The 461373-nt window shown below is 45.2% G+C and carries 401 protein-coding genes, 14 tRNA genes, 3 rRNA genes, 2 other RNA genes, 2 pseudogenes and 2 other annotated features (2 of these 424 only partly in view); of the genes and pseudogenes, 166 read left to right on the top strand and 256 right to left on the bottom strand.

All coding sequences use genetic code 11. From position 1 onward, the window contains the following. Positions 1 to 183: the 3' end of an endonuclease SmrB gene (smrB, locus tag CTT30_RS03960; protein WP_252036091.1), read on the top strand. Its footprint begins 348 nt before the window's first position; the window shows 183 of its 531 coding nt (coding positions 349-531); the start codon falls outside the window, past its left edge; it ends in the stop codon at positions 181 to 183. A 12-nt stretch (positions 184 to 195) separates the two neighbouring features. On the opposite strand, the gene flhB is transcribed toward smrB, so the two are convergent. The 26 genes from flhB to shyC all read right to left on the bottom strand — a co-directional run bounded on the left by flhB (position 196) and on the right by shyC (position 26619). Next, complete coding sequence (gene flhB / locus CTT30_RS03955; protein ID WP_252036090.1) at positions 196 to 1326, bottom strand: flagellar biosynthesis protein FlhB; 1131 nt, start codon at positions 1324 to 1326, stop codon at positions 196 to 198. 9 nt (positions 1327 to 1335) lie between these two features. Continuing rightward, on the bottom strand, positions 1336 to 2118 hold the full coding sequence (gene fliR / locus CTT30_RS03950) for a flagellar biosynthetic protein FliR (protein ID WP_239837628.1): 783 nt from the start codon (positions 2116 to 2118) through the stop codon (positions 1336 to 1338). 9 nt (positions 2119 to 2127) lie between these two features. Next, on the bottom strand, positions 2128 to 2397 hold the full coding sequence (fliQ, locus tag CTT30_RS03945) for a flagellar biosynthesis protein FliQ (RefSeq protein WP_019274559.1): 270 nt from the start codon (positions 2395 to 2397) through the stop codon (positions 2128 to 2130). Between the two features lie 12 nt (positions 2398 to 2409). Continuing rightward, on the bottom strand, positions 2410 to 3285 hold the full coding sequence (gene fliP, locus CTT30_RS03940) for a flagellar type III secretion system pore protein FliP (RefSeq protein ID WP_252036089.1): 876 nt from the start codon (positions 3283 to 3285) through the stop codon (positions 2410 to 2412). Next, positions 3272 to 3691: a flagellar biosynthetic protein FliO gene (gene fliO, locus CTT30_RS03935; RefSeq protein WP_239867582.1), complete on the bottom strand. Its 420-nt coding sequence runs from the start codon at positions 3689 to 3691 to the stop codon at positions 3272 to 3274. Before fliO ends, fliP begins: the two co-directional genes overlap by 14 nt. 3 nt (positions 3692 to 3694) lie before the next feature. Further along, the gene (gene fliN / locus CTT30_RS03930; protein WP_006959499.1) at positions 3695 to 4105 is read right to left on the bottom strand and encodes a flagellar motor switch protein FliN; all 411 of its coding nucleotides are present in this window, start codon (positions 4103 to 4105) and stop codon (positions 3695 to 3697) included. Positions 4106 to 4126: 21 nt separating this feature from the next. After that, positions 4127 to 5182: a flagellar motor switch protein FliM gene (gene fliM, locus CTT30_RS03925; protein WP_239867579.1), complete on the bottom strand. Its 1056-nt coding sequence runs from the start codon at positions 5180 to 5182 to the stop codon at positions 4127 to 4129. 7 nt (positions 5183 to 5189) lie between these two features. Further along, positions 5190 to 5687, bottom strand: coding sequence for a flagellar basal body-associated protein FliL (gene fliL / locus CTT30_RS03920; RefSeq protein WP_239837624.1), 498 nt, complete (start codon positions 5685 to 5687; stop codon positions 5190 to 5192). A gap of 37 nt (positions 5688 to 5724) precedes the next feature. After that, positions 5725 to 7764 (bottom strand): flagellar hook-length control protein FliK, encoded by a 2040-nt coding sequence (locus CTT30_RS03915; RefSeq protein ID WP_252036088.1) that lies wholly within the window; start codon positions 7762 to 7764, stop codon positions 5725 to 5727. Between the two features lie 139 nt (positions 7765 to 7903). After that, complete coding sequence (gene fliJ, locus CTT30_RS03910; RefSeq protein WP_252036087.1) at positions 7904 to 8344, bottom strand: flagellar export protein FliJ; 441 nt, start codon at positions 8342 to 8344, stop codon at positions 7904 to 7906. Positions 8345 to 8347: 3 nt separating this feature from the next. Next, positions 8348 to 9673, bottom strand: coding sequence for a flagellar protein export ATPase FliI (gene fliI, locus CTT30_RS03905; protein ID WP_252036086.1), 1326 nt, complete (start codon positions 9671 to 9673; stop codon positions 8348 to 8350). After that, positions 9673 to 10473, bottom strand: coding sequence for a flagellar assembly protein FliH (fliH, locus tag CTT30_RS03900; protein WP_239867568.1), 801 nt, complete (start codon positions 10471 to 10473; stop codon positions 9673 to 9675). The genes fliI and fliH overlap by 1 nt, the downstream gene beginning before the upstream one ends. Before the next feature lie 21 nt (positions 10474 to 10494). Continuing rightward, positions 10495 to 11553 carry a flagellar motor switch protein FliG gene (gene fliG, locus CTT30_RS03895; protein ID WP_239837619.1) on the bottom strand — a complete coding sequence of 353 codons (1059 nt, stop codon included), beginning with the start codon at positions 11551 to 11553 and terminating at the stop codon, positions 10495 to 10497. Then, positions 11546 to 13234 (bottom strand): flagellar basal-body MS-ring/collar protein FliF, encoded by a 1689-nt coding sequence (fliF, locus tag CTT30_RS03890; protein WP_275658410.1) that lies wholly within the window; start codon positions 13232 to 13234, stop codon positions 11546 to 11548. The genes fliG and fliF overlap by 8 nt, the downstream gene beginning before the upstream one ends. Before the next feature lie 76 nt (positions 13235 to 13310). Beyond that, positions 13311 to 13622 (bottom strand): flagellar hook-basal body complex protein FliE, encoded by a 312-nt coding sequence (gene fliE, locus CTT30_RS03885; RefSeq protein ID WP_252036085.1) that lies wholly within the window; start codon positions 13620 to 13622, stop codon positions 13311 to 13313. A gap of 98 nt (positions 13623 to 13720) precedes the next feature. Beyond that, positions 13721 to 15121 (bottom strand): sigma-54-dependent transcriptional regulator, encoded by a 1401-nt coding sequence (locus tag CTT30_RS03880; protein WP_239837616.1) that lies wholly within the window; start codon positions 15119 to 15121, stop codon positions 13721 to 13723. Beyond that, complete coding sequence (locus CTT30_RS03875) at positions 15121 to 16182, bottom strand: sensor histidine kinase (RefSeq protein ID WP_239867562.1); 1062 nt, start codon at positions 16180 to 16182, stop codon at positions 15121 to 15123. The genes CTT30_RS03880 and CTT30_RS03875 overlap by 1 nt, the downstream gene beginning before the upstream one ends. A gap of 122 nt (positions 16183 to 16304) precedes the next feature. Further along, positions 16305 to 17768, bottom strand: coding sequence for a sigma-54 dependent transcriptional regulator (locus CTT30_RS03870; RefSeq protein ID WP_239837614.1), 1464 nt, complete (start codon positions 17766 to 17768; stop codon positions 16305 to 16307). A gap of 256 nt (positions 17769 to 18024) precedes the next feature. Continuing rightward, positions 18025 to 18435 (bottom strand): flagellar export chaperone FliS, encoded by a 411-nt coding sequence (gene fliS / locus CTT30_RS03865; protein ID WP_239837613.1) that lies wholly within the window; start codon positions 18433 to 18435, stop codon positions 18025 to 18027. 12 nt (positions 18436 to 18447) lie between these two features. Then, complete coding sequence (locus CTT30_RS03860) at positions 18448 to 18771, bottom strand: flagellar protein FliT (RefSeq protein WP_239867559.1); 324 nt, start codon at positions 18769 to 18771, stop codon at positions 18448 to 18450. After that, positions 18755 to 20779, bottom strand: a complete 2025-nt coding sequence (gene fliD / locus CTT30_RS03855; protein WP_239837611.1) for a flagellar filament capping protein FliD — start codon at positions 20777 to 20779, stop codon at positions 18755 to 18757. The genes CTT30_RS03860 and fliD overlap by 17 nt, the downstream gene beginning before the upstream one ends. Before the next feature lie 20 nt (positions 20780 to 20799). Beyond that, positions 20800 to 21228 (bottom strand): flagellar protein FlaG, encoded by a 429-nt coding sequence (flaG, locus tag CTT30_RS03850; RefSeq protein WP_239837610.1) that lies wholly within the window; start codon positions 21226 to 21228, stop codon positions 20800 to 20802. A gap of 70 nt (positions 21229 to 21298) precedes the next feature. Further along, positions 21299 to 22432 carry a flagellin gene (locus tag CTT30_RS03845; protein ID WP_239837609.1) on the bottom strand — a complete coding sequence of 378 codons (1134 nt, stop codon included), beginning with the start codon at positions 22430 to 22432 and terminating at the stop codon, positions 21299 to 21301. 228 nt (positions 22433 to 22660) lie between these two features. Then, the gene (locus CTT30_RS03840) at positions 22661 to 23794 is read right to left on the bottom strand and encodes a flagellin (RefSeq protein ID WP_239867556.1); all 1134 of its coding nucleotides are present in this window, start codon (positions 23792 to 23794) and stop codon (positions 22661 to 22663) included. A gap of 247 nt (positions 23795 to 24041) precedes the next feature. Continuing rightward, positions 24042 to 25175 carry a flagellin gene (locus CTT30_RS03835; RefSeq protein ID WP_252036084.1) on the bottom strand — a complete coding sequence of 378 codons (1134 nt, stop codon included), beginning with the start codon at positions 25173 to 25175 and terminating at the stop codon, positions 24042 to 24044. 157 nt (positions 25176 to 25332) lie between these two features. Then, positions 25333 to 26619 (bottom strand): peptidoglycan DD-endopeptidase ShyC, encoded by a 1287-nt coding sequence (gene shyC / locus CTT30_RS03830; protein ID WP_252036083.1) that lies wholly within the window; start codon positions 26617 to 26619, stop codon positions 25333 to 25335. A 128-nt stretch (positions 26620 to 26747) separates the two neighbouring features. Between shyC and tyrS the strand changes: the two genes are divergently transcribed. Together tyrS and CTT30_RS03820 are read left to right on the top strand one after the other, a co-directional pair. Continuing rightward, the gene (tyrS, locus tag CTT30_RS03825) at positions 26748 to 27935 is read left to right on the top strand and encodes a tyrosine--tRNA ligase (protein WP_239837605.1); all 1188 of its coding nucleotides are present in this window, start codon (positions 26748 to 26750) and stop codon (positions 27933 to 27935) included. A gap of 390 nt (positions 27936 to 28325) precedes the next feature. Then, positions 28326 to 29171 carry a magnesium transporter gene (locus CTT30_RS03820; RefSeq protein WP_239837604.1) on the top strand — a complete coding sequence of 282 codons (846 nt, stop codon included), beginning with the start codon at positions 28326 to 28328 and terminating at the stop codon, positions 29169 to 29171. On the opposite strand, the gene dacB is transcribed toward CTT30_RS03820, so the two are convergent. From dacB to nrfB, 9 genes are all read right to left on the bottom strand, one after another. Beyond that, positions 29150 to 30580, bottom strand: a complete 1431-nt coding sequence (gene dacB, locus CTT30_RS03815) for a serine-type D-Ala-D-Ala carboxypeptidase (RefSeq protein ID WP_239876350.1) — start codon at positions 30578 to 30580, stop codon at positions 29150 to 29152. The two genes, CTT30_RS03820 and dacB, sit on opposite strands and share 22 nt — an antisense overlap. Before the next feature lie 158 nt (positions 30581 to 30738). Then, positions 30739 to 31641 (bottom strand): Dyp-type peroxidase, encoded by a 903-nt coding sequence (locus tag CTT30_RS03810; protein WP_252036082.1) that lies wholly within the window; start codon positions 31639 to 31641, stop codon positions 30739 to 30741. 78 nt (positions 31642 to 31719) lie between these two features. Next, positions 31720 to 32178 carry a DUF2919 domain-containing protein gene (locus CTT30_RS03805; RefSeq protein WP_239876348.1) on the bottom strand — a complete coding sequence of 153 codons (459 nt, stop codon included), beginning with the start codon at positions 32176 to 32178 and terminating at the stop codon, positions 31720 to 31722. A gap of 106 nt (positions 32179 to 32284) precedes the next feature. After that, positions 32285 to 32713 carry a cytochrome c-type biogenesis protein CcmH gene (locus tag CTT30_RS03800; protein WP_252036081.1) on the bottom strand — a complete coding sequence of 143 codons (429 nt, stop codon included), beginning with the start codon at positions 32711 to 32713 and terminating at the stop codon, positions 32285 to 32287. Next, positions 32710 to 33189 (bottom strand): DsbE family thiol:disulfide interchange protein, encoded by a 480-nt coding sequence (locus CTT30_RS03795; protein WP_252036080.1) that lies wholly within the window; start codon positions 33187 to 33189, stop codon positions 32710 to 32712. The genes CTT30_RS03800 and CTT30_RS03795 overlap by 4 nt, the downstream gene beginning before the upstream one ends. Positions 33190 to 33223: 34 nt before the next feature. Beyond that, positions 33224 to 35134 (bottom strand): heme lyase CcmF/NrfE family subunit, encoded by a 1911-nt coding sequence (locus CTT30_RS03790; RefSeq protein WP_252036079.1) that lies wholly within the window; start codon positions 35132 to 35134, stop codon positions 33224 to 33226. Between the two features lie 2 nt (positions 35135 to 35136). Continuing rightward, positions 35137 to 36108 carry a cytochrome c nitrite reductase subunit NrfD gene (gene nrfD, locus CTT30_RS03785; RefSeq protein ID WP_252036598.1) on the bottom strand — a complete coding sequence of 324 codons (972 nt, stop codon included), beginning with the start codon at positions 36106 to 36108 and terminating at the stop codon, positions 35137 to 35139. Further along, the gene (nrfC, locus tag CTT30_RS03780) at positions 36108 to 36797 is read right to left on the bottom strand and encodes a cytochrome c nitrite reductase Fe-S protein (RefSeq protein ID WP_252036078.1); all 690 of its coding nucleotides are present in this window, start codon (positions 36795 to 36797) and stop codon (positions 36108 to 36110) included. Before nrfC ends, nrfD begins: the two co-directional genes overlap by 1 nt. Further along, positions 36797 to 37390, bottom strand: coding sequence for a cytochrome c nitrite reductase pentaheme subunit (gene nrfB, locus CTT30_RS03775; protein ID WP_252036077.1), 594 nt, complete (start codon positions 37388 to 37390; stop codon positions 36797 to 36799). Before nrfB ends, nrfC begins: the two co-directional genes overlap by 1 nt. Positions 37391 to 37905: 515 nt before the next feature. Between nrfB and nrfA the strand changes: the two genes are divergently transcribed. Beyond that, positions 37906 to 39294 (top strand): ammonia-forming nitrite reductase cytochrome c552 subunit, encoded by a 1389-nt coding sequence (nrfA, locus tag CTT30_RS03770; RefSeq protein WP_239868538.1) that lies wholly within the window; start codon positions 37906 to 37908, stop codon positions 39292 to 39294. Between the two features lie 68 nt (positions 39295 to 39362). Here nrfA and CTT30_RS03765 read toward each other — a convergent pair whose 3' ends face one another. After that, entirely contained in the window at positions 39363 to 39893 is a 531-nt protein-coding gene (locus CTT30_RS03765; protein ID WP_252036076.1) for a TPR domain-containing protein, read from the bottom strand. Between the two features lie 94 nt (positions 39894 to 39987). On the opposite strand from CTT30_RS03765, the gene CTT30_RS03760 reads away from it, so the two are divergent. Next, positions 39988 to 40332 (top strand): DUF2956 domain-containing protein, encoded by a 345-nt coding sequence (locus CTT30_RS03760; protein WP_252036075.1) that lies wholly within the window; start codon positions 39988 to 39990, stop codon positions 40330 to 40332. Beyond that, positions 40316 to 40669 carry a DUF4156 domain-containing protein gene (locus tag CTT30_RS03755; protein WP_252036074.1) on the top strand — a complete coding sequence of 118 codons (354 nt, stop codon included), beginning with the start codon at positions 40316 to 40318 and terminating at the stop codon, positions 40667 to 40669. Before CTT30_RS03760 ends, CTT30_RS03755 begins: the two co-directional genes overlap by 17 nt. On the opposite strand, the gene CTT30_RS03750 is transcribed toward CTT30_RS03755, so the two are convergent. Further along, entirely contained in the window at positions 40666 to 40953 is a 288-nt protein-coding gene (locus CTT30_RS03750) for a winged helix-turn-helix domain-containing protein (RefSeq protein ID WP_239837592.1), read from the bottom strand. The genes CTT30_RS03755 and CTT30_RS03750 overlap by 4 nt on opposite strands. 213 nt (positions 40954 to 41166) lie before the next feature. On the opposite strand from CTT30_RS03750, the gene CTT30_RS03745 reads away from it, so the two are divergent. The 4 genes from CTT30_RS03745 to CTT30_RS03730 are packed head-to-tail and all read left to right on the top strand — an operon-like array spanning position 41167 to position 43524. Further along, positions 41167 to 41514 carry an ArsC family reductase gene (locus tag CTT30_RS03745; RefSeq protein WP_239867512.1) on the top strand — a complete coding sequence of 116 codons (348 nt, stop codon included), beginning with the start codon at positions 41167 to 41169 and terminating at the stop codon, positions 41512 to 41514. A 17-nt stretch (positions 41515 to 41531) separates the two neighbouring features. Next, entirely contained in the window at positions 41532 to 42665 is a 1134-nt protein-coding gene (dapE, locus tag CTT30_RS03740) for a succinyl-diaminopimelate desuccinylase (RefSeq protein WP_252036073.1), read from the top strand. Between the two features lie 2 nt (positions 42666 to 42667). Beyond that, positions 42668 to 43351, top strand: a complete 684-nt coding sequence (locus CTT30_RS03735) for a M15 family metallopeptidase (protein ID WP_252036597.1) — start codon at positions 42668 to 42670, stop codon at positions 43349 to 43351. Beyond that, the gene (locus CTT30_RS03730) at positions 43351 to 43524 is read left to right on the top strand and encodes a DUF2897 family protein (protein ID WP_252036072.1); all 174 of its coding nucleotides are present in this window, start codon (positions 43351 to 43353) and stop codon (positions 43522 to 43524) included. The genes CTT30_RS03735 and CTT30_RS03730 overlap by 1 nt, the downstream gene beginning before the upstream one ends. Positions 43525 to 43550: 26 nt before the next feature. On the opposite strand, the gene CTT30_RS03725 is transcribed toward CTT30_RS03730, so the two are convergent. Next, the gene (locus CTT30_RS03725; protein ID WP_252036071.1) at positions 43551 to 44327 is read right to left on the bottom strand and encodes a Zn-ribbon-containing protein; all 777 of its coding nucleotides are present in this window, start codon (positions 44325 to 44327) and stop codon (positions 43551 to 43553) included. Positions 44328 to 44329: 2 nt separating this feature from the next. After that, positions 44330 to 44875, bottom strand: a complete 546-nt coding sequence (gene syd / locus CTT30_RS03720) for a SecY-interacting protein (protein WP_252036596.1) — start codon at positions 44873 to 44875, stop codon at positions 44330 to 44332. Between the two features lie 89 nt (positions 44876 to 44964). Here syd and queF point away from each other — a divergent pair, with 89 nt between their 5' ends. The 6 genes from queF (at position 44965) to CTT30_RS03690 (ending at position 53129) form a co-directional block, all read left to right on the top strand. After that, entirely contained in the window at positions 44965 to 45810 is an 846-nt protein-coding gene (gene queF, locus CTT30_RS03715; protein ID WP_252036070.1) for an NADPH-dependent 7-cyano-7-deazaguanine reductase QueF, read from the top strand. Between the two features lie 15 nt (positions 45811 to 45825). Next, a complete protein-coding gene (locus CTT30_RS03710; protein ID WP_252036069.1) occupies positions 45826 to 48096 on the top strand; it encodes a tetratricopeptide repeat protein in 2271 nt (756 codons plus the stop codon). Positions 48097 to 48206: 110 nt separating this feature from the next. Beyond that, complete coding sequence (locus CTT30_RS03705; RefSeq protein WP_239837567.1) at positions 48207 to 49772, top strand: GGDEF domain-containing protein; 1566 nt, start codon at positions 48207 to 48209, stop codon at positions 49770 to 49772. Positions 49773 to 49978: 206 nt separating this feature from the next. Beyond that, positions 49979 to 51340 (top strand): nucleotide 5'-monophosphate nucleosidase PpnN, encoded by a 1362-nt coding sequence (gene ppnN, locus CTT30_RS03700; RefSeq protein WP_239867489.1) that lies wholly within the window; start codon positions 49979 to 49981, stop codon positions 51338 to 51340. A 66-nt stretch (positions 51341 to 51406) separates the two neighbouring features. Further along, entirely contained in the window at positions 51407 to 52198 is a 792-nt protein-coding gene (xni, locus tag CTT30_RS03695) for a flap endonuclease Xni (RefSeq protein ID WP_252036068.1), read from the top strand. A 181-nt stretch (positions 52199 to 52379) separates the two neighbouring features. After that, the gene (locus CTT30_RS03690) at positions 52380 to 53129 is read left to right on the top strand and encodes a DNA/RNA non-specific endonuclease (protein WP_252036067.1); all 750 of its coding nucleotides are present in this window, start codon (positions 52380 to 52382) and stop codon (positions 53127 to 53129) included. Between the two features lie 74 nt (positions 53130 to 53203). Here the strand turns inward: CTT30_RS03690 and hemH are convergent, their stop codons facing one another. From hemH to htpG, 3 genes are all read right to left on the bottom strand, one after another. Beyond that, positions 53204 to 54163, bottom strand: coding sequence for a ferrochelatase (hemH, locus tag CTT30_RS03685; protein WP_239867478.1), 960 nt, complete (start codon positions 54161 to 54163; stop codon positions 53204 to 53206). Between the two features lie 133 nt (positions 54164 to 54296). Beyond that, positions 54297 to 54941 carry an adenylate kinase gene (gene adk, locus CTT30_RS03680; RefSeq protein ID WP_239867474.1) on the bottom strand — a complete coding sequence of 215 codons (645 nt, stop codon included), beginning with the start codon at positions 54939 to 54941 and terminating at the stop codon, positions 54297 to 54299. A gap of 317 nt (positions 54942 to 55258) precedes the next feature. Next, positions 55259 to 57163: a molecular chaperone HtpG gene (htpG, locus tag CTT30_RS03675; protein ID WP_252036066.1), complete on the bottom strand. Its 1905-nt coding sequence runs from the start codon at positions 57161 to 57163 to the stop codon at positions 55259 to 55261. A 251-nt stretch (positions 57164 to 57414) separates the two neighbouring features. Here htpG and CTT30_RS03670 point away from each other — a divergent pair, with 251 nt between their 5' ends. From CTT30_RS03670 to CTT30_RS03655, 4 genes are read left to right on the top strand one after another with little or no spacing between them, the layout of a single operon-like run. Further along, on the top strand, positions 57415 to 58269 hold the full coding sequence (locus tag CTT30_RS03670) for a winged helix-turn-helix domain-containing protein (RefSeq protein WP_252036065.1): 855 nt from the start codon (positions 57415 to 57417) through the stop codon (positions 58267 to 58269). Between the two features lie 10 nt (positions 58270 to 58279). Continuing rightward, the gene (locus CTT30_RS03665) at positions 58280 to 58795 is read left to right on the top strand and encodes a regulatory protein ToxS (RefSeq protein WP_239837559.1); all 516 of its coding nucleotides are present in this window, start codon (positions 58280 to 58282) and stop codon (positions 58793 to 58795) included. Positions 58796 to 58843: 48 nt separating this feature from the next. After that, a complete protein-coding gene (locus CTT30_RS03660; RefSeq protein ID WP_239837558.1) occupies positions 58844 to 59599 on the top strand; it encodes a sulfite exporter TauE/SafE family protein in 756 nt (251 codons plus the stop codon). 6 nt (positions 59600 to 59605) lie between these two features. Next, positions 59606 to 59884 carry an Rdx family protein gene (locus CTT30_RS03655; protein WP_252036064.1) on the top strand — a complete coding sequence of 93 codons (279 nt, stop codon included), beginning with the start codon at positions 59606 to 59608 and terminating at the stop codon, positions 59882 to 59884. 26 nt (positions 59885 to 59910) lie between these two features. Here the strand turns inward: CTT30_RS03655 and yfcE are convergent, their stop codons facing one another. From yfcE to CTT30_RS03630, 5 genes are read right to left on the bottom strand one after another with little or no spacing between them, the layout of a single operon-like run. Next, entirely contained in the window at positions 59911 to 60456 is a 546-nt protein-coding gene (gene yfcE, locus CTT30_RS03650; protein WP_239867460.1) for a phosphodiesterase, read from the bottom strand. Between the two features lie 50 nt (positions 60457 to 60506). Next, positions 60507 to 60911 carry a CBS domain-containing protein gene (locus tag CTT30_RS03645; RefSeq protein ID WP_239837555.1) on the bottom strand — a complete coding sequence of 135 codons (405 nt, stop codon included), beginning with the start codon at positions 60909 to 60911 and terminating at the stop codon, positions 60507 to 60509. Further along, entirely contained in the window at positions 60908 to 61258 is a 351-nt protein-coding gene (locus CTT30_RS03640) for a P-II family nitrogen regulator (protein ID WP_239837554.1), read from the bottom strand. Before CTT30_RS03640 ends, CTT30_RS03645 begins: the two co-directional genes overlap by 4 nt. Further along, positions 61248 to 62042 carry a DUF1538 domain-containing protein gene (locus tag CTT30_RS03635; RefSeq protein WP_239837553.1) on the bottom strand — a complete coding sequence of 265 codons (795 nt, stop codon included), beginning with the start codon at positions 62040 to 62042 and terminating at the stop codon, positions 61248 to 61250. Before CTT30_RS03635 ends, CTT30_RS03640 begins: the two co-directional genes overlap by 11 nt. After that, the gene (locus CTT30_RS03630) at positions 62039 to 62773 is read right to left on the bottom strand and encodes a DUF1538 domain-containing protein (RefSeq protein ID WP_239837552.1); all 735 of its coding nucleotides are present in this window, start codon (positions 62771 to 62773) and stop codon (positions 62039 to 62041) included. Before CTT30_RS03630 ends, CTT30_RS03635 begins: the two co-directional genes overlap by 4 nt. Before the next feature lie 230 nt (positions 62774 to 63003). Between CTT30_RS03630 and CTT30_RS03625 the strand changes: the two genes are divergently transcribed. From CTT30_RS03625 to CTT30_RS03605, 5 genes are all read left to right on the top strand, one after another. Continuing rightward, complete coding sequence (locus CTT30_RS03625; RefSeq protein ID WP_239867458.1) at positions 63004 to 63918, top strand: TIGR01777 family oxidoreductase; 915 nt, start codon at positions 63004 to 63006, stop codon at positions 63916 to 63918. Between the two features lie 44 nt (positions 63919 to 63962). Then, the gene (locus CTT30_RS03620; RefSeq protein ID WP_252036063.1) at positions 63963 to 64790 is read left to right on the top strand and encodes an SDR family oxidoreductase; all 828 of its coding nucleotides are present in this window, start codon (positions 63963 to 63965) and stop codon (positions 64788 to 64790) included. A gap of 303 nt (positions 64791 to 65093) precedes the next feature. Further along, complete coding sequence (locus CTT30_RS03615; protein WP_252036062.1) at positions 65094 to 65948, top strand: co-chaperone YbbN; 855 nt, start codon at positions 65094 to 65096, stop codon at positions 65946 to 65948. A 138-nt stretch (positions 65949 to 66086) separates the two neighbouring features. Continuing rightward, positions 66087 to 67010, top strand: coding sequence for an SPFH domain-containing protein (locus CTT30_RS03610; protein WP_239837548.1), 924 nt, complete (start codon positions 66087 to 66089; stop codon positions 67008 to 67010). 8 nt (positions 67011 to 67018) lie between these two features. Further along, entirely contained in the window at positions 67019 to 67471 is a 453-nt protein-coding gene (locus CTT30_RS03605) for an NfeD family protein (RefSeq protein ID WP_239867450.1), read from the top strand. 541 nt (positions 67472 to 68012) lie between these two features. On the opposite strand, the gene CTT30_RS03600 is transcribed toward CTT30_RS03605, so the two are convergent. From CTT30_RS03600 to CTT30_RS03590, 3 genes are all read right to left on the bottom strand, one after another. Beyond that, complete coding sequence (locus CTT30_RS03600; RefSeq protein WP_252036061.1) at positions 68013 to 68822, bottom strand: DUF2057 domain-containing protein; 810 nt, start codon at positions 68820 to 68822, stop codon at positions 68013 to 68015. Between the two features lie 132 nt (positions 68823 to 68954). Then, positions 68955 to 70124: a porin gene (locus CTT30_RS03595; protein ID WP_252036060.1), complete on the bottom strand. Its 1170-nt coding sequence runs from the start codon at positions 70122 to 70124 to the stop codon at positions 68955 to 68957. A gap of 656 nt (positions 70125 to 70780) precedes the next feature. Next, positions 70781 to 71284 (bottom strand): DUF4442 domain-containing protein, encoded by a 504-nt coding sequence (locus CTT30_RS03590; RefSeq protein ID WP_239837544.1) that lies wholly within the window; start codon positions 71282 to 71284, stop codon positions 70781 to 70783. 206 nt (positions 71285 to 71490) lie between these two features. Here CTT30_RS03590 and fcrX point away from each other — a divergent pair, with 206 nt between their 5' ends. Further along, positions 71491 to 71940 (top strand): ferric iron uptake transcriptional regulator FcrX, encoded by a 450-nt coding sequence (fcrX, locus tag CTT30_RS03585; protein WP_239837543.1) that lies wholly within the window; start codon positions 71491 to 71493, stop codon positions 71938 to 71940. 86 nt (positions 71941 to 72026) lie between these two features. Here fcrX and glnS read toward each other — a convergent pair whose 3' ends face one another. Both glnS and nagE read right to left on the bottom strand, forming a co-directional pair. Beyond that, entirely contained in the window at positions 72027 to 73697 is a 1671-nt protein-coding gene (gene glnS / locus CTT30_RS03580) for a glutamine--tRNA ligase (RefSeq protein ID WP_252036059.1), read from the bottom strand. A 317-nt stretch (positions 73698 to 74014) separates the two neighbouring features. After that, positions 74015 to 75553 (bottom strand): N-acetylglucosamine-specific PTS transporter subunit IIBC, encoded by a 1539-nt coding sequence (gene nagE / locus CTT30_RS03575; protein ID WP_252036058.1) that lies wholly within the window; start codon positions 75551 to 75553, stop codon positions 74015 to 74017. Between the two features lie 481 nt (positions 75554 to 76034). Between nagE and nagA the strand changes: the two genes are divergently transcribed. The 5 genes from nagA (at position 76035) to CTT30_RS03550 (ending at position 83685) form a co-directional block, all read left to right on the top strand. Next, a complete protein-coding gene (nagA, locus tag CTT30_RS03570; RefSeq protein WP_239876443.1) occupies positions 76035 to 77171 on the top strand; it encodes an N-acetylglucosamine-6-phosphate deacetylase in 1137 nt (378 codons plus the stop codon). Positions 77172 to 77173: 2 nt separating this feature from the next. Continuing rightward, complete coding sequence (nagC, locus tag CTT30_RS03565; protein ID WP_239837539.1) at positions 77174 to 78388, top strand: DNA-binding transcriptional regulator NagC; 1215 nt, start codon at positions 77174 to 77176, stop codon at positions 78386 to 78388. Between the two features lie 80 nt (positions 78389 to 78468). Next, on the top strand, positions 78469 to 80058 hold the full coding sequence (locus CTT30_RS03560; protein ID WP_239876442.1) for a cation:proton antiporter domain-containing protein: 1590 nt from the start codon (positions 78469 to 78471) through the stop codon (positions 80056 to 80058). 223 nt (positions 80059 to 80281) lie between these two features. Further along, positions 80282 to 81946 (top strand): asparagine synthase B, encoded by a 1665-nt coding sequence (asnB, locus tag CTT30_RS03555; protein ID WP_252036057.1) that lies wholly within the window; start codon positions 80282 to 80284, stop codon positions 81944 to 81946. A gap of 347 nt (positions 81947 to 82293) precedes the next feature. Further along, positions 82294 to 83685, top strand: a complete 1392-nt coding sequence (locus tag CTT30_RS03550; protein ID WP_239867426.1) for a peptide MFS transporter — start codon at positions 82294 to 82296, stop codon at positions 83683 to 83685. Between the two features lie 84 nt (positions 83686 to 83769). Here CTT30_RS03550 and CTT30_RS03545 read toward each other — a convergent pair whose 3' ends face one another. After that, complete coding sequence (locus CTT30_RS03545; RefSeq protein WP_252036056.1) at positions 83770 to 86421, bottom strand: beta-N-acetylhexosaminidase; 2652 nt, start codon at positions 86419 to 86421, stop codon at positions 83770 to 83772. 401 nt (positions 86422 to 86822) lie between these two features. Here CTT30_RS03545 and CTT30_RS03540 point away from each other — a divergent pair, with 401 nt between their 5' ends. After that, positions 86823 to 87692, top strand: coding sequence for a TraB/GumN family protein (locus CTT30_RS03540; RefSeq protein WP_252036055.1), 870 nt, complete (start codon positions 86823 to 86825; stop codon positions 87690 to 87692). Between the two features lie 135 nt (positions 87693 to 87827). On the opposite strand, the gene CTT30_RS03535 is transcribed toward CTT30_RS03540, so the two are convergent. Further along, positions 87828 to 87904: transfer RNA gene (locus CTT30_RS03535), tRNA-Pro, on the bottom strand. A gap of 357 nt (positions 87905 to 88261) precedes the next feature. Between CTT30_RS03535 and CTT30_RS03530 the strand changes: the two genes are divergently transcribed. The 3 genes from CTT30_RS03530 (at position 88262) to rluF (ending at position 90302) form a co-directional block, all read left to right on the top strand. Further along, positions 88262 to 88402 (top strand): DUF3149 domain-containing protein, encoded by a 141-nt coding sequence (locus CTT30_RS03530; protein ID WP_006959603.1) that lies wholly within the window; start codon positions 88262 to 88264, stop codon positions 88400 to 88402. Between the two features lie 156 nt (positions 88403 to 88558). Further along, positions 88559 to 89140, top strand: a complete 582-nt coding sequence (gene smrA, locus CTT30_RS03525) for a DNA endonuclease SmrA (protein WP_252036054.1) — start codon at positions 88559 to 88561, stop codon at positions 89138 to 89140. Between the two features lie 127 nt (positions 89141 to 89267). Then, positions 89268 to 90302, top strand: a complete 1035-nt coding sequence (gene rluF / locus CTT30_RS03520) for a 23S rRNA pseudouridine(2604) synthase RluF (protein ID WP_252036053.1) — start codon at positions 89268 to 89270, stop codon at positions 90300 to 90302. A 60-nt stretch (positions 90303 to 90362) separates the two neighbouring features. Here rluF and upp read toward each other — a convergent pair whose 3' ends face one another. Then, positions 90363 to 90989: a uracil phosphoribosyltransferase gene (upp, locus tag CTT30_RS03515; protein ID WP_239837531.1), complete on the bottom strand. Its 627-nt coding sequence runs from the start codon at positions 90987 to 90989 to the stop codon at positions 90363 to 90365. A 178-nt stretch (positions 90990 to 91167) separates the two neighbouring features. On the opposite strand from upp, the gene purM reads away from it, so the two are divergent. From purM to CTT30_RS03490, 5 genes are all read left to right on the top strand, one after another. Further along, positions 91168 to 92208: a phosphoribosylformylglycinamidine cyclo-ligase gene (purM, locus tag CTT30_RS03510; protein ID WP_239837530.1), complete on the top strand. Its 1041-nt coding sequence runs from the start codon at positions 91168 to 91170 to the stop codon at positions 92206 to 92208. Between the two features lie 3 nt (positions 92209 to 92211). Next, positions 92212 to 92853, top strand: a complete 642-nt coding sequence (purN, locus tag CTT30_RS03505) for a phosphoribosylglycinamide formyltransferase (RefSeq protein ID WP_239867412.1) — start codon at positions 92212 to 92214, stop codon at positions 92851 to 92853. Positions 92854 to 92968: 115 nt separating this feature from the next. Next, positions 92969 to 93619: a tellurite resistance TerB family protein gene (locus CTT30_RS03500; RefSeq protein ID WP_252036052.1), complete on the top strand. Its 651-nt coding sequence runs from the start codon at positions 92969 to 92971 to the stop codon at positions 93617 to 93619. Positions 93620 to 93745: 126 nt separating this feature from the next. After that, entirely contained in the window at positions 93746 to 93952 is a 207-nt protein-coding gene (locus tag CTT30_RS03495; RefSeq protein ID WP_252036051.1) for a YaeP family protein, read from the top strand. Continuing rightward, on the top strand, positions 93952 to 94143 hold the full coding sequence (locus CTT30_RS03490; RefSeq protein WP_006959611.1) for a DUF4250 domain-containing protein: 192 nt from the start codon (positions 93952 to 93954) through the stop codon (positions 94141 to 94143). The genes CTT30_RS03495 and CTT30_RS03490 overlap by 1 nt, the downstream gene beginning before the upstream one ends. A 57-nt stretch (positions 94144 to 94200) precedes the next feature. Here the strand turns inward: CTT30_RS03490 and CTT30_RS03485 are convergent, their stop codons facing one another. Both CTT30_RS03485 and purL read right to left on the bottom strand, forming a co-directional pair. Further along, positions 94201 to 94551 carry a DUF3622 domain-containing protein gene (locus tag CTT30_RS03485; RefSeq protein ID WP_239867408.1) on the bottom strand — a complete coding sequence of 117 codons (351 nt, stop codon included), beginning with the start codon at positions 94549 to 94551 and terminating at the stop codon, positions 94201 to 94203. A 166-nt stretch (positions 94552 to 94717) separates the two neighbouring features. Beyond that, on the bottom strand, positions 94718 to 98614 hold the full coding sequence (gene purL / locus CTT30_RS03480) for a phosphoribosylformylglycinamidine synthase (RefSeq protein WP_252036050.1): 3897 nt from the start codon (positions 98612 to 98614) through the stop codon (positions 94718 to 94720). A 329-nt stretch (positions 98615 to 98943) separates the two neighbouring features. Between purL and mltF the strand changes: the two genes are divergently transcribed. Together mltF and CTT30_RS03470 are read left to right on the top strand one after the other, a co-directional pair. After that, complete coding sequence (gene mltF, locus CTT30_RS03475; protein WP_252036049.1) at positions 98944 to 100464, top strand: membrane-bound lytic murein transglycosylase MltF; 1521 nt, start codon at positions 98944 to 98946, stop codon at positions 100462 to 100464. 211 nt (positions 100465 to 100675) lie between these two features. Then, on the top strand, positions 100676 to 100810 hold the full coding sequence (locus tag CTT30_RS03470) for a hypothetical protein (protein ID WP_255906193.1): 135 nt from the start codon (positions 100676 to 100678) through the stop codon (positions 100808 to 100810). Between the two features lie 45 nt (positions 100811 to 100855). On the opposite strand, the gene tadA is transcribed toward CTT30_RS03470, so the two are convergent. From tadA to CTT30_RS03440, 6 genes are all read right to left on the bottom strand, one after another. After that, on the bottom strand, positions 100856 to 101362 hold the full coding sequence (gene tadA / locus CTT30_RS03465; protein WP_252036048.1) for a tRNA adenosine(34) deaminase TadA: 507 nt from the start codon (positions 101360 to 101362) through the stop codon (positions 100856 to 100858). Positions 101363 to 101507: 145 nt separating this feature from the next. Beyond that, positions 101508 to 103067 (bottom strand): AbgT family transporter, encoded by a 1560-nt coding sequence (locus CTT30_RS03460; RefSeq protein WP_252036047.1) that lies wholly within the window; start codon positions 103065 to 103067, stop codon positions 101508 to 101510. 276 nt (positions 103068 to 103343) lie between these two features. Next, the gene (locus CTT30_RS03455; protein WP_239876433.1) at positions 103344 to 103775 is read right to left on the bottom strand and encodes a type IV pilus modification PilV family protein; all 432 of its coding nucleotides are present in this window, start codon (positions 103773 to 103775) and stop codon (positions 103344 to 103346) included. Next, positions 103765 to 105057 (bottom strand): hypothetical protein, encoded by a 1293-nt coding sequence (locus CTT30_RS03450; RefSeq protein ID WP_252036046.1) that lies wholly within the window; start codon positions 105055 to 105057, stop codon positions 103765 to 103767. Before CTT30_RS03450 ends, CTT30_RS03455 begins: the two co-directional genes overlap by 11 nt. Position 105058: 1 nt before the next feature. Next, on the bottom strand, positions 105059 to 105610 hold the full coding sequence (locus CTT30_RS03445) for a pilus assembly protein PilW (RefSeq protein ID WP_252036045.1): 552 nt from the start codon (positions 105608 to 105610) through the stop codon (positions 105059 to 105061). A 77-nt stretch (positions 105611 to 105687) separates the two neighbouring features. Next, positions 105688 to 106194, bottom strand: a complete 507-nt coding sequence (locus tag CTT30_RS03440; RefSeq protein ID WP_252036044.1) for a GspH/FimT family pseudopilin — start codon at positions 106192 to 106194, stop codon at positions 105688 to 105690. A gap of 88 nt (positions 106195 to 106282) precedes the next feature. On the opposite strand from CTT30_RS03440, the gene CTT30_RS03435 reads away from it, so the two are divergent. Then, entirely contained in the window at positions 106283 to 106720 is a 438-nt protein-coding gene (locus tag CTT30_RS03435) for a type IV pilin protein (protein ID WP_252036043.1), read from the top strand. 47 nt (positions 106721 to 106767) lie between these two features. On the opposite strand, the gene dnaJ is transcribed toward CTT30_RS03435, so the two are convergent. The 4 genes from dnaJ to grpE all read right to left on the bottom strand — a co-directional run bounded on the left by dnaJ (position 106768) and on the right by grpE (position 112402). Continuing rightward, a complete protein-coding gene (gene dnaJ / locus CTT30_RS03430; RefSeq protein WP_252036042.1) occupies positions 106768 to 107910 on the bottom strand; it encodes a molecular chaperone DnaJ in 1143 nt (380 codons plus the stop codon). A gap of 179 nt (positions 107911 to 108089) precedes the next feature. Further along, positions 108090 to 110003 carry a molecular chaperone DnaK gene (dnaK, locus tag CTT30_RS03425; RefSeq protein WP_239837514.1) on the bottom strand — a complete coding sequence of 638 codons (1914 nt, stop codon included), beginning with the start codon at positions 110001 to 110003 and terminating at the stop codon, positions 108090 to 108092. A gap of 239 nt (positions 110004 to 110242) precedes the next feature. Further along, positions 110243 to 111520 (bottom strand): dicarboxylate/amino acid:cation symporter, encoded by a 1278-nt coding sequence (locus CTT30_RS03420; RefSeq protein WP_239837646.1) that lies wholly within the window; start codon positions 111518 to 111520, stop codon positions 110243 to 110245. A gap of 285 nt (positions 111521 to 111805) precedes the next feature. After that, positions 111806 to 112402: a nucleotide exchange factor GrpE gene (gene grpE / locus CTT30_RS03415; RefSeq protein ID WP_239867380.1), complete on the bottom strand. Its 597-nt coding sequence runs from the start codon at positions 112400 to 112402 to the stop codon at positions 111806 to 111808. Between the two features lie 144 nt (positions 112403 to 112546). Here grpE and nadK point away from each other — a divergent pair, with 144 nt between their 5' ends. The 3 genes from nadK (at position 112547) to bamE (ending at position 115886) form a co-directional block, all read left to right on the top strand. Next, on the top strand, positions 112547 to 113431 hold the full coding sequence (gene nadK / locus CTT30_RS03410; protein ID WP_252036041.1) for an NAD(+) kinase: 885 nt from the start codon (positions 112547 to 112549) through the stop codon (positions 113429 to 113431). A gap of 241 nt (positions 113432 to 113672) precedes the next feature. Beyond that, positions 113673 to 115337 carry a DNA repair protein RecN gene (recN, locus tag CTT30_RS03405; protein WP_252036040.1) on the top strand — a complete coding sequence of 555 codons (1665 nt, stop codon included), beginning with the start codon at positions 113673 to 113675 and terminating at the stop codon, positions 115335 to 115337. A gap of 189 nt (positions 115338 to 115526) precedes the next feature. Next, positions 115527 to 115886 carry an outer membrane protein assembly factor BamE gene (bamE, locus tag CTT30_RS03400; RefSeq protein ID WP_239837510.1) on the top strand — a complete coding sequence of 120 codons (360 nt, stop codon included), beginning with the start codon at positions 115527 to 115529 and terminating at the stop codon, positions 115884 to 115886. A 110-nt stretch (positions 115887 to 115996) separates the two neighbouring features. On the opposite strand, the gene CTT30_RS03395 is transcribed toward bamE, so the two are convergent. After that, entirely contained in the window at positions 115997 to 116350 is a 354-nt protein-coding gene (locus CTT30_RS03395; RefSeq protein WP_252036039.1) for an RnfH family protein, read from the bottom strand. Further along, positions 116340 to 116783, bottom strand: coding sequence for an SRPBCC family protein (locus CTT30_RS03390; RefSeq protein WP_252036038.1), 444 nt, complete (start codon positions 116781 to 116783; stop codon positions 116340 to 116342). The genes CTT30_RS03395 and CTT30_RS03390 overlap by 11 nt, the downstream gene beginning before the upstream one ends. 118 nt (positions 116784 to 116901) lie before the next feature. Here CTT30_RS03390 and smpB point away from each other — a divergent pair, with 118 nt between their 5' ends. Continuing rightward, a complete protein-coding gene (smpB, locus tag CTT30_RS03385; protein ID WP_008081122.1) occupies positions 116902 to 117387 on the top strand; it encodes an SsrA-binding protein SmpB in 486 nt (161 codons plus the stop codon). A 66-nt stretch (positions 117388 to 117453) separates the two neighbouring features. Beyond that, positions 117454 to 117820, top strand: a transfer-messenger RNA (tmRNA) gene (gene ssrA / locus CTT30_RS03380). 151 nt (positions 117821 to 117971) lie between these two features. Here ssrA and CTT30_RS03375 read toward each other — a convergent pair. The 4 genes from CTT30_RS03375 to CTT30_RS03360 form a co-directional block, all read right to left on the bottom strand. Continuing rightward, positions 117972 to 119033: a succinylglutamate desuccinylase/aspartoacylase family protein gene (locus tag CTT30_RS03375; protein ID WP_370689707.1), complete on the bottom strand. Its 1062-nt coding sequence runs from the start codon at positions 119031 to 119033 to the stop codon at positions 117972 to 117974. After that, complete coding sequence (gene rimK / locus CTT30_RS03370) at positions 119020 to 119925, bottom strand: 30S ribosomal protein S6--L-glutamate ligase (protein ID WP_239837489.1); 906 nt, start codon at positions 119923 to 119925, stop codon at positions 119020 to 119022. Before rimK ends, CTT30_RS03375 begins: the two co-directional genes overlap by 14 nt. Before the next feature lie 6 nt (positions 119926 to 119931). Further along, positions 119932 to 120366: an ATP-dependent zinc protease family protein gene (locus CTT30_RS03365; protein ID WP_252036037.1), complete on the bottom strand. Its 435-nt coding sequence runs from the start codon at positions 120364 to 120366 to the stop codon at positions 119932 to 119934. Positions 120367 to 120518: 152 nt separating this feature from the next. Continuing rightward, on the bottom strand, positions 120519 to 121862 hold the full coding sequence (locus tag CTT30_RS03360) for a magnesium transporter (RefSeq protein WP_239867361.1): 1344 nt from the start codon (positions 121860 to 121862) through the stop codon (positions 120519 to 120521). A 96-nt stretch (positions 121863 to 121958) separates the two neighbouring features. On the opposite strand from CTT30_RS03360, the gene CTT30_RS03355 reads away from it, so the two are divergent. Beyond that, positions 121959 to 122825 carry a universal stress protein gene (locus CTT30_RS03355; RefSeq protein ID WP_252036036.1) on the top strand — a complete coding sequence of 289 codons (867 nt, stop codon included), beginning with the start codon at positions 121959 to 121961 and terminating at the stop codon, positions 122823 to 122825. Positions 122826 to 123173: 348 nt separating this feature from the next. On the opposite strand, the gene CTT30_RS03350 is transcribed toward CTT30_RS03355, so the two are convergent. Then, complete coding sequence (locus CTT30_RS03350; protein WP_252036035.1) at positions 123174 to 124277, bottom strand: GGDEF domain-containing protein; 1104 nt, start codon at positions 124275 to 124277, stop codon at positions 123174 to 123176. A gap of 291 nt (positions 124278 to 124568) precedes the next feature. Between CTT30_RS03350 and CTT30_RS03345 the strand changes: the two genes are divergently transcribed. Then, positions 124569 to 126290 (top strand): sensor domain-containing diguanylate cyclase, encoded by a 1722-nt coding sequence (locus tag CTT30_RS03345; protein ID WP_252036034.1) that lies wholly within the window; start codon positions 124569 to 124571, stop codon positions 126288 to 126290. A 21-nt stretch (positions 126291 to 126311) separates the two neighbouring features. On the opposite strand, the gene CTT30_RS03340 is transcribed toward CTT30_RS03345, so the two are convergent. The 3 genes from CTT30_RS03340 to CTT30_RS03330 all read right to left on the bottom strand — a co-directional run bounded on the left by CTT30_RS03340 (position 126312) and on the right by CTT30_RS03330 (position 130801). After that, on the bottom strand, positions 126312 to 127721 hold the full coding sequence (locus CTT30_RS03340; RefSeq protein WP_252036033.1) for an amino acid kinase family protein: 1410 nt from the start codon (positions 127719 to 127721) through the stop codon (positions 126312 to 126314). A 374-nt stretch (positions 127722 to 128095) separates the two neighbouring features. Beyond that, positions 128096 to 128440, bottom strand: coding sequence for an ATPase (locus CTT30_RS03335; RefSeq protein ID WP_239867349.1), 345 nt, complete (start codon positions 128438 to 128440; stop codon positions 128096 to 128098). A gap of 9 nt (positions 128441 to 128449) precedes the next feature. After that, positions 128450 to 130801 (bottom strand): S8 family serine peptidase, encoded by a 2352-nt coding sequence (locus tag CTT30_RS03330; RefSeq protein ID WP_252036032.1) that lies wholly within the window; start codon positions 130799 to 130801, stop codon positions 128450 to 128452. A gap of 549 nt (positions 130802 to 131350) precedes the next feature. Between CTT30_RS03330 and CTT30_RS03325 the strand changes: the two genes are divergently transcribed. Further along, complete coding sequence (locus tag CTT30_RS03325; protein WP_252036031.1) at positions 131351 to 132115, top strand: 1-acylglycerol-3-phosphate O-acyltransferase; 765 nt, start codon at positions 131351 to 131353, stop codon at positions 132113 to 132115. Here CTT30_RS03325 and CTT30_RS03320 read toward each other — a convergent pair. Next, the gene (locus CTT30_RS03320) at positions 132112 to 133083 is read right to left on the bottom strand and encodes a chemotaxis protein CheV (protein ID WP_252036030.1); all 972 of its coding nucleotides are present in this window, start codon (positions 133081 to 133083) and stop codon (positions 132112 to 132114) included. The two genes, CTT30_RS03325 and CTT30_RS03320, sit on opposite strands and share 4 nt — an antisense overlap. A 594-nt stretch (positions 133084 to 133677) precedes the next feature. Here CTT30_RS03320 and CTT30_RS03315 point away from each other — a divergent pair. Further along, positions 133678 to 134229: a hypothetical protein gene (locus tag CTT30_RS03315; RefSeq protein WP_252036029.1), complete on the top strand. Its 552-nt coding sequence runs from the start codon at positions 133678 to 133680 to the stop codon at positions 134227 to 134229. Here CTT30_RS03315 and CTT30_RS03310 read toward each other — a convergent pair. Both CTT30_RS03310 and CTT30_RS03305 read right to left on the bottom strand, forming a co-directional pair. Continuing rightward, entirely contained in the window at positions 134226 to 135203 is a 978-nt protein-coding gene (locus CTT30_RS03310; RefSeq protein ID WP_239837477.1) for an ion channel, read from the bottom strand. The two genes, CTT30_RS03315 and CTT30_RS03310, sit on opposite strands and share 4 nt — an antisense overlap. A gap of 93 nt (positions 135204 to 135296) precedes the next feature. Continuing rightward, positions 135297 to 136193: a LysR substrate-binding domain-containing protein gene (locus CTT30_RS03305; RefSeq protein ID WP_252036028.1), complete on the bottom strand. Its 897-nt coding sequence runs from the start codon at positions 136191 to 136193 to the stop codon at positions 135297 to 135299. A 43-nt stretch (positions 136194 to 136236) separates the two neighbouring features. On the opposite strand from CTT30_RS03305, the gene CTT30_RS03300 reads away from it, so the two are divergent. Both CTT30_RS03300 and CTT30_RS03295 read left to right on the top strand, forming a co-directional pair. Next, positions 136237 to 137550, top strand: a complete 1314-nt coding sequence (locus CTT30_RS03300; protein WP_275658417.1) for a D-amino acid dehydrogenase — start codon at positions 136237 to 136239, stop codon at positions 137548 to 137550. Between the two features lie 282 nt (positions 137551 to 137832). After that, positions 137833 to 139371, top strand: a complete 1539-nt coding sequence (locus CTT30_RS03295) for an alanine/glycine:cation symporter family protein (RefSeq protein WP_239867328.1) — start codon at positions 137833 to 137835, stop codon at positions 139369 to 139371. Between the two features lie 119 nt (positions 139372 to 139490). On the opposite strand, the gene CTT30_RS03290 is transcribed toward CTT30_RS03295, so the two are convergent. From CTT30_RS03290 to guaB, 4 genes are all read right to left on the bottom strand, one after another. Then, positions 139491 to 140081 (bottom strand): acetate uptake transporter, encoded by a 591-nt coding sequence (locus tag CTT30_RS03290; protein ID WP_252036027.1) that lies wholly within the window; start codon positions 140079 to 140081, stop codon positions 139491 to 139493. Positions 140082 to 140261: 180 nt separating this feature from the next. After that, positions 140262 to 141917 (bottom strand): chitinase, encoded by a 1656-nt coding sequence (locus CTT30_RS03285; RefSeq protein ID WP_252036026.1) that lies wholly within the window; start codon positions 141915 to 141917, stop codon positions 140262 to 140264. Between the two features lie 188 nt (positions 141918 to 142105). Next, complete coding sequence (guaA, locus tag CTT30_RS03280; RefSeq protein ID WP_038513204.1) at positions 142106 to 143659, bottom strand: glutamine-hydrolyzing GMP synthase; 1554 nt, start codon at positions 143657 to 143659, stop codon at positions 142106 to 142108. A gap of 126 nt (positions 143660 to 143785) precedes the next feature. Then, on the bottom strand, positions 143786 to 145249 hold the full coding sequence (guaB, locus tag CTT30_RS03275) for an IMP dehydrogenase (protein WP_252036025.1): 1464 nt from the start codon (positions 145247 to 145249) through the stop codon (positions 143786 to 143788). A gap of 232 nt (positions 145250 to 145481) precedes the next feature. Here guaB and xseA point away from each other — a divergent pair, with 232 nt between their 5' ends. Then, positions 145482 to 146813, top strand: coding sequence for an exodeoxyribonuclease VII large subunit (gene xseA, locus CTT30_RS03270; RefSeq protein ID WP_252036024.1), 1332 nt, complete (start codon positions 145482 to 145484; stop codon positions 146811 to 146813). A gap of 1 nt (position 146814) precedes the next feature. Here the strand turns inward: xseA and CTT30_RS03265 are convergent, their stop codons facing one another. From CTT30_RS03265 to CTT30_RS03200, 14 genes are all read right to left on the bottom strand, one after another. Beyond that, entirely contained in the window at positions 146815 to 147003 is a 189-nt protein-coding gene (locus CTT30_RS03265) for a zinc ribbon domain-containing protein (protein ID WP_252036595.1), read from the bottom strand. Continuing rightward, entirely contained in the window at positions 146916 to 147179 is a 264-nt protein-coding gene (locus CTT30_RS03260) for a hypothetical protein (protein WP_239868579.1), read from the bottom strand. The genes CTT30_RS03265 and CTT30_RS03260 overlap by 88 nt, the downstream gene beginning before the upstream one ends. A 156-nt stretch (positions 147180 to 147335) precedes the next feature. Continuing rightward, the gene (locus CTT30_RS03255) at positions 147336 to 148202 is read right to left on the bottom strand and encodes an alanyl-tRNA editing protein (RefSeq protein ID WP_252036023.1); all 867 of its coding nucleotides are present in this window, start codon (positions 148200 to 148202) and stop codon (positions 147336 to 147338) included. Between the two features lie 58 nt (positions 148203 to 148260). Beyond that, the gene (gene der / locus CTT30_RS03250; RefSeq protein ID WP_239837469.1) at positions 148261 to 149745 is read right to left on the bottom strand and encodes a ribosome biogenesis GTPase Der; all 1485 of its coding nucleotides are present in this window, start codon (positions 149743 to 149745) and stop codon (positions 148261 to 148263) included. A 165-nt stretch (positions 149746 to 149910) separates the two neighbouring features. Beyond that, complete coding sequence (gene bamB, locus CTT30_RS03245) at positions 149911 to 151071, bottom strand: outer membrane protein assembly factor BamB (RefSeq protein WP_252036022.1); 1161 nt, start codon at positions 151069 to 151071, stop codon at positions 149911 to 149913. Positions 151072 to 151082: 11 nt separating this feature from the next. Beyond that, positions 151083 to 151697: a YfgM family protein gene (locus CTT30_RS03240; RefSeq protein ID WP_252036021.1), complete on the bottom strand. Its 615-nt coding sequence runs from the start codon at positions 151695 to 151697 to the stop codon at positions 151083 to 151085. Positions 151698 to 151758: 61 nt separating this feature from the next. Next, entirely contained in the window at positions 151759 to 153027 is a 1269-nt protein-coding gene (gene hisS, locus CTT30_RS03235) for a histidine--tRNA ligase (protein WP_252036020.1), read from the bottom strand. A 47-nt stretch (positions 153028 to 153074) separates the two neighbouring features. Beyond that, positions 153075 to 154193 (bottom strand): flavodoxin-dependent (E)-4-hydroxy-3-methylbut-2-enyl-diphosphate synthase, encoded by a 1119-nt coding sequence (gene ispG, locus CTT30_RS03230; RefSeq protein WP_252036019.1) that lies wholly within the window; start codon positions 154191 to 154193, stop codon positions 153075 to 153077. 8 nt (positions 154194 to 154201) lie between these two features. Further along, complete coding sequence (gene rodZ, locus CTT30_RS03225; protein WP_252036018.1) at positions 154202 to 155188, bottom strand: cytoskeleton protein RodZ; 987 nt, start codon at positions 155186 to 155188, stop codon at positions 154202 to 154204. Positions 155189 to 155510: 322 nt separating this feature from the next. Continuing rightward, entirely contained in the window at positions 155511 to 156635 is a 1125-nt protein-coding gene (gene rlmN, locus CTT30_RS03220) for a dual-specificity RNA methyltransferase RlmN (protein WP_239837463.1), read from the bottom strand. A 162-nt stretch (positions 156636 to 156797) separates the two neighbouring features. Next, the gene (csdE, locus tag CTT30_RS03215; RefSeq protein WP_239867304.1) at positions 156798 to 157226 is read right to left on the bottom strand and encodes a cysteine desulfurase sulfur acceptor subunit CsdE; all 429 of its coding nucleotides are present in this window, start codon (positions 157224 to 157226) and stop codon (positions 156798 to 156800) included. 17 nt (positions 157227 to 157243) lie between these two features. Next, positions 157244 to 158053, bottom strand: a complete 810-nt coding sequence (gene tcdA / locus CTT30_RS03210) for a tRNA cyclic N6-threonylcarbamoyladenosine(37) synthase TcdA (RefSeq protein WP_239867299.1) — start codon at positions 158051 to 158053, stop codon at positions 157244 to 157246. Positions 158054 to 158146: 93 nt separating this feature from the next. Further along, positions 158147 to 159250 (bottom strand): murein transglycosylase A, encoded by a 1104-nt coding sequence (mltA, locus tag CTT30_RS03205; protein WP_239867296.1) that lies wholly within the window; start codon positions 159248 to 159250, stop codon positions 158147 to 158149. Between the two features lie 79 nt (positions 159251 to 159329). Beyond that, a complete protein-coding gene (locus tag CTT30_RS03200; protein ID WP_239876413.1) occupies positions 159330 to 159710 on the bottom strand; it encodes a DUF2850 domain-containing protein in 381 nt (126 codons plus the stop codon). Positions 159711 to 159954: 244 nt separating this feature from the next. Here CTT30_RS03200 and argA point away from each other — a divergent pair, with 244 nt between their 5' ends. Both argA and CTT30_RS03190 read left to right on the top strand, forming a co-directional pair. Next, a complete protein-coding gene (argA, locus tag CTT30_RS03195) occupies positions 159955 to 161292 on the top strand; it encodes an amino-acid N-acetyltransferase (RefSeq protein WP_239837458.1) in 1338 nt (445 codons plus the stop codon). A 250-nt stretch (positions 161293 to 161542) separates the two neighbouring features. Further along, entirely contained in the window at positions 161543 to 161722 is a 180-nt protein-coding gene (locus CTT30_RS03190) for a hypothetical protein (protein ID WP_239837457.1), read from the top strand. Between the two features lie 23 nt (positions 161723 to 161745). Here the strand turns inward: CTT30_RS03190 and recD are convergent, their stop codons facing one another. From recD to CTT30_RS03170, 4 genes are all read right to left on the bottom strand, one after another. Next, on the bottom strand, positions 161746 to 163851 hold the full coding sequence (gene recD, locus CTT30_RS03185) for an exodeoxyribonuclease V subunit alpha (RefSeq protein WP_252036017.1): 2106 nt from the start codon (positions 163849 to 163851) through the stop codon (positions 161746 to 161748). 2 nt (positions 163852 to 163853) lie between these two features. Next, positions 163854 to 167474: an exodeoxyribonuclease V subunit beta gene (gene recB / locus CTT30_RS03180; protein ID WP_252036016.1), complete on the bottom strand. Its 3621-nt coding sequence runs from the start codon at positions 167472 to 167474 to the stop codon at positions 163854 to 163856. A 255-nt stretch (positions 167475 to 167729) separates the two neighbouring features. Beyond that, positions 167730 to 171191 carry an exodeoxyribonuclease V subunit gamma gene (gene recC, locus CTT30_RS03175; RefSeq protein ID WP_252036015.1) on the bottom strand — a complete coding sequence of 1154 codons (3462 nt, stop codon included), beginning with the start codon at positions 171189 to 171191 and terminating at the stop codon, positions 167730 to 167732. A 94-nt stretch (positions 171192 to 171285) separates the two neighbouring features. Beyond that, positions 171286 to 172254, bottom strand: a complete 969-nt coding sequence (locus CTT30_RS03170; RefSeq protein ID WP_252036014.1) for a TDT family transporter — start codon at positions 172252 to 172254, stop codon at positions 171286 to 171288. A 107-nt stretch (positions 172255 to 172361) separates the two neighbouring features. On the opposite strand from CTT30_RS03170, the gene CTT30_RS03165 reads away from it, so the two are divergent. Beyond that, positions 172362 to 173276 (top strand): LysR substrate-binding domain-containing protein, encoded by a 915-nt coding sequence (locus CTT30_RS03165; RefSeq protein WP_252036013.1) that lies wholly within the window; start codon positions 172362 to 172364, stop codon positions 173274 to 173276. Positions 173277 to 173447: 171 nt separating this feature from the next. Next, complete coding sequence (locus CTT30_RS03160) at positions 173448 to 173753, top strand: YebG family protein (protein ID WP_006959731.1); 306 nt, start codon at positions 173448 to 173450, stop codon at positions 173751 to 173753. A gap of 48 nt (positions 173754 to 173801) precedes the next feature. Here CTT30_RS03160 and CTT30_RS03155 read toward each other — a convergent pair whose 3' ends face one another. After that, on the bottom strand, positions 173802 to 175139 hold the full coding sequence (locus CTT30_RS03155; protein WP_252036957.1) for an IS4 family transposase: 1338 nt from the start codon (positions 175137 to 175139) through the stop codon (positions 173802 to 173804). 201 nt (positions 175140 to 175340) lie between these two features. Between CTT30_RS03155 and CTT30_RS03150 the strand changes: the two genes are divergently transcribed. Continuing rightward, positions 175341 to 176090 carry a copper homeostasis protein CutC gene (locus CTT30_RS03150; RefSeq protein ID WP_252036011.1) on the top strand — a complete coding sequence of 250 codons (750 nt, stop codon included), beginning with the start codon at positions 175341 to 175343 and terminating at the stop codon, positions 176088 to 176090. 57 nt (positions 176091 to 176147) lie between these two features. Continuing rightward, on the top strand, positions 176148 to 176930 hold the full coding sequence (gene ppk2 / locus CTT30_RS03145; protein WP_239837447.1) for a polyphosphate kinase 2: 783 nt from the start codon (positions 176148 to 176150) through the stop codon (positions 176928 to 176930). 33 nt (positions 176931 to 176963) lie between these two features. On the opposite strand, the gene phoU is transcribed toward ppk2, so the two are convergent. Genes phoU through CTT30_RS03125 form a run of 4 tightly spaced genes read right to left on the bottom strand, consistent with a single transcriptional unit; the run spans position 176964 to position 182368 of the window. Further along, positions 176964 to 177662 (bottom strand): phosphate signaling complex protein PhoU, encoded by a 699-nt coding sequence (gene phoU / locus CTT30_RS03140; RefSeq protein ID WP_045976565.1) that lies wholly within the window; start codon positions 177660 to 177662, stop codon positions 176964 to 176966. Between the two features lie 21 nt (positions 177663 to 177683). After that, complete coding sequence (gene pstB / locus CTT30_RS03135) at positions 177684 to 178502, bottom strand: phosphate ABC transporter ATP-binding protein PstB (protein ID WP_239837446.1); 819 nt, start codon at positions 178500 to 178502, stop codon at positions 177684 to 177686. A 3-nt stretch (positions 178503 to 178505) separates the two neighbouring features. Further along, the gene (gene pstA / locus CTT30_RS03130; protein ID WP_252036010.1) at positions 178506 to 180152 is read right to left on the bottom strand and encodes a phosphate ABC transporter permease PstA; all 1647 of its coding nucleotides are present in this window, start codon (positions 180150 to 180152) and stop codon (positions 178506 to 178508) included. A 26-nt stretch (positions 180153 to 180178) separates the two neighbouring features. After that, a complete protein-coding gene (locus tag CTT30_RS03125; RefSeq protein WP_252036009.1) occupies positions 180179 to 182368 on the bottom strand; it encodes an ABC transporter permease subunit in 2190 nt (729 codons plus the stop codon). 195 nt (positions 182369 to 182563) lie between these two features. Between CTT30_RS03125 and ppk1 the strand changes: the two genes are divergently transcribed. Both ppk1 and ppx read left to right on the top strand, forming a co-directional pair. Beyond that, positions 182564 to 184675 carry a polyphosphate kinase 1 gene (gene ppk1 / locus CTT30_RS03120; protein ID WP_252036008.1) on the top strand — a complete coding sequence of 704 codons (2112 nt, stop codon included), beginning with the start codon at positions 182564 to 182566 and terminating at the stop codon, positions 184673 to 184675. Continuing rightward, positions 184650 to 186149, top strand: a complete 1500-nt coding sequence (gene ppx / locus CTT30_RS03115; RefSeq protein ID WP_252036007.1) for an exopolyphosphatase — start codon at positions 184650 to 184652, stop codon at positions 186147 to 186149. Before ppk1 ends, ppx begins: the two co-directional genes overlap by 26 nt. 60 nt (positions 186150 to 186209) lie before the next feature. Here the strand turns inward: ppx and CTT30_RS03110 are convergent, their stop codons facing one another. The 3 genes from CTT30_RS03110 to phoB are packed head-to-tail and all read right to left on the bottom strand — an operon-like array spanning position 186210 to position 189183. Beyond that, the gene (locus CTT30_RS03110; RefSeq protein ID WP_252036006.1) at positions 186210 to 187169 is read right to left on the bottom strand and encodes a PstS family phosphate ABC transporter substrate-binding protein; all 960 of its coding nucleotides are present in this window, start codon (positions 187167 to 187169) and stop codon (positions 186210 to 186212) included. Further along, a complete protein-coding gene (phoR, locus tag CTT30_RS03105; protein ID WP_006959747.1) occupies positions 187169 to 188467 on the bottom strand; it encodes a phosphate regulon sensor histidine kinase PhoR in 1299 nt (432 codons plus the stop codon). The genes CTT30_RS03110 and phoR overlap by 1 nt, the downstream gene beginning before the upstream one ends. Before the next feature lie 26 nt (positions 188468 to 188493). Then, positions 188494 to 189183: a phosphate regulon transcriptional regulator PhoB gene (gene phoB / locus CTT30_RS03100; RefSeq protein ID WP_006959748.1), complete on the bottom strand. Its 690-nt coding sequence runs from the start codon at positions 189181 to 189183 to the stop codon at positions 188494 to 188496. 207 nt (positions 189184 to 189390) lie between these two features. Between phoB and rdgC the strand changes: the two genes are divergently transcribed. From rdgC to CTT30_RS03085, 3 genes are all read left to right on the top strand, one after another. After that, positions 189391 to 190305, top strand: a complete 915-nt coding sequence (gene rdgC, locus CTT30_RS03095; RefSeq protein WP_252036005.1) for a recombination-associated protein RdgC — start codon at positions 189391 to 189393, stop codon at positions 190303 to 190305. Between the two features lie 163 nt (positions 190306 to 190468). Then, complete coding sequence (gene trhP / locus CTT30_RS03090; RefSeq protein ID WP_171341252.1) at positions 190469 to 191869, top strand: prephenate-dependent tRNA uridine(34) hydroxylase TrhP; 1401 nt, start codon at positions 190469 to 190471, stop codon at positions 191867 to 191869. 2 nt (positions 191870 to 191871) lie between these two features. Further along, complete coding sequence (locus tag CTT30_RS03085; protein WP_006959752.1) at positions 191872 to 192126, top strand: YfhL family 4Fe-4S dicluster ferredoxin; 255 nt, start codon at positions 191872 to 191874, stop codon at positions 192124 to 192126. Between the two features lie 34 nt (positions 192127 to 192160). Here the strand turns inward: CTT30_RS03085 and CTT30_RS03080 are convergent, their stop codons facing one another. The 8 genes from CTT30_RS03080 to queA all read right to left on the bottom strand — a co-directional run bounded on the left by CTT30_RS03080 (position 192161) and on the right by queA (position 200641). Continuing rightward, the gene (locus CTT30_RS03080; protein ID WP_252036004.1) at positions 192161 to 193498 is read right to left on the bottom strand and encodes an IS4 family transposase; all 1338 of its coding nucleotides are present in this window, start codon (positions 193496 to 193498) and stop codon (positions 192161 to 192163) included. A gap of 125 nt (positions 193499 to 193623) precedes the next feature. Then, complete coding sequence (gene mepA, locus CTT30_RS03075; protein WP_252036003.1) at positions 193624 to 194478, bottom strand: penicillin-insensitive murein endopeptidase; 855 nt, start codon at positions 194476 to 194478, stop codon at positions 193624 to 193626. Between the two features lie 23 nt (positions 194479 to 194501). After that, complete coding sequence (locus CTT30_RS03070; protein WP_252036002.1) at positions 194502 to 194834, bottom strand: tautomerase family protein; 333 nt, start codon at positions 194832 to 194834, stop codon at positions 194502 to 194504. Between the two features lie 141 nt (positions 194835 to 194975). After that, positions 194976 to 195923, bottom strand: a complete 948-nt coding sequence (gene secF / locus CTT30_RS03065; RefSeq protein WP_239867247.1) for a protein translocase subunit SecF — start codon at positions 195921 to 195923, stop codon at positions 194976 to 194978. 14 nt (positions 195924 to 195937) lie between these two features. Beyond that, entirely contained in the window at positions 195938 to 197794 is a 1857-nt protein-coding gene (gene secD, locus CTT30_RS03060) for a protein translocase subunit SecD (RefSeq protein WP_255906172.1), read from the bottom strand. Between the two features lie 21 nt (positions 197795 to 197815). Further along, the gene (gene yajC / locus CTT30_RS03055; RefSeq protein WP_239867245.1) at positions 197816 to 198142 is read right to left on the bottom strand and encodes a preprotein translocase subunit YajC; all 327 of its coding nucleotides are present in this window, start codon (positions 198140 to 198142) and stop codon (positions 197816 to 197818) included. Positions 198143 to 198306: 164 nt separating this feature from the next. After that, positions 198307 to 199455, bottom strand: coding sequence for a tRNA guanosine(34) transglycosylase Tgt (gene tgt / locus CTT30_RS03050; protein WP_239867241.1), 1149 nt, complete (start codon positions 199453 to 199455; stop codon positions 198307 to 198309). Positions 199456 to 199588: 133 nt separating this feature from the next. After that, complete coding sequence (gene queA / locus CTT30_RS03045) at positions 199589 to 200641, bottom strand: tRNA preQ1(34) S-adenosylmethionine ribosyltransferase-isomerase QueA (RefSeq protein ID WP_252036001.1); 1053 nt, start codon at positions 200639 to 200641, stop codon at positions 199589 to 199591. 319 nt (positions 200642 to 200960) lie between these two features. On the opposite strand from queA, the gene CTT30_RS03040 reads away from it, so the two are divergent. Continuing rightward, positions 200961 to 201401, top strand: coding sequence for a CBS domain-containing protein (locus CTT30_RS03040; protein WP_239876750.1), 441 nt, complete (start codon positions 200961 to 200963; stop codon positions 201399 to 201401). Between the two features lie 49 nt (positions 201402 to 201450). Here the strand turns inward: CTT30_RS03040 and CTT30_RS03035 are convergent, their stop codons facing one another. The 6 genes from CTT30_RS03035 to CTT30_RS03010 all read right to left on the bottom strand — a co-directional run bounded on the left by CTT30_RS03035 (position 201451) and on the right by CTT30_RS03010 (position 216409). Beyond that, positions 201451 to 205008, bottom strand: a complete 3558-nt coding sequence (locus CTT30_RS03035) for a hypothetical protein (protein WP_252036000.1) — start codon at positions 205006 to 205008, stop codon at positions 201451 to 201453. 38 nt (positions 205009 to 205046) lie between these two features. Next, complete coding sequence (locus CTT30_RS03030; protein WP_252035999.1) at positions 205047 to 205574, bottom strand: hypothetical protein; 528 nt, start codon at positions 205572 to 205574, stop codon at positions 205047 to 205049. Continuing rightward, entirely contained in the window at positions 205574 to 211447 is a 5874-nt protein-coding gene (locus tag CTT30_RS03025) for a toxin TcdB middle/N-terminal domain-containing protein (protein WP_252035998.1), read from the bottom strand. The genes CTT30_RS03030 and CTT30_RS03025 overlap by 1 nt, the downstream gene beginning before the upstream one ends. A 328-nt stretch (positions 211448 to 211775) precedes the next feature. Continuing rightward, the gene (gene aceA, locus CTT30_RS03020) at positions 211776 to 213089 is read right to left on the bottom strand and encodes an isocitrate lyase (protein ID WP_239867231.1); all 1314 of its coding nucleotides are present in this window, start codon (positions 213087 to 213089) and stop codon (positions 211776 to 211778) included. A gap of 126 nt (positions 213090 to 213215) precedes the next feature. Beyond that, complete coding sequence (aceB, locus tag CTT30_RS03015) at positions 213216 to 214862, bottom strand: malate synthase A (protein WP_252035997.1); 1647 nt, start codon at positions 214860 to 214862, stop codon at positions 213216 to 213218. 641 nt (positions 214863 to 215503) lie between these two features. After that, positions 215504 to 216409, bottom strand: a complete 906-nt coding sequence (locus CTT30_RS03010) for a hydrogen peroxide-inducible genes activator (protein ID WP_029235947.1) — start codon at positions 216407 to 216409, stop codon at positions 215504 to 215506. Positions 216410 to 216607: 198 nt separating this feature from the next. On the opposite strand from CTT30_RS03010, the gene CTT30_RS03005 reads away from it, so the two are divergent. Together CTT30_RS03005 and dapD are read left to right on the top strand one after the other, a co-directional pair. Continuing rightward, the gene (locus tag CTT30_RS03005; RefSeq protein ID WP_239837429.1) at positions 216608 to 217216 is read left to right on the top strand and encodes a peroxiredoxin; all 609 of its coding nucleotides are present in this window, start codon (positions 216608 to 216610) and stop codon (positions 217214 to 217216) included. 340 nt (positions 217217 to 217556) lie between these two features. Continuing rightward, positions 217557 to 218588 carry a 2,3,4,5-tetrahydropyridine-2,6-dicarboxylate N-succinyltransferase gene (gene dapD / locus CTT30_RS03000; protein ID WP_252035996.1) on the top strand — a complete coding sequence of 344 codons (1032 nt, stop codon included), beginning with the start codon at positions 217557 to 217559 and terminating at the stop codon, positions 218586 to 218588. Positions 218589 to 218688: 100 nt separating this feature from the next. Here the strand turns inward: dapD and CTT30_RS02995 are convergent, their stop codons facing one another. Further along, positions 218689 to 219873, bottom strand: a complete 1185-nt coding sequence (locus CTT30_RS02995; RefSeq protein WP_252035995.1) for an NnrS family protein — start codon at positions 219871 to 219873, stop codon at positions 218689 to 218691. A 490-nt stretch (positions 219874 to 220363) separates the two neighbouring features. Here CTT30_RS02995 and CTT30_RS02990 point away from each other — a divergent pair, with 490 nt between their 5' ends. Then, positions 220364 to 222259 carry a PTS fructose transporter subunit IIABC gene (locus CTT30_RS02990; protein ID WP_252035994.1) on the top strand — a complete coding sequence of 632 codons (1896 nt, stop codon included), beginning with the start codon at positions 220364 to 220366 and terminating at the stop codon, positions 222257 to 222259. A gap of 113 nt (positions 222260 to 222372) precedes the next feature. Next, on the top strand, positions 222373 to 222927 hold the full coding sequence (locus CTT30_RS02985) for a gamma-glutamylcyclotransferase family protein (RefSeq protein WP_252035993.1): 555 nt from the start codon (positions 222373 to 222375) through the stop codon (positions 222925 to 222927). 31 nt (positions 222928 to 222958) lie between these two features. Here the strand turns inward: CTT30_RS02985 and CTT30_RS02980 are convergent, their stop codons facing one another. Continuing rightward, on the bottom strand, positions 222959 to 223576 hold the full coding sequence (locus CTT30_RS02980; protein WP_252035992.1) for a porin family protein: 618 nt from the start codon (positions 223574 to 223576) through the stop codon (positions 222959 to 222961). 609 nt (positions 223577 to 224185) lie between these two features. Between CTT30_RS02980 and CTT30_RS02975 the strand changes: the two genes are divergently transcribed. Together CTT30_RS02975 and CTT30_RS02970 are read left to right on the top strand one after the other, a co-directional pair. Beyond that, a complete protein-coding gene (locus tag CTT30_RS02975) occupies positions 224186 to 225187 on the top strand; it encodes a substrate-binding domain-containing protein (protein WP_239876741.1) in 1002 nt (333 codons plus the stop codon). A 107-nt stretch (positions 225188 to 225294) separates the two neighbouring features. After that, positions 225295 to 228261 carry an EAL domain-containing protein gene (locus CTT30_RS02970; RefSeq protein WP_252035991.1) on the top strand — a complete coding sequence of 989 codons (2967 nt, stop codon included), beginning with the start codon at positions 225295 to 225297 and terminating at the stop codon, positions 228259 to 228261. A gap of 147 nt (positions 228262 to 228408) precedes the next feature. Here CTT30_RS02970 and CTT30_RS02965 read toward each other — a convergent pair whose 3' ends face one another. Next, positions 228409 to 229797 carry an MFS transporter gene (locus CTT30_RS02965; protein WP_252035990.1) on the bottom strand — a complete coding sequence of 463 codons (1389 nt, stop codon included), beginning with the start codon at positions 229795 to 229797 and terminating at the stop codon, positions 228409 to 228411. A 70-nt stretch (positions 229798 to 229867) separates the two neighbouring features. After that, entirely contained in the window at positions 229868 to 230938 is a 1071-nt protein-coding gene (locus CTT30_RS02960; protein ID WP_252035989.1) for a cellulase family glycosylhydrolase, read from the bottom strand. Between the two features lie 214 nt (positions 230939 to 231152). On the opposite strand from CTT30_RS02960, the gene CTT30_RS02955 reads away from it, so the two are divergent. Then, entirely contained in the window at positions 231153 to 232160 is a 1008-nt protein-coding gene (locus tag CTT30_RS02955; RefSeq protein WP_239871516.1) for a LacI family DNA-binding transcriptional regulator, read from the top strand. A 34-nt stretch (positions 232161 to 232194) separates the two neighbouring features. On the opposite strand, the gene galM is transcribed toward CTT30_RS02955, so the two are convergent. From galM to galE, 4 genes are all read right to left on the bottom strand, one after another. Continuing rightward, positions 232195 to 233259, bottom strand: coding sequence for a galactose-1-epimerase (gene galM / locus CTT30_RS02950; protein ID WP_252035988.1), 1065 nt, complete (start codon positions 233257 to 233259; stop codon positions 232195 to 232197). A gap of 8 nt (positions 233260 to 233267) precedes the next feature. Beyond that, positions 233268 to 234428 (bottom strand): galactokinase, encoded by a 1161-nt coding sequence (galK, locus tag CTT30_RS02945; protein ID WP_252035987.1) that lies wholly within the window; start codon positions 234426 to 234428, stop codon positions 233268 to 233270. A 69-nt stretch (positions 234429 to 234497) separates the two neighbouring features. Then, positions 234498 to 235553 carry a UDP-glucose--hexose-1-phosphate uridylyltransferase gene (locus CTT30_RS02940; protein WP_252035986.1) on the bottom strand — a complete coding sequence of 352 codons (1056 nt, stop codon included), beginning with the start codon at positions 235551 to 235553 and terminating at the stop codon, positions 234498 to 234500. A 62-nt stretch (positions 235554 to 235615) separates the two neighbouring features. Next, the gene (galE, locus tag CTT30_RS02935; RefSeq protein ID WP_252035985.1) at positions 235616 to 236638 is read right to left on the bottom strand and encodes a UDP-glucose 4-epimerase GalE; all 1023 of its coding nucleotides are present in this window, start codon (positions 236636 to 236638) and stop codon (positions 235616 to 235618) included. A gap of 377 nt (positions 236639 to 237015) precedes the next feature. Between galE and CTT30_RS02930 the strand changes: the two are divergent. Beyond that, a pseudogene (locus CTT30_RS02930) lies at positions 237016 to 237206 on the top strand (helix-turn-helix domain-containing protein); the annotation flags it as partial. Between the two features lie 174 nt (positions 237207 to 237380). Here the strand turns inward: CTT30_RS02930 and CTT30_RS02925 are convergent. The 3 genes from CTT30_RS02925 to CTT30_RS02915 form a co-directional block, all read right to left on the bottom strand. Further along, positions 237381 to 239624, bottom strand: a complete 2244-nt coding sequence (locus CTT30_RS02925) for an SGBP N-terminal domain-containing protein (RefSeq protein ID WP_252035984.1) — start codon at positions 239622 to 239624, stop codon at positions 237381 to 237383. 74 nt (positions 239625 to 239698) lie between these two features. Continuing rightward, complete coding sequence (gene melB, locus CTT30_RS02920) at positions 239699 to 241129, bottom strand: melibiose:sodium transporter MelB (protein ID WP_252035983.1); 1431 nt, start codon at positions 241127 to 241129, stop codon at positions 239699 to 239701. Positions 241130 to 241199: 70 nt separating this feature from the next. Further along, positions 241200 to 242552, bottom strand: a complete 1353-nt coding sequence (locus CTT30_RS02915; protein ID WP_252035982.1) for an alpha-glucosidase/alpha-galactosidase — start codon at positions 242550 to 242552, stop codon at positions 241200 to 241202. Positions 242553 to 242883: 331 nt separating this feature from the next. On the opposite strand from CTT30_RS02915, the gene melR reads away from it, so the two are divergent. Both melR and CTT30_RS02905 read left to right on the top strand, forming a co-directional pair. Beyond that, entirely contained in the window at positions 242884 to 243894 is a 1011-nt protein-coding gene (melR, locus tag CTT30_RS02910; RefSeq protein WP_252035981.1) for a transcriptional regulator MelR, read from the top strand. A gap of 78 nt (positions 243895 to 243972) precedes the next feature. Then, positions 243973 to 245076: a phosphatase PAP2 family protein gene (locus CTT30_RS02905; protein WP_252035980.1), complete on the top strand. Its 1104-nt coding sequence runs from the start codon at positions 243973 to 243975 to the stop codon at positions 245074 to 245076. Here CTT30_RS02905 and CTT30_RS02900 read toward each other — a convergent pair. Continuing rightward, entirely contained in the window at positions 245057 to 245965 is a 909-nt protein-coding gene (locus tag CTT30_RS02900) for a LysR family transcriptional regulator (protein WP_252035979.1), read from the bottom strand. The genes CTT30_RS02905 and CTT30_RS02900 overlap by 20 nt on opposite strands. A gap of 105 nt (positions 245966 to 246070) precedes the next feature. On the opposite strand from CTT30_RS02900, the gene chrA reads away from it, so the two are divergent. Continuing rightward, positions 246071 to 247216, top strand: coding sequence for a chromate efflux transporter (gene chrA / locus CTT30_RS02895; protein ID WP_252035978.1), 1146 nt, complete (start codon positions 246071 to 246073; stop codon positions 247214 to 247216). Positions 247217 to 247264: 48 nt separating this feature from the next. Here chrA and CTT30_RS02890 read toward each other — a convergent pair whose 3' ends face one another. The 15 genes from CTT30_RS02890 to CTT30_RS02820 all read right to left on the bottom strand — a co-directional run bounded on the left by CTT30_RS02890 (position 247265) and on the right by CTT30_RS02820 (position 259974). Further along, positions 247265 to 248284, bottom strand: a complete 1020-nt coding sequence (locus CTT30_RS02890) for a tetratricopeptide repeat protein (protein WP_252035977.1) — start codon at positions 248282 to 248284, stop codon at positions 247265 to 247267. A 14-nt stretch (positions 248285 to 248298) separates the two neighbouring features. Next, entirely contained in the window at positions 248299 to 249246 is a 948-nt protein-coding gene (locus CTT30_RS02885) for a type II secretion system F family protein (protein ID WP_252035976.1), read from the bottom strand. 1 nt (position 249247) lies between these two features. Continuing rightward, a complete protein-coding gene (locus CTT30_RS02880; RefSeq protein ID WP_252035975.1) occupies positions 249248 to 250216 on the bottom strand; it encodes a type II secretion system F family protein in 969 nt (322 codons plus the stop codon). 11 nt (positions 250217 to 250227) lie between these two features. Then, positions 250228 to 251706, bottom strand: coding sequence for an ATPase, T2SS/T4P/T4SS family (locus tag CTT30_RS02875; RefSeq protein ID WP_239876725.1), 1479 nt, complete (start codon positions 251704 to 251706; stop codon positions 250228 to 250230). A gap of 28 nt (positions 251707 to 251734) precedes the next feature. After that, complete coding sequence (locus tag CTT30_RS02870; protein ID WP_239876724.1) at positions 251735 to 252958, bottom strand: CpaE/TadZ family protein; 1224 nt, start codon at positions 252956 to 252958, stop codon at positions 251735 to 251737. A gap of 11 nt (positions 252959 to 252969) precedes the next feature. Next, positions 252970 to 253455: a TadE/TadG family type IV pilus assembly protein gene (locus CTT30_RS02865; RefSeq protein WP_239876723.1), complete on the bottom strand. Its 486-nt coding sequence runs from the start codon at positions 253453 to 253455 to the stop codon at positions 252970 to 252972. Further along, the gene (locus CTT30_RS02860; RefSeq protein ID WP_239876722.1) at positions 253452 to 253895 is read right to left on the bottom strand and encodes a TadE/TadG family type IV pilus assembly protein; all 444 of its coding nucleotides are present in this window, start codon (positions 253893 to 253895) and stop codon (positions 253452 to 253454) included. Before CTT30_RS02860 ends, CTT30_RS02865 begins: the two co-directional genes overlap by 4 nt. After that, the gene (locus CTT30_RS02855) at positions 253892 to 255121 is read right to left on the bottom strand and encodes a pilus assembly protein TadG-related protein (protein ID WP_252035974.1); all 1230 of its coding nucleotides are present in this window, start codon (positions 255119 to 255121) and stop codon (positions 253892 to 253894) included. Before CTT30_RS02855 ends, CTT30_RS02860 begins: the two co-directional genes overlap by 4 nt. A 17-nt stretch (positions 255122 to 255138) precedes the next feature. Then, positions 255139 to 255408, bottom strand: a complete 270-nt coding sequence (locus tag CTT30_RS02850; RefSeq protein ID WP_239837408.1) for a hypothetical protein — start codon at positions 255406 to 255408, stop codon at positions 255139 to 255141. Between the two features lie 11 nt (positions 255409 to 255419). Continuing rightward, positions 255420 to 256886: a type II and III secretion system protein family protein gene (locus CTT30_RS02845; protein WP_239837407.1), complete on the bottom strand. Its 1467-nt coding sequence runs from the start codon at positions 256884 to 256886 to the stop codon at positions 255420 to 255422. An 8-nt stretch (positions 256887 to 256894) separates the two neighbouring features. Then, on the bottom strand, positions 256895 to 257638 hold the full coding sequence (cpaB, locus tag CTT30_RS02840) for a Flp pilus assembly protein CpaB (protein WP_239837406.1): 744 nt from the start codon (positions 257636 to 257638) through the stop codon (positions 256895 to 256897). After that, entirely contained in the window at positions 257635 to 258981 is a 1347-nt protein-coding gene (locus CTT30_RS02835) for a DUF8689 domain-containing protein (RefSeq protein ID WP_239876719.1), read from the bottom strand. Before CTT30_RS02835 ends, cpaB begins: the two co-directional genes overlap by 4 nt. Before the next feature lie 15 nt (positions 258982 to 258996). Continuing rightward, positions 258997 to 259521 (bottom strand): A24 family peptidase, encoded by a 525-nt coding sequence (locus CTT30_RS02830; RefSeq protein WP_252035973.1) that lies wholly within the window; start codon positions 259519 to 259521, stop codon positions 258997 to 258999. Positions 259522 to 259546: 25 nt separating this feature from the next. Beyond that, entirely contained in the window at positions 259547 to 259699 is a 153-nt protein-coding gene (locus tag CTT30_RS02825) for a Flp family type IVb pilin (RefSeq protein ID WP_252036662.1), read from the bottom strand. A gap of 110 nt (positions 259700 to 259809) precedes the next feature. Next, positions 259810 to 259974 carry a Flp family type IVb pilin gene (locus tag CTT30_RS02820; protein WP_252035972.1) on the bottom strand — a complete coding sequence of 55 codons (165 nt, stop codon included), beginning with the start codon at positions 259972 to 259974 and terminating at the stop codon, positions 259810 to 259812. A 499-nt stretch (positions 259975 to 260473) separates the two neighbouring features. On the opposite strand from CTT30_RS02820, the gene CTT30_RS02815 reads away from it, so the two are divergent. The 3 genes from CTT30_RS02815 (at position 260474) to CTT30_RS02805 (ending at position 264020) form a co-directional block, all read left to right on the top strand. Then, entirely contained in the window at positions 260474 to 261211 is a 738-nt protein-coding gene (locus CTT30_RS02815; RefSeq protein ID WP_239837401.1) for a helix-turn-helix domain-containing protein, read from the top strand. A gap of 133 nt (positions 261212 to 261344) precedes the next feature. Beyond that, positions 261345 to 263030 (top strand): AMP-binding protein, encoded by a 1686-nt coding sequence (locus tag CTT30_RS02810; protein ID WP_239876716.1) that lies wholly within the window; start codon positions 261345 to 261347, stop codon positions 263028 to 263030. Between the two features lie 90 nt (positions 263031 to 263120). Beyond that, positions 263121 to 264020: a LysR substrate-binding domain-containing protein gene (locus tag CTT30_RS02805; protein WP_239837399.1), complete on the top strand. Its 900-nt coding sequence runs from the start codon at positions 263121 to 263123 to the stop codon at positions 264018 to 264020. A 12-nt stretch (positions 264021 to 264032) separates the two neighbouring features. On the opposite strand, the gene CTT30_RS02800 is transcribed toward CTT30_RS02805, so the two are convergent. After that, on the bottom strand, positions 264033 to 264239 hold the full coding sequence (locus CTT30_RS02800; protein WP_239837398.1) for a DUF1127 domain-containing protein: 207 nt from the start codon (positions 264237 to 264239) through the stop codon (positions 264033 to 264035). Between the two features lie 97 nt (positions 264240 to 264336). Between CTT30_RS02800 and CTT30_RS02795 the strand changes: the two genes are divergently transcribed. Beyond that, positions 264337 to 265275, top strand: a complete 939-nt coding sequence (locus CTT30_RS02795) for a LysR substrate-binding domain-containing protein (protein WP_252035971.1) — start codon at positions 264337 to 264339, stop codon at positions 265273 to 265275. Positions 265276 to 265405: 130 nt separating this feature from the next. Here CTT30_RS02795 and fusA read toward each other — a convergent pair whose 3' ends face one another. From fusA to trmJ, 12 genes are all read right to left on the bottom strand, one after another. Further along, positions 265406 to 267493, bottom strand: coding sequence for an elongation factor G (gene fusA, locus CTT30_RS02790; protein ID WP_252035970.1), 2088 nt, complete (start codon positions 267491 to 267493; stop codon positions 265406 to 265408). A gap of 226 nt (positions 267494 to 267719) precedes the next feature. Next, positions 267720 to 268148 (bottom strand): nucleoside-diphosphate kinase, encoded by a 429-nt coding sequence (ndk, locus tag CTT30_RS02785; protein ID WP_239871451.1) that lies wholly within the window; start codon positions 268146 to 268148, stop codon positions 267720 to 267722. Between the two features lie 58 nt (positions 268149 to 268206). Then, positions 268207 to 269505, bottom strand: coding sequence for an aminopeptidase PepB (gene pepB / locus CTT30_RS02780; protein ID WP_252035969.1), 1299 nt, complete (start codon positions 269503 to 269505; stop codon positions 268207 to 268209). 161 nt (positions 269506 to 269666) lie between these two features. Next, the gene (gene iscX / locus CTT30_RS02775; RefSeq protein ID WP_239837393.1) at positions 269667 to 269861 is read right to left on the bottom strand and encodes a Fe-S cluster assembly protein IscX; all 195 of its coding nucleotides are present in this window, start codon (positions 269859 to 269861) and stop codon (positions 269667 to 269669) included. A 30-nt stretch (positions 269862 to 269891) separates the two neighbouring features. Beyond that, a complete protein-coding gene (gene fdx / locus CTT30_RS02770) occupies positions 269892 to 270230 on the bottom strand; it encodes an ISC system 2Fe-2S type ferredoxin (RefSeq protein WP_239837392.1) in 339 nt (112 codons plus the stop codon). A 13-nt stretch (positions 270231 to 270243) separates the two neighbouring features. Continuing rightward, positions 270244 to 272097, bottom strand: coding sequence for a Fe-S protein assembly chaperone HscA (gene hscA, locus CTT30_RS02765; protein WP_252035968.1), 1854 nt, complete (start codon positions 272095 to 272097; stop codon positions 270244 to 270246). A 19-nt stretch (positions 272098 to 272116) separates the two neighbouring features. Beyond that, complete coding sequence (gene hscB, locus CTT30_RS02760; protein WP_252035967.1) at positions 272117 to 272632, bottom strand: co-chaperone HscB; 516 nt, start codon at positions 272630 to 272632, stop codon at positions 272117 to 272119. A 55-nt stretch (positions 272633 to 272687) separates the two neighbouring features. Continuing rightward, positions 272688 to 273011: an iron-sulfur cluster assembly protein IscA gene (gene iscA / locus CTT30_RS02755; RefSeq protein WP_004747799.1), complete on the bottom strand. Its 324-nt coding sequence runs from the start codon at positions 273009 to 273011 to the stop codon at positions 272688 to 272690. Positions 273012 to 273077: 66 nt separating this feature from the next. After that, positions 273078 to 273461, bottom strand: a complete 384-nt coding sequence (iscU, locus tag CTT30_RS02750) for a Fe-S cluster assembly scaffold IscU (RefSeq protein WP_239837389.1) — start codon at positions 273459 to 273461, stop codon at positions 273078 to 273080. 50 nt (positions 273462 to 273511) lie between these two features. Beyond that, positions 273512 to 274726, bottom strand: a complete 1215-nt coding sequence (locus CTT30_RS02745) for an IscS subfamily cysteine desulfurase (protein ID WP_239837388.1) — start codon at positions 274724 to 274726, stop codon at positions 273512 to 273514. Between the two features lie 29 nt (positions 274727 to 274755). Next, entirely contained in the window at positions 274756 to 275262 is a 507-nt protein-coding gene (gene iscR / locus CTT30_RS02740) for a Fe-S cluster assembly transcriptional regulator IscR (RefSeq protein ID WP_239837387.1), read from the bottom strand. A gap of 118 nt (positions 275263 to 275380) precedes the next feature. Then, entirely contained in the window at positions 275381 to 276106 is a 726-nt protein-coding gene (gene trmJ, locus CTT30_RS02735) for a tRNA (cytosine(32)/uridine(32)-2'-O)-methyltransferase TrmJ (protein ID WP_239871439.1), read from the bottom strand. Positions 276107 to 276284: 178 nt separating this feature from the next. On the opposite strand from trmJ, the gene suhB reads away from it, so the two are divergent. After that, positions 276285 to 277088, top strand: coding sequence for an inositol-1-monophosphatase (suhB, locus tag CTT30_RS02730; RefSeq protein WP_252035966.1), 804 nt, complete (start codon positions 276285 to 276287; stop codon positions 277086 to 277088). A 63-nt stretch (positions 277089 to 277151) separates the two neighbouring features. On the opposite strand, the gene CTT30_RS02725 is transcribed toward suhB, so the two are convergent. The 11 genes from CTT30_RS02725 to rluD all read right to left on the bottom strand — a co-directional run bounded on the left by CTT30_RS02725 (position 277152) and on the right by rluD (position 288148). Further along, positions 277152 to 277403, bottom strand: a complete 252-nt coding sequence (locus CTT30_RS02725; RefSeq protein WP_252035965.1) for a GyrI-like domain-containing protein — start codon at positions 277401 to 277403, stop codon at positions 277152 to 277154. Positions 277404 to 277733: 330 nt separating this feature from the next. Then, positions 277734 to 277810: transfer RNA gene (locus tag CTT30_RS02720), tRNA-Trp, on the bottom strand. A gap of 33 nt (positions 277811 to 277843) precedes the next feature. Next, positions 277844 to 277920: transfer RNA gene (locus CTT30_RS02715), tRNA-Asp, on the bottom strand. A 41-nt stretch (positions 277921 to 277961) separates the two neighbouring features. Continuing rightward, positions 277962 to 278077 (bottom strand): 5S ribosomal RNA (gene rrf, locus CTT30_RS02710). 161 nt (positions 278078 to 278238) lie between these two features. Further along, positions 278239 to 281127 (bottom strand): 23S ribosomal RNA (locus tag CTT30_RS02705). A 316-nt stretch (positions 281128 to 281443) separates the two neighbouring features. Beyond that, a tRNA-Glu gene (locus CTT30_RS02700) sits at positions 281444 to 281519 on the bottom strand. Between the two features lie 26 nt (positions 281520 to 281545). Then, positions 281546 to 281621 (bottom strand) — tRNA-Ala (locus CTT30_RS02695). 58 nt (positions 281622 to 281679) lie between these two features. Continuing rightward, a 16S ribosomal RNA gene (locus CTT30_RS02690) occupies positions 281680 to 283231 on the bottom strand. Together the 16S, 23S and 5S rRNA genes with 4 tRNA genes alongside form the textbook arrangement of a ribosomal RNA operon. Positions 283232 to 283754: 523 nt before the next feature. Continuing rightward, a complete protein-coding gene (clpB, locus tag CTT30_RS02685) occupies positions 283755 to 286328 on the bottom strand; it encodes an ATP-dependent chaperone ClpB (protein ID WP_252035964.1) in 2574 nt (857 codons plus the stop codon). Between the two features lie 112 nt (positions 286329 to 286440). After that, positions 286441 to 287169, bottom strand: coding sequence for a peptidoglycan editing factor PgeF (pgeF, locus tag CTT30_RS02680; RefSeq protein ID WP_252035963.1), 729 nt, complete (start codon positions 287167 to 287169; stop codon positions 286441 to 286443). Between the two features lies 1 nt (position 287170). After that, positions 287171 to 288148, bottom strand: coding sequence for a 23S rRNA pseudouridine(1911/1915/1917) synthase RluD (rluD, locus tag CTT30_RS02675; protein WP_239838458.1), 978 nt, complete (start codon positions 288146 to 288148; stop codon positions 287171 to 287173). Positions 288149 to 288278: 130 nt separating this feature from the next. On the opposite strand from rluD, the gene bamD reads away from it, so the two are divergent. From bamD to yjjX, 7 genes are all read left to right on the top strand, one after another. Continuing rightward, positions 288279 to 289004, top strand: coding sequence for an outer membrane protein assembly factor BamD (gene bamD / locus CTT30_RS02670; RefSeq protein WP_252035962.1), 726 nt, complete (start codon positions 288279 to 288281; stop codon positions 289002 to 289004). 112 nt (positions 289005 to 289116) lie between these two features. Then, entirely contained in the window at positions 289117 to 290559 is a 1443-nt protein-coding gene (locus CTT30_RS02665) for an MltF family protein (RefSeq protein ID WP_252035961.1), read from the top strand. Positions 290560 to 290902: 343 nt separating this feature from the next. Beyond that, positions 290903 to 291232: a ribosome hibernation-promoting factor, HPF/YfiA family gene (hpf, locus tag CTT30_RS02660; protein ID WP_239838460.1), complete on the top strand. Its 330-nt coding sequence runs from the start codon at positions 290903 to 290905 to the stop codon at positions 291230 to 291232. Between the two features lie 128 nt (positions 291233 to 291360). Further along, positions 291361 to 291482, top strand: a sequence feature (Phe leader region). A gap of 13 nt (positions 291483 to 291495) precedes the next feature. Next, positions 291496 to 292674: a prephenate dehydratase gene (gene pheA / locus CTT30_RS02655; RefSeq protein ID WP_239838461.1), complete on the top strand. Its 1179-nt coding sequence runs from the start codon at positions 291496 to 291498 to the stop codon at positions 292672 to 292674. Positions 292675 to 292832: 158 nt separating this feature from the next. After that, the gene (locus CTT30_RS02650; RefSeq protein ID WP_252036593.1) at positions 292833 to 293873 is read left to right on the top strand and encodes a polyamine ABC transporter substrate-binding protein; all 1041 of its coding nucleotides are present in this window, start codon (positions 292833 to 292835) and stop codon (positions 293871 to 293873) included. Beyond that, a complete protein-coding gene (locus tag CTT30_RS02645) occupies positions 293857 to 296202 on the top strand; it encodes a putative bifunctional diguanylate cyclase/phosphodiesterase (RefSeq protein WP_252035960.1) in 2346 nt (781 codons plus the stop codon). The genes CTT30_RS02650 and CTT30_RS02645 overlap by 17 nt, the downstream gene beginning before the upstream one ends. Next, positions 296168 to 296701: an inosine/xanthosine triphosphatase gene (gene yjjX / locus CTT30_RS02640; protein ID WP_239876492.1), complete on the top strand. Its 534-nt coding sequence runs from the start codon at positions 296168 to 296170 to the stop codon at positions 296699 to 296701. The genes CTT30_RS02645 and yjjX overlap by 35 nt, the downstream gene beginning before the upstream one ends. A 25-nt stretch (positions 296702 to 296726) precedes the next feature. Here the strand turns inward: yjjX and trpR are convergent, their stop codons facing one another. Together trpR and sltY are read right to left on the bottom strand one after the other, a co-directional pair. After that, positions 296727 to 297023, bottom strand: a complete 297-nt coding sequence (trpR, locus tag CTT30_RS02635) for a trp operon repressor (RefSeq protein WP_252035959.1) — start codon at positions 297021 to 297023, stop codon at positions 296727 to 296729. Between the two features lie 30 nt (positions 297024 to 297053). Then, positions 297054 to 299009, bottom strand: coding sequence for a murein transglycosylase (gene sltY / locus CTT30_RS02630; protein ID WP_252035958.1), 1956 nt, complete (start codon positions 299007 to 299009; stop codon positions 297054 to 297056). 259 nt (positions 299010 to 299268) lie between these two features. Here sltY and ettA point away from each other — a divergent pair, with 259 nt between their 5' ends. The 3 genes from ettA (at position 299269) to CTT30_RS02615 (ending at position 302444) form a co-directional block, all read left to right on the top strand. Next, positions 299269 to 300936, top strand: coding sequence for an energy-dependent translational throttle protein EttA (ettA, locus tag CTT30_RS02625; RefSeq protein ID WP_252035957.1), 1668 nt, complete (start codon positions 299269 to 299271; stop codon positions 300934 to 300936). A 167-nt stretch (positions 300937 to 301103) separates the two neighbouring features. Next, positions 301104 to 301475, top strand: coding sequence for a PilZ domain-containing protein (locus CTT30_RS02620; protein WP_239838468.1), 372 nt, complete (start codon positions 301104 to 301106; stop codon positions 301473 to 301475). Between the two features lie 9 nt (positions 301476 to 301484). Beyond that, a complete protein-coding gene (locus tag CTT30_RS02615; protein WP_252035956.1) occupies positions 301485 to 302444 on the top strand; it encodes a M23 family metallopeptidase in 960 nt (319 codons plus the stop codon). A gap of 69 nt (positions 302445 to 302513) precedes the next feature. On the opposite strand, the gene tyrA is transcribed toward CTT30_RS02615, so the two are convergent. Continuing rightward, positions 302514 to 303641, bottom strand: a complete 1128-nt coding sequence (tyrA, locus tag CTT30_RS02610) for a bifunctional chorismate mutase/prephenate dehydrogenase (protein WP_252035955.1) — start codon at positions 303639 to 303641, stop codon at positions 302514 to 302516. A 24-nt stretch (positions 303642 to 303665) separates the two neighbouring features. Beyond that, positions 303666 to 304739 carry a 3-deoxy-7-phosphoheptulonate synthase gene (locus CTT30_RS02605; protein ID WP_252035954.1) on the bottom strand — a complete coding sequence of 358 codons (1074 nt, stop codon included), beginning with the start codon at positions 304737 to 304739 and terminating at the stop codon, positions 303666 to 303668. Positions 304740 to 304979: 240 nt separating this feature from the next. On the opposite strand from CTT30_RS02605, the gene CTT30_RS02600 reads away from it, so the two are divergent. Next, positions 304980 to 306656 carry a sensor histidine kinase gene (locus tag CTT30_RS02600; RefSeq protein WP_252035953.1) on the top strand — a complete coding sequence of 559 codons (1677 nt, stop codon included), beginning with the start codon at positions 304980 to 304982 and terminating at the stop codon, positions 306654 to 306656. A 9-nt stretch (positions 306657 to 306665) separates the two neighbouring features. Further along, positions 306666 to 307388 carry a two-component system response regulator BtsR gene (btsR, locus tag CTT30_RS02595; protein WP_239838473.1) on the top strand — a complete coding sequence of 241 codons (723 nt, stop codon included), beginning with the start codon at positions 306666 to 306668 and terminating at the stop codon, positions 307386 to 307388. 43 nt (positions 307389 to 307431) lie between these two features. Here btsR and nagZ read toward each other — a convergent pair whose 3' ends face one another. Further along, complete coding sequence (nagZ, locus tag CTT30_RS02590; protein WP_252035952.1) at positions 307432 to 308415, bottom strand: beta-N-acetylhexosaminidase; 984 nt, start codon at positions 308413 to 308415, stop codon at positions 307432 to 307434. Positions 308416 to 308424: 9 nt separating this feature from the next. Continuing rightward, on the bottom strand, positions 308425 to 309273 hold the full coding sequence (locus CTT30_RS02585; RefSeq protein ID WP_239838475.1) for a MurR/RpiR family transcriptional regulator: 849 nt from the start codon (positions 309271 to 309273) through the stop codon (positions 308425 to 308427). Positions 309274 to 309509: 236 nt separating this feature from the next. Here CTT30_RS02585 and CTT30_RS02580 point away from each other — a divergent pair, with 236 nt between their 5' ends. The 4 genes from CTT30_RS02580 to murQ are packed head-to-tail and all read left to right on the top strand — an operon-like array spanning position 309510 to position 314015. Continuing rightward, positions 309510 to 311102, top strand: a complete 1593-nt coding sequence (locus CTT30_RS02580) for a sodium:solute symporter (protein ID WP_252035951.1) — start codon at positions 309510 to 309512, stop codon at positions 311100 to 311102. Beyond that, positions 311099 to 311977: a glucosamine kinase nucleotide-binding domain-containing protein gene (locus CTT30_RS02575; protein ID WP_252035950.1), complete on the top strand. Its 879-nt coding sequence runs from the start codon at positions 311099 to 311101 to the stop codon at positions 311975 to 311977. The genes CTT30_RS02580 and CTT30_RS02575 overlap by 4 nt, the downstream gene beginning before the upstream one ends. Continuing rightward, positions 311970 to 313079: an anhydro-N-acetylmuramic acid kinase gene (locus CTT30_RS02570; RefSeq protein WP_239838478.1), complete on the top strand. Its 1110-nt coding sequence runs from the start codon at positions 311970 to 311972 to the stop codon at positions 313077 to 313079. The genes CTT30_RS02575 and CTT30_RS02570 overlap by 8 nt, the downstream gene beginning before the upstream one ends. A 12-nt stretch (positions 313080 to 313091) precedes the next feature. Continuing rightward, entirely contained in the window at positions 313092 to 314015 is a 924-nt protein-coding gene (murQ, locus tag CTT30_RS02565) for an N-acetylmuramic acid 6-phosphate etherase (protein ID WP_239868654.1), read from the top strand. Between the two features lie 52 nt (positions 314016 to 314067). Here murQ and CTT30_RS02560 read toward each other — a convergent pair whose 3' ends face one another. Further along, complete coding sequence (locus CTT30_RS02560; protein ID WP_239838480.1) at positions 314068 to 314418, bottom strand: DUF2799 domain-containing protein; 351 nt, start codon at positions 314416 to 314418, stop codon at positions 314068 to 314070. Between the two features lie 207 nt (positions 314419 to 314625). On the opposite strand from CTT30_RS02560, the gene CTT30_RS02555 reads away from it, so the two are divergent. Beyond that, positions 314626 to 316110, top strand: coding sequence for a carbon starvation CstA family protein (locus CTT30_RS02555; RefSeq protein ID WP_252035949.1), 1485 nt, complete (start codon positions 314626 to 314628; stop codon positions 316108 to 316110). A 131-nt stretch (positions 316111 to 316241) separates the two neighbouring features. Here CTT30_RS02555 and ispH read toward each other — a convergent pair whose 3' ends face one another. The 6 genes from ispH to murJ form a co-directional block, all read right to left on the bottom strand. Then, the gene (gene ispH, locus CTT30_RS02550; RefSeq protein WP_239838482.1) at positions 316242 to 317207 is read right to left on the bottom strand and encodes a 4-hydroxy-3-methylbut-2-enyl diphosphate reductase; all 966 of its coding nucleotides are present in this window, start codon (positions 317205 to 317207) and stop codon (positions 316242 to 316244) included. A 26-nt stretch (positions 317208 to 317233) separates the two neighbouring features. Continuing rightward, positions 317234 to 317665, bottom strand: a complete 432-nt coding sequence (gene fkpB, locus CTT30_RS02545; RefSeq protein WP_252035948.1) for an FKBP-type peptidyl-prolyl cis-trans isomerase — start codon at positions 317663 to 317665, stop codon at positions 317234 to 317236. A 116-nt stretch (positions 317666 to 317781) separates the two neighbouring features. Then, positions 317782 to 318294, bottom strand: coding sequence for a signal peptidase II (gene lspA, locus CTT30_RS02540; RefSeq protein ID WP_006957711.1), 513 nt, complete (start codon positions 318292 to 318294; stop codon positions 317782 to 317784). Positions 318295 to 318370: 76 nt separating this feature from the next. Beyond that, positions 318371 to 321217: an isoleucine--tRNA ligase gene (gene ileS / locus CTT30_RS02535; protein ID WP_252035947.1), complete on the bottom strand. Its 2847-nt coding sequence runs from the start codon at positions 321215 to 321217 to the stop codon at positions 318371 to 318373. Positions 321218 to 321281: 64 nt separating this feature from the next. Next, entirely contained in the window at positions 321282 to 322217 is a 936-nt protein-coding gene (gene ribF, locus CTT30_RS02530; protein ID WP_252035946.1) for a bifunctional riboflavin kinase/FAD synthetase, read from the bottom strand. A gap of 72 nt (positions 322218 to 322289) precedes the next feature. Further along, positions 322290 to 323852 (bottom strand): murein biosynthesis integral membrane protein MurJ, encoded by a 1563-nt coding sequence (gene murJ / locus CTT30_RS02525; RefSeq protein ID WP_252035945.1) that lies wholly within the window; start codon positions 323850 to 323852, stop codon positions 322290 to 322292. Positions 323853 to 324112: 260 nt separating this feature from the next. Between murJ and rpsT the strand changes: the two genes are divergently transcribed. After that, positions 324113 to 324373: a 30S ribosomal protein S20 gene (rpsT, locus tag CTT30_RS02520; protein WP_004410238.1), complete on the top strand. Its 261-nt coding sequence runs from the start codon at positions 324113 to 324115 to the stop codon at positions 324371 to 324373. Between the two features lie 97 nt (positions 324374 to 324470). On the opposite strand, the gene CTT30_RS02515 is transcribed toward rpsT, so the two are convergent. Both CTT30_RS02515 and nhaR read right to left on the bottom strand, forming a co-directional pair. Then, positions 324471 to 324776 carry an ArsR/SmtB family transcription factor gene (locus CTT30_RS02515; RefSeq protein WP_239838488.1) on the bottom strand — a complete coding sequence of 102 codons (306 nt, stop codon included), beginning with the start codon at positions 324774 to 324776 and terminating at the stop codon, positions 324471 to 324473. Between the two features lie 127 nt (positions 324777 to 324903). Beyond that, entirely contained in the window at positions 324904 to 325794 is an 891-nt protein-coding gene (gene nhaR / locus CTT30_RS02510; protein ID WP_239838489.1) for a transcriptional activator NhaR, read from the bottom strand. Positions 325795 to 326200: 406 nt separating this feature from the next. Between nhaR and CTT30_RS02505 the strand changes: the two genes are divergently transcribed. Then, entirely contained in the window at positions 326201 to 327346 is a 1146-nt protein-coding gene (locus CTT30_RS02505; RefSeq protein WP_239876479.1) for a Na/Pi symporter, read from the top strand. A gap of 271 nt (positions 327347 to 327617) precedes the next feature. Here the strand turns inward: CTT30_RS02505 and CTT30_RS02500 are convergent, their stop codons facing one another. From CTT30_RS02500 to rppH, 5 genes are all read right to left on the bottom strand, one after another. Then, complete coding sequence (locus tag CTT30_RS02500; protein ID WP_252035944.1) at positions 327618 to 328469, bottom strand: thymidylate synthase; 852 nt, start codon at positions 328467 to 328469, stop codon at positions 327618 to 327620. A 9-nt stretch (positions 328470 to 328478) separates the two neighbouring features. Continuing rightward, the gene (gene lgt / locus CTT30_RS02495) at positions 328479 to 329300 is read right to left on the bottom strand and encodes a prolipoprotein diacylglyceryl transferase (protein ID WP_239838492.1); all 822 of its coding nucleotides are present in this window, start codon (positions 329298 to 329300) and stop codon (positions 328479 to 328481) included. A 44-nt stretch (positions 329301 to 329344) separates the two neighbouring features. After that, entirely contained in the window at positions 329345 to 330082 is a 738-nt protein-coding gene (locus tag CTT30_RS02490; protein ID WP_239838574.1) for a sulfite exporter TauE/SafE family protein, read from the bottom strand. 62 nt (positions 330083 to 330144) lie between these two features. After that, positions 330145 to 332391 (bottom strand): phosphoenolpyruvate--protein phosphotransferase, encoded by a 2247-nt coding sequence (gene ptsP / locus CTT30_RS02485; RefSeq protein WP_239868677.1) that lies wholly within the window; start codon positions 332389 to 332391, stop codon positions 330145 to 330147. Positions 332392 to 332393: 2 nt separating this feature from the next. Continuing rightward, the gene (gene rppH / locus CTT30_RS02480) at positions 332394 to 332912 is read right to left on the bottom strand and encodes an RNA pyrophosphohydrolase (RefSeq protein ID WP_239838494.1); all 519 of its coding nucleotides are present in this window, start codon (positions 332910 to 332912) and stop codon (positions 332394 to 332396) included. Positions 332913 to 333533: 621 nt separating this feature from the next. Here rppH and mutH point away from each other — a divergent pair. Beyond that, on the top strand, positions 333534 to 334199 hold the full coding sequence (gene mutH, locus CTT30_RS02475; protein ID WP_239868680.1) for a DNA mismatch repair endonuclease MutH: 666 nt from the start codon (positions 333534 to 333536) through the stop codon (positions 334197 to 334199). 1 nt (position 334200) lies between these two features. Here mutH and CTT30_RS02470 read toward each other — a convergent pair whose 3' ends face one another. Further along, entirely contained in the window at positions 334201 to 334512 is a 312-nt protein-coding gene (locus CTT30_RS02470; protein WP_239868683.1) for a DUF6482 family protein, read from the bottom strand. Between the two features lie 127 nt (positions 334513 to 334639). Between CTT30_RS02470 and CTT30_RS02465 the strand changes: the two genes are divergently transcribed. Beyond that, positions 334640 to 335674, top strand: coding sequence for an NADP(H)-dependent aldo-keto reductase (locus tag CTT30_RS02465; RefSeq protein WP_239876475.1), 1035 nt, complete (start codon positions 334640 to 334642; stop codon positions 335672 to 335674). 71 nt (positions 335675 to 335745) lie between these two features. Here the strand turns inward: CTT30_RS02465 and CTT30_RS02460 are convergent, their stop codons facing one another. The 7 genes from CTT30_RS02460 to rpsO all read right to left on the bottom strand — a co-directional run bounded on the left by CTT30_RS02460 (position 335746) and on the right by rpsO (position 343838). After that, a complete protein-coding gene (locus tag CTT30_RS02460; protein ID WP_239838498.1) occupies positions 335746 to 335997 on the bottom strand; it encodes a DUF1127 domain-containing protein in 252 nt (83 codons plus the stop codon). Positions 335998 to 336511: 514 nt separating this feature from the next. Then, positions 336512 to 337846 (bottom strand): cyclic-di-GMP-binding transcriptional regulator VpsR, encoded by a 1335-nt coding sequence (vpsR, locus tag CTT30_RS02455; protein WP_239868689.1) that lies wholly within the window; start codon positions 337844 to 337846, stop codon positions 336512 to 336514. A gap of 297 nt (positions 337847 to 338143) precedes the next feature. Next, positions 338144 to 339481: an MATE family efflux transporter gene (locus CTT30_RS02450; protein ID WP_252035943.1), complete on the bottom strand. Its 1338-nt coding sequence runs from the start codon at positions 339479 to 339481 to the stop codon at positions 338144 to 338146. Positions 339482 to 339540: 59 nt separating this feature from the next. Next, positions 339541 to 339954, bottom strand: a complete 414-nt coding sequence (locus tag CTT30_RS02445; protein WP_252035942.1) for a MarR family winged helix-turn-helix transcriptional regulator — start codon at positions 339952 to 339954, stop codon at positions 339541 to 339543. A gap of 108 nt (positions 339955 to 340062) precedes the next feature. Beyond that, complete coding sequence (gene nlpI / locus CTT30_RS02440) at positions 340063 to 340986, bottom strand: lipoprotein NlpI (protein ID WP_252035941.1); 924 nt, start codon at positions 340984 to 340986, stop codon at positions 340063 to 340065. A gap of 121 nt (positions 340987 to 341107) precedes the next feature. After that, complete coding sequence (pnp, locus tag CTT30_RS02435; protein ID WP_239868699.1) at positions 341108 to 343237, bottom strand: polyribonucleotide nucleotidyltransferase; 2130 nt, start codon at positions 343235 to 343237, stop codon at positions 341108 to 341110. A gap of 331 nt (positions 343238 to 343568) precedes the next feature. Beyond that, positions 343569 to 343838 carry a 30S ribosomal protein S15 gene (gene rpsO, locus CTT30_RS02430; RefSeq protein WP_006957756.1) on the bottom strand — a complete coding sequence of 90 codons (270 nt, stop codon included), beginning with the start codon at positions 343836 to 343838 and terminating at the stop codon, positions 343569 to 343571. Positions 343839 to 344137: 299 nt separating this feature from the next. On the opposite strand from rpsO, the gene mtnN reads away from it, so the two are divergent. The 4 genes from mtnN (at position 344138) to CTT30_RS02410 (ending at position 347341) form a co-directional block, all read left to right on the top strand. Beyond that, positions 344138 to 344836, top strand: a complete 699-nt coding sequence (gene mtnN / locus CTT30_RS02425; protein WP_239876470.1) for a 5'-methylthioadenosine/S-adenosylhomocysteine nucleosidase — start codon at positions 344138 to 344140, stop codon at positions 344834 to 344836. A 24-nt stretch (positions 344837 to 344860) separates the two neighbouring features. Beyond that, positions 344861 to 345814, top strand: coding sequence for a cobalamin biosynthesis family protein (locus CTT30_RS02420; protein WP_239868702.1), 954 nt, complete (start codon positions 344861 to 344863; stop codon positions 345812 to 345814). 3 nt (positions 345815 to 345817) lie between these two features. Next, positions 345818 to 346639, top strand: a complete 822-nt coding sequence (btuF, locus tag CTT30_RS02415) for a vitamin B12 ABC transporter substrate-binding protein BtuF (RefSeq protein ID WP_252035940.1) — start codon at positions 345818 to 345820, stop codon at positions 346637 to 346639. A gap of 81 nt (positions 346640 to 346720) precedes the next feature. Then, positions 346721 to 347341 carry a TRIC cation channel family protein gene (locus CTT30_RS02410; RefSeq protein ID WP_239838507.1) on the top strand — a complete coding sequence of 207 codons (621 nt, stop codon included), beginning with the start codon at positions 346721 to 346723 and terminating at the stop codon, positions 347339 to 347341. 59 nt (positions 347342 to 347400) lie between these two features. Here CTT30_RS02410 and thrC read toward each other — a convergent pair whose 3' ends face one another. The 3 genes from thrC to thrA are packed head-to-tail and all read right to left on the bottom strand — an operon-like array spanning position 347401 to position 352114. Continuing rightward, the gene (gene thrC, locus CTT30_RS02405) at positions 347401 to 348684 is read right to left on the bottom strand and encodes a threonine synthase (RefSeq protein ID WP_252035939.1); all 1284 of its coding nucleotides are present in this window, start codon (positions 348682 to 348684) and stop codon (positions 347401 to 347403) included. Beyond that, on the bottom strand, positions 348681 to 349637 hold the full coding sequence (thrB, locus tag CTT30_RS02400; RefSeq protein ID WP_252036592.1) for a homoserine kinase: 957 nt from the start codon (positions 349635 to 349637) through the stop codon (positions 348681 to 348683). The genes thrC and thrB overlap by 4 nt, the downstream gene beginning before the upstream one ends. A 17-nt stretch (positions 349638 to 349654) precedes the next feature. After that, the gene (thrA, locus tag CTT30_RS02395) at positions 349655 to 352114 is read right to left on the bottom strand and encodes a bifunctional aspartate kinase/homoserine dehydrogenase I (protein ID WP_252035938.1); all 2460 of its coding nucleotides are present in this window, start codon (positions 352112 to 352114) and stop codon (positions 349655 to 349657) included. A 29-nt stretch (positions 352115 to 352143) separates the two neighbouring features. Further along, positions 352144 to 352263: a sequence feature (Thr leader region), on the bottom strand. Between the two features lie 283 nt (positions 352264 to 352546). On the opposite strand from thrA, the gene CTT30_RS02390 reads away from it, so the two are divergent. Next, positions 352547 to 353008, top strand: a complete 462-nt coding sequence (locus tag CTT30_RS02390) for a hypothetical protein (protein ID WP_239838510.1) — start codon at positions 352547 to 352549, stop codon at positions 353006 to 353008. Here CTT30_RS02390 and CTT30_RS02385 read toward each other — a convergent pair. Together CTT30_RS02385 and CTT30_RS02380 are read right to left on the bottom strand one after the other, a co-directional pair. Further along, a complete protein-coding gene (locus CTT30_RS02385) occupies positions 353005 to 353490 on the bottom strand; it encodes a putative 4-hydroxy-4-methyl-2-oxoglutarate aldolase (protein ID WP_239868718.1) in 486 nt (161 codons plus the stop codon). The genes CTT30_RS02390 and CTT30_RS02385 overlap by 4 nt on opposite strands. Before the next feature lie 29 nt (positions 353491 to 353519). Then, positions 353520 to 353909, bottom strand: a complete 390-nt coding sequence (locus CTT30_RS02380; RefSeq protein ID WP_239868721.1) for a DUF3293 domain-containing protein — start codon at positions 353907 to 353909, stop codon at positions 353520 to 353522. Positions 353910 to 354234: 325 nt separating this feature from the next. Here CTT30_RS02380 and arcA point away from each other — a divergent pair, with 325 nt between their 5' ends. Then, a complete protein-coding gene (arcA, locus tag CTT30_RS02375) occupies positions 354235 to 354951 on the top strand; it encodes a two-component system response regulator ArcA (protein WP_252035937.1) in 717 nt (238 codons plus the stop codon). A 140-nt stretch (positions 354952 to 355091) separates the two neighbouring features. On the opposite strand, the gene hldE is transcribed toward arcA, so the two are convergent. The 3 genes from hldE to CTT30_RS02360 form a co-directional block, all read right to left on the bottom strand. After that, on the bottom strand, positions 355092 to 356522 hold the full coding sequence (gene hldE / locus CTT30_RS02370) for a bifunctional D-glycero-beta-D-manno-heptose-7-phosphate kinase/D-glycero-beta-D-manno-heptose 1-phosphate adenylyltransferase HldE (protein WP_239838514.1): 1431 nt from the start codon (positions 356520 to 356522) through the stop codon (positions 355092 to 355094). Between the two features lie 60 nt (positions 356523 to 356582). Continuing rightward, complete coding sequence (glnE, locus tag CTT30_RS02365) at positions 356583 to 359423, bottom strand: bifunctional [glutamate--ammonia ligase]-adenylyl-L-tyrosine phosphorylase/[glutamate--ammonia-ligase] adenylyltransferase (RefSeq protein ID WP_252035936.1); 2841 nt, start codon at positions 359421 to 359423, stop codon at positions 356583 to 356585. 99 nt (positions 359424 to 359522) lie between these two features. Then, entirely contained in the window at positions 359523 to 360779 is a 1257-nt protein-coding gene (locus CTT30_RS02360) for a methyl-accepting chemotaxis protein (protein ID WP_239838516.1), read from the bottom strand. Between the two features lie 116 nt (positions 360780 to 360895). Between CTT30_RS02360 and CTT30_RS02355 the strand changes: the two genes are divergently transcribed. Then, complete coding sequence (locus CTT30_RS02355; protein WP_239868731.1) at positions 360896 to 361660, top strand: potassium channel family protein; 765 nt, start codon at positions 360896 to 360898, stop codon at positions 361658 to 361660. Between the two features lie 28 nt (positions 361661 to 361688). Here CTT30_RS02355 and CTT30_RS02350 read toward each other — a convergent pair whose 3' ends face one another. Next, complete coding sequence (locus CTT30_RS02350; protein WP_239876465.1) at positions 361689 to 363206, bottom strand: CYTH and CHAD domain-containing protein; 1518 nt, start codon at positions 363204 to 363206, stop codon at positions 361689 to 361691. Positions 363207 to 363410: 204 nt separating this feature from the next. Between CTT30_RS02350 and CTT30_RS02345 the strand changes: the two genes are divergently transcribed. The 3 genes from CTT30_RS02345 (at position 363411) to CTT30_RS02335 (ending at position 366247) form a co-directional block, all read left to right on the top strand. After that, a complete protein-coding gene (locus tag CTT30_RS02345; protein WP_239838519.1) occupies positions 363411 to 364091 on the top strand; it encodes a TIGR00153 family protein in 681 nt (226 codons plus the stop codon). A 130-nt stretch (positions 364092 to 364221) separates the two neighbouring features. Beyond that, on the top strand, positions 364222 to 365481 hold the full coding sequence (locus CTT30_RS02340; RefSeq protein WP_239838520.1) for an inorganic phosphate transporter: 1260 nt from the start codon (positions 364222 to 364224) through the stop codon (positions 365479 to 365481). 154 nt (positions 365482 to 365635) lie between these two features. After that, entirely contained in the window at positions 365636 to 366247 is a 612-nt protein-coding gene (locus tag CTT30_RS02335) for a TIGR04211 family SH3 domain-containing protein (protein WP_239876464.1), read from the top strand. A 40-nt stretch (positions 366248 to 366287) separates the two neighbouring features. On the opposite strand, the gene CTT30_RS02330 is transcribed toward CTT30_RS02335, so the two are convergent. Both CTT30_RS02330 and CTT30_RS02325 read right to left on the bottom strand, forming a co-directional pair. Further along, positions 366288 to 367055 (bottom strand): general secretion pathway protein GspB, encoded by a 768-nt coding sequence (locus CTT30_RS02330; RefSeq protein ID WP_252035935.1) that lies wholly within the window; start codon positions 367053 to 367055, stop codon positions 366288 to 366290. Further along, positions 367055 to 368662, bottom strand: coding sequence for an ExeA family protein (locus CTT30_RS02325; RefSeq protein ID WP_252035934.1), 1608 nt, complete (start codon positions 368660 to 368662; stop codon positions 367055 to 367057). The genes CTT30_RS02330 and CTT30_RS02325 overlap by 1 nt, the downstream gene beginning before the upstream one ends. A gap of 90 nt (positions 368663 to 368752) precedes the next feature. Between CTT30_RS02325 and CTT30_RS02320 the strand changes: the two genes are divergently transcribed. After that, positions 368753 to 369970 (top strand): multifunctional CCA addition/repair protein, encoded by a 1218-nt coding sequence (locus CTT30_RS02320; protein ID WP_252035933.1) that lies wholly within the window; start codon positions 368753 to 368755, stop codon positions 369968 to 369970. A 591-nt stretch (positions 369971 to 370561) separates the two neighbouring features. On the opposite strand, the gene eno is transcribed toward CTT30_RS02320, so the two are convergent. From eno to rlmD, 5 genes are all read right to left on the bottom strand, one after another. Beyond that, entirely contained in the window at positions 370562 to 371860 is a 1299-nt protein-coding gene (gene eno, locus CTT30_RS02315; protein WP_252035932.1) for a phosphopyruvate hydratase, read from the bottom strand. Between the two features lie 78 nt (positions 371861 to 371938). Continuing rightward, a complete protein-coding gene (pyrG, locus tag CTT30_RS02310; protein WP_021458603.1) occupies positions 371939 to 373579 on the bottom strand; it encodes a CTP synthase in 1641 nt (546 codons plus the stop codon). A gap of 156 nt (positions 373580 to 373735) precedes the next feature. Beyond that, on the bottom strand, positions 373736 to 374536 hold the full coding sequence (gene mazG, locus CTT30_RS02305) for a nucleoside triphosphate pyrophosphohydrolase (protein WP_239868745.1): 801 nt from the start codon (positions 374534 to 374536) through the stop codon (positions 373736 to 373738). A gap of 206 nt (positions 374537 to 374742) precedes the next feature. Beyond that, a complete protein-coding gene (gene relA / locus CTT30_RS02300) occupies positions 374743 to 376962 on the bottom strand; it encodes a GTP diphosphokinase (RefSeq protein WP_252035931.1) in 2220 nt (739 codons plus the stop codon). 73 nt (positions 376963 to 377035) lie between these two features. Beyond that, a complete protein-coding gene (rlmD, locus tag CTT30_RS02295) occupies positions 377036 to 378355 on the bottom strand; it encodes a 23S rRNA (uracil(1939)-C(5))-methyltransferase RlmD (RefSeq protein ID WP_252035930.1) in 1320 nt (439 codons plus the stop codon). A 169-nt stretch (positions 378356 to 378524) separates the two neighbouring features. Between rlmD and barA the strand changes: the two genes are divergently transcribed. After that, positions 378525 to 381308 (top strand): two-component sensor histidine kinase BarA, encoded by a 2784-nt coding sequence (gene barA, locus CTT30_RS02290; RefSeq protein ID WP_252035929.1) that lies wholly within the window; start codon positions 378525 to 378527, stop codon positions 381306 to 381308. On the opposite strand, the gene acpS is transcribed toward barA, so the two are convergent. The 11 genes from acpS to rpoE form a co-directional block, all read right to left on the bottom strand. Continuing rightward, entirely contained in the window at positions 381293 to 381676 is a 384-nt protein-coding gene (acpS, locus tag CTT30_RS02285; RefSeq protein WP_239838530.1) for a holo-ACP synthase, read from the bottom strand. The two genes, barA and acpS, sit on opposite strands and share 16 nt — an antisense overlap. Positions 381677 to 381681: 5 nt before the next feature. Further along, positions 381682 to 382413, bottom strand: a complete 732-nt coding sequence (pdxJ, locus tag CTT30_RS02280; RefSeq protein WP_252035928.1) for a pyridoxine 5'-phosphate synthase — start codon at positions 382411 to 382413, stop codon at positions 381682 to 381684. Further along, positions 382410 to 383138, bottom strand: a complete 729-nt coding sequence (recO, locus tag CTT30_RS02275; protein WP_252035927.1) for a DNA repair protein RecO — start codon at positions 383136 to 383138, stop codon at positions 382410 to 382412. Before recO ends, pdxJ begins: the two co-directional genes overlap by 4 nt. A gap of 93 nt (positions 383139 to 383231) precedes the next feature. Further along, the gene (gene era, locus CTT30_RS02270; protein ID WP_239868799.1) at positions 383232 to 384206 is read right to left on the bottom strand and encodes a GTPase Era; all 975 of its coding nucleotides are present in this window, start codon (positions 384204 to 384206) and stop codon (positions 383232 to 383234) included. After that, complete coding sequence (gene rnc / locus CTT30_RS02265) at positions 384199 to 384876, bottom strand: ribonuclease III (protein ID WP_006957792.1); 678 nt, start codon at positions 384874 to 384876, stop codon at positions 384199 to 384201. The genes era and rnc overlap by 8 nt, the downstream gene beginning before the upstream one ends. Positions 384877 to 384952: 76 nt before the next feature. After that, positions 384953 to 385849: a signal peptidase I gene (gene lepB / locus CTT30_RS02260; protein WP_252035926.1), complete on the bottom strand. Its 897-nt coding sequence runs from the start codon at positions 385847 to 385849 to the stop codon at positions 384953 to 384955. 88 nt (positions 385850 to 385937) lie between these two features. Beyond that, positions 385938 to 387731, bottom strand: coding sequence for a translation elongation factor 4 (lepA, locus tag CTT30_RS02255; RefSeq protein ID WP_043006850.1), 1794 nt, complete (start codon positions 387729 to 387731; stop codon positions 385938 to 385940). Positions 387732 to 387836: 105 nt separating this feature from the next. Beyond that, positions 387837 to 388307: a SoxR reducing system RseC family protein gene (locus CTT30_RS02250; protein ID WP_239876455.1), complete on the bottom strand. Its 471-nt coding sequence runs from the start codon at positions 388305 to 388307 to the stop codon at positions 387837 to 387839. Continuing rightward, complete coding sequence (rseB, locus tag CTT30_RS02245; RefSeq protein ID WP_239868808.1) at positions 388304 to 389269, bottom strand: sigma-E factor regulatory protein RseB; 966 nt, start codon at positions 389267 to 389269, stop codon at positions 388304 to 388306. The genes CTT30_RS02250 and rseB overlap by 4 nt, the downstream gene beginning before the upstream one ends. Next, positions 389266 to 389895, bottom strand: a complete 630-nt coding sequence (locus CTT30_RS02240; protein WP_239876454.1) for an RseA family anti-sigma factor — start codon at positions 389893 to 389895, stop codon at positions 389266 to 389268. The genes rseB and CTT30_RS02240 overlap by 4 nt, the downstream gene beginning before the upstream one ends. Positions 389896 to 389921: 26 nt before the next feature. Continuing rightward, positions 389922 to 390500: an RNA polymerase sigma factor RpoE gene (rpoE, locus tag CTT30_RS02235; protein ID WP_006957798.1), complete on the bottom strand. Its 579-nt coding sequence runs from the start codon at positions 390498 to 390500 to the stop codon at positions 389922 to 389924. A gap of 385 nt (positions 390501 to 390885) precedes the next feature. Here rpoE and nadB point away from each other — a divergent pair, with 385 nt between their 5' ends. After that, complete coding sequence (gene nadB, locus CTT30_RS02230; RefSeq protein WP_252035925.1) at positions 390886 to 392502, top strand: L-aspartate oxidase; 1617 nt, start codon at positions 390886 to 390888, stop codon at positions 392500 to 392502. 381 nt (positions 392503 to 392883) lie between these two features. Here nadB and CTT30_RS02225 read toward each other — a convergent pair whose 3' ends face one another. Then, the gene (locus CTT30_RS02225) at positions 392884 to 393144 is read right to left on the bottom strand and encodes an FAD assembly factor SdhE (RefSeq protein WP_239838539.1); all 261 of its coding nucleotides are present in this window, start codon (positions 393142 to 393144) and stop codon (positions 392884 to 392886) included. A 188-nt stretch (positions 393145 to 393332) separates the two neighbouring features. On the opposite strand from CTT30_RS02225, the gene ygfZ reads away from it, so the two are divergent. The 3 genes from ygfZ to ytfK all read left to right on the top strand — a co-directional run bounded on the left by ygfZ (position 393333) and on the right by ytfK (position 395597). Beyond that, positions 393333 to 394301: a tRNA-modifying protein YgfZ gene (gene ygfZ, locus CTT30_RS02220; protein WP_252035924.1), complete on the top strand. Its 969-nt coding sequence runs from the start codon at positions 393333 to 393335 to the stop codon at positions 394299 to 394301. Beyond that, on the top strand, positions 394291 to 394764 hold the full coding sequence (locus CTT30_RS02215) for an aminoacyl-tRNA deacylase (protein WP_252035923.1): 474 nt from the start codon (positions 394291 to 394293) through the stop codon (positions 394762 to 394764). Before ygfZ ends, CTT30_RS02215 begins: the two co-directional genes overlap by 11 nt. A 626-nt stretch (positions 394765 to 395390) precedes the next feature. Then, on the top strand, positions 395391 to 395597 hold the full coding sequence (gene ytfK, locus CTT30_RS02210) for a stringent response modulator YtfK (protein WP_239838542.1): 207 nt from the start codon (positions 395391 to 395393) through the stop codon (positions 395595 to 395597). A gap of 54 nt (positions 395598 to 395651) precedes the next feature. On the opposite strand, the gene CTT30_RS02205 is transcribed toward ytfK, so the two are convergent. The 3 genes from CTT30_RS02205 to CTT30_RS02195 are packed head-to-tail and all read right to left on the bottom strand — an operon-like array spanning position 395652 to position 398670. Then, positions 395652 to 396878, bottom strand: coding sequence for an FAD-dependent 2-octaprenylphenol hydroxylase (locus CTT30_RS02205; protein ID WP_239868854.1), 1227 nt, complete (start codon positions 396876 to 396878; stop codon positions 395652 to 395654). A gap of 25 nt (positions 396879 to 396903) precedes the next feature. Continuing rightward, positions 396904 to 398082, bottom strand: coding sequence for a 2-octaprenyl-6-methoxyphenyl hydroxylase (gene ubiH, locus CTT30_RS02200; RefSeq protein ID WP_252035922.1), 1179 nt, complete (start codon positions 398080 to 398082; stop codon positions 396904 to 396906). Between the two features lie 12 nt (positions 398083 to 398094). Then, positions 398095 to 398670 (bottom strand): YecA/YgfB family protein, encoded by a 576-nt coding sequence (locus CTT30_RS02195; RefSeq protein WP_252035921.1) that lies wholly within the window; start codon positions 398668 to 398670, stop codon positions 398095 to 398097. 235 nt (positions 398671 to 398905) lie between these two features. Between CTT30_RS02195 and CTT30_RS02190 the strand changes: the two genes are divergently transcribed. The 7 genes from CTT30_RS02190 to glpQ all read left to right on the top strand — a co-directional run bounded on the left by CTT30_RS02190 (position 398906) and on the right by glpQ (position 405053). After that, positions 398906 to 399214, top strand: a complete 309-nt coding sequence (locus tag CTT30_RS02190; RefSeq protein ID WP_239838546.1) for a cell division protein ZapA — start codon at positions 398906 to 398908, stop codon at positions 399212 to 399214. Between the two features lie 21 nt (positions 399215 to 399235). Next, positions 399236 to 399418, top strand: a non-coding RNA gene (ssrS, locus tag CTT30_RS02185) — 6S RNA. 31 nt (positions 399419 to 399449) lie between these two features. Next, positions 399450 to 400037: a 5-formyltetrahydrofolate cyclo-ligase gene (locus CTT30_RS02180; RefSeq protein ID WP_252035920.1), complete on the top strand. Its 588-nt coding sequence runs from the start codon at positions 399450 to 399452 to the stop codon at positions 400035 to 400037. A 63-nt stretch (positions 400038 to 400100) separates the two neighbouring features. After that, positions 400101 to 400757 (top strand): ribose-5-phosphate isomerase RpiA, encoded by a 657-nt coding sequence (rpiA, locus tag CTT30_RS02175; RefSeq protein WP_252035919.1) that lies wholly within the window; start codon positions 400101 to 400103, stop codon positions 400755 to 400757. Positions 400758 to 401010: 253 nt separating this feature from the next. Further along, the gene (serA, locus tag CTT30_RS02170) at positions 401011 to 402240 is read left to right on the top strand and encodes a phosphoglycerate dehydrogenase (RefSeq protein WP_239838549.1); all 1230 of its coding nucleotides are present in this window, start codon (positions 401011 to 401013) and stop codon (positions 402238 to 402240) included. Positions 402241 to 402580: 340 nt separating this feature from the next. Further along, positions 402581 to 403945 (top strand): glycerol-3-phosphate transporter, encoded by a 1365-nt coding sequence (gene glpT, locus CTT30_RS02165; protein WP_239838550.1) that lies wholly within the window; start codon positions 402581 to 402583, stop codon positions 403943 to 403945. 52 nt (positions 403946 to 403997) lie between these two features. Further along, entirely contained in the window at positions 403998 to 405053 is a 1056-nt protein-coding gene (gene glpQ, locus CTT30_RS02160) for a glycerophosphodiester phosphodiesterase (protein ID WP_252035918.1), read from the top strand. 60 nt (positions 405054 to 405113) lie between these two features. Here the strand turns inward: glpQ and ilvN are convergent, their stop codons facing one another. The 6 genes from ilvN to CTT30_RS02130 all read right to left on the bottom strand — a co-directional run bounded on the left by ilvN (position 405114) and on the right by CTT30_RS02130 (position 412677). Then, positions 405114 to 405608: an acetolactate synthase small subunit gene (ilvN, locus tag CTT30_RS02155; RefSeq protein ID WP_006957816.1), complete on the bottom strand. Its 495-nt coding sequence runs from the start codon at positions 405606 to 405608 to the stop codon at positions 405114 to 405116. 1 nt (position 405609) lies between these two features. Further along, complete coding sequence (locus CTT30_RS02150) at positions 405610 to 407334, bottom strand: acetolactate synthase 3 large subunit (RefSeq protein WP_239876899.1); 1725 nt, start codon at positions 407332 to 407334, stop codon at positions 405610 to 405612. Positions 407335 to 407770: 436 nt separating this feature from the next. After that, positions 407771 to 409579 (bottom strand): AMP-dependent synthetase/ligase, encoded by a 1809-nt coding sequence (locus CTT30_RS02145; RefSeq protein WP_252035917.1) that lies wholly within the window; start codon positions 409577 to 409579, stop codon positions 407771 to 407773. 165 nt (positions 409580 to 409744) lie between these two features. After that, positions 409745 to 410704 (bottom strand): transcriptional regulator LeuO, encoded by a 960-nt coding sequence (gene leuO / locus CTT30_RS02140; RefSeq protein WP_239868901.1) that lies wholly within the window; start codon positions 410702 to 410704, stop codon positions 409745 to 409747. 392 nt (positions 410705 to 411096) lie between these two features. Next, positions 411097 to 412143, bottom strand: coding sequence for an MJ1255/VC2487 family glycosyltransferase (locus tag CTT30_RS02135; RefSeq protein WP_252035916.1), 1047 nt, complete (start codon positions 412141 to 412143; stop codon positions 411097 to 411099). A 3-nt stretch (positions 412144 to 412146) separates the two neighbouring features. Beyond that, positions 412147 to 412677 carry a phosphatase PAP2 family protein gene (locus tag CTT30_RS02130; protein WP_239868917.1) on the bottom strand — a complete coding sequence of 177 codons (531 nt, stop codon included), beginning with the start codon at positions 412675 to 412677 and terminating at the stop codon, positions 412147 to 412149. A 595-nt stretch (positions 412678 to 413272) separates the two neighbouring features. Between CTT30_RS02130 and leuA the strand changes: the two genes are divergently transcribed. From leuA to leuD, 4 genes are read left to right on the top strand one after another with little or no spacing between them, the layout of a single operon-like run. Next, positions 413273 to 414820, top strand: a complete 1548-nt coding sequence (gene leuA / locus CTT30_RS02125) for a 2-isopropylmalate synthase (RefSeq protein ID WP_239876896.1) — start codon at positions 413273 to 413275, stop codon at positions 414818 to 414820. Positions 414821 to 414878: 58 nt separating this feature from the next. After that, the gene (gene leuB / locus CTT30_RS02120; RefSeq protein WP_252035915.1) at positions 414879 to 415970 is read left to right on the top strand and encodes a 3-isopropylmalate dehydrogenase; all 1092 of its coding nucleotides are present in this window, start codon (positions 414879 to 414881) and stop codon (positions 415968 to 415970) included. 54 nt (positions 415971 to 416024) lie between these two features. Beyond that, complete coding sequence (gene leuC, locus CTT30_RS02115; protein WP_252035914.1) at positions 416025 to 417425, top strand: 3-isopropylmalate dehydratase large subunit; 1401 nt, start codon at positions 416025 to 416027, stop codon at positions 417423 to 417425. Between the two features lie 11 nt (positions 417426 to 417436). Then, positions 417437 to 418039: a 3-isopropylmalate dehydratase small subunit gene (gene leuD, locus CTT30_RS02110; RefSeq protein ID WP_239838560.1), complete on the top strand. Its 603-nt coding sequence runs from the start codon at positions 417437 to 417439 to the stop codon at positions 418037 to 418039. A 195-nt stretch (positions 418040 to 418234) separates the two neighbouring features. Here the strand turns inward: leuD and glmS are convergent, their stop codons facing one another. After that, on the bottom strand, positions 418235 to 420067 hold the full coding sequence (gene glmS / locus CTT30_RS02105; RefSeq protein ID WP_239868923.1) for a glutamine--fructose-6-phosphate transaminase (isomerizing): 1833 nt from the start codon (positions 420065 to 420067) through the stop codon (positions 418235 to 418237). An 82-nt stretch (positions 420068 to 420149) separates the two neighbouring features. Continuing rightward, entirely contained in the window at positions 420150 to 420911 is a 762-nt protein-coding gene (locus CTT30_RS02100; RefSeq protein ID WP_239868925.1) for a DeoR/GlpR family DNA-binding transcription regulator, read from the bottom strand. Positions 420912 to 421342: 431 nt separating this feature from the next. Between CTT30_RS02100 and pykF the strand changes: the two genes are divergently transcribed. Then, a complete protein-coding gene (gene pykF, locus CTT30_RS02095) occupies positions 421343 to 422755 on the top strand; it encodes a pyruvate kinase PykF (RefSeq protein WP_229630117.1) in 1413 nt (470 codons plus the stop codon). Between the two features lie 168 nt (positions 422756 to 422923). Next, positions 422924 to 423583: a GntR family transcriptional regulator gene (locus CTT30_RS02090; protein ID WP_239838564.1), complete on the top strand. Its 660-nt coding sequence runs from the start codon at positions 422924 to 422926 to the stop codon at positions 423581 to 423583. A 35-nt stretch (positions 423584 to 423618) separates the two neighbouring features. Here CTT30_RS02090 and CTT30_RS02085 read toward each other — a convergent pair whose 3' ends face one another. The 3 genes from CTT30_RS02085 to CTT30_RS02075 all read right to left on the bottom strand — a co-directional run bounded on the left by CTT30_RS02085 (position 423619) and on the right by CTT30_RS02075 (position 427320). Next, entirely contained in the window at positions 423619 to 425505 is a 1887-nt protein-coding gene (locus tag CTT30_RS02085; protein WP_252035913.1) for a sensor domain-containing diguanylate cyclase, read from the bottom strand. A gap of 129 nt (positions 425506 to 425634) precedes the next feature. After that, positions 425635 to 426327 carry an oxidative stress defense protein gene (locus tag CTT30_RS02080; protein WP_239838566.1) on the bottom strand — a complete coding sequence of 231 codons (693 nt, stop codon included), beginning with the start codon at positions 426325 to 426327 and terminating at the stop codon, positions 425635 to 425637. Between the two features lie 96 nt (positions 426328 to 426423). Then, positions 426424 to 427320 (bottom strand): LysR family transcriptional regulator ArgP, encoded by an 897-nt coding sequence (locus CTT30_RS02075; RefSeq protein ID WP_252035912.1) that lies wholly within the window; start codon positions 427318 to 427320, stop codon positions 426424 to 426426. 112 nt (positions 427321 to 427432) lie between these two features. On the opposite strand from CTT30_RS02075, the gene CTT30_RS02070 reads away from it, so the two are divergent. Together CTT30_RS02070 and CTT30_RS02065 are read left to right on the top strand one after the other, a co-directional pair. After that, complete coding sequence (locus tag CTT30_RS02070; RefSeq protein WP_252035911.1) at positions 427433 to 428062, top strand: LysE/ArgO family amino acid transporter; 630 nt, start codon at positions 427433 to 427435, stop codon at positions 428060 to 428062. Between the two features lie 4 nt (positions 428063 to 428066). Further along, positions 428067 to 428549: a YbaK/EbsC family protein gene (locus CTT30_RS02065; RefSeq protein WP_252035910.1), complete on the top strand. Its 483-nt coding sequence runs from the start codon at positions 428067 to 428069 to the stop codon at positions 428547 to 428549. Between the two features lie 42 nt (positions 428550 to 428591). Here the strand turns inward: CTT30_RS02065 and CTT30_RS02060 are convergent, their stop codons facing one another. From CTT30_RS02060 to tkt, 5 genes are all read right to left on the bottom strand, one after another. Then, on the bottom strand, positions 428592 to 429458 hold the full coding sequence (locus tag CTT30_RS02060; RefSeq protein ID WP_239868939.1) for a small-conductance mechanosensitive channel MscS: 867 nt from the start codon (positions 429456 to 429458) through the stop codon (positions 428592 to 428594). Between the two features lie 334 nt (positions 429459 to 429792). Next, positions 429793 to 430869: a class II fructose-bisphosphate aldolase gene (gene fbaA, locus CTT30_RS02055; RefSeq protein ID WP_239868941.1), complete on the bottom strand. Its 1077-nt coding sequence runs from the start codon at positions 430867 to 430869 to the stop codon at positions 429793 to 429795. A gap of 153 nt (positions 430870 to 431022) precedes the next feature. Then, on the bottom strand, positions 431023 to 432183 hold the full coding sequence (locus CTT30_RS02050; RefSeq protein WP_239838571.1) for a phosphoglycerate kinase: 1161 nt from the start codon (positions 432181 to 432183) through the stop codon (positions 431023 to 431025). Positions 432184 to 432365: 182 nt separating this feature from the next. Next, entirely contained in the window at positions 432366 to 433400 is a 1035-nt protein-coding gene (epd, locus tag CTT30_RS02045; protein ID WP_239868945.1) for an erythrose-4-phosphate dehydrogenase, read from the bottom strand. 133 nt (positions 433401 to 433533) lie between these two features. Then, positions 433534 to 435528, bottom strand: a complete 1995-nt coding sequence (gene tkt, locus CTT30_RS02040) for a transketolase (protein WP_252046627.1) — start codon at positions 435526 to 435528, stop codon at positions 433534 to 433536. A 322-nt stretch (positions 435529 to 435850) separates the two neighbouring features. Between tkt and metK the strand changes: the two genes are divergently transcribed. From metK to ruvX, 8 genes are all read left to right on the top strand, one after another. After that, positions 435851 to 437005, top strand: a complete 1155-nt coding sequence (metK, locus tag CTT30_RS02035; protein WP_239876889.1) for a methionine adenosyltransferase — start codon at positions 435851 to 435853, stop codon at positions 437003 to 437005. Between the two features lie 276 nt (positions 437006 to 437281). After that, positions 437282 to 438076, top strand: a complete 795-nt coding sequence (locus CTT30_RS02030) for a DUF2189 domain-containing protein (RefSeq protein WP_252035909.1) — start codon at positions 437282 to 437284, stop codon at positions 438074 to 438076. A gap of 67 nt (positions 438077 to 438143) precedes the next feature. Beyond that, positions 438144 to 438641 carry a SprT family zinc-dependent metalloprotease gene (locus tag CTT30_RS02025; RefSeq protein ID WP_239876888.1) on the top strand — a complete coding sequence of 166 codons (498 nt, stop codon included), beginning with the start codon at positions 438144 to 438146 and terminating at the stop codon, positions 438639 to 438641. A 78-nt stretch (positions 438642 to 438719) separates the two neighbouring features. After that, the gene (endA, locus tag CTT30_RS02020) at positions 438720 to 439424 is read left to right on the top strand and encodes a deoxyribonuclease I (protein ID WP_252035908.1); all 705 of its coding nucleotides are present in this window, start codon (positions 438720 to 438722) and stop codon (positions 439422 to 439424) included. 96 nt (positions 439425 to 439520) lie between these two features. Next, complete coding sequence (gene rsmE / locus CTT30_RS02015) at positions 439521 to 440252, top strand: 16S rRNA (uracil(1498)-N(3))-methyltransferase (RefSeq protein ID WP_252035907.1); 732 nt, start codon at positions 439521 to 439523, stop codon at positions 440250 to 440252. A gap of 13 nt (positions 440253 to 440265) precedes the next feature. Then, positions 440266 to 441216, top strand: coding sequence for a glutathione synthase (gshB, locus tag CTT30_RS02010; RefSeq protein WP_252035906.1), 951 nt, complete (start codon positions 440266 to 440268; stop codon positions 441214 to 441216). 56 nt (positions 441217 to 441272) lie between these two features. Further along, positions 441273 to 441836, top strand: a complete 564-nt coding sequence (locus CTT30_RS02005; protein WP_239876885.1) for a YqgE/AlgH family protein — start codon at positions 441273 to 441275, stop codon at positions 441834 to 441836. 17 nt (positions 441837 to 441853) lie between these two features. Continuing rightward, entirely contained in the window at positions 441854 to 442276 is a 423-nt protein-coding gene (gene ruvX / locus CTT30_RS02000; protein WP_239868972.1) for a Holliday junction resolvase RuvX, read from the top strand. Between the two features lie 109 nt (positions 442277 to 442385). Here ruvX and CTT30_RS01995 read toward each other — a convergent pair whose 3' ends face one another. Further along, positions 442386 to 443492 (bottom strand): PilT/PilU family type 4a pilus ATPase, encoded by a 1107-nt coding sequence (locus tag CTT30_RS01995; protein ID WP_252036591.1) that lies wholly within the window; start codon positions 443490 to 443492, stop codon positions 442386 to 442388. Positions 443493 to 443503: 11 nt separating this feature from the next. Continuing rightward, on the bottom strand, positions 443504 to 444541 hold the full coding sequence (locus CTT30_RS01990) for a type IV pilus twitching motility protein PilT (RefSeq protein WP_252035905.1): 1038 nt from the start codon (positions 444539 to 444541) through the stop codon (positions 443504 to 443506). A 24-nt stretch (positions 444542 to 444565) separates the two neighbouring features. Between CTT30_RS01990 and CTT30_RS01985 the strand changes: the two genes are divergently transcribed. The 8 genes from CTT30_RS01985 to CTT30_RS01950 all read left to right on the top strand — a co-directional run bounded on the left by CTT30_RS01985 (position 444566) and on the right by CTT30_RS01950 (position 450774). Next, positions 444566 to 445282: a YggS family pyridoxal phosphate-dependent enzyme gene (locus CTT30_RS01985; RefSeq protein ID WP_252035904.1), complete on the top strand. Its 717-nt coding sequence runs from the start codon at positions 444566 to 444568 to the stop codon at positions 445280 to 445282. A gap of 26 nt (positions 445283 to 445308) precedes the next feature. Then, positions 445309 to 446127, top strand: a complete 819-nt coding sequence (proC, locus tag CTT30_RS01980) for a pyrroline-5-carboxylate reductase (protein WP_239876883.1) — start codon at positions 445309 to 445311, stop codon at positions 446125 to 446127. A 38-nt stretch (positions 446128 to 446165) separates the two neighbouring features. Next, positions 446166 to 446723: a YggT family protein gene (locus CTT30_RS01975; protein ID WP_239868989.1), complete on the top strand. Its 558-nt coding sequence runs from the start codon at positions 446166 to 446168 to the stop codon at positions 446721 to 446723. Beyond that, positions 446723 to 447013: a DUF167 family protein YggU gene (gene yggU / locus CTT30_RS01970; protein WP_252035903.1), complete on the top strand. Its 291-nt coding sequence runs from the start codon at positions 446723 to 446725 to the stop codon at positions 447011 to 447013. Before CTT30_RS01975 ends, yggU begins: the two co-directional genes overlap by 1 nt. Before the next feature lie 382 nt (positions 447014 to 447395). Beyond that, complete coding sequence (locus CTT30_RS01965; protein WP_252035902.1) at positions 447396 to 448346, top strand: hypothetical protein; 951 nt, start codon at positions 447396 to 447398, stop codon at positions 448344 to 448346. 10 nt (positions 448347 to 448356) lie between these two features. Beyond that, positions 448357 to 448767, top strand: coding sequence for a hypothetical protein (locus tag CTT30_RS01960; protein ID WP_252035901.1), 411 nt, complete (start codon positions 448357 to 448359; stop codon positions 448765 to 448767). Positions 448768 to 448882: 115 nt separating this feature from the next. Then, positions 448883 to 450220 (top strand): IS4 family transposase, encoded by a 1338-nt coding sequence (locus tag CTT30_RS01955; protein WP_252046623.1) that lies wholly within the window; start codon positions 448883 to 448885, stop codon positions 450218 to 450220. A gap of 149 nt (positions 450221 to 450369) precedes the next feature. Next, positions 450370 to 450774: a hypothetical protein gene (locus CTT30_RS01950; RefSeq protein WP_252035899.1), complete on the top strand. Its 405-nt coding sequence runs from the start codon at positions 450370 to 450372 to the stop codon at positions 450772 to 450774. Between the two features lie 598 nt (positions 450775 to 451372). Here CTT30_RS01950 and CTT30_RS01945 read toward each other — a convergent pair. Beyond that, positions 451373 to 451564, bottom strand: a pseudogene (locus CTT30_RS01945) (hypothetical protein). Between the two features lie 117 nt (positions 451565 to 451681). On the opposite strand from CTT30_RS01945, the gene CTT30_RS01940 reads away from it, so the two are divergent. The 3 genes from CTT30_RS01940 to hemW are packed head-to-tail and all read left to right on the top strand — an operon-like array spanning position 451682 to position 453934. Beyond that, positions 451682 to 452113 (top strand): DUF4426 domain-containing protein, encoded by a 432-nt coding sequence (locus CTT30_RS01940; protein WP_252035898.1) that lies wholly within the window; start codon positions 451682 to 451684, stop codon positions 452111 to 452113. A gap of 39 nt (positions 452114 to 452152) precedes the next feature. Beyond that, entirely contained in the window at positions 452153 to 452755 is a 603-nt protein-coding gene (locus CTT30_RS01935; RefSeq protein WP_006958269.1) for an XTP/dITP diphosphatase, read from the top strand. Continuing rightward, positions 452756 to 453934 (top strand): radical SAM family heme chaperone HemW, encoded by a 1179-nt coding sequence (gene hemW, locus CTT30_RS01930; RefSeq protein WP_252035897.1) that lies wholly within the window; start codon positions 452756 to 452758, stop codon positions 453932 to 453934. It begins immediately after the preceding gene. 92 nt (positions 453935 to 454026) lie between these two features. Here hemW and glsB read toward each other — a convergent pair whose 3' ends face one another. Beyond that, complete coding sequence (gene glsB, locus CTT30_RS01925) at positions 454027 to 454947, bottom strand: glutaminase B (protein WP_019277252.1); 921 nt, start codon at positions 454945 to 454947, stop codon at positions 454027 to 454029. Positions 454948 to 455046: 99 nt separating this feature from the next. Next, on the bottom strand, positions 455047 to 455766 hold the full coding sequence (gene trmB, locus CTT30_RS01920) for a tRNA (guanosine(46)-N7)-methyltransferase TrmB (protein WP_252035896.1): 720 nt from the start codon (positions 455764 to 455766) through the stop codon (positions 455047 to 455049). A 187-nt stretch (positions 455767 to 455953) separates the two neighbouring features. Between trmB and mutY the strand changes: the two genes are divergently transcribed. The 12 genes from mutY (at position 455954) to CTT30_RS01860 (ending at position 459901) form a co-directional block, all read left to right on the top strand. Then, positions 455954 to 457009: an A/G-specific adenine glycosylase gene (gene mutY, locus CTT30_RS01915; RefSeq protein WP_252035895.1), complete on the top strand. Its 1056-nt coding sequence runs from the start codon at positions 455954 to 455956 to the stop codon at positions 457007 to 457009. A 19-nt stretch (positions 457010 to 457028) separates the two neighbouring features. After that, the gene (locus CTT30_RS01910) at positions 457029 to 457301 is read left to right on the top strand and encodes an oxidative damage protection protein (RefSeq protein ID WP_006958274.1); all 273 of its coding nucleotides are present in this window, start codon (positions 457029 to 457031) and stop codon (positions 457299 to 457301) included. Positions 457302 to 457375: 74 nt separating this feature from the next. After that, positions 457376 to 458512, top strand: coding sequence for a membrane-bound lytic murein transglycosylase MltC (gene mltC / locus CTT30_RS01905; RefSeq protein WP_252035894.1), 1137 nt, complete (start codon positions 457376 to 457378; stop codon positions 458510 to 458512). A gap of 103 nt (positions 458513 to 458615) precedes the next feature. After that, positions 458616 to 458691: transfer RNA gene (locus CTT30_RS01900), tRNA-Phe, on the top strand. 54 nt (positions 458692 to 458745) lie between these two features. Next, positions 458746 to 458821: transfer RNA gene (locus CTT30_RS01895), tRNA-Thr, on the top strand. A 7-nt stretch (positions 458822 to 458828) separates the two neighbouring features. Further along, positions 458829 to 458904 (top strand) — tRNA-Phe (locus CTT30_RS01890). 37 nt (positions 458905 to 458941) lie between these two features. Beyond that, positions 458942 to 459017 (top strand) — tRNA-Asn (locus tag CTT30_RS01885). 375 nt (positions 459018 to 459392) lie between these two features. Then, a tRNA-Phe gene (locus CTT30_RS01880) sits at positions 459393 to 459468 on the top strand. 53 nt (positions 459469 to 459521) lie between these two features. After that, a tRNA-Thr gene (locus CTT30_RS01875) sits at positions 459522 to 459597 on the top strand. An 18-nt stretch (positions 459598 to 459615) separates the two neighbouring features. After that, positions 459616 to 459691: transfer RNA gene (locus CTT30_RS01870), tRNA-Asn, on the top strand. A gap of 40 nt (positions 459692 to 459731) precedes the next feature. After that, positions 459732 to 459807, top strand: a tRNA-Thr gene (locus tag CTT30_RS01865). Between the two features lie 18 nt (positions 459808 to 459825). Beyond that, positions 459826 to 459901 (top strand) — tRNA-Asn (locus CTT30_RS01860). Between the two features lie 313 nt (positions 459902 to 460214). Here the strand turns inward: CTT30_RS01860 and tldD are convergent. Further along, positions 460215 to 461373, bottom strand: the 3' portion of a protein-coding gene (gene tldD, locus CTT30_RS01855) for a metalloprotease TldD (protein ID WP_252035893.1). Its footprint extends 287 nt past the window's final position; the window shows 1159 of its 1446 coding nt (coding positions 288-1446); its start codon lies off the right edge, out of view; the stop codon is at positions 460215 to 460217.

Here is a 461373-nt window from a genome sequence, read left to right as displayed (position 1 = left end):
TACTGCATCAAAAATGAGATTTCATGTGCGTGTGTCCAACACGGCATTGGTAAGCATATCCTCAAGCAAAAAACACCGCTTTGGTTGGCGCAACATCCTGATGTGATGGCATTTCATCAAGCGCCATTAGAATTTGGTGGTGACGGCGCTTTGCTGGTTCTGTTATCGATACCAGAGAAATAGGAAAACGGTGCTTTACTGCCTCAAGTCAGGGGGAATGGGAAGATCTGAGGCTTTAAAGTTTGGCCTCTGCCCTCCACGCTTGCGGAACTGCTTTAACTGGAAAACATATGCCAGAACCTGTGCTACTGCGGTAAACAGACCATCTGGGATTTCTTGTTCAAGCTCGGTGGAGTGATACAATGCACGTGCAAGCGGCGGCGCTGGAATAACATAAATGTCGTGCTCACGCGCGATTTCTCGTATTTTGAGCGCCATATGGTCAATCCCTTTGGCAACCACAATCGGCGCTTTATCGGTATCTTGTTTATAGCGCAGAGCCACAGAGAAATGCTCCGGGTTGATGACAATTACATCAGCCTGTGGCACTTCTGACATCATACGGCGCTGAGCGGCCTCCCGCTGCAACATACGGATCCGCCCTTTGACTTCCGGCTTACCTTCCGTCTCTTTGTACTCATCCTTCACTTCCTGTTTAGTCATCTTTAATTGATCAGCGTGCTGCCAGATCTGGAAAGGAATATCAATCGCAACAACTATCAGCAGTGAACAACTGATCAACAACACGAAGTTCAGTAAGATATCTAACGCGTGGAAAATATTCTGCGGATAAACATCCATACTCAGTTGAAACAGATCTTCCTGAGCCGCATCGATCAGATAAAAAGCGACTCCAGAGACAAGTGCAACTTTCAGAATCGACTTGATCAACTCAACCCAACTTTGTAAGCCAACCATTCGCTTCAAGCCACTGAGTGGGTTCATCTTCGACCATTTCGGCATAGCGGCTTCCACTGAGAAGCTGACCCCGCCAATACCTGCAGCCCCCGCAAACGCAGCAATAAAAAGCACCACAAGAATAAGCAATAGCGGTCCAAGCAAATTCCCCATCGACCCCAGCGCAATATCAAACAGCTTAGGGAGATCAAAAATTTCATCACGAGAGAGGTCAAATAGACGCCCCATGAGAGTGTATAAGGCGCGCGCAAGCGATTCGCCAAACCACATCAGGGCAATGGCTCCGATTATAAGAACAGAAACTGACGCTAATTCTTTTGACCTTGCAACCTGCCCCTTCTCTCGAGCCTGTTGCAAGCGCCTGGGCGTGGCGTCTTCGGTGCGTTCTTGACCATCTGATTCTGCCAATTCAGCCCCCTAACAATTCAAACGAATAAAGCTGCAAATTTGTTGCTCCCCTTGCAACCAGAATAGTTCATAGTGGCTAAACAGGCCGGCAATGATATACCAACAAATAAGCAAACCAACAATCAGGGCAAAGGCAAAACCCAACGAGAAGATGTTCAGCTGAGGGGCGGCACGAGTCATCACACCAAACGACAAGTTAATCGTTAACAACGCAATGATGCCAGATAAGGACATACTCAACGCGACTTTAAACATGATCCCTAACCAAAGTGCGAGCTCCCTAAAATCAACGGTATTCAGCGAGCCACTACCAATCGGCAATGACTTAAAACTCATCACAACCAGCATGATCATTTTCAAGTGACCATCGGTCGCGAGAAAAAACATCGTTGCGAGAAACATAAACAGCTGACCAAGTAGCGGCGTGTTCTGACCATTGGCAGGATCGACCATAGAAGCGAAACCCAAACTCGCCTGCATACCCAGAATCTGGCCAAGAATAACAAAGGTCTGGATCATGAACTGAGTGATGGTTCCCATCGCAACACCTATGATGATCTGCTCTAAGAGGGTCATGAAGCCTTGGAAAGAGAGCAACTCTATAGTGTCAGGAACAGCAGGAATGACGGGCATCACAGCAAACGTAATGGCCAGGCCAAGGTAGAGCCTTACACGGGTAGAAACAAAGCGAGCCCCCGTCACCGACATCACCATCAGCATCGCAGCAATACGGGTGTAAGGCCAGAAGTAGTTAGCTATCCAGTCGAGTATAACGCTCGTTGGGAACTCCACATCACCCCCTTAATAGAGAACCTGAGGCAGACGTTCAACGATAGAGAAGAAGTATTCCATCATCATTTGCGTCATCCAGTGAGCAAACAACATCAACGCCAGTAAAGTCACCACAAGACGAGGTAAGAAACTTAACGTCTGTTCGTTAATCGACGTGGCGGCCTGAAAAATCGCGACAATCAAACCAATAAGTAGGCTGGGAATGATAATGGCACATACCATCAGCAATACCATCCACAATGCGCCTCTAAATAGCTCGACAAAGACTTCAGGCGTCATGCTTTCCTCCCGCTATAAAGCAAAGCTGCCAGCCAGGGTTGACAGGATTAAGTTCCAACCATCGACTAGAACAAAGAGCATCAGTTTAAAAGGTAAGGATACAATCATCGGCGATAGCATCATCATACCCATTGCCATCAGAACAGAAGCTACCACTAAGTCAATAATTAGGAATGGTAAGAAGAGCATAAAGCCTATCTGGAAGGCCGTCTTGAGCTCGGATGTAATGAATGCAGGGATCAACACAGCCATAGAGACATCTTCAGGCGCCGTGGCACTCGAACCAGAAATATTGACGAAGGTTTCAAGATCCTTTACTCGTGTTTGCTTGAGCATGAAGTCCTTCATGGGGACTTGTGCTAAATCAAAGGCTTCGCGTGCCGTTATCTGCTCATTGATGTATGGCTGAATTGCTTCGTCATTAATTTTACTCAGTACCGGAGACATAATAAAAAATGTCAGGAAAATCGCGATACCTATGATGACTTGATTCGATGGTGTCTGTTGCAGTCCCATCGCCTGACGGAGGATCGACATCACAACAACAATACGCGTGAATGACGTCATCAAAATGACCATGGCAGGAAGGAAGCCCAACATCGTCATCAGAGCAAGGATCTGCAGATTTATTGAGTAATCTTCACTGCCATCTGAGTTGGTCGTCATAGTAAAAGCGGGGATACCTCCACCGCCGCCAGTAAAACTACCCGTTGAAATTGTCCTCGCCGCACCCTGCTCTTTTTCCATTGCAGATACAGTGACTGATTCTGAGGGAGCAGCATTGGCAGGCACTGACGTGGCGAGCTGCTCTTCAGCAGAGGAAAACGCCGAGAAGAGAGTTAAGCATAGTGTCAGTATCAGCGGGGCAATTCGGCTAGTGTTTATCATTCTTTTTCAACAGCTGAGTCAGTTGAGTAGCAAAAGGGCTTGCCGCTAAAGCAGACTTATTCAGCTCCTCCTGGGTCAAGGGGGTATCCAGTTTTGAAATCAGTTGTATTGACTGGGCGGTCACCCCAACCAGAAACTGTTCTTCGCCAGCCTGCACAATCATGATTCGCTCACGAGTACCGACTGGGATTTGACGAACAACACTCAAGCCACTCTGGTTAATCATTGCAGGTACACGCATGCGTTTCAGCAACCAAGCCAGAAACAGAATAAACGCAACAACGAACAAGAGCGACCCAAACGTGGTCGCCCAATCTAACTGATTACTGGTTACGGTTTCAGCCCAAGCATAAGGAGAGAGTAGAGTAAGGATACACAGAAAAACGCCTTTTAACTGTTCTCTCATAACCTACCTTAGCTTCTTAATTCGCTCAGTTTGGCTAATAACGTCGGTCAGACGAATACCAAACTTGTCGTTGACCACCACCACCTCACCATGAGCAATCAAGGTGCCATTAACCAAGACATCCAATGATTCACCTGCAAGGCGTTCCAGTTCAACTACCGAACCTTGGTTTAGCTGGAGTAAGTTACGAATGCTGATTTGTGAGCGCCCCACCTCCATGGAAATGGTCACCGGAATATCGAGAATAGTATCGAGTTTACGGCGTTCATCTTCAGAAATAGGCGAGCCAGTGTCTTGCAACTCGTCGAGTTGAGCGGCCATAACCTCATCTACATCTACCTCTGGCGCATCAGGGTCTTCACCTAATGCCGCAGCCCATTCGTCCGCCAGTTTTTGATCGTCGCTCGGTTCCATACCTGTTACCTATTTACTCTATTAATCTTCAATTTCACCGTCATCTTCTTCTAATTCAGAAATGACGTCTTTGCCTAGAAATGCAATATCGGTTTTCACTACATCTGGGCGCTTAATTTTCTCTGATACCTGAACCGCAAGTTGTTCACCCGAACGACCCATCTTCACTCGGAATGTGGGCAGCTCTTCAACAAACATTGTGGCATGCTCGGGCATAGAAATAGGGATGATGTCTCCGGGTTGAAGCTCCATCAGATCTCTTAGTGAAATATCTTGTTCTAGTAAATTCACGCGAAAGTTGACTGGAACATCCATAATTTCTTCACGAAGTGCGGTACTCCAACGAACGTCCGTTTCCATTTTATCGGACTGAACACCAGCATCGAGAAGTTCGCGAATCGGTTCCACCATTGAGTATGGCATGACCACATGGAAATCACCGCCACCGCCATCCACTTCAATATGGAAAGAACTGACAACAATCACTTCCGTTGGGCTAACAATGTTCGCCATACTTGGGTTTACTTCAGAATCGAGATATTCAAACTCGACCCCCATCACCGGAGACCAAGCTTCCTTGTAGTCTTCGAAGACAATTTTAAGTAGCAACTGAACGATGCGACGTTCCGTTGGCGTAAATTCACGACCTTCGATACGCGCATGGAAGCGCCCATCCCCACCAAAGAAGTTCTCAACCAAAATGAAAACTAAGCGCGCCTCCATAGTGATCAGTGCGGTCCCTTTTAACGGTCTGAAACGCACCATGTTCAAACTGGTCGGGACGTACAAGGTGTTTTGGTATTCACCAAACTTCATCATTTGTACGCCATTTATCGACACTTCTGCGGTTTTTCGCAGCATGTTAAATAAGCTGATCCGCAAATGACGCGCAAAACGCTCATTGATCAACTCCAGCGTTGGCATTCGACCACGGACGATGCGGTCTTGAGAGGAGAAGTCGAATTCTACAGCACTAGCATCGCTCTCGGCGCCACCGCCTTCATCTTCTGCCTCATCAACATCGTCAACACCATGGAGTAGCGCATCAATCTCGTCTTGGCTTAATAGATCGGTCACTCTTCACCTACTGTATTACAAAGTCAGTAAATAACACACGTTCAATCACAGGTTGCCCTACTGCACGATTTAAACTCGCTTTGATGTCTTCTGTAGCTCTGTCTCGCAGCTCCACACGTCCGTTAGCGCTGCGAAGTTGATCGACGGTCGCTGAGGCAAAAGTTCCGAGTAACGAACTTTCAATCAGAGGTGAGTGGTAACGTGCCAAGTTCTCATTATCAATACCGCGCACCATTAACTGTACTTTGATTTGCACAAGACGATCCTTTTTATCGCCAGTGACATTAAACAGGAATGGTTGCGCAATATTAACGTAAGAGACAGGTTCAGCAGCGACCGCTACGGCTTGCTGGGTCGTTTGTTCTACTTCTTCAGGTTCACTCGAGCCCATGAGAAAGAAAGCCGCACCTCCGCCACCAACCAGTAAAACAACAACAGCGATGATGATAATTAACAGCTTGCTTTTTCCCTTAGGTGCTTCTGCTTCTATTCCTTCGTCTGCCATATCCGATGTTTCTCTATTTTTCTTACTTTTCTACAGTTTAAGCGTAATAACTAATTCCATCACGCTTTGTTGCGACATTCAAATCAAGATTGACGTCTAGTTCAAGGTTTTCTTCACCAATAAAGGCTTGATTGCTGCTACCTTGACCATTTCCAGCTCCACTTCCAGCCGCATAACGATTTTGTTGTTGACCAGCGGATTGCTGCTGAACTGATGAGTCACCCAATTGAACGCCTTGTTGAGCTAACATTTCACGTAAACGGGGCATAGATTGTTCAATGACATCCCGAGCCTGCTGATTCGCCACCGTAAAGTGAACTGTCGCTCCCTCTCCTGTCATATTCATGCGGATCTGTAATCGACCTAACTCCGGCGGATCCAAGCGAATATCGATGTTTTTTAGATTCTTCGACATCATCATTTGGACTCTTTCCGCTACCTGATCACCGGCCATTTCTCGATTAAGCTGCAATGGAGCTTGAGCAGCAGCTTGCTCAGTACGAGTTGGGTTCTGTGCCGTCAAACCTTGTTGACTTGCGGCCTGTGATAGTTGCTGAGCAAACCCTGTATCACTGCTTTGACTCGCCCCCTGCTTCCCGTCTGTTGCGGCTAATTTGCCTACAGCACCCGCCGCTTTCGCTCCCATTACCGCTTTTAGCATAGCTTGTTCACTAACTATTGGTGTAGAAGCGACTTGCTGAAGTTGACTCGCAGCCAGCTCATTGGGCAAAGGCACTGCCGCAGCCTGTTGCGTAGCTTGAAGATGGTGCTGAGCCGCCGTGACTTGAGCACTTGATGTATGTAATGCTTGCTGAACCGATTGTGCCACTGCAGCTTGCTGTGCTTTAGGTTTTGCATCCGGTTGAATCTGTAACTCATCAACACCCACATCCGCCGCTGAGACCGCCCATGGGATTGCCGAAGAACCAGAAACTGCTGTGGCTGCAACCGTTGGTTCAATAGCACTTTCTGTTACAACTTCACTGCCAGCCAATTGTGATGGCGAAGCATTCGACTGTAGTTTTTTTTCAGCATTAGGCTTTACTGGCTCTGTCTGATTGGTTTCATTACCTTGAACCACGGTAATTTGTGCCTGTGCTTCGGCTCTTGCCGCTTCAACAATCTGCTCGATCTCTTTATCAGACAAGCCTTGGGTTTTCAGTTCATGTTTTAGCTGTTCAATTTCAGGACTGGTTAACTGAGCTTTATCGCTATTCCTCTCAGTCACTCCAGCCATAAGAGCCACCGCGCCTGCTGCAGCCACGACCAGCTCATCATCACCTGGATTATCGGAAGCTGTCACAGCTTCCTGACCATCTTCAGATTCAATAAAGCGCTTCGCACTTTCAGGAACCATCACTTGCTGCTCCACAGATTGCTCAGCCATCAAGTGTTCTTGTGCTTTGATGCTTTTCTTATTCTCAGTGTCAGTAACATCCACATCCGTCTGTGTTTCACCTTGAGTCTGCCTTTGCACAGCAGAAGCGGCTGTGTTTAACGTTTCCGCCTGCTCTTCTTCGCTAACGTTGTGAGCCTTCTGTTGCTGTGAAGAGCTTACTTCTTGTGTCGCCAACTCAGGTTGTTGTGGCAACTCATTGCCGTCCTTAGGTTGAAGGACTTTACTGGCTTTGTTTAAACGACCAAGCAACTCCCCATTTTCAGACACAATCTTCTCAGCATCACCTTCTGTTGAGTCATTAGACTGGCTTTTCGTTGATGCCTCAGTTTCTACTTTAACTTTAGAGGCTGGTTTATTCTGCTCTTGATCTATCGCTAACAATTCATCAGTTGAAGAGCCCTTGGTCCCCTTAGTGATCACTTCCCCAGACTCTAACACCTCGTCTTCATCGGCACTGACACTCTTACCATCACCCGCCTCTTCCTCTCCGACTGCAGATTCAACTGTCATTGATTCTGCGTCTGAAACCTTTTCTCCACCGGATTCACCTTTAATAAAAGCGGCCAACTTAGAAAAAAAACCTTCAGACGGTTTCGCCTCTTCACTCGAACCAACGGACTGAGAGGATGCGGTCGACATTTTCGGGGTGTCAGAAGCCGGAGTTAGGTTTATATTCATAAATAGATACTCGCGCGTAATTGAGGGAGCAGTCGCGGCCTGTTACTTAGAATGCTTTGAAGCGGCAACTCATCATTTAACGAAACAGAACTGCAAGAAGTGCGCCAATCGAATAGATAATAAGAATAAGTATGTGAAGTTAGTTCGAAGTCCGGCGGGAGTATTGCAGAGTAGAAAACTCGTCCATTTGTTTTTGCTCACGAACATTTTGTAAACGCTCTTTTTCTGACTGTTTTTTATCTATCAGCCACTCATAAGAACGCCTTTGTTTACGACATTCCAACCAGTTTTGCTCACAACTTTCCACTTGGGACTTAAAGTGCTCTTCTGCTTGTTTCTGCTTGGCCAGAGTTTCATCTAAGGTCGTCAAAAAACGATTAAGATGAGAGTATTGACTAGCCGTTAACCCTTGTTTGCCTCGTTCTACCAATTGATTGCAGTAGTCCAATCGGTATTTTTCTATCTGCTCTAACTGCTGATAATAGCCATCCAGTTCAACCCGCGCCTGACCAAGCGCGAGTACCGCTTGGTTTTCTCGTTCCTGAGCCTGACTCAATAAAAAATCCAGCGCATTGTCCATGGATTACGAGTCTCCTTGTAGCAGGTTACGCAGCATGTTGACACACATATCGTACGGTACCGTCTCTTTCATCGCTTGCTGTAAGTAACCATCCAGTCGAGGTTTTAATGTGAATGCACTATCAATGGCTGGGTCAGCTCCCGGCTTATAAGCACCAATCGATACCAAATCTTGATTTTTTCGACAAACTGACAGAACTTGACGCACCGCTTTGGACATCAGTATCTGCTCTTCTGAGGTAATTTGTGGCATGACACGACTGACTGACTTCTCAACATCAATAGCAGGATAATGACCAGCATCAGCCATTTCACGCGATAGCACGATATGACCATCTAGAATGGCTCGTGATGCATCGGCGATTGGGTCTTGAAGATCATCACCCTCCGTCAGAACGGTAAAGAATGCCGTGATGGAACCTTGCTCTTGACCACCATTACCCGCACGCTCAACCAAAGCAGGCAATTTTGCAAACACAGACGGTGGATAACCTTTAGTCGCAGGCGGCTCACCTACAGAGAGAGCAATTTCACGCTGAGCTTGAGCAAATCGAGTCAATGAGTCCATGAGGAGAAGCACATCTAAGCCTTGATCGCGAAAATACTCTGCAATCGTCAGGGCTGTCTGACAGCCTTTTAATCGCATCAGTGGCGACGAATCCGCTGGTGCCGCCACGACAACCGAACGCTGACGACCATCTACTCCAAGGATTTCTTCGATAAACTCTTTTACCTCACGACCACGCTCACCAATTAAGCCTACCACGACCACTTGAGCAGTGGTGCCTCGAGTCATCATCCCCAAAGTAACCGACTTACCCACACCTGAGCCGGCAAATAAACCGATACGCTGACCTTTACCAACCGTTAGCAAACCATTAATTGCCTTGATACCCACATCAAGTGGTTCTGAAATCGGCTTTCTCGCTAGAGGGTTAATGGGCTCCGCGTTAAATGCAGCCCGTTTCTCCGTATAAATAGGCCCAAGGCCATCAAGTGGATTCCCCACCCCGTCAATCACACGACCAAGCAGTTCCATCCCCACAGGTAAACCCACTTCGCTAGTTAAAGGGGTGACTTTCGCGCCCGGTAGGACACCTGTGATCTGTTCACTGGGCATTAGGTAGAGGTTATCTCCCGAAAAACCCACCACCTCAGCCTCCATCTCACCATGCATCGTTTCCACTTTGCACAGGCTACCGATAGGCGCTCGACATCCAGTCGCTTCCAATGTTAGCCCAACGACTCGAACCAGTTTTCCAGAGGCAACAGGCCGACAAGTTAGCCCTTGTGTTTGATATTGAGAAAGGCGTTCTGCCAGCGCCAACATTACTCACCACCTTGATGACGATTCACGCCACAAAAGCTCTGTAGCACACTGCGAATTCTGTCTTCAAGTCGATAATTGACGCTCGACTCACCTGCTTCAATCTGCACATCACCCCGATTGAGCGCAGGTTCAGCCATGAGTGTCCAATTACGAAATTCCAGCTCAGCTTCACCATATGAAGAGCGAATAATCTCCACATCTTCAGGATGAAGCTTCAAAGTGATCGCATGCCCTGAGATGGGTAGGGATTCAACCGACTGCTTGATAGTATCCAATACGACTTGAGGATTGGTCTGTACTTCAACATGCACAACTTCTTTAACCAGAGTCAGTACCATGTCAACCAGCTGTTTCTCAACCTGCGCATTCATCAGTTCCAAAGGCTGAGCAAACTGATTAGCCAGGTCAACGAAAGTTTGTACCTGTTGCTGAATCAGCTCCTGACCCGCTTCTATGCCTTCCGCTTTCCCTGCTTCCAAGCCTTGCAGATGACCTTCTTCGTGACCTTGCTCTTTTCCTTTGTCATAACCTTGTTTGAAGCCGGCCTCTTGACCTTGATGTAAACCGTCTTGATAAGCCTGCTGTTTGATCTGTTCAATGTCTTCTTCGGTCAGCTCTTTAGGGGCTTCATCCTCAGGTTCAGAAAAGGTAGGCATCCAGCTAGGGTCATAGTTCATTGCCGTTTCTTTCGCCTGTTTATGAGTTTCCGGCGTATAATCCGGCATTCCCCATTTCTCAGGCTTTTGGACTTGATCGTCATTATCTAAGCGCAAAAAGCCGCGCTTTCTTTCCCCAGACATAGACCTATTACCTACTTCAAATTACAAGAATTCGTCTGCGCCGCCGCCCAACATAATCTCACCAGAGTCTGCCATACGACGGGCCACAGCCAATACTTCTTTCTGTGCCGCTTCCACATCAGAGACTTTAATTGGTGGCATAGCTTCAAGATCATCACGCATCATCTCAGCGGCACGTTTAGACATGTTCTTAAAGATCTTCTCACGCAGAGCATCATCGGCACCTTTAAGTGCGCGCTGCAACGCATCTTGTGGAACATCACGCAGTAGTTTCTGAATACCTTGATCGTCGACTTCGATGAGGTTCTCGAATACGAACATAAGGTCTTGGATCTGCGTGGCCATGTCTTCATCTTGATCGCGAATTTGCTCCATCAGGATGCCTTCTACATTATTGTCCATGTAGTTCATGATTTCCGCAGCAGCCTTCAGACCACCAATCTTGGCAGCTTGAGCACCTGCTTGACCCGCAAACTGTTTCTCCATGATTTCATTCAATTCCGCCAAAGCCGATGGTTGAACTTCTTCTAGATTGGCAATTCTCATCATCAGATCAAGACGGTCACGCTCAGCAAACTGAGACAAGATTTCCGCAGACTGATCCGGCTCTAGATAAGACAGTACGATAGTTTGAATCTGAGGGTGTTCGTTGATAATGATGCTGGCAACCTGACGCGGGTCCATCCACTTAAGTGAATCCAAGCCCTTCGAGCCTGTTCCAAGCAGTATTTGGTCAACAAGATTATTGGCTTTATCTTCACCAAGGGCAGCAACCAAGGCATTACGCATAAAGTCTTCACTGCCCATACCAATATTGGTGTATTTTTGAATGTCTTCCAAGAAAGCACGGTGTACCGCACCGACCTTATCTTGGCTTAGGTCAGCAGCGCGAGCCATAGCACTACCAACGCGTTGTACTTGTTTCGGTTCCAAGTGACGAATGATACCGGCAGCGTCTTCCTCATTTAAACTCAATAAGAGGATCGCCGCGCGCTCTTCGCCCGGTATACTTTCTATATCCACGGTGTTGTCTACAACTTCGCCACCGCCTTCTCCCTGTGGTACGACTTCGTTAGGCATCTTCCATCCAGTTCTTCACTACTTGTGCCGCCAGTTCTGGCTCGTTAGCAACCAGCGCACGAACTGCTTTCAACACATCTTCATCTTTATGGAGGTTAGGCAAGTCAATGCTAGAGCCGAACTCAAACAGCTCGCCACCATCCATATCTCCACCAATCAGGCTGGTTTCTCCATCAGCACCAATTGGCAACCCATCTGGTCCGTATAGTTGGTCATCATCGTCATCCGAAGCAGGGTTGAGCAATTTCTTCATGGCTGGGCGAACTAGAACCAACACAACGACTATGATAACCAACGCACTTGCAAACCAACGCACCCAATCGTTGAAGTTAGGGTGCTCCCAGAGAGGGACATCCGTTAGCACTTCAATTTCAGGTTCAGCAAACTGCATACTCAACACATTAAGTAAATCACCACGACTTTCATCAAAACCAACCGCACCAATCAGCACTTGGCGAATTGACTGTAACTCAGCATCCGACAGAGGTTGATAAGTCGTCTCACCACTCTCTGGATTAACAGATGCACGGTTTTTTATCGCGACAGCGACCGTTTGGCGATTAACAATCCCCGACTGACGACGTTCGTGACTGATTGTTGTATCCAGTTCAAAGTTACGTGTGGCTTCTTTATGCACAGAACCCTGGCCCATTAAAGAGCCATCTTTCATTTGAGCTACGTCTTGCGGAATGGACGCATCCGCCGGAGGTTGGTTACTCAGCGCACCCGGTACACCCGCCACCACGTTACCATTATTATAGTCTTCCAGTGTGTATTCACTTCGAGTCGAAGGGGTGTTCGGGTCGAAGCTCTTACGCGTTTGCTCTATCGCACTGAAATCCAGCTGAATATCTACTTGTGCGGTGTAGTTTCCAAACCCAAGAATCGGGATAAGGACAGAATCAATTTTATCGCGCAGTGCTTGTTCTTGCTTACGCTCGAGCTCATGCTCTTTACGGCGTGCAGCCGAAGCTGGGTCTTGCGAACCAGAGCTGAGCAATCGACCATGTTGGTCAGTGACGGTAATTCGAGTGGGTTTCATACCTGGAACAGCACTAGCCACCATATCAACCACAGAGTCGACCTCTTCCTGTTTAAGCGAGGTTCCAGTACGCAAGGTTAAAAATACCGACGCCGAAGCTTCTTGGTTGTGACGAACAAAGACACTTTGTTTTGGTAATGCCAGTAACACTCGTGCTTTGCGTACTTGTGTCATCTCTTCAATGGCTTTGGCTAACTGGCGCTCACGGCTTAACTTGAGCCGTTCTTGCTCTAGACGTTGGGAAACACCAAATCCCATATCTTGCATCAGTATTTCGTCGCCAGCTTGCTTTTCATTGTTTAAGCCGGCACGAACCATATTTAACTTGAGGGAGTTGTATTCACTGGATGGAACAGAGATGGTATTACCGTCCAGTTTATAGTTGACCTTCTGCTGGTCTAGATAATCGAGAACGGGAATCAGCTCTTCCGTCTCATAAGCACCAAGCGGACGCATTTCCGGCTCTCTTACCCAGAAAAACAACATCACAATCAAGGCAACACAGATTGAAATAGAAAGAACTAGGACAACCTGTCGAAGGAGATCCAGATCCCCCACTGCCATATCAAATTTGGATGTACTTTGCTCGTCCAAATCTGGGTTCTGAACATCAGTATCCATCTCTGATGTTGCAACCATCGCGGTATCAGGACCACCATCCGATACTGCAAGATCCGTTGATTGATTTTGCTCTGCCACAGACTATACCTATCACTTAAACTGGCATGTTCATCAATTCTTTGTACGCTTCAACAAGCTTGTTACGTACCTGAATCGTTGCCTCAAAGGCCACACTGGATTTATTGCGGGCAATCATCACATCAGAAAGAGACACATCCTGATCACCACGATCAAATCGCATTTGTAAATTGCCTGACGTTTTTGATAATCCATTCACGTTATTGATGGCATTGTTGAGCAAGTCACCAAAATCCGCTCCCACTGTATGACCAGTTGCGGCAGGTTTAGTGTTCGCTGCTTCGAACATCATTGCTTGCATTTCGCTTTGAAAACCATCAACTCTCATTGAACACCTCGGACGTCAACTCTTTGACTACAATTATTGCTATAACTATGACGCTGCAATCTACATGCCATATCAATGTGAGCGCCGAAAATAACACGTTAGTTTGGAATATCAATCCCCGCATCACGCATTTTGGCTAACTTGTAGCGCAATGTACGTGGGCTAATACCTAGCTTTTCAGCCATTTCTTTTCGACGACCGTTACACTCAGCCAAAGTCTCGAGAATAATGGCATATTCTTGCTCTCGCAGTTCACCACCAAGGCCTGCACTAGAGGCAAACGCATTGTCAGGCTCAGCGATTGGCTTAATATTGGGCGCAGTGATTTCACCTGTTTCAACAACATGCTGTAAGCTACCCGCATCTTGCCAATCTAAGCCTTCAAGTAAAATATGGTCACTCCCTACGTTACCATTTTCACTAAGAATCAATGCACGCTGAACGACATTATCAAGCTCACGGACATTTCCTGGCCAAGAGTAAGCCAGTAACTTATTCATTGCACTCGCTGAAAGGGTTGGGACAGGTAGACCAAGCTTCTTGCAATGACGCTCTATAAGGTGATTAGCTAGAGGCTCGATATCGCCTTTGCGTTCACAAAGCGCTGGCCACGCTAACGGGAATACATTCAGGCGATAGTATAAATCTTCTCGGAAGTTGCCTTCCTGAACATACAACTTTAGGTCTCGGTTACTGGTGGCCAAAACTCGAACATCAAGCTTGATACTCTTTCGGCTTCCTAAACGCTCAACTTCACGTTCTTGCAAAACACGCAATAACTTAGCTTGAAGGTTTAAATCCATCTCGCTGATTTCATCCAGCAAAATAGTGCCCCCCTGTGCTTGTTCAAACTTACCTGGGCACGCCTGAACAGCGCCTGTAAAAGCGCCTTTTTCATAACCAAAAAGAGTCGCTTCCAGCATATTGTCTGGAATGGCAGCGCAGTTAATCGCCACAAATGGGCCATCTTTACGGTTTGATGCGTTATGAATGTAGCGCGACATCACTTCTTTACCAGAGCCACTCGGCCCCAAGACCATTACACTAGCGTCTGTTTTCGCCACTTTGTCTGCCATTGCTAACAGCTTTAAACTTTTTTCATCGGCAACAACGGCATCGCCATTATCATCAGATTTGATCGGCGCATAACGACTTACCATGTTCAGTAACACTTCCGGCGCAAATGGCTTAGCCATATAGTCTATCGCGCCATCTTTCATAGCTGAGACCGCATCTTCAATGTTGGCGTACGCCGTCATCAGTAATACAGGTAAGTTTGGCCAATGCTGCTTGATATTGCGCAGCAGTGCCAGACCACCCATGCCCGCCATTTGCACATCAGAGACGACAATATCTACCTCATGCGCCTTAAGCTTGACTAAGGCATCTTCAGCGCTATCCGCTTCCAACCACTCATATCCAGCCAGTGCTAGGGTATCGACCAAGGCTTCGCGTAGACCTTCATCATCTTCTACGATTAGTACTTTGCTTTGTGCCATTATCCTTCTCCTGTCATTACATCGTGATCAGCTTGCGGAGTACGCTCTAAAGGAATACAGATGGTAAAACATGCACCATCACCTTCCTCAGAAATCAGTTCTAACCTTCCATCGTGAGCACGACATACCATTTGCACAACTGCCAAACCCAATCCTGTGCCTTGGGAGCGTGTGGTAAAGAAAGGCTCCATTATTTGATTATGTAGTTCCTTCGGTACACCTGGGCCACTGTCCTGTACCGAGATCTTCAATTCGTTGTTTACCGGACGGAAAAAAACATCAACTTGTGATTGTTTACCCGCAATTTGAATTGCGTTCATCACCAAGTTGCTCAGTGCAGATGCCACCGCATTCGCATTGCCAAACAATTGTGTCTCTTCTTTTTCCACTTCAAGATGATAATCAATCTGGCTATTTTTCAGTGCCGTTTCCACCATAGGAGAGAACTCTGAAACCAACTCTGAAATGGTAAAAGGCTTGACCACTTTGTTGTCGCCTCCTTTCGCAAACAACAACATATCGTTGACCTGTTTTTCAAGATCATGCAGACGATCCATCAGCTTACTTTGAAAACGATCTTTGGTTGCGAGAGGTAGATTTGGCGCCCCCAAATTTGAGGCGTACAACATCGCACTGGAAAGAGGTGTTCTGACCTGGTGCGCTAATGAAGCCACCATACGACCTAAGGAAGACAAACGCTGCAAATCACTGATTCGAGATTGTAATAGGCGGGTTTCCGTCAAATCTGTAATCAGGATCAATTGCCCAGTCGTGGAAGCTGAGATCGCCAGCCTCACTTTACGACCGTTGCGAAGCGAGATCTCATGGCCATCATCTTCACGTGGTGCAAAAGCTTGTTGGATAACTTCAAACCATTTCTGTCCAATTAGCGGCATTTCCAATAAACGCTGCGCTTCTGGGTTTGCCTCGTGAACAACACCTTGAGTATCAAGCAAAATCACACCAGCCGGCATCACATCTAATACCTGCTTATAACGTTCAACTTGTTCTTCAAGAGTTCCTAGCGGTTGCTGATTCATGATCGCTTGGGCTGAGTCCATGTCGTATTTCTGCCTTAAAAACTACAATAGCCTGAAATGCAAGAAGCACGCCAGGCTATTTTATATAATTTTCAGACACTTAATGTACAGTCGATATTTTGACAGCGCCGATATTATGCAACTTACCGCTGCACATTATACTTTCTCATCTTCTCCACTAGCGTGGTTCGACGCATACCAAGCATGTCAGCAGCACGAGCAACAACACCACCTTGAGCTTCCAAAGCTTGGTTGATCATATTGATCTCTAACTCTGCCAACATCTCTTTAAGGTTGACCCCTTCAGGAGGCAATTCCTGCGGAGTATTGGAGTTTTCGTGTAAACCATCAGCTTCATCAAGGCTGAAATCTTCAGAGAAAATGTCCTGCAATACATCACGTTCTTGCTCCTCAACTGAAGCAAACACGTTATATTCAGGCTGAAACTCAGGAATATCACTATAGCGATACTTGGTTGGCAAATGGTTAACATCAACCAAGCTATTCGGATAGAGAATAATCATTCTCTCAACAAGGTTGGCTAACTCTCGTACATTTCCCGGCCAGTCATGTTCCATTAATGAATTGATCGCTCGCGGTGTAAAGCAAATTGGCTGAGCGCCCTCGGCTTCCATACGCGTCATCAGCTCTTGCAACAACAATGGAGTATCTTCAATACGATCGCGTAGCGCAGGCATCTCGATTGGGAACACATTTAAGCGATAATAGAGATCCTCACGGAACGACTCATCATCAATCATGGTTTCTAAGTTGCGATGAGTGGCCGCGATGACACGCACATTGACTTTAATCGTAGTATTACCACCAACTCGCTCAAAACATCTTTCTTGAAGTACACGGAGCAACTTAACCTGCATCGGCATTGGCATATCGCCGATTTCATCAAGAAATAGTGTCCCACCTTCCGCAAGTTCGAAGCGCCCTTTACGAGACGTTATCGCTCCAGTAAAAGCACCTTTCTCATGGCCAAACAACTCACTTTCAAGAAGATCCGGTGGGATAGCTCCACAGTTAATTGGTACAAATGGCCCATTTCGACGAGCAGAGTGATAATGAATATTACGAGCAACGACTTCTTTGCCGGTACCGGAATCGCCTAAAATAAGCACATTTGCTTCAGTGGCGGAGACCTGTTCAATCAGGTGGCGAACTTCTTTAATGCCAATACTTTGTCCCACTAGACTGCGAAACAGAGTGTTCTTGCGCGAAGAAGATACATTGACGCCTTTACGGCCTAGAAAGTCCTTGCAATGACGCAGCGCTTCACTTAGCTGGGGATAATTAAGAGGATATTCCAGTTCGCCAACATAATTCGTCATTTCTTCAACTGGATAAGAATGCGTTCCCGCGATAAGTAAAGGAATATGATTTGCCTGAGAGAGCTGAGAACTCAATTGAGTTGAAAAGTGATTATTTTGCAGCGAACCGACAATACATCCAGCCCACACATCTGACCAGTTAACGTCGTTCAGCTGCGCGGAACTTATCGCCTCACATTGCTCTCCGACAAATTCTAATATATTACTCAGATTGATGCGCGCTTGAGCATCATCTTCAATTACGAGCAGCTTTGCTAAACCTTGCATAGGTGAGAATTATTGCCTTTATCTTGAAACGTTGTGGCTGTTATTTCTGTCTCTAACACTAATTTAACTATAGAACAGGATTAGTGATAAACAATTCATAAAATTCAGCAACAAAATAAGCCACTAGGCTACTAAGTGGCTTCTATTCTATTTGATAAAAAAATAAAGGCAACCAAGCAATTAGGTGATGTGACGTTTGCCCAAAAGCTTTTTATGCAAGATATTTCAATACAACCTTATAAGTTTAACTTATCGCTTAAATTCCAACATCGGTTGCAGTCAGGTTATGGTATTCAGGCGGAATCTGTTCCCAAGCGGATTTAATCTCGCGAATGATCTCAATCACATCATCTAGAGGTTGAGGATCGTTCTTGTGATTCGCCTCAGTTATTTGGGTGATCATGAACTCGTATAACTGATCTAGGTTCTGAGCAATATCACCACCATCATCCATAGATAGGCAGCTACGTAGACTAATGATGATGTCTAGGGCTTTACCCAGCCTCTCACCTTTGACAGGTATATTCCCCTGCTCCATTGCCGCTTTGCCCTGAATTAATCGCTCGATAGCCCCTGCCATCAGCATCTGAACAATTTTATGCGGGGAGGCAGCACTGAGCTGGCTATCTACCGATACCTTCTTGTAAGCCTGTAATGAACCACGCATAACAATCCTCTTTTATATAAATTTCTTGTACTGCTGCACCGATTTATTGCCGTAGCGGTACTTCTTCAAATTACTGCCAAGTTGAGTCGTTTTCTTTTGCATCATCTCGACAGTCAACTGAGTGCGTTTAATAGCACTCTGCCATTCTGGCAACTGAGCTAACTCTTGGTGCTCACTAATAGTACTGATCAAGGTTAGCAATATCTGTTCCCTTTTATCGACCAGTTCAACGATTTCTTCAGTATTAATGTCTGCTGATGAAAGACCACTTACAATATCGTGATCAATATCACCTAAAAATGCGACTTGTGCCAAAAAATCATCCACCCAGTGCATTCATCATACCTGCTAATTGGGACTGCATCTTACTCGTTGCATCCTGCATCGCCGTAAATTTGGCGTGTGTACGTTTCTCTAGACTTTCCATACGGCGATCCAAAGACGCCTGATCATCTTCAAGGCGGTAATTTTGTTCCACCATACTACGCTCACGAGTGCGAATTGAGCCAGTCACCCCCGTAATCCCTTGAATCGCATCTTCGACTTTTTTCGCAAAACCTTGGTTCCCACCAAAAAAGTCTTCCAACTTATTAAAGTTATTATTTAACTGACGATCCAACATCTCATAGTTAATCTCCAGCGTTCCCTGACGCGTCGTGGTAATACCAAACTCAGTCAAGGTTTTTAAATCATCAGGAGCTGGCTCCACATCGGATGAAAAAACAGATTTTAAGCGAGAATCCGCGCTGCGCACGACGCTGTCACCCGCTAATGGACCAGCAGCTCCAGTTCTAGGGTCGACTCCAGATAACTCTTGGGAGACCTGATAAAATTGGTTATACGCGGCAACGAATTGCTCAATATCATCACGAACGCCTTGACGATCATATTCAATATCAATTTCCGAAGGTGTTTTTCCTCGCTCTGAGCGGCCTTTAAGGGTCAGATCAACGCCTTCAATAGCATCTTCTATGATGTTGTTATCACTCGATAATTGTGCCACACCATCCAACAACACCTTAGAATCCTGCGCTGCTTGAACTTGAGTCATACCGCGGTAAGCATCAAAAGACTCTTGAGCAGATTTAAGATCCGCTTGTGCTTGATCAATACGCTCTAAATATTCCCTTTCTTCTTTAGGCAGTTTGGCACGTTCAAGCTCTTTCGCTTGTTCTGGAGTCAGTTCGCCCGCTAGTACTTTCGCTTCAAGGGCTGCTTTTTCCTGAGCCAGCTTATTTTCAATCTCTGCTTGTCGAGCATCCAATGCCGCCTGCGCTTCTTTTGGCGTGACATAAGAGTCTGTCAATGTACCTGAAGCCGTGATACTCCAACCAGGGATATCTGGTGCTTTTTCCAGCGCTTTGGCATCAAGTTGAGGTTCTGGCTCCCAGTAAGAATCGAGCAGAGTACCTGAAGCAGTTGCAGTCCACCCAGGAATGCGCTCTTCGGGTTTGAGGTATTTATTGGCTTCCGCACCAGCGGCGGCGGCCGCTGCAGCTGCTGCATCTGAAAGTTCGTTACCAGCACTGGCATCTTTAGCCGCATTCGGATCAGCGGCAATTGCCGCTTGTTTAGAGCTGTCGGCAATCTCTTGATCGACAACCTTTGCCGCTTTGACATTGTTCTCAGCAATGCGGTCAGCAATCTCTTGCTCTTCTGGTGTAAGAGGTTTGAGCAAATCCTGCGCAGCAGCACGGGCTTGCTCAAGATCTTTAACTCGTTGCTCTAGAGTTTTGTATTCAAGCCTTTTCAGAAGGTTGTCTGGCGCTGATTCAACACTCAGTTTGAGAGCGTTTTGCTCACCAGAATTGCTTGACGCAACGATAAGTCGAGGGCCTTCGACATCGTTGATAACCGATGCCCGAACGCCGGGATTGGTTTTGCTACCATTGATACCGCGAACAATATCAATCAGTTTTGAGTTTTCCTGCACCTCTATAGTGAACTTTTTATCACCAAGAGAAATCTGCAGCTTACCCGGGCCAAACTTTGCGTCTTCCGGTAATACATCAGACGCAATCTTATGGCTTTGGGCAAGCTGCAACACATCGATAGCATATCTACCAGCGATAGCTTCAGTGGTTGCCGTCGCAGAAACAACGGTATCATCCGTAGACTCTACCTTTCTTGCGGCGAAAGCTTTCTCCTGACGAAAGCTCGCCATCAAGTTTTTCATCGTATCCAACGACTCTCTGAGCCGCCCGTAGGCACTGATACTGGAATCAATTTTGTCACGCTCATTGTCGATACGTTGCTGCTTAGGCACACGCTCCGAATCGACAATTTTGCTGACCATGGCATTGATATCCATGCCAGAATTCATCCCTACTGGGCCAAAGCTCATTCAATCACCTCAAAATACGATCAAACCGTCTGGTTCAACAGCCCCGATGAATAACGGGCTGTCTGATCCCTCAGGCGTCGCAGTATTTCTAACATTTCCTCATCGGGTATCTGACGAATGATATCGCCAGTATCCGCTTCATAAATAGTCACTACATCCCTTCCCGACTCTTCATCGACTCGAAAAGATAGGCCAGTATTAATGGATGAAATAAACTCATTCATTTGCTGAACCATCCGCTGCCGCTCTTCCCTATTAAGCTTTTCACGTTGCTGAGACGCTTCTATAGCTTGATTAACAGCTTCTGCGGCTTGCTCCCTGACTTCGGACGTAGATACCTGTTCTTTTCGTGAGGAAACTTGCTGTGCACCATCATATTTTGAAGCAAATTTAGTGCCACTTTCTGAGCCGTAAGGCTGGACGTTCGATGTGTAGGATGGTATTTCCATAACAATCTCCCTTCCACCTTATAGGTTGGTAATCCTGTTACCGACCAATAAGCTCGCTCGAACCTATCGATTAACCTAACAAGCTAAGAGCTGCTGATGGTGATTGTTTTGCCTGCGCCAGTACCGAGGTACTTGCTTGTTGCAAAATCTGCGACTTAGTCATCTGAGTCGTTTCTTTTGCATAGTCGGTATCCCGGATACGGCTACGAGACGCATTAACGTTCTCGTTGATGTTATCCAAGTTGCTGATCGCATGGCTAAAACGGTTCTGGAACGCACCCAACTCCGCACGCTGACTGTCTACTGTTTTCAAAGCACCATCAATAACGGAAACCGCCATTTGTGAGCCCGCCACCGTAGATACATCAACATCGGCTACCGTTTTATTCTCAGCGGCACCAAACCCAATGTCACCGCCTAATGCACCACCAATGGTAACGTCAGTTGCTACTTTGTTATTCGCTGCGAACAACTGTAGTTTACCTTCTTCACCGACCGACGCTTTCACGTCTTCACTTTGACCATTGATATAGGTCGCAAGCTGCTCGATGTCGTCACCCACCTTAGCATTTATGGTTAACTGTTTCGCTTCCCCATGTACATCAGTATAGTCCAGAGTCAGATCGGTTGAACCCTGAGAGACGGTCCAATCATTATCTTTACCCTGTTGCGCAATATAAGCTTTACCACCCATTCCTGAAGTATCTGAACGCATATTGCCCATAGTGAGCATCACTGCTTCACCTGAACTCGCACCGATCTGGAATGACTGACTACCAAATGTACCATTAAGCAATTTGTTACCACCAAACGAGGTAGTTTCTGCGATACGGTTTAATTCGTCGTTAAGCGCTGTCACCTCTTCCTGAATCGCAATTCGCTCCGAACGTGAGTTCGAACCATTTGACGATTGCAGCGACAAGTCACGCATACGTTGAAGGATGTTGGTTGTCTCATTCATTGCACCTTCAGCAGTTTGGGCAATGGAGATACCGTCGTTTGCGTTTTTCACCGCCATGTCTAGGCCACGACTTTGCGATGTTAAACGGTTGGAAATTTGCAGGCCTGCAGCGTCATCACGAGCACTGTTTATTTTGTAACCCGATGATAGACGCTCCATCGATCTCTGCATGCCGTCAGCAGCACCATTAAGGTATCGCTGAGCAGTCATCGCAGACACATTGGTGTTTACGTTAATTGCCATATTGATCTCCTTAGGCATTAAGGGTGATGCACTTCAGCGACTCTCACCTCACTTTGGTGCATCTCATTTCTCTCAGTCTTTTAACGGCGGAGAAAATATATCCTTTAGAGATATTTTTAAAAAAATGTCTGTGACAGGCATAATAAAACAACAAAAATGTTTAAAATCAATGAATTATACATACAAAAAAATCCAGCCGAAGCTGGATTTTTTTCAAGGTTTTCAGACTTAGCCAAGAAGGTTTAAAGCTGCATTTGGCGTTTGTTTCGCCTGAGCAAGAATCGAACTTGATGCCTGAGAAAGAATTTGAGACTTAGTCAATGCTGTTGTTTCTTTCGCAAAGTCTGTGTCTTTGATTCGACTCTTAGATGCATTCACATTCTCGTTAATGTTATCTAAGTTGCTGATTGCATGGCTAAAGCGGTTTTGGAACGCGCCCAGTTGAGCACGGTGACTATCTACATATTTCAGTGCCGAGTCAATAATTGCCACAGACTCTTGAGCGCCACCCACTGATGTTACGTCAATGCTATCCACAGTCACTGCTTGACCTTGGCCCATGCTTAGCTCACCAGCCAGACCGCCTCCAAAACTAACTTCACCTTCGACTTTGTCTGTGCCAGCGAAGATTTGCAATTGCCCTTCTTCGTCCACTGATGCTTTAACCATATCAGTTTGACCATTGATGTATGTCGCTAGCTCCTCAATATCATCACCTTCTTTCGCATTGATATTAATAGTTTGCTGTTGACCATCTATATCCGTCAATGTGATAGCGAGGTCGTTTGCACCGGCCTGTACGGTCCAATCTTTATCTTTACCATTTGCAGCTTGGTAGCTTGTACCACCCATGCCAACGTTGTCTGAACGCATGTTGTTCAACGTCAACATAACCGCTTCACCGTTATCGGCACCAATTTGGAAAGATCTCGTCGCATAAGTACCGTTTAGTAGTTTATTACCACCAAAAGAGGTTGTCTCTGCGATACGATTAAGTTCGTCATTTAATGCTGTCACTTCTTCCTGAATCGCAACACGCTCTGATTTAGAGTTAGATCCGTTCGCAGATTGTAGCGAAAGATCACGCATACGTTGCAGGATGTTTGTGGTTTCATTCATCGCACCTTCAGCAGTTTGCGCGATAGAAATACCGTCATTCGCGTTACGTACTGCAACATCTAGACCGCGGCTTTGCGCATTCAAACGATTAGAGATCTGTAGACCTGCGGCGTCATCTTTAGCGCTATTAATTTTAAAGCCAGAAGATAGACGTTCCATTGACGTTTGTTGTGCATTGTTCGCGCTATTTAGGTAACGCTGTGCTGTCATTGCTGCGACGTTAGTGTTTACATTCACTGCCATGGTGATTTCTCCGTTTGATTTTCCGATGTAACCGGTTTCCGACGTCTCGGAAAACCAAAGTAGTTCTCTCAAAGTTACTTTTATTAACGGCTCAATCTCGAAAATCTTGAGCTCTTTCTTTCATTTTTTTTGAAAAAAGTGTGTTAAGAGAGGAAAAATTGACCAAATCAAAGAAACACAAAGAAAACCGTTTATTTTTGCTAAAGCTTTATCTGACTCAGTCGATAGTATTTTCTTTTTTTGATAATTAACCCAATAAAGTAAGGGCAAGGTTGGGCTGCTGTTTAGCCTGTGCCAAAATTGATGTGCTAACTTGCTGTAAAATCTGTTGCTTAATCATTTGGGTGGTTTCCTTGGCATAATCGGTGTCCTTTATACGGCTATTCGATGCAGCCAAGTTTTCATTGATATTCCCAAGGTTATTAATTGCATGATTAAAGCGATTTTGCATTGCTCCCAATTCAGCGCGGTGACCATCGACATACTTAAGTGCAGTATCTATCACAGAGACAGCCCGCTGGGCACCACCCACTTTGGAAATATCTAAGTTATCAACCGCTTCATACCCAACGAGACCAATTTGAAGCTCAGTAGCAAGGCTGCCAGAAAAAGAAAGGGTGCCTGAAGTGTCTTTGCCTGCCATAAAGAGCTGCAACTGCCCCTCTTCATTTACAGACGCCGAGACTTTATCGGTTTGGCCGTTGATATAGGTAGCCAGTTCTTCAATGTCATCACCCACTTTGGCTTCAACTTGAATTAACTCCTGCTGACCTTGGGCGTTAGTGTACTCCATTACCAACATCTGACTGCCTTGAGAAACCTGCCAATTACTGCCTGTTTTTTCCGCGGCTATATAACTAAAACCTCCCATATCCAAGCTATCCGACCGCATGTTTTTCAGTGAGACTTGAACCGCTTCACCGGAGCTAGCACCAATCTGGAAAGATGAACTAGTGAATGAGCCATTGAGCAACTTTCGGCCACCAAAAGAGGTCGTTTCGGCAATTCTGTTCAATTCATCATTCAAAGCGGCCATTTCTTCCTGTAATGCGTCTCTTTCTGCTCGGCTATTTGAACCATTCGCTGATTGTAGTGAAAGATCACGCATACGTTGAAGAAGGTTGGTCGTCTCATTCATGGCGCCTTCAGCGGTCTGCATAATCGAGATGCCGTCGTTGGCATTACGCATCGCCACATCCAAACCACGCATCTGAGACTCAAGTCGATTGGAGATCTGCAACCCTGCTGCATCGTCTTTAGCACTATTAATTCGATTCCCTGAAGATAGCCTCTCCAGAGATTGATTCAACATGTCCGTCGCATTGGTTAAATAACGCTGAGCGGTCATTGCTGATACGTTGGTATTAACAGTGATGGCCATAACAGTAGATAGTCACTCTTTAATAGGATTACTTGTTATATCGGCCTAAGCCCATTTTCTTTAGCCTTTCACAGCCAAAAAAAACGAGCATTTTCTCTTAATTAAACGGATACCATTGCTGTCATAGCATTCAAATAAGGTTCATTTATTGAGTGAATTATCGGGTCGCAAGTAGATCGCCATAACGCTCAAGTTTACTCAGCCTCAAATTAGCATTGGCGATAAAGGTCGTTTTATCTTTTCCAGTCAGAGACTTAGATTGCGGTAATTTAACGGTTCTTGGATTTTTGTGCACGCCGTTGACCAAAAACTCGTAATGCAGGTGTGGACCTGTCACTCGCCCTGTACCACCTAAAGTACCAATTGTTTGACCTTGTTTCACTCTTTGGCCTGTTTTCACCTTACGTTTAGTTAAGTGCAAATACTTGGTGATATAGGTATTGCTGTGTTTGATAAACACATAGTTACCGTTGAATTGGTTGTAACTGGATTTTTGTACGATACCATCGCCTGCCGCCCAAATAGGGGTTCCAACTGGAGCTGCGTAGTCCGTGCCTCTATGTGCGCGCACCTTACCAGTGACAGGATGACGACGACGCGGATTAAAGTTTGACGACACCCGGCGGAAATCGAGGGGCGAGCGCAAAAATGCTTTCTTCATTGCACGGCCATTCTCGTCGTAGTAGTTGCCATTTTTATCGTTGAGAATTGCTTTGAAAGTATCGCCTTGGTTAGTAAAAATCGCCGCAATAATCTTGCCACGTCCAACAACTTCCCCTTCGACCACACGCTCTTGATAAAGAATTTCAAAATGATCTCCTTTGCGGATATCAAGAGCGAAATCAATGTCCCAACCAAAAATACCTGCCAGTTCCATGATCTGGTTGGCCGTCAAACCAGCACCCACACCTGCATTCCAGAAGTTAGACGTAATGTCGGCCTCTGCATAGTTGTATTGGTAATGCACTTCCTTCTTGTCTAGCGATGAAGTAAAGCCTTTATCTGAACGGGTAATCAAAAAGGTTTCGTAGGCACTGAGCTGACGTTGAATTTGAACCAACTGATTATTGGTATCAAAGCCAAATTGAAATGAATCACCAGGTCGGACACGAGTCAGCTGTCGTTTAATTTCATCACTGGTAGTCGTGAGATCATAGAGAAGCCGAGATGACAAACCCGCACGTTGGAAGAGCAATGCCATGCTGTCACCAGAACCTATGGTATGTTTCTCCCAGCGTAACGCTGCTGTCGTATTTTCAGAACGCGAAGAAACCAATGTATCCGCATTGATAGAAATAGGATAGTGCTCTCCGACCTTATATCGTTTTTCGTCCGGTCTGAGATCTTGAGGTGATGGTAGAAACAGCGCGATGACAATCAATGCACTAAATAAGGTGATACAGGCTCGGTGCATCCATGGAAGTCGAGCGAAAATAGACAACATTTATGTTCGTTCTACAAAATTCAGTAAAAATAGTCAGCTGTTTAGTCTAACTGGTTTCAAAAAGCATCGCTATTCAAGTAAGATGGGAAATTACCAAATTTTTGCCAAATCTGTGGGAGTGAACAAGAATGGCGAGCATTGAAGCTGCACTGGCCGAGATTAAACGCGGCGTTGAAGAGCTAATTCCAGAAGAAGAGCTGATTGAAAAGCTAAAAGAAAATCGTCCTCTACGTATCAAATTGGGTGCCGATCCAACTGCTCCGGACATTCACCTAGGCCACACGGTTATTTTCAATAAGCTACGCTTGTTCCAAGAGCTAGGTCATGAAGTTACCTTCCTTATTGGTGACTTTACAGCAATGGTTGGTGATCCAACGGGTAAGAACACCACTCGCCCACCACTAAGCCGTGAAGATGTACTGCGTAATGCTGAAACATACAAAGAGCAGGTATTTAAAATTCTAGACCCTGCGAAAACCAAAATTCAATTTAACTCTGAATGGTTGTCTGAATTAGGTGCCGAAGGCATGATTCGCCTTGCTGCTAACCAGACCGTTGCACGTATGCTGGAACGTGATGATTTCAAAAAGCGTTACGCCGGTGGTCAGCCGATTGCTATTCATGAGTTTATGTATCCATTACTCCAAGGCTGGGACTCCGTTGCAATGGAAACCGACGTTGAACTAGGCGGTACCGACCAGAAATTTAACCTGTTAATGGGTCGCGAACTGCAAAAAGCTAATGGGCAGAAACCGCAAACAGTTCTTATGATGCCATTACTTGTTGGCCTAGACGGTGAAAAGAAAATGTCTAAGTCTGCCAACAACTACATTGGTATCAGCGAAGCGCCAAGTGAAATGTTCGGTAAGATCATGTCAATCTCCGATGATTTGATGTGGAGTTACTACGAGCTTCTGTCTTTCCGTCCTCTTGAAGAGATTCAAGCGCTCAAGGCGGGGGTAGAATCAGGTAAGAATCCACGTGATGTTAAAGTTGCTCTAGCGAAAGAGATTATTGCTCGCTTCCACAGCGAAGCTGATGCAGATGCGGCAGAACAAGAGTTCGTCAATCGTTTTGCTAAGAACCAAATTCCTGATGAAATGCCAGAATTTGCTTTTGATGCCGGTCTTCCTGTGAGTAATATTTTGAAAGAAGCAGGGCTGTGCGCTTCAACTTCAGAGGCGATGCGCATGGTTAAACAAGGGGCTGCAAAGATTGATGGTGAGAAAGTTGCCGATTCTAAGTTTTCCCCAGAAGCTGGGACTTATGTATTCCAAGTTGGTAAGCGTAAATTTGCTCGTATTACCGTGCAATAAGCTCTGATTAAAGCGATGAAAAGCGCCACATTGGCGCTTTTTTTTATACGATAAGTTTGACTAATAACCCGTGTTTTTTTCATTAAATTGACTGTAAAAAATTTTGGGGTTTGTTATCATGCCCGCGCTGCCAAACTGGCAGTTTATTCGGAGATTTTTATGAACAATACCGACCATCCTCCTAGTATGAAGGGAGAAAAATAACCCCACTTCGGTATTGGCGTTCTTCGTCTCTGCCTAAGTGGCAGAGTGACTCTTTTCTAAAGCTATCTCTAATTTTTCTCCTTCCTTTCTAGAACTCAGTTACAGGCTCATACTCAGTATGCGTTTGGCGTGTTGTACGTTCTGTAACTTGATGGTCGTTACCTACTGCCAATCGGGAGATTCGCCATGACGGTAATGAGCAATACATACATTGAAAACACCCCGCACTTTTCATCAGAAGAAATCGGGGCAGCTCGTAATGCATTTCTGCAATACGAACAAAGCCAGCAAGTTCACTTGTTGACGGTAATGTCGATTGAAGAGGCGGTGGCTATCTTGCACCACTGTTCAATTGGTTATGTCCAACAATTAATGTCAGTGCTGGAAAACGAGGGCCATGACAAGCTGGCACGGCATTATGCGCATCGGTTAGGCTTAATTCACTCTGAAGTGGAAACATCCAACAGCTATTTACGGACTTCAGTTTTGGGGCACGTAAAACAGCGTATCGGCTGGATTATTGCTTTAGCGCTACTGGGCATAGTTTCTGGGCTAATCATTGCTCAATATGAAGATACATTAAGTCAACTGGTACTATTAGCAGTTTACATGCCTGTTATTGCAGCGGCAGGAGGCAATACTGGGACTCAAGCAGCGACTTTGGTGATACGGGCTTTAGCAACAGGAGAGTTGAAAAAGCGCCAATGGTTAGCAGTATTCTGGAAAGAAAGCCGCGTGGCGCTCTGTTTGGCTTTAGCAATCGCTTTGGTCATTGTCGGCAGAGTGATGCTCTTTAGTGATGGGGCATCAACGGGAGGTTTTGCACTTACGAGTATCGCATTAGCGATTGCTATCGCGCTGTTTATTCAGGTCACAATGTCGACAACTTTAGGCGGCTTGTTACCCATCCTAGCGAGGGCATTTAAGCTGGACCCTGCTGTGTTGGTGAGCCCAGTGTTAGCATCGATTGTCGATATATCAGGAATGTGGGTTTACTTTACGGTTGTGAATCACTTCTTAGGTATTGCCTGACTGAACTTAACGATGTCTTTATAAAACAGAGTTTCAAATTGAGTGATAGCAGCGATGGTAGGTTTGCCATCGCTCTTTTTCTTTGGTGGCAGGTAGTCTGCTACATATTGTACAAATAACGTCGATGGTTTTCCTGAATGGTCTAAACCGAATCCCGCCATGTTATAACTTCCGTAAAGTGAGCCACTTTTTGCAATAAACGCCCCTTTCACTGGAGCTTTGCGCATACTTCGACGATATTTGAGCGTGCCAGATTCACCAGACTTTGGCATTAATTCGATCAGCTTTAGCTTATCGTTGTTGAGCCAGATATAGCGCAAAATTTTCGCCATGGCATGGCTGGTGAAGCGATTGTTGCGTGACAAGCCAGATCCATCAGCCAAAGGAGTAGACTCAAGATCTACCCCTGTATTGGAGAAGATAATTTGCTTAATGGCTTGAGTCCCATTACTGAAGCTGCCCGGCTGAATATAAAATCTCGCCCCGAGTGTTTTTGTCAGATTATCCGCAATCAAGTTGTCTGATTTTTTCAGCATGGTTTCAAGTAGCTTGGAGAGCGGTAACGAACTGTGGGTAGCGAGTAGAACATCACTTTCAGTATGTTTTGGCATGCCAACACGAACAGAACCTTTAAAAGAGAGATCGAGCTGATTTAACACATTATTTAACATACGTTGAGTGTAAAGCTCTGGGTTTTGTACTGCGAATTTTAACGGTAGAGGTTTGATCCGTTTAGTTAAACAACCTTGCAGCTGATAGTGATTATCTGGGGAGGAAATAAGTTCGAGGTCACACTGAGTACTTTCTTGTTGGTCTTTACTCACACTCAACGCCTGAGTGGTTACGTAGATGGGGAAATGTTCAGGCACATAAACGCGAGTATCGCCATCATCTTGAGTATATATGGAGGCTTGAACACAGTTACCATCAAGAGAAATTGCAGTTGCAGGTGCACTATAGCAAACACCTAAAATATCCCATGGCCAGCCGACAGCGCGATCGTATCCGGTAAAGGCACTGTTATCCAACCATATATCACCTTCAATATGGCGAAGCCCATTTCTTTTCGCGACGACAAACAATTGCTTTAAATCCTCAGTCGTCAGAGTGGGGTCTCCTGAAAAGTGGATGACGATGTCTTTACCCACCCGCTTGAGCTGTGTTTCAAAGCGAAATTGATCCCCTAACTCCAACTTTGCAGCTAAGGCGGTAACAAGCTTCAATGTGCTCGCAGGGGGGAAAAAAAGCTCGCGATTATGCGTATCAATTAACGTGTCTTGTTCAACAAGTGATTCGACAAGCAGAGCCGCTCTGCTGCCCTCAGGTAACTGGGCTACAGGTGTATACGCGAAAGAGGGCAATGAGAACAAAGAGATAAGAACGAACAGAGACCGTTTGAAAAGCTGCATAGCAAGGCGCCGTGAGATAGAAAAGACAGAAAGCAGTATAACCAGTAAAAAAAGCGCCCGCTATAAGCTAGCCTATTACCGCCCAAAAGACACTGGGCTGAAAACCTAACAATCGTTTGATGAGCAGCTTTAAACGGGCTTTATTACCTTTTATCTAGCTACTTAAGTTTGAGGGCCTGCAACAACTCCATTGATGGTGCAAAAAAGTACGCCCCTGTCACTGCTTCTGTAAAGCGCAGCAGCTGATCAGTTTTGCCATCGGTCTCGCCATACATACTGTCTAGCATGACTTTAAAGTTGTGAAGCGTATTGCAATAGGCAATGAAGAGCAGACCATGCTCACCTGACACGCTGCCGTAAGGTAAACTATGGCGCACAATTTTCAAGCCTTTACCTTCTTCTTTAATATCTACACGTCCAACATGGGAAGCGGCCGGTACATCGTCAAGTTCAATCGAGTCTGGCTTAGTTCGCCCAATGACCTTCTCTTGTGCAGATACATTGAGTCGGCTCCAAGAAGGTAAATCATGAACAAAGCGCTGCACCATCACATAACTGCCACCTGCTAGCGCTCCATCAGGGATAATTGCCACTTGCTCACGCTGGGCCTCTTTCGGGTTTTCTGTGCCATCGACAAAATCTGTCAGATCGCGGGAATCTAGGTAGCGGTAGCCATAGGTTTCATCAACGATAGCGACATTGTCCGATGCTTGAGCCAAAAACTGGCGCAACAAATAAAAATGCAAATCATGGCGATTCGAATGGCAGTGAATCAACACATCCACCTCAGAGCTTGGAGCAACCGTCTTACCTGTTCCAAGTTGAGGAAACTCGATCAGCTCACTTGGCATTGCTACATCACACCGTGACCAAAAAGATTGAGTGAAAGCGATAGACAATGTTAACCCCGCCCCCGGCTGTTGTTGGTTAAGTTCGTCAGCCAGCAGTGGTAGTGCTTGGATCTGTTCTAAAACAGCCGCATGGTTTTGGATAACTTTAAACAAAGTATATTGAGCGAAAGGTCCCGATTCAGGAAGAATAGCAGTTTGAGGGGTGGTCATTTTGATGTCCTCACATTGACGTAGTTGCGCTGTGTATAGTGTTTTCTTTTAGGTGCATTGATAACGTTCATCGTCAGATCAATTCGATGGTGGGAGGGAAAAGCAGTCACGTACGCTACGGCTTTTATAGACATACATCGCAAACCACAATAAGAGTAATAAGGTAGCAGCATTAGCCCAATGAAAAGCACCATGTTCAAGATAAACATGATACAGGGTCTGGACAAACTGGCCGCCAATCGCCAATAAGGTGATCCCCTTTCCCCATCCCACCAAATGACTGACCCATTGCCGCTCAGGGCTACGCAAACTGATCATCCACATTAATAAAATGCTGGGCAGCCCCATCGCTAAGCCTAAGTACAGCATCGAATGATCGGGGTAAACAATATTGAGTATTTTGGCGCCGTTTTCTCGGCTCGCACCCGCAACGATAAATACTATCCAAGCTTTAGCCAAGAACATCCAGCCCAGCCAGAGCCATTTAGGTGCGTTGAGGAAACCATGTTTATCATATTGCTCTAAAGCGTATCGCACAAACGAACCACTATGGTTAGAAAAATTACTCTCCACTTTATACCAATTAACGCATTTTTCTATTAGAGATTAACTTTGTGATGTAATGGCAAAAAGTACACACCCTTTAAGCGTTCTTTTGTATCCGCCTTATTGAACTGACCACAAACAGTAAAAGCAGTAATACAGGAGCCAACCAAAGCAGTGCATTAGCAACATTAAACTCAGGTTTGTACAAAACGAATTTACCGTATCGTTCTGTCATGAACGCTTTGACCGATTGCTCACTCTCACCTTGGTTAATCTTTTTGAATACGATCAGGCGTAAATCCTTGGCAATAGGAGAGTTAGATTCAACTAAGTTTTGGTTTTGACACTGAGGGCAGCGCAGAGACTTGGCCAAACGTAATGCCTTATCCTGAAGCTCCGGTGAATGAAACTCAAACAGTTCCACCTGAGACACTTGCTCGTCAGGCACCCCCATAAAGATGTCTTGGCCCGAGGCTGTTACGTTCGGAGAAATCAGAATCAAAAGCAGCCCAAACAACATTCTCATTGCTGTGTCTCCGATTCAAAAAAATGCGCAAACTTTCTCTGCCAGCTACTCGTACTCAACAGCCCAGAATGCTTATACACGATCTCACCGGCTCGATTGACCAAATATGTTTCCGGGGTTCCTACAACGCCCAAATCAATAGAGAGCACCCCTTTAGGATCATAAATCACACTTCGATAGGGGTTACCTAACTGATGTAAGTACTGCTCTGCTGCATTTTTCTGATCTCGATAGTTAAGCCCAATAATGGTAATACCCTGTTGGCTCAGTTGATTTAGAAATGCATGTTCTGAGCGACAAATGCTACACCACGAAGCCCAAACATTAACCAGCTGATACTCGGACTGAAACAAGGCTTTTGTTTCTGCTGGTTCACCACCCATCAACCTCTCCACCTTTTGCTCAGGGAACCCTCGAACCACAGCGTAGCTTTCTCGGTTGGAATCTTCGCTTAATGCCGAACCCAATAACGCCATAAAGCCCACCAGCAAGGTGAACAGAAGTAAGTATTTATGTTTTTTGGATAACATCGTACCGATTTTTACTCACTATCTTATTACCACATATCGAGAACAAAGGGAGCAGTGCCGCAAATATCGCGAGTATGCCACCACCCCATATCCACCAGATATAAGCGTTATACTGAACTTTGACTGCGTAGTTTTCCTTATCCACTTTAGCGGCCAATGTTACATAATAGTCCCCTAGCAAGGTCGATTTAACCGAAGGCTCACTCATGTTCATCACCCGGACAGGATAGTAGCGACGTTCAGGCTTGAACTCATACACCTCTCCCTGCGAGTCAGTAAAACGTAACACGGCTTGTTCTGCGGTATAGTTTTTGTCTACTCGCCAGTTCGTTTCTATATACTCTATCTTCCCGCCATGAAACTCAGCAAGCGTTCCTGGCCCTAGCTTGTGAGTCAATTGAGAAGAATGCTCGGCATTCATCACACACCCTATCGCACTGATGGCTAACCCGATATGGGCAAGCACCATGAAAGCCTGCTTGCGCGAGCGAACCAATAACCAGATATGACCAGAGACTACCCAGAACGCCAACCCCCACACCAGCAAGGCAGGCACGGACAGCCGATCTACTTGGATGAAATACAGACAAGCGCCAAACAACAGAGAAACAACCACGAATGTAATAATACGCCGCCGTGAACTGGCTAATCCACACTGCCATTTTAAAAATGGCACCCAACCCATCGCTGCTAGCGCTAATACTGTGAGCGGCAAGAACAGAGTATTAAAATAGGGGGCTCCAACCGATATTGAACCTCGTTGTATGAATTCATAAATCATCGGATAGAAAGTACCTAGAAAAACGGTAAAAGTTGCTATCACCAGCAGGCCAATGGCTATCAATACCAGATAAGATCGACTGAGAATAGCTGTCAACTTTTCGCTCTGAATGGCATCGCTACGCTCAATCAGCAGAGACAAAGAGGCAAGTAATGTCACTGCCAACATCGCCAAAAGCGCGATTCCTTTTCCCGGATCGACAGCAAAAGCATGGACAGACGTCAATACTCCAGAACGCACCACAAAGGTCCCTAAAATGCTAAGGCTAAAGGTCACTAAAGCCAGCGTCAGTGTCCACACAATTAACTGTTGATGACGTCTAGACGCAAGCATACTGTGCAGCAAAGCCGTGCCCGTTAACCATGGAAGCAATGACGCATTTTCAACCGGGTCCCAGAACCACCATCCCCCCCATCCTAACTCATTGTAAGCCCACCATGAGCCAAGCAATATCCCTAGAGTAAGAAAGATCCAAGCAGAGATCGCCCAAGGTTTACATAGTATGACCCATTGGTTGTCATACGGTTTTTGCATCAACGCTGCCAAGGCAAATGCCAGCACAGTGGAGTAACCAATGTAACCGAGGTACAACAATGGTGGATGAAAAATTAATCCGACATCTTGAAGCATTGGATTAAGATCCCTGCCCTGCTCCAATAAGGTATGCGCATAAGTAAAAGGGTTAGAAGTCAGTAACGTAAACCAAGAAAAAGCGGCAACGAATAGAGTCATCACCCACAGCACATGCTCGAAATATTTAACATGAGAATGTCGAATTAATGAAATTAAGCTGGCCCATAGATTAAGTGTAAACACCCAAAATAGCATTGAGCCTTGATGCCCTCCCCAAACAGCGGCCAACTTGAAAAAGGTGGGTAAATCCGTGTTGGAGTGAGTGGCAACATAATCGAACTCGAATCGATCCGAGACAAATAATATCGCGAGGATCACGAGGCTTAACGAGGCCAATACCCCGTTAAGCCTGACCATTCCGATGAGAGAGAATGGCCGCTCTTGCCCTGAATAGCGACGCCAAGCCCAGCTTGACGCACAAATGGAGCTGGAAACCGCAATCCAGACCAGAGCAAAATGTCCAACCTCACCCAGCATAACTATACAACCGTCATCTGGCCGGCATAGAGAATGAAAGTCCGCAGCATCAATACCCCAACCAAGCTCAGAGTGGTCACAATAAAGATGTAGCCACCATTATGGCGCACTTCTGTTGGGGTAACCGCATTCAATGTCAGCGGTAATAGCATTCCTATCAACACCACACCAAACCAGAACCAGTTGGACCAAAATCCTCCCCCGATGGCATTCCAAGCCGCCACTTCATTCTGACCGCCGCTGAATATCAACCCCGTGAAAAAGGTCACCAAAACAAACAGTTCGAATAACACAACCGGACGTTCAAATCCATGTACCCAACTGACACTCGGACTGTGCGGCGATTCTTTAAATACTAGAATGCCAAACAGTAAGCAAGCCGCAGCACCTGAAGAAAGGCTAGAGAAGAGAAAGAGGATTGGTAAAACCGGATTGTTTAGCATCGGGTATGTTTTAAGGGCTGAGAGTAAAAAACCGGTATAGGCCGCGAGTAATAAAGCAAGCACACCGAGGAACAACTCAACAGGGTTATTCATCTTACCGATTTTGATCAACACGCCATCAACCCAGTCCAATAGACCACCCGGAAGCTTACCTTCACAGAACTGTATGATCTGGTGGCGGAAAATCACACCAATCCAAACGAATAAGACCGCCATATAAACTTGGAAGAGAATCACCCCCATCGACATGACTGAAGATGGATTGAAGTAGATCATAATCTTCCAGAATGACAAAGGTTTGGTGAGGTGGAAAATCAATATGGTCAAACCAGCAATAATGCCAAAGGGAGCCAACCAAGCGACGGCTTTAAGGATGCCATTATTGGCGGGGTCGCCTTCTATTACGCGGCGTTTGAGATACAGGCCAATCATCACAGCCCCAGCAGACATACCCGCAAGAAACAAGTAAATGGCGATAATCCAGTCCCAGACCAATGAATCGAAATGGAAAGCCGTTTCAATACCGTTCATCATGAAACCTCCCCTTTGTTGTGTGGGATTTTGTACAACTTAGGCTTGGTACCTAAGTGCGCTTTATCGCGATAGACCACATGGTTACTTAACACTTGATTGATTTGACTCTGCGGATCATTGAGGTCGCCAAACACCAAGGCTTTGGTCGGACAAGATTCTACACAGGCAGGTAACTTGCCCTCGGCAAGATTGGTATCTCGACAGAAATTGCACTTGTCAGCCGAATGATCTTCGGGGTTGAAGAAGCGCACTTGGTATGGACAAGCCGCAAGGCAGTAACCACAACCAACACACTTTTCTTTATGCACATCAACAATGCCAGTTTGCTCATCTTTATATGCGGCCCCCGTAGGGCAAACGTACACACAAGGTGGGTTTTCACAATGCTGGCAGGACTTACGAGTGAAGCGATAATCTACATCAGGAAACTCTCCCTGCGGTTCACTACGAATGATTTCCAGTCTAGAGACCCCTTCCGGAACCTTGTTAACTTCCCGGCAAGCTTCTGTACACGCGGTACAGCCTATACATGCAGTCTCGTCGTGCACCATGCCATAGAGTTTGTTATCTACCTGCTCGACATTTGCCAGTGTTTTTCGACTGCCAATCATTGCAGTCCCAGCGACGCCAGTGGTCATAATCAGAGCACCAGCACCAGTTAAAAAGCTTCGTCTAGAACAACTCATTATTCTTGCTCCTCTTTCAACTGGTTAAAGTCTGAGTGACAATCAACGCACAACTTGATTGTCTGCTTGCGATCCAAGCTAAGCACTTTCGCCTTGTTGGCATGAACATCATGACAGTTAGAACAAGTCAGATTTTTTGCATGCACATCATGCGTCCAGCTATCCTCTCGTAGGTACTTCGGCTTATGACAGTCAGTACACTGACTGTTTGCCTTCAAAATAGCATCAGGATCGAGATACACCTTCTCTGTACCCGGTTGAGATTGGGCTGATGAGAATTTAATCACTTGCGGTGCACCTTCGCGGTGATCAGGACCGATGGTACTGTGACAGTTCGTACAATTCACTTCACGACCGAGAATCTCATGGGCATTTTCACCATGGGATTGCAGAAGTGATTCCTTGGAATCCTTATGACATTGAATACATTTGTAATCTTTATCACGGATAAGCGTAACTTCATGACGAGTTGAAGCTTCTTCAGCACTGGGGGCAGAAGAATCAGCAGCAATAGCATGAAGAGAATAACCATAGAGGTAGAATGCAAGAAGAGTTTTCAGCATTATGACTATGGCCAACTTTATATTGCCCATTTTATCCTTTCCTTATTCCAGAACAGATTTTAAGCCACACTTAAAATACACAGTCTGGTCAAAACTAATGCCCTTCAGTGGTATTTTTAAAAACCACTAAATGAGATCAATTCTTATTTTGGATAAGCCACAACGCTATCAGTAATAGTCTACTCTCCCTACTCTTTAGTAGTAGCTTTTTTACACTAAAACTCGATCCTTATCACCCTATTATAAGTACGGTTAAGTAGCATAACCCATTGATGATAATGAATTTCATTACCTAAAACGCAGCACTGAACTACCCCTTTAGGGTTATTAAAAATCAACTTTGACTCAGATCACTGCTCTAAATTGATCTAAGGCAATAAAAAGCGATTCGTGCGTTTTAGAAATATTTCCTTTTATTACAATTTATTTCAGTTCTCCGATTCTTAATTTGGAATTAGCCTGTTCACAACGCTGCTAATAAACAGAATTATGGAGATAACACTGTGAAGAAATTGCACTGGATACCAAAATCTGCTGCAGCAATAATGATATTGGCAGGAACCTTAGCCAGTACTCATGGTTTTGCTGCATCTGATGAAAAAGAACTGATCGATCCACGAAATCAGGCCTATGAACAACATCACCCTGATCAGTACCAATCTTGGAAAGAAACCTCTGAAAGCGATCATATTGAAGATGCTCTCGCAGAAGATCCTAATATGGTCATCATGTGGGCAGGCTACGGCTTCGCTAAAGACTACAATAAAGCTCGTGGTCACTTTTATGCCGTGGATGACGTCCGCCAAACTCTAAGAACGGGTGCGCCCAGTGATGAAAAATCGGGCCCAATGCCTATGGCTTGTTGGAGTTGTAAGAGCCCAGATGTCGGGCGGGTCATCGACGAGCGGGGGGAAGACGGCTATTTTGAAGGCAAGTGGGCACGACTTGGCGACCAAATTGTTAACCCCATTGGCTGTGCCGACTGTCATGATACTCGTAGTGACGCCTTCAAAAATGGTCAACCTGCTTTGAAATTAACTAAACCCTATGTTGAGCGCGCTTTCCAAGCTATCGACAAGCCCTTTGAAGAGCAATCTCGCCTCGACCAGCAAGCGTCGGTCTGCGCACAATGTCACGTCGAGTATTACTTCACTGGGCCGAAAAAGTCGGTCAAATTCCCGTGGGATAAAGGCACTAGCGTCACCGCGATGGAAGAATACTATGATGCATTAGGCTTTAAGGACTGGACACATAAAGTGTCGAAAGCTCCGATGCTGAAAGCGCAGCACCCTGGCTACGAAACTTGGCGAGCAGGTATTCATGGTAAGAACAAAGTCGCTTGTGTCGACTGCCACATGCCTAAGGTCACCAAGGAAGACGGTACTGTTTACACAGATCATAAAGTCGGCAATCCATTTGATCGTTTTGAAGACACCTGTGCCAATTGCCATACACAAAGCAAAGATCAATTGAAAAACATCGTCTCTTCACGCAAAGCGCAAGTCCTCAATATGAAACTGACGGCTGAAAAACAAATCGTTGCCGCCCATTTTGAAGCAGGTGAAGCATGGAAGGCAGGTGCAACCGAAGAAGAGATGAAGGACATACTGCAAGATATTCGCCATGCGCAATGGCGCTGGGACTACGCGATTGCCTCCCATGGTGTTCACATGCATGCACCAGAAGTTGCACTAGAAGTACTAGGTACAGCCGTCGATCGCGCAGCTGATGCACGAACTAAACTGGCTCGTTTACTCGCCACCAAAGGCATCACTGAGCCTGTCGAGTTACCCGACATTTCCACCAAAGCCAAAGCTCAGCAAGCACTTGGTATGGACATGGACAAAATGAACAGCGACAAACAGCACTTCCTAAAAACAGTCGTCCCTGAATGGGAAGAATCCGCACAAAAACGTGAAGAGGCGACCTACTAAGATAGAAGAAACCAACAAAAAACCTCCCGAGTTGGGAGGTTTTTTTAATTGAAAGCCTGCCAAAGCAGCTACAACATCGATTTTGCTTGGTTCAACGAATGAATAATCGCCACTCGATCTAAATCTTGACGCTGTGAATCGAGTAACTGTGTCCATGTGTCAATTGCCTCTTGATAGCGAAAGCTAATAAAATGATCATTAGCGATCAAGGTCAAAGCCGTCACATTACGGGCATCCAACTCCAGCGCCTTTGCCAGTAAATGCTTCACCTCTTCAGTCATACGCTGGGAGCGTTCGAAGTAAAGCGCGGTCGCCTTTGCGGCAAATTGATTAGCACTACCTTCCGGGCTTAGGCGAATCGCATAATCGAAACAAGTGAGTGCCGAGGAGAAGTCCTGTTCATTCAGATAACCGTGTCCTAGTTGAAACCATAACTCAGCCTGATTGGGATCCTGCTTAAGCTGATTCTGGATATCTTGCATCCACGCATCATGAGTTTGAGTTGAAAGCACAGATTGTTGAGCTATTGGCGCTTCACCCCGTAGCCATAAAAATACTGGGAGTGATAGAGCTAAGCTGCTCACCAAGATACGTTTCATTTATCCGCTCCCCTACAAAGGAATATCTTCGATGATAGGCGGAATTATATCGTGTTAAGATAAGACTATCTTTGATCTCGCGGTAATAACCTTCATGAAAAACAAAGTCGTTCCTTCTCAGGAAACACAACAAGAAGCGATGAAAATCGCCAAAGCGACACAAAAGCCAGGCCAAACTAAAGAACAGACTAAATTGATTGCTCAGGGAATCGAAAAAGGCATCGCTCTGTACAAAAAGCAGCACAAAGATAAAGCTCGCCAAGCGGATAAAGCCAAGAAAAAAGCACAAAAAGCCAAGCAAGCTCAACACTCTGCTATCGTCCAGCCAGAAGCCGAAACAGTGACAACGGTAGAAGCGCAACCAAAAACCAATATGCTACCATGGGCATTATTAGCCCTCAGTTGGATTGGTTTTATTATTTATGTCACTCACATTTAGCCAGCTGTGCTTCATCGCTCTGTCGATTACTTTACTCGCAGGCTGCACAGCCCCAATCTCTCAACTCAATAAGGATGCCAGCAACGTCCAGATCAGAATGGACAGCAGTTTCAATCCCGCGAACTGTCAGTGGCAGGGCGATCTAACTGGCAGTGAAGGTCACTGGTACACCTACCTGTTCTACCCTAATGATGTCATGGTTCAGGGAGCGGTTAATCAGATAAAAAATCGCGCCAGACAGTTGGGCGCGAATACCGTTTATGTCGTGTCACCACAGGACTTCACGACATCATTTACTTTACTGGGCAGCGCGTATGACTGCGCTGGCGAAGATTAAGCACTGAATCCTAGGCTGGCAGCAATATCAGCCTCTCTGTCTAATACCCATTGGCTGTCAAAAGGCCCCCAGTCCGATAATTGATAATAACCATCGTTGTGCCGACGACCATCTTGGATGAACATCAGTTCAATACCAATACCAGGCAATGCTTTGATGACATCTTGAATCGTCCGGCGAGGCCAGCCCGTTTTCTCGATCAGTTTGGGCACGTTTGGTCGTTCGAGGTTTTGAACCAGTAATGCCAAATATAAGCGTCTTGCAAAAACAGGACTCAATTCCATTGATACCTCCTATAAATTTCTAGAGTCATTATTTCTGTTTTGCTATGCGGTGTGTTGCGTTTGATCAATAACTCATCGATCCTCAACTTTTGAAACACATTTTTTTTGTTAGATGAAATATATCTGAGACACTTTTGTCTCTGATTACAGTTCCTGCTAGGATGCCAAAAAGCTTCTAATAACTTTATATAAGTCACTCTCAAAGGTTTAACTATGACAATCACCATGTACGGAATTCCGAACTGCGACACCATCAAAAAGGCTAAAAAATGGCTGGAAGCAGAAGGCGTGGAGTTCCAATTCCATGATTACCGTAAACAGGGCGTTGATAAGCAAATGGTTGAAACATTTTGCCAGCAACTAGGCTGGGAAAATGTGCTTAACAAACGCGGCACAACTTTTCGTCAGCTAACTCAGGAACAGAAAGACAGTCTGAACGAAACCAACGCCATTGATCTGCTGGTAGAGCAACCGGCAATGATCAAACGCCCAATTTTAGTCTCTGGTGATGACTACCATCTTGGCTTTAAAGCCGATCAATACTCAGCCATTTTCTCTTAAGCAAAAGGAATTCAAGGATGACAGACAGCCCTACTTTGGCACTTGCAAAAGACTTAATTAGCCGCCAATCGGTAACACCTGTGGATGCAGGTTGTCAGGATGTGATGATTGAACGCCTGAAAGCTTTAGGATTTGAAATTGAAGTGATGGTGTTTGAAGACACCACAAATTTCTGGGCACGTCGTGGCACAGAAGCACCGCTGTTTGCGTTTGCCGGCCACACTGATGTCGTGCCAGCGGGTAATGTCGAGCTATGGGATACGCCTCCATTCGAACCAACTATGGTTGACGGCTACCTACACGGTCGCGGAGCCGCCGACATGAAAGGCTCTCTCGCTAGCATGATTGTTGCTGTTGAGCAGTTCATTGCCGAAAACCCTGACCACAAAGGTTCAATTGGCTTTCTGATTACTTCAGACGAAGAAGGCCCGTTCATCAATGGCACAGTCCGTGTTGTCGAAACCCTAATGGCGCGCGGCGAAAACATCGACATGTGTATCGTCGGTGAGCCCTCCAGTACAGAAATAGTGGGCGATGTGGTCAAAAATGGTCGCCGTGGTTCCATCACCGGAGACTTAACTGTTAAAGGCATCCAAGGACACGTCGCTTACCCGCACTTGGCGAAAAACCCAGTGCATCAATCGCTCCTCGCCATTCATGAACTGGCTTCCACTGAATGGGATAAGGGCAATGACTACTTCCCACCAACCAGTTTCCAGATCCCGAATGTGCATGCAGGAACCGGTGCATCTAACGTGATCCCGGGTGAGTTCAATGTTCAGTTTAACCTGCGTTTCAGCACCGAGCTTAACAACAACATGATCGTTAAGCGCGTCACTGACACTCTCGATAAGCACGACTTAGACTACGAGCTTAAATGGACCTTCAACGGCGACCCATTCCTGACAGATACTGGCGCACTTCTCGACGCTGTGGTTGACGCCGTTGATACCGTTAATCAAACCAAACCGGCTCTACTCACCACTGGAGGTACCTCCGATGGCCGCTTTATCGCCCGTATGGGTGGTCAGGTAGTGGAGTTAGGCCCGGTTAACGCAACTATCCATAAAGTGAACGAGTGCGTGAAAGTGGACGACCTTGAAAAGCTGACCAAGATGTATCAGAAAACACTGGAGAATCTTCTGGCGTGAACATAACCCCTGAGCAGCTGACTGGCAAAGTTTCGACTCACCTGACTGACACTATGTTTGGTCATAAGGTTTTCGCCGTTCACCCTAATGTCGAAAGCGATTTACAGGCTTTGCGACAGGCAGCGGTTCAGGCAGGTTTCAATCTCAATATTGCCAGCGGGTTCCGCGATTTTGAGCGCCAGAAAGCCATCTGGAACAGAAAGATGGCTGGTCAAACAGCCATTCTTGATCAAAACAGCCAACCTCTAGATAGCCAAAGACTTTCTGATTCAGAAAAGATTATGGCTATCTTACGTTGGTCTGCACTACCGGGTGCCAGTCGCCATCATTGGGGATGTGACTTCGATGTATTTGATCGCAGCAGTCTACCTCAAGATATCCAGTTGCAGCTTGAGCCTTGGGAATACTTAACGGGCCATCAGGCAGAGTTTTACCGTTGGCTCAAAGAGTCGCTGACTGAATTTGGATTCTTCTTTCCATATGCAAGATATCAGGGCGGTGTCGCAGCAGAGCCATGGCACATTAGTCATGGCGCAACCGCATCGTCTTGTTTATCTCAGCTTAGTCTGGAGACACTTCAAATAGAGCTGATAAACAGCGGTATACTGGGTGAGGAAGTGGTGTTGTCGAATCTCGAAACGATCTACAATCAATTTATCACCAATATCTCCAATGAGGTGGATTAATGGAACTACTCACCAACCCTTGGGTGATCATCTTTATCGTCTTGAGTGTCATCATAGGTAATATTGCCGCGCTGAAATACACAGCCAAAATGAAGTTTGGACAAACGGACAAAAAAACTCGCTCGCAGGACAAAGAGCCCACTGAGCAAAAAGGAAAAAAAGACCCGCAATAATACGGGTCTTGTTTATTTAAGATGCGCTATTTGATGTGATCCCAAGAAATATTGGAGACAATTCGGCATTCATCGCACTTAAAGTGGAAAATGTCATGCAGTGGCTCATCCAATAACCACTCTCCGCCGCACTTAGGGCATTTACGCTGTTTTTCATCTTTCAGACTTTTGCCACCGACTCGGTACTGATAGTAATAGGTCGGAATATCCGTCACATATTCGATCCGACCACGTAAATCCCAGCCACGCTTGAAAAGGACACTGTCGGCATCACAAATTTCATGTAGTGCCGCATGCTCTGCTCGGCAAGCACCAGCCATCTGGATTTCATCGCACGCCTGCCACTCAGTCTGCCATTTGATGACCGCTTTATGGTCGCCATTGAGTGTCGGGCCATTACGATAAAGAGGGATTGGCAGTAAACTTTCACCACTGCGCAAAGGCGAGCAGGTATGCACATAAGTGGTGTAGAGCACCTGCCACTCAGGTGTTGTTTCTTCTGCCGCTTGCTCTGAATTCAAATCTCGTCCAAGTAAACGAGCCTTAGGTGCCAGTAAGCACGCTTCTGCCAAACGTTCGATGCAAACATTAACAAAATCCGAATGGTATTTAGGGTGCAAACTTTCCTGCTCAGGGCACACTACTCGAACAAAAAACTCCCCTTCCCCCATCACGATAGGGAACTCACGCCCAAGTACCTGACCGTTATAACGCAACGCATCCATCAGGCCATTAATCGCTTTATCGACAGCAGAAATTGTGGTGTTATCAAAACACTCAAACTGTAATTCAACAACGTACATGGTTATACCGCAGGCTCTAGGTTAGCCAAAAACTCCGCTACATTCTCGGCAAGCACATCACGCTTATCAGTACCCAAACGTTCGAGAATAACGTTGCCTGTCAGATTACAAATGGAAATCACGTCCAATTCCGCATCAGTTGCTGCGATGAAAACCGTTGGCTTCAGTTTCAGACGACGCTGAGTGACAAGGTGGCCAAGAATGTTTTCCTGCAAACGAACAAAATCTTCATCACTCCATACCTGAAGTAGCGTCAGTTCATTGCCGTTCCAAGTCGCCTCCATATCCGCACTGTACTGCGAACCATAGAAGGTTTTAATGTCTTGATGGAGTGTCAGTTCGATACCGTTTTCAACATTAGTGAAATCCGCTGGATGCTCACGCTCATCTGCCTGCCATTCAACATAGTCAGTCTGCTTTGCTTCAACGCAAGGTGACACGAGATCCACCAGCTCTTCGCTTCTTGGCAAATGTCCATGGGTGTCAAGACAGCTCTGACGGTACTTTTCACTGAACGAGCGCAGCGCTTGCAAGGCAATTTCAGCCATTAGATTCTCCAATTGAGTCTTCGAATGTTCGCTTTTAACGACAGGATTGCGTAAAATTCTCGCCATTCTAATCCAAATCTATGCAAAGTATGAGCAAATATTCTGACGCAAAGGAACTGGCGGGATTAACGCTCGGTCAAAAAACCGAATACGCCAACCAATACGACGCTTCATTACTTCAACCTGTACCTCGTAGCTTAAATCGCGATGATCTTAATCTAGGTAATGCTCTACCATTTCAAGGCTGCGATATCTGGACTCTGTATGAGCTGTCTTGGCTTAATGAAAAAGGCTTACCCCAAGTCGCAATTGGCGAAGTATCGATCCCAGCGACCAGTACCAACTTGATTGAATCCAAGTCTTTTAAATTGTATCTCAACAGCTTTAACCAAACCCGCTTTAGTTCATGGGATCAGGTTGAACAAGCATTAGCAAAGGATCTCTCCCACTGTGCTGGTGAAGAGGTTTCAGTCACTATTCGTTCTGTCGTCGACTATACCGACAGCGTGATCGTGACAATGGACGGCGACTGCATTGATGATCAGGATATTGAGATTGAGAGCTACGAGTTTGATACCAGCTTGCTAGAAGGTTCGGTTGAACAAGAACACGTCTCGGAAAGTCTGCATAGCCACCTTCTCAAATCCAACTGTCTGATCACCAACCAGCCAGATTGGGGAAGCGTTGAGATTCAGTATCAGGGTCAAAAAATCAATCGTGAAGCTCTGTTACGCTACCTAGTGTCATTCCGTGAACACAACGAGTTCCATGAACAGTGCGTTGAGCGTATCTTCACTGACATAATGAAATACTGTCAGCCAGAAAAGCTAACCGTCTACGCTCGTTACACACGACGTGGTGGTCTGGATATCAACCCTTACCGCTCAACGGAACAAGCGCAGCCAACTCATAACCAACGTATGGCTCGCCAATAAGGATTACATTTAAGGATGCAGATTTTGCGCTGGGAACGTTTGTTTGGATTATTGATTTTATTACTGTCATCTCAGGTGATGGCTTCTACTGTCTATTCATCAGCCATGCTTAATGAAGCCAGCTCTCTGGTGGATATCGTACCTAAGCAATCCAAGCAACTTGCAACTAATTATCTCGCCCAGCGCAAGCTGACTAACCAAACCGAGCAGAGCCCGTCCGCCATTTCTCGGGATGATTCCGACAGTCGGGTCAGAACACCTGGTGGTACTATTGACGCACTGAAAATTCTTGCCCGTGCAGAATTCAACTTAGGTAACCCTGATGCTGCACTGAAATACCTCAACGAAGCTCAAGCGCTAACCACCACTTACCTACTCCCCTACTTAAGCCTTGATTTACAATTACTCGAAATCCGCTTGCGCTGGAAGATAGACGGAGATGCGGAAACGGCGAGAAAAAATATCACTGAGGTTGAACAAGCATTTGATGCTATCCAAAATCCAGAACAACTGGCCAAGGGACTCCATTACCAGCTCATTATGCTGAAAGCTGATATTGCATCAGCGGAAGGAGAGATAGAACTTGCGAATCGGTTATACAAGGGTGTGATCCCTTATATTGAGCAGTCCAATAACAAGCATACGGTGATCGCTTATCACATTGCTTTGGGTAAACACTTCCTTACCCACAAACTGTACAACAAAGCCCTTTCTGAATTACTAACCAGTTATTGGAGCGCAATTGAAGATACCTCAGGCATACAACTCGCAGAAGTTAACCGCCTTTTAGGGCAATTGTTCTATGAACGACGCGTATTAGATAAAGCCACCGATCATTTCTCACAGGCTGCAGACTTCTACGACAATTATGAAAATTCGCCTATTTTGCCTCCAATTCTCAAACGTATGGGTGACATTTACTATCATCAAGGCAAATATAACCTCGCTTTAGTACACTACTTCAACGCTATCGATCATGAACGTATCCAGAACAACATAGATAACGTCATCGACATCCGTTTAGCGCTTGCCGCCACCTATTTACAATTAGTAAATTTTCCCCTTGCAGAGCAATACCTTGAGCGTGCCGAGGAGCTGCTGACCTATGTCGATATTCCCAAACTTAAAGCACAAGCTCTATTGTTAGAAGCGGGGCTGGCTTCCCACCAAAGGCACCCGAAAGAAGTGGTCACAAAAGCCACGAAAGCTTTGAACATTGCGATTGAAATCGAAGACCTTTCGATTCAGAAGCATGCCTATCAGATGCTTAATATTGGTAACGAACTACTTGGCAACTACAAAGCGGCATTAACATACCTCCAGCAATACAACGCGTTGTCCAACATTGAACAACAGGAACTGGCGTTGATCAACGAGGATGATTTTAGACAACAGAAAGATGTGGTTGAACAGACACTTCACCTCGTGGAGCAGAAAGAAAAACTGGAACAAACTGAAAACGAATATCGTAAGTTCCAAAAAATTTCCTTTACGCTATTTGTCACCTGCGCGCTGTTATTTATCTTTTTACTGCGCCGCGGTCACATCATGAGTGTGCAAAAAGAGGAGATAGATGAACTCAACGACAATCTCTACACACACTCCCGTTCAGGGCTGAAAAACCTTCGCATGCTCAATGCTAAGCTGCCTGCCTCATTGGAGGCCAGTAGCCATAAGTTTGAGAAATGGCATGTCGGCGAACTGATCCATGAACCCCTAAATGATCGACTGCGCTTTGTCATGGTAGACATCCCTTTTCTGCGCAATATGTATTTGCAACATGGCTATGCAGATGGGCTCAAGCTTGAGAAAGCCCTCGGTCAGTTCCTCCAAGAAAAGGTCCAGCGCCCGGCAAGGATATATCATTTCTCCGATGCAAACTTACTTTACATCGAGCCCAATAGTGACAATACTGCCCAGCCAGAACAAGTATTTGAAAAGGTGCAGAACTGGGTGGATGAATTTGCTCAAAAGTATGCCCTCAATAATATTATTCGTATGGGTATGGCTGATTACCCATTTTTGCCACGTGCTTATACCGCCATCAATGATAAAGAACTACTGGACATTTTACTGATGTCGACCAGTGCCGCCCGCACTTTAAGTATGAAAGAACACTCTAGCCAGTGGGTGTATTTGAAAGCGATAGAGAACGCGCCTGCAGCCAGCCTGGCAACAGGAAATATACGTAAAGCATGTAAGCATTCCATCAGTCAGGGATTGATAAAAGTGCACTCTTCTTACAAGAATGAGGAGAGCATCAAAAAATTATTAAAAGATGAGTAAAAGCTACTCAAACAGCTCGGATTGAGCGTGACGCGGTAATTTTATTTGTTATTATCGTTTGATTAATTAATAAGATTTTTTGGATCTTATCTTCATAAGCATAGATTTTCATGGGCGTCCTCGAGCAAGATATTCAGTCACAGCTGCACAATCTGAAATCTCAATTAGAGCAAGTTCGATTGACACAAAGAGATACCTCGTTCAAATTTAAAAGAGAGCAAAAGGTATTGAAGCGCATCATTGCATCACTCAGTGACGCATGTCGTAGTGAAGATCCAAGACTCAAATCAGGGCTAACAGAACTAAGACAAGCCATAGAGCAACAAAAAGATGTCAGTGCCCTTATCCCGAAGTTGGCAGTGCTTGAGCGTTTACTCAAGCAACAGAGTGTGGCGATGGAAAAACAAACCGAGCATCTGGACTCCCAGATCAAACACAGTGGCGAAACCCTGCTACGAGTGACAGGCCTACCGGCAAAAGTGAAACGTGACCTACGCGATTTGCTCAGCTATTCAAATGGCGTCGAGCGACCAAAAGCCGACTCAGCGATGAAGTTACTCGCGATTTACGAACGCTCCCTAAAAATCATCACATCCAACCCTGATACAGCCATCAATCAGATTACGAATAGTGCTGACAAAGAACTGCTATTGCGCCTTTCTGACGAACTGCAACACGTCATTACCGAGTTAGATTTCGAAGGTGAATCTGGCGACTTGCTCTCGGATATCCGCGCTAAATTACTGCTTGGAGTCAATACCCATGTGTTGATTGAATTAACTTTGCAGGTTCTTAAGTTGGTCATTGACGGAACCAAATATGAGCGCAAAACCTCAGAGCAATTTTTAGAACAAGTGAATGCGTCTCTCTCATCAACACTGAAAAGCTCCTCTCAGAATGTCGATCAAAGCCAAACCTATTTTGAACACCGTCAGGAAATGAATAGTGAGCTAGATGATCTCGTTTCAGAAACCAAAGCAAAAGTGGATGACGCCAGCTCTCTAGACTCGCTGCAAACGCAGCTCAACCCATTGCTTGCTAAACTCAGCTCTCTTTCTGAGCGTCTTCATCACGCCGAACAACGTGAACAAGCGCTGATTGACCGTATGAGTTATGGAAAAAATCAACTGGAAGCCTTGTTCGAAGTCACACAAGACTACCGTCGTCGCCTTGAAGATCAAGCTCAACGAATCCTGCTCGACCCTCTTACCAAAGTATACAACCGTACCGCTTTCAATGATCGCCTAGAACTGGAATATCGACGCTGGATACGGTCACAAAACAACTTACGTATTATCTTGCTCGATATTGATGGTTTTAAGGCGATCAATGATAGCTTTGGCTACACGGCTGGCGACAAAGCACTGAAGATTATTGCTCGCACGATAAAGAAAGAGCTGTCTGATACTGATACTGTCGCGCGCTTTTCAGGTGAAGAGTTTATTGTACTAATGCCAGACGGCTCTGATAATGACTGCTTTAGTACCATCCAGAATATTCAAAACAAAGTTGCCAAGCTGCCGTTCAAATTCAGAGAGCAGAACCTCGTCATCACCATGTCCGCTTCGAGCACAGGCTTTAAAGAATCAGACACTCCTGAAGAAGTGTTAGAACGCCTAAACCGTGTCCTCAACGAAGCCAAGACGATTGGTCCAAGTCAGCTTGTCTGGAAATAACCCTACTCTTCCTTCTTTCAGAAGCCATTCATGTCGTGATTGATGTAGATATATCAATCAGTTAGCCTTTTATATCTGTCAAAGCGTGCTAAGCTTGTTAGTACCTCTCGCTTTTATATTCCCAATTACCCCTAAGGTATATGCAGAGGCACAACAACTATAAGAAAGGTTTTGCAGAGAAGCTTTCTCTCATCAAGGAGGTCACTATGATCACTCATATCAGTCCGGCTGGCAGTATGGATCTGCTTTCTCAACTCGAAGTTGAGCGTCTTAAGAAAACGGCCGCCAGTGATCTGTATCAGCTCTACCGAAATTGTACGCTTGCGGTACTAAATTCTGGTAGCCACACAGATAACTCCAAAGAACTGCTCGATAAATACAAGTCATTTGACGTCAATGTTGTCCGCCGAGAGCGAGGCATTAAACTCGAATTAAGCCATGCCCCAAAACATGCATTTGTTGATGGGCATATTATTAAGAGTATTCAAGAACATCTATTTTCTGTCTTGCGTGACATTGTTTATGTCAACATGCACCTTGCAGACAATCAGCGTTTGAACCTCACCAACCCTAGCCACATTACGAATTTGGTGTTCGGCATTCTGCGTAATGCTGGTGCGCTTACCCCCGGTATAGAGCCTAACCTTGTTGTTTGCTGGGGCGGACACTCAATCAATGCCACTGAGTATCAGTACACCCGAGAAGTGGGTCATGAACTCGGCCTACGTGAACTTAATATCTGCACCGGTTGTGGCCCAGGTGCAATGGAAGGCCCAATGAAGGGGGCGGCGATCGGTCATGCGAAACAACGCTATTACGAGCAACGTTATCTGGGCTTAACAGAGCCTTCGATCATTGCCGCTGAGCCACCAAACCCTATCGTCAATGAATTGGTGATCATGCCCGATATTGAGAAGCGCCTTGAAGCTTTTGTCCGTATGGCGCATGGCATTGTTATCTTTCCAGGTGGGGCAGGAACCGCTGAAGAGCTGCTGTACATTCTCGGCATAATGATGCACCCAGACAACGCTCACCAACCTCTGCCTATCGTTCTCACAGGGCCGAAAGAGAGCGAAGAATATTTCCGCTCCATTGATCGTTTCATCGGGGAAACCTTAGGTGAAGATGCACAGCATCACTATGAGATTGTGGTTGATGACCCAGAAAAAGTGGCTCAAATCATGAAGCGCGGCATGTCAGATGTTCGCCAACACAGAAAAGACACTGGGGACGCTTACAGCTTCAACTGGTCGCTAAAGATTGAACCCGAGTTTCAACTGCCTTTCGACCCAACACACGACAACATGGCAAGCCTTGACCTGCATCTCAATCAACGACCCGAAAACTTGGCAGCTGCTCTTAGACAGGCCTTCTCTGGCATCGTAGCAGGTAATGTAAAGGCAGAAGGTATTCGTGAAATTGAACGTCATGGCCCATTTGTACTCGATGGCGATGCCACTCTGATGAAGAAGATGGACAAATTGCTACGTGACTTTGTTGAGCAGGATCGCATGAAGCTCCCAGGTGGCAGTGCCTACGAACCATGCTATCAGATTAAGACAGCCTGATCGCCGCTGGCAATCTATTTTTCATGCTTTACAATAAGGGCTCTTAGCCCTTATTTTTTGATTTTTATGTCTATTCATCTTGTTATTATCGATGCATTGAACCTCATTCGGCGCGTCCACTCAGCACAGCCCGATCCTAACGATATAACAAGAACTATCACCACAACCACGCGTACGCTGAACCGTATTATCAGCGAATCACAGCCAACACATATCATCGCGGTTTTTGATCATCACCTACAGGAGAGAGGTTGGCGCGCAGAGGTATTACCTGAATACAAACAAAACCGAAAACCTATGCCAGAGCCTTTACTCAATGGATTGGATGCTATTCAGGAAGCTTGGTGGGAACTAGGGATCGATTCATTGTTGTCAGAAGGTGATGAAGCGGATGATCTTGTAGCCACACTCGCAATGAAAGTGGCAAAGCATAACCAAAAAGTGACCATCATTTCGACAGATAAAGGCTACTGCCAGCTACTATCGCCTACCTTACAGATCCGTGATTACTTCCAACATCGCTGGCTTGACGAGCCTTTTATTGAAAAAGAGTTTGGTGTGTCTCCCTCTCAATTGGCCGACTTCTGGGGCTTAACAGGAGTCAGCTCTAGCCAAGTTCCCGGCGTCCCTGGTATTGGACCAAAAGCGGCTAAAGAGATCCTCAATCAATTTGATGACATAGAACAAGCTTATGCCTCTGAGCAACTAGCGACCAAATATCGTAAAAAACTAGAGACACATATCGACTCAGCACGCCGATGTAAACAAGTTGCCGCGTTAAACACGGATATTGAATTGGGTTTTAATCTGCAGGATATTCGCTTCACAGGTCCTACTAACCATGCCCCTAGGGGGTAAACTCAACTTATTGATTACAGAGAATATGTTAATGAAATCTGTTGTGAAATGCTTTTCTTTCACATAGTGAATATTCACATATTCAATACCACACTCAATATTGATTACCTTTCAACCAACATCACAGCACTACTGACAAATTGCTTTATTTTTCATAGCTCCAATAACGAGGAGCATAATAATGAAAAATACTATTTTACTCAGTCTTGCTGTTGTCTTTTCGCTACCAGTTACAGCACAAACCTGCGGACAACACTTAGACGTGGGTTTACCTTCCTATCATTCAGATCAAGTTCTTTGCCGCAGCGGCTACGCTGTAGGTTACAACTATCAGAAAAAAAACGCCGATTGGGTTGCTTATCACATCACAGCAGAGAGTGTGAATGCGAGCTATAAACGCAGTAACAGCTTTAAAGAAGATACTGAGCTACCAGACTATGCACGCTCAACTCTCAACGATTACAGCGCTTCAGGCTATGACAGGGGCCATCTTGCTCCCTCTGCCACCATGGACTTTAGCCAAGAATCCATGACGCAAAGCTTTTTAATGAGTAACATGTCACCTCAACTACCGGGTTTTAATCGTGTTGGCTGGCGAATACTGGAAGAGCATGTACGAGATTTAGCCAATGAGTATAATGAGCTTTATGTGATAACAGGCCCAATTTATCGGGGAAATGAAGCGAGTATTGGTGATAATGTCGTTATTCCAAGTGCTTTTTATAAAGTCATTCTCGACCCATACTTTAATGATGCCATTGCTTTTGTCGTTCCACATCGTGATGTTTCCAGCAGCGAATTAGTCAACTTTGTCACAACTGTTGATGATGTTGAGCAGCAGACTGGCTTGAATTTCTTCTCCTTGATTAGCGATAGTGTTGAGGAAACGATGGAGTCCCAACTCTGGGAAATGTGGCCAACACCAGAATAAACAGTAAAGCAAACGCCCTTGCTTTAAAGCAAGGGCGTTATGCTGACTGACGAGATTCTAGATCGGTTTTCTCTTTAGGTTTGAGTGGTTAACTCAACCATCATCTGAATATGAAGCTCATCATCGTTTAAACATGGAATGAAGTTAAAAACTTCTCCTCCTTCCTCAAAAAATATCTCCTGACACTGCTCTGAGATCTCTTCTAAGGTTTCTAAGCAATCGGCGGAAAAAGCAGGCGTCATAATATCGAGCTTCTTAATCCCTTTTTCAGGCAATTTTTCTAGCGTTTTATCCGTATATGGCTGCAACCATTCCTCTCGGCCAAATCGAGATTGATACGTCATCCCAATCTGGTCTTTACTCAAACCTAACTCTAGTCGTAGCAACTCAGTGGTTGTTTCACAATGCTTTGGATATATATCCCCGTTATCAGCGTAACGTTGCGGGATACCATGATATGAGCACAGTAAATAGTCACCGCGTCCTTTATCTGCCCAAGAGCGTTTCACACTATCAGCCAACGCTTTAATGTAGGTAGGGTGGTTATGATAATCGCGAATAACTTTATAACCAGGCATCACGGGAAGCTGTTTAAAGGCTTTGGTGAGACCATCCGATACGGCAGCCGTGGTTGTGCTTGAATACTGAGGGTACAAAGGGAGGACTATTACCTCTTCTACCCCTTTTTCTATCAGTGATTCAAGCCCTGACTGAAGGCTAGGATTTCCATAAGTCATCCCCAATTCAACAGGAATATCGATAGATCTCGCGAGTTTTTCTGCTTGGCGCTTGGAGTAAACAAGGAGAGGAGATCCCTCTTCCATCCAAACCGTCTCGTACAGTTTGGCAACTTTCGGTGAACGTATTGGTAAAATAACGCCATGGAGAATCGGGCACCACACCCAACGAGTCATATCCACAACCCTTTGGTCATGCAAGAACTGACTGAGAAAACGTTTTACTGCCGGAGCTGTAGGTGCATCTGGTGTACCCAGGTTAACCAATAATACACCTTGTTTTTTATTATTTTGCATAGAACCCTATCGACACTTTAAAAGAGGCTTTACGTTTGAAACTTCTTTATCGATCAATGTGTAGCGATAAAAAAAGCGACCCAGATAGGTCGCTTTCACTATAACAAACTTTTAAATTCTGCCGTTAGAAAAATTAAGCCAGTGCTTTCTCAATATCAGCACTAACTTCAGCAACTTGCTTAGTACCATCGAACTTAAGGTACTTAGTGTTACCAGCGTCAGCTTCTTTACCGTAGTAAGAGATTAGAGGTGCCGTTTGCTCATGGTACACGCCTAGACGTGCACGTACTGTCTCTTCTTTATCGTCATCACGTACAACCAGATCTTCACCGGTAACATCGTCTTTACCTTCAACTTTAGGCGGGTTGTAAACAACGTGGTAAGTACGACCAGAAGGTAGGTGAGCACGACGACCAGCCATGCGCTCGACAATAACGTCATCAGCTACGTCAAACTCAATCACGTAGTCTACATCAACGCCCATCTCTTTAAGGCCATCAGCCTGAGGAATTGTGCGTGGGAAACCATCAAGTAGGAAGCCTTTTTCGCAGTCATCTTGAGCAATACGCTCTTTAATTAGGCCAAGGATGATTTCATCAGAAACTAGCTGACCAGCGTCGATTACAGCTTTCGCTTGTTTACCAAGCTCTGTACCCGCTTTGATAGCAGCACGTAGCATGTCACCAGTAGAGATTTGTGGAATACCGTATTTCTCCATGATGAATTGAGCCTGTGTGCCTTTACCCGCACCTGGAGCACCTAGAAGAATGATGCGCATGTTGAATCCTCTTAAGATAATGATGATTTATACCGAAGCTCACTATGGTGTTCATAACAAACAACAGCCTTAGCTCACGGTAAGTTTCGGTATAACTGTTCTTTCAATTGACAATAAAACGGGCGTGCACATTACACGCCTGCTCACTTTGTTTCAAGATTGCATTCTATCACACAATCTGTTCGCGTCGCTCAGCTTACGACTAAAGAATGCTTAAACACTCACATTAAGCTGCAAACTTACGTTGTTTTATTCACGATTAGCGCAAATAAATCAAAAAGCCCGCATGATGCGAGCTTTTTGTTACCGTTTGACTATTAGCCCTTAGTCAAAAGCGAGTTGATGGCACCTACAAATTGAGATGGATCTTCCATCGAGCCGCGCTCTGCCAGCATCGCTTGCCCAAGAAGCACCTCCACCCAACGACCAAATGCTTCTTCATCAGCTTCATCTGCCATTCGCTTGACCAGCTCATGGTCTGGGTTAATTTCGAAGATGTACTTCACTTCAGGTGCAGCCTGACCAGCGGCTTCAAGCAACTTCGCCATTTGTGTACCCATTTCAAAATCATCGGTCACAACAACCGCTGGTGTTGAAGCTAGCTTGAACGTAGTACGTACTTCTTTTACGCGTTCGCCTAAGTAGTCCTTCGTACGCTCAACAACAGACTTAAACTCTTCTTCCGTCTCTTTCTGCTTTTCTTTTTCTTCTTCGTTCTCAAACTTGCTCAGGTCAAGGCCTGCTTTAGTGATCGACTGGAACTGCTTACCATCAAACTCTGTTAAGTAGTTCATCAACCACTCATCGATACGATCAAACATCAGAATGACTTCGATGCCTTTTGCTTTGAACTGCTCTAAGTGAGGGCTGTTCTTCGCAGCAGCGTAGCTATCTGCTGTCAGGTAGTAAATCTTGTCCTGACCTTCCTTCATACGCTCAACGTAAGAGGCTAAACCGACCGTTTGCTCCGAGGAATCCACTTCTGTAGAAGCAAAACGCAGCAGACCAGCAATTTTTTCTTTATTGCTCATGTCTTCTGCTGGGCCTTCTTTCAATACAAGGCCAAACTCTTTCCAGAACGACTGGTATTTTTCTTCGTCATTTTTTGCCATGCGCTCAAGCATAGTAAGCACACGCTTAGTACATGCGTTTCGCAGAGATTGCGTTACTTTATTATCCTGCAGTATTTCACGCGACACGTTTAGTGGCAGATCATTTGAATCTATTAGCCCTCGAACAAAACGTAAGTATGAAGGCATGAACTGCTCAGCATCATCCATGATAAATACGCGCTGCACATACAGTTTGAGGCCTGATTTATGGTCGCGGTTCATCATATCCCATGGCGCTTTCGATGGGATATACAGCAAGCTGGTGTAGTCGTTCTTACCTTCAACACGGTTATGGCTCCACACAAGTGGGTCAGCGAAGTCGTGTGAAACATGTTTGTAGAACTCTTGGTACTCTTCTTCAGAGATATCAGATTTGTTACGTGTCCAAAGAGCTTGAGCTTTGTTGATTTGCTCCCACTTCTTCTCGCCCGTTTCTTTGCCCTCTTCGTCGCGCTCTGCAGTTTGAATCGCAACAGGGATACCAATATGATCCGAGTACTTGCCGATCACTTCACGTAGACGCCACTCGTTAAGGAACTCTTTGCCTTCATCGCGCATGTGCAGAATGATATCCGTACCACGAGACTCTTTTGAAATAGTCTCAATGGTGTACTCACCTTCGCCTGCCGAATGCCACTGAACCGCTTCCTCCGCAGGTAGATTTGCTGCGCGAGTACGAACGGTTACTGCGTCTGCAACAATAAACGCAGAATAGAAACCGACACCAAACTGGCCAATCAATTGAGAATCTTTAGACTGCTCTTCAGACAGTTTTGAGAAAAACTCAGCGGTACCTGACTTTGCAATCGTACCCAGATGTTCGATGACATCATCACGACTCATCCCAATACCATTATCAGAAATAGTCAGCGTATTTGCTGTTTCATCAAATGACAGCTTTACACCTAATTCAGCATCGCCTTGATATAAATCAGGATTAGATAGTGCCTGAAAACGCAACTTATCTGACGCGTCTGATGCGTTTGAAATCAGTTCACGCAAAAAGATCTCTTTATTGGAATAAAGAGAATGAATCATTAAATGAAGTAGCTGTTTTACTTCAGATTGAAAGCCACGAGTTTCTTTGTTTTGTGTTGCTGTATCGCTCATGCTAACTCCATAACATCTATATTTATCGACCGTCCACATTGTCAACGAGGTCGATACTGATATAACCTGCAAGCTAACATGAGGGTGACAATTGTAAATTCAAGGTCAAAAATCATAAAAACAGTGTTTTTTAGGTATAATCTTGACTATTCTTGCACCTCTAAAAAAATCAAAAAAACTAAACGTTACCTCCCTGCAACAGGGAATTTGCGCATCTGATGAAACTTATACAACAATAATGGCCATATCTAATGAGTAACATAGGCACTAAGTTCAATCTTGCTAACAGATTCACTTTTGACCCCAATACGAATTCTTTGGTGGACAAATTAAACGACAATGAAATCATTCGTCTGGGAAGTAATGAAAGCCGAATTCTGCTTTTACTATCAGAAAAGCCTAATGAAATCGTATCCCGTAATGAGCTGCATGACTTTGTTTGGCGCGAACAAGGCTTCGAAGTGGATGACTCAAGCTTAACTCAAGCCATATCAACTTTGCGTAAACAGCTTCAGGACTCAACTAAATCCCCCCAGTATGTAAAAACGGTGCCAAAGCGCGGCTATCAACTTATCTGTCCTGTTGAGCGTACTACTCCGTTTATGAATAGTGATACATCTTCAGTAGAAGAAAGGATAGAAGAGCCTGAAGAACTGGTGAATGAGTTGACGGCAGAGCCACAGGTAGTTGACATAAATCCCCTCCCGGTAGCAGCTCCAACACCACAGACTGCTACTCAGAATAAAGCAAGACCAAAATGGGCAATACGTATCATGCTGTTTGTGGCGATATTATTGCCTCTCTGTGTGATTTTGTTTACCAACCCCGCTGAATCTAAATTCCGTCAGGTTGCGGTCTACGACAATATCCCAGTCAAAACCCCAATCAGTCATCCTGATCTGAGTCAATGGTACCCATCCATTAAGCAGTGCGTAAAACGCTACAATTCTGCTCATGCGACAGTTGCTCCGGTTGAAGTGATTGCAACGGGTGGTCAAAATAATCAACTAGTGTTGAATTACATTCATTCACTAGACAGTTCAGGTGAAAATATCACGGTTCGTATTTTTGCTGACCAACAAGATCTCAGTAAAGTTTGCCAATAGGAATAATGATATGAATCAGAAAATTGCAGCTGGATTACTTGCTCTATCAGCGCTATTGAGTGGCTGGCTTTACTGGGGAAGTGATCTGAAAGTTGAGCAAGTACTCACAGCGAAAGAATGGCAATCGAAAATGGTGACCGTGATAACAGACAGCCTCCAAGAAGAGTCCGTAGGCCCACTTCGTAAAGTGGATGTGACGTCTAATGTCAAATACCTACCTAATGGTAGCTATATGCGTGTTGCTACTGTTCGCTTATATGCCAACAACACAGAAAGTGAAAACATCATCAACATTTCTGAAACTGGCGAGTGGGATATTAGTGATAACTACTTGCTGGTATCGCCCATCGAGTTCAAAGATGTTTCTTCAGCCCAAAGCAAAGATTTCACTGCAGACCAACTCAAGCTCATCACACAGATCTTTAAAATGGATGCGCAACAGAGTCGTCGTATCGATATTGTCAATGAGAAAACGTTGCTTCTAACTAGCTTAAGTCATGGTTCTACTGTACTTTTCTCTAACTAACTTCGACCAAAGGGGAGCATGACGCTCCCCTAACTTCCTCTAAATCATATGGATTGGATTCACTCAATTGGGCTGTTGATTGGCTCATTTATCTCAAACACGCTTGCTGCTCTGTCTGGCGGTGGGGCCGGACTCCTGCAATTCCCATTGCTCATTTTCTTTGGTTTACCTTTTTCGGTCGCCCTAGCCACTCATAAAGTTGCAAGTGTTGCTCTGGGTATCGGCGCAGCGTTTACTCATATCAAGCAAAGAACCATAGACATCAAAGTCGCTTTCTTTTTAGTTATTGTCGGTAGCGTAGGGGTCATCATCGGTGCGAATATCGTGCTAATGATTCCAGAACCGCTTGCTGAAACTATGCTGGGCCTGATGATTTTAGCGATAGGTATTTACTCTCGCTTCAAAAAGCAACTAGGTCAGCAAGAACTTCCAATCAATCGTCATGCTCGAGGTTGGATATTGGGCGGGTTAGGGCTCATTTTTATTGGGATAATTAATGGCTCCCTCACTGCCGGTTCGGGGCTGTTAGTTACCATATTCTTAGTTCGTTGGTTTGGATACAGCTACAAACAGGCTGTAGCTTTAACCATGATATGCGTCGGCTTGTTTTGGAATGGAATAGGCGGTGCTGCAGTGACCCAAGCTGGTGCCCCCATTTATTGGCCATGGTTGCCTATCTTATTACTCGGTTCTTTCCTTGGTGGCGGACTAGGAGCTTACCTAACCACTCGTTATAGTAATCAAGTAATTAAGGTTTGTTTTGAATTGCTGACCTTCGCGGTTGGCATTAAGTTATTAATGTGAGTGATTATGAACAAAGCCAAAATTGATATTTATTACTGTCGCCAATGTAACTGGATGTTGAGATCCACTTGGTTATCTCAGGAATTGCTGCATACCTTCAGTGAAGAAATCGAAACTGTCTCTCTGCACCCTGATACGGGCGGCCGCTTTGAAATTCACTGTAATGAGCAGCTTATCTGGGAAAGAAAGCAAGATGGGGGCTTCCCAGAAGCGAAAACACTCAAACAAAGAGTCCGAGATATTATTGATCCTGAAAGAGACCTAGGACACTCTGACAGTAAGTAACAAGTGCCCGCTTTCACGGGCAGACTTTATAGTTTTACCGAGGCTAGCAACTGCTCATCGAAGGTGATGACTTTTAACTCCCCTTCTTCATAGAGACCAAAACTAGGCTCAAAGCCGTTACGCGGGAAGGTCACTGAGCCTGGGTTAAAGATTATTTGCTCTCCTTGCCATTCAGAGACAGGAACATGCGTATGGCCATGAACGATTGTATCACCGTGCTGCAGAGTGGGTCTTTTATCCGCATTAAACAAATGGCCATGCGTCAGAAACAAACGCTGACCCGTTTCTAATAAAACCCACGCATAATCCATCATCATTGGAAAAGACAGTAGCATCTGATCGACTTCACTGTCGCAATTGCCTCTAACAGCGATGATTTGCGCAGAATAATGGTTAAGTCGTTGAGCTACTGCCGGAGGGTTATAACCCTCTGGAATGGGGTTCCTCGGTCCATGGTTAAGAAGGTCACCCAATAAAACTAGATGTTGTGCTCCGGAATTTTCGAATTCAGTGAGCACTTTTTCTGTTGCCGGCAAACTTCCGTGCAGGTCTGAGGCAAAAAACAACTTCACGACATTATTTCCTCAATAAAACTGAGGCTATTGTACGGACTCAATATGAGTTAGTCATCTCTCGCCATACCATTAATCACAATATTGTTGTAGCTTACCATTCCTATCACCTGACCATTTTCAATTACTGGCGCTCGACTTATTCCAAAGCGCTCAAATAATCGAGCACAATATTTGACGTTCATTTCGGGATCCACAGACAGTGCGGGTTTAGTCATGATTTCGTAGATATTGATCCGATCTGGTGAACGATTTTTCGCCAGCACTTTTTTCGCAATGTCATTCATTAGTACTAAGCCATATTCATCATCATCGTGACGCTTATTCACCACCAAAGCCTTAACCTCATGACTACGCGCTAACTGAATGCCTTCTCTAACAGTTGTTAGACCATCAATCATGACATAAGTACTGGCCATAACATCCCGCACTCGGATTATTTCCTGAGCTCTCATAGTTCGTCCTCTACTACCTTGGTTAGCTTCTCTACTTGGTGCGCAACACCAACAGCATCCTCAATATCGATCTGCACAGCGATACCTTGTCCGGATTCCAAATCAAATTCACCAACATCACTGATCGTTTCTAGGATATGACGCGACAGGTGTTCCTCTACGACAAACAGCAACACATCTTTTTGAACTTCCAACGTCAGGCCAAAAAAGGTGCGTTTTTTATTCAAACCTTCACCTCTAGCGTTGTTGATCACCGTCGCTCCTGTTGCACCGGCATTTCGGGCCGCATCCAGAACCTTCTCCGTTTTACTGTCTTCAACAAAAGCCAGTATCAATTTAAAGCGCATTTTCACTATCCTCCTGCGCTGAATCTCTATTGAGCCAGCGAGTGATTTGGGCATAGCCCATAACAGAAATCATCGGGAATAAACTGGCAAAGGCAATCAAACCAAAGCCGTCGATCATGGGGTTTCGACCGGGAACAGTAGAAGCAAGCCCTAAACCTAGAGCTGCGACCAAAGGCACAGTAACAGTGGATGTCGTGACACCACCAGAATCATAAGCAAGCGGGACAATTAACTTAGGGGCATAGAAAGTTTGAATAACAACGATAATGTACCCAGCGATAATATAGTAATGGATAGGATCCCCCACTACGATTCTATAGCTACCTAAAGAAATACCAATTGCCACGCCTAAAGCCACTGCGATGCGTAAACCATTCACGCTTATTGAGCCTCCCGATACTTGGTTGGCTTTAATCGCAACGGCAATCAAAGATGGTTCCGCAATCGTGGTACTAAAGCCGATACAGAAAGCAAATAAATATACCCAATAGTAATCCTGCCAACCAATCGATCCCGATATGCTGGTTCTGAATTCTTGCAAAAACGACGGAGCAGTTAACTGTGTAGCCATGGTTTCCCCAAGAGGAAACAGTGCAAGCTCCAATCCAATAAGAAATAGAGATAGCCCCAAAATAACATAACCAAAGCCAAGCAAAACTTTAGGTAGATTGGTCACCGGACGGCGTAATACGACAAACTGAAAGCCGAAAATGATCGATGCAATCGGAATAACGTCACTGATCGTGCCTAAGAAAGTATCAAAGAAATGTGACCACTCAATCATGCCACCACCATCCCATAAACCATGACAAACATCATGGGCAGTAATGAAGCAAAAGCAATTAAGCCAAAACCATCGATCATTGGATTGCGCCCTTTAATCGCCGATGCCAAACCGACCCCCAAAGCGGTTACCAGAGGCACGGTTATGGTTGACGTTGTCACTCCACCAGAATCGTAAGCAACGCCAATAATGCTTTCAGGAGCAAACATAGTCAGCACCACAACTCCAACATAGCCACCAATAATCATGTATTGGATCGACCAGCCTTTTAGGATGCGTAACACGCCGAGCATAATGGCAATCCCAACGGATAAAGCAACGGTATAACGTAGGCCATTTGCGTAATCATCCATTGCTACGGCTTCAGACGCAATCATTCCACCTTCTGCAGCAACTTCTGCAGCCTCGCCCGCCACCGCGGTTAAAGCGGGTTCAGCAACCGTCGTTCCAAAACCTAAACAGAAAGCAAAGATCATCAACCAAAAGACGCTCCCCTTTCGAGCAAACGCTTGAGCCATCGACTCTCCAATCGGAAACAACCCCATCTCGAGCCCAAAGATAAAAAAGGTTAATCCCATCACGACCAACATTAGGCCAAACAATATCGAGAGCATGTTGGGTAGCGGCTCTTGCAGCACAACTAACTGGAAAAAAGCAATTACAGCAACAATGGGCAGTAAGTCTCGTAAACTGCCAAGAAACGCTTTTAACAGCGCGGCAATTGCTTGCATAGACACCTCTTATCCGTGAAGTTCTTGGACATGATGGCAAATGGATCGCGCACTTGATGTGACTCGCATAGCGAGATGACTAAGAAAAGTCACAAAATGTTAATTATGTGATAATCATTAGTTTTGCATAATCAGTGATCCGAATTACAGCTAACTCGCTATAATTATTAGAATTACCGTTTTTGTCTGTTGAGTTATATGGCATTTATGGAGGTTGAAAGGAGATCGGAATGAAAGTACTACTCACTGGTGGCACTGGCTTTATTGGCAAGGAATTACTGAAACACTTCACAACCTACGAAGTGGTTTTACTGACTCGCTCCCCTGCTAAAGCAAAGTCTTTAGTTACTCATGCGGATCTGGGCAATGTCACTTATATTTCCAGCCTAGAACAGTACCGCGATCTCAATGAATTTGATGCTGTTGTCAACCTTGCAGGAGAACCCATTGCAGACAAGCGTTGGAGCAAGCAACAGAAAGAGAAAATCTGTCATAGCCGTTGGAGTATCACCGAAAAGCTCGTTGATTTGATTCACGCCAGCACCTCCCCACCAGCAGTGCTCATCAGCGGTTCTGCGGTGGGTTATTATGGTGATCAACAAGATCATCCATTCGATGAAGCTTTGCATGTTCATCATGAAGGTTTCCCTCATTATGTCTGCGCAAAATGGGAACAAATAGCCAATCGCGCTCGCTCAGAGTCAACCCGAGTCTGTATTTTAAGAACTGGTATTGTACTTGGGCAAGATGGTGGCGCATTAGGCAAAATGTTATTGCCCTACAAGTTGGGCTTAGGGGGGCCGATAGGCAGTGGTCAACAATACATGCCGTGGATACACATGCTGGATATGGTTCGAGGCATCGTTTATTTACTCGAAACCGAACATGCCCACGGCGAGTTTAATCTATGCGCGCCTCACCCAGTGACCAATAAGCAATTTAGCCAAACATTGGCAAAGTCCCTCAATCGACCTCATTTTCTGTTTACCCCTAAATGGGCTCTTCGTTTCGTCATGGGTGAAAGCTCTTCCCTCCTATTTGACAGTATTCGCGCCAAACCCAAAAAGCTTACCGAATTGGGGTTTCGCTTTAGCTACTCCCGAGTAGAGCCTGCGCTAAAAAATCTATTACAACATCACGAGTAATCTTTTACTCTAGCTTATCTCTACGAGCTAAAAGAAAGGAATTCATGTCTCAATCTATTCTCATCACAGGCTGTTCCACGGGGCTCGGCCACGTTTGTGCTCATGCACTGCATCAAAAAGGCTATCAAGTCATCGCATCCTGTCGACACGCCGATGACGTTGATCGCTTACGTAATGAAGGGTTAACCTGCATTCAACTTGACCTTACCGACAGTAACAGCATCTCCAAAGGAGTGAAACAAACGTTAGAGCTAACGAATGGACAGTTGGATGCCTTGTTCAATAATGGCGCATACGGGCAACCTGGAGCCTTAGAAGATCTGCCAACACAAGCTTTACGTGAGCAATTCGAAACCAACTTCTTTGGCTGGCACCAACTGGTTCAAGAAGTCCTGCCTAGTATGCGCCAAAATGGCAAAGGGAGAATTGTCCAGAACAGCTCAGTTTTAGGCTTTGCCGCAATGAAATATCGCGGAGCCTATAATGCATCTAAGTTTGCATTAGAAGGCTGGACTGATACGTTGCGCTTGGAGCTAAAAGGCAGCGGCATAGAGATTTGTTTGATCGAGCCCGGCCCGATAGAAACCCAGTTTAGAAAAAATGCCCTGCGAGCTTTTACCAAATGGATTGATATCAACTCAAGCGTGCATCAAAAGCAATATCAAGAACAGTTAGAGAGGCTAACAAAAGAATCATCGAACAACTCATTTGTCCTACCAGCCGAGTCATGCATCGCCCCTCTCCTACATGCTCTAGAATCAGATAAACCGAAAATTCGCTACCGCGTTACCACTCCAACAAAAGTCTTTGCTGTACTGAAACGGCTACTTCCGAGTCGGCTACTCGATGACATTTTGCGACGAGCTGCTTAAAAATAAATCACCGAGTGTAATTTTTTCGTAATAATAAGACGCTAACTTACACCGTGAAGTTGCTCACTTCATGACCTCCTATAAGCGTTACATTCGGTAAAAAAACATGACATTGAACCAGCTAAACTGGCTAAGTGTGGGTGTTGCGCTAACTTTGTTTATCGTTTTATAAACACCTTCGCTTGCATTAGTCAGCAAAAACACCGCCTTAAACAGCGGTGTTTTTGTATCTGCTACTCCCTTGATATCTATAGTAACTGCCCATATGTTTGATGTATCAAACTCTTTGCAAGGAATCACCAAATGCAATCTCCTTTTATTGTGGAATTGAACGAGCAAAACTTCCGTCAAGTGCTGGAAGGCTCAATGCAAACGCCAGTCCTGATTCATTTTTGGGCGCCAATGAGCCAAGAAAGCGCGCAAGTTATTCCAGAGCTACAAACCCTAGCGCAACAATACAACGGAGCTTTTACACTAGCGCTCTTGAACTGTGAACAAGAACAGATGATCGCTAGCCAGTTTGGTGTCCAGGCACTACCAACCATTGCACTGTTCGTTAATGGTCAACCCGTTGATGGTTTAGGAGGCCCGCAGGACCTTGCTGCAATCCAAGCGATGTTAGCTAAACATTTACCCAGTCAAGACGAACTAAATCTCAAGCAGGCAATGGATTTTGTACAATCGGGTGAACATGCTAAAGCGTTACCTCTACTTCAAGACTTGCCGGAAGAACTAAAGCAAAAAGGTGATGTAAAACTTACCCTTGCCGACTGTTTGCTAGAGATGCAGAAGTTTGACCAAGCCAAGGCACTGCTTAATACCATCCCTCTAGAGTATCAAGATAATTATTACAAAGGATTGATAGCAAAATTAGAATTGCACGACCAAGCAGCGAATAGCCCTGAAATCCAATCGCTTGAGCAAGCGCTACAAGATAACCCTAATGATGCCCAAACAGCAGCCGAACTGGCTCTAAGTTACCATCAAGTTAACCGAGATGAAGAAGCATTAGAGCTACTTTGGAACCTGCTAAGATATGATCTCAATGCACTTGATGGCGATATAAAGAAACACTTTATGGATATTCTCGCTGCTTTAGGGCAAGGAAACCCAATTGCTGGCAAGTATCGACGCCAGCTATACTCTATCCTCTACTAGACACTTCAAATTCATCAATAAAAGCCGGCTTATCCGGCTTTTATTTTTCCTAAATCTAGCTTTGGTTCTCATTATGTCATTGTGCTACCACATGAATTAAGCAACAATCGACATAATAACTTATACAAGGAATCAGATATGGCTATTGACTCTCTCATTACCATCGGCATTTTTCTTATTGTCGTCATCGCATTTATTATCGCAGGTGTTAAAACCGTTCCCCAAGGTAATCACTGGACCGTCGAACGTTTTGGCCGTTATACACACACTTTGAAACCAGGCCTAAATATCATCATTCCCTTTATTGATGGTATTGGTCAAAAGATCAATATGATGGAGCGCGTGCTTGATATACCAGCTCAAGAAGTCATTTCTAAAGATAACGCGAATGTAACGATTGACGCCGTCTGTTTCGTCCAAGTCATCGATGCTGCCCAAGCGGCGTATGAAGTGAACGACCTTGAACACGCTATTCGAAATTTAACCCTCACCAACATCCGTACTGTACTTGGTTCGATGGAGCTTGATGAAATGCTCAGTCAACGCGACATGATCAACAGCAAGTTACTTTCAATTGTCGATGAAGCGACTAATCCTTGGGGGGTAAAAGTTACCCGTATCGAAATTAAAGATGTTCAACCACCGTCAGATCTTACCGCAGCAATGAATGCCCAGATGAAGGCGGAGCGAAACAAGCGTGCAGAAGTACTCGAAGCAGAAGGGGTTCGTCAGGCTGAAATATTAAAGGCCGAGGGTCACAAGCAATCAGAAATATTAAAAGCAGAAGGTGATAAACAAGCCGCTATATTACAAGCCGAAGCTCGTGAGCGTGCTGCGGAAGCCGAAGCGCGTGCTACGGCCATGGTGTCAGAAGCGATCGCTAAGGGTGACATGCAAGCGGTTAATTACTTTATTGCTCAAGGCTACACCGACGCACTTAAGTCAATCGGCCAAGCTGAGAATGGCAAGATCATCATGCTTCCACTTGAAGCTTCGGGGCTAATGGGCTCTGTTGCGGGTATCGCCGAAATGTTTAAGCACTCGAACGAGTCAACTAAGTAGAGGCTAATGTGTTTGAGTTACTAGACAGTATCAATCATTGGCATTGGCTAGCCTTCGGGCTAGCTTTACTTGCTATCGAACTGCTGGGTACCGCTGGCTATTTTTTATGGCTTGGGCTGTCAGCCTTAATTGTGGGTATTTTACTCACATTTATTCCAATGAGTTGGCAGCTACAGTGGAGCGCCTTTAGCATCTTTTCACTGATGACTACTTGGTTATGGTGGAGAAAGCAATTCAAGCAAGATGCTTCTGACGATCAACAACGGGATTTAAACCAAAAGCAGAAGCAAATGATCGGTCAGAAAATCTTGATAGAATCTGATCTCACACCAGGAAAGCACCGAATCAAGGTGGGTGATACAACTTGGTCGGCACAAACTAACCAATCAATTCCAGCAGGAACCATGGTTGAAATCACCCAAGTAAATGGCATTGTTCTTACCATAGAAGCAAAAAATTAACCTCTATTATTAGGCCCTTTGCCTGAACAAAGGGCCTTTTTCATTCTGCAACCACTCAATATCAAGAAAAAACTCAATATATCAATAATTTAAATCATTTCCACCTTGAATTAAGTGACTGTTTTTATATGAAAACAGCCTTAATCAAGCTCAGCCTTTTTACCTAAAAGAAATACCATTCTAAATATATCATCGACTTATTAATTTATTTCTCACAAAAAGTAAGAGTTATTTATTAAAGAAAATTTTTAATAATTAAACTTTTTTTGATCTTTTACCATTAAGCGACATACTGATAAGTATCTCTTTAATGAGATTTTAAATGAGGTGTTTATTATGAAATATTTCTTTGCGTTAGCTTGTAGTCTTATTTTTAGTTTTTCGGTAGCTGCACAATCATCCGTAGGAAGCACTGCTTCTGGCCCAATAGTGAAATGTGAATTAAATTCAGGAGTAGTTGAACGTATGCCGATCGTTATATGTGAAAATAGCAATGGTACGGTAATGAGATAAAAAAGGAGCCTTTCGGCTCCTTCTCTTTTTATAATTCTAGTAATTGTTTAATGAGTGTTTTTCTTTCTTCTTTCGTTGCTTTTCCATACCAGTAACCAAACATTTCTTGTTGCTTGGAAGTGGTTTCAAGCGTCAATTTGGTCGAGTTGCGATTTTCAACCGCCCAGCTCAATAGCTCATCACGTTGTTCTTCTGGCGTTTCCTTAAACCAATACTGCGTCATCTCTATCGCTTTTGAAGACGAGCTTTGAGCCACAGGAGTCACTGTTGCGGCAGTAGCAACAGGAGCAGCTAGCACAGCCGGAGCTACATTAGAATTGGCACTGTTCACAATCGCTTCAATGTAACCTGATGGGATAGAGAACGTAATATTATTAGCATTCGACGCGCTCACATCAAACTTGAGATCTTGGTACGGCTGCTGTGCGAGAAGCTGGCTAGGCACTGGAAATCTGACATACTGAGTTTGAGTACATACATCACTACAGGTTTCCGCTGAGGCTGCATAAGGCTTAAGTGCCACTTCTTGACTACTGCCCTCAACCATCACTGTTTTAAATTCGTTATAATTTTTAAAGTACTGCAGCTCCATTTTAATAAAAGAATCCGGCACATTTTTGCTCTGTGTCGGATCTACGTAATTCAGCTCTAGTGATGACTTAACCAACTGCCCACCATTCACTTCAAGTGTATCCGGTGTTAATGATTTACCAACAATAATTCGATAATTCTGTTTAGATTCAATGCGTTTTACTGAATCAGTAAAGTCACTTGTTGAATCTAATGTAGTACAACCTACCATCAATAAAGGCAATGACGCTAAAATAATTTTCTTCATATAAACCACCCTGGAAATAACTCCGTTATATACTATAGAATTACCTTTATCTTCAGGCTCTACTTCTCAATACAACAAACGCTGGCCAACTAAGGCCAGCGCGTATCATTAAGAATAAAAATAGATAAAGTCTTAGAAACCGTACTCTAGACCAACACGAACAACGAATGTGTCGGTGTCGTATGTTACTTTGTCATCTGTATCGTATGCCTTGATATCACGTTGAGCGATACGTACATACGGTACAAAGCCGTTGTGAACGTACATTAGCTGACCAGAAATGACGCTATCTTCATCGTTTTGTTTAATACCAGCTTTTTCAGACTCCATATTCGCAGCGTAGCCTAGCTTGAAGCCCCATGGACCGTTCCAGTATTGACCAATGATTGAGTATGAAGCCTGCTCTGAAGTCACACCTGCAGATGTTTTAGACTCACCAGTTTTATATGCGGCAGCTAAACCGAAACCAGCTGGGAGTGAAGCCTCAAAACCCATAATATAGCCTAAAGTATCTGTGCTTTCATAAGGAGATGCTGCAGTAGCATATGCTTGACCAAACGTGTATGAAGTACCATCAATCGTACAACCGCCAGCATCAAGACAGGTTGCTGTGCCAGCAGCAACAGCATCAGATATTTTACGATCTTGCTCTGACTCTACCGCAGCATGAATTGTAAAGCTATCAGCCAATTTATAGTGAGCATTAGCACCGTAGAAGTAATTATCTTTTACATCTTTATCACCACGACCGGTCGCTAGTGCGAAGCTAAAGCCATTGTAATCTTTAGAGTCAAAACGAGCCATATCACCGTGGCGGTCACGGTTATACTTTACATCACCACCCCAATCGAAGGCTGCACCTAGACCTGGGTTTGAATATGGCCAATCAATGATTTCGTACATTGGCGTAAGCATACGACCAAAACGAACCTTACCCCAGTCACCTTGCAAGCCTAAGAATGTATCACGATTTCCAAGTGTTGCGCCGTCGCCGTTTTCACCAACATAACCCGATTCAATCTGCATAAAGACATTGAGGTTTTCAAACATATCTTTGCTAGCGCGGAAACCAATACGAGATTCATTTTCATAATCGTAGCCAGTACTAGTATCCTTTACAGTATTATCTGAAAGGTTAGTTTTGTCTGAGTCATAGTTAACAACAGAGATTGCCGCAACACCATAAGCTTGTACGTTGAAGTCAGAGATGATACCAACCTGAGATGATTCAGCTGCCAATGCACCTGTAGAAACCATCGCCACTGTTGCACCTAAAAGTGTGCGTTTGAACATTTTTTCCATGGAAAAACTCCTAAAAATGGATATAGCTGTTTTTGTTGTTCTCACCTTAAGTTGGCCGCCGAAGGGAGAATCATTTCCTATGTCGAAAGTAAAAGATTAATGAATATCGCTCACTTTCTAATTTCTGCATACACCCAGTGTATCCATGACTCTAAGACTAACTTCGCGACAAAAAACATCAATCAGAACTTAATTTCAAGATAAAAAAATATGACCCGCTACAAATTTTTATAAACATAGTGATCGAGGTCTAATTATCAATAACAACACCAAGTTAGAAACAAAAAAGACATTAAAAATCAATCGCTTAAAACAAACAACCAATGAAGCAACTTTGAAGTCACTCGCATAAAAATAATTAAGAAAGGAACTTTCTCAGTTATAAGATCTTGATCATTGCATTATTTTAGGGCTTAAAAACAAACAAAAGCATCAGTATTTTTACATATAAAAAAAAGATTGAATCATGGTTTAACGTCGGTCAATTGGGTGAATATATGATGAGAGGGGGAATGGTAGTCATTACTCTGTGGCAGAAAATGGGGTTACTTTGCAACACTTAAAACAGCGGTAGATATTTAGAAGTGCGCCAGAATAGAAAACAACAATTCAAAGGTATTCCGCATGAACACACTCCATGGTCAGTGAGCATTTACCTATACAGCTTGTTCTTCAGCTTCTTCTTCTCGATATTGAGGCTTTTTGCGCACATAAAGTTTACGCTGCACCTCCGAAACCACATTACCGGTTTCATCTTTTACATAAATCACAAATTCAGGGAAACACTTATCTCCATTCGATGTTTTCAGTAAAATATCATCAAGCAACTCCTGAGAGACAATAAAGTCTGCGTAGAGATCACTTTGCCCTGGCTTTATAAAGTTAATACTCGCTTCTTTATCCCACACATAGTAACGCTCACCTAAAATTCCCATCAGCATTAATGAATAAACAGGGTCAGTCAGAGAAAAAATACTACCGCCATACTGAGTGCGGTTCGCATTTTTATTCCACCAGCGCAGTTTGAGTTTCATTTTGACCTGACGAAAATCTTCGCTTATTGAAATGATCCTGATGCCAGCCCCCCAGAATGGAGGCCAGACATTAAGAGCAAACTTTACGATTCCAGGCTTGTAAATTTTAGCTAGTGATTTATTCATTCTTTCATCCCTGAAATAGAGCCTTCACAACTAGATGTTAAACAATTGTAACTAGTCTGATGTGTATTATCAGTGACGCTACACGTGTTTATAAAAAAATACTAGTAACCCTTTGAACTTCGTGGTTTATTGTTATCTTGTACTACCCTATAATGATAGGAATATTGAATTCTGTTAATTACCGCAGATCATCAACAGGAAAGTTTATGTCAGACAATAACCAAGCTCTTAAGGACGCTGGTCTTAAAGTTACACTTCCGAGACTGAAGATTTTAGAAGTACTCCAACAGCCGGAATGCCAACATATCAGCGCTGAAGAACTGTACAAAAAGCTCATAGATCTTGGAGAAGAGATCGGGCTTGCGACAGTTTATCGAGTTCTGAACCAATTTGATGATGCAGGTATTGTTACTCGACACCATTTTGAAGGTGGCAAATCAGTTTTTGAACTATCTACCCAGCACCACCATGACCATTTAGTATGTCTGGATTGTGGGGAAGTGATCGAATTTGCAGATGACATCATAGAAGAACGTCAGAAAGAGATTGCGGCTCAGTATAATGTCATTCTGACAAACCACAGTTTATACCTTTACGGTAAATGTGCAGATGGCAGCTGCCGCGACAACCCAGATGCACATAAATTGAAAAAATAACGAATTAGACAAGCGTTCCAATCATGAGCGCTTTTCTTTTATCAAATAAAACAGCCAGTCATATGACTGGCTGTTTTATTTAACGCTTATTTTGCTTCAATTTTCGCCCAGGTATCACGTAGACCTACAGTGCGATTGAAGACTAGCTTATCTGCGGAAGAATCTTTTGAGTCTGCGCAGAAATAGCCCATACGCTCAAACTGGTAACCCTTTTCAGCTTCGGCAGTAGCTAGACTTGGTTCTACAACCCCATTCATCACAACAAGTGAGTCAGGGTTGATTGTCTCAGCAAAGTTATCGGCTGCTGCTGGGTTTGGCACTGTGAACAAGCGATCGTATAGGCGAATCTCAGCAGGTAGGCCTTTATCTGCCGATACCCAGTGAATAACACCTTTCACTTTACGGCCATCAGCTGGGTTCTTACCTAAAGTGTCTACATCGTAGCTACAGTAGATGGTGCTAATATTACCCTCTGCATCTTTTTCGATACGCTCTGCTTTGATCACGTAAGCACCACGTAGGCGCACTTCTTTCCCCAGAACCAATCGCTTGTACTTCTTGTTCGCTTCTTCGCGGAAGTCTTCACGTTCAATCCAGAGTTCACGGGTGAATGGTACTTCACGCTCACCCATCTCAGGCTTGTTAGGATGATTAGCAACGCTGAGTATTTCAACCTTACCTTCATCATAGTTTTCGATAACAACCTTAACTGGATCAAGCACAGCCATAGCACGAGGCGCGTTTTCGTTTAGATCATCACGAATACAAGATTCTAGTGAACCAAACTCAATCATATTTTCTTGCTTAGTAACACCAATACGCTTACAAAATTCACGAATCGATGCAGGCGTGAAGCCACGACGACGCAAGCCAGAAATAGTTGGCATACGAGGGTCATCCCACCCGTTAACTAAGTTTTCAGTCACAAGCTGGTTCAACTTACGCTTAGACATCACCGTGTATTCTAGGTTTAGACGGCTGAACTCGTACTGGCGTGGCTGACAATCAATAGAGATGTTCTCTAGTACCCAATCGTATAGGCGACGATTATCTTGGAACTCAAGCGTACATAAAGAGTGAGTAATCCCCTCTAGCGCATCCGAGATACAATGTGTGAAGTCGTACATTGGATAAATGCACCACTTATCACCCGTTTGGTGGTGCTCAGCAAAGCGAACACGGTATAGAACAGGATCACGCAGTACGATGAAAGAAGACGCAAGGTCAATTTTCGCACGCAAGCACGCTTTCCCTTCTTCAAAGCCACCCTTGCGCATTTTTTCAAATAACGCTAAGTTTTCTTCCACACTGCGGTCACGGTATGGGCTTGGTTTACCCGGTGTTGTCAACGTTCCACGGTATTCACGAATCTGCTCAGGACTTAGCTCTTCAACATACGCTAAGCCTTTCTCAATTAATTCAACCGCGTACTCGTAAAGCTTATCGAAGTAGTTTGATGAGTAACAAATCTCACCATCCCACTCAAAGCCTAACCAGCTCACATCATTCTTAATAGACTCAACGTATTCAACGTCTTCTTTTTCAGGGTTCGTGTCATCAAAACGAAGATTACACTGTCCTTGATAGTCCTGAGCAATACCAAAGTTTAAACAAATTGACTTAGCATGACCGATATGCAAGTAACCGTTCGGTTCCGGCGGGAAACGAGTATGCACGCTAGTGTGTTTACCATCCGCTAAATCTTTATCAATGATTTGGCGAATGAAGTTCGATGGACGAGCCTCAGCTTCACTCATCTATAGCACCTCAATTATTTTAGTATTGTCAGAGAAAAATAGTGTTTGTGTTCGTCATTAGCGACGCCAAACATATAACGGCTAATGATCCACAATTCTTCGCAATTACACAACTATAACCAGACTTTTATTGGTAAATAATCCATCGATAGTAGACTGGCACGCTGGCTTTGCTTATGAAATCAGCAAATTTATTGAGTAAATCATATGAAGGGCTCGCTTGATATCTGGTATCCGGCAAGAAGTGAATACAAAAAATCCCCAAGTGTGTACTTGGGGATTTTGTATAAGACTAAAGTTTTTAGCTAGCTAGCAAGCTAAGCTGGTAATTGCACATCTGATAAATCAGCATCCGCTGGGATGTTTTTCATTTCACCCGCAACGATTTCAGCTAAGGGTCCTAGAATAACTTGGACATTGTTAGAACCAAGCTTCACAACTCCCATCGCTCCCAAGTCTTTCAGTGTCTTCTCACTGATTAAGCTAGTGTCTTTGATAGTGAGACGTAGGCGAGTGATACAAGCATCGATATTATCGATGTTGCTGTGACCGCCAAGAGCTTTAAGGTATTGTTTCGCTAGCTCAGAAGAATTTTCAGAGCCTGTCACACCAGACGTTTCAGCGCTTTCGTCGTCTTCGCGACCCGGGGTCTTCAGACCAAACTTCACGATAACAGTACGGAAGATTGTGTAGTACAGAGCGAAGAACACAAAACCTTGAAGGATTAGCATATACCATTGGTTTGACTCAGGTTTCGCTGAAGATAGAATCATATCAACTAAGCCTGCAGAGAAGCCAAAGCCAGCAGTCCAGTTCATTAGGTCAGCAATGTATAGAGAAATCCCTGTTAGAGCCGCGTGTATAACATATAACACAGGCGCTAGGAACATGAATGAAAACTCAAGAGGCTCAGTAACACCAGTAAAGAACGATGCAAAACCAGCAGCAATCATAATAGAAGCAACTTTGGCTTTATTCTCAGGTTTAGCAGTGTGGTAGATAGCAAGTGCAGCACCTGGCAGACCAAACATCATTACAGGAAAGTAACCTCCCATGTAGCGACCTAGCTCACCAATAACACCAATCACTTCACCATCAGAGTTTAATTTAACAAGTTGACCACCTTGCTCGACAACGTTACCTGCCGCCCAGAAGTTACCCAAGTCATTAATGCCAGCCATGTCAAACCAAAATACAGAGTTTAGCGCATGGTGCAGACCTACAGGGATAAGTAGACGGTTGAAGAAGCCGTACAAACCAGAACCAACCTCACCTAGGTTAGTGATGCCTTCACCGAAAGAGACTAGACCCGTAAAGATGACTGGCCACACGTACATAAGCACAAAAGAGAGGATGATACCGGCGAAAGAAGTTAGGATTGGTACTAGGCGCTTGCCTGAGAAGAACGCCAATGCTTTTGGTAGCTCAACTTGGTAATAACGGTTGTAGAGCTCAGCAGCAACAATACCAGAAAGAATACCAATAAACTGGTTACCAACTTTAGCAAAAGCCAATTTAGTTTCTGGGTCATCAAGAGCTACTAGGCCAATTTGCTCCACCGTACCAGGGCTAAGTAAAGTGGTAATGACTGTGTAAGCAACGAAGCCTGCGAGAGCTGCTGCGCCATCTTTGTCTTTTGACATACCGTAAGCAACACCAATTGCAAACAATACAGACATGTTATCAATGATTGCTGCACCAGCTTGGACTAGGAAAGCGGCAACTGCACTGTTACCACCCCAACCTGCTGGGTCTATCCAGTAACCAATACCCATGAGTATTGCTGCAGCAGGAAGAGTAGCTACAGGCACCATAAGCGCCTTACCTACCTTCTGAAAGTATCCGAGAATATTCACCGTATAGTTCCCCCTATAGGATTTTTGTATTTTTGGCTGAGCGACTTTTTTTATTCGCTCAATTTAGTCCTGCTCAGTGTATGCCATTAATTTTGCCCCGCAAATTAAAACCTTATCAATTGTGATCATAATCACCAGAAAATGGCCTAATTCGAGGATTTTGCTAGCGAGATCATAAAACTTATTTTACAATACAAAAAAATAGCAACGCACACCTAATATTCACGGTATTCTGAACTTATTATCATCATGACAATGCTCGTAGTTCAAGAAGTCTATCTGGTATTACCCAGTAAGCTTCTTCATATTCAGCAAGCTTTTAAATGAGACAGAATGTAATTTCAGATAGAATATCTCTTGCTTGCTCAAGATATTTTGCGACCTAATTGAAGCTCACGAATAAAGTATAAAGATACGTAATGAATGTTTCAGTTAGGCGGATAGAAGTATTAAAAATCAAACTTATAAGGATTAGCTAACCATGTATGCGCTAACTAACTGTAAGATCTTCACCGGCAACGACGTTCTTGTCGACCACGCAGTCGTCATTAAAGACCAACTGATAGATTCGCTATGCCCGGTAGCTGACCTTCCTCATGATATTGAAGTTCAGGACTTAAACGGAGCAAATCTTAGTCCCGGATTTATCGATCTGCAGCTAAATGGTTGTGGTGGTGTCATGTTGAATGACGAGATCACTGCTGAAACCATGCAAATCATGCATGAAGCAAATCTTAAGTCTGGCTGTACTAGCTTCCTTCCTACTCTTATCACTTCTTCTGATGAAGATATGCGTCAAGCAGTATCAGCTGCACGTGATTACCATGCTCAATACCAAAACCAATCACTAGGCCTGCACCTTGAGGGGCCGTATTTAAATGTGATGAAAAAAGGCATTCATAGCGTTGATCATATCCGACCATCAGAAGACAACATGATCGATTTCATGTGTGAAAACGCAGATGTCATTGCAAAAGTGACACTCGCACCAGAACATAATGACCCTGCACACATCAAACGCCTAAGAGCTGCGGGGATTGTCGTATCAATCGGTCATACCAATGCGACGTATTCTGAAGCTCGTCAGAGCTTTGACGCTGGTATCACGTTCGCTACTCATCTATTTAATGCAATGACGCCTATGGTGGGGCGTGAGCCTGGGGTAGTTGGAGCAATCTACGATACCTCAGACGTTTACGCGGGCGTCATCGCCGATGGGTTCCATGTCGATTATGCAAACATTCGCATCGCTCACAAAATCAAAGGCGAAAAATTAGTATTAGTGACAGATGCCACAGCTCCTGCAGGCGCTGACATGGATTACTTTATTTTTGTTGGTAAGAAAGTATATTACCGAGATGGTAAGTGTGTTGATGAAAATGGCACACTAGGCGGTTCAGCACTGACAATGATAGAAGCTGTACAAAATACCGTTGAGCACGTCGGTATCGCGCTGGACGAAGCACTTCGCATGGCAACCCTATACCCAGCGAAAGCAATAGGGGTTGATGAGCAACTAGGCCGTATCAAACAAGGCATGGTTGCAAATCTGACAGTCTTCGATCGTGACTTCAAAGTTCAAGCGACGGTTGTTAATGGACAATACGAGCAAAGTTAAGAATGAATGGCGGACAAATAGGTAACGTAGACTTAGTAAAACAGCTAAATAGCGCAGCAGTTTATCGACTGATCGATCAACAAGGGCCGATATCTCGAATCCAAGTCGCGGACGTTAGTCAACTCGCGCCAGCAAGCGTTACAAAGATCACCCGCCAATTACTCGAACGTGGTCTTATCAAAGAAGTCGCACAGCAAGCCTCAACGGGAGGTCGTCGTGCGATTTCACTGACCACCGAAGTCGAGCCTTTCCATTCAGTAGCCGTACGTTTGGGCAGAGATTACATTCAATTCAGCCTCTACAATCTTGGTGGTAAAGAATTGGTTTCTGGATATCAGGAATTCTTCTATACCACTCAAGAAGATTTAGTTGACGGTCTCACCTCTCACCTAAAAAACTTTATTCAATCTAACCACTCGGTCATCAACCAGTTGATCGCCATTGGTGTTTCTCTACCCGGTCTGGTGAACCCTGAAACTGGCGTTGTCGAGTATATGCCTAACATCAGTATCGATAACCTTGCCCTCGCAGAGCTGATCGAAAACACCTTCCATGTTCAATGTTTCGTCGGTAACGATGTGCGAGGTATGGCGCTGGCTGAGCATTACTTTGGTGCCAGCAAAGATTGCCAAGATTCGATTTTAGTCAGTGTTCATCGTGGTACAGGGGCAGGTATTATCGTCAACGGCCAAGTTTTCTTGGGTTTCAATCGCAACGTCGGTGAAATTGGTCATATTCAGATCGATCCCCTAGGGGAACAATGCCAGTGCGGTAACTTTGGTTGCCTCGAAACGGTAGCAGCTAACCCTGCGATCGTTGAGCGAGTAAAAAAATTAATCAAACAAGGTTATGAATCCAGCCTGACAGAACTGGAAACCATTACGATTAAAGAAGTGTGTGATCACGCAAACATGGGTGATGAACTGGCCAAACAAAGTTTGGTTCGAGTAGGTAACCAGTTAGGTAAAGCCATTGCAATTACTATTAACTTGTTTAACCCACAAAAAATCGTTATCGCCGGGGATATTACCCGTTGCGAAGAGATTATTTTCCCTGCAATTCGCCGCAATGTGGAAAACCAGTCTCTCACTACTTTCCACAGTGGACTGCCGATTGTCGCCTCTGAGATCGATAGCCAGCCAACGATTGGGGCATTTGCAATGATAAAACGTGCGATGCTAAACGGCGTTTTGTTACAAAAATTGCTCGAAGATTGATCTAGTAAGCAATCAGTTGAGTTAGAATAACGGGTTACAATTATGTAACCCGTTTTTATTAGGACAAGAATCAGATTCATATGGAACTCATTTTAATCTCTTCCGCCTTTCTGGCTGGGTTCATTACCCTCAAGTGCAACTTGCCCCCTTTGGTCGGTTTCTTACTGGCTGGTTTTGCTTTGCACGCTTTTGGTTTTGAAACGAATGGCACCATAGTCACGCTGGCCGATCTTGGAGTGACCCTCTTGCTGTTCACAATCGGTTTAAAACTGGATATCAAAACACTACTATCCAAAGAAATCTGGGCGGGGGCCACCATACACAATCTGCTATCTACCCTTTTATTTAGTGCTGCCCTACTCTGCTTCAAATTCTTAGGTGTCAGCTCACTAGCGAGCATGTCTGCAGAGCAATTGCTCCTGCTTGGTTTCGCACTCTCTTTCTCTAGTACCGTTTTCGCCGTGAAATCTCTCCAAGAAAAAGGGGAGATGAATGCCACTTACGGCACTATGGCGATTGGTATTCTAGTTATGCAGGACATCTTTGCTGTGGTGTTTCTAACCGCTTCAACGGGCAAACTGCCTGAGTGGTACGCCATTGTACTCTTTGCTCTACCATTATTGCGCCCTGCCTTTTACAAGATGCTCGACTGGGTTGGCCATGGCGAAATGCTGGTACTATTCGGTATTTTCTTTGCGCTAGTCGTCGGTGCTGGGTTATTCGAGCTGGTCGGAATGAAGCCAGATCTTGGCGCTTTGATCCTAGGAATGCTCCTTGCTGGGCACCGCAAGGCATCAGAACTTTCTAAATCACTGTTTAATCTAAAAGAACTTTTTCTCGTTTGTTTTTTCCTCAATATCGGTTTGGCAGCGCAACCTACCATGTCAGGTTTTGCCTTAGCTATTTTGTTCTTACTGCTATTGCCACTGAAAGGGATTCTATATTTTGCCGTACTAAACACCTTTAAGTTCCGTGTACGGACTTCATTACTCACCACACTGAGCCTATTTAACTTTAGTGAATTCGGTCTCATCGTTGGTGGACTCGCCTTTAAAATGGGCTGGATGAGCGGAGATATATTGGTTGCTTTAGCATTGGCAGTCTCCATCTCCTTTGTTCTAGCATCACCACTCAACCGTAAAGGCCACGAGTTATACCGTCGTTCTGGCCGCTGGTTAAAAGAACATGCAGCGGAGAAACTTCACACTCGCGATCAGCTCATTAATCCGGGGAATGCTCAAGTTCTGATCCTTGGTATGGGACGCATAGGCACTGGTGCCTATGATGAGTTACGCTCGCGTTATGGAAAGATTTGCTTAGGTATTGAAGTGAGAGAGGACGCGGCTGTACAGCATCAAGCTGAAGGACGAAATGTGATCGCCGGAGATGCCACTGACCCTGACTTCTGGGAACGTATCCTCGATACGGCCAACGTAAAGTTAGTTCTACTCGCCATGCCTCATCACCAAGGGAACCAAACTGCACTAGAGCAGCTACAGAGCAAAAAATTTCAAGGCCAGATCGCAGCTATCGCAGCATACCCTGATCAGCTTGAAAGCCTGAATGAAGGAGGGGTAGACGCTGCGTTTAACATATATAGCGAAGCAGGGAGTGGCTTCGCTAGGCACGTCTGTGAGCAATTGAAACCGACCTTCAGCACCTCACAATAACGTACGAACAAGGCAGCGACATAGCTGCCTTTTCTTTACTAACACCTTAAATCGTTTAAAAAACGAACTAAACATAGAATCAATTCATCAAATCAAGGCTAATGTTAGATAAAATTTAACAACAACCTTGTTAGTTAAACTTTTTTATCAGTGAGTGTTGATTTTTTTAATCAAAATGGCAAATTGAACTCAGCAGATTAAATAAGGTTTATAAGGAAGTTGTATGTGTTCTATCTTCGGTATTCTAGACATCAAAAGTGATGCTCAGTCCCTTCGCCCTGTAGCGCTAGAAATGTCTAAGAAACTTCGTCATCGTGGCCCTGACTGGTCAGGTATCTATTCTTCAGACAAAGCCATTCTCGCTCATGAGCGTCTTGCTATTGTTGGATTAAATAGTGGAGCACAACCTCTGTATAGCGCTGATAAAAAGCACATCCTTGCGGTAAACGGTGAAATCTACAACCACAAGGAAATCCGTGCACGTTATGAAGGTAAATACGATTTTCAAACCGACTCTGACTGTGAAGTCATCCTAGCGCTTTACCAAGATATGGGCGCTGACCTTCTCGAAGAACTCAACGGTATTTTCGCATTCGTTCTGTATGATGAAGAGAAAGACACCTATCTCGTCGGTCGTGATCACATTGGTATCATTCCGCTTTACCAAGGTTACGATGAACACGGTAACTACTATGTCGCATCTGAAATGAAAGCATTGGTGCCAGTCTGTAAAACCGTCAGCGAGTTCCCTCCTGGTTGTTACTATGGAAGTGGTGATGCAGAGCCTCAACGCTACTACATCCGTGACTGGAATGAGTACGCTGCAGTCCAAGGCAACTCCACCAGCAAAGAAGAGTTGACTGAAGCACTTGAAGCTGCAGTTAAGCGCCAGCTCATGACAGACGTGCCTTACGGTGTGCTTCTCTCTGGCGGCTTGGACTCTTCTATTACTTCAGCGGTAGCAAAACGTTTTGCGGCGATGCGTATTGAAGATGATGAGAAGTCCGAAGCATGGTGGCCACAACTGCACTCATTTGCGGTCGGCTTAGAGGGTGCGCCTGACTTAAAAGCAGCGCGAGAAGTGGCAGACAAAATCGGTACTGTTCACCATGAGATGACTTATACGATTCAAGAAGGTTTAGACGCAATTCGTGACGTTATCTACCATATCGAGACTTATGACGTAACAACCATCCGTGCTTCGACACCTATGTTCCTTATGGGTCGTAAAATTAAAGCAATGGGTATCAAGATGGTGCTTTCTGGTGAAGGTGCCGATGAAATCTTCGGTGGCTACCTCTACTTCCACAAAGCACCAAACGCAAAAGAGTTCCACGAAGAGACGGTTCGTAAGCTGCTTGCTCTCAACATGTTCGACTGTGCACGCGCGAACAAATCACTTGCGGCATGGGGCGTTGAAGGTCGAGTGCCTTTCCTAGACAAAGAATTTATCGATGTGGCAATGCGCCTAAACCCAGAAGATAAGATGTGTGGTAACGGTAAGATGGAGAAACACATCCTGCGTGAGTGTTTCGAACACTACCTACCAGATTCAATCGCATGGCGTCAGAAAGAGCAGTTCTCTGATGGTGTCGGATACAGCTGGATCGATACGCTTAAAGAAGTGGCTGAAGCAAAAGTCTCTGATCAGCAAATGGAAACGGCTGCCTACCGCTTCCCATACAACACGCCGACAACAAAAGAAGGCTATGTATACCGTGAAATCTTTGAAGAACTATTCCCGCTTCCATCGGCGGCAGAATGTGTCCCTGGCGGCCCATCAGTCGCTTGTTCTTCAGCTAAGGCGATTGAATGGGACGAGTCATTCAAGAACATGGCTGACCCATCAGGCCGAGCTGTTCAGAGCGTTCACAACGACTCATACTAACCAAACTTAAAAGAGGCTCATTGAGCCTCTTTCTTATTTCACAACAAACTTCTTCAAATACTGCAAAGCAATCAGTTTGCTCACTTACTAGCCACCCTTTCTCAGCGCAGCCCACTTCTCTTTTTTTCAGATATGACAGCATATTGTAAAAATCATAATCTCGATTTTGCAAACTAAGTTTATGGTACGTTATTTTCAGCAATTAAAAGCCATTATTTCTTTTATTTCAAACGGTTACAACAAAACCATAAGCATGACTAATAAATAGAGCCATTGCAGATAGATCTACTACGGAGTATATGTAGAAAGCAAATAAAATTCTTTAATAACAAACATTAGTAATATTTATGTCAAACCAACATCAACAATTCTTTGGACACCCTCGTGGCTTGTTCCTTTTGTTCGGTACCGAACTTTGGGAACGCTTTTCTTACTACGCAATGCGTGCAATCCTTGTTCTTTACCTTACCGATGCAACACTTGACGGTGGTTTAGGCTGGTCGACTAAAGATGCTTTGGATCTCTACGGCATCTATACTGGACTCGTTTACATCACTCCCCTTATTGGCGGATGGCTAGCCGATAACTACCTCGGACAACGCCGCTCTATTCTTATTGGTGGCGCTTTAATGGCCGTCGGCCAATTCACCTTAGCCATGCCAGCAGATATGTTGGGGCTAGGTACCGTACACACCTTTTACCTTGGCCTTGCGCTTTTAATAGCGGGTAATGGCCTATTTAAGCCAAACATCTCAACCATGGTGGGTGACTTGTATCAGGAAGGCGATAACCGACGCGATGGAGCGTTTACCATTTTTTACATGGGTATCAACATAGGCGCGCTACTAGCAGGAGTTGTCGCGGGCTCTGTTACCAATGAATTTGGCTGGAAGTCTGGCTTTGTTGTCGCGGGTATCGGTATGCTCATCAGCCTGATCATGCAGATGAGCCTCGCTCAGTCATGGCTTGGGGACATTGGCCGCGAGCCTGCAGCCAAGAGAGATTTGGCCCTCAAAAAATCCTCTAAGAAAGAGCCATTAACGAAAGAAGAATTTGACCGCATCAAAGTTATTTTGGTGATGAGCCTGTTCACTATTGTCTTCTGGGCTGGCTTTGAGCAAGCGGGTGGTCTGATGAACATCTACACCCAGCAATATACAGATCGTATGATTGGCGGCTTCGAAGTACCTGCGGCTTGGTTCCAATCACTTAATCCATTCTTCATCATTACACTTGCTCCTTTACTTGCAGTACTTTGGGTCAAGCTTGGGAAACGAGAGCCAAACTCACCCGTCAAATTTGCTCTCGCTATGTTCTTCCTCGCACTTGGTTTCCTATGTATGGTCGGTGCGGTAATTGAACAAGGTGGTGATACCACGGTGAAAACCTCCATGCTATGGCTAGTTGGCGCTTTCTTCTTCCATACCCTCGGTGAGCTTTGCCTGTCTCCAATCGGTTTGTCATTAGTGACTAAGTTAGCCCCGCTCCGCCTCGCTTCTCTGATGATGGGCGCGTGGTTCGGCTGTAATGCGATTGCTAACTATGTCGCTGGCTATGTTGGCTCACATGTTGGCGAACTTGGCGCATTTGCTATCTTTAGTGGCATCGCGGTAACCGCAATCATATCTGGTGTCATTTTGCTCTTGTTCTCAAACACACTGGTTCGTTGGATGCACGGCGCAGAATCTCCAATCAGCAATGCTGAGCAAATCGAAGAGCAGCAAACTCAAATCGCTTAATCGCAGCTTCATATATGAAAACGCCCGACCTATCATAGATCGGGCGTTTTTGTTTGCTTTTCCCTCTATCGGAAAGGGAGAAAATCACTTCACGCTAGTCACGCGGCTTACTCTCTCGCCTGTATCAGACACAGAGCGGATGAAGACTTCACCTTTCACATTTGGACGAGCATTATCTGCGTAAGTTAGCCAGTTCTTGCCGTCTAGAGAGTATTGAAGCTTGACACCAGGGAACTGAACGTTCATTGCAAGCGTTCCATCTTCTACTTTCGCACCAGGTACAGGTAGGCGGTAGTCGATACCTGATTTCTCTAGCTTAGCCAGTTCACGTTGGCCAAGTAAGTTCGCAAAGCGGTTGTAGTCTTGGTTTAACGCAGCTTTGTCTACTAGGTTAGAATTTTGCGAGTATTCAACACCCACTTTGTAGTCGTTTTCCCAATCAGCACGGTGCCATGCACGCTCAGCGGCTGCTAGTACGCGAGGGAATACCATGTACTCGTATTGCTCGTCGTTACGTACTGTCTCAGACCAAAGTTGTGCTGATAGACCGTAGAAAGGTTTCGCTTCTATTTCACCTTTACCAGTAAAGCCATTGCCATCACGGTCTACAGAGGTTTCTGCGTTCTGAGGCATGTTCTCTGGTGCAAAACCAAACATCTTACGAGTATCTGTTGCACGCGTTGCCCAGTAGTAACCACGCTCTTTCGGGTCAACTTCGTATGGCATGTCCATGTAAACGTAGTCTGGGTTAGAAACGATCACGTCGTAACCTTTCTTGGACCACTCGTACACTGATGATGTGCCACCCCAGTAAAGAACGTCCCAGAAGTTAACACGTGTGTTTTCTGTAGCGAACGCTTTCTCACCTTCACTGTACTTAAGGCCATCTTGCCAAGCTTGGAAGTTTGGAATGCCCTTCTCTGCAACAATCTTAGACACTTCTTGTGCAAAGTAGCTTGGTAGATGAGCAAAGTCGCTTACCGTACCGTCTGCAATAAGTGTCTGACATTGTGGAGATTGTGCGAATGGCTTGTCTTGTTTAGACAGGTCAATCGTACCCTTCCAGCTTACTTTGTCTTCAGCGTTCACATCTTGGAAACCAGCGCCTAGCTTGATGTTTTTCGCTTCGTCACCCCCGAAATGCCATGTTGTTAGTGGCGTGCCCGCTTCTTGGTGCATCGCTGCTACTTCTGAAATCACTTTATCAACAAAGCGAGTTGAAGATTCCATACATGGGTTAATGAAGCTTTGCTTGTTGTAGAACTGAACCGTGGTTACGTTCGATGTATCTTGAGGATCCATCAGGCGGTATTCATTCGCTTGTGCTTCTTTACCTTCTTCCATTAGGCGGTCGTAACGTGCTTCCATTGATACCACGGCTGCACGAGCGTGCGCTGGCATATCGATTTCAGGAATCACTTCAATGTTACGCGCTTTCGCGTATTTCAAGATGTCCACGTAATCTGCTTTGCTGAAGTAGCCAGAGCCAAAGTTATCTGATGTTGAACCTGAGCCAAGCTGAGGCAGTAAACAGCTTTTCTCTTCCAAATCGAAACAACGGTTAGCACCCACTTCAGTCAGCTCAGGCAGGCCCGGGATTTCTAAACGCCAGCCTTCATCATCCGTTAGGTGAAGGTGTAGTTTGTTCATCTTGTACGCGGCCATTTGGTCAAGCGTTGCAAGAATTGCGTCTTTAGAGTGGAAGTTACGAGCCACATCCACCATCACACCACGATAATCAAAACGCGGCGCATCTTTAATAGACAGTTGTGGTAGAGAATCAGCATTTTGACTATCTACCAGGCCAAAGAGTGATTGTACTGCGTAGAAAGCACCTGCTTGGTCGAACGCTTTAATCACAATACCGTCGCCTTTGATGCTCATTTCGTAAGCACCAGATTTTGCCAACTCACCGCTGAAGTCTGCAGGAACAACAGTGATACCTACAGGAAGGGAGCCTTGAACGTCCACACCTACCACTTCGCCGCGTGTTTGAATTGCCGCGTATTGAGTCGCATCGAATGCGTCTTTAGGCAGAGCGATACCCGAGGCTATATCTACTGTGCCTTTACCTGCTTCAACAGACAGTGGCGTTGGTAGTAACGTGGTTGATACATCTTGTTTTGCTAGGTCTTGGTTCTTCTCGAAACGAGACACAGCGTTTGCAAATACGTTGTTGTCATCTGGCGTACGTTTTAGGTTGTTACCCTCAAGGCCAGTCACGAAAGAGGCAACGTCTTCTGTGTTAAGAGAAGCGATCATCTTAGGCTCTGCATTTGGTGCAGTAACAAACGCACCTGGCATGAAGTCAGTTTCAAATAGCTGCCAGTATTCAACAACAATAGGAAGCACAACCTCTTCACCCGCAGCAAAACCATCAAACTTATCTGTCGGTTCTAGTTTGTGTAGGTCACCCGTAACGCGAGAGATTTTGAACTGTTCGTTTTCAACATCCAGAATCAGACGAATGCTGTGGAAGTAAATAGCCCAATCTTTAGAGTCAACCGCTTGACCTTGGTTAACTAGCGTCATGTTTACTTTGTTACAAGAAGCCCATTCTGCGCCCAACTCTTGGCATGCAAGGCCTTCATTTGCGCCGTGGTTAGTTAGTATTTCATACTGAATATCAAGGTTATCCGCAAGCGTGTTAACCGTAGATTGCTCCGTTGACGTAAAAGACGAACACCCAGCTAAAGTAGCAACAACAGAGGTTGCTAGAAGATTTTGTTTAAACATCTGACTTACCCCGAAATGTAAATTAAGCCAACATCAGTTGGTTCTTAAACTAAGATGCAAACAACATATCGCGAGTTATTTCCAGCCGTAAAATTAATTGTTTTCTAAAGTGATCTTGTTCAAAGAGAAACAATTGAATAATTTAAAAAAACAATTAAAACAAAGATTTAAATTAGACGTCAAAATCGACATGACTGATTTAACGAAATTACTGAGAATTGGATCACGCCAAACAATAACGCTAACTAATAAATCATGACTCAGCTCACATGACAGTCTTGGTCAGATTACGCTAAGCTTGGAATGAAAATGAAAAAGTGTGATTTTAAGCTCAATTTACTCTCGTTAAATCACGTTAAAAAATCTGGTTTCAACAAATTTTCCGTAAGGTAACTCCCTCCATGCATAAATTGTGGCTACTGTTTTTCACACTGACTATTTCGGCTTCCTCTCAGGCGGAACCACTTTACTGGCAAGCACAGAAAGACAATCTCAATTATCTTATCCTTGGTTCAGTCCATGTCGGGGATGAAAGCATGTACCCACTGCCTCAAACAATCACTGAACGACTAAAGTCAAGTGACGGGTTAATCATGGAAACAGACATACGTAAAACACAGGGGGTCAGCTACCCGCCCGTGACGTTACTAACCCAAGATGTCCTGAGCCCAGCACAGCAAAGCGAGCTTAAAGGGATAGCTAACCTACTTAACATGGATCAACAACAGTTGATGCAGTCCCCGCCATGGGCAACCGCGCTCGCATTACAGATGAAACAAATCGAGTACTTCGGCTACCAAGCCGCTTATGGCATCGATACTCATTTGATGTACAAAGCGACTGTCCAAGACATTCCTGTCATCAGTTTGGAAACGCCACAATTTCAAATCGATCTGTTAACGGGTCAAAAAGAAGCCGGTAAGGAATTGCTGCTCAGTGCAATCGAGGAATTTGACCATTCAGAAGATGCCACTCACTGCCTGATAGAAAGTTGGAAAGCGGGTGATTTGGATAAATTAAACGAATTCGCCAGCCTGACAGAAATGTCTCCAGAATTCGAACAGAGTTTTATGACCCAAAGAAACATCGACTGGGCGGAACAACTATCAGAACCAAGCTGGTCACCTAAACGCAAAGGCTCTTACGTGATGGTTGTCGGTGCATTACATCTAGTTGGTGAGCAGAGTGTTTTGGATTTGCTCAAAGATAGTGGCTTTAAGGTATCACAACTTTCGCAGAGTAAGGCCGCGAACTGTGAGTTTGAATATTAGTCGTTGCAGCAATAAGTTTGCTGTTGAAAAGAGAAAGCTAGATCCTAATATCAGACGAACCCCATTCGGATTCTAACCCTGTTATCCATGCTCTAAAACGACGAAAGCCTGCTTTAGAAGCAAGCTTTCTTAATGTGGTCGGTGAAGAGGGATTCGAACCCCCGACCCTCTGGTCCCAAACCAGATGCGCTACCAAGCTGCGCTATTCACCGAAAATTTTTGCTAGGATTTCGCTGCATCAGAGGGTCGTCCTCTACTCCCGCTATTCCTAACCTCAGGATGCGTTATCAAGCTACGCTAATCACTGAGACGTTTCTTCGAGCTGATTGCCCGTTAACGAAGGCGTATATTACGGATTCTGATCGTTAACGCAAGCCATTTTACTAAGTTTTTTTACATTTAGGCTTGTTTGACTAAAACACCACCAATGGGTGATAAAATGTGAGCACAAACACAGCACAAGAAACAAATACGCAACCAAAACCATACAATTGATCCAGATCAGTGCCGGTATTGTAACCGTCTATTAATTTAATCCATGTCATCACTATTTTGGATTTGGAGGAAACATGGACTTTTGGCTGAATCTCCTGTTTGGTAATGCAGTTGGACTATCTTCAATGCTAGTCATCTTTGGGGCTTTAGGTCTTATGCTTTTTTATGGCGGTTACTTCATATACAAAGTAATGAACGACAAATCTCCTCACTAGATCGCTTAGCCCTATTTTCGAATAGAGTATCGCTATGCACCGAAGTAGATTCTTTGTCTACTTCGGTTTTTTACTTTCAGCATTAGAAATTTCTGCTCTATTATCCGTTGTCATGGGTATAATACAGTTACTCATTCCCTACTCTGAGATGCAGTTATGTCTCACGATGATGATTTCGCCTTATTCCAAGAAATGATGGGAGATGTTAAGCCCATCCAACATGATACAGCCGAACATAAAAAGCACCATCAAGTCACCGAAGCACAACTCGCAAAGCGTGAAGCCGCCATTTGGCTAACCGAAGACGATCCCGAGTATTTGTCTGTTGACCATGCTCCCATGCTTAAACCTGAGGATATTATCGAGTTTAAACGCGATGGAGTGCAAGAAGGTGTGTATCGCAAGTTACGCTTAGGGAAGTATCCTATTCAAGCCCGCTTAGACTTACACCGGCATACGTTAAAACAAGCCCGTGATGAAGTAGTAAAATTCCTCAAGCAATGCATACAAATGGATATTCGCACCGTGGTTATTGTCCATGGCCGCGGTGAGAAATCTAACCCACCAGCATTAATGAAAAGCTATGTCGCACAGTGGTTAGAACAAATTCGTGACGTACAATGCGTTCATAGCACACAGCGCTTTCATGGTGGTACCGGTGCCGTTTATGTCATGCTACGTAAAAGTTCAGAAAAAAAACTCGAAAATCGAGAACGTCATCAAAAGCGTCTTGGTTAACCACTATATCTTCTAGGTAATATTAAACTTACTCAGATGACATAACAGTGCTAAAATGTTCAGGCAGCCTAACGGGCTGCTTTTTCATTTCCAATTAATGCCGTTGTGAAACGTTAGAGAGAACAACATGTCACAAGATGCCAAACGCCTAAACAAATTCATTAGTGAGACCGGTTTTTGCTCACGCCGAGAAGCTGATCGCCTAATCGAACAAGGTCGTGTCACGATTAATGGCAAAATCCCTGAAATGGGGACTAAAGTTCTATCGGGCGACGATGTTCGTGTCGATGACAAGCCAATCAGCGCCGCCACAGACAAGCCTATTTATATCGCTTTGAATAAGCCGACTGGTATCACCTGTACCACTGAACGTGATATTCCCGGCAACATTGTTGATTTCATTGGCCACAAGAAGCGTATCTTTCCTATCGGTCGTCTAGACAAACCATCTGATGGCTTGATCTTTCTGACCAATGACGGTGATATCGTCAATAAGATCCTCCGTGCCGGCAATAATCACGAAAAAGAGTATGTTGTTCGTGTCGATAAACCGATTACCGAACAGTTCATCAAAAAAATGAGCTCAGGTGTCGATATTCTCGATACCAGGACGTTGCCATGTAAGGTCACTAAAGAGACTAAATTCTCTTTTCGTATTGTCCTCACACAAGGCCTTAATCGCCAAATCCGTCGTATGTGTGAAGCACTGGGTTATGAGGTTTTCAAACTTCGCCGAGTTCGTATCATGAATATCACCCTCGATGGAATCCCAAATGGCCAGTGGCGCTACCTCAGCGATGACGAGATCAGAGAAATTCTCGCAATGTGTGAGTCATCGAGTGGAACGGAAGACGCTTCAAAAGTAGATGCACGCGGTCATAACATTCGCAAAGCGACTGACGCCAAGCTATTTGACAGTCGTGAAGAGAATCAGGAATCGAAAGCAAGGCGCAATCAAAAACAGCGCACATTCAAAGGCAAAAATGCCGAAGAATTTCGCCATGCCCCTAATTCGAAAAAAGGGCGGGGAGGAAAATCAGATTCCAAATCTAAGCCAAGCACCAACAAAGGCAAAAGCGTCTACAAACCAAAGTCAGATAAACCCGCTCAGCGACCATCTGACAAGCCTCGCACTGGCGGCACATTAAGTTTAAAGAAATAACTTGTCCTATAAAAACGGGAGCCAGCTGGCTCCCGTTTTTATTTGCTGAGATACTTCAATTTATACCGTACCGAAGATCTTATCGCCTGCATCACCAAGACCAGGAACGATGTAACCTTTGTCATTTAGTTTTTCATCAATGGCGGCAGTAAACAGTTCAACATCTGGGTGAGCTTTCTCTAGCGCTTCAATACCTTCTGGCGCTGCAACTAGAACTAAGACCTTAATCGCTTTACAGCCTTGCTCTTTTAGCAGGTCGATCGTAGCGATCATTGAACCGCCCGTGGCAAGCATTGGGTCTACAACCAGCGCAATACGCTCATCAATATTAGATGTTAGCTTATTAAAGTATGGTACTGGCTCTAGTGTTTCTTCATCGCGGTAGATGCCAACAACACTGATACGCGCACTTGGCATATGTTCAAGCACGCCATCCATCATGCCAAGACCAGCACGTAAGATAGGTACAACCGTCACTTTCTTACCTTTAATCTGGTCTACTTCTACCGGCCCATTCCAACCTTCAATGGTTACTTTCTCTGTTTCAAAGTCTGCAGTTGCTTCGTAAGTCAGTAGGCTACCGACTTCAGTTGCTAGCTCACGAAAGCGCTTAGTGCTGATCTCACCTTCTCTCATTAGACCCAGTTTGTGTTTAACAAGAGGGTGTTTTACTTCAACAACTTTCATTTCCATCTCCGGATACATAGGTGATTTTTAAACAAACCTTCAGATTATAAACGATTTCGTTCTCAAATTCTTGCGCTAGAACAAAAGAAAAAACCAGCGCAAACGTTTGCTATATTGGTTTATCCGCTGTTAGAATAGCGCCGATTTCATATCCAACTTTCAAACTGAGGACTTCCTTGTGAGTGCTGATAACACTTCTCTTAGCTATAAAGACGCTGGCGTAGATATCGATGCAGGTAACGCACTTGTTGATCGCATCAAAGGTGCCGTTAAACGTACTCGCCGCCCTGAAGTAATGGGTGGTATTGGTGGTTTTGGTGCCTTGTGTGAGCTACCAACCAAATATAAGCAGCCGGTACTGGTCTCAGGTACTGACGGGGTTGGAACCAAACTTCGTCTTGCTTTGGATATGAAAAAACACGACACCATAGGCATCGACCTTGTCGCTATGTGCGTAAATGACTTGATTGTGCAAGGTGCTGAGCCACTGTTTTTCCTCGATTACTACGCGACAGGCAAACTGGATGTTGATACTGCGGCAGACGTTGTTTCCGGTATCGCTGACGGCTGTGTACAAGCCGGTTGTGCGCTTATTGGTGGTGAAACTGCTGAAATGCCTGGCATGTACGAAGGGGAAGACTACGATGTAGCGGGCTTCTGTGTTGGCGTCGTAGAAAAAGAAAATGTTATCGACGGCAGCAAAGTCGCGGCAGGCGATGCGCTTATCGCGGTAGGTTCAAGTGGTCCTCACTCAAACGGTTATTCACTCATTCGTAAGATTCTCGAAGTATCGGGCGCAGATAAGAATGAAGAGCTAGCAGGCCGTACTATCGGCGAACATCTGCTGGAACCAACAAAGATTTACATCAAATCGGCGCTAAAAATGATTGAAGCGCACGACATTCATGCAATTTCTCACATTACTGGCGGTGGTTTCTGGGAAAATATTCCTCGCGTACTGCCTGAAGGCACCAAAGCTGTTATCGATGGCAATAGCTGGGAATGGCCTGTGATTTTCAACTGGCTGCAAGAAAAAGGCAATGTGACCACTCACGAAATGTACCGCACATTCAACTGTGGTGTTGGTCTAGTTATTGCGCTGCCAAAAGAACAAGCAAACGCGGCAGTGGCGTTGCTTGAAGCAGAAGGTGAGAAGGCATGGGTTATTGGTGAAATCGCTGATGCCAGTGCTGATGAAGAACAAGTAGAGATCAAATAAATTATGAAGAGTATTGTTGTTTTAGTTTCAGGAAATGGTTCGAACTTACAGGCGATTATTGATGCTTGTGAAACCAAGATCAGTACTGGCCGAGTGACCGCTGTTTTTTCAAACAAAGCAACAGCTTATGGCTTGGAGCGAGCTAAGAAAGCAGGCGCAGCAGCCCACTTTTTGGATCCAAAATCATTCGATACCCGCGACGCGTTTGATCATGAATTGATGAAGCAAATTGATGAATACAAGCCAGATGTCATTGTTCTCGCAGGGTACATGCGCATCTTAAGTGGTGAATTCGTTCGCCACTATAGAGGCCGAATGATCAATATCCACCCTTCTCTACTACCGAAATACCCAGGTCTGAACACCTACCAGCGAGCCATTCATGCTGGTGATGAAGAGCATGGGACAAGCGTTCATTTTGTCACTGAACAACTGGATGGTGGCCCGGTGATCCTACAGGCTAAAGTGCCCATCTTTGATGAAGACACGGTTGAAACACTTACAGAACGAGTACAAACTCAGGAACATAAGATTTATCCTCTGGTCGTGCAATGGCTGGTTGAGGAACGCTTGATCATGAAAGACGAAAAAGAAGCTTACCTTGATGGTAAGTTACTTGGAATTCATGGGTACGCTGAAGAATAGTATCAGCCGTGCAAACTCTGCGATCAAAGGCGAGCTCTGTGCTCGCCTTTTTGCTTCTATTAATCTTCAATTCATATTGACTCAGTTAGTCTGAACAAAACTAAGGAGGTCCAGAATGGATTTAAAAAGTTTATTGAATCAGGCTCTAAACTCAGATCTTGTTCGTCAAGGCCAACAGAAAGTGCAACAGCAATCTAGCTCTGGAGCGCTAAAATCTCTTGGAGCAGGTGCAGTGGGTGGTGGCTTAGTCAACCTACTCATGGGGTCTAAAAAAAGTAAAAAGCTTGGCAAAAAAGTCGGTAAAAATGCACTTAAAATTGGAGGCGCAGCGGCTCTAGGGGCGCTGGCTTATACCGTTTACAATAATTGGCAAGGCAAGCAAAAAACAACCTCAGTACAAGAAGATTTTAATGCCAACGATACTATTCATAACGAGCTCATCATCAAAGCTATGATTGCCGCTGCAAAAGCAGATGGTCATGTCGACGCAGAAGAAATGCAGCGCATAGAGTCCACACTGAAAGAAGCTGGTGCGGATGCTGGGTTACAAACCATGCTCCACAATGAGCTAAACAAACCTCTCGATCCAAGCGAAATTGCTCGACTCGCTCAGTCACCACAACAAGCTTCAGAGATTTATCTCGCGTCTCTAATTGTTGTCGATGAACAGAATTTCATGGAGAAAGCCTATTTGCAGGAGCTAGCCAAACAGTTACAACTGGCGCCGGAGGTAACTTTCCAGCTTGAGCAACAACTGCAAGACTAAGCCAAAGCGAACAAAAATCCAGCATCGCTGCCTTGAGTTTGAGCCAGAACAAACCGTTGCTTTGAGTTTCAATCACAGCCTGTGTATATTTGAGAGCAGTTCTCATTTAATTATTAGGTTAACAACATGAAAATATATGATTGCTGCGACTTGGTTCGCGAGCTCTATGCGCAAATTGGCAGTGGCGATCAGGCCTATGTGCCTAAAGCGATTGCTTGTTCACTACGCGCGTTAAACGATATTGCAGCGGATATCAGCCTCCCGCAACATGTAAGAGACAAAGCGGCATTTGCAGCAGCGAATCTGCTGATTTCAGATTTCGAGGATCAATAATGAACTTAGCGAACTTTGAAACGATGGATCCAATCATGCTGATGAGCATCGTCAACATGAAGCTACGAGATGACTTTGGTGGTGATTTAGATAAGCTGGCTACGTATTTTGATATCGATAAGTCAGCACTAGAGACTAAACTCGCTTCCGCAGGTTTTGATTTCCTCCCAGAAGCAGGACAATTTCGCTAATCAAAGCGTTATCGGATATAAAAACCGCCTAAGTAGGCGGTTTTTTATTAGAATTGATTACTCTTCGTCGAAAAAATCATCTTCATCATCTAATTCAGCTTGCGCTGCCGCTGTGCGCTTCGCTTCTTCGTAACGTGCCTTCTTTTCAGCGGCTTCTTGCGCTAGACGCTCTTCACGCTCAACACGAACTTTACGTGCTTCACCTTTACGTTCGTTACGGGCCGCTTGGTTTTGGATGAAACCCGCTAGCTCTTTCTCCGCCCACTCTTGCGCTAAAGCTTCTGTTTCAAAGCCAGCTTCACGCTTAGACACAGATGTTTTACGTGATGTCACTTGACGAGTGATCTCTGCACACCAACCATTACGCTTTTCAGTCACACGAATGGCAAATTTTTTGTTGTTCGACATATTCATTTCCTAAGGGATTCTAATAGAGTATTGAGGGATTTAGCCATCCCTTGGCAAGCGCGGTATTAGAGCGTAAAAAAGAGCCGTTGGCTATAGATTTTTCAACAAATAAAAAGCGCAGACTTTTCGGTCTGCGCTTTTACTTTTCAATAACAGCTAATACCTGTTAACCGACATTCTTACGTGCGTTTTGGAACATACGCATCCAAGCACCGTTCTCGCCCCAACCTTCTGGAGACCATGAGTTCGCCACAGTGCGGAATACACGCTCTGGGTGAGGCATCATGATAGTTACGCGGCCATCTTGAGTCGTTAGACCTGTGATTGCGTTTGGCGAACCGTTCGGGTTGTTCGGGTATTGCTGTGTTGGGTTACCGTGGTTGTCCACGTAGCGAACGGCCACTGTACCTGATGCTTCAATCGCGGCTAGGTGGTCAGCATCACGCACTTCTACGCGACCTTCACCGTGAGACACTGCGATTGGCATACGAGAACCTGCCATGCCGTCGAAGAATACAGAGTCAGATTTCTGAACTTCCACTAGGCTAAAGCGAGCTTCAAAGCGCTCAGATTCGTTACGAACGAAGCGTGGCCATAGATCTGCACCTGGGATTAGCTCTTTCAGGTTTGATAGCATCTGACAGCCGTTACACACACCTAGAGAGAAGGTATCTTCACGCTGGAAGAAGCCTTGGAACTGGTTACGAGCTTGCTCGTTGAACAAGATAGATTTCGCCCAACCTTCACCTGCGCCTAGTACGTCACCGTAAGAGAAACCACCACAAGCCACTAGGCCTTGGTACTCTTCTAGAACGGCTTGACCAGTTAGGATATCGCTCATGTGAATATCAGTTGCTTCAAAGCCTGCACGGTCAAACGCTGCTGCCATTTCAACGTGAGAGTTAACACCCTGCTCACGCAGAATTGCCATCTTAGGTTTAGCACCTTTAGCAATGTAAGGTGCTGCAATGTCTTCGTTTACATCGAAGCTTAGTTTAACGTTCAGACCTGGGTCAGAATTGTCTTTCTTCGCTTCGTGCTCTTGGTCAGCACATGCTGGGTTATCACGTAGAGCTTGCATCTTATGCGTTGTCTCAGCCCAGATAGTACGTAGTTCAGTACGGTTACGCTCTAGAACCACTGTCTCACCAGAAGTGATCACCAGCTCGTCAGACGCTTCTACAGAACCGATTACGTGTGAACATGCCTCAAGGCCGTTTGCAGCTAGCGTTGAAAGTACAGCATCTAGGTCGTCATTCTTAACCTGAAGCACTGCGCCTAACTCTTCGTTAAATAGAACTGCTAGAGCGTCGTCACCTAGTGCTTCAATATTCGCTTTAACACCACAGTGACCTGCGAATGCCATCTCAGCAAGAGTAACGAATAGACCGCCATCGCCCTTATCGTGGTAAGCCACGACTTGATCGTTCGCAACAAGTGCTTGAACGCCTTCGTAGAAACCTTTTAGCTGGGCTGCGTTATCTACGTCTGCTGGCTTATCACCAAGCTGCTTGTAAACCTGTGCTAGAGCCGTTGCACCTAGACGGTTTTGACCGTTACCTAGGTCGATTAGGACAAGGCTAGTATTGCCTTTATCTGTGCGAAGCTGAGGTGTGATTGTCTTACGAACATCTTCAACACGAGCAAACGCCGTGATGATTAGAGATAGCGGAGACGTTACTTCTTTCTGTTCGCCATTCTCTTCCCACTTGGTCTTCATCGACATTGAGTCTTTACCCACGGGGATAGTCAGACCAAGTGCTGGACATAGCTCTTCACCCACCGCTTTCACCGCTTCGTAAAGACCTGCGTCTTCGCCCGGGTGGCCAGCTGGAGACATCCAGTTTGCAGACAGTTTAATGTGTTTGATATCACCGATGTTAGTCGCTGCGATGTTCGTGATTGCCTCACCCACCGCTAGACGAGCTGAAGCACCGAAATCTAGTAGAGCAACTGGTGTGCGCTCACCCATCGACATCGCTTCACCGTGGTAAGTGTCGTAGCTTGCTGCGGTTACTGCGCAGTTAGCTACTGGAACCTGCCAAGGGCCAACCATTTGGTCACGTGCAACAAGGCCAGTAACGGTGCGGTCACCGATAGTAATAAGGAATGTTTTTTCTGCAACCGTTGGAAGGCGTAGAACGCGATCCACGGCTTCGTTCAGCTCGATGCCGTCACGGTTAACCGCCGGGTTGTTTGCTTTTAGCGTTTTCGCATCACGGTGCATCTTAGGCGTCTTACCAAGAAGCACATCCATTGGCATGTCAATTGGCGTGTTGTCGAAGTGTGAATCTTCAAGTTTCAGTTCACGCTCTTCTGTTGCCACACCTACGACTGCGTATGGTGCACGTTCACGCTTACAGATCGCATCGAATACTTCCATGTTCTCTGGCGCAACTGCCATTACGTAACGCTCTTGAGATTCGTTACACCAGATCTCAAGTGGGCTCATGCCCGGCTCGTCGTTTGGTACGTCACGCAGTTGGAAGATACCACCACGCTCGCCATCGTCTACAAGCTCAGGAAGTGCGTTAGAGATACCGCCCGCACCTACATCGTGGATGAATGCGATTGGGTTCTGTTCACCAAGCTGCCAACAACGGTCGATCACTTCCTGACAGCGACGCTCCATCTCTGGGTTTTCACGCTGTACTGAAGCGAAATCTAGGTCTTCAGCTGATTGACCAGATGCCATTGAAGAAGCAGCACCACCGCCAAGACCGATGTTCATTGCAGGACCGCCAAGAACGATTAGGCTTGCACCGACTGGGATCTCTTTCTTCTGTACGTGCTCGTCACGGATGTTACCCATACCACCAGCAATCATGATTGGTTTGTGGTAACCACGAACCTCTTCACCAGCGTGAGAGTTCACTTTTTCTTCGTAAGTACGGAAGTAACCTAGTAGGTTAGGACGACCAAATTCGTTGTTAAACGCCGCGCCACCCAATGGGCCTTCTAGCATGATATCTAGTGCGTTAACAATGCGGCCAGGCTTACCGAAGTCTGTTTCCCATGGCTGTTCAAAACCAGGAATACGTAGGTTAGAAGTCGTAAATCCAACAAGACCGGCTTTTGGCTTACCGCCAATACCTGTTGCGCCTTCGTCGCGGATTTCACCACCAGAACCTGTAGATGCGCCCGGCCATGGAGAAATAGCCGTTGGGTGGTTGTGCGTTTCCACCTTCATTAGAATATGGGCTTTCTCTTGGTTGTAACCGTACTGGCGAGTTTCTGGATTCGGGAAGAAACGACCAACCTCTGAACCGACCATTACTGCTGCGTTATCTTTGTAAGCGGACAGCACGTTATCTGGTGTCGTTTCGAATGTGTTTTTGATCATCTTGAACAGAGACTTCTCTTGCTTAATGCCGTCGATAGTCCAGTCTGCGTTGAAGATCTTGTGACGACAGTGCTCTGAGTTCGCCTGGGCGAACATCATTAGCTCGATGTCTGTTGGGTTACGATCGAGCTTATTTACGAACGCATCGTAAAGGTATTCAATTTCATCGTCTGCAAGTGCAAGACCTAGGGTAACGTTTGCGTTTTCAAGCGCAGCACGACCACCAGAAAGTAGGTCAACGTCAGCTACAGGTGCTGGCTCTGCCACTTGGAAAAGTGCATTCGCTGAGTCAAAGTCAGCAAAAACCACTTCCATCATGCGATCGTGGATAATTGCTTTTAGCTCAACCAATTGAAGCTCAGTTAGCTCTGCAGATGTTTCAACGTAGTACGCTGTACCACGCTCAAGACGAACCACCTTGTCCAGACCACAGTTATTTGCGATGTCTGTCGATTTTGATGACCAAGGAGAGATAGTGCCTGGACGAGGCGTAACTAGAAGCAGCAGACCAGTTGGCTCATGCTCTTCAATAGTTGGACCGTAAGTCAGTAACTTTTCTAACTTCTCAACTTCAGATGCGTCTAGATCTGCCGTTAGATCAGCAAAGTGGGTAAATTCAGCGTAAATACCTGTTACTGGCAAGCTCAATTCACGACAAAGCTCTAGAAGCTTGTTAACACGAAATTCAGATAGAGCTGGGGAGCCACGAAAAATTCTCATGTACTTAGGTCTCTTATGCAATTGGTTAAGGTCTACTGACCTGAGGTGATATTGGAATAAATTCAGTGGGTTAGGCTGTTTTACTTCGAAGCTATTCCCTAGAATTCTAAAACCTATGCCGATTCCACCTCTCCTTTGCGGGCGCATTATAAAGGATTTATTTTTGTGATGTAACACCAAAAGCAACCGTTTGCGTCATTTTTTTCATCAAATTTGAATTACCGCAAAAATCCTAATTTTAAATCTTTAACCCGAACTCACTCTGATTGTCTTGCCTTGTTATGACACTTTGATATAAATGCCCTACTGGAAGTATGAGAATGATGTGAATGAAGAAGCATTACTTGAACTGTTGGACATCAATTAGCGCCTTGCTGTTTGCTGTATTGATGTTATCCGGCTGTCAAATTGAATCAGAGCCTAAAAGTGATTTAGACCAAATACGCGAGCGTGGCGTATTGCGTGTCGGCACCTTGAACAATCAGTTGTCTTACTATATTGGTCCCGATGGCCCTGCGGGATTGGATTATGAACTGGCTCGTGAGTTTGCCAATGAGCTAGGCGTACAACTGGAAATGAAGCCGGCCTACCGAATCTCATCGCTCTACCCTGCACTGGCCAAAGGCGAAATTGATATTATTGCTGCTGGCTTAACTCAATCTGCTGAGCGTATGGAGCGATTCCGTCCCGGCCCTGCTTATTATTATGTCAGCCAACAAGTGGTCTACAAAAAGGGCCAATGGCGACCACGTAATTTAGAACAGCTTCTCAGTAAACAACCTGATCAAATTGAAGGGGAAGATGATCAACCTACCCTAAAAATCGTTAGTGATTCACATGTGAAGCAGACTCTGAACGCCATAAAGCAAGAAGCCTATCCTGACTTTGCATTTGAAATAGATCCTGAAGCGGAGGTAAGCGATCTCCTTAAACAGGTATCTGATGGTGATCTGATGTTCACTATCGCCGATTCCGTCGAAGTATCCCTATCGCAGCGAATCTACCCTGATATTGCATTAGCCTTTGAACTCACAGAAGATCAACCCATCTCTTGGTTTGTTCGCCGTTCAGAAGATGAAAGCTTATATGCATTGATGATTGAATTCTTTGGTTACACCAAACAATCAGGCCATCTCGCCTCACTTGAAGAAAAATATATTGGTCATATCGGCAGCTTTGATTATGTTGACACACGCGCATTTATCCGTGCCCTTGACTCCAAACTGCCTAAATGGTCACCGTTATTTAAAAAATATTCTGAAGAGTTTGACTGGCGTTTAGTGGCTGCGTTGGCTTATCAAGAGTCACACTGGAATCCCCGAGCTAAGTCCCCAACGGGTGTTCGTGGCATGATGATGCTGACATTACCCACCGCTAAAAGCGTCGGGGTCACAAACCGACTTGACCCTAAGCAATCAGTACGAGGAGGCGTAGACTACTTGCGTCGTATGGTTTCTCGTATACCCGATTCTGTCGATGACCATGAAAAAATCTGGTTTGCTCTCGCTTCTTACAATGTTGGCTACGGTCATATGATGGACGCAAGGAGACTAACCAAAAGACAAGGGGGCAATCCGGATTCATGGGCCGATGTAAAAGATCGCTTGCCATTACTACGCCAGAAAAAATACTACAGCCAGACTCGATATGGCTACGCTCGCGGTGATGAAGCAAGAAACTACGTCGAGAACATTCGCCGTTATTACCAAAGTATTATCGGTCATGTGGAGCAACAAACGGCAGATAATAGCGACATCAGTATAGACGACCTTGCCGTCATCGAAGTGCCGGAAAGTTCAGTCTCTTCAGCTTCAGCCAGCTCAGCGGCAGCACCAACAAATCAAGAGTAAAAGCCAGCTTTCAAGTGTACTATCGCTGTTTAGTGATTATGCACTTGAATTCTTGCGTGCTTACCCACACATAGTCTCGTAAGCTAGCGATCTTGCAAACATTATTAAAACAGTAACAATTGGCTGGTAAAAGACGAGTTACTCAAGGTAATCAGTACCTTCGAATAAGAAAGCCATAATTCAGATATAACTCATAGTAGGAGGTTGTTTTATGAGTAGACGTAAAATGCGGTCAAAACGCCTTAATAAAACGGTGGCAGCAAACCGCCGTAAGAGAATGCTCAGTAACAATAAGAAGAAAGTAATTGCTCGTCATCGAGCCTTCATGCAGCTAATTTGCGCATAATCCTAGCAAGCACCTAGACACAGGTGTTTGCTAGAGTCTTATCCTTCATTCAAAACGCTTTGCCTGTTTCTGCGCTTTGTTCTCTTTACGACGACGCTTAAAGAATGCTTGCAATTGCACTCGACACTCTTCTTCCAATAATCCAGCTTCAATATCCGCGTAGTGATACGCTGCCTGGTGCTCAAACAAATTAAGTACTGTTCCAGCTGCTCCCGCTTTTAAGTCTGGAGCGCCGAACACGATACGTTTGACTCTGCTATGAAGCAAAGCTCCGGCACACATTGGACACGGCTCCAGCGTCACATATAAGGTTGTATCAAGGAGACGATAATTCTCCAAAACTTGGCCTGCTTTACGCAGTACCTGCATTTCTGCATGTGCCGTTGCATCATGATGACCAATAGACTGATTCCAACCTTCAGCAACCACTTCTCCGTCCTTGACCAAGACAGCACCAACAGGTACTTCTCCCTCTAACTCTGCCTGAGCAGCAAGCGCCAGCGCACGTCGCATGAAGAATTCATCTTGAGAGGAAAACTGAGAATCTGACACTTAAGGCTCCAAAATCTAACACAGATGAAGTGGGAGTATGATTCTACCCATAACCCCACGAGAGTAAAAGAGCGCTCAATTACCACTACAAAATAAAAAAGCGCCAGTCTCTCAACCGGCGCTCATCAATCCTCATGCTGTCAACTTACATCGTATATGTGTAAGGAGCTTGAATGCCCAGTGGGATACCCAGTGCCCAGTATGCCACTAGGAAAATAGACCAACCGATCAACATTGCAATTGAGAATGGCATCATTAGAGATGCTAGAGTACCAATACCAGTCGACTTCACGTAGCGCTGACAGTAAACCACGACGAGAGGGAAGAAGACCATCAGAGGTGAGATAATGTTCGATACAGAATCACCAACGCGGTATGCCGCTTGAGAAAGCTCTGGCGAAATACCTACAGCCATTAGCATTGGTACTAGAATTGGACCAATTAAAGCCCATTTGGCAGAAGCAGAACCAATTAGCAGGTTTACAGAAGCCGTCAACAGAATCATGCCGATGATCGTTGCTTCACCCGGAAGGTTCATTGCTTTCAGACCTTCTGCACCGTATAGCGCTAGCATAGTACCAATATTCGACTGTGCAAATGCAGCCAGGAACTGAGCACAGAAGAACGACATAACAATGTACGCACCCATTGTCGACATAGTGTCCGCCATCGCTTTAATGATGTCGTTACTGGTCTTAAATGTCCCCGAGACTTTACCATACACATAGCCTGGAATGATGAATAAAATGAAGATCAATGGAACAATTGACTTCATTAACGGCGCGGTAAACGCTGTAATTTCACCTTCAGGAGAACGTAATGCCGAGTTTTCAGGGATAATAGCTGCGATTAATACAGCAATACCTGCCAGCATCGCCCAACCCGCATAGCGGAATGCTTTTGACTCAAGTTCAGTGAAAGAACCTAGATCTGGTGCTTTTTCTGCATCTTCGTCGATTGGCGTTTTCGCTAGGCGAGGTTCGATGATTTTTTCTGTTACGTACCAACCAATCGCCACAATGATGATTGAAGATAGACCAGTAAAGAAAATATTCGCAAGTGGGTTTACAACGTATTCAGGATCAAGAACCTGTGCTGCAGTTTGTGTGAAACCAGCGAGTAGTGGGTCGATACCCGAAGGGATAAAGTTTGCAGAGAAACCACCCGATACGCCAGCGAATGCTGCAGCGATACCCGCTAATGGGTGACGACCAGCCGCATGGAAAATGATACCACCGAGTGGAATAACAAGAACGTAACCTGCATCCGCCGCGGTGTGCGAAACAATCGCAACCAGAATAAGCATTGGAGTAAGTAGCTTAGCTGGAGTGAAGTTAAGCATCTTCTTGAGGCCTGTGGTAATAAAGCCTGAAGAATCCGCTACCCCTACACCAAGCATCGCAACCAGTACGATACCTAGAGGCGCAAAACCAGTGAATGTTGTCACCATATTCGCGAGGAAGCTTGCTAGAGATTCGCCGGTTAAAAGGTTGTTGATTGCAAGTGCTTCGCCAGTGCGTGGGTTTAACAAATCAAACGAGACGTTTGAAAGGAGAGCAGACGCAGCCCAAGTAATAACTAGAGCCCAGAAAAACAAAATAGCAGGATCTGGGATCTTATTACCCGCGCGTTCAATAAAGTTTAAAAAGCGATCCATACCACTCGGCTTGTTGGATGGCGCTTGATTTACAGCTTGGTTACTCATGGTAACTCCATATGTGATGTTGTTGCCTTAGGTCTGTAATGATTGTTGTAGCGACCTATTATTCAACGACACATTTTATTAAAAGCGCCTCTAAAAAGCACAAGGTTCCACAATTTTTTCCATATTTGGAGACATATTTTGCAAAACTGGCGTTATCACGCAACAAAGTAAAAACAACAATCGCCCATAGATTGAAACAGGTTTGAAACCATTTTGAAAAAAATAGAGAACACTAACAGGTAAACACTCAACAACCAACATTGAATATAAAACAAACTACATAGCAAACTCATTGAACTCAGAGACAAATGTTGTTAACTCAATAGATTGATTTTTCCCATAACGATCTTGCCAACAGACAGCAACGCTAATGAGTTGAGTTTCGATACCATTCAGCACAATAGACTTGGAGTCACACTGTAGTTGAAACTCTTCTTCTAATGAAATCTGGCAACGTTCAAGAGTAAAGCAGGGATCTTGATTTATCGTATCAAACGAATAATTTTGGGGCTCCACAACTGAACTGTGACTGATAAAATACTCAAGCTGTGACTCTGCTAGATAAAGCGCTTTTGTCGCCTGATTAGCCCAATCTGATTTCGTCTCTATATAGGTATGCAGTTTTACTAAACCAATAGCGCTACTACTTACAAGAAATAGCCCAATTAATACTTCAATCAAGCTCACACCTTTTTGATTAGAAATCATACCAACTTCCTCTCACCCATAGCGTTTGATGGTGCTTTCTAGCCGGGCTGGCTGTTATATCTTGATTAAACTCGGTATCCAAAGAAGTATCGATTAACGCATAACGCTCAGGTACATCTAAAATCAAACCACCAATCGGATAAAAACTCCCACTCTGAAAGTAACTTACCCGCTCTTTTTCAATAGCGACAACAGAAGACAGTGCATCTATGGTTTGGGTTAAGTTTACAGATAATTCGTCATTTTCAATCGTTTCCAAACCAGCGTCGTCAAGAGCGGAATCATCAGAGACAAAATGATAAACCAGAGCCTTCAACGCTTGATGGCCTGACACTGCAAACGCTCCGTTATGCAAAACTAAAACCAAGCCTCCGGCCAAGTAGGTGTCGATAGCACCATTGATTGTTTGTAGATCATCTGATGTCAGTTCACAGCTTCCATAGACCCAGATAAATTCATGAGAAGCCTTAATAAGCTCACTGATCTTTTCACCACAGTCTTCTATCACTTGAGGAGCAGGCAAGTCGCTGGCGTTTGCTGGTAAGAAGCTCGCTAAAGACGATGGAACGTAACCAAATAACCCTGTGTCTGACATCACGTCAAACCAGTGATTACGTGAAACGTTAAAGACTTCTTTAAAGGGGTCAAGATTCTCATGCAGGGCGAAATCATCTTGAGTAGAAGAAAGTTGCCAGGCAAACCCAGTATAATTTTTGTCGGCACAATGCTGCTGATTTTCAACCTCTCCCAAAGGAAAATAACGAGGAAGTACAGCCCTTTGTTTGGGTTGTTTAGAGGAGTAACTCTGAGCATAAACCTCGTTTTGATACCGGAGTGATACACATGCCCACTCGTTCTCACTGACTTTATCTCCATGATGCGGGGCAAGGTTTAACGAACCGTATACATATAGATGAGCAGTGGTTGTCATTGCGCTTTTAATTTGTAGCTCTGGCAGGAAAAATGCCTTACTCAAAGTAAGAAAACCACTTGATGAGCGGATCTTATGTGGTGTTCCCGTTTCTATTTCCAGTCCATCCAAACCAAGCCAACCTTGGCAACCATTTAAACTTTCAGGAATCAGACCTTCACTTGATACACTAGCAAATGCACACTCTAAACCTCCTTCAGCAAGCCAGTGAGCTGTGCGGCTGTCGAGCTCATTATTACTCCGCTTTACCTGATAAAATACGCCTTTATAACTCCCCATAATGACCATCAAGGTCACCGAGAGTAACAGGCAGGTCATCACAATCAACGCCGCTCCACTTTGTTTCTTCACCTCACCAGTTCCTCGTTTTGACAGAAAAACCCAGTGATTGCGTAATTTGCGGTTGATCCACTAACTGGGTTGAAAGAACGACACTCACAAGTTCTGAAGAGATAGACAGGCCCACCAAGGGCTCAACATTCAACTCAAATACTTCAATAGCGATACGTCGACTATCAAACAAAGTGTTACAAGTATTGCCAAAATAATTCGTAAAGCTCTCTGCTTCTACGACAGACATAACGCGTGACAATTTCTTCTCACAAACTCTGAGGATCTGCTCAGATTGTCTATCTCTTTGATAAACAACATTTGTGTATGCATCCTCATCGTCAGCATTCCCTGAAAGGTAGGCGTAAGCAATTAGACTCATTTGATTATCATGCCTGATATAATAAGTTTGTGCCGCGCCGGATAGCTTAAGGCTAGAACCCATACCTCCGCTGTAGCCAGCCCGATGTAAGTCCTGCTTCATCATTTGAAGAACACTATTGGTGCTTTGGAGTAGCATAAGTTCGTTAGCTCGATAAACCGCTGTACGCTGATGATGGATCAACATGCTCATCACCACACTTATCACTAGTATGCTAAGCGAGGCAGCAACAAGGAGCTCGAGCAAACTCCCCCCTCTCTGCCGATAAATCAGCATACTTCGTAGCCCAAGTAAGTCTTATTTGGAGAACAAACACGAACAATAGCAGAGCGAAAGTGCGTTCTTAGCTCAAGAACTAGCTCAGGTTGCTGGCCAGGATAGAAAGTAAATCGGCCACTTTTAGGACGGCCATGGGTTGCATCAAAGCTGATTTGATTCGAGCTATACGTTGTGTCTAGTTTAATCCCTGAAAATGAAGCCCCAGACAAACGCATTAATACCACCCCTTGGAACTCCTTTTTGTTATCAGTTAATTCCAGCGCCCATTCTCCGCTAACGGTTAACAAGTGAATCCATAACGGTTGGCGGCGCAAAACAGCTTGAGATTTAGCCATTACGACAAGTCCATTCAACTCTGTCGCTAGCCTAGCCATTTTGGCGGTATTAGAAACGGAAACAAAGCTAGGGAGTGCCCATAGCGCGACCACGCAGACTACCGATAAAACAACCAACACTTCTATCAATGTAAAACCACGAGGCATTTCCCAAACTCTCATGTAACACTCACAAGGTTCAAAACCATACTTGGTTCGATGCTACCACTGAGAAACAATGCCCAGATGCAAAAGAAAAGAGGGATTCGGAGTGTTCGGTGAAAATCGATGTAATCAGAGTAAACAAAGTCCAAATGGAATGACTTTGCTCGAACTGTTGGTGGTAACAGTCGTGATAGTGATTTTATCTGCTATCGCTTACCCAAGTTATTTGGACTTCGTGCGTCAATCTCATCGGACAACGGCCATCTCTGACTTAGCGCGAATCCAACTGGAGTTGGAATCGAACTACAGCGGACAATATCAATGGAGCCACATCGTATCTGAAGGCCAATGCACTCTATGCCTGTCTGACCAAAACCGCTTTATTTTTTCTATCACTAGCGGAGCAAGCACCGCATATACGATCAAGGCTACCGCTCAAACAAGCAGCCAGCAACATCTCGATACCTGCCTAATAGAGAACAACATTGATTACATCAGCTTAGACGCAAAAAACATAGAGTTTCCTGCGTCTTGTTGGGAATAAAAAAGCCTGCACATTTGGCAGGCTCTCTCACAACAATCTTTCGAAGGTTAACTCGTTAGGTCATCGAAAAACTTCTTGACCCCATTGAAGAACCCTTCCGCTTTCGGCTTGTGCTTAGTTGCCGCTTCACCACCGCAAGACTCTTCAAACTCTTTCAATAAATCTTTCTGACGTGAACTTAGATTAACAGGTGTTTCAACTACTAACTTAACAATCAGGTCACCAACACCACCGCCTCGAACACCCTTCACCCCTTTACCGCGCATACGGAACATTCGCCCCGTTTGCGTTTCAGTCGGAACTTTCAGGTTCACACGACCATCCAGTGTTGGTACTTCAACTTCACCACCCAGTGCGGCCATTGCAAAGCTGACAGGCACTTCACAATATAGATTATTACCATCACGCTCAAAGATGTGGTGCTCTTTCACATGGACCTGTACGTACAAGTCACCCGCTGGAGCGCCCATTTCTCCCGCTTCACCTTCACCAGAAAGACGGATACGGTCACCAGTATCAACACCAGCAGGAATCTTAACGTTAAGCGTTTTAGTCTTCTGTTTACGACCCTGACCATGACACGAGTTACATGGATCTTTGATGATCTTGCCTTTACCGTGACAGGTTGGACAGGTTTGCTGAACCGCAAAGAAACCCTGACGCATCTGAACTTGGCCATGACCATGACAGGTTCCACACGTTTCAGGAGACGAGCCTTTCTTCGCGCCGCTGCCATCACAAACGTCACAGTTAACTAGCGTTGGCACTTCAATTTCTTTTGAAACACCGCGAACCGCTTCTTCTAGCGACAGTTCCATGTTATAGCGCAGGTCTGCACCGCGTTGCGCGCGCTGCTGGCCACCGCCACGTCGGCCACCGCCAAAGATATCACCAAACACATCACCAAAAATATCACCGAAATCAGCACCAGCACCACCGCCAAAGCCACCGCCCATGCCGCCTTGTTCGAAGGCTGCATGACCATATTGGTCATAGGCCGCTTTTTTCTGAGGATCCAGTAGGATTTCGTACGCTTCTTTTACTTCTTTAAACTTATCTGCAGCAGACTCATCACCCTGGTTGCGGTCTGGGTGGAATTTCATTGCAAGGCGCTTATACGCCTTTTTAATATCACGTTCTGATGCATCACGGCTTACGCCTAATACTTCGTAAAAATCACGTTTTGACATGTTCTTCGTCACCAATTTAGTACTGCAAACGACCGATTGTCGCTTGGTGTTTGTATCGTTCTAGATAAAGGCTTTGTGCAAAAGTGCTTATCTGGAAAGACAGCGTATTTACAAACAGGCGGGCGTGTGAGTTCCCTCAAACGCCCGCATATTACGTTAAGTTAAGTCAGAATCGAGAATTATTTTTTCTCGTCTTTAACTTCTTCAAACTCAGCGTCTACAACGTCTTCTTCTTGCTTAGGCTGTTCACCAGCTTCTGCGCCAGCCTGTTGTGCCTGAGCTTGTTGCTGAGCGATTTCCATAAGTTTTTGCGCAGCGGTCATAAGAGCTTGTACTTTCGCATCAATCGCTTCTTTGTCTTCACCCTTACGAGCTTCTTCTAGCTCAGAGATAGCAGATTCAATCTTCTCTTTCTCTTCCGCTGGAAGTGCGTCACCCGCTTCTTCAACTTGCTTACGAGTACCGTGGATCATTTGGTCAGCTTGGTTACGTGCAGCCGCTAGCTCTTCGAACTTTTTGTCCGCTTCTTTGTTAGCTTCTGCTTCTTGTACCATTTTTTCGATTTCATCGTCGCTTAGTCCGCCTGAAGCTTGGATAGTGATCTTCTGCTCTTTACCAGTCTGCTTATCTTTCGCTGATACGTGAAGGATACCATCCGCATCTAGGTCGAAAGTTACTTCGATTTGTGGCATACCACGTGGAGCTGGCTGAATGCCTTCTAGGTTGAATTGACCTAGAGACTTGTTGTACATCGCCTGCTTACGCTCACCTTGAAGAACGTGGATAGTTACCGCATTCTGGTTGTCTTCTGCTGTAGAGAAAACTTGGTTCGCTTTGGTTGGGATAGTGGTGTTCTTCTCAACTAGCTTAGTCATTACGCCGCCCATAGTCTCGATACCTAGAGACAGAGGAGTAACGTCTAGTAGAAGTACATCTTTAACATCACCCGCAAGTACACCACCTTGAACTGCAGCACCCATTGCTACTGCTTCGTCAGGGTTCACGTCTTTACGAGCGTCTTTACCGAAGAACTCAGCCACTTTCGCTTGAACCATTGGCATACGAGTCTGACCACCAACAAGGATAACGTCAGTAATGTCGTTCACAGATAGGTCTGCGTCAGCTAGAGCAACTTTTAGCGGCTCAAGAGAACGTTGAACTAGATCTTCAACTAGAGATTCTAGTTTCGCACGAGTCACTTTAACGTTCATGTGCTTAGGACCAGTCGCATCTGCAGTCACGTAAGGTAGGTTTACGTCTGTTTGAGAAGTAGAAGAAAGCTCAATTTTCGCTTTTTCTGCTGCTTCTTTAACACGCTGCATTGCTAGAGGATCGTTCTTAAGATCGATACCTTGCTCTTTCTTGAACTCTTCAACTAGGTAGTTGATCATGCGGTTATCGAAGTCTTCACCACCTAAGTGAGTGTCACCGTTAGTCGCTAGTACTTCGAATGTTTTCTCGCCTTCAACTTCATCAATCTCGATGATAGAGATATCGAATGTACCACCACCAAGATCGTATACAGCGATAGTGCGGTCACCACCTTGCTTGTCTAGGCCGTAAGCTAGAGCTGCTGCAGTAGGCTCGTTGATGATACGCTTAACTTCTAGACCAGCGATACGGCCAGCATCTTTAGTTGCTTGACGCTGAGCATCGTTAAAGTAAGCCGGTACTGTGATAACTGCGCCAGTTACTTCCTCACCAAGGAAGTCTTCTGCCGTTTTCTTCATTTTCTTCAGTACTTCAGCAGAAACCTGAGGAGCCGCCATTTTCTGGCCTTGCGCTTCAACCCAAGCATCACCGTTGTCAGCTTTAACGATTTTGTACGGCATGATTTCGATGTCGCGCTGTACTTCTTCATCTTCGAAACGACGACCAATAAGACGCTTAATTGCAAATAGCGTGTTTTCTGGGTTTGTAACTGCTTGACGTTTTGCTGGTTGACCTACTAGTGTCTCACCGTCTGTGTAAGCAATTACCGATGCAGTAGTACGCTCACCCTCTGCGTTTTCAATTACACGTGGTTTGTCGCCGTCTAGTACCGCAACACATGAGTTAGTAGTACCTAAGTCAATACCAATGATTTTACCCATCAGGCTATCTCCGAATAAATTTCTATTTTCGTTTTGCTATATCCCCTATGTGGGGATGGAGAGTCGGGTTTCAACCCTTGCTCACAAACAAAAATAATGATGTTTGCTTCTCTATGCCCAATAAATAAGGGCGTCAAATGACTTTTCAAGGGAAAAAGTAAAAAAAAGTGAAAAAAATTTAGGTCTTTAACAAGAAAGCGAGCCATATGGCTCGCTTTTAATTTTCAATGCGTTAGAGATTAAGCATTTGCTTGGGCAGGTTTGCCTTCAACTTGTGCTTCTTCTTTACCGATTTCACCTTCAGTTTTTGCAACAATAGTGTTTACCGCGGTATCACCCACTACGTTAGAAGAGGTACAGAACATATCGTTAATACGGTCAACTGCTGCGATGATTGCCAGACCTTCTGGTGGAAGACCCAGTTGGTGAAGAAGAACACCAACCATAACAACACCACCACCAGGAACACCACCAGCACCAATAGATAGAAGCAGGATAGTAAGACCTAGAGTGAACACGTCAGCCGTGTTGATTGGTTGACCAAATGCGTTTGCAACGAAGATAGTTGCCAGTGCGATGTAGATAGACACACCAGACATGTTCATGGTTGCACCCAGTGGTACACCGAAACCTGCAACTGATTTTGAAACTTGTAGTTTCTCCGTCAAAGTACGCATAGTTACAGGAATAGTCGCATTCGAGCTTGCTGTCGATAGAGAGAATAGGATTTGCTCACGAGTAGCACGTAAGAACGTCTTTGGAGAAGTACCTGTCGCAATACCTACTGCCATTGGGTAGAAGAAGAAGATCCAGAACACGAGCATAGCCACAACAAGCGCTACATAGCCTGCTACTGACATGAGCGTGTTAGCATCTAGTGTCGCGCCTAGTTGAATCATCAGCGCAAACACACCATATGGAGCAAGGCTCATAACAAGGCCAACAAGCTTCATCATGATTTCGTTCGCCATCTTGAATGTGCGGATAGCCGGCCCACCGCGTGAATCAAGCGCCTGAATCGCTAGGCCTGTTAGGATTGCCATAAAGATGATTTGTAGCATATCGCCATTAGCAAACGCCTGAACAGGGTTACTTGGTACGATGTTTACCACTAGGGAGAAGATATCAGGCGTTTCCGTTGTCGTTAGTTTTACTGTTTCTGAAATCGTACCAGCTAGGTTAGCGTCAGCACCTGGCTGGAAAATCATACCTACAGTCAGTGCCGCTGTAATCGCGATGATGGTATTAATAATGTATAGGGCGAAGGTTTTACCACCAAGACGACCAAACGCAGTGATGTCTTTCAAATCAACAATGCCACACACGATTGAAACGTATACCAAAGGAACAACAAGTAACTTGATCAGTGATACGAACATGCCACCAGCACCTTCCGCAGCGCCTAGAAGGTAAGTATCAAAAATTGCAATCCCGCTAAATAAGTACTGGATCGCAGTACCGATCAGTAGACCAGCAAACAAGCCTACAAAAATCTTGCTTGAAAGCGATTTATCCATCATCCATCTCCAGAATGTTGTGTTTTTAATTTATGGTTTTATAGTTTATTCCGCCAGTTTTCCCGACAGAGTTCGCACATAATACACACAAAGGTTACAAAATAAAGACTTTGTTTACGATAATGTTACAAGTTTCAAATCAGAAATTAATTTTTTGGTTAAATTTAACACCAAGAATAATTCACCAAATCAACCATTTATTAGAAACAAACACAACCAATCGAATAAGATAAAAAAAGAGAGGCCTAAGCCTCTCTTCCGTTTAAAACACGTTCTGTATCAAGGTTATTTAGCAACCATTACCATAGCAGGTCGAATCACACGGCCATTAAGCTCGTAACCTTTCTGCATGACAAACATCACAGTATTTGATTCATGGTCAGGGCTCTCTTGAATAGACATCGCTTGATGCATTTCAGGGTTAAACGCTTCGCCTTCAGGGTTAATCTCTTTTAGACCAAACTTAGCCACCGTGTCTACAAACGTTTTATGCGTCAATTCTACGCCTTCAAGCAGTGGTTTAACTACTTCCGCTTCAGTATCTGCCGCTTGAATCGCTCGCTCTAGGTTATCGATAACCGGCAGTAACTCTTCGGCAAACTTATTTAACGCGTATTTACGTGCTTTATCGATTTCTTGCTCAGTACGACGACGCATGTTTTCGACTTCGGCTTTTGCACGCAGTACGCTATCTTGCTGTTCTTGAACTTTCGCTTCGCTAGTCAGTAACGCTGCTTCTAGTTGAGCAATCTTAGCGTCTTTCTCATCACCAATTTCTTCTAGCTCAGCTTCAGCCTCTTGCGCTGCGGCTTCCACTTTCTCTGCTTCTTCGATGATTTGATCTAGCTCTTCTTCTGTAACTTTATTTTCTTCGTTGCTCATGATATCTCCAGAATACATACCCATTGGTACCTAACGCTTCACGTTTATTGCGTTTAGATACACAAAAACTCGCATAAATAGCTAACTTGCCATTATTATGGGGATGAAGATTGTCGAATCAAGCCTATTTAGTGCGGAAAACCTATGAAAAAGCCTTTTGAAGTGATCGCCATCATTGGTAAACCTCGGGATCAGCAAGCTATTCAGACTCACAGAGAGCTTTACCTCTGGCTTCAGTCGGAAGGGTATCAGGTTTTTATTGACGATAGGCTAGCGGAAATTTTAGACGATGTCCCGGATGAACATTTTGCGAGTCTAATTCAGCTTGGTAAAACGGCTGACTTGGCAATTGTCGTAGGTGGTGATGGCAACATGTTGGGGGCCGCCAGAGTGCTTTCACGCTTTAATACCTCAGTGATTGGAGTAAACCGAGGAAACCTTGGGTTTCTGACCGATCTCAACCCAGAAGATTTTCAGTCGGCACTTAAAAAAGTGCTTGAAGGTGAGTTCATCGAAGAAGAGCGCTTTTTGCTGGAAGCTGAAGTCCACCGTCATGGACAAGTAAAAAGTCATAATGCCGCACTCAATGAAGCCGTACTTCACCCTGGGCAAGTCGCCCATATGATTGAATTCGAAGTGTATATTGATGACAGCTTCGCCTTTTCTCTGCGTGCAGACGGGCTAATTATCTCTACGCCCACTGGCTCTACAGCCTATTCATTGTCCGGTGGCGGCCCTATCCTATCGCCAAGTCTTAATGCTATTTCGCTTGTACCTATGTTCCCGCATACTTTATCCAGCCGTCCGTTAGTCGTAGACAGTAAACGTCGTATTAAACTGGTGGTATCTCCGGATAACCGAGGGACTCAAGAAGTCGGCTGTGATGGCCAAGTCTCTCTGCCCGTTTCCCCTGGTGACGAAATCCATATTTATCAAAGCCCTAATGTACTCAAACTGATCCACCCCAAGGACTACAGCTACTATCATGTACTGCGCAATAAACTTGGTTGGTCGAGTAAACTGTTCTAGCAAATCAACTGGGGTATCGAAGGGTTGGCGTAATATGCCAACCCTTTTCTTTATCAAATCAAGGCAAAGCTTTAGCAATATAACCTTAACCCCATTCACCAAGACAAAATTCCCCCTCCCGACTGACGTAAATGAAATTCGCGTTCGGTCACAAAAATTTTCACACCCTCCTTTACTGTATAAAGAAACAGTATATACTGTCTTCTTATACAGTATTGTTCATTTAAACAGGTACAACAAAATGCTGGCTCATCTAAGTGTTAATAATTTCGCTATTGTTAAATCTCTACAGCTGGAGCTATCTCATGGCATGACAACAATCACTGGGGAAACGGGGGCAGGTAAGTCTATTGCCATCGATGCCTTAGGCCTTTGCCTCGGTGGGCGCGCAGAAGCCAGCATGGTACGACAAGGAGAAGAAAAGACAGAAGTCAGTGCTGCTTTTTCTCTTGAAAACAATCTTCACGCAACGCGTTGGCTAGAAGATAATGATCTTCTCGAAGGCAGCGACTGTATATTACGTCGCATAATCAACAAAGAAGGCCGTTCAAGAGCCTTTATCAATGGCAGTCCAGTCCCCCTTTCACAACTGAAAGCACTTGGACAACTTCTGATTAATATCCATGGTCAGCATGCACATCACCAATTGATGAAAAGTGACTATCAGATGGCGATGCTGGACCAATATGCTGGCCATACAAACCTTTTAAAAAGCACTCGTAATGCCTATCAAAATTGGCGTCAAGCCGATAACAACCTCAAGCAGTTAAAAGAAAATAGCGCTGCAAATCTCGCGCAAAAACAACTTCTTGAATATCAAATAAAAGAGCTTAATGAGCTTTCTCTTGGCGAGGATGAATATGAAGAACTCGAACAGGAACACAAAAGATTGTCTAACAGCGGAGAACTTGCGGCCACCTGCCAACAAGCCATCGAGCTTATTTACGAAGGTGAAGAAGTTAATGCGCTTGGTATTCTCCAATCAGCCAGTAGCACCTTAACCCAGCTCGCTGAACTGGATGAAGCTCTCTCTGAGTTACCTAACATGTTATCAGAGGCGATTATTCAGATCGAAGAAGCTAATAATGAACTGCGTAGTTATCTTGATAATATCGATGTTGATCCTGCGCGTATGGCTTTTGTCGAGGAACGCTTTTCAAAAGTTATGTCGATGGCGCGTAAACATCATGTCCTTCCGGATGAGCTATATCAGCACCACCAAGATCTTCTCACACAGATCGAAGCTCTCGACTGCTCCGATGAAAAATTGGAAGAATTAGAGCAAGCGGTTGAAGTAAAATATCAATCTTTCTTAACGTCCTCAGAAAAACTACATAAATCTCGTAGCCGCTATGCCAAAGAACTCAATAAATTGATTACCGCCAGCATGCATGAGCTGAGTATGGAAAAGGCCCAATTCAGTATTGAAATAGACAAACAATGCACACACCCATCACCACTCGGCATGGATAATGTCTGCTTTATGGTATCAACCAACCCTGGCCAGCCCATGCAGCCTATTGCAAAAGTCGCCTCTGGTGGTGAGCTTTCTCGTATATCGTTAGCAATACAAGTGATCACAGCTCAGAAAGTCGATACTCCTAGCTTAATCTTCGACGAAGTTGATGTGGGAATCAGCGGGCCAACGGCAGCTGTTGTAGGTAAAATGCTTCGCACGCTTGGCGAGTCGACACAAGTTCTCTGTGTTACTCACTTACCTCAAGTGGCGGGGTGTGGACATCAACAGCTCTTCGTTGCTAAGCAAACCAAAGCCGGCAAAACAGAAACTCAGATGCATTCATTGAATAACGAGCAGCGCGTATCCGAGTTGGCTCGATTGCTTGGTGGAAGTGAAATTACAGAGTCGACCTTGGCGAATGCAAAAGAGTTACTGATTGCAGCTTGATAGACTCTATGGCTGACTTTCAACTTAAAAACAAAGTTCCGACTTAGGGAAATTTTGGTATGAGTTTGCAACTAAATTCAAAAATCGTGGTCTGAAACAGTTCAAAACAAGATGAGTTTTTTACATTAGCGCTCAGCTTGTTTATTATCAGCCCAATTTGAGACATATCCGTTACAAGAATTTATCCGTATGCAATTGAAAAAGTGGCTTATCGCTGTACCACTCTCTATGACACTGTTGACAGGCTGCTCTCTGGTAGAAAAGCTCGTTTACCGAATCGACATCAACCAAGGGAACTATGTTGAGCAGCAAGCCGTCGATCAGCTTAAGTTTGGTATGACCAAAGAACAGGTACGTTTTGTAATGGGCTCACCCATGCTTATTGAAAATGGTTATCCCGATACTTGGTACTACATTTATCATCACACAGAAGGTCACCAAGACTCGATTCAGAAGAACTTGATCGTGAACTTCAATGATAAAGGCCAATTGGTAGATATTAATGGTGACTTCCCACCAAGTTCGGACTTCTTTGAAGGTATCAACTAAAGCAAAGCGTGTATTTGAGGGTTGGCGTTGTTCGTCAACCCTTTTGTTTATCCGCAGTCACAGCCCTGCGCTTATCTTCAGATGACAGGCACAACCTAAGACGATTGAATTTACCCTTCCTTCCTCAACGGATTCTTTTTACCGCCAGTGACTGGGTCAGCTGCCCCTGATTCTTTTGCTTGCTCAGCGCGTTTACGACGAATTTCTTTCGGATCAGCTAAAAGTGGGCGATAAATTTCGATACGGTCTTTATCTCGAACTGTGGTCTCAAGCTTGACGTTACGGCTAAAGACACCAACTTTGTTTTTTGCTAGGTCAATTTCAGGGTACTGTTCTAGAACACCAGATTGTTTAATAATCTCTTCGACTGTCATCGATTTATTCACGACTAGCGTGTAAACACGTTGCTCCTGAGGTAATGCATATACTACCTCTACGTGGATCATATCAGACTCAATACTCATAACACGGATACACCTGCTTAGCGCGCTGAGTGAACGCATTGACCATATTACTGGTCAACTCATTGAAAACTTTGCCGAAGGCAATTTCAATCATCTTGCTAGAAAACTCAAATTCTAGTTTGAGTTCAACCTTGCAAGCTTTCTCATCTAATGCGGTAAAGAACCACCCTCCTTTAAGCGTTTTGAAAGGACCATCCACTAGATTCATGAGAATCGCTTCACCACTCACCAATTCATTCGATGTAGTGAACGTTTTACTGATCCCAGCCTTTGAGACATCAACGGAAGCTACCATTGCAGAATGACTGGACTCAATCACTCTCGACCCGGAACAACCTGGCAAAAACTCAGGATAACTGGCCACGTCATTTACCAGATCAAACATCTGTTCTGCACTGAATGATACCAACGCAGAACGGCTGACTTGCTTCATATAGACTCCTCAAAACACACGCCTAAACGACAGGCACGCACTATTTTTACTTTTATTTGCATTAAGCGCAAATAAAGGGATTTCATAACTAGATTCCTAACCGTATAATGCAACCATTATGGCAAAGAAAAAATCGAAACAAAAAGCGGGTAGCAATACCATCGCTGTCAATAAGAAAGCTCGCCACGAATATTTCATCGATGATGAAATTGAAGCAGGAATGGAGCTTCAAGGCTGGGAAGTTAAAGCCCTACGTCAAGGCAAAGCCAATATCGCAGAAAGCTACGTATTTATGCGAGATGGAGAAGCTTTTGTAAGTGGCATGACCATTACCCCTCTAAACCAAGCATCGACACACGTAGTGGCGAACCCTACTCGTGTGCGTAAACTACTTATGAGCCGCCGTGAGCTTGATAACCTATTAGGTCGAATCAATCGCGAAGGTATGACACTCGCAGCCCTTTCACTCTACTGGTCTCGTTCTTGGGTGAAAATGAAAATTGGCGTCGCGAAAGGTAAGAAGCTGCACGATAAACGTACTGATCTTAAAGAAAAAGATTGGGCTCGAGAAAAAGCACGCGTAATGAAGAGTTCACTGCGCTAATATTGAGCACTTAAACGCACAAGTCTAGACAGGTTATGCTTTTCTGGTACTATGCAAAGAACACTTGGGGCTGATTTAGGATTCGACAGGAATTTTGCAGTCTAAGGTGCATGCCGTGGGGCGGTTGGCCACGTAAAAAGCCGCAAAAAAATAGTCGCAAACGACGAAAACTACGCACTAGCAGCTTAATAACCTGCTCAGAGCTCTCTCGCCCTAGCTTCCGCACGTAAGACGGGGACCAACGAGAGATCAAACCCAAACGCGCTAGCCCGGATTCTCCCGCCTGAGAGATGAACGGCGAATTTTAATTCAGGATAGTCATTTACTGGCGTGTCGGTTCGCAGGTACTTGGTGAATTTAAAGATCGACTAAGCATGTAGTACCAAAGATGAATGGTTTTTGGACGCGGGTTCAACTCCCGCCAGCTCCACCAAACGTTTGGAAAGGCGCTAGCTCAGAGCTAGCGCCTTTTTTATTACCCTCGACGATATCAATGCGAAGCCTAATCGCTCCCCAAAAACAGAGTGAAAGAGATAAATCAAAAGCCATCGTCAACCTAGCTATGTGCAAGGCATGCTAGTCATTCACATTTTTCCAATGCCGTACTTAATTTCATTGCCTAGATCATCAAGCACATCCCCTAGGTAATTTTCCACTTTTTCCTCAACAAGCTCATCTGACTCCTCAAAGTAAGCAAGGTGATAAATTGCATCTCCTTGATTGACGAGAGGTAAGGTTTGTTGACCAATGATTATCCCTCCTTGAGCGGCTTTCACGGCCACTTCATCATTTCCAAGCGGATCACTAATAATGGCTAACACTTGCCCTTTGTCCACTTTTTGCCCAAGTGCGACATGAGAACGTAAGATTCCATCAAATTCAGCTCTCACCCAGCGTGTAGCCCTTGCTACGACAGGGGAGCGCGCGTGAGATAGCTTCCCATGGGGTAACATAGAGAGGTGCCGCATAACTCTCTGTACCCCCCGAATCCCCGCTGTTATCGCAAAAGGTTCAAACCTCAGCGCCTCACCCGCTTCATAAGTAATGACAGAAATACCTGCCTTTTCTGCCTCTGCACGTAAAGAACCATCACGAAGTGAGGCATCTATGACAACCGGCGTACCGAATGCCATCGCCATTTCTGCAGACACAGCATGATTCATGTTGACTCTTATCTGAGGTAAATTTGTTCTATGGATAGCAGCGGTATGTAAATCGATGATGTGAGTAGATTTTTTTACGATATCGTTAAAGAAATAGTGAGCAATCCTTCCCGCAATTGAGCCTCGCGGAGAGCCGGGAAACATCCGATTTAGATCTCTTCTGTCTGGTAAGTATCTCGACTTTTGAACAAACCCAAACACATTGACCACCGGCACCGCGACTAACGTACCTTTCAATTTCTTAGGGTCGGTCTTAGCAATCAGCTGTCTGACAATTTCAACACCGTTGAGTTCATCACCATGAATCGCCGCACTGACCAAGAGCGTAGGGCCTGCAAGGCGACCATTGACGATTTCAACCGTAACAGAGAGAGTGGAATGTGTATATAAACGTGCCACTTCGAAGTCGATAGTTTGAGTTTCGCCGGGCATAACTACAGCATCACCGCAATGAAATGGCTGATTTTTACTAACCTTTGCCACGAGTTTTTGTCCTATGTGGGCTGGCATTTTTCTCAATATACTGAATGATCATCCCCGCAACATCTTTCCCCGTAGCGGTTTCTATACCTTCCAAACCAGGAGAAGAGTTCACTTCCATGACCAGAGGACCACGCTCAGAACGTAAAAGGTCGACACCAGCAACATTGAGCCCCATAACTTTAGCTGCATCAACAGCCGTTTTTCTCTCTGCGGGCGTGATTTTAATGAGGGATGCATTGCCTCCCCGATGTAAATTCGATCTAAACTCTCCGGGTTGGGCTTGACGCTTCATCGCAGCGATCACTTTGTCACCAATCACAAAGCAGCGAATATCTGCTCCTCCGGACTCTTTTATGTACTCTTGTACCATGATATTGGCTTTAAGCCCCATAAAAGCCTCAATGACACTTTCAGCCGCTTTTTGAGTTTCCGCGAGCACAACACCAATCCCTTGTGTCCCTTCTAATAGCTTGATGACAAGTGGCGCGCCTCCAACCATTTTTATTAGATCTTTAATATCGCTTGGTTTACTGGCAAAACCTGTAATAGGCATACCTATATTCTTCCGAGAGAGTAATTGCAACGAACGTAATTTATCCCTTGATCTAGTTATCGCGACAGACTCATTAACGGGAAATACTCCCATCATTTCGAATTGCCGTAGAACCGCACAGCCATAAAAGGTAACAGATGAGCCAATGCGAGGAATAATCGCATCCAAACCGGCTAGCTCTTCTCCTTTGAGGTGGATTGATGGAGAATGAGAATTTATGTTCATGTAACACCTAAGTGCATCAATCACTTTAGGGTCATGGCCTCGTTCTCTACATGCTTCGATTAACCTCTTCGTTGAATAAAGGTTCTTATTCCTAGATAAAATGCCTATTTTCACAATGCACTACTCCTTAGAAAGCAAAAAAGAGCTGGCAGGATCCACAAGTATGTTGGTAGCTAAGGAAGTTCTTCCTAGAAGCATCCTAAATTTCATGTCATCCCTAGGGGTCAGTGTCATTTCAATAGGGAATGAAAGCTCGCCTGCAACCAGTAATGTTTCAATAACATAACGCTGCGTTTGGTGCCCACCAGAGTCTCGGACTAAGCGCTGGTCAACGACTGGCGATTCACACTGCACCACTGTCTGTTCATCAGCTTGATTGGGATGAACCCAGAAACGCACCCAAGCTTGATGACTTTTCCTGAATTCCTCAATCGAAAACGTATGGAGGCAAGATGTACGAGCCCCTGTATCGACTTTGGCTTTGATTCTTTCTATACCTAACTGTGGCAGGCTAACCCATTCTCTCCAGCCCACAACCACCTTGTTCCCATCCAACAAGCCATACTCCTTACCAGTGATTAACCCGCTTTAAAACACTCGATTAAGTATAGTTTACAGATGGAATCCATCTTCTTTACTTTCAATCTATAGTGACGACACTCACCGATAGCCGCTCTGCTGTCAGGCGAGTAGCGAATATCATTTTCTTAAATCAGTAAAAGTGAGCCTAAGCCTAAGAAAACTAAAAAACCTACAACATCGGTAACGGTTGTTAGAATAACGGAACCAGCCACTGCTGGGTCTATGTTTAGCTTTTTGAGTAGAAATGGGATCAGTGTTGCCGAGCCTGCAGCCGCTAGACTATTGACGACAATGGCACAAAAAATAATGATAGCTAAAGCGATACTTGAGAAAACAAAATAAACCACAACAGCAATCAGTACCCCAAGAGCGACACCATTTATAGCGGCGATGCGACACTCTTTATTCAGTAGTAGCTTCAAGTTACTTTGGTGTAGGTGATTTAGAGCGATACCCCTTAGGGCAACCGCTAATGTCTGACTTCCTGCAATCCCCCCCATACTTGCAACAACCGGCATCAATATCGCTAAAGCGACGACTTGCTCAATAACGTTATCAAACAGCCCAATAATGGCAGAAGCAAGAAAGGCCGTTAACAAGTTGATGACCAACCAAAGCGCCCTTAATCTTGCAGCAACTTTCAAGGGGGTAAACAAGTCTTCTTCACTTTTCACATTGTCTGCCACTACCGCCTTTAAGTTCAGTTCCCTTAGCGCGCTCACCAAGTTATACATGGAGAGGACTCCCGTGACTTTTCCATTCGTTAAAACAGGAAACCACTGGAGCGTACCATCAATAGCGAGCTGTTGACTGACCTCATTAATATCCTGATGGCTATCCAATAATGGCGTTGGGGAAACCAGAGCCCCTAACAAAATATGCCCTTCTTGTACCAGTAAACTGTCGGGACTAATCGCACCTAGAATGCCTTTCGAGTCTCTTACAATTATCAGCCGAATCGGGGTCTCAAACTTCTTAACCATTTCTTCCTTTAGAGCTTTTACGCTATTTCGCGCATTAGCCACAAGAAATTGAGGGGTGGTGTAGCGTCCTACTAAATTATCCGAAAATGAAAGCGCCTGCTGCAAATAACTGGCTGTGTCCTCACTCTGATCTAAGAGGAACTCATCAACAAATTCTCGGGGAAGCAGCTCATCAAACGTGAGTACATCTGCTTCCTTCGCCTGAGTAAGACAAGATTGAAGTTGCTCAGGTGAAAGGGACTGGTGAATGTGTTTTGCGGTCTCATATTGTACGAGGTGCAATGTTCCCCAGTATTTTTCAACAGGAATATGAGCAATGATTTTTTTCCTCAAAGCATTGCTCACGGATTCTAAAATGCTGGCAATTTCATCTTCTTGTAAGCTCTCTAGGTAACTCAAGTCCTCATTTGTTTCTATCGTTTTAAGAAACTCAGACAACCTTGCTGTTCTATTTTCAGGAGTTTCCATTTCTTTCACATTGTCCATTTGTCTTAACACCTATACTAGTTGTAGTAGTAACTTCATAGAATTTCTGAAAAATGTCCAGTCGTCTTTGAAATGACGCTATCAAAAGGGTGTGATATGGGCTCAACTTACTTCTTGACACATCAACGCAAAACTCCGTCGAAAAAAGTGCTAGCGAAATTACTAGTGCTTGCTAAAAATCAAAAAATCACTGTGCTGATTCAAGATCACCGTAGAGGGGACGATCATTTATTCTCAGACTTTTTACGCAGTGATCCAGAGCAAATCGAACAGAGAATCAAGGAAGTACAGCTTTGGATTGCTGCCACTAAAGACAAAATTGCCGAATACTGCGCTGATGAAGACATTACGGTACCAGAGATTGAATTTGAGCCTATAGAAGGCAACAACTGGGTAAACTTATTGGTGTCTTTCATTCGTCATCGTACTGATTTACTCATCGTCGATGCCACCATGAATGTTCGCAAGCTCTTACCGGAAATGTCAAAAATCTCGTGCGATATACTCTTGCTCGGCCATCAATACTGGGCAAGCAACATAAAAACCTTGTGCGCCATTGACCCTCTCCATCGAGAAGATCAAGAGTGCGAAATAGATATGGCGGTGACGGCAAGAGGGAATTGGTTGTCAGAACAATATGGCGCGAGAGTATCACTTATTTACTGTTGTTACGTGGCACCATACTTAATGAGGTATAAAGCTCAAATTTTAGCAAATCAAAAGAAAGGGTTGGAAGAGTTCATTGGGAAGAAGCACTTACAGTCCCTGCCCATACATATGCCTGATGGTAACCCGGAGGAAGCACTTCCCAAGGCGATCTCTCAAATGAAGGCCAATATACTCATTATGGGCGCCTGCCAACGTAGCGCGACATCTCGCTTTTGGTCTGGCAGCACAACCGATGCATTACTGGAAAGTCTTCCTTGCGATCTGCTGTTAGTCAATAAAAATAGACATGACTAAATGCACTCATTTCACTGGATAAACTTACGCACACAATATGAGCTTGATTTAATAGAAATACTCACCTAGTGTTGAAGTGAGTAACAAAAAAATAAATGTAAGACACACGAATTTGCTGGTACTAGATTTACTTTCTTACTTCCTCCTTTCTGTAAGAGTGTAAATATGAGTCCCAGCTATTTTTTATTGCGACTCATTAAGCAAAGAACGATATAGGAGAATAAAATGAGCAGGCTAACTTAGCCTATCGTTATACCAAGTGAAGGCCATAAATGTTCTAGGCGAGTGCGATTGCTCACTCGCCGGTGGTCAAAACCAACTTCTATTTAACCAAAAATCAGACAGGCCTCATTTTTTAGCAACCACACACTTCAGTGGCTGTTTTTCCGACTCTTCAGTATGCCTTTTTTTCTTTAAATACATATCTTTATCTGCACGAATAAGTGTATCAGTGTTTGAAGTATAATGTTTGGGACCAGATTGAGCGACCCCAATACTTAAAGAGATATCGTTACGTATGGTGTGCAAGTTTTCCATTAACCTAGGAATATAATTCAGGCTTGCATCATCTTTAGTACAATTAGGCATGACAACAACAAATTCATCTCCCCCCATACGAAAACACAAATCAACGCTCCTTGATACTCCTCGCATACTATCAGATAGTGCGACTAACACACTGTCACCATCTTCATGGCCATGCTCATCATTAAACTCTTTGAAATCATCAACATCAATATAGAGCAGCGAAATCGGCTCATCCCTCTGTTGGGCATCCGAAAACAACCTGCTTGAAAACTCATCAAATGCTCTTTTATTGTACAAGTTGGTTAGAGGGTCTAACCGAGTCATTTTTTTAAGGCTTTTGGTTCTTTCTTGAACCAATGACTCTAGATCATTGACGTACATATTGGATTTGTTCTTTTCAATTTCGATTTCATTCATCATGCTTCGAATGTAAGTATCAAAAACATAAGACACATCAAACTCTATTAATCGCTCTAGAATGTCACTCAGCTCATCAGCGTAGCTTTGATCATTAATGTTCTTTTTAATGGTTTCTGAAAGCGTGACTTTCAAATAATTAACGGCGGATAGATACAGTTTAGGATCGACACCAATTCGCTTGTGCACGAGCCCAATGCGCAAACGATGCTCAACATAGTCTAAGTCGATCTCTTTGTTAAAAAGATCTGTAATATACTGTCTCAGCGCTGACATCAGGCGCTGTAAGGTTCCAGAATCACCAATCAAGTTTTGTACATCTGGCGTGTGCGTTTGATGCTCATAGAATTGGTTCACAATTTTATCCAACTCTCTGCCAATCATGTTTTTTATTGTTCTAATCTCATTGAGATCATCCGAAGTAAGTCGAAAAAGCTGAAGCCTTTGACTGAGCTCTGTTTCAGATATCTTTTGCTGCTCAACTAACGATTTGTCCGTTATTCTCATAGTTCTTCCATTAAATGTTTCACCTAGCCTTTTCAATTATGAGCTCAATTTCACATTTTTTCCTCATATACACCGATCATTTACCATTTACAAAAATGATAGGTATACGGAAGCCACTAGGAGAACGGAAAAAGAAGCATAAAACTTTCTTGAGAGTAACGACTCCCCAAATACGCACCAACTCACTTATTCCATTAAATTCATACACTAACATTTTATTGATTAATTTGTTAATAGCAAACACAACTTCTAAGCTTAATTGATATGCAGTAGAAGCTTGAGAATGACACTATGCCTATCAATAAAACGTATAAGCCCACTGGTATTGGCATCAGGCAAAAAATCACCGTTATTTTACTAAGTATTATTATGCTTTCTTTGATCATTACAGGATCGGTTTATCACTATAAAAGCCAAGAATCGATTGAAATGGTTGTCGTTAACCACCTTAAAACCGTTGCGAATAATAAAAGAAATGCGGTTTTTCAAATTATCAAAAAATACCAAGAACGCATTGCATTAATAAGCTCAAGAACACAATTGAGAATCGCACTAAGTAAATTAAAGCAATCTGAAACAAGTGATGAGAGCACAGCACATGTCCATAAAATATATAAAATAATCACGGATGCTAAAGCATCGATCAAAAGTATTCAGAACATCATAGTGACCAACGCAGATGCTCAAGTAGTCACTTCCTCTGCTAACATCCACGCCAACGGAGAAATCAAACGGCAGTTGCTTCCCGCCAAAGACAAGCGGTACGCCATAGCATTTAATCTAAATAAAGAAACTGATGTGACGACTTTGTTTATTTCACAGAGATTGCAGCTTGATGGGCACCTTATTGGGTACGCCATACTCGAAATGAATTTGAGTGATTTTTCTGTGGTCACAGATACCCAGTTTGGGCTTGGCAACTCAGAAGAGACAACTCTGGTTTATCAAAACCCAAATACGGGTAGTATTACCCCTATTTACCCAGTAGCTCTGACTTTAGGGTATGAGCAGGGTTCGTGGGTTGACCCTTTCGCCCTAGTGAGGCAGAAAGATGATGATATAACCACCTACATCGATCACAAAGGTCATGATGTACTCGCCGTCGCTTATGCATTCAAAGAGCTGAACTTAGGACTTGTGTACAAAATAGATCATGCCGATGCGCTTGGGATAATCAGTGAACAAAGGCAGTTTCTGATCATCTCTTCTCTGGCAACTGCACTCGTAGGGGGCATTGTTGTGCTCATCCTATCTCGAACGATCACTAAACCCATCATTGATTTAACTTACGTGGCATCTATGATTGCCAACGGTGATTTATCCCAAAGAATTCAGTACTTTACGAAAGATGAACTTGGAATGCTTGCTCAAGCTTTTAACCAAATGGCAGACAAACTCATCGATGCTAATCAAGTGCTAGAACAAAGAGTCAGTGAAAAAACCTTAGAACTATTCCAAGCCAATGAAAGCCTAGCCCGACTCAACAGAGATTTAGAATTACTGTCATTAAAAGATGCTTTAACAGGTATTAGTAACCGAAGAGCGTTTGATGATTTACTCGAAGAAGAGTGGAAAAGATGCCATCGAGACGGAACTTCCCTTGGCTTGATCATGATCGATATCGATTTTTTCAAAAAGTACAACGATAGCTTAGGTCATAGTGCTGGTGATGCTTGCCTCAAACAGGTTGCGAATCTCATTGACCAAGCCGTTCATCGAAACAGCGACATGGTCGCTCGGTATGGAGGAGAAGAGTTCGTCGTCTTACTGCCTAACACCCCCCTCGATGATGCGCTCTCTGTGGCACACCGAATTCAAGAAGCGATGGCCAGAGGAAAAATATTACACCCAGACTCACCCATTTCTTCACATGTCACATTAAGTATTGGACTGGGAGCCATCGTCCCTGAAAGAAACACATCACCTCAAGCATTTTTAGAAGCCGTAGACGCGACTCTTTATCTCTCAAAGGACAAAGGACGTAATACGATTTCAACAATACAGGATATCTAATACTGGGGCTGAAGCTAAAAATTAGTGATTGCGATCTGCGGTAGTATTTAAAAATACATCATGCAAAGCACATAGAGCCGCTCTGAACTGAACACTTGCCACCGCAAACTTTACGCTATTATCACCTTCAGTGTAATGAATATTATCAGGTAATATCCCTTGCATCTCTAGTGCTTGGCAGCCTAGGCGTAAAGTCTGCTCACCTGATATTTTCGCCCCCAAAACGGACAGTAAAGCCACTCGTTGAACGGTTAGTTCAGCGTTAGGTAAGCACTTTTTGGCTTGAGTCAATATCTTACCAAAATTAGACACCGAGCAATCAAAGTAATAACAGAGTGTTTCTCTCCGCTCATCATGGTGCAGAAGGTTAACATTGGGTAAGGAGAAAAGCTGATGTTTTAGATCAGCCAAATCCGAATTACCCTCGGTAAGAATTATTTTTAACACACAAACATCGTCTCTCCCTGTCACAACGTCCACTTTCTGCTCTGTTGAGCAATGGTCATGGCTAATAACAGTCCCCGGATGTTCAGGTTCAAAGGTGCATTTCACCTGCAAGTCAATATTCTCTTGGGAAAGCTCTTCAATGGCATCAGGATGAACAAGATCGTGAGACAAGGCTGACAGTTCATTGGCTACTTGATAGCTTGATTGCCCAATCGGGTTTACCAGCTCAGTACCAATTAAATCGGGATCGCCCGAACTCAGATGAGAACATTGATGTATCACCGCCTGTTTAGCTTCAGTTAATGCCGCTATTCTACTCAAGGTTAAATCACCGTAACGGCGATCATCATGACAAGTGTCACTCCTTTCACAAGATGCATAAGCGGTAACAACTGGAAGTTCGCAGTTTAAGTCTACCCCCTCTAAACGATTCCAAACTTGGCTATCAAGAGATTCACGCGGCTCATTAGGAGGGCCAGCTAAGTCGATGAACCGAGTTTGCACACCATGGCGCTTTGCCTTCAAGGCAGTATTGTAAGCACTATGAGCCTCACCTATTGATGCCAGCCGCTCTCGAACCGGCTGCCAATAGTATTGATGAGATGCATCATCTATCGGCTTCCTAGTAGATAAATAGTGGCGGATCCACTGACGAGTACAAGATACACGTTCCAAAATGAATTCATCCGCTTTTCTGCGTAATATGGGATCAGCGAATACACTCTCATTCACTAGTAATAACCTTTGAATAACACTGTCTAACTGACTTTCCCATTCCTCCCCTCCAGACAAAATATACTGATAAACCCCAGGCTCAAACGTACGATGATTTTCTAGAAGGGCGTCTGTAATTCCTTGGTAGGCAGGCACAACAAAAATACGGTTATATCTTGCTCTAGGCTCAGGTTTCAGAATGATATTATCCAAAACTGCATCAAACGCAGACATTGATGAACCACTCACTTTCTCTACCGTGTGGGACATAGTTTTCTCTCTTTATCTAAACCACACCTCAAAAATACTTAGAGGTCTAATTATTTATTATAACCAAAAACCACAAATTAACAAAAAAGCCTATTTTCAACGTAATAAAAGCCGAATTTATAATTTGAGCTATAAACAAAAAAGACAGAAGTTGAAACAGTAAAGCAAGTCAGAGTCACTGACTATCACTCATAGGATATGAAAATTCGATGAATAATAGGATGCGATGGAGAAAGAAGAGCAGCAACTCAGCCACCAAACGGTGAACTGACAAACGCTTCATAAGAATGCCAAGCCAGCTACACAATTGTAACCACTTTATTGTGTAAACAACGCCAGTAAAGCATAAAAAAGCGCCCCTTAGGGCGCATTGATTATTGTGAGTAAAGACGTCGGATAGGCTCTGGCTCTGTATAATCAATCAGCTCATTATCGTTTAGCTCATCGATTTGTTCCTGAGTCGCAGATACCACCAGCACCTGCTGATTATCTAAAACATCAACCACTTCAATATCATGAGAACGAAGAAGCTCTCTGGCCTGCTGCTCTTTGCCTTCATGATACTTCACAAAGAACCTTGGTTGCTCAGCAGCCTGTGCTGGTCTCTTTTCCACTGGGGGAAACGCCGGATTTCCTGCCATTGCATTGGCGGAGAAAGTCGCGACCAGTAGGCTGAGAGCGCCAACATAGGAAAATGATTTTAATCTCTGCTTCTTCATACTCATTCCTTATTGAAAAGATAGAGTCCAGCTGTTGATGCTGCCCGTATCTTGACTGGCATTGTCTACAGCACTCAGCTTCCATGTACCTTTCGACTCATACCCACTAAAGTTAGCCTGATAAGTGTTGGCAATGTTGTTGGCTGAACCACCCGCATTGTCATGCAAAACCACTTCATGGCCCGTTGGAGATGTCAAAGTAACACGCAAATCACCAATGTAAGTATGGCTGATGTCAAGTTCAACAGAAACGGTACCAGCATCACCAGAACGCAGTACGTCGAGTGTGCTCGTTACACCAGCACTGCTGTTATCTGGAATGGCGACTGCATCAGAGTTTGTGTAGCTAGATGGTGCCTGGCTACTAGAATCATTACCATTATGAGAAGCAACGAGTGAAGCGCCTGAGTAAGCGGAATAACCATAAACTAGAACTTCATAAGTACCAGCAGAAGTGACATTGAGAGAACAACTCTCACCGTTACCCTGCTCCCATGAACGGCAATCGTAAACACCGGTGCTAGGTGTACCATTGAAGCGAACATACATATCGGCATCGCCTGTGCCACCACTTAGAGTAAACGTCGCTTGGCTGGCATCGGCAGGAACATCGAAAGTGTAAACCGTGCTTGATTTACTTCCGCCAGACAGTGACGTTTTCGCGACACCATTCTCCAGAACTTTACTAAGGTCAACAGGGCCATTACAGCCTACATCCAAGTATGCCTTCGCAGCATCCGCATTCACTAGACCATAGCCAGTACGGTTATCACGGCCTTCTGAGTCGATGTCAGTTGCTGTCGCGGTCAGTGCCTTACGTACTTGTTGCGCTGTACACGTTGGGTGGTAGCTCCATACTAAGCCTGCAACACCAGTGACATGAGGTGTTGCCATGGAGGTACCATTATAGTACTCGTAATCTTCACCCTTGGTGGTTTTGACTGTGACGGTTTGACCAAGCTGATTCGCCAGTTCTAGGCCGAACTCGCGGTCAACTGTAACGGAAACCATACGATAATCGTTGTTGTCATCCAGTACGAATGGGTTCTGTAAGCCTGACAGCTCCTGATTACTGTATACAATCGCAGCTTTGGCACCTGCGTTGTAACATGCCTTAACTGGGTTGATTTCTGGGCGCACGCCTGTTGCCTGATTATCAATACGCTCAGTCAGACAGATCTTGTCCGACATGTCACCACAGTTATAGCTGCCTGACGAGATATCACAAGCAGCAAGAGGGGCGGTAAACGTACCGGCAATCGGATCTGAGATGTAGTCGCCTGACTGGAGAATTTTACGATTGTGTGGAACGACACCACGATCGAAGTTACTCACTCCGTTAATCGTAATATCGGACAGTACACCCTCACCGACGGTCACAGTTGACAGTACCGCCACACCTGGTGCTGCAATATCTACCTGATCTGTTGCTTGAGAGAAAGCTGCATGATGATTTTTGTTATCCACTGCTGCAACGGACATCACAGCGTCATAAGAGGCAGGATAGCTGTGTGCAGTATTGCCTGAGTTACCTGCCGCAGCAATAAGTAGAACACCATCATCATAAATCGACTGAAGGGCATTTTGCTCAGTTCGGCTCGCTTGGCTACCACCGAGACTCATATTGACTACATCTGCACCGTTATCCGCACAGGTCTGGATCGCCTTCACTAAACTCGATGAATACCCCCACCCTGATTCATTGAACACTTTAACAATATGCAAATTCACGTTCTGGTTTGGCATCACGCCTTTGACGCCTTCGTTGTTAGCAATCGCTGCAATAGTACCCGCAACGTGAGTACCGTGAGCATTATTGTTACCCGGAGAACTCCATGATCCCGTACCACTGTCGTTAGTACCTTGTACACGGTTGCCGCTCAGGTCGTTATGACTGATGTCGTAACCTGAATCAATAATACACACTGTACGGTTGCCCGCATTGGAGTCACTTAATAATTGGGCATTCACCGCATTGAAGCCCCAAGGGGTAGTTTCACTTAATAAGTAACGTGGAGGATCCACCTCGACATATTCAACTTGGCTGTTTTCACGTAGTGCCGACAACTCACTGTCGTCTACTTCCACACTGTAAAGTGCTTGGTTACCCAATTTTTCAACTTTGCGCGCTTTCACTTCATCTAATACCGCTTCACGCGCTTTCGATGGTGCCACTGCTGAGCTCGCCATTGAGAAAGGTGCAGGTGACTCTTCTTTAAACTTGACTATATATTTAGTCGGCAAATCAGCCTCGTTAAAGCCAGTTGGCAACGCTGCGAACGCAGACGTAGCACCAGCCATAGCCACGGTAATTGACGATAGGACGAATATTCCTTTGGTTTTATTTATCATGTTGTGCATTTGCTCTGATCCTTTTTGAGCTATTTTTATTCACTTTATCTCCATGAACAGTCATCTTTTATAACTACTCAAGAGAGCCCTAGCTATAAATCACGCTTATAAAACATCCAACATTTTATAAAACAAAACCTTCATAAACAGGCAACAAATCAATTAAACAACAGTATTAGTAAACATACTTTGGTTAATAAAAAACCTTAAAAAGCAATTAGTTAATAACAAGAAGTGCATTTAAAATTGGTTTTAATGATTGATTATTTACCAACAAGCAGAAGTGATAGTTTTAACATTTGTTAAAAAACAAAACATCAGAAAAACAGACAACTTTAATTTTGATAATTTAATCATTATAAGGAGTTCGGAAATTGGTATCTGGCAACCGTTGTCCACAGGAATGGACTGAGCTTTCAGAGAAGGTAACTTTTACACTTGATAGAAGCTTTTACGTATTTTTTGTTGCAATTGAGTTAAATAGAATGAAGACTCTAGATTAAACTGAATGATTTACATCGGTTTGATAACGCATGTGCATTTAAAGAGGAAAGTATTTTGCTTGGTATTATTCGTCTGACCTTGGCTGCAATTTTTATTGTCTTTACCACACTATTTGCTTTGATCTATTGCTTATTCAGCCCAAGAAACCCAAGGCATGTTTATTTCTTCTGCCGCTGGTTTAATCAGCTACATAAACTTGTCGGCCTCAAACTGATACAACGTGGCTTAGATAGAGCTCCAACACCAGCCAATAGCGTTTATATCTCTAATCATCAAAGTGTGTACGACTTTGTCACAGCGCCGGGGATGCTTCGCCCAAGAACCGTCACTCTTGGCAAAAGAGACTTGCTCTGGCTCCCTTTCTTCGGTCAACTTTACTGGATCACTGGCAACATACTGATTAACCGAGAGAACAAATCTCAAGCACGCGATACGATCAAACAAGTCGCAGAAGCGATTCATCAACGCGATCTGTCTGTTTGGGTTTACCCCGAGGGAACAAGAAGCAAAGGAAGAGGGCTGCTACCGTTTAAAACTGGTGCATTCCGTATGGCCATTGAAGCGGGAGTCCCCATCACGCCAATGTGTGTCAGCACTACCCATAACAAGATTGACTTAAATCGTCGTAACAATGGTGTGGTGATTTCTGAAATGCTCGAGCCCATTGATGTCTCTGGGTATAAAATCGAAGATGCACGAAAGCTGGCGGAGCATTGCCATACATTAATGGCAGCAAAAATAAAAGAGCTGGACAACGAAGTCGCCCAGCTTGAAATACAAAAGAATAAAGCGCTTTCAGAACAACAGCATAGTCATTAGAAAATGTATTGGTCCATCATTGCGACCATACGACCAATCTCTGGCTTAGTAATAGTGTCATTTGCACCTAAAGCCAGAGCTTTGGCACGGTTATCATCACTCATCAGAGAAGAGAACATAACTATCGGTAACTCTTTGTAAGCATCGGATTCACGTAAACGCTTCACCAAGTGCATACCGTCCATACGTGGCATCTCCACATCCGTCACTACCGCATCAACCAGTTCAGTCACAGGTAAATTTTCCTTCTTCGCGACTTCGGCAATTTCCATTAACTTCTCATGTGCCTCACCACCATCTTTACATGCGATGATGTTATAACCCGCCGAGCTTAATGTGTCCTGGATCAAGCTGCGGATAAAGGCCGAATCATCCACCACCATGACAGTCTTCGAATTACGCTTAGAAACCATTTTCTGGTTGAGATCGACACTTTTATCCACTTTGACATCGTATTTTTCCATACTCAGTTCTGGGTTGATGTCAGCGATGATCTTCTCAAAATCAAGGATCATTATCAGATTGCCATCTTTGCGCACGACTGCCACTACACAGTCTTGTTCGCCAGCTTCAAGAAATTGGCTTGGAGATTCGACATCATTCCATGAAATACGATGAATACGGCTAATGCTATCAATCAGAAAGCCGTTAGTCATGCGGTTGAAATCCGTCACAATGACAAACTTCTTATCTAAATCTTTGCTCGTTGGAACACCTAACCAGCCAGCAAGGTCGACCAGAGGAGTAAGAATATCTCGGGAAGAGAATACACCAACCATATGAGGCTGAGCATTGGGATAATCGGTCGTTTCCGGTACCTGAATGACTTCACGTACTTTGGCGACGTTGATGCCGTAATAACAGGTTTTTTTAGAGCCATCGGGCATCTGTTTAACTAAGTGAAATTCAATAATTTCAAGTTCATTTGTGCCACTTTCTGTAAGAATTGTACTGCTTGAAACGCTCATAGTTGATTTTACTCATTCCCGGTATCATTCACACTTACGTAGAGTGTTTCTCATCTACGTAACTACCTAATCTGCCGCCTCGGGATTTGTATTTTTCGTTAACGCGTGAGGCGAAAGTAAAACTATCTCATTTATCAATATAAATGCCAGAAGAATTCATCAATCTCATTGCAAGCTCTTGTGTGGCTCACACTATGATGAAGCATTGGTTACTATCCTAGTATAAGCCCCGAGTGGTGAACTTTCCTTAAACTAGAAAGAATTGCTCTTCTAAGCCTACAGTTACTCAGGCAAAATATTCATAAGCCTCTGTATCGACAGATAAACTCAATGTCTACATCACTATAGCGGCAATGTAATGCCAGAGTTGAATTAAATATCACGAAGGGAACACATTCTTCTACTGGTATATGAAATGTCCAAGATGTAGTGATTGCTCAGTTTTAAAACTAAAGTCAATTGATTAGGTTTCATCTTTCATATACCTTCCTTGAGCTAGTGAATCAATATGGAGTAGTCTTTTATCAAGCGCTCTACTTTGTACTCGATACACCATCAGAATGTAGATGCAATCATATTACCCCCTTAAAAGCGATGAATGATAAAATCTTACTCAATACCCCTCTTTACACTTTCTGCCACCAGCTTGATAGTGCAAACCTAAGTGACCTAGATCTAATAAAGGCCGATGCGAAGCAAACATGGCTAAGGAAAATTTCACTGCTGCAAACCCAGTTGAAAACCTTGCCTCACCTAGCTGGACAAGTGCTACTACGCCTGCCCATGGGAGCAAACCTTGAAGATATAGAGTCAATAGTGCTCTATCGTGGGATCATATTCGTTATTCGGATAGACATGGAAAGCGATAATTACCAGCCAAGCTCTATCGCTCAGGTTCATCTAGCTGCTCGCCAGCTTAAAGACCTCAACCAAGCCAACAAAGACAAGTATATAATTCCTGTATTATTGGCCGCAAAAGCACAGCCACAATCGGGTTCATTAGCGGCAACAGAAGACAGACTGTTTGACACTATGTGTGACAGCGGAGAGTACTTATCTGCAATGATCGAACATTTCGCCAACCAGTTTAAAGCGGATGAGATCGATGCTGAAAACTGGTTAGTACAACATTATCGTAGCCTCTAACGCGTCATTTTCTTCACGAAAACCACCACAAACAGCGCCATGGTAAAGCTGCCGAGGAAAGCTTCGAAGGCAGCAATAAACCTAGCGATTCCGACTGGGGAAATATCCCCGTAACCGAGAGTAGTAAAGGTCACTACGCTAAAGTAAAGCGAGTTAAGAAATTCAAATAGATAGAATTGCCAGCCACTAAGATCTTCATATATCGGGTGTGCGCCCGTAGTATCCAAAAAGAAATACGCCATGGCACAGACTAATATCAGAAAGATAGAAAAGCCGACCACCCGCATCGGATCTTCGCCATAACCGCAGAACAGATCGACCACTTTAGACACCACTCTACGGACACTCAACTTTGGCATTTGATATCGACGAAAACGCATCTCGCGTTTGAAGAAGTCTCCCGCCATCTCGAACAACCCCTGCTTCTCACATTGCTTGCGAATATTTCGACACACTTCCTCGGCTTCCTGATACAAGGATGCAACTTCTTTGTACTGACGCTTCTTGCGTGCCTGCTTAGCTTGTTGTTCTTGCTTGAGGTAGGTTCCCCACTCAACATTTTCCAGCTTCGCTCGACCAAGATCTGCTCCCAGTAAATTGCAGTCATCAAGCTTGGCACAATGCAGATTCGCACCTAACATCTTTGATTTCATTAACGACGAACCACGTAAATCAAGACCGAAAAAGTGCGCATCGGTCAGATCCGCTCGGTAAAAATCCACATTACGACATGAATAGCCTTCTTTACACCCTCGGTTAACCAAATTGATGTCTACCAAGTTTGTTCTTGCCAACTGAAATCCGTCTAAAGGTTTACCCGCTGCGGCCCATTGTTCAACCTTGTCTTTTATATCATCTTTGCTTTTATCGACTTTGGGATCATGCCAGTAACACAGTCCTGACTCACCACACGGTTGATCGCAGCACCAGCCATCAGGATTTTGATAGCTGCATTGGCCTTGTGTCGATTTCATATGCGCTGCCCCGTAAGCACGCCAGCAAGTGGAAACTTGCTGGCATTATTAAGTGTAGTGGGTGCATATACACTCGCAAACGCTATTTACAATTTAACTAATAACACTTTGTTGTTTCAGCCAACTTTTAAACAGCCGAGTATGCGGGTTGTCGACGTGAGTAATAATGAAATACCCCGCTCTGGCACGGATAGCTGGGAATGGCGCCACTAACCTGTGATGTTTTAACTCATCCCCCAATAGTGCCATGCGCGCCAACGCCACACCGACTCCGGCTTCAGCTGCAGACATAGCCATGTCGGTACGATTAAAGAAGTGCCCCTGATGGGTGTCAAACTCAAGCGAGTGCTCTTGGGCCCAAAATTGCCATTCATGATCTTTGGTCGATCCTTTCCATGGCATCGCATCATGGAGCAAGGTCACATGTTGCCAGCTCTGTGCACTCCCTGACACACTAAGATGAGCAAAGTGACGAAAATACCCTGGGCTCATTACTGGCAGCAAAGATTCCTCCATCAATAGCTCAGCGTCAGGCAACTTATAGGGTAATGGCCCGTAATCAATCGCGATATCGTAATCTCGGTTGTCGCTATCAACCAAGGCTCCCTCAGCAAACGTGTGGATCTGTATTTCAGGGTGTTGTTTCTGGAAATCTTCTAAGCGAGGCACCAACCACTTAAAAGCAAGTGAAGGGGTCAGCTTAAGTCGGATCTGCTTACTATCCATCACATGCGTAAGTTGGTAGATAGTATCTTCAATAGCCGCTAAATGCGGTGAAACTGACTCAACTAATTTTTGACCTTGATCTGTCAAGCGAATACCTCTCGCATGACGCTCAAACACGTCAAAACCTAGACGTTCTTCCGCCGACTGAAGCTGTTGGCTGACGGCACCTGTAGTGAGGTTAAGCTCACTGGCCGCACTGGTCAGGCTGTGGTGTCTGGCGACAATGCACACTAGATTGATTCCATTAAGCAGAGCTGATTTCATAAAGCTTTTAGTTTTTCTAAACAGTGATATTAATTCTTATAGATTGTTAACCAGATGTAAATCCAACATTCTTGAAAAAATTCCCCGTTTATGGAGTTGGAGTGTGAAAGTCGTCATTTTAGGCAGCGGAGTGGTCGGATTAACCAGCGCTTGGTATTTACAGCAAGCGGGGTGTCAAGTTACGGTGATTGATCGCCAACCACGCTCCGCAGAAGAAACCAGTTTTGCCAATGCGGGCCAGATCTCTTATGGCTACTCTTCACCATGGGCGGCTCCTGGCGTGCCCATGAAAGCCATAAAATGGTTATTAGAAGAGCATGCACCGCTAAAGATTAAGCCTAGCCTTAGCCCAGAACTCCTCCGTTGGGCTAGCCAAATGTTAAAAAATTGCCAGCTGGACAGGTATCGGATTAACAAAGCCCGTATGTTGGCGATTGCCAATCGTAGCCGAGAGTGTTTAGCGCAGTTAAACCAGCAATACGACCTCAACTACCAAGGGCGTACTCGAGGGACGTTACAAATTTTCCGTAACCGCAAGCAATTACTTGCAGTAGAAAAAGATATTGCACTGCTAGAAGAAAGTGGCACTCGATACCAGTTGCTGAATGCTCAAGAGTGTTTAGTGCAAGAGCCTGGGCTCGCCCACATTCAAGGAACACTTACCGGAGGTCTCTATTTGCCAGATGATGAGACTGGAGACTGCTATTTGTTCTGCCAACAACTGCAAGCAATGGCAGAACAAGCGGGGGTTGAGTTCATCTTCAACACCGAGATACATAGCCTCAACACACAAGGTAATCAGGTACTCTCAGTCAACACATCGCAAGGGGAAATTGCCGCAGACAAAGTTGTGGTAGCCATGGGCAGCTATTCAAAATCGCTTTTAGAGCAAGTTGGTATAGACATCCCACTCTACCCCGTCAAAGGTTACTCACTCACCTTGCCTATCATTGACGAAGCATTCGCACCTCAATCAACCATTATGGATGAGACCTACAAAGTGGCCGTGACTCGCTTCGAAAATCGAATTCGCGTCGCGGGCACCGCCGAGCTGGCTGGTTTTGATCCCGCCCTGCCGGATAAACGACTCGCTACGTTGAATCATGTTGTGTCTAACTTATTTCCGGATGGGACAGATTTATCTCGCGCAGATTATTGGACAGGCTTCCGTCCAATGACCCCCGACGGCACGCCGATCATCGGAAGCACATCAATAAAGAACCTCTTTACTAATACTGGGCACGGCACCTTAGGTTGGACTATGGCCTGTGGCTCAGCAGAGATCCTGACAGAAGTGATTACACAGTCAAATTATCACCAATATAAGGAGCTCAGCACGCATCGATACAACGAATAGTGTAAATACCTACAATCGATGACATTGACAGTACAAAAAACGAGCTACACAACTATAGCGCGCATTGTTAGTGCGCTATGGATTGGGTCATATCAATTCATTTTTCAAGCATTTTGAAACTACTCGCTACGATAACACTACTCGTTAACATTTATTTAGCATTTTGTGCCTAAGCTCACGCAAATAAATTTTAAAGTACAAATCGGTTAACATCAGAGTTACAAAAAGGTTAATATTCTGTTCGCAAAACAACCACTATAAAACTAAACAGGGAAAATACTTATGCAGTCATTAGTTGATTTTCTGAATGGAATCATCTGGAGTCCGGCACTGATTTATTTGTGTCTTGGCGCTGGCTTGTTCTACTCAATCATGACGCGATTCGTGCAGATTCGTCACTTCGGTGAAATGTGGCGTCTGCTTCTTTCAGGTAAAAGCTCGTCCAAAGGCATCTCTTCTTTTCAGGCACTCGCCGTTTCACTTTCAGGACGTGTAGGTACAGGTAACATTGCTGGTGTTGCCGCTGCTATCGGCTTTGGTGGCCCGGGCGCGGTATTTTGGATGTGGGTGGTAGCATTCTTTGGTGCTGCGACAGCCTACGCGGAATCCACGCTTGCACAAATTTACAAAGAAGAAGACAACGGTGAGTTCCGTGGTGGTCCTGCTTACTACATTGAAAAAGCAATGGGTCAGACGTGGTACGCGTGGATCTTCGCTATTGCGACCATTTTTGCATGTGGTTTCCTACTGCCGGGTGTTCAGTCAAACAGTATTGGTAATGCAGTTGAAGCCGCATTTGGCTCAGGCGCTATGATCGAGACAGCGATCGGTACATTCAGCTTTGCGAAAATCTTCACAGGTACTGTTATCTCCGTCATTCTAGCCTTCATCATCTTCGGTGGTGTTAAGCGTATCGCGAACTTCACACAAATCGTGGTTCCTTTTATGGCGCTGGCTTACATCGTAACGGCCTTCATCATCATCCTTCTAAACATCGGTGAAGTACCACGCGTATTCTCAATGATCATTGGTGATGCGTTCACACCTATGGCAGGTGTTGGTGCGGCCATCGGCTGGGGTGTTAAACGTGGTGTTTACTCAAACGAAGCAGGTCAAGGTACAGGTCCTCACGCAGCTGCAGCAGCAAGTGTTGACCACCCAGCTCAGCAAGGTCTGGTACAGTCGTTTTCTATCTACATCGATACGCTGCTAGTATGTTCGGCTACAGCATTTATGATTATCATCACGGGTGCTTACAACGTCCACGGTGCAGAAGGCTTCTTAGTTCAGAATGTAGCAGCAGACATTGCAGCGAACGGCCCTGTCTTCACTCAGATGGCAATTGAAAGTGCATTACCGGGTATTGGTAAGCCGTTCATTGCGATTGCATTGTTCTTCTTTGCTTTCACAACCATCCTTGCTTACTACTACATCGCAGAAACAAATGTGGCCTATATCCGTCGTCACATCAAAGTTAACGGCTTGATGTTCGTACTAAAAGTGGCACTTATTGCGGTTGTGTTCTACGGTACAGTTAAGACTGCAAACCTTGCATGGGCGATGGGTGATGTGGGTGTTGGCCTGATGGCATGGCTCAACATAGTTGGTATTCTGATCATCTTCTTTATGGCGAAGCCAGCACTTAAGGCTCTACATGATTACGAAGAACAGCAGAAGCAAGGCGTCACAGAATACACATTCAACCCTGTTAAACTGGGCATAAAAGGCGCAGATTACTGGGAAGATAAATATCGTCGTAAGACAGGTAAAGAACCTACAGCAGAAGAAGAATCCAAGCCAGTTGAGCAACCTTCAACCTAATTTGGATATCTAAGATAAAAAGCAGTGGTAAAAAAGGGGTTAGCCTATGGCTAACCCCTTTCATCTTATGTTCCCAAATATATTTCTAACACGGCCATTAGCCATGCCAGCAATATTCTTTACGCCGCAACAGCTTCCGTTGCAACTGATGCTTTTTTCTCACCAATAGGCAGAATCGTGCGGCCATATTCGTTGTTCAGTACTTGAGCCATCGCGAAGTAGATTGCACTTGCGCCACAGAAGATGCCTTCAAAACCTGCAATTGTGCCAATCAGCTCATTCCCCGTGAAATCACGTGCGGCAAGTAGGAAAAACAAAATAGTTAGCGAGCCGAAAACCACTTGCTTCGCTGTTGGGTAGCAAAGAGATCCGATAAACATGAAACCCGTGAAGATGCCCCACAGAGCTAGGTACCAACCCATAAAGTGTGCAGGGCTTGCCGGTAAACCCATGTAAGGCATAACAATCAAGCCAACCAGTGTTAGCCAGAACAAGCCATAAGAAGTAAATGCGGTAGTACCAAACGTATCACCACGTTTAAAGCACATCATGCCGACAATCACTTGGCTCAGACCACCATAGAAAATACCCATTGCCAAAATCATTGAATCAATTGGGAAGAAGCCTGCGTTATGAATGTTTAGCAGGATGGTTGTCATACCGAAACCCATCAGACCAAGTGGAGCTGGGTTAGCCAGTTTTGTTGACATTTCGCACACCTTTCAAAAAAATTAATAAAATTTACGCGCGAAGTTTAATTCCGTTCAATAAAAAAGATAGATCTGGAATGTGCAATCTAAGATTACAAAAACCGTCCCATAACGCGAAAGCAAACCAAAAAGCTCCTGCTTATTGCAGGAGCTTAGTTAATGAGTCATGAATCTTTTACATTACTGGCAAGAGATTTCATCCCAGAACCAGTTTGACTGGGTTGGCGTATCCCAAACGCCCGGCCCATTCTTAGCAACAAAGCATTTACCTTCATGGGTGACTTTATCGCCGTTGGCAACTTGAGTTACACCAGCTTGCCACTGAATAAAGGTATCAGGTTCTGGCGTTGGGTCAGGATTCGGGGTTGGATCTGGCGTAGGCTCAGGTGTTGGTTCAGTTGGCGTGCCAGAAATGAGCTCCCACGGCCCACCAGCGTCTGGGGCATCACCCTGTGTCCACCATTTCGCTTTATACGTCACTCCTAGATAGGTAACTTCATCACCCGTGTTGTAGACCTTAGTAGCACTCCAAGCCTTTCCTGTGTCAGGATCAGGGTCAACCGGGTCTAACTGGTCAACAACACGCACTTCAGGCCAACTCGCGTGAGAGCCGTACAAATTAGTCACACATTTTTCGTAGTCACCTGGTACCAGCGCAGAGTAAGCGGTCTGGAATCCAACTAATTCACACTCAAAAGAATAACCACCCGGACGATCAGCATAGTACTTCCAGTTGCCATCCCAGTTGGTGTACAACACATCAGTTGCACCATTTAGGTTAAGGCTACCGTATGGAGTCTGTTGCCAGCAGGTATTCTTTTCATCGGCTTCGATTGGAATCTGGTAATGAGACGACAGTCCTTCCCAATATCTTATGCGGTTGACGGGTTGCCCTTTATTCTTATTCTGTTCTCCACACTCAATGCCCCCATTGATGATGTTAATCGTGGTGCCAAAGCCATAACCAATCCCCGCTTCAGTCTCACGTTGAGAAGGCGACCACGTTTTATCAATCACATGCAACATCGCGGGTTTCGGTGCTTGTGGTGTTAAGAAGAACCAAATGGCAGACGCTAAATTCAGCCAAGAGTCGGCAACTAAGCCTGGGTTGTTGAGCAAAACAGACGCATCACCATCAAACATTGCTTCGGAAAACGCACCGTAATTAAAGTGGTAAGAAAGCTGCTTAGCACCGCGTCCAAAATAGCCCTGCCCTGCCGCACACGGCCATTTTTTGTTTTGCCAATCATTCTGACCACAACCAGTGGTATAGCCCTCCTGACCTTCAGACCAACCCATTTCACGTACATGTACTAACGCCTGTTGCCACTCTTCAAGACCTAATGGATTATCCGACACATTATCTTTGGCAATATGCCCCCCAGTTTCCTGCGCGAAGTGGGCAAATGCCGTTACGATCGAGCGTTTACAGATCGCATCGGAATCTCGCCCATCCGTATACTCGGCACAAAAGGCGGGAAACTTACCAATCGCCCGTAGGAAACGTGTATAAGTGTACTCAGGCGCAGCCATATTGGTCAGAAAATCCCACTCTACCTGAGGAAACACACGCTCAGCGCGCTTAACGTTATCCGGATTAGTGACAAGGCTAGGCTCAATCGCTTCAACAACGCTATTTGGTGCGGTGGTAAGTGCCTGAGACCATATCTGGTACATAGGGTCAGAAGTTTGTGCTTGCTCTGCCGCCTGTATGTCAGCGCGGGCAACCACATAACCGTTAGGATTCTGCGGGTCAGGCTGAATATTAGTCATAGCCCAACTGGACGAAACAACCGCCAAAGATACAGCAGCGGCCAAATAGGTTATTTTTCTCATCACAATTTCCCTTGTTTTATAAAACTTAGGGAATGTTAGAAAAAGACAAATCAAGAATCACGGTGAATGAATGAACCTATTGTTAAGTTGCGAGCCACTTTGGAGTTACAACGCAATAAGGAGTAATTTCGACCAATAAAAAACCAGCCCGGAGGCTGGCTTTCAATTGGGGTACACCTAATGGGAAGTTATTCCCACTCGATGGTCGCTGGTGGCTTACCCGAAATGTCGTAAACCACACGCGAAATACCGTCAACTTCGTTGATAATACGGTTAGATACTTTACCAAGGAAATCGTATGGTAGGTGCGCCCAATGTGCCGTCATAAAGTCGATCGTTTCCACTGCGCGCAGAGAAACCACCCAATCGTATTTACGGCCATCCCCCATTACACCAACAGAGCGTACAGGTAGGAATACCGTGAAGGCTTGCGATACTTTGTTGTAAAGATCCGCTGCATGTAGCTCTTCAATGAAGATAGCATCTGCACGACGTAGCAAGTCACAGTACTCTTTCTTGATTTCGCCAAGAACACGAACCCCTAGACCAGGACCTGGGAATGGATGGCGGTAAAGCATGTTGTAAGGCAAACCTAGCTCTAGGCCAATCTTACGAACTTCATCTTTGAACAGCTCACGCAGTGGCTCAACAAGCCCCATCTCCATATCGTCTGGCAGACCGCCAACATTATGGTGAGATTTGATTACGTGTGCTTTACCTGTCTTAGATGCCGCTGACTCGATGACGTCTGGGTAGATAGTACCCTGAGCAAGCCACTTCGCATTTTTCAGCTTCTTAGATTCTTCATCGAATACGTCGACAAATACGTGACCGATAGTCTTACGCTTCTCTTCTGGATCCGACTTACCTTCAAGAGCTGCAAGGAAACGCTCTTCTGCGTCAACTTTGATGATGTTCAGACCGAATTGATCGCCAAACATATCCATAACTTGCTGACCTTCGTTAAGACGAAGCAGGCCGTTATCAACGAATACACAAGTTAGTTTGTCACCGATTGCACGGTGAACCAGCATCGCAACGACAGATGAATCCACACCGCCCGACAGGCCTAGGATGACTTCATCGTCACCTACCTGCTCTTTGATACGCGCAACGGCATCTTCAATGATCGATTCTGAAGTCCAAAGCCCTTCACAACCACATACGCCAAGAACAAAGTTCTCAAGCATTTGCTTGCCTTGCTTAGTGTGCGTTACTTCAGGGTGGAACTGAACACCGTAGTATTTCTTCTCTTCATTGGCCATTGCCGCATAAGGACAAGTGTCTGTCTCACCGACTTTTACGAAGTCCGCTGGAATTTCTACCACTTTGTCACCGTGGCTCATCCAAACATCTTGAGTTGCTTCAAGATCTTTAAACAGTGCCGATTCACCAGAAACTTTGACTTGTGCATAGCCGAATTCACGCTCTGTTGAACCGGCAACTTTACCACCTAGCTGTTCAGCCATCGTTTGCATGCCGTAACATACACCGAGTACTGGCACACCAGAGTCAAATACATATTGAGGCGCGCGTGGAGAGTTGTCTTCCGTTACGCTTTCTGGACCACCAGATAGGATGATACCGTCTGGATTGAATTCACGAATATCCGCTTCTTCAACGTCCCAGCTCCACAGTTCACAGTAAACACCGATTTCACGTACACGGCGTGCGACTAGCTGAGTGTACTGAGAACCGAAGTCCAAGATCAGAATACGTTGGTCATGAATATTTTTAGTCATTTTGAGCAGTCTTATAAGCTAGGTTATTAAAACGGAGGCGAGTGTACTCGCCTCTTATTAATGCTTCAAGGAAAAAAGCAAACGTTTACGTCAGGTGTATAGGTTTTCTTTTTACAACCGTAAAAATTAACCTAGACGGTAGTTTGGTGCTTCCTTGGTAATTTGAACGTCGTGTACATGAGACTCTTTCATGCCAGCGCCCGAAATACGTACAAATTCAGCTTTGGTGCGCATATCTTCAACGGTTGCACTGCCTGTAAGGCCCATGCTTGAACGTAGACCACCCATTTGTTGGTGAACGATCTCTTTTAAACGACCTTTGTACGCAATACGACCTTCGATACCTTCAGGTACAAGCTTGTCTGCTGCGTTGTCAGATTGGAAGTAACGATCAGATGAGCCTTGAGACATAGCGCCCAGAGAGCCCATACCACGGTAAGCTTTGTAAGAACGGCCGTTGTATAGAATGACTTCACCTGGTGCCTCTTCTGTACCCGCGAACATTGAGCCAACCATCACACATGATGCGCCAGCAACGATAGCTTTACAGATATCACCGGAGAAACGGATACCGCCATCGGCAATAACTGGAATGCCATATTCGTTCGCAACTTCAGCTGCATCTGCAATAGCAGTAACCTGAGGAACACCCACACCTGTTACGATACGAGTGGTACAGATAGAACCAGGGCCGATGCCCACTTTCACCGCACTGACACCTGCTTCGATCAGTGCTTTAGCACCAGCACCGGTTGCAACGTTACCGCCAATGATATCTAGATCTGGGTAAGCCGCACGAGTTTCTCGAATACGGTTTAGTACGCCTTCAGAATGACCATGAGAAGAGTCGATAAGTAGAACGTCAACACCCGCTTCAACCAAGGCTGCAACACGCTCTTCGTTAGCCGCGCCCGCACCAACTGCTGCACCAACACGTAGACGACCTTGCGCATCTTTACATGCGTTTGGTTTACGTTCTGCTTTATGGAAATCTTTTGCTGTAATCATACCGGTTAGTTGGAACTCATCGTTCACGACCAGTACTTTCTCAACACGTGCTTCATGCATTTTCTCTTGCACTTCTTCACGAGTAGCCCCTTCTTTTACTGCTGCTAGACGCTCTTTAGGCGTCATAACCACTTCTACTTTCTTAGAAAGGTCAGTTACGAAACGAACGTCACGGCCAGTGATGATACCCACCAGCTCATTGTTATCAGTTACGACAGGGAAACCTGCAAAACCATGCTTTTCTGTTAGAGCCACAACGTCTGCAATTGTTGCATCAGGGTTTACAGTAACCGGGTGTGAAACCACGCCAGCTTCGTAAATCTTAACCTGATGAACCATCTGAGCTTGTTGCTCAATAGACATATTCTTGTGGATAAAGCCAATGCCACCCTCTTGCGCTAGCGCGATAGCTAGACGAGCTTCAGTAACAGTGTCCATAGACGCTGAAATCATTGGGATGTTTAGAGTGATGTTCTTAGTCAACTGAGTGCGAAGATCAGCTGTGTTTGGGAGAACGGTGGAGTGAGCTGGCACGAGTAGTACATCATCGAATGTCAGCGCTTCTTTGGCAATTCTTAGCATTTGCAATATCTCACAATTAGAGGAGTAAAAAGACAACCCAATCTCATCGTTTCGCGTAATGAGGGTAACCAGTTTTAGGTTGTTGGCTACATTTGGATTAGATATTGCGGAGGGATTATACGGTTAACGCAATCGCTTGACCACAAGTTTTTTTAATTTTTTTCTTGCAATTACCCCCTTGCTATGTATTATATTGCCGCTAATTTCCATACTCACGCCTATGAGATTAGCTGTGTCATCTCTGACCAATCAAAACATCTTCACTGTTTCTCGTCTTAATTCTGAAGTTCGCCTATTACTAGAAAATGAAATGGGTATTGTGTGGTTGGTCGGTGAAATCTCAAACTTCTCTTCGCCAGTTTCAGGCCATTGGTATTTTACCCTCAAAGACTCCCGTGCCCAGGTCAAGTGCGCCATGTTTCGTGGTAACAATCGACGAGTCACATTCAAGCCACAGAGTGGTAATCAAGTCTTAGTCAAAGCTCGTTTATCCTTGTATGAACCGCGCGGCGATTATCAATTGATTGTTGAGAGTATGCAGCCAGAGGGTGATGGCAGGCTTCAGCAACAGTTTGATGAATTGAAGATGAAACTTGCCGGAGAAGGACTATTTGCCCAGAGCAATAAAAAGCCTTTACCTGAGCACCCTAAGTGTGTCGGTGTCATCACATCCAAAACAGGCGCAGCACTATTTGATATTCTAGATGTCCTTAAAAGACGTGATCCTTCATTACCTATCGTGGTTTACCCGACATTGGTGCAAGGAGAAGATGCGGCGATTCAGATCGCACAGGCGATAGGGTGTGCAAATAGCCGAAACGAATGTGACGTGTTGATTGTAGGTCGTGGTGGTGGCTCTTTAGAAGATCTTTGGTGCTTCAACAACGAAATTGTCGCACGTACAATCGCAGCCAGCCAAATACCTATTATCAGTGCTGTTGGTCATGAAATTGATGTGACTATCGCGGATTTTGTTGCGGACATGCGCGCACCAACTCCATCTGCCGCTGCCGAAATAGTCAGTCGAGATAATAGCCACAAAGCAGAGGCCATCAATTCACGTAAACACAAATTGCAAAGTGCGATTCGATACTACTTGACGCAGCAAAAGCAAACGACTGCAACGTTATTGCATAGACTGGAACGTCAGCACCCAACTCACCAGTTACAACGTCAAAGCCAACAGCTTGATGATTTGTCACTGCGCCTTCAACGATCAATGGAAAACTACCTATCCTCACGCAGACAAAATATAGAACGCCAACACTACAAACTACAGCTTCACTCTCCTGTCACAAAACTTCGCGAGCAAAAACTGGCGTTACAAAGGCTTGAACAAAAGCTTACGGATGCCTTGGACAGAAAGCTGTTAAAATCACGTCATCAGCTGGCGCTCGCGGCTGAAAAGCTCGATACCGTCAGTCCACTTGCCACATTAAAACGTGGATACTCTATTACTCAGGATACATCTGGAAAGGTTCTAACCAGCGCCACAGAAACAAGATCGGGCGACACCTTGGTCACCCGTGTATCTGACGGCGAAATACGCTCAACCGTTATCTAAGCTAACTCTGTTTGATAAATTCAATCCGTACTTTTGACTTGGATTTTAATTCATTGCAGGAATGGCAAAAATAGCTCGCTGCTCCACACGCTTGGATTTTCTCTAGTTGCTTATTACAATCTGGACAGTAACCAACTTTGGTGTAATTACTTGCACAATCACTACAGCGATAGTGACCTTGCCATTCCAGTTCTCGTTGACATATTGGGCACTGATCCATTTTGACTCTCGTAATCGTTTTATTTTCTCGACCAACAGCTTATATTTGTTGCTATCGAGAACACAATGATCCACATCACGCCCAATGGCAAGTTTCGCTCGGTATGATGGGCTAAAGATCTTAATAAGATCATCGGCTAAATCCATTTTGATCAGCGATCACCCCCTAAAAGAATATTTATATCACCACACACCGAAAGCATAAGTTACATGTGCTGTTTTTGAACTTTAAGCGACATAAAAAACCAAATTAAGTTAAAAACAACCAATAGATAAAAATTTAATAAAAAGATCCACTCTAGCTCATGCTGCTATTACATTGGTACGCATTTCGATATTTTGTGTATCAAGTTGAGTAAAACTCACCCTAATCGCTTTGTATTCATTAAGACTTTTAGCATGCGTGCCGCCACATGGAATTTCAGCTACGCTCCCTTCACCAAGATCACATTGCCAATAGCGTGAGTCTGTTAAAGACTCTCCGTAGCACTTTATACTGATTTTTGCCTCTAAGGATAACCATTGTTCTATTTGTTGGTTAACCAACACCTGTATCTGTACAAGGTCTTTTAACACATCTGCGCTGTTCAAACCTCGTTTGCGCAAAGTTTTCCCTAAGCGGTAGGTATCGACACACTGATCTTCACTCACATAACTGGTTTCCTGAGCATAGCTATTAAAGTCATAGTTACCGTGAGGGTCCTTGCGATCAGCATCTTTACGCCAATATCCATGCTCTACTAAGACCTTATTGAGCGCCAAAAATGCGATATGTCCTGCGCTATGTCCCCTGCTCAAGGCTTGCTGATAAGCTTTATCTACAACTAATGTGACTTCCTGACCGAGGCGAAGGTTTATTGCAGACTCTTCCAAACAATGCACTACGACAAATACCCAGCCCTGTGTGTCTCGCTTGACTGGAATGTCCTTATCCACGTAGAGCTCACCGCTGCTCAACTCAACCGCTCCCACTACACAATCTTTAACCTCGTACCTCTCTATCCTTCCCTTATCTGCTGGGTGATCAGGCCATATATGACTCACGGGATGAAACGGTGTCACCTCTGTGATGACATAGAGTGCATTTTCTCCCTGCTTAACAAGTTGAATAGAAGATGTAAGTTGCCAGATCTGATGGCAAAAACGTGTAATCGTCGGTGTCACTGACATTTTATGTATCCTATATAAAAAAAGCGCCCTTCTTAGAGGCGCTTTCATACAATCATTATTATTTTTTGCGATTTTTCATCATACTCATTAAGCGCTTACGTTTGCGCTCCTGAGAAAGGGTCATCTTGTTCGATTTACCTTCAAATGGGTTCTCACTACTCTGGAACTGAATACGAATCGGCGTCCCCATGATTTCCAATGACTTACGGTAATAGTTCATCAAGTAACGCTTGTAAGAGTCTGGTAGCTCATTAACTTGGTTGCCATGAATGACTACGATTGGCGGGTTGTAACCACCAGCGTGTGCATACTTAAGTTTCACACGACGACCACGAACCAAAGGCGGCTGGTGATCTTCAGTCGCCATCTTCATTATACGGGTCAGGACAGATGTACCCACTCGGGTTGTCGCCGATTTATAGGCTTCTTGTACTGATTCAAACAAATGACCAACACCTGTACCATGAAGTGCAGAAATAAAGTGGATACGAGCAAAGTCAACAAAGCCAAGACGACGGTCTAACTCTTTCTTCACGTGCTCTTTTACGTCCATATCCAGACCATCCCACTTATTGACCGCAATCACAATCGAACGGCCAGCGTTCAATGCAAAACCAAGCAAGCTTAAGTCTTGATCAGAGATATTTTCACGCGCATCAATCACAAGAAGTACAACATTCGCGTCTTCTACGGCTTTGAGCGTTTTAACAACCGAAAACTTCTCTACTGTTTCGTTGATACGCTTACGGCGACGAACACCTGCGGTATCAATCAGTACGTATTCACGGCCATCACGTTCCATTGGAATATAGATAGAATCACGCGTTGTGCCCGGCATGTCGTACACGACTACGCGCTCTTCACCAAGAATACGGTTTGTTAACGTCGATTTCCCCACATTTGGACGACCGATGATAGCCAGCTTGATAGGTTGATCCTGTAAGCGCTGGAATTCAGCTTCAGCTTCTTCTTCGGTGTAATCGAGCTTCTCTTCTTCATCGATGAAGTCGGTCAGATCTTCAATTTCACCCTGCGCTTCCTCGGCCATTTTCTCTGCAAAAGGATTGAGTGCACGATCAATCAGAGCACCAACACCACGGCCATGCGCTGCAGCGATTTGGTACATGTTTTCCACACCTAGCTGCCAGAAATCAGCCGATGCTGCATCTGCATCAATACCATCAACCTTGTTCACAACCAACATTGAAGGCTTTTCAATTTTGCGCAGGTGGTTAGAAATGGCAATATCAGCAGGAGTCAGGCCGGCACGGCCATCCACCATAAACAGAACTACGTCTGCTTCATCAATCGCGGCCAGTGACTGCTCTGCCATTTTGGTTTCAACGCCTTCTTCAGTACCGTCGATACCGCCAGTGTCAATCACAATAAATTCGTGTTCACCAAGCTTAGCTTGGCCATATTTACGGTCACGAGTTAAGCCAGGGAAGTCCGCGACTAATGCGTCACGCGTGCGAGTCAGTCGATTAAACAACGTTGATTTACCAACGTTTGGACGCCCTACCAGAGCAACAACAGGTACCATAATAACCTCTACAATATGCTTTCTTTATGTAGTTATAGGTAACAACTCAGTAGAGTTCACTAATGAGCGCTTTACCTATAACCACATTACCTATGAGTATCTAAAACAAACAAACGGCTCCCAACTGTTACCAGCTAGGAGCCGAATGTGAATTATATCACACGATCACTTGGTAATGGTCAGTTTCTTTACATCGCCATCACGAGTAACTGTGATGTAGCCCTCTGGGACAAGCACAGGTGACACAGCAAAACCACTGCTGCTGAGTTGCTGCTGAGCAACAAATTCGCCAGTATCACGATCTAACCAGTGAAGATAACCTTCACCGTCACCAACAACCACATAACCATCAATCAGAACGGGCGCTGTCAGCAAGCGGTGTTCAAGCTGTTCATTACTCCACAGCTCTGTGCCACTGCGTGCATCTACCGCAACCAGATAATCTTTATCTGTCACCATATACAAACGACCACCATCGCTGGCAAGATCGGTTGACGAAGAATACTTACGCTTCCAAACCGACTTTCCTGAACGCAAGTCTATTGCTGTTAACTGACCATTGTAGCCAACAATATATAGAGTACTACCTAGAACGAGTGGCGATGCATCAACATCAACCAAGCGATCAATTTCGGTTGCCCCTTGCGGTGTCGCAATCGGCTGTTGCCAGATCAACTGACCACGTTCTGCAATCGCAGCAGCCAAGCGGCCATTTGCCGTTCCCCAGAACACGCCACCCGATACGGTGACGGGTGCACTGTTACCTCGCAAAGTTAGGCTCGGTACTTCGGTACTAATGGTCCACTTACTATCGCCCGTCGCCTGATCCAGCGCAACCAACATACCTGTTGCAGTGTGGACAATAACCAGATTGCTTTCCGTTGCAGGCGCCGCTAACACTTCACCTTCCACATCAACGCGCCAGTTGACCTCACCAGTCTCTTCATTCAGGGCAATAACTTGACCGTTTTCACTACCAATAAAGATTTGGCTGTAACCTGCAGTGATACCGCCAGATAAACGGGCTGAAACATTTTTCTCAAGGTCTTGTTGCCATAATGTATGGCCATTTTCAGGATTAAGCGCCTTAACAACACCATCGCGGCTTGCCACAAAGATTTTGCCGTAAGCGTATTCAGGAGAAAGTTTAGAGAAGTAGTTGGATACCCCATCTCCAACACTGGTACTCCATTCGATAGCCGGCGTAAATTTACTTTCAACCTGAGGTACTGGTGCCATGATAATGGTGTCTTCTTCACTGGCACAGCCAGCTAAAACACCTAATATCGCAGCAGCAGTCAGTGCTTTTTTCAGCATTTTTTTCATGCATCGCACCCTTATTTAGCTAGATCGTCCAGCTTCATTTGTAGAGTCTGGCTCGCATCATCTGCTTGTTGCGCTTCATTATACGCAGCATACGCACCTTCAGTATCTCCCTTACGTAGGAGAATATCACCTTTAAGTTCAGCCACTCGGCCAACCCAACCTTCATCTGTGATCGTTGCTAGCTCAGACACGGCAGAATCAAACTCACCTTGTTCTGCTTTCAAGCGCGCTAGGCGGAAAGCAATCACAGAAGTCAGAGCAGGATCATCCGTCGCTGTTTTCGCCCACTCTAACTGTGCCAGTGCTTCATCTAAGTTGCCTGCTTCAACCTGAGCTTTAGCCAGTTGTAGCGCAGCTAGCACTGCGTATTGCGTCTCTTTGTTAGCATCGATGAAGCTCTGAAGAGCCGCTTCACCTTCGATACCTTTCGCTGCCAATTCCTGAACGGCTTTGGTATAGCTTTCAGATGCGGCTTCTTGAGCTGCTGTCACTGAATCTTGATAATAGCGCCAACCGAATAGACCGCCTAAACCGATAACCGCGCCAAAAATGACGGCCTTACCGTTTTCTTTCCACCAATCTTTGATCGCTTCTACTTGTTGTTCTTCAGTATCGTAGAGTTCCACTTCCTGTCCTCTTAAATCTAAAAAGTGGCGAATAGAATCGCCACTTCAAATTTGAATGCGTTTAAACCAACTCAGCTAGCTTAGCGGCAACATCCGCTTGGCTATAAGTTTCTTGAGTACCACCAACTAGGTCTTTCAGTACTACAGTGTTATCAGCTACCTCGTTCTCACCAAGAACCAGTGCCACTGCAGCTCCTACCTTATCAGCACGCTTGAATTGTTTCTTAAAGTTGCCACCACCAAAGTGGTTCATGACTCGAATCCCCGGAACCTGTTCACGTAATTGTTCAGCCAACTTCAGGCCCGCCATCATGGTACCTTCACCAGCTGTTACCATATAGACATCAACAGAACGACGAACATCCGTCAGCTCTAACGTTTCTAGCATAAGAACTAGACGCTCAAGCCCCATCGCAAAGCCCACAGCAGGTGTCGATTTGCCACCAAGTTGTTCAACCAGGCCATCGTAGCGACCACCACCACATACAGTGCCCTGAGCACCTAAGCTTTCGGTAATCCACTCGAACACAGTGCGATTGTAGTAATCTAGGCCGCGAACCAAACGCTCATTGACTGTGTATTCGATACCTGCGGCGTCAAGAAGTTCACAAAGACCAGCAAAATGTTCTTTGGACTCTTCGCCCAAGTAATCTGATAGACGTGGCGCATCACCTAGAATAGCCTGAACGTCTGGATTTTTAGAATCCAGTACACGCAGTGGATTGGTATGCATGCGGCGTTTACAGTCGTCATCCAATACATCAATATGCTGTTCAAGGAAAGTAATCAACGCGGTGCGATAGTTAGCACGATCTGCCTGTGAACCAATAGAATTCAACTCAAGGCGAACGTGTTTATCAATCCCCAACTCACGCCACAAACGTGCCGTCATCATGATCAGTTCAGCATCTACGTCTGGACCATTAAGCCCGAATACTTCCACACCACATTGGTGAAATTGACGGTAACGGCCTTTTTGCGGACGTTCGTGACGGAACATAGGGCCCATGTACCATAGACGCTGCTCAGAACGATCAATCAGGCTGTTCTCAATACATGAACGAACACAGCCAGCAGTGCCTTCTGGACGAAGAGTTAAACTGTCACCGTTACGATCTGCAAAGGTGTACATTTCCTTTTCAACCACATCAGTCACCTCACCGATAGCACGGCTAAACAGATGGGTCATCTCAACGATTGGCATGCGCACTTCGCTGTAACCGTATGCGCTGATTACATTCTTCACTGCGTTTTCAAGTTTCTGCCACAGTGGTGATTGAGTTGGAAGGCAGTCGTTCATGCCTCGAATTGCTTGGATTTTCTTTGCCACAGTTTTTTACCGTAAGAATGGTTACCGTAATCTAAATTACGTTGAGATTAATCGTTTACTTTTACGTCAATGCGGTTTTGCTTGTCCATCACTGAAGCTTTAGCACGAATTTTGGCTTCCAGCTGGCTAACCAGATCATTATTATCAAAGCGCTCTTTCTGGCGTTTGCCATCTTCATAGAAAGCGCTTTTCTTATTGCTGCCGGCAAGACCAAGATGAGAAACTTCCGCTTCACCTGGGCCATTGACAACACAGCCGATAATGGAGACATCCATTGGAGTGATAATATCTTCTAGACGTTCTTCAAGCGCATTCACTGTTCCAATCACATCAAACTCTTGACGCGAACAGCTTGGACAAGCGATGAAGTTGATACCACGAGAGCGAATACGTAGAGATTTAAGAATATCAAAACCGACTTTGATCTCTTCAACAGGGTTCGCAGCCAATGAAATACGCAGCGTGTCTCCTATACCTTCCGCCAATAGCATTCCCAGACCGACAGAAGACTTCACTGAGCCAGCACGTGCACCGCCTGCTTCTGTAATACCTAAATGAAGCGGCTGATCGATTTTTTTCGCTAGCAAGCGATAGGAGTCAACCGCCAGAAAGACATCTGATGCTTTAACGCTGACCTTAAATTGATCGAAGTTAAGACGATCAAGAATATCAACGTGGCGCATCGCAGATTCGACTAACGCTTCAGGTGTGGGTTCGCCGTACTTCATCTGGATATCTTTTTCCAGAGATCCGCCGTTCACCCCAATACGAATCGGGATGTTTTTATCACGAGCACAATCAACCACCGCACGAATGCGATCTTCTTTACCGATGTTGCCCGGATTGATACGTAAACAATCCACACCGTATTCCGCGACTTTTAACGCAATACGGTAATCAAAGTGAATATCAGCCACTAACGGGATATTTACCTGCTGTTTGATTTGTTTGAATGCTTCAGCCGCATCCATGGTTGGTACAGACACGCGAACGATGTCCGCACCGACATTTTCCAGTGATTTAATTTGTGCAACAGTCGCTTCGACGTCTGTTGTTCTGGTATTCGTCATCGACTGCACAGCAATCGGAGCGCCGTCACCAATGGGCACATCGCCCACGTAAATACGAGTCGATGGGCGACGTTTGATAGGAGATTCGTGTTGCATATTTAATTCTAAGGTAAGGTGAATCTTGCTACTTTGCCTGAAGTATACCCAGAAAGGTCAACAGGTTCACTTGATAATGTCATTGAAACGTTTTCAGGGGCTCCCAAAATCACTTTATAAGGTGTTTCGCCACTGACTTGCAAATCATGACCCGCTTTCTTAATGCCTGTAGCCAGCGTTTTCCCCGTCGCATCTTTTACTTGAATCCAGCAATCATCGCTGAATGACATCTCAAGCAAATTCTGATTGGTAGCGGGTTCTGGGGCAGACGCTTGCAATTTACTTTCTTCTGCCACCGATGGTTCCGGTTCTGCTTCTACAGCTAGAGTTTCTTCAGTCGGATCAGCTGTTTCCGCAGGAGTGCCAGCTTTCGGTGGTTCAATCACTTCAAGCTCATTGTCTTGAGTGGCAACCGAAGTCGTCACCTCTTCCAATGGCTGCTCAACCAATTGCTGATCTTCTGGCGACTCATTGATCAAACTCGGTTCAATAGCAGCAAAGTCGAGTTGGTTATTCTCCGCCAGTTCTTGCTCAATTTTCATTTCCTGCTCAGTTGCCGTCGTCAACTCAACAACGCTGTTTTCCTGGTTCTGCCACCACCACACAGAAGAAATACCCACAATAACGGCAAAAATACCCCAAGTTAGGGTCATAATGCGGCTATCGTGTTTTTCTTTATTGGTCTTCTGCGAGAAGCTCTGCATCTTGTGCTCTTCATGTTGCGCTTCTCCGCAATCATCAAGCGCACACAGCACGACAGATTCTTTAACCCCCACGACACGAGCATAAGAGCGCAAATACCCACGAGTGAAGGTGGCAACCTGCTCACTCTCAAATTGGTTAGATTCGATGTTTTCAATGATGGAACGACGAAGACGCAGCCTATCAGCCACTTGCTGCTGTGTCAGGCCTAGTTCTTCTCGTTTTTGCTTTAAAATCGTACCCGCTTCGATTTTGTTCTCTTCTTGTACCGCAGTTTGCTGTTCTGCACTCATTTTTATAACGTCTCTTTTCAAGGGGATTCCAGCCAATCGCACATTTATTATTTTTCGTTAGTGGTGCTGGTTTTGTTCAGAATCCAGAATTTTTGAGGACATCGCCTCACCAAATTGCTTAAAAGTGCTTCACTAAAATCGCAGAGGAATAACCTCTAAAGCACTAAAGTTTAATTCTAATAGATATCAGAGATGAAACAACATAGAAAAGGCGCATAAATTACAAGCAGCTCAAGGTTTTTCCTGATTTTGACATAATTTAGCAATACCAATTTACAAAAAAGCCAGAGTTCAACTCTGGCTTTTCCATCAAAACTCTCAATTAAACGGCTTTGACTTCAATTGTGTCGCCCTTCGCTGCACGGAGCATCGCTGTACGTTTAGTGCGATCGATAACATCTCCGACCAATTGACCACAAGCAGCATCGATATCATCACCACGCGTTTTACGCACTGTCACTGTATGCTCATATTGCATCAATGTTTTCTGGAACCGGTCAATACGTGAATTGCTTGGCTTCTTGTAAGGTGAACCTGGGTAAGGGTTAAATGGAATCAGGTTGATCTTACATGGTGTGTCTTTGAGTAACTCAGCCAACTCACGGGCATGGTCCATGTCGTCATTGACATGATCCAGCAGCACATACTCTACCGTCACTTTTCCGCGGTTGGCATTTGATGACGCGATGTAACGACGAACTGAAGCGAGGAAGTCTTCGATATCCCAGCGATCATTAATTGGCATAATCTCACTGCGTAGTTTGTCGTTTGGTGCGTGTAGAGAAATTGCCAGCGCGACATCGATCTGCCCGGTCATCTGGTCCAAGCCAGAAACGACCCCTGATGTTGATACGGTTACACGACGCTTTGAAAGACCAAAGCCAAGATCATCCAGCATTAATTCAAGCGCAGGGATCAGGTTTTTCATGTTCAGCAAAGGCTCCCCCATCCCCATCATCACAACATTAGTGATGGGGCGACGCCCTGTCTCTTTTTCCAAACCAATTTCGCGTGCAGCACGCCAAACCTGACCGATAATCTCAGAAACTTTCAAGTTGCGGTTAAAGCCTTGCTGAGCTGTTGAACAGAACTTACATTCCAATGCACAACCAACCTGAGAGGACACACATAACGTCGCGCGATCATCTTCTGGAATATACACCGTTTCGACATCCTGATCGCCAACCTTCATCGCCCACTTAATCGTGCCATCAGAGGAATGCTGAGCCTCAGCAACCACTGGCGCTTTGATTTCACAACGACGCATCAGTTTTTCACGTAGTTTCTTGTTAATGTTGGTCATTTTTTCGAAGTCATCGACACCGAAATGATAGATCCACTTCATTACTTGCTCAGCACGAAATGCTTTTTCACCCAGTTCTTCTGCAAAAAACTGGCGCATCCCTTTGCGATCAAAGTCGAGTAGATTGATTTTTTCAGTGGTCATGTGGCCTCACGAAACGACGTAACATTAATTAAGGGCGCGAATTGTACAGCCTTTATTCAGCGACAACAAGAGGTCTAACACCCTGTATTTTTTAAGGCATTAATATCTCAGTGATTAAATTTTATACAGATATAATCCCCCCGCCAAATCAGAGGAATGCAGTTATCGGGTGACTTGCTTTATTTGCTCAACAATGGCTTTTAGGCCGTTGCCTCTCGACGGGCTGAGGTGGGCAATAAGGCCCAACTTTTCAAAGTACTCATCTATATTAAATGTCTGAATTTCTGTATTGGTTTTGCCGTCATAAGCCGCCATGACCAGTGCAATAAGGCCACGAACAATACGTGCGTCAGAATCAGCACAAAAATGCCACACACCATCTGTATTTTCACTCACCAGCCAAACCTGGCTTTCACAACCTGAAACCGTGACTTGTTCAGACTTCAGCTCTTCAGGCATCATAGGAAGCTTCTTTCCCCACTGAATAACTTGGCGGTAACGATCTTCCCAACCTTTAAAGCCTTGCATAATCGTAACGATGTCTTCTGCTTGAATATCGGTGCCAAAAGGTGACGGTGGGAATGTGGACATAGGAATCTCCAAACGAACTATTTACGGTATTTCTGAATCAGCTTCTCGACAATGCGCGAAACCGCCACAAAGCCGAATGTTGCGGTCACGACAGTTGCCGCTCCAAATCCACTCGCACAGTCCATACGTTTTGGCCCTTCCGCTGTCGACTTCACACCACATACACTGCCATCTGGCTGAGGGTATTTCAGCTGTTCCGTTGAAAATACACACTCAATACCAAACTTACGCTGCGGATTCTTGGGGAAATTGTGATGCCGACGCAAAGTATCTTTGATTTTTTTCGCTAATGGGTCTTGGATGGTTTTGGTCAGGTCAGCAACTTGAATCTGGGTTGGATCGACTTGCCCGCCTGCACCGCCGGTAGTGATCACTTTAATCTTGTTGCTACGACAGTACGCCAGCAATGAAGCTTTCGCTTTCACGCTGTCGATCGCATCAAGCACGTAATCAAACTCTTTTGACAGATATTCATGCTGGTTGTCTGGCGTAATAAAGTCATCAATCAGATTAACTTTGCACTCTGGATTGATAAGCTTGACGCGTTCGGCCATCACTTCAATTTTACTCTGTCCCACCGTACCGTTCATTGCATGGATCTGACGGTTGATGTTAGTGACACACACGTCATCCATATCAATCAAGGTCAACTCACCGATACCTGTACGAGCTAATGCTTCGACTGCCCAAGAGCCCACGCCACCAATACCAATAACACAAACATGTGCCGCACGAAGGATTTCCACTTCGCTATTGCCGTAGAGACGTCGAGTGCCGCCAAAACGTTGGTTGTAGCTGTCTGAAGCCGGAGTATCAAGTTCGCGCATGGTGCTGTTCTTCCGCCGAGTAATGGTACAAAAATAAAGAGTGCGATTTATACGCACTCTTTATTAAAAAGTCTAGGTTGAGTTAAGCTCAAGCTATTTTAACTTCTCCGGCGGCAATGCCCAAGGTGCTTGAGTAGCGGAGTTTTCTAAACCCAATTTCCAAACTCGGCCAAAATGTTTGTAATGGCCAGCTTCTGTCCCTGCCCTTGGTCCCATTCCATGATAGAGATCGAGGTGATTCTGTTTCACCGCCCCGCCAGTATCAAGAACAATCAGTAAACGCAATTGATGCGCACCACTCCATGTACCGTCCGCATTAAGTAAAGGTACCTCAGCGAGAATAGGCGTTCCCATTGGGAAAATAGATCGGTCACCGGCAACAGAAGCCATTGGCAGCAGCGGGATCCCTGCTGTCCCAGTTACAGGCGCATCAGCTCTTGGCTCAAAAAAGACGAATGATGGGTTCTGTTCAAGTAGCTCGCGCACAGTTGCCTCATCATTAGCCAGCACCCACTCTTTGATAGCCTTTAAAGACATTTTTTCCCGCGGTACTTGATCACGTTCAATCAGTATTTTTCCGATACTGATATAAGCCTTGTTATTCTTGCCTCCATAAGCGAAATATTCCAGCGTGTCGTCATCTTCAAAATGGACAAACCCGCTACCCTGAACTTCCATCAAAAATGGGTCTATCATGTTCGCGGCATAGCCAAGTTCTAAGCCCTGACCTTCCAGCGCACCATCATAAATTTGTGCGCGTGTCGGGCAATCAATATCACATTCCGGTTTGCCATAAACCGGATACTTGTACGTTTCATTCGGTTCGTGACGTAATTCCATCACTGGCGAGAAATAACCAGTGAACAAGACGTTACCTTGCTTATCACCACCACCTAGCTGGGCCGTTTGAATGCCAAAGTCGCCTAACTGTGCTGGATCACCACTCTGTAACACCCATTCATTGAGCTTTTCATACAGTGGTTGATAAATGCGTGCCATTGAGGGCGACTTATTGATCACCTGCTGTGACTGTTTGGTGAACTCAGTAAAATCCCGCGGCTTATCTGATTCGACCACAGCTGTTTTATTCAGAATCGAATTAAATTCACCATCAAGATATTGTTGAGCACGATCGTGCGGTTGCGCGCAGCCAAACAAAATGCTAGCCGCCAAAATTGGAAGATATTTTTTGAACACAGGTTTTATTCCTTTCAAGCCCGAAACAAAGGATGACAAACTCAAAGGCTTAGCGCAATCGCATAGACGTTAACGGGTGTTATTTTTGAGCTTTTCTGACAATTGAATAGACAGGCTGGTAGCGAGGCTCGGAAATTAGCCTCATTTGACTGAAATCTTGATTGAGGATCAGATAACGACGCTCTATTTCGCCTACCCGAAACTCAACATAGGTACCGTTGAAACGAAAGCGGGTATCGACAACACCACCATCAATCACCACTCCGGTTTCATTCAATACAAAACGATCCGCTGAGTACGGTGCAACTCCCTGTTCAACCCATGTTCCATATACCATTGAATTGGGGTGCTGAATATCTTGATAGTGCTCATACAATGCCTTCGCCACAAATATCGAAGCAATCGCCAACGCAATAGCAAAGATGATCACCGCTCGCTCTAACAGTTTCTTTTTCGTCAACTTGATACGCCTAATTTGACTTCACGCCACAACAACTGACAAGTGTAATGATTGCATTAAGTGTTAACCTAATTACTTCACTTTGCTAGAAATACTTATTAAGCCAGACCAATCTATAAGCCCTTAAAATAATCCGATTGATTCATCTAATCGAAATTTAGTGCCTATAACCAAAAAAAACTTGCCGACAATGGAATAAAAAAGCAATATATTTACATATAAATTCACACAAATTGGATAAATAGTGAAGATTCGTAATACCGCTTTAGTCAAAGGATTCCGCCAATCCGCGCCCTATGTGAACGCTCACCGCGGTAAAACCATGGTGATCATGCTGGGGGGAGAAGCGGTAGCAGATGGTAATTTTGCTAATATTATTAGCGATCTGGCTCTACTTCACAGCCTGGGCGTAAAAATCGTGCTGGTTCATGGTGCTCGGCCACAAATCAATCGAATTCTTCAACAATGTCAACATGATACACCCTACCACAAAGGTATACGGGTGACCGATGAGGTCAGTCTCGACTTTGTGATGCAAGCAGCTGGACAACTCCAATTAGCCATTACCGCTCAACTTTCGATGAGTCTTGGTAATACACCAATGGCAGGGACTCAGCTTAATGTCGTCAGCGGCAACTTTGTCATCGCACAACCTTTAGGCATCGACGATGGGGTTGATTACTACCACAGTGGTCGCATTCGCCGAATTGATGTGGAGGGTATTAATCGCACACTCGATCAAGGCTCCATCGTTCTACTTGGCCCGATTGCCAGCTCAGTCACAGGCGAATCCTTTAATTTGTTATCAGAAGAAGTTGCCACTCAAGTCGCAATAAAGCTTCGTGCTGATAAGCTGATTGGTTTCTGTTCTGAGCAAGGGGTTATTGATCATAATGGCAATGCTGTTGCAGAGCTCTTTCCTAGAGAAGCGGAACAATTCCTGGAAAAGCTGGAACAAGACAGTGACACTAGTGGCGATAACGCCTCTGGCACACTCAGGTTTCTTCGCGCTGCTACGACCGCTTGTCGCGCTGGCGTACCACGCAGCCATTTAGTGAGTTATAAAGTGGATGGCGCCTTAATTCAGGAGTTGTTCTCCTTAGATGGCATCGGCACCCAAATCGTTAGAGCCAGTGCAGAGCAAGTTCGCCAGGCAAACATTGATGACATTGGGGGCATCTTAGATCTGATTCGCCCACTTGAAGAACAGGGAGTCTTAGTCAGACGCTCCCGAGAGCAACTAGAGCAGGAAATCCATCAGTTCACGATAATCGAGAAAGATGGTTTGATCATTGGCTGCGCTGCGCTTTATCCCTACACACAAGAAAAAATGGCAGAAATGGCATGCGTCGCGATTCACCCTGAATACCGTGATGGCAATCGTGGAGTTCTGCTGCTCAATCACATCAAACTGCAATCAAAATCCCAAGGAATTAAACATATTTTTGTTCTCACAACCCGAAGCTTGCATTGGTTCCGTGAACAGGGGTTTGGTGAAATGTCCGTCGACTTTCTTCCTTCGCAAAAACAAAACCTCTACAACTATCAGAGAAAATCGAAGATCTTAGCTATTGAACTGTAATGCATAGTAATAAGACAAGAAGTTAGTCAGTTTCTCAATCTCGTCTCACAGATGAAACACCTTTCTTTCCATTGTGATCCATTTTTCCACTTTATTTTGTCGCATTAACTGGTTAAAATTCGAGCTCCCTGATTCCCCTTAGCGGGAGAGGGAGCCCTATTGGACATGTCTTCAACTTACAGGTGAATACTCCTGTAAGTCGCACGGATTGCTTGAGGTAGATAACAACGTCACTAAGAGCAAATAACCGATGAAAACCATCATCTGTAACTCCATCCAGAGCTTCTGGGATATGGCTGATAACGAACTTCTGGAAGGGTTGGACGTCCACTGCGTCTTCCCTGTCAGCAAGGGGTTAAAAGCATTCATATTGAATTACCAAGAGAAATACCGTATTCGTAGCATCTCTTTTAGTCGATCCATTCGATAAATTTTATCAATAGCCATGGATGGTCATTGTTGCAAACGACTTACCAAACCACTTGCCCTTTCAGTTCTGATTTTTACCCCTCGCGACATTACCCTTTCATCGGCATACAAACTCAATCTTTGCTTGGCACGCGTAATTCCAGTGTAAATGAGTTCACGTGTCAAAATTGGGGTAAAGTCTGGTGGTAATATCATTAGGGTGTGCTCAAATTCACTGCCCTGAGATTTATGAATCGTCATCGCGTAAGCTGTTTCATGCTCTGGCACTCGGCTTGGAAGCACCGCTTTAACAGAACCATCAGGCAATTCAAAAAACACTTTGAGTCGCTCTCCCCCTTCCGAGTTATCACGCAGGCAAAGGCCGATATCACCATTGTACAAGCCCAACGCATGGTCGTTACGCACCACCATGACAGGTCGGCCGTGATACCAAAGCTCATCCTGAGTTTGGATCAGTTTACGAGCTTTGAGCGCACGTTCTACACGGACGTTAAGCCCGGTAATGCCAAAGTCACCTTCTCGCACAGCACACAACAAACGACATTTAGAGAACAGCTGCAGCGCGGCCTTTGCTCTGTGATGAGTAGTTTCAGCCAGTTCGGTATCGGGATCTATCGCGGTTTGCCCGATGCGCTGCAAATAATGGCTGTATTCCTGCACCAAGGTCTGAATCATCTGGCTGTAGCTCTCGCCATTAATGGGAAATTTAGCAATATCTTTAAAATCTCGCTGCCACACCCAATCAACTTTTTGTGTTGACCCAGAGTTGACCGCTTTCGCTAGTTGGCCGATTCCTGATCTCGCATCGAATCGGTAGCTCTTTTGCAACATACATAAGCTATCAGCAATGCTCACAGCGGTATTCGCTGTGTGAGCTAATGTCTGGTATCCCGTAAGCTGGGCAATCATGTTAGCTTGACTCGCGCTATAGCCTTGCTGGTGAAAAGCGCAAATATCACCCAGCACCGCACCGGCTTCAACAGAAGCAAGTTGGTCTTTATCTCCAAGTAATACCAAACGAGCATGCTTTGGCAAGGCATCCACCAATTTATACATCATAGGCAAATCGACCATGGAAGCTTCATCCACGACTAAGATATCGAGATGAAGTGGGTTGTGCTGGTTGTGACGAAATTCTACGCTATTTGGCACCGCACCGAGTAAACGATGCAAAGTGCTAGCGTCGGTTGGAATTTGATCTTTAAGCGCAGGTTCAACAGGAAGTTCAGCTACGGCTTTACCGATAGACTCCGTCAAACGCGCGGCGGCTTTCCCCGTTGGCGCAACGAGCTTAATCACAGGCTCTTCGCCAGCTTGGTTCGCCTGAGTGATTAACGCAGCAAGCAACTTTGTCACTGTGGTGGTTTTTCCAGTTCCCGGCCCACCAGAAATCACCGCAAAGCGGCGCGTCAACGCTACCGCAGCAGCAACCTTCTGCCAGTTGACGCACACCGACAAAGGCACCAACTGATCCAACACATTCAATTGCTCGATTTTGGTCACATTAAGGAGCTTTTGGTCTATGGTAGGCCAATCGAGCAGCTCACTGCTCACCACATCAAGATGATCGCAGACTAGCTGCTGTCTGAGTACGGGGGTCGAACTCCCTTCAGATTGCGCGGAGGCCAGAGCAGTAAAGAGATAATGATAGTTTCTGGCAAACAGATGATTGAGCAATTCTGTTAGCTTTTGAACCTCTACAGGCTTTAAGATCATTGGTGACCCAAAGCTATTCAAACGACTCGCCAATACGACTTCATAATGCCAGTACCGATGCAGGTAAAGTCGCTCGCCGTCAAAAATCATCGGAGCTGACTGTCCTTGCTTGCCAACTAGGGAGGAAGACTCAAGTCGTGATGGCCAATTCACCTTCTGCAACCATTGATTCAGCTCAATAGCCGCTTCGCCAAACAACCCTAATTTGGCAGCCAAGTCCACAGCCTGCCCATAATTGTCAAACAGTGGTAAGCAAATATGTCCTTTACCTAACTCACAGCTGAGTACCGCTGCCATAAACGCAACATATTCATCGTTACTTTGGGCGAGAACAAAACGAGCAAACTGATAATCAATTTGTCGGATTGAGCCTTTACTCGCCAGAGACTGAAGACACGAAAAGAGAACTTGCATGATTAGAGTAACTCCATCTGACCAGAGCTGGACTGTTTCGGTTCGATAGGACGCCCATCAATCAGGTTGTCCATGTCTTCAAGAAATTCAAGCGTCGGACGCGCTGAGAAAATGCCGTGGCCACTTGCCCCATCCATACCGCGTAAAAACAGGTAATAGACTCCGCCGAAGTGAGTCTGGTAATTATAATTTGGCACACGAGATCGCAGGAAGCGGTGTAAAGCCAACGCATAGATTTGATATTGCAGATCATAGCGGTGGTCCGCCATTGCCGATTTCAGGGCCTCGCCGTGGTAATCTGCGACATCACCTCCAAGGTAATTGGACTTCCAGTCAAGCACGTAATACTTGCCTTGATGTTCAAACACTAAGTCGATAAACCCTTTCAGCATACCCTGTGTGGAATGAAAACCGAGATCGCCCGCTTTAGCAGACAGAGGGTCATGACGCTGAATAACTCGATTCAATGCCGGTGCTGTCAGTATTTCAATCGGCAACAAGAACTCCATTTCCACTAAACGCTGATCCGGCTGCTTTTGATTGAGTTTCAGTTGCTTACCATCCAGAGGGGTAGCCAATACCGTGTCGACAAGCTGCTGCAAAACTGGTAGCCAAGCGGAGTCTAACTGCTCACTCTCCATTAGACTCACAATAATTTCGCTATTATTGTCTGACGTGGCAGGTTCGGTAAATTCTACTTCTTCAAACAGGGTGTGAAGGAAGGTACCGGGTCTAGCGCCTTTGGGGAAAGTGAAAATACTCTTCTCAGGTTCCAGCGCCTCTTCGTTCTGCAGCTCATCAGAGGAATCGACATCCAACAACAGAATGTCCGTCACGGCATCCTCAAAATGGTGACTTGTGCCTTGCTTTACCAAACCTGAATAGCTGGTTATGCGCCAATTACGGTCAATTTCATTGTTCAACTCATTGGCGTGCAGTGCTTGCTGTCCTGCTTCTCGAACCACCAGCTTTTCATTGACGCTTTCCGGTAATCCTTCCACTCGAACACAACTCAGTTGCTGAGCCTGTTGGTGCAGCGCCGCTGTTAAATCTGCGATGCCACCTTGTTCGCCGTTTTGTAATAAGTACCCCATCGCACTGTGATGTACACCTGTCGGCTCTTTGGTCGAGCGTCCATTACGCAACGGAGCCGTACCAATGAAACAACCATAAACAGCTCGGGTAAGAGCAACATAGATCAAGCGCAAATCTTCCGCCAAACGCTCTTTATCGGCTTGCTGTAATGACGCATCCTGCTTAGTGATATCAAGAATGGTTTTGTCCAAAGCACTATCGTAGTACTTGGCTTCACTCGCCTCTCGATAACTGAATACGAACGGCAAGAACACCAACTCGTATTCCAATCCTTTTGATTTGTGAATGGTTACTATCTGGACTAAATTACGCTCCGATTCCAAGCGCTGGATTTGATCGTCACTGCCTCCCAATCCATTACGGGCATCGCTGATCGATTGTGCCAACCAGCGCAACAAGCCGTGATCGCTGTCTAGCTCTTGGCTGGCTTGCTGGAGCAGCTCTCCGATGTGCATAAAGTCAGTCAGAGATCGCTCACCGTTTTCTTCTTCGAGCAATCTCTCAGCGATGTGCCTTTTACTCATTACGCTACGCAGCATCGGCAGTACGCCACGCTGACTCCACAAACGACGATATTCTTTAAACTCATTAATGGCGTTTTCCCATTCGTTTTCATCGTTATTGAGTTTGTCGAGGCTTCCTGCATCAAGGGCAAATAACTCCGACGCGAGGCTAGCCCTTAAAGCTCGATCGTTTTCTGGTGTGAGCACAGCTTGGAGCAAGCGCTGTAAATCTTCGGCCACTTGTGAGACAAACACACTATCTCGATTGGACAGATAGACGCTGGCAATCCCCTTCTCAGCCAAGGCTTGTTTGATCATTCGACCTTCGCTGCCCGTTCGAACTAACACCGCAATGTCTCCAGCCTGAATGGCGTGTTGCGACTTTCCGTCATCAAAACATGCTTGCTCATTCTGCGCGGCCGACAAAATATGATGGATCTTATTCGCACAGGCTTGTGACATGGCTTGGTGATAGTCACCTTTCGCTAAAGGCTTCTCTTCCGCTTCTTGTAACCAGTAAGTCATTGCTGGTTGAGGTTGCCCGTCGATCATCCATCGACGTTTATCTGCATTCGGGCTCGAGTTAACCGGAACAAACGGAATATCCTTATCGTAGATAAAAGGATGATCTGGCGTTTGAAACACCTGATTCACCGCAGCAACCATCTCTGAGCTAGAACGCCAGTTAGTCCCTAGGGTGAAGTGTGAGGAAACCTGATTACGTGCTTTAATGTAAGTAAAAATGTCCGCACCGCGAAAGCCGTAAATGGCCTGTTTGGGATCGCCAATCATAAACAAGCCACATTGAGGGTTATCGAGATAGATACGGCTGAATATGCTGTATTGAAGCGGATCAGTATCCTGGAATTCATCAATCATGGCGACCGGATAGAGAGAGCGAATCCGCTGAGCCAGTTGTCCACTGTCATCTCCATCAATCGCAGCAGAAAGTTGCGTGAGTAGATCATCAAACGACAACCACTGTTTCTGCTGCTTTGCTTTCGCTAACATATCACGGCACTGCTCTATAGCATGTGCCAGCAATGGTGCTTCCAAGCTGATAGGCTGTGCGAGAAACTGCTCAATCGCCAAAAAAGTGGGGTGGCTTGGCGCCTGCCCTTTGGGTGTTTTCTCTTGTAAAACATTCTGGGCAAACTTTTCCAGTTTATCCGGATAGTCATAGCCCGTAGTTTCACTCGCTGCCCACATATCGACCACTTCAAGCCAGGTAGGCAAGGATTTTTTGGTGTAGCTTCGTTTATTGACATCTGATTCACTGATCAGGGCAAGATAGTCTTGCTGACCTTGACGCCAAATCGCTTTGAGATCGTTAATTTGCTTAAGATTCTTGGCATGTAACTCAGCCATACTGCCCTGCATCGCGGGCACTGATAGCTGTAAGGGCGCTCCTGTTAAGTATGGAGAGATCTTTTTCAGTAATGCAGCAGGAGAGTCCCAAATTCGGCGCACTTCACCAGCAAGCTGAAAAGGTAACGGGTAAAAATTGCGTCGCCAGTAATCTGCCACAACCTGAGCTTTGAGGTGACTTTCATCCGTCACGAATTCATTATTAAACCGACAACCTGACTCAAACGCATTTTGAGTCAGCATGCGCTGACAAAAACCATGGATCGTGTATACCGCCGCTTCATCCATCTGCCTTTCGGCTTGGAGTAAAATATCAGCCGCTTGAGAGTGATCGTCAATGTCTTCAAGCAAAGGCTGAATAACAGGATCATGACTTTGCCCACGTGAAAAGGCCAACCTTGCATCATGAATTCGGGCTCGAATTCGGTCTCTCAACTCGGCAGTTGCCGCCTCGGTAAAGGTGACCACCAGTATTTGGTCGACCGTTAATGGCTGTTGATGTTTGCTCTCTGAACAGCCGTGGCCCAGCAATAGCCTAAGGTACAAACCTGCGATAGTGAAGGTTTTACCAGTTCCAGCCGACGCCTCAATTAAGCGCGCGCCATGAAGTGGAAAAGTCATGGTATTCAGTGACGTTACCATTGACGTGGATATCATAAAATTCGAGCCCTTGATGCATTAATTCCAGATCCAAGTGTGACCTAGATTTTAAAATGATATTTATCAATAACAATCCTATTCAAGATAGGATTTTATGAGATCTTTCTCACGGCAAGCGAGTGGACTTACCGATAGTATGCGCAGCACGACTTGCGTTGGCCATGCCTGACGCTAAGCAACCAAATCATGGTCCCTCTGACCTGTGGCCGTACAGAAAACACCCTACACAAATAATGATTTCCTGGCGGCCACCTATTTATCTATCTCTTGATTGTTTTTCACTGTAAGCCTCGGCGCTTGTAATACTAACGTCGTCAAAAGCCTGACTTGCATCGCCAACTCCTCACTCCATTGAGGCCAGATACGGGCAATATAAGAATTCGCACCTTCCCCTGGACTCAAGTAACTGTCGTTAAATGTGTCTGCCATTTTCTTTAGCGCTTTTTCTTCATCATCAACCCAATTGCCACGATTGAAGCCAGCTTCGACACAAGCTAAGGCCGTATTAGGAAAATACGCTAAAGGCGTTGTCATTCCTTGATAGAACAAACGAACCAGCTCTCCCAGTGTCGATTGAGCAACCGCTGCATTCTCTAACGCTGGATAAGTTAGGTGTACAACGCCTTCTTTACGATCATAACCAACCATGTGCGAACATTGATGATGCCCCATCGCATTCATGGCTAAATGATCGATCCAGACAGCAAGGTAATCCTGAGCACGAATACGTCCACTACGAAAGCGGACTAACCCCGATTGATAGCTCTGAGTGAGCCACCCCGTCAACTTAACAGGTTTACCTTCCCCCAATACATCAAAGGCCAGTTTCACTTCAAGATCGTCGTTAGGTGAACCACATAGCCAAGCAAGTTTTTCTACCAGTTCTTCGGCTTGAACCCGATTAGTTTCAAATTCGATATCACCAAATGCGCCTACCGGTAGCTTGCCTTGTGCACGCTGGTGAGCAATGAAATCATTAATAATGGCTTGCTGGTCCCCTTCTCCACTGAGCTGGTGCTCAAGCAACAGTTCCAGCAGGCTATCACGCATTTGATAGCTTTCTAAACCATTCAGCACAAATGGCTCATCATCTTGCATCACAGGTAATGGGGGTTCAAACACCACTTTTAGACGGCGATTAAAGAAATACTGTACAGGTAAACGCCAGAAACGTTGTAACTCAACCAAGTCCAGTTCAAGCGGATACACAGCATCCAACAAATAATCACTTAACTGGCGATTAAACTGCCCACCGACTTGACCTTGTCGACTCGCGGCAGGTAACCATTCTTTGGCGTAACTAGCACTATTTTTAACAAACGCACTTGGACTAAATGGCACCATTGGGTGACTGGCTCGGATACAACTCAGTAAACGCTGACCCGATTCATCCACCGCTAAGTTTTCATCTCCTGCCAAGCAATAATTTTGTTGGCAATACTCCATTAATTCAGACACTAATACCGATGGCACTCGCTCAGTATTGTCCTGAATCGAGCGACCTACATAGCTGATGTAAAGTGTGTGCTGTGCAGATAATAAGGCTTCCAAAAATAGATATCTGTCATCATCCCGACGAGAGCGATCACCGGGCTTCGCTCGGCCATTCATTAGATCAAACCCTTCCGGTGGAACCGTTCGAGGGTAAATACCATCATTCATCCCAAGTAGGCAGACGGTACGAAATGGAATTGAGCGCATCGGCATCAAAGTACAAAAGTTCACTTGGCCAGCGAGGAAGCGCTGGCTGACTCGAGTTCCAGACAGTTTGTTATGCAAATATTGCGAGACTATACTTGGCGTCAACGCCTGTTTATACGCAGCATCTTGAAGCTGATCTTTTAAAGATGTGAGCGTATCTCGAATCGACTTGAGCGCGGCTTCGCCCTCCAAATCAACACGAAAGAAATCATCCAATGCTAGCGTTAATGTTTCACGCCACTGCTCAATAGGCTGGGTTTTGGCTAGTTGGCTGCGGTAATGGCTGACGGTTTCGATAAAGTGGGCCAGTTTCCCCGCTAACTCAGCGCCCATGCCTTGAACCTGATTATAGGGTGACAACAAACCACTTTCGGTTTCGAGTAAACCTGCAGACTCTGGCATCGCATACCCAAGTAACATACGCTGAATACCAAACTGCCAAGTATTTTGCGATATTTCAGGTAAATCAAATTCTTCACCAGTGTGGTGATTAAGTCCCCAACGAATGCCCGACTCTTCAACCCATTGCTTCGCTTGAATGAATTCATCTTCATTTAAACCAAATCGCGCCAAAATAGCAGGTGTTTCTAGCAATTCGAGTAACTCAGAAGCAAGACAGCGAGTATTCGGCAAGTTAACAACCTGCATAAACGCATGCAAAATCGGGCTTTCCTGATCAGCCGTTCGGTCAGAAATAGAATAAGGGATGAAGCGCTCACCCGGTGCATTGCCAAACACAGCCTGAATAGCCGGACTGTAGGCATTAATATCTGCGACCATAACAATGATATCGCGTGGCTTAAGGCTTGGATCTGCATCAAACATCGCCAGCAATTGATCATGCAGTACTTCCACTTCACGCATCGGGCTATGGCAAACATGCAATGTGACCGAGCGATCCTGTACATCGATCACCTGTTTGTGATAGCTATCATCAAGTTTTTTATCATCCTGATGCTCTTCAAGATTAAGAATGTCTGCCTGTAGGTGATGCAGCAAAGAATCACGATCAATATCCACGAACGCTTCTATTTCGTGAGCCTCTAGTTGAGACAGTAAATACATATTATCTCGACCTAACTTGCCCATCGAAGCAAGTAAACTGTTACCGACCACATTGGTATGCAGTTCATCATCAAGGTTTTGCTCGATATCACCTTTCAGTTGCTGAGATTCCCCCTCCAGCTGAGAGTGGTCTTGTTTCCATACCAAATGCTGTCGATGCCGAGCCGCCAAACGGGCAAGGTATTTACGATCGCGCACCTCTCCCCAATAGTAACGACAAGGGTTAGTAAACATCAGATGGACATCAATATGCTCACCGATGGCTTTCAGTGCGTCCATGTAACGAGGGGGTAGCGAAGTGATACCAAAAACAAACAATCGCTTCGGTAAATGTTCAAAGTGACCACTGCTGTTTTCCAGCGTATCAATGAAATGCTCATAAAGGTTGGCGCGATGATAAGGTGACTGCCCAAGCGCCACAGTATGGTCGTATAATGCCTGCCACAAAATAGGCTGCCAGCAATGTTCTTCACCCAGCTCCGCTACCGTTTTCCCAGCTTCCCAGCTGGCAATCCACTCAGGGCGATAAACCAGATAACCATCGAAAATATCAGCGATTTTTTCAGCCAGTTGATAAAGCTTACTCTGATCTTCATCATCCACCAGATAGTGCTTAAGTGCTTCGAACTCGACTTGATCGAGAAGCTCAGGAAGAATAAACATCAACTTCCATGTCATGGCTTCTTTGTTGAATGCACTTCGCTGAGGCACATCTGGTAATACCTGAGTGAACATATTCCAGATGAAAGTAGCAGGGAGTGGGAACTCAATGTTTGCAGCGACACCAAATTCTTTAGCTAACTCGATTTTCAGCCATTGAGACATACCCGGGCTCTGAACCAGAATTTGCTCTTTTTCGAACGGGTTATCCAGTGGCTTAAGCCGAACCAATTCGACGAGTAAAGATTTTAAAACGTCAACTTGGTTGGAATGGTAGACAGTAAACAAAATGCACTCACACTATTCTTGCCACAATTGGGTTGAGATTAGCATAAGTGCATCACTTTCTTGATCATTATACGCCTATCAATGCATCAAAAGGCTACGCATTACGCACTATGACTTTGTGAGGCTGATAGAAACTGAAGTAACGCCATGCGACATATCCCACAACCCCGGTCGCGACTATCAGCTCAAAGCTCGCTAACATTTGCACTTGATCGACATAATGAGCCTCAACACCGATCTGTTGCATCCATCCTGCCAACTTAAATAATGCTGTTGAACCAATGACCATTGGGAAAGTAAACGCGGCGTAACCTGGACTAAACGGTAGCCGTAATAGTCTGAAAAACGAGAGATAAATGATCGCAGTCATCAAAACCCCGATGCCAAACAACAAGCCAACAATCACAGGCGAGGGCTGCGCTGACACCGTCAGATAACCAGCTAAGGATAAACTCGCGGGGGCCGCCATAATCGCCAAGGTTGGTTTCGCCGCATCAGGCACCTGGCGGGTAAACATAAAACGATAAAGCATCATTGGTAGCATAACGGCATACGCCAGCATGCCAAAAACTAATGCACCATGTGCTATCATCGCAAGATCCGGATTACCCGAAAACGACACATCCGCGACAATAATCCCCACTGGCGGCACAAACCAGCTTGGTACCATATGATGAAGTTCAAATTCCTGAGCGCGGTGATAAACAAAGCTAACAAGAAAAATAATATGCAGCCCGACCGCCCCTAACCAAAGCGCATCTCCCATCACTGGGGAAAAATGGCCGAGTGAGTGAGACACCACCATGGTGCCCATTGCAAATGTCGGAACCACACTGCCCACCACAGGATGGGCCAGATCTTGACTCAATAAATGTCGATGAAATAAAAACTTTACTGCCAAAACGATAAGCAACACACTGGCTAGCGCAGCTCCAGCCCATTGGCCGTAACCATGCAAAGACGCAAAGTTCTCCCAACACCAGCCTAAACTGGCAATCCCCAGCGCTAATCCTGCCATAGGTGTCGGTGCACCCATCACTTTTGCTTTTGTCGCTTGAATCATGATTGCCTCACACTCTTTCTTTTACAGAGGCAATATTACGCTTGCTAAACGTTCGTATATATCTAATTATTTAAAACACTTGTTCAAAATAGTTAAACGTTATAATTATGGCTGCCAATATTTCTCTCAAACAGTTAAAAGTGTTCATTGCCATTACTCAGCACGACACGTTGACTGCCGCCTCGGAAGCACTGTTCTTATCCAAAGCCGCGGTTAGCATGGCGTTGTCAGAACTTGAGAGACAGCTTGGTAACTCTTTATTTGATCGAGTTAACAACCGCCTTATTCTCAACCAAGAGGGGCAAAAACTGCTGCCGTTGGCAGATGAACTACTGCATAGAGCTCAAGATATCGACCAACTGTTTGACGGAGACCAACCCCTCAGGGGGCTACTCAGAATCGGTGCTAGTGATACGATCGGTAATCAAGTCGCACCTTACATGCTCAGTAAATTTCGCCAGCAAACCAGTCATAAAGCTCAGAGTTTATTCATTGCGAACTCTGCGTTGATCTGCGAGAAACTGGTCGACTATGAACTCGATCTGGCAATGATTGAGGGGAAAACCTTACACCCTCAGCTAATTTCTACTCAGTTTGGCCAAGATGAAATGTGTGTCATCTGCGCACCGAATTCACCATTTGCTAAGTCACCTCAGCACCCAATTGGTCAACTCGAAAATAGCGAATGGATTCTACGCGAGCCCGGCTCAGGCTCACGTGAGTTTTTCTTACGTGTGATTGCACCACGCCTTGAGCAGTGGCAAGAAGCGTTTCAACTCAACACCACTGAAGCACTAATCAATAGTGTTTCCGCTGGCCTTGGGCTCGGCTGTTTATCTCGCCTATCAGCAGAGCCAGCGATCCGAGATGGTCGAGTCATCGAACTGACTTTGCCTCTAGATATGAAAAGGCGTTTCTGGTTACTAGTGCACAAGGAAAAATATCAGAGCCCATTACTCAAGTCTTTCATCAACTTCTGCCATAACTGGCAATACAAAGAACAGACATCAGGCAAAGGCTAATAACCTGAAAAATCAAGTAAAGATTGCTTAGATAATCAACCATTGCTCACTCTATCAGCTAACACACTTTCCAGCTCTCAGAGTTGGGCTGGCTATCTGGACTTAATCGCTCAAAATCTGTATAAACAGACAGTAATACATTTCATTAATTTTTGAGTTAGAGGACCAACCATGGCTGTAATCGTCAAGTACGTGGTAGAACGCAACGGAGAAGAGAAAATGACTTTTACCTCTAAAGCGGAAGCTGACGCCTATGATAAAATGCTTGATATGGCTGATGAGCTTTTTGAGCTGCTAGGTAAAAGTGAGTTGCTGGAAGATGAAGGCAAGCAAGAAGACTTGGCTATGTTCCTGGCACAAAACAAAGAAGAAGTGCTTTTCGCTTTGGGAGCTAAACGCAAACCAGCACCAAAGAAAAAGAAAATTGAAGCGGTTGAAGACGCTGAAGAAGATTCTGCTCAAGAAGACGCAGCATAACAACACGTTAAAAGATATATGAAACCTCAGCCATTGCTGCAACGTAGTTCACTTAAGAGGAGCTGCGTAGCGATTTACAGGGTATCGGGTCTTTGATATTTTTACCGCCCTAGGCCGATTTGGCTTAGGGCGTTTGTCTATAAAGAGGACAGATAAATCTCCTCGAAGGCTCTTTAAGCGTTTCGGCGTGTTACCTAAAGACACCGCTTTACTCATCATTTTGAGCTGGCTGGCTATAAACTGGCAAGCGTACTTAAAACTGATTTCATTAGGTAATCGTCCGTGCTCTACTGCGGCTTGACTTGCTTCTCGCCTTACCAAGTTATAACCAAGTAGTAGCCCCCAGAGCTCTTGGTAGACAAGTTCGACTGTTTTGCTTCTCAGTACTAAAGCGTTGTGTTGCATCGAACTCTTAATGTCACGATAACCTAGTTCGATCTCCCATCTTTCATGATAAAGCTCTGCCACAGATTGGGCGTCATACTGCTCTCTAGGAAGCGAGGTAAACACCGTTTTGGATTTACCTTGCACCTCATAACTGACGGCTCTGACTGTCCATTTCTCTGGAAGACTAGGGTTCTTTTTACGAGCCTGCGGTGAGACATTCATCTCCACCAGCATGTCACAGCTTTCTTTATCATCCAGTAGAGTATATTTGACTCCTTTCCTTGCAGGGAGAAGCCAGTGTCTATTTATTCCACTGTTTTGCAGAGAAAGGAGTAAATCTGCACCATAAAAACCTTTATCCAGTAACGTCACTGAGTTGTCTGGTAGAGCGTTGATGAAAGGCATCGCTAGAGGAATTTCACCTCGGCGATACGGGCTTATCGCCGCATCAACGATGACATGAGAGCGAACATTCATCATAGTCACAACTCTCAATACTGGATGAGGTGTTTGTCTGTTGCTAGACGTATTTCCAGAGCCAAAATGTTCCCTCAATTCTGGTGTGTCAGCCGTTCTAAAAAGAGCGCCATCGACAGCAAAAACTTGTAAGCCTTGCCATGTATCATCAGGGTATCGCTCAAGTCCCCACGTTTTCCCACATTGCTTAAACAGCCATTCGGGTGCTGCTTTGCCTAAGCGTTGTCTTGCTTGGGTTAAGGCGCTCTTTGCCAATAGCTCTTCATCAGCCAAACCGTCAGCACAGACGTTCATTCTTCGAGCGACTTCGGCAATGGGTTCATTGCGGAAAAAAGCCATACCCACAATCAGCCACAACACCATATCGCTCGGTAATCGGCGTCGACGGATAGTCGCTTTATCGGACAGTGAGGCTGCTTTAGCTACCCACGCATCGGGAATGTGTTCAGAAAAGGTGGTGAGTTGGGCAACATCAACAGGGTTTTCTTCAAGGAAGTCGGCAAAGAAGTTTTGAATAGACATAAAAAATCGGAGACCTATAAACAGATTTCCGATTGTCTCTCATCAGAAGGATCGGTCAACCGATCCTTATCTGATCTACATTGCAGCCATTGCTGAGGTTTTTTGTTTTTTAGGGAAAACAAATCGCCCCACATTTACCTTAATTCTCTACTCACCTCTGAGTTACTATTTCTACTGTCTAGCCGCCATGAGAAAATTGAGATGAATTATATTGTCGAAGTATGTATCGATAACATTGAATCCCTTCACCGTGCGATTGAAGGAGGAGCAAACCGCATTGAACTTTGTTCATCACTATCGCTAGGTGGCCTCACACCAAGCTTTGGTTTGATGAAACAAGCGGGCAAACTCTCATCCATACCTGTGTATGCCATGATTCGTCCTCGTCAGGGCGACTTTCTCTATACTGATGAAGAGATCGAAAGCATGCTGATTGATATCGAAGCGGCGGCAGCGGCTAAGTTACAAGGTGTCGTCATTGGCACTTTGAATGAGGATGGCTATATCGATATGACCAAGGCGACACGGCTGATCAACAAAGCCAAATCGCTCAACCTAGGTGTCACTTTCCATCGCGCGATTGATCAATGCGCCGATTATCAAAGATCTATTGAAGATATTGCTAAACTTGGTTGCGAACGTGTTCTCACATCTGGACTTGCCACTAATGTAGAACATGGCATCGATATTCTTCGTCATATGGTAGAACTGACTAACGATCGTTTCTCAATTATGGCAGGCGCTGGCTTAAATGCAGAAAATGTCTGCAAGATCGTTTCTGAATCTGCTGTTCAGGAAGTGCATTTATCGGGAAAATCCACACGACCAAGCAAAATGAAGCTCATCGCGGAGCAAGCCAAAATGGGCAATCAGAATATTGATGACTTTGTTGTTCCGGTCACGGATCCACAAGCGATTGAAAAGGTAGTAAAAGCTCTCACTTCTTCGTGATACTTCTCTCAAGCTTGGCTTTGAAATGCTAACCTTTTGATAGCAAAAGGAGGGTCTATGAGTAAAGGCAAACTGAATAAGAAGTTTTATGAAAAGGAACTTGCACGGCTGCAGATTGAACTAGTCAAGCTACAACAGTGGGTTAAGCAAGAAGGCCTTAAGGTCGTTGTTATCTTTGAAGGCCGTGATGCTGCCGGAAAAGGTGGTGTGATTAAACGCATCACAGAAAAGCTCAACCCTCGTATCTGTCGCATTGCTGCTCTTCCCGCCCCAACAGAGAAAGAAAAGACCCAATGGTACTTCCAGCGTTACGTTGCACACCTACCTGCCGCTGGTGAAATCGTGCTTTTCGACCGTAGTTGGTATAACCGAGCTGGGGTCGAGAAAGTCATGAACTTCTGCACCCAAGAAGAGTATGATGAATTTCTGCGATCTTGCCCTGAATTTGAGCGTATGTTGCAGCGCTCTGGAATCATCTTGCTCAAATATTGGTTTTCTGTCTCTGATGAAGAGCAAGAAAAGCGCTTCCTAGAGCGAATCAATACACCAATTAAACGTTGGAAGTTTAGCCCAATGGATTTGGAATCACGCAATCGCTGGGCGGAATATTCTGAAGCGAAAGATAAAATGTTTGCCTACACAGACACCAAACAGTGCCCATGGTGGGTCGTGCCCTCAGATGACAAAAAACGCGCCCGCTTAAACTGTATCAGTCACTTACTCGAGCAAATTGATTATCAGGAAATTACTTATCCAGAGATATCGCTGCCTGAACTGAGCAAAGAAGGCTACATCCGAGCTCCAATTGAAGAACAAACGTTTGTCCCTGACAAATACTAAAACCCGCCCAGTAATCTACGCATCACCACAGATTTAACGCAGCGCATCATCTATGCTTTGTTCGCCCAAGTGGCGAACATCTTTGCCTTTAACAAAGTAGATGATGTATTCACAGATATTTTGGCAGCGATCCCCTACTCGCTCAATCGCTCGAGCAGACCACATCACTTGCAGGATATGGGGAATGTTCTTCGGGTCTTCCATCATGTAGGTCATCAACTGGCGGATCACCGCTTCGTATTCTGCATCAATTTTGTCATCCAGCTTGTATACTTCCGCCGCTGAATCGACATCCATACGTGCAAACGCATCTAAAACCTGATGCAACATACCGATTGCCTGACGACAAAGTGGCTCAAGAGAGACTTGGAACATCTGCTCTTTGGATGATGGGCTTTCAATCGCCACATAAGCCATTTTGGTGGCGACATCTCCAATGCGCTCAAGGTCAGTGATGGTCTTAATGATCGCCATGATCAAGCGTAAGTCTTTCGCAGTAGGCTGACGTTTGGCAATGATTCTCGTACAAGCTTCATCGATAGAGACTTCCATCGCATTCACTTTGTGATCGTCACGCACGACTTTACGCGCTAGCTCAATGTCCTCTTTGTGCAGTGCCTGCATAGCAAAAGATAACTGCTGCTCAACCAAGCCTCCCATCGTCAGCACGTGGGTTCGGATGGATTCTAATTCGACATTAAACTGTCCTGATATGTGACGTCCAAAGTTCATGAAATATCTGTATCTCCCTTATTAGCCGTATCTACCTGTGATGTAGTCTTCCGTTTGTTTTTTCATTGGCGAAGTGAAAATCGAATCCGTATCTGAGTATTCGATCAACTTACCCATATGGATAAATGCCGTGTGATCGCTGACCCGTGCAGCCTGCTGCATGTTATGAGTAACAATAACTACAGTATATTTGGTTTTAAGATCATTGATCAGTTCTTCAATGGTCAGAGTGGAAATCGGGTCTAGTGCCGAGGTCGGTTCATCAAGAAGTAATACTTCAGGTTCAATCGCAATCGCACGAGCAATGACCAAACGCTGCTGCTGACCACCAGACAAACCAAACGCATTCTCATGTAGCCTGTCTTTCACCTCTTCCCATAGCGCCGCGGCACGCAGGGAGTGCTCAACAGCATCATCAAGAACTCGGCTGTTGCGAATACCCTGCAAGCGCAGACCATATACGACGTTTTCATAAATTGATTTAGGGAAAGGATTCGGACGCTGAAACACCATCCCGACCCGGCGACGTAGTGTTGCTACATCAACCTGTGGGTGGTAGATATTTTTACTATGCAGTTTGACTTTCCCTTCCACGCGGCACCCTTCCACCAGGTCATTCATTCGGTTGATGCAACGTAAAAGCGTTGATTTACCACACCCTGAAGGCCCGATAAACGCCGTCACCTGACCTTTAGGAATGCGCATGGAAATATCGCTCAGTGCCTGAGTATTCTGGTAGAACAGGTTCAGATCTTCGATTGCAATTGCAGTCTGTTCTTCACTCAGGTTGTTCACATCTAATGGCGCTTGATAGCCTAATGTCTGATTAACTGAAAACATCTCTTAATCTTGCCCCAGAGTCCGATATTTCTCGCGTAGGTTATTGCGAATACTGATCGCCGTCAGGTTCAGTCCGACGATGACACTCACCAGCAAGAACGACGTGGCGTAAACCAACGGCCTTGCACTTTCAATATTAGTGGTTTGGAAACCAACATCATAGATGTGGAAACCTAAATGCATGAATTTTCTATCCAGATGCAAAAATGGGAATTGGCTATCAACCGGCAAGCTAGATGCCAATTTGACTGCCCCCACCAGCATCAAAGGCGCTACTTCGCCTGCAGCACGGGCAACGGCCAGAATCAGTCCGGTAATGATCGCTGGGCTTGCCATTGGCAATACAATTCGCCACATTGTTTCAAACTGAGTTGCTCCGAGCGCCAAAGAACCATGACGGACGGAACTTGGGATGCGGGTCAAACCTTCTTCGGTAGCCACAATTACAACGGGCAGTGTCAGCACCGCCAATGTCAGCGCTGACCAAAGTAAACCCGGCGTACCAAATGTCGGCGTTGGCAACTTCTCCTCATAAAACAAGGCATCAATTGACCCGCCTAAGGTATAGACAAAAAAGCCTAAGCCAAACACACCGTAAACGATCGAAGGGACACCTGCGAGGTTAATAACCGCGACTCGAATCAAACGTGTAAAGGCATTACTTTTGGCATACTCATGGAGATAAATCGCCGCAATCACGCCCAGAGGCATAACGATAATCGACATGATCAGCACCAGTAAAACCGTACCAAACATGGCAGGGAATACACCGCCTTCAGAATTTGATTCTCGCGGATCGTCGGATAAGAACTTCCATGCTTGATGTGCCCACTGAGCGACTTTTTCTAGCAACGTCATTTGGTTTGGATACCAAACATCCAAAATTTGGCTGAGAGGGATTCGGTATTGATTGCCTTTCATATCTTCGACAATCAGGCCCTGCTGAGCCAATTCTAATCTCAGTGCATCCAGCTGTGATTCCATCTCCGCAAGCTGCTGGCTAAACATGCTCGATTGAGCGTCGTAACGTTTGATGAATTCGGCATCTAAGCGACCATTCAGTTCACGTCTTTTCTTCTCTAAACGCAACCTGTCAGCCTGAGCACTGATCACTTTGATCTGCTTCTCTACCAAACGGTCAATTTTAGTACGTTGCTTATCGGCAAATACCAGCGCGCGTTCAACATCGGTTTTAGCCTGCTCGCTTACCTTACCATCAGAGGTAAAATATCCTTTCGGTTGACCGTAAAAATCCCCACCTCGGGTCCGTTCAACCACTGCCCAACCTTCAGGCTTTGAACGTTCAAGCAAGTCGACTTCCAGAATAGAAACAAAGTCAGCAGGGTAAATATCACGATTGGCAATCTTAATACTCAGTCGCTGAACTAAGCCTTTCTCCTCGACTTCAGGAGTGAGGGCAATGTCCATTTCGCGTAAGTGGCTGATCGGCACATATTCTTCGGCGTAAAGCTGTCCAATCAAGACATCACCCTGTTCGGTTTTCCACTGGTAAAGGGGGGCAGGCCAAAAATAGGACAAACCTTTCCAACCGATAAGCAGTAGCAAACCAAGCACTGACAGCAAACTAATGCTGACTGCTCCGCCTGTTAGCCAGACCCATGGTGAACCAGACTTTAGCCACTTAAACACGCTCAATGCCCCTCGGATAACTTCGATTACAGCGCACGATATTTATCCCTTAACCTTTGACGAACCCATTCCGCGAGCGAGTTAACCGCGAAAGTAAACACCAGCAAAATCAGCGCCGCCAAAAATAGAATTCGATAATGAGAGCTGCCCACTTCCGACTCAGGCATTTCAACTGCGATAGTGGCAGACAGGGTGCGCATACCCTCTAGAATATTCCAATCCATGATTGGCGTATTACCTGTAGCCATCAGCACAATCATGGTTTCCCCTACCGCTCGGCCAAGGCCCATCATAATGGCTGAAAAAATACCCGGGCTGGCGGTCAACAACACGACATGAATCAGGGTTTGCCAGGGTGTCGCGCCTAAGGCCAAAGATCCATCAGACAGGTGCTTAGGCACCGAGAAAATCGCATCTTCCGCAATGGTGAAAATGGTTGGGATAACCGCAAACCCCATCGCAAAACCCACCACTAGAGCATTGCGTTGATCAAAGTCAATTCCCTGCTCAGCTAAATACGCTCGAACATCGCCATTGAACAACCATTGTTCAATATTGCCACTCTGGCTCAGAATCACCGCTGTAAATACCACCATTGCAGGCATCAAAATCACCGCATGCAGGCCGTTCGGTAAACGACCACTCCACCGGCGTGGTAATTTGTGCCATATGGCGCCGATGACGATGGTCGAAATGGGTAAAAATAACATCAAAGAAACCACTGCTGCCAAATGGCTTTCCACAAGTGGGGCGAACCATAACCCAGCGAGAAATCCGATAATCACAGTTGGTAATGCTTCCATCAGTTCGATTGAAGGTTTCACCACTCGTCGCATTGATGGCGTCATGAAATAGGCGGTGTAAATAGCGCCAAGAACCGCAATCGGCACGGCAAACATCATGGCAAACGCCGCCGCTTTTAGCGTACCAAACGCAATCGGTACAAGACTAAATTTGGCTTCGAACTGATCATTTGCCGATGTGGTTTGCCAAACAAATTCAGGTTCTGGGTAACTCTCATACCAAACTTTCTGCCAAAGCGACGACAAGGATATTTCTGGGAATGGATTATCCACATAAGCAACACTGAGCTGCGAGTCAGAGAGTGCCAACAAGTATTTTTCATTGTTAGACATTGCCGCCAGTTGCGGTGCTTTGTCGTAGGCACGTTTAAAAATTACCAGCTTTTCACTGGTCGTATAATGACTCTGTACCGTGCCATTAAGATAAAAGCTGTAAAAGCCTTTACGGTAAGTATCAGGCAGTAAGAATTGCAGCTGTGAAGCCAGTTTAAAGTCACGAATTTGAGTGAGGTTTCTTTGCCCATCACTCAACACATCAAACCACTGTGAGACTAGCCCATCTTGGTGACTGACCAATAAAGAGTAGGCTCCAGACAACAGCTTTATGTCCGTGACCGCATGCTTGCTCTCTCCTTGGCTCAAATCAACGACTTCACGGACAACAAAGTTCGCTAAGCCTTTTTGAGCAACCACCAGTTCAGAGCCAGTTCTTAAATAAAGAGTCTTTCCATCAGGCGTGAGAATAATCTGTTCTAAGTCGGGAAAAGGGGTTGCAAACTCAAACTGCTGTAGAGCTTGTTTACCATCACGCCAGCGGATTTGGACAGTATCATCATCGTAATGGCCGACCAAGGTCACCTGTTCAGCTTTAGAAAATGCAAACGATGTTAGCTGTGAACCCGAGTCCGTCTGAAGGTCAAACTCCAATGGCCACTGATTCACTTCTGGAGAGAAAGTACGTTTATCATCTTGTAAAGAGCTCGACATCTCAGGTCGATACAACAGAACCTCACCTGCGGGTGTCGCAGCTCCCAACCAGCCTTGATCTGGACTGCCATTGGTATAAATCGTGTATTGTGAGCCGAGCTCTACCGACAAACTGGATTGTGGAGACTGGTGAGTCAACGACCAAAAATCGACATAACCAGCTTTTGAGACCACATAAGCGTGCTCACCATAGTCATCGATTCCGGCGGCCACTGGAGCGGCCGTCGTAATAGGTTGGATGGCAACATTGGGGGTTAGCTTAGCATCAGAAAAAAGAGGCAGGACCATCATTGCTAGATAAACGAAGATCAATACCAGTGCAGCCAAAACACCGACACCACCTGTCGATACCGCTAGCCGAACTAAACGATCTTTGATTAGTCGCTTTCGATCACGTTCTCGCAATGAAAATTCGGCTTTAGCCATTTCTCTCACTTACCTGCATTTACCCAGATGTATAATATGTCGATTAGGTGACAATTATATTACAGATCGCAATAAACAACTGAAAATAATGCAATAAGAACATGCAATAAAAGTGTCATACAAACCCCTTAATTTCTAAACCAGTTCCATTTTTCCCAGTGCAATTTAGTTAGGTTCGTCAATAAAGGTCAGGGTATGAGTGCAGAAAAGCTTTACATTGAAAAAGAATTAAGTTGGTTGTCTTTCAATGAGCGAGTGCTCCAAGAGGCCGCAGATAAAACAGTGCCACTTATTGAAAGAATTCGATTTTTAGGCATTTTTTCCAACAACTTAGACGAGTTCTACAAAGTACGATTTTCCGATGTGAAACGTCGTATTCTCATCAACCAAGAGCGGGGAGGAAATGATAACTCCAAGCACTTACTGACCAAAATGCAAACCAAAGCACTCAGGCTCAATGAACGGTTTGATGAGCTGTACGCAGAGCTGATCCGTGATATGGCGCGCCGGAGAATTTTTCTGGTGAATGAAACCCAACTCAATGAATCTCAGGAAAAGTGGATCAAAAAATACTTCCACAACCAAGTTTTACCACACGTCACACCTTTATTAATGAGAGACGACATTGATGTTCTGCAGTTTCTCAAAGATGAATACGCCTACATCGCAGTTGAGCTGCGAAAACAAGATCAAAATCAATATGCACTGATCGAGATACCGACTGATCACTTACCTCGCTTCGTGATGGTACCAGAACAAAAAGGCAAGCGACGTAAGACCATTATTCTACTCGACAATATCATTCGTTATTGTCTTGATGAGTTATTCAGTGGTTTTTTCGATTACGACGAACTGAACGGTTACGCGATGAAAATGACTCGCGACGCGGAATATGATCTCAGTCATGAGGTGGAGCATAGCCTACTAGAACAAATGTCCGAGGGGGTGAGTCAGCGCCTGACCGCCATGCCTGTCCGTTTTGTTTATGAGCGTAACATGCCAGAAGAGATGCTGGCATTCCTATGTGACAAGCTGCAAATTTCCAACTATGACAGTCTGATTCCCGGTGGACGCTACCATAACTTCAAAGACTTCATCGGTTTTCCAAATGTCGGCCGAGAATACTTGGAGAACAAACCTCTCCCCCCCATAAAGTGCGCTGACTTTGATGGCTACGCCAACAAATTTGATGCGATCAAGAACCAAGACATTCTACTTTATTACCCTTACCATACTTTTGAGCACATCACAGAGCTGGTTCGTCAGGCATCTTTTGACCCTAAAGTACTGAGTATCAAAATCAATATCTACCGAGTGGCGAAAGACTCACGGTTAATGAATTCATTGATCGATGCTGTTCATAACGGCAAACAAGTTACGGTAGTGGTCGAATTACAAGCACGATTCGATGAAGAAGCCAACATCGAATGGTCAAAGGTGCTCACTGAAGCGGGGGTACAAGTCATCTTTGGCACTCCGGGGCTAAAGATCCACTCTAAGTTGCTGCTAATTAGCCGCCGAGAAGAAGAGGAAATCGTTCGTTACGCCCATATCGGGACTGGGAACTTCCACGAGAAAACAGCTCGTATTTACACCGACTTCTCTCTACTCACTGCAGATCCCGAAATCACTAATGAAGTGCGTAATGTCTTTGGGTACATCGAAAACCCATACCGACCAGCAAGATTTGAGCATCTAATGGTTTCACCGCGTAACTCGCGCAAGCAGCTCTATCGCCTGATAGATGGTGAAATTGCTAATGCGAAGTTGGGCAAAAAAGCCGCCATCACGCTAAAAGTAAACAATTTGGTCGATAAAGGGCTTGTTAACAAGCTTTACGGTGCCAGTACTGCCGGAGTTGAGATCAAAATGATCATTCGTGGTATGTGTTCATTGGTCCCAGGTGTAGAGGGAGTGAGCGACAATATCCAGATCATCAGTATTGTTGATCGCTTCCTTGAGCACCCACGCGTCATCATTACTCATAATGATGGTGATCCTCAAGTGTACATTTCTTCAGCCGACTGGATGACGCGTAACATCGATTATCGTATTGAAGTCACCGCTCCAGTCCGTGACCAACGTCTTAAACAGCGAATTATTGATATCATTAACATCCAGTTTACCGATACAGTAAAAGCCCGTTGGATAGACAAAGAAATGAGCAATACTTATGTTCCGCGAGGTAACCGCAAGAAAGTTCGCTCACAGGTTGCCATTTATGACTATCTTAAACATGTAGAAAAACAAACTAAGAAACGTAAAGAACTGTCCCTAACTCATGACTCAGTCCCCGGAAATTCGTGATGTTGCCGCGATTGATCTTGGCTCTAACAGCTTCCACATGGTGGTCGCACGCGTAGTAGATCAAGATTTGCAACTGGTCAGCCGCCATAAGCAGCGAGTACGTCTTGCTGCTGGTTTAGATGCTCAAAAGAACCTAGATAACGCCTCAATCGAACGAGGGTTAGAATGCTTAGCCATGTTTGCTGAGCGCCTACAAGGTTTTGAAGAAAGCAACGTTCGTATTGCGGCAACGCATACGCTACGTCAAGCAAACAATGCACATATTTTCCTTCAACGCGCGCGAGAAGTGTTGCCATTTCCGATTGAAATCATCCCCGGCGTCGAAGAAGCACGCCTAATTTACCTCGGAGTGGCACACACTCAACCAGAATCAGACTCAAAGTTAGTGGTCGATATTGGTGGTGGTAGTACTGAGATGATCATAGGCAAAGGTTTCGAAGCAGAACTGATCAACAGCAAACAAATGGGCTGCGTCAGCTTCACCAAGCTCTACTTTGCCAACGGTAAACTTTCACGCAAAAACTTTGCTAATGCCACACTCGCCGCCGAACAGCGAATCGAGTCCATCGCACACCGCTATCGAAAGCAAGGTTGGGAAGTTGCATTCGGCTCTTCGGGGACCATCAAAGCTATTCGCGAAGTATTGCTGAGTATGGGGTTTGAAGATTGCATCATCACTGCAAAGCGTCTCGACAAGCTGATCGAGAAACTCTGCGAATGGTCCGTGATTGATGAAATCGAATTGAGTGGCTTAACTCCAGAGAGAAAACCGGTTTTCGCTGCTGGGGTGGCTATTCTGGCTGCCATATTCAAAGATCTTAAAATAGATGAAATGCATTTTTCAGAAGGCGCATTACGTGAAGGCCTGTTGTTTGAGATGGAAGACGGCTTTAAACGCTCTGACATCCGGATGAGAACCACAGAAAACTTGGCGAATAAGCATCTGGTTGATCTTGAACATGCGGCTAAGATTAAACATCAAGCGCAATCTTTCCTACAACAAGTTCATCAACAACTTGGTATCAAAAAAAGCTCTGAGCTGTTTGATCTACTCGACTGGAGTGCTCTACTTCATGAAGTCGGACTCAGTATCAGTTTGCAGGCCTTTCATCGCCACTCTGCTTACATTCTGCGCCACACCTACATGCCTGGTTTTAACCGCGAACAACAAACCGTACTCGCCATGTTGGTTCGCTTTCAACGTAAAGCACTAAAGCTGCACGAAATGGCAGAGTTCGCCTTATTTAAGAAAAAACACATCATAGGTCTGATTCGTATTCTGCGGCTAGCTATTTTACTCAATGGACAACGTAGCGAAGATGCCTTACCAGAATTAGCGCTGACCATTGATGGCGAGAAATGGACATTGAACTCAGATGACGCACAGTGGTTAGAGAACAATAAATTACTTCATGCTGATTTGATCACTGAGCAAGAGTACTGGTTGGCGGCAGGCTGGGAGCTTAGCTTTTAGCTATGACTCCCGCTAGCAATGAGATAACTATTGGGGCGTTCTCAGTTTATCAACATCGACTCAGTCGACGATACCAACCTTGGCTAACTCTTGACGCGCAATGTCGGCGGACATAGGTACATAACCATCTTTCTCAACTAGCTTTTGTCCTTGCTGAGAATAGATAAAGCGAATAAATTCTCTCTCGATTGGAGGAAGGGGCTTATGCGGATTCTTATTCACATAAACGTAAAGGTAGCGTGATAGTGGGTACTTACCTGTAAGAATGTTTTCTTGACTGGCTTCCACATACTTTTCGCCTTGTTTAGCAATAGGCAGCAGTTTCACACCAGAGACCTGGTAGCCAACACCTGAGTACCCAATGGTGTTAATTGCCGACGCTACAGACTGAACGACGGACGCCGAACCCGGCTGTTCATTGACATTACTTTTAAAGTCCCCACCACACAGCGCATTATTCTTAAAGTATCCGTAAGTCCCCGAGACCGAGTTACGACCAAATAGCTGTATACTGCGTTTAGCCCAGTGATAATCGAGCCCTAAATCCGCCCAAGTCAGTACAGGCTGGGTGCTACCGCAACGTAGAGTGGCAGAAAAAATAGCATCAAGTTGGGTGAAGTTGAGCCCTTTAAGTGGGTTATCACGGTGGACAAAGATACCGATCGCGTCAATCGCAATACGTAGCTCAGTGGGTTTGTAGCCATGTTCACGCTCAAAGGCTTCAATTTCCCGATTTCGCATCGGTCGACTCATTGGGCCAAATTGCGCGGTACCTTCGGTTAACGCTGGAGGAGCCGTTGAAGAGCCAGAGGCTTGCACCTGACCATTCACGCTCGGGTAAAGCTGCTTAAACTCTTCTACCCACAAGGTTGTCATGCCGGCTAATGTGTCAGAACCAACACTGGTTAAACTGCCAGTAATACCGGGCACTTTTTGATATTCAGATAGGCTCGTTGAAGCCGCTTGGGCACCAAAGGAGAAGCTGGCAGAAATAATAAGAGTAGTGAGCGCTAACTTCATTAATTCACCACCAAACGAGGTGGTAGCACGAATGAGAATTTACTGCCGACACCGACTTCAGACTGTATTTCTAGATGCGAATCGTGATGCGTCAACGCATGTTTGACGATCGCTAAACCAAGACCACTGCCACCAGTATCTCTTGAACGCGCTTTATCCACTCGATAGAAACGCTCAGTGAGTCGGTGTAAATGTTGAGGCTCAATACCTTCACCGCCATCTTCCACTTCTAAACATGCACCTTGCGCAGTCTGATACCAACGCACTCGGACATCGGCACCTGCTGGTGTGTATTTCACTGCGTTATAAACCAAGTTTGAAATGGCACTGCGTAGTTGGTCTTCATCACCAAGTACACGCAGGCTGTTATCAATATCAAAGTTCAGCTTATGCTGCTGATCGCCACTCAAACTCGCCGCTTCTTTCTCCAACACATCTAGCATTGCTGGGACATTCACTACGTCTTCCAGTTCATGCATTGGCGCCGCTTCAATCTTAGATAATGTGAGCAGTTGATTAACCAAGCTGTTCATACGATTGAGCTGCTCAGTCATTACGCCATGGGCTTTAGTCCACATAGGGCCGACGACCATATCCGGGTCTTCGGTCATTTCCAGATAGCCTTGCAACACCGTCATTGGCGTGCGCAGTTCGTGAGAAACATTGGCAAAGAAATTACGACGCATGCCTTCCAACTGCTTAAGCTGAGACACATCACGCACCACCATCAGATGCTCACCTTCAGTGTACGGCACAATACGCAGCTCAAGCATACGCTCGACATTAAGTGGAGAACGCATCTCTAGAGGCTCTGAGAAATCTTGTTTATTAAGATACTTAATGAAATCTGGAGTGCGGATAAGGTTGGAAATCGGCTGACCTGAATCGTCCGGCCAACGGAAGCCGAGTAAGTGTTGGGCGAGCTTATTACACCAAACGATATTGCCTTCACTGCGGAACACAACAACTGCATCCGGTAAGGATTCAGCACCATTTCGGAATCGGCGAATCAGATTGGTCAACTCTTTGCGCTTTTTGCGCTGGCGCTGCTGCAAGCGATAGATGCCGTTAAATAACGACTCCCAGTTTCCACTTCCCGATGGCGGTGTCAGGCGCTTTTCATCCCACAACCACGCCGAAAGGCGCATCTGATTATGAAGATGCCATACAAGCTGCAAAACCGTGGCCGCTAAAAGCAACCACGGCATATGACCGAAAATCCATCCGACAATCACCCAAGGGGTGTAAAAAAAAGCCAGCTCCCAGGCTAGCTTTTTCCAAGTTAACCGCTCTACCACTTACCTCTCCAGATGGTTAATTTAAATTATGCCTTGGTTGAGAAACGGTAGCCTGCACCACGTACCGTCTGAATCAGCTTGTCATGGCCTGCCGCTTCTAATGCTTTGCGCAGACGACGAATGTGTACATCTACAGTACGGTCTTCAACATACACGTTGGTTCCCCATACGTTGTTCAGCAGTTGCTCTCGGCTGTAAACGCGCTCTTGGTGCGTCATAAAGAAGTGCAGCATCTTGAACTCAGTTGGACCCATATCCAGTGGCTGATCGTTCGCGGTTACGCGGTGCGAAACAGGATCCAGCTTCAAGCCCTGCACATCAATCACATCTTCAAGTGCCGTTGGCGTCACACGGCGAATTACCGCTTTAAGACGCGCCACCAGTTCTTTTGGCGAGAATGGCTTAGTAATGTAGTCATCTGCGCCGACTTCCAGACCACGAACCTTGTCTTCTTCTTCACCACGTGCTGTTAACATCACAACTGGAATGTTGCGTGTCAGCTCTTCACGTTTCATGTGTTTGATGAAGTTGATGCCGCTGCCACCAGGTAGCATCCAATCTAGTAGGACTAGATCTGGGAAGGGTTCAGCTAGCTTAGTCACCGCACTATCGTAGTCTTCAGCTTCGACCGCTTGGTAACCTTTTTGCTCAAGAACAAAGCAAAGCATTTCACGAATTGGTGCTTCGTCTTCAACAACCAGAATCCTTCTAGACATAATTGAATAACCTTTGAGTTAGTTGAATTTAATCGGGCATTTACCCTTTGCAACGATAGGCATTATTACCATCAATTATGACACTTTTGTGACCTTTGAAAACAAATTTTCATATAACTTTCATCCCACTATTGCGCTGTTGCAATAGGACAAGCACGGCAAAAGTCTTTATGATTGGCCCCTTAACTTCAGGTATAGAGAAAGTGTATGTGGTTTAAAAACTGTCTGGTTTACCGTTTTAACCGAGATATTGAATTCAAAGCAGACGAGCTGGAAAAGCAGCTTGAAGAGTTTCGTTTTACGCCTTGTGGCAGTCAGGACAAACAAAAGTTTGGCTGGGTGACAGCAATGGGTAAACATGGCGACATGATGACTCACGTGTCTGAAAACCGCATTCTGATCTGCGCGAAGAAAGAAGAGAAAATGCTGCCAGCGTCTGTGATCAAAGAATCACTCAATGCAAAAGTTGAGGCGATGGAAGCACAAGAAGGCCGACCTCTGAAGAAAAAAGAGAAAGACAACCTCAAAGATGACATTGTCATGGATTTGCTACCGCGCGCATTCAGCCGCAGCAACCATACCTTTGTTCTTATTCTGCCTAAAGAAGGCTTTATTCTGGTCGATGCCAGCAGCTATAAAAAAGCGGAAGATGTGCTCGCCCTTCTTCGTAAAACCATGGGTAGCCTACCTGTCGTGCCAGCCATTCCAGAAAAAGCCGTTGAGACCACATTAACTGAATGGGTCAAAACAGGCGACACTCCGGTTGGGATACAGATGTTGGACGAAGCTGAGCTCAAGTCGGTTCTCGAAGAAGGCGGCGTGATCCGCTGTAAGAAACAAGAACTGACGGCAGACGAAATTCGCAGCCACATCGATGCCGATAAGGTAGTGACTAAACTGGCTCTTTGGTGGCAAGAGCGTATTGAGTTCATTCTGGCAGAAGATGGCAGCATCAAACGCCTTAAATTCTCAGATGAGCTGAAAGATCAGAATGATGACATTCCTCGTGAAGATCAGGCTGCACGATTTGACGCTGACTTCTCACTCATGTGCGGCGAGTTAAGCGCCTTCCTGCCAAACTTATACGAGAGCTTAGGCGGCTTACCTCACCCTAACACTTAACCTCCTCTCTAGGTGCTCGACATGTTCGAGCGCCTACCTGTAATCTCCTCACCTAAGTTATGGACTTTTTTCTAGTCACTGGTCACGTTTTGGCGTAAAATTTGCGCCCCAATTCCATAAGGTGGAATGGACCTGACTTGAGATCAGACTAAGAGAATTACACATGACTACTGAGAAAGCATTCGTACCTGAGCTACTGTCACCAGCGGGTAGCCTGAAAAATATGCGTTACGCCTTTGCCTATGGTGCAGACGCGGTATACGCAGGCCAGCCTCGTTACAGCCTTCGCGTACGTAACAACGAGTTCAACCACGAGAACCTAAAAATTGGTATCGACGAAGCGCACGCCCAAGGCAAGAAGCTTTATGTGGTATGTAACATCCAACCTCACAACTCCAAGCTAAAAACCTTCATCCGTGACCTGAAGCCTGTGGTTGAAATGGGCCCTGATGCGCTCATCATGTCGGATCCAGGTCTGATTATGATGGTTCGTGAAGCATTCCCAGAGATGCCAATTCACCTGTCAGTTCAAGCCAACGCCGTCAACTGGGCAACAGTTAAATTCTGGGCAGCCAATGGCGTTGAACGTGTGATTGTTTCTCGTGAGCTTTCTCTGGAAGAGATCGAAGAAATTCGCGAGCACTGTCCTGAAACCGAACTTGAAGTGTTCGTTCACGGTGCTCTATGTATGGCTTACTCTGGTCGTTGTCTCCTATCTGGATACATCAACAAGCGTGACCCTAACCAAGGTACGTGTACCAATGCATGTCGTTGGGAATACAACGTCGAAAAAGGCAAAGAGAACGACTCTGGCGATATCGTTGAAGCCTTCGACCCTAACGAAGCGCAAGCTGTTGAAGTGCAAGATGAACGCCCTGAGGCAACACTTGGTCTAGGTAAACCAACCGATGAAGTAGTACTGCTTTCTGAAAGCCACCGCCCAGAAGAAAAGATGGCAGCTTTCGAAGATGAGCACGGCACTTACATCATGAACTCGAAAGATCTGCGCGCCATTCAGCACGTTGAGCGTCTGACTAAAATGGGTGTTCACTCACTCAAGATTGAAGGTCGTACCAAGTCATTCTACTACTGTGCGCGTACCGCTCAGGTTTATCGTAAAGCGATCGACGATGCAGTCGCGGGCAAGCCATTCGATGAAAGCCTGATGACCACACTTGAGAGCCTAGCTCACCGTGGCTATACAGAGGGCTTCCTACGTCGTCATACGCACGATACTTACCAAAATTACGACTATGGTTACTCCGTATCTGATGCTCAGCAATTTGTCGGTGAGTTCACGGGTAAACGTCGTGGTGATCTGGCTGAAGTTGAAGTAAAGAACAAATTCGTTGTTGGTGACAGCCTTGAGCTTATGACACCGAAAGGCAACGTTGTCTTTACCCTCGAAGCGATGGAAAACCGTAAATCACAACCCGTTGATGACGCAAAAGGAAACGGCCACTTTGTCTTCATTCCTGTACCTCAGGACATGGACTTAGAATACGGTCTGTTAATGCGCAATCTTAATAATGGTCAGGATACCCGTAACCCAACAGGTAAATAACCATGGCGTTGTTGATCACGGATAAGTGCATTAACTGTGATATGTGTGACCCAGAGTGCCCAAACGGCGCGATTACCATGGGTGACACTATCTTTGAGATCGACCCCGATCTTTGCACTGAATGTAAAGGCCACTATGAGAAGCCGACCTGCCAGTCGGTGTGCCCAATCACCAAGTGCATCATCACTGACCCAAATCATGTCGAGACTGAAGAAGAGTTGTTAGAAAAGTTCGTCATCATCCAAGGGTTAGCCTAAACAGAAAATGCCGCTCCACTGAGCGCAACGTAGTTCACTTAAGAGGAGCTGCGTAGCGATTAACAGGGTATCGGGTCTTTGATATTTTTACCGCCCTAGGCCGATTTGGCTTAGGGCGTTTGTCTATAAAGAGGATAGATAAATCTCCTCGAAGGCTCTTTAAGCGTTTCGGCGTGTTACCTAAAGACACCGCTTTACTCATCATTTTGAGCTGGCTGGCTATAAATTGGCAAGCGTACTTAAAGCTGATTTCATTAGGTAAGCGTCCGTGTTCAACGGCAGCTTGACTAGCCTCTCGTCTCACCAAGTTATAACCAAGTAATAACCCCCACAGCTCTTGATAGACGAGTTCGACTGTTTTGCTTCTCAACACTAAAGCGTTGTGTTGCATTGAGCTCTTGATGTCACGATAACCTAATTCGATTTCCCATCTTTCATGATAAAGCTCTGCCACAGATTGAGCGTCATACTGCTCTCTAGGAAGCGAGGTAAACACCGTTTTGGATTTACCTTGAACCTCATAACTGACGGCTCTGACTGTCCATTTTTCTGGAAGACGAGGATTCTTTTTACGAGCTTGCGGTGAGACCTTCATCTCCACAAGCATGTCACTGCTTTCTTTATCATCCAGTAGAGTATATTTGACTCCTTTCCTTGCAGGGAGAAGCCAGTGTCTATTTATTCCACTGTTTTGCAGAGAAAGGAGTAAATCTGCACCATAAAAACCTTTATCCAGTAACGTCACTGAGTTGTCTGGTAGAGCGTTGATGAAAGGCATCGCTAGAGGAATTTCACCTCGGCGATACGGGCTTATCGCCGCATCAACGATGACATGAGAGCGAACATTCATCATAGTCACAACTCTCAATACTGGATGAGGTGTTTGTCTGTTGCTAGACGTATTTCCAGAGCCAAAATGTTCCCTCAATTCTGGTGTGTCAGCCGTTCTAAAAAGAGCGCCATCGACAGCAAAAACTTGTAAGCCTTGCCATGTATCATCAGGGTATCGCTCAAGTCCCCACGTTTTCCCACATTGCTTAAACAGCCATTCGGGTGCTGCTTTGCCTAAGCGTTGTCTTGCTTGGGTTAAGGCGCTCTTTGCCAATAGCTCTTCATCAGCCAAACCGTCAGCACAGACGTTCATTCTTCGAGCGACTTCGGCAATGGGTTCATTGCGGAAAAAAGCCATACCCACAATCAGCCACAACACCATATCGCTCGGTAATCGGCGTCGACGGATAGTCGCTTTATCGGACAGTGAGGCTGCTTTAGCTACCCACGCATCGGGAATGTGTTCAGAAAAGGTGGTGAGTTGGGCAACATCAACAGGGTTTTCTTCAAGGAAGTCGGCAAAGAAGTGTTGAATAGACATAAAAAATCGGAAACCTATAAACAGATTTCCGATTGTCTCTCATCAGAAGGATCGGTCAACCGATCCTTATCTGATCTACATTGGCTCCACTGAGCGGCATTTTTTATTCAATTGAGCAATCCTGCTTAAATACTTTCCAGCAGTAGCTGGCATTCCATCGGCATCACTTTCATTTTTTTCTTCTTCGGTTTACTTACCGCGACTTTTGGCGCGGCAGGTTTGGGCTGTGGTTTCCAACTGGCCAACTCAGCGCCACATCCGTCGCCTTTCGGCGGCGCAGACTGTGGTTTGCACGCGCTGCTACCCTCAGGGCACTTGAGCCTGACATGCATATGATAATGGTGCCCCCACCATGGTCTGACTTTTCTCAACCAGCCCCGCTCTGCTGGTATTTCCTGTGTACACAGTTTTTCTTTGATGACAGGGTGAACGAAAATGCGTGCAACTTCCTCATCACTTGCCGCCATTTTGATCAATTCGAAGTGGCGCTGGTCCCAGCTTCGTTTGACTAACTGATACTGCTGAAGATTGACCACGCTCATTGGTTCAGGCTTACTCAGTTGTTGAGAAGAAAGCTTGTCATCAGCCAGCTTGAGCCAAATATCAATATCCAAGCCAGTCTGATGGCTCGAATGCCCAGAAGAGAAGCGCCCCCCCTGAGGTAATGAGATATCACCAATCAAAATACGAGTGTTAAGGCGCTGCGCAGCCAGAGCGGCTAAACGCTGAACAAAACTAACAGCCTGCGGGTGAGCATAGTAACGTTGTCGCTGGCTACGTAATACTTGGTAGCCCTCTCCTTGAAGAGGCAGTGCCGCCGCGCCTGCAAGACAACCGTTGGTATAGCTACCAATCGCTTGAGGAGATTGCGTCGAAGGTGATTGGATCTTCTCCCAGGGGCTGGCCTGAAGTGAAGAGGTAAAAAGGAGACATACCGCGAGACCAACATGCTTCAACCATCCTTTGATTGCCAATCCCATGAACTATCTCCTAACGTTTCTGTTTAGTAATGCTCACCATTGTCGTAGTAGGATTTGGCATCCAGAGCGGTAAAAATCACCGCGACATCCACATCTTCGCCAATCATCCCACGCACTTGCTGAGTAATAATCGCAGCGACAGCATCCTGAGTTTGCTGCCCACGATCAAACCACAATACCTCAACAAACGGATAGGCCTGACTCACCTCACCTTCATGATAAAACGTAGTGTAGATGTACTCGAATGTGAAATCTTCACGAGGGCAATCCATGTGTGGCTGTAACTCATCAATCAGAGATTTTGATAAAGTTTGAACCGTTTGCGGCTCGACAGCACGAAAACGTAAATGTGGCATAGCTTGCTTCCTTAATTGTATTTTTATCTATCATAACAACTCCGATGACAATGTCTTGTACCGAACGGGGTCTTAGTATCGCTCTATAAAACAAAAGGCCGCTGAACAATCAGCGGCCTTTCTCATAGCATACGTTTTGCCTTATGGCATTTCGTCAAATTCTGCGCCTTCTTTCTCAACTTGAGGAGGCATCAGGTGTTCTTTGGTGATACCCAGTTTCAATGCCAGTGCCGAAGCCACATAGATTGAAGAGTATGTACCCACAGTGATACCCAATAGAAGTGCGGTAGCGAAGCCATGAATCATAGCACCACCTTGCGTAAACAGGGCAATCACCACAAACAAGGTAGTACCAGATGTAATCAAGGTACGGCTCAATGTTTGCGTGATTGAGCTGTTCATGATTTCAGCAGGTTCGCCTTTGCGCATCTTACGGAAGTTTTCACGGATACGGTCAAATACAACAATGGTATCGTTAAGCGAGTAACCCACTACCGTCAGCAAGGCTGCCACAATCGTCAGGTCAACCTCGATTTGCATCAATGAAAAAACACCTAGCGTAATGATAACGTCGTGCGCCAGAGCAAGCACCGCACCAGCCGCTAAACGCCATTCGAATCGCACCGAAACGTAGATCAAGATACAGATCAGAGAAACTAGGATCGCTAAACCACCGGCTTCCGTTAGCTCGTCACCCACATTCGGGCCAACGAACTCGATACGACGCATTTCTACATTTTCACCCGTACCGTCTTTGATTGCACTTAAGATCTGGTTTCCTAGTGTTTCACCTGCCACATTATCACGAGGGCGCAGGCGAACCATCACATCACGGGCACTACCAAAGTTCTGTACCGTGGCATCGCCAAAGCCTTTCGCATCGAGGGCACTACGGATCTCTTCCAAATCAGCAGGCTGCTCAAAGCCAACTTCAATCAGCGTACCGCCTGTAAAGTCTAACCCCCAGTTCAACCAATTGGTAGACAGAGTAAAAATCGATGCACCAATCATCAGCACCGACAATAGGAACGCAAACTTAGACCAACGCATAAAGTCGATCATTTTGTCTGCTTTTAGAATCTGAAACATAATAATTCCTAGCCTTAGATCGACAGTTTGTTGATGCGCTTACCACCGTACATCAGGTTCACGATACAACGTGTACCAATGATGGCAGTAAACATAGACGTTAAGATACCGATAGACAGTGTCACCGCGAAGCCTTTGATTGCGCCTGTACCTACAGCAAACAGGATTATTGCGGTAATCAAAGTGGTAATGTTGGCATCGGCAATCGTACTGAATGCGTTCGCATAGCCTTGATGGATCGCCTGCTGAGGACTACGTCCGTCACGCAGCTCTTCGCGTATCCGCTCGAAGATCAGCACATTGGCATCGACCGCCATACCGACCGTCAGAACAATACCGGCAATACCAGGCAAGGTCATCGTCGCGCCCGGAATCATCGACATCACACCGATAATCAACACAAGGTTAGCCATTAGCGCTACGTTGGCAATCAAACCAAACTTACGATAGTACATTAGCGTAAACAGCATGACCGCTACCATACCCCAGATCATCGCCTGAATACCCATATCGATATTCTGTTGCCCCATAGAAGGACCAATGGTTCTTTCTTCAACGATAGAAATTGGCGCAATCAGAGCACCTGCGCGAAGCAATAACGCTAAGTTGTGTGCTTCAGCAGCGGAATCAATACCTGTGATACGGAAGTTACGCCCCAAGGCAGATTGAATTGTCGCTTGGTTAATTACTTCTTCATGCTTAGTAAGAATGACTTTGCCTTCTGGAGTACGACGACCACTGTCTTTGTACTCGGCAAATACCGTTGCCATCAACTTGCCAATGTTCTTCTTCGAGAACGCAGACATCTTGTTACCACCTTCGCTATCTAGCGAGATGTTAACTTGAGGGCGGCCATATTCATCCACACTTGAGCTCGCATCTGTGATGCTAGAACCACCTAGGATTACACGTTTTTTAAGCACAACTGGACGACCATCGCGGTCTTGCTTGATTTCACTGCCCGCGGGCGCTCGGCCTCTTGCTGCAGCTGCGAGATCCGCTTTATCATCGACTTCGCGAAATTCAAGTGTTGCTGTCGCACCCAGAATTTCTTTCGCACGTGCCGTATCCTGAACACCTGGCAGTTCAACAACAATACGGCTTGCACCCTGACGCTGAACAAGTGGCTCAGCCACACCCAGTTCGTTTACACGGTTACGCAGAATAGTAATGTTCTGCTCAACAGCGTAGTTACGAATCTCAGTAAGGCGTTGCTCTGTAAAAGTAGCAGTCAAGGTGAAACGGCCATCTGCATCTGAATCAACAAACGTCATATCAGGATGATTTTGTTGCATTATGCGTTTAGCGTCCGCAAGCTGAGTTTCGTTGCGTAAGCGAATTTCCACCGCATCTTTACCCAAAGTGCGAATCGTACGGTAGCGAATATCCGCTTCACGTAGTTCACTACGGAAAGCTTCTTCCTGTTGGCCGACCAGTTTCTCCATCGCAGCGTCCATATCTACTTCCATCAGGAAGTGAACACCACCGCGCAGGTCAAGGCCGAGCTTCATTGGCGCGGCGCCAACCGCTTCTAACCAATCAGGGGTAGCAGGAGCTAGGTTGAGAGCAACAATTTTGTCTTTACCTAGCGCTTCATTGATCACATCACGAGCACTGATCTGAGTGTCGGTATCGTTGAAGCGTACAAGAATGGATCCATTTTCGAGAGCAATGGATTTATGAGATAAGCCTTTTTCATCAAGAGCTTCGGTGACAGAATCCAGCGTTGACATATCTACAGAGGCGCCACGCGCCCCTGTAACTTGAATTGCCGGATCTTCACCGTAGATATTTGGAAGTGCATACAATGCTGCGATAGCGATGGTAAGCACCACCATCAAGTACTTCCATAACGGATAGCGGTTAAGCACAGCGAGGATCCTTTAGCTGTTTTATAGAGACTTCAGCGTACCCTTTGGTAGCACTGCAGTAACGAAATCTTTCTTGATGACAACTTCGTTATTCGTGTTTAGCTCGATTGAGATGTAGTCGTTGTCTTCTGCAATCTTAGTGATTTTACCCACTAGGCCGCCGCTAGTCAGAACTTCATCACCTTTGCCCATGGAAGACATTAGGCTCTTATGCTCTTTTACACGCTTAGCTTGTGGGCGGTAAATCATGAAGTAGAAAATTACCGCGAACATACCAAGCATGATTAGCATTTCGAAACCGCCGCCTGCTGGTGCGCCTTCTGCTGCGTAAGCTGGAGAAATAATCATTAAAACAATCCTCTATTATTTTTTATTAATATTCCAAGTTGGGCTTACGCCGTTGAGTTTCAAGAAAAAGAATGACTATTAGAGATCACTCTCTCAAAAATTCACTGCGTCTGCCTACTTTATTAGCAAAAGCCTCTGGCGAAATGCCAAAGGCTTTAATTCTTTTATTTAGTCAATGACTGCTCTTTCGCCAGTGGTGGCACTTCGCGACCACGACGTTCATAGAACTCTTTGACGAATTCATCAAAGCGATCTTCATCAATCGCCTGACGAATACTTTCCATCACACGCTGGTAGTAACGCAAGTTGTGAATAGTATTCAGGCGAGCACCTAGAATCTCATTACAACGATCTAAGTGATGCAGATACGACTTAGAGTAATTCTGACAAGTGTAACAGTCACACTCTGGATCCAATGGTGTTGTATCCGTTTTATGTTTCGCATTACGGATCTTGATCACACCACCAGTCACAAACAGATGCCCATTACGGGCATTACGCGTTGGCATTACGCAGTCAAACATATCAATACCACGGCGTACACCTTCTACTAAATCTTCTGGTTTGCCAACCCCCATTAAGTAACGAGGTTTGTCTTCAGGAAGCTGTGGACAGGTATGCTCAAGAATACGGTGCATATCTTCTTTGGGTTCACCAACAGCCAAACCACCGACCGCGTAGCCGTCAAAACCGATTTCGGTCAGGCCTTTCACCGAGACATCACGCAAATCTTCGTAAACACCACCCTGAACGATACCAAATAGGTTGTTCTGGTTTTCCAGCTTATCGAAATGGTCGCGTGAGCGCTGAGCCCAACGCAGCGACATTTCCATCGACTTTTTCGCTTCTGCGTGTGTCGCTGGGTATGGGGTACATTCATCAAAGATCATCACAATGTCAGACCCAAGGTCTTTCTGAATTTCCATCGACTTTTCTGCGTCCATGAAAATTTTGTCACCGTTTACAGGGTTACGGAAATGTACGCCTTCTTCAGTGATTTTACGGATATCACCTAAGCTAAATACTTGGAAACCGCCTGAATCTGTCAGGATAGGACCGTGCCAGTTCATAAAATCGTGCAAGTCGCCATGCATTTTCATGACTTCCTGACCCGGGCGTAACCAAAGGTGGAAAGTGTTGCCAAGAAGAATTTCAGCGCCTGTGCCTTTCACTTCTTCAGGCGTCATACCTTTAACAGTGCCGTAAGTACCAACAGGCATAAAAGCAGGTGTCTGAACAGTACCACGCTCAAAGGTCAGCTGACCACGACGTGCAACACCATCTTTCTTCTTAAGATCAAATTTTAACTTCACGAAGCCTCCAATTGTCAGAGAAACAGTCTGACTTTAAGTTCAGAGCTTTAAGCTCTATGAGGAGCGGTCGCCTTCCATGCGAGAAACAAATCACTGCTTCCTAGCTTACTGCTAGCACTCGTAAACAACTAAATTATAAAGTTTTCTTTTTAATAAACATTGAGTCACCATACGAGAAGAAACGGTATTTATTCTCTACGGCGTGTTTATAGGCACCCATGGTATTTTCATAACCTGCAAATGCGCTGACCAACATAATCAGTGTCGATTCTGGCAGGTGGAAGTTAGTGATCAAACAATCCACTAATTGATATTCGTAACCTGGGTAGATAAAAATTTCGGTATCACCAAAAAATGGCGCAAGTTCAGTGCCTTTTTTCAATGCATCCTGCGCAGCACTTTCTAGTGAGCGAACCGATGTTGTACCCACTGCTATTATTCGACCATTACGCGCTTTGGCTGCCTTAATCGCATCGACCACTTCTTGTGGTACTTCCACATACTCTGCGTGCATGTGGTGATCGTTGATGTTGTCGACCTTAACCGGTTGGAATGTACCTGCGCCTACGTGAAGCGTCACATAAGCAAACTCAGCACCTTTCGCTTTCATCTTTTCAAGCAAAGCTTCATCAAAATGCAAACCAGCTGTTGGCGCCGCTACTGCGCCCGGTTTTTCGTTGTAGACCGTTTGATAACGCTCTTTATCTGAGTCTTCATCAGGGCGATCGATATAAGGAGGAAGCGGCATATGGCCAATCTCTTCCAATACCGCTAAAACGTTTTGTTCTGCATTAAATTTCAGTTCAAACAAGGCATCATGGCGGGCAACCATTTGTGCTGAGTACTCGTCGTTCTCACCAATGAAAATGGTTGAGCCCGGTTTAGGGGATTTAGAACAGCGCACATGAGCCAGAATACTTTTTTCATCCAGCACACGCTCCACCAATACTTCCAGCTTACCACCTGACTCTTTACGGCCGAACATACGCGCTGGAATCACACGAGTATTATTGAAAACCACGAGATCGCCCGGCTGTATTTGCTCAAGCACATCGATAAACGTGCCATCGTTAAGTTCACCGCTGTTGCCGTCGAGTTGAAGCAAGCGGCTAGCAGTACGCTCTGGCTGAGGGTAACGAGCAATAAGCTCATCAGGTAAGTCAAAGTGGAAATCGGATACTTGCATGTTACTAATCTTTTGTCGTGATTTCTTAATGTCGTGATGGAAGTCGAACTGATTCTGTCACAAACAGACGACGAGTTTTTCGCAGCCGACTAGTATATTCCCCACCAGCTCAATAGCAAGGATTGAGGTGTGAATTATTGTAATCCGTATTGAATTAATTTGAGTGAGCAAGAAGGCTGTAAATCTGGCTGGATTCTCTGTACACAATTCGCCACATTATTTTCAAGGTTATCGGAATGAAAATCTATCCAGCTCTCATACTGCCGAGCAGAAAGTTACTATATTAAGAGAGAACAAAACAATAACTCAGGAGGCAGCCATGATAAAAGTCGAAGATATGATGACGCGCACCCCTCATACGTTACTGCGCTCGCACCAACTTGCCGACGCAAAACATACCATGGAAGCACTAGATATTCGCCACGTCCCCATCGTCGATGCTAATCAGCAATTACTGGGCGTGGTTTCTCAACGTGACGTGTTGGCCGCACAAGAATCAAGTTTACAAAAAATTCCCGAAAATCAGTCATACACCTTAAACACACCACTGTATGAAGTAATGAAAACCGGTGTCATGACAGTTTCTCCTCAAGCTGGGTTGAAAGAAAGCGCCATCTACATGCAAAAACACAAGGTTGGCTGTTTGCCTGTGGTAGAAAAAGGCCAGTTAGTCGGTATCATCACTGACAGTGACTTTGTTGCCATCGCTATTAATCTGCTTGAGCTGCAAGAAGAAGTTGAACCTGAAGAAGTTGAGTGATGATAAGAAGAGCCTCATAAGTTATTATGAGGCTCTGTGCTTTACCAAATTATTTAAGTAATAGGAGTGGCCCTAGGTCACCACCGCCACAAGTTTCAGCATTGCGTGACTGGAAGCGATGTTTAACACGCATTTCAATATCATCAATACTTTCTAGATCAACAATATCGCCATATCTATCACTTAACTTGACGGAAAGCCTCCACCCTGAAGCAGCTACACTTCTTTCTTTAAACGAATATGTAGGATTTAGCAATTCTGAATTCTTGTCATAGCTAAGCATAATATTTGCTTTCATCTGCTGGCGGTAACTATCTTTTGCGAAAAAGCCACCATTGGATACATCCCAGAAACGAGCAGAATAAGCAATTAACTCATCCTTAACACCATCTTCGTTGTCTGTAAGAGCACCTGGTATACGACTACGCATATAGTTATTCCCGCCGTAGGTTAAATAGGCAGGTGTCGATACTTCTCCTGAAACATCATGGCTTACAACTAGGTTGAGGGAGACTGCATCAATCTTATCCAAATACGTACCAGCATCTAACAAACAAGTCAGATCTCCTTCATCTGCTACAACCGGCCCTTGGAAGAAATTGGTCCTAGGTAGCTCTTTAACTGTACTAAACTCAGCCGTAAACCAATAATCGGTCCCGACTCGTCTAGAAAGCTGCTGTAGTTTAGCTTTAAAAGCCTCGTCAGCAGTAAGCATTTCTCCTGTTCCATCAGGCGATGGGTACCACATTGTCTTTCCTCTCAGAGTATCAACGTACCCAAAGATATGCTTTTTCAACGATACGGTATCGGTCGCTTCTTGAGTTGCTCTAAAATTTCTCACGTCATCGAAGCGCTTCAGAGAAGCAAAGTAATCGACAAGTTGCTGAATATCCTGAATCTCAAACACCGAGTCTTTATCGAACCCCCTAGTTCGATCGTAAAAAGGTTCTTGCCATTTATATTCCAATGCCTGAACGGCATAGAAAAGCCACTCTTGTAGCTCTACAAAGTACAACTCAGCTCGCAGTGTCTCAGCAGTCAGATCACTATAATGAAGTGGGTCTGCATAATACCTTTCAGCTTGGCGCACCTCATTCTGATTCAACTGAGCAATTAAGCGACGAGCTTCAGAGCTAAAACCTATCAATCTTTCTACTTCTTGTTCCAGATAAACAAGAGATTTAGCAATATCTACTTTTGTCGTTTCTAACTCCAAGGTAAGTGCTTTGATTCTAGCTTCAGAATTTAGGTCTAAAAGCCCACGCTCTAAGCCCCTAATCGCAGCACGCTCAAGAACAGCTAAAGTCTGAGTATAATTATCTGATCGATCAGCTGGCATGCTTTTTAGATTTGATTTTAAATCTTCTAGCGCCGCCAGCAAAACAGGCATGTCAATTTGACCTGAGCTATTCACGAATCCTTTTAGAGTCTCTAAAGATTGCTTTGTACTCTCAGAATTAATAACCGCATGCATATTGGTTGCAGATGTTTGACTGTCTTTAATTAATTTACTAAGAAGAAGTTCATTCCTACCAAACAAAACTGCAATTTTTTCTACTGCATTACTAACCTGCTTTTCTTTTTCAATTCTTTCTAATTCAATTGAAATATTCTCAGAGATGGATTTATGCGCCGCTTCGGCTCTCTGCACAGCTAACTTCGCTGCCTCTATGCTCACCTGTTGCTGAGCAATCAAACTACCTTTTCGGTTCGACTGAGATTGCGAATCACACGAACGAGAATCACCTTTTTCTAGAGTACATCCGAGAAGCGCAAACAATCTATCATTCAATACACGTTGTTCTTTAGAAAATGTTTGTCTGAATATATCTCTCTGATATTTGTAGTTAGCACGTGCTTCCTGTGCTTTAATGAGTGCTTGCTGAGCTGTTGTGACTAGCCCATATTGTCCCTCAAGCATCATTTCTATCGCGTCAAATGAATCATGAACAACGCTACCTTGTGGCTTGTACCCCTGTAACAGTAAGACAAAATCATCTGGAAGCCCCAAATAGTTGCCATTACCTCTTAACCATTGAATTATTGCTTTAAGCTGCTGCGAATAACTTTCAAGCTTAGCCTTTTCTGACGACAGCATGAAATGTGTTTGGCTATGATTCTCCAATAGTGCACTTAACTGAGATTCCTTATTTAAAACCAGTTCGAGTACAGTTTGCGCTTCGTTCGCTAATTGGACTTTTTGCTCACTAGAACCCGCATATATAGCTTTAACCTTACTCAAATAAGATTGCTGCTCTAGCAGCTTATTCATCACTTGATAAACAAGAAGCACATCTTTGTAGCCAACTACTAAGGGCTCTCCCTCATAAACTGGCGAGTGTTGGCCTTCCTCATTTAAATAAATCGCACTTTGCAAATCGCGCTCAGGAACTGCGGTGATAAATGCTTGTGTATGATTCTCAACCAGACTCCAGTATTCGACTAATGTTCGCTGAAGAATATCGACCGCTTCTTGGCGGCTCAACTCAATATCAGAAAGACTTGATTGCTCAATCCAACGTATTCTGGATTCATCGATTGAGCGATTCGCGAGAATATAATCAGCCGCAGCTCTATCATAGTAAACATCTATTAGCGCTGATTCTAGGTAAGCCAGATCTGGCCTAAGTGATGAGAAACCTTCTAGAACTTCAATAGCATTATCAGCTTTGTCTTTCTCTACAGCGCCCCACAAATCACTATAACTTGATACCTTCTCATTGTTTGATAAAGCAGAAATAATATCCCCAGTTTCAGGATCTAAGGTATACATTCGTTCTAGATAACGAAATGCTGCTGCACCTTTAACCTCTGGGTTACTAGAATATTCAGGATATAATGTTGACATAACATCCTGAATAGGAGAGTTCTTTTTGGGTGTTTGGGTCAAGTTTATTGTGCAAGTAGTATCATTTTTTATACCTTGTACACAGAACTCAATAGGCTCTTTTGATACCTGCCTAGCACATATACCTCCTTGTTTAGTATAACCACTAGGGCAATGCTCTAAACGAGAAGAATATACAACTTTCGTTCGGATAATCTCATATTGAGGTTTACCCTCGAACCGCTTCATCTCGCGGCCCGCAGTGTACTCCCAACCACCGTGGTTGTGTGGAAGCCCAGCAAGCCCACCACTATAGATGAGACTCCCTTTCCAATATACTTTTTGATATGTCCCATATATATGAACCACTGACGCACGGCCGTTTTTATAATTATACTCAACCCAGTCCCTATTACGACTATTCTGACGTCTAACAAGTGGGGCTCGATAATCCTTTTCTATAGTCAATTTTTTGCAATTATTCTTATTATTTTTAAAACCTGAAGGACAAGAATAACTTAGAGCTTGTGTCACTATTTTGGTACATCTTTGCTTATCAGCACTCAATGAAAAACCATCTTCACATTTTAGTGATATAGGTTCAAATACCTCTCTCTCACAGTTATTTCCTTTTTTATCAAAACCATCAGGGCACGTATAATAAATAAATTCATCACCAAATGGATACGACTCCTCGATAGTGTCAGAAGCATATGACCTGGTAGATAACATTATTAAGAGCATAAAAAGCCCTACCAAACTTTGTTTAGTATAATTCATTTTTTATCTTTTACTTTTGAGTTATAGACAAATTGGCATTATAACCAATCATTCATTCTGTTATGTTTCTTATATTCATATTCATCTTTTAGAGACTTAATAATCCCAACACCAAAAAGTAAATTCAATGCGCAAGAAGAAATTATCAAGTCAAAGTAATCCGCATCCTCACTATTTCTAGAATGCCAAATACTATTGACCTCTCTTAGGTAGACAAATGAGTCATAAATTGAAAATAAAATAAGACTAAGAGATAAAAACACCAAAGCAGCTATGAAAACCATTATTATTTTTGACTTACTGATATCCTTGGGTAAAAAGCAATTGTCATACCAGCCTATGACTAGACACAGTGGAAATACAATAAAACTAGAAATAAAAACTGCCACATGTATTTTTTCTATCGATTGACATAAATGATTTTCAACACTAGCACTAAAATACATCTCATATTTTATTGCCTGACAGTATCCATCTACGTCAAAATAAAATAGGTGCCACAATAAAAACAATAAAAACAATAGCGCACCAAGCCATAGAGTTCTCTGTATAATCAATCTCATCACTACTCTTCCGACTTATTTACTGACGACTCTGTCGCATCACTTTGCACATTTTCAACACCGTTAGAATTTGAGGTACTATGTCCTCTGGCTCTATTATCATTTTTGTCTCCACCAGAGCCTGTACCATTGTTGTCACTGGTTTCATTATTACCACTGGCTACCACTGCAGATAATGTTGTAGAAAGTGTCGTGCTCATTGCTACTTCTTTTACAACAGTATGAGGGTCCTGTTTAGGTACCATTCCTGTCGCTACACGTCCTTGTAGGTTATTAGGCACAGAGCCTTGTGAAAATTGCCCATAAGGCTTAGCGTCATTCCACATTTTTTTTACCGCTTTACTACTAGAAGGGCCGACGGTCACCCCAATTACACAAGCTGTTGCGGCCGATTCTAGAACAAACCCTTTTTTTATCACTGTATCTGCCGCTATCCCAGATATACAACCTGAAAGCATTTTAGCCGCAGCACCACTCCCAAAGCCTATCGCTCCAACCCCCCCAGCTATAGCCCCTGTTGCAAAACTATTCCAGCTAAACTCATTACCTGCGAGCATATCCATAGCCACGTTAACGGTTCCTCCAATAGCAGCCCCCAGAGCCACAGCTCCAAGGTGAACAATAAGCTCACCTTCAGGATCATGGTACGTGATAGGGTTGCCGCGAGCGTAAGCATATGGTGACCATTGCTGAGGATCGGTGAACCGGTCTGAGTGATAAAAAACAGGATCGGGAGTAATAAATTGCCCGTGAGACGTATTCAAATACCTTTGCTCAAAATAGCCGAGGCCAGTCTCAGGATCCCTTTCTTTGTCTGAGTACCGATAATGAACTTCACTACCACGTCCCAATTCAGCACTGGCTTCACCGAAAGGCTGATAACTTAAAGCGCTTAACACGCCACCATTTTGGTCCAATGTCAGTTCAGTCGAATGTTGATGTTGCTTAATAAAATATTTATCCGCAGAAAATGTTCCTGAAGCCTGAGTCGACACAGCAATTCTTTGATTCTCAATACGAGCGTATTTATATATGCGTCCATCTCGAATTTCGACATTGGGAAATAGATAAAACACAATGTGCTCTTTTCCCGACGAATCGGTAAATTTTTTGGCTGTACGCTGATTATGATGATCATAGGAATACTTTGCGCTCATACTTGAGCTAGTCGCAGAGATCATACGGCTAGAATGATCCCATTCCAGAGTATGATCTCCGGAACTGATTCGGTTCCCGATCGCATCATAGCTATACTTTTGGTTACCTGCTTGAGTCAGAGCGTTGGGGCCAGGCCTCTTATCATTGAACTTGATGGACTCTGAGTGAACACCTGGAATCTCTGAGGCCTCTCCTCCATAAAGCATATTGCGAACAACATTTGATCCTGTAGCCTGTTTGGATTCAGATAACTGGATTAAGTTTCCAATAGGGTCAAAGCGATACTGTCTGCTAGAAGTTACATTTCGGTTGCTATAAATTCGATACCAATCGTCATACTCAATCGACTGTGTCTGATCCAGCATCTTCCAGCGAGATGCTTCCCCTAACTCTTTTGCAATAATCGACTTTTCCGACTGACTTCTTTGGTCCTCAATAGACGTGATGTTAGACGCTTCATCGTATTCATAATGTAATGATTGAAGATAAACGGAGTCTTCATCTCTCCACGTTTCAGTTTCAATCAACCGATCTAAATTGTCATAAGAAAAGCTTCTTGTTGTCCCATTCTCTAGCTTCATCGACGTTATTTTTCCGGAAGCTGAATACGTCAATTGAGAAGCGACACCGCCTAACTTTATGAGCTCTCCCCCTTTACCAAAGGCGTAGCTAAGAAAAGTATTATCAGGGAAAATTTCTTTAACTATTTGACCTGCACTATTGAACTCTTTTTGCATTACATGAATATTAGAAGTTGTCCCAAAAGCTTTTACCTCCTTAGCGATATAATTCCTATTTCCATTAGTGTCGTAACCATAAGCAACTGAGCCTGACTCATTGCTTACCGAAGATAAACGTCCAAGTAAGTTGGCCTTTCGGCCGCCGTCACTATCATAACGATACTGAGCAATTTCTTTAGCTCCCATTCGCTCAAAAGACAGCTCTTCGTAAGGGCTACTTGGTACAACCTCGTTCGCACGGTAATATTTAGCGCTTATTCTGTTTGCACCATCATATTGATAGAGCCTTTTAACTCCTCTCGAATCGATTTCAGTAATCAACTTGCTAGCGGAATTATAACGACGCCAAATCTCTCCTCGGTTAGGGTCACTAGCATACACCTCCCGGTTTAACCCGTCATACACCATGTGTCGTTCATTGCCATAAGCATCAATCAAACGAGTAAAGTTGCCTAGCGCGTCAAAATCATATTGAGTGTTCCACTTTTGAAGACCTCCTCTCTCCCCCGACTCATCAACACCAACTATTTCAGAAATCAAGCGCAGCTTCCCTAACCCATCGAAATACATATGCTTTCCAGCCCCTGAGTGCTTTCCTCCAGATAATGTTTGTGCTGTGTCTTGCACCCAAAGTGCCAAGGGGTAATATGTCCTAGACGTATAAGTAGAACTTTGTGTCGCTGTTGCCGGGAGGCTTTGCGTTAATAAGCGGTTAAGCCCATCAAAGCTGCTTTCGATAGGATCTTGATGCTCCCAGTTATGAAAGCTAAGGCTTGAAGAGAAATAAGGAAGGTATTCTTGAACAACATTTCCTCTCGCATCGTAAACATTACGCTTGTTTACCCTAAATCCGTCTTCTGACTCTTCGACCTTCATCAGCAGTTCACCAGAGCCTCCGAAGTAGGATCGACTTCTCTTCGCAACTCCTCCAGCTTCAATTCGCTGCTCTGTTTCAATCCAGTTGACATGTGAGTCTTCAAACTCTGATTGGTATCCGTATTTAAAGGATCGCGTTGGCATGGAGGTGCTATCATTCGGTTTAACAACAGAAATAAGCCGCCCTAAACCATCATAATCGTAAAACGTTGTATTCTGATTAAAATCTGTATAATGACTCACTACTCCGTGCGTCATATCGAAACCAGCGGAAACAGACAGTCCAATGCCCCCTAACTGAATAACCTCAGACACTGGATAGAGGCCATCTTTAAAACGAATGCTCCTATAGTGGCCCGGCTCAATTCCATATAACGGGTCTAATATCTGAATGGTATTTCCATACTGGTCGTGCTTATAACGCGAAGTATAAATCCGTTCACTAGAATAAGCGGGATTAACCCATTGAACATGGGATGTCAGATTACCATTTGTAACTCGTCCTAAATTGCTTAAAGCATGCGTTTCATCGTCAAATAGCCATTGTTGTTTAGAAAGCACCTTTTTAGAGCCATCTTGCACAATTTCTTCAGTTAGGCGATTTAGTTGCCAATTGTCTACTGATTCTGAATTGCTGGAGCTGAATGTACGTAAGGTTTCTTTTTCATCAACAAACTTGTTATCTAATCTTCCCCAAAACATCTCCCTAGTCTGATTTCCATAATTGTCATATTCGTAATCCCATACGAGAGTAACGGGCTCTTTCGAGCCTTTCTCAATAACTTGCTTTTCTAACTTAGATAAATGTGAGTAAGTAACCTGACGTCCATCAAATGTATCACTGAATAGAGTTTTCGTATCCCAGTCAAATTTCTCTTGTGAATAGACTTTGTTATCTGGTGAAGAAACAGTTATTGAAACAGCTTTTCCTATCAAGGATTTTTGTTCTTTACCTGAAAGAAATTCGTATTTAGTAACTAGGCCTTGAGTATTTGGAGTAGATGGTTCTATCACTTCAGTTTTGAGAAACCCTGTAAAACGCCTTTCATCTGGGGAATAAAAACTATCGTAATATCTATAAAGTGTATTAGCTCGGTGTTTTTTCGGGCGGCTTTTATCAATAGTTATAGTGCTATTAACAACAGGAATGGAAATTGGAGATACCACCTTCCATGGGCTTCCCCTCATTTCTTCTTTTTTCATTTGACTCGAGCTAGGCTCATAAGAAATATTCGTTATTAAACCTATACCATTATCTATGCTAGCTAATAAGTTGGCTTGAACTCCATTTGCAAGTGAAATATAAGAAAATGACTTGTCACGTTTTCCCGGACGATACCAAACAATATCGGAAACAGAATCACCATCAATATCAGCAAATTTAACGGCAGTTGGAGCAAATCCTCCGTCATGCTCGATAGTTTGACCTTTTCCATATGTCCACTCGGACGAATCATCCGAATATCCAGTGTTAGGCCACAATGTCACTGTCTTTCCATTTAGGTAAATGAGATCTACCATACCATCATGGTTAACATCGGAGAGTCGTAAGCTCCGGGTATCAAACAATTGCTTTCCTATGGCACTAAAGTCAGCGACATTAATAGCTTCTCCAAAACCATTCACTCCTTTGCCAGGGAAGTAAGTCATTTTGGTTCTACCTATATGAATAAGATCAGAAAGATTGTCCCCATTGATATCTGCGAGAAAAGTATCTGGGCTACCTAATTTGACGCCTTCACTTCCGAAAGGCATCTGCATCGTAGTTGCTATATCCCAACCATTACCATTGTTAATCGAAATGGTATGGGAATAAACGGTGCCCGATGAACTAGAGTTGGTCGTAAAAATGTCCGGGAGTCGATCATTATTTAAATCAACAATTTTTGCTGAATCTGAGTCTGCATTAATCCCTGTTCTGCCGTAGCGCGCAGATACCTCCCAGCTATGAGATGTGTTAAGTGAATAGGACTGTCCGCTAACTGAAGTTAGCGTTAGGATATCGACTCGACCATTACCATCAACATCAGCCCACTTAACACGTTTATCTGACAGCTTTAAACGTGTGTAGGTTCCCATTCTCTCCATCGGAGAAAAAGAAACGTCTTGATTGTCGCCGAGACCTTGATTTAACCAATATGTATGTTTCGATGCGCCAGTATTTATTACATCAGGTAAACCATCAGCATTAATATCAATAAAGTCAGTATCAGGGCTAGATAATGGGATTGTTTTTGCTGATGGTACATACTTGGTTACAGGATTATCTATAGAAAAGCTGGTATAAGTATAACTAGTAGGAGGGCCATAAATAGAGCCATCACCTGCGTTTTTTCTAACTTTTACTAAACGTGAAAGAGAGTTCCAATCAGTTATGCTATCGTATTTAAACTCATAACTAAAAACCTTCTCCCCGTAATTAAAAGTTGATATGTTTTCAATTCTAAACCTTGTTTCTACAGAGAATGTTGATCTATAAGAAAGTAAAATATCAGGCCTAATTTCATACTCAAAAAGTACTTTGCTGATTCCATCGTTATAGCTAATGCTCTCTAAGTAAACGGCCGTCGTTTCGTCAAGCTTTGTATATTTAAACTCTACGAGATTTCCATTTGCATCACGCATGCTTTCAATATACCAACGAAAAGTTTTTTCCCCACTAGAGATAGTGGAGTCTAGCTCTTTACCAAACTTCCACAAAGAACCATCTGGTAGATATACATTCCATTCATTCCCGAACTTTACATAGCGAAGAAATTTCCCTTCGATCTCTGCTCTATACTCGTCCTTAGAAATCGCGACTAAGTCTTCACCATCATTATTTACAAAATAATCATTACCATCAATATAAGAAGGTAAGCCGTCTGTTGTTTTTCTTTGAATAAATGGAAGAGATAATTTCCTTCCAACACCTAAAATACCATTCCCATATCCACTATCGTACTGTATAGATAGCTTTGGCGAGTAATCATTCCTACCTTTAGGTAGTTGAATAGATAATGTATCCGTTGATGAACCTGTATTTAGTCTAGTTTTAAACCCTTCACCTAATCCTTGTATTGTCCCCGGACCACTCGGTAATGAAATAACATTTGATGACACTCCGGACTCCGAAGAAAAAACGGTGATGGAGTAGAACAGAGTACAAATAAAAACAGCAAAACGGCGCATAATATAAGGTTATTAATCATCATCAAGGCCGTGAATTATCAATAATAACAATAACCAAACAACAAAATATTTACAGAACAAATGCCTATTTTGAAGCATGTAAGGAATTTATATAAATTATAATGATACAAATAATAATATCTGAATAAAAAAAGAGCGACTTAATGTCGCTCAAAGCATGTCAAAGTTTATGCCTAAACAGAATATCGATGACCGAAGGCTAGTAAGAGAGAGCCTTGGTCATCATGACAGGGATACTTTAGAACTGGTCCTCTTCTGTTGAGCCAGTCAGAGCCGTGACTGATGAGTTGCCACCTTGGATGGTGTTGGTCATCTTGTCGAAGTAGCCTGTACCCACCTCTTGCTGGTGAGCAACGAAGGTGTAGCCTTTCTCTGCCGCCTGGAATTCAGGGCGCTGTACTTTCTCAACGTAGTGGCGCATACCCTCACCTTGTGCGTAGTCATGCGCCAGTTCGAACATGTTGAACCACATATTATGAATACCCGCTAGTGTGATGAACTGGTACTTGTAGCCCATGTCAGATAGCTCTTGCTGGAATTTAGCAATGGTTTCTGCATCCAAGTTCTTCTCCCAGTTGAAAGAAGGAGAACAGTTGTACGCAAGCAGCTGGTCTGGGTATTCAGCGTGAATCGCTTCTGCGAACTTACGCGCTTCTTCCAGACACGGAGTTGCCGTTTCACACCAGATAAGGTCAGCGTATGGTGCGTAAGCTAGGCCGCGAGAGATAGCTTGGTCAATACCTGCACGTACACGGTAGAACCCTTCTTGAGTACGCTCACCGACAATGAAGTCTTTATCGTACGGATCGCAGTCCGAAGTCAGTAGGTCTGCCGCGTTTGCATCCGTACGAGCAATAACCAGTGTAGTGGTGCCTGCTACGTCAGCTGCTAGACGTGCAGCAACTAACTTCTGCACTGCTTCTTGAGTCGGAACCAGAACCTTACCGCCCATGTGACCACATTTCTTCACGGATGCTAGCTGATCTTCAAAGTGAACACCTGCCGCACCTGCGTCAATCATCGACTTCATTAGCTCGTAAGCATTGAGCACACCACCAAAACCGGCTTCGGCGTCTGCAACAATTGGTAGGAAGTAATCGATACCGCCTTCATCTGCAGGAGACTTACCGCTTGACCATTGAATCTGGTCTGCGCGGCGGAATGAGTTGTTAATGCGCTTAACCACAGAAGGTACTGAGTCAACTGGGTAAAGTGACTGGTCAGGGTACATGGTCGATGCAGTATTGTTGTCAGCCGCTACCTGCCAACCCGATAGGTAAATCGCTTCAATACCCGCTTTCGCTTGCTGCACCGCTTGACCACCTGTCAGTGCACCCAAACAGTTTACGTAGCCTTTCTTAGCATCGCCGTTGACCAAAGACCACAGTTTGTCCGCACCGCGCTGTGCGATTGTGTTGGCTGGCACCATCGAACCGCGCAGTTCTACGACTTCTTCTGCTGTATATGGACGCTTTACATTTTTCCAGCGTGGGTTAGTTGCCCAGTCTTTTTCAAGAGCTTCGATTTGTTGGCGGCGAGTTAAATTAGTCATCGGTCTATCCCTCTTTTGATGTGCGCTGCTATTTGTTGACAATACGGGCGCTGTTTTTATTTTTCTCTGGCGGTACATCCTTCTCCGCCTCGAAATGTTCACGTTACTGATGTTGTTATTGATTCATTAGTCCAAGTAGTCATAACCTGGAATAGTTAAAAAGTTCGTGAGTTCGTCGCTGGTGGTCAATTTGGTCATCAGTTCAGCCGCTTCTTCAAAACGACCCGACTGATAACGCTCATCTCCAACTTCTTTTTTCACGACGTCAATTTCTTCACTAAGGTACTGCTCAAACAAGGCTTTGGTTACCACCTGACCATTGTCGAGCGCTTTTCCATGCTGAATCCATTGCCAGATCGACGCTCGGGAAATTTCTGCTGTTGCGGCGTCTTCCATCAAGCCGTAGATAGGGACACAGCCATTGCCAGAGATCCAAGCTTCAATGTACTGAAGTGCCACTCGAATATTGTGGCGCATGCCCTGCTCTGTTCGTTCTCCTTGGCAAGGCGCGAGCAGATCATTGGCAGTAATTGGCGCATCGTCTGAACGAGAAACATCAAGTTGATTGGTTCTCTCACCCAGAACACTGCCAAACACTTCCATTGCTGTATTGGCCAATCCAGGGTGAGCTACCCAAGTACCGTCATGGCCGTTATTTGCTTCCAGTGATTTATCGTTTTGAATTTTGTCGAGAACCTTTTGATTCTCCTGTGGATCTTTTGCTGGAATGAATGCTGCCATTCCCCCCATTGCAAATGCACCACGACGATGACAAGTACGGATAAGTAAACGCGAATAGGCATTGAGGAACGGCTTATCCATGGTCACAACCTGACGGTCCGGAAGGACACGATCTGGGTGCTTTTTCAGTGTTTTGATGTAGCTAAAGATGTAATCCCAGCGACCGCAGTTAAGGCCAACAATATGCTCTTTAAGCGAAAATAGGATCTCATCCATTTCAAATACGGCTGGCAGTGTTTCAATCAGCACGGTGGCTTTGATAGTGCCTGTGTCTAGGCCAAAGTAATCCTCAGTAAAATGGAACACTTTGCTCCACCACTGCGCTTCTTTATACGATTGCAGTTTTGGTAGGTAGAAGTAAGGGCCGCTGCCCTTTTTCATTAGCGCTTTGTAGTTATTGTAAAAATAAAGCGCAAAGTCGAATAAAGCTCCCGGAATGATCTCACCATTAAACGTCACGTGTTTTTCTTTTAGGTGTAAGCCACGCACTCGGCAGATCAAAACCGCTGGATCATCCTTCAACTCATATTGCTTACCATTAACCGGGTTGGTGTAACTGATGTTGCCCTCTACCGCGTCACGCAGGTTGATTTGACCATCTAACACCTTATCCCATGCGGGGGACATCGAGTCTTCAAAGTCCGCCATGAACACTTTCACGTTCGCATTCAGCGCATTAATCACCATTTTACGGTCAGTAGGACCAGTGATTTCTACGCGGCGGTCTTGCAGATCTTGAGGGATCCCGAGAATTTTCCAGCTACCTTCTCTGATATCTTGTGTATCTTCGAGAAAGTCTGGCAGCTCCCCAGCATCGATACGTGCTTGCTTTTCTTCACGTTGAGAAAGCAAGGTATCGGTCTGGCTGGCAAACTGAGCACACAGAAGAGATAAAAAGGTTTGGGCTTCAACAGGGAAAATCGCCTGATGTTCTGGTGAAAGGGTACCAGTCACTTCAAGCATGCCTTCTTGGTGTAAGGTTTCTTGGGCTTCGGCTGTTGTTTTTTCTCTATCTGGTGTGTTGGCAAGCATATTCTCTTCCTTTAACGCTCCGATACAACGATGACTGTTCTGGGTTGTATCAGTGGTTGCTCTAATTTTCGAAGAGTTACATTTGTAACTATAAAACAACAATCAAACATCCTAATTGATCACTGCTTTCTTCGTTTATTTTGTCTTGTGAGCTCTACCTTGGCTAACTTGGTTTGCCTTTTCAATCTAGACATAAGTCTTACAGAGCCTTCATTTAAACTACACCAACATACGGTAGAGCAAAAGTCCTAAAGTAGCCTATCGACTAAATTCAAAGTTTTATTCCGCTGCCCATAAGTTGTTGATTTTGATCACCAAAATGTAACTAGTTACGTAATTTAATTACAGTAAAATTAGAGCTGTAAAACCGTTTCAAACACGCGTTTAACTTACGAGTAAATCAGGCATCGCTTTATCAGACAGGGGATTTCGTGGCTATTACGGAGGCGGGTCAAACAGAGTGTTTTTAGTGAGCTGTAAAATTGACACTGTGAAATTTCACAATTTAATGAAAGCTTCATCAAGATTTCTTTGTAAAATTTTACAAGTTAAAGTTCACCAACAGAATAAAATGCTAAAAAGCACACTAAAACTAGTGTGCTTTTGGAAGGTATCATCGAGATTTGGTCTAATACTTATCGCTAAAGCAGCTCTGACACGACTTGTGCCAGTTGATTAAAAGTATTCACTCTTGAAGAACTAGGGCGCCAAACTAGCCCAATATGGCGGTGTGCTTGCTGCCCAGGAGCATCAACAACCACTAAGTTCTGGTTATCAATCAACCCGTGATCGATTGCCATCTGGGGGATAAAGGTGGTTCCTAACCCATTGGCAACCATCTGAACTAAGGTATGTAAACTGGTTGCTGAGAATGGGTTAATCTTCTCTTTCTTAGTCAACTGGCAGGCAGAAACAGCATGCTCTGTTAAGCAGTGTTCTTTTTCCAGTAAGAACACAAACTCATCAGGCAGGTCATCGTACTTAATCGGGGTCTGGATCGCGTCGGCCTGATTACGGCTGATGATCATCCGAAATGGATCATTACCGACGATTTTGCTTTCCATGCCATCTATATCAACTGGCAAAGCTAAGATAAGTACATCTAATTCACCGTGGCGCAGCGCCGCCAGTAAATTAGTTGTGGTGTCTTCTCTTAGCAGTAAATTCAGTAAAGGGAAGCGCTGGTTCACTTCCTGCACCAAATCACAGAGTAAAAAAGGCGCAATGGTTGGAATACAGCCAACACGCAATTGCCCTTCCATTTCATCTCCCTGACAAAGACGACCAAGTTCCACCAGATCTTGTCCTTTTGCCAGAAGTTCACGCCCTTGTTGGACAACTTGCTCTCCCGCCAGTGTAAACACTAATGGGCTTTTCTTATCTTTCTTCTCATAAAGAGGGCAACCAATCAGCTCTTCGAGGTTTTGAATACCTTTACTGAGCGTTGACTGACTCACGAAGCACCGTTCCGCCGCCTCACTAAAGTGGCGTGTTTCGTGAAGGGTTATCAAATAATGTAATTGCTTGAGGCTAGGCCACTTATTCATAATTCTATATGTAACTACAGCTCATCCAGTGATCAAGATAATGGTTTAGCATTATCGCTTTTTTCGATTAACTCAATCTATTTATTTCGCTTTTTTCCATACTACAATCTGTACTATAGTTTGTCGCGTACAAACACGGACCAAACCAAAAACGAATCAATTGGTTTGGAACTAACCATATATTTTAGGAGCAAAAAAATGGTACTAGTAGGTCGTCAAGCCCCAGATTTTACTGCTGCAGCTGTTCTAGGTAACGGTGAGATCGTTGATAACTTCAACTTTGCAGAGTTCACTAAAGGTAAGAAAGCGGTTGTTTTCTTCTACCCACTAGATTTCACTTTCGTTTGCCCATCTGAGCTAATCGCTTTCGACAACCGTCTAGCTGATTTCCAAGCTAAAGGTGTTGAAGTAATCGGTGTTTCTATCGATTCTCAGTTCTCTCACAACGCATGGCGTAACACTGCTATCGAAGATGGCGGTATCGGTCAAGTTAAGTACCCACTAGTTGCTGACGTTAAGCACGAAATCTGTAAAGCATACGACGTTGAGCACCCAGAAGCAGGCGTTGCTTTCCGTGGTTCTTTCCTAATCGACGAAGAAGGCGTTGTACGTCACCAAGTTGTTAACGACCTACCACTAGGCCGTAACATCGACGAAATGCTACGCATGGTTGACGCTCTAAACTTCCACCAGAAGAACGGTGAAGTATGTCCTGCACAGTGGGAAGAAGGTAAAGCAGGTATGGACGCATCTCCAAAAGGTGTTGCCGCTTTCCTATCTGAGCACGCAGCAGACCTAAGCAAGTAATTTTGCTTTCGCACCCAAGCTCAACGGGTGTTTTGGTTGGACAATATAAAGCTAAAAAGCAAACGCCAATCAGTTTAAAGTAAAGTCTTATTTAAAGAGCCCGAAACTCAGTTTCGGGCTCTTTTTATTTCGCTTTCACACTCAATGAACATTATCATCCCACAACTTCTCTATATAGATAAAAAGACAAGGTATCGCTAAAGAGACAAAACGTATCGACCTACAGACTTTATCTGTTTCCGCTCTTTAAAGTCGAAAAAGCTCTCTTTATGATGAACTCAACTGATTTGGAGGAAGAGTTCACTCTTCCTGACTGACGATTACTACACGGAGATTCAACATGGCTTACTTTTCTCTAGCCTTCGGTACGGCAACCAAAAACCGCGATGGAAAAATAATTGAAGCATTTTTCCCAAACCCAGTTCTTAACCCGTCGGACGCACTAGTAGACGCTGTCGCAAAAGTAGCGGGTTACGAGCAAGGCAACCAAGCGATCGAAATCTCTGCGGCACAAAGTGCAGAACTTGCTGGTGCATTCGAAGCAAACGGTGATGCTGCAAACGCCTCATTCGCAGCTAAAGCAGCAGAGTCTTCACAACCGCTGGTGCTAGTTATTCTAGCAACTGATGAGAAGCCAGCTTCTGTAGCTGAAGGCTTCCTTAAGCTACAACTGATCTCTAACCGCCTAGTTCAACCTCATGGTACTGTGCTTGACGGTATCTTCGGTCTACTGCACAACATTGCTTGGACCAACGAAGGCCCTATCGATCTGCCAGAGCTGGCTGAACGCCAAATTGAAGCACGCCTAGCAGGCCGCAACCTTTCTGTCGATTGTGTCGACAAATTCCCTAAAATGGTCGATTACGTGGTGCCTGCTGGTGTTCGTATCGCTGATACTTCACGCGTTCGACTTGGCGCTCATGTTGGCGAAGGCACAACCGTTATGCATGAAGGCTTCATCAACTTCAACGCGGGTACAACTGGTGTGAGCATGGTTGAAGGCCGTATATCTGCTGGCGTTGTAGTTGGTAACGGCTCTGATATCGGTGGTGGTGCTTCAATCATGGGTACGCTATCTGGTGGTGGTTCAGTTGTCGTTTCTATCGGTGAAAGTTCACTGCTAGGCGCAAACGCAGGCCTTGGTTTCCCACTGGGCGATCGTTGTACTGTTGAGTCTGGTCTGTATGTCACTGCGGGTGCTAAGGTTCGTATGCTGGATTCAGAAGGCAACGAAGTGGAAGTGGTGAAAGCACGCGACCTAGCTGGCGTGTCTGACTTGCTGTTCCGTCGCAACTCAGTGACTGGTCAGATTGAATGTCTGGCGAACAAAACTGCAGTAGAGCTGAACTCTGAGCTACACAGCAATAACTAAGCAGGTAGCTGAACAGAAGAAGGGTTGATGTGTATGCATCAACCCTTTTTATTTTTCTGCTAAGTGAATCGACCAGCACGCGAATGCAGCCGTTACCTACTTAACCGGGATGACCATCAACTCTCGCTTTTAGCAACATAGGGCCAAACTTAATCACATACAGAGTAAACGCCAGCACCCACAACAACCCGCTGATATCGATCATCAACATCATTTGGGCTGGCCACAGAACTACACCAACACTACGAACTAACGCAGCTGCCGTCAGCATAGCGAATGCTAACGCCATATTTGGCCCCTGATAAATTGCTCGCCCAGTATGCCCCATGGTTACACGAGCTATCATCGCCAGTATCAAACCACCGAGCGCTCCAATCGCAAACAGATGCAACATATTGTGGCCCGCAAATGGGTTATCGAGTAACCCTCTCAATAATAGGCTGACCGGAATACACAAGTAAGCTAAATGTAGTGCCCATACCAGCGGCTCTTTAACGGTGCGCCACGGCTGCCATCTAATCACACGTACTAAATGTGCTAAACCGGAAATGACCATCAGAGAAGGCCCAAGCTGAGCAAAAGTGACAGGGAAAAAGCTCAGAATAAATAAACTGACCAGCGGTAGGTTTGCCGTCCATTCTAGCCAAGTCATCGGCTGTGGTTTATCAAAATTAAATCGCCGAGCTGTGAAGAATGGGATCACTCGCCCGCCCATCACCGACAGTAAAATCGTAAACCACCACAACATTGCCTGCCAGACCGCTGAAGAAGGAAACGGCGGCATCCCCTTAATGGTCGCGTAGCTGGCAAAGTTCGCCGCAATCGCCAAAACAAACAAGGGCACAAAGAACAGATTTTTCCACCCTTTGGCTTTGATCACTCGACTGCCAACTTCATAAGCAGCAAAAGCGATAAACAGAGCCTCTATCGATGAAATCAACCACAAAGGCGTAGGTGTCCAGAACAGCACACGCGGAAGCAACCACAAGCCAACCAGTAGCGCCAATCTATGGTGCTTGGTGCCATTGATTCCCGTCCAGTTTTGGACTGCGGTCAAGACAAACCCCACCACAATCGCCATCGAGAAACCAAACAGCATCTCATGCACATGCCACCACAAAGCAGGTACCTTTAACGCCGCAGGCTGGCCGTTTTGAAACATCCATACCCACAAGGCGATAGCAATAACAGCATAAACGGCCCCAAGCAAAAAGAAGGGCCGGAACCCCAGACGTAAAATCGGCGGAATGGCTTCTTCGACTTTTTTGTCAGTAATATTGAGCACAATGGTCACTCCAAATATTGAATCTAACTATCTAACAGCAATATTCATTCCAGTCTTAAATCAACCATAATTCAACAGATTAAAAATAAAATAGTGTCTTTATGACTCTTTACTAGGGATACAAAAGAAAACGTAGAGGTCATTAAGACACACTTGGTAATTTAAAGGTTTTTGACACGTTTAATGAACCAAAACCACCCCAAAAAATAGAGTTACTAAACTCTAGTTTCTAATATTTTTACTTTAAAACCAAAGAATAAAAACAGAAAATAATAAAAATAAATAACTGATATTAAATAAATTAAATTGAAATAATTCAATTAATCACAGTTAGATCAATTATTGAGTAAGATCACACTCCAAATTCATAGTTACAATAATCCAGTAAATGCATTTCTAATACACTAAAATTTGTTGACCGTTTCCTCCACAATCACCCTCAGATAAAAAACAAGTTCCGCACAGTTCGGAACCAATCGGGGTAAACGAGATGATCACAGATTTAATCAATAAAGAGTTGATTTGCTTAGATCTCCAGGCAACAACCAAACAGGAAGTGTTCGAAGAACTGATCGACCTACTAAGTAGCAACCACCGCATCAGTGACAAAACTCAATTCCTCAACGACATTCTGGCTCGAGAAGATGTTGGTAATACTGGTTTTGAAGACGGCGTCGCACTACCACATGCCAAAAGTGCCGCGGTTTCCAAGCCCGCTGTCGCGATTGGTATTAGCCGCCAAGGGATAGAGTACGGCGCGGAAGACGGTCAGCCGAGTAAACTATTCTTTATGATTGCCTCTCCTGATGGTGGTGCCGATCATCATATCGAGGTGCTGGCTGAACTCTCTTCAAAACTGATCGAAGACGGATTTATCGAGCAATTTATGCAGGCTAGCTCTACTGGAGAGGCATTGGAATTACTGCTCGCCAAACCACGAAGTCAGCAAGATAACCCTGAAACTGATCAAGGCTTTTTAATTGGTGTTACCGGCTGCCCAGCTGGGGTCGCGCACACTTACTTAGCTGCCGAAGCCTTAGAGAAAGGTGCCGCTGAACTTGGCTATAAAATCAAAGTTGAAACCAATGGTTCTATAGGGGTAAAAAACACGCCGAGTGCAGAAGAGATAGCTCAAGCTGATGCTATCATTGTCGCCTGCGATAAACAGGTTGATATGAATCGTTTCACTGGGAAAAAAGTCATCATAACCAACGTCAAAGCCCCAATCAGCGATGCCAAGGGATTGATAGGAAAAGCGCTGCAAGCACCACACTTTACAGCCAAAGAAGAGAGCCAAAGCGTAGAAGCAACAGCTTCGAGTACACGCAGTGATTTATACCGCTACCTGATGAATGGTGTTTCGCACATGATTCCATTTGTGGTCACAGGTGGTCTGCTGATCGCACTTGCACTGGCCATTGGTGGCGAGCCAACATCTGCAGGAATGGCGATTCCTGAAGGCAGCATATGGCAAAAGGTCCTAGATGTCGGTGTGGTTTCATTCACCTTGATGATCCCTATCTTAGCCGGTTATATCGCCTATGCGATTGCAGATCGTCCAGGTCTCGCACCAGGATTAATCGGTGGCTGGATTGCGAACAATGGTTCTTTCTATGGTGCGGAAGCTGGCACAGGCTTTATCGGAGCCATCGTTGCAGGCCTACTGGTTGGCTATTTTGTTAAATGGCTGACGAGCATCAACTACCATAAATTTATTCAGCCATTGGTGCCTATTATGATTGCACCAATCCTAGGCTCTTTGTTTATCTCCAGCCTGTTCATCTTCGTCATTGGTGCCCCCATTGCAAGCTTAATGGACGGCCTGAATGCGATGTTAGTCAGCATGAGTACCGGCAGTGTGATTCTGTTGGGAATTGTCTTAGGTGGTATGGCTGGTTTTGATATGGGTGGGCCGTTCAACAAAGTCGCATTCTTGTTCTCTGTCGGCATGATCGCCAGTGGTCAGACGCAATTTATGGGCGCTATGGCCTGTGCGATTCCTGTAGCACCTCTTGGTATGGGTCTAGCCACTTTCCTTGGTCGTAAATTCAATCTATTTGAAGAATCAGAAATCGAAGCTGGTAAAGCGGCTGGCGCCATGGGCCTAGTCGGTATTTCAGAAGGCGCAATTCCCTTTGCCGCACAAGACCCAATGTCTGTGATTCCTGCTAACGTGCTTGGCTCTATGGTAGCAGCCGTAATGGCATTCTCATTTGGCATCACCAACAGCGTCGCACACGGTGGTCCGGTTGTCGCACTACTTGGCGCTATGAACCTACCATTGATGGCACTGGTTTGTATGGCGGCAGGTACCGTCGTGACCGCCTTAACCTGTATTTCACTTAAGAAAATGCGTAAAGCGAAAGCACAGCTAGCAACCGCTTAATCATTTAAGCGCCATCCCCCTATTTTGCGCGCTATTCAGACCCCGTTTTTACGGGGTCTTTTCTTTTGTGATAAAAACCTTTAGGTTGTTTGTTGAACACAGAGGGAAAATACATGGCAATTTACATCTTTGGCTACGGCAGTTTAATGAACTCCGCATCGAGACAACTGACAGGAAAAACCGCCCAAGCTTTACCTGCCATCGCTCACGGCTTCAAACGCTACTGGGGTAAAGTGGATGACAGTTATATCCTTTCGCCGCTGGTCGTAAATAAAGGCGAAGGTTTAGTTAATGGCGTATTACTCGAAATCAGCGAAGATGAGCTAAATGAATTTGATGTTCGCGAACGAGGCTACCATCGAGTGGAAGTCCCCCATTCACAGCTTGAGTGCGATAACCCATTTCATGCCAATGATCAGGTTTGGGTGTATATCAAAGACAACCCAGAGCCACCATGTAGCCTGAGCCCTATCATGCAAACCTATGTCGATACCGTATTAGCAGGGTGTCTGGAGATTTCCGAACAATTTGCCAAACAATTTATTCAGCACACCATCGGCTGGCACTTCCCACGAGAAGACGACCGGCATGCACCTAAGTATGGCAACCTCGCCGGCGTAGAAGAACACCATTATCCGGTGATTGATAAACTAATAAAGGGAGCGTAATGCTCCCTTTTCAATTCGGTAATAAAAGCGGTTAGAACTTGTAATCAATACCAGCGTAAAGCGTGCTCATTTCAATATCGAAACCATCGATATCGGCAGCCGAAGAACGGTATCCGGCACTTAGAAGCCAGTTGTTGTTTAATGCATAACCCGCCTCTACACCGTAAGTAAAACCGGTATCTGATGCTGAATCGTTAACCTGATCAGTTTCAATTTCAGCATGGTATGTGCCAAAACCTAATGTGCCACCTAGGTAAAAATCAGACCCCGAAACAAAGTACTTTGGTTTCAGGTTAATTGTAAATGCTGAAATATCAGTACTTCTAACTGTAAGACCAGATACCGCTTGCAGAGGGACGTCCACTAGATCGAACTTACCATAGTTAGAGTATTCACCTTCTAATCCTACGACAAACGCCTCTGTTAACTTAAAGTTGTAGCCAACGGATAAAGCAAGGCTAGTACTTGATACTTCCTCAAGAGACTGCCCCCGGAAGTCACTGTCTAGATCAGTACTAATGATATCTGCGCCTAAATACCAGCCATTTGCAAGGTGACCACGTCCAGCTTGCTGTGTCTCTACGCTTTCCGCACCAACTGCCTGAAATGACACGGCCGCTATTAGAGCCGCTAATAATTGTTTATTCATTCTAATTCCTATTTCTGTATACGGCTTGAGAAAAAGCCAGCGGGTGAATATAGGTATATTGCTAAAAAATAAAACCATCAATATTTCATATGGTGACCCAAATCACATCCACCAAATAAATGATAAGACTGGATTTACTCACAAAGTGTAGATGGCAACTCTTGGCTAAATAATACTCGTCACTGGTTTAAGAACACAGCAACAGACATTTAGAGTTTTTACTTCGCCCTTGGCTTAGTGGAATTACATAACCTCACCACATTTTTGCTCATCAGCTCTTGTTCAGAGTAGTAGGCACTAGGCTTGTCACGGCCTACCGTCGCCTTCCCCTACATTGATTTGAACCATGACAGTTTGTCCGCATTCTGATGACGGACAACTTAAATGCTCTTGCCTGTACGCCTCTCCTGTTTTGAAAAATCAGTGTCAGCGATCGCATCCATAATAAAGCCTAAATAAATCTCACTAAAAAGATAACGTTTACACTAAAGCTTAGATCTTACTATTAAAAGTGGTAAAAATTGTATCTATCACAGTAAGAAATGTCTCAAATTGCTTCACTTTCACAAACAGTGTTTAATGTTCAGGTTCAATCTATGAGGTAAAAAGATGGCAACGATCAAGGACGTAGCAAAAGAAGCGGGCGTTTCTGTCGCAACGGTTTCTCGCGTAATCAACAAATCCCCGAAAGCTAGCCAGTCGTCCATTGACTCCGTCACCAAAGCAATGAAAAAGCTTGGCTATCGTCCCAATGCTGCTGCACGCGCATTAGTCAGTCAAAGTACCAATACCATGGGTGTGCTGGTTAGTGATGTCTCCGATCCGTTTTTTGGCACTTTAGTTAAAGCCGTCGACACTGTTGCTCATGAACATGGTAAACATATTTTGATTGGCAATGGTTATCACGACGCGGAGCAAGAGCGAAAAGCGATCGAGCTTCTGATTAACAATCGCTGTGATGCCCTCGTCATCCATGCTAAAGGCCTGTCCGATGAAGAATTGATTGGCTACGCCAAAGAAGTCAAAGGTATGGTCATCATCAATCGTCATATACCTCAGTTGGCGGAACGTTGTATCTCGCTCGACAACCATAAAGGGGCTTACCTAGCAACGGAATACTTGATTCGTCACGGTCATACCAAGATTGCCTGTGTTGCCTCTAACCATGCCATCGAAGACTCACAGCAACGCATTGAAGGATACCTTGCTGCATTGAGAGATCATGATATTGAGTTGCCAACCAGCTATATCGAATACGGAGAGCCGAATAACGATGGTGGTGAAGTTGCCATGACCAATTTGCTGACTAAGTCACTAGAAATCAGTGGGATAATCGCTTACAACGATTACATGGCAGCAGGTGCACTATCGGTTCTTGATGCAAATGGTATTCAAGTACCGCAGCAGGTGTCGATGATGGGCTTCGATGATGGCTTAATTGCGCGCTATGTACATCCTCACCTCACAACTGTACGTTACCCGATTCAAATGATGGCCGATAAAGCCGCTCGTCTTGCATTGTCTTTGGCGAGTCAAGACCCTTTAGAGAGTGGCACAATGATCTTCTCACCTACTGTAGTGCGAAGAAACTCGGTAGAGAAAGCCACCTAACAGGCTAAATAAAACCATTAGCCGCATCATACAAAAAACAAATTGCATACGCATAATCTATACTTTGTCTGGGCAATGGTGCCATCATTGTGTGCAGGCTAACCAAGATGACAAAAAAAACACCTATCAATACTCTACCTACTTACTTATGCCTTTTTGTCAGTTATTTTTTGCTCGCCATGTTTTCTCTTGTGCTCAGTCGTGGAGAAGGCGCTTTGGCAACGGTTTGGTATCCAAACATTGTTGCAGGATTTATTATTGCTCAGTTGCCAGTAAGAACATGGCTGGCGTGCCTTGTTATCACCCTAGTCGCTAATGTCGCCGCCGATTACCCCTTTAGCAACAGCTTAGTCTCATCACTTATATTTGTTCCCGCCAATATGTGTGAGGTGTTCTTGATTGCTTGGATGATCAGGCAATCAAAAGATATGGCTCACAGCCTAAAAAACTTGTCAGCATTCATAAGATGCCTTACTTCCACCTGTATAGTCCCTGCTTTTTTTGCTTCATTATTCGGTGCGATATCCTTGAGTATTCGTTATGAACAATCCGTGATGGAGTATTGGCATGTTTGGATCTTGGGAAGCATGGTCGGTGCCATCACTTTTTTCCCTTTATGCTTGCTCTTGTTATCTAAGGCCACGATTAATTCATGGCGTGAACTCTTAGAGCCAAAGGAATTAGCCATTATAGGGCTCAGTATCTTTGTCACCTATGGTAGTTTTATGTTCCTACCATACCCATACGCTTACCTTTGTGCTTTCTTATCTTTCGCCGCTATCTTTTCTCGCTTCTCTACACTCAGCGTTGCAATCGCTCTCACTGGCGTACTCACGACCTATATCACCTCCAATGGCGTCTATCACCCCATTACTCACGACTATGACAATAAAGCCTTCTTCTTTTACGTGCCGATGTTATTGACATTTATTACCCCTAGTTTTCTCTCAGTCAGTGTTGAAGTGACTCAACACGCGAATGCATTATTGAAACAAGCCAAGCAAAGTTACATTAATTTGTATGAAAAAACGCCTTCCGCTATGCATTCCATCGGGCATGATGGAAAACTGGTGTCCGTCAGTGACGAATGGCTAAAGTTGTTAGGCTACGAAAGACATGAAGTGATTGGGCGGCCCTCAACGGATTTTTTAACAGAGGCCAGTGCAAAACTTGCAAGAGAAGTCATTCTGCCGATTTTTTTTAAGACTGGGAAAATTTCGAACATTCACTACCAGATGATATGCAAATCAGGAGACGTTATTGATGTCGAGTTATCCGGCTTTTTAGAAAAAGGGAATGAAGAAACGTCTGATCGATCCATGGCGGTCTTGAAAGATAAAACCAAGGAATACGCTCTGGCTCGCTCATTGGCAAAAGAAAAAGAACTGTTGGAAGTCACGCTGACTTCGATCGGCGATGGTGTGATCACCACAGATATCAACCAGAAAATCACCTTCATTAACCCTGTAGCTTCAGCGATCTTAGACATCAACGCAGACCTTGTGAAAGGTCGTCAGTTTATGAATACCATTTTTATGATCAATGAAAAAACAGGGACATACCTAGAAAACCCGTTAAGCAAAGTGCTAAGAAACCACATCACTTTTGCTTTACCTGAGACCACTGCACTCAAAAATATGAGTGGCTCCGTTTTTTCGATTCAGGGCTCAGTGACGCCCATTACTGACCATCAAGGCAACTTACACGGCTCAGTCATGATCTTTCAAGATGTCACCGAAGCAAGAACCCTATCACAGAAGCTCTCATATCTTGCTCAGCATGATGCGCTCACGGAACTGCCTAATCGACTGCTTTTGACTGATAGAATCTCCATTGCTTGCCTGAATTACCAACGAAAGAAAGTGGGCTTTACTCTTCTTTACATCGATTTAGACAACTTTAAAACCATTAACGATTCTCTTGGGCACCATGCGGGAGATGAGCTGTTAAAGATAGTGGCAAAAAGGCTAGACGATTTCACAAGAAAAGTGGATACCGTTTCTCGTGTCGGTGGTGACGAGTTTGTGGTTTTGCTTGATGCTTTTACCTCCAAGCGAGATGTGGCGACTTTTACCTCAAAACTGATTGAAGAAATCGCTCATCCCATCTTACTTGAAGGTCAAAACGTTCAAATGACACCCAGCATTGGTATTACCCTGTGTCCTGAAGACGGAAGCGATGTGGAATCGCTGCTAAAACGGGCAGATTTTGCAATGTACAGAGCCAAAGAAAATGGCAGAAACCGTTTTCAATTCTATTGTTCCGATATTGAGCGAGATGTGGAGAACAAAATTGAAAGCGAGAAGAAACTGCGTCTTGGGCTTACAAATAAAGAGTTCTACCTTCATTTTCAACCTATTGTGACCAGTATTGATTATCAGATTCTCTATTGGGAAGCGCTGTGCCGTTGGAATCATGGAGGGGATGATATTCCGCCATCGGACTTCATTCCGCAACTAGAAGAGATGGGGTTAATCAACGAGTTAGGGATGGAAACCTTAAGCCAAGCTTGCGACTTTATAAAACAAGTCAGCTATGCAAACCATGATGCAAGGCTGTCGGTTAATATCAGCGCCGCCCAATTGTTAGATAAAAAATTTGGCGACAAAGTAAAGCAATTATTAAAAGAAAAAGGCGTTGCCGCTTCCAGCTTTATCTTTGAAATTACGGAGTCCGTCTTAATGGAAAACTGGCAACAAAACCTATCAGTTCTCAACAAGCTAAAACAGCAAGGTATTTTACTTGCTGTAGATGACTTTGGCACAGGTTACTCGAGCCTAAGCTACTTAAAACGCTTCCCCATCGATATCGTGAAAATTGATAAAGAGTTTGTTCGTGATTTAGCCGTTGATTCCCAAGACAACGTTTTTGTCAATGCCATCATCACTATGGCAGAAACGCTTGGAATGACCACCGTTGCTGAAGGCGTTGAAACTCAAGAGCAAGCTGATTTATTGAGCAAAATGCACTGCCCAATGCAACAAGGCTATTATTTTGGCAAACCGCAAAGTCAAGATTTTTGGTTAGCCCAAAACACACCGGCACTCAATGTTATCGATTTTCGGCAGAAATAAGATGACCTAAGCTACTGTAATTAATGTGATATGGCCTTGTTTTTGGCCATCATAACTTCATGCTCTTTACCACTCCTTTCATCTCATCGTTTCTTCCAAAACACATCAGCCCTCTCAACTTGAGAGGGCGATGATATCAAAAAGCGATCAGTTCAAGACTTGGTTTGCTTTAAGTGGTGCAACCTCAACTCCTTCTGCAAATTCACCACGTTGGAGTTTCTCACGCAAAATCGCATGTTGGTCTTCCGTAAAAGTATAGCGAGACATAATAAAGATACGTACCAAAGCCCCCAGAGCAGGCAGCAGTGCGATACAGAAGAACATACCATTTAATGCGGTTTCAGTTTGATCTGCATTGGGTACATAGCCGATCGCTGTAAGAATCAACCCTGTTAGCCCCCCAGCAACCGCCACAGAAAGCTTACCTGTGAAAGTTTGCCCAGAGAAAGTGATCGCAGCAGTGCGTTTACCACTGTGGTAATAAGAGTATTCAACAGTATCGGCAATCATGGCTGAGATGAGTGGATTGGTCATCATAAATATGCCCGTGATCACTGCAAGCCATGCCATCACAGCCGTTGGGTTGTCGTAACCCGTGAGGTAGAAACCGATACGAGCAATGATCTCTAACACACATAGAGCAATAAAGATGTCTCTCTTTTTGAAACGTTTCGTTAATACAGGAGTTGCCAAACACGCAATGGCGCTGACCAAAGTAATGGTACCAATCAAGGAAACTAACCCAGCGTCTCCCATGTTGTAGGTGAAGAAGAAAATGTACAAACCATTGACGAGGTTAAAAAATACATTCATAAAGAAGGCTGCCAAAATGAAAAACAGAGGCTTATTTTTGCGTACAGCTTGAAAGGTTTGCTTCAACGTGACTTTTTCACAACTCGCAGTCGAAATACGCTCTTTAGTGTTGTAAAAACCATTAAGCATAAACAACAACCCTGCAATCATCAGCACAATTACCGCTGGTAAGTAGCCTTGGTCTGCGCGTCCATCAGCAAAGTAGGCACTTAACTTAGGAAAAATGACCAAGGTCGCACCAATACCGGCATTAACCCCTAACATGGCACAGGTTGCCGCTTTAGCGCGCTCTTGGGGTTCATCAGTCATTACAGATGACATGGACCAGAATGGAACATCTGAAATCGTGTATAAAGTGCCCCAAAGGATATAGGTCACACCCGCATAGATAACCTTAGTCGACGTATCTGCATCCATATTGTAAAACGCCGCCACCGTGACCAAAACAATTAGAAATGGCGTAAACAACATATATGGACGGAATTTGCCAAAACGAGATTCCAATGTGTCCATATATCCGGCAATCAGAGGATCGTTGACCGCATCCCACACTCGGGCGATTAAAAAGATGGTACTCGCCGCTATTGGCGAAATACCAAGAATATCGGTATAGAAATATAAGATAAAAGAGCCGACTAAACCAAAGCTAAAGCACTGGCCTACTCCGTAGCCGAAATAAGACATCAGCTCTCTATTATTCAATCTATTTTGTACAGTTGTCATTGTTCACGTCTCGATTGATTTAATTGTAGGTAAGAAACCGACCTATTTCTCAAGGCCGGAGCACTGACAGCTATTCCACTTCTGTGAGTGTTTTAATTAACTGCACTTCACTTGCATCATAAGGCTGGCCTTGCTCGTCAAGGAGGTCATGGAACCATTGACGAGCATAGTTAACGTCGTTACGTTTAATTTCAGGCCAAGGAAGGTGCGTTTGGGTTTTGCCTTTGACTAACCCCCACTGGTAACAACCGATGTTCTTATCTTTAAAAATCGGTAGTTGTTCATGTAAGTAGGATTGTGCATGACGAGCGAGCCACTCAGTGCACATCATCGGACGATTATGCGCCTCTACAACCTCTAATGCTTGGTGAAAAAGGTCAAGTGGTAAGTAAGCGTGAAAGGTAATAATGTCCGATAGCTCAAAGGCACGGCGATCGGTTGGGTGCTCAAAAATAGGTAAGCTACGATCTAGAATACTTGGACAGTGCCACGCTCCAACTGTCAATGGCTGACTAGGATTGATTTCACGCGCCCACTCGAAAGCTTTTTCCATCAGCTCATGACTAAACACTTCCATCTCTTCGTCATAAGCGACCTCACCTGTTGGGGTAAAAATCATTCGATTCGTGGGTTCGTTGTAAAGATCCCAAATAACAATGCGCGGATCTTCTTTGTAGGTCGAGAGAATATCGCGAACATAAGCTTCAACTTCTCCCCACTGCGCTTTGTCCATCACTACATTTCGACCTGGGCTCGCCGCAGCTTGGCTGTTATGCAGATCCGGCACAGGCGCTTTCTGCTCGCCCAAGAATGGGTGATCACCAGAAAACCCACAGTCATCCATAGGTGTTAGCATGACTTTAATGCCGTTACGTTCACAAATATCTAAGAAACGGTCGATGCGTGTATGCAAACCATCACGATCTGCCTGCCACACGATAAAAGGGAGATTGGTACGCAAGGTGTTGTAACCCACTTGCTTCGCCCATTCCAATTCTTCTTCGATAATTTCAGGGGCAAACGTGTCTTCTTGCCACATTTCATTCCAGTTGACTGCTGTCCTTGGTAAGTAATTAAATCCACGCAACCACCCCTGCTGCTTTTGCCACTGCCACGCCTTATCTTCAGACCATCTTTCCATCTTACTCAACCTTCAAAACTAAACTATTAACTAATAATATTAGCTAATATATTTATTAATACCGTTTAGACCATAAGGTAGAAATGAAATTGAGCGGACAATCACAACAATCCGACTTTTAGCACAAGCTTTTGTGATCTTAATCTTTAACAGATGATCAAGATTTAATAATTAGCTAATATCTTTAGCTCACTGAGTTAAGTTGATTTTTAAGATGGCTAGAAAAATTACGATGAGTGACATTGCTGCAGCAGCAGGCGTGTCTCAATCAACCGTATCCTTAGTACTGAACGGTTCAACGTCGGTAAAAATTGCAGACGCGACAAAGCGCAAAGTGATCGACACCGCTGAGTCCCTTGGATACAACAACAAAAAAGTCGCCCATGCCTTAGGTCGACCAAAAAAAATGGCTTTCGTCATCAATGGGCTCACCAGTTATGACCCTTTCATTGATGCCATCAACTCCGCTCGCGAAGAGGCTTGGGCCAATGACTATATTTTAGTGACCTTTAACTACAGCCATGACGCAGTGATGGCAAATAAGATTGAATCTGAAATTAATGGTGGGGATTATGTAGGTTTGGTATATGCGTCAAGTATGACAAGAGAGCTGAAACAACAACGAGTCAACACTTTCCTGCCCACGATATTACTCAACTGTACCAATCAGGCTGATGATCAAATCCCGAGTATACTGCCCGCAGATATGATCGGGGCTTACAAAGCTGTCTCTCATTTAACCGCACAAGGTTATCGCTATATTGCCATGCTCTGCGGTGAAAACTGGATGCAAGCCAGTAAACAACGTACAGAAGGTTACCGCCAAGCTTTAATTGATGCCGATATCATCCCCAATCCGGATTACCTACGTGAAGCAAATTGGTCATTAAAGGAAGCGCACCAACAAACACTGGCATTATTCAATTTAGCTCAACCGCCAGAAGCCATTTTCTGCAGCAGTGATTATATGGCGATGGGATGTTATCAAGCCCTCGCAGAGCTTGGCTTAAAAATCCCAGATGATGTCGCAGTTGTCGGCTACGATAACCAGCAAATCGCATCGGAAAGCTTCCCTGCTTTAACCTCAGTGGAATTACCCTACTCTGAGATGGGTAAACTGGCTATAGAATCTTTAGTGACACAGATGGAAGGTCAGCCTTTGGTTTCGAAACGGCGTAAAGTCGAAGGCGAACTGGTCGTTCGTGCTTCATCAAGCAAATAAAAAAAGGTGGGCTTGCTGCCCACCTAAAGGCTACCTAGAACTCAAACTGATAAACAGTTCGGTGCTGATAGCTTCCCCCAGGAGTTAACACCCCACGGTTAACTCCCCATTCTGGTTTATTTGGCCCATCAGGAAAGAATTGAGTTTCTAATGCAAGGCCGTCATACAATTGATAAGTTTTACTCGCCCCCGGGGTGCCAGCAAGAAAATTACCCGAATAAAACTGCACGGCCGGCTTGGTCGTTTTTATCTTCATCACTACGTCTTTTTCAGGGGCCACCAACTCCGCAGCAATCTCGCTCCCATCAGTCACATCAGACCGAAATACAAACGCATGATCATAACCACCAGCCATTTTCTGATCAGGCTCAGTTAAGAATTCACAACCAATCTTCTTGGATTGAGTAAAGTCAAAACTAGTTCCCTCGACAGCTTGGATTTCCCCTGTAGGAATCAAGCCACTGTCAGTAGGCAGATAAGCGTTGGCATTCAACTTAAGGTGATGATCTAAACTCTTAAACGCACTCGCCTCTCCCGCCAAATTAAAATAGGCGTGGTTAGTTAAATTCACAGGGCAAGCTTGATCAGTACTGGCAGCATAGGCAATTACCAGCTCGTTATCATCCGTCAAGGTATAGGTTACTTTTACATCAAGATTACCCGGATAGCCTTGATCGCCATCGGGCGAATGCAAGCTGAATACAACATGTTGACCATCGTACTCGGCCACCGCCCAGCGACGTTTATCGAAACCATCTAACCCACCATGTAAGGAATTCTCACCATTGTTGATCCCCAATTGAAAAGACTGCTCATTAATATCAAATTGACCTTTACCAATACGGTTAGCAAATCGACCAACAATCGAGCCAAAATACGCGCTCTGCAGCATGTGCTCTGCCATATTAGGTGAGCGCAATAATACTTCACGTGACTCACCATTGATTGGTAATGTACAGCTCAACCAAGTAGCTCCGATATCCATAAAGACGACACTCATACCGAAGCGGTTGGTTAACTGGATAAGTTGAGCGGGTTTACCATCAAATGAAGGGGCTTGCCCCATTGTCCGCTCTAGTGATTCTAGATAAGTTTGCATTCCAATCCTTATAGTGTCTCAACCAAGCCCGCCCCTTGTTTGGCTTGGCATACATAAATGGACGCTTTCAAGCCTGTTGCAACTTGATATTGCGCTTCAACCGCGGCTTTAACAGGCTCTACCAGTTCAGGAGGCATCACCGCGACAATGCAGCCACCGAAACCACCACCAGTCATACGAACGCCCCCTTGCTCACCGATCACTTGCTTGACGATGTCGACTAAGGTGTCAATCTCTTTGACCGTGATTTCAAAGTCATCACGCATAGATGCATGAGACTGAGCCATCAACTCACCAATACGCTCCATATTGTGATGGCGCAATGCATTGGCAGCTTCAACAGTGCGAGCATTTTCAGTAATCACATGGCGAGCACGTTTAGCCACTACCTCATCAAGCAGAGAAACTTTGTCATTGAACTGTTCAATGCTGACATCACGCAGTGCTTTGACACCAAAAATGCGCGCTGCTTCTTCACACTGCTCACGGCGTGTGTTGTATTCACTATCCACTAATCCACGCTTTTTGTTTGAGTTGATGATCACGACGGACATCTCCTCAGGCATAGAGACCGCCTGTGTTTCTAAGCTACGACAATCGAGCAGTAGTGCGTGATTCTCTTTACCTTCTGCTGAAATCATCTGATCCATAATGCCGCAGTTACATCCAACAAACTCATTCTCAGCCTGTTGACCATTCAGGGCGATTTCAGCCTGAGAGATCTCTAGGTTATAAAGCACCTTGAATGTTTGGCCAATCACCACTTCAAGGGCCGCCGATGAGCTAAGCCCTGTACCTTGAGGTACATTGCCACTGACTGATATATCTGCTCCGCTAAATAGATAGCCACGAGCTCTAAGGCATTTGACCACACCACGGATGTAATTAGCCCACATCTTGTTTTCTTGAAATTCAATCTCTTGTGTGACATCAAATTCATCCACATCATTGCCATAATCAACCGAAATGACGCGCACAATGTTGTCATCACGTTTGGAGGCAGCGACTACGGTTTGGTAGTCAATTGCACAAGGCAACACAAAACCATCATTGTAATCCGTATGTTCACCGATCAAGTTCACTCGTCCGGGGGCTTGAATAATGTGGCTTGGTTGGTACCCCAACACCTGCTCAAAGGAGCTCTTTACTGCTTGAATTAGTTCAGACATGTTTCCATCTCACACTCAAAATAGGTTGTGATGCCCAAGACAAAACTCAGGAATCAATAGATTGGGTAATTATTTCTGCTCTTTGTAGTGAATATCGCTGAGCTCACGCAGGCGCTGTGCCGCCTGCTCGGCGGTTAGGTCGCGCTGACTTTCCGCCAGCATTTCGTAGCCCACCATAAATTTACGCACGCTGGCACTCCGTAATAGAGGTGGATAAAACAAGGCATGTAATTGCCAGTGCTCAATATCCGTTCCCTGTTCAAAGAAAGGCGCGTAGTGCCAGCCCATAGAGTACGGAAAAGAGCACTGGAACAGGTTGTCATAACGACTGGTCAGTTTTTTGATTGCGACAGCAAGATCATCACGTTGCTCACCACTCAGTTCACTCATACGGCGAGTGTGGCTTTTCGGCAGCAACATGGTCTCAAATGGCCAAGCGGCCCAATATGGAACCAGTGCCACCCAATGTTCGGTTTCGACCACAATACGCGAGCCATCTTTTATTTCAGCTTCCACGTAATCGACCAACAGGTTCGAACCTTGATCTTGATAATAAGTCTTTAAGTGATGTTCTTTGCGCTCAATTTCATTGGGTAAAAAGCTGTTGGCCCAAATTTGTCCATGGGGGTGAGGCTGAGAGCAGCCCATAGTTTCACCTTTATTTTCAAACGCCTGAACCCAGATAAATTCTTTGCCCAACTCTTCAATTTGCTCGTTCCAAGTGTCAATAACACCACGAATTTGGCTGACTGGCAGTTCCGGCAAAGTCTTGCTGTGATCTGGGGAAAAACAAATCACACGACTTAAGCCACGCACCCCTTGAGTTTGGAACAGAGGATTATTCGATTCTGGAGCATCTGGTGAATCTGTCATCAGAGCAGCAAAATCATTAGAGAAAACATAGGTGCCTTGATAGTCCGGGTTGATATCCCCCGAGATTCTCTCGTTGGTCGGACAAAGAAAACACTGCTCATCATAACTAGGGTGCTCATCAACTGATGGATTTTCATCTGCCCCACTCCAAGGGCGCTTAGCACGATGAGGGGACACTAATATCCATTGTCCAGTCAGAGGGTTGTAGCGACGATGCGGGTGATCCACAGGGTTAAACTCAATATTCGACATCTCAATTACTCAACTTTAAAATCATTACATGCTCTCTAGAGCTCAAAAATACAGCTTAGCCGTCACGACTCAGGGGAATACCCCTTAGGGTTGTTAGATTGCCAGCGCCACGTATCGGCACTCATCTCTGCAATACTGCGTGTCGCTTTCCAACCCAGTTCGTTTTCCGCTTTTTGAGTACTTGCCCAACATTCAGCGATGTCACCAGGGCGGCGAGGGCACAATTCGTATGGAATAGGTTTGCCACAAGCGTGGCCAAAGGCCTCAACCATTTCCAGCACGCTCGAACCTTTACCTGTCCCTAAGTTATAAATATGTAAGCCCGCTTTCTCACCAACCGATTTCAATGCGGCAATATGACCATCTGCCAGATCCATCACATGAATATAATCGCGAACACCGGTACCATCGGGCGTTGGGTAATCATTGCCAAATACCGATAACTGTTCTCGACGTCCGACCGCCACTTGCGCGATAAAGGGCATCAAGTTATTCGGCATGCCTTGCGGATCTTCCCCCAGAGTGCCCGAAGGGTGTGCACCTACAGGGTTAAAGTAACGCAGTAGTGTGATACTCCAATCAGGCTCAGCACTGAATAAATCAGAGAAACACTTTTCCACCATGAATTTACTGCGGCCATAGGGGTTGGTCGTCGCGCCCGTAGGTGAATCCTCGGTAATTGGAACGACTGCAGGGTCGCCATACACAGTAGCGGATGAGCTAAAGACCATGCTTTTAACCCCTGCTTTTCGCATTGCACGAGCGAGTACCAAAGAACCATTGACGTTATTGTCAAAGTACTCAAGCGGTTTTTGCACCGATTCGCCCACCGCCTTTAAGCCCGCGAAGTGAATCACTGACGTGATTTGATGCTGCTCAAAAATATCATCCAAAAAAGCTGCGTCACGAATATCACCTTGATGGAAACAAGGCTGTTGACCAGTCAATGCTTCAATTCGATGCAGCACTTCCTGTTTTGAGTTACATAAGTTATCGATGATGATCGGTTCAATACCCGCTTCGATCATCTGTATGCAAGTATGACTACCGATATACCCCATTCCACCTGTTACTAGTACTTTCAATGTCGCCTCTCTGTCTCAATTCGCCGTGTTGGATCTCTAGCTCGCTAAAAAGTCTAGCAATCAATCTAGATCGTTTTCCGTGATCCGCCCCTCATTATGTAAACGTTTCCACAAAAAGGTATTTTGAGAGATCATGACAAATGAAAGCAAAACCAAAAGCAAAATCTATAAGCGTTTAACTATCAATAAGATAATCAATCTTCGCTACGCAAAGACCATCAGCAGACACACTGAGGTTTTTACTAAAAATTATTACAACACTCTAAGGGTTGTTTACAACTGAACAAAACAGATGACATCTCAAGGAAACTGGGCATGCCAATGGAACACAACACATAACTACATTACAAGATATTGCGTTTTAATCAGGTGTCTCACTGGCGACTGTTTCCTGAGTCCAGAATGATTATCCAACCTTAAACGTCAAAAAAGAAACCAGACATAGAATTCTGGAAATTGCAGAGAAGCTCGAATACCAAGCCAGCAGATCAAAAAATCCATTCTGTCGAAAAAGCAACAACATCACTTCGTCTCGGTGTATAGCGACAAACAGGACACAGCGACCAATTTTAGGTAAACGTTATCACAAGTGTAGTTTAGTAAAAATTTTACTCACATATTCCCCTGCCATCATACAGCCATTATTTGATAACAACCTCGGCATGAGAGTTTGATCTTTTTCGCCAAGGGGATAACTAAAAAAGGCGCTCAAGAGCGCCCTTACATTCAGTAGGTCATTCACTTAACGACCTTTAGACACGGTATGAGATTCTTTCCCCAAGACCTCGACCTGTACATAACTCACCTGCAAGCCATTCACTACTTTGTGCTTTGCTTGAACGGGTTTGCCATTAACCAGCAAGGTGGAGTGCTCACCATAGAACCACGCTTCCCATGTAAGCGGCTTATGGTTGTTATTTGTCAGTGTCGACTTGTTCGTACCATCATGACGCAGAGCCACTTCATGCTCACCGATAGGCAAATAGTCCACCGCTAGCCAATCAATATCCTCAGTTAGATGAGACGCCGTGATCACATGACTATCTGCCGCATTTGGTTTCACGCCCATGAGCCCCTCAATGGTATTGGCAATAAACGTAAACGAGATCTCTGGATAGTCCCCATTAGTGCCTTGAGTAGGGCGTTCGTGAGGCAAGTCCTTCATGTCCATAATGTACTGCATCCACTTCCATGCTTCCTCATTGCGATTGTATGGAAAGTAGGTCTCTGGAATGTAACTGTAGGCTTCAATGTTGTTTGGTGCATCCGGTGTTGAACCAATTCCATCTCCAAGACTTTGCGCGATAAAGTCTAAATAGCGGTCATTACGCTCACCCGGCTCCGTAATCAACTTCATCGGCATAAACCAACTGTTTTCTTTGCCGAAATCATTCAGTCTCAATCCATCCTTTTGCACGATATTGACGTAGTTATCTAAAGTCTTTTCTGGATCAGCAATACTCCACTGCTGATTAAAGAAGTTTTTCAATTGTTGTGCTTTTTGCTGCCACTCACGAGATGCGCTGTATTCGTCTCTGGCATTGAGCATCGCCGCATAAGCGACGGTTGCTTGATACTGAGAACCAATCCCATCTCCCGCTTCAATCGGGAATTCTCCCCGTTCGTTATAGGTCGCCGACCCTTCAAAGATGCCACCATAACCTTCCGCAATCCCATTCGGATCCTGATCATCATGCAATGAGATATAGTCCGTCATCACTTTAGTGTAAAAGCGCCACAAGTCTTTATCTTCAATATAACGTCGGTCTCCCGTCCACAGATATTGCTCCCAAGCTTTCTCAAGAAATTCAAACTGGGCCGGAACTTCTCGCACAAACCAGTCATCATCTTCGTAATCAATCAAGTGTGGGCTGCCATCAAAGTTGATCGCCCATAGGGTGTACCACTTTCTCGACTCAGTAGAGTGCTTAGCAAAGGTTTTGAACATGGCAAAATTTTCTCGTTCCAGCCCTGCTAGCTTGGCGCCTGCTGACTGATGGAGAAAATCGCGTGAGTAGAAAGCGGTACGGTCAAAATAACCCGCCCAGTAGGAAGGCAAATAATCGGCACTGCCCGTACCATCGTTATTATTTTCATCACGGTTGATCAAGTCGTGCTGCCCTGTCATCACAAACTGACGTGTTTTCTCCATCGCCCAATCAAATGACTCCTGCAACTTGGTATTGGAAGAAGAAACCATCACTTGCTTGGCTTTCACCCGCGCCTGCACTTGCCATTTTTCTACCCGTCCTTTTTCGTCGCTAAGTTCGATGTCTACTGGCTGGGTAAAATCCAATACATCCCCTGGTTCGACTGACGATTGAGAGCCTTGAGAAACACCTAATTGAGTAATGACCACGCTGGACAAGTCACTCGCGTACGGCAATTCAAACTCTATGGTTTTACGTTCTTTGTCGATTATGCTCTCACCCACCTGCCCTTGCGTTTCAAAATCAATAACTTGGTTAAAGTGTGGCGGCTTAGACGTATTGCTTTTTACCAGTTCAACCTGATCAATACTGACACTGCCTGCGTCCGTACCAGTAAAGCGCAGCTTTATCCGTTCGCCTTTCTCAAGCGGAATTTGGTTAACCTTATTGTGTTTATAGTCATGGCTTTTTTTCAGTTTTTTGCTCAAAAAAGGCTCATCAGCAAGGTTAGTCAGTTCTACGCGAGCATCGTTGGATGGGCTAATAGCCTGGACCGATAACTGATAAACGCCAGTTTCAGGTATAGTGACGGTCTGGCTGATGCTATGCCCTGCACCAATGGCGATTCTGCCTCGATATTGGCCATCGAACGCTTGGTCATCTTTGATGTTGGCAAACCAGTAATGCCAACCTAAGCCGTTATCTTCAAAGCCTGAGTTAACGAGGATGTTTTGGCTTTTCGTCGAAGTCAGGATAGCTGTAGAGTGAGGATTCGCAGCCACAATTCCGCTGACCAAAGATCCTAGGATCATGCTGGCAACTACAGTGTGTTTCATCTTGTAAATCTCCCTATTGCAATGGGATAGTAAAAATTAGAGAAGCAGCCCTTCGAGTCAAAGGGCTGAACCCATTACGCCTGAATAGGCTTGGGCTGATGAGAGGAAGGCAGAGCTTCACCGGACTCTTCTTTATCGAGCCCCTCGTATTTTTCCATCAACTGCTGCTGAATCTGCTGCTGATATGACCCATTAAGCTTGTAGTAGCGGAAATACATGATCAGGGCAATCGCGAAGAACAAGCTTGGTAAGCCAATCATGATGCACTGCATACCAAAAATGGTCTCTGGCGTCTGTTCAACATTGGGCACGTAATGCACAACAGTTAAAGCAATACCGATGAAAAACGCAGCAAATGCTGAACCCGCTTTCACAACCAGAGTTTGCACGGCATAAGCAATGCTCTCACAGCGTACCCCTAACTTCACTTCACCGTAATCCACTGTATCTGCCACCATAATGACGTTAAGTACCCAGAACAGCGCAGTACCAATTTGCAGGAAGACACCTGCCGTTGAGATAAGCCATACACTTTGAGTATCGTTCATTCCAATATAGATGAGTACAGCACTACCAATGATTGGGAAGCCAGATGCACAGGCCCAAAGTACACGGCGGGAGAACCACTGAGCTAATTTAGGGAACAAGACAAGAGTAATCAAATTAGCAATACTGGCGTATGCCATATAGTAAGGAAATAAGCTCTCATCACCAATGACATAGGTAAAGTAGTACACAGCAAAAGCTGTAATAATGTTGGCGGCTAAATTGTACGAAAGTGCCATACAAAGCAGACTACTGAGTTGATCATTCTTATAGATCAACGACAACATTTTCTTCAGTGAGACTTTTTTCTCAGGCTGAGCGTTATTAAGCTGAGTGCTTGAATAACGCTCTTTAACATTACGTAGCGTAACAAAAGTGGAAATCAGGAAACAAACGATCAATAGCAAGGTGAACATCTGAAAACCAAAGCCTTTGTTATCATCGCCACCAACATAGTTAATGAATGGCATGGCGATCGCAGCGGTCACTGTCCATGCTAAGCTGGCAAAGAACCTTGGGAAAGGTACTAGCTCTTCACGTTCTCGCTTGTCAATAGTGAGCGTCGGGACCAAGGACCAGAAGGGAATGTCCATTAGGGTGTAGGTCATCCCCCAAAGAATATAGGTGATAGCGGCGTAAGCGATAAGCCATGGACCGTCAATTAAATGAGCACTGAACACCATATACAACACCACAGAGTTGGCTAAAGTGCCAATCAGAATCCAAGGTTTAAATTTCCCCCAGCGACTGCGCGTGTTATTCACAATCCAACCCATGATGGGATCATTCACCGCATCCCAGATCCGAGCTACCAAGAAGATAGTGCCTACAATCCCAGCCGAGATACCGACCACATCTGTGTAGTAAAACATCAGATACATGTAGACAATTGTGATGGCGAAGTCCTTACCATATGCACCAAACCCATAGCTGAGTTTGGTGCTCATCGAAATACTCATGTTTGCTCCTTAACGCTCCCATCACTGGGAGCGTGTATGATTCACGTTATTGAAAGGGATATTCTTATTTTTATTGATAAATCCATTCAGGGAGCCAGCCCTGATGCGCAGTGATTAAGTCATCCACCAGCGCATAGATCTCATCAATCCCTAACACGGCTGCAGTATGTGGATCTAACATCGCTGCATGGTAAATGCGTTCACGATTTTCCGTTAAAATCGCCTCTGTCAGCAAAGTCTGAACATTGATATTGGTCTGCATCAAGGCGGCTAAGTGGCTTGGTAAGCGCCCAGCTTTGGTTGGCTGGATGCCATTCGCATCGACCAAACACGCGACTTCGACACAACACCCTTGCGGCAGGTTATCAATTAAGCCTTCATTTTTAACGTTGCCATAAATCACGCTTGGCGTGCCGGTCCAAATAGAATTCATAATGGTACTCGCGTACTCTTGAGATTCTTTCACCGTGATATTCTCGGCTTGTCTATAGTCATCCAGATCTTGTTTCCACGCGGCAATTTGTTCTATACAACGTTTTGGATACTCATCAATAGGCACTTTGTAACGTTCAATCAGATCTGGTCGATTGGGTTTGATAAAGTAAGGTGTGTATTCGGCAAAATGTTCTGAAGATTCCGTGACAAAATAGCCCAACTTCTTAAACATTTCGTAGCGAACTAAATTGGTACAGCGACCACCATGATGCAGGCCCGGTTTAGGTGCGTCTCCTCGTTCAAAGGCGGCCAACAACTCCGGATAGATATCAACATAATTACCTTGCTCGTCCTTCTTCTCCAAAGTCAGGTAGTAGGCCATATGGTTGATACCGGCACAGGAATAACGCAAGTCAGAGTAATCCAAATCCAGATCGCGAGCTAGCTCTTCCGCCGTCCCCTGCACGGAGTGACACAGGCCGACCTGCTTAATCTCTGGGTACTTTTCGTACATAGCCCAGGTATTCATAGCCATTGGGTTGACATAGTTGAGCATGGTGGCATCCGGGCAGACTTGTGTCATGTCTTCACACACACTCCACAAGTGAGGAATAGTCCGCAATGAACGCATAATTCCGCCTGGCCCTAAGGTGTCAGCGATAGTTTGCTCTAACCCGTGGCGCTTACACACTTCAAAATCTGTCACGGTACAAGGCTCATACCCCCCAATCTGAAATGCGATGACAACAAAGTCAGCGTCTTGCAATGCTTCTTTCTGATTAAGGTGACAAGAGATGGTGCCCGTGGCACCTGCAGAGTTCATCAACTTACTGACGACGAGATGCGATTCTTCAAGGCGAATTTCGTCAATATCCATTAATGCAACGTGTGCATTTCTTAAAGCGGGCTTATGAAAAACATCACCAAGAATGTTTTTGACAAAGATGGTGGAACCGGCACCAATGAAAGTGATTTTTGGACTGTTCATGCTCGTAGGATCCTTATTGCTAGGTCTTAGTTATGAGCTCACATTACTGACTCATCTATAACTAAGTCGTCTCGGTTCAACACATCACTCTCTCAATTCCTAATATTTATCAACCGAGTTAACAAAAACTAACGAAGTAGGATTCTTTTAGGTATTTTCCGGATTAATTGAGCTCTCCAATCCTAATGCGGCCAGCAATAACAGAGAAATGTTAGCTAGGTTCCGTTCTTAAATATGAAATTCGCTATTTTATCAACGTTTGAGCTGCCTCTCTTTTTACCAAACTCTGCTCTGTTACAAACAGCTCACTACCATTTCGTAAGGAGTCAAGATGCCACAATCTGATGACTTATTATCTGTCGCACCGCAAGAGAGATACTCTTCAGAATGTGTCTCTGTTAGCCCTTTATCACTTTACTCTTCTCATGAGAGGATTGACGTAGAACTACGCGCTCCTCATGCCATGCCCGGGTATCACTGGCATGGCCAAATTGAAGTGAACATCCCATTTGGTGACAACGTCGAATACATGATAAATGGTACTCCCATTACGCTACACAATGGCAGTATTGGGTTATTTTGGGCTTCGGTTCCCCACCGCTTAACCAACCCCGGAATAAGCCACAACATGGCAATCATCAACATTCCCGTCCATCACTTTATGTCGTGGCCTTTGAGTCGGGATCTGGTCAATCAACTGACACATGGAGCGGTATTACAGTCTGACTCCTGCTGTTTAATTAGTGAGTTCGAGATAGCTCGTTGGGTGGATGAAAATCAACATCCATCAGAGAGTCGTCAACAACTCGTGACGGATGAGATCGGCCTGATGCTAAAACGAGTATGCCTTGATGGCTGGCAACAACTTTTAACGAGCCGAGCAGACAAAGCGACGAAAAGCGGCACTTCTAAACACTCACAGTTTTATGTCAGCCAAATGCTGGAATACATCGCAACACATCACAACACTCCCCTCACCGCTCAGAAAGTCGCTGATTATGCTGGCTTGCACGCCAATTACGCCATGACCATCTTTCAGCGCACCATGCAAATGACGATAAAGCAGTACATCACGGCCATGCGCATTAACCATGCTCGCGCCTTACTCAGCGACACCGAACGTACCATTCTCGATATTTCTCTGACGGTCGGCTTCAACTCGATCAGCCGCTTTTATGATACCTTTCGCCGTTATATGGAAGTCACACCGACCCAGTATCGTAAGCTCAGTCGCGAAGATCATCGCTGGGGATGGAAGGACGCCAACCCCATCAACCAATTGGAAAAAGGGGCGTGTGATGGAAAGAGGCCGCTAACAATAAGCCGTAATATAGAAAGATAAACAGACAGCGGAGATCTCATTCACCTCTGAGAGAGTTGCTCTACACTTAAGTGTAGGAGCAATAAGACCTTCATTTTAATGAAACCTTTGACTCAGACTTCTCCCCATTCACAATGGCAGCATATCAAAACGACTCTTCATCACGATAGAGTGCTTTATGGGTATGTATTTGTCACAACCCTACTTTTATACGCGCTGTCTTTTTTGCTCGGTAGTGACGCCAAGTTTGACTTCAATCCTTTCATCTACCTCGCGACATTACTCCAAGTCTGCTATGTCTCCTTTTTAGTTTGGGCAAGCATTTACTTTGTCATTCTGCTTTACCGGAAAGCACCACATCCTTTGGTTCACTTTCTCCAAGCCATTAAAGGGTTCTTCCAACCTTTATCTAAAGCCGTCAGTTTTATGTTGTTGGTGTTGGCACTGAACTTGACGTTCTCTAGTTATACCTTTCTAAAACCACTCATTCCCGACATTAACCCCTTTCAATACGATGTGCTTTTCTATCAGATCGACAAGTGGCTTCACTTCGGTTACTCCCCTTGGGAACTGACACACACTATCTTCAGTAGCGCACTTGCAACAAGTCTGCTGAATTTTCTGTACCACCTTTGGTTTCTTCTAATGTGGGGAGCCGTACTGTTTTTCATCGTTCGGCGCGATTTAGCAAAGTTACGGACTCAGTTTCTTATTACGTTTCTGACCAGTTGGCTGCTCATTGGGGGAGTAGGGGCGATTCTTCTTTCTTCTGCTGGGCCTTGCTATCTTCATTTGCTGGATCCAAGCGCATTGCAATATGAGCCATTGATGCAAAAGCTTGAGATGCAACATCAACAACTGATTCAAAGTGGCTGGTTCGGCTTATGGGCATTGAATGTGCAAGACACACTTTGGCAAATGTACTCAAGCGATACACCGGGGATCGGTGGTGGGATCTCTGCAATGCCGAGTATGCATGTGGCCATCGCTGTCGCCATGGCGCTGGCCGCTTATCGATACAACAGGAAATTCGGGGTCGCCATGTGGAGCTATGCGTTAGCCATACAAATTGGCTCAGTCCATCTCGCGTGGCATTACGCCATCGACGGATACCTGAGCTTTATTTTGACAATCGTAATTTGGAAGCTGATTGGGTGGCTACAAAACCGACATCAACAAAGCACTACTTCACAACACGTGTAACGATGCTGCGCAGCCAAATACTTTTCTCCTCATGTTGATTGGCACTAAGAAACAATAGCTTAATGTCGAAGTCTGGGACCTCCAAAGGAGCTGGCACCGCTTTTAATCTATGGTTGTCTATGTCTAATTCAGCAAACCTTTTCGGCACAATACAGAGCATCTTACGCCCAATCAGTAGCCTTCTTATGGTCAAAAAGTGTCTCGATGCCACGCCCACTCTTCGTTCATGGCCCATTTTAGCCAGCGTTTTATCGATCTGGGTGTCCAGTCGACCATCTGGGCTAACTAACGCATGTTCCACAGAAACAAATTGCTCCAATGTGAGAGACTCTTGCTCGTCAAACGGCATAGGGTCAAACAGGCATACATGCTGCTCAGAGTAGAGATAGTGAGATACGAAACGACGATTAGGATTCTCAATACTGCCAATGATGACATCAAGCTGTTCGCTGTCTGCTATGGTTTGGTAGTTGCTCCGGTTAACGTTAAAAAAGCTGATCTGTGAGTGAGGCGATCCCTTCTTTATCGCATCGTATAATCGAGGTGCAAAGAGCTGCTCAGCATAATCCGTCAGTCCGATTTTCCACACCCCTTGATAATTTTCAGCTTCAAAGCCTTTCTTACTCAATAAATCGTTTTTAATGCACGCTAAGAGTTGATCAACAACTGGAGCCATATCATGGGCTCGCTGTGTAGGTTCCATGCATGTCCCTACACGTTCAAATAAAGGATCATCAAATAATGCCCGCATTCTCTGTAGTGTATGACTCATCGCTGACTGACTAATATAACAATCTTGCGCTGCAAGGCTGACACTCTGCTTGTGATATAAGGCTTGGAAAGCTACCAAAAGATTGAGGTCTACCCCCTTCCAGTTAAACTCTTTCACACTCAATCCCATTTGATTCATAGATAATATTAAAACTATTAATTTGAGTCATTTTAGTACATTTCTTAAAGTGTCTGCAGTATTTGTTCTAAGAGTAATCAGACCATGTTGTCTATTTTTAAAACCTTTTTCTGGCTAGGTTGGATAAGCTTTGGCGGTCCGGCAGCTCATATAGGCTACTTTCGTCATACCTTTGTTGAAAAGCTCAATTGGCTCGACGATGAAGAATACGCACAAATTGTCGCATTGAGTCAATTTCTTCCGGGCCCGGGCTCCAGTCAAGTTGGCTTTGCTCTCGGTTACAAACGTGGTGGCTTGAGCGGCGCCTGTTTGGCGTTTCTGGGGTTTACGCTACCATCGGTGCTTATCATGCTGACTCTAGCGCTACTCAGCAGCCAGTTAACTGAGACAACCTTATTCCAAAATATCGTTCATGGCCTGAAGCTTTTAGCAGTGGTTGTCGTCGCGGATGCGACATGGGGAATGTACAAAAACTTCTGTAAAGAAAGAGTCTCGGTAACCCTCTGTTTAGCGACTGCAATTTCCCTTTTACTCTTACCCGGTATTGCAACCCAAGTATTGATTCTGCTTGTTGCCGCACTGATTGGTATGATGTACCTCAGAAAACAAGATCAAACAGTCCCAAAGCGCTTTGAACCATCTGTCCTTCCTCTGGCTCTCTTTGTGGCTTTGCTTGTGGGCTTGCCTTTCATCACCCACATTATGCCAGCCCTCGCGCTCTTCAACGATTTCTTCCAAGCAGGGAGTTTGGTATTTGGCGGCGGCCATGTTGTCTTACCCTTACTACAAAATATGGTGGGAGACCAGATCACTCAAGATGCTTTCCTCACAGGCTACGCTGCTGCTCAAGCCGTACCGGGACCGATGTTTACCTTTGCAACCTACATTGGTTATGAATTGTTACCACAAGCACCAGTGGCAGGCGCATTGATTGCCACTCTGGGGGTATTTTTACCAGGCTTCTTGCTGCTACTTGGCGTGCTAAAAAACTGGCAATCGCTATCGAAAATGCCGAAGGTGTCTGGTGCGGTGAGCGGTGTCAACGCTGCCGTTGTGGGCTTGCTGATCGCTGCTCTCTATCAGCCCGTCTTTACCAGCGCGGTTATGAGCCCTCTGGATATTTCACTAGTTCTGGTTGGCTTTTATCTACTCAAGCAGATGAAACTGCCTATTGTTTGGATGGTCATCTTCTTCATGATTGTGGGTGTAGCTGGCGGATACCTCACTTAAAACCAGCTCACTCGTTTACCAAGTAGGGAGAGAAAACTCTCCCTATGACTATTCTGACGCAGCAAGCCCTTCTGCCGCCTTTTCTTCTCTGACCATAGCCAACGCCCGTTCAAGGTTTTCATTAGCTACCTTGTAATAGGAGGTTTTGCTGTCTATGGCTTGTTGTAAGTAGGGAATGGCTTGGTCAGGCTTACCCTGTAAGATCAGAAAATAACCGACATTGTTGAGAGCTTCCGGTTTGTCCATATGCTTGGAGAATACATTGACGGCACGAGTGATCTCCCCTTTCCCTAAATAAATCAGTGCGAGGTTATTCAATGCTTTCTCGTTACTTGAGTCTTGCTTTAATGCCTGTAATACGAAACGCTGAGCTTTACGATAATCTCCCGACATATAAAAAGAGTAACTGACATTAATCAACGTCTTAATCGAGTCCGGCTTTATACTCAATGCTTGTTTATAAAACGCCTGAGCGAGTTTGTGTTCCGCATCTAAATCCGCAATCACTCCAAGCCCCATATAAGCGTATTCCGGAGAGTATTGGTCAACGTTAAGCTCAATCACTTCCTGAGGCTTAACCAAATCTTTTTCATTCAGTGTTTTATTGCTCTTGAAGCGGATCTGATCCGCGTTAATTGAGCGAAGGAAATAACTCTTACCCAACTCTAAGTCACCCGACTTGCTGTAGATGGTGCCAAGTTGCTCCAACACTTCGATATTATTCGGGTTTTCATTGATTGCGAGTAAGAATGCTTTTTCCGCCAAAGGCAGATTGCCTCTCGACTGATGAATTCGGCCGATATTGTATAGCGTTCTGTCCTTATACTGGCCATTTTCGAAAGATAATGAGCGAATGTATTCGTAGAGGGCCAAGTCACTGTTCCCCGCACTTAACGCCGTATCACCGCGCGTAATCGCTTCTTGCTCCGTTTTTGGTGGCTCATCTGAGGATAACGTATCAATCGGTTTACCTTCGTATAACGAGGTATCGATACCTGGCTCATTGGATGCACAAGCGGTCAAAAACATCATAGACAGAATGAGCATTATAAAATGAAGTCCTTTCATAACTGGTTCCTTAATTACCCGTTACCTAAAGTCGACGTGAACAGCAACATAGATGGACCAATCGCAACAATAAAGAAGCATGGCCAGATAAATAGCAATAATGGGAAAATCATTTTTGTCGGGATTTTCGCTGCAATTTCTTCGACTTCCTGATTTCTTTTATCTCGATAGTCTTCCGTATATTCACGTAATGTTTGCGACAAGCTACCACCGATACGTGAAGCGTGAGCCAACATAGTGACCAAGCCTGCAATTTCAGTCAGACCAGTGCGTTCAATCATGTCTTCAAACGCATCTGACATTTCAATCCCCGCATTGATCTTGACGCATACGGTATCCAATTCATCGGCAAAGTCTGGATGAGAGATAGTGAGTTCGTCAGCGACTCTTCTCAGTGCAGAATTAAAACCTAGCCCAGACTCCGTACATACCACCAGCAAATCCAGCGCATCAGCGATACCGCCACGAATTCTTTTCTGCCGCTTTTCCACTTTGTAGTTGAGCGCCATATTGGGTGCATACAACCCCACCCCTACGCTAATCGCCATTGCTAGATTCAACATCGACATATCAGGAGCGAGGAAATAAAAACCAGCCGCCATCCCAAGGCCAACCACCAAGGACATCCCTTTAAAAGCATAAAAAATGGTGAGTGCGTTGGCATCGTGATATCCCGCATGCATCAGCTTTTGACGAATACTTTCACTCTCTTTCGAGTTAGAAGGCTTCATCATCGGGGCTAACGACTCAAGCGTGTTATCAAACTTGCGTCCTTTTTTCAGTTTGTCGGCACGAGTAGAATCTCTGAGCTGCTCTAACTTGGCTCTCAGTGGTGATTTAGACCCTACAAGCAGCAGAGACAAAGTGAATACTATCAATATGGTCGCAAGAAGAATAAGGCCAAGAAATACCGTTTGTTCATCCAGATTATAAGTGGTGAATTGTTCAAAAATGTTCTCCATGCTACACCTCAAAATTAATGATGTTGCGGATCCATAAAGAACCAAAAAACAAACTGACAACGCCACCGCTTACTAAAGTCATGCCTCTTGGATCAGTGTATAAAGGCTCGACATACCCTGGGTTGATAAAGCTAAGAAAGATAAACAACACAAAGGGAGACAACACCAAAATCCAAGCAGACAGTCGGCTTTCTGCTGACAAAGTTTTAATTTTTCGCTGCAATTTAAACCGAGAACGTAGCACTTTGGATACTTTTTCAAGGTTTTCCGACAGGTTCCCCCCAGTTTCCTTCTGTAATAACACCGCACTGGAAAATGCCAACATGGAAACCGTAGGTGTCCGTTCTGCCATCTGCATGATCGCCATACGCATGTCATAGCCATAATTAAGAAGGTTAAAGGTATTCTTAAACTCAATACCAATCGGGGCTGGCATCTCGTTCCCAACCTCACTGAATGCCTGCGTCACGGGCTGACCGGCTTGCAACATACGCCTCATAATATCTAGAGCTTCAGGGAGTTGCTCCTCAAACGCAGCGAGTCGATCTGAAATCTTCTTGTTGAGCCAAAAGTAAAGACACACCCAAACCCCCACAATTGCCGCAGCACCAACGTAAATGGGCTGACCAATTAACAAGACGATAAAAAAAGCACACACCGACAAAATCGACGTCACCATTAAGGTTTGAGCTAAACTCCAGTCATAGCCTGAAAGCTCAATCATCTTCTTAAGCGAGGAAAACACTTCGACTTTAACGAGCTTTCTATCAAGTGGGGTCAAACTCTTGAGATAGTGCTCCTGAAGTAAGGAACGTGCTTCTTCATCCAGCTTTGACTGCGATTCCCTCAGTCGGTCTGAAAGTTCCTTATGTTTCGCCTTACTCCCCGCAGCGGGAAGGATCAGTGCCTGCGATATGAAAACAACCGCAAAGAATAATAGTATGAAAAATAACGTGGCATCCTGCGTCATGACTCCCCTCCTTATGAGTAAGACTCATTAAAAATATCAAACGGCAAGTGCATCCCTTTTTTAGCCAATTGGTCATGGCATTGAGGAACAACGCCAGTGGCCGTAAAGTAACCAATGACGTTGCCTTCTTCGTCCATCCCTTTTCGCTGGAACTTAAAGATTTCAGACATGGTAATAATCTCGCCTTCCATGCCATTGATTTCACAAATACTGACCATACGACGTTTACCATCCTCCTGACGCTCCATTTGAACGACAAGGTGAATCGCAGAAGCAATCTGAGATCTGAGGTTCTTGGCGGACATATTCCAGCCTGCCATCGCAAACATATTTTCAACCCGAGAAAGGGCATCGCGAGGGGTGTTAGCGTGAATGGTTGCCAAAGAGCCATCGTGACCAGTATTCATGGCCGCTAGCATGTCTACCGCTTCCGCTCCCCGCACCTCCCCAAGCACAATTCTATCTGGTCTCATACGTAAGGAGTTTTTTACCAAATCTCGCTGAGTAATCTCACCTTTACCTTCTAGGTTGGCAGGTCGCGTTTCTAACCGCACCACATGTGGCTGTTGAAGCTGTAGCTCAGCGGAATCTTCAATAGTCACAATACGGTCATCAGATGGAATGAAATTAGAGAAGATGTTTAGTGTGGTGGTTTTTCCTGAACCGGTACCACCTGAGATGAGTACATTCATCGCCCCTCGGACAGCGGCTTCGACAAATTTGGCCATTTCCGGTGATAGAGAATTAAAGTTCAGCAGGTTGTCCATATTGAGCTTTTCCACCGCAAAGCGGCGTATGGAGACGGATGAACCGTCAAGCGCTAATGGCGGGATAATGGCATTCACACGAGAGCCATCAATTAAACGAGCATCGACCATAGGGGAAGCTTCATCGATACGTCGACCAACCTGACTGACTACTCGGTCAATGATGTTTCTCAAATGACGCTCATCGAGAAACGTATAGGGCGTTAACTCAAGCTTACCCCTTCGTTCAACAAAGACATGTTTAGGGCCATTGACCAAAATATCGGAAACGGTTGGATCCTTGAGCAGTGGCTCCAAAGGACCCAAACCAAACACCTCATCTTCAATTTGCTGTATCACACGCTTACGGCCTTCGGCACTTAAAGCATGCGTTTGATCGTCCGCCATTAACTGAACAATGGCATCGTGGAGCTCTCTTCTGGCTCTGTCTTTTTCAAGGCTTGCCAATAGTCCTAAGTCGAGAGTTTCAAGCAACCTTTGATGATAATAGTGCTTAACCGCTAATTCTTGCTCAAGTTGCTTCTTCGCCTCTTCAACAGCATGTTCTTTCGCTTCAGCTTCTAACTTTCGTCTTTCTTGAAAGGTTTCGGCCACTTCCGTATTTACCTGAACGTCTACAGTGACCGTTGGGGTAAGTTCTTGTTGCAGTGGTTTCTGCGTTTCTTCTGCTTCGGCAACTTTTTGCTGTAGTTCTGGGTTTATATTTTTTCTTTTAAAAAACATAAAGCGTCCCTTTTATGCACAATGCCAACTATGAAAATAGCTTTTTAAACCAACCTTTTTTGACGTCTTGGTCGGGTAATAAGGTGTTGGCGAATTTTCTGACAGACTTAGCGATTGAGCTGCTTTTCTTAGCTTGAATAAATGGGCGACCAAGATTGGCACTTTCGATAGCCACCTTAAACTCATTAGGTACGGTATGAACTTCTATATTACCTACGGTATCTTTAACATCTTTGAGTTTGATTGACTGACGCTTCTCATATCGATTAACTACTACTTCCATCTGTTCCTTGGATACACCAAATTCGAATGTCAGTAATTTCAGAATTTGAGTGGTATTTTTAATCGCGACTAAATTTTGCTGGGTAATCAAAAATATCTTTGTTGCTGGGGAGATCACCGAAGCAAACAATCGGTCTAAACCTCGAGATAAATCCACAATCACATAAGGATAACGCTCTCTCAATAGCGGAATGAGCTTATTCATATGATGGGCTTTTTCAAAATTATCGTGACTACTTTCTCTTTTGAAACCAATTACATGCAAACCAGATTCATGCTTGGTGACTAAGCTACCTAAGGAGACTTCATCCAAGTCAGACACATTGGCGATGGCATCAGCGAGGCCATAAGTGCTATTAACATTCAGGTAATCTTCAATCACACCAAACTGCATATCAAGATCGAGTAGTAACACTTCATCTGGGTGCCTTTTCGCTATCGTAATCGCCGTATTGAGTGCCAGCATAGAGGCACCAGCGCCCCCTTTGGTATTCATAAACACCAGTAATTCACCTAAGTGGCGGCTGGCCACTTTTTCTTCAGCGATATTTTTTAAAAGCGGTACAAGTTCTTCAAGCGTGGCTTTGTCAGACATAAAGTCTGTGGCGCCTATTCGCAAAGCGATTTTCAAGGCTCCATTGTCACTCTCATTACCAAAAACGATCAGCGATGCATCATGCCCAGTATCATGGGATTCAGGTGCTTCAAACTGCTGTAGCTCAACAATTTTCTGCGCCCAGTTAGGCCCAGTCTCGACAAAAATAAGGTCCGGCGGTGCAAAATGAGACAAATTGCTCACCACCAACCCATGAAATGAAATCATTTCGAAACTGATGCTTTGGCATTTTGATAGCTCGTGACTGATGTGTAGATGAAAAGCATCAGACGAATAAAATACCCAAACTGTTAAGCTCGTTTTTAATCGGATTGGACTATCTCCATTCGGTGTTAGCTTAACCGCCTCTCCCATATAAGCCTCTCCTAACAATCCGTGCTATTGGTTGGATTTGTCGGCGTCTCTCGATGATGACCTAAGTTTTCTCTTGGACGTGTTGTCTCGAATTCTGGTACGGCTAACAACCCCGTTAAGCTGACAAAGCTCAGCAAGCCCGTAAATTGATAATCAAAATCGACAACTCTTGCTCTTACATATTCAATTGTAGAAAACACATCGTTATCTGTCAGAGTTCCTGTCACGACATTTCCCGAAGCATCAAGATACTCCACCGTTAAGTTAGCGGCGGTGAACCCCACAGGGGCATTGTCAGATAAAGCTAAAGCTGGAATATCATTTTGGTCTTGAACTCGGCATACCACTGCCAGTCTCGCCGCGACCCGAGTCATATCATTCATCACTTGTAGTGAATAGACATAGCGCCCGACTTCAATTACAGCAAAAATGAGCAGTAATAACGTCGTCGACACTAAGGTAAACTCTATGATGGTGACCCCTTTTTGCAGCTTCATGGCGCCGTCCTCATCATGGCTGAGGCATTAAGCGGCACATTAAAGTTAATGGTGGAACTAAAGCCAGAGATAATCGGGGTATAGGTATGATTGATCGTAATAGTGACATAACCACTAGAGTGATTAACGACAACATCTGACGTGCTGATACCAGACATCAACGATATGGAACCCGTTCCTGTATGGCCGTACACGACCATATTTTTTATCTCATCAACATCAGCGATTTGGTCGTAGGTCGCCGTCCCAGTCACTCCTGCTGTTGCATAGCGAACGCCACTCTGCGCCATCTTATTTAGCGTTGCGTATTGGATAAATGCGTTACCGAACTCGGTAATCGACATTAAGACCATCATCAAGACAGGGACGGCAATCAGCATCTCGACGGCTGCTAAGCCCCTTTGTCTCAGTTTTTTCGTCGAGTAGTTGGGATGCATCATGACTCCTCCCCACTCGGATCTTTATACAACACAATGAGGTAAGGCCCATCACTACTAGAGTTCTGACCTGGATTGCCTCCTCTGGCAGAACAGTCTTCAAGATATTCACCAATCACTGGCTGTTTACTACCATTGTTTGATGGTGCTTCTTGAAGCATAAAAAAGCACCCAAGGGCAGTGACCGTAAATGAGCTTGTACCACCACTTGCAGAAGAGCAGTCAACTATAGGAACAACCAGTATTCTTCTGTCATGCTGACCTCCAGACGCGATTCGACAGTCAGCATCCCCTGTACAGTCAGGAAGAGCATCTTGATAATCCTCATAGCCCCATGGCGTCCCGCCTGCGCCGCTGGTATCGGTATAAGTAATATTGCCATCACTGTCTGCAGTTGCTGGTGTTGCTGGCTCTCTGACATATATATCAGGTGGGTAATCACTTGAAGAAACACCCCCCCCACTATAAATCCCCAAACGCGTATTCAAACCTTGCCCGACAGGCCCGACAGAATTACCCGGCTTGGTTGTCACAGTATCGCCGATGGCAACGCTTCCCACATACTTTCCAGCTAATCCTTCTCTTACTGTGCTTGCACCTGAACCAAAGTCCAAAAGTTGATAATTACCACTCCCCATGGAGCTTAGTTTTTGATCAGCCAACTTGAGAGCATACAAATCTCCTGACGTATAGCCCGATGAGCCGCCATCATCACCTTCACATACCGCCATAGGCACAACATTGACAGCATCTGCTCCTGGGCTAGGTCCTGCAACCGCGCTCGCTCCGAGTTGCTTATTAACCCCAAAAATACTGGCAAAAAAGTTGTCGAGTGGGTAAGTGCTGACTGTGACACGGACATAGGTATCTAAGTTAGCGTTGTAGCTTGCCTGAGGAAAAATAGCGGGATCATTAGAATATTCAATCGAAACACTGGCAGAGGAGAAATCCATCTCATCGTTACCGGTCGCTCCAGCCATATTACTCAGAGTAGTATTCGCAGCTGATGTGGCATCGGCGTTAGTCCCTTCGCTATCCATCACAATTGCGGCGGCCAGCGCTGCTGCGTCAACACTATTTTGTAAGCGTGTCTTGTTTAGAATCGCGTGGTTCACATCTATAGATAAAGCTGCAACTCCCATCAAAGCGAGCATTGCAACAGTCACCATGACTAATACTAAGCCTCTTTGCCGGTTTGGCGTTCCCCGGCATCGCCTTGCCAAATTCATAGTGGTTTCCTTAAGGGCTACTTACTTTGCCCTTCTTCAACAAATTGACTGTCGGTACCTTCCAGATCCATATCCTGCTTACCGGTATAAACCTGATAGGCACCTTCCATTCGTTCACCACTGCCCGTTGGAATCACACCCAAGTTGTCTCGGGTGGCATTCAAATTATAGGTTTGCTCCGTTTGCAATTTCGCAACATGAGCCCCTAACCTTTCAGCATTATTAACACAACCTAAGAGCAATAATGATGAGCAAAAAACACTAATGATTAATAGATTATTATTCATGCTAATCGTCCCTATAAGCTGTGACCAAATGTGCCTTCAGTGCCACCTTTTGAATGATCAATAAAACTTTCATCATTGACTTGGTGGGTCTGGTGAGGGCTATCTGGAGAAATATATGCACCGCGACCTAGCAAGTAATACTCAAAGTCGTTCGGCTCCACAAAGGAGTCTGTGGGTAGCGACACTTTATTACGGTCCACCGGCCTTGCCAGCCTTGGGGTGACTAAAATAACCAGTTCAGTTTCACCCGAAATATACTCTTGACTGTTAAACATTTGGCCTAGGATGGGAATATCACTAAAGCCGGGCATTTCTCCGACAATATCTCTGACGTTTTCACTAATAAGGCCTGCAATACCTATGGTTTGACCATCCGCTAATTCCAGTGTCGAAGAGGCGCTTCGTCTCGTAATCGGAGGAATAACGTAGGTGGTATTAGTCAGGTCTGGGCTGAGTGTTAACGAGGATGTATTAGCAATTTCGCTGACATCAATAGCAAGGTTGAGGTTAATTTTCTTGTCTGTGAGTACGGTCGGAATAAACTTCAGCCCAACCCCATACTCTTTGTATTCAATAGTAATACCATCATCATCTGGTACAGGGATTGGGAACTCTCCCCCCGCTAGGAACTCGGCTTTAGCACCACTTAATGCAGTCAAGTTTGGTTCAGCTAACACTTTCGCCGTCCCGTTTTGCTTGGCAATATCAAGGGCAAAAGTGAATAAGGTATTGCCATCAATGAAAGTGCCCAATAAACCCGTACTATCGATTGCGGGGTTATTCAGAATGGGACCAATCACGCCGCTGCCAGTATCACCAATACTCCCACCAGCAGAGGTTCCTCCCCAACCGAAGTCACCGCTTTGTTGAAAGAAGTGAAAATTCGCATCAAACTTACGTACTAAGCTTCTTTGAACTTCAGCGACGGTGACTTCCAGCATGACTTGCTGAGCACCACCAATAGTCATTAGGTTGATGACACCCGTTTTATCCACTTGTTTGCTTAATGAGACCGTCTGTTTGTCAACTTCTTCACCCGCAGCGTAAGTTTCCGCCACTCTCAATGCAATGTTCATTGCCGCTTGATTGCTGATTTGCCCACTTAAGATCAGACGGTTTTGAGCACTGTGCACTTTGATCTCTTCATCCGGTAAAAACTCAAACAGCTTCGCTTTCAAGCTATTGAGATCATGCGTCACCTCAATATTAATCGATTCGATCAACCGTCCTCGGCTATCCCAAGCCATTAAGTTGGTTGAGCCGAGCTTTTTACCAATCAAGAACACTTCATCAGATTTCAGCATCACGATATCCAGTACTTCCGGATCACCCAACGACACTCGCTTAGCTTTTCCGGCTAACGTCACGTGAGTAGATTTATGATGCGGAACTAGAACAGCCTTACTTGACTGGGTTGCCGCATGGGTACCAGCTGCACTAAAACACAATAAGGAGATTAGAATTATTAGATTTCGCATGGTTCACCTCAGTCCTTGACTCTGATGTTGCGAGATTCGGTGCCTTTGATAATGGTGACACTGGGTGCAACGTAGCGTTTGACGACTTTTTCTTCTTCGTGAGGATTACGTAGAGCAAGCTGAATTTCGCCTTTACTCTGAGCAGAGAGTAGTTTCTCTGCTTCTCTTGGTGACACTTCTAACGTCACCGCGCGAACAATAATCGGCTTGTTCTCTTTGGTTTTTGCTGTCTGGTCAACAGCCAACACCTTAATCTCTTTCAGAACCGTCACCGTCGAGGCCGATGTCGAACTGTATTTGATCGTGTTCAGTACATCGACTTTATTCCCTGGCAGTAGGAACCCAGCCACACCGATAACATCATTCACTCGAATGGTCACGGCTCGTTTATTCTCTGGGATTAACGACGCTAAGGTTGACCCTTCTCCAGGCCTAGCCAAACGGTGAGTAGTTACAATCTCTCCCGGGTAGATATTGGTGGCCACCACTTGGCCAACTAAATCTTCTGCGTTAGAAAACTGGAACTCATCACGCCATGCTTTCTCAAGCAGCTTGGTGGTGATGTGTTGTTCTTCAATCACACTCCCCGCTAAAATTTCCTGCGTACTGACAATCACCGGCTCCCTTTCCACCACCTCGACTTCTGTCTGAGGTTGCATTTGTCTATCCATCCACTGTTTAGCAAAAAATACGGCGCCTAAACCAAATGCAATAGAGAGTAAAAAAAGTAAAATCACCTGATTGCGACTCATCGATCACCTCCTCCCTTGCCATCAGCAGTGAAATACACTTCCCACGCGCGGCTTACTATTTCAGGGGAGATAACGGGTTCTACTTCTTCAAAAATGATGATATCTCGGCTGATACCGACTATGTCCTTGGGCAAACAAGGATAAAAGCCCACGTTATGCTGACGATGTAAGTCAAATAATGTGTCAAAGCATCCATCCCCAATGGACAGATCTTTCGATTTAGAAATGATTCCCCACAGCTCTCTGTATTCCTCTTCTAATAACGGCCCAAATTGGATTTTGTACCCTAAGCGACGTAAAAATGCCGGGTCACTGATCTTTTCCGGATCCAAGTTCGTAGAAAATGCCAGAGTGAGGATAAATGGAATACTGATCTGCTGACCATTAGGAAGATTGAGGTAGTCATAAAAATATTCCATTGGCACGATCCAACGGTTGAGCAAGGTATCAACAGGCATAGGCTGGCGACCTAAATCATCGATAATAAAGATGCCGTTGTTTGCCATCATTTGTAATGGTGCCATCCAAACTTTGTTGTGTTCACTGTGATTGACCTCCAGCATATCCATGGTCAGTTCACCACCGACTTGGATACTTGGCCTCTCACACAATGCCCAACGGCGATCAAAATGCTCTTTGAAAGTAATGGAATGAATTTCATCACTGCGAACGCGTTTGTGATGTTGCGGCGAGAATACTTTGATGATGTTACCTGCAGCAAACACCGAGTAAGGTACATAAATAGAGGTATTCAAAGAGTTGAGAATCTTCGTCGCGACAAACGTTTTACCAGAACCCGCACTGCCATAGAGAAGCAGTGCACGACCAGAATTGATCGCTGGGCCTAATACTCCAACCATTCGGTGAGCACCCAGCACATCGGATAGCGCGTATTCGACATCATCCCGATTGACCATCTGCGCTCTTACATCCTGGGCAGTGACCATCTCACTGTATGCATTCAGCGATACTGGAACCGGCCCCAAGTATGCGTCCTTAACGAAAGCGGTATCTGCTTCTTGCATCCCCGCTTCGGATAAGCCATAGCGCACATGACCACTGGTCTGAACCGAAAAAGAGCTAGAGGCTGCCTGAAACACTTCAACCAAAGATTTCGCTCTCAGAGATGCGATCATATCTTCAATCAAATGACTGTTGATACACAGGAGTTTCGTGAGTTGAAGAATGTCTGATTTGGGGTAGGCAGCGATATGCTTGATAACAAGGTTTTCGACCACAGCTTTAGGTATTCCCAAGTCGTCGAAAGTGGTTGGGACCGGAGGCTCCGGAGCTTGCGGAGTGAGCTCAGTTCTATGTCGTATTGGAGACGTAACCTGAACCATAATGACTCCTTGTCATTAATTCAAAAAATAAAAATAAATTGCAATTCCTAACACAACGACTGGAGCAAATGGCATTCTGTAATGGTCGCTCATCTTCCTTTTGAACGAGCCACCTACAACTTTCGAACCAGATTCACCATACATAGCAAGAAGAGAGTATTTATTAAATAAGGCCTTCGCTTTTTCTGGGGATTCCGCTATTCGTAACAACGCATAGAAAACACCCACTACTACGCTTGACACTGCAATCCAAAATATCGCCTGAGTGATATGTTCGCTTCCTAACCAGAAACCAACCACACCCAAAAGTTTTACATCCCCTGGTGACATCAATTTAAAAAAGTAAAGAAGTAGCGTACAAATAAAGCAAGTAATACCAGTAATAAACGACCAAAATAGAAGGGAAAGGTCTTGAGAAATAAAAGTTTTTTCAATAATTGCTAAACCAGTAATAACTAATAAAAAAGAATTAGGTATACGATGTTCTTTTGCATCGGAGACGGCTACAGCAAACAATACAATCCATATAAGTAAATTCATTTAGCCGTTTCCTACGTTTCATCTACTAACTAAATAATGATGCGAATTCAGTGGTCAGTATTCCTCTAAAAGCAATAAATAAACCAGCAAATCCCACTACGATCAGGCCAGCACCAACCACATATTCCACCACAGTCAAGCCTTCTTCATCATCCCAAAAAAACTTTATGTGCATCATGTCAATCACTCTCTCTAACTAGCAGTCAACTAACCCACGGCCTAAGCCATGGGTCAAAATTGTTGAATTATGATGAGGTTAACCATCAATATAAGTTCCGAAAAGGCTACCTAACTAAAGATACTACCTAGTTGAGTAGTCAGTGTGCTACTAAAGGTGGTAAAAATCCCCGTTAAACCCGCAACAAGAAGGCCAGCACCGACAACGTATTCAACGACCGTTAAACCTTCTTCATCCTTAAGAAATGCTTTAATATTGTTTAGTACTTTATTCATGACCAGTCTCCTTTCTAAAAGTACACGTAAGCTGTCTCGCTTAACCTTTAATTTAGATATTTGATTGAATAAGAGTTAGGATTTTTTTATTCATCTTTGGTATTTTTTTGCCATAACTTTGCTTAAAAAAAGGCAATAAAAGCAAGTAAAAGTAATACTTAGGTCATAATTTAGATTATTTACCCTAATATAAATTAAAAAAAACACCTCACAATATATTGTTTTATATAGTTAATTTTTCCATAGAGATAAAACCCAAACGAGAGCAGAAATTTATTTTCTCATGTATCAACTTTGATACTTGACAAGATCCAACAAAAATAAAACTGAGACATTCACCCCATAAATAACCAAAATAAAATACATAAAACTCAATAAATACGCTCAATGGGCATAGTGCTAAGGATGAAAGTGATAGGAAAGTCTTAGTTGAGATTATCAGTACCTCACCTAATCTTATTAACAGAACACAAAACAACAACCTAGGAATGCGCTTTCAGTGGATGTATTGCATAAGGGATATTGGCTTGGCCAATCAATAAGTTACGTTCATAAAGATACGGTGAGAGAGTTAGAGAGATTTTTTCACCTTCTTGACTATGGTTATGACGTTTCAGTATTGAGTGAGCCAGACATCGATTTCTGTTTTTTTTTCTACGAAGAAAATTTTGAGTCGCTGTTTTTGACTACAGCAAAGATCTGTCAAAACCTACACAAACACCTTGTTCTGTTATATCGCGATCACTTGGATCCCGAAGTCGAGCAATTAGAAGTTGTCTTTTCAACACTCGATCTTAACGATAAGTCAATCAAACCTTGGGTCGAAGAGCTAAGTAAGCAAGTTCACTATCAGTTTAACAAGCACCAAGAGATCTTAGAGATCCATAAACTTCCCGCTATAGCAGAACAAAAGAAAATCAGTAAAGATCTGGTTGAGATTCTTAGGTACATTGATAAAAACCTATCACGCACCATTCGCGAAGAAGATATAGCTGAGTACTGTCATTACTCAGTAACCTATTTTTCTAAGTTCTTTCATAAGTCGATAGGAGTCAGCTTCAGAGACTATTTAACACTAAAAAGAATAAGCCTTGCAAAGCAACTGCTTAGTGAAAAGCGAAAAGAGAAAATTTCCTTCATCGCCTTTCAATGTGGCTACAATGATGTGTCTTACTTTGCGCGTATTTTTAAAAAGAAAACGGGCTTCAGTCCGGCTATTTATCGGCAACTTCACTAGTTTTCACGTCACGGTCACAAGTTCCTGTTCAACTATCCTCTTATGCTTCCCTCTCTTTCACCCTGCGTGCTAAAGTTAACAAGCTGTTAACAATAAAAATATCATAACTTTGCCAATAACATGGAGTTAGAAAATGATTCAGCCTAACGAGTTAAGCAAAACAACTTGTGCTCTCCCACCACCAAATGAAATGATCCTTCGCTGGGCAGAGGAACGCCCAAATGAAGTGTATCTAAAACAGATAATTAACCGTCAATTCGTTGAATTTACCTACGCAGAAGTTGCCGATAAAGCGCTTAAGCTGGTTTCTGCGTTGCAGGAATTAGGCTTGCAGCCTCGGGACAAAGTTGCTTTAGTCTCGAAAAACTGCGCTGAATGGTTTATTTGTGATTTAGCGATGATGCTTGGTGATTTTGTCAGTGTACCGATTTTTCCAACAGCAGGCGCGGACACAATTGAGTACTGTGTCACTCATAGCGAAAGTAAAGCCTTGATAGGAGGCAAGCTCGATGACGCAGCAGCAACCCAGCAAGTGCTGGATTCAATGCCAAACCTGATCAGTATTGCACTTCCCTACGATACCGCTCCAAAGTGTCAGCACAGCTTTAATGATTTAATCGCTCAGTCTCAGCCCAGTACGGCAAGACCTGAGCATTACGATGATAAGTTAATGTCGCTGGTTTATACATCAGGTACATCAGGTTTACCAAAAGGTGCGATGCTCACCTACGGAGCCTTTAGCTGGTCAGTACAACAATTGATCGATCATATTGGTATCCAAGAAAATGACCGCCTATTCTCTTATTTACCACTCGCCCACATTACTGAGCGAGTATATATCTTTGGTTCTTCTATCATGGGTGGCGTTCCAACCGCTTTCCCAGAATCGCTAGACACCTTCATTGAAGATGTAAAAATGCAAAGGCCAACGCTGTTCATCTCAGTTCCACGTTTATGGACACTGTTCCAGCAGCGAATTCAAGACAAGCTACCTCAGAAGAAACTCAATATCCTGCTCAAAATACCTTTCATTAACTCATTGATTAAGAAGAAACTGGCTGATGGCCTTGGCCTAGATCAAGCTCGTGTTCTGGGCTGTGGTTCTGCTCCAGTCTCACCAGCACTACTTAACTGGTATCACAGCGTCGGACTCAACATCACAGAAGCTTGGGGAATGACGGAATCATTCGCTTACAGCACGCTTAACTACCCATTTAGAGCCGACAAGATTGGCTCTGTCGGTAATGCAGGGCCTGGTATCGAGCTAAAAATCGCTGATGATGATGAGATCATGGTGCGCGGTAAGGGCCTTTTCTCCGGCTATTACAAGAACGACATTGCGACACAGGAGTCGTTTGACTCTGAAGGTTGGCTGCACACTGGTGATATTGGCTCCATTGACAGTGACGGCTACTTAACCATTCAGGGCCGCAAAAAAGACACCTTCAAGACCGCAAAAGGGAAATTTGTTGCGCCAGTCCCTATCGAGAAAAAACTCTTTGAGTACAGTCGTGTAGAAATGATGTGCTTGATTGGCCTTGGATTACCGGCACCAATCCTTTTGGTTGTACCGCATGACTTCCCTAACTTTGATCGTGAGCGCTATGAAAGAACAACAAACAAAGTGATCAAGAGAATGAACGCGGAGCTGGAATCTCATGAGCAAATCAAAGGTGTTCTGATGATAAAAGAGCCATGGAGTATTGAGAATGGCATTCTTACTCCGACGTTAAAGATCAAACGTCATGTCCTAGAACAGAAATATCATGACATCGGCCACAACTGGCCGAAAGGACAGCTTGTCGTCTGGGAAGACTAAACCAAGGAGAGCGAAAGCTCTCCTTTTTGCTTTTTTATCATTTGTCATTATGATGCATAGCCACAATGGAGCTTATTGAAGGGAACCTCTATGGATGCAAGACTGCATCATCTACCTGGTTTACGCTATTTTGAAGTCGCAGCTAGGCTGAACAGCTATAGCCGAGCGGCAGAAGAGCTGTTTGTCAGCCAAGCCGCGGTGAGTCAAAAGATACGTCAACTTGAGGACGGATTAGGCTGTAAACTCTTTATCCGCGACGGGCGAGAAATGCGCCTGACGGAACAAGGGAAAATCCTTTTCAAGCATGTCTCTTTGGGGCTTGAAAACATCATCACTGGCCTAAACCAAATTCAGAGCGAACCGATTGAAGGCTTACTTTGTGTCAATTCAACCCCTTCGTTTGCATCTAGGTGGCTACTCCCTCGGCTTTGGAAGTTCTCAATTCAGCATCCCAACATCCCTATTCGTATCCTAACCAGTTGCGACGCACCAAACTTAAAACAAGGTGATGCCGATCTAGCGATTTGGCAAGGCGAGCAGCTCGATATAGAAAATAATAAAGCTTTCCACAAAGAGTTCCTGTTCGAAGAGACCATTTACCCTTTTTGCTCTCCTCACCTAGCAAAATCCATTAATTTGAAAAAACCTTCTCAGCTTCAAGCTTGTTGGTTAATCCATTATGAATCCGGCGGTTATCCTTGGGAGTCATGGTTTGCTCAAGCAGGTGTCCGTATGAGCAAGAACTCTGTTCGCTGGATGGAAGTCAGCACATTCGATCATGCCATGAAAGCGGTGATGTCTGGACACGGGGCTTGTCTCGCCTCTGATTCACTGGCCAATGATTATGTTGAGCGAGGCTTACTCATTAAGCCTTTTGATATTGGCATGACGCCGGGCATTCAGTTCAACCTCTTTTATGACAAGGAATCCCCTCGCCGACAACGCATCGCTGCATTTACCAACTGGCTGCACAGTGAAATTGCAGAGTAACCCTTTTACGGATTACTCATCCCAGAATCGTCGAATGCTTTCTCCATGCGATTGCTCTTTTGTTAAACCTAGATCATCAAGCAGGTGATCTGGCAGATGTTCCAGTTGTTTACGTGTTGTATGATTACGCCACCAGCGTGCAATTTTAGTTAAGATTTTTTTGTCCCAAACCAAAGTGTCAGATATTCTTTGCTTATAGCCATATTCTGAAGTTTCCATATTTACTCTCCGATATTGTCTTTACTGAGTAAATAATTAACTATATTGATACCTTCCTCAAACGATACAGATTGACCATCAGTTAAGGAAAACTAAAGTGAAAGATCGACTACCTCCTTTACAAGGTATTTATTACTTCTATACCGCAGCAAAACTCGGCAGTTTCAAACTTGCGGCTCAAGAACTCTACGTAACGGCTGCTGCAATCAGCCAACAGATTCGGCAATTGGAAGACTTTTTGGGTACCGAGCTTTTCCTACGACAGCATCGTAAAGTCACTTTAACGATGGAAGGCGAGATACTATTCGACCAAGCCCAGCGAGGGTTTGAACATCTTCATCGTGGTATTAGACAAATCAACCAAGACCCGAATCCTAATCAGCTATCCATCTCAACCTTACCTTCTTTCGCACAGCACTGGCTGGTGCCTAGAATTGGTCATTTCAGGCAACAAAACCCCGATCTTGAGCTCATGATTGAACCCACTAGCGAGCTAGCCAATTTTCAGACCTCCAGTCTCGACTTATGTATTCGCTATGGTCCCGGAAATTACCCCAATATCGCCTCAGAGTTACTGATGGAGGAGCTGCTTTATCCGGTTTGTCACCCTATCTATCAAAAACAGCATAGTATTTACGAGTTGAGCGATCTGACAGGCGCAGATTTAATTGAAGATTACTGGCGAGACATAGATTGGGGAGTTTGGCTCAGCAATGTCGGCCATAAAGCTTCAAAGCCAAGTTTAAAATACAATGGCTCACATTTTGTTTTGGAAGGCGCTCTAGCGGTGCAAGGCGTTGCCCTAGCAAAACATACGTTAGCACAAAGATACATTGAAGAAGGGAAATTGGTGCGCATTGGCAATTTAGCACAAAGAACGGATTACAATTACTTCCTTTGTGCTCCGAGTGCCTATTTTAGACGTGAAAAAATTCAACAATTCTGCGATTGGATTTTCGGTCAAGTTGAAGAGTGTAGAAAGGAACACCCTAGTGGTTTGGAGATTATTGATACTCGAAGCCTAAAACGAACGTAATGATAGCCAGGCATACAGCAAGCCATATTCAGTCCCACTCGTACTTCAGAACAGCCCCTTTACGGCCCAAAAGAAAACCCCTGAAGCTTTCACTTCAGGGGCTTTAAAGCTATCTAGCTAACGTAAAGAATTACTTCTTCTCGTTACGCTCTTTAACTTCTGCGATTACTTGCTCAGCAACGTTTGCTGGACAAGGTGCGTAGTGTGCGAACTCCATAGAGAACTGACCACGACCAGAAGTGATAGTACGTAGGTGACCGATGTAGCCAAACATTTCTGATAGAGGAACGTCTGCTTTAATACGAACGCCTGTAGTACCAGCTTGTTGGTCTTTGATCATACCACGACGACGGTTAAGGTCACCGATTACGTCACCAACGTTGTCTTCTGGAGTGAATACGTCAACGTTCATGATTGGCTCTAGAAGTTGTGCACCCGCTTTAGGCATAGACTGACGGAATGCGCCTTTAGCAGCGATTTCGTAAGCGATAGCTGAAGAGTCAACTGCGTGGAAACCACCGTCGAATAGTTCAACTTCTACGTCTAGAGTTGGGAAGCCAGCTAGAACACCAGTTTCCATCATGCTTTGGAAGCCTTTCTCAACTGCAGGCCAGAATTCTTTAGGTACGTTACCACCAACAACTGTTGAAGAGAACGTAAAGCCAGAGTTTGGCTCACCTGGTTTGATGCGGTAGTCAATTTTCGCGAACTGACCAGAACCACCAGACTGCTTCTTGTGCGTGTAGCTATCTTCAACTGGTTGAGTGATAGTTTCACGGTAAGCTACCTGTGGAGCACCTACTTCTAGCTCAACGCCGTAAGTACGCTTAAGGATGTCTACTTTGATGTCTAGGTGAAGTTCACCCATACCTTTCAGGATAGTCTCACCTGAATCTTCATCAGTCTCAACTTGGAAAGATGGATCTTCTGCAACCATCTTACCGATAGCGATACCCATCTTCTCAGTAGAACCTTTGTCCTTCGGAGAAACAGCGATAGAGATTACTGGTTCTGGGAAGATCATAGCTTCAAGAGTACATTCGTGCTTAGGATCACATAGAGTGTGACCAGTTTGAACGTTCTTCATACCAACTACAGCGATGATGTCACCCGCTTGTGCTTCGGTAAGTTCGTTACGCTCGTCTGCTTGCATCTCACACATACGACCGATACGCTCAGTCTTACCAGTTGCAGAGTTAAGGATAGTGTCACCCTTCTTCATGCGACCAGAGTAGATGCGGATGAACGTTAGTGCACCGAAACGGTCGTCCATGATCTTAAATGCTAGCGCTTTAAGCGGCTCGTCTGCGTCAACAGTCGCAACTTCACCAGTTGGCTCGCCAGTTTCTGGATCAGTTAGAGGCTGAGGATCAACTTCAGTTGGCGCTGGTAGGTAATCTACAACAGCGTCTAGTACTAGCTGAACACCCTTGTTCTTGAACGCAGAACCACAGAATGTTGGGAAGAATGCTAGGTCACGTGTACCTTTACGGATACAACGCTTAAGGTCTTCGATAGAAGGCTCTTCACCTTCCATGTAAGCTTCCATTAGGTCGTCGTCTTGCTCTACAGCAGTCTCAACTAGCTCTTCACGGTACTGTTCTAGATCGTCAACCATGTCAGCTGGAACGTCTTGAACTTCGTAGTTTTCTGGAAGACCTGAATCATCCCATACGTACGCTTTACGAGTCAGTACGTCTACAACACCAACGAAATCGTCTTCACGACCGATAGGCAGAGTCATTACTAGTGGGTTTGCACCTAGAACGTTCTTCACTTGGTCAACAACGCGGAAGAAGTCTGCACCCATACGGTCTAGTTTGTTTACGAAGATCAGACGAGATACTTCTGAATCGTTCGCGTAGCGCCAGTTAGTTTCTGACTGAGGCTCAACACCACCAGAACCACAGAATACACCGATACCACCGTCAAGAACTTTAAGTGAACGGTAAACTTCTACTGTAAAGTCAACGTGTCCTGGAGTATCGATAACGTTTAGGCGGTGGCCATTCCACTCACAAGTTACGGCAGCAGACTGGATTGTGATACCACGCTCAGCTTCCTGCTCCATGAAGTCAGTTGTAGACTCACCGTCATGTACTTCACCAGTTTTGTGGATTTTACCAGTAAGCTTAAGGATACGCTCAGTGGTGGTAGTTTTACCCGCATCAACGTGCGCGAAAATACCAATGTTTCTGTACTTTGATAAATCTGCCATTGTCTTACTCTGTTAATAAGGTATAAATTGCGCGCAGAGTATATCACAATCTGTCAAGACTGATAGCTTTGCGTGCCTATGTGAATAAAAAAAACTTTTCTCACCAATACTAGCAGTAAATGATGAGTTTTTATGATCAATCTAAGCCCGTTATACGAGCTTATATAGAGAAAAAGGGCTGCTCATATCATTATTCGCAGCACCTTTGTGTTACTTAAGCCACGGCTTATCCGCGTGGGCAGATTTCAGCTTGAGGGAAGAAGAACTCAATTTCACGCGCTGCGGACTCTGGGCTATCTGAGCCATGAACAGAGTTATGGCGCATGCTGAGTGCGTAATCAGCGCGAATCGTACCACATGCCGCTTCTTCCGGGTTGGTTTTACCCATTAACTCCCGATAGCGAGCAATAGCATTTTCGCCTTCAAGAACCTGCACCATAATAGGGCCTGAAGTCATAAACGCTTTGAGATCTTCAAAGAATGGCTTGCCTTCATGTTCAGCGTAAAATCCGCTCGCTTGCGCTTCAGTCAAACGTACCATTTTCGCTGCAATAATCTGTAAACCCGCTTTTTCAATACGATGATAGATCTCACCGATAAGGTTGCGTTCTACTGCATCGGGCTTAATGATCGAAAAGGTTCTTTCTAGAGCCATAGGGTATCCTTTTATTTTCTTTGTTTTACTTCAAGAAACAGCGAGCTGTTTCTTGGATTTATTTGTTTGCTTGCTGAATGAGTAGGCCTGCAAGAGTACGCACGCCAACACCTGTCGCACCAGCTGCCCACTTGTCGGTGGCAGACTTACGGTACGTTGCAGCACAGTCGAAATGTAACCAACCTTTCTTATAGTCTTCTACAAAGTAAGAGAGGAAAGCGGCAGCGGTACTTGCACCTGGAGAATAATCACCGCTGCTGATGTTGGATAAGTCCGCAAAGTTTGACGGTAACATCCCACGATGGAAATCCGCTAAAGGTAGAGGCCAAAGGCCTTCCTTTTCTTCTCTTGCCGCCGATTGCGCTTGTTGAGAAAGCTCTTCATCAAAACTCATCAGTGCGTGGTAATCGTTACCCAATGCATTTTTGGCTGCGCCCGTTAGAGTCGCGCAATCAATGATCAGTTCAGGGTTTTGTTCACTCGCATAAATAAGGCCATCGGCAAGAACAAGGCGACCTTCCGCATCGGTATTCATAATCTCAACGGTTTTGCCATTTTTATAGGTAATGATGTCACCCAGTTTAAGTGCACGCCCAGAAATCATATTCTCTGCGCAGCAAAGGATCAGTTTCACACGCTTGTTCAACCCACGCATAATCGCGAGGCCTAAGCCGCCAGTAATAGTACCTGAGCCGCCCATATCCGCTTTCATCGCCGTCATAAAGCCAGATGGTTTAATGCTGTAACCACCTGAGTCGAAGGTAATACCTTTACCGACCAAACATGCCCACACTGGTGCGTCTTCGTCACCAGTTGGGTTAAAGTCTAATTGGAGCATCGCCGATGTACGTTCAGAGCCTCGACCTACCGCATAAATGCCTTCCCAGCCTTCCGCTAGCAAGTCTTTATCTTTCACGATTCGAGCTTTAACCGTACCTTCTGGCGCGACCGACTTGATAAACTCAGCAGCCATGGTCGCGAGCTGACGTGGTGCCACTTCTTCAGCAGGCTTGTTAATAATATCGCGAGTAAATTCGGTCGCTTTAATGCGCGCTTCCAACTCACTCTGAGCTGCTTCCACTAACTCAGGTAAAGCTAATGTGTTGTTTTTCTTTGGTCCACGATAGCCTTGGTGAAATGCCCATACACTTTCTAGGTCCCAACCTGCGCCTTCTAGAGAGACAGCCGTAATACCTTGTGAATCCAATTTACGCGCTGCGCGTTGGACAGCGCCAAGATCATGGCCTTCACCGAGGTGAATGGTGGCACCATTCTCAGTGAAAGAAAGGATCGCTTTTTCCCCCCAGTGCGGTGCAGCGGGCTCTTGACTCAAAAATACTGACATCTGTGTAGACATGGTTTCTCCTTGTCCTTTTATTAGCGTTGCCTACGCCATTTTGCTTAACGTTCGGATGTTAGCACTTTGTAGGGTTAAAATGTCAATTCGATAAAAAAACGGGCACTGAGGCCCGTTATTTTTAGTAAAATTTGTTAACTGGAAAGACTTTTTCAGCAGTATCAATCCATTTCATCCATCCAACATAGGATCACAGCTTCAAGAATCTTCTCATTTGAACGATTAGGCTCGTCATCAAAGTCATCCAGTTCCATGATCCATTGGTGTAGATCGGTAAAACGTACTGTCTTTGGATCCACTTCTGGAAATTTATCGCACAATTCAATCGCAATGTCGCGGGAGTCTGTCCATTTCATGATTACACGTCCTATATGATGATACGTAGATTAGTGATCTTCTGATGCGTGGTTTAATGTGTACTTAGGGATTTCAACTACTAGGTCTTCGTCAGAAACTCTCGCTTGGCAGCCCAAACGAGACTCAGGCTCTAAGCCCCATGCTTTATCTAGCATGTCATCTTCAAGTTCATCGCTCTCTTCCAGGGAATCAAACCCTTCGCGGATAACAACATGACAAGTCGTACAGGCACACGATTTTTCACACGCATGCTCAATACCAATACCATTTTTCAGAGCCACATCCAGTACAGTTTCACCCGTATTTGCTTCCAGTACAGCACCTTCTGGGCATAAATCTTCGTGTGGTAATACTATAATTTTAGGCATAACTTCTTATCTCTTAAATATCATCTACCGATTGACCTGACAGTGCAGCTCGAATCGATTTATCCATACGGCGTGAAGCAAATTCTTGGCTTGCTTTGTCTGTATCCTTGATTCCTTGCTCAATAGCCTCTGCATTTTCGCCATTACGAAGTTCAATCAAAGACTCAATAGCTTTGATCAACACTTCTCTTTCAGCTGTAGACAGTAACTCGTCACCATCAGCTTGCATCGCAGCTAGTAAACCTTCAATCACTCGGTCAGCTTCAACACGTTGCTCTGCCAAAGCTCGCGCCTTCATATCTTCTTTCGCATAAGCCATCGACTCTCGAAGCATGTTTGCAACTTCGTCATCACTCAAGCCATAAGAAGGCTTCACTTGAATTTCAGACTGAACACCCGTGCTCTTTTCCATCGCAGTCACAGAGAGTAAACCGTCCGCATCCACCTGGTATGTCACTCGGATATGTGCGGCGCCCGCAGCCATCGGCGGAATACCTTTGAGTGAAAAGCGAGCGAGCGAGCGGCAGTCATCCACCATTTCACGTTCACCTTGAACAATATGAACACTCATGGCCGTCTGACCATCCTTAAACGTGGTAAATTCTTGTGCTCGTGCGACTGGAATCGTGGTGTTGCGTGGGATAATTTTCTCAACCAACCCACCCATGGTTTCAATGCCGAGCGAAAGTGGAATAACATCGAGTAGCAGCATTTCTGAGTCCGGCTTGTTACCCACTAAAATATCCGCTTGAATACCTGCACCAATGGCCACCACTTCATCAGGGTTGATGCTAGTGAGCGGCGTTCTGCCAAAAAAGTCGCCAACCATTTCGCGGACAAGTAGTGTACGAGTTGAACCGCCAACCATGACAACTTCAAGCACATCATCCGCATCAACGTCTGCATCTTTCAGTGCTCGGCGACAAGACATCAGGGTTTTCTTTACAAGAGGCTGAATTAAAGATTCAAATTCCTCTCGCGTCACACAACCTTTCCAACCAAGGATGTCAACGTCGACACTATCTTGCTCAGAAAATGCAATTTTTGTTTCCGTCGCGATATTGAGCACCTTGCGGTTTTGCTCGGCCGTCAGTGCGGTGTGAACTCCAGCCTTTTCAATCAAGAATTCAGCGAGGAGATGATCAAAGTCGTCGCCGCCTAATGCTGAGTCGCCACCAGTAGCCAGTACTTCGAATACACCCTTTGATAAACGAAGTATTGAGATATCAAACGTACCACCACCGAGGTCATAAACAGCAATGATGCCTTCCTGACCAGAGTCTAGACCATATGCGATCGCCGCCGCCGTAGGCTCGTTCAAAAGACGAAGCACATGAAGGCCCGCCAGTTTAGCTGCATCCTTAGTTCCGGCGCGCTGAGCATCATCAAAATATGCTGGTACAGTAATCACCACACCCGCTAAATCTCCCCCGAGCGTTTCTTCAGCACGCTGTCCTAACGCTTTCAAAATATCGGCTGAGACTTCAATTGGGTTTTTATCGCCGGATGCGGTCTGAAGAACAGGAAGACCGTTATCACTCGCTTTAAATTGATAAGGTAGATTTGGATAGCGAGCCTGAATATCTTCAAGTGAGCGGCCAATTAACCGCTTCACTGAAATCACAGTGTTCTGTGGGTCAACTTCGGCTTGCGCTTTCGCGTCATAACCTACTTCAGTTTGCTCACCATCATAGTGGACGATTGATGGCAGGATGCTACGCCCTTGCTTATCTTTTAGCGTTGCAGCATCGCCGCTGCGAACAGACGCAACAAGTGAATTTGTCGTGCCAAGATCGATGCCCGCAGCCAGTTTATGCTCATGTGGCGCCGAGCTTTGACCCGGTTCTGCGATTTGAAGTAATGCCATGGTGGTTCCTTATCTATAACTAGCCGAGGAATTTCTCTTCCACTAGCTCGATTTCATTTTTTAATTTGGCGATAAATTTTAGCTTACGTACACGCTCAGCGGCTTGCTGCCAGAGACCATCATTCAGTTCCTGCTCAACAGACTGAAGATGCTGCTTGTACATTTTGCTCACCTTGCTATCAAAGTCGAATAGCGCGTCTTCTGGATCAGACTGAGTCGAGATCGCTTCAAGCTCTTCACGCAGCTCCATTTGCTCCATTAGAAACATGGGATCACTCATCGTTTGCTGTTCGCCACGAATATCCACACCATTTTCAGCAAGAATGTACTCTGCACGAGAGAGAGGGCTTTTTAAGACTTGATAAGCATCGTTAATCTCTGATGCTTTTTGTACCGCCATTAGGCGATCACGCTCGGATCCATTGGCAAAGTTGTCTGGATGGAAGCGTTTTTGAAGATCACGGAATTGTGAAGAAAGAAGGCTACCATCCAGCTGAAACTGACTTGGTAGCCCAAATAATTCAAAGTAATTCATGGAGAATTCGGCCCTTGGTAATCAACCTGCAAGTGAGGCTTGCAGGTGCTATCAATTATACGTTGAAGCTTTCACCACAACCACATTCACTTTTAGCATTCGGGTTATTGAATTCAAAGCCTTCATTCAACCCTTCTTTAACATAGTCAAGCTCTGTACCATCTAAGTACACTAGGCTCTTTTGATCGATAATGACCTTAACACCTTCGTGTTCGAATACCGAGTCTTCTTCGTTAAGTTCATCTACAAATTCAAGCACATAAGCCATACCAGAACAGCCAGTCGTCTTGACACCTAAGCGTAAACCGATACCTTTTCCTCGGTTTTCTAAGAATGTTCTAACGCGACTTGCCGCGGTTTCTGTCATTGTGATGGCCATACTGCACCTTGTGTGTTGATTTGCGAACGGAATGGGAGCTTTAGGCTCCCATTATATACTGATTACTTAGTCTTGGTGTTTTTTCTTATAGTCAGCAACAGCTGCTTTGATTGCATCCTCTGCAAGAATTGAGCAGTGTACTTTTACTGGCGGTAATTCAAGTTCTTCAGCAATTTCAGCATTCTTAATCGCTGCTGCTTCATCAATACTCTTACCTTTAACCCACTCAGTTACCAGTGAACTTGATGCAATCGCGCTACCGCAACCGTACGTCTTAAACTTTGCATCTTCAATAATACCTTCCGGTGTTACCTTGATTTGAAGTTTCATTACGTCACCACAAGCAGGGGCTCCTACCATGCCGCTACCTACCGCTGGGTCTTCTTTATCGAATGAACCAACGTTGCGTGGGTTCTCGTAGTGATCAATTACTTTTTCGCTATATGCCATGTTATTTACCTCGAATCCTCTATTACTATCCTTGGAGCTTTAGTTACTGATTAGTGGTGTGCCCACTCAACAGTACTTAAATCCACTCCCTCTTTGTACATATCCCATAGAGGAGACATGTCGCGCAGCTTAGTAACGGCTACGCGGATTTGTTCAATTGCGTAATCCACTTCTTCTTCAGTAGTAAAGCGACCGAAAGAGAAACGTACAGAACTGTGTGCCAGCTCATCATCTAAACCTAGAGCGCGAAGAACATACGAAGGCTCTAGACTTGCAGATGTACATGCACTGCCAGAAGAGACGGCAAGATCTTTAAGAGACATCAGCAGTGATTCACCTTCTACGAAAGCAAAGCTAATGTTTAGGTTATGCGGTACGCGCTGTTCAAATGAACCGTTTACAGTAACGGCTTCAAGATCCTTAACTCCATCATAAAGACGGTTACGCAGTGCCATTGCATGGTCATAATCTTTCTGCATATCTTCTTTAGCAATGCGGAAAGCTTCACCCATACCAACAATTTGGTGTGTCGCCAATGTGCCAGAACGGAAACCACGTTCATGGCCACCACCGTGCATCTGAGCTTCTAGACGGATACGAGGCTTACGACGTACATACAATGCGCCAATACCCTTAGGACCGTACGCCTTGTGCGCAGATAGTGAAATCAAATCGACTTTCATTTCTTGCACATCAATTGGAAGCTTACCAGCTGATTGCGCTGCATCCACATGGAAAACAACTTTGCGCTCACGGCATAATTCGCCAATTGAAGCGATATCTTGGATAACACCGATTTCGTTATTCACATGCATGATAGAAACCAATACCGTGTCTTCACGCATCGCTGATTCAAGCTTTTTAAGATCGATCAAGCCATTCGATTCTGGCTCAAGGTATGTAACCTCGAAGCCTTCGCGTTCTAATTGACGACAAGGATCTAGGACAGCTTTGTGCTCAGTTTTGCACGTAATAACGTGTTTACCTTTCTTCGAATAGAAATGAGCTGCACCTTTGATTGCAAGGTTATCTGATTCTGTCGCGCCAGAAGTGAAAACAATTTCGCGAGGGTCGGCATTCAGTAGATCAGCAATTTGCTCACGAGCAGTATCAACCGCTTCTTCTGCCTGCCAGCCGTATCGATGTGAACGAGATGCTGGGTTACCAAACGTACCGTCCATTGTCATGTACTGAACCATTTTTTCAGCCACACGAGGGTCTACAGGACAAGTCGCTGAATAATCTAGATAAATAGGCAGTTTCATTCTCTACTCCAATGTAACAGGCAAACCGCTTAAGAGCGGACATTTACACCGATGGGCGCGGTGTTAGAATTCTTGTTAGAAAACCCATGATTTACCGCAAGATCTAGGTCTTGTCGGTCTGAAATTTCAAGGACTTCATTATCCGTCATCAACTCACCCAAGGTGATGTTGTTTAAGAAGTCACTAATACGTGAGCTCAAATCACGCCAAAGAGTGTGCGTCAGGCAGCGCGTTCCACCTTGACAGTCGGCTTTACCGTGACACTTAGTTGCATCCACAGACTCATCAACAGCGGCGATAACGGTGCCGATAGCAATGGTATTCGCTTCTGCTCCCAATCGGTAACCACCACCAGGACCACGAACGCTGGAGACTAACCCCGCTTTACGTAGCTTGGAAAACAACTGCTCCAGATAAGAAAGCGATATACCTTGACGTTCAGAAATGTCCGCCAACGGTACTGGGTTTTGCTGTGAGTGCAGAGCCACATCTAACATGGCTGTAACTGCGTATCTTCCTTTAGATGTAAGTCTCATATAACACCATATCCACATCGTTTATGTGGTATAGAGTTTTTCATACTTGAGTAATTTGGTCAAGTATATAATTGACTATTTTACTCAAGTATTCAACCCCACATAAAAGGAGGATAAATCAACGACTCATTTTCTTCTCAACAGAGGTCAAAATCCCGCGCAGAATATTCAGTTCTTGAGCTTCAGGTCGGGCCCGATTGAACAAACGACGTAGCTTGTTCATAACCTTACCTGGATGATCATCACTAATGAATTGGGTTAACTTAGCCACTTTTTCAAGGTGCAGGAAAAACAATTCGAGTTCTTTGTGCCTAGGGTATTCCTCAGTCGTAACGGGCTGATATTGGCTTTGTTCTTTATCTAAGTAAGCCATACGAACTTCGTAGCTAAGTGTTTGTACTGCCATCGCTAAGTTCAACGAACTGTATTCGGGGTTGGCTGGAATACATACGTGATAATGACAAGTCTGTAATTCCTCATTCGTTAACCCTGTTCGTTCACGACCAAATACCAAGGCAACAGGAGCCACAGAGCCTTGTTCCACGAATTTCTTACCGCATTCACGAGGCTCTAGCATTGGCCATTCTAAGGTGCGCGAACGTGCGCTGGAGCCAACGACCAAACTGCAATCCGCAACGGCATCACTCAAAGTCTCTGCAATAGTAGCCTGCTGTACAATGTCAGCAGCCCCAGCCGCGAGTGCAATAGCCTGATCATCGATCTCACATTGAGGTTCAACCAGAACTAGGTTAGACAATCCCATCACCTTCATAGCGCGAGCTGCAGAGCCGATATTTCCTGAGTGAGATGTACCAACCAGTACTACTTTGACATTGTTTAGCATTGGTGTTTTCCAAGACAGAATTTTGAACTGCGCGATATTATCATATACCTGAGTAAAATGGTCAGACCCTTTCACGGAATTAACTCAAAAGTGTAAAAATTAACCACTTCCATTTGGAGGTTTATCTGGTATACTGCTGCCCGTTTTTCTGTTCTTTAACATCCGTTGGGAAATTAGTATGCATCCAATGCTTAATATTGCTATTCGTGCTGCACGAAAAGCAGGCAATCATATTGCTAAATCTTTAGAAAATGCTGAGAAGATTGAATCGACTCAAAAAGGCATCAATGACTTTGTTACTAACGTAGACAAAGAAGCAGAAGCTATCATCATCGATACGATCAAAGCGTCTTACCCTGATCACACAGTTGTTGGTGAAGAATCAGGCCTTATTCAAGGTAAAGATGACGAAGTGCAATGGATCATCGACCCACTGGATGGCACAACAAACTTTGTAAAAGGTTTGCCTCATTTTTCTGTATCGATTGCTGTACGCATCAAGGGCAAAACAGAAGTCGCTTGTGTTTATGACCCTATGCTCAACGAGCTCTTCACGGCTCAACGTGGTTCAGGGGCTCAACTTAACAATGCTCGCATTCGTGTTAAGCAACTAAAAGATCTTCAAGGCACTGTTCTAGCGACAGGTTTCCCATTCAAACAGAAGCAACACTCTGAGTCTTACTTCAAGATCATGTCTTCACTCTTTGTTGATTGTTCAGACTTCCGTCGTACGGGCTCTGCCGCCCTAGACTTATGTTATTTAGCAACTGGGCGTGTTGATGGATTCTTCGAACTTGGCCTAAAGCCTTGGGACATCGCTGCAGGTGAATTGATTGCTCGCGAAGCTGGCGCTATTGTCACCGACTTCGCTGGTGGTACGGATTATATAAAATCTGGTAACCTTGTTGCTTCAAGTGCACGTGGTGTAAAAGGTATTCTTAAGCACATCCGTGAAAATGGCAATGAAGCACTCCTAAAATAACCAAAAGCTCCGTCACAGCTGAAATTCTTAGCCCACTCTACAACGAGTGGGCTTTTTGTTTAATTAGATTTTGATAGCTTCACAAAAACTCACATCAGCCCTACCCGTTTTCTCATCATAAGAATGATACAGTTCGAAACATGGGCGCTGATCTAGCTCAAACTCTTTCGCAATGATTTCCTCAATCAACTGATTCCAGTATTTTTCATATTGCTGTTTATCTTCAACAGTTTTACGTAATACTGCATAGCTCCCCGCTGGGATCGCCTCGATAGCAACGCCACTCCCACCAGTCGTACCTTCAGGTACTTGCAAAGCGATATCTGTCCGACACTTATCAACAGATATAAGAGGAAAGGTGAGAGATTGGCGACCTTTGAGGCCTTATCTAAATTAAGTCGCTCAGAGCAGTTCTCCTCTAAATAAAGTTGAAGCTGACTAACCCTTTGCAAGTGATCCATTCCCTCTCTATCATCCAATCCTGCTACCGTGCTAACACAGTAAAGTAAGATCATTAGGTAGTAGATTCACAGGCGATTGTTTGTGATAGATATAAATCCATCATTGGTAAAGGTGGCTATTGGTTAGACTGAAGATAAACGAGAAATGAAAAAGGCTCTAGTCTTTCGACTAGAGCCTTAAATATGGCAGGGGTGGAGAGATTCGAACTCCCAACACGCGGATTTGGAATCCGCTGCTCTGCCAATTGGAGCTACACCCCTATCTCGTATTTAATGAGACGACTCTCTAATAAGTGGCGGAGTGGACGGGACTCGAACCCGCGACCCCCGGCGTGACAGGCCGGTATTCTAACCAACTGAACTACCACTCCGCACTGGAAACACGTTCTACAACGTGGTTCCATAATTTAAAGCCTGGCGATGTCCTACTCTCACATGGGGAAGCCCCACACTACCATCGGCGCTATTGCGTTTCACTTCTGAGTTCGGCATGGAATCAGGTGGGTCCACAACGCTATGGTCGCCAAGCAAATTCTTTATCAATTTGATCGCAAATTCAAACGCACTTTAGTGCGGCCCTTTAGGGTGAGATTTGCTTGCAAATCGAATAATTCGGAAAGCTGTTTTAAGTTCTGTGTTTACACATTCAATGTTCTACTTTGAGTCCATCAAAACCCTTTGGGTGTTGTATGGTTAAGCCTCACGGGCAATTAGTACAGGTTAGCTCAACGCCTCACAACGCTTACACACCCTGCCTATCAACGTTCTAGTCTCGAACAACCCTTTAGGACCCTCAAGGGGTCAGGGAAGACTCATCTCAGGGCTCGCTTCCCGCTTAGATGCTTTCAGCGGTTATCGATTCCGAACTTAGCTACCGGGCAATGCCATTGGCATGACAACCCGAACACCAGAGGTTCGTCCACTCCGGTCCTCTCGTACTAGGAGCAGCCCCCTTCAATCTTCCAACGCCCACGGCAGATAGGGACCGAACTGTCTCACGACGTTCTAAACCCAGCTCGCGTACCACTTTAAATGGCGAACAGCCATACCCTTGGGACCGACTTCAGCCCCAGGATGTGATGAGCCGACATCGAGGTGCCAAACACCGCCGTCGATATGAACTCTTGGGCGGTATCAGCCTGTTATCCCCGGAGTACCTTTTATCCGTTGAGCGATGGCCCTTCCATTCAGAACCACCGGATCACTATGACCTGCTTTCGCACCTGCTCGAATTGTCATTCTCGCAGTCAAGCGGGCTTATGCCATTGCACTAACCTCACGATGTCCAACCGTGATTAGCCCACCTTCGTGCTCCTCCGTTACTCTTTGGGAGGAGACCGCCCCAGTCAAACTACCCACCAGGCACTGTCCTCAACCCGGATAACGGGTCTAAGTTAGAACATCAACACTACAAGGGTGGTATTTCAAGGACGGCTCCACCGATACTGGCGTACCGGGTTCAAAGCCTCCCACCTATCCTACACATGTAGGGTCAATGTTCAGTGCCAAGCTGTAGTAAAGGTTCACGGGGTCTTTCCGTCTAGCCGCGGGTACACTGCATCTTCACAGCGATTTCAATTTCACTGAGTCTCGGGTGGAGACAGCGTGGCCATCATTACGCCATTCGTGCAGGTCGGAACTTACCCGACAAGGAATTTCGCTACCTTAGGACCGTTATAGTTACGGCCGCCGTTTACCGGGGCTTCGATCAAGAGCTTCGACTTACGTCTAACCCCATCAATTAACCTTCCGGCACCGGGCAGGCGTCACACCGTATACGTCATCTTACGATTTTGCACAGTGCTGTGTTTTTAATAAACAGTTGCAGCCACCTGGTATCTGCGACTCTCAATAGCTCCATCCGCAAGGGACTTCACCGTCAAGAGCGTACCTTCTCCCGAAGTTACGGTACCATTTTGCCTAGTTCCTTCACCCGAGTTCTCTCAAGCGCCTTGGTATTCTCTACCCGACCACCTGTGTCGGTTTGGGGTACGATTCCTTACAATCTGAAGCTTAGAGGCTTTTCCTGGAAGCATGGCATCAATGACTTCACATCCGTAGATGCTCGACGTCGTGTCTCAGCCTTAGAGAGAGCCGGATTTACCTAACTCTCAAGCCTACGCACTTGAACCTGGACAACCGTCGCCAGGCCCACCTAGCCTTCTCCGTCCCCCCATCGCAATTGTAAGAAGTACGGGAATATTAACCCGTTTCCCATCGACTACGCCTTTCGGCCTCGCCTTAGGGGTCGACTTACCCTGCCCCGATTAACGTTGGACAGGAACCCTTGGTCTTCCGGCGAGGAGGTTTTTCACCCCCTTTATCGTTACTCATGTCAGCATTCGCACTTCTGATACCTCCAGCAAGCTTTACAACTCACCTTCAACGGCTTACAGAACGCTCCCCTACCCAATACATAAAATGCATTGCCGCAGCTTCGGTTTACAGCTTAGCCCCGTTACATCTTCCGCGCAGGCCGACTCGACTAGTGAGCTATTACGCTTTCTTTAAATGATGGCTGCTTCTAAGCCAACATCCTAGCTGTCTAAGCCTTCCCACATCGTTTCCCACTTAGCTGTAATTTGGGACCTTAGCTGGCGGTCTGGGTTGTTTCCCTCTCCACGACGGACGTTAGCACCCGCCGTGTGTCTCCCGGATAGTACTTACTGGTATTCGGAGTTTGCAAAGGGTTGGTAAGTCGGGATGACCCCCTAGCCTTAACAGTGCTCTACCCCCAGTAGTATTCGTCCGAGGCTCTACCTAAATAGATTTCGGGGAGAACCAGCTATCTCCAGGTTTGATTGGCCTTTCACCCCTAGCCACAAGTCATCCGCTAATTTTTCAACATTAGTCGGTTCGGTCCTCCAGTTGATGTTACTCAACCTTCAACCTGCCCATGGCTAGATCACCTGGTTTCGGGTCTATATCCAGCAACTCGACGCCCAGTTAAGACTCGATTTCTCTACGGCTCCCCTAGATGGTTAACCTTGCTACTGAATATAAGTCGCTGACCCATTATACAAAAGGTACGCAGTCACACCACGAAGGTGCTCCTACTGCTTGTACGTACACGGTTTCAGGTTCTATTTCACTCCCCTCACAGGGGTTCTTTTCGCCTTTCCCTCACGGTACTGGTTCACTATCGGTCAGTCAGTAGTATTTAGCCTTGGAGGATGGTCCCCCCATATTCAGACAGGATATCACGTGTCCCGCCCTACTCGATTTCACCTAAAATGCGCTGTCGGTTACGGGGCTATCACCCTGTATCGCAGACCTTTCCAGAACTTTCACCTGACGTATTAAAGGCTTAAGGGCTAATCCAATTTCGCTCGCCGCTACTTTCGGAATCTCGGTTGATTTCTTTTCCTCGGGGTACTTAGATGTTTCAGTTCCCCCGGTTCGCCCTGTTAACCTATGTATTCAGTTAACAGTAACTGCTTATGCAGTTGGGTTTCCCCATTCGGAAATCCCAGACTCAAATGACTTTTACTGTCTAATCTGGGCTTATCGCAAGTTAATACGTCCTTCATCGCCTCTGACTGCCAAGGCATCCACCGTGTACGCTTAGTCACTTAACCATACAACCCCAAAGGGTCTTTGTTAAACAACCAAAGTTGTCTGCAATTATTTAAACATGATGCAGACTCGATTTTGCCGGACTCAAATATCTTTTTATTTTACTTTTTATAAAAAGTGAAAACAAAAAGCCAAGAACACTTGAATGTGTGTTGGTACCTAAATCATAAAGACTTAGGATTTGAGAACTTTTAATTTGAATAACAACGTATCTCATAGAGATGGGGATTGTTGTTATTCGTCAGCTTTCCAAATTGTTAAAGAGCATGTTTCTTTCGAAACCATTTTTAAAAGCACTATTACTAATGCGCTTAAAGATGGTATCCCGTAGGGGAGTCGAACCCCTGTTACCGCCGTGAAAGGGCGGTGTCCTAGGCCTCTAGACGAACGGGACACGAAAAATTTCTTAATAGAAATTGTTGGTGGAGCTAATCGGGATCGAACCGATGACCTCTTCGCTGCCAGCGAAGCGCTCTCCCAGCTGAGCTATAGCCCCTCTTTAATTTTTATAAACCATCAATCTGTGTGGACACTCATCGTGAATAATCATCGTATAAGGAGGTGATCCAGCGCCAGGTTCCCCTAGCGCTACCTTGTTACGACTTCACCCCAGTCATGAACCACAAAGTGGTGAGCGTCCCCCCGAAGGTTAAACTACCCACTTCTTTTGCAGCCCACTCCCATGGTGTGACGGGCGGTGTGTACAAGGCCCGGGAACGTATTCACCGTAGCATTCTGATCTACGATTACTAGCGATTCCGACTTCATGGAGTCGAGTTGCAGACTCCAATCCGGACTACGACGCACTTTTTGGGATTCGCTCACTTTCGCAAGTTGGCCGCCCTCTGTATGCGCCATTGTAGCACGTGTGTAGCCCTACTCGTAAGGGCCATGATGACTTGACGTCGTCCCCACCTTCCTCCGGTTTATCACCGGCAGTCTCCCTGGAGTTCCCACCCGAAGTGCTGGCAAACAAGGATAAGGGTTGCGCTCGTTGCGGGACTTAACCCAACATTTCACAACACGAGCTGACGACAGCCATGCAGCACCTGTCTCAGAGTTCCCGAAGGCACCAATCCATCTCTGGAAAGTTCTCTGGATGTCAAGAGTAGGTAAGGTTCTTCGCGTTGCATCGAATTAAACCACATGCTCCACCGCTTGTGCGGGCCCCCGTCAATTCATTTGAGTTTTAATCTTGCGACCGTACTCCCCAGGCGGTCTACTTAACGCGTTAGCTCCGAAAGCCACGGCTCAAGGCCACAACCTCCAAGTAGACATCGTTTACGGCGTGGACTACCAGGGTATCTAATCCTGTTTGCTCCCCACGCTTTCGCATCTGAGTGTCAGTATCTGTCCAGGGGGCCGCCTTCGCCACCGGTATTCCTTCAGATCTCTACGCATTTCACCGCTACACCTGAAATTCTACCCCCCTCTACAGTACTCTAGTCTGCCAGTTTCAAATGCTATTCCGAGGTTGAGCCCCGGGCTTTCACATCTGACTTAACAAACCACCTGCATGCGCTTTACGCCCAGTAATTCCGATTAACGCTCGCACCCTCCGTATTACCGCGGCTGCTGGCACGGAGTTAGCCGGTGCTTCTTCTGCAGCTAACGTCAAATGAATGCGCTATTAACACATCCACCTTCCTCACTGCTGAAAGTACTTTACAACCCGAAGGCCTTCTTCATACACGCGGCATGGCTGCATCAGGCTTGCGCCCATTGTGCAATATTCCCCACTGCTGCCTCCCGTAGGAGTCTGGACCGTGTCTCAGTTCCAGTGTGGCTGATCATCCTCTCAGACCAGCTAGGGATCGTCGCCTTGGTGAGCCATTACCTCACCAACTAGCTAATCCCACCTGGGCATATCCTGACGCGAGAGGCCCGAAGGTCCCCCTCTTTGAGCCGAAGCTATTATGCGGTATTAGCCATCGTTTCCAATGGTTATCCCCCACATCAGGGCAATTTCCCAGGCATTACTCACCCGTCCGCCGCTCGACGCCGTTATCGTTCCCCGAAGGTTCAGATAACTCGTTTCCGCTCGACTTGCATGTGTTAGGCCTGCCGCCAGCGTTCAATCTGAGCCATGATCAAACTCTTCAATTTAAGATTTTGTCGGCTTAATGAATACTGAACATTACATAAGTAATGTTTGAATTGACTGTGCTCTTATTGGTTTTCACTTTTGAAAAAGTAAAACAAAACAGCTCAAGGCTGCTTCCCAACTCGAATGGTCACTTCGTATCATTGAAACCTAAATTGTTTCCGAAGAAACTATTTGGATTATCATCAACGAGTGCCCACACAGATTGATAGGTTTATATTGTTAAAGAACTTTGTTTTAAGCTTTGCTCAAAACGGACGGCCATTTTAGCGAGATAACTCATAGTGTCAAACACTTTTTTTGTTATTTCTCTTAAAGTTAAATGATTAACTTTAAGCCGTCTTATCATCGGCGGAATTTGTTTAGTATCCCGTGACAACGAGGGCGCATTATAGGGAGTTCACTCGACAGTACAAGAGGGAAATTGAAAAAACTTGTAGTTTTCACTTCGTTCGCTCGCAATTTAATCAAAGCGGCGTAAATGAAAGCAAAAAGGGCTCCCAAGAGCCCTTTCTATACGCCTCATCATTGATGGGCAATAATCTGATCTTTATTTACTAGAAGTTTAACCGGCTTATCAGGAACAACTTTCCCAGCCAGAATTGCTTTAGCCAGTGGGTTTTCAACACTTTGCTGAATTGCTCTTTTCAGAGGTCGCGCACCATATACCGGATCAAAGCCAACTTGGGCAATAAGATCCAGCGCTTTATCTGAAACCTCTAACGCATAGCCTCTTTCTTCCATACGTTTGGATAGTCTCTGCAATTGAATAGATGCTATCGACTTAATGTGTTCCTGACCAAGTGGATGGAAAACAACACTCTCATCAACACGGTTTAGAAATTCAGGGCGGAAATGTTTGTTGACGACTTCCATCACCTGTTCTTTCATACCTTGATAATCTAAAGAGCCAAAGTTTTCCTGAATTCTCGCCGATCCTAGGTTGGATGTCATGATGACAACCGTATTGCGGAAATCAACGGTACGACCTTGGCCATCCGTTAAACGACCATCGTCAAGCACTTGTAACAGAATGTTGAACACGTCTGGATGCGCTTTTTCAACTTCATCTAATAAGATTACTGAATAAGGTTTTCTGCGCACAGCTTCAGTCAGGTAACCACCTTCTTCATACCCCACATAACCAGGAGGTGCGCCAACAAGTCTCGCTACGGAGTGCTTCTCCATAAACTCAGACATGTCGATACGAACCATGGCATCTTCACTGTCGAACATAAAGCTCGCGAGCGTTTTGCACAATTCTGTTTTACCTACACCTGTTGGACCTAAGAATAAGAAGGAACCAATTGGTTTATTCGGATCCGACAGCCCTGCTCGGCTACGGCGGATAGCATTGGAAACCACTTCTACCGCTTCGGTTTGACCAATCACACGAGCATGCAGTACCTCTTCCATGCGTAAAAGCTTTTCTTTTTCAGCTTCTAACATTTTGGACACTGGAATTCCGGTCTGCTTGGACAATACTTCTGCTATCTCATTATCCGTCACTTTATTACGCAGTAAGGTCATTTCCTGCATTTCAGCTTGAGTCGCCAAATCCAATTGTTTCTCTAGCTCAGGAATACGGCCGTACTGTAGCTCAGACATGCGGTTAAGATCACCAGCACGACGAGCAAACTCCATATCCATTCGAGCCTGTTCTAACTCAGCCTTAATATGCTGTGTCCCTGATAATGCTGCTTTCTCGGCGTTCCACACTTCTTCCAATTCAGAAAATGCACGTTCTTTATCATTCAGTTCTTCATTGAGATTACTTAAGCGCTTTTCACTGGCTTCATCATGCTCGTTGATCAGTGCTTGCTGTTCGATTTTAAGCTGTACAATTTTACGTTCCAGTTTATCGAGTGATTCGGGCTTAGAATCAATCTGCATACGGATACTCGACGCTGCTTCATCGATCAAATCTATCGCTTTGTCTGGTAACTGACGATCGGACACGTAACGATGTGATAAGCTTGCAGCTGCAACAATCGCTGGATCGGTGATCTCTACGTGATGGTGCAGCTCATAACGCTCTTTCAAACCACGTAAAATCGCAACGGTATCTTCTACAGACGGCTCATCCACCAGTACTTTTTGGAAACGACGCTCTAACGCAGGGTCTTTCTCTATATATTGGCGGTATTCATCCAGTGTCGTCGCTCCCACACAATGAAGTTCACCACGTGCCAAAGCAGGCTTAAGCATATTGCCCGCGTCCATTGAACCTTCACCTTTACCGGCCCCCACCATGGTATGAATTTCATCGATAAAGAGAATGACGTTACCTTCTTCTTTAGATAATTCATTAAGCACCGATTTCAGGCGTTCTTCAAACTCACCACGATACTTAGCTCCCGCAACGAGCGCTCCCATATCAAGAGACAATACTCGTTTATTGCGTAAACCTTCAGGTACCTCATTATTAATGATGCGCTGTGCAAGTCCTTCGACAATTGCTGTCTTACCGACACCAGGTTCACCAATAATGACAGGATTATTTTTGGTTCGACGCTGTAGGACTTGAATCGTTCGACGAATCTCATCATCACGCCCAATAACCGGATCTAGCTTCCCTTGCTCAGCTCGCTCCGTTAAATCAATCGTGAATTTTTCCAAAGCTTGGCGTAATTCTTCCGCATTTTGATCATTCACTTTCTGACCGCCACGAATTTTATCAATGGCATCACTTAGCTTCGCCTCAGTTAAGCCTAACTCTTTTAAGAGCTCACCAAGTGGTCCACGGTCTTCAATCGCGGCCAAGAGGAAAACTTCGGAGGAAATGTAGGCGTCTTGCCGCTTTTGTGCGACTTTGTCACACAAATTAAACAGTGTGCCCATCGAACTAGATAACTGAACATCCCCACCAATACCACTAACTTTGGGCAAGCGATCTAGGATCTCACTTAGCTTAGAGCGTAAATGCGTAACATCGACATCAAGCATAGTCAGTAGTGGACGAATAGGACTGCCATTCTGATCCATCAGTGCCACCATCAGGTGTACAGGCTCGATGTATTGGTGATCACGGCCTAACGCCAGCGACTGTGCGTCAGATATCGCGATTTGAAATTTGCTTGTGAATCTGTCAAGACGCATATCTACCTTCCTAACCTCAACGGAGTGAACTCTTATAATCAGTATGAGAGATGGATACGCAACAATCGATTTTCAAGGGGAAAGAACTAAGTTTCCTTAGTTAAAAAGAGGGTCATTTGTCTATCCAGATAAACGATGCCTGTCGGCCTGTGGCGCCATCACGGCGGTAAGAGAAGAAGCGTTGTTGATCAAGATATGTACACAGATCACTATAATACACATCAAACACTCCAACTTTGTTCAGGCGCTGAGTCACTAACAGATTCATATCTGCCAACCATTTCCCTTGCACCTCTCTCGACGAGAATGCTTGCTCGGCGGCGGGGTCAAAGGAAACAAATGCTTGAAGTACATCTTCACCGACTTCGAAGACTGACGCACCAATCGCTGGTCCAATCCAAGCGATCACTGGCCCATCAAACTTAGCTACAGCATTTTCAACAATACCACCAGCTAACCCTCGCCAGCCAGCATGAACTGCAGCCACTTGAGAACCTTGGGTATTGGTCAATAATACGGGTAAACAATCTGCCGTCATGGCAGAACATACCACTCCACGTTGCTGAGTAAACAAACCATCCGCATCTAACACATTTCGCGTTGGCTGGTCCGCTTCTAACACAAGCGTAGAGTGGGTTTGATTAAGCCAAATTGGCGAACTTGGCATGTGAGATTGATTCACCAACCATTGCCGATTCTGCTCAACAATCTCTAATTCATCCCCAACGTGTGCACCGAGGTTCAAACCTTGATAAACACCCGTCGAAAACCCTTGCAGTCGAGTCGAAGCAAAAGCTTTCACGTTTTTTGGTGCAGGCCAGTTAGGGAGGATCATTTCCATATCAGAACTCGTCTTCTAGCCCATGTTGTTGAGTATCTTGACGAAGCGCTTCAGCCATTTCGACCATATCATCAGGTACTGGCGCGTGGAATTCTAATTCTTCTCCAGTCACAGGGTGATCGAATTTTAACATCACGGCATGCAATGCCTGGCGATCAAACTTGCGAATCATATCAGCCAACTCTTCCGAAGCACCGGAAGGAATGCGGGCTCGACCACCGTATGCTGAATCCCCCAGCAAGGGATGCTGAAGGTAAGACATATGAACACGAATCTGGTGGGTACGACCGGTTTCAAGACGCAAGCGGATACGAGTATGCTCACGAAAATGTTCAGCAACACGATAATGGGTCACGGCAGGTTTGCCCATCGGACTCACTGCCATCAATGTCCGCTTAGTCGAATGGCGGCCAATAGGCTGCTCCACTCGGCCCCCCGCAGTCATACGACCAATCGCAATCGCTTCGTACTCACGAGTAATATTGCGTTTTTGCAGTGCACGCACCAGACGCGTCTGAGCAGGCACCGTTTTCGCCACCACCATTAAGCCTGTGGTGTCTTTATCTAAGCGGTGCACAATGCCTGCACGTGGCACTTCGGCAATATCTGGATAGTGATGTAAGAGTGCATTAAGAACCGTACCATCTGGGGTACCCGCTCCCGGGTGTACCACAAAATCACGAGGCTTATTGATGACCATAATATCATCATCTTCATAAACGATATCCAACGGGATATCTTGCGCTTCCCAGCGCTCTTCGTCTTCCAACTCGGCTTGTAGCGTTATCGTTTCTCCGCCCATAACTTTAGTGCGGGGCTTAGTCACAACGTCTCCATTAACTTGGACTTTTCCATCCAAGAGCCACTCTTTCAGGCGAGAACGTGAAAAATCGGCGAATAATTCTGCAATTGCCTGATCAAGACGCTGACCTAATTGACTATCTTTTACTGTATTGGTTAATTCAATCTGCTGAGCCATATCGAACTTTTTTAAAAACTGTGAGACTAATTGTCACTAGTGTGGAAGAATATCGCTCCATTGTATCTGCTACCGACAAGAAAGTAACGGAAGCGACAGAAATATTTATCTCAAGGAATCGAATCCTGACATGAAAAAGCATACTTTATCTGGCTTATTGGCATTATCCGTTTTGGTTGGCTGTTCAAGCAGCGAAGAAATCGTCCCGGATGTACCGCCATCAGAACTTTACTCAGAAGCACAGGTATCGCTGCAAAGTGGCAATTGGTTAACGGCTATCGATAAGCTGGAGGCTTTAGACTCTCGCTACCCGTTCGGTGCTTACTCAGAACAGGTTCAACTTGACCTGATTTATGCCTACTACAAAAACGATGATTTAGCACTCGGTCTTGCGACTATTGAGCGATTTTCTCGTCTCAATCCAACTCATGAAAAGCTGGATTGGGTATTGTACATGCGTGGTTTAACTCACATGGCGCAAGATCGTAACTTTATGCATGATCTGTTTGATGTGGATCGTAGTGACCGCGATCCAGAGCCTGTAAAAAAAGCCTTTGCGGATTTCAAAAAGCTGCTCGAGCGCTATCCAAACAGCCCATACGCCGCAGATGCGCAAAAACGTATGGTTGCACTGAAAAACCGCTTGGCGGAATACGACCTTGCCACTGCTGATTTTTACCTGCGTCGTGAAGCTTGGATTGCAGCCATCAACCGAGCTCAGGAGTTACAAAAAACCTACCCAGATACGGAAGCAGCGCGTAAGTCTCTTGAGATTCAACTCGCTGCCTATGAACATCTAGGCTTAGAGGACGCAGCCAAGCGTACTGAACAGTTGATTGATTTAAACCCGCAATAACAGCAACGATATGAAAAAACCGCTTCTAATTACAGGCGGTTTTTTATTACTGTTTTTTGCTGAGTAATGGGTTAAGAACTACCTTTAATAGACGTTCTGTTGAGGGTAATTCATGAGCCGTACTGTATTGATTCTGATTTTGTTCGCAGCTACATGGAACCATGCGACTGCTCTGTCTTTATCACCTTTACAAAAAACACCTTACTTTGGTGATCTCGCTGAACTGGAAAAGAAAGGGGTGATTAGGGTTCTCGTTTCAGCCGATCTTGGCTTCTACTACATTGAAGGCGGTCAACCAAAAGGCATTCTCGCTGAGCTGTTATATCACTTTGAAAAAGAATTAAGGCAGCGCTCCTCTTACTTTAACCTGCAGATTATTCCCGTTCACAGAGACGAGCTGCTGCCCTCTTTAGAAAAAGGCTATGGCGATCTGATTGTTGCCAATCTGACAATCACCTCCTATCGCTCGGAGTATATCGATTTTAGTATTCCGGTTTTACAAGGCGTTAGCGAACTGCTCGTCACTCGTAGTACCACACCAACAATCACTGACTTGAAACAACTCAGTGGTAAAGAGATTTGGGTCCGCGCCAGCTCTAGTTACTTCGAAAGCTTACAAAAAGTAAATCGAATGCTCGATGAGCATAATTTACAGCCTGTCACCATTCGTTTTGTTGAAGAAACGCTACAAGATATTGAAATCATAGAACTGGTCAATCAAGGTCATATTGATGCAACCGTGTTAGATAGCCATAAAACAGAGCTTTGGCTTAAAGTGATGGAAAACATCTCAGTGCACGATCAGGCCCCACTACGTACAGATGGGAAAATTGCCTGGGCAATGCGTAAACAAAGCCCTCTCCTCCAATCCTTCGTTAATCAATACCTCCAAAGAACCCGTTCAGGTACTCTACTGGGCAACGTTATTTACGACAAATACCTAGATCACACGGGCTGGTTGAAGCGCATTCTTAATCCAGAGCACGTGACGCGTTTAGATGCATTATCAGAAATATTCGCCAATTACTCAGCACAATACGACTTTGACCCATTGATGATCTCTGCCCAAGGTTTTCAGGAATCAGGCTTAGACCAGAGCAAGGTGTCACACAAAGGCGCAGTAGGCGTCATGCAGGTATTACCCAGCACAGCCAAAGATCCCAACATCGCCATTCCTGACATCTATCAAGTGGACAACAATATCCATGCGGGGGTGAAATACATGCGTTTCCTTAAAGATCGCTATTTTAGTGATGATGACATCACGCCCGACAATCAGGTTTATTTTTCCCTTGCTGCCTACAATGCCGGGCCCGCCAATATTCGTAAAATGCGCCGCTTAGCTAGTCAACAGGGCTACGACCCAAATCAATGGTTTAGACACGTAGAAATAATCGCGCGGCGACACATTGGACGAGAACCTGTTCATTATGTTTCCAACATCAATCGCTATTTCATCATTTACAAGCAACTGAATGCATTAAAACAACAAGGTCACACCCCATCAAGTAGTGCAGATATACCGGATTTATTTGTTCCTAACATCGACGAATAAGAACGCGAACGTGACGACACCATTCGTTACGGAGTGAAGAAAATAGCTGTGTGGATCGGATCACATAGAAGAGTGGACAACAAACAACCACCTGTTTTTGTTAGGTCGCATCTGAGCCCTAAAAAGCAGATGATTTTTAGTATGTTACTTCACCCCAATCTAGCGATATTTTTTATCCGTACAAGCTTTTTGTCTGCTGAATACACTCAGTATTTGAGGTAGATCACGTTTAATTTCAATCCCAAAACACACTCACAAAACAGTGATTAACGTCACATTATTTTCCACTTAGACGAGTAACCTGAAGTTAAACCCATGAGGGATGCTACAGAGGAAAACATCTATGAAAGTAAATATCACTGGTAAAAACATCGACATCACCTCTGCAATCCGCGCTCATATCGAGAGCAAATTTAAAAAACTAGAAAAATGGCAAGTAGACATCATTGGATGTCAGGCAAGCTTCAGCGAGGAGCCAAACAAACAGAAGAAATTTGAAGCTGTTATTACTGTCCCTAAAGGCCAACTTGTCGCGTCAGCTACCCACGAAGACCTATACGTTGCTATTAATGACGTAGAACAGAAACTAGAGCGTCAGCTAAATAAATTGCGTCACAAACCAGAAGCTCGACGCACAGAAAAGCCAGAGCTAGAAGAGATAGAAACGGAATAATGGTCTACTCACAATGATGAGTGACGGAAGATTTAAAAAGTAGCGCCAAACGGCGCTATTTTTTTGCTTGACGCTCACTAAGTGGTTGCTTATTGTGTTGGCAGCATCACAACAAAGTAACGATTTATGGCTCTAAACACCCTGTTCTTTTTTGACTTCTTTTTTCTCCACTAAGTTTGGAGGCTCTCTCGTTTTCGAAAGAAAAGTCAAAAACGAACAGGAAGCCTCCCAAACGGGAGGCTTTTTTTATGAAGGAATACAGGATGACCGAACAAAAATACTCACTCGATGAAATTCGCTTACGTTTAAATGAGCTGGACGACGAAATGTTAAAGCTCTTATCCGAGCGAAGAAAACTAAGCATTGAGGTTGCCAAGAGTAAAGTTCAAACATCCAAGCCCGTGCGCGATGCAGCGCGAGAGCAACAACTGCTAGTCAAACTGATCAATGCTGGCCGTGACAAATATGAGCTTGATGCTCAATACATCACTAAATTATTTCATACCATCATCGAAGATTCTGTTCTATTGCAACAGTCTTACCTGCAGAATTTAGCCAACCCCGAACTAAGTCGCAAACCCCTCGCTCGCGTCGCTTTTCTTGGTTCCAAAGGCTCATACTCTCATTTGGCGAGCCGCGAATACTTCAGCCGTAAAAATACCGAGCTTATCGAACTGAACTGTGAACATTTCAAAGAAGTGACCCAAACCGTCGAGTCCGGTCACGCTGACTACGGTGTTCTACCGATCGAAAACACTAGCTCTGGTTCAATTAATGAAGTGTACGACTTGTTACAACATACCACTTTGTACATTGTGGGCGAAATGACGCTACCGATTGAACACTGCCTAGTCGCGACCTCAGACATTCGATTAGAAGAGATTAAAACTCTTTACTCACATCCCCAACCGCACCAGCAGTGCAGTGAATTCCTAAGCCGGATGAAAGGCGTAACGCTTGAGTCCTGTGCCAGTACTGCAGATGCCATGCAGAAAGTCAAAGAAATGAACCGCAGTGACGTGGCAGCAATCGGGAACGCCTCAAGCGGCAAACTCTATGGTCTTCAATCTATACAAGGCAACATTGCAAACCAAACCGAAAACCACACTCGTTTCATTATCGTGGCACGTAAACCTGTGGAAGTTTCTAGTCAAATTCCTGCGAAAACGACTCTTATTATGTCAACATCGCAAGAAGCCGGCTCTTTGGTAGCAACACTGCTAGTCCTGCAAAAATATGGCATTAATATAAACAAGTTGGAATCACGCCCAATTATGGGTAATCCATGGGAAGAAATGTTCTATGTTGATCTCGAGTCTCACCTCGAGTCAGAGGACATGCAGCAAGCGCTAAACGAGCTAACCCAGCTGACAAAACACTTAAAAGTGTTGGGTTGTTACCCAAGTGAGAATATCAAGCCAACCACAGTCAAACTTCAATAATTCAACAATACAGATCAAATAAATTACTGACAGGGACTGACACCAACCATAAATACACCTAATATCCCGCATCTTGGTTGCATATTAGGTGTAGTGACAGTCCTTCACTCTAATAGGCGTTATCTATTCATAGAACCGAAGGTCACTTCTTGGCTGATATGAGAACGATACTTCTATATTCCCTCACTCTTTTCGTACACAGCTTGCCTGCCCAAGCCAATCCCCTCAATGTCTATATGTGGGAAGATACTCTCTCACCTAATGTCATCAATGACTGGCAATCCGCTACGGGAACACCGCTCAAGTTGTCCCATTTCGATAATGACGATGAGCGCAGTCTACTTATGATGAAAGGTGTACTGTTACCTTTTGACTTGGTCGTATTGGATAATGTTTCGGCACAAATTTACGGACGTTTGGGCTCTTTTGAAGACCTAACCCAACTGAGTAATCGTCAGCATAATGACGACAAATGGCTACGAGCCTGCGGTGATTATGCCGTTCCGTATTTCTGGGGCACGGTGGGGATAGCCTATCGAAAAGATATGGTCGAGAAACCTCCAACCAGCTGGCAAGAGTTCGTCAATCCGCCTAAAAATTTAGAGGGCAAGATTGGCATGATCAATGACAGCGTTGAAAGCTTCCTACCTGTTTTTTACAGCTTAGGTATCGCTCCAACAGAGGAAAGTGAAACTCTTTTCCAGCAAGCCTACCCCGCTCTACAGGCATTTAGCGATAAAGTCCTAACCTACGAATATATTCTGAGTTACATCCGCAGTAATAAAAATGCTCAGAAGCTTACTATGGCATTGGCTTATAGTGGCGATCAATATTCACTCAACCGATATTACGCAGGTAATCAGTGGGCATATACCATCCCCAAAGGTGAACTGTATCTTTGGGTCGATTGCCTAGCCATCAGCAGTCATTCAGAGAACAAACCAGCAGCAAAAGCCTTCCTAGAATACCTCATGGATCCCACTGTGGCTGCAAAAAATGCAACAGACATCAAAGCTGCAACACCAAACTTAACGGCGTTAAAACAGATGCCAGATTGGTATCTAGATGATGCATCATTGTTTCCAGAACAACAGCGAGTCGAGCAAGGACGTGTAGATAGCGAACTCTCGGCGTCAAACATCAGCTTACGAGCAAAAATAATAAATCGCATTCTGAAACACCATGAAGCTCAGTACTAGAGTTCTGTTGCTAGTCTCTCCAGTCATCCTAATCAGTGCTGCATTTTCTAGCTACGGTATCTACAACAACCAAAAAGACGCATTAATAAAGCGCGAATACAGCTACCTCCAACTTACGATGGAGAAGCTCGCCGGACACTTTCGTCAGTCGGTAGCATTACTGAACAGCTACTCTCTTACTCTGACAAAGAGTGACATTATTCGTCACTACTTCGGCCAACAAGATAACCCTTATCGAGAAATGGAGCTGATAGATAATCTGCAGACGACCATCGCTAACCTTCAGGCTAACCAACAGAATGATATTTCAGTCGCTATTTTAGACCATAATCGAGCCCCCAAATTTTACGCAGATAATCAAACCGACCCCTTCTCTAAGCTTGATCAAAATGTGTTTCATTTTGTCGATCGTACTTACCGTCGTACCGGCAATGCGTCCTACACTGGCTTTACAAAGAATCACCAAGGCCAAAGCATATTGGTTCGCTATGATGTGCTGGACACCAACACGCTAATTTCCCCGCTCAGCTACAACACCGATCAGGTGTTCTTTATTGTGGTGTATCTGTCTTTGGATAAGTTTGATCAACTCAAGCACCTCATCGAGTTTGATAACGACAGCAGCATCTTTTTCACTGACCAGCCAGTCATTAAATCAGGCCTCACTCAGTCGGTCGAGCTCAAACCTAACTTATACGCAGTGCTCGACCCTGCTCAGTATTTATTGGCAAAAAAACTCAACAAAATTGAGCAAAGATTGATGCTGTTTTTTGGCGCATCCACCATAGCAACCATACTTATCTTGCTGTTCTTACTCCATCGACGAGTTATAAGCCCCATCACCCAACTTGAACGACAGCTTCAGGAAGTGGAACGGCATAAACGGCAAAATATAGAGAAGCTCAATAGTAACGATGAAATTGGTCGCTTATCGGTGCGATTCTATGAGATGTACAAAGAACTCAATTCGAGTTATCAGAAAACCAAAGCGATGGCCGAAAATGATCACCTCACTCAATTAGCCAATCGCTATCAATTTCAAGTCTATGTGGAACGGACTATCGCGAATAAACTGCTGCATACTCATGCGTGGATCCTGTACATCGATTTAGATAACTTTAAATACGTCAACGATAAATATGGCCACCATCTTGGGGACTCGCTACTGGTTAATTTTGCCAATCATATTCGCGAGGTTTGTCGTCAATACGAACAGTCTCATGGCGTAAAATGTATTGCATCCCGGTTATCAGGCGATGAATTTGCCATTTTTATCGCCTCCGCTCATCAGAACAATTACCCTGACAAAGTGGCTCAAGCAGTGTTAGAGCCGATTCAAAATCCGCAAACCTCATCGCTGGGCAGCTTTCCAATCACCGCCAGTATTGGGATCGCAACCTACCCTCAAGATGGCCAGGATCTCGCCAAACTGCTTTCTAATGCCGATACCGCTATGTATCAGGCAAAACGTGCTGGTAAGAATCAAGTCGCGCGTTATTCGGAGGAATTAGACCAAATTGTTCGTCGCCGAACTCAGATTGAGCGTGCATTAAGAAATGGTGAATTCGATGACGAATTCCACCTAATGTATCAGCCCTACTTTGACCGCTCAGGGACAAAAATCGTCGGCGTTGAAGCTCTACTGCGCTGGGAGTCGCCCAAGATGGGCAAAGTAAATCCTGGTGAGTTCATTCCTATTTCAGAAAAAACAGGGCTATTTGGAAAAATCGATCGCTGGGTCATAGAGCAAGCATTCAAGGACTTCGTTGCCTTGCAAAGCTGCTTTGAGTCGCCAATTCAGTTATCGATCAATCTCTCGTCTGCAGAGTTAGATTCACTACAACTGGCACGAGATATACAGCGCTCAGCCAAGCGATATCACGTTGTTCCAAGTCTGGTTGATTTTGAAATCACGGAAACCTTCGCCACCGATTCACAAAGCTATTCATTGCTACACGAACTTTCCTTAATGGGCTTTAAGCTTGCGATTGATGACTTCGGTTCCGGCTATACATCTATCACTCAGCTTGTAGAATACCCAGTACAGAAAATTAAGCTCGATCGTGAATTTCTCGCGGCACTGATCAAGACCAACAACCAGAAGGTGGTGAAACCACTGGTCGATCTGTGCCACTCACAGTCAATGATTGTTACAGCAGAAGGTATAGAGTCTAAAGAAATGCATCAGTGGCTGGCGGAAAACCAATGTGACTACATGCAAGGGTATTTCCTCTCTCCGCCAGTTTCACTCTCCGAGCTAAAGTTCCTCAAATCATCAATACAAGGAAACCATCATGTCGGTGAAGAAAGTTATTGTCGCTTCGCTTAATCCAGCCAAAATAAATGCCGTCAAAAGTGCGTTTCAAGCGACTTTTAGCTCCCAATCGTTTGAATTTGTTGGTGTGAATGTAGCCAGTGAAGTGGCTGATCAACCGATGAGCAATGAAGAGACACATACCGGAGCGCTCAATCGGGTTCGTAACGCCAAAACCACTCAGCCTGATGGAGACTATTATGTAGGGCTTGAAGCAGGTATTGAAGATAACATCACGTTTGCCTGGATGGTGATCGAGTCTGACACCCACCGCGGCGAATCTCGCTCTGCCAGTTTGATGCTTCCACCGGTTGTCATTGAGAAGCTCGCTCAGGCCAACGAGCTCGGCGATGTAATGGACGAAATATTTGGCACAGAGAATATTAAACAAAAAGGCGGAGCGATAAGTTTATTGACGCAAGATCAACTGACTCGCAGCAGCGTCTATCATCAAGCATTGATATTGGCATTAATTCCATTTACCAATCCAGAGCATTTCCCCGCGAATCTCTGATAAGAATAAAGGTGCGAGAGCACCTTTATTTGAGTTCAAGTAACACTGAGATTTCAGCCTTTTCTGCTTCGCTCTTCGATTTCAGCTCATTGGATCCACGAGTAATAGTGGCGACCCCCACCCCTAACATCTGACTGATTTGACGCTGAGACAATTCACCTTTAAGCAATTCACGACATATATTGACCCTTGCGATTAAAGACTCTCTCTCATCAGGTGTCAGCAGCATCGTCAGCAACATTTCATGCTGTTCGGACTCTACGCTACTTTTTATAAGGTCTAAGACCTGTTGCCAGTCAGTATACTCGGGTTGTGTTGCCATCTGTTCTCGCTACCTAGGAACGCCATAAAATCAGTACCTGGTGTCAATTTCATTTTGGTTGAGGAACGCACCATCGACCCCTAACAGGTTGCGATAATAGGTTTCAAACATCAAAACGTTTTGCACGTAACCACGAGTTTCCTTAAATGGAATAGCTTCAATAAATGCATAAGCATCCAACTTACCTTGGGTACGCTCGCGCCAGGTTTTCACTCGATGTGGCCCTGCATTATACGCAGCAAACGCAAAAATTCGATTATTATCGTATCGTTCTAACAAGCCTTTGAGATAGTGGCTACCTATCTCGATATTCTTACCGACCTCATATAAGTCATTACTATTGCGATAGGCGAGTTGGTACTTACGTGCCGTATACTTGGCGGTTGATGGCATTATTTGCATAATCCCGCGAGCACCGACAGGAGAACGCGCTTCCACATCCAAACCACTTTCTTGCCTTGCCAAAGACATCAAGGTGATTGGGTCAATGCTGTGCTTTTCACCATAGAAATTAAACCACCAACGATGCGCAACTGGAAAACGAAGCTCAATGTTATCCCACATTTTCGCTTTAATGCTCGCAGTTACCGTCAAATGAGACCAATCTTTGTAAGAGGCATACGCTGCCAACATTTCCTTTTGCTGTGAATTGGCACGATTTAATAACCAGCGCCACTCACTTTTCGCTGCGGCTATTTTATCCCGCTCAATCAGCTCTTCAATACGAACTAAAGCCGTCCTAAATGGTTTGACCGTTTGCTGTTCAAAAGAAATGGTAGAGACAGGATAATTTATCGAGCGTTTAATCTCTTTAGCTGCCGCTACACTATAAAAATTCCGCTGACCAACCAACCCCTCAAGACGCTGACTGCCTCGAGTAGTGTCGCCTAGTGCCACTTCGCTACGACCTAGCCAGTATTGCCAGCGTAAACTTTGCTGCTTTTCTTCAGACAAGTAGCTGATCCAACTTTCAACTCCGTGCCAGTCAGCTTCCTGTATCGCTAAGCGCACTCGCCGCTCTATCAGATTATCATTACTAGAGGAGGCTATCTTTTTATCACGCCATTTTGCCAGCGATTTAGACTCAGTATTCATTAGTCTAAAAGCAATATAATCCGCCAATTTCTGCTTTTCATCTTGGGGCATACTTTGGGCTTTAGTTGCTTTATCAAAGGCCTCTTGAGCCATTCGAACATCTTTTCGAGCCAGTTTCTTCAGCGCGAGACCAGTCTGAGCACGAGACAGATCGTTGTCCGGATGCTGGCGAGCAAAATTAACCACACTTTCTGGACGATTGAACAATGCCTTCATGTCTAAAGCCTGTTGGCGAGCTTTATCTGAGTCCAATAGCTTCTTGAGATAGTTCATCAAAGATCCATTGCGCGCTTCGAACGCCAACAACATACGCTCAAGGATTTGCTGGTCAGTTCTCAGCCCAGCTCTGTCCCAGGCATCAAATAGAGGGTCACAAGCATCAGCGATACTCTGCCCCGAATGCCAAAGTTTTTCCGCACCAGCAAATGCCTGATCTTTTTGACCCGTCTGGTAAAGCGCATGGTAGTAATGACATTGATACGTTTCGCCACGAGGTTCAACCGTCTGAAATTCTATCAACTTCTGCCACTGCTTTTGTCTGGCAAGACTATCTATGTATGGTGCCCGAATACGACTTGAGAATGGCAAAGTACGGTTGCTCTCAATGAAAGCTTCAACTTCGGCTGGAGAACGCTGTCCAATATTCACCAAAAATGCACGATAGTCTGTGTAGGGTGTTAAAGGGTAGTCTTTGATCTGGTTACGGATTTTTTGGTATTGAGTGACCTGATCATTATCGAGGTATTCTTGGGCCTGATCATAAATCTTCCGCTGTTGCTGGAGATCGCTCGCCATTGCTGAAGTGGCTATGCTTGCGCTGCAAACCATCGAAACCCAGGTCAGAATCGATGAAGGAATGCGATGCAGCGACTTTGAAAACGTCAGCATCATAAATTCTCGTCCCGTTGAGAATAAGTCATATGGTTATTCATTTATGCTTATTGTAAGCAGCCGTGTAAAGCGTATAGATGCAAATAATAATAAATTCACACAACTGTGACATAAGTGGCACCACAACAAATGATTTGTTCACTTATCAATCAATAACCTAATTAGTTCTTTGCCGACCTCATTTCGAAGGTAACAAAGCCCGTCATCTTGGTATAAAATGCTTCTTCTACGTGAATTGAAATTTTAGGAACGATCGGCAATGGCTGAATACGTATATACTATGTCGCGGGTGAGCAAAATCGTGCCACCTAAGCGTCAAATTCTGAAAGACATCTCGCTAAGCTTTTTTCCTGGCGCCAAGATCGGTGTTCTTGGTCTAAATGGTGCTGGTAAATCGACACTTCTTCGAATTATGGCAGGTATCGATACTGACATCGATGGTGAAGCACGCCCACAACCTGGATTGAACGTCGGTTATCTGCCTCAGGAGCCAGTACTGGATGAGTCCAAAACCGTACGTGAAATCGTTGAAGAAGCGGTATCCGATGTTGCAGGAGCAATGAAGCGTCTTGACGAAGTATACGCAGCGTACGCCGAGCCAGATGCTGACTTTGATGCACTCGCAAAAGAGCAAGGTGAACTTGAAGCGCTAATCCAAGCCAAAGAAGGGCACAATCTTGAGAACGCCCTGGAGCGTGCTGCGGATGCACTGCGTCTTCCTGAGTGGGATCAAAAGATAGAACACCTATCTGGTGGTGAACGCCGTCGTGTTGCCATCTGTCGCCTGCTTCTTTCTAAGCCCGATATGCTGCTACTCGACGAACCAACCAACCACCTTGATGCAGAGTCTGTTGCTTGGTTAGAACGCTTCCTAGTGGACTACACAGGTACTGTTGTCGCTATCACCCACGACCGTTACTTCCTAGACAATGCCGCGGGCTGGATTCTCGAACTTGACCGTGGTGAAGGTATCCCATGGCAAGGTAACTATACGTCTTGGCTAGAGCAGAAAGATGCGCGCCTACAACAAGAAGCCTCTCAGGAAAAAGCTCGCCAGAAGACGATTGAAAAAGAACTGGAGTGGGTTCGTCAAAACCCTAAAGGTCGTCAGTCTAAATCTAAAGCTCGTATGGCTCGTTTTGAAGAACTACAAAGTGGCGATCGCCAGAAGCGTAACGAGACTAACGAGCTGTTCATCCCACCTGGTGAGCGACTAGGAGATAAGGTTATCGAAGTCAATAACCTGTCTAAATCTTTCGATGGCCGAGTACTGATTGATAACCTGTCGTTCAGTATACCTAAGGGTGCTATCGTGGGTATTATCGGTGCTAACGGCGCAGGTAAATCGACTCTGTTCAAAATGCTTAGCGGTACTGAACAACCAGACTCTGGAACCATTGAAATGGGTGATACTGTTAAACTGGCCTCAGTTGATCAGTTCCGTGATTCTATGGATGACACCAAAACCGTTTACCAAGAGATCTCTGAAGGCGCAGACATCATTAAGATCAATAACTTTGAAATTCCAGCGCGCGCTTACTGCTCACGCTTTAACTTTAAAGGCAGTGATCAGCAGAAAGTCATTGGTGAGCTATCCGGTGGTGAGCGTAACCGCGTTCACCTAGCGAAGCTACTTAAAGCTGGCGGTAATGTTCTGCTACTCGATGAGCCGACCAACGATCTTGATGTTGAAACGTTACGAGCATTGGAAGAGGCCCTACTCGAATTCCCAGGTTGTGCCATGGTTATCTCGCACGACCGTTGGTTCCTTGACCGTATCGCCACACACATTATTGACTACCGTGATGAAGGACAGGTGAACTTCTACGAAGGTAACTATACTGAGTATATGGAGTGGCTGAAGAAGACCTTAGGTCCAGAAGCAGCGGAACCGCACCGAATCAAATACAAGCGTATTGCGAAGTAATTCTGCTTGAAGTTTGTGCAAAGGCCGCTAATATAGCGGCCTTTATTGTATATTGATTCACAATACGGGTGGTTTTTACCGTATTTTAAATCAATAATGCGAACCGACGCGTATAGCAGTCAGTCCTGATTTGATAGCCTTATTGGATACCATTAAGAGAGACAACTATGATCGAACGCCGTCGTTTTTCGCGCATTGTTTACCAAACACAAGCCTTGCTATCTCAAGACAACAAAGTGGTGAAATCCTCTTTGTGCGATTTATCCTTGCATGGACTGCTGCTGACGTCGGATGACGCAGACTCGCTTGATGTCGACAGCATGGTAGATGTAACATTCTCGCTTCAAGATAGTGATATCACGATTGAGCTAGTCGGCAAAATTGTGAGCCTCCGTAACAATGTGATTCGTATGAGTATTGATCATATTGATATAGAAAGTATCGGACATCTTAAGCGGTTAATTGAATTGAATGTCGGTGATGATGAACTCCTACATAGAGACATCGAACACCTGTCAGACTTGGGTGAATACACCTAACCGAGCCGTATGTCCAAACAGATCATAATTTCTATCCCCTCGTCATCTGGGGAGCAACTTTTTCACGTTTCAAGAAAAGCCCTTCTTTTTACTATTATTGGCTCAATCAGTGTGCTTGGACTCAGTACGATCATCGCTTATTACAGCTGGTATCAACACAGCACCTCCCGCTCTCAAGTGGCTCAATTACTCAAACAACTCCATCAAACCGAGCAACAATATCAGCAGCAAGTGGATGAAACACACACCCTATCTCAGGAACTTGAAGAGAAGCGCGACCAGCTCCATACCTTAGGCAAACGAGTTTATGATGTAGAATCGGTACTCGGTCTAGCTGATGACACACAAGCAGAAGAACACAACCTACTCAGTCGCCTGGATGCCGCGGCTATCGACTCTGCAGTACGAGCTACTATGTTTCGGATGATTCCCAACGACGCGCCAATGGATTACCTTCGTATCTCCTCCTCCTATGGTAAACGAACTAACCCTATCACGGGTAAACGTCATACCCATACGGGGATCGATTTGACCTGTAAGCGTGGCGAACCCATCTACGCCCCCGCTGATGGTGTTGTCGAAACAGTTCGTCCAAGCACAAAAGGCTTTGGTAACTTTCTAACTTTGAGGCACTCTTTTGGCTTTGTGAGTTCTTATGCCCACTTAGCTAAGTTTAAAGTTCGCAGCGGACAGTTCGTCAGTAAAGGCGATCTGATTGCAGCTTGCGGCAATTCAGGTAACTCAACTGGCCCACACCTGCACTATGAAGTTCGCTTTCTCGGCCGTGCACTCAATCCGCAGTACATGATGGACTGGACACCAGAAAACTTTAATTACCTGTTTGAAAAAGAAAAGAAAGTGAAATGGGCACCACTGGTTAAGCTAATCAACAACACAGTTAGATTGCAGGTTAACCTGACTCATCAGCCCTATGAGGATCAGTCGGTCCACACAGTAAAGAACCGATGAAGGGTAGATTAATCGACAAAAAAGAGCTGCCTAGGGCAGCTCTTACAATATCTGGTTAGGCGTTATAGGTTAGCCACGATGAATGGAATCATTTGCTTGCTTCAGTAGATTCTGGCTTTCATGCATAAACTGCTTCGAGTAGTCACCAAACCACTCACTCACTTTATTGAAGCTCGTAACAAACGCCTGCTTATCCTTACCATCCAGCACTTTTAGAGCTTCGCCAAAGCATTGATGGAAACGTTTGATCATCTCGATATTTTCATCGGAAGAAAGGATAATATCACCGTAAAGGTTAGGATCTTGACCAAACAGTCGACCAACCATCGCCAGCTCTAATCGATAAATGGGGGAGCTTAACTGCAGCAACTTCTCAATGTTCGGATTTTCGCGGCTCAAGTGTAGGCCGTAAGCAAAAGACGTAAAGTGACGCAGAGCCTGAATCAAAGTCATACCATGATCGTGCTCTGAGGCATCAATCTGGCATAAGCTAGCACCCCAAATAGAGAATTGTTTCAGTAGCCACTGGTAATGCTCTTCACCGCGGCCATCACAATACACAATCACCTGCTTTGCCAAGCTTGGAACATCGGGGCCAAACATTGGGTGAAGACCAACAACCGGCCCTTGGTGGACACTTAACATGCCTTGAAGAGGCTTAGACTTAATAGAAGTTAAGTCACACAAAATACAATCTTTTGGTAGGTTACCCAGCTTTTCAATCACCCCCTGCGTTAGGTGAATCGGGACAGTTACGACAACCAACCCAGCCTCTGCCAACATTTCATCTGCTTTGTCCCAGTCCTGACTACCCAGCACTTTGACATCATAGCCAGACAATTTGAACATACGGCCAAATAGCCCACCTAACTGGCCGTTACCACCCACAATCACCACAGAGCGCAATTCGGGGTTTAAGCACTTAAAACCAGAATCTTTTTCACTAGCGTACGATTCACGCATGGTGCGACGAAGAATGTCTTCAATCAACTGAGGCGGTACACCTTTCTTCTCCGCTTCTTCACGACGTGAAGCTAACATGGCCGCTTCACGATCTGGTGCATAAATCGGCAGGCCGTGTTCACTTTTCACTTCACCGACCTTCTCAACCAAAGCCAATCGCTGCGCTAATAAATCCAGAATCTGTTTGTCTACTGCGTCAATTTGATCACGCAATTCATTCAATTCAACGGCCATGATGTTCCTTGTTACTCTTCTCTTTTAACCTTTCAGACGGTCTTCCAAGAATGGGACCAGCTCTGTGTGTGCGTGACGCAATAGTGCCTCAGTTGTATCCCAATTGATACAGGCATCGGTAATAGATACGCCATATTGCATGTCATTGAGAGGAATATCCGACGGCTGGTTACCTTCATTAATATGACTCTCAATCATTAGGCCGATAATTGATTTGTTGCCTTCGCGGATTTGATGGATGACGTCCTCTGCGACCAAAGGCTGGCGGCGAAAATCTTTGCGTGAGTTGGCATGGCTACAATCCACCATCAGAGAGGCATCAAGACCAGCTTTCGCCATATCCTGCTCACACTCAGTCACAGAGACTGAGTCATAGTTAGTTTGCTTTCCACCACGAAGAATCACGTGGCCATTTGGGTTGCCTTGGGTAGTGAGAAGCGCAACTTGGCCTTCACGACTGATACCCATAAAGCGATGACTTGATGACGCAGCCTGCATAGCATTGATGGCTGTTGCCAAGCTACCATCAGTACCGTTCTTGAAGCCGATTGGCATCGAAAGGCCGCTCGCCATTTCGCGGTGAGTCTGAGATTCGGTAGTACGTGCACCAATTGCCGCCCAACTGAATGTATCAGCTAGATACTGAGGACTGATCGGATCCAACGCTTCTGTTGCGAGAGGAATTTCCATTTCAGCAAGCTCGATCAGAAGTTGACGCCCTACATGCAAGCCATGCTCGATGTCGAAAGTGCCATCGAGATGCGGGTCATTAATTAAGCCTTTCCAGCCCACCGTAGTACGTGGCTTTTCAAAGTAAACACGCATAACAATGTAAAGTTGATCACTGAGCTGTTCAGATAAGGCTTTGAGTCGCTTCGCGTACTCTTTAGCTGCATCAATATCGTGAATTGAACAAGGGCCACAGACCAACAACAAACGGTGATCTTTCTTATGGATGATGTTGGCGATAGTCTGGCGAGACTCTTGAATGAAGCGACGTGCATTATCGCTCAAAGGCAGCTTAGTTTTCAGCTCTTCAGGTGTAATAAGAACTTGTTCTTCGCTAATATTTATATTGCTCAACTCACTTTTTTGCATAACTCAAACCTGTATTTTTTTTTTTACACCCAATTAAATGCATCTCTAATGGGCTGCGAATAAACATAAAATAACAGCCTAAAAACAAATTTCAAGGTGTACACATTAAAAAACACACCGTAAATTTAATTTTACGTTATTGTCATTTGAGCTAGTTAGTTGAAAAACTTCGACTCGAGCATATTTTCTTCCACTTATCTTTTCTAAAATAAGCCTATAGCCCAGCATATTATTTCACTCATGGATCTCATTCTTTCCCTACTTCAGCAGATGTGTGTCTACTTAGTCCTTGCTTATATGCTAAGTAAAACCCCCATTTTCCTGCCATTGCTGAGTATCTCTAATCGCCTAACGCACAAACTCAGTGTCTACGTACTGTTTTCCCTGTTTTGTGTCATGGGGACGTACTTTGGTTTGCAGATCAATGATGCGATTGCCAATACCCGAGCGATAGGAGCCGTGATGGGTGGTTTATTTGGTGGGCCTGTAGTTGGGTTCTTTGTCGGGTTAACAGGTGGTTTGCATCGCTACTCACTTGGCGGCTTTACCGACCTTGCTTGTGCTATCTCGACCACCGCAGAAGGTTTGATTGGTGGCTTATTACACACCTATCTGCTCAGGCGGGGCAAAGGTGCCCAACTCTTTAACCCAAGCGTGGTATTTGCAGTCACCTTAGTGGCGGAAATCGCCCAGATGGCGATCATTCTGATCGTCGCTAAACCATTTGATCAGGCATATTCATTAGTCTCTGCGATTGCAGCACCAATGATCATCGCAAACTCAGTCGGCGCAGCGCTGTTTATGAGCATACTGCAAGATCGAAAAACTATCTTTGAAGAGTACTCGGCGACCTTTTCACGCCGAGCATTAAACATTGCTGAGCGTTCGGTCGGTATACTCGCTTCGGGTTTCAATACCCATAATGCCGAGAAGATTGCGCGTATCGTGTATGAGGAAACCAACGTAGGGGCGGTTTCAATCACAGACAATGAGAAGATACTTGCCTTTGTCGGTATCGGCGATGACCATCACAAACCTGAAACCCCTATTTCATCACAAAGCACATTAGACGCCATTGCACGTAATGACATCATTTACCTCGATGGCAAAGACAAACCTTATCAGTGTTCCCTGTCTAAAAACTGCAAACTAGGGTCTGCTCTGATTATTCCTTTGCATGCAGGTGACAAGGTTATTGGCACCATTAAGCTGTACGAGCCTAAACGTAAGCTCTTTTCAACCATTAATATGTCCATGGCTGAAGGCATCGCTCAATTACTTTCCAGTCAGATCTTGTTTGGTGACTATCAGCAAAAACGTACCTTACTTTCCCAAGCTGAAATAAAGCTGCTCCATGCACAAGTCAACCCACACTTTTTATTTAACGCACTCAACACGATTAGCGCCGTGATTCGACGCGATCCACCTAAGGCGAGGGAGTTGATTCAGCATCTGTCACATTTCTTTCGCAGCAACCTCAAACAAAATGTAGAAACGGTTACCCTTAAAGAAGAATTAGCGCACGTTAATGCTTATCTCACCATAGAAAAAGCGCGCTTTACCGACCGATTAGAGGTAGACGTTGACATTGATTCCGCATTGCTGGAGCGCAAACTGCCGACCTTTACCCTACAACCTTTAGTCGAGAACGCCATTAAGCACGGCATATCAAACCTACTGGAAGGAGGAAAGGTCCGCATTTACAGCCAGAAACTTGAGCAGGGGTATCAGCTGTGTGTGGAAGACAACGCAGGCAGTTACAAACCACCAGCTGATAATCATCAGGGGCTCGGGATGCAAATCGTCGATAAGCGCTTAACCAACAAGTTTGGTCAGACGGCATCACTCAATATTGATGTGACGCCACACCAACTGACTCGAATGAGCTTCCTCATTCCCGAGAAAAATATCGATTAGGAAACAAACATGCTTTCTGCTTTAGTCATAGATGACGAATTATTTGCTCGAGAAGAGCTGACAGAGCTGCTTGAAGAATCAGGAAAGGTCACCGTCTTGGAGCAGGCAAGTAATGCTATTGAAGGCTTAAAAAAAATCAATCAACTCAAGCCCGATGTAGTGTTTCTTGATATACAGATGCCACAAATCACAGGCATTGAACTACTAGGTATGCTCGATCCAGACACCATGCCGAAAGTTGTGTTTGTCACCGCCTACGATGAGTTCGCTATTCAGGCATTCGAAGACAACGCATTCGATTACTTGTTAAAGCCCATTGATACTTGTCGATTAGAGAAAACCATTAAACGACTTCTTAGGTCCGTCACTCATAATACTCAACAACAAATCTCCGCTCTCACACCGACCAGCTTAGATCAGGTACCCTGTACCGGACTCAATCGGATTGTCATCATTCCAACTCAAGATGTAGAGTTTGCCTACAGTGATATCGGTGGTGTGCACGTCCAAACAGCAGAGCAGAAAGCCACTTCACAACTAACACTCAAAGTACTGGAAGAGAAAACCCCGTTAGTGCGCTGCCACCGCCAGTTTTTGGTCAACATCAAAGCCATAAAAGAGATCAAATTACTTGAGAATGGGCTAGCAGAAATCATCACAGTCAGTGATCACCCTATCCCCGTTAGCCGTCGTTATTTGAAAAACCTCAAAGAGATGCTTGGCTTCCACTAAAAAGAGCCGCGGTTGCGGCTCTTGTTCACTCGTTACTTTCAACTTATCCAATAACGCGTTTCATGGCTTCGGATGCCTGCTTCCACTCGTCACTGCTACGCAGATCAGACAAAGTGAAAGATTGTTTCTTTAATAGCTGACTAGCTTGTGGTGTTTCCATTACAGGCAGGTTATCCAACACTTCAATCTGCGCATCACGCTGATTACACACTAGTACCATGTCACAACCCGATGCCAGAGATTGATGCGCACGCTCGGCAGGGCCACCCATCACAGACGCGCCTTCCATCGTCAGGTCATCAGAGAAAATAATGCCATTGAAGCCCAATTGTTTTCTCAGCACATTCTTAAGCCAAAACTCAGAGCCACTGGCAGGCTGGTCGTCATAATGAGGGAACACCACATGCGCAGGCATCATGGCATCCAGCAAGCCAGCCTCGATCTGAGCTTTAAAAATCGCCATGTCTTGTTCAATAATCGAGTCCCGATGATCGTAAGGAGTCTCCAAGTGAGAATCCGCCACCACCCCACCATGGCCCGGGAAATGTTTGCCTGTCGTTGCCATGCCCACCGCTTTCATGCCGCGCATGTAGGCATTGCTGTGACGGATGATGGTATCGACGTCTTCACCAAATGAGCGGCTACCAATCGCCTTACACTCATGGCCTTTATCGAGTACCGGAGCAAAGCTTAGATCAATGTCATGAGCAATCAACTCAGCTGCCATCAACCAGCCACCTTGCTCAGCCAACTTTTCACCATCATTGTGTTTAGCGTACGCTTCTGCCGCAGGGATCAGAGAAAAGCCTTCTTTGAAGCGTTGAACTCGCCCTCCCTCCTGATCAACGCCAATCAAGATGGGACGCTTCGCAGCCTGGCGAATCGACTTATTCAGTGCTAATAATTGCTCATTATCGTGGTAATTTCGTGCAAACAGAATCACTCCACCAACCGTTGGATGCTCAAGAATATTTTTATCTTCTGCGCTCAGTTCGCAACCTTCTACATCAAGCCATAAAGGTCCCATAATTATTCCTTACTGTTTTAAAGCCGCTACGGCGGATTTACTTTGTTCAATTAATTGATCCGCGCTCTCTTCCTGCTGAGTCACAGCAATGAAGAGCAGATCGGTCATCAAAAGCTGGCTATCACGCGCGGTAATGGAAGAGCTTCGAATCTGCTCTTCATCTGCGGCGGTCATCAGCTTAATGTCCGCGTATTTGTCCAATGGTGTAGGGGCAAGCTGGCTAATGATAATCACCTTGGCCCCCTTACTACGAGCCAGCTGAGCAATGCTCAAAACTTCTCGACTTCGCCCTGAGTAAGACAGCGCCACCAATACATCGTTTTCACTCAATGCCGCCGCATTCGCCACCTGAATATGCGTATCGTATTCACAATGGACGGCATGACCAATTTTGGTCAGTTTATAGCTCAAGTCCTTTGCCACCAGCGAAGAAGCCCCTACTCCAGCGATTTGAATTTTACCCGCCAGATGCAAATACCCCGCTGCCCGCTGAATGGTTTGTTCATCATTGAGAGCAACGGTTCGGTCGAGCGATTGCTGCTTGCTTGAAAGGAGCTTAGCCATCACCAACGTCATGTTATCACTGCGTGAAATGGTGCCATGAATCGCTTTTTTTGAACTTGGCTGGTACGCCAATTCACTCTCATAGAGGCGGACTTTTAAATCGGAAAATCCGCTGTAGCCGATCTTTTGACTGAACTTAACTATCGTCGACTGGCTCACACCAATTGCTCTGGCTAGCTCTGGAGAAGAAAACTGTTTGACCTGTTGAGGATATTCGAGCAGATAACGGGCGATCTTGTTATCAGCAGGCGACAATTGTGGTAGCAATGCTCGAATTCGGGCTAAACCTTTCATCTTCCCTCTCCTTTTATATGGTTTGCAGTTTACTCAGGGCTATGTCGCTGGAGAATAGTTATTCCAAGTTAAAACCGTATTTGGAATAGGCTAACGCTTGAACTGAGAACAGGATCATAGAATCAAAGCGGTCATTATTCCACCATAGAATAGATTTAGGAATGAGTTATTCATATCAGCATACTGCTAAAAAACGATAAATAGATTCCCTACATGATTCAAGCTATGGAGCTGCGATGAATTCTTTATTTACCTCTCTAGACTGGTTAGTGTTCGCCTTATATTTTGCGATCATTGCCTACACTGGCTGGCATTTCAGCCGAGTCAAAATCACCTCGACGAAGGACTACTTCCTCGGGGGAAATAGTATGCCTATGTGGGTGGTGGCAGTCTCTGTTCTGGCTACCTCACAATCTGCCGCAACCTTTTTAGGTGGGCCAGATTCCAGCTACCGTGGCGACTTAACTTACCTTGCAACGAACATCGGCGGTATTCTTGGCGCTCTATTTGTGGCTTGGGTGCTGATTCCTCGTTTTTACCAAAACAAAGTCTCGACCGTTTATGAGTTGCTCAAAGTTCGTTTTGGTGAAAAAACCAAGCAACGGGCAGGCTTGATGTATCTTATCGGGCGTGTGTTTGCTTCTGGCTCTCGCCTGTACATGGCCGCTATTGCCGTTTCTATGATCCTGTTTACCAATATTGATCCTATCAGCGTTATTGCTTCCATCGTGATATTGGTTGTTGTCGGTCTCGCCTACACCTACATGGGGGGGATTCGCTCTGTTATTTGGAGTGATCTTATTCAGCTGATTGTGTACGTTGGTGCTGCTGTGGCTGTCATCATTTACCTACTTGGACAAATTCCCGCCGATCTTAGTCAGATCATTCAGGTCTTAGACAACCCAGGGCCGGATCAGGCTTCAAAGCTTACCTTATTCGATTTCAGCCTCGATTTCTCACCCGCTGGTACATTTAGCTTCTGGGCCTGTATTACTGGCTTTGTGCTATTGAACATCGGTGCGTTTGGCCTCGATCAGGATATGACTCAACGTGTGTTAACCTGTAAGAATGCCAAGCAGGGCTCACAGGCCATGATCAATTCGATCATCTTTTCACTGCCAATTGTTCTGATTTTCATGACCATTGGTTTGCTATTGTACGTATTCTATCAACGTCCGGACCTAATGGGAGGAGAAGGGCAAGATGTAGTACAGAACTTCAATGGCGAGAGTGTCACCATCTTCATGTATTACGTTCTTAATGAGATGCCTGCGGGTCTACGTGGCTTAGTCACCGTAGGTGTAGTGGCTGCCGCGCTTTCAACATTAAATTCGGGTTTGAATTCAATGTCTTCTGTCGCCACTCAAGATCTTTACAAACCTTGGAAAGAAGCCCGTGATGGCAAACAAGATGATGCGCATTATGTCAAAGTTGGCCGATTGGGTATGGCAGCCGCAGCCATAGCACTTGGCAGCATGGGGATCCTGTGTTTTTACTGGCAACAATACACAGATATGCCACTACTTGCTTTTGCTCTCAGCGTGATGGTATTTGCCTACACAGGATTACTTGGCGTCTACTTCACCGCTTTGTTTACTGACCGAGGCAGTGAACGTTCCGTTGCCATGGCACTGGTGGCAGGCTTTCTAACCACACTGTTACTTCAAGCTTATGTCTGGGATAACACATTCGGCTTACTGAACCCTGACTGGGTTGGGCTGAGCCTAGCGTTTCCTTACCAGCTGTGTATCGGTACTTTCGTTTCATTTGCGGTCTGCCTATGTGGCAAAGCACAGCCACAAGAGCAACTACAAGCGGCTCGCTTATGATTACGCACTTACTCGCTATAGATGGAGGCGGAACGAAAACCGCCTTACGTCTAACGTCAATAGACCCCCTAATGACGGACCCGATTTTTACTTTGACTCTGGGTCCGTCATCTCTCACACAACAAGGGGAGCAAGCTCATCAGCAACTACATCAAGCGATTGGGGCTTGCTTACAGCAAATAAAACTGGCGGCCAGTCATGTTTCTATTGTGATTGGTGTCGCTGGGGCAGGTAACGCGAAAGCAAAGCTTGCTCTTGAACAATCATTGCAAATCTACCCTCATTGCGTAGTCACAACAGATGCACATATTTCACTGCTGGGCGTCAATCACGGTCAGGCCGTGAATTGCATTGCCATTGGTACAGGCAGCGTCGCCACACAACTGGATGCCGACGGGCACAGTAAGATGTATGGCGGCTGGGGGTTTCCAATTGGCGATCATGGCGGAGGTGCCTGGCTGGGACAACAAGCCGTTCAAGCACTCATTGAAGCGCTTGAACAAGAAACCTCCCACCCACTCACCGACTATTTGACCCAACACTTAGGTGGCCAACGGGGAGAGGTTTTACAATGGTTAACCACGGCCAATGCTTCACGCTTTGCTCAGCTTGCTCCTGCCGTATTGGACCACGCGCAACAAGGTTGCCCAGTAAGCACAACAATCGTAAACAGAGGCCAACAGCATATTGATAGCCTGGTGGCAAAGTGCTGTGATAATAACAAGCTAGACATCGCTTTTTTAGGCAGTTTGGGCGCATACTATCAACAACATCTCAGCCCCAAATGGTCCTCAAGACTCATCACTCCTAAAGGCGACGCACTTGACGGTGCGACTCTGCTAGCCAGACAACAGGTGGAAAATTACAATGAGTAAAGAACTTTATATTGGCATCATGTCTGGTACCAGTTTGGACGGTATTGATGTCGCCCTAATTGAAGTCATGAATGGACAGATTCAGTTAATCGACAACCAAGATTACCCGATTCCGTCATCAATAAAGCAACAGGTACTCGACATTTGTCTGGGTCAGCAAACTGACCTACAACAAATTGGGGCTCTCGACCATCAGCTAGGCCACTTGTACGCCGAAGCAGTATTGGCTTTGCTTGAAAAAACAGGCCATAGTAAAGAGCAAATTACCGCGATCGGTAATCACGGTCAGACGGTTTTCCATCAGCCAACTGGAGAAACTCCGTTTACCACTCAGCTTGGTGATGCCAATATCATTGCAACACGAACCGGCATTACGACCATTGCGGATTTCAGACGCAAAGATATGGCACTGGGCGGACAAGGGGCGCCGTTGGTTCCCGCTTTCCATCGCGCTTTATTTGAATCAAACGAAGCCAGTACAGTGGTGCTCAACATTGGTGGTATCGCCAATATTTCCGTCCTTCGTCATGACCACCCTGTCATTGGCTACGATACGGGGCCTGGTAACATGCTAATGGATGCTTGGTGTGCGAAACACCGTGGTCACCCGTATGACAAAGACGCATTGTTTGCCCAGCAAGGTAATGTAGATTCAGATTTACTCAGCTCCTTACTCCAGGAGCCATACCTTGCAGCGAAAGCACCAAAAAGCACAGGGCGAGAGTTATTTAACCTACCATGGTTAGAAGCGATTCTCAGTCATCACAACTGCTCAGTTGAGGATGTTCAGCGTACCTTGTGTGAATACACTGCACGAACTATCAGCCATGAAGTCGACAAATACACTCAAGGTGAGCAACCACAGCTATTAGTATGCGGTGGCGGTGCCAACAATCCTTTATTAATGGCACGCCTTAAAGCCTTACTTCCCGGATGGAGTGTGAGTCCAACAGACTCACAAGGTGTCGACAGTCAAAATATGGAAGCGATGGCATTTGCTTGGCTTGCTTATCGCCGTATTCACAACCTGCCAAGCAATTTGCCAGAAGTCACCGGAGCAAGCCAAGAAGCTTCTCTTGGTGTAATGTACTTTGCCGATTAAATAAGGACGATTATGACCAACGATGCACTTATCGCAGCGCTTTCACATCTGGTTTCTGAAGGTCGTAACCCAGACACCATGGATATCGACTTGCTGCCTTCTCTGGAAATCGTTAAAAGAATTAACCAGCAAGATAAACTCGTTCCTCTCGCGGTAGAAAAAGTCCTGCCTGATATTGCTCAGGCTGTCGATAAAATCACTCAAGCCTTTCAATCTGGCGGTCGCTTAGTATACATGGGAGCGGGAACCAGTGGGCGCTTGGGAATTCTTGACGCCTCTGAATGCCCACCGACGTTTGGTGTCTCTGATCAAATGGTGATCGGACTGATTGCTGGTGGCCCAGAAGCGATCCTCAAAGCCAAAGAGGGCGCAGAAGATTCACCGGAACTTGGCGTTGCGGATCTCAAATCTATTGAGTTTAGCGAGAAAGATGTGGTGGTAGGTATTGCGGCCAGCGGGCGTACCCCTTATGTTATTGGCGCACTGGAATACGCTAATGATCTAGGGGCAACAACAGTAGCGTTATCGTGCAATCCAGATTCGGTCATTGCTGAAGTCGCTCAAATCGCCATCAGCCCAGTCGTTGGCCCAGAAGCACTCACTGGCTCAACACGACTGAAGTCAGGTACCGCGCAAAAACTGGTACTCAACATGCTAACAACAGCAAGCATGATTCGTTTGGGTAAAAGTTATGAAAACCTGATGGTGGATGTCAAAGCCACCAATAAAAAGCTGGTTGCCCGCGCAGCGCGAATTGTCATGCAAGCCACAGACTGTGATAAGCAACAAGCCATCACGACACTTGAGCAAACTGATTATGACGTGAAACTCGCCATCTTAATGATTCTCACTGGGCTGGATGTCGACAGCGCAAAGCAACAATTAAGTCGTCAAGAGGGCTTTCTCAGAAAGGCAGTGGAAAACCACAGCAGCTAGAGATCTTACAAGTAAAATAAACAAGGCTTGGCCTCAACCAAGCCTTGTTTCATCAATAATACTTATTAGCGTGCTCATCCCAGCCACGCTTCCACTCCATGCGAAACTTCTGCGCCTCTTCAGTGCCCTCGCACACACCTTCATAATACTGCCCCGTTAAACCAATCTGATACGCAAAGTTAGGATTGCAGTATTCTTGGATTCCTGTCAGGTAGCCCTGATCATAATCCCCTTGTTTAACACTGCCTAAGCTGGCTAGCTCTTTAAAAGAACGTTGAGTGTGACCTCGGACACCATCTTGATAACCAATTTCGTACCAGTCTCCTTCCTCAGCCAATTGTTCTGGGCTTGCCGCACAGGCAACTAACGTAGATACCAACAACAAAAAAATGAGTTTTCTCATTGTTTTTCCTTGTTTTTATTAAAGCTATCTTAATCAAAACACTAAATGACCAACTTTGCCACCGAGATCGGTTAAAAACCGCTTAATGGTGTCAATTACCACTGGCGCCGCCATACGACCACTCAACTCAAATTCGGATGAGCCTTGCTAATCAGAAGCGTAATATCGACGCTGAACTTATTAAATTATCACTAAGGAACGAGTGCTATGTTGTGGTTTCTAACCTGTGTTGCCGCTCTTATAGGCGGATACTTCCTCTACGGGGCTTTTGTTGAAAGAGTCTTCGGCATCAATGAAAAGCGCCAGACACCAGCTCATACCCAAGCGGACGGTGTGGACTACGTCCCTATGTCGACCAAGAAAGTCTATCTCGTTCAGCTTTTGAACATCGCAGGCGTAGGCCCGATTTTTGGTCCAATCATGGGCGCGCTTTACGGCCCTGCGGCTATGCTGTGGATTGTCATTGGCTGTATTTTCGCTGGCGCAGTGCACGACTACTTCTCAGGAATGCTTTCGGTGCGCAACGGTGGCGCTTCCGTTCCTACCATCACTGGTCGCTATCTAGGCAATGGTGCAAAACACTTTATGAATATTTTTGCCATTGTCCTGTTACTTCTGGTCGGTGTGGTATTCGTTTCAGCACCGGCAGGGATGATCACTAACCTGATCAATGACCAGACAAGCTTTTCTGTTAGCATGACTTCCATGGTCATTGCCATCTTTGCCTATTACATCATTGCCACGATCGTCCCTGTCGACAAAATCATTGGTCGCTTTTACCCACTGTTTGGTGCTCTACTTATCTTTATGTCGGTTGGCCTGATGACAGCAGTGGCGCTATCAAGCGAGCACACCGTCATGGGTGATTTCCAAGTCACAGATATGTTTACCAACCTAAACCCTAATGACATGCCACTATGGCCTGCGCTATTTATTACCATTGCTTGCGGTGCTATCTCGGGTTTCCACGCCACTCAGTCACCTTTGATGGCGCGTTGTATGGAAAATGAGAAAAACGGCCGATTCGTTTTCTACGGAGCCATGATTGGTGAAGGTGTGATTGCGCTTATCTGGTGTGCGATTGCTCTGTCTTTCTTCGGCAACCTTGAGGCACTGTCTGAAGCCGTGAAAAACGGCGGTCCAGGTAACGTTGTTTACAGCTCTTCATTTGGTCTGCTGGGGGTATTTGGTGGCGTGATTGCTTTCTTGGGCGTAGTTATTCTTCCTATCACATCAGGTGACACCGCATTCCGCTCTAGCCGTCTGATTCTAGCTGAATACTTCAATATGGAGCAGAAAACGCTGCGTAACCGTCTACTGATGGCTGTCCCTCTTTTCGTGATTGGTGGCATCCTAACTCAAGTCGACTTCGGTGTTATCTGGCGTTACTTCGGTTTTGCCAACCAAACAACTGCTGTCATGATGCTGTGGACGGCTTCAGCTTACTTGCTTCGTCATAACAAACTGCATTGGATCACCACAATTCCTGCAGTATTTATGACGACCGTTGTCGTGACCTTTATCCTCAATAACAGCACACTAGGTTTTGGTCTACCAATGAACGTTTCTACCATCGCTGGTATCTTGTTCTCACTTGGCGTGACGACTTATGTCATCAAGACCTCTAAGGGCAAAGGTGACTTGGATCTGGCTGATGAAGAGAAGCCAAAAGCGATGACCAAGACTGCATAAGCAATAATTACAGAAACGTAAAGGGCTCCATTAGGAGCCCTTTTCTTTATCTCTATACTGAGTCACATCTATCTGACAAAGGCCAGAGACAAAAAAGCCGGCTTAGCCACCTTTTTAAATTCTACTATCAGTTAGTCGACTTGTTTAATCTGTAGCTCTTTGGGAACTTCAAAAAACATATTTTCTTCACGACCCAATACTTCTTCTACTGATCGAGTACCCACGAGTTCTTGAATTCGCTCTAAGATCTGATTCACCAATTCTTCTGGAGCAGAGGCACCCGCAGTGACACCAATCTTGATTTTTCCGTCAAACCATTCAGGCTTAATATCTTCAGAACAATCGGTGAGATAGCCTGGTGTACCGAGTTTCTCCGCCAGCTCTTTCAAACGAGTCGAGTTTGACGAGTTCTTCGAGCCGACGACAATCACGACATCCACATCCGTTGCCATTTCACGTACCGCATCCTGACGATTCTGCGTGGCGTAACAGATATCGTCCTTACGTGGCCCCTGAATATCAGGGAATACACGACGCAGCTCGGTAATGACATCAGCGGTTTCATCTACAGACAGTGTCGTCTGACTGACATAATGAAGATTACTCGGATCTTTGACTTTCTCTTTAAGAGAGACCACATCCGCTGGCGTCTCAACTAGGTACATACCACCCTCTTCGCTGGCATACTGGCCCATTGTACCTTCGACTTCAGGGTGTCCGGCATGGCCAATCAAAACCACTTCCATATGACGGCGGCTTGCACGAGCCACTTCCATATGAACTTTGGTTACCAATGGGCAAGTCGCATCAAAGACCGTCAGATCGCGTTCTTTTGCTTCCTTACGAACCGCCTGAGAGACACCATGAGCAGAAAAGATCACAATATTGTCATCGGGCACTTCATGAAGTTCTTCCACAAAGATAGCGCCTCTTTGTTTCAGCCCCTCGACCACAAATCGGTTGTGCACGACTTCATGACGAACATAAATCGGTGGCTGGTACATTTCTAATGCACGCTCAACAATACTGATCGCGCGATCAACACCAGCACAGAAACCGCGTGGGTTGGCTAAAAGAATTTTCATTTCATTGCTCATAGTGATTATCTTATCGCTTCAGGTCGCTATTCTACTGACAAAATTTCAACTTCAAAAGTCACATCTTGCCCTGCTAGCGGGTGGTTGAAATCAACCGTCACTGATTCACCCGCAATTTCAGTAATGATTCCAGGGATTTCCATACCATCAGGGCCAGAGAAAGCCATGATTGTACCCACTTCAACTTCTGCATCACCAACAAATCTTGCACGATCCATATGATGCACATTGTCTGGATTCGGCGCACCAAAGGCATCTTCCGCTTTCAGCTCAATCGCCTTTTGCTCACCCACTTCAAGTCCTAGCAAGCATTGCTCAAAGTTTTCACTTAGGCTACCGTCACCGATCACGAGCTTGGCAGGCTTACCCATGTTGTGCGTGCTATCCGCAACCGAGCCATCTTTAAGTTTGATTGTAAAATGCAGCGTTACTGCGGATTCCTGGACAATAGTGGTCACAATACTGTTTCCTTGTTATTGGAGATATTGGCTTCTATTCAATAGAGGCTTCGTTATAGTAAAAAGCGCTCTCTGAATCAACAGACAGCGCTTAGGGTTATTCAAACATTATCAGCTTACGCTTTTTTTTCAGCGTCTTTTTTACGAAATCCATCAAGGATAATCATTGCAGCACCAATACAAATCGTACTGTCTGCCAAATTAAACGCTGGCCAGTGGTAGTCACCCCAGAAAAAGTCTAGGTAATCGACAACATAACCGTGCACCACACGATCAAACACATTGCCCACCGCACCACCGATGATCATGGCATAAGCCACATTGTTCCATTTCTCTTTTGCTGGCAGTTTACTCATCCAGTAAGTCAGCATAGCGGTTACCGCAAAAGCGATCCCCGTAAACAACCAACGTTGCCAGCCAGCCTGATCGCTCAGGAAGCTAAATGCAGCACCGTAGTTATGTACGTAAAGCAGATTAAAGAAAGGCAACACCTCAATGCGGTTCGCCCAGCCATAACCCATGTTATCCATCACAAACAGCTTAATACCGATATCTGCTAGAAAGATAACCAATGCTAGCCACAACCAGCGCACGCCAGATTGCTTCAAAGTGAGTGCTTGTTCGCTCATACAATTCCTAAAAGTAGCCCCAGTCAGTACTGGGGCTATATTATCTCAATAAAGTTCAACTTCTAGTTGCTATAAATTACGCGAAGCGACGTGTTTCACCTTCACCATCAACGTTAGACACACAACGACCACAGATCTTCTCGTGACCTGCGATTGTGCCTACGTCTGGAGTGTGGTGCCAACAACGGTCACACTTCTCGTTTTCCGTTGCTTTCACTTCAACAAACAGACCTTCAACATCAGTTGCTTGTGCAGCCTCTGACTTCTCGCTTAGAGGCTTCACAACCGCCGCTGATGTCAGTAACGCAAAACGCAGCTCATCTTCAAGCTTGTTTAGTTTCGCCGCTAGTGCATCATCAGCATAAAGGGTCACTTCTGCTTGCAGAGAACCACCAATGGTCTTCTCTTTACGAGCATCTTCTAGCAGTTTGTTCACAGCGCCACGAACCGCTTGGACTTCAGCCCAAAATTCGTTGTTAAGCTCTTCACCTTCAGCTAGACCAAACAGACCTTCGTACCACTCGCCTGTGAATACAAACTTATCGCGTTCGCCCGGCATCTCGTTCCAGATCTCGTCTGCAGTGAACGACATGATTGGCGCCATCCAACGAACAAGCGCTTCTACGATGTAGTAAAGCGCAGTCTGACAGCTACGTTGAGCGTGGCCGCCACGTTTCGCTGTGTACTGACGATCTTTAATTACGTCTAGGTAGAATGAGCCCATTTCGATAGAACAGAACTGCATTAAACGCTGTGTTACTGCGTGAGTGTTGTACTCACCGTACGCTTTCACGATCTCTTCTTGAGCAGCCAGTGCACGACCTACAGCCCAACGGTCTAGCGCCACCATTTCTTCAGCAGGAACAAGGTCCGTTGCTGGGTTAAAGCCGCTTAGGTTGGCAAGGAAGAAACGCGCAGTGTTACGGATACGACGGTACGCATCTGCAGAGCGTTTTAGGATTTCATCAGAAACCGCCACTTCACCCGTGTAGTCCGTTGAAGCAACCCATAGACGCAGAATGTCAGCACCTAGCTTGTTAGTCACATCTTTGGGCGCAACTACGTTACCGATAGATTTCGACATCTTACGGCCTTGACCGTCAACTACGAAACCGTGAGTAAGCACTTGCTTGTATGGTGCTTCGTCTTTCATCGCGATAGATGAAATGAGTGAAGACTGGAACCAACCACGGTGTTGGTCAGAGCCTTCTAAATATAGGTCTGCCGACGCGCCCTTTTCTTCATTAGGGAAAATGTACTCTTCACGAGCATCAACCACTGAATAGTGAGTCACACCTGAGTCGAACCATACGTCTAGCGTATCCAGTACTTTCTCGTACTTATCCGCTTCTTCACCGAGTAGGTCAGAGATTTCTAGATCCCACCAAGCTTGAATGCCTTTCTCTTCAACTAGCTGAGCAACTTTCTCAATCAGTTCTAAAGTGTTTGGATGAAGCTCTGCTGTTTCTTTATGAACGAATAGAGCAATTGGCACACCCCAAGTACGCTGACGAGAGATACACCACTCTGGGCGACCTTCAATCATACCTTCAATGCGGCTTTGACCCCACTCAGGCATCCATTCAACACCTTTGATTGACTCAAGTGCTTTTGCACGTAGACCTGCTTGGTCCATAGAGACAAACCATTGTGGCGTTGCACGGAAGATGATTGGCGTTTTGTGTCTCCAACAATGTGGGTAGCTGTGCTCGTAAGCGTGGTGATGTAGAAGCGCGCCTTTCTCTTTTAGCGTCTCAACCACTGCATCGTTCGCTTTGAATACATGCTGACCAGCAAATAGCTCAGTATCCGGCAGGTAAACACCGTTTGAACCTACTGGGTTAGCGACTTCTAGGTTGTACTTGTTACCGACCGCAAAGTCTTCTTGACCGTGGCCAGGTGCTGTGTGAACCACACCAGTACCAGAATCCGTTGTTACATGATCGCCAAGGATCGCAGGAACGGAGAAGTCGTAGAATGGGTGATTAAACTGAGATAGCTCAAGATCGCTACCTTTGGCAAAACCAAGGTTATGGAAGTGCTCGATACCCGCACGATCCATCACGTCCTTCGCAAGTTCAGAAGCAACGATGATTCGCTCTTTAGAATCACCTTCAACTTGGATCAATACATACTCTAGATCATCACGTAGACAAACTGCGCGGTTTGCTGGCAGAGTCCATGGTGTAGTTGTCCAGATAACGATAGAGATGTCGCCTTCACCTTCATGCCCTTCGTTCAATGAGAACTTAGAGAGAAGCGCTGCTTCATCGGCCGCTTTAAAGCGCACGTCGATAGATGGCGATACTTTATCTTTGTACTCGACTTCTGCTTCAGCAAGCGCTGAGCCACAGTCTGTACACCAGTGAACAGGTTTGAAACCTTTCAGTAGGTGACCATTATCAGCAATCTTACCTAGAGCACGAATGATGTTTGCTTCGGTAGCAAAATCCATAGTGCGGTAAGGCTTGTCCCACTCACCCATGATACCAAGGCGTTTGAAGCTCTCCTTTTGACCTTCAACCTGGCCCGCTGCGTAATCACGACATTTCTGACGGAACTCAGCGGCGGTCACTTTTTGACCTGGCTTACCCACCTTTTTTTCTACCATTAATTCAATAGGTAGACCGTGGCAGTCCCAGCCAGGAATATAAGGCGCGTCAAAACCTGAAAGTGTTTTGGATTTAATAATAATGTCTTTAAGAATCTTGTTTAGTGCGTGACCAATATGAATGTCACCGTTGGCGTATGGAGGGCCATCGTGTAGAACGAAAGATTTTTTGCCTTTCTTCGCTTTACGGATTTCGCCGTAAAGGTCTTCTTTATACCAACGCTTAAGCATTTCTGGCTCGCGGTTCGCCAGATTGCCGCGCATCGGAAACCCTGTTTCAGGAAGGTTCAGGGTATCTTTATACTCACTCATCGATTCTTAATTCCGTTGTGTTGGGCGAATGTTAGACATTATGCCAAGCGGTGGACTAGACCGTTTAGCTATTACGCTGACGCAGCCACACCCTTGCTGCTTCAGCATCCAATTCAATTTGTTGTTTCAATGCTTCAAATGAGTCAAATTTATGCTCATCGCGAAGCTTATTTAAAAGTACAATTTCTAGCTGCTTGCCATATAAATTGGCTTGAAAGTCAAATAAATGTACTTCTAGTTGCTGGCGAACTCCGTTCACGGTCGGTCGGTTGCCAATATTTGCTACGCCCCCAATCGGTTTGTCTCCAAGGCCTAGAGCCTCAACGATATAAACGCCTGATACAGGTGACACGCAACGCTTCAGTGGGATATTCGCGGTAGGAAAACCAATGGTTCTTCCTAACTTACGACCGTGTGATACTCGACCACTGATGCTGTAATCTCGACCCAGCATCTCTGCTGCTGAGTGCAACTCATCACTTGCTAAGGCTTCGCGGATCGCTGTACTGCTGACACGCAATTGCTCGAGACAGAAACTTTGTGTGCTAACGACTTCAAAACCGTATTTTTTACCGGCTTCTCTGAGCATATGGAAGTTGCCTTTTCGGCCTTTACCAAAGCAGAAATCATCACCAACAACGAGAAACTTAACACCCAATCGCTTCACCAACAAGTCGCTAATAAACTCATTTGCCGTCTGATTGGCAAAGCGCTTGTTGAAATTAACACAAAGTAAGCGTTCTATACTCAATTTACTCAGCTGGACAAATTTGTCTCTCAACCGAGTTAGTCTCGCAGGCGCTCTCTCTTTTGCAAATAACTCCAAAGGCTGAGGCTCAAACGTCATGACCGTTGCAGGTAAGCCTAATTTAGCAGCCTGCTCAGACACTTGACGCAGTACCGCTTGGTGACCTAAATGCACACCGTCAAAGTTTCCTATCGTCAGGACACACCCAGCATGATGTGCTTTGATGTTGTGAATACCTCGGATCAATTCCATTGGAAGCTTCTAATTCCTGTCTTCTTTATTATTAGCAAAGTGTGAAACTGACGGATTATATACTAATCCCCCTTATTCTGTCGCTGCTTTTAGATCTTTTAAACGCACCCCTAACACAGCAAGTGTGAGCAGATAAACGACGGCTCCCAATCCGATCAAGATTGTCAGTGAAGTTACCCGCTCAAGCAGGCTCCACATAAGCCATACCGACATCTCCTCTAACTGCCAGAGAATGGATGTCACCATCAAGCCCCCAGCCAATGCCAGCTTACATATGAAGATCAGGGTCTTGCGCGTCAGTGTATAGACCCCAGCAACATGTAACCCACGATACAACAGCGACATATTGACAAATGCTGACAGTGCTGTAGCGATAGCCAAACCAACATAGCCATAGAACCAAGCAAAAATGGCATTAAAGACCATGTTAGCTACCATCGCAATGATGCCATATTTGACCGGTGTTTTCGTGTCTTGGCGAGAGTAATAACCGGGAGCTAACACCTTGATCAGCATAAAGTTAAGTAATCCTGAAGCATAAGCAATCAGCGACAACGATGCGAACTGTACGTCCTGAGGACTGAACTCACCACGCATAAACAGCACCATCAACATTGGCTTTGCCAATACCATCAAGCCAAGCATTGCAGGTATTCCAAGTAACGTTACCATACGCACGCCCCAATCCATGGTTTGGGCAAAGCCATCACTATGATCATCGACATGTTTACGCGACAACGCTGGCAGTATCACTGTGGCAATCGCGATGCCAAATAGTCCAAGAGGAAACTCCAACAAGCGATCTGAATAGTAAAGCCAACTGATAGAGCCAGTCTGAAGGAAACTGGCAATAAAGGTATCAAACAACAAATTAATCTGACTGACTGAAACACCAAATAGAGCGGGAATCATCAAGGTACGGATTTTGACCACTCCGGGATCGCGCCAACCCCATTTAGGTCTCACCATAACACCCGCCTTAATAAGGAAAGGGATCTGAAATAGAAACTGGACCAGGCCGCCTAAGAACACCCCAATCGCTAAGCCAATTTCAGGCTGAGTCATATTCGGCGAAATAAACCACGCCGAGAGGATGATCATAACGTTGAGAAATACCGGAGTAAAAGATGACACCGCGAACTTACCCATGGTATTGAGAATCGCACCAGATAAGGCCACAAAAGTAATGAACCATAGATAAGGGAAGGTAATTTTGAGAATGAAGCTCGCCAGCTCAAACTTTTCAGCCGATGGCCCATCATTCAACCAATCAAGAAACCATCCAAAGCCAAATAATGCCGTTACCACACCAGAACCTAAAACTCCCAGCACAGTTACAATAGAGACAAGCACACCTAAGGTACCTGCGGCTCTGGCAATCAGTTGTCTCGTTTTATCCATGTCACCCGCAGCGTGATACTCCGTTAAAACAGGGACAAACGCCTGAGAAAATGCCCCTTCAGCGAATAGGCGACGTAAAAAATTGGGAATTTTATTGGCAAAGAAAAAGACATCGGCACTCGCGCCCGCCCCCATTAAATTCGCCACTACCACATCGCGCACTAATCCAAGCACACGAGAAATCAAAGTCATAGCACTAACAATTAGGCCAGACTTGAGCAGACGTTTACTCACAGCTACCTCGGGAATCCTGCAATACTTTCAATAAGGCTCCACTCTATGACAGGAATGTCAGGACTAGAGAAGATTAGTATTAGCAATGAAAAAAAAATACTGATAGAATCCCCGCCATCTTAACCGTGAAGACCTTTCTAATCCAAAATTTGTTTGGTTCCGATTGGTTTTTGCACAAATCATTTGACATTTAGGCGCAAATGAGGGATATTCCTCGCCCTTAAATTGTCACCGAACTAAAGTTTTTGGGAGTTAGACCCTTGGCAAATAGTAAATCTGCTAAGAAGCGCGCTATCCAGGCTGAGAAACGTCGCCAGCACAATGCTAGCCGTCGTTCAATGATGCGCACTTACATGAAGAAAACTGTTGCTGCTATCGAAGCAGGCGACAAAGCTGCTGCAACTGAAGCATTTGCTACAGTTACACCAATCCTAGACCGCATGGCAACTAAAGGCCTTATTCACAAGAATAAAGCTGCTCGTCATAAGTCTCGTTTCGCTGCTGCAATCAAAGCTCTTTAATAGAACTCTGATTTCCCAGTGAAAAAAAACCGGCTCAGGCCGGTTTTTTTATATTTGAATTTCACAAAGTGAGTACCCAATATCTAACGATGGTAGGTTAATCCGTCATTTCACTGCAGTATAAGCTGTGTAGTAAATGGATCATTGATTTCACTTCTTCACTGCTTAGTGTGTAAAAGACCGTTTGTGCTTCTTTACGTGTATCAACTAAGCCATCACGGCGCAACCAAGCTAAGTGTTGCGACAGCGCTGACTGACTTAATTCGAGCTTGCTGCACAATTCCCCCACAGACAACTCTTGGTTATGTAATAAACATAAAATCTGCAAACGTCTCTCGTTCGCCATCGCTTTAAGTAGTACCACCGCTTTGGCAGAATTCTTTTCCATTTCTTGTAAATTCATCGGCTAGTACCCCTTGAAACAACAAAATATCAACAAATCTCAGCCTGTAATTAATAAATTGATACATTTATAGCTGATACTAATCTATTTACATCCAGTAATCTATTTGTAGAAATGAAAAAGGTTCTCACTGAAAGAGATTCGTGAAGTCTGCATCACAGACATTCTTCACTGCTGGGTGTTGAATCATACGCTCAGCGAAAATCACGTAATATTCTTCTTTAAGCTCATCAATATGACCGATCAACTGCAAAGGTAAATCACTTTCGACTTCCGACACATATAAAGAAGGGGCAAGAAAAATAACATCGTGATGGTAACGAGCAAAAGATTTCATTAAAGCGACATCATCAAACTCACCAAGAATGTTTGGTTGAAGCCCCTGACGATCGAACCACTGAAGAACTTTCCGCCCCATTGCCGTTCGACTCCCCGGTATCAATAATTTCCGCTGTTCAAGCACTGCAGGAAATTTTACCTGTTCAACACTTCGGCTAGAGAAGAAGCTCATATTGCACTCCCCTAACTTCTTGCTGTATAAGCCGGGACTTTGACTGGAGTCAACAGGGCAATCGGACAAGATCATATCCAGTTTATGCTGAGATAACTGCTCAAGTAGCATTTCATGGGTCGATTCAAAACAACGTAAATGGATACTGTTATCAGGAGGAACTGTGGTCATTAGAATTTTACTGACTAACCTTTTTGATAAGGCATCAGCAACTCCTACATCAAACAGTATATTGGATCGCTGGCTATAGTTGACAATATCCAGCATCTCGTAGCTTAAGCCAAACATTCGGTCAGCGTATTTAAATACCAGTTGACCAAGCTCGGTTGGCTCGATACTTCGACCATTTCTTTTGGTCAGTTTACCGTCCATACGCTCTTCAAGCGCTTTGATCTGCCCAGTTACCGTCTGAGGAGTGAGGAATAACGCATCAGCAGCTTTGGTCACTGATCCCTGCTTACATACCATCCAGAAGTAATAAAGATGGTTGTAATTTAAATGCGACATGAAAAATCTCTCTGCTTTATGTATGGCTATGGTTATAGCAGAAGCTTCAAATGACAACAATCTTTCGAAAAAACCGATCTCATAGAAAAAAAAACAAGATTTTACCGATAAGTAATAAAAGTTATATGACAAAGCCATACTAGGAAGCTTGTTACAGCATGGTCAATTTGTGAAATAACTCCATTTTTCAACACTCTCAGAAAACCTCAGAAAAACCAATAAAACCTATTACTTTTCAATATCATAAAGGCAGTATAAAAGTAAATAAACATTGAAAATTGCGACGGAGAGATAAAAAAAATCCCATTACACATAACTGTAATATTAATGAAATATTTCCCCTCTACTATCGCCCACAGTTTCAACAACCGACCAATACAAATTTATACGGTCCACGGAGAAAATTATGAACCAAGCTACTACTACAGCGGCGCCGATATCGAGCACTACTCGCTGGTTACGCTGGGCTAACTTGGCATTCATGTTATACCTACTGCTTCTGGCAGTATCTATGGTAGGCAGTGGCTTTAAATGGGCGACAGGCGATCAAGCTAAAGTTCTCTTCGAATTCGCTTCTCATCCAGTAGCAGGCCTGATGATAGGTCTTGTCGCAACCGCTCTTATCCAATCTTCCAGTACAGTAACATCGATCATTGTTGGCCTTGTGGCAGGCGGTTTACCAGTAGAAACCGCGATCCCTATGATCATGGGGGCCAACATAGGTACCACTGTCACCAACACCTTGGTCTCACTAGGTCATATCCGCAATAAAGAAGAGTTTAAACGTGCTTTTGCAAGCGCAACCATTCACGACTTCTTTAACCTTCTCGCGGTCGCAATCTTCCTACCACTCGAAATGATGTTTGGTATCCTTGAGAAAATTTCTCACTGGCTAGTATCACCATTCCTCGCGACTGGCGATATGAGTATGAAAGGCCTGAACTTCATCAAGCCAATCACAAAGCCAGTTGTTAACGCAGTAAAAGAGCCGCTAGCAACCTTTGGTGATACTGTCGGTGGCGTACTACTTATCGTGCTTGGTATTGCAACCATCTTCGTTGCTATCACTGTGATGGGTAAACTGATGAAGAGCCTAATGGTTGGCCGTGCTCGTGAAATCTTAAAGAGCGCCATTGGTCGTGGCCCTATTCACGGTATCTTTTCTGGTTCAGTCGTCACTATACTGGTTCAATCGTCTTCAACCACTACCAGCCTAATGGTTCCGCTTGTAGGTTCAGGTGTATTGAAAGTTCGTGATGTCTACCCGTTCACACTAGGTGCCAACATCGGTACATGTATTACCGCACTATTGGCAGCAACAGCAGCATCAGGTGAGTTCGCAGTATTCGCTCTACAAATTGCTTTGGTACACCTAGCGTTCAACATCCTAGCCACAGTATTTATCTTTGGTATTCCGTTCCTACGTGAACTACCAGTTAAAGCCGCTGACATCATCTCTGATATGGCAGTGAAGAACAAAGCTGTAGTGGCTGGTTACCTTATTGCGGTATTCCTTGTACTGCCAGGTAGCATCCTAGCGCTGACTGCTTAATTCGAAGAACCATCGCTTATTCAAAGCCCGCAACCTAGGTTGCGGGCTTTTTGCTTGTCTAAGCTTCGCTGATGAAGAAGGATACGGGAACGAATTTCATCCTGCGGAGAAATAAAGAGCTAAGTTGTGGTTAAGTAAACAACACTAGTTTTCAACAAGGCGACGCTCGATCCGATTTTCCAGTACCAAAGCGCTCCATAAGGTGCCGCCCGTTCTTCCTCGTATAAAAAAGCCGCCCAATTTTAGGCGGCTGTTTAACATCTAGTGCGTATTAGACTGAGAATGGATATTGAATTGGGTCATGATGCTCGTAGCCCTCAACCCAAAAGTCATCCAATGTGACCCAAGTTTCCAAATCTTCTAGAGACTTGATATCCGGGTTGATATGGAACGTAGGTGATGCCAAAGGCTCTCGCTTCAACTGAACGTCACGCATCAACTCAAGCTGATCTTCATAGATGTGAGCATTCACTATCTTGTGGTAGGCTTGGCCCGCTTTTTTGCCAGTGATCTGAGCCATAATAGCCAAGAACACGTACACCTGAACCATGTTGAAATTCAGGCCAAGAGGCACATCACATGAGCGCTGAGTACTGTTGAGATACAGAGTATCACCTAATAATGAGAAATGATGGCTATACATACAAGGACGCAAGCACCCCATGTGAAATTCACCGGGATTGTAGAAGTTCAAGATTTCACCTCGATCATCCACACCTCGAGTCAAGTCATCGACAATCTTACGCAGTTGATCGATATGACCACCGTCTGGTTTCGCCCATGCACGTCCCTGAACGCCATAAACGCGGCCCATGTCGTCCTCACCTTTTCGATAAGGATTCTTAAGCCAAGCTTGGTTTAGGTTTGCATTCGCATCCCAAGTTTTGGTACCGAGCTTACGAAAAGCTTCCGCGCTGTCGTAACCACGAATATAACCGAGTAGCTCAGCCACCGCAGCTTTCCAAAAGCTTTTACGTGTTGTCACTAATGGGAACTGGTTGTGGCCAACATCGTAAGTCAGATCAGCGTTGATGACCGTCAGGCAGCGTTTTCCTGTACGTTCATTTTCAATCCACTCACCATGCTCAACGATACGCTGACAGAGATCCAAATACTGTTTCACACCAAGTCCTTACTTCATTTGTTGTGGGATTTCATCTTTGTAGTGACCACGCTTGTAAGCCCAAACCATCATCAGGATACCAACGATAACCATAGGCAGAGACAGGATTTGCCCCATTGAGATAAATCCGCCAAACAATCCCAGATGGGCATCAGGCTCACGAACGTATTCGACAAGGAAACGGAATGTACCATAACCCGCTAAAAATAGCCCTGATACTGAGCCTAGTGGGCGAGGTTTTTTAATAAACCAATTGAGAATGAAGAACAGCACAATACCTTCTAAGAACATCTCATAGAGCTGGGAGGGATGCCGAGGTAAAGGCCCGCCATTAGGGAAAACGATCGCCCACGGCACATCGGTAACCCGTCCCCATAACTCACTGTTCATAAAGTTGCCTAAACGCCCCATACCTAAGCCAAACGGTACAAGCGGTGCAATGAAATCAGCGACACCAAAGAAGGTACGGCCATTCTTCTTGGCATACCACAACATCGCAGTAATGACACCCAATAAGCCACCGTGGAATGACATTCCACCCGTCCATACTTTAAATAAGTAAAGCGGATCTTGTAGGAACAAATCGAAGTTATAAAAGAGCACGTAACCCACTCGGCCGCCAATCACGACGCCAAGAAAACCGGCAAACAATAAGTCTGACACTTGCTCGCGTGTCCAGCCGCTGTCTGGCTTATCTGCACGGCGATTTGCCAGCCAAAGTGCAAAAGCAAAACCAACCAGATACATCAGCCCGTACCAACGAATGGACAGAGGTCCAATCGCAACTAAAACGGGATCGATATTAGGAAATTCAAAATATCCCTGAGACATAAAACTATACTCTTTTGGTATTTAGATAATTAGGTGAGATTCCACTACAGCAACATAGTTCCAGCAACAAAGAGTAAAAATACTGCAAAAATTTTCTTCAATGTTGCGGTGGGTAATGAGGTGGCGAGTTTGGCACCGACACGGGTCGTCAACATTGAAGTCGACGCAATCGCAATCAGCGCTGGCACATAAACATATCCCAAGCTGTAAGAAGGCAACGATTGTGCCTGATAACCATGCAAGATGAAACCAATCATACCGGAGATGGCAATAAAGCAACCACAAACTGAGGAGGAGCCAACCGCTTTACGCATTTCAATCCCATGTCGGTTCAAAAACGGGACAGATAAAGAGCCTCCACCGATGCCCGCTAGGCTCGAGACCATTCCAATCCCGGTGCCAATTGTCAATGTTGCCCCATTACCCGGCATGACTCTCTGGCTCTGCCCTTTGATGGAAAACAACATTTGTATGGCTAAACACAGCACAATCACACCAAACACCTTAGGCAGATACTGAGAAGGGATCCATTCAGCCACATTGGCTCCAAGAAAACCACCAACAACCACACCTGGCATCAACCACTTCACTACATACATGTCTACGTTACCGAGCTTAAAGTGGTTTAAAGCAGAAGAACCGGAAGTGACAATAATTGAGGCAAGAGAAGTCGCCAAGGCGATTTGCATACTGATAGCAGGGTCAATGCCTGCCATAGGTAGTAAAAAGAGCAAAGCAGGTACAACGATTAATCCGCCACCAATGCCGAGAAGCCCCGCCATAACCCCAACAATACTGCCTAGAAGGAGCAGCAAGACAACAAATTCAATATTCACGTTTTTCCTTATCGTTTACCTGCACGGATAAAACCTGCAAAGCCTTTCTCTTCAAAGAAAGTTTGCATCATTGTATAAATATCATTGCCATACGGTTGCATCAATGCTTTGTCAGCAAGTTGCCTTAATTCACCACTGTCAGTGTGGCGCAGCAAGTATTTGACCTTAGCCACATTGGATGTATTCATACTCAAACTACGATAACCCAAGCCAACCATAAGAAGTGCGCCAATAGGGTCGCCAGCCAATTCACCACAGATACAAACTGGCAATTGCAGTTGCTGGCATGTCTGCTGAATATGATCTAAAGCCATGATCACTGCGGGGTGCATCGATTCGTACACATCAGACACCCGTGCATTATTACGATCAACGGCCAGCAGATATTGGGTTAGATCGTTGGTCCCGATAGAAACAAAGTCGACTTTCTCTGCAATCAAAGGCAGCAAATAAATCATCGACGGCACTTCAATCATCACACCAATCGCAGGCATCTCAACCCTATCATCCAACTCTGAGACTTCCTGATAGGCACGCTCGATGAGATCGATCGCACCATCCAGCTCTTGAGCACCAGACACCATAGGCAGAAGTATACTCAAGTTATTGTGCTCAGCACTGGCACGCATCATAGCCCGAATTTGCATTAAAAAGATATCTGGATGATCTAGAGTAAATCGAATGCCCCGCCAGCCTAAAAATGGGTTATCTTCCTCGATAGGTAAATAAGGTAAAGCCTTATCTCCACCCACATCCAGCGTACGCATAACGACACGTTTATCGGGATATGTGTTAAGGACAGATTGATACTGCAACGTTTGTTCATCTTCAGAAGGGAATCGATGTTGGAGCAAAAAAGAAATTTCAGTCCGATACAAACCTACGCCATCAACCCCTTGGTTCACCGCGATATTGGCATCCGCGCTTAAACCAGCATTAAGCATCACCTCGATACGAACCTCATCACTTGTACAAGCCGGCTCAAGAATTCGTTGGTTAACCATGCTCGCCAACTCACTCTCTTCATGAGCTAGCTCACGGTATTCTCTGAGTAGCTGCTTCCCCGGAGAAACAAAAATCTTGCCACTGTAACCATCGACAATGCCACGCTTACCATTGATTGGCTTAGGGTTAAGCGTCACCCCCATCACTGCTGGGATCCCTAAAGCTCGCGATAAAATCGCTGCGTGGGAATTCGCGGCCCCTTCTAGAGAGATCACCGCTAGCAATTTTTCTTTAGGGATAGAAGCCAGTAAAGTCGCCGTGAGTTCACGCACAACCAAGATAACGGGTTTATCGATCTCGGGTTGATCTTTTTCTGTATTGTGGAGAAAGAACAATAAGCGCTGCCCCAGCTCTTTTATGTCCTGTGCTCGCTCTCTGAGGTAGACATCCGACATACGAGCAAATCGGTTAGAGTAGCTCTCAACAACTTGTCTTAACGCCCAATCGGCACGGTCCCCTTTTTGGATCTGTGCTTTGAGATCTTTGCGCAACATCGGATCGTTCAGCAAGTGCGTAAACAAATCGAAAATAGCCAGAGTGTCTTTGTTAATTTCACTATCAAGCTTCTTACGCATTCGACGGAAATCGCTCAGCGCATCTTCAATTGCCAGCAATAACCACTCTTGTTCACGGTCAACATCTAAGGTTGATGCGGGATACACCTCGGTCAAATCTGGTTGAGTATCATCCCACCAAAACTCACCAATCGCGACCCCTGACGAGGCTGGCACACCTTTGATGGCATGCTGCTTTTTCTCTAAGCGCCAGTGACCTTGCGTTTGAGCATGAGCGATGATCACCGCTAGCTGGGCCGCCAGAGTCACCAGAAAGGACTCTTCCATCTCATCAAATTGACGGGGCTGCTTTTGCTGTACAACCAGAACACCTAAGACTTGCTTGCGATAGATAATAGGCGTGCCAAGAAAACTTTGATAAACCTCTTCGCCGAGCTGGGAAAAGTATTTAAAGCTAGGATGTCGAGAAGCTTCAGCAAGGTTGAGAGGTTCAGCGCTACGTTTGACCAAGCCGACCAAACCTTCGCTGAAATTGATATGAATTTTATTACCTTTAAAACGAAGGCCTTGAGTTGCCATTAACTCAAGGCGTTGCATTTCTTCATTAGCGAGATAGACAGTACAACACTCCGTGTTCATGGCGCTGCATGTTTGCTTTACTAAAACCTTTAGTGCCTGATGCACATCTTCGACTTTAGATACCCGTTCAACTATGTCCCTTAGTTGAGAAAGCATGTCTATCCTCTTTTATGTTTGCGTTTACCTTTCGCTCTGCGTTCTTTAAATGGCATTGCGACAGAGGCAAATTCCTTCATGGCTCGACGATAAACATCACGCTTAAAGGATACGACTTGCCTGACTGGATACCAGTAACTCACCCAACGCCAACCATCAAATTCAGGGGAATTCCCTCGCTGCATATTAATTCGTGATTCATCACAATCCAGACGAAGAAGGAACCATTTCTGTTTTTGTCCGATACAGACAGGTTTCGAATCCCAGCGCACTAATCGTTTTGGTAGTTTATACCTTAACCAATGACGGCTAGTGGCTACAATTTTTACCTCTTTTTTAGTAAGACCAACCTCTTCGTAGAGCTCCCGGTACATTGCCTGCTCAGGAGTTTCACCGTCGTCAATTCCTCCCTGAGGAAATTGCCATGAATGTTGCCCGTATCGTTTAGCCCAGAAGACCTGACCATGGTTGTTACAGATTACAATTCCCACATTTAAGCGGTAACCATCGCCATCTATCACTGGCCAACCTCTAATAAATTCTTAATTACAGTGATTTTTCCACATATCCCCAGATGTAGCAAACTTACTAGTGTGACTGATACGTAAAATATGGCTTAACTTGCCTTTCATGGATAACTTTTAGCCTAAAGCTAGGTTATACACACAAAGGTGAGACTCAGGCCACATTTATACACCTTTTCTGTGTATAACCATGTGTAGAATCTTAGTGAAAGTGATCGTTGTTTATCCATTACACCTTAAAACTCGATAAAACCTTAAATCAAAAACCAAAAAATAGAAATAAAATCAAAAAGATAAGAAAACATTGATAATTCACATCATGCTGTAATGATCAAACAGACAATCCCAAATACGATCGGTTAAAGATCCATCAGCACTATATTTATCCACAAAAAAAATAACAAATACAATTAGCGTTGGAAAATTCAAGTAAAAATTCGCATTAAAAGCACTGTTTATTCATACAACATGGAAAAATTACAACTAGCACACGACTAATTCTGTGGATAACTCATTAAACGATGATCTTTTCAACTCTAAGATCAATTTTTCACCAGTCACATTTGGATCAAATTCCGTTACAATGACCATCACATTTGACCAAGCCGATAAACCCACATGAAACCTGAACCCAAGTCAGAAACAGAGCTGCTTGACCGAGCAAGGGAGATTGCTGGTATCAGTTTTCAAGAGCTTGCCGCAGAAGCTGAGCTTACCATTCCACCTGATTTGAGAAGAGACAAAGGCTGGGTTGGACAACTACTCGAATGGCATCTGGGTGCCATAGCGGGTAGCAAGCCGCAACAAGACTTTGAACAACTCGGCATAGAGCTTAAAACAATCCCAATCAGTCATAGCGGAAAACCCTTAGAAACCACTTTTGTTTGTGTCGCACCATTAATAGGAGTTCAAGGTTTAACTTGGGAAACCAGTCATGTCCGCAACAAGCTATCACGTGTTCTTTGGGTGCCCGTACAAGGAGAGCGAGAAATTCCATTAGCCGAACGTCGAGTTGGCTCACCTCTTATTTGGTCACCAAACCAAAGCGAAGAATGTCAGCTCAAAACGGACTGGGAAGAACTGATGGAGATGATCGTTTTAGGAAGAGTCGAACAAATTACAGCGCGCCATGGCGAAGTCCTTCAACTAAGACCAAAAGCAGCCAACAGTCGTGTTTTAACCGAAGCCTATGGAGCGAGCGGCAAACCTATAATGACGTTGCCGCGCGGATTCTATCTTCGTACTCAGTTTACTGCCAAAATTCTTGAACAACACTTTGTCTAAATTAGTGCGTCGTTAGTGACAGCTCTACATCATGATAAAGTGGTGCATCCCCTGAGCCACATTCGTCATAGGCATTATGTAACCTGAGATAAGCCCTTTCGACACCAAGCCGCAATAGCTCCTCTTTAACAGAATCTAATGATTCGAAATGAATCGTCTCATCATCTTGCTTAATAGGTTCCAATTTGTGCTTATACTCCACCGCGAGAAGGTAGTGTGAGAGATCTGAGCAACCAATGACAAACACTTTAGGTGGTTGATAACTGTCTTTATGGTGTCCATGAATCCATTTATCTAATTGGCTTTTTTGCATAGCTTACCTCCGTATTTAAATTCTAGTTAACTACGCAGATTTTGCGAAATTGTTATCGTTCCCGTTTCATCTCATGTGACGATGCCCTATATTGGGATAACAAAGAGATATTGAGTAAGGAAGTTCAATGCAATACAACAAGTTACCGCATTCCACTCTTGAAATTAGTAAAATCTGTCTCGGTACCATGACATTTGGCGAGCAAAACACTGAACAAGAAGCATTTAGTCAGCTTGATTATGCGCTTGAACGTGGTGTGAATTTTATCGATACCGCTGAGATGTATCCGGTTCCACCTCAAGCAAATACTCAAGGTCTAACCGAGCAGTACATTGGTAACTGGCTGAAAACATCGGGAAAGAGAGAGAAAGTCGTACTGGCCACCAAAATTGCAGGGCCAAGAAATGTTCCTTACATCCGTGACAATATGAGCTTGAATAGACGTAATATTCATCAAGCAATAGACCAAAGTTTGCAGCGGCTGCAAACTGATTACGTTGATCTGTACCAACTGCACTGGCCTCAACGTAAGACAAACTGCTTCGGGCAACTCAATTACCCGTATCCAGATGAGCAGGAAGAAGTCACGTTAATTGAAACTCTCGAGAGTTTGGCGGAACTGATTAAAGCCGGTAAGGTTCGCTATATTGGTGTATCGAATGAAACCCCTTGGGGCGTTATGACGTTATTACGTCTGGCAGAAAAACATGAACTGCCACGTATTGTTTCCATTCAGAACCCATACAACCTGCTTAACCGCAGTTTTGAAATTGGCTTGTCTGAAATTAGCCATTATGAAGGTGTTCAGCTTCTTGCCTACTCACCGTTGGCATTTGGTTGTTTGAGTGGCAAATACCTTGATAATGCACGTCCACAAGGTGCAAGATGTTCGTTGTTTGAGCGCTTTGTGCGTTACTTTACACCGCAAGGCATCCAAGCAACGCAAGCTTACGTCAACCTTGCCAGAGAGCATGGGCTCGATCCTGCTCAAATGGCCTTAGCATTTGTTAATCAACGACCGTTCGTCGCCTCCAATATCATAGGAGCAACAAACCTGGAACAGCTCAAGTCTAATATTGACAGCCTTGATGTCGTATTAAGTGAAGAATTGCTTCAGGGACTTCAAGAGATTGGCACGACCTATTCCAATCCTTGCCCTTAACGAGAAACCAGCTACTGCATCAGTAGCTGGTTGATAAGGTTCGGGCCAGCGAAGCAGACTGGCCCTTTTAATTACGTCGGTATTCGCGCACTGAGTACTCGACGAAGATGACGAATACGGCGTTCAGCTTTTACGCTATCTGGCTCTGTATGACCGACAGGGCGACCGTCTCTTTCTAAACCTATATCACGTAATAAACGCTCATTTTCCCATGGGATATGGAAGGCACTGCGTCGAACTCGACGCTTCCACTCACGCTCTTCACGACGTAGGTCAGCTTTCACCAATAGCGTAGCAAGTTTTAGATATACAGAATGGCTCATGATAATTCTCCAGTTGGATGATAGACAGCTGGGAAAAGATCAACGAATAAACTGACAACAAAATGAGGGCACTTTTAATTCGCTGCTTTTCCGCAGCCAATTAAAAATAAAAGGATACGGACTAATTACATTACTCGGGTAGAGCTAGGATCACATGCAGCAGACTTATCTTGTTTAGTCGCCATGATCGCTGAGTGATCGCAAGACGCAATGTACAATGAAGTAGCTTTGAAATGTTTCATTGTGCGCCTCCTAAGTAACGTATTAATCCAAATAGAAAAGTGTTTCGATTTATGAGCGTGTGCTCATGGTTAAATTCTATGCATCAACGATGATATTTCAACCACTTTGTTAGATAAAATTTAAATACAAGGTATTAACCTAAAAATAACCCAATAAAGCTTAATGACATAAGATATTCCACTAAGCAATATCAGATTAATCGACATATTAACTAGAGATAATATAGATACACACCAGTTAGCGTGTGACTTTATATAGCTAAAACAATTATTTATACCGTTGTGTCACTAATAAGGTTGTGCTTATTTAGCAATCGGTACATGGTCGCGCGTGATACACCCAACTCTTTTGCTGCCATCGACACCTGCCCAGAATGGGACTCTAATACCAGCAATAAAGCATCGCGCTCACTGCGCTCACGAATACTCTTGAGGCTACGCTTACCATCGCTACGTTTAGGTAAATCTAGGTGTTGCTCATCCAACATCACCGTTTCAGACATCAAAACAATGCGCTTAATTTGATTCATTAACTCGCGAACATTGCCCGGCCAGTGGTAGCGAGTCAGAGCGCGGGTCGCTTCCTCAGTGTAGCTGCGAGCCTGAGCATTGTATTCTTTCGAATATTCCTGCAAGAAATGACGCGCCAATATCGCAATATCCCCTGCCCGTTCTTTTAAGCTTGGCACATTGATGCGCAAGACATTGATGTAGTGATAGAGTTCTTCATTGAAATCACCATCGATCAAGGCTTTTTCAATATCTGCTGAATTTGCCGCTAGGATACGCACATCTACTTCTTGGCGACCATTTATCGTTTCTATCGTACCTTCCTGAAGGAAGCGCAATAAATTCAGTTGCTGGGATTTAGGTAAGGTCAGAATATCGTTGAGCAGTATGGTGCCGCCATTGGCTTTCTCAAGAATAGAAGGCTCTGAAACATCATCACGATTAATACCAAACAAATCACTTTCAAGACGCCTTTCTGACATTGCACGGCAGTTTACTGAAATAAATTCTTTCTGCGCACGTGAAGAAGTTTTATGAACCGCTCGAGCCACAGTCTCTTTACCAGTACCACTCTCACCATAAATAAGAATACTGACATCAGTAGGGCCAATACGCTTGATCTGGTCACGTAAACGCTTCATGGGGATCGACTCACCAATCAATCCCATATCGTTATTGCTGCCATAATGTGGCCAGACTTTTTTCTCTAGCTTAAGCATTCCAAGTTGATGACCAATCGTGCCCAATAGCTGAGCATCCGGAATCGGCGCAGTGAAGAAATCGATACAGAAGTTAACAATAAACTGGCAAATGGTATCTGAGCTTAACTGCGATTCACGAATAAATGCGAGCCAACGGACTTGCTTGTGTGTGCTAACCAAATTCGCAATACCATTGAGGCTGAACTCATCATGGCTAAGATCGACGATGCCAATACAAGGCCCTGTTTCACTGAACAAAGCATCTGCTTTGCGTAAATCTGCACATTGAGTGCAACGCCATCCAACTTGCTCTAACACCGACAGCCAGGGCTCGTACGTACCACCGACAACGACAAGTGAACCAGGAATGGAGTCCATTCGGAACTGATTAGCCATGAAATGTATCCCTATTGATTCAAATTTTAATGCAATGCCCAGAGGCACATGAAATTCAGCCGTTACATTATAGAGACTCGGCAAGATAATCTGTCTCATCTATAAGACTAGCCAGTGAATTATATAAATTCCAAACAACAATTCGAACAACATTCAAAGTGAATATGCATTTCCAAGCACAAAAAGAGAGATTGAGCCAAAGCTGCTGTGTAATCCTCCTTGATATTGCAGGCATCAGAAACGAAAAAACCGGTATAAGTCTCACCTATACCGGATTCATTGCAAACACGACTTCTATTAAGCCATCACGTGTTCTGTCTGTTGTGTGTGATAGCGACGTACATCTCTTAATAGCATTAGCAACACCACAATACTGAGGGCAATATTGGATAATGGGTAAGCAATCCAAATACCCGGCACCCCCATCAGTTTCGGCATAACGTAAAGAAAAGGCAGTTGAATCAGCATATTACCTATAGTAACAAACATAGCTTTACTGCCTTTGTTAATCGCTTGGTAGTAGGCGCCTGTCACTACAAGGAATCCATCTAAAGCCAAGGCAAACATATGTAAACGGACACCTAATATCGTGTTTTCAATCAGTTTTTCATCGGAAGAATTAAATACCGAAACAAACTCATTCGGAAAAATATTCAGCAATATGACAAAAACTAGGCCTAGCATCACAGAGCTCACCATTGCGACCTTAAGCAGCTTGCGAATGTTTTCTTGATGACGAGCACCATGGTTAAAACTCACCAAAGGCTGCATCCCATTGGCAATACCTTCCGCAGTTAAGTAGTAAACTGTAACGATGTAACCTAATATCGCGTAGGCACCAATCATGAGTTGATCGCCATACTGAGCAAATAAGCTATTATGCAATGCCACCATCACTGAACCATAGGCATACATAAAAAAGCTGGATGTACCAATAGAAAATATCTTTGGAATCAGTGCTACTCTCAATTTCAGCTCATGAAACCGAAGACGCAATTTGGCTCTCTCGGAAAAGAAGTACCCCACGCCCAGCAAAGTGACCACCATTTGGGCGATCCCTGTCGCGATTGCTGCTCCTGTTAATTCCCACTCAAGCCAAGCAATAAATAAGTAGTCGAGTATGATATTGATCACCGCTCCAACGACCATCAACAAAGTCGCGAGATTTGGGCTATCGTCGTTACGCAGCAAAAATGGCATCGCTATCGAACCAAGTGTAAACACACTGGCACCAATCAAAATATGCAGATACTGCAATCCCAATTCGAAAACTCGCCCTTGCGCGCCTTGCCAATACAAAAAGTCATCCGCAAAGAAAAACAGCACACCTGATACCACGGGCGTGAGCGCAAGTAGCAACACTAGGCCTGTCGCCAAGGTTTGCTTTGCTCCTAAGGTATCCTTTTCGCCCTGACGAATAGACGTCATCGCTCCGGTACCCACTCCCACCAGCATACCAATACCAAGAATGGAACCAATAACCGGCCAAGCAACGTTGATACCTGCTAATCCATCGGCACCGACGTAGCGGCCAATAAATACACCATCAACAACTTGGTAAAGACCGTTAACCAACATAGCGGCCACGGTTGGAATGGTGTATTTCCAAAATTGTTTATATATGGACGTTTGCATTTTTTCACCACAAGTTAGCTATGCTAACTAAATAGTTAAATTGAAGGGCAGTTTTCCCATTAGCCTTTCAATGATTTTTCCAACAAAGACACGAGCTGTCCTGCTTCTTTGTCATTTAATTTACCCTTCATCGCTTGAGCAATATGCTGATATACCACCTGCTCTTTAGATAAGTCTTTTAATACCTGCTCACTAAGTACAACTCGCTTTGAGCGTGCATCCTCATGACAAGCCACACTCACAACCAAACCTTTCTTTTGCAGCCGAGCCACCATGTTTGACGCAGAAGGTTTGGTGACTTTCATCTCGTTAGCCAAATCGGTAATTCTGATCCCTTCCGGATGCTCTTCAATGGCCCGTAGATAGTCATACTCGTTGAAACTCAATAACGATAATGGGTCTTCTTTTGCGTGCACACGCCACGCTTTAGCACAAAAACGCTCCAGTTCTACCAAACAATTCTCTAGTTCCATAACAAACCCAGAATATAGTTAGCAAGGCTAACTATATTAATCTTAGCGTAGATTTTTGGCAATAAAAAACCGCTGCAAGGCAGCGGTTCCAATTGAAATATCTAGTGACTACTTTAAACGGGCCTGTTTATTTTGGGAATCAGCCATCCCCTTTTGATGCGCGTCATCATAGATGCCCTGTAGTTCGAGAAATGCGTAGCGATGTTCAACATACTCAAAGACATTGAAAGAAATAGCCAGTTTATAGAATGAGATCGCTTTCGCTAGACCTTCATCGGTTCCTTGAGCTTGATAACGTTTACCTAAATAGAAATAAGCTTCCGTCAAGCGCTGAGCCAAAACAGTACGTTCCTTACTGGCTTCCGTAATAGCTTTAAAAGCCTCTCTCTCGGACACCTCACCTAAAACAATCCCGACTAAAAACCACCCCCACTGGTTGTCACGGGCCGCGTACCTAGACAGTAACTCTTCTTTCGCAACATGAGGGGAAACTTCAGACTTGACTATATATAACCAAAGCGCTCGGAATGGGTCACTGGGGTCTTGATCATAATGTAACTGCATGTCTTCAAGCGCTAGTTCAATTCGATCACCATAGTACAAAGCAATAGCACGATTTCTTGCCGCATATGAGTTATCAGGAGCTAACTCTAAAGCAGAATCAAATGCATCATAGGCAGCATCAAAGTTTCTATTCTCTGTGAAATAGACTCCTAACAAATTGAAGAGATCCGCCTGAGCAGGGTAGATTGCCAATGATTGCTCATAATCCAATCGAGCTAAGTTTCTCAAGCCAACATTATCATAATGATTTCCCCTTTCGTTAAGCATTTTAGCTCTCGTTTCATTGGGTAAATCGGGGCGCTGTAGCAGTTGGCTTAATCGGGCTATCTGTACTTCTTGTTGCAAAGTAGGCTGTAACGCTTCAACCATCGGCGGCAATATCCAATCAGGCTGCTGATCGAATACAGACGCACAACCGCCCGTCACTAACAATGCCAAACTAAGTGTTGCGGTTTGAAACCATTTCACAAATAAATACTCCTGTTGCTGAGCCTTTAACCCAGACTGGTCCGCATTAAAAAAGGGAGCGTAATGCTCCCTTTATAACATGCTTTTAGCACAATAGGCTAATACGCCATAGTTGACTAAATTATGCGTCAGCTACTGGTTTTTCTTCCGTTGCTTCTTCAGTCTTTTCTACGGCTTCTTTCATGCTTAGACGAACGCGGCCTTGGCGGTCAATTTCAAGCACTTTCACTTGAACTTCTTGACCTTCAGCTAGGTAGTCCGACACTTTCTCTACTCGCTTGTCAGCAATTTGAGAGATGTGTACTAGACCATCTTTACCTGGCAGGATAGTTACGAATGCACCAAAGTCAGCTAGACGCGCTACTTTACCTGTGTAGATGCGGCCAACTTCAACTTCTGCTGTGATCTCTTCAATACGACGGATTGCTTCTTTCGCAGCAGCGCCTTCAGCAGAAGCTATCTTAATAGTACCGTCGTCTTCGATTTCGATAGTTGTACCCGTCTCTTCAGTTAGAGCACGGATAACGGCACCACCTTTACCGATAACGTCTTTGATCTTCTCTGCGCTGATCTTCATTGTGTGAATGCGCGGAGCGAACTCAGAGATATCTTCACGAGCACCAGAAATCGCTTCATCCATTACAGATAGGATGTGCTTACGTGCACCTTGCGCTTGGTTAAGTGCAATTTGCATGATCTCTTTAGTGATACCTTCGATCTTGATGTCCATTTGAAGTGCTGTGATACCCGTGTTAGTACCTGCTACTTTAAAGTCCATGTCACCTAGGTGGTCTTCGTCACCAAGGATGTCAGAAAGAACAACGAAATCGTCGCCTTCTTTAACAAGACCCATTGCGATACCCGCAACAGAAGACTTGATTGGCACGCCAGCATCCATAAGCGCTAGAGATGTACCACATACAGAAGCCATTGATGAAGAACCGTTAGATTCAGTGATTTCCGATACAACACGGACTGTGTATGGGAACTCATCAACAGAAGGCATTACTGCAGCGATACCACGCTTAGCTAGTTTACCGTGGCCGATTTCACGACGCTTAGGAGAACCAACAAAACCAGTCTCACCTACACAGTATGGAGGGAAGTTGTAGTGTAGTAGGAAGTGATCTTTCTTCTCACCTGTTAGCTCATCAATGATTTGAGCATCGCGCTGCGTACCTAGAGTCGCCGTTACTAGCGCCTGAGTTTCACCACGAGTAAATAGTGAAGAACCGTGAGTACGTGGAAGAACGCCAGTACGAACGTCTAGCGCACGAACCATGTCTTTTTCACGACCGTCGATACGTGGGTTACCTGCGATAATGCTGCGACGTACAACTGTCTTCTCTAGATCGTGGAAGATAGTGTGAATTTCTTTCGTGTTCGCTTCAGGATCTTCAGCAAGTAGCACTTCGTTTACTTCTGCCGCAATCTCATGGATGCGGTCGTAACGAGCCATCTTCTCAGTGATTTGGTAAGCTTCTACTAGCTTAGCTTCTGCAAGTTCAGCAATCTTGTTTACAAGCGCAGTGTTCTCTTCTGGAGCAACCCAATCCCAAGCAGGAGTAGCCACTTCCGCTTTGAATTCATTAATCGCCTTGATCACAACTTGCTGTTGATCGTGACCGTAAACGACAGCAGATAGCATCTCTTCTTCAGTTAGGTTGTCAGCTTCTGACTCAACCATTAGAACAGCGCCTTCAGTACCTGCAACGACTAGGTCTAGCTTAGAATTTTCAAGCTCAGTGTTGCTTGGGTTAAGCACTAGTTGACCATCTACGTGACCAACACGCGCTGCACCGATAGGACCGTTGAACGGGATACCAGAGATAGCAAGTGCTGCTGAAGTACCGATCATAGTTACGATGTCAGGTTGAACGTCTGGGTTTACAGACACAACTGTCGCGATAACTTGAACTTCGTTTTTGAATGCATCTGGGAAAAGTGGACGGATTGGACGGTCGATTAGACGAGCCGTTAGCGTTTCGCCTTCAGATGGACGACCTTCACGCTTGAAGAAACCACCTGGGATTTTACCTGCAGCGTATGTACGCTCTTGGTAGTTTACTGTTAGTGGGAAGAAGTCTTGACCTTCTACCGCTTCTTTTTTACCAACTACAGAAACGAATACTGCTGTATCGTCCATAGTCACCATTACTGCTGCCGTCGCTTGACGTGCGATAACGCCAGTTTCTAGAGTAACCGTGTGGTTACCGTACTGGAACGTTTTAACAACTGGTTTTTCGAACATTGTTATTCCTTGTTTCTAAACACATCATATGAATGTATCTAGAGTGTATTGATTGATACTCAAGGCATTACAAATCGCGACTAGTAAAAGTGAACTGAGATAGGTTGAATTCACTTTGAATAGTCGCGACCTTTTGGTCGACGTGGTTGACTGTAATGCTATGAGCTTTGTGAACAAACTCTGATCTTTTATTAAAGCATCGAGAGCATGCGGGCGTATTATAGCGGGATTAATTCTGTTTGGCTAAGTTATACCAACCAAAATAAATAACTGGCAACAAAAAAGGGGCTAAAAGCCCCTTTTCCGACAAACTGCTCTATGCAGTCGCTAATTAGCGACGTAGGCCTAGACGCTTGATTAGGTCGTGGTAACGATCTAGATCTTTACCTTTTAGGTAATCTAGAAGCTTACGACGACGAGAAACCATACGTAGAAGACCACGACGGCTGTGGTGATCGCCTTTATGCGCTTTGAAGTGACCTTGTAGGTGGTTGATAGAAGCAGTCAGTAGAGCTACTTGTACTTCTGGTGAACCTGTGTCGCCTTCGCCACGTGCGTAATCAGCAACGATTGCTGCTTTAGTTTCTGCATTCAGAGACATAATTCTCTCCTAATAAGAGTAGGTTAAACGTTGTGCCAGCCAATCTCTGATTCAGCCGACACGAGGAGCGCGAATTATAGGGGATGAGCTCGGGTTAAGCAATAAGTATTTGGGGAGAACCAATCCAGCACCTATTCTTAACGATTAGGAAAACTCGCTTGAACAATAACGTCAGCCATTCTCAGTAAACAAACTCCGTACAACCCTACCGGGGCTTACATGAAGTCCATTCCGTTATGCCCCTTTTCTGTTACACTTAGCCTATCCAAACCTACCTATTTGAATTAACAGGATTCCTTATGAAAATCGGCATCATCGGTGCAATGGAGCAAGAAGTCTCTATTCTTAAGCAAGCTATTGAAAACTGCCAAGAAGCGTCTAAAGCAGGCTGTACTTTCTACGCAGGTCAGCTTAACGGTGTAGAGGTGGTGCTACTTCAATCTGGTATTGGTAAAGTCGCGGCTGCGATAGGAACCACTATTCTGCTGGATGAATACCAGCCTGACGTCGTGATTAATACAGGTTCTGCTGGTGGCTTTGACTCTAGCCTTAACCTTGGTGATGTTGTGATCTCAACGGAAGTTCGTCACCACGATGCAGACGTGACGGCCTTTGGCTACGAAATGGGCCAAATGGCTGGTCAGCCAGCGGCTTTCATGGCAGATGATAAACTGATGGATGTCGCTGAAAAAGCACTGGCGAAAATGGACGACAAACACGCCGTACGTGGCTTAATCTGTACTGGTGATGCATTTGTCGCAAGCGCAGAGCGTCAAGCCTTTATTCGCAAATACTTCCCTTCCGTTATTGCCGTTGAAATGGAAGCCTCAGCGATTGCTCAAACCTGTCACCAGTTCAAGGTACCATTTGTTGTCGTGCGTGCTATCTCTGACGTCGCAGATAAGGAAGCGGGCATGAGCTTTGATGAGTTCCTGCCATTAGCGGCTAAGAGCTCATCAGAGATGGTAGTAAAAATGGTTGATTTGTTAAAAGCTTAATCCTCTAGAGAGTGACTGATATTCATGGAAGAACTTTTTCATCAGTTGTACTCAAATGGAGCGCTCCTCGTATTATGGGGCGCTTTGTTGTTTCACCTTATCCTTCCTTTCCCTCGAGAAGCCCACCCTGCTATTTTATGGCATAAATTTGCTGAGCAACTGGCTGACAAGGTCAACACCAACTCCAGTTATTCGCAGAGTATGATCTCCGGTACTTTAGCGTGGTTGTTGATGACCATTCCTATGCTTATCGTGTTGATCGCCCTAAAACCTCTTGTCTGGCAAGCTCAGCTGTTTGAGCTGGCTCTGCTCTTGCTTGCCATTGATTGGCGCAACACCGATAAATTCACCGCACATTTTGTCGAAGCACTCGCAAGAGAGGATAAAGAACACGCAAGAATGCTGCTCAAGCCAATAGTAAATCGCTCAACCGACTCACTATCGCTACTCGGCTTAGGTAAAGCGGGCGCAGAAACCTTAATCATGTCCTACGGGCGCAATGTCGTCGCTGTCCTTTTCTGGTACGCCATCGCAGGGGGGATTGGTGCCTTCATTTATCGTATGACCGTAGAACTGGCTCGCGCTTGGTCTCCATCTCGAGAGAAATTCTCTCCTTTTGGTCTACCTGTTATCCGTGCTGTCGCGGTATTAGACTATATTCCACTTCGCCTATTTGCACTGGTCATAGCGTTAGGAAAACGAACCAGTGAAGTGTTTGCACTGTTGAAACAGCAAGCAAGTAGTTGGCCACTTCCAGGACCATCTTGGCTGATCATTTCAGTGGGTGCGAAGCAAGAACTATCGCTCGGAGGGCCTGCCATTTACGACGGGAAGAAATCAGTGCGAAGTAAGCTAGGTGGCAGAATAGCTCCTTCTGCAATCCACATTGCTCAGGTACAACGCTTACTGGCTTGGCGGATGTTTGCTTGGATATTAGTGCAGAGTGCGATCATGGGTTTAATCTATCAAGGCATTTAAATAATGACACGACTGTCCCTTATTTTATTTCTACTATTTCCAATCTTCAGCCACGCCGAGCCAGCCAAGCGTGTAATCAGTTTGGCCCCCCACGCGACTGAAATGGCTTTTGCAGCTGGTCTGGGGGATAAACTTATCGCCGTGAGCGAGCATAGTGATTATCCCGAACAAGCAAAGGAAATAGAAAAAGTTTCTAACTATCAGGGAATTAAGCTAGAGCGCATTATTGCTCTTCAACCAGATTTAGTCATCGCATGGCCTGCTGGTAATCCCCCAAGAGAGCTTGAGAAGCTCAAACAGTTTGGTCTCAATATTTACTTTTCCACCACAAATTCACTGGACGATATTGCCAAAAATATTGAGCAATTGAGTAAATATGCAGAAAATCCATCGATTGGTATCGAAGCCGCACAGCAATTCAGAGCTCAGCTTGCCGAATTCAAACAACGCTATCAAACTGAAATTCCGGTTTCGTATTTCTATCAGCTTAGCGAACAACCCATGATTACTGTTGCAAAACGAAGTTGGCCAAGCGAAGTGTTTTCCTTTTGTGGCGGTATCAATGTCTTTGAGAGCAGTTCAGCACCCTATCCGCAAGTGAGCACAGAACAAGTCGTATTAAAAAACCCGGATGTTATTTTCACTTCACAATCGGCCATAGCTAACATTCATCCATGGAATAAATGGAATCAGCAGCTTTCTGCCGTGAAGAACCACCACGTTTGGTCTCTCAACTCTAACTGGTTGAACCGCCCGACCCAAAGAACGCTCAACGCGATCGAGGAAGTTTGTGAGCACTTCGATACAGTGAGACGAAATCGCTAACTTCTATGCGCTCTGTTACCATACAATCCGCGTCGTTTTTGTCACTCAGTCTACTGAGCCTTTGTAAGAGATATTAGCCCCGTGAACTCCATGCTGCTTTATAGTGTCGATTTATTCGGCACCGCTATTTTCGCTGTATCAGGTGTACTACTCGCTGGCCGCTTAAAAATGGACCCTTTTGGTGTTGCCGTATTAGGCAGTGTGACTGCCATCGGTGGAGGTACAATTCGAGATATGGCTTTAGGCGCAACCCCTGTCTTTTGGATCACTGATACTAACTATTTGTGGACCATTCTCATCACTTGTCTGTTGACCATGATCATCGTCCGTCGCCCCAAACGTCTGGCTTGGTGGATTCTTCCTGTCTGCGATGCGATTGGCCTAGCCGTTTTCGTTGGTATTGGTGTGGATAAAACCATGACCTATCAAGATTCAGCCTTGGTTGCCATCATTATGGGTGTGATTACCGGGTGCGGTGGAGGGATCATTCGTGATGTTTTGGCTCGCGAAGTTCCTATGGTGCTGCGCAGTGAAGTGTATGCGACGGCCTGTATTATCGGCGGTGTTTTTCATACCACAGCACTCGCCATGGGCCATGATTCCGACACGGCTTTCTTGGCCGGCGTATTTTCTACCCTATTAATTCGTTTAGGCGCTATTCGCTGGCACTTGTCTCTGCCAACATTTGCGCTCAATCGTTAATTAAAGCGTTTAAACATAAAAAAGGTCACCGAGGTGACCTTTTGGCTTTGAGCGATAAATTACTTTTGCACTCGACGCAGAACGTCTTTCAGTAAATCGAAGTCATTGGCTAAGTCTTCAGAAAGCAATTCCATCTCAGCGTGTTTTGCGAGCGGTCCTGGTAGAGCGATATCTGAATCAAGAATCTCATCAACAACTTCTTTGAATTTTGCCGGGTGAGCGGTGCAAAGGAATAACCCTGTTTCCCCATCTTGCAACTGCTCTTCAAGGACGCGGTATGCAATTGCACCATGCGGCTCACAAAGATAACCAAGCGAGTGCAACTCTTTGACTGACTGAGCACTTTGCTCATCAGAAACCGCACCTTTGCCTAATGTCTCTAGGCCCCACTCTTTCACGCGGCATAGCTCTTCGATACGCGGCCAGTTGTTTGGCTGGCTTACATCCATCGCATTCGATGTGGTTGCAACTGTAGGCTTTGGCTCCCAGTTACCTGTCTCTAGGTAACGCGGCACAGTATCATTAGCGTTTGTTGCCGCAATAAAACGTTTAATTGGCAGGCCAAGTGCTTTCGCCAGTAGACCTGCGGTTAAGTTACCAAAGTTACCGCTTGGCACAGAAACGACCAAGTTTTCGCGCTCTTCCTTACTCATTTGTGCTGCGGCTTCAAAATAGTAACAGATTTGCGCCATCAAGCGACTAATGTTGATTGAGTTTGCTGAGTTCAAGCCTATCTCTTCACGCAATGCCGCGTCATCGAAAGCTTGCTTAACTAGCGCCTGACAAGCATCGAAGTCACCATCGATCGCTACGGTGTGAATGTTTTTACCAAGCGTACAGAATAATTTCTCTTGCAGTGGGCTGATCTTGCCTTTCGGATACAGAATCACCACATTGATGTCTTCCATACCGTAGAAAGCATGCGCGACTGCAGCGCCCGTATCACCAGAGGTGGCAGTCAAAATGGTAATTTTACCACCGTCTGAAACCGCAGCTAAGGATTGCGCCATAAAGCGGCCACCAAAGTCTTTAAACGCTAGAGTTGGACCATGGAAAAGTTCAAGAGCGTAAACGCCTTGTTTGACTTCATTGATTGGTGCCGGAAATTGGAATGCCGCATCAACCATAGAGTGAACTTTATCCTGCGCCAGTTCATCACCAATCAATGCAGACAAAATCTTGGTGCTACGAGAAACAAAGTCCTCAGCTAAAAGTGTATCCACATCATCAAACCTTGGCAGTTCTGACGGGAAAAAAAGGCCTTGGTTACGACCTAACCCTTGGCGAACGGCTTGACCAAAGGAAACTTGTTCATCATTTTCTTTTATATTGTAAAGCTTCATAGCTCACTTCCTGTAACGATTGAGCCCTGCTTGTCTAAGCGACAAACATGGACAAATCCTTCTTGATTTTGTACGTAATTTTGTTCTAACCAGCGAGCGACTCGCTCAGCGACATCTTTCTCTTTGCAAATACTAAATAGCGTCGGGCCACTTCCTGAAATCCCGGTTGCCAAAGCACCTGCTGTTGCCGCGTATTTACGTGCATCAGCAAAGCCCGGTAGCAGTTTCTCACGATACGGTTCAGCGATCACGTCTTTGATCATCTTAGCCGCCAGCTCTGGCTGATTGGAATGACAAGCATGAATAAAGCCCGCCAGATGTCGGCCATGAGCAATGATATCCTGACGACGATACTGAGAAGGTAGGATCTCACGTGCTTCCGCTGTTGATACCTTAATGCCTGGATACGCCATCACCCAGTACCAATCGTCAAAGCAAGGAACTTCTTGGCTGATAATACCAAGCTCTTCAAGCATTAGTTGCACACCACCAAGGTAGCATGGAGCGACGTTATCATAGTGAATGCCACCAGAGATCTGCCCTTCCATTTCACCCATTAACGCCAATAGCTCAGTTTGATCCAATGGATTGCCATGGAATTGGTTTAGCGCATCCAGAGCCGCGACAATCGAACAAGCACTTGATCCTAACCCAGAGCCAATCGGCATGTTTTTCTCAAGCGTCATCTCTAGCGGTAACAGAGTCACGCCCTTTTTATCCAACTCTCTAGCAAAAACTTGCCAGCAATCATAAACGATATTTTCTTTAGGATTTTCCGGTAACTTAGAAACAAAATTGCCTGCCGTTTTGAGGCTAAAAGACTCCTTTCCAGCTTTCACCATCACGCGATCACCCAGTAAGGTGCCATCAATAGGCGATACCGCTGCCCCCAACACATCAAAACCAACGCTCACGTTACCGATTGACGCTGGAGCGTAAACCACCACATCCATACCACTACTCATCCGTCTTAAACCCCTAGCTTCCATCCTAAAGTACGCATCACATCCGAGAAAACCCCAGCCGCCGTCACTTCTGTACCTGCGCCATAACCACGCAGCACCAATGGAATAGGCTGGTAATAGCGACTATAGAAAGCGAGTGCATTTTCACCATCCTTGATCTTGAACATAGGATCATTTTCATCCACAGCAGCCATACTAACACGACATTGGCCGTCATTGATTTCACCGACATAACGCAGCACTTTACCTTCTTGTGCGGCCTTGGCAGACAACTCTTGGAAGTGAGCATCCGCCTCAGGCAATCGGGCCATAAACTCATCTACGCTGCCTGAATCATCAAAACCTGGTGGCAATGCTTGATCAACAATCACATCTTCCAGCTCTAAATTCATACCAGCTTCGCGCGCCAGAATTAGTAGCTTACGAGCGACGTCCATACCAGACAGATCATCACGTGGATCTGGCTCCGTAAAGCCATTGTCTTTCGCAATATTGGTTGCCTGACTTAGCGTCATACCTTCATCAAGCTTACCGAAGATGTATGACAGCGAACCTGACAGAATCCCGCTAAAACGCTCAAGTTCATCCCCTGCGGAAATAAGGTTTTGCAGGTTTTCGATCACTGGTAGACCTGCACCAACTGTTGTTTCATACATCAACTTGCGACGTGAACTACGGGCGATATCGCGCAGCTGATGATAATACGCCATGCTCGCTGTGTTGGCTTTTTTATTTGGAGTGACAACGTGGAAGCCCGCCGCCAAGAAGTCCGCATACTGATTAGCGATAGATTCCGAAGAAGTACAATCCACCAGAACGGGGTTGATAATGTGGTTGCGCTGGACCAGAGAAATCAACCGTGCAAGGCTAAACTCTTCGGTTGCGTCGTTCATACGGTCACGCCAGTGTTCTAAGGGTAGACCTTCACTATCGAGCAGGAGGCCTTTGCTGTTCGCCAAACCACACACTCTTAGAATGATGCCTTTTTCCGCCAGTTTCGCTTGCTGACGTTGGATTTGATCTACCAGTTCACCACCAACACCACCAACACCGACTACAAACACATCCAAGAAGTGTTTAGAGTTAAACAGGTTCTCATGACAAGCTTTGATCGCTTCAGAAATTTTATCTTCAGGAATCACAGCAGAAATTGCACGTTCCGATGAGCCTTGTGCGATAGCAACGATGTTCACGTTCACTTCGGCTAAAGAAGAGAAGAACTGAGAGGCGACACCACGGGAAGTACGCATACCATCGCCAACCAGTGTCACAATAGCTACATCGTCCATAAACTCAACTGGCTCGAGCAGACCATCTTTGAGCTCCAACTCGAACGAGTCGCTAAGCGCTTGCTGAGCGATGGCTTTATCTTCCGCTTCGATACAGAAACTAATGCTGTACTCAGAAGAGGACTGGGTAATCAACACAATCGATACGCCCGCTGAAGACATAGCACCAAACACACGACTCGCCATGCCAACCATGCCTTTCATGCCTGGGCCAGAGACGTTAACCATAGTCAGATCACTGAGCGTAGTGATGCCTTTGATCGCTAGATTATCTTCACCCGTATCTTGACCGATTAATGTACCGGCTCCTTGAGGATTAAAGCTATTTTTGATCAAACATGGGATGTGGAATTGGGCAATTGGAGCGATGGTTTTCGGGTGAAGAACAGAAGCACCAAAGTAAGACAGCTCCATCGCTTCTTGGTAGCTCAACGATTTGAGTAAACGCGCATCATCGACCAAGCGTGGGTCACAGTTATATACACCATCGACATCTGTCCAAATTTCACAACAATCAGCACGTAAACACGCAGCTAAAACCGCCGCCGAATAGTCTGAGCCATTACGCCCTAGAGTGACGAGTTCACCCTCTTCGTTACCCGCGGTAAAGCCCGGCATGATGTTAACGTGCCCCTGTGGTAATGGATTCTGACGGAAATTCTGAGTCGAGACCTCAACGTCAACCATCGCCTCTAAGTGTTCACCGTTTGCGTAAAGGTATTTAACTGGATCAATCAGGCTGGCAGGTTGACCTTTTGCTTCCAATACCGCTTTCATAAGCTGAATGGAAACACGCTCACCTTTACTGATGATGCGAGCATTAACGTTATCTGGGCACATCCCTAATAAATCGATGCCATGAACAAATTGGCGTAGCTGAGTCAGAGACGTTTTGACTTGATTGTCATAGCCAGAGCCATCAATGTTAGGTAAAACTTGCTTGATATCCTGATACAGATCGCGAAAAGAATCTTCCAACTCCGCGATTTGTAACTCCGCTTGGCCATTTTTCAGTGCTCCCTCAATCACGGCCACGAGTTTATTGGTTGTCTTACCCGGTGCTGAAAGAACCACAGCGACCTCTTCCTGCTGTGCATTATTAGCAATGATATCTGCTGCTCGCAAAAAACGATCAGCATCTGCTAATGATGAACCTCCAAACTTTAATACACGCATCCCTTTCTCCAAATGTCTGTAAATTGGTATAAAAAAAGGCCTGTATCTTGTGGGATACAGGCCTTTTCTTTGAATTTCTTTCGCTTAGCAGCCTGCCCCAACATGTGTGATGTCGGTAATAATAATGGTTGTGGTCATTACTACTAGGCTATGGCTGTACATATATATTTTTTGTTGCGATTGTGTGTTTGCTTACCCATACGTTTAACCTATTTGTTTAGCATGAGTCAACGAAAAGTTTTTATTTTTTGTTTACACTTCGTTCGGCTCGTCTTCTGTGAGCCAGTTCAATAAGTTACCTTTTATATCTAAAATATAAACAAGATTGCATATTGGCTAATTCACGAAATTACTGAAAAAGTGACTACCAGAGCTGAGGTTTTATGCTTTAATTGATCTTGCGGTGGATAAGTAACAATCAAGGAGTGGCAAATGAAAACAACACTAAGCCTTTTGCTTACTCTTGTTGCGTGCTCATCGATGGCAACAGAGCTTCCAGCTTTACCATCACAGCAAAAAAACTCTCCGCACAAGTTGTTCCTATCTAGTGAAGCTAACCAACACGATTTTGATACTTGGAAAATTGATGGTGGCTACTCATACAATGTTTTCGATAATATCGATCTTTACGTTGGGGCTAGAGTCAATCAAGGGAATCACACCAATGAAAGTGGTTTTTTAAGTGGCGTTAGCTATCAGATAACGCCAAGAGTCTCAGTAAAAAGTACTCTGCACTCCTACAATGAAGACAGCACTGAGGAAGGGACTGACAAAGTCATCTCAGCCGAAGTATCTAGCCGTATGAGATTAACTGAAAACCTTGATCTTCACGCCACCCTCGAACATCAAGAGTGGCAACAAGAACTAGAAGTTGGTATCGGCTTTCGATTCTAACTCCAATCCAATAATTCAGTAGACATGAGCACCCCATTCCAATCGGCGTAGACATAATCGCCAGGCTGAATCATTTGGTTATGAACCGTCAGTGTCACATTTGTATCGCCAGCTCCTCGCTTCTCCGTTTTAAATGGGCTAGTCCCTAAAGCTTTTACACCAAGTTCCATTTCAGCCATTGCAGCAGCATCTCGGATAGCACCATACACAATTACGCCTTCCCAATGGTTATCAATTGCAAGAATCGCCAGTTGATCACCAAGTAAAGCTTTCTGACAGGAGCCATGCCCATCGACAATCAAAACTTTTCCTTTGCCGTTCTGACTCAACGTTTCCCTAACTTTAGAGTTATCGTGATAACAACGAACGGTCACTATCTCCCCCCAAAATGCACTTTTCTTACCAAAAGTATGCAGTGGGATATCTAATGAGGTGACTTTATCTTCATGCTTATCACATATATCCGGTGTAATATCTTTCATTTTTCCTCCATGAATCTGGCTTTAAATCCTTACCTGCATCGACATTGCCATTGCCCCAAGTTGACCTTAGTCGCATCAGCTAAACATGAGAGCAAAAACAGCTCGTCACCTACCACATAATAGATTGCATTCTGTTTATATTTACGCCCTAACAGCAGAGCTTGTTGTTGCTCAATATCGACAGCGAAACTCTCTTCAGCCCAAGCAAAACTTTCATCTCCCACTAATACTTCAACAAAGTAAGTATGGCCAAAATCTTGGGCTAAGTCGTGATTATTTCGATCATTTTGTGGCTTCGACAACCACTGACTCGCGGGATTCCACGCAGTTATAATCGCAAACCTTGTTGTGCTTGGTTTGCGAGAAAACTTGAAATAAGGATCTGAATATTCTTGCCAAAGTTGCGCATCTATCATCATGTAAACCACAGTTTTACATTTGTTCTAGACTATTAATATTTGTTACATTCGAACTCTTGATATAAATCAACAAAGTGCATGGAATTAACATTATGACGTTGTTAGCATGCTGTTAACATTATAGAATCCGCTTCAAAGACTAATAGAGCGTGTGAGGAAAAGGGACCTCAAGAAGCGAATTGGGACCAAGGAAGGCGGGCAATCAAAGAAACAATGTATTTTTACAGTCTTTGGTTTATTATCAACATCACATTACCTGTATGTTAGGTTTTTGCCTAGAATTTATTCTATTAGCACAATTTTTTCACAAGTTTAGGTACCGCCAATGCAAACCCCGCACATTCTTATTGTTGAAGATGAGCAAGTAACTCGTAACACTCTAAAGAGTATTTTTGAAGCAGAGGGATACGCTGTTTTCGAGGCCAGTGACGGTGAAGAGATGCACCAGGTGCTGTCTAATAACCAGGTCAACTTGGTTATTATGGACATCAACCTTCCAGGTAAAAATGGCCTTCTGCTGGCACGTGAACTGCGCGAGCAAGCGAATGTGGCATTAATGTTCCTGACTGGTCGTGACAACGAAGTTGACAAGATCCTTGGTCTTGAGATCGGTGCAGATGACTACATTACCAAACCATTTAACCCGCGTGAGCTAACGATCCGTGCCCGTAACCTACTAAATCGCTCTATGAGCACCAGCGTGGTCACGGAAGAAAAACGCAGCGTTGAAAAATACGAATTCAACGGCTGGGTATTGGATATCAATAGCCGCTCACTGATTAGCCCAAGTGGCGATGGCTATAAGCTACCACGTTCTGAGTTCCGTGCCCTGCTTCATTTCTGTGAAAACCCAGGCAAGATCCAGACACGTGCTGACCTGCTTAAGAAGATGACTGGTCGTGAGCTTAAGCCACATGACCGTACTGTCGATGTGACTATCCGTCGTATCCGTAAGCATTTTGAATCAGTCTCAGGTACACCAGAAATCATCGCGACGATTCACGGTGAAGGTTACCGATTCTGTGGTGATTTAGAAGAATAATCACCAAGACGAAGAAAGAAAAATGGAGCCAATTGGCTCCATTTTTTGTTTTTTCTTTGTCGGCTGTGACTTAAATGGTAACAAGTTATGAACAAAGCCTGATTCAGACAGAGCTCAATAACGCGCTGCCTGATGTGTCTTTAGCCTTTGCCACCTTTGATTGCGTCAATGATCTCAGTCGTTGAGCAACCATCTTCAAAGTTGAGTACTTTAACTTCACCACCATTGGCAATCACTTCTTTACCACCAGCAATCTCTTCAGGTTTGTAATCACCACCTTTGACAAGCATGTCTGGCAAAACTTCTGAAATCAGGCGCTGAGGCGTTTCTTCGCCAAACGGTACAACCCAATCTACGGCACCAAGGCCAGCCAAAACCGCCATACGACGATCTGTCGGGTTAACCGGGCGACCAGGGCCTTTCAAACGCTTCACCGATTCATCGGTGTTCACAGCAACAATCAGGCGGTCACCCAATTCAGCAGCATGGTTCAGATAAGAAACGTGTCCAGCGTGCAGAATGTCGAAACAACCATTGGTCATCACTACCTTCTCGCCCTTCGATTGTGCGTTCTTCACCGCTTCAATCAGCGCCTGTTCAGTGATAACACCAAAATCAGTGTCTTGACTACCATGAACCGCTTCAGCTAGTTCAATGGTTGATACAGTGGATGTACCCAGCTTACCAACCACGACGCCTGCTGCTGCATTTGCCAATGCGCAAGCTTCATCAAGGGGCTTACCCGCCGCCACTGATGCCGCCAGCACAGAAATCACGGTATCACCTGCACCCGTTACGTCATAGACCTCTTGTGCAAGAGTTGGTAGGTGGAATGGTTCCTGCCCACGGCGCAGCAAGGTCATACCGTGCTCACTGCGCGTCACCAATAATGCATCAAAATCGAACTCTTCAATCAGCGCTAAGCCCTTCTCAACCAAGTCTTGTTCAGATTTCACTTTCCCCACAACCAGCTCAAATTCAGCCATGTTAGGGGTCAGTAATGTTGCGCCACGGTAGCGTTCAAAATCCGCACCTTTAGGGTCAATAAACACAGGTACCTTGGCGGCGCGTGCTTTCTGAATAAACTGCTGAACGTGCTCCAATGCACCTTTCGCATAATCAGACAGAACAACCGATTTCACTTTTGGCAGTGCCTGCTCCATACGATCTAAAATCAGCTCGGCATCGGTATTTTCAAATTTGTCTTCGAAATCTAGGCGGATCAGCTGCTGACCACGGCTCAAAACGCGAAGTTTAGTAATGGTTGGATAGTTTGGCAGAGCCACAAAGTCACACTTTACTTTCAGTGCAGATAGCGTCTCATTAAGCACTTTAGCTGGCTCATCAATCCCAGTTAAACCCACGATATGCGCATGGCCGCCCAAAGAAGCAATATTCATTGCCACATTCGCTGCACCACCTGGACGCTCTTCGTTATTTTCTACTTTTACTACAGGAACTGGGGCTTCTGGGGAAATGCGTCCAGTCGGGCCATACCAGTAACGATCAAGCATGACATCACCGATGATCAATACTCCAGAATCACTATAGTTCGGTAGGATTGGTTTCATTATGGGTCTCCAAATTCTAATTCGGGCAAGAGTTTAACACAGGGGATAAGGACCCTAAACCTATTCTAACCACTCATGCCAAAGCGCTTTAACCAGCTCTCGCTCTCTGACAAGTTTTTCTTCAGCCACATCGGCCTCAAGATTCAATAAATTGCGATGATGAATTTGATCGCGCATCGTTGTGTATGCCTGAGTCAATGCCATCGCAGGAGCTTCATCCATAATGCCTTGTGCCATCATGGATTCAAAGATTCTGACGTTATCACTCCATCGAGTCAGCTTAGGTTTTTCATGGCTGTACCTTAAGACCAGGTACTGAGCAAGAAATTCCACATCGGTAATACCACCGGGATCTTGCTTAAGCATAAAGCGACCTGCTTTTTTCCCTCCAAGGTGCTCTCGCATCTTGACTCGCATTTCCGTGACATCCTTTTTGAGCTTTGACTCTTCTCTTACCAAACTCAAAATATTATGTCTTGTCTGGGAGAACGCGTGTTGCAGTGGCTGATCCCCATAGATCATTCGTGCTCTTACCAGTGCCTGATGCTCCCAAGTCCACGCCTCTTTATGCTGGTATTCATCAAAGGCATCTGCAGGACTAACCAACAACCCTGAAGCACCTGAGGGGCGCAGTCGGGTATCCGCTTCGTATAAGATGCCTGACGCCGTTCTTGTTGAAAATATATGAATGATGCGCTGGGCCAAGCGTAAGTAGAATTGGCGACCATCAATCTCTTTTTTCCCATCGGTATAGGCATGAACTGGGCAATCATGCATAAACACAATATCCAGATCCGAGTTGTACCCTAGCTCCCAGCCGCCTACTTTGCCGTAACCAATCACAGCAAAACCTCGACCCTCTCTATCTTTTAGATGTGTTGGCTCACCATATTTCTCCGCCATTTGCAGCCACGCCTGATTGACAACCGACTCCACAATAGCCTCTGCCAGATAAGTGAGGTGATCACTCACTTTCATAACAGGCAGTACTCCTGCAATGTCTGCAGCAGCGATGCGTAAAATACAGATCTGCTTAAACTGACGCAGTGCTTCCATCTGTTGCTCCATATCGTCTTCCGGGATACGAGCAAGGAAATCACGCAGTTCAGTACGGTAGCTTTCCAATGGTACGGGATTGTACAACTGCTGGGGATCAATCAGCTCATCAAGCAGAATCGGATAACGTCCAAGCCGCTCAGAAATCATCGGGCTGGCCGTGCACAATCTAACTAGCTGCGTCAACGCTGCAGGGTGCTCATCCAATAACTCCAAATACGTTGTTCTAGTCACGATCTTATGCAGCAAATGTAAGACACGGGGTAAGCCATATTTGGCATCTTGATGAGAATAGATCGCCGCAAAGATCTTTGGCATTAAACGGTTCAGAACTTCTCGACCACGAGGCCCCAGTGTCTTCTTCGCAAGATCTTGTTTAAATTGAATAATGGTTGATGCCATTTCAGTAGCATCGCCGCTCGCAATATCCTGCTCAAGTACCGCTTCAATTACATCTGGCTTCTCCGCCATATCCCACAGCTCATGAAAATGCTTGGCGACCTCGGAGCATTCCTCTTCTTCATCGCCAATCAAACTATTGAATACCTGATGGACATTGCGCATATGCTCACGCACTTGCTCGATTAGTGAAGTCCAATCCGAGAATCCCATGGCAATAGCAAGTTGAAGCTGTTCAATCTCACTTTCTGGTAGAGTTTGCGTTTGTTTATCAGCCATTGCTTGAAGCAGGTTTTCCAAGCGACGAAGGAACTTGTACGCATGTTTGAGATTACTCACTTCTTCACTGGTTAGTTGCTCCAGCTCTTCAATTGCATCGAGAGTCATCAGTAATCCTCGGTGACGCAGGTTTGGCTCACGGCCTCCTCGAATCAACTGAAATACCTGAGCGATAAACTCGATTTCCCGAATGCCGCCCGCTCCTAGCTTGATATTATTTGTTAAACCACGACGACGAACTTCGCTGCTGATCATTGACTTCATGCGCCGTAGCGACTGAATAGCACTGAAATCAATATAACGGCGGAAAACAAACGGGCGCAGCATCTGACGTAATTCCTGATATTGCGGATACATCTCACGCCCCATTACACGCGCTTTGATCATCGCGTAACGCTCCCAATCGCGTCCTTGCTCTTGGTAATAGTCCTCTAACGCCGCATAGCTCATCACCAACGGGCCACTGTCACCAAAAGGACGTAACCGCATATCGACGCGATAGCAAAAACCATCAAACGTCTGCTGGTCGAGCGCTTTGATAATGCGTTGTCCTAGGCGAGTAAAAAACTGAGCATTGGCAATACTGCGACGAACACCTTGAGTGTCACCGTTTTCTGGGTAAGTGAAAATAAGATCAATATCTGAGGAGAAGTTCAGCTCTCCGCCACCAAGCTTACCCATGCCAATAATCAACATTGGCTGCGCTTCACCCGCTTCATTACAAGGAGTTCCCCACAAATCACAACACGCTTTGTATTGCCATTGGTAAGTCTCAAAAATCATCGCCTCCGCCAACTGAGACAAGTGCTCTAGGCTTTGTTCAAGCTCCCAACTGCCTATGAAATCTCGCCATGCAATGTATGTCATCTCGCGATTACGAAACTGTCTGAGTACTCGGTGACCTTGCATTTCATCACTGCATCCGGCCAATAACTCTTCCAGACGCTGTCGATATGCTTCGTGCCGAGACTCTGCCTCCAACATCTCAGGCAAATGTTGATGCAAATACTCATCTTGCTGCAGGGTGTCGACAATAAACTGACTCAACCCAGCCACATAGCTAAGCTCCTTACGATAAGAGTCAGGCCACTCTTGAATAGCCTGATGTTGCAGTAGGGATTCCAGAGCCGTCTGAGAAACAGAAGCAAGACTTGCGGGCAATTGCATGGTTCTTCCTTGGTTCGATAAATTCTTTGATAGCGTTTTATACCAATAAAAAACGCCCACTAACACTGAGTGGGCGCTGATTCATAGGACTTGTGACTATTAGACTTTAAAGGATGTGATCTTGGCATCTAAGGCTTCAGCATTTTTCTGCATGATCTCTGAAGTTTCAAGTAATTCTGATACCACTGTCACCGACGCTTCCACCAGCTCACGAACGTTCGTGAGGTTTTGATTCATCTCTTCTGCCACACTACTTTGTTGCCCTGCGGCGGTCGCTATTTGGAAATTCATATCGTTAATTTGGTTGACTTGCGTGACAATACCATCCAACTCACTACCGGCATTGGTGACCAAATCCACGCCTTCAGCCGCCTCAACCACACTTTTTTCCATCAGCTCAACTGCAGAGCTCGCACTGGATTGCAGCTGAGTGATCATATCCTGAATTTCTACTGTCGCGTTCTGAGTACGCTGGGCTAGGCTGCGAACTTCATCTGCTACGACGGCAAATCCGCGACCCGCTTCCCCCGCCCTCGCTGCTTCAATCGCAGCATTGAGTGCCAACAGGTTTGTTTGCTCTGAGATACCTTGAATAGTGCCAACCACACTGCCGATTGACTCGACACTCTCCTCAACCTGATTCACAGCCTGTGCTGAAGCGGAAATATCTCTCGATAGTTCGCTGATTTTATGTACGGTATCCTGAACAAACCGCTGACCACTTTCCGCCTGACCGGAAGCATTCTCAGTCAACGAAGACGCATTTTGCGCATGATCCGCGACGGTTTGGACCGTTGATGACATCTCACTCATTGCTGTAGCCAATTGATCAATCTCGTTAAACTCTTCTTGCGCTGACTCTTTGGTTTCCGACATGCTCAAGGTCATGACTTCTGTTAGGCCTGCCAGTTCCTGTGATGCTTCAATTTGCAGTTTGATCATGTCCTGCAGTTGCACTCGCGTCTTTTCCAATTCACGAGCCACGTCACCGTATTCATCCTTACAGTCCATTTCAATTGGCACTGATAAATTACGATCTGCCATTAATTTGATCGCATCACTAAGATATTGAGTTTGACGTAACATGATACGTGCAGCGAATAAAAGCAAGACAACAAACACAATGATCATAGTGGCCGTTTGCCACGCCACCTGCACCATGTAAGCCTCATAGTGTTCCTGCGCAACCTGAACATTTTTCGTAGCGGCGAGAAGAGAATCATAAAAAGTACTCGCATCCCATAGTTGCTTGCCGATGATCAAAATGGTACTGAACACCATCAACATCACCATTTTGGGAACCAAACGAATATCCGTTATCACTCGTTCCCATGGCTTAAATGCCATCTTGGTCATTGTTAGTTCTCCGCTAAGTCTTATATATTTGTTTTTCCTGATCACATTCAGGAGGCTGTAAACTGCCGCTCGTGACTATCGATAGATAGCGAATACATATTTATTTTGAGCCTCGTATGAATATAGATGATATCAAATCTGATACAAAACCAATGAGCTTACTGTCACTAATCCTGTCTTTCATGGCACTATTTGTGATCTCTGGCCTGCTGTTCTTCCCACTCAGCACTCAAACGCGACAAGTTCTTATCGGCTTAGACTTTATTATCTGTAGCGTCTTTCTCCTTCAGCTAAGCGTAGATTTGATCCGCTCTACAGATCGCATGCAATTTATGAAACGACACTGGATTGACTTCATCGCCAGCATCCCAATGATCGAGCCACTACGCTTTGCTCGGTTATTCCATATCCTGCGCGTGATTCTGGTCATCCGTTCAAGCAAACTTCTCATCAAGCAGCTACTTGTGAATCGTCGTGAAACGACTCTGGCTTCTATCCTATTACTGATGGTGGTCTTGCTCACCATAGGCTCAAGCATGATGCTATTCGTGGAGGGAAAATCACCGGAGGCCAATATTCAAACGGGAGGGGATGCGATGTGGTGGGCATTGGTAACCATCTCTACCGTAGGCTATGGCGATCACTTTCCGGTGACTGATGCAGGAAAGATCCTTGCCTCAGGTCTGATCATATGTGGGGTGGGTATTTTTGGTATGATTTCCGGTCTGATCACTTCGCTGATCACTTCACCTACTGAAGTCCAAGCCAAACGCTCTGAGAATAAAGAACGCTTACTATTAGAGTTGGTAGAGAAACAAAACGAAATCTTGCACCGCTTAGAGCGCTTGGAACAGCAAACTCAACAAAAACGGGAGCCATAAGGCTCCCGCTTCCATCCTAATACGCCGCTTAGTCTTGCCAATAGGGTTCCGCTTCAATACAAATGATGCGCGTTTGCTCCATGGCATGGAGGATTGAACGCTCCTGTCGAGACAACCAGCGTTGAAGCTGTTCTTGCTCCTCGCCTTCCAGTTTATTCACCATCTTGTCTAAAGTACGCAGTTTCAGTAGATCATCGATACCATGTAGCAAATCGCTCCAAGGCAAACGGAAGCTATTGCGCTCCTCGAAGTCAAATAGACTCGCAAAACTGACTCCGGTGTATAGGTTGCGCATCAGGCGATACTGCTGATCGATATAGTCCTGACTGCTCAAGGCACGCTCTGGCGGAAAAGCTTCCATTAACTCAGCCCAAGTGCGATCCAACTGCTTGACAGAGAAAGGTTCAATCGTCAGTGACATCTTATCGCGCGCTTTCTCATCGAGAAATGGTTGCCAACCACGCGTTAAAATCCAACGACTTAAATCCAGTAAGAGCCCTGTGTATCTGGCCGAATTTAACAGGGTCAGTATTTCTTCACGAGCAGGCAACGCTTCCTGAATCACTTTGAGTTCTTCAAGCAGAAACTTACGCGCATCGAGTTTGCGCAGTGCATGGCCTTTATCGTCGAGCAATGCCTCAAGGTAGTCATAGTCATGTAACCACTCTAGCTCTTGCTCAAGCCACTTAAGTTCTTGACGTACTAACGCACTCGCTCGGCGCGGCACCACGCCGCCATATACAGTCAAAACTTGACGAATAAAACTGATGGCGTTTTTAATCTCATGTAAGGCTTCGACAGATTCACGTTCAGCATAAATTTGTTCGTGATAATGCCAATGAGATAAACCATGTTCCAGAGAGTTGATAAAGCAAGACTCCACAGTGTCGTGTTTATCTGTACTCACCAACGCCATAGGCTTCACTTCATCTCCAGTATAACCACTAGCAAGGCGATAACCTTTCGCCGCTTTACTCAAGTTACCTAGGCGCATGCCCCCCTCTTCAGAAAAACGACGGGCTAAGGTAAATAAGGCATCGGTTTGACCGGATTTCAGTTCCAGTTCCACTTCGCAAATCGGATCTTCTTTATCACCAGACTCTACATTGCCTTGGTCAAACGCAACTTCGATTTGGCTGCCATCAGGCATCGCAATCAACCATTGTTCACGAGTAAAATTGGTTGAGAAAAGCGGGATAAGTTCAGATTGGAGTGTGTCGGCGTCTTTACCGGTTGGCCAGATATCTGACGGGTGAAGAGAAAGAAGTGGCTCGTTACTATCATGTTCAGCGTTAAACTCTGGTCGTTGATGTAACCCAGCGACGACACGCCCGGAAGTCTTGACCGTCTGAACGTAAACATCATCAAAACGACGGATTCTTAAGCCAATGTCATGCTGACGTAACCAATTGTCGGGAGTATCAAAGTAGGTATTTCCTAGCTCACGACAACTGTGCTGAAGTACTTTTGCTTGGGCGATTTTATTTCGCAAAGTCTCTGAAAAATCAGGAGAAACAAAAAACTTCAGTTCTATCTCGGTTTCCATAGCTATACCTTTTAAAACAGATACGAACAGGATATTGCCAATTTTCGCACTGGGCAAGAAAGAAATATCGCCGTAATGATGATCTAAAACAGTTTTAATGATGGATTTAATGCGTTACCATGCGCGCCTTTATAGCCATCGTTCAACATTTCACCACGAATGGTGTATGTTATTTTTAGGTTATATTAATTAGGTTGAATGACCATGCCAGTAAATACAATTATGGGGTTATTTGCAAAGTCCCCTATTAAGCCTTTGCAGCGCCACGTTGTGTGTGTTAACGAATGTTGTTCTCATCTGGTTAATTTCTTTGAAGTCAGTTCAAAGGGTGACTGGGAGAAAGCTTCAGAAATTCGAGCACAGATTTCTCACCTAGAGAAAGAAGCTGACGTACTTAAGCGCGAAATTCGCCTTAAACTTCCTCGCGGTTTGTTTATGCCAGTAGATCGTAGCGACATGCTTGAACTGCTGACTCAGCAAGACAAACTGGCAAACCTAGCAAAAGATATTGCGGGCCGTGTGTACGGTCGACAATTGACTATCCCAGAACCACTCCAGGAAAACTTCATTGCGTATGTTAAACGTTGCCTAGATGCAGCGAATCAAGCGCAAAAAGTCATCAACGAGCTCGACGAGTTATTGGAAACGGGGTTCAAAGGCCGCGAAGTAACACTTGTGGCTGAAATGATCCACCAACTGGATGTGATTGAGGACGACACAGACGCGATGCAGATTCAACTTCGCCAACAACTGATGGTGATTGAAGGCGATCTGAATCCGATTGATGTGATGTTCCTTTATAAAATTCTTGAATGGGTAGGTGGCATAGCGGATCAGGCGCAACGTGTTGGTGCGCGTCTGGAACTCATGTTATCTCGCTCATAAACAAATAAGTTAACCAAATAACGAAGAGCATCTTAATAGCACTCCCCTGATAGGCGTTAAATAACGAGGCGCCGAAGGGGCTTTGTCGTGCCTAATTTGCTCCGCTTGTTATCAACAACTAGGTATTACGATGGATATCCTTGCGAACTACGGCACTGTCCTGATTATTATTGCAGCAGCTTTTGGATTTATGATGGCGATTGGTATTGGCGCGAATGACGTGGCCAATGCAATGGGTACATCGGTAGGCTCTAAAGCTCTCACCGTAAAACAAGCGATCATTATCGCGATGATTTTTGAATTTGCGGGGGCATACCTTGCAGGCGGTGAAGTCACCGACACTATCCGTAAAGGCGTCATCGAAACGTCACTTTTTGCCAGCCAGCCTGATGTGCTTGTCTTTGGCATGATGTCCGCCCTGCTTGCTGCGGGAACATGGCTTCTGCTTGCTTCTTACATGGGTTGGCCAGTATCAACCACTCACTCTATCATTGGTGCCATCATCGGCTTTGCCTGTGTATCTGTGGGGACAGAAGCGGTTGATTGGGGCTCAGTTCAAGGCATCGTTGGTAGCTGGATCATTACTCCAGTCATTTCAGGTTTCTTTGCCTACGTGATTTTCGTCAGCGCTCAGCGCCTAATCTTTGATACTGAAAAGCCTCTCTTTAACGCTAAGCGTTTCGTCCCAGTCTACATGTTCATCACCACCATGGTGATTGCACTGGTAACGATCAAAAAAGGCCTTAAGCACGTTGGTCTTCACCTTTCAGACGGGGAAGCGTGGATGTGGGCTGCGGGAGTATCAGCACTGGTTATGACAGGTGGTTACTTCTACATTCAGAAGAAATTTTCAAGCCGCGAAGATGACCACGGTTTTGCTGGTGTTGAAGGTATCTTCAGCGTACTCATGGTTATCACAGCGTGTGCGATGGCATTTGCTCACGGCTCAAACGACGTCGCTAACGCAATTGGTCCTCTTTCTGCTGTTGTCTCTACGGTTGAGCACATGGGTGAAATTTCTGGTAAGAGCACCATTGCTTGGTGGATTTTACCTCTTGGTGGTTTCGGTATTGTTGTCGGTCTGGCTACGCTAGGTCACAAAGTAATGGCAACCGTAGGAACAGGCATCACTGAACTGACACCTAGCCGCGGTTTCGCAGCTCAGCTAGCAACAGCGTGTACGGTGGTTCTGGCATCAGGTACTGGTTTACCAATCTCCACCACACAAACACTGGTCGGTGCGGTATTAGGTGTTGGTTTTGCTCGCGGTATTGCTGCCTTAAACCTAGGTGTGGTACGTAACATTGTCGCCTCTTGGATTGTCACCTTACCTGCAGGTGCACTGTTGGCCGTTGTTTTCTTCTACGCTATTCAGGCAATGTTCATCTAAAGAACAGGTCAATGACGTGTTAACTCACTGTCATTATTGACTCAAATCCACAGAAAGGGAGGCTTAGCCTCCCTTCTTTGTTGCAGAGATTGGGGAAACTACTTACTATTTGGCACTAGCAAGTGATAGACAAAAGACTGTTAAAGGATTTACCGTGAAAAAACTGGTTTGCTTCGTTCTAGCATCAATGCTCGCTGTTCCAGCAGCAATGGCTCAAGACCGATACATTTCTGATAAGCTATTTACCTACATGCACTCTGGTCCTAGTAACCAATTTCGTATCATCGGCAGTGTCGATGCCGGTGACAAAGTGAAGCAACTTTCAACCAACCGCGATACGGGCTACACGCAAATTGAAGATGCCAAAGGCCGCAAAGGCTGGGTAGAAAGCCGTTTCGTGACCAGACAAGAAAGCATGGCACTTCGTCTACCAAAGCTAGAAAAAGAACTGGCTGAAGTAAAAGAAAAGCTTGCCAATGCACGTTCGAATGCAGACCAAGAAAAAGCCGGCTTAGCCGACTCACTAGAAAACCGTAATCGCCAGATTGCCGATCTTGAGAAGAGCTACGGTGAAATCAGTCAACAGCTGACAGCTTCACAGGAAGAAGTCCGTAATCTACGTGCCAAGCTAGATACACAAAAAGATGACCTGCTGTTGAAGTACTTTATGTACGGTGGTGGTGTCGCAGGTATTGGATTGCTATTTGGCTTATTGTTGCCGCATATTATCCCACGTAAGAAGCGTTCCCCTTCTGGCTGGGCATAAAGACAGAACACCAAAAAAGGTCGCGAATGCGACCTTTTTCTTACCCTTTCCAATCATATAAAGCTGGCACTTCAATAACAGAACCGTTGAATGATATGGTGCTACGTTGCGGTTCAATATGCTGTAACTGAATGTCATTACGGATCCAGTCACCTTCACGATATTCCGTGCCATTTATTTTCACCCAACGCTTCTCTGGGTTACTCGAGTACACATGAGTCTGAAAATTCAGCGCAGGTAACTTACCTTGCCAATCCCTACTGTGTACCGCCAGATCTGAAGCCCGACTGTTGGTACGAGAGGCTGGTGGTTCATGGGACTCAAGAGCCGATTCAACACGCATTGCTAGCTCAGGTGAAAGCCCTGACAAATCCAAACCTTCCAATAAAGCATTATTTTCTGGCTGAGTTTGAGGGTCAATACGTGACTCAACCACTTGTGGAAGCTCTACATCCTCTAAAGCCGCTTGGCTGACTAATTCAACCTCACTCCCAGAGCCCACAAAATCATGTGTCTCACGCAGCTCAGTAAATGACGGGTAAGGTAAACTCTGATAAGCAAACGGTACTTCCAACACCTGCGTTTTCGCCTGATTATTCACCAGCCACGCCTCTCGCTGCTCTGTATAGCTCTGATAAATCCCTGCCCCACCAGTCAGTAATGCCGGCGCGACGACAACCGTGACCAATAGCCAACCGGGTGCAGTACGAGTTATCGAAGAGCGTTTGGCCACCTCAAAGTGGTTCATTGCATTCAACGCTTGGTGGTTTTGTTCAGAGCGCTCTAAAGCCTGCAATACTTTCGACATTATGCTTTCTCCTCTGAAACATTTAGGTTAGGTGCATTATCTTGTGAAAGCTTTTCTAGACGTTGCAGTGTTTGACGCCCAGCAATACCATCCACATGCAAGCCTTGCCACTGTTGGAATAGCTTTACTTTACGCATCAATTCTTGGTCATAGACATCGGATTGCCTTTGCGATTCTCCCAATACCTCGGACAGCCGTTGATCGAGAACAGCAATCGCTTGACCTGACATACGAGGTTTTAATGTCTGACGCCAATAACTTTGCCAAATCTGATAATACTGCCCTTGCCAAAGTTGATTGAGCTTAGCAATAGGCAACTCAATTCGCTCAGTGCCTAGTAGTAATTGAGCAGTATCATGGCTTAACTTATACAGTACTGCATAACTCTCTAGGCCATCTTTTCTTAACGATAAGAGTACAGGCACATTCGCTTGTTTGAGTTCAGTCAGTGTACCGTTTGACTCCGCACAACGAAAAACACTCTGATCAGTTGGCTGACACAAACGTTCAGCCACAGAAGCATTCAGCCCCCAAACATGGTAAAGCTCTGCGATCCCTTGCTGGAAATTGGTTGAGCGCGCCAATGTTGCTTGCAATTGCGTTGGAAACACTTCTTTTTCCTCAGTGATCGACTGCTGAGGTGGGTAAGCCCCTCGAAGGTGATCCTGAATTTGTTGATTCACCAGCTGAGGAGCCAACCAATAACTACCAACGGCAAAGATAGCGCCGACGGCACTCGCTAGGGCTAATGATGAACGGCGGCGCTCTTGCTGCGCAGCTTGTGGTGGATGGTAAGACGTCTGAAAACTCATGATTTCTTCACAAGCTTGCTCAACACTAGCATGGCTTGGAATCGTTTCACCAATACTGTATGCACGCTTCAAAGCCGCATCGCAAATTAGGTTGATCAGGCGTGGAATCCCTAATGACTGTTGGGCAATATGTTTGAGTGACCTAGCAGAAAATAGGCTCGGCTCGCCTCCAGCTAACTCCAATCGATATTGGATATAACTGGCCGTCTCTTTAATATCTAAAGGCAGCAGATGATAGCGGCCTGTAATACGCTGTGCCAATTGACGAAGTTGTGGCATTTGCAACTTCTGCTGTAGCTCAGGTTGACCAACTAAGAGCACTTTGAGCAGTTTCTGATTGTCGGTCTCAAGATTGGTCAGTAGCCTCAACTGCTCCAATACTTCGGCAGATAAATGCTGAGCCTCATCAATGACCAGTAGGGTCTGCACACCATTCGCATAACTGCATAGAAGGAACTCATGGATTTTTTGATTGAGCTGCTTCAGTGTTGACCCCGTCTGGTACTCAATCGAAAATTCATCGCAGATTGCTTCCAGCAGCTCTATGCTTGAAAAGGTGGGGTTTAGGATCAATCCTGGCTGAGTATCACTTCCCAATGATTTTAGCAACGCACGAGCAACGGTTGTTTTACCTGTCCCAACTTCGCCCGACAGCATTGCGAAGCCACCGCCTTCTCCTAGGCCGGCTTGCAATCGAAACAGCGCTTCTTTGTGCCTTTGGCTTTGGAACAGGAAACGAGAATTCGGCACAATCGAAAACGGCAGCTCTGTGAATCCAAAATGTTGTTTATACATACTTCTCGTCTCTGGGAATTTACCGATAAGAAAAGTACCATTGCTGAAGTGAATAGCCAATTCTAATATCCGAATTTAAGAGAGACATCTGTGCAAATATTTCTGGTTGGCGGGGCAGTCCGCGATAAATTGCTGAATATAGAGGTTTACGACCAAGATTGGGTGGTAGTTGGTGCCTCGCCTCAAGAATTGCTCGCTCAAGGCTTTATCGCGGTTGGAAAAGACTTCCCCGTCTTCTTACATCCTAAAACCAAACAAGAATATGCCCTAGCAAGAACCGAACGAAAAACAGGCTCTGGTTACAAAGGTTTTGACTGCTATTTTGCACCAGACGTAACGCTAGAAGAAGACTTGTATCGCCGAGACCTGACCATCAATGCAATGGCAGAAAATGAGCAAGGTCTTATTGTCGACCCTTACGGCGGCCAACAAGATCTCAATGATCGTATTCTTCGCCATGTTTCAGATGCTTTTACCGAAGATCCCCTTCGCGTGCTCCGAATCGCACGCTTCGCGGCGAAATTGCATTACCTTGGTTTTACCATCGCCGCAGACACTCAGAAATTAATGACGCAGATTGTCGAGTCAGGAGAGCTAGAGCACTTAACAGCCGAACGTGTCTGGCAAGAATGGCAGAAATCTCTATCAACCCAAGATCCGCAGGTGTTTCTATCGGTACTGCGTGATTGTGGTGCACTCAAGATCGTTCTTCCTGAACTAGATCGGCTGTTTGGCGTCCCTCAACCAGAACAATGGCACCCAGAAATCGATACCGGGATTCATAACCTTCTAGTCGCTAAACAAGCTGCTCTGCTTAGCCAATCACCCACAGTGCGTTTTGCCGCTCAAATGCACGATTTAGGTAAAGGAGTCACCCCAAAGGAGGAATGGCCCAGCCATAAAAAGCATTGCTACACCGGGCTTAAAATCATTAAACAGCTTTGTGAACGTGTACGTGTGCCTAATGAATACCGCGATCTCGCCTTAATGGTGTGTGAGCAGCACTCCAATGTTCATCGTGCCGCAGAGCTTCGAGGTAAAACCATACTTAAGGTTCTCAATAGTTTTGATGTTTGGCGTAAACCTGAACGTTTAAAAGACATCTTACTATGTTGTATGGCTGATAGCCGAGGTCGTACAGGGTTTGAAGATGCCGAATACCCTCAAATGGATCTTTTCGAGCGAGCCTACCAAGCGGCTTTAGCCGTTGATGTACAAGACATTATCCAAGATGGTTTTAAAGGTGCTGCCATTCGTGAAGAAATGGAGAAACGACGAGTGAAAGCGATCGAAGAAGCAAAGGCTTAACAATTCAAGAGTCGTGTAAACACCTTCATTTTCTCGACAAAAGTCAGCTAAGGCTCTAGAAGTTTTTAGAGCCTTAAACGCAAAATGCCCCACTAAAAAGTGAGGCATTCATTAAAGCTTTAAGCTAGTAATTCAAACTATGAATTACTGACCTTTCACTTCTTTAAGACCATTGTAAGGAGCTTTAGAACCTAGAGCTTCCTCGATACGGATTAGCTGGTTGCTTTCTTTTAGGTATGGCAGCAACACGGTCAGAACGGCTCATTGCCCATAGAGCTCTAAAAGTTCTTAGAGCCTTAAACGCAAAATGCCCCACTAAAAAGTGAGGCATTCATTAAAGCTTTAAGCTAGTAATTCAAACTATGAATTACTGACCTTTAACTTCTTTAAGACCGTTGTAAGGAGCTTTAGAACCTAGAGCTTCTTCGATACCGATTAGTTGGTTGATTTCTTTTGGGTATAGCAGCAACGCGGTCAGAACGGCTCATTGCTCATAGAGCTCTAAAAGTTCTTAGAGCCTTAAACACAAAATGCCTCACTAAAAAGTGAGGCATTCATTAAAGCTTTAAAGCTAATAATTCAAACTATGAATTACTGACCTTTAACTTCTTTAAGACCGTTGAAAGGAGCTTTAGCGCCTAGAGCTTCTTCGATACGGATTAGTTGGTTGTACTTAGCAACACGGTCAGAACGGCTCATAGAACCAGTCTTGATTTGACCTGCAGCTGTACCTACCGCTAGGTCAGCGATAGTTGCATCTTCAGTTTCGCCAGAACGGTGAGAGATTACTGCTGTGTAACCTGCATCTTTAGCCATCTTGATTGCAGCTAGAGTCTCAGTTAGAGAACCGATTTGGTTGAACTTGATTAGGATAGAGTTAGCTACGCCTTTCTCGATACCTTCAGCAAGGATCTTAGTGTTAGTAACGAATAGGTCGTCACCAACTAGTTGAAGCTTGCTACCTAGTAGTTCAGTTTGGTGCTTGAAGCCATCCCAGTCAGATTCGTCTAGACCATCTTCGATAGAAACGATTGGGAATTGGTTAGCTAGCTCAGCTAGGTAGTGGTTGAACTCTTCAGAAGAGAAAGTCTTACCTTCGCCTTTCATGTTGTAGATGCCAGCTTCTTTGTCGAAGAACTCAGATGCCGCACAGTCCATCGCTAGAGTCACGTCTTTACCTAGTTCGTAACCAGCAGCTGCAACAGCTTCTGCGATAACTTCTAGAGCTTCAGCGTTAGACTTAAGGTTAGGAGCGAAACCACCTTCGTCACCAACTGCAGTGCTGTAGCCTTTAGACTTAAGAACTTTAGCTAGGTTGTGGAATACTTCCGCACCGATACGTAGACCTTCTTTAAGAGTCTTAGCGCCAACTGGTTGGATCATGAACTCTTGGATGTCAACGTTGTTGTCTGCGTGCTCACCACCGTTGATGATGTTCATCATTGGTAGAGGCATAGAGAACTGACCAGCAGTACCGTTTAGCTCAGCGATGTGCTCGTATAGAGGCATGCCTTTAGCCGCTGCAGCAGCTTTAGCGTTCGCTAAAGAAACCGCTAGGATTGCGTTAGCACCGAACTTAGATTTGTTGTCAGTACCGTCTAGCTCGATCATTACTGCGTCGATTGCAGCTTGGTCTTTAGCGTCTTTACCAACTAGAGCTTCAGCGATTTCACCGTTTACCGCTTCAACAGCTTTAAGAACACCTTTACCTAGGAAACGAGCTTTGTCGCCATCACGTAGCTCAAGAGCTTCACGTGAACCAGTTGATGCGCCAGATGGAGCAGCAGCCATACCTACGAAACCGCCTTCTAGGTGTACTTCAGCTTCTACAGTTGGGTTACCACGTGAGTCGATGATTTCACGACCTAGAACTTTAACGATCTTAGACATTAATGTTTCCTCTCGTTCAAATATAAATGTCAAATTTAAAAGGCAACAGCACAACCTTCGCCACTGCCCGTATCCTTTTTACTTCTCTAATTCGCCGCGTTGGAATTCACCAGCCGCTTTTACGAACCCTGCGAATAGTGGGTGACCATCGCGAGGTGTCGAAGTGAACTCTGGGTGGAATTGAGCCGCTACAAACCATGGGTGAGCTGGATTCTCAATAACTTCCACAAGTTTCTTATCTGCTGACAGGCCTGACACTTTTAGGCCCGCTTTTTCAATTTTTGGACGCAGATTGTTGTTCACTTCGTAACGGTGGCGGTGACGTTCATGAATCGTCGCGCTACCGTAGAGTTCACGAGCTTTAGTTCCTTTCTCTAGGTGACATAGCTGCGAACCAAGACGCATCGTACCGCCTAGGTCAGACTTTTCGGTACGTTCTTCAACTTTACCTTCACCGTCTACCCACTCCGTGATCAAACCTACCACAGGGTACTTGGTCTCTTTGTTAAATTCTGTTGAATGTGCACCTTCCATACCCGCAACGTTACGCGCGTATTCAATCAGTGCCACTTGCATACCCAGACAAATACCTAGGTAAGGAACCTTGTTTTCACGAGCGTATTGCGCCGCACGGATTTTGCCTTCCACCCCACGATCACCGAAACCACCAGGTACCAAGATAGCATCTAGACCTTCCAGCGCTTCTTCACCTTTGGTTTCTACGTCTTGTGAGTCAACGTACTTAATCTTAACGCTCAAACGGTTCTTCAGACCTGCGTGTTTCAGCGCTTCGTTGACCGACTTGTAAGCATCCGGCAGTTCGATGTACTTACCGACCATACCAATGGTCACTTCTGCTGTTGGGTTTGCTTCTTCATAGATAACTTGTTCCCACTCAGTCAGATCCGCTTCAGGAGCAGAAATACCGAAACGAGAACAAACTAGGTCGTCAAGACCTTGAGATTTGATCAATTGAGGGATCTTGTAGATTGAATCTACGTCCTTCATAGAGATAACCGCTTTTTCTTGTACGTTACAAAAAAGAGCGATCTTCTTACGCTCGTTCGCTGGGATCATGCGATCTGAGCGACAAACGAGAATATCTGGTTGGATACCGATAGACAGCAGCTCTTTCACTGAGTGCTGAGTCGGTTTCGTTTTCACTTCACCTGCTGCGGCAAGGTAAGGAACCAGTGTCAGGTGCATGAACATAGCACGCTCACGGCCTAGCTCTACAGCCAACTGACGGATTGCTTCCATAAATGGTAGAGATTCGATATCACCAACGGTGCCACCAACTTCAACGATCGCAACGTCATGACCTTCAGAGCCTGCAATAACGCGGTCTTTGATTGCATTAGTGATGTGAGGGATAACCTGAATGGTTGCACCTAGGTAGTCGCCACGACGCTCTTTACGTAGCACGTCAGCGTAAACACGACCGGCGGTGAAGTTATTACGCTTAGTCATCTTAGTGCGAATAAAACGCTCGTAGTGACCAAGGTCTAGGTCAGTTTCGGCACCATCTTCTGTAACAAACACTTCACCGTGCTGAGTTGGGCTCATTGTGCCTGGGTCAACGTTGATGTAAGGGTCAAGCTTCATCATAGTCACTTTAAGACCACGAGCTTCAAGAATAGCGGCAAGAGATGCTGCTGCAATACCTTTACCTAGAGAGGATACAACCCCGCCAGTAACAAAAATGTAATTTGTCGTCATGTTTAACCTGAAATTGGTTGAATGAGGGAAATGGATTTCTTCTGGACGGGAGATAAATATACCAGAAGACCCTTATCGCCACAACGTGAAATCTATCACACTGTAATTTTTTATTTTTTGCTTCAAATCAAATTCGATCGGCAAGATACACTATGATTACGGCTTCGATTCGCGGCGTTTTACTTCGTCCCACATGCTATCCAATTGTTGTAAATCAAAATCTGTCAGTTGCTTACCTTGCTCTGCCACCATAGCTTCAACACTTCTAAATCGTTGAGAAAATTTTAAGTTTGCTTTGCTTAAGGCCGATTCAGGATTTTGCCCTAAGTGCCGACTTAAATTGACGGTAGCAAACAGTAAATCACCTAATTCCAACTCAATTTTCGATTCATCAGGGGAAACTTGAAGTGCCTCTGCCATCACTTCATCAACCTCTTCTCTCACTTTGTCGACCACAGGCCCTAATGAATCCCAATCGAAGCCAAACTTGGCGCACTTCTTCTGAATCTTTGTCGCACGCGACAAGGCAGGCAGAGAATTCGGTATTGAGTCTAGAATACTTTGTTCCATTCTGCCTACTTCAGCTTTTTCTTTGGCTTTTTCAGCTTCCCAGTTGGCGTTGATTTCTTCGTCCGATTCAAATTCAACATCAGAAAAGACATGGGGATGACGACGAGTAAGCTTTTCATTCACCGTGTCGACCACCTCTGAAAAATCAAACAAACCCTGTTCTTTAGCTAGCTGACTATAGAAAATAACCTGAAACAATAAATCCCCGAGTTCTTCCTTAAGGTTTGGCCAATCGCGATTGTGGATGGCATCTACAACTTCGTAGGTTTCCTCAATGGTGTGAGGAACAATCGTGTCAAAGCTTTGTTTTAGGTCCCACGGACAGCCATTCTCAGGATCACGAAGCTGTGCCATGATCGCTTCTAATTGTTCTATCGGGTGATTCATGTTCTCTTTTCCTTTAAGCCTTGCTATTTAAAGAAAAAGGCGAGCAGTCCTAACCACTCACCTTTGTTATATGTTTATCAATTCTCTAAATAATTGAAGCTGTAGCTAGGCGGCAAGCGAGCGAGACTCCTGAGCATAGCTTGCCTATGTGATGGAGCGAGTAAGCGCAGGCAACAACGCTATCAGCTTCAAGTATGACGAGAATTTTAGCCGAGGCGTTTTACCGACATAACATCTCGGATCTGCTCTACTCGCTTCGACACACGCTGTAGAATTTCGATATTCGTCACCTCAAGATCAAAATCCATAATCGACAACTGCTTACGGTAGTCAACACGACTCTTCATGCTGGTGACTTTGATCTTCTCGTTGGCAAACAGCGTCGTGATGTCTTTGAGTAACCCACTGCGCTCCATGGCTTCTACGCGTACCGTCAGTATGTAAGACCCTACAAAACCACTACCCCACACAGTATCTATGATACGTTCTAGCGCGTGATGACGCAGCTCTTCCAGTTGTTCACAGTCCGCTCGGTGGACAGAGATCCCCCGCCCTTGTGTGATATAACCAGAAATCTCATCACCCGGAATGGGCTGACAGCAGCGTGCAAGGTGCGTCATCAAATTATCTACACCTTCAACCACTACGGCATCTTTCTTCGGACGACTTTGCGCAGGCGCTTTAGTTTTTGCTTCCTGCAGTTTTTCGAGCGCCTGCTGATCTTCTTCTTCAGCGGTTGGCTTGTTCACCAAAGCATTGATGTGATTAATGATCTGGTTAATACGCAAGTCGCCGCTGCCAACACCGACGTATAGCTCATCGGCACTGTTAACATTAAAACGTTTCAGCGCATATTGCTCTGCATCTTTCAGTGTTGCACCGATTTTTGCCAGTTCGACTTCAAGGATCTCTCGACCCGCTTCTAAGTTCTTCTCACGTGACTGTTTGCGGAACCAAGCATTGATCTTGGCACGTGCACGGCCAGAAGTGACAAACCCCATTGACGGGTTGAGCCAGTCTCGCGAAGGATTGGGTTCTTTCGCCGTGATGATCTCGACCTGATCACCCATAGAAAGCTTGTGAGTAAACGGTACGATGCGACCTGCGACTTTCGCTCCAATACAGCGATGACCAACTTCAGAATGAATGTGATAGGCAAAATCAAGCGGTGTCGCGCCCATCGGCAAATCAACAACATCCCCGCGCGGGGTAAAGGCATAAACGCGATCATCAAAGACCTGACTGCGGACTTCATCAAGCATTTCGCCCGAATCTGACATTTCCTCCTGCCAATCAAGCAGTTTACGCAGCCAAGTAATTTTCTCGTCGTAGCCACTTCGACCACCACCACCTTCTTTGTACTTCCAGTGCGCAGCAACCCCCAACTCCGAGTCTTCATGCATGTCTTTAGTACGAATCTGGATTTCGATGGTTTTTCCTTCAGGGCCAAGGATCACGGTATGAATTGACTGATAACCATTTGGCTTAGGGTTTGCCACGTAATCATCAAACTCACTTGGCAAATGCTTATACTTAGTATGCACCACACCTAGGGCGGCATAACAATCCTGAAGCTTATCAGCAATGATTCGAACCGCACGCACATCAAACAGTTCATCGAATGCCAAGCTCTTCTTCTGCATTTTGCGCCAGATACTGTAAATATGCTTCGGACGGCCACTCACTTCCGCATTGATGCCTGACGATGTAATTTCATTCGACAGGTCATCCACAAAATCTGTGATGTACTGTTCACGGACGATACGACGCTCAGACAGCTGTTTGGCGATTTGCTTATAAGTTTCTGGCTGTTGATAACGGAAAGCATAATCTTCAATTTCCCATTTCAGCTGACCGATACCTAAGCGATTAGCCAAAGGGGCATAAATGTTTGAACACTCTTTTGCCGCGGCTTGACGAACTTCATCCGGGGCCTTCTTCACCTCAATCAGATTACAAATACGCTCGGCAAGTTTGATCACCACGCAGCGAAAGTCGTCAACCATCGCCAGTAGCATGCGGCGCACATTATCGACCTGAGCAGAAGCGGCGCTGCCTTCCATTGTGACGTTGAGTTGGCCCAATGCTGCCATTTCTTCAACGCCATCAATCAATTTAATCGTTTCCTTACCGAAGTCCTCCTCCAGCGCTTCACGTTGATACGCACCGCTAGAAACGACGGGGAACAATAAGGCGGCGACTAGCGTTGCTTTGTCCATGGAGAGGGTAATGAGGATTTCGATCATTTCACGGCCACGCCATAATAACAGTGGGCCTTGGTCGTTATTTTCAAGAATCGTTTCGCAATGGCGATACACTTCTTTAAGACGCTTCGCGACTTTTGTGTCCTGCTCTAGGCTAGCAATCCAATTATCTAGATCAAACTGTTCGTCTTGGTTCAAATGTGCGCTTCTTACCGCAACCATTGTCTTCGTCCTGTTAAACTTTTTTCTTCGACCTACCCCGCAGTGAGACTGCGCTTGAGAGAGTAAGTTCGTATTAATCCTTCACAAAAAGCGCCATGGATTCTAAGTGACTGGTGTGTGGAAACATGTCTAGCATTCCCAATCGTTGTAACTTGAATCCCTGACTTAGCAAGCTCTGAGAATCTCGCGCTAGAGTAGCAGGATTACAAGAAACATAAACGACTCTTGTCGCACCTAGCGATGAAACTTGCTCGACAATACCACTGGCGCCAGCTCGTGCCGGATCCAGCAGTATTTTATCAAATTTTTCTCTCGCCCAGAGCTGACCAGACATATCTTGTTCCAAATTTGCCTGATAAAACTGAGCATTCTCAATCTGGTTAACTTGAGCATTATGAGTGGCTTTCTTCACCATCTCATCGACCCCTTCCACACCGGTAACGCTTTTTACCTGCTTAGCGATGGGGAGGCTGAAGTTCCCTAGCCCACAAAATAAATCTAACACTCGGTCTTGCTCAGATAACGCCAGCCAATCCAACGCCTGAGTAACCATCTGCGCATTCACTTGTTGATTAACTTGAATGAAATTATTGGGCTCGAACGGGATGGTGACGCCCGTTTCCTGATAAACACCCGCTTCACCGGCGGCAAGCACCAGCTGTTCGTTGTTTGGCATCAGATAAAGCGTAATCTGATTGAGCGTGGCAAATTCAAGCAGCGCATCATGATCTTTATTTTTCAGTGGCTTGAGATGACGTAAAACCAGAATGCGCGTGTTGTCAGCTTTCACTAACTCGACATGACCAATGTTCTCTTGTTGAGAAAAGCACGTTAGCAACGCATATAACTCAGGCAATAACTCATCCAATTCCGGCGCCAAAACGGGGCAGTGAGTCAGAGTGACGATGTCTTTACTCTGCTTTTTACGGAAACCAAACTTCAGCTGACGCGTTTTTTTATCCACCATAACACTGATGCGAGCGCGGCGACGGTAGCCTTGGGACTCACCGACTATCGGGGCCTCTAAGCTGAGGCTCTGTCCTGCAAACTTGCTCATCAATTGGCTCAGCGTTTGCTGTTTGTGCATCTGCTGGTGCTCACTACTCAGGTGTTGCATATTACAGCCCCCACACTGCTGATAATGTGGGCAGAAGGGTTCAACTCGTTGTTCACTCGGCGTTTGTACCTTAATCAGCGTCGCACGTGAGAACTTGCTCTTGCTTTCGGTCAACTGAGCTAACACTTGCTCTCCCGGCAGTGCCCCTTCAATAAAAATTGGCTTCTTATTTTGGTAAGCGATACCTGCACCATGATGATCGAGTTTTTCGATTTTCAACGATTGGTGCTTAGTGTTGAGTTGAGTTTTCTTTTTCGGTTGGAAGAAACGCGCCATGCTATGCTCTGTGCCTTTTAACTATTGCTCTGTATTGATGTTCAGGCGCACCTTTTCATGCCTGAATCATTGTCTGAGCCGAACGAGTTTATTATGCTTAAGGATTCGACGGCTTCTTTTATTTGTGGAAGTTATTTTCCCATATCCACACCACGATGTTTAGACAATAATGACAAGATATGGCTTACGCGCCCGCGTTATTACCCTCACACTCGCGCCGACGTTGATCATTGGCCTGTTACTGAGTGCGTTTTTCTCCTTTAATCGCTATCACGACTTGGAAAAGCAGGTCATCAATTCAGGCTTAAGTATTATTGAACCTCTGGCGATTGCCAGCGAAGAGGGACTAAAAAACAACAGCCGCGAATCTGTCCGTCGAATTATCAGTTATGCGCACCGGAAAAACTCAAAGTTTGTTCGCAGTATCGCCGTCTTCGATTACAACCACGATTTATTCGTTACTTCCAACTTTCATCCGAACTTTGAATCTCTGACGTTCCCGGGTAATGCGCCAATTCCACTACTGGTCACTTCTGACTTACAGGAAAACACACTGATCCTACGTGCGCCGATCATCGCTGAATCAGGGCTGATATCAACACCAAAAGGACAAAACACCAACCAAGCTCTAGGCTACATTGCGGTAGAGCTGGATCTTTCTTCCTTACGTTTGCAACAATACCAAGAGATTTTTTCCGCCTTTCTGGTTCTACTCTCTGGGCTAGGGCTATCCGCGATGTTCGCTTACCGATTGATGCATGATGTCACGCGCCCGATTTCTCATATGAAAAACATGGTCGACAGAATCCGTCGTGGACATTTAGATGTGCGAATTGAAGGTAAAATGCATGGAGAGCTCGATTCACTCAAAAATGGTATCAACGCAATGGCAGTTTCGTTGTCAGAATATCATGTGGAAATGCAGCATAGTATTGATCAGGCTACTTCCGACTTGCGAGAAACGCTTGAACAGCTCGAGATCCAAAACGTTGAATTGGATATTGCCAAGAAACGAGCCCAAGAAGCCGCGCGAGTGAAGTCTGAGTTCCTCGCGAATATGTCTCATGAGCTACGTACGCCATTGAACGGTGTGATTGGCTTTACTCGACAGATGCTCAAAACCAAGCTGACTAACAGCCAAGCGGATTATTTGCAGACCATCGAAAAGTCAGCCAACAACCTGCTCAATATTATTAACGACATTCTGGACTTTTCTAAACTGGAAGCAGGCAAGTTGGCATTGGAAAATATTCCATTTGAGTTTCAGGAAACGCTTGAAGAAGTTGTGAGCTTGCAAGCCACCAGCGCCCATGAAAAAGGCCTCGAATTAACCCTTAAAGTGGATCCTAAAATCCCTGCAGGTCTGGTCGGAGACCCGCTACGTATTCAGCAAGTTTTGACTAATCTGGTAGGTAACTCGATCAAATTTACCGAGCGTGGCAACATCGATATCAGTGTTGAGCTACGCTCACAGAAAGAAGACTCAGTCGAGCTTCAGTTTATGGTGCGAGACACCGGCATTGGTATTTCAGAGCGCCAGCAATCACAATTATTTCAAGCATTCAGCCAAGCGGACGCCAGTATTTCTCGTCGCTACGGTGGTACGGGGCTTGGCTTAGTCATTACCCAGAAGCTGGTCAGCCAAATGGGGGGAGAAATCAGCCTAACCAGCCGCTTGCACCAAGGTTCCACCTTCTGGTTCACTCTGAGATTGAACGCCACGGATATGCCCGTGAGCGATTTGATCGAAACTCAGGTTCTCAAGCAGAGAACACTGCTGCTGGTAGAGCCAAATATGCAAGCCGCTTCTGTCACTCAACAAACTCTTGTACAAGAGGGCTTGATTGTTACCTATCGCTCTTCCGTGCCTGAAGAAGCCAACCAATACGATTATGTGCTACTGAATCTTGCGCCAAATAAAGCCAACGAGCCTGAACTAGTCGAGCAATGGGTGAAACAAGCACAGCTATGTGCTCCTCAAGTTGTGGTCGGTATTCCAAGTACGGCTCTGGCATTGTCTGATCATCTGATTCAGACCCATCATGTCCATTGTATTACTAAGCCATTATCTCGTCGCAAACTGCTGCAAACACTGGCAGCAAATCAAGAAAGCTTACCTGTTATCGAAGCAGAACCCGCCTACAATGAAACCCTGCCACTTACCGTTATGGCCGTCGATGACAACCCGGCTAACCTTAAATTAATCAGCGCCCTATTAACAGAGCGGGTAGAAAAAGTCGTCACTTGTACTAATGGCTTAGATGCCGTGACTCAAGCAGAAGCTCAGCATTTCGATATCATATTAATGGACATTCAAATGCCGCACATGGATGGTGTGACCGCTTGTGGCAAAATCAAGCAAACACAACTGAATGCCAGCACCCCAGTGATCGCTGTGACAGCCCATGCTATGAGTGGCGAACGTGATAGATTACTAGGAGCGGGTATGGATGATTACCTGACCAAACCGATTGAAGAGCATGTACTGCAGCAAGTACTGATGCACTGGAATCCATATACTTCTGAATCACAAATGGAGAAGATCGACTTACCTTCTGATATCGAACCTGATGAACATACTAGCGCGCCTATCATTGAGCACGACAACATCATTATTGACTGGCAAGCAGCGCTTAAACAGTCGGCAAACAAGGAAGACCTTGCACGCGATATGCTGCAAATGCTGATCGACTATATTCCCGAAGTCAGCGCAATCGTTGAATCGGCGTTGGAAGAGGAAAATGTGGACAGTGAAAACCTCATCCACCATGTACACAAACTGCATGGCAGTAGCTCTTACTGTGGTGTCCCTAGATTAAAGAAAGTCTGCGCGACAATAGAGAAAGCCCTACGTTCAGGCGCCAGTATTGAAGATATAGAACCAGAACTGTTTGAACTACAAGATGAAATGGAAAAGGTCACCGCAAGTGCGGCGCCTTATTTAGATTCGTAGATAACGGTAGCCACGGCATAGTGACGCTCATCGGAAATCGACAGGTGGATATGCTCCACCTGTTTTTTTTGAGCAAATTCCAATGCTTTGCCAGATAAAGACAACAGTGGCGCGCCATGTTCGTCATTGGTAATGGTGAAGTCATGGAACGTCACCCCCAATGCAATACCAGTGCCCAATGCTTTTGATGCGGCTTCTTTAGCCGCAAAGCGCTTAGCTAAAAACCGCCCCTGCTGCTTAAGCAATTGGAATCGTTGTAGCTCAACATCCGTCAAAATACGTCGAGCAAAAGCTTCTCCACTACGAGTTAGTGCTTTCTCCACTCGCTCGATTTCTGCAATATCTGTCCCTAGACCAACGATCGCCATTGTGGTTATTTACGCGCTTCAACCATCAGTGCTTTCATGTCTGCCACCGCCTTATGCAAGCCATCAAGTGCTGCACGGCCGATGATAGAGTGACCAATGTTCAGTTCGTAGATCTCTGGAATAGCAGCAATAGGGGCCACGTTGTGATAAGTCAGGCCATGGCCTGCATTTACTGTAATACCCAGATCCGCAGCATAGCTCGCACCCGCAGCGATTTTCTTTAGCTCATCTTGCTGATCAGCATCATTTTCTGCATCCGCATAATGGCCAGTATGAAGCTCAATGTATGGCGCACCACACGCTTTAGCTGCATCAATCTGTTCGCGGTCAGCATCAATAAATAGGGACACTTTAATACCTGCGTCCGTCAATGTTTTAGTGGCAGCTTTAATCTTCTCTAAGTGACCAGCCACATCTAGGCCACCTTCTGTGGTTAATTCTTCACGTTTTTCCGGTACAAGGCACACGTATTCAGGCTGAGTTTGCAGGGCGATCTCAACCATTTCATCCGTCACAGCCATCTCAAGGTTCATACGAGTTTGGATAGTTTCACGCAGAATACGTACATCACGATCAACAATATGGCGGCGATCTTCTCGCAAATGAATGGTGATACCGTCCGCTCCAGCACGCTCTGCCACTTCTGCTGCATGAACCGGATCTGGGTACTTAGTACCACGAGCGTTACGTAATGTCGCAATATGATCGATGTTAACACCCAGGTAAATTGAACTCATTTTCCAATACTCCGTGATTTGGGAGCTAAAATTTGCATAAATAGCTCCCGACTCTTTAATGGTTTGCCGCCAAGATACGGCTTTAATGCTATACGTGTAAAGCGTTTTGCCGCTTTAAGTTGTTCTTTTGTGGTGAACCTTCGCTCACTAATCGCAATCAGTTCATTCCCCAAAAAGGTTAAGTTATCGCGTCGGACAGAGGCGATAAAACCCTTCTGCTCCCGATAGCGATAGGTCATGTCTGGCTCAATCGCATCTCCAGTGCCCGCACAATGTAAAAAATCAACGCCATACCCCATGGCTGACAGCATAGCTAACTCGAAACGTCGCAATGCCGGTTCTGGATTATCACACTGAGCCAACTCAGTCAGCGCATGAAGGTAATCATGGAATAAAGCTGGCATCGGTACTTCTGCCATCAAGATACGTCCAATCAACTCATTTACGTACATCGCTGAATAAAGGTTGATTCCGCTAAGAGGCAACCCAAGGCTGATAGGTTCTGCTTGGCGCAGTGTTTTCATCGAACCTTTCCCAGACCATTTAAGAAGTAAGGGGGTGAATGGTTGCAATGCCCCTTTGAGATTGGAGCGTTTGCTGCGCGCCCCTTTTGACATCAATGTGACGCGTCCAAACTCCTCACTAAAGACATCAAGAATTAAACTCGACTCACTGTAAGGACGACGATGAAGAACAAAACAGCGCTGTAAGCCTTCTGAAGTCATAGAGAATGCCAAATCAATGTTACATAAAAAATAAGGAGCCTATAGGCTCCTTACACTAACTCATGTTGGAGCGAAGTGAATTCGCTGCCAAACTTATAAATCGTCTATATAGCCAAGTGAACGCAGTGCACGTTCATCATCAGCCCAGCCGGATTTCACTTTAACCCAAGTTTCTAGGTACACTTTACGACCAAACAGCTCTTCCATGTCCAGACGTGCTTCACGGCCTATGGTCTTAATTTTCTCGCCGCCTTTACCAATCACCATTTTTTTCTGGCCATTACGTTCAACCAAAATCAACGCATTGATATGGAAACCATCGGTTTCAGGGTTGTAGTCAAAGCGCTCAATTTCTACCGTCACCGAATAGGGCAACTCTTCTCCAGTGAAGCGCATGAGTTTCTCACGCACAATTTCCGACGCCATAAAGCGCTGAGAACGGTCAGTAACATACTCTTCTGGGAAGTGATGGGTCGCTTGCGGTAGGTGCTCACGAACATGCTTACGCAGCACATCGATATTTTTGCCTTGTTTCGCGGAGATAGGCACCACATCAACGAATTCCATCTTTTTCGACATATCCATCATGTGCTGCATCACGTCGTTACGATCTTGTACGTTGTCGACTTTGTTGACGCATAACACCACTGGGAAGTTCGACTTCTGCAGCTTAGTCAGCACCATTTCGTCGTCTTTGGTCCAATGTGTGCCATCGACCAGAAAGAACACCAAATTCACATCACTCAGAGATGAGTTAGCCGCGCGGTTCATTAAGCGGTTGATCGCGCGCTTTTCTTCAATGTGAAGACCTGGAGTGTCGACGTAAATCGCCTGATAATCGCCTTCAGTATCAACCCCCATAATACGGTGGCGCGTTGTTTGGGGCTTACGAGAAGTGATCGAAATTTTTTGCCCAAGAATTCGATTAAGTAGTGTTGATTTACCCACATTAGGACGACCAACAATAGCAACAAAGCCACAATGTTGGTTTTCCGGTGAGCTCACTTCACCACTCGATGAGAAAAACGCATCGATATCGAACTCGTTGTTATCTGTTGAATCAGTCATTGCTCAGTTGCTCTAATGCTAGTTCTGCAGCCGCTTGTTCTGCCTTGCGGCGGCTGGTGCCTTTACCTATTACAGGTGATCCGACACCTGCAACTTCACACGACACAGTAAACTGCTGGTTGTGTGCTTCACCTTTAATATTAGTCACTGTGTAGACAGGAAGTGGTTTTCTTCGTCCCTGCAGAAACTCTTGAAGACGTGTTTTCGGGTCTTTCTGAGAAACACCCGGTTGAATCGCTTCAAGGCGTTGCTTATACCAGCTAAGGATAATGCCACGTACCACTTCAATATCACTGTCTAAATAAATGGCACCAATAATGGCTTCAACAGCGTCAGCTAAAATTGAATCACGACGGAAACCACCACTCTTCAATTCACCTGGACCTAATTTTAAGTGATCTCCCAGTTCGAATTCTCGACCGAGTTCCGCCAGCGTGTTACCACGAACAAGTGTCGCGCGCATACGGCTCATATCCCCTTCATTGACTTTAGGGAAACGATGATAAAGATCGTCAGCAATGACAAAACTTAAAATTGAATCGCCCAGAAACTCAAGACGCTCATTGTGTTTTCCATGAGCGCTACGGTGAGTCAGCGCTAAATTAATAAGCTCAGCATCATTGAATTGATAGCCGAGCTTTTTCTCTAGTTTGGCAATAGGAGAATTCATGCTCTCTCAATAATTTCATTTCATTTCTCGTTCATATGGCGCGACTACTTGAGCCAACGCCACCCATCACGAGAAGTTAGTTAATACCACCGATGCGGTTGAATCTCACACCAGTTGGAATCCATGATGGTAAAAGACTATCTGCATCACGTTCGAACTCGAAGCTGATCCAGATACCAACCGCTTTACCAACCAAATTTGCCTCTGGAACAAAGCCCCAATAACGGCTGTCAGCACTATTGTCACGATTATCACCCATCACAAAGTACTGACCTTCAGGCACCACCCACTCATTTACACCGCTGCGAGGCTGGTAAGCCGAAACACGATCACGGCGTAATGGGTTAACCAAAATCTGGTGTTCAACCTCCCCCAGTTTTTCGTTCAGTTGAATCAGAGGTACGCCATCTTGGATAAATGGGCTTTCTTCCACATTTGATAAGGGAACCTGAGTACATTGGCTCTCACCTTTAGGCTGAATACATACTTCTTTCTTATTACTGTAGCGAACCGTATCACCCGGTAGGCCAACAACACGCTTGATGTAGTCAATGTTTGGCTGAGGTGGGTATTTGAATACCACGATGTCGCCACGCTCTGGCTTACCCGTTTCAACTAGTTGTGTACGCCACACAGGGTCCTTTAGACCGTATGCGTATTTCTCAACCAGAATGAAATCTCCTACCAATAAAGTCGGCATCATTGAGCCTGAAGGAATTTGGAACGGTTCGTAGATAAACGAGCGCAATACCAAAACAGCCGCAATAACAGGGAAAATTGAAACACTGTTTTCAATCCACCATGGCTGCTTTTCCACTTGTTCAGCAGTCGCAGTATCCAGTCCGTTTGTCTGAGCTTCAACTGCAGCTAGTTTAGTCTGACGTTTCTTCGCAAACACCAGCTTTTCCAGCACCCAAACAATACCGGTCACCAGAGTGACAATAACCAAGAACAGTGAAAATGTATTTGCCATTGACTTCCCTTACCTAAAAAATACGAAAGTGAAAGAGCCGAAACCCTTTCACTTAACAAGTTCTTATATTGAGTCGTTACCCAACAAATTAATCTTTACCTACGTGTAAGATCGCTAAGAAGGCTTCTTGAGGCAGTTCTACGTTACCGATCTGCTTCATACGTTTCTTACCTTCTTTCTGCTTCTTCAGTAGCTTCTTCTTACGGCTCACGTCACCGCCATAACATTTTGCGATTACGTTCTTACGTAGCTGTTTAACCGTTGAGCGCGCAATAATATGGTTACCAATCGCAGCCTGAATCGCAATATCAAACATCTGACGTGGAATGAATTCTTTCATCTTCTCTACCAACTGACGACCACGAGTCTGAGATTGATCTTTGTGCGTAATCAATGCCAGTGCGTCCACTTTGTCACCGTTGAGAAGTACATCTACACGAACCATGTTAGACGCTTCAAAACGCTGGAAGTTGTAATCCAAAGACGCATAACCACGAGAGGTTGATTTCAGACGATCAAAGAAATCGAGAACCACTTCCGCCATCGGAATATCGTAAGTCACAGCGACTTGGTTACCGTGATATACCATATCAACCTGAACGCCACGCTTCTCAACACACAGAGTAATCACATTACCTAAGTAATCTGAAGGTACAAGGATGTTACAACGCGCAATCGGCTCACGAATTTCTTCGATATCATTCACTGCTGGTAGCTTAGCAGGGCTATCAACGTAAAGAATTTCGCCATCCGTTTGCTCTACTTCGTACACTACTGTTGGCGCAGTGGTAATCAGGTCGAGATCGTATTCACGCTCCAGACGCTCTTGGATGATTTCCATGTGCAGCATGCCGAGGAAACCACAGCGGAAACCAAAGCCTAGAGCGGCTGAGTTTTCTGGTTCATAGAACAGAGACGCATCGTTTAGGCTCAGTTTACCTAGTGCATCACGGAAGTTTTCGTAGTCATCCGATGAGACAGGGAATAGCCCGGCGTATACCTGAGGCTTCACTTTCTTAAACCCTGGCAGCGGCTCTTCACAACCATGCTTTGCTAGCGTTAGCGTATCACCAACAGGCGCACCTAGGATATCTTTGATACCACAGACAACCCAGCCTACTTCACCCGTTCGCAGCTCTGTCGTGTCTTCCTGCTTAGGTGTGAAGATACCAAGACGATCCACACCCCAAACTTGGCCAGTGCTCATCACCTTGATCTTATCATTCTTCTTCAGAACGCCATTTTTAATACGGACCAGAGAAACAACACCTAGGTAGTTATCAAACCAAGAGTCAATGATCAAAGCTTGCAGTGGTGCTTCAGGGTCACCTTCTGGTGCTGGAATCGCAGAGACAATGTTTTCTAGTACGTCTTCAATGCCTAGGCCCGTTTTCGCCGAACAGCGCGTGGCTTCCATCGCATCGATGCCAACAATTTCTTCGATCTCTTCTGCTACTCGCTCAGGATCCGCAGCAGGTAGATCGATCTTGTTCAGAATTGGCACCACTTCCAGATCCATTTCGATCGCGGTATAGCAGTTAGCCAAGGTCTGAGCTTCAACACCCTGACCAGCATCAACCACCAGCAACGCACCTTCACATGCAGCTAGAGAGCGAGAAACTTCGTAGGCAAAATCAACGTGCCCTGGAGTATCGATGAAGTTCAATTGGTAGGTTTCACCGTCTTTAGCGGTATAGTTGAGTGTCACACTTTGAGATTTAATAGTGATGCCACGCTCACGTTCAAGGTCCATGGAGTCCAGAACCTGAGCTGCCATTTCACGGTCACTCAATCCACCACAGTCTTGGATCAAACGGTCTGATAGGGTCGACTTACCATGGTCGATGTGGGCGATAATCGAAAAGTTACGAATGTGCTTCATGATTTGGTGTGACTAAACTCTTTAAAATAGGGACATAAGAAAGCCGTCTTGTGACGGCGTTTCAATCAAGTTGGCAGATTCTACCCAATTTCTGTGCACTTCGCACTAGCTAATTGGTTCTCCCAAAACCCGAAGTAATATAACGTCTCGCAGTGACTGGCGCTCAAAATTGGCGGCTAGAGTTTTTGCGCCATAAATGCCTGCCACAGTAAAGATAGCAGATGTCAGGATAGCAATACCCTCGCCAAGACCAAACGCTGGCGCTAATAGCCACTGTCCAACAACAGCGCCTAGGATCATGGCAAACAACGGGACTAAATAAACCACCGCGGCAGATTGCAGGAGGCTTTTTTCCGGCAAGCCAATTTCCACCACTTGACCTTCTTTAACTCTTTTACTGGTCACTAGATGCCAATGCAGAGACTTGTTTCCCACCGCTTTAGATACAATACCAGTACCACAACTTTTTTGTGACGAGCAGCTACTGCAACTTGTCTGTTGCTCGCAGCTCAGCTCAATATCATAGCCAGATGGGCCAGCTCTCACTGAAGAAACGGTTGCCAACGCCGTCATCATTGTGCTGTACCCGCTTGTTTATCAATGGTGACAGACTGAGCAATACGTTTTGCTGTAGCGGGAGGAATATCTCCAATGACAGAAATCTCTTTGTTGCCCTTAACAAAGCTATGAAGCGTTCGTCTACCTTGACGAACTAGCTGCCCTTTAAGTGAGTAATTGTCACTTTCAGACACATAAATAGAAAAGCTGAACAAACCATCACTGTACATCTGTGTCTCCACCATACGATCAGTATTTGCCATTCGATAACGGTTCAGCTCTTTGGACTCAAAACCTTTGGGAATCCAACCAACCGTCCAAAAACTTTTCTCAAGTTCACCTTTAGGTAAAGACAGGACATCCGGTAATTTAACGGTATTCAACCCACTCAGGATATCGGAAATCTGATCATTCACGCTGTAAGAAATCGTACGAAACTGCTCAAGCACTTCGCCATCACGGTCCACCAGATCAGCCCTCAGAGGCAACTTAGTTTGTTCATCAACCCACAGAATGTAGGAGTAGCGTAGTCCATCTTTTGGCGCCACTCTCAATACCTGACAGGCCGTTCCTGCCTCACGCGCTCGACCAACTTGAACAAAGTCATAGAACTCGCTCAATTCATCCACATTGGCATCCAAAAGAGGGATAGTTGGGGCGACCATATTACCCGATTCAATCGTAAATGGCTCAACGCCAGGCTCTATGTAGCTGACCTCATCACCACGACGAATGACTTCTCGTACTGGGCCGCTGAGGTAAATAAGATGGGCAAGTTGCTGTTCTTCATCACGAGCGTGACGATACAGCAAAGGTTCGATGCTGTTTTTCTTAATCAGGATATAAGACAGTTCATAATTGAGATGCTGACTGGCTTCGTTCATTTGATGCAACAAAGCCTCTGCAGGTTTGTCTTCTGCAAAGGCTAGTGGCGAGCTCAAACTGAACAGTGTCAGCGCACTGATCAGAAATTTTCTCATTCAACTACCGTTTCTGGGTTGTCATTGTGCTCTGCGGTACTGTCGCTATTTAAACGCAACTGTAACTCATAGTCCTGAAGCATAGCGTTAATACGACGACGTTGCTCCTGAACATTTGCTTCGCTCGTTGCTGATGGTTGTTCAACCGATGAGCGCGTTAAGCTCACTGGCTCTGCGCTACCAGTAAATGGGATAGTTTGTAGCACTGGGAGTTGCTCAGTATCCTGTTGGCCCGATTCACTGCCACCATACTGCTGGACACCGAGAATCACCGCCAATGACACACATGCTGCAACAGCTACTTGACCAAATTGACTGAGCCAAGCAGGTAATTGGCGACGAGCTTGAGAAGGCGTAGGCTGAGCTTCAGTGCGTTGCTCATTGATGTCTGTGACTTTACCTGAGGTAAACGTCGAATGCGCAGGCTCATCTTCTAAAGCAAGTGCAACACTATCGGCAATGTTCCACTCCGGTTTTTCCGGTGCTTCACCTCGCATCACATCACCAATCAAATGGTAATTTTTCCAGGTTTTCAGGCTACCTTGGTCATGCTCTAATTCACTAATTAAAGCTTTATCAACCAACTCTCCATCCATGAGTGCTGAAAGTTTTTCTTTGTCAGCCATTCTTTTCACCATTAATGTTACTGGTACTAGCGTTGCAAAAGGGGTTGAATCTTTTTCTCAACCGCTTCACGGGCTCGGAAGATACGTGAACGTACCGTTCCAACAGGACAATCCATCACCGCAGCGATTTCTTCGTAACTCAAGCCATCAAGCTCGCGCAACGTCATTGCAGTTTTTAAGTCATCGGGTAGTGCTTCAATCGCACTGAAAACTACTTGCTTCAATTCCTTGGACAACGTTAAGTTCTCAGGGTTCGATATTTCTTTTAATGCACTACCAGTTTCGTAATATTCAGCTTCTTCAGTATCCACATCTTGCGCAGGCGGTCTTCGGCCTTGAGCTACAATATGGTTTTTCGCAGTATTAACAGCAATTCTATATAACCAAGTATAGAAGGCACTTTCGCCACGAAAGCTTGGTATGGCGCGATATGCTTTAATAAATGCTTCTTGTGCTACGTCAGGCACATCTCCCGGATTGTTGACGTAGCGGGAAATAAGGTTACACACTTTATTTTGGTATTTAGTGACCAATAGATTAAATGCTTGCTTATCTCCATTCTGAACTCGCTCAATTAACACCTGATCGGTCAGCTGCTCGTTCATTCGAGCGGGTACTCCTATTGTTATTAACCCCTATCTTGTCAGATATGAGCATTAATTATGCAAAATGTAGTATTGACACCACTGCTTACTTGAGCACTATTGTGACTCAGCAATAAATATAAAGTTCAAACTTTCTTCGAATTTTATTTGAGAAGTGATGACCCTATAACTTCTGCCCCAGATTGTGGGGACGAAAGAACTTAAAAGCAATGTTATTTACCAAGAATTGCATTCATTCCAATGCTACTATAGTGAGCTAACTCTGATATTTTCAGGGTTCATGTTGCAATTTAAAAATTGATTTAGAGAGCGAGGCCGCTCTATTACTGACGCTAAAAAGTTGGATTGGCGCCAGTACAACTTAACTCGGGAATTTAAAAGTTTTATGAACGCAAACCGTGAACATCAATGTGATGTGTTAGTGGTAGGTAGTGGCGCAGCCGGTCTGTCTTTAGCGTTACGTGTAGCAGAACATGGCAAAGTCATTGTATTGAGTAAAGGGCCGAGAAGTGAAGGCGCTACATATTACGCTCAAGGTGGTATTGCTGCTGTGTTTGATGAGTCAGACAGCATTGAATCTCATGTTCAGGACACACTCGTCGCGGGTGCTGGTCTGTGTGAGCAAGAAACCGTTGAGTTTATCGCAGAGAACGCGAAAGAGTGTGTTCAATGGTTAATTGATGGTGGTGTACCTTTTGACCGCGAAGACGGTGACAGTGATGACCAACCTCGTTATCACCTCACACGCGAAGGTGGACATAGCCATCGCCGTATTTTGCATGCTGCAGATGCGACAGGTATGGCCATGCAGACTTCATTGCAAGATAACGCTCACAATCACCCAAATATTACGGTATTAGAACGGCATAATACCCTAGACCTAATCTGCGAAGATAAGGTGGGTGGCGATAAAAATAAAATTGTTGGTGCTTACATCTGGAACCGAAACCAAGAGCACGTTGAGACGGTACGGGCCAAGTTTGTGGTACTAGCTACGGGTGGCGCATCTAAAGTATACCAATACACTTCAAACCCTGATGTGTCCTCAGGGGATGGTATTGCGATTGCTTGGCGAGCGGGCTGTCGAGTCGCCAACATGGAGTTCAATCAGTTCCATCCAACTTGTTTGTATCACCCAGAAGCAAGAAACTTCCTTTTGACTGAAGCATTGCGTGGTGAAGGTGCATTCCTACGTCGCCCGGATGGTTCACGCTTTATGCCAGACTTTGATGAAAGAGAAGAACTTGCTCCACGCGATGTCGTCGCGCGTGCAATTGACTTTGAAATGAAACGATTGGGTGCAGACTGCATGTATTTAGACATCAGCCATAAACCTGCCGACTTTATCGAAAAGCATTTCCCAACCATATATACCCGCTTGATGGATCTTGGTATCGACATGACCAAAGAACCGATTCCGGTTGTACCGGCAGCTCACTACACATGCGGTGGCGTCATGGTCAATAAGCAAGGTGAAACGGATTTATCTCAGTTGTATGCAATTGGCGAAGTCAGCTATACCGGATTGCATGGCGCCAACCGAATGGCATCGAACTCATTACTAGAGTGTGTTGTTTATGCATGGTCGGCGGCTAACGATATCATCCGACGTTTAGACGACGCAGAGCTTCCCCCTTCATTACCTGCTTGGGATGAAAGTCAGGTGAGCTGCTCAGATGAAGAGGTGGTAATTCAGCACAACTGGCATGAACTGCGCCTCTTTATGTGGGATTACATGGGTATCGTTCGTACCGATAAGCGTCTTGAACGGGCTTTACGCCGCATCCAGCTACTGCAGCAGGAAACCCATGAGTATTACAGTAACTTCAAGGTTTCTAACAACTTACTTGAGCTACGTAATTTACTTCAAGTCGCGGAACTCATGGTTCGCTGCGCTATGGAGCGTAAGGAAAGCCGAGGTTTACATTACACTCTCGACTACCCAGAACTGGCACCAAATAGTGGCCCCACTATTTTGGAACCGAAGAAAATCCAGTCATAAATCAAAGGGGGAACTTAATGTTCCCTTTTTAACATCACTAGTAATTGTCGGTAGTGCTCTTCTGCAACACTATCTCGCCAGAGAATACGTTTTTGTCCGCTTTCGAACCATATCAACACACCAAACATAGCCAAGCTCAGCACACTTTTTTTAATATCTAACGGTTTTCCGTCAATCTCACATGAGCAGGCAGAAGAGAAAGTTAAATGGCCTTGTACAGGTTCAGTAATCCATGTTGCTTCACTGTGGTATTGAATCAGTCTAATAAGGATAAAGACTGCAGCAAGCAGAGGTAGATCAGAAGAAATGACAAGACAACAGGCCAACATCAGGAAAATAGCATTAGCCTGTTGAAATAGAAATGACTTGGTGGCGAAGAGATTAACGCACTTTACTGAGGTTGTGGGCAACAATCTTATCGACCATGGATGCATGACCTAAGTTTTCACTACGACCATGACCCATGATCCAAGTAAACAAATCGGGGTCATCGCACTCAAGTAACGACACAAAATCTCTTTGCTCATTGTCTTGGAGTTCGTCAAAGCACTCTTCAAAAAACGGCATAATCACGACATCCAATTCGAGCATTCCGCGGCGGCACGCCCATTTGATTCGCGCTTTTTCTTCCGTGGTGTACATTCTTATTCCTCACCTATTCGGTTGTTTGCGCCGAGTGTAACAATCAAAATTGCCCACAACTACTAACTCAGTCACACTCCCGAGCAAGCTAACAGATTTACACCATTTATCCCTATCACTTCAAAGGTTGTTTCCATCACTCTTTCAGCGCTAACATAGCGCTATTCGATAGCATTCAGGTAATCATCATGGAATGGCAACAAGATTTTGCACCTCTTTCTCTCTCTAGTTCAGATTCTCTTCCCGAACTTGTTCTCACCCACTTAACGTCATGGGGAATGATCACCGCACAAGGCGATGATAAAAAATCTTACCTGCAAGGTCAGGTAACCTGTGATGTGGTTCAGCTTGCCGAAGACGAGACAACATTTGGTGCTCACTGTGATGCGAAAGGCAAGGTTTGGAGTGTATTTCGTTTGTTCCACCACCAAGGCGGTTACGCCATGCTACAGCCCAAGTCGGCAATCGAAACAGAGCTGGCGGAATTAAAGAAATACGCCATTTTCTCAAATGTCGAGTTTGCTGAAAGCCACGACGTATTGCTTGGCCTGATTGGTACTAACGCCAATCAAGTCATTGAGGAACTGTCACAGCAAAGTGGAGATGTGCGTGCTATCGAAGGTGGCACGGCCCTCAAAATCGACGAACAACGATGGTTGTTAGCCGTTGATAGCGCAACGGCTGCCCAGCTATGCCAGTCCATCAATGCGACCAAGGCTTGCGAAGATATCTGGACTTGCCTAGATATTAATGCGGCGATCCCTGCTGTCAGCAAAGAGCACCAAGGCGAACATATTCCACAAGCGTTGAATGTTCAGGCTCTCGGAGGCATCAGCTTTAGCAAAGGTTGTTATACCGGCCAGGAAACCGTCGCTAGAGCAAAATACCGTGGCATGAACAAGCGCGCCTTACAGATCCTAAGAGGTCACTGCGAATCAGAGCTCAAAGCAGGAGCAGAAATAGAGCGTTCCGTCGGTGATAATTGGCGTAGTGCAGGACAACTCATGAGTCATTATCACTTTAATGATGGTATCGCTATTGGCCTTGCGGTTTTACCAAATAACCTCGACGCCGACACACAATTCCGCTTAAAAGATGAACCTAATACCATCTGGACTATGCAATCCCTTCCTTATTCTCTTGAAGATGATGAATAAGTTCGAAACCAAGCTCACCCGCTACTTGACCGAGCAGCGGGTTTCTTTCCAGCTCCTCCCGCATCAATCCCCAGCGATTACGATTGATGATGCCGCTCGGCAACGAGGAGTTAGACCTGCACAGATGGTTAAATCGATCCTATTGCGTGATATGGGTAACTTGTATGCGTTAGCTTGTGCACCAGGAGACAAATCAGTTGATCCTAAAAAAGTGCGGTCATTGCTTGACTGTCGACGAATGACCTGTGTGGATTTATCAATGGTGGAAGAGCTTACAGGTTATCAAATTGGCACCGTCACACCCTTACTGCTTCCGATTAACATGCCGATCATTTTTGATAACCGAATCTTAAACGAATCCAAAGTCACCATAAGCAGTGGCTCAAATATGGCAGGTTTAGCCCTCCACAGGGACGACTTGATCCGGCTCTGCAACCCGATCTTTGCCGACATCTGCAGGTGATATAACCATCATTTACCTCTCTTATCACTCATTCCATTTGCATAAAATCGTGATAAGCCACTCAATAAAGCACTCCAATAAAATAAATTATTATTCAAAAATAAAGAATATATAGTCACAATCAATATTTTAGATTAAGCTTATTTTCGTTGGGTAAAGTACGAGCGAATTATGATGTATAGCTTGGTATGTTTAGCTGCTGAGCGATTAAATAGTAATAAGCATACAAATCCTTCTCCAACGAAAAAGTGAATCCACTGATTGTTTCAGGACATCCACTTTTTGTGTAATGCATCTGTGACTATTCGCCCGCATTTTAGCGGGCTTTTTTTATACAAAAAATTTACCGTAAGTTGGCATATTATAAAAAAGTTAAACTATTCTTATAAATGTCATAAATCTCCGGTTTACTATTTTGCTGAGTGATAATCCGAGATGAGTTCCAGAAACAGAACATAACTGAGGTAATTGTCACAATAAAATGGATATTTATCCGCGGTTTTGCCTACAACAACACAAATATCCAAAAAAACACATTTAACTGCATATTCCTCCACCATAATCACATAAAAAATAGGCGGAAAATCGTATACTTTGCAGTGCTTGCTAAACATAAGGATTACTCTATGAGACTGTTTAAGCGCTATACACCAAGTATGATTGCTAAACACGTAAGTCGGCTCTTTAAGGGAAGGATTTATATCTACGGTATTGGTAAGTTTGAATTTGATAACGGTAAACTCGTCTTACCGGAAAAAGCTGAGCGACGACATTTCCAGACAGTCAAAGAAGTGAACCAAGAAATAATGAGACTACGCTGCGCATACGCGTAAATAGGAATTAGAAAGGGTTGGCTTTAGCCAACCCTTTGTGATTTACACAAACAACTAAGGTAATGTCGCCTCATGATATTGCGCTAGCGCAGGGAGCTCACCTTTCAATCCAAGAGCACGTTTCATGATTTCATCTTTCGCTCCTGGCAATTGCCCAACCAACGCCATACCAATACCTCTCGCCAGCTTCTTCGCAGGGTTATCCCCAGAAAACAGATCTTTGAATCCTTGCATCGCTGCGATCATTTTCGCGGCTTCAGATTTTCTCCAGCGCTCGTAACTACGGAGATTACGTTTAGCACCAATGTCTTCACCTTTACGCCATAACGTCATCACCTCTTGGGCAAGACTCGCAGCATCCAACAAACCAAGGTTGACACCCTGCCCCGCTAGCGGGTGAATGGTATGAGCCGCATCCCCCACAAGGGCAACTCGCTCTACGGCAAAGTCTCGCGCATAACGCATTTTGAGTGGGAAAGCGAAGCGTTGTCCGACGACTTCACATAACCCTAGTCGAGCATCAAATTCAGCCGTCAGGGCTTTATTGAATTCAGCATCAGACATGGCCACTAAACTGTCGGCTCGATTCGGTTCAGTAGACCAGACAATCGAACTCATATTGCTTTCACCCATAGGTAAAAAAGCCAGCGGTCCTTGTGGTGTAAAGATCTGACGCGCAACTCTGTCGTGCGTTTCTGCTGTCCAAACATTCGCTACAACGGCGCTATGCCCATAGTCCCAGTGCGTTAAAGGAATATCTTGCTGCTTGCGCACCCAAGAATTAGCCCCATCCGCGCCAACAACCAACTTAGCAGTCAGGGACTGACCGTTATCCAACGTTAACCAAGCTTCACTTTCACCAATAGCCATCGAACTGCATTTTGTCGGCATAAATAAGCTAACGTTTGACTGCTGCTTGACCTGCTCAAGCAATGAAAGCTGAATCACACGATTTTCAACAATATGCCCCAAATCTGGCTGGGCTAACTTCTGAGCATCAAACTCAATCCGGGCAAAGCTATCTTGCTCCCATACTTCCATGGCTGAATACGGTGCGGCGCGACGCTGTACGATACCATTCCATGCGCCTAGGTTACGTAATATATTTTCACTTGAACGGCTCAAAGCTGAGACGCGGACATCTGGTAGTTCAGCCAGTTCACTATCCGGAACACGGCTTTCGATTACTGCAATACGCAGGTCAGTCTCTTTAAACGCCGCCGCCAAAGCTAGACCGACCATGCCTCCACCGACAATTGCAATATCAACGCTTTGCATCATCTGAATTCAATCCTTATTCAATCTGCTAGCGAGAAACTAAACCTAAAGTTCTCGCTAATAAAGGGGCTTTTAAAGCTGGAATATTGTCCATCGCTGCTAAACTGATATTTCGGCCAATACGCAACGAAAGGTAGTCATTGGAAAAAATATGCACCAAAGACGAAGTCAAAGTGATGGTCACGCGGCGGTCACTTTCACGACGATGCTTAAACTGGCGTAAAACCGAGTATACACCTGGATCATGCTCATGATTGGCAATCGCTTCGGCTAATGTCGCAACATCCCGGATCCCTAAATTGAAGCCTTGTCCAGCGATTGGGTGCAGCGTCTGGGCAGCATTCCCCACAAGGGCAAATCGGTGAGAGGTATTCTGCGATCTGTAACGCAACAGCAATGGATAGTCAGCTCGTTGTCCGACTTTTTCCAGCTTACCCAGTCTCCAACCGAAAGCCTGCTGCAACTCTTCAAGAAATGCGTCTTCACTCAGAGACATGATTCGCTGTGCATCATCTGAGCTTAAACACCAAACTAACGACATTCGCTGTTCGCTCATTGGTAACAAGGCGACTGGACCAGATGCAGTGAACCTCTCAAACGCACGACCTTGGTGAGCTTGAGCTGTTTTGATATTGGCAATCACTGCTACTTGCTCAAAATCATGCTCGTTGAGCTCTAATCCGATTTGCTGGCAACAGGTTGATACCGCACCATCAGCGGCGACTAATAGCTTTCCACTGATCACCTGCCCATTATCAAGAGAAACATGCACTTCTTCCTGCAAACGTTCAACACGGTTCACCGATGCAGGGCAAAGCAAAGTAATATTAGGATCTTGAGCCGCTTTATCATGATACAAGCGACCAATATCCGCTAACTCGACCACATAGCCTAGAGCTTCTACACCCACTGCTTTATGGTCGATGTCTGTCATGCCTGCATGAGAGCGATCAGATACATGAATATGTTCAATGGCGGTCGCTAATTTTGAAATGTCTTCCCACAGCTCGAATTGTTTTAAAATATTTACGGTGCCATATGATAGAGCGATAGAACGGGAGTCAAAGCCTGGGTGAGCTTGGTGATCAGCTTTATAAGGCTCAATAACTGCAATAGAAATCGGCTGTCGAGAAAGTGTATTAATCGCTAATGCCAGCGTCATACCCGCCATTGCACCACCAGCAATTACAACATCAAACTGCTTCATGGGAAGTCCTGATTAGTGGGTAGTTGGTGCTTTTTGTTCTGCTGGCTTTTGGCCAAATTCAGAATGAATAGTCAGCGCACAAGCTTTAACGTGCTCAATCACTTGCTCCAATAACAGCGCTTGCTCTTCCATGTCATCATCTTCATCAATGCCAAGCTTGGCAATCTCTTCCAGATCGGCCAGCGCTTCTTTGACATCCTTAGACGCTTTCTTCAGCTCAGCACCAACTAACCCCAGACCCGAAATGAAGTGATTGACCCATTCTGCGACACCATCTGCTGTGTCAAACAAGCTAGCACTAGCTTCTTCGTCTGGAATCAACATCGAAATATCCATTCCTGAACCTGTAAACTCTACGATCGTCGCCTCTAATGTAGCTTCAGCCAACTGCAAAGATTTTGTCGGCCAGCCCATACCATCATTGGTGTAATCAAAGATAAGAGGTTGCCAGCTTTTGTCGGTTAAACTCAAACCACCACTTAACATTCCAGCCAATAAGCCGTGCAGTTCCGAAGGGGTGACGGCCAATCCAGCTGACTGAAGTTCACTTGCCAAAGTTAGGTATTCTGGCAGATTGCGTTCGCTCATAAAGAGACCCAAAATTTGCTAAATAATGCCAATCCTACCATTTACCAAGAGCAGCGAAAACGAGCGATTACACAATTGTGGGTAGCTTTTACACAATTTGCCCAATTACTGTGTTATTGCGTTATGATTTATTCACCTTAGCGGGGAAAAGCTTGAATCTTAACAAGCCTTTTCCTATAGTTTCCCCCTCGGTGATTGTCTGCACATCACCCCTACTAACGCATTTAGAGTCGGTATGAGTAATCAAGCAGTTGAAGTCGAAATTTTAGGTAAGCTAACTCTGGTAAATTGCCCGTCAGGACAAGAAGAGTCTTTGCGTAATGCAGCTCAAAACCTTGATGAACGCTTAAAAGACATGGCTGCAAAAACCAAAATTACCAATGAAGTTCAACTATTGACCTTTGTTGCTCTGAACGTCTGTCATGAGCTCGAAAGCCGTGATACAGTAGATGAAAAGCAGCAGAATGCACTCAATGAGCAACTGGAAAAGCTCAGCGCATCACTGACGGAAGCACTAAGTAAAGTAAAGCCAGGACAGCAATAGCCTTTACAGCTTTAACAAGAATTTACCCTGGAGTGTTCGTGAGGGGATTACGTCCCTGAGCCGATAAGCAATACCCAAGGGTTAGTACTTGATAGCTATTGAGCAAGCTCGGCTTGAACCGAGAAGCCTACGGTTATCATTGCTGATCCGCCTTGAACCAGCTGGTTCAAGGGTCAAAATCTCCAACGGCACTCTGGGGTATCCTCCTCGGTACCCAGTAACTATGGGTACTCCTATGACTCTTTCCCGACAAGACCTCAGAAAACTCATCCGCACCAGACGCAATCAACTCAATGAGGCGACGCAGCTAAAAGCGGGAGCGGATTTGATCGCTCAATTTGCTCGACTGCCAGAATTATCTTCAGCTCAGCATATTGCTCTGTATCTTTCTACTGACGGTGAGATCCATACCGCTCCATTAATCGCCTGGCTCAGACAGCAAGGTAAAGACATTTACCTTCCGGTTATTCACCCTTTTTCAACAGGCCAATTGTTGTTCCTTCGATATGATAGCGATACACCAATGGTACGTAATCGCTATAACATTCAAGAACCTAAGCTAGATCAAACGCGTATTATCCCCGTTCAACAATTGGATCTCATTACTACCCCTTTAGTCGCCTTTGATCATCACGGCCACCGACTTGGAATGGGGGGCGGCTATTATGATCGGACGCTAGAACCTTGGTTTCACCACAAGTCAGGCGCTAAACCTATCGGCCTTGCGCATGATTGCCAACAAGTCGACAAGCTACCTGTTGAATCCTGGGATGTACCTTTGCCAAAAATAGTGACACCAAAGCAGATCTGGGATTGGGAATAGTCTCTGATTGATCATATAATCGCGCCGCAAACGTTAATTTCAAACCTCGTTCAGGAGATGGGCATGACTCAAGATGAAATGAAGAAAGAAGCTGGTTGGGCAGCACTTAAGTATGTTGAAAAAGACAGCATTGTCGGTGTTGGTACAGGTTCTACGGTAAATCACTTCATCGATGCACTCGGTACAATCAAAGACGATATCAAAGGTGCGGTTTCTAGCTCAGAGGCATCGACTGAAAAACTCAAAGGTTTAGGTATTGAAGTCTTCGATTGTAATGAAGTGTCGAACTTGGATGTCTACGTTGATGGTGCTGACGAAATCAACGCAACGCGCGACATGATCAAAGGTGGTGGTGCGGCGCTAACACGCGAGAAAATTGTTGCCGCTATTTCCGATAAGTTTGTCTGTATCGTAGATGGCACCAAAGCCGTTGAGGTTCTTGGTGAGTTCCCGTTACCCGTAGAGGTCATCCCAATGGCGCGTTCTTACGTCGCTCGTGAAATGGTAAAACTTGGTGGCGATCCTGTATACCGTGAAGGTGTGGTAACAGATAACGGCAACGTGATCCTTGATGTGCATGGTATGCAGATCACCAACCCGAAAGAAATGGAAGATAAAATCAATGCTATCGCAGGTGTTGTGACGGTTGGCTTGTTTGCTCACCGTGGTGCGGATGTCGTGATCACAGGCACGCCTCAAGGGGCAAAAATCGAAGACTAATTGAAGACAGTTTCAGTTATTTCATTACAAACGGCACCATTAGGTGCCGTTTTTGTCTTTTATCCTATAAAAATTATTCCTTATTCCGTAATTTTCTTACCCAAAGTGTATTTTTTTTGTTAACTTAGTGAACAGAAGACGCACAAGGAAAACGTTTGCGTCAGGCTTTTTGCTAATAAAACGTTTGCTTTAATAACATTACACCGCTTGTGCGCCAGTTAAGCCCCAAATTTCCATTTTAAGGACGAAAACAATGGCCAAAGTTTCACTGGAAAAAGACAAAATTAAGATCCTCCTACTTGAAGGTCTTCACCCATCTTCGGTAGAAGTGCTTCAGGCTGCTGGTTACACCAATATTGAATACCACAAAGGCTCGTTACCGGAAGACGAATTGCTAGAAGCAGTGAAGGATGTTCACTTCATCGGTATCCGTTCCCGCACTAACCTATCGCAGGAAGTGATTAACGCAGCAGAGAAGCTCGTAGCGATTGGTTGTTTCTGTATTGGTACCAACCAAGTCGATCTTAATGCAGCCGCTGTTCGCGGTATTCCAGTGTTTAATGCCCCATTTTCTAACACACGCAGTGTAGCGGAATTGGTTCTTGGTCAAGTCCTGCTTCTACTGCGCGGGATTCCAGAAAAGAACGCCCTAGCACACCGTGGTATCTGGAAAAAAAGCGCCGACAACTCGTACGAAGCACGAGGTAAACGTTTAGGTATTATCGGCTATGGCCACATCGGCACGCAGTTGGGTATTATCGCGGAAAACCTAGGGATGCGTGTTTACTTCTACGATATTGAGAACAAACTATCACTTGGTAACGCCACTCAAGTGCATACCATGAGTGAACTACTAAACAAGTGTGATGTGATTTCTCTGCACGTTCCAGAAACCGCGGGTACCAAAAACATGATGGGTGCGGAAGAATTTGCTCGTATGAAACCGGGCTCAATTTTCATCAACGCCGCACGGGGCACTGTGGTCGATATTGAAGCACTTTGTCATGCGATGGAATCTGGTCACCTAGCTGGTGCTGCGATTGACGTATTCCCAACCGAGCCTAAAACCAACGCAGACCCATTTGAGTCACCATTGCAAAAGTTTGACAATGTTATCCTGACACCACACGTCGGCGGCTCAACACAAGAAGCGCAAGAGAATATTGGTGTTGAAGTGGCAGGCAAACTAGCGAAATACTCTGACAATGGTTCGACACTTTCGAGTGTTAACTTCCCTGAGGTTTCTCTGCCTGAGCATCGTGATTGCTCACGTCTACTGCATATCCACAAAAACCGCCCTGGCATCCTGACGCAAATCAACACCATTTTTGCAGAAGAAGGCATCAACATCGCCGGTCAGTATCTACAAACCAATGCTGATATTGGTTATGTAGTGATCGACGTTGAAACCAGTCGCTCAGAAGAAGCGCTGAAGAAACTCAAAGGGATCGAAGGGACACTACGCGCACGTATCCTTCATTAAACTTTCGCCTTCCAGAAAAGAGCCACCGTCTGTGCGGTGGCTTTTTGTTTCTGCTTCATAAATCCAGCCTTTCTTATTCCCTCTCTAATTAATGTTCTCTTATGAACAAAAGCTGTTCGATAGAAAAGTTTTCGTTCGTAACCAAAAGTGCGTAATCCGGAATCGACATCGAAATTTTCCCTTCTAACTTTCTGTATTTAAGTAAAATTTAATACTTATGCAACATTTATCACAGAAATTAATACCATTATTCATACAATGCCCAACACTTTCGAACGAAATGAATTTTGCTCGTTCACTTTCCTTTACCTTACCATCGCACAATAAAAATGAGGTCCTCATGTTTGGAATCTTCAAACCTAAGGCGCACATCGATCGCTTATCTTCAGATAGTATCGACGGCACCTATTCCCGATTACGTTGGCAACTCTTTATCGGTATTTTCGTCGGCTATGCTGGCTATTACCTAGTCCGTAAAAACTTCAGTTTGGCAATGCCTTACCTAATTGAGCAAGGATTCAGCCGTGGTGACCTTGGGGTTGCACTTGCTGCTGTATCAATTGCGTACGGATTATCCAAGTTTTTAATGGGCAGTGTCTCTGACCGCTCTAACCCTCGTTACTTCCTCAGTGGCGGCTTACTGATGTCGGCATTGATCATGTTCTGCTTCGGCTTTATGCCATGGGCAACAGGCAGTATCACTGCAATGTTCATCCTGCTTTTCCTCAACGGTTGGTTCCAAGGCATGGGATGGCCCGCCTGTGGTAGAACCATGGTGCATTGGTGGTCACGCAAGGAACGTGGTGAAATCGTTTCAGTATGGAATGTGGCCCATAACGTGGGTGGTGGTTTGATTGGCCCACTATTCATTCTCGGTCTATGGGCATTTAATGACGACTGGCGCACCGCTTTTTACGTTCCTGCTTTTTTTGCCACGTTGGTTGCTATCTTCATCTGGATGACAGTTCGAGACACTCCTCAATCTTGCGGCTTGCCTCCGATTGAAGAATACAAAAATGACTACCCAGATGATTACGATAAATCGCATGAACAGGAAATGACGGCGAAAGAAATCTTCTTCAAATACGTTTTTTCTAACAAACTGCTTTGGTCAATCGCCATTGCAAACGCGTTTGTCTATTTAATTCGTTACGGCGTGCTTGACTGGGCTCCCGTTTACCTCAAAGAAGCGAAAGATTTCACGGTTGATAAATCTTCATGGGCTTACTTCCTTTATGAGTGGGCGGGTATTCCAGGAACGTTACTGTGTGGTTGGATTTCCGATAAGTTGTTCAAAGGGCGCCGTGCTCCAGCTGGCATCTTATTCATGGCGCTCGTCACTATTGCTGTATTGATTTACTGGTTCAACCCTGCTGGCAATCCTGCTGTCGACATGATGGCACTCGTCGCAATCGGCTTCCTGATTTACGGCCCAGTAATGCTGATTGGCCTATACGCTCTCGAGTTAGCACCGAAAAAAGCCGCAGGTACCGCAGCAGGTCTAACAGGCTTGTTTGGCTATCTTGGTGGTGCGGTTGCCGCTAATGCGATTCTAGGTTACACCGTGGATCACTTTGGTTGGGATGGTGGTTTTGCCATTCTTATCGCTTCTTGTATCGCATCCATCGTCTGCCTAGTGTATGCATTTGTTGGCGAACGTGATCACCATAAACAAAAAGACAGTGAAAAAGCGGCACTCGCTTAATATCTATAACAGAGGTAGCCATGCTACCTCTATATCAATCAAGGAAAGAACAATGAAAACAACGTCAGTTTGCGCTACGTTTCTGGCTCTTAGCCTATCAACCAGTGCCATAGCTCATCCTCTGGTCATCGCTCACCGGGGTGCTTCAGGTTACCTACCCGAGCACACTTTAGAGGCTAAGGCATTAGCTTATGCAATGAAACCGGACTACATTGAGCAAGATGTCGTTATGACCAAAGACGATCAACTGGTTGTTTTACACGATCATTACCTTGATCGGGTCACCGATGTCGCAGAGCGCTACCCTGATCGTGCTCGCGCTGATGGCCGCTATTATGCGATTGACTTTACGCTCGCCGAAATCAAAACATTGAAGGTGACAGAAGGGTTCAATATTGACGACAATGGCAATAAAGTCGCGGGTTATCCAACCCGCTTTCCGATGTGGAAGTCCGACTTCAGCGTCCCTACACTGGCCGAAGAAATTGAGCTGATTCAAGGGCTCAACAAAACACTTGGTTACGATATTGGTATCTACCCTGAAATCAAAGCCCCTTGGTTCCACCGTCATGAAGGCAAAGATATCTCTTCCGCAGTGCTTAAGTTATTAAAACAGTACGGCTATGACAGTCAGGATGACAAAGTGTACTTGCAATGCTTTGACGCCAATGAGCTCAAACGCATTAACGATGAACTCATGCCTAGTATGGATATGGATCTCAAATTAGTGCAGCTGATGGCTTACACTGACTGGAACGAAACCATGGTCTACCAAGGTGATACGGCAACCCCGTACAGCTATGATTGGATGTTCGAATCAGGCGCAATGAAGGAAGTTGCCAAGTACGCCGAAGGTATTGGCCCTTGGAAACCAATGCTGGTCGATGATAAATCAACCAAAGATAACATTATTATCAAGCCGTTGATGAAAGAGGCAAAAGCAGCAGGCCTAGATGTTCACCCATACACTTTCCGAGCAGACCCAGGCCGTATTCCAAGTTACACGGATAGCTTCGAGGGCATGATGGATGTTTTCTACAATCAAGTCAAAGTAGATGGTCTGTTTACCGATTTCCCAGATAAAGCGGTCAACTTCCTTAACAAATAATCCCTAAACAAAAAAGCCTTAGTCCATGACTAAGGCTTTTCTTTAGCAGCTTGTATCAGCTTAAGGCTTCAGCGAACGCTCACCACGTGCAATCCCTACCACACCACTTCGGGCAACCTCAATGACATCAGTCACTTCTGAAATCGCTTGAATGAACGCATCGAGCTTTTCACTAGTACCAGCCAGTTGAACCGTGTATTGAGAGGCGGTGACATCAACAATCTGACCACGGAAGATATCCGCTGTACGCTTTACTTCGGCACGAGCAAAACCGCTGGCTTTCACTTTGACCATCATCAGCTCACGCTCAATATGATCAAGCTCAGTGACTTCCTGAACTTTGAGCACATCAATCAACTTATTGAGCTGTTTCTGGATCTGTTCAAGCTGCATATCATCGGAAATCGTTGTGATGTTCAAGCGCGACAGCGTTTCATCATCTGTCGGTGATACAGTTAGTGACTCAATGTTGTAGCCACGTTGTGAGAACAGACCTACCACTCGGGATAATGCCCCCGGTTGGTTTTCCATTAGCAGTGAAATAATGTGTCTCATATTATGTTCTCTCCGTTTTGCTTAGCCACATCTTGTCCATACCTTCGCCTTTGATTTGCATTGGGTACACATGCTCAGTTTCATCAACATTGATATCAACAAACACTAAACGATCTTTCATTTCTAATGCTTGTTTCAAACCAGACTCAAGCTGGTCTGGAGTTTCAATGCGAATCCCCGCATGTCCGTACGCTTCTGCAATCGCAACGAAGTCCGGAACGGAGCTCATATATGAGTTAGAATGTCTTCCTTGGTAAACAATGTCTTGCCACTGTTTCACCATACCTAGGAAACGGTTATTCAGGTTAATGATCTTGACTGGGATATCATATTGCAGCGCCGTTGACAGTTCCTGAATGTTCATCTGGATACTGCCATCACCGGTGACGACCACAACCTCTTCCTCGGGCTTGGCAAACTTAACCCCGAGGCCGGCCGGTAAACCAAAGCCCATCGTGCCAAGACCACCTGAGTTAATCCAGCGACGTGGTTTATTAAACGGATAGTAAAGCGCGGCAAACATTTGATGCTGGCCGACATCAGACGCAACGTAGGCATCACCATTGGTCAATTTATGTAGCACTTCGATAACTTGCTGAGGCTTAATACGCTCAGATGTCGATTCATAGGATAGACATTCGCGATCACGCCAAGTCTGAATATCATCCCACCAGCTCTGCATCGCATCACTATCATTGGTCGCGCCTTGCTCTTCGAGCAGTGACACCATACTCGCCAGCACTTTCTCTGCAGAGCCAACAATTGGTAGGTCTGCTTTGACGTTTTTCGAGATAGATGACGGGTCAATATCAATATGCATTACTTTGGCATTCGGGCAGTACTTTTCCAAGTTGTTGGTGGTTCGATCATCAAATCGCACACCAATACCAAAGATTAAGTCTGCGTTGTGCATGGCCATATTGGCCTCATACACACCATGCATCCCCAGCATACCAAGAGAATTTTTATGCGTACCCGGGAAGGCGCCTAGCCCCATCAAGGTACTAACGACAGGTAAGTTTAACGCCTCTGATAGCTTCAGAATCTGCTCATCGGCTTCTGAAATAACCGCGCCACCACCGACATAAAGCACAGGTTTTTTCGCTGCAAGTAATGCTTTCAAAGCTTTTTTGATTTGGCCTTTATGCCCCGATGTGGTTGGTTTGTACGAACGCATTGAGATAGTCGCAGGGTATTCATATGGCAGTTTGATCTGCGGATTCATTACATCTTTAGGCAGATCGATAACAACTGGGCCAGGGCGCCCTGTTGTCGAAATATAGAAAGCTTTCTTCATGATTTCAGGAATATCTTCTGCCTTCTTAACCAAGAAGCTATGCTTAACAATCGGACGCGAGACACCGACAATATCACACTCTTGGAAGGCATCATTACCAATCAGGTTGTTAGGTACGTTACCTGAAATCACGATCATTGGAATTGAGTCCATATACGCGGTCGCAATACCCGTTACAGTATTGGTTGCGCCTGGACCAGAGCACACCAGAACGACACCTGGCTTGCCTGTTGCACGGGTATAGCCATCTGCCATATGGGTAGCGGCTTGTTCATGACGAACGAGGACGTGCTTGATTTGATCTGTCTTAGCATGAAGTGCATCGTAAATATCCAAAACGGAGCCGCCAGGATATCCAAAAATTTGTTCAACACCTTCTTCGATCAGAGATTGGACAACCATCTCTGCACCGGACAACATTGCTGCCATATTATTCTCCTCACCAAGCTACCAATTCGTAAGGTCAACGTATTGGGCTGGTTTTACATAGTCTAGGGCTTATTCGTAGCCTAATCGAAATACTTCCACTTTTTCGGCTATGTCTTGCTCTGTCGTAACAGAAAACAAGTTCACGCAACAAATGTAACGTTTTCTTATCAAAGGATCTAATGCGACTTAACTCTCATTTTAAACAAGATGCTACTTATCAAACTAATATAAGGAAGGAACACCAAACACACAGAAACAAATAGAGAGTTTGCAAAATTAACAGTATAAATACAGAATAAAATATTATTCAGTAATGCACTTTTACAACATTGAAACCAACCTATCTCGTAAAAGTGAGGTATAAAAAATCCCTCATCAGCCACTAAAGCTAGATCGAGGGATTTTTAAGCACTTTAAAAATTAACCTGTTCAAGAATCACTTTTTTACTGCATTATCAGTGTACATTTCTTCGATTTCATCTTGGTATTTGTCATTAATGACCTTACGCCGCAGTTTTTGAGTAGGCGTCAACTCCCCTTCGTCCATCGAAAATGCTTTGGGTAGCAGCTTGAACTTCTTCACCTGTTCAAACTTGGCAAGCTCTTTTTGTAGGTCATTCACTCGCTTTTCCAACATCTCCACCACTTGATGATGCTTAATCAGTTCAACACGATCATGGTACTTGATGTTCAGTTCTTTCGCGTACTCCTCCAGACTGTCGTAGCACGGCACTATCAATGCGGAAACGAACTTGCGCGTATCCGCAATCACGGCGATTTGCTCGATAAAGTGGTCTTTACCGATTGCTCCTTCAATCATCTGAGGCGCAATATATTTTCCACCAGACGTCTTCATCAATTCTTTGATGCGGTCGGTAATAAACAAATGACCATCCTCATCAATATGGCCCGCATCACCAGTTTTGAGGAAGCCATGCTCATCAAAAGTCTTCGCCGTTTCTTCCGGCATCTTGTAATAACCACGCATCACCATAGGGCCACGCACAAGAATTTCATTATTCTCGCCGATTTTCACTTGTGCACCAGGCATCGCCGTCCCAATAGAGTCTGGGTTAAAACGACTATCCCCCCAACAGGAGACCGTGGCCGTAGTTTCTGTCATGCCATAGCCCAGCTTGACGTTGATCCCCATTGCATGGAAAAAGCGACCAATTGTTTCATCCAGTTTCGCTCCACCACAAGGCATAAAGTTAATTCGTCCACCCAATAGTGCACGTAACTTAGAAAGCACTAACTTATCGGCTAACTGATGAGATTTTTTCAAGACTAAGGATGGTTCTCGCCCTTCCTGAGCACAAGCCGCCATTTTGGCCCCCATGTTCACAGCCCATGTGAACAAAACTTTGCGAATAATGGGTGCTTTAGCGACTTTTTCATGAATCGCGGAGAAGATCTTTTCGTAGAACCTCGGAACCGCGCACATGACTGTTGGGCGAATCTCACTCAGTGCTTCACGCACCTGCATGGTATCTTGCAAATAGCAGTTCGTCGCACCACGGTAGAGCACATAGAAAGTCCACGCTCGTTCAAACACATGTGACAAAGGAAGGAAACAAAGCGAAACATCGTCTTGGGTTAAGCTCAGGCGCGAGTCATGTCCTTCGAGTTGAGCGGCAATATTACGATAATCCAGCATGACCCCTTTAGGCTGACCTGTCGTGCCAGAGGTGTATATCAGAGTCAGCAGGTCATCAATATTAGCGTTGGCTAAACGCTCATCTAACTCGCTTTGCATTGCACCATCTGCGGCAGCTAAAAATTGCTGCCAAGTACGGACAAATGAAGGCAAACCCATACTAATATCGTCAGACATGACCACAATCAGTTCCAACTGTGGACATTGTTCAAAAATAGAGATGGCCGCATCCAGTTGCGCTTGTTCACCGACAAAGAGAATACGTACATCGGCATTTTGCAGAATATAAGAGGATTGAGCCGCTGTATTGGTTGGGTAGATAGGCACAGTCACAGCACGAGCTTGTAACGCCGCAATATCTGCGATTGTCCACTGCGGCATATTGTTGGCAAAGATACCGATTTTATCTTGGACTTTAATATTGTGCGTCAACAACGCCAGTGATAAAGCATCCACCTGCTGGCCAAACTGCTTCCAGCTAATGCCATTCCACATATCGCCCACTTTGTGTTTGAGAGCAATACGATCACCACTCTTGGCAATCTGTTCACGAATTCTTTTTACAACATGAAAATCTAAGTTGGTCATCTCTTCTACCTTTAGCTTACACCTGTAAGCTTTTTCAGCGCACAAGTGTACATTTCAGTTCGTAAAAGGCAACTGACGGGTATCAAACTTATCAATTAAATAGTAAAAAACCTTGAATGCCTTATCGACACCCAAGGTTTCATTCTTCTCTTAAATAACAGCTAATTAGTCTAGAGCAACGACTTCACCGCAGATCATCATTAACTGGTCACGTAGCCAGATATGACCTTTGTCTTTTTCGCTTGATTCATGCCAGCTTAGGAAGCCGCTAATTTTGCTATTCTCGAATGGAAAATCCAACACTTGTAACTGATCTTTGTTCGCTGCGTTTTCTACCATCCAGCGTGGTGCAATCGTAACAAGTTCAGACTGACCTACGACATAAAGAACATTGCTCAGGCTGGTACCTTCATAGTATGCCTGAACATCTAAGTCGCAATATGCTTGCTCTGAGAAGCTACGTTGACCATGTACGCGAGACAGTTTCGCATGACGTTCACCTTTCAGAAGGTCTGCCGTTACGGCTTCTTGGATACGTGGGTGAGACTTAGACGCCACTACCACTAGCTCATCTTGGAAGATTTCTGTGCTTGAGAAACCTTGCTCATCAAAGCGAGCGTAATCAATCACAAAGTCGATTTCTTGGTAGCGCATTCTTTCAGCCAGTTGGCGATCAAATTCCGCATCAAGGTGAAGTTGAACATTAGGAGCCTGATCATGAATTGTCGACATAATCTTTGGTGCAAAGCGCATATCACATGGGCTGCAAATCGCCAGTTTGAACAAACGCGTTGATGTTTCAGGCGAGAAAATAGAGCTTGGCAGCTCATTACGGATAAGTTGCAGTGCTTGGCGAACAGGACCAAATAGCTGGCGTGCACGCTGAGTCGGCTGAATGCCACGTCCCTGACGCATAAATAACTCGTCATTAAACATAACTTTTAGACGTGCTACAGCATTACTAACTGCGGGTTGAGACATGCCAAGGTTATGAGCGGCACGGGTAATATTTTGCTCTTGCATTACTGCATCAAACACAGTGAGAAGGTTTAGATCTACTCCACGTAGAGTGCTTTCCATTCGGTAGCTAGCAATCGCACTCATAGACTCTTTTTTATCAATCATCAGGCAAGCCTCTTGTATTCGTCAATGTAAATGGTTCTTAAAATGAATGTTGGTTGGGAATAGATAACCCAGATCTTGTTATATTTATCCGTCAGATATGTTCTGGCGGATTTCTACTATCAACGAATCAATCAATGATTAGCAACAAGATTGATAATTAATCAGTATTTTTTACTTAAGTCATAAAATTAAACTTATTAATCATCAACTTACGCCATATATAAAAAAGTATAAATCTCTCATACTGTAAGGATTTAATGGATCAATTAAGTCTACGGGGGAGTGTGAAGAGTCAGACCGGAACTATTTGTAAGAAAAATAATTCCATAGGTTGAAACAAAAACAGCATCAATAATTTGATGCTGTTGAAGTCATGAAGACATAATAGTGAGCTAAATATTAGTAACGTAACTAGGGAAATCAACTTTATCCCAGAGACTCTGGGTCAACTCCATCTTATTCTCCCAGTCCTCTTTGAGCAGCCAATCTGCAATCGCGTCAGCCACATCGGGGTAGCTGACACTTTCAGCCTGCTCTTCATCTAACCAACGACGTACAACCGAGGCATCAAGCATCTCCATACAGCTGGCTAATCCCAGCTCCTCCAGTGTTGCAACATTGCTCATCTGTTCAAATTGCCCGTTGAGTGGTTTGAGTAATAACTTCTTACCTAGCGTCAACGCTTCAGAGGGCAACTCAAAACCACCATTGGCAATGACACCATTACAACGATTAAGCGAATATTGAAACCCTTGGAAACTGAGTGGCAAATAGTGAACATTGTCGACAATCTGTTCTTCCATCACCTCAGGATGAAAGCAAACAAATCGCTGCTGTGAGAAACGTAGCAATAATTCGGCAATATCATGAATGCTCTCGAACGGCAGATATACGAGGACAAAATCTTCGCCTACGACGTGCTCTTTATGGGTATGAACGATAGGAGGAAGAATGGGCTGATCAAAATGATACCAATGTAAGCCAATATGATGCTGCGCAGGCGCAAAGTACTTGACGATTTTTTTGTCTAGCCAGCTTGCTCCTCTGAGTGGCACTGAGTAACGAAATGCATTTTGATGGCTAATGCTGATAGACGCTTTACCTTGCATTTTCGCCGCCCAAGCAGACACTGGCTCAAAGTCATTCAGCACTAAATCAAAGTGATTTAAATCAAGCTGCTTCACTTCTTGGTAGAAGGCTAACAGGTTATTACTGAAACAGGTTTTTTGATAGTTGACCTGACCATTTTCAGTTACGAATGTTAAGCCACGACGTGTTTGATAGTCACCAAACGCTTCCATAGAGAAATACTTATCGGCGGCACGGCCAGAGAAGAGGAACTCTACCTCAATACCACGCTTCTTAAGTGCATAGCTCATCGCTCTCGCACGAGCGATATGGCCATTACCTGTTCCTTGAACACCGTAGAGGATTCTCATTCGTTACGCTCCCATAATCACAGATAGTGCCATTTGCGCGCAGCCAATACCCAGCAGAGCCCCCAACACCACATCAGTCAAAAAGTGTACGCCGAGTAAAATACGCGAAGTAGCAATCAACGTAGCCCAAGCAAAAGCAAACAATTCGAGCTCGACATAAAAGACACTGATCAATGTAGCCATTAAGAAAGCGGCGGCGGTATGGCCTGAAGGTAAGCTATAACGATCTGAAGGGGTGATGAACGAAGTGACCAACTCAGACAGCTCTTCCGGACGGCGACGCTTGAAGACATTTTTCGCTGCCCAATAAATCGGAAGCTCCACCACAAAAGCAAGTAGACCAGCCAGCAGAAAGAGCGTGCCTGTTTCCCCACCTAGTCCCCAAGCGAGCAAACCAATAACAGCATACAAATGCCCATCCCCTGTATGCGATATCGCTTTACTCAAGCGGGAAAGCGGATAAGAGAATTTATGTTGCAAGCAAAATAGTGAAAACGCCAGATCAAACTTGGCAATAGGCTCGATTGAACGCATGACCGGCTCCTTGTTACCGCGGTTATGCCTTCAAACTTAAGAGACTGAAATGACAAATCAGTGAAGCTTTGAGGTTGATTCAGTTACATTGTCAAAATCCAATCTAACGATGGGCACAAGAGTGCACGACCACTTTTCTCTTGTTATTTGATCTTGTCGTCCACAATAGCGCGCGAGGGGTAAACCAAAGATGTAACTGGCGAACAGACCTTACCATTGATTGCTTCTATGCTTGATTGGCTTAATCCAGCAAATTCACTATGAATCATCCTTTCATTTACTTATTGATGAATAAAAAAACAACTTAAGGGTTGACGTGCACTGTGGAGTGCGGTACTAATTTGTTAACTTAATTTTGTGGTTTATTTAACGCCCTTACAGGAACCGTTAACAATGATGAAGCGTTTTTCTATCCTGCTGAGCCTCCTCCTTATCGTGACCAGATCGCGCGGGTAGGCTGTGGAAGAAAAATAACCACAACAAGATTTCACAAACCCGCACACAGATGCGGGTTTTTTTATACCTAGCTTTTTATAGCTAAGCGGAAGAAAACGATTTACTGCGTACAAAACACAAACATCAGGAAGGAAGCAACATGAACGATCAAGTCATAATATTCGACACCACATTACGTGATGGCGAACAAGCGTTGTCAGCAAGCTTGACAGTTAAAGAGAAACTGCAGATTGCCTATGCGCTGGAAAGACTCGGCGTTGATGTGATTGAAGCCGGCTTTCCTGTGTCTTCGCCTGGTGATTTCGAGTCAGTACAAACCATCGCCAAACACATTAAAGACAGCCGAATCTGTGCCCTTTCGCGTGCCGTTGCGAAAGACATCGATGCCGCGGCTGAAGCTTTAAAAGTTGCTGAGCAATTCCGAATTCACACCTTCATTTCTACTTCCACTGTTCATGTTCAAGATAAACTACGCCGCAGTTACGATGATGTCGTAGAAATGGGAGTCAAAGCAGTTAAACATGCTCGTCAATATACGGATGATGTCGAGTTCTCATGTGAAGACGCAGGACGCACTCCAATTGACAACTTATGTCGCATGGTCGAAGCGGCAATTGATGCAGGTGCTAGGACTATCAACATCCCAGACACAGTGGGCTACACAGTACCCAATGAGTTTGGCGGTATCATTCAAACCTTATTTAACCGTGTTCCAAATATTGATAAAGCCATCATTTCTGTTCACTGTCACGACGACTTGGGCATGTCGGTTGCAAACTCGATTGCTGCCGTGCAAGCAGGAGCACGCCAGATAGAAGGGACGATTAATGGTATTGGTGAGCGTGCTGGTAACTGTTCTCTAGAAGAAATAGCCATGATCATCAAAACTCGTCAGGAATTCTTAGGGGTTCACACTGGTCTTAAGCACGATGAGATTCATCGCACCAGCAAATTGGTCAGTCAGCTATGTAACATGCCAATCCAAAGCAACAAAGCCATTGTTGGTGCCAACGCATTCAGCCACTCTTCCGGCATCCACCAAGATGGCATGCTAAAGAATAAAAACACCTATGAGATCATGACACCCGAGTCAATTGGCCTTAAGAATCAGGCATTGAATTTAACCAGTCGGAGTGGTCGCGCCGCAGTGAAAAGCCACATGGATAGCATGGGCTACAAAGAGGAAGAATACAGCCTAGATGCTTTGTATGAAGATTTCTTGAAGCTTGCAGATCGTAAAGGACAAGTGTTCGACTACGATTTAGAAGCCTTGATGCACTTCTCAAACCTTCGCGAAGAAGACGATTTCTACAAGCTAAACTACCTAAGCGTTCAGTCCGGCAGCGTCATGGCAACCACCAGTATCAAATTGCAATGTGGTGATGAAGAGCAATGCGAAGCCGCGGTAGGTAATGGCCCAGTTGATGCTCTATACCAATGTATCTATCGCGTGACAGGTTATGATATCGTGCTAGACAAGTTTGATCTGACAGCTAAAGGCGAAGGTGAAGACGGTTTAGGTCAAGCAGACATCATCGCTAACTATAAAGGCCGAAAATACCACGGTACCGGTGTTTCCACCGATATCGTAGAAGCTTCTGGTCAGGCGCTATTGCATGTAATCAACAGCATTCACCGTGCCGACAAAATTGCAGAAATTAAACAGAAAAAAATCGCAACAGTATAAATAGACTCCAGGGACGAGAGTCGTTCCTGGAACCAAAATAAAAAATTAAAGGATTATCATGACAGACAAATCTTACAAAATTGCCGTGTTACCAGGAGACGGTATTGGCCCAGAAGTAATGCAGCAAGCACACAAAGTGCTAGATGCCATCGAAAAGAAACACTCTATCGAATTGACTCGCGATGAACACGATGTTGGTGGTATCGCTATTGACAATCACGGTTGCCCACTTCCGGACAGCACAATCAAAGCCTGTGAAGAATCCGATGCAGTATTATTTGGCTCTGTTGGTGGCCCTAAATGGGTACATTTACCACCAAATGATCAACCGGAACGTGGCGCTCTACTCCCACTTCGTAAGCACTTCCAACTTTTCTGTAATTTACGCCCAGCGCAAATTCACAAGGGTCTAGAGGCGTTCTCACCACTGCGCGCAGATATTTCTGGCAACGGCTTTGATATTGTTGTGGTACGTGAACTGACTGGAGGAATCTACTTCGGTCAACCAAAAGGCCGTGAGGGTGAAGGCGCAAATGAAAAAGCGTTTGATACTGAAGTTTATCATCGTTTTGAAATTGAGCGCATTGCAAAGATTGCCTTTGAGTCCGCGCGTTTGCGTGACAAGAAAGTATGTTCTATCGATAAAGCCAATGTTCTGCAGAGCTCGATTCTATGGCGAGAAGTAGTCGAAGAAATAGCTAAAGATTACCCAGATGTCGAGCTATCACACATGTATATCGACAATGCGACCATGCAGCTCATCAAAGATCCAGCCCAGTTTGACGTTATGCTTTGCTCAAATATTTTCGGCGATATCATTTCTGATGAATGTGCCATGATCACGGGTTCTATGGGCATGTTGCCTTCAGCCTCTTTAAATGAGAGTAAATTCGGCCTCTACGAACCAGCAGGGGGTAGTGCACCAGACATTGCAGGTAAAAACATCGCCAACCCAGTTGCGCAAATCCTCTCTGCCGCACTCATGCTGCGGTACAGCTTAGGTGAAGAAGCTGCTGCTCAGGATATCGAAGTTGCTGTATCCAAAGCCCTTTCTGCTGGAGAGCTGACAGCGGATCTAGCAGGTAATAATCCAGCACTTTCAACTGCAGAAATGGGCGACAAAATCGCCGAGTACATTCTAAATTCATAATAATTATTTGCTCCTGATAAGCCGTTGTCAGGAGCGACACACAGGACAGTAATAATGGGCAAAACACTATACGAAAAGGTCTACGACGCACACGTTGTTGTGGCCGCAGAGGGTGAAAACCCTATCTTGTACATCGACCGTCATTTAGTGCATGAAGTGACCTCTCCACAAGCTTTTGATGGCTTGCGCGAAAAAGGCCGTAAAGTACGTCAAGTTGGCAAGACGTTTGCCACCATGGACCACAACGTTTCCACCCAGACGAAAGACATCAATGCCTCCGGCGAGATGGCACGTATCCAGATGGAAACACTATCGAAAAACTGTGAAGAATTTGGTGTCACCCTGTACGACATTAATCACAAATACCAAGGCATTGTGCACGTTATGGGTCCAGAGCTAGGCATTACGCTTCCGGGCATGACGATTGTCTGTGGTGACTCACACACAGCAACCCATGGTGCATTTGGCTCGCTAGCTTTTGGTATCGGTACGTCAGAAGTGGAGCACGTTTTAGCGACTCAAACGCTAAAGCAAGCGCGCGCCAAAACCATGAAAATCGAAGTGAAAGGCAAAGTCGCACCGGGCATCACAGCAAAAGATATCGTACTCGCCATCATCGGTGAAACCACGGCGGCTGGCGGTACGGGGTATGTGGTCGAGTTCTGCGGTGAAGCGATTACCGATCTTACAATGGAAGGTCGCATGACAGTCTGTAATATGGCTATCGAATTGGGTGCTAAAGCGGGTCTAATGGCACCCGATGAAACCACATTCGAATACATCAAAGGCCGCAAGTTCGCACCACAAGGTGAAGATCTAGACGCGGCAATTGAATACTGGAAATCACTAAAAACGGATGATGATGCAGAGTTTGATGCGGTTGTCACACTTAACGCAGCAGACATTAAGCCTCAGATCACTTGGGGAACAAACCCAGGTCAGGTCATCGCTGTCGATGAGCCAATCCCAGCTCCTGAAAGCTTTGCGGACCCTGTTGAAAAAGCATCAGCAGAAAAAGCCTTAGCCTACATGGGGTTAGAAGCAGGCAAAGCGCTATCTGACTACAAAGTAGATAAAGTTTTTGTCGGCTCTTGTACGAACTCTCGTATCGAAGATATGCGTGCCGCGGCTGAAATCGCCAAAGGACGCAAAGTCGCTGACAACGTACAGGCGCTTATCGTACCTGGCTCTGAACAGGTAAAAGCGCAGGCAGAAGCTGAAGGCTTGGATATCATCTTTAAAGACGCCGGCTTTGAGTGGCGCCTACCGGGGTGTTCTATGTGTCTGGCAATGAACAATGACCGCCTAGGTCCACATGAGCGTTGTGCATCAACCTCAAACCGTAACTTTGAAGGTCGCCAGGGCCGTGACGGTCGTACCCATCTAGTGAGCCCAGCGATGGCAGCTGCAGCCGCTATTGCTGGTCACTTTGTTGATATTCGTGAATTGGACTAAGGAGAGAACAAATGTCAGGTTTTAAACAACACACAGGCTTAGTTGTTCCTCTAGATGCAGCGAATGTCGATACCGATGCTATTATCCCCAAGCAATTTCTACAAAAGGTTTCTCGCCTAGGGTTTGGTAAACATCTATTCCATGATTGGCGCTTCCTTGATGATGCAGGTGAGCAACCCAATCCAGAATTCGTGATGAATGCTCCTCGTTATCAAGGCGCTTCGATTCTTCTTGCTCGTGAAAACTTTGGTTGTGGATCATCCCGTGAACACGCGCCTTGGGCACTAGCAGATTACGGCATCAAAGCAATGATCGCACCAAGCTTTGCCGATATCTTCTACGGTAACTCTATCAACAACCAGATGGTACCAGTTCGTCTCACAGAGCAAGAAGTCGATGAGATCTTCCAATTTGTTGAAGCCAATGAAGGCGCACAAGTAGAAGTTGATCTAGAAGCCAACGTGGTTCGCGCAAATGGAAAAGAATACACATTTGAGATCGACGAGTTCCGTCGCCACTGTCTATTAAACGGTTTAGATAACATAGGCTTAACTCTTCAACACGAAGACAAAATCGCTGAATACGAAAATCGCATTCCTTCGTTTCTTAAATAGTTGAGAAGCGTAAAACTAAACCGTTTGTAAAAGCGTAAGTTGAAAGTAATAGAGCAGTCACTGAGTGACTGCTCTTGTCACACGCAACGTGGGCTCCCGAAAGGCGCACATAAAAAAACCAAGACTCTCAACTTGAGAATCTTGGTTTATATTTGAGCCTTAATTACAGTATGAAACTCTGTTTTCTAGATTAAGTTACTCTACCGTTACCGCTTTTGCCAAGTTACGTGGTTGATCTACATCTGTCCCTTTGATGAGCGCGACATAGTACGATAGCAGCTGCATCGGAATCGTGTAGTAGATAGGGGCTGTGATTTCGCTTACGTGAGGCATAGTGATGATCTTCATGGTTTCATCAGCTTCAAAGCCCGCATCCGCATCCGCAAATACATACAGCAAGCCACCACGAGCACGCACTTCTTCAATATTCGACTTAAGTTTTTCCAGCAGTTCATTGCTCGGTGCGACGACAACGACTGGCATGTCAGCATCAATGAGTGCCAGTGGACCATGCTTCAATTCACCTGCTGCATAAGCTTCAGCGTGAATGTAAGAAATCTCTTTAAGTTTCAACGACGCTTCCATGGCGATCGGGTAAAACTCACCACGACCAAGGAACAAAGTGTGATGCTTATCCGCAAAATCTTCCGCTAAAGCTTCAATATCTTTCTCAAATGAAAGTGCCGAGTTGATCTGTTTTGGCAATGCATGCAGCGCTTCAACGATCTCTTTTTCTTTCTCTTTGCTTACACGGTTTTGCTGCTTACCAAGTGCCGTCACTAGCATTAGCAGTGCTGAAAGCTGAGTGGTGAAGGCTTTAGTAGATGCAACGCCGATTTCGACGCCAGCACGTGTCATGAAAGCAAAATCAGACTCACGAACTAACGAAGAGCCTGCAACGTTACAAATCGTCATCGCCGCCATGTAGCCTTTCTCTTTGGCAAGACGAAGTGCCGCCAAAGTATCTGCTGTCTCACCAGACTGAGAAAGCGTGATCAGTAGGCTGTTTGGACGAGTCACAAATTTACGGTAGCGGAACTCAGATGCAATTTCGACATCACAACTTACACCAGCAATATCTTCAAACCAATAACGCGCAGTCATACCCGCGTTGTAAGACGTACCACACGCAACGATCTGGACGTGTTCAACTTTGCTCAAAATCTCAGCGGCATTGACACCAATCGCTTCCGTCACCACAGAATCAGACGTCAAACGTCCTTCCATTGTGTTAATCAGAGCAGTAGGTTGCTCATAGATTTCTTTTTGCATGAAGTGGCGGTACTGGCCCTTGTCACCCGCATCGTGCTCTGCGTTTGATTCAATCACTTCACGCTCGACACGCTCACCAGAAAGATCAAATACGTTCACTTCACGACGAGTTATTTCAGCCACATCGCCTTCTTCCAGATACATAAAGCGACGAGTGACATTAAGCAATGCAAGTTGATCTGAAGCGAGGAAGTTTTCACCGACACCGAAACCAATCACGATCGGGCTACCAGAGCGAGCAACAACAATGCGTGAAGGATCTTTGCGATCAACAGCAACTGTACCGTAAGCGCCTTCAAGCTGCTTTGCGGTCTTTTGCACGGCTTCAAGTAGTGATTCTGCAGTACGAAGCTCCCACTCCACCATATGAGCAATAACCTCAGTATCCGTTTGAGACTCAAATACGTAACCACGAGATTTAAGTAGCTCACGCAGCTCTTCATGGTTTTCAATGATGCCATTATGCACAACAGCAATATCACCTGACATGTGTGGGTGCGCATTAGCCTCTGAAGGCTCACCGTGTGTCGCCCAGCGAGTGTGGGCGATACCTGTCCCACCGACCACTTCCGCTGCGTCCACAGCATCCGCCAGTTCCTGAACTTTACCCAGACGGCGAAGGCGAGTCAGATTAGAGTCACCATCAACTACAGCAACACCTGCAGAGTCATAACCACGGTACTCAAGGCGACGTAATCCTTCTACTAAAATTTCAGCGACATCTCGTTGTGCAACAGCACCGACGATTCCACACATATTCAACTCCAATTTGTTGATTCCGATAGGCAGCAAGCAAAGGCCAAGTTCGGAGAAGTAAGATTAAAAATTCGTTTTAACGTTATGCACAAAGGACTTTGACACCATGAGATTCGATTTTTGTTTTTAGCTCTTGGTCTAAGTCTTTGTTAGTAATTAAGATATCGATGACATCCCAAGCGAGTTCTAAGTTAGGTATCTTTCTGCCAATCTTTTCCGATTCGACCATCACTATCACTTCACGAGATACTTCAGCCATCACTTTACTTAGGCCGACCAATTCATTAAATGTTGTCGTACCTCGCTCTAAGTCAACGCCATCAGCGCCAATAAATAGCTGGTCAAAGTCATATGAGCGTAGTACCGACTCCGCCACTTGTCCTTGAAAAGACTCAGAATGTGCATCCCAAGTCCCGCCCGTCATCAATAACGTAGGCTCACTTTCAAGCTCATTAAGCGCGTTCGCAACATTGAGCGAGTTGGTCATCACAACCAAACCACGCATACCATCCAGTTGTTTGATCAGCGAAGCAGTGGTACTGCCACTGTCGATCACAATGCGATTGTGCTCGCGGATCAGCTTGGCGGCCGCTTGGGCGAGTTCATTCTTACGAATCGAAACATTTTCGCTCAATTCATCGCTGACGACTTCTTTTGGTAATGCAATAGCACCACCATAGCGACGCAGTAATTGGCCATTTTTCTCTAAAGAGGCGAGATCCTTTCGAATTGTGACTTCAGAAGTCTCAAACTGGAGAGACAAAGCCTCAACACTGACCTCTCCTTTCTCATTCACTAGATTAGAAATTGCGTGTCTTCTTAGTTGTGTGTTTCGCTTCGACATCTAATTTATTCTTAAATATTTCGGTTCGAAACAAATTATAGTCAAATCGAAACTTTTATGTCCATTTATTTTGAACCAAAAAATAAAAAAATAGCGGCAAAACCTTGTCCTAAGACAATTCTTAACCAGTGATATTGGAATGAATCAGTGGTAGAATTCGCCACCGAAAAGAAAAAAAATTACAGAATTGACCGTTATTTTTTGCAACTAACCACCTATATCCTAGGTTAGTCACAAAAATGCTGAGTATCATCCAGACAGTTTGGTCATAAAATGACTAAACTTGTTGAAAGACTTTCAGTTCTGGAGTCGACAAAAACAGTGATGTTCTCTTATATACAGAAGGCGCAAGATGCCAATCGGGAACCCTCGACTTCAGCGAGATAAATGACTTTCAAATTGTAACTATTATTGACCGGAGAATATCTTCCATGAAAAAGACCAAAATCGTATGTACGATTGGCCCTAAAACTGAATCTGTAGAGAAGCTAACTGAACTCGTAAATGCAGGCATGAACGTAATGCGCCTAAACTTCTCTCACGGTGACTACCAAGAGCATGGCACTCGTATTGCGAACTTCCGTAAAGTAATGGAAGAGTCTGGCAAGCAACTGGCTATCCTTTTAGATACTAAAGGTCCAGAGATCCGTACTATCAAGCTAGAAAATGGCGACGATGTTGATCTGGTTGCTGGTCAGGAGTTCACTTTCACAACTGACACTTCAGTTGTGGGCGACAAAGACAAAGTAGCGGTAACTTACGCAGGTTTCGCAGCAGACCTTAACGTTGGTAACACGATCCTAGTGGACGACGGTCTAATCGAAATGGAAGTACTAGCAACTTCAGAAACTGAAGTGAAATGTAAGGTACTGAACAACGGCGCACTAGGCGAAAACAAAGGCGTTAACCTACCTGGCGTTTCAGTAAACCTACCTGCTCTATCTGAAAAAGATAAGAACGACCTTAAGTTTGGTTGTGAGCAAGGCGTTGACTTCGTTGCAGCCTCTTTCATCCGTAAAGCGTCTGACGTAAAAGAAATTCGCGAAGTACTTGCGGCTAACGGCGGTGAAAACATCCACATCATCTCTAAGATCGAAAACCAAGAAGGTGTTGATAACTTCGATGAGATCCTAGAGCTGTCTGACGGTATCATGGTTGCTCGTGGTGACCTAGGTGTTGAAATCCCAGCGGAAGAAGTGATCTTCGCTCAGAAGATGATGATCGAGAAATGTAACCGTGCACGTAAGATGGTTATCACAGCAACTCAAATGCTTGATTCTATGATCAACAACCCACGTCCTACTCGTGCAGAAGCAGGTGACGTAGCGAACGCTGTGATGGACGGTACTGATGCTGTGATGCTTTCTGGTGAAACAGCCAAAGGTAAGTACCCTGTTGAAGCAGTTACTATCATGGCTCAGATCGCAAACCGCACAGACGCAGCACTAAAAGCTGAACTTGGTTCTCGCCTAGACAGCCCTCGTCTACGTATCACAGAAGCAGTATGTAAAGGCGCGGTAGACACTGCTGAAAAGCTAGCAGCTCCACTGATTGTTGTTGCAACTGAAGGCGGTAAATCAGCTCGTTCAGTACGTAAGTACTTCCCAACAGCAAACATCCTTGCACTGACTAATAATGCAAAAACTGCTGCTCAGCTTGTACTAACAAAAGGCGTTCGTCCTGTATTGGTTGATTCTATCGATAGTACTGACGCGTTCTACGTTCTAGGTAAAGAGCTAGCACTAGAGTCAGGTCTAGGCAAAAAAGGCGATATCGTTGTTATGGTATCAGGTGCTCTAGTCGCTTCTGGTACAACTAATACAGCTTCTGTACACGTCCTGTAAGAACTGAATAAAAATTCATATTTATAAAAGAGGGCTCTAGCCCTCTTTTTTTATCCCCTCCCCTTGTCTCACTATTCAGCACGCTGTATTATCAATCAAAGTATTGCGTACCATTAAATTCACCGCGGTTTTATATAACGCGGTATTTATGCATATGAGGAAAGGAAAGTGTCTAGCCCAACGTTGACTGATAAAGTCTCGAAAATGATCTACCAAGACATCCTAAGTGGTGAGCTCAAACCAAACCAAAAGCTTGTTGTCGCAGATCTAAAAAACCGATACCGCGTAGGGGCCTCACCAATCAGAGAAGCACTTGTGCAACTCTCATGGACGAAGTATGTCAGCTTAGAGCCACAAAAGGGCTGTTGGGTGTCGCCAGTATGTGTTGATGAACTGGCTGATCTCTACGAAAGCCTACGCACTGTCGCCGCCGTATTGTTGAAAAAATCGATTCGTTCAGGAGGAGAAGAGTGGGAGCTGGAAGTGCTAACATCATTTCATAAGTTATCGCGAGTCAGCCTAACCAATGATGAATTCGACTGGAAAGAATGGGAAGAGCGTCTGCATCAATTCCATATCGCTCTGCTCGAAGGTGCCAATTCACGCAATATGTTTGAGTTTTTCACAGATCTTATAAACCAAATTAAGCGTTATCGCTACTTTGCGCGTAACAACGGACTAGACCCACGTCAATTTGAAATCGATGAGTGTGAGAAAATCATGAAGTTGGTACTGGCCAAAGATACAGAACAAGCTGCCGAGCAATTTGATCGTCACCTTCATCGTTCAATGGAACAAATCCAAACCACCATTGAGCACGCGGCTTAATCCTGAAAAGAGAAATCGAGCCTCGGCTCGATTTTTTAAGCAATCTCATCACTGCTTTTACACACAGAGACTCGATTTCGCCCTAGCGTCTTAGACTCGTACAGAGCAATATCTGCACATTTATAACAGCGAGTGCTATCTGCCGTCAGATCCGTCAACCCAACACTGACAGTGACAGGGACATCTGAAGCTATTTCAACCGCGACTCGCACCCGGTTCAGCGCCTGCTCTGCTTCATCAATACTGCTATGCGGCATGATAATCGCGAACTCTTCACCGCCAATACGAGCAATAAAATCCGTCTCACGCAAGGTCTCAATAATAATAGCGCCTACACGGCTTATCACTCTGTCACCTTCATCATGACCTTGCTCATCATTAACTCGCTTAAAGAAGTCAATATCCAGTAACGCCAAGCAAGTGTCCTGCACCTTAGGGTAGCGTTGCGTTAACTTGGCACTGCGGCGCAGTTCTTGCTCAAATTTCCGGCGATTCCAGAGCTGCGTCAATTCATCCTTCTCACTCAAAATACGTAAACGCTCTTCAAGTTCCTTACGCTCTGAAATATCCACCAGCGAGGTAATGTAGTAACTGACTTTTTTTCCTTTCGCCAACACACACTGCACTCGCATTATTGCTGTCACCTTAGAGCCTGTTTTGGGATTCTCAATGCTGACTTCATCCTCCCACGTTTGGCTAGAAGTCGCTTTGTTGAACAAAGCAAGCATGGAAGCAAACGTCTTCTCTCCTACCAATGTTTGAATTATATTTTTGGAGGAGATCTCTTTTTGGCGATAACCTGTCAGCTTTTCAAACTCATGATTAACAAGCACGACTCGGTGGCGCTTGTCTGAGATCACCACGGCTGACATACCACTTAGTGCAGCTCTGGCTAGCTGACTTTCAAGGCTGCGTTTGCGATAGTAAACCAAGATACAGGTTGCAGGAATCGTAAAAGCGAGCACCACCAGCAGTACAATCGAAGCTTCTTTTACTAACAACTGGTAGTCTCTTTCACTGCGGGCTTTGAGCTCGTCACGACTTAAATCGATTACCAGATACAATTTATGGCGAGGGGATATCTGCAGTAGATTGAATACCACCAGATGATCATTTTCTATCACATAACCCGACTTTTTCGTTTGCATGGTTTGCCAAGTCTTAGGGTAGAGACTCGCTAAGTTATGCTGACTACGACTGGCTAATAAATTACCAAATAATTTACTCGGATCGTCACTCACCGAGTAAAAACCTTTTTCGCCAACAAGCTCTGGACGAAAGAAGTCATCAGGCGAATAGTTAAGACGAGAGCTCAGATACCAAACATCAATATTGAGGATCAAATAACCTACTCGTTCTTCTCCAACTTCAACGGGCGTGATCAAACGCAAGGCGGGTTTATAAGGATAAACCAGTTCGCCATTTTCCATCTCGAGGTCAATGCCCCATGCACCAATCTGATCATCTTTCAGCTGTTGAGCGTAGCGGAAATAACCACGATGCGATTTGTCTTGCAGTTGGTCTACAATGCTGGCGCGATTGCCACTCAGTAAGTAGTTAAGTCTGAGTTTCTCATAGCCAGAATTATCAAGGAAACGAATTTGGGTATACCATTTTTGGTTAATAGCAACCGATGACCAAATTTCTTCCACCACCTGACGATTATCATCATTCGGCACTAAGATATAATCGTACAAACTTCGACTATGCGAAAGAAGTTTAATAATGGAAACAAACTGACTGCGGACACCCTGATATTCACGCTCACTGTAGGCCAATTGATGCATGGCCTGCTTAGCTGTTAACTCGACTGTGTCTTTTTGGAGGGTTTGGTAGCGCTGGGCATAGTAAGCAAGCACCACTGACACCAACACAATAGTGGTAATGCACAAGTGCCAAAAGATGTTTTTTTGTTGTCTCACTACCACTGCTCCTAAATCGAAGGCGGGGCAGTATATCACCGAATAAAAAAGTGGTTAAGAATAACCCGAACGGCAATTGATAATTTTATAAAGCGCCTTAGTTATTACTAAAAAAGGCGCTTTTGATGGTTAATCTAACTGGTAAATGACGTCAACTCGATCACGAATCACAATTGTTGAATCTTGGTAGGTATTAGACTCCGCTTTCGCATCCATCGCCATAGAACGCATGAGGACGGGCTGAGAACTTGGCATATTATAATCGATTCGCCATACGCCATTGATATCTTTACCAAAACCAGAAGCTAATGACTCAGCCTTGCTGTTAGCGTCCTTAATGGCCGCTTGACGCGCTTGTTCTTGGTACTTAGCCTGCTCTTTGACCTTTAATTGAATATTTTCTACCTGATTGATACCGGAGTTCAACGCAATATCTAGGTACTGATTAAGATTAGCTAACTCATCAACCGTCACGTTGACCGTTCTCGATGCACGATAGCCTACCAGCTCAGGTTTGCCATCTTTCGGGTAATGGTATTGAGGAGAGATATAAAGGTTAGAACTCGTGATGTTATCCGCACTCATGCCTTCATCTTTCAGCTCAGACAAAAAGTCAGAGACAACTTTATCCACCGTCTGCTTAGCTTGCTCTGCCGTCATTGTGGTTTCCACCACACGAACTGTAAATTTAGCCATGTCTGGCTTTGCTACGACTTCACCATAACCGGTCGTTGCTAGGTGCGGGAAGTTAGGTGTATCCGCATAAGCACCGATACTCACTAAGCCTGAAACAGCAATCGCTAGGCTAGAAACTCTCTTCATTATTGTTCACCTTATTTAACTAGTTACATACATCATAGCGTTTAGATACTAATTGAGGAGCCTTGTTCCGTGTTCTGACATAACTTTGACCAAGCACTAACTCGATAATACCTTTTTCGCATAAGTGACAATGGCTTGCGTGACTTCTTCCAACACACCAGACTCTAACTGCCAGTGATGCCAATAGATGCGATAAGAGCTTAAGAAGCCAGGTAATATATCAACTAAAGTCCCCTCCTCCAGCTCGCGTTTAATTTGGAAGCTGGGGATCAAGCAATATGCCACTCCTGCAACAGCCATTTTCACGAACGCTTCAGAACTGGCTACTCGATGTGTTCTCACGTTGTCTGGCAAAATATTAAAGTGTTCTTTGAGAAATTGCTGATGCTGTTCATCATGTTGATCGTAGGCTACGGCTGGGGCTTGAAGCAAAGAGTCATAATTTACACCATGAGAAAAATAACGCGCAACGAACTGTGGATTCGCTACACAGACATAATCGACCCGACCAAGGTAATCAGCCTGACAGCCAGGAATCGGTCTTGATTCTAGGCTGATCGATCCTGTGACTTCACCACTTTTCAGCTTTTCTATCGCTCTAACCTCATTAAGCACAGCAAGCCTAAGCTCAATGTTACGAGTGGTTAGTACCTGCTGTAATGACGGTAGTAACCAAGTAGCCAAACTATCGGCATTGGTAGCAATAGAAATCGCGAGTGGCCGCTCTGAATCACTATTGGTTAATTCTGGAACCAGCTCACTTTCTAGCAATTGTACCCTATGGTAAAGGCCCAGCAGCTTTTTACCAACTACAGTCGCGCGAGGCGGCTGCTCACGGACGAGTACTGGCTGAGCGAGAAATTTTTCGAGCTGTTTAATGCGTTGTGATACCGCAGACTGAGAAATGTAGAGCGATTCTGCCGCTCGTTCAAAGCTACCTTGAGTGACCACAGATTCAAGAGCTTCAATCCATTTGTAATCTAATCCTCGCATCGCCCTACCTAATAAGAAAAACTGATAATAGATTAAAATCATTAATTATACTTATAACTTTACTGTCTCTATTCTCAACACTCAAATTGTCAGCTCACTTGGAGAGAAAAACGTGAACTTATGGGTGTTATTACAAGGCTTTGGGCTCGGTGCCAGCATGATCATTCCTATTGGCGCACAGAACGCTTACGTTCTTAATCAAGGTATTAAGAGAAACCATCACTTAACCACCGCAACTATTTGTAGTGTTCTCGATGTGATATTCATCTCACTCGGTGTTTTCGGTGGTGGAGCTTTGTTATCACAAAACGAAACGCTACTGACCGTAGTGACTCTGGGCGGTATTGCATTTTTGACCTTCTATGGCTTACTTTCACTCAAAAGTGCACGACAAAGTGACCAGATGTCAGAGTCAATACATCAGGTGACTGCTCGCGGCCGTCGTGCTGTGATCCTTGGGGCATTAGCTGTCACAGTACTCAACCCACACCTGTATCTTGATACTGTCGTCATCCTAGGTTCAATCGGTGGTCAGTTCGAAGGACAAGACCGAATTGCCTTTGCACTTGGCACGAGCTTGGCCTCATTCGTGTGGTTCTATACCTTATCGATAGGCGCAGCTAAACTTGGTCCGACACTGTCAAAACCAAAAGTAAAACAAGGGATAGACATTGCGATAGCACTAATGATGTTCTCCATCGCATTCATGCTGATCAACGAATTAATAGCTCAACACGGATAGCAACATGGATAGACTTGAAAGTATTTATCAATACAATACAGCACTTCTTAAGCGGCTTAATGTTCAATACAAAGAGTGGCGACATGAGCCAATTCTAGATTTTGCCACCGATTTACGCGTCGCTGAGCAACTAGGTTGGACAGGTACGCATAGTAAGAGTCTGTTTCTTAAGTTCAAAGGCGCTGGACACGCCCTATTTCTAACTCACAAAGATGCGCGTTTAGACAGTAAAGCAATCAAACAAAAACTGGGAAAACGCCCGTCTATATGCAGTGATGAAGAAATGATGCAGCAGCTCGGTTGCATGCCCGGTGCCGTATGCCCCTTTGGGATGCCTGAAAGTATCGAAATTCTAGTCGATCGCTCGCTATACCATCATCCTGAAATTCTCTATACACCCGGCTACCCAGAACGGACCATAGGTATTCAAGGGGCTGTCCTGCCGACTTTGCTTAACGCTCTGCCAAACTCCATCACTGAAATGTAAAAAGCGAGGCTAGAAGCCTCGCTTTTGCATAGATGAAACCGATTAAGATTCAACCTTATTTAAATGAACATCCATCTGCGGGAACGGAATTTCAATACCTTCGTTATCTAGACCTTCTTTGATAGCTTGCATTAGGTCGAAATACACCCCCCAGTAATCGGAAGTTTTAACCCATGGGCGAACAACGAAGTTGACCGAGGAGTCTGCCAGTGTATGGACACCAACCTGAATCGCAGGTTCTTTAAGGATTCGCTCATCCGACTCACAAATCTTCGTTAGTAGCTCTTTGGTTTTCTGCAAATCAGCGTTATAAGACACTCCGATTACCAAATCAATACGGCGAGTTTCGTGACGCGAGTAGTTAGTAATTGGGCCTCCAATTACACTACCATTCGGGACAACAATCATTTTATTATCCGGTGTTTTCAAAACCGTTTGGAAGATTTGGATAGACTCAACGCTACCCGCTACTCCACCTATTTCGACATAATCACCAGATTTAAATGGACGGAAAGCAACAATCAGTACCCCAGCAGCAAAGTTAGATAATGATCCCTGAAGCGCCAAACCAACCGCTAAGCCTGCCGCACCGATAACAGCAACTACAGAGGCGGTCTGCACACCGATACGGCTGAGTGCCGCAATCAGTACAATCACAAACAACAAGTAGCGCACCAAGCCATGGATAAATTCAATAACCGCCTTATCCATATTTTTCTTTTTCAGCATCTTTGCAACGCTGTTCGCCACCATCTTAGTAAAAATATTACCGATGAATAGAATAAGAATGGCTGCAAGTACATTCACGCTATACTGAATCAGCAAGTCAGAATTATTGGTAATCCAAGATTCAGCCTGCGCCAAGCCATCAACTAATGGAGTTTCAATCTCCACCGACTCTCCTGCCATAATATATTTCCTCTACAAGTTCTGGCGATCCTATGAATCACACTGCTTTCTATCACGAATAGGCGATGGTGCCCTTATTGCTCATCTGATATAAGTCAGATTTTTGGCACCATATATCAGTTATGACAATACATAAAGTGAAGTTTATGCAAAGAATGCAAAAACAAAGGGTTATAACAAACTGATATAGACTCGTTACAAGATACGCAATGGTTTATCTTTTCGCCATTATTTTTAGTGCGCACGCTCCCATTCATAAAACAAATCACTAAATACAAAAAAACCCGTTCTAAGAACGGGTTTTAGCATTAACAGAGCGCTGAATTGAGACGAATTATAGTACGTCTACTGCGTTTAGGTCAGCAAATGCTTTCTCTAGACGAGCTACCATTGAAGCTTGACCAGCACGTAGCCATACGCGTGGATCGTAGTACTTCTTGTTTGGCGCATCTTCACCTGTTGGGTTACCGATTTGACCTTGTAGGTAATCACGGTTTTCAGCTTCGTACTGACGGATACCATCCCAAGTTGCCCACTGAGTATCAGTATCGATGTTCATTTTGATAACACCGTAGCCGATAGACTCTTGAATTTCAGCTTCAGTAGAACCAGAACCACCGTGGAATACGAAGTTTAGAGCGTTTGGTGCGATACCGAACTTCTCTGCACAGTATGCTTGAGAGTCACGTAGGATAGTTGGAGTTAGAACAACGTTACCTGGCTTGTAAACACCGTGTACGTTACCGAAAGATGCTGCGATAGTGAAACGTGGGCTAACTGCACTTAATTTCTCGTATGCGTATGCAACGTCTTCTGGAGAAGTGTAAAGCTCAGAAGCGTCCATGTCAGAGTTATCAACGCCGTCTTCTTCACCACCAGTACAACCTAGTTCAATTTCTAGCGTCATGTTCATCTTAGCCATGCGCTCTAGGTATTTAGCACAGATTTCGATGTTCTCTTCTAGAGATTCTTCAGATAAATCGATCATGTGAGAAGAGAATAGTGGCTTACCCGTTTGAGCAAAGAACTCTTCACCTGCGTCTAGAAGACCGTCGATCCATGGTAGAAGTTTCTTAGCTGCGTGGTCAGTGTGTAGGATTACTGGAACACCGTAAGATTCAGCGACTGCGTGAACGTACTTAGCACCAGCAACAGCACCAAGAATTTGAGCACCTTGGCCTTCTAGTTTTAGGCCTTTACCAGCGAAGAAAGCGGCACCACCGTTAGAGAACTGAACAACAACAGGCGCTTTTACTTTTGCTGCAGCTTCAAGTACTGCGTTAACTGAGTCAGTACCAACAACGTTTACTGCTGGAAGCGCAAAGTTGTTTTCTTTTGCTACTTCAAAAACTTTCTGTACGTCATCACCAGAGATAACACCTGGTTTTACGAAATCGAAGATCTTAGACATGGATGTAATCCTATTTATCTGTCGTTTTAAAAATAAAACTTGTTAAGTTTAAATTCTTGCAAACGTTTGCTCACAACGTGCGCCATTCTAACAAAGAATAATGTGACTTGCAGCAAACAACAAAGCGGGAGAGACTCCCCCGCTTTGGTTTAATTACTTAGCGCGCTCTTCTAGCATAGCTACGGCTGGTAGGACTTTGCCTTCCACAAACTCAAGGAATGCACCACCACCCGTAGAGATGTAAGAAACGTCAGCTTTAATACCGAACTTATCGATAGCTGCTAGCGTGTCACCACCACCTGCTACAGAGAAACCTGCAGACTGAGCGATTGCTTCTGAGATACCTTTTGTACCAGCTTCGAAGTTCTTGAATTCAAATACACCTACAGGCCCGTTCCATAGGATAGTTTTTGCATTAGCGATGATTTCAGCTAGTGCTGCAGTTGATTCTGGACCTAGGTCGAAGATCATGTCGTCATCAGCCACTTCTGAAACGTGCTTGATTTCAGCTTCTGCGTTTTCATCAAATGCTTTCGCACATGCAACGTCAGTTGCTACTGGGATTGAACACTCTTTCATTAGCTTTTGCGCTGTTTCAACTAGGTCTGCTTCATATAGAGACTTACCTACATTGTGGCCATCAGCTGCGATGAATGTGTTTGCGATACCACCACCAACAACAAGTTGGTCAGCAACTTTAGATAGAGATTCTAGAACGGTTAGCTTAGTAGAAACTTTAGAACCACCAACGATAGCAACTAGTGGACGCTCTGGGTTGTCCATTGCTTTACCTAGTGCTTCAAGTTCTGCCGCTAGAAGAGGACCAGCACATGCAACTGGAGCGTTCATGCCAACACCGTGCGTTGACGCTTGTGCACGGTGAGCCGTACCGAATGCATCCATTACGAAGATGTCACAAAGCGCTGCGTACTTCTTCGATAGCTCTTCTTCGTTCTTCTTCTCGCCTTTGTTGAAGCGAACGTTTTCTAGAACAACAAGCTCACCAGTGTTCAGCTCTAGGCCTTCTAGGTAATCTTTTGCTAGCTTAACATCGCAATCTAGTGCGTCGTTTAGGTAGTTAACAACAGGTTGTAGAGAGAACTCTTCTGCGTATTCACCTTCAGTAGGACGACCTAGGTGAGACGTAACCATAACTTTAGCGCCAGCTTCTAGACAGTGCTTGATCGTTGGTAGAGATGCTAAGATACGTGCATCAGAAGTCACTTTGCCTTCTTTCACAGGTACGTTTAGGTCCGCACGGATAAATACACGTTTACCTGCTAAATCCAGGTCAGTCATCTTGATTACAGACATGATGTGTCCTCTCAAATATTCAAAAAGTAAAGTTTTTAGAAGCTCGGCGACCCTGCCAAGCTCAATAATTCTTCAAACTGATTTAGATATGGAGATTATCAATATTTATTTCAAGGCTGGAAATAAACATTTCTCCATCGCCACCTGTCTACAATAGCCCTAAGATAGTTGGCGTTGCAGCGTCAAGCATGACGGGGAGCGGCTTGCATCGCGAGGGCCGTATCTAACATACGGTTCGCAAAACCCCATTCGTTATCACACCAAACCAGCATTTTAACTAAATGGCCATTACTGACTCGGGTTTGAGTACCATCGACGATCGCACTATGGGGATCATGATTAAAGTCGATGGAAACAAGCGGCGCTTCAGTATAGTCAACAATGCCCTGTAATGTACACTGAGATGCGTTAACAATGGTTTGATTTACGTCATTAACTTTCACATTTGTATTAATTGTGACGCTTAAATCCATCGCTGTGACGTTTACAGTCGGCACTCGGACTGAAATCGCTTCAAATTTGTTAGAAAATTTCGGGAAGATTCTTTCAATTCCCTTATGCAACTTGGTGTCCACAGGTATGATCGATTGGCTCGCGGCTCGGGTACGTCGCAGATCTGAATGGTAAGCATCAATAACTTGCTGATCATTCATTGAAGAGTGAATAGTAGTGATGGTTCCTGACTCGATGCCAAAGGCTTCATCTAATGCCTTAATTATCGGAACGATACAGTTAGTCGTACATGAGCCGTTTGATACCACCTTGTGTTCCGCTTTCAACGTGTCGTGGTTCACACCATAGATAATGGTATTGTCGAGATCATTGGCACCAGGGTGTGAGAATAAAACTTTCTTAGCTCCTGCTTTGATATGCTCTTGACCATCGGCTTGCGAGCCAAATACGCCAGTACAGTCCAAAACTAGGTCAACTTCTAAATCACGCCATGGCAGCAAGTCGATTTCCGCCAGGTGGAGAATGCGAATGGAGTCAAACTCTCCACTTTCATGGTGAACATAGATATGTTCTTGATCGTTCGTAATCTTCTTACCAAAACGGCCATGACTCGTATCATACTGCAGCAAATGGGCCATCGCATCAGGCTGTGCCAGCTCATTGACTGCTACTACTTTAATCTCTTGACTCTTGCCACTTTCATAGACTGCTCGTAACACATTACGCCCAATACGTCCAAATCCGTTGATCGCAACTTTTAGCATGATTCCATCGCTCTACATCTTTTTCGTGTCACAAATAGTACCTGATAGATTTATAAAACTCATCCGGTTCATCCTATCGGGTCAAAACAAAAAAGCCGAGTCACGAGGACTCGGCTTTCATAGCTAACCACAGTTAAGCCAATAGCTCTTTCGCTGTGTTTACTACGTTTTCAGTCGTAAAACCGAACATCTTGAATAGCTCACCTGCTGGTGCAGATTCACCGAAGGTTGTCATACCGATGATCTTGCCACCGAAACCAACGTACTTGTACCAGAAGTCAGCGATGCCCGCTTCAACAGCGATACGAGCTGTTACGTCAGAAGGCAGTACTGCTTCACGGTAAGCTGCGTCTTGCTTGTCGAATGCATCCGTTGATGGCATTGACACAACACGTACTTTCTTACCTTCCGCAGTTAGTTCAGCCGCAGCGTTCACCGCTAGCTCAACTTCAGAACCCGTTGCGATAAGGATAAGCTCTGGCTTGCCTTCACAATCTTTCAGGATGTAACCACCGCGTGCAATGTTTGCCACTTGCTCTTCGTTACGCTCTTGCTGTGCAAGGTTTTGACGAGAGAAGATTAGCGATGTTGGACCGTCTTTACGCTCGATTGCCAGTTTCCAAGCGACTGCCGATTCCACTTGGTCACATGGACGCCATGTGCTCATGTTTGGTGTTAGACGTAGAGAAGCCATTTGCTCAACTGGTTGGTGAGTTGGACCATCTTCGCCAAGACCGATAGAGTCATGCGTGTATACTTGGATGTTCTGAACTTTCATCAGAGCTGCCATACGCATTGCGTTACGCGCGTATTCCATGAACATTAGGAACGTTGCACCGTATGGTACGAAACCACCGTGTAAAGCAATACCGTTCATGATAGCCGTCATACCGAATTCACGAACACCGTAGTGGATGTAGTTACCAGACGCGTCTTCAGCTGATACCGACTTCGAACCAGACCACATGGTTAGGTTAGAAGGTGCAAGGTCAGCAGAGCCGCCTAGGAATTCAGGTAGCATAGCACCGAACGCTTCTAGTGCATTTTGAGATGCTTTACGTGATGCAATGTTTGCAGGATTTGCTTGAAGGTCAGCAATGATTTGTGTTGCTTTCTCTTCCCACTGTGCTGGTAGTTCACCGTTCAGGCGACGCTTAAGCTCTGCGGCTTCTGCTGGGTACGCAGCTGCGTACGCGTCAAACTTCGCATTCCACACCGCTTCTTTCGCTGCGCCCGCTTCTTTTGCATCCCACTGTGCATATACGTCTGCTGGGATTTCAAACGGACCGTGCTCCCAACCTAACTCTTTACGTGTCGCTGCTATTTCTTCAGCACCTAAAGGTGCACCGTGACAGTCATGAGAACCAGACTTGTTAGGTGAACCAAAACCGATGATGGTCTTAGTACAGATTAGAGTAGGGCGCGGGTCAGCTTTCGCTGCAACAATAGCCGCATTGATCGCTTCTGGATCGTGACCGTCTACTGCAGGGATTACGTGCCAACCGTAAGCTTCAAAACGCTTAGGTGTGTCGTCAGAGAACCAACCTTCAACGTGACCATCGATAGAAATGCCGTTGTCATCCCAGAAAGCGATCAGTTTACCCAGACCTAGTGTACCTGCTAGCGAACATGCTTCGTGAGAGATACCTTCCATCAGACAGCCGTCACCCATGAAGGCATAAGTGAAGTGGTCAACGATGTCGTGACCTTCTTTGTTAAACTGTGCTGCTAGAGTCTTCTCAGCTAGCGCCATACCCACAGCGTTCGTGATACCTTGACCTAGAGGACCTGTGGTTGTTTCGATACCCGGTGCGTAACCGTACTCAGGGTGACCCGGAGTCTTGGAGTGCAGTTGACGGAAGTTCTTTAGATCATCGATGGATAGCTCGTAACCCGCAAGGTGAAGCAGAGAGTAAATCAGCATAGAGCCGTGGCCGTTTGAAAGCACAAAGCGGTCGCGGTCAGACCACTCTGGGTTAGCTGGATTGTGGTTTAGGTGGTCACGCCAAAGAACTTCAGCGATATCCGCCATCCCCATAGGTGCGCCTGGGTGGCCAGAGTTGGCTTGTTGTACGCCGTCCATGCTAAGAGCACGGATTGCATTTGCTAGATGTTTACGGGAAGACATGTCTGCTCCTGAATGCGTTAAGCGAAAAACTAATTTTGGTGGGCGATTATTCTCTCAAAGGCGCCTGAGCTCTGCAAACGTTTTACAGTCTGAATACAGGGGATTTCCGCCTATTTTCCACCATTCCTATCAAAGTTATTAATATTTAACTCTTTAGAAGCAAACGTTTGGATATGTATTAAATTAAAAAAGAGCTTGTAATTCAAACAATGAAAATTAGAATAGACGTCTAGATGTAGATACACCTACAATTATTAATATTATTCAATGTCAGTGATTAAACACATTCACTGACTCTAAACCAAATTAAAGTGGAGCTAACATGGCTAAGCACCTGTTTACTTCTGAGTCGGTATCAGAAGGCCATCCAGATAAAATTGCAGATCAGATTTCTGATGCAGTCCTTGATGCGATTCTTGAACAAGACCCAAAAGCCCGTGTTGCGTGTGAAACATACGTGAAAACAGGCATGGTAATGGTCGGTGGTGAGATCACCACCTCAGCATGGGTAGACATCGAAGAGCTTACTCGCCAAACTGTGCGTGAAATTGGTTATGTAAACTCTGAAATGGGTTTTGATGCCGATTCTTGTGCGGTACTGAACACCATCGGTAAACAGTCTCCAGATATCAACCAAGGGGTTGATAAAGCGGATCCAAAAGAGCAAGGTGCGGGTGACCAGGGCATCATGTTTGGCTACGCGACGAACGAGACCGACGTGCTAATGCCAGCTCCAATTACGTACTCTCACCTACTTGTTCAAAAACAAGCGGAAGTGCGTAAAAACGGCACACTTCCTTGGCTACGTCCTGATGCAAAATCTCAGGTAACCTTCCAATACGACCAAGGTAAGATCGTTGGTATTGATGCTGTTGTTCTTTCGACTCAGCATTGTGATTCAATCTCTACTCCAGACCTGCGTGAAGCTGTTATGGAAGAGATCATTAAGCCAGTTCTACCATCAGAGTGGCTAAACAAAGACACTAACTTCTTCATCAACCCAACTGGCCGTTTTGTTATCGGTGGCCCAATGGGTGACTGTGGTCTGACTGGTCGTAAGATCATCGTTGATACTTACGGTGGTGCTGCTCGTCATGGTGGCGGTGCCTTCTCTGGTAAGGATCCATCAAAAGTTGACCGCTCTGCGGCTTACGCTGCACGTTACGTTGCGAAAAACATCGTTGCGGCTGGCCTTGCTGACCGTTGTGAGATTCAGCTTTCTTACGCAATCGGCGTCGCTGATCCAACGTCTATCATGGTGGAAACATTTGGTACTGAAAAAGTATCTCAAGACATCATTGTTGAAGCGGTACGCCAGCACTTCGATCTTCGCCCATACGGCCTACAAGAAATGCTGAACCTACTTCAACCAATCTACAAGAAAACAGCGGCATACGGCCACTTTGGTCGTGAAGAGTTCCCATGGGAAGCGACTGATAAAGCTGCACTTCTACGCGACTTCGCTGGCCTTAAGTAATTTAAATCACCGCACTAATTTGCTATTCAAGGGCTTCTGGGGAACCAGAAGCCCTTTGTTTTTGTGCGCAAAAATCAAACAACAAATTTGTATTTTTTTGTCATGGGGTCAATAGTTAACAATATGTTAAAAGAGCAAACTTAAAGCTAAGTGAGTTTCTTCTAACAAGTCAAACAGATGCGCAGCTTACCCAGCAGTCGCAAAGCCGAGCATCGAGTTCCATGTCACCTTGAAATAACGGGTGGCCTATGACCGAGAATCGATCAAGGAGGATGTATGCCTCGTACGGTGAATCCACAAGACTTCAACGAGAAACGCAAGGAAGTCCCAGATAACGAATACGCACGTACTATCCCGTGCAATCAGCTCAGCATATCGGCCCCGTTTCATTGGCTATCACTAGGGCTACACGATTTTGTTCGCATGCCACTGATCAGTGCCTTTTACGGTTTGTGTTTTATGGCAGCAGCGATTGGTATTGTTTTATTAGTTCAATGGCAAGGCACACACTTAGTCGTGATGCCTAGTTTGGTCGTTTATATGTTAATTGGTCCTTTCTTAGCTCTAGGACTCTATGACGCTAGTTGGGAAAGAGAAAAAGGCCATAACGCTAGCTTGATTCACTCCATGAAAGCCATTGGACGCAATTCTTCATCACAATGGGCGTTTGCTGTGATGCTCGCCGTGTGTATGATTTTCTGGATGCGTATTGCCGCGCTGCTTCATGCGCTTTACCCGTCCGTTCAAGGTGCTCCATTAACCGATTTCCTACCCTTCCTTATTATCGGCTCTCTGGTCGGCATGGTACTGGCAGCAATTGTGTTTAGTATTTCAGCCTTCTCCATTCCTCTGATGATGGAACGACGAGTTGATATGATGACAGCTGTGTTCACCAGCTTTAACGCGGTCAAGTCAAACATTCCTGCAATGATCGTATGGGCCGGCGTGATCTGTGGCGGTATACTAATTGGCTTTGCGACTTACGGAATCGGCATGTTATTTACGATGCCTATTCTTGGCTACGGTACTTGGCACGCCTATCATGAAACCATCAAGAAAAAGCACCATTAGCACCAACTTCTAATCCAGTATATGATTCGCTCCTTCAAAGTAAGGGGCGAATTTTTTCGAATAATTGATGGATAAAGAACTCAGCTATCGCACACAACAAATCGTCGCTCATTGTATCACCCAAGCCCAGAGTGCTTTTCAGCGTTCATTCTCTTTCCCTTCTATCAGCTACAAACTACGGGGGAAAGCCGCAGGCAAAGCCTACCTCCAGCTCAATGAAATTCGTCTCAATCCAACTTTATTTATCGAAAACCAGCAAGCCTTTTTCGATGAAGTGATTCCGCATGAAGTCGCTCACTTGGTGACCTATCAAGTCTATGGCAGGGTCAAACCTCACGGTAAAGAATGGCAATCGGTCATGGAAAGCGTGTTCGGCGTCCCTGCTCGTACTACACACAGTTTTGAAATAACTTCCGTACAAGGGAAAACCTTCGAGTACCGCTGCGGATGCCAGATCTATCCGCTAACCATCAGGCGTCATAATAAAGTTCTACGTCAGCAAAGCAGCTATCGCTGCCAGAAATGCCAACAACCCCTTACGTTTACTGGCAAACAACTCTCATAACTCAACGTACTATCAGTAAAAAACCCAACAAATGCATGTTAGACTGCGATAAGTCATACTTTTCTAATACTTATCGACATGAAACTTCGTGCATTTTTCATTTTCTTAACCTTACTTATTGCTTCATCTCAGGCACTCTCTGCCCCTCCATCTTCGTTTTCGAAAGCTAAGAAAGAAGCGCTGAAGATATACGCGGATCATCCCACCAGCTTTTATTGCGGATGTGATATCACTTGGCAGGGAAAGAAAGGTATTCCTGATTTAACCTCATGTGGCTACTCAGTAAGAAAGCAACAAAAGCGTGCCTCCAGAATTGAATGGGAGCACGTAGTACCCGCATGGCAGTTTGGCCACCAACGACAATGCTGGCAGTCTGGTGGTAGAAAGAACTGCACCAAAAACGATCGTACCTTTCGCTTGATGGAGGCAGATCTACATAACCTCACACCAGCTATCGGTGAAGTTAATGGTGACCGTTCTAATTACCATTTCAGCCAGTGGAATGGCGTGGATGGCGCCACCTATGGTCAATGTGAAGTGCAGGTTAACTTTAAACAACGCAGAGTCATGCCGCCAGATCGCGCTAAAGGATCGATTGCTCGTACTTACCTGTACATGAGTGAGGAATACGGATTTAAGCTGTCAAAACAGCAAACCCAACTCATGACCGCTTGGAACAAGCTTTACCCAGTAGACACATGGGAGTGTGAACGTGAACGCAGAATATTCAAGGTTCAGGGCAACCATAACCCTTTCGTTTTTCAAGCATGCCAAGCTTTGTAATAATCTAGATCTATGTATAGGCTGCCCCTTGTTTTTTAGCCATAAAGCATCCATGTTAGGGGTTCATTCTCAATTGTCTTCCCGGATACAAAGCTGATGCGAATTCCTCGAATTTATCACCCTGAACCTATCACCCAACTTGGCAGTTTAGCGCTTAGTGAAGACGCAGCCGGCCATGTAGGCAGAGTCTTACGGATGAAAGTTGGACAGGAGGTTCTGCTTTTTGATGGCTTTGGCGCTGAGTTTCCTGCCGTGATTGAAGAAGTCACCAAGAAGTCCGTCACGGTGAACATCACTGAACGTGTTGAACACAGCAGCGAGTCACCGCTGGATCTGCATTTAGGTCAGGTCATTTCTCGCGGGGAAAAGATGGAGTTCACCATTCAGAAATCCGTAGAGCTGGGCGTTAATACCATTACCCCACTGATTTCTGAGCGTTGTGGTGTCAAGCTGGATCAAAAACGTTTCGAGAAAAAGCTCGCCCAATGGCAGAAAGTTGCCATCAGCGCTTGCGAGCAAAGTGGACGCAATATCGTTCCGCAAATCCGCCCGATCATGCAGTTAGAAGACTGGTGCGCCGAAGACTATGACGGCCTCAAGCTCAATCTTCACCCCAGAGCAAAATACTCAATCAATACGCTGCCAGCGCCGGTCGAGAAAGTTCGCCTGTTGATTGGCCCCGAAGGTGGCTTATCCGCAGAAGAGATCGAGAAAACCCGAGAATATCAATTTGAAGAGACTCTGCTAGGCCCACGCGTATTACGCACAGAGACCGCAGCTCTTACCGCAATTACTGCCCTTCAAGTTCGCTTTGGCGACCTTGGTTAAACGGAGAAAAACCATGATCAAATTAGGTATCGTGATGGACCCTATCGAGTCCATCAACATCAAGAAAGACTCTAGCTTTGCCATGATGCTTGAAGCGCAGCGCCGCGGCTACGAAATCCACTACATGGAAATGCATGATCTGCACCTAGACCAAGGTGTTGCTGTTGCAGACACCAAAGTGGTGGAACTCAAAGAAGATCCAACGGGCTGGTTCCAGTTTAAGTCAGAGCAAACTATTGAGTTGTCAGAGCTTGATGCGGTATTGATGCGTAAAGATCCTCCGTTTGATACTGAATACATCTACGCAACCTACATTCTTGAGCGCGCAGAAGAGAAAGGCACGTTAATCGTCAACAAACCTCAGAGCCTGCGTGACTGTAACGAAAAGCTGTTCACAGCTTGGTTCCCAGAACTCACCCCAACCACGATCGTGACCCGCAAAGCAGAGAAGATTAAACAATTTCGCGAACAGCACGGAGATGTGATCTTAAAACCATTAGATGGCATGGGTGGTGCATCTATTTTCCGAGTCAAAGAGAACGATCCAAATGTTTCTGTGATTATCGAAACCCTGACTAACCACGGTCAAAACTATGCGATGGCACAAACATTCGTTCCTGATATCAGCAATGGCGACAAAAGAATTCTGGTTGTAGACGGTGAAGCAATGCCATACTGCCTAGCACGTATTCCGGCAAAAGGCGAAACGCGTGGCAACCTTGCAGCGGGTGGCACCGGTGAAGCCCGACCACTGAGCGAAACAGATAAACAGATCGCAGCGGCTGTAGCGCCTACACTTAAGGAAAAAGGTTTGATCTTTGTAGGCCTAGACGTCATTGGTGACAAGTTGACTGAGATTAATGTAACCAGCCCAACTTGTATTCGCGAAATTGAGGCTGCGTTTGATACCTCAATCACGGGTAAATTGATGGATGCCATTGAGCGCCGTCTCAATAAGCAGTAATTTACCCACAGGATCATTGGGCGATCATGTATTGCCCACTATACGCTGGAGTAACTATGAATTTAACCAACCACTTTTTAGTTGCTATGCCGGGGATGAAAGATCCCTACTTCCAACGCAGCGTTATCTATGTGTGTGAGCACAACGATGATGGCGCAATGGGTTTAATGATTAATGCTCCAATCGACATTACAGTAGGGAAAATGCTCAAACAGGTCGACGTTGAAGCGGCTCAACCGCAACTGAAAGTCGGCAGTCTTGAGAAACCAGTTCTCAATGGCGGTCCGGTGTCAGGAGATCGCGGTTTTATTCTTCACCAACCAAAAGATCATTATGAGTCCAGCATTCAGATGACTGACTGTATCTCTGTTACAACTTCTAAGGATATTCTCGCGGTACTCGGTACAGAGGCCGAACCACCAGAGTACATTGTTGCATTAGGTTACTCAGGTTGGGAAGCTGGCCAGTTGGAGAGCGAGCTTTCGGAAAACTCGTGGTTAACGATTGAAGCTGACCCTGATGTCATGTTTAACACACCAATCAATGAACGTTGGCAGAAAGCCGTGCAGATGCTTGGCATCGACGCGTCTCAACTGTCCAGTGATATTGGTCACGCATAACCTCACTACTAAAATTTATGTCTAGAACAATTATGGCTTTTGACTTTGGCACTAAAAGTATTGGCAGTGCCATTGGTCAGGAGATTACAGGCACGGCATCACCGCTGAAAGCCTTTAAAGCCAACGATGGCATTCCCAACTGGGACGATATTGAAAAGCAGATCAAAGAATGGCAACCCAACCTGCTGGTTGTCGGCTTGCCAACGGACCTTCACGGCAAAGCTCTGGAAACGATTACTCCTAGAGCGAAAAAGTTTGCTAATCGTCTTCACGGCCGTTTTGGCCTTCCTGTCGAGCTGCACGATGAGCGCTTATCCACTACAGAAGCTCGCTCAGATCTTTTCAGTATGGGCGGCTACAAGGCGCTCAGCAAAGGGAATGTAGACTGCCAGTCAGCGGTCGTTATCCTTGAAAGCTGGTTTGAAGCTCAATACGGCTAAGCGAGAAAACAGAAAGGGTTGGCACATTGCGCCAGCCCTTTACATTTCAGCACTATAAATAGAGCACGATAGAAAATATTCACACACCCCAAACGGCGAAGAGCAATCTCTAATCCATATCAATCTTCACATCTGCCAGCGCACCACCACCGAAGCTTTCACCTCGTTGAGTCTTGAGCATAATACGCAGGTCATTGGCTGAATCCGCACTGTGCAGCGCATCTTCTTCAGTAATTTTGTCATTCACCACCAGTTGGTAAAGCGCCTGATCAAACGTCTGCATACCCATTTCCTGAGATTTCGCCATGGTTGATTTGAGTTCATGCAGATCACCGCGTTGAATGAGATCCGATACTCGTGGACTGTTGAGTAAGATTTCAAACACGCCATGACGACCTTGGCCGTTTTTATCTCGAATCAACTGCTGGCCGATAACACCTTTAAGATTCATGGAGAGATCAAACAAGAACTGCTCTTTTTGCTCTTTCGGTACAAGGTGCAGGATCCTTTCCAAAGCTTGGTTAGCATTATTGGCGTGCAAAGTCGCCATACACAAATGGCCCGTTTCGGCGAAGGTCATCGCGTACTCCATGGTCTCTCGCGATCGGATCTCACCGATCAGGATCATATCAGGAGCCTGACGCAAAGAGTTCTTCAGTGCGACTTCATAACTTTCTGTGTCTAAGCCGACCTCACGTTGCGTGACGATGCATTTCTGATGCTCATGAACAAACTCAATCGGATCTTCCACCGTCAGAATATGGCCGCTGCGCTCAGTATTTCGATAACCCGTCATCGCTGCCATTGTTGTGGATTTACCAGAACCTGTGGCACCCACCACTAACACCAAACCGCGCTTGGCGATGGAAAGATCTTTCAGAGTTTCGGGCAGTTTTAAGTCATCAAATGTGGGTATAGTGGTTTCAATTCTACGAATAACCGCACCGGGTAATTCTCGCTGGTAGAAAGCGGACACACGAAAGCGACCAAAATCTCGCACAACAGCAAAGTTCGCTTCTCGACTGTGGCTATACTCACTCTGGCGCTCTTCATCCATGGTGCTGTGGAGTAGCGTCAACACTTCGGCTTCCGATAAGCTCTCTCCATGCGGCTTCAACTCACCATCAACACGATAAAGTATCGGCGCACCAACAGTGATGTATAAGTCTGACGCTTTCTCAGTCAGCATGCCTTGCAGATAAGCATTGATATCCATCATGACCTCTCTCAGAACAGACCTTGCTCAACTTCAATTTTTTTCGACACTTCTTCTGCATCAACCAGACCTTGAGCAATCAACTGTTTCGAGTGCTGCTCCATGGTCTGCATACCATGTGCTGCACCTGTCTGGATCACAGACTGCATTTGCGCCACTTTATCTTCGCGGATCAAGTTACGAATCGCAGGCGTTGCCATCATGATTTCATGACAAGCCGTTCTCCCGCCGCCAATGCGTTTGAGCAATTTCTGAGCGATCACCGCACGCAGAGACTCAGAAAGCATGGAACGCACCATGCCTTTATCGCTGCCCGGAAAAACATCAATAATACGGTCGATAGTTTTCGCCGCCGAACTGGTGTGCAAAGTACCAAACACCAAGTGGCCGGTTTCAGCAGCGGTCAGCGCTAGACTGATCGTTTCCTGATCACGTAACTCGCCTACTAGAATAACATCAGGGTCTTCACGTAGAGCACTGCGCAGCGCGTTATTAAAACTATGGGTACTACTATGAACTTCGCGCTGGTTGATCAGACATTTGTTATTGGTATGCACAAACTCAATCGGATCTTCAATCGTAAGGATATGCTTGTTATGGTGGCGATTAATATGATCCACCATTGCTGCCAATGTCGTCGATTTACCAGAGCCCGTTGGCCCTGTGACCAAAATCAGGCCTTTTTCCATGTTAGCAATACTTTCAAAGATGGCCGGTGCATCCAACTGCTCTAAAGTCGGGATATCGGTTGGAATGGTACGGAAAACCGCCGCACAACCTCGTGACTGATTAAAAGCATTAACCCTGAAACGGCCAACGTCTGGCAGCTCAAAGGAGAAGTCGACTTCGAGACGCTCTTCAAATTCACTACGCTGGGCATCATTCATAATGTCGAACACCAAACGATGCACTTCAGAATGGTTGAATGCTGGTACGCCAAGCTTTCTTACTTCACCATCAATGCGTACCATGGGAGATACACCAGCAGAAAGATGTAGATCTGAAGCATTATGCTTTACACTAAAATCTAGTAATTCAGCGATATCCATTTAAAATCCTTAATAAAGTTAGCTATGAGTAGTATTCAACAAAACATTGAACAGATCACCTCACAGATTGAAGCGGCACAACAAAAGTGTGGACGCCCTCTAGGCTCAGTGCAACTTCTGGCAGTGAGTAAAACCAAGCCTTCTGAAGCCATTTTAGAAGCGGCTCGCGTCGGTCAGGTCGCTTTTGGCGAGAATTACGTACAGGAAGGTATTGATAAGATTGCCTATTTCTCAGAAAACCACCCTGAATTAGCCCTAGAATGGCACTTTATCGGCCCAATCCAGTCCAACAAAACACGCCCTGTAGCTGAGAATTTTGCTTGGGTACATACCGTGGATCGAACCAAGATCGCACAGCGACTTAACGATCAAAGGCCGGAAGGAATGGCGCCGCTGCAAGTTCTTATTCAAGTTAATACCAGCAGTGAAAGCTCTAAATCTGGCGCCAGCGATGACGAAATCTTTACTTTGGCAGAGTTGATTTCTTCCCTGCCAAACCTCACCTTAAGAGGATTGATGTCAATACCAGCGAATGTTTCCGATTACCAGTCTCAGCTTGCCGCTTTTCATCATCTAGCTGAACTAAAAAACCGATTGGCGCAACGCTATCCGCATCTCAACCTCGATACGCTTTCTATGGGTATGAGTGGTGACATGGAAGCAGCGATTGAAGCAGGAAGTACCTTGGTCCGTATCGGTACCGCTATTTTTGGCGCGCGTGACTACAGCAATAAAGCTTAATTAGTAAGACAGGAAGAACAGACTCAATGGAACATAAGAACATTGCCTTTATCGGCGCAGGTAATATGGTCAAGGCTATCGTCTCTGGATTGGTATCTGGGGGATATCCCGCTGAAATGATCACAGCGACAGCCCCATCTGAAACTCGACGACTACCGCTGGAGAAGGATTTCGCCATTAAGACCACCAGCGACAACCTAGCCGCTGCCAGCGAGGCGGATGTCATCGTTCTTTCTGTAAAGCCACAAATGATGGCAGAAGTATGTAAACCGCTTCAATCGATCGACTGGTCAGGTAAATTGGTTATCTCGATTGCTGCAGGCATCAGCAGCCAGCGTCTGTGCGAGATGCTCAATCACCAACTCAACATTGTCCGTGTAATGCCAAATACGCCAAGTCAGCTTGGCTTAGGAATGAGTGGCCTATACGCCCCTTCTAATGTTTCTGAGCAAGATAAAGCGTTTGCCGCTGAGCTAATGGAGTCATGTGGCAAGGTCTGCTGGGTGGAGCAAGAGTCCGGCATTAATAACATCATCGCGGCAGCAGGTAGTGCTCCAGCTTACTTCTTCCGCTTTATGGAAGCGATGCAAAATGAAGCCATTGCTCAAGGTTTTGATAAAGAGACAGCGCGCCTATTAGTTCAGCAATCCGCACTGGGCGCGGCAAGTATGGTCGTCGGCAACCCTGAAGTTGAGTTGTCTACACTGCGCGAAAATGTGACCTCAAAAGGCGGCACGACGGCAGAAGCGCTACGCACATTCAACGAACACCAACTTTCAGATATAGTAGCGAAAGCGATGCAAGCTGCCGTAGCACGTGCTGAAGAGATGGAAAAACTGTTTTAATTAGATTGAGCTATAGCTCTACGAAATAAGGGTAACCTATGAATTCAATAAGTTTTCTGATTTCCACCCTGTTTGATCTCTACATCATGGTGGTGATCTTACGTATTTGGTTGCAAGCTGCACGTGCAGACTTCTACAACCCATTCTCACAATTTATCGTCAAAGCCACTCAACCCGTAATTGCACCGCTGCGCAGGATTGTACCTTCAGTTGGTGGTATCGATCTGGCCACTGTACTCTTTGCCTATGTGCTGTGCGTACTGAAATTTGTCGCTCTGATCCTGCTTGCCTCCAGTGGCGCTGTTTCCTTCAGTGCAGAGTTTTTCTACCTTGGCCTGCTATCCCTCATCAAAGCCGCTGGTGGCTTACTATTTTGGGTGCTACTTATCCGAGCTATTCTGAGCTGGGTAAGCCAAGGACGAAGCCCTATCGAGTACGTATTTCACCAACTAACTGAGCCTATGCTGGCGCCGATTCGTCGTGTGATTCCAGCCATGGGTGGCTTCGACTTAAGTGTGCTGGTTTTGTTTATTGCTCTGCAGTTTGCCAACTTCCTAATGGGTGATCTCATTGGTCCCGTTTGGTTCCAGCTATAATGGCAAAAGCCGCTTGGTTAGAAGGTGATGATCTCCTACTCAGGCTCTACATTCAGCCCAAAGCAAGCAGAGATAAGCTGATTGGGCTGCATGGCGATGAAATAAAAATCGCCATCACAGCCCCGCCTGTAGACGGAAAAGCCAACGCTCACCTGAGCAAATATCTGTCCAAACAGTTCAAAGTAGCAAAAGGGCTAGTCACCATAGAGAAAGGGGAACTCGGGCGACATAAACAAGTCCGAATCCAGTCCCCAACTCATATCCCCGAAACAATAAAGGCCATCCTGTGATGGTCTTTTTATTTATAAAAACATTGAAAATGTATAACCAAATAAGACCACGGGCACACAAATACACAGAAGCACTTGGTCATTTTTATGTAATGACACTTACTGAAAATAAGTAACGTTTCTAATTATAGAATTGCTTAGAACGAATACTGGTAACTCCATAGTTATTAAGTTATTGAACATTAGTATTCGGATGTTTTTTGATCATCACTCAATTTTCAAAAAATTATGCTAATTAACAACTGAATACCTCAGAAATACTATGAGGCACTGGTAGGATTCAAATTACTGTTGATAACCTTTTGTTCTTTTTTAAATGCATAAACCTGAATATCCATTCCCACCCCCAACGTCCGCCTACTGGAAAAGTCACAGTACCTCAGTGAGCTATGATGAGGCTGTTTCTCTATACGAGTCTCAACAAGGCGTTGCCAAGACGATGCAGCGTAACCCAATAAAGTCACCAGCGAGCCAAGCTTTAGAAGCCAAGAGAATAAACCGTATTGCTGAATCATCTAGTGCTGCACCTGCAACACCTTCACCCCAACAGACTGCTTTTGCAGAAACACAATCAAACATGGCGTGGCCGCCATATAATCCTTTAGCCCCTGAAGGAGAAAAGGACATTACTGACAAGCTAAAAGAAACACTTGAGCGTAACCACACTCAGGTGCAAATTATGACTGTTTGGGATGCCATGGTTTATACGGTGAACAACTGGACAGCCATGACAGAGGATGGGAAAACTTTTGGTGCTGATGTTTTAGAAACTATCAATAAAATCAAAGGCTATTTGGATAACGGAACAGAAGTACTTCATGCAGTTTTCCTTTCTAGAGCATTGGGAAGCCTTGGAATAGTCGCCAAAGAAACTAAGACAAAAAATGGTAAAGCTGCCATCGTCATATCAAGTGTATGGAATGACAGTAAAATGCACTATGCAACAGTCAATGGCATCAATATCAAGAAAAATCACCCTTACACAATGGATAATCCGAAAATCCAACAATTGGGGTTCGCTAGAAACACTAAAATTCGCGGTGCTATTAAAGCTGGAGCGTTAACAATTATAATCAGCGCAGCGTTGGCGACAGAGCAACTTGTTAACAATGACGAATACCACATGGTAGATTGGTATGGTTCAGTAGGAACAGAACTCCTTAAACTCGGTGTAACAAGTGCACTTGCTTTATTTGTGATTTCTTCAAGCATGCCAATTTTACTGACAGCCCTTATTGCTATTACTATTGCTATGATTGTTGACTCTATATTTGATAGGTTCGAGGTCGAAAATAAGATTACAGAGGAATTAAGAAGTGCCACAGAGATATAGATATTTCTGCATGATTATCGGCTTTTTCGTTACATGCTTTTTTGCTTATACCAGTTATATCTTTGTCATTAGAGATACTATATGGGGTGCTCAAGACGGCGTACCTGAGATAAAAGTGAGTTACAGTGATGGTGTTATGATAATGGCTACCTTTTTTCTATTCACTTACATTATTCCTTTTTTGGTTCTAAATAGGCATCGGGTTAAGGAGCCTTTAGAGCTATGGGAAATTTATCGCGTAAGGACCGTCAACATAGTAGCTACAATAGCATTCAGCATTATCCTTCTCACGGGCTTCTTATATAAGAAATTTGAAGTTAGTTATCTGATTGAAAAAGGGTATGAATATAGTCACACTAAAGAAAATCATCGTTCTTTTGGCTTCGATACTGACATATATGTATTAGCTGAAAAGCATTAACACCTGATATTACAAAGCCCGCTATCGAAGTGCAATGTAGATCAGATAAGGATCGGTTGACCGATCCTTATGATGAGAGACAATCGGAAATCTGTTTATAGGTTTCCGATTTTTTATGTCTATTCAACACTTCTTTGCCGACTTCCTTGAAGAAAACCCTGTTGATGTTGCCCAACTCACCACCTTTTCTGAACACATTCCCGATGCGTGGGTAGCTAAAGCAGCCTCACTGTCCGATAAAGCGACTATCCGTCGACGCCGATTACCGAGCGATATGGTGTTGTGGCTGATTGTGGGTATGGCTTTTTTCCGCAATGAACCCATTGCCGAAGTCGCTCGAAGAATGAATGTCTGTGCTGACGGTTTGGCTGATGAAGAGCTATTGGCAAAGAGCGCCTTAACCCAAGCAAGACAACGCTTAGGCAAAGCAGCACCCGAATGGCTGTTTAAGCAATGTGGGAAAACGTGGGGGCTTGAGCGATACCCTGATGATGCATGGCAAGGCTTACAAGTTTTTGCTGTCGATGGCGCTCTTTTTAGAACGGCTGACACACCAGAATTGAGGGAACATTTTGGCTCTGGAAATACGTCTAGCAACAGACAAACACCTCATCCAGTATTGAGAGTTGTGACTATGATGAATGTTCGCTCTCATGTCATCGTTGATGCGGCGATAAGCCCGTATCGCCGAGGTGAAATTCCTCTAGCGATGCCTTTCATCAACGCTCTACCAGACAACTCAGTGACGTTACTGGATAAAGGTTTTTATGGTGCAGATTTACTCCTTTCTCTGAAAAACAGTGGAATAAATAGACACTGGCTTCTCCCTGCAAAGAAAGGAGTCAAATATACTCTACTGGATGATAAAGAAAGCAGTGACATGCTTGTGGAGATGAAGGTCTCACCGCAAGCTCGTAAAAAGAATCCTCGTCTTCCAGAAAAATGGACAGTCAGAGCCGTCAGTTATGAGGTTCAAGGTAAATCCAAAACGGTGTTTACCTCGCTTCCTAGAGAGCTGTATGACGCTCAATCTGTGGCAGAGCTTTATCATGAAAGATGGGAAATCGAATTAGGTTATCGTGACATCAAGAGCTCAATGCAACACAACGCTTTAGTGTTGAGAAGCAAAACAGTCGAACTCGTCTATCAAGAGCTGTGGGGGTTATTACTTGGTTATAACTTGGTGAGACGAGAGGCTAGTCAAGCTGCCGTTGAACACGGACGCTTACCTAATGAAATCAGCTTTAAGTACGCTTGCCAATTTATAGCCAGCCAGCTCAAAATGATGAGTAAAGCGGTGTCTTTAGGTAACACGCCGAAACGCTTAAAGAGCCTTCGAGGAGATTTATCTATCCTCTTTATAGACAAACGCCCTAAGCCAAATCGGCCTAGGGCGGTAAAAATATCAAAGACCCGATACCCTGTTAATCGCTACGCGGCTCCTCTTAAGTGAACTACGTTGCGCTATCGAAGTGGGCTTTGTCTTAAAACTCTTTAGCTTCAAGTCAAACGAAAATTTGTGGGGCTATTTTCGAGCAATTCACCGTAGATGAAAAATAACAGAGGAATTAAAGGTTGCCACAGCAGTATAGATATTTGTGCATGATTCTAGGTCTTTTTGTGGCATTCTTTTTTGCCTATGCCTCGTATAACTACGTTTATATGGACTTCATAAACGGGATCCGCGAACAAGTCGACGAAATAAGAGTCAGCTATGGGGATGGCGTGTTAATAGGAGTCACATTTTTCTTGTTCACATACATAGTGCCATTTTTGTACTTAAATCGGCATCGTAAGCGCCAACCATTAGAACTATGGGAAATGTATAGTGCCAAATCTATGAGTATTGCAACTATGGGAGCTTTAGGGCTCACCTTACTCATAGGGTTTGTATATAAAAAAATAGAGGTTAAACATCTAAGTTCATCAGGTTATGAGTACAGCCATACTAAAGAGAATCATCGTGCTTTGGGCTTCGATACTGATATCTATGTGCTAACAGAATAGATAAAGATGGGGAAATAACATTGCCACAGAAGTATAGATACATATCTATGATACTTGGTTTTTTGGTTACGTGTTTTTTTGCATACACAATATATCGCTTTATAATTATGGAGCTCGTGTTAAGCATGCATGGACAAGTAAACGAAGTAAAAATTAGTTATAGTGATGGGGTTGTCATCGTAGTAACACTATTCTTGTTCGCATATACAATTCCTTTTTTGGTCCTTAATCGAAAACGAATGAGAACGCCACTTGAACTGTGGGAAATATATTCTCCAAAAACACTAAGTGTCATTAGCATTATCGCACTTTGTCTTATGATGTTAGTTGGTTTTGTTTTTAAAAAGTTCGAGATAAACTTTTTAGAGTCAGCAGGTTATGAGTACAGTCATACCAAAGAAAATCATCGTTCTTTTGGCTTCGATAGCGACATATATATATTAGTCGAAAAGCATTAACACCAGATACTACAAAGTTTAAAACACTTTTGTTTCCAAGCGGATGATACGCTCATTGCGTCGCCAGAATATGGCGACAATCAGCAGCATCGACGGTGAAAGCCCCATTGAGTTGAGGTATTGCAGCCGCTCGACCATATCTAGATGAACTCATTACGGAAGGTTTCCCATAACCCCATCGCTACTGGAATGGCCGTGCCGATGATGCCGCCGTATTGCACATCTTCTGCCGTGATACTCGCGGTAATCAGTTCAGGGAGTCGCTAAGGCCACACCTGCCCCAGCAGGGCGTTCCCTTTTTGCGTGGACGGTTGGTCTAAGTCGCTATTCATCACCTAAAAACCTTCACAGCATGAAGATCCAAACGTATGATCAGGTGTAAAACAACCAGCACGAAGCAAGATGATTCGCGCTGCTTTTCCTCTGTAGTCAATCCTTAAGGAAGCACAATGAAAAAATGGATCACATTAGCGCTAGCGAGTGTTCTAGCTCTTCCAGCTTGGGCGGATCAGTTTAAAACTATTAAAGATGTCGAAGTTCACTACTCCGCGTTTAACTCGACTTTCTTAACTCCTCAAGTTGCTCGTAGTTACAAACTAAAACGAAACGGCTACTCAGCGATCATTAATATCAGTGTGTTAGACAATTATCAGGCTGGTAAACCGGCCATAACCGCGAAAGTTAGTGGCAGCGCGAAAAACTTAATCGGCCAAACTAAGACACTTGAGTTCCGCGAAATTAAAGAAGGCTCTGCGATTTATTACCTCGCTGAATTCCCTATTTCGGAAGAGGAAAATCTGACATTCGACATTGACGTTAATGCTGGTAATAAAGGCACGGGCAGATTAAAGTTCACCCAGAAATTTTACGTGGAAGAGTAACGGCTAAATAGCCTTACCAATATAGGCACAAACAAGATTATGAATGCACAAAAAATTGTTCTAGCGACAGGTAATCAGGGCAAGGTTCGTGAGATGGCCGATCTGCTGGCGGATTTCGGTTTCGATGTCGTGGCACAAAGCGAATTTAATGTCTCAGAGGTTGCTGAAACTGGCACAACATTTATTGAAAACGCCATCATCAAGGCGCGTCACGCAGCGAAAGAAACTGGATTAGCTGCAATTGCCGACGATTCAGGCCTTGAAGTCGACTTCCTAAAAGGAGCTCCGGGCATCTACTCTGCACGTTATGCCGGAGAAGGCGCAAGTGACCAGCAAAATCTGGAAAAGCTGCTCGATGCAATGCAGGGCGTGCCGCAGGAGCAACGTACCGCACGCTTCCATTGTGTGTTAGTGCTGATGCGTCACGAATTAGATCCAACGCCGATCGTCTGCCACGGTAAGTGGGAAGGCCGTATTCTGACTGAAGCTCAGGGCGACAATGGTTTTGGTTACGATCCGGTTTTCTTCGTTCCAGAAGATAACTGCGCATCGGCTGAGCTTGAACCAACACGTAAAAAGCAACTTTCTCACCGTGGTAAAGCGCTTAAGCAGTTGTTTGCGACACTTTCTGAGCAGCAATAAATGAGTCAATTGATTCCACCAGCGCTGAGTCTTTATGTCCACATTCCTTGGTGTGTACAAAAATGTCCGTATTGCGACTTTAACTCGCACGCGTTAAAAGCCGACATCCCAGAGCAGGAGTACATCGCTGCTCTGCTGGAGGACCTTGATACTGATATCGAGCGTTATCAGCTTAAAACCAACCCACGGACACTCCACTCCATATTTATCGGTGGAGGGACGCCAAGTCTCATCTCAGCACAAGGAATCGCTGATTTACTTGCTGGCATAGAAAAAAGAATCGCGTTTAAAGACGAGATTGAAATCACCATGGAAGCCAACCCGGGCACGATTGAAGCGGAGCGCTTCGCTGGGTATCGCAAAGCGGGTGTGACGAGAATTTCGATTGGTGTGCAGAGCTTCGAACAGCAGAAGCTCGAACGTCTAGGGCGCATCCATGGTCAGGATGAAGCCGTCAATGCCGCGAAACTGGCTCACAAGATTGGCTTAAACAGCTTTAACCTTGATTTAATGCACGGTCTGCCAGACCAAACCGTAGAGCAAGCACTCGCGGATCTGGAGAAGGCGATTGAGCTTAACCCGCCACATCTTTCTTGGTATCAGCTCACTATTGAGCCCAATACCATGTTCCACTACAAGCCGCCTGTTCTGCCCGACGATGATGACTTGTGGGACATTTTTGAGCTCGGCCACCAAAAGCTGGCTGAAGCGGGTTACGTTCAGTACGAAATCTCCGGCTACAGTAAACCAGAGTATCAATGCCAGCATAATCTCAACTATTGGCGCTTTGGTGACTATCTCGGTATTGGCTGTGGCTCGCATGGCAAACTCAGTTTCGCTGATGGACGTATCATCCGTACGACTAAGGTCAAGCACCCGAGAGGCTATCTGGCTGCATATCAGAATATGGTGAAGCCCTACCTAGACAGTGAAGCCGATGTCGCTAGCGAAGATCGCCCTTTCGAATTCTTTATGAACCGGTTCCGTTTGATGGAAGCCTGCCCAAAGCAAGACTTCTTGGATACAACTGGCTTGGGTTTTGAATCGATTCAGGAAACCATCGACTGGGCGAAAGAGATGCAATACCTCAGCGAGTCTGATACGCATTGGCAAATCACTGAAAAAGGAAAGCTGTTCCTTAACGATTTGCTCGAAGCGTTTATGGCGGAAGAGGAATAAAAGGCTGGAACAAATTTTAAAGGGTTGACGATATGGTCAACCCTTTTGTTTTTCATCGTTCCAAACTTGTCTCCGCTGTCTCGGAGCAAAATTTAGAATATCGAGCGGCCAATTCGCTCAGCGAGTAACTCTAGTGCTCTGGTCCCCGCGAGAGAGTTACCTGAAGGGTCCAGCTCTGGAGACCAAACCGCAATCGTCATCTCCCCCGGTACGATAGCGATAATCCCGCCACCAACACCTGACTTACCTGGCATACCGACTCGGTAGGCGAATTCACCAGCGCCATCATACAAGCCACATGTTGCCAGCAAAGCGTTAAGCTGCTTGGTTTGGGTAGGCGTCACCACAGGCTTGCCTGTTTGCACTGAAGTGCCTTTATTAGCCAGATAGCTGAATGTTTTCGCTAAATCGACACAGCTCATCTTCAAGGCACACGCATGGAAGTAGTTATTCAGTACTGGGATTACATCATTGTCAAAGTTGCCAAAAGAGCGCATCAGATACGCAATCGCCGCATTGCGGTCGCTGTGCATCATCTCTGATGCTGCAACTATCTTGTCGTAACAGATATGAGTATCGCCCGACAGTTGACGGACAAACTCCAGCAAGCGTTGTCTCGGCGCAGACAGGCGGCTTTGCAGCAAATCGGCAACCACTATTGCCCCAGCATTAATGAAAGGGTTACGTGGAATCCCCTGCTCCATTTCTAGCTGAATCAGAGAGTTAAACGCCTGACCAGAAGGCTCCTTGCCAACCCGAGCCCAAATCTCATCAGGGGTATATAATCCCATTGCTAACGTTAAACTTAACGCTTTAGAAATGGACTGAATGGAAAAAGGTTCATCGGCGTCACCAGCTTTGATCACTTCTCCCTTATTGGTGAAGACAGCAATTGCCAGTTTATTAGCCGGAACTTTGGCCAGCGCAGGAATATAATCGGCTACTTTTCCCTGACCGATAAGCGGCCTGACCTCTTGCAGGATGTCGGCTAAAATTTCTTTTGTCGGTTTCATTACTTACCTATATTTCAAAGGCTTATTATTTTTCTTGTAGGGTCAAAAAAGCCAACATCAAAATGTTGGCTTTCTCATTCGCTTTTATTTGCGGGTGACTTAGCTAACACGCTTAAACTTAATGTCCCACACTCCGTGACCTAAACGGTGACCACGTGCTTCAAACTTGGTCAGAGGGCGATCTTCCGGACGTGGAACAAAGTCACCATCCTCGGCGATGTTCTCATATCCAGGCGCTTGATTCATCACTTCAATCATATGTTCTGCGTAATTTTCCCAGTCTGTCGCCATATGGAAGATACCTTCACCAACCATCAGCTTCTGACGAACCATTTCAGCAAAATCGAGCTGCACAATACGGCGCTTGTGGTGGCGCTTCTTGTGCCATGGATCAGGGAAGAATAATTGCAGTGTTGCTAGGCTGCTGTCTGGGATCATGTTGGCAAACACTTCCACTGCATCGTGACACATCACTCGCAGGTTGGTCAGGCCAGCTTCACGTGCATCAGCAAGACACGCACCCACACCAGGGCTGTGCACTTCGATACCAAGGAAGTTCTTCTCAGGCGCATTTTTCGCCATTTCAACCAGTGATGCCCCCATACCGAAACCAATTTCCAGTACCACAGGGTTGTCGTTACCAAACACTTCTTTCCAATCAAGAAGCTTTTCTTGGTAATCAATCCCCATTGTCGGCCAGCATTCATTCATTGCGCTTTCCTGACCTTTGGTCAAACGGCCTTCACGACGCACAAAGCTGCGCACTTTGCGTATCAGTTTACCGTCTTCATTGTATTCGTTAGTGGTCACTTCACTCATGATTCTGCCTGTCTAAAAATTGCTCTCGACTTAAAGGGATTGTGATTATCCAAAGAATCGACACTGGTGCAAGTATTTTAGGTCATTTCACGCAGAATAAACCCTTACTCTTTATCAGTTGTACTTTAGCCTGTATCTGTGGTGCAATTTTAGCTAACCCAATAAATATAAAATTACCGAGCAAGTCGTGACTCCTTTTGCTAACGCCATCCTAGAATGGTACGAAGACTACGGAAGAAAAAACCTTCCGTGGCAACAAGATAAAACCGCGTATAGCGTCTGGCTGTCTGAAATCATGCTTCAGCAGACTCAGGTCACTACCGTGATTCCTTATTACCAGCGTTTTCTCGAGCGCTTTCCGACCGTTGTTGACCTCGCCAATGCAGAGCAAGATGAAGTGCTTCACCTATGGACAGGGCTCGGCTATTACGCACGAGCGCGTAATTTACATAAAGCTGCCAAGATTGTGGCAGAGCAATATCAGGGCGAATTCCCTCTCGATATCGAGCAGATGAACGCCCTACCGGGTATAGGCCGCTCTACCGCGGCGGCTGTATTGTCATCTGTCTATAAACAGCCACACGCCATTTTAGACGGCAATGTGAAACGTACACTGGCGCGCAGCTTTGCTGTTGACGGCTGGCCGGGGCAAAAGAAAGTCGAAAATCAGCTTTGGCAGTATGCTGAAGAACACACCCCCGGTACTGATGTCGATAAGTACAATCAGGCAATGATGGATATGGGGGCCATGGTGTGCACTCGCAGTAAGCCCAAATGTACACTGTGTCCGGTATCTTCATTTTGCGCTGCATACAAACAAGGTAACCCTCTCGACTACCCGGGCAAAAAGCCGAAAAAAGAAAAGCCAGTCAAAGAAACCTGGTTCATTATGCTGCATCACCAAGGGCATGTATGGCTGGAACAGCGCCCACAATCTGGGATCTGGGGCGGGCTATTCTGCTTTCCAGAACACTCTGAAGCCCAACTCGATCATCAACTGACAATACGTGGTGTCCTTGATAAGGACATTCAACGTCGCGATCAGTTGATTGCTTTTCGCCACACCTTTAGTCATTACCATCTCGATATCACACCAATTTTGGTAGACCTATCAAAGCAACCTGATGTGGTGATGGAAGCAAACAAAGGTCTTTGGTATAACTTATCGCAACCTGAAGAGATAGGTTTGGCCGCTCCGGTAAAACAGCTACTGGAAAGCCTGCCTTTCGAACTTCAATATTGATTAACTCTAAGGAGTCGTTATGAGCCGCACTGTATTTTGTGCTCGACTACAAAAAGACGCAGAAGGTCTGGACTTTCAACTGTACCCAGGTGAACTCGGTAAGCGTATTTTTGACAACATTTCTAAACAAGCTTGGGCAGAGTGGCAACACAAGCAAACCATGCTGATCAACGAGAAAAAGCTCAACATGATGGATCCTGAGCACCGTAAATTGATTGAAACAGAGATGGTCAACTTCCTGTTTGAAGGTAAAGATGTCCATATCGAAGGCTACACGCCACCCAGCGAATAAGGTTTTCCCTTTAGGTTAAGGATAGAGAGAATGACATCAACGCGTTGCTTTGATGTCATTTTTTTAGGATAAATATGAAGAAGTTAGCTTACTTTTTTCTGGCAATGATACTCACTGGTTGTAGCCGTGAGTTTATTGAAAACATCTATGATGTAAACTATGAACCCACCAATCGTTTTGCCAAGAACCTAGCCGAGCTACCCGGCCAATTTCAAAAGGATACAGAAGCCCTTGACGCCTTAATCAGCAGCTTCTCCGGTAACATTGCAAAACGCTGGGGGCGCGGAGAAATTAAGTTTGCTGGTAAAAGTAACTATGTAAAGTACATCGACAATTACCTTAGTCGTTCGGAAGTCAATTTCGACAAAGGCACCATTATTATCGAAACCGTTTCGCCTACTGACCCAAAAGGCCACCTTAAAAATGCGATTGTTACCACTCTACTAACCCCAGATGATCCTGCAAACGTCGATTTATTCTCTTCCAAAGATATCAAGCTAGAAGGTCAGCCGTTCCTATACCGTCAGGTCGTCGATCAAGATAACAAACCTATTCAATGGTCATGGCGAGCGAACCGTTTTGCCGATTACCTGATCGCCAACAAGCTCAAAGTCAAAGGTGTCGACTTCAAAAAAGCCTATTACGTTGAAATTCCTATGGTTGAGGAACAATTTGAGATTCGCAGCTATAAGTATGCGGATATTGTCCAACGTGCTTCACGCCGTTACGGTATACCCGAAGATCTGATTTATGCGATTATCAAAACAGAAAGTAGCTTTAACCCGTATGCTGTAAGCTGGGCCAACGCCTACGGTCTGATGCAGGTGGTGCCTAAAACCGCAGGGCGCGATGTATTTAAGTTGGTGAAAAAGAAATCCGGACAGCCGTCTCCAGAATACTTATTCAACCCAGAAAATAATATCGATACCGGTACTGCGTATTTCTACATTCTCAAAAGCCGTTACCTAAAAGATGTCCGTCATCCTACTTCTCTAGAGTACAGCATGATCTCCGCTTACAACGGTGGCACTGGCGGAGTACTCAATACCTTTAATCGTAGTGACAGAAAACGAGCAATGCGCGACCTCAATTCACTACAACCAAATCAGGTTTACTGGGCACTGACCAAAAAGCACCCCAATGCAGAAGCTCGTCGTTACTTAGAAAAAGTCACAAAATTCAAAAAGGATTTTAACGCTGGTAAATCATAAGCACTAAAAACGCCTAAATTATCGGCACTCAACCACTTTTTTGAATTTTTTTCTAAAAACAAGTTGACGGCAAGACGGAAAATCCGTTTAATAGCGCTCCGTTGCCCGGATAGCTCAGTCGGTAGAGCAGAGGATTGAAAATCCTCGTGTCGGTGGTTCGATTCCGCCTCCGGGCACCACAATTTTGTTATTGTTGGTGCTTAGCACGAACAGTTAGTAAAAGAATACAGTGTGCCGACTTAGCTCAGTAGGTAGAGCAACTGACTTGTAATCAGTAGGTCACCAGTTCGATTCCGGTAGTCGGCACCATTCTTTTGCCTCGATAGCTCAGTCGGTAGAGCAGAGGATTGAAAATCCTCGTGTCGGTGGTTCGATTCCGCCTCGAGGCACCATTATTTGGTGTTTATCTGAAGAGATGACACAAATAATTCCCCCTTAGTTCAGTTGGTAGAACGGCGGACTGTTAATCCGTATGTCGCAGGTTCGAGTCCCGCAGGGGGAGCCATATTAGAAAAGCCTCATCACATGATGGGGCTTTTTCATATCTAATGCTCCTGCTTTGTTCCAAAGCAATACCTCAGACCTAGCCGCCCGCGTTGAGTCCCAACATAGGGCCATATTAGAAATAGCTCAGGTCACTTTTCCTTTAGGCGCAGATTCTGGAGTCAAACAAGTGAAAAGCACGCTTTAGAGCATACTTTTTTGTCTCTTTAAAACCACTATTCCCTACTCTCTCAAGTATAACTTCTGTTGCCAGCTATACACTTCTTATTCGAAATGAGCAAAAACAGCCCATTAAGTATAGAAAAACAACAAACGATATTTTTTTTGCAATTTAATGTTGACCTCTAAGACGAAAAGCCTTTTAATACACCTCGTCGCCCGGATAGCTCAGTCGGTAGAGCAGAGGATTGAAAATCCTCGTGTCGGTGGTTCGATTCCGCCTCCGGGCACCACAATTTATTAATTGTTGGTGCTCTGCACGAACAATAGTTAAAGAATACAGTGTGCCGACTTAGCTCAGTAGGTAGAGCAACTGACTTGTAATCAGTAGGTCACCAGTTCGATTCCGGTAGTCGGCACCATTTCTTTAAACGAATAATTCCCCCTTAGTTCAGTTGGTAGAACGGCGGACTGTTAATCCGTATGTCGCAGGTTCGAGTCCCGCAGGGGGAGCCATATTCAATCGATAAGTGAAAACTTGTTGATTAAAAAAGGCGCCGACTTAGCTCAGTAGGTAGAGCAACTGACTTGTAATCAGTAGGTCACCAGTTCGATTCCGGTAGTCGGCACCATTTCTTTAAACGAATAATTCCCCCTTAGTTCAGTTGGTAGAACGGCGGACTGTTAATCCGTATGTCGCAGGTTCGAGTCCCGCAGGGGGAGCCATATTAGAAAAGCCTCATCACACGATGAGGCTTTTTCGTATCTAACGCTCCTGCTTTGTTCCAAAGCAATGTCTCAGACCTAGCCGGCCGCGTTGAGTCCCGCAGGGGGAGCCATATTCAAGAAGCCAAGTCGAAAGACTTGGCTTTTTTCGTTTTTAACTACGACTTACTTGTTTCAAGTAAATGTCTCCATTCTGCACGTCACCTCTCTTCACACATTGAAAATAGCAAACCGAAAATAAGAACTACGAAACTAAAAAAGGGCTGGCACGTTGGCGCCAACCCTTTATAAATAGCTATATTTCTTGAGGCTATTACTCAGTGCCGCCCACCGTCAAAGAATCTAGCTTCAATGTCGGTTGTCCTACTCCCACAGGCACGCTCTGACCCGCTTTACCGCAAACACCCACACCTCGATCAATACTAAGGTCATTACCGACCATAGAGACTTGCTGCATCGCTTCAATACCTGAACCGATCAGTGTCGCACCTTTTACAGGGCGAGTAATCTTACCGTCTTCAATCAAGTAGGCTTCTGAAGCAGAGAAGACGAATTTACCGGAAGTAATATCCACCTGACCACCACCAAAGTTTGGTGCGTACAGTCCCTTCTTCACTGTTGAAATAATCTCTTCTGGCGTGTGCTGCCCCGGAAGCATGTAGGTGTTGGTCATACGTGGCATTGGAAGGTGCGCATAAGACTCACGTCGGCCATTACCCGTCGGCGCAACGCCCATTAAACGTGCGTTGTGCTTATCCTGCATGTAACCTTTAAGTACACCATTTTCAATCAAGGTGTTGTATTGTCCCGCAACGCCTTCATCATCAATATTGAGAGAACCACGTAGATCTTTTAGAGTGCCATCATCAACAATGGTACAAAGGTCAGACGTCACTTTTTCTCCGACCTTTCCACTAAACACAGAAGATTCTTTACGATTAAAATCGCCTTCCAACCCATGGCCTACGGCTTCATGAAGCAGGACACCAGGCCAACCTGAGCCTAATACAACTGGCATTGCCCCTGCAGGTGCAGCTTCCGCTTCAAGGTTAATTAGCGCCATACGAATCGCTTCATCTGCATATTGGTAGGCAACTTTAATACCTTGCTGTTCCGTGAGGAAAAAGTCATACCCGAATCGACCGCCTCCGCCAGCGCTGCCTCGCTCACGACGTTCGCCTCGCTGAGCCAATACACTAATAGACAAACGCACCAGTGGGCGAATATCTCCGGCATAAGTGCCGTCTGTTGCGGCGACAAGCATTTGATCATGCACACCGCTTAAGCTTACCGACACTTCTTTAATCAAAGGCTCTTTGGTACGGATATACGCATCCAGTTCTTTCAGCAGCTGTGTTTTTTGTTCTTTCTCCCAGCTCTCAAGTGGGTTTACTGCAGCGTAAACCTGCTGATTGTCACTGCGCTTAAATGCCTGAACCTGAGCATTCTGCCCCTGCTGAGCAATGCCACGA

Source organism: Vibrio coralliilyticus (assembly GCF_024449095.1).
In the GTDB taxonomy this organism is placed as follows: domain Bacteria; phylum Pseudomonadota; class Gammaproteobacteria; order Enterobacterales; family Vibrionaceae; genus Vibrio; species Vibrio coralliilyticus_A.
Note: the sequence above shows the minus strand (reverse complement) of the source record. Positions and strands in the feature narration are given on the sequence as shown.

Excerpts from the sequence above, each read along its gene's own strand:
- fliQ (WP_019274559.1), bottom strand. The coding sequence starts at position 2,397 with ATGACGCCTGAAGTCTTTGTCGAGCTATTTAGAGGCGCATTGTGGATG.
- fliP (WP_252036089.1), bottom strand. The coding sequence starts at position 3,285 with ATGATAAACACTAGCCGAATTGCCCCGCTGATACTGACACTATGCTTA.
- fliO (WP_239867582.1), bottom strand. The coding sequence starts at position 3,691 with ATGAGAGAACAGTTAAAAGGCGTTTTTCTGTGTATCCTTACTCTACTC.
- fliN (WP_006959499.1), bottom strand. The coding sequence starts at position 4,105 with ATGGAACCGAGCGACGATCAAAAACTGGCGGACGAATGGGCTGCGGCA.
- fliL (WP_239837624.1), bottom strand. The coding sequence starts at position 5,687 with ATGGCAGACGAAGGAATAGAAGCAGAAGCACCTAAGGGAAAAAGCAAG.
- CTT30_RS03915 (WP_252036088.1), bottom strand. The coding sequence starts at position 7,764 with ATGAATATAAACCTAACTCCGGCTTCTGACACCCCGAAAATGTCGACC.
- fliJ (WP_252036087.1), bottom strand. The coding sequence starts at position 8,344 with ATGGACAATGCGCTGGATTTTTTATTGAGTCAGGCTCAGGAACGAGAA.
- fliI (WP_252036086.1), bottom strand. The coding sequence starts at position 9,673 with ATGTTGGCGCTGGCAGAACGCCTTTCTCAATATCAAACACAAGGGCTA.
- fliH (WP_239867568.1), bottom strand. The coding sequence starts at position 10,473 with ATGTCTGGGGAAAGAAAGCGCGGCTTTTTGCGCTTAGATAATGACGAT.
- fliG (WP_239837619.1), bottom strand. The coding sequence starts at position 11,553 with ATGCCTAACGAAGTCGTACCACAGGGAGAAGGCGGTGGCGAAGTTGTA.
- fliF (WP_275658410.1), bottom strand. The coding sequence starts at position 13,234 with ATGGTTGCAACATCAGAGATGGATACTGATGTTCAGAACCCAGATTTG.
- fliE (WP_252036085.1), bottom strand. The coding sequence starts at position 13,622 with ATGAGAGTTGATGGTTTTCAAAGCGAAATGCAAGCAATGATGTTCGAA.
- CTT30_RS03880 (WP_239837616.1), bottom strand. The coding sequence starts at position 15,121 with ATGGCACAAAGCAAAGTACTAATCGTAGAAGATGATGAAGGTCTACGC.
- CTT30_RS03875 (WP_239867562.1), bottom strand. The coding sequence starts at position 16,182 with ATGGACTCAGCCCAAGCGATCATGAATCAGCAACCGCTAGGAACTCTT.
- CTT30_RS03870 (WP_239837614.1), bottom strand. The coding sequence starts at position 17,768 with ATGCAAGGTTTAGCAAAGCTGCTCGTAATTGAAGATGATGCTCAAGCG.
- fliS (WP_239837613.1), bottom strand. The coding sequence starts at position 18,435 with ATGCGTGGTTCATTACAGGCTTACAAGAAGGTATCGGTAGATAGCCAG.
- CTT30_RS03860 (WP_239867559.1), bottom strand. The coding sequence starts at position 18,771 with ATGCACTGGGTGGATGATTTTTTGGCACAAGTCGCATTTTTAGGTGAT.
- fliD (WP_239837611.1), bottom strand. The coding sequence starts at position 20,779 with ATGAGCTTTGGCCCAGTAGGGATGAATTCTGGCATGGATATCAATGCC.
- flaG (WP_239837610.1), bottom strand. The coding sequence starts at position 21,228 with ATGGAAATACCATCCTACACATCGAACGTCCAGCCTTACGGCTCAGAA.
- CTT30_RS03845 (WP_239837609.1), bottom strand. The coding sequence starts at position 22,432 with ATGGCAATTAACGTAAACACCAATGTGTCTGCGATGACTGCTCAGCGA.
- CTT30_RS03840 (WP_239867556.1), bottom strand. The coding sequence starts at position 23,794 with ATGGCAGTGAATGTAAACACTAACGTCGCAGCAATGACAGCACAGCGT.
- CTT30_RS03835 (WP_252036084.1), bottom strand. The coding sequence starts at position 25,175 with ATGGCCATCACTGTTAATACCAACGTATCAGCAATGACCGCTCAGCGT.
- shyC (WP_252036083.1), bottom strand. The coding sequence starts at position 26,619 with ATGTTGTCTATTTTCGCTCGACTTCCATGGATGCACCGAGCCTGTATC.
- tyrS (WP_239837605.1), top strand. The coding sequence starts at position 26,748 with ATGGCGAGCATTGAAGCTGCACTGGCCGAGATTAAACGCGGCGTTGAA.
- CTT30_RS03820 (WP_239837604.1), top strand. The coding sequence starts at position 28,326 with ATGACGGTAATGAGCAATACATACATTGAAAACACCCCGCACTTTTCA.
- dacB (WP_239876350.1), bottom strand. The coding sequence starts at position 30,580 with ATGCAGCTTTTCAAACGGTCTCTGTTCGTTCTTATCTCTTTGTTCTCA.
- CTT30_RS03810 (WP_252036082.1), bottom strand. The coding sequence starts at position 31,641 with ATGACCACCCCTCAAACTGCTATTCTTCCTGAATCGGGACCTTTCGCT.
- CTT30_RS03800 (WP_252036081.1), bottom strand. The coding sequence starts at position 32,713 with ATGAGAATGTTGTTTGGGCTGCTTTTGATTCTGATTTCTCCGAACGTA.
- CTT30_RS03795 (WP_252036080.1), bottom strand. The coding sequence starts at position 33,189 with ATGGCGTTATTGGGTTCGGCATTAAGCGAAGATTCCAACCGAGAAAGC.
- CTT30_RS03790 (WP_252036079.1), bottom strand. The coding sequence starts at position 35,134 with ATGCTGGGTGAGGTTGGACATTTTGCTCTGGTCTGGATTGCGGTTTCC.
- nrfD (WP_252036598.1), bottom strand. The coding sequence starts at position 36,108 with ATGAACGGTATTGAAACGGCTTTCCATTTCGATTCATTGGTCTGGGAC.
- nrfC (WP_252036078.1), bottom strand. The coding sequence starts at position 36,797 with ATGAGTTGTTCTAGACGAAGCTTTTTAACTGGTGCTGGTGCTCTGATT.
- nrfB (WP_252036077.1), bottom strand. The coding sequence starts at position 37,390 with ATGGGCAATATAAAGTTGGCCATAGTCATAATGCTGAAAACTCTTCTT.
- nrfA (WP_239868538.1), top strand. The coding sequence starts at position 37,906 with ATGATATTGGCAGGAACCTTAGCCAGTACTCATGGTTTTGCTGCATCT.
- CTT30_RS03765 (WP_252036076.1), bottom strand. The coding sequence starts at position 39,893 with ATGAAACGTATCTTGGTGAGCAGCTTAGCTCTATCACTCCCAGTATTT.
- CTT30_RS03760 (WP_252036075.1), top strand. The coding sequence starts at position 39,988 with ATGAAAAACAAAGTCGTTCCTTCTCAGGAAACACAACAAGAAGCGATG.
- CTT30_RS03755 (WP_252036074.1), top strand. The coding sequence starts at position 40,316 with ATGTCACTCACATTTAGCCAGCTGTGCTTCATCGCTCTGTCGATTACT.
- CTT30_RS03750 (WP_239837592.1), bottom strand. The coding sequence starts at position 40,953 with ATGGAATTGAGTCCTGTTTTTGCAAGACGCTTATATTTGGCATTACTG.
- CTT30_RS03745 (WP_239867512.1), top strand. The coding sequence starts at position 41,167 with ATGACAATCACCATGTACGGAATTCCGAACTGCGACACCATCAAAAAG.
- dapE (WP_252036073.1), top strand. The coding sequence starts at position 41,532 with ATGACAGACAGCCCTACTTTGGCACTTGCAAAAGACTTAATTAGCCGC.
- CTT30_RS03730 (WP_252036072.1), top strand. The coding sequence starts at position 43,351 with ATGGAACTACTCACCAACCCTTGGGTGATCATCTTTATCGTCTTGAGT.
- CTT30_RS03725 (WP_252036071.1), bottom strand. The coding sequence starts at position 44,327 with ATGTACGTTGTTGAATTACAGTTTGAGTGTTTTGATAACACCACAATT.
- syd (WP_252036596.1), bottom strand. The coding sequence starts at position 44,875 with ATGGCTGAAATTGCCTTGCAAGCGCTGCGCTCGTTCAGTGAAAAGTAC.
- queF (WP_252036070.1), top strand. The coding sequence starts at position 44,965 with ATGAGCAAATATTCTGACGCAAAGGAACTGGCGGGATTAACGCTCGGT.
- CTT30_RS03710 (WP_252036069.1), top strand. The coding sequence starts at position 45,826 with ATGCAGATTTTGCGCTGGGAACGTTTGTTTGGATTATTGATTTTATTA.
- CTT30_RS03705 (WP_239837567.1), top strand. The coding sequence starts at position 48,207 with ATGGGCGTCCTCGAGCAAGATATTCAGTCACAGCTGCACAATCTGAAA.
- ppnN (WP_239867489.1), top strand. The coding sequence starts at position 49,979 with ATGATCACTCATATCAGTCCGGCTGGCAGTATGGATCTGCTTTCTCAA.
- xni (WP_252036068.1), top strand. The coding sequence starts at position 51,407 with ATGTCTATTCATCTTGTTATTATCGATGCATTGAACCTCATTCGGCGC.
- CTT30_RS03690 (WP_252036067.1), top strand. The coding sequence starts at position 52,380 with ATGAAAAATACTATTTTACTCAGTCTTGCTGTTGTCTTTTCGCTACCA.
- hemH (WP_239867478.1), bottom strand. The coding sequence starts at position 54,163 with ATGCAAAATAATAAAAAACAAGGTGTATTATTGGTTAACCTGGGTACA.
- adk (WP_239867474.1), bottom strand. The coding sequence starts at position 54,941 with ATGCGCATCATTCTTCTAGGTGCTCCAGGTGCGGGTAAAGGCACACAG.
- htpG (WP_252036066.1), bottom strand. The coding sequence starts at position 57,163 with ATGAGCGATACAGCAACACAAAACAAAGAAACTCGTGGCTTTCAATCT.
- CTT30_RS03670 (WP_252036065.1), top strand. The coding sequence starts at position 57,415 with ATGAGTAACATAGGCACTAAGTTCAATCTTGCTAACAGATTCACTTTT.
- CTT30_RS03665 (WP_239837559.1), top strand. The coding sequence starts at position 58,280 with ATGAATCAGAAAATTGCAGCTGGATTACTTGCTCTATCAGCGCTATTG.
- CTT30_RS03660 (WP_239837558.1), top strand. The coding sequence starts at position 58,844 with ATGGATTGGATTCACTCAATTGGGCTGTTGATTGGCTCATTTATCTCA.
- CTT30_RS03655 (WP_252036064.1), top strand. The coding sequence starts at position 59,606 with ATGAACAAAGCCAAAATTGATATTTATTACTGTCGCCAATGTAACTGG.
- CTT30_RS03645 (WP_239837555.1), bottom strand. The coding sequence starts at position 60,911 with ATGAGAGCTCAGGAAATAATCCGAGTGCGGGATGTTATGGCCAGTACT.
- CTT30_RS03640 (WP_239837554.1), bottom strand. The coding sequence starts at position 61,258 with ATGCGCTTTAAATTGATACTGGCTTTTGTTGAAGACAGTAAAACGGAG.
- CTT30_RS03635 (WP_239837553.1), bottom strand. The coding sequence starts at position 62,042 with ATGATTGAGTGGTCACATTTCTTTGATACTTTCTTAGGCACGATCAGT.
- CTT30_RS03630 (WP_239837552.1), bottom strand. The coding sequence starts at position 62,773 with ATGCAAGCAATTGCCGCGCTGTTAAAAGCGTTTCTTGGCAGTTTACGA.
- CTT30_RS03625 (WP_239867458.1), top strand. The coding sequence starts at position 63,004 with ATGAAAGTACTACTCACTGGTGGCACTGGCTTTATTGGCAAGGAATTA.
- CTT30_RS03620 (WP_252036063.1), top strand. The coding sequence starts at position 63,963 with ATGTCTCAATCTATTCTCATCACAGGCTGTTCCACGGGGCTCGGCCAC.
- CTT30_RS03615 (WP_252036062.1), top strand. The coding sequence starts at position 65,094 with ATGCAATCTCCTTTTATTGTGGAATTGAACGAGCAAAACTTCCGTCAA.
- CTT30_RS03610 (WP_239837548.1), top strand. The coding sequence starts at position 66,087 with ATGGCTATTGACTCTCTCATTACCATCGGCATTTTTCTTATTGTCGTC.
- CTT30_RS03600 (WP_252036061.1), bottom strand. The coding sequence starts at position 68,822 with ATGAAGAAAATTATTTTAGCGTCATTGCCTTTATTGATGGTAGGTTGT.
- CTT30_RS03595 (WP_252036060.1), bottom strand. The coding sequence starts at position 70,124 with ATGGAAAAAATGTTCAAACGCACACTTTTAGGTGCAACAGTGGCGATG.
- CTT30_RS03590 (WP_239837544.1), bottom strand. The coding sequence starts at position 71,284 with ATGAATAAATCACTAGCTAAAATTTACAAGCCTGGAATCGTAAAGTTT.
- fcrX (WP_239837543.1), top strand. The coding sequence starts at position 71,491 with ATGTCAGACAATAACCAAGCTCTTAAGGACGCTGGTCTTAAAGTTACA.
- glnS (WP_252036059.1), bottom strand. The coding sequence starts at position 73,697 with ATGAGTGAAGCTGAGGCTCGTCCATCGAACTTCATTCGCCAAATCATT.
- nagA (WP_239876443.1), top strand. The coding sequence starts at position 76,035 with ATGTATGCGCTAACTAACTGTAAGATCTTCACCGGCAACGACGTTCTT.
- nagC (WP_239837539.1), top strand. The coding sequence starts at position 77,174 with ATGAATGGCGGACAAATAGGTAACGTAGACTTAGTAAAACAGCTAAAT.
- CTT30_RS03560 (WP_239876442.1), top strand. The coding sequence starts at position 78,469 with ATGGAACTCATTTTAATCTCTTCCGCCTTTCTGGCTGGGTTCATTACC.
- asnB (WP_252036057.1), top strand. The coding sequence starts at position 80,282 with ATGTGTTCTATCTTCGGTATTCTAGACATCAAAAGTGATGCTCAGTCC.
- CTT30_RS03550 (WP_239867426.1), top strand. The coding sequence starts at position 82,294 with ATGTCAAACCAACATCAACAATTCTTTGGACACCCTCGTGGCTTGTTC.
- CTT30_RS03545 (WP_252036056.1), bottom strand. The coding sequence starts at position 86,421 with ATGTTTAAACAAAATCTTCTAGCAACCTCTGTTGTTGCTACTTTAGCT.
- CTT30_RS03540 (WP_252036055.1), top strand. The coding sequence starts at position 86,823 with ATGCATAAATTGTGGCTACTGTTTTTCACACTGACTATTTCGGCTTCC.
- CTT30_RS03530 (WP_006959603.1), top strand. The coding sequence starts at position 88,262 with ATGGACTTTTGGCTGAATCTCCTGTTTGGTAATGCAGTTGGACTATCT.
- smrA (WP_252036054.1), top strand. The coding sequence starts at position 88,559 with ATGTCTCACGATGATGATTTCGCCTTATTCCAAGAAATGATGGGAGAT.
- rluF (WP_252036053.1), top strand. The coding sequence starts at position 89,268 with ATGTCACAAGATGCCAAACGCCTAAACAAATTCATTAGTGAGACCGGT.
- upp (WP_239837531.1), bottom strand. The coding sequence starts at position 90,989 with ATGAAAGTTGTTGAAGTAAAACACCCTCTTGTTAAACACAAACTGGGT.
- purN (WP_239867412.1), top strand. The coding sequence starts at position 92,212 with ATGAAGAGTATTGTTGTTTTAGTTTCAGGAAATGGTTCGAACTTACAG.
- CTT30_RS03500 (WP_252036052.1), top strand. The coding sequence starts at position 92,969 with ATGGATTTAAAAAGTTTATTGAATCAGGCTCTAAACTCAGATCTTGTT.
- CTT30_RS03495 (WP_252036051.1), top strand. The coding sequence starts at position 93,746 with ATGAAAATATATGATTGCTGCGACTTGGTTCGCGAGCTCTATGCGCAA.
- CTT30_RS03490 (WP_006959611.1), top strand. The coding sequence starts at position 93,952 with ATGAACTTAGCGAACTTTGAAACGATGGATCCAATCATGCTGATGAGC.
- CTT30_RS03485 (WP_239867408.1), bottom strand. The coding sequence starts at position 94,551 with ATGTCGAACAACAAAAAATTTGCCATTCGTGTGACTGAAAAGCGTAAT.
- purL (WP_252036050.1), bottom strand. The coding sequence starts at position 98,614 with ATGAGAATTTTTCGTGGCTCCCCAGCTCTATCTGAATTTCGTGTTAAC.
- mltF (WP_252036049.1), top strand. The coding sequence starts at position 98,944 with ATGAAGAAGCATTACTTGAACTGTTGGACATCAATTAGCGCCTTGCTG.
- CTT30_RS03470 (WP_255906193.1), top strand. The coding sequence starts at position 100,676 with ATGAGTAGACGTAAAATGCGGTCAAAACGCCTTAATAAAACGGTGGCA.
- CTT30_RS03460 (WP_252036047.1), bottom strand. The coding sequence starts at position 103,067 with ATGAGTAACCAAGCTGTAAATCAAGCGCCATCCAACAAGCCGAGTGGT.
- CTT30_RS03455 (WP_239876433.1), bottom strand. The coding sequence starts at position 103,775 with ATGATTTCTAATCAAAAAGGTGTGAGCTTGATTGAAGTATTAATTGGG.
- CTT30_RS03445 (WP_252036045.1), bottom strand. The coding sequence starts at position 105,610 with ATGAGCATGTTGATCCATCATCAGCGTACAGCGGTTTATCGAGCTAAC.
- CTT30_RS03440 (WP_252036044.1), bottom strand. The coding sequence starts at position 106,194 with ATGAGAGTTTGGGAAATGCCTCGTGGTTTTACATTGATAGAAGTGTTG.
- dnaJ (WP_252036042.1), bottom strand. The coding sequence starts at position 107,910 with ATGTCAAAACGTGATTTTTACGAAGTATTAGGCGTAAGCCGTGATGCA.
- dnaK (WP_239837514.1), bottom strand. The coding sequence starts at position 110,003 with ATGGGTAAAATCATTGGTATTGACTTAGGTACTACTAACTCATGTGTT.
- CTT30_RS03420 (WP_239837646.1), bottom strand. The coding sequence starts at position 111,520 with ATGGATAAATCGCTTTCAAGCAAGATTTTTGTAGGCTTGTTTGCTGGT.
- grpE (WP_239867380.1), bottom strand. The coding sequence starts at position 112,402 with ATGAGCAACGAAGAAAATAAAGTTACAGAAGAAGAGCTAGATCAAATC.
- nadK (WP_252036041.1), top strand. The coding sequence starts at position 112,547 with ATGAAAAAGCCTTTTGAAGTGATCGCCATCATTGGTAAACCTCGGGAT.
- recN (WP_252036040.1), top strand. The coding sequence starts at position 113,673 with ATGCTGGCTCATCTAAGTGTTAATAATTTCGCTATTGTTAAATCTCTA.
- bamE (WP_239837510.1), top strand. The coding sequence starts at position 115,527 with ATGCAATTGAAAAAGTGGCTTATCGCTGTACCACTCTCTATGACACTG.
- CTT30_RS03395 (WP_252036039.1), bottom strand. The coding sequence starts at position 116,350 with ATGAGTATTGAGTCTGATATGATCCACGTAGAGGTAGTATATGCATTA.
- CTT30_RS03390 (WP_252036038.1), bottom strand. The coding sequence starts at position 116,783 with ATGAAGCAAGTCAGCCGTTCTGCGTTGGTATCATTCAGTGCAGAACAG.
- smpB (WP_008081122.1), top strand. The coding sequence starts at position 116,902 with ATGGCAAAGAAAAAATCGAAACAAAAAGCGGGTAGCAATACCATCGCT.
- CTT30_RS03360 (WP_239867361.1), bottom strand. The coding sequence starts at position 121,862 with ATGGACAATGTGAAAGAAATGGAAACTCCTGAAAATAGAACAGCAAGG.
- CTT30_RS03355 (WP_252036036.1), top strand. The coding sequence starts at position 121,959 with ATGGGCTCAACTTACTTCTTGACACATCAACGCAAAACTCCGTCGAAA.
- CTT30_RS03350 (WP_252036035.1), bottom strand. The coding sequence starts at position 124,277 with ATGAGAATAACGGACAAATCGTTAGTTGAGCAGCAAAAGATATCTGAA.
- CTT30_RS03345 (WP_252036034.1), top strand. The coding sequence starts at position 124,569 with ATGCCTATCAATAAAACGTATAAGCCCACTGGTATTGGCATCAGGCAA.
- CTT30_RS03340 (WP_252036033.1), bottom strand. The coding sequence starts at position 127,721 with ATGTCCCACACGGTAGAGAAAGTGAGTGGTTCATCAATGTCTGCGTTT.
- CTT30_RS03335 (WP_239867349.1), bottom strand. The coding sequence starts at position 128,440 with ATGAAGAAGCAGAGATTAAAATCATTTTCCTATGTTGGCGCTCTCAGC.
- CTT30_RS03330 (WP_252036032.1), bottom strand. The coding sequence starts at position 130,801 with ATGCACAACATGATAAATAAAACCAAAGGAATATTCGTCCTATCGTCA.
- CTT30_RS03320 (WP_252036030.1), bottom strand. The coding sequence starts at position 133,083 with ATGAGCGTTTCAAGCAGTACAATTCTTACAGAAAGTGGCACAAATGAA.
- CTT30_RS03315 (WP_252036029.1), top strand. The coding sequence starts at position 133,678 with ATGAATGATAAAATCTTACTCAATACCCCTCTTTACACTTTCTGCCAC.
- CTT30_RS03310 (WP_239837477.1), bottom strand. The coding sequence starts at position 135,203 with ATGAAATCGACACAAGGCCAATGCAGCTATCAAAATCCTGATGGCTGG.
- CTT30_RS03305 (WP_252036028.1), bottom strand. The coding sequence starts at position 136,193 with ATGAAATCAGCTCTGCTTAATGGAATCAATCTAGTGTGCATTGTCGCC.
- CTT30_RS03295 (WP_239867328.1), top strand. The coding sequence starts at position 137,833 with ATGCAGTCATTAGTTGATTTTCTGAATGGAATCATCTGGAGTCCGGCA.
- CTT30_RS03290 (WP_252036027.1), bottom strand. The coding sequence starts at position 140,081 with ATGTCAACAAAACTGGCTAACCCAGCTCCACTTGGTCTGATGGGTTTC.
- CTT30_RS03285 (WP_252036026.1), bottom strand. The coding sequence starts at position 141,917 with ATGAGAAAAATAACCTATTTGGCCGCTGCTGTATCTTTGGCGGTTGTT.
- guaA (WP_038513204.1), bottom strand. The coding sequence starts at position 143,659 with ATGACTAAAAATATTCATGACCAACGTATTCTGATCTTGGACTTCGGT.
- guaB (WP_252036025.1), bottom strand. The coding sequence starts at position 145,249 with ATGCTAAGAATTGCCAAAGAAGCGCTGACATTCGATGATGTACTACTC.
- CTT30_RS03260 (WP_239868579.1), bottom strand. The coding sequence starts at position 147,179 with ATGGATTTAGCCGATGATCTTATTAAGATCTTTAGCCCATCATACCGA.
- CTT30_RS03255 (WP_252036023.1), bottom strand. The coding sequence starts at position 148,202 with ATGTCAGTGACACCGACGATTACACGTTTTTGCCATCAGATCTGGCAA.
- der (WP_239837469.1), bottom strand. The coding sequence starts at position 149,745 with ATGGTACCTGTTGTTGCTCTGGTAGGGCGTCCAAACGTTGGTAAATCA.
- bamB (WP_252036022.1), bottom strand. The coding sequence starts at position 151,071 with ATGAAAAAAATGCTGAAAAAAGCACTGACTGCTGCTGCGATATTAGGT.
- ispG (WP_252036019.1), bottom strand. The coding sequence starts at position 154,193 with ATGCAACACGAATCTCCTATCAAACGTCGCCCATCGACTCGTATTTAC.
- rodZ (WP_252036018.1), bottom strand. The coding sequence starts at position 155,188 with ATGAGTGCAGAACAGCAAACTGCGGTACAAGAAGAGAACAAAATCGAA.
- rlmN (WP_239837463.1), bottom strand. The coding sequence starts at position 156,635 with ATGACCACTGAAAAAATCAATCTACTCGACTTTGATCGCAAAGGGATG.
- csdE (WP_239867304.1), bottom strand. The coding sequence starts at position 157,226 with ATGTCCACATTCCCACCGTCACCTTTTGGCACCGATATTCAAGCAGAA.
- tcdA (WP_239867299.1), bottom strand. The coding sequence starts at position 158,053 with ATGCGCGAACTTGATACTCCGGCTTCAGACAGCTACAACCAACGTTTT.
- CTT30_RS03190 (WP_239837457.1), top strand. The coding sequence starts at position 161,543 with ATGAAAACCATCATCTGTAACTCCATCCAGAGCTTCTGGGATATGGCT.
- recD (WP_252036017.1), bottom strand. The coding sequence starts at position 163,851 with ATGCAAGTTCTCTTTTCGTGTCTTCAGTCTCTGGCGAGTAAAGGCTCA.
- recB (WP_252036016.1), bottom strand. The coding sequence starts at position 167,474 with ATGATATCCACGTCAATGGTAACGTCACTGAATACCATGACTTTTCCA.
- CTT30_RS03170 (WP_252036014.1), bottom strand. The coding sequence starts at position 172,254 with ATGATTCAAGCGACAAAAGCAAAAGTGATGGGTGCACCGACACCTATG.
- CTT30_RS03165 (WP_252036013.1), top strand. The coding sequence starts at position 172,362 with ATGGCTGCCAATATTTCTCTCAAACAGTTAAAAGTGTTCATTGCCATT.
- CTT30_RS03160 (WP_006959731.1), top strand. The coding sequence starts at position 173,448 with ATGGCTGTAATCGTCAAGTACGTGGTAGAACGCAACGGAGAAGAGAAA.
- CTT30_RS03155 (WP_252036957.1), bottom strand. The coding sequence starts at position 175,139 with ATGTCTATTCAAAACTTCTTTGCCGACTTCCTTGAAGAAAACCCTGTT.
- CTT30_RS03150 (WP_252036011.1), top strand. The coding sequence starts at position 175,341 with ATGAATTATATTGTCGAAGTATGTATCGATAACATTGAATCCCTTCAC.
- ppk2 (WP_239837447.1), top strand. The coding sequence starts at position 176,148 with ATGAGTAAAGGCAAACTGAATAAGAAGTTTTATGAAAAGGAACTTGCA.
- phoU (WP_045976565.1), bottom strand. The coding sequence starts at position 177,662 with ATGAACTTTGGACGTCACATATCAGGACAGTTTAATGTCGAATTAGAA.
- pstB (WP_239837446.1), bottom strand. The coding sequence starts at position 178,502 with ATGTTTTCAGTTAATCAGACATTAGGCTATCAAGCGCCATTAGATGTG.
- CTT30_RS03125 (WP_252036009.1), bottom strand. The coding sequence starts at position 182,368 with ATGGCTAAAGCCGAATTTTCATTGCGAGAACGTGATCGAAAGCGACTA.
- ppk1 (WP_252036008.1), top strand. The coding sequence starts at position 182,564 with ATGAGTGCAGAAAAGCTTTACATTGAAAAAGAATTAAGTTGGTTGTCT.
- ppx (WP_252036007.1), top strand. The coding sequence starts at position 184,650 with ATGACTCAGTCCCCGGAAATTCGTGATGTTGCCGCGATTGATCTTGGC.
- CTT30_RS03110 (WP_252036006.1), bottom strand. The coding sequence starts at position 187,169 with ATGAAGTTAGCGCTCACTACTCTTATTATTTCTGCCAGCTTCTCCTTT.
- phoB (WP_006959748.1), bottom strand. The coding sequence starts at position 189,183 with ATGTCTAGAAGGATTCTGGTTGTTGAAGACGAAGCACCAATTCGTGAA.
- rdgC (WP_252036005.1), top strand. The coding sequence starts at position 189,391 with ATGTGGTTTAAAAACTGTCTGGTTTACCGTTTTAACCGAGATATTGAA.
- trhP (WP_171341252.1), top strand. The coding sequence starts at position 190,469 with ATGACTACTGAGAAAGCATTCGTACCTGAGCTACTGTCACCAGCGGGT.
- CTT30_RS03085 (WP_006959752.1), top strand. The coding sequence starts at position 191,872 with ATGGCGTTGTTGATCACGGATAAGTGCATTAACTGTGATATGTGTGAC.
- CTT30_RS03080 (WP_252036004.1), bottom strand. The coding sequence starts at position 193,498 with ATGTCTATTCAACACTTCTTTGCCGACTTCCTTGAAGAAAACCCTGTT.
- mepA (WP_252036003.1), bottom strand. The coding sequence starts at position 194,478 with ATGGGATTGGCAATCAAAGGATGGTTGAAGCATGTTGGTCTCGCGGTA.
- CTT30_RS03070 (WP_252036002.1), bottom strand. The coding sequence starts at position 194,834 with ATGCCACATTTACGTTTTCGTGCTGTCGAGCCGCAAACGGTTCAAACT.
- secF (WP_239867247.1), bottom strand. The coding sequence starts at position 195,923 with ATGTTTCAGATTCTAAAAGCAGACAAAATGATCGACTTTATGCGTTGG.
- yajC (WP_239867245.1), bottom strand. The coding sequence starts at position 198,142 with ATGATTATTTCTCCAGCTTACGCAGCAGAAGGCGCACCAGCAGGCGGC.
- queA (WP_252036001.1), bottom strand. The coding sequence starts at position 200,641 with ATGCAAGTATCCGATTTCCACTTTGACTTACCTGATGAGCTTATTGCT.
- CTT30_RS03040 (WP_239876750.1), top strand. The coding sequence starts at position 200,961 with ATGATAAAAGTCGAAGATATGATGACGCGCACCCCTCATACGTTACTG.
- CTT30_RS03035 (WP_252036000.1), bottom strand. The coding sequence starts at position 205,008 with ATGAATTATACTAAACAAAGTTTGGTAGGGCTTTTTATGCTCTTAATA.
- aceA (WP_239867231.1), bottom strand. The coding sequence starts at position 213,089 with ATGACTAATTTAACTCGCCGCCAACAAATCGAAGCTCTTGAAAAAGAC.
- aceB (WP_252035997.1), bottom strand. The coding sequence starts at position 214,862 with ATGCTTGCCAACACACCAGATAGAGAAAAAACAACAGCCGAAGCCCAA.
- CTT30_RS03010 (WP_029235947.1), bottom strand. The coding sequence starts at position 216,409 with ATGAATAAGTGGCCTAGCCTCAAGCAATTACATTATTTGATAACCCTT.
- CTT30_RS03005 (WP_239837429.1), top strand. The coding sequence starts at position 216,608 with ATGGTACTAGTAGGTCGTCAAGCCCCAGATTTTACTGCTGCAGCTGTT.
- dapD (WP_252035996.1), top strand. The coding sequence starts at position 217,557 with ATGGCTTACTTTTCTCTAGCCTTCGGTACGGCAACCAAAAACCGCGAT.
- CTT30_RS02990 (WP_252035994.1), top strand. The coding sequence starts at position 220,364 with ATGATCACAGATTTAATCAATAAAGAGTTGATTTGCTTAGATCTCCAG.
- CTT30_RS02985 (WP_252035993.1), top strand. The coding sequence starts at position 222,373 with ATGGCAATTTACATCTTTGGCTACGGCAGTTTAATGAACTCCGCATCG.
- CTT30_RS02980 (WP_252035992.1), bottom strand. The coding sequence starts at position 223,576 with ATGAATAAACAATTATTAGCGGCTCTAATAGCGGCCGTGTCATTTCAG.
- CTT30_RS02975 (WP_239876741.1), top strand. The coding sequence starts at position 224,186 with ATGGCAACGATCAAGGACGTAGCAAAAGAAGCGGGCGTTTCTGTCGCA.
- CTT30_RS02970 (WP_252035991.1), top strand. The coding sequence starts at position 225,295 with ATGACAAAAAAAACACCTATCAATACTCTACCTACTTACTTATGCCTT.
- CTT30_RS02965 (WP_252035990.1), bottom strand. The coding sequence starts at position 229,797 with ATGACAACTGTACAAAATAGATTGAATAATAGAGAGCTGATGTCTTAT.
- CTT30_RS02960 (WP_252035989.1), bottom strand. The coding sequence starts at position 230,938 with ATGGAAAGATGGTCTGAAGATAAGGCGTGGCAGTGGCAAAAGCAGCAG.
- CTT30_RS02955 (WP_239871516.1), top strand. The coding sequence starts at position 231,153 with ATGGCTAGAAAAATTACGATGAGTGACATTGCTGCAGCAGCAGGCGTG.
- galM (WP_252035988.1), bottom strand. The coding sequence starts at position 233,259 with ATGCAAACTTATCTAGAATCACTAGAGCGGACAATGGGGCAAGCCCCT.
- galK (WP_252035987.1), bottom strand. The coding sequence starts at position 234,428 with ATGTCTGAACTAATTCAAGCAGTAAAGAGCTCCTTTGAGCAGGTGTTG.
- CTT30_RS02940 (WP_252035986.1), bottom strand. The coding sequence starts at position 235,553 with ATGTCGAATATTGAGTTTAACCCTGTGGATCACCCGCATCGTCGCTAC.
- CTT30_RS02925 (WP_252035984.1), bottom strand. The coding sequence starts at position 239,624 with ATGAAACACACTGTAGTTGCCAGCATGATCCTAGGATCTTTGGTCAGC.
- melB (WP_252035983.1), bottom strand. The coding sequence starts at position 241,129 with ATGAGTATTTCGATGAGCACCAAACTCAGCTATGGGTTTGGTGCATAT.
- CTT30_RS02915 (WP_252035982.1), bottom strand. The coding sequence starts at position 242,552 with ATGAACAGTCCAAAAATCACTTTCATTGGTGCCGGTTCCACCATCTTT.
- melR (WP_252035981.1), top strand. The coding sequence starts at position 242,884 with ATGCCACAATCTGATGACTTATTATCTGTCGCACCGCAAGAGAGATAC.
- CTT30_RS02905 (WP_252035980.1), top strand. The coding sequence starts at position 243,973 with ATGAAACCTTTGACTCAGACTTCTCCCCATTCACAATGGCAGCATATC.
- chrA (WP_252035978.1), top strand. The coding sequence starts at position 246,071 with ATGTTGTCTATTTTTAAAACCTTTTTCTGGCTAGGTTGGATAAGCTTT.
- CTT30_RS02890 (WP_252035977.1), bottom strand. The coding sequence starts at position 248,284 with ATGAAAGGACTTCATTTTATAATGCTCATTCTGTCTATGATGTTTTTG.
- CTT30_RS02885 (WP_252035976.1), bottom strand. The coding sequence starts at position 249,246 with ATGGAGAACATTTTTGAACAATTCACCACTTATAATCTGGATGAACAA.
- CTT30_RS02880 (WP_252035975.1), bottom strand. The coding sequence starts at position 250,216 with ATGACGCAGGATGCCACGTTATTTTTCATACTATTATTCTTTGCGGTT.
- CTT30_RS02875 (WP_239876725.1), bottom strand. The coding sequence starts at position 251,706 with ATGTTTTTTAAAAGAAAAAATATAAACCCAGAACTACAGCAAAAAGTT.
- CTT30_RS02870 (WP_239876724.1), bottom strand. The coding sequence starts at position 252,958 with ATGGGAGAGGCGGTTAAGCTAACACCGAATGGAGATAGTCCAATCCGA.
- CTT30_RS02865 (WP_239876723.1), bottom strand. The coding sequence starts at position 253,455 with ATGAAGCTGCAAAAAGGGGTCACCATCATAGAGTTTACCTTAGTGTCG.
- CTT30_RS02860 (WP_239876722.1), bottom strand. The coding sequence starts at position 253,895 with ATGATGCATCCCAACTACTCGACGAAAAAACTGAGACAAAGGGGCTTA.
- CTT30_RS02855 (WP_252035974.1), bottom strand. The coding sequence starts at position 255,121 with ATGAATTTGGCAAGGCGATGCCGGGGAACGCCAAACCGGCAAAGAGGC.
- CTT30_RS02850 (WP_239837408.1), bottom strand. The coding sequence starts at position 255,408 with ATGAATAATAATCTATTAATCATTAGTGTTTTTTGCTCATCATTATTG.
- CTT30_RS02845 (WP_239837407.1), bottom strand. The coding sequence starts at position 256,886 with ATGCGAAATCTAATAATTCTAATCTCCTTATTGTGTTTTAGTGCAGCT.
- cpaB (WP_239837406.1), bottom strand. The coding sequence starts at position 257,638 with ATGAGTCGCAATCAGGTGATTTTACTTTTTTTACTCTCTATTGCATTT.
- CTT30_RS02835 (WP_239876719.1), bottom strand. The coding sequence starts at position 258,981 with ATGGTTCAGGTTACGTCTCCAATACGACATAGAACTGAGCTCACTCCG.
- CTT30_RS02830 (WP_252035973.1), bottom strand. The coding sequence starts at position 259,521 with ATGAATTTACTTATATGGATTGTATTGTTTGCTGTAGCCGTCTCCGAT.
- CTT30_RS02825 (WP_252036662.1), bottom strand. The coding sequence starts at position 259,699 with ATGATGCACATAAAGTTTTTTTGGGATGATGAAGAAGGCTTGACTGTG.
- CTT30_RS02820 (WP_252035972.1), bottom strand. The coding sequence starts at position 259,974 with ATGAATAAAGTACTAAACAATATTAAAGCATTTCTTAAGGATGAAGAA.
- CTT30_RS02810 (WP_239876716.1), top strand. The coding sequence starts at position 261,345 with ATGATTCAGCCTAACGAGTTAAGCAAAACAACTTGTGCTCTCCCACCA.
- CTT30_RS02805 (WP_239837399.1), top strand. The coding sequence starts at position 263,121 with ATGGATGCAAGACTGCATCATCTACCTGGTTTACGCTATTTTGAAGTC.
- CTT30_RS02800 (WP_239837398.1), bottom strand. The coding sequence starts at position 264,239 with ATGGAAACTTCAGAATATGGCTATAAGCAAAGAATATCTGACACTTTG.
- fusA (WP_252035970.1), bottom strand. The coding sequence starts at position 267,493 with ATGGCAGATTTATCAAAGTACAGAAACATTGGTATTTTCGCGCACGTT.
- ndk (WP_239871451.1), bottom strand. The coding sequence starts at position 268,148 with ATGGCTCTAGAAAGAACCTTTTCGATCATTAAGCCCGATGCAGTAGAA.
- pepB (WP_252035969.1), bottom strand. The coding sequence starts at position 269,505 with ATGTCTACACAGATGTCAGTATTTTTGAGTCAAGAGCCCGCTGCACCG.
- iscX (WP_239837393.1), bottom strand. The coding sequence starts at position 269,861 with ATGAAATGGACAGACTCCCGCGACATTGCGATTGAATTGTGCGATAAA.
- fdx (WP_239837392.1), bottom strand. The coding sequence starts at position 270,230 with ATGCCTAAAATTATAGTATTACCACACGAAGATTTATGCCCAGAAGGT.
- hscA (WP_252035968.1), bottom strand. The coding sequence starts at position 272,097 with ATGGCATTACTTCAAATCGCAGAACCGGGTCAAAGCTCGGCGCCACAT.
- hscB (WP_252035967.1), bottom strand. The coding sequence starts at position 272,632 with ATGAATTACTTTGAATTATTTGGGCTACCAAGTCAGTTTCAGCTGGAT.
- iscA (WP_004747799.1), bottom strand. The coding sequence starts at position 273,011 with ATGGCCATCACAATGACAGAAACCGCGGCAAGTCGCGTTAGAACATTC.
- iscU (WP_239837389.1), bottom strand. The coding sequence starts at position 273,461 with ATGGCATATAGCGAAAAAGTAATTGATCACTACGAGAACCCACGCAAC.
- CTT30_RS02745 (WP_239837388.1), bottom strand. The coding sequence starts at position 274,726 with ATGAAACTGCCTATTTATCTAGATTATTCAGCGACTTGTCCTGTAGAC.
- iscR (WP_239837387.1), bottom strand. The coding sequence starts at position 275,262 with ATGAGACTTACATCTAAAGGAAGATACGCAGTTACAGCCATGTTAGAT.
- trmJ (WP_239871439.1), bottom strand. The coding sequence starts at position 276,106 with ATGCTAAACAATGTCAAAGTAGTACTGGTTGGTACATCTCACTCAGGA.
- suhB (WP_252035966.1), top strand. The coding sequence starts at position 276,285 with ATGCATCCAATGCTTAATATTGCTATTCGTGCTGCACGAAAAGCAGGC.
- clpB (WP_252035964.1), bottom strand. The coding sequence starts at position 286,328 with ATGCGTCTTGACAGATTCACAAGCAAATTTCAAATCGCGATATCTGAC.
- pgeF (WP_252035963.1), bottom strand. The coding sequence starts at position 287,169 with ATGGAAATGATCCTCCCTAACTGGCCTGCACCAAAAAACGTGAAAGCT.
- rluD (WP_239838458.1), bottom strand. The coding sequence starts at position 288,148 with ATGGCTCAGCAGATTGAATTAACCAATACAGTAAAAGATAGTCAATTA.
- bamD (WP_252035962.1), top strand. The coding sequence starts at position 288,279 with ATGAAAAAGCATACTTTATCTGGCTTATTGGCATTATCCGTTTTGGTT.
- CTT30_RS02665 (WP_252035961.1), top strand. The coding sequence starts at position 289,117 with ATGAGCCGTACTGTATTGATTCTGATTTTGTTCGCAGCTACATGGAAC.
- hpf (WP_239838460.1), top strand. The coding sequence starts at position 290,903 with ATGAAAGTAAATATCACTGGTAAAAACATCGACATCACCTCTGCAATC.
- pheA (WP_239838461.1), top strand. The coding sequence starts at position 291,496 with ATGACCGAACAAAAATACTCACTCGATGAAATTCGCTTACGTTTAAAT.
- CTT30_RS02650 (WP_252036593.1), top strand. The coding sequence starts at position 292,833 with ATGAGAACGATACTTCTATATTCCCTCACTCTTTTCGTACACAGCTTG.
- CTT30_RS02645 (WP_252035960.1), top strand. The coding sequence starts at position 293,857 with ATGAAGCTCAGTACTAGAGTTCTGTTGCTAGTCTCTCCAGTCATCCTA.
- yjjX (WP_239876492.1), top strand. The coding sequence starts at position 296,168 with ATGTCGGTGAAGAAAGTTATTGTCGCTTCGCTTAATCCAGCCAAAATA.
- trpR (WP_252035959.1), bottom strand. The coding sequence starts at position 297,023 with ATGGCAACACAACCCGAGTATACTGACTGGCAACAGGTCTTAGACCTT.
- sltY (WP_252035958.1), bottom strand. The coding sequence starts at position 299,009 with ATGATGCTGACGTTTTCAAAGTCGCTGCATCGCATTCCTTCATCGATT.
- ettA (WP_252035957.1), top strand. The coding sequence starts at position 299,269 with ATGGCTGAATACGTATATACTATGTCGCGGGTGAGCAAAATCGTGCCA.
- CTT30_RS02620 (WP_239838468.1), top strand. The coding sequence starts at position 301,104 with ATGATCGAACGCCGTCGTTTTTCGCGCATTGTTTACCAAACACAAGCC.
- CTT30_RS02615 (WP_252035956.1), top strand. The coding sequence starts at position 301,485 with ATGTCCAAACAGATCATAATTTCTATCCCCTCGTCATCTGGGGAGCAA.
- tyrA (WP_252035955.1), bottom strand. The coding sequence starts at position 303,641 with ATGGCCGTTGAATTGAATGAATTGCGTGATCAAATTGACGCAGTAGAC.
- CTT30_RS02605 (WP_252035954.1), bottom strand. The coding sequence starts at position 304,739 with ATGCAAAAAAGTGAGTTGAGCAATATAAATATTAGCGAAGAACAAGTT.
- CTT30_RS02600 (WP_252035953.1), top strand. The coding sequence starts at position 304,980 with ATGGATCTCATTCTTTCCCTACTTCAGCAGATGTGTGTCTACTTAGTC.
- btsR (WP_239838473.1), top strand. The coding sequence starts at position 306,666 with ATGCTTTCTGCTTTAGTCATAGATGACGAATTATTTGCTCGAGAAGAG.
- nagZ (WP_252035952.1), bottom strand. The coding sequence starts at position 308,415 with ATGGGACCTTTATGGCTTGATGTAGAAGGTTGCGAACTGAGCGCAGAA.
- CTT30_RS02585 (WP_239838475.1), bottom strand. The coding sequence starts at position 309,273 with ATGAAAGGTTTAGCCCGAATTCGAGCATTGCTACCACAATTGTCGCCT.
- CTT30_RS02580 (WP_252035951.1), top strand. The coding sequence starts at position 309,510 with ATGAATTCTTTATTTACCTCTCTAGACTGGTTAGTGTTCGCCTTATAT.
- CTT30_RS02575 (WP_252035950.1), top strand. The coding sequence starts at position 311,099 with ATGATTACGCACTTACTCGCTATAGATGGAGGCGGAACGAAAACCGCC.
- CTT30_RS02570 (WP_239838478.1), top strand. The coding sequence starts at position 311,970 with ATGAGTAAAGAACTTTATATTGGCATCATGTCTGGTACCAGTTTGGAC.
- murQ (WP_239868654.1), top strand. The coding sequence starts at position 313,092 with ATGACCAACGATGCACTTATCGCAGCGCTTTCACATCTGGTTTCTGAA.
- CTT30_RS02560 (WP_239838480.1), bottom strand. The coding sequence starts at position 314,418 with ATGAGAAAACTCATTTTTTTGTTGTTGGTATCTACGTTAGTTGCCTGT.
- CTT30_RS02555 (WP_252035949.1), top strand. The coding sequence starts at position 314,626 with ATGTTGTGGTTTCTAACCTGTGTTGCCGCTCTTATAGGCGGATACTTC.
- ispH (WP_239838482.1), bottom strand. The coding sequence starts at position 317,207 with ATGAGCAATGAAATGAAAATTCTTTTAGCCAACCCACGCGGTTTCTGT.
- lspA (WP_006957711.1), bottom strand. The coding sequence starts at position 318,294 with ATGAGCGAACAAGCACTCACTTTGAAGCAATCTGGCGTGCGCTGGTTG.
- ileS (WP_252035947.1), bottom strand. The coding sequence starts at position 321,217 with ATGAGTGAGTATAAAGATACCCTGAACCTTCCTGAAACAGGGTTTCCG.
- ribF (WP_252035946.1), bottom strand. The coding sequence starts at position 322,217 with ATGGAATTGATCCGAGGTATTCACAACATCAAAGCACATCATGCTGGG.
- CTT30_RS02515 (WP_239838488.1), bottom strand. The coding sequence starts at position 324,776 with ATGAATTTACAAGAAATGGAAAAGAATTCTGCCAAAGCGGTGGTACTA.
- nhaR (WP_239838489.1), bottom strand. The coding sequence starts at position 325,794 with ATGTCGCATTTAAATTACAACCATCTTTATTACTTCTGGATGGTATGT.
- CTT30_RS02505 (WP_239876479.1), top strand. The coding sequence starts at position 326,201 with ATGAACCAAGCTACTACTACAGCGGCGCCGATATCGAGCACTACTCGC.
- lgt (WP_239838492.1), bottom strand. The coding sequence starts at position 329,300 with ATGTCTCAGGGATATTTTGAATTTCCTAATATCGATCCCGTTTTAGTT.
- CTT30_RS02490 (WP_239838574.1), bottom strand. The coding sequence starts at position 330,082 with ATGGCGGGGCTTCTCGGCATTGGTGGCGGATTAATCGTTGTACCTGCT.
- ptsP (WP_239868677.1), bottom strand. The coding sequence starts at position 332,391 with ATGCTTTCTCAACTAAGGGACATAGTTGAACGGGTATCTAAAGTCGAA.
- mutH (WP_239868680.1), top strand. The coding sequence starts at position 333,534 with ATGAAACCTGAACCCAAGTCAGAAACAGAGCTGCTTGACCGAGCAAGG.
- CTT30_RS02470 (WP_239868683.1), bottom strand. The coding sequence starts at position 334,512 with ATGCAAAAAAGCCAATTAGATAAATGGATTCATGGACACCATAAAGAC.
- CTT30_RS02465 (WP_239876475.1), top strand. The coding sequence starts at position 334,640 with ATGCAATACAACAAGTTACCGCATTCCACTCTTGAAATTAGTAAAATC.
- CTT30_RS02460 (WP_239838498.1), bottom strand. The coding sequence starts at position 335,997 with ATGAGCCATTCTGTATATCTAAAACTTGCTACGCTATTGGTGAAAGCT.
- vpsR (WP_239868689.1), bottom strand. The coding sequence starts at position 337,846 with ATGGCTAATCAGTTCCGAATGGACTCCATTCCTGGTTCACTTGTCGTT.
- CTT30_RS02450 (WP_252035943.1), bottom strand. The coding sequence starts at position 339,481 with ATGCAAACGTCCATATATAAACAATTTTGGAAATACACCATTCCAACC.
- CTT30_RS02445 (WP_252035942.1), bottom strand. The coding sequence starts at position 339,954 with ATGGAACTAGAGAATTGTTTGGTAGAACTGGAGCGTTTTTGTGCTAAA.
- pnp (WP_239868699.1), bottom strand. The coding sequence starts at position 343,237 with ATGTTCGAAAAACCAGTTGTTAAAACGTTCCAGTACGGTAACCACACG.
- rpsO (WP_006957756.1), bottom strand. The coding sequence starts at position 343,838 with ATGTCTCTGAATGCAGAAACTAAAGCAGCAATCGTTGCTGATTACGCA.
- mtnN (WP_239876470.1), top strand. The coding sequence starts at position 344,138 with ATGAAAATCGGCATCATCGGTGCAATGGAGCAAGAAGTCTCTATTCTT.
- CTT30_RS02420 (WP_239868702.1), top strand. The coding sequence starts at position 344,861 with ATGGAAGAACTTTTTCATCAGTTGTACTCAAATGGAGCGCTCCTCGTA.
- btuF (WP_252035940.1), top strand. The coding sequence starts at position 345,818 with ATGACACGACTGTCCCTTATTTTATTTCTACTATTTCCAATCTTCAGC.
- thrC (WP_252035939.1), bottom strand. The coding sequence starts at position 348,684 with ATGAAGCTTTACAATATAAAAGAAAATGATGAACAAGTTTCCTTTGGT.
- thrB (WP_252036592.1), bottom strand. The coding sequence starts at position 349,637 with ATGGATGTGGTGGTTTACGCTCCAGCGTCAATCGGTAACGTGAGCGTT.
- thrA (WP_252035938.1), bottom strand. The coding sequence starts at position 352,114 with ATGCGTGTATTAAAGTTTGGAGGTTCATCATTAGCAGATGCTGATCGT.
- CTT30_RS02390 (WP_239838510.1), top strand. The coding sequence starts at position 352,547 with ATGAAAACAACACTAAGCCTTTTGCTTACTCTTGTTGCGTGCTCATCG.
- CTT30_RS02385 (WP_239868718.1), bottom strand. The coding sequence starts at position 353,490 with ATGAAAGATATTACACCGGATATATGTGATAAGCATGAAGATAAAGTC.
- CTT30_RS02380 (WP_239868721.1), bottom strand. The coding sequence starts at position 353,909 with ATGATGATAGATGCGCAACTTTGGCAAGAATATTCAGATCCTTATTTC.
- arcA (WP_252035937.1), top strand. The coding sequence starts at position 354,235 with ATGCAAACCCCGCACATTCTTATTGTTGAAGATGAGCAAGTAACTCGT.
- hldE (WP_239838514.1), bottom strand. The coding sequence starts at position 356,522 with ATGAAACCAATCCTACCGAACTATAGTGATTCTGGAGTATTGATCATC.
- glnE (WP_252035936.1), bottom strand. The coding sequence starts at position 359,423 with ATGCAATTGCCCGCAAGTCTTGCTTCTGTTTCTCAGACGGCTCTGGAA.
- CTT30_RS02360 (WP_239838516.1), bottom strand. The coding sequence starts at position 360,779 with ATGACCAAGATGGCATTTAAGCCATGGGAACGAGTGATAACGGATATT.
- CTT30_RS02355 (WP_239868731.1), top strand. The coding sequence starts at position 360,896 with ATGAATATAGATGATATCAAATCTGATACAAAACCAATGAGCTTACTG.
- CTT30_RS02350 (WP_239876465.1), bottom strand. The coding sequence starts at position 363,206 with ATGGAAACCGAGATAGAACTGAAGTTTTTTGTTTCTCCTGATTTTTCA.
- CTT30_RS02345 (WP_239838519.1), top strand. The coding sequence starts at position 363,411 with ATGCCAGTAAATACAATTATGGGGTTATTTGCAAAGTCCCCTATTAAG.
- CTT30_RS02340 (WP_239838520.1), top strand. The coding sequence starts at position 364,222 with ATGGATATCCTTGCGAACTACGGCACTGTCCTGATTATTATTGCAGCA.
- CTT30_RS02330 (WP_252035935.1), bottom strand. The coding sequence starts at position 367,055 with ATGTCGAAAGTATTGCAGGCTTTAGAGCGCTCTGAACAAAACCACCAA.
- CTT30_RS02325 (WP_252035934.1), bottom strand. The coding sequence starts at position 368,662 with ATGTATAAACAACATTTTGGATTCACAGAGCTGCCGTTTTCGATTGTG.
- eno (WP_252035932.1), bottom strand. The coding sequence starts at position 371,860 with ATGTCTAAGATCGTTAAAGTTCTAGGTCGTGAAATCATCGACTCACGT.
- pyrG (WP_021458603.1), bottom strand. The coding sequence starts at position 373,579 with ATGACGACAAATTACATTTTTGTTACTGGCGGGGTTGTATCCTCTCTA.
- mazG (WP_239868745.1), bottom strand. The coding sequence starts at position 374,536 with ATGAATCACCCGATAGAACAATTAGAAGCGATCATGGCACAGCTTCGT.
- relA (WP_252035931.1), bottom strand. The coding sequence starts at position 376,962 with ATGGTTGCGGTAAGAAGCGCACATTTGAACCAAGACGAACAGTTTGAT.
- rlmD (WP_252035930.1), bottom strand. The coding sequence starts at position 378,355 with ATGGCGCGTTTCTTCCAACCGAAAAAGAAAACTCAACTCAACACTAAG.
- barA (WP_252035929.1), top strand. The coding sequence starts at position 378,525 with ATGACAAGATATGGCTTACGCGCCCGCGTTATTACCCTCACACTCGCG.
- acpS (WP_239838530.1), bottom strand. The coding sequence starts at position 381,676 with ATGGCGATCGTTGGTCTAGGGACAGATATTGCAGAAATCGAGCGAGTG.
- pdxJ (WP_252035928.1), bottom strand. The coding sequence starts at position 382,413 with ATGAGTTCAATTTACCTGGGTGTTAACATCGATCATATTGCGACATTA.
- recO (WP_252035927.1), bottom strand. The coding sequence starts at position 383,138 with ATGACTTCAGAAGGCTTACAGCGCTGTTTTGTTCTTCATCGTCGTCCT.
- era (WP_239868799.1), bottom strand. The coding sequence starts at position 384,206 with ATGACTGATTCAACAGATAACAACGAGTTCGATATCGATGCGTTTTTC.
- rnc (WP_006957792.1), bottom strand. The coding sequence starts at position 384,876 with ATGAATTCTCCTATTGCCAAACTAGAGAAAAAGCTCGGCTATCAATTC.
- lepB (WP_252035926.1), bottom strand. The coding sequence starts at position 385,849 with ATGGCAAATACATTTTCACTGTTCTTGGTTATTGTCACTCTGGTGACC.
- lepA (WP_043006850.1), bottom strand. The coding sequence starts at position 387,731 with ATGAAGCACATTCGTAACTTTTCGATTATCGCCCACATCGACCATGGT.
- CTT30_RS02250 (WP_239876455.1), bottom strand. The coding sequence starts at position 388,307 with ATGATGACGGCGTTGGCAACCGTTTCTTCAGTGAGAGCTGGCCCATCT.
- rseB (WP_239868808.1), bottom strand. The coding sequence starts at position 389,269 with ATGAGAAAATTTCTGATCAGTGCGCTGACACTGTTCAGTTTGAGCTCG.
- CTT30_RS02240 (WP_239876454.1), bottom strand. The coding sequence starts at position 389,895 with ATGGCTGACAAAGAAAAACTTTCAGCACTCATGGATGGAGAGTTGGTT.
- rpoE (WP_006957798.1), bottom strand. The coding sequence starts at position 390,500 with ATGAACGAGCAGCTGACCGATCAGGTGTTAATTGAGCGAGTTCAGAAT.
- nadB (WP_252035925.1), top strand. The coding sequence starts at position 390,886 with ATGAACGCAAACCGTGAACATCAATGTGATGTGTTAGTGGTAGGTAGT.
- CTT30_RS02225 (WP_239838539.1), bottom strand. The coding sequence starts at position 393,144 with ATGTACACCACGGAAGAAAAAGCGCGAATCAAATGGGCGTGCCGCCGC.
- ygfZ (WP_252035924.1), top strand. The coding sequence starts at position 393,333 with ATGGAATGGCAACAAGATTTTGCACCTCTTTCTCTCTCTAGTTCAGAT.
- CTT30_RS02215 (WP_252035923.1), top strand. The coding sequence starts at position 394,291 with ATGATGAATAAGTTCGAAACCAAGCTCACCCGCTACTTGACCGAGCAG.
- ytfK (WP_239838542.1), top strand. The coding sequence starts at position 395,391 with ATGAGACTGTTTAAGCGCTATACACCAAGTATGATTGCTAAACACGTA.
- CTT30_RS02205 (WP_239868854.1), bottom strand. The coding sequence starts at position 396,878 with ATGATGCAAAGCGTTGATATTGCAATTGTCGGTGGAGGCATGGTCGGT.
- ubiH (WP_252035922.1), bottom strand. The coding sequence starts at position 398,082 with ATGAAGCAGTTTGATGTTGTAATTGCTGGTGGTGCAATGGCGGGTATG.
- CTT30_RS02195 (WP_252035921.1), bottom strand. The coding sequence starts at position 398,670 with ATGAGCGAACGCAATCTGCCAGAATACCTAACTTTGGCAAGTGAACTT.
- CTT30_RS02190 (WP_239838546.1), top strand. The coding sequence starts at position 398,906 with ATGAGTAATCAAGCAGTTGAAGTCGAAATTTTAGGTAAGCTAACTCTG.
- CTT30_RS02180 (WP_252035920.1), top strand. The coding sequence starts at position 399,450 with ATGACTCTTTCCCGACAAGACCTCAGAAAACTCATCCGCACCAGACGC.
- rpiA (WP_252035919.1), top strand. The coding sequence starts at position 400,101 with ATGACTCAAGATGAAATGAAGAAAGAAGCTGGTTGGGCAGCACTTAAG.
- serA (WP_239838549.1), top strand. The coding sequence starts at position 401,011 with ATGGCCAAAGTTTCACTGGAAAAAGACAAAATTAAGATCCTCCTACTT.
- glpT (WP_239838550.1), top strand. The coding sequence starts at position 402,581 with ATGTTTGGAATCTTCAAACCTAAGGCGCACATCGATCGCTTATCTTCA.
- glpQ (WP_252035918.1), top strand. The coding sequence starts at position 403,998 with ATGAAAACAACGTCAGTTTGCGCTACGTTTCTGGCTCTTAGCCTATCA.
- ilvN (WP_006957816.1), bottom strand. The coding sequence starts at position 405,608 with ATGAGACACATTATTTCACTGCTAATGGAAAACCAACCGGGGGCATTA.
- CTT30_RS02150 (WP_239876899.1), bottom strand. The coding sequence starts at position 407,334 with ATGGCAGCAATGTTGTCCGGTGCAGAGATGGTTGTCCAATCTCTGATC.
- CTT30_RS02145 (WP_252035917.1), bottom strand. The coding sequence starts at position 409,579 with ATGACCAACTTAGATTTTCATGTTGTAAAAAGAATTCGTGAACAGATT.
- leuO (WP_239868901.1), bottom strand. The coding sequence starts at position 410,704 with ATGATTGATAAAAAAGAGTCTATGAGTGCGATTGCTAGCTACCGAATG.
- CTT30_RS02135 (WP_252035916.1), bottom strand. The coding sequence starts at position 412,143 with ATGAGAATCCTCTACGGTGTTCAAGGAACAGGTAATGGCCATATCGCT.
- CTT30_RS02130 (WP_239868917.1), bottom strand. The coding sequence starts at position 412,677 with ATGCGTTCAATCGAGCCTATTGCCAAGTTTGATCTGGCGTTTTCACTA.
- leuA (WP_239876896.1), top strand. The coding sequence starts at position 413,273 with ATGAACGATCAAGTCATAATATTCGACACCACATTACGTGATGGCGAA.
- leuB (WP_252035915.1), top strand. The coding sequence starts at position 414,879 with ATGACAGACAAATCTTACAAAATTGCCGTGTTACCAGGAGACGGTATT.
- leuC (WP_252035914.1), top strand. The coding sequence starts at position 416,025 with ATGGGCAAAACACTATACGAAAAGGTCTACGACGCACACGTTGTTGTG.
- leuD (WP_239838560.1), top strand. The coding sequence starts at position 417,437 with ATGTCAGGTTTTAAACAACACACAGGCTTAGTTGTTCCTCTAGATGCA.
- glmS (WP_239868923.1), bottom strand. The coding sequence starts at position 420,067 with ATGTGTGGAATCGTCGGTGCTGTTGCACAACGAGATGTCGCTGAAATT.
- CTT30_RS02100 (WP_239868925.1), bottom strand. The coding sequence starts at position 420,911 with ATGTCGAAGCGAAACACACAACTAAGAAGACACGCAATTTCTAATCTA.
- pykF (WP_229630117.1), top strand. The coding sequence starts at position 421,343 with ATGAAAAAGACCAAAATCGTATGTACGATTGGCCCTAAAACTGAATCT.
- CTT30_RS02080 (WP_239838566.1), bottom strand. The coding sequence starts at position 426,327 with ATGAAGAGAGTTTCTAGCCTAGCGATTGCTGTTTCAGGCTTAGTGAGT.
- CTT30_RS02075 (WP_252035912.1), bottom strand. The coding sequence starts at position 427,320 with ATGCGAGGATTAGATTACAAATGGATTGAAGCTCTTGAATCTGTGGTC.
- CTT30_RS02065 (WP_252035910.1), top strand. The coding sequence starts at position 428,067 with ATGGATAGACTTGAAAGTATTTATCAATACAATACAGCACTTCTTAAG.
- CTT30_RS02060 (WP_239868939.1), bottom strand. The coding sequence starts at position 429,458 with ATGGCAGGAGAGTCGGTGGAGATTGAAACTCCATTAGTTGATGGCTTG.
- fbaA (WP_239868941.1), bottom strand. The coding sequence starts at position 430,869 with ATGTCTAAGATCTTCGATTTCGTAAAACCAGGTGTTATCTCTGGTGAT.
- CTT30_RS02050 (WP_239838571.1), bottom strand. The coding sequence starts at position 432,183 with ATGTCTGTAATCAAGATGACTGACCTGGATTTAGCAGGTAAACGTGTA.
- epd (WP_239868945.1), bottom strand. The coding sequence starts at position 433,400 with ATGCTAAAAGTTGCGATCAACGGATTTGGACGTATTGGGCGTAATGTG.
- tkt (WP_252046627.1), bottom strand. The coding sequence starts at position 435,528 with ATGTCTTCCCGTAAACATCTAGCAAATGCAATCCGTGCTCTTAGCATG.
- metK (WP_239876889.1), top strand. The coding sequence starts at position 435,851 with ATGGCTAAGCACCTGTTTACTTCTGAGTCGGTATCAGAAGGCCATCCA.
- CTT30_RS02030 (WP_252035909.1), top strand. The coding sequence starts at position 437,282 with ATGCCTCGTACGGTGAATCCACAAGACTTCAACGAGAAACGCAAGGAA.
- CTT30_RS02025 (WP_239876888.1), top strand. The coding sequence starts at position 438,144 with ATGGATAAAGAACTCAGCTATCGCACACAACAAATCGTCGCTCATTGT.
- endA (WP_252035908.1), top strand. The coding sequence starts at position 438,720 with ATGAAACTTCGTGCATTTTTCATTTTCTTAACCTTACTTATTGCTTCA.
- rsmE (WP_252035907.1), top strand. The coding sequence starts at position 439,521 with ATGCGAATTCCTCGAATTTATCACCCTGAACCTATCACCCAACTTGGC.
- gshB (WP_252035906.1), top strand. The coding sequence starts at position 440,266 with ATGATCAAATTAGGTATCGTGATGGACCCTATCGAGTCCATCAACATC.
- CTT30_RS02005 (WP_239876885.1), top strand. The coding sequence starts at position 441,273 with ATGAATTTAACCAACCACTTTTTAGTTGCTATGCCGGGGATGAAAGAT.
- ruvX (WP_239868972.1), top strand. The coding sequence starts at position 441,854 with ATGTCTAGAACAATTATGGCTTTTGACTTTGGCACTAAAAGTATTGGC.
- CTT30_RS01995 (WP_252036591.1), bottom strand. The coding sequence starts at position 443,492 with ATGGATATCAATGCTTATCTGCAAGGCATGCTGACTGAGAAAGCGTCA.
- CTT30_RS01990 (WP_252035905.1), bottom strand. The coding sequence starts at position 444,541 with ATGGATATCGCTGAATTACTAGATTTTAGTGTAAAGCATAATGCTTCA.
- CTT30_RS01985 (WP_252035904.1), top strand. The coding sequence starts at position 444,566 with ATGAGTAGTATTCAACAAAACATTGAACAGATCACCTCACAGATTGAA.
- proC (WP_239876883.1), top strand. The coding sequence starts at position 445,309 with ATGGAACATAAGAACATTGCCTTTATCGGCGCAGGTAATATGGTCAAG.
- CTT30_RS01975 (WP_239868989.1), top strand. The coding sequence starts at position 446,166 with ATGAATTCAATAAGTTTTCTGATTTCCACCCTGTTTGATCTCTACATC.
- yggU (WP_252035903.1), top strand. The coding sequence starts at position 446,723 with ATGGCAAAAGCCGCTTGGTTAGAAGGTGATGATCTCCTACTCAGGCTC.
- CTT30_RS01960 (WP_252035901.1), top strand. The coding sequence starts at position 448,357 with ATGATTATCGGCTTTTTCGTTACATGCTTTTTTGCTTATACCAGTTAT.
- CTT30_RS01955 (WP_252046623.1), top strand. The coding sequence starts at position 448,883 with ATGTCTATTCAACACTTCTTTGCCGACTTCCTTGAAGAAAACCCTGTT.
- CTT30_RS01950 (WP_252035899.1), top strand. The coding sequence starts at position 450,370 with ATGATTCTAGGTCTTTTTGTGGCATTCTTTTTTGCCTATGCCTCGTAT.
- CTT30_RS01940 (WP_252035898.1), top strand. The coding sequence starts at position 451,682 with ATGAAAAAATGGATCACATTAGCGCTAGCGAGTGTTCTAGCTCTTCCA.
- CTT30_RS01935 (WP_006958269.1), top strand. The coding sequence starts at position 452,153 with ATGAATGCACAAAAAATTGTTCTAGCGACAGGTAATCAGGGCAAGGTT.
- hemW (WP_252035897.1), top strand. The coding sequence starts at position 452,756 with ATGAGTCAATTGATTCCACCAGCGCTGAGTCTTTATGTCCACATTCCT.
- glsB (WP_019277252.1), bottom strand. The coding sequence starts at position 454,947 with ATGAAACCGACAAAAGAAATTTTAGCCGACATCCTGCAAGAGGTCAGG.
- trmB (WP_252035896.1), bottom strand. The coding sequence starts at position 455,766 with ATGAGTGAAGTGACCACTAACGAATACAATGAAGACGGTAAACTGATA.
- CTT30_RS01910 (WP_006958274.1), top strand. The coding sequence starts at position 457,029 with ATGAGCCGCACTGTATTTTGTGCTCGACTACAAAAAGACGCAGAAGGT.
- mltC (WP_252035894.1), top strand. The coding sequence starts at position 457,376 with ATGAAGAAGTTAGCTTACTTTTTTCTGGCAATGATACTCACTGGTTGT.